Below are 461,373 nucleotides of genomic sequence, written 5' to 3' on the forward strand. Positions count from 1 at the left end.
TTATGGGTACGTTCGAAATGTTTTCCTGCTTCCTGCAATGCCTCACTTGGGTGATTTCGCTCGAGTGATTTATCCAAATTCGTTAACTGCTCATTTTTTAATGAAAATAATCGCGATATGCCGCGCACAAGTCTTTCTGTCTCCTTATCAACCTGTTCAAGCTTTTGTTCATAAAGGCGCTGCGGATAACGAAAAGCATAAGATTTTTGTACGCGATTTAATCGTTCTTTCTCATAGCGGAATTTTTCCTGCATAGCGCGAATAAGTCGTGTTTGCCGCTGCAGGGTTCGATCCAGCAATTCCTCTATATGAGGAACAGCAAGTTCTGCGGCACCGGTCGGAGTAGGTGCCCTTAAATCAGCAACGAAATCGGCAATGGTAAAATCCGTTTCATGTCCAACAGCAGAGATTATCGGAATGGCTGATTGGTAGATGGCCCTAGCCACAAGTTCCTCGTTAAATGCCCAAAGCTCCTCAATCGAACCGCCGCCGCGGCCGACTATTAATACATCAATGTCTTTATTATTGGCTTTTTCAATGGCCTTTGCAATAGAAGGAGCTGCGTTATCCCCCTGCACAAGGGCAGGAAACACCAGAATATTGACGATCGGAAATCGCCTTTTAATCGTTGTGATAATATCACGGATCGCAGCACCAGTTGGTGAGGTTATGACGCCCACTGTTTTCGGAAACAGAGGCAGTGGCTTTTTTCTCTCCGGTGCAAACAAGCCTTCTGCTTCAAGCCTTTGTTTTAATTGTTCATAAGCGAGAAATAATTCGCCAATTCCATCAGGCTGCATGTCTTTAATATAAATTTGATACTGTCCACTCGGTTCATAAACGGTGATGTCGCCTTTGACAATGACTTTCATCCCATTTTCCGGCTGAAATCTCATTGCCCTGGAGTGGCTTGAGAACATAACAGCTAGAATTCGCGCCTTTTCGTCCTTTAGCGTAAAGTACATATGTCCGCTTGAATGCTGCTTAAAATTCGAAATTTCCCCGCGCACATGAAGATCCCTTAAATGCGGGTCGGCATCAAATTTTCTTTTTATGTATTTGGTTAAAGCATTCACAGATAAATATCTTTGTTCCTGCATAAGTTCTCCTTTTTAAGTCCACAAGATAAAAACTGTCCTTATCCATTATATAATAAGCCCCCAGTTTGTCCGCAAAAAGAACACAAGGGCTAATCATCATAGATAAGGACAATTTCTTAGACTTATTTGCGGTTTATACTTTCCTTCGCAGACTGTAAGGTATTATACATAAGCATTGTAATTGTCATCGGACCCACACCCTTTGGAACAGGAGTTATGTATCCAGCTTTTTCGCTAACTTCAGCAAATGCCACATCGCCGCAAAGCTTTCCTGCCTCATTTCGGTTAATTCCAACATCAATAACCACTGCCCCCTCTTTAACATGTTCAGCAGTAATAAAGTTTGGAATTCCAACGGCTGCAACCAGAATATCTGCCTGTCTTGTTTGCTCGGCTAAATCCTTCGTTCTTGAATGGCAATAGGTGACAGTAGCATGCTGATTAAGCAGTAATTGGCCAACCGGCTTCCCGACTATGTTGCTTCTGCCGACGACAACTGCATGTTTACCGGCAACAGAAATTCCATATTCTTCGAGCAATACCATAATTCCAAATGGTGTACATGGCAAAAACGTGTTTTGTCCAGTCATCATTCGGCCTATGTTAATGGGATGAAAGCCGTCAACATCTTTTAAAGGAGAAATCGTTTCGATGACCTTTGTCTCATCAATATGCTTTGGCAGTGGAAGCTGGACTAAAATGCCATGGATCGCAGCATCATTATTCAGCTCTTCAATCTTTGCAAGAAGTTCCGCCTCTGATGTTTCTTCTGGCATTTCAATTAGTAATGAATTCATGCCAAGTTCTTTACACGTTTTCTCTTTATTGGTAACGTAGGTACGGGATGCATGATTATTGCCGACAAGGATAACCACTAAGCCCGGGGTTACCCCCTGACCTTTCAGACTAGAAACCTCTTGGGCAATTTCATGCTTTTTTTTGTCTGCGACATCTCTTCCATTGATAATAACAGCTGTCATTTCCCTTTTCTCCCTTCCCTTTATCCAGTGGTTATTCCATTACAAGCTTTTGTTTTACTTTTGAAAGAATAGCATTAATAAACTTGCTTGATTGGTCATCTCCAAATATTTTGGCAATCTCAATTGCTTCATCTAAAATTACATTTTTAGGGACATCCGGCTGCATAAATTTCAATTCATAGGTAGCTACTCTTAAAATATTTCTGTCAACTGCTGCCAAACGATCAATGGACCATTTTTCTAAGTTTTCGATGATTAGCTTGTCAATTTCTTCTTTATGCTCGACTACTCCGAAAACAAGCCTGGATAGATAATCGTCGCCTGCCTCCCCCTCTAATACGTGTTCAATTGCAGTGGATGGCTCGCTCTGTGAGACATCAATTTGAAAGAGTGCTTGTAAAGCCTTTTCTCTTGCAGTTCTTCTTTTCATTATACCGTTAACTCCTTTAGGGATTTTAAGTAATTTATGACTATTTTTCATCCATATTATAGTATTAAAATAATGTCGAAACCTTAGACATAAATTGATAATAGCATAATTAAAATTGATTCGCACTTTGAAATTGATTTCATAAAGAAAACTCGCTGATTGGCGAGCCTGTAAGGGCGAAGACAGAGGCGTAGTTGCACTTATGCGTTAAGAAAGAATAAAATTTGGGAAAATTTTATTCTTTCTTATTAGCCCAGAAAACAAAAAACCAAAGGAGCGAATCCTTTGGTTTTTGCTTTTTATACTTCTTCATCCACAATTGGTTCTACTTTCTGGGTTTCGAATTGGACACCGACTACGTGGATGTTTACCTCTTCCGCTTCGAGTGCGGTCATGTTAAGTAGTGCTTGGCGGATATTTTCTTGAATTTTCCCTGCCACTGAAGGAATGGAAATTCCAAATTTCATTAAACAGTATACATCAATTTTGATTCCTGTCTCTGTCAGTTCTACCTTTACGCCTTTTCCGTGATTTTTCTTGCCTAGACGCTCCACCACACCTGTTGCAAAGTTTCCGCGCATTCCGGCTACACCTTCAACCTCAGAAGCGGCAATACCAGCAATCACTTCAATCACTTCAGGAGCAATTTCAATTTTCCCCAGGCCATTGTTCTCATGTTCCATTTCCAAAATGCTAAATTCGCTCATCGTGCGATCCCTCCAGATTTATACTGACTTCATCACATCATACAGCTCCAGGAATTTCGTATTAAACTGGCCTTCGACGAATTTCTCGTGCTCAAGAAGCTTTAAATGAAATGGAATGGTTGTGTGAATTCCTTCCACAACAAATTCGCTTAAGGCACGTTTCATTCTTGCGATTGCTTCCTCCCTAGTGCTGCCGTATGCAATTACCTTTGCAATCATGGAATCGTAGTAAGGTGGAATGGTGTATCCCGGATAGGCAGCTGAATCAATCCGAACTCCCAACCCGCCAGGCGGTAAGTACATATTAATTTTTCCAGCTGAAGGAAGAAAATTCTTCTCCGGATTTTCGGCATTGATACGGCACTCAATCGCCCAGCCATTGAAGGTCACATCCGCTTGGGTTAACGATAGTTTTTCACCATTTGCCACGTGAATCATTTCTTTAATAAGGTCAATTCCAGTGACCATTTCAGTTACAGGATGCTCTACCTGAATCCTTGTGTTCATCTCCATGAAATAAAACTTCCGATTGCGGTAGTCATATATAAATTCTACCGTTCCAGCACCTGAATAATCAACCGCTTTTGCAGCTTTTACAGCAGCATCTCCCATTTCTGCACGAATCTCTCCATCAAGAGCAGGAGAAGGAGTCTCCTCAAGAAGCTTTTGAAGTCTGCGCTGAATCGAGCAATCCCTTTCACCTAAATGAATGGTATTCCCATAATTATCACCAAGGACCTGAATTTCGACATGGCGGAAATCTTCAATGAACTTTTCGATATAAACGCCTGGATTTCCGAAGGCTGTCGCCGCTTCCTGCTGTGTGATATTGATGCCTTTGATTAATTCCTGCTCGTTTCTGGCTACGCGGATTCCTTTACCGCCACCGCCGGCAGTTGCTTTAATAATCACCGGATACTCGATTTTTTTGACAAGCTCAAGTGCTTCGTCAATATCATTAATAATCCCCTTCGATCCAGGAACAATTGGAACCCCTGCTTCCCGCATGGTTTCCCTTGCGATGTCCTTGGTTCCCATTTTTGTAATCGCTTCAGGACTTGGGCCTACAAAGGTAATATTACATTCACGACAAAGCTCGGCAAAGTCGGCATTTTCTGCCAAAAATCCATAACCAGGATGAATCGCATCACAGCCTGTTAATTTTGCGACACTTATAATATTGGTAACATTTAAGTAACTGTCTTTTGATGACGTTGGTCCAATACAGTAAGCTTCATCAGCCAGCTGGACATGCAATGCTTCACGGTCCGCTTCAGAAAATACCGCAACCGATTCAATCCCCATTTCGCGGCAGGCGCGGATTATCCGAACTGCAATTTCTCCTCTGTTTGCAATTAACAGTTTTTTTATCATTCCGTTACGCTCCTTATTCTGGCTTTACTAAAAATAACGGCTGTCCGTACTCGACTAATTGGCCATCTTTAACTAGCACTTCGACAATTTCTCCGGTTACTTCTGCCTCAATTTCATTAAATAGCTTCATTGCTTCCACAATACAAACGATGGAATCCTTCGTTATTTTTGAACCCGCTTTTACATAAGCCTCCGCATCTGGACTTGGGGAAGCATAGAATGTTCCTACCATTGGTGAAGTAATTTTATGTAAATTCGTATCCTCTGTTTCAACAGATGCAGCCTTTGGTGCTTCCTGTTTAACTGCTTGAACAGGTGCCTGCGGGGCCGGGGCCGGCACTGGGGCTGCTTGAACGGCCACAGGAGCTGCAACAGCTGCCGGTTGTGCAGCAGGCTGAACAACAGTTACACCATTATTCTTTTTCATTTGAATTTTAGAGCCTTCGTTTTCATATACAAATTCTTCAATACTGGATTGGTCAACAAGTTTAATCAATTCGCGAATTTCTTGAACCTTTAACATTGAATAACACCCTCTTGTTCAAATTAAAATTATTACTTGCTACTAATACTATACCTTAATACTTAATGTGAGTTCAATCATCTTAATTATAAAACACAAAAACAGGAAAGCGCAAAAGCGCTTTCCTAAACTCCCTTTTTATTTAGATGGCTGGAAAGTAACGGCTACAAAATTGCTTTCACCGATCTCCTTTTTCACTTCTAATATTATTTTATTTGCAGCAGAAGCAGTTGGCTTTTTCTTGGATTTAACTGTTACTCTTACCTTTTCACCATCGGCTCTTACCAATGCATCCTCATAGCCCATTGTTTTAATCATTGTTTCTAAAAGTTCTTCCTTTTGGGCAATGTCATTCAGCTGTTGCATTTGATCCTTTGCTTTCATCCGCTCTTCTGCAGGAAGATCAGTCGAAGCCATAGTAGCTGTTAATTCTTCCTTCTGTTCGCCACGCAGTTCATCAAGCTTTAAGCGAAGCTCTTCAAATTCCGCATCACCAGCAACTGTAGAAACGACTGTTTTTCCATCCTTTGCTTCGGTTTTCGTTTTAGTATCTTTATTTGCCACTTGGTTCTTTACATTTTTCTCCACAGAGGCAAGGTCTGTGCTCTTTTGCTCTGGAGATGTGATGTAATAAACCGACAATACCACGACTAGACTCAACATTGTTAACAACCAAACTGTTTGCTTTTTCAATAACATTCTTAAAATCCCCCTTTTATTTTTTAGGCATAACCGCTACACGATGGCTCGAAACTCCTAAAACCCGCGTAACAGATTCAACAATCCATTTTTTCACTTGAATATTATCAGCACCTTTCGCTACTACTAAGACGCCGCGTATTTCCGGCTTCTTGGTTTCCACGACAACCGGCACTTCTTTTTCGCCATTGCGGATAATCACCAGCTGTTCATCAACGGTATTATCTTGAACCTTTCGCTGGCCGCCCTGCTGGTCGGATTCCTCGGTTGTTTGCGATTTATTTGACCTATTCTTTTCGAATATCTTCTTGTCTGAGGAATCAATATTAACAACCACGGTAACATCATCGACACCCAGCATTTCCTGGAGTGCTTTCTTTAATTGGTCCTCGTATTTTTCTTCATATTCAGCAATGGTTTTATTGCCAGAGCTTTTATTCAATCCAAAAGCGGCGACATCCTCACCACCACCCGTCTTTCCGGTTGTGGCTGCCGGTATGGCCTTGGAGCCAGTTTCATTTTTTAACACGATATTTCCAACAAGCATTAGGCTTGCTCCAATACATAGAACAAGAAGCATATACTGGAATTTCCCCGGCTTTTTACCCGATTTTTCATCCTGCTCATCTATTCTAAGCAGTTTTTTCAGCCATGAAATTGGCCCTTGATTATTACCCATTCTTCTTCTGGATCCCCCCTTCAATCGAAACATCAACTGTTTCTTCTGTTACGTTCCATTTTTTAGAGAGAAATGCGGCAATTTTTTCTGTTTCTTCTGCCCGTTTTTTAGATGGAAGAGGTGCTTCTGTGTTGATTACTACTGGTTTAACTGCTTCGACTGTCTTTCCGCCTGTTTCTGGCTGTTTCAGAAGAACCATTACCTTTTGGAGGTTTTCAGGGAATGCTCGGTCACTTTCTGCATTTGTTTCTACATCAATTTGTGCGATTTCCAATCCATACTGCTCCATTAACTCCCCCTCTACACCCTTTTTTAGCTGGACAGCCATTTCTTTTAAAATATATGCATGCTGAGAGGCTTGTATTTCTTTTTTCTTCGAATCTATTAAATTTTTCATATTTTTTTCTCCAGGAGCCTGATAAGAAGGAATAGCTGCAATAGCTCCCTCAAAATCCTTTGAAATAATCTTGAAGAGAGGAGTTAGAATAATGGCAATTAACAAAAGGCCCGTCACCATCTTCGTATATTTCTGCATGCTTGAATTTGGCAGCAGCATATCAATCACCGTGGCCAGCAGGATAAATAGAATGATATTTGTAACCCACTCTTTTAAAAATTCCATTTTGCTCCCCCACCCCCTATCGCATCATCATCGTCAAGTTTCCGGCTGCGATTATGACTGTAATACTTAGAAAAAACATCAATGAGACAATCCCTAGTGCGGCGAAAACATAGATGACACTTTTGCTGATAATATCAAGGCAAGTGATAATGGGCCCTCCACCTAACGGCTGAAGGATGGCTGCAGCAAATTTATAAATAAATGAAATCATCAAAATTTTAAATGCCGGGAAGGCAACTATAATCAGCAAAATGGCCACTCCGGCAATCCCGACTGAATTTTTTAAAAGTACTGAGGCACTGACAACCGTATCAGTCGCATCGGTAAACATCCTGCCAATAACCGGGATGAAATTTCCGGTAATAAATTTAGCAGTCCGTATCGTAATTCCATCTGTTACCGCTGTAGATGCTCCCTGGACGGAAATTACCCCTAGAAATACGGTGAAAAACAGCCCCATTAAACCGATGCTCCAGTTTCTTAACAGCGCGGCCAATTGAGTGACCTTATATTGATCAGACATCGTGCTGACAATGCTTAGTAAAGCTGCCAGGAACAAAAGCGGCAGGATTACGTATTGCATTAATAATCCACTCATATTCATCAAAAACAAGATAACGGGGTGAAAAAACGCTGCCGACACCAGTCCGCCGGATGCAGCCATCAAAGCAAGCAGCAATGGAATCAAGGCGAGCACAAAGGATATCATTGTTCCAATCGCTTCGTTCGTATAGGAAATGGCGATATGAAAGCTATTTAATGCGATAATTACAAGCACCATATATACAATCGAATAGGCAACTTTACTAATATTGCTTTTTTCAAAGGCGTTTTGCATCGATTGCAGAAACATGCTGAATATCGAAAGCATAATTAATGAGCCGAGCAATTTGCCGTTGGCCAGGAACTCATGGAAAAGGAATTTTAAAAATCCAAGCCCCCACTGCTTGAGCGAAAACTCTTTCTCGCCTTTGATAAAGTCATACAGGCTTCCCTTTTGGCTCTCCGGAAGAAAACCGCCGTATTTATTGCTAATATCCTCCCAAAATTGTTTAAGCTCCGTTAAATCCAGGCTTTCTAGCTGTGAATCGACCAGCTCCTGCGGCGAAAGAGGGTTGGTATTGGCTTGAGTGGGCTCTGACCCCTGTGCGGCTTGGACACTTGGACTATAGCAAAAAAAGACTAATAGAATGATAATTGGAATAATCTGCAGCCACTGCTTCATCTTTTACTAACACCTCTTCCCGAAAACGATTAATTCGGAATTAGTTTGATAATGGTTTCGATTAAAACTGTAAGTATTGGTATGGCCATGGCGAGAATAATCACTTTTCCGGCTAATTCGATTTTCGAGGCGACCGCCCCCTGGCCTGCATCTTTCGTTATCTGAACCGCAAATTCGGCGATATAGGCAATCCCGATGATTTTAAGAATTGTCTCTACATAGACGAGATTCACCTTTGCATTTACGGCCAGTCTTTCAAGCATATGAATAATTTCATAGATCTTGTCCACCAGAAAAAGAAAAATCGAGCATCCGACAAAGACAATTAATAGGAAGGCGATGTTCGGTTTTTGTTCTTTAATAATTAAGGCAAGGAAGGTAGCGACGAGGGCAATTCCAACTATTTTAATAATTTCAATGGCAAAGCCCCCCTTTCTATTGGAACAAAAAGACCGATTTTATTTTTTGGAACAGATCATCTACAATGGATGCCACTTGAAATAAAATATAAATAAAGCCAAACAAGGTTACCCATTGCGCATATTCCTTTTTCCCAACTTGATCAAGAACTGTATGCAAAAAGGCGACCACAATGCCGACACCTGCTATTTTGAAAATAATATCCACTTCTAAACCCATTACTTTTCCCCCTAAAATAATAAAATTATCAACAATAATCCTGATAAGAATCCAAGACTCTTGACCATTTTTTCGTACTTCGCTTGTGCTTGGACAGCCTCTGCTTCTTCTCTTTCGAGATGTGTTAGGGTCAGCATGATGTGTTTCTGCTGGGAAAAGCGGTCATGTCGGCCAAGGGTTTCGCCAAATTGCCTCATAATTTCATATTCGCCCTGTTTTAAAGCAGTCGATTTCCATATTTCCTTTAGGCTCGATTCCCAAGCCTCTTTTACAGTTGTCTCCGAATTGGTCAGCTTCCCTGCAAAGCTTTCAAAAAAAGTGGACAGAGGCTTAGCCATCTGGGCTGCCAGCCGTCTTGCGGCTTCATGAAGAGGCGTATGCCCATACATGATTTCAGCCTCAAGGGATTGCAGGGCAAATTTCAAGGCTCTCAGCTGCTTCGGCCGCTCACTTAGGTTTCTTGCGGCCTCAAAGCCTGTGAAGGTAGTGGCAACAACGATAAAAATGGCACCAATCAGCTTAACCATCTATGTCACGCTCGCTTTTTGGTTCAATTTTTGTCCGCTTCCATCCAAAATTTCCGTTATCGTCCCCGGACCAGCCTTACGGCTAAGGATTATCAATCGATCAAAGATTCCTTGGCTGAGTATTTCCTTTAACGAAGGCCTTTTGCTGATTTCTTCCAGGCTCGTCCCATGAGTCGTCATGAACAGCTTGATGCCGGCATGGACGGCTTCTTGGATCGCTTCAGCATCTTCTTTACGGCCAATTTCATCTACGACCAGAACTTCCGGACTCATCGAGCGGATCATCATCATCATTCCTTCCGCTTTAGGGCATGCATCGAGAACATCCACACGATACCCGAAGGTTAATTGCGGGATTCCATTTACACATCCCGCTATTTCACTCCGCTCATCGACAATACCTACTTTGGAGGCAGGAATGTTCCGGTAACCTGTTGAGATAATCCTCGCAACATCCCGCAGCAGTGTTGTTTTTCCTGTTTGCGGCGGCCCGATAATCATCGTGTTCATCCAGTTTCCATTGCAGATGTAGGGAATAATAGGTTCGGCACTGCCGAGCTTTTCTTTCGCAATTCGAATGTTAAACGAAGATATATCCCTTATCGCCTTTACTCTTTCATTCTCCAGAATGACTTTTCCAGCAAGACCAATTCGATGGCCGCCTGAAACAGTGATATATCCGCGCTTAAGCTCCTCTTCCAAGGTATAAATGGAAAAATGGCTAATTTTATTCATTAACTGAACGGCATCTTCAGGCTGAATAATATACGATAGAAAGGTTGGCGCTCCCCTCATCGTTAATTCGATGGGCCGATTAATACGAATCCGAATTTCTTCGATTTCTTTTTTTTGCACAGGAGGGATTTGATTGATCAGGTCGGCGATTTTTCTTGGTAAAAAATTAAGTAAGGTTTCCACGAAAGCTTCCTCCTTGATTTACCCTTCTCATTAATTAAAATGTATGCCTGCTTGGACACATTATGACTGACAAATCTTCTAAAAATTGCTTTCACTCTATTTTTTTACATCTATTTAATAGAGACGAAAAACGGGGACGGTTCTTCTGCTCATAAGCAGAAGAACCGTCCCCGTGCATCATTTATCGTATTTCTTGATCCAGTTATATATTTGCATTTCGGTAACCGGACCATTGTAGTGTTCTCTTATAATTCCTTGCTTATCAATGACAAAAGTCTCAGGCTGGCCTGTTACGTTATATTGCTTGGAAACCTTGGCATTATAGTCGAATAAATAAACCATTCCTTCTTTATTGTCATTTGTTACCTTTTTAATTCGGTCAATGGTTTCGCCACGGTTTATCATAAGCAATGGATATTTGCCGCCATAATCCTTTTGATAGGCTGCTAATTCTGGGAACTCATCCTTACAAGGCTTGCACCAGCTTGCAAAGTAGTTTAGAATCACGACTTTACCCTTATAATCTGTAAGCTTTGTCGTTCCGCCATCATAATTAGGCAGTTCAAAATTAAAGGCTTTATCGCCAACATCGGTATGTTTGCCTTTTGTGACAAGGCTATAACCAAAAAATCCGAACATCGCGATAATAAGAATCAACACAAGTGGTTTAATAACCCGCTGGTTCATTCGCACTTCCTCCTGACGGGCTGTCTCCCAGCCTTATTCCTTCCTTAGCTAATAGGAAAGTATAAATATTCACAAATTTATACCTTCCTAACGCATAAATTCAACTAAGCCTCATGAACCGTCCTATCGGACTCGCCAATCGGCGCGGTTCCATTTATTTATCTAGCTGTTTTAAGAACTCAATTTCTTTTTTCAACTTGTCATGCCGTTTTCCTATAATAAACATATACGCAAAAATCACAACCCAAGCAACAGAATAAGCACCTAACATATATTCATAATTCATGGTCGGTTCCTCCTATTTATCTAATGATTCTCTTAATCTTTCCTTATATTGTTCCACTGTTATTTTCATTTTTTCAAAAGAAACACCCTTATGAAGTAGATAGGAATAAAGAATAGTAAAAGCTGTAATCGTGACCAACAAGGCGACAAGCATTGTATCCTCAATTCCGCCGCCTTTTTGGGAAGGGCCATCACCAAAAACAATTGGGTGGAACTTTGTCTGCCACCAGCGGATTGCAAAGAAGACAATCGGTACGTCGGCAAAGCCAATAATTCCGAAGACTGCGGCGAGTCTTGCTTTCTTATCCCAAACCCCATCCATTTGCCGAATCATGATATAGGCAATGTAAATAAAGAATAGAATGAGCGTTGTAATAAGGCGCGGTTCCCACACCCACCAGGTATTCCAAGCCGATCTTGCCCAGATTGGACCTGTTGTCAGAACGATAATCGTAAAAACGACACCAATTTCTGCGGAAACATAGGCGTACGTGTCATAAATCCTTTTCCGCTTTATTAAAAATAAAATGCTGAAAAAGAATGTTACAAAAAACGCCAAGAAGGCAAGCCACGCTGAGCTTACATGGTAATAGAAAATTTTTTGCGCAGCCCTCATTGTTTTTTCTTCATTTGCAAAAATAAAGATAAAATATAGTGCCGTAAGCATCGATATGATGGTTGCGCCAAACAATACTTTTCCTATGCTAACACGTTTCGTGTCTGTCATTTGCGAAGGGGGCAGGACCGCTTTTTCCCGTTCGAGATTCATACTCATCACTTAAACCTCCAGCACATAATCAATTAATAAGAAACAAACTACAAAGAAAATCACATCATACGCTGTAACCAGCTGAATCCACGCCAAAGCGCTCGAAAACTGATCCATGTTCGTTAAAATAATTTTAGTTGCCTGAACCACACCGATTAAAATAGGGGTGGTAATTGGAAATAGCAACAGCGGCAGCAGCATTTCACTGCTTTTGGAATTCGCCGCAAGAGCTGCCAAAAAAGTCCCAATGGCAATAAAGCCAAAGCTTCCTAAAAAAATCACCAATAGAAAATACGGAAAACTGCCAAGAAATTTAAAATCAAATAATAAGAATAAAAACGGAACAGAAACAATTTCAACAACTAATATCATTGCAAAGTTTGCCAAGAACTTGCCTAAGTAAATACTGGCGGCCTCCATCGGTGCAACAAGCAGCCCCTGCATGGTATCATTTCGCTGCTCCGAAATGAACGACCGGTTAAGGCCTAAAATACCTGAAAACACAATAATGACCCAAATAATCCCGGGGATTACAGCCTTTGTCGTGTTATTGGCCGGATCAAAGGCAAAACTGAACACAACGATGACGAGTCCAGCAAAGATAATTTGCGTGACCAAAATTTGTTTTGTTTTTAACTCTGAATATAAATCTTTTTGGGCAAGCAAGAAGGCTGTGCGAAATAGATTCATGATACACCCTCCACCTGCAGCTCATATTTTTGTGAAACATATCCCAAGCTTGAATTTTCAATTCTGAAGTCATCGACAATTTTGCCGTTTTTGACAATAACAATGCGGTCGCAGATTTCGGCTGCCTGCTTGAAATCATGAGTGACCATCAAGGTTGTCGTTCCTTTCTCTTTCATAGAGAGAATCACGTTGTTCAAAATGGCAATAGCACCTTGGTCCAGCCCGGTATGCGGCTCATCCAGGAGCAATACTTCAGGTTCATGAATAATCGCTCTGGCAATTGCAATTCGTTGGATCATGCCGCGTGAAAAGTTTTTGACCGGTTCATTTAAAAAGAAGGATAAGCCCACTTCTTTAACAAGCTCGGCCGCTTTTTGTTCTACATTTTTAACCCCATATATATTCCCGAAGAAGACGAGGTTTTCTAATGGGGAGTAATGGTCGTAAAGCAAGCTGGAATGAGGCAGATAGCCTAATATTTTTTTTATTTCAAGCGAATCTTTCTTCAAGTCCAAACCATTGATCTTGATCATTCCTGATGTCGGTTTAATCAATGAGGCCAGCACCTTTAGAAGCGTGCTTTTTCCTGCCCCGTTTGGACCAAGAATCCCGACAGTTTCCCCTTTATGGATAGAGAGGTCAACACCACGTAAAATCAGCTTGTTGTCAGCCTGCTTCGTCAGTTTTTTAATTTCTATCATTTGCGCATCCCTCCCACTCCAGCTGCTATTCTACAAAATTGCGTAAATTTAATTTCACCTGAACCAAATGCTGTTTGTAAGCATCTAGCTTAGCGTGATATTCCTCTTCAGTCAGCTTTCCATCACCGAAGGTTTCTTCCAATTCAATAATCTTATCCAGGATCGCTTTCTGCTTTGACATTAACAGCTTAAAAGCCTTTTCCTCCTTATCAGCACCAAGTCGCTCACTTTCAAATCTCGCTTTTCTTCTAAAGTAGGCATAATAGGATATTCCTGCAATAACGATTGCCCCTAAAATAATCAGAAAAATATGCGGATTAAAACGGTGCAATGGTGATTGCGCCCACATCCTGAGGTGGCCAGGATTATGGAAAGCCGGTGCCGTGTGAGTAACAGATGTATTTTTAGCAGTTCCCCCCGCTGCCTGTGTTTGCGTGGCGCTATCAGCTTTAGGCTGGACATCCTTGTTATAACCCAGCTTAAAGGACTGACCCGCTTTTAAATTTTCAATACTGTATCCCCAATAATTTTGATCATCAAATTTAAATAGACCCTGATTGGTTGATTGTGCCCCTGTTATCTCGATGCTTCCTCTGCCCTCTGGTACGAGAATTTGCAGCATCTGAACCGGGTAATCAGAGATTAGATTAATTTCTTTTCCCTTTGGCATCCGAAAGCTATAGGGCAGTACCATGGTTTGATTGCCTGGAATCGATGTAGTTGTAATAAATCCTTTATCCACCTGTTTAAAAGCAATTTTGTTATCAAGAAAATTTAAATCCTTGGCCCCTTCCGGCAGCGTTACGGTTAATACCGCTTCATTCTGGCCATCGCCTTTATACTCTTCTGCCGATTTATTTGTGTAATCGACCATATTCATCAGATTTGTTGAACCGTCTTCGGCCGGACTGACAACCAGGTAATGCATATCAATCAATATATTGGGGGCGGATGCTGCCAACCCCTTAACAGGAATAAACAGCATCAGACCCAGGAGGAGAATGGTGATTTTTCGAATCACTTTTCATCCCTCCTTTTGTTTTTGTAGCTTTTCATTTGTTCTTCAATTTCTTTTTCCACTTCAGCCATTAAATCTTTATCTGTTGTGCCGCTGATCATTTCTTCTTCCTTCATGATGGTTGCTATTTCTGTTTCATATTGTTTTTTTAAATGTTTATAATCGGCGGGAGAAATCTTATCCATCTTGTACTCAAACTCTATTTCGTTTAACGTTGTCAATAAGGCTTCCTTTGTTGTAGCCAAGTCTTGATTTTTTGAATCGAGATGTAAGTACGTATCCCACTTAAATAACGGTGACAATATTAGAAACAAGCAGGTCAACGCCAAGGCAGCGGAAAAAATCATCGAAATGATGGAGATATCGTGCATTTTGTTCACATCCTATAGATACTTTTTGCGTTCTTCATCTATTATGGAAGAGAGTATTTCGCCTTCCACTTCTTCCTCAGTCGTCTGATTTTCCATCACTGGTTCTTCCGTTCCTTTTCGTTTGACCCATTTACGAATAACAAAGAACAATCCACCACCAGCGGTACCTAATGCCACAAATGGCAATACCCAAGCAGTTAAGCTAAATCCGTTTTTCTCAGGTGCGGTTAAAATTTCTTCGCCGTAAATATTCACGTAATATTGCCGAATCTTGTCCTTATCCCAGCCTTTATTCATCATACCGACAAGGTCAGCTTTAAAATCCTTTGTCAGCTGGCATGTATTGGGATCACATTCATAATGGTCCTGCCCGCATCCGCATGTACAGGCAAACTGCTGTGCAACGACTTTAAATTCTGGTGATTTATAGTCAAATTCTTCTTTTGCTTCTGCATGAAGGATTGAACCTTGGAAGATAAACGCAATAAGAAGGAGCCCCAGATAAATTTTATTTCTCACGCTATGCCACCTCTTTGCGTACCCCGGTGTATCTCGGAGTAACATTTCCATATTTTCCGTTCCAAACGGCGAAAAGTGCACCTATGACAATCATAAATGAGCCCATCCATAACCAGTTCATCATCGGATTAACCTTTACCACAAATGTGGCCTTCCCATCATCCTCCCAGGCACTTAAAACAATATATAAGTCTTCCTTCATTGAGGAGATAATCGCCACTTCAGAAGAAGGCTGCTCCCAGTTTCCATAGAAAACCTTTTCGGGCTGGAAAGTACCTAATCTTTTTCCATTTTTAAATACCGTTACATCAGCGTAAACAATATCGTTTATACCTTCTCGTTTCTGATCAAGCCGCTCGTAATTTAGCCGGTAATTATTAATCTCAAGCGAACCGCCTAATGGTACAGTTTTCATTGTTTCAACATCATAGTTTTGTGAACCAATAATCCCCATGGTTATGAAGGCAATTCCAAGGTGGACAATATATCCCCCGTAACGGCGACGATTTCGAATCATCAGGCGGTAAAGGGCGGTTAACGGTTTTTCCTTCGTCATCTTTCTTCTCGCCATCACCCCTCTATAAAACTCTAAAAAGTGAGTGATAAATAATAGAGTAATAACTCCGTAGCCAATGACGGCCCACGCTTTCTGAATACCCAGCACCACCATTAAAACCATAGCGATAACAGCAAGGATGGCGGGAATCAAAAAGTTCTTTCGAAGATTTTTCACGCTTGAACGCTGCCAAGCCAAGAGCGGACAAACTGCCATCACAAACATCATGGACAATAGAATCGGCGCTTCTACTTTATTGAAGAATGGCAAGCCGACCGTTACCTTTGTGCCGCGGACTGCTTCTGAAACGAGCGGGAAAATTGTTCCCCAGAAAACAGCAAAGGCTGCACCAACAAGAAGTAAGTTATTAACTAAAAAGCTGCTTTCCTTTGAGACAAAGGATTGAAACTCTCCTGCACTGCGTTTTAGCAGATTATAGCGGCTCATTAGCACATACAATGCGCCAATGACAGCAATAGCCATAAAGATTAAGAAATATAATCCCAAATTGGAATTCGCAAAGGCATGCACTGATGTCAATACTCCGCTTCGAACCAGGAAAGTGCCGAATAGTGTCAGGGCATAGGAAACGATAATTAAGCAGATATTCCAGATCTTAAGCATGTTCTTCCGCTCTTGAATCATCACTGAATGCAGAAAGGCAGTGGCTGTCAACCAAGGCATAAACGAAGCATTCTCAACCGGGTCCCAGGCCCAGTAGCCGCCCCAGCCTAATTCTACATATGCCCATTGGCCTCCAAAAATATTTCCGAGACTCAAGAATAACCACGCGATAATGGTCCAGCGTCTAGTCATTTTAATCCAGAAATCATCAACGTTTTTCATGATCAAGGCCGCCATTGCAAAAGCAAACGGGATGGCAAGACCTACATAACCAAGGTAAAGTGTAACGGGGTGGATAATCATCCCTGGATTTTGCAGCATTGGGTTTAATCCTTTTCCTTCAAGCGGAACCTTATCAAGCAATACAAATGGCTTTGCGACAAATCCCAAGATAAAGAAGAAGAAAACCGCATTGGCCATTAGGATGGCTGAAATGTATGGAACCATTGGGTTCCCTTTCAACTTCCTTGAAAACACAATCATGACGGTATATAAAGTTAAGAAGAATGTCCAAAGTAACAAGGAGCCGGCATTACCTGCCCAAAGGGCAGTCAGTTTATAAATAATCGGCAGTTCGCTGCTTGTATAGTCTTTTACGTATTCAAATTGGAATTGGGAAGTAGCTAATAGATAGAACATCGACAGCATGGCCAGTGACGTACAAACCAGCAATGCAATAGTTCCGCCTTTTCCACTATTTATGAGCTTTTGATTTTTCGTACTGATTCCAAGTGTTATAACCAAGAGTGAATAGATTGCAACCGCAAATCCAATATAAATGGCTGCATTAGCAAATAGATACATTTCGTCACCTTCTTATGTTTACCTGTTATTTTTCTTTCGGTGGCTGATTCAACTTGTCCTTATGGGTTTCCGGATCGTAGTTCTTCATGTCTTTTCCTTCATATTTGGAAGGGCATCTTGTTTTCACTGTTTCAGCAGCGAAAGTATCTTTTTTGGTCGGCGAGCCTTGAAGAATGGTGATTACCCCTTCAGAGAAATTATCAGGCTTTGGCCCATTATGGATGACATGCATGATATGTCCTTCGTTGTCTTTCACATCAAATTTCAACTCTATTTTGTCAGGATTCCATTTAATAGAGTCTTCGATTAATAGTCCTTCAACGGTCACAAAATCATCTTTATGCTCATCTTGGGTGGCCAAGAGGTCTTTTAAGGTTAATTCAATTCCGCTCGAACCTGGAGTGGCAGCCATTAAGAGAAAAACAATTGCACCAGCAATGATAAAACCACCGAGGAGAACTAACGTATTTTTCTTCATTCTTTTCACCTCATTAAATTAATTTTTTCATTTCTTCATCGTACGTTTCTTGGTCAATCTTGCCTGTTAACAGCTTTTTCCTAAGTTCCTTTTTGGCTTCAACATTCATCGTCTTAATTTCTTTTTTGCTCGAAGACTGTTTCATAACTTGAGGTTTTGTTTGTTTCTGTCTTTTGGCCGTACTTGCCGCATTTGCCTTCATTCCTAGGTAGACGAATGCACCGGCAATAATCAGTGCAATTCCGATAATGGACGCTCCACCGATGCCAATAATAGGACGTTTTGCAGTGTCCTTAGTGCCAGTGCCATTGCCATCTAAAACTTGATCAGTCGCGCTGCCGTTCACGCCAGAATGGTTTTCATCATTTGGTGGTTTAACCTTGCTCATCGCTTCCATCGTTGATTCTGTTCCCGTTTTCTTGTAAGCAAAGGAATATTTTAAATTTTCACCGGATTTTACATTTTTATATTGATAGAAATAAAGTTCTTCTCCATATTCGTTTTTTGAATTCTCCTGCGCCTTTGGCTCAGCTTGAATATCCTTGGCATTCATCGGCGCGTAAAACACAACACCAAGCTGTTCTGTTTCAGCTCTGTTTGTAAATTCGTATGTAAAACTTTTTTGGTCCTTCACATCAATAGACTGCGTATAGTATTCAATTACGAATTGATAGGTTTCGTTATTTTTAATGGTTTTTCCCGGTTTCCAGACAACCACTCCCTTGTCTTTGTCAACATCATACGGCCGCTGAACCTCAGGCTTATCTTTTTCTGGAAATTCGGCTACCAGGAAGGCCTCAAACCCTTTATCCTTTGCAGGAACAGGAATTTCTATTTTCCCATCATAATCTTGCCCGCTTTTATTGGTAATCGTTCCGTACATACCTACCAGCAAGGAAGGAATATCCCTCGACGGCCAATCCTCCGGATAGTCAAACTCTGGCATGACTTGAATCTGCATACTCTTATATGGAAACTTTTCCGGCTGAAAAACTGTCTCTGCGCTTGCCTTTGGTACGATCAGGCTTGTCATAAATGCTAAAATAACGAATAATGCCATCCATTTCTTTTTTCGCATAGTCATCCTCCTTGAATCAAAAGCTGGTTAAAACCGTGACTTTTTCACTATAGTCCTCTTTGAAATAAATATAATCTTTCTCGGTTGCCTGTTGTTGATGGACTATTGAACATTTTGTTAACCAGCAACAATCGTTACCTTTTCGTCAAAAAATAACCATAAATTGTTCACATTTGTAAAAATGGGATATTTTTTACATAAAAAAAAAAACAGCCCTAAATCCTTTAAAAGATTCAAAGCTGTTTTTACGTCATTTCTTTTCTAGCGAACGGATATAGGCGGTTATGTCAGAAATATCCTGTTCGGTGAGTTGTCGGGCGCCTTCTTGGCCTTTCAATGATGGTCCCATCCGGGTTTCTTCACGCCCATAAGCTGTCCCAATCCAAATTTGTTTGTCATTTGTATATTTCAAGTATTGGGGACTGGAAAGGACTGTTCCCATTTTGATTTTTCCTGCTCCATTTTCCCCGTGACAGGAGAGACAATAAAGCTTATATTGTTCCTTGCCTCGTTCAGGGTCTCCTAATATAGATGCCGATGCTTTTAAGTCCAGTTCCTCAGTCTGCCATTCTCTCATAAACGTTACTAGATTCTTCAAATCCTTGTCGGACAAACGAGTTTCATAGGAAGGCATGCTTGTCCCTTCCCGCCCATATTTCACATAATTGTAAAGGTCTTGATCAGAAACGGAACTTAAAAAATGTTGATTATTGATCGCTGTCCCGTCCTTTGCTCCTTCACCTTTTCCTGTTTCGCCATGACAGGCAAGACAGTTTTTTGCATACACTTTTTCACCTGCCGCAATGGCCTTGGAATTTTCACTGCTGAAAATGCCGCTATTGGCAATGCAAAAGACAATGCCAATTGTAATTAAAATATAGGTTCCGATTAAAATTTTCTTCATGGGCTGCTCCTTATTTTGGTTCAGGTGTAGGAGTCGGTTCCCCAAAATCTTCATACTTCGTAGTAATTAGGTCATAAATCTTCTTAGGGCTTTTACCGTCAAGATGCATCTCTACCGCCTCCCGGGCGATATCTATACAGACGTCTCACGATATTCCCATCGAATCCCATTCTTTTACTGCATTACCCGACCCAAATTGGTCAACGAAGCAATCGAGGTTACTCTCATGGCCATCCTGCGCAAAACAGCCGCAATAGCATGGGACCTGCGCCAGTACCTTCGGGTATGTAGCTGCCATAATATAGGTTTCTTTAATTTGATCAGATGAATTTAACACATAATCAGGCAACGGTTCGTGCTTTTTATCAAGGGCCCATTTTTTATCACTGACATTGGATCCGCACCCAGCTGCTATAAGGACAATAGCAAAACAAAGAACAAAAAGTGAAGGTATTCTTTTCAAAAGTTGTCACCCCTTCCAGCTTGATATCACAAATTTATTTTAACAAATAGAAAGACAGCCATCAGGCGCTAATTCTTACTATTTGGTGAAGTTTTTAAGCTTGATAAAGTATAAATAATAGATTCAAAGAAAAAATATAAATCGCCGGAGTCTCCGTAAGGAATGTCCGACGATGGGTATCTACATGTTCATCATGTGGCCGCCTGTGCTTGTACCAATGGATGGGTCAACCATTCCAAAAATCATTGCCACATGCGCAACTACTAAGAACATCCCTACAAAAAAGGCATGTGTTTTTAGTTTTTCAACAGCAGTTTTATTTTTAAAGAAAATCCCCAGGTCAAGAAGCGCCATGCCTAATAACGGCACAACCCCCAGAAGGTAGAAGGTAACGGCGGTTACGTCAATCCATCCTTTCCATTCGCCGTTAGCCGTCAGCGGGATATACGCATTCATTAGGAGATATAAAAATATTCCAGTGAAATAAATCCCGGCAAAAATGCTGACTGCCTTATTTACTCTCTTTAAGGAACCATCGAGCTTACGGGTAAATAAGATACCCAGTTCAGTAACAGCGATTGTTTCCGCACATATGACTGGAATGGCCATAAAGATAATTAAATTCCAGGGCTGATTATCAGCAAGCAATCCCATATAATGTGTCATGTTCATAATTTCTCTCTCCTATCAAATACTCTATATTATTTAAGAAACTGTTTTCTCACTACCTCTAAGTCAACAGCCGTTACATCATCAACAGCTTCAATAATCCCTAGTAATTCCTCCTCATTAAGATAAATTCCATAAGTTCCAGTGCGGTCCAGTGTGAAATCAACTTCGGCAATCGCCTCCTTACCGGTAAATTCAGCCGCAATTTGCTTTGTTTTTGTATTCAGGATTAAAAAGCTCCCGGCAGCTTGATCTAATTGTGATAAATCGATAGTCAGCTTCGTCTTAATTCCTCTATTAACCACCATAACTAAAGGTTCAAACTCGTAGCCAATTCCTTTGACAGCTAAGGATTGTTGATTATTATAAACCTCAGCCTTTCTTACCAGACGCTCAGTTGGAACCTTGCTAATATCATTTCCATATATGCTTGCTTTTGTCTGCGAAGAGCTTTCAGCTGTTGACTTAGTCGAGGCATCGATTCCGTCCGCATTGCTGCTCGAAGCAGAAATTTCCCCAAGATCATCGACCACCTTAATCATGCCCCGCTTCATTCCCATCCAGCAGCTAAATGGGATATCTTCAATTCCCGGTGTAAATTCAATAACGTTTTTACCGTTTTGCAGCTTTTGCTGTACATTCATATCAGGAACCACGATCGTATTATTGCATCCGGTAAGCTGCTTGACATCAACCACCCACTTGACAGGCATCCCTTTTTTTACATATAAAACTCTTGGGGTGTAACCGTATACGTCCGCCGTCATATTTAGAACCTGCACGCCATCTTTGATGGTTGCTTTAATCGCATCAGTTGAATTCGCCGACGTATTTGAGTTGGTTCCGCCAACGCTTGCCATGATGTCCAGCGGACCAGTTTGCACACCGGCAAGTGCCAGCCCCCTCCTGCTCATAATCAGCCCGAGCACAATAATTAGAATTCCACTGAATTTAAGGATTTTCTTTGTATACCCGTTGCTTAACAGACCCGAGAGAGCTCCAAAACTCAGCATCAGCGGGACCGTACCAATGGAAAACATAAACATTGACAATGCCCCGGTTAAGGCACTACCCGTACCAAGCGCATAGATTTGCATCGTCTGCAATGGTCCGCAGGGCATTAAGCCATTAAGAAACCCAACCAGAAAGGGCGTTCTTGGCATTTTCACCGGCTTACAAGTGATAGCAGGCAATTTGAAATGCAGCTTTCTAAAGAGGCGGAATCCAGCCATATTAAATCCCATAATCATCATAAATACCCCTGCAAATATCTGAAGTCCGGCTTTGGCTGCCAACGAAAGGGCAAACACTGACCCGATTGCTCCAATAACTCCGCCAATGATGGTGTAAGCAGTCACTCTCCCTAGGTTATAAAGAAGCGATGGCTTTACGGCATCCCATCTATTATTTTTTTCTTTACCAATCGTCTGGGACAGCATAATGCCACCACACATTCCTACACAGTGGAGCGAGGTGATTAACCCAACGACAAACAAAACGGCATACGAGGCGGAGTTAAGTTTTTCCTCCATATTAAAGCTGCCGGTATTGATGCCAAGGAGGACAATAGCAGCAACAATGATAAAAATGCCGATAAACTTATAGCCCTTTGAACCCTCCGTACTGTATCCGGCCTGTCGGATTGCGCCTTTCAGCAGGCCTAAAGTACATTGGTCTTCGTCAAATTCAATATCAGCAAATTGACCACTGAAACTTGCTTGAACATTTTTTACCCCCTCAAGCTTTTTCACGGTTCTTTCTACCCGTTTTTCGCAGGACGAACAAGTCATATCGTAAACCTTTAATCTGATCCGTTTGACACTCATAGCGGCCACCAGCCTTTAAACGAATTCCCTTTACCATCTTGATAGCTAAAGTATAAAAAACCGATATGTTGGTGGTATGAAGAAAAATGAGAGCCTGGTGACCAATTTGTGGACATAATTTTTCTAATTCTTGAACAACCATCAAGCTGCCCAAACGAGATTATCCACTAAAATATTTATCTTGTCTCCCGTACTATTTTGTAAAACAGCCGCTTAAAGATGTAACAATGAGTACATCATTGGGAGTGGCTGCCATGAATATTGATGGAGTTTTTTCCGGAGGAGGAATAAAGGGATTTGCGCTTATCGGGGCGTGTGAAGAAATTGAAGAACGCGGTTTTAAATTTGTCAGGGTCGCTGGAACTAGTGCTGGCTCCATAATAGCCGCTTTAATTGCCGCAGGTTATACAAGCAAAGAAATCTATCAGCTCATTGACGAAGTGGATCTAACTAATCTGCTCGATACCCGCAAAACCATCATACCTTTTAAACTCGCCAAATGGCTGTTACTTTATTGGAGATTAGGTCTTTACAAAGGGAACGAATTGGAAAAGTGGCTTAGGATAAAATTAGAGGCCAAAGGATTAAGAACATTTTCTGATTTACCGCCTCATACGTTAAGGTTTATCGCTTCAGACCTTTCTAACGGACAAATGGTTGTTATACCTGATGATTTACCGAAATACGGGATTTCACCGGGCTCTTTTCCAATTGCCAAGGCCATCCGCATGAGCTGCAGCATCCCATATTTCTTTGAACCTGTAAGATTACGGGCAAAGGAAGGGACTAATGTTTTAGTGGACGGAGGGGTATTAAGTAATTTTCCAATGTGGCTTTTTGACCAGGAGAATATTAAAAAAACAAGACCTGTCCTAGGCATCAAATTAAGTCCAAGTGAATACGAACATGAAAAGCATAAAATAAACAACGCGATTGAGCTTTTCGGGGCGTTGTTTGAAACCATGAAGGATGCCCACGATTCCAGATATATTTCCAAAAAACATGCCGAAAATATTATATTTATCCCGACAGAAGGGGTAATGACCATTGAATTTCATTTAACCGAGGAAAAGAAACAGGAGCTTGTAAACTTAGGCAGGGAACGGGCGAAGAGATTCTTGAATAAATGGAGTTATTAATAAAGCAGTTAGAAAAAAGAAAAATCGAGCGTTTAAAAAGACGCCCGATTTTTCTTTTTTCCTTTTTTTCCATCAATGACGGTAAGATGGGCAGGAGGTTTCTTTTTGGCCTTGCCTTTCTTTAATGTCGTCAATGTACCTAAAGTGGAACCTTTTGCATTTGGCTCTCCACTTCGATGCTGCAAGCGTTTTTTAGACCTTCTTGCTGCTTTAAGAAATGCCCGCTGCTCTTTTTTCTGAGGGCTCGAATTTGAAAACTTGCGAACAACAAAATATATGACCAAACCAATTAAAACGAAGACAGCTATTTTTTGCAAAAATGCAGCCGGGTCAGCCGTAAAAGAACCATAAAGCCCAAGTAAAGCAAGGATAATAAGTACCCCCACAATATATGCGGATGTCCGATTTTTCAAGAAAGCCACCTCCCTAAGAGCATCATAAGCATTTTTTTATTCTTTTAAACACTTCCTAACAACGATTTAGACAATTTCTTCTTGTTTGACGAATCTGTCTGTTTCCTCTTCTCTTCTTAACAATTCTTTAAAGGAGAGAATGGCTACTTCCACCTGTTCATCGTTTGGCTCTTTCGTTGTAAAAAGCTGAAGCCAAAGACCTGGCAGGCCTAAATATTTTAAGACAGGAACGTCTCTTAATTTATTTGTAAATTGGAGGATTTCAAAGGAAATCCCCAACACAACCGGTATTAATAAAAGGCGGTCAACAATTCTCAACCACAGCGGCGAAGTTGGCACCAGCATATAAACAAAGATACCAACAAAAACAGTAAATAAGATAAAACTGCTTCCGCAGCGATAATGAAGCCTTGAGTGGGCCTGAACATTAGCTACAGTTAGTTCCACTCCGGACTCGTAGGTATTTATTACTTTATGCTCAGCACCATGATATTGAAACACTCTTTTAATCAAGGGTGTTAAGGAAACAAAATAAATATAGGAAAGAAGAAGGATAAGCTTGAAGAGTCCTTCGATCAGAACCTGGGAAAAATCCGATGAAAAAATGGGTCTTGTCAATTCCGCTAAGAAAACAGGAATTAGTGTGAAGGCAAATTTGCCAAATAAAAATGAGATAACCCCGATCACTGCCACACCCAAGTACATCGTCAATTTTGAAACTTCTTTTTCCTTTAAGGTGTCATCCTCCTTTGGGTCTAAATCAAATCTTTCAGTTGAAAAATTTAAATGTTTAGAACCATTGGCACTTGCTTCTATTATAGCAACGATTCCACGAATAAACGGAATTTTTTTAATTTTCGTTAAATAAGGATTTGTTTTACGCGGCAGGTGGAAGTATTCGACTGAATGGTCCTTCCTCCTTATTGCAGTAACATAATGATGTTTACCTCCGAACATAACTCCTTCAACCACGGCTTGACCGCCATAAACATTCTTTTGTGTATTAGACATTAGCTAGAACACCAACCTATGCAAAAGTAGCACGATAGCAGAAATGATAAATCTGTATGTACTTAAATGTATTCTACTAGAAAACCGAAAAAACCTCTAGGATATGACATAAGTTTTCCATTTAAATTAGAAAATTATTTTTTTATGCAAGGATTGTCGTTACAGGGGCATAATAAAATTGGTATTTATTTTGGACAGAAAATAATTGGTATCAAAAAGTAATGGAGGTTGTTTTAATGGCTGCTGATAAAAAAACGGGAACATACCCTAAGCCAATGTCCCTACCGGTGATGGTCTTTTGGACTGGTTTATTTGGAGGGGTTTTTTGGGGAACGGTCGGTTTTTTTGCATGCTACTTTAGTTTAACAGAAATCCGTCCAAATATAATCCTTGAACCATGGATGCTGGGGAACTGGAAATATGGCTGGAAAGGAACGATTTTGTCCATTCTCATCATGGGCGTGCTATCAGTTGGTGCAGCCTACCTATATTATGCGTTATTAAAAAAGCTGAAAGGTATGTGGATTGGCTTAGGGTATGGAATCATATTATTTTTAATTGTTTTTGTTGTTCTGAATCCCCTTTTTCCTGGGATGAAACCATTTTTCGATTTAAGCAGAGATACCATCCTGTCTTCCCTTTGTCTCTATATTCTGTATGGAATTTTCGTTGGTTACTCGATCAGCTATGAATATCAAAATCAAGAAGTACAAAAAAACGAACCAGCCACTTAAACTGTTATTAGTCGTATTAGTTTGATTATGATAAAATGATTGTGTCCGTTAACGGATTGGAAAAGGAGAGTGGACACGATGGAGAAATTAGAAAAATTAAGGTCAAGTTTTTCAGTAGAGGGAATCGATGGCATACTTATTACAAGCCCCTATAACCGCCGTTACATATCAAATTTCACAGGTACAGCAGGTATTGTTTTAATCAGTGCTGATAAAGCTCTATTTATTACAGATTTTCGTTATGTTGAACAAGCCCAAAAGCAATGTGAAGGATTTGAAATCATTAAATTTTCAGATACGCTTCCTAAAGAAGTCGCTGAACAGGCGAAAAAATTAGGGATTCAAAAATTAGGTTTTGAAGAGGACTATTTAACATACTCCTCCTTTAAAGTATATGAAAAAGAGGTCGAAGCTGAACTTGTCCCTGTTTCGGGATTAATCGAAAAGTTACGCTTGATAAAGACCGATTCAGAGATTAAGATATTAAAGGAAGCAGCGGATATTGCTGATGCCGCATTTAAACATATTTTAGACTTCCTTCGCCCGGGAAAAACGGAGCTGGAAGTATCGAATGAGCTGGAATTCTTTATGAGAAAAGCCGGAGCAGTATCTTCTTCCTTTGATACCATCGTCGCTTCAGGGTATCGCTCGGCTCTTCCACATGGTGTTGCCTCTGACAAGGTCATTGAAAAAGGGGATATGGTCACCCTTGATTTTGGTGCCTATTATAAAGGGTATGTTTCCGATATTACAAGGACTGTTGCTGTCGGCGAGCCTGACGCCAAGCTGAAAGAAATTTATCAGATTGTCCTCGAAGCTCAATTACGCGGCATCGATGGTTTCAGACCTGGAATGACAGGAAAAGAAGCGGATGCTTTAACTCGGGACTACATAACAGAGAAAGGGTACGGAGAGTACTTTGGACATTCAACCGGACATGGGATCGGGCTTGAGGTTCACGAGGGACCGGCTCTTTCATTAAAATCTGACATTATCTTAGAACCAGGTATGGTTGTAACTTGTGAACCAGGCATTTATATTCCTGGACTTGGCGGCGTTAGAATTGAAGACGATACGCTTATTACGAAGGATCATAACGAAAGGCTCACACATTCTACAAAAGACTTAATTATTTTGTAACTATTTTAGGAGGATTTGCCAATGATTTCTGTTAACGATTTCCGTACTGGATTAACCATTGAAGTGGATGGCGGCCTTTGGCGCGTCATGGACTTCCAGCACGTAAAGCCTGGTAAAGGAGCAGCGTTTGTCCGCTCCAAATTGCGTAACCTGCGTACCGGAGCCATGCAGGAAAAAACATTCCGTGCCGGTGAAAAAGTAGAAAAAGCACAAATTGATAACCGTAAAATGCAGTATCTGTATGCAAGCGGCGACCAACACGTGTTTATGGACATGGAGTCCTACGAGCAGGTTGAACTGCCTGGAACAAGCATTGAATATGAATTAAAGTTTTTAAAGGAAAACATGGAAGTTCATATCATGATGTTCCAAAGCGAAACACTTGGAGTTGAGCTGCCAAATACGGTTGAACTTGAAGTAACTGAAACTGAGCCTGGCATTAAAGGTGACACTGCTTCAGGCGGCTCCAAGCCGGCAACGATGGAAACCGGCCTTGTCGTTCAGGTTCCTTTCTTCATTAACCAAGGTGATCGCTTGATCATCAACACAGCTGAAGGTACTTACGTATCAAGAGCTTAATTGTAAATTAAAACTGGCCGATTGGCGAGTCCGTTAGGACGATGACAGACGCGTAGTTGAATTTATACTTTCTTATTAGCTAAAAAGAGCCTTAAGACCCTATTTGGGCGCTTAAGGCTTTTTTATTTTCGGAAAACAGATGGTAAATTTACTACCTATTCCTTCTTCACTCTCTGCTTCGATGGAGGCATCGTGCAGTTGTAAGATGTTTTTAACAATGGTCAGGCCAATTCCATTTCCCTCAATTTCCTGCCTGCTTTTATCTCCCCTGTACAATCTTTCGAAAATAAAAGGGAGATCCTCTTTGTTAATACCAATGCCGGTATCAACTACTTCCACAATAATATCATCATTCTTTTCATATAATTGGACAAGAATCCTGCCGCCTGCAGTTGTGAATTTAATAGCATTTGCCAGCAGGTTAACAAATACCTGCTTGATTTTATCTTTGTCTCCAGTAATTGAAAACTTTTTATCCGGTTGAATGACGAAATCGATTTTAAGTTTTTTCTTTTCAGAAGGTGCATGAAAATCATGACAAAGCTCCAGAAGCAATTGATCAAGTTCGATGATTTCATAACTCAGCTTGGTGCTTTCAGACTCAAATTCCTTTAAGACATTTAAGTTGTTAATCAGCCTGCCAAACCTGATTACCTCCTCATTTAGATAATGAAGCTTTTCTTGCGTAACTGGATATACCCCGTCAATCATGGCCTCTAGATTGTTTTGCAGGACATTTAACGGTGTCCTTATTTCATGTGAAATATCGGAGATTAATCTCTGTCTGAGCATATCCTGAAACTGTAATTTACCAGCCAATATGTTTACACTTTTTCGCAAGTCCTCTAGCTCATGAATGTTGCTTTTCACAACGGATTTACTGTTAAAATTCCCCTTGGACAAGTCAACAGAAAGCTTGGCCACTTCCTTAATAGGACTCGAAAATTGCTTCGAAAAATAGAGGCTTAAACCAGTAATGATAATGAGGGTCAACAGTCCGCTGGCAATTATGCTTTTATTAATGGACGATTTAAAGTTTTGATCTTCCTCCGTTAAGAGAACAGAAGAATACTGACCGATATCCACATAGCCTACTACTTTATCTCCCTCTTTAAGCTTAAATGTCTTTGTCGTATAAACTCCTTTTTGCTGGACTGGCATTGTCCCCATGTTTAACTGTTTTTTGATTTCCTTCGGGTCCATTCCCCAAATCGTTTGCTCATGCTGGTCCCTTAACGTAATGCAATAATTGCCCATATAGGCCTCATGCATGAGTTCAATTCCGGTGTTTTCTGTTAATCTGCCATCTTTTTTATAGGCATCTTCAAAGTAGGCTATAATTCTTTCGTACCTTTTGTTTTGAATGTCCATCATGTATTGATTAAATTTATTGGTAACAGTAAGATTTACAGTCAATGTCACAAGCAGGATAGAGGCAATGGTGCAAGCAGTAAAAAATAAACTTAATCTGCGGCTAATGGAATGCATTTTTGCTCACCGCCAAATTTATAGCCTGCTTTCAGGACTGTGATAATATATTTTGGGTTTCTCGTATCCATTTCAATTTTCTTGCGGATATTTTTGATATGGACATCAATAGTCCGATCAAAGCCATCAAAATTTTCACCATATACCTTCCGAATTAGCTGCTCTCTTGATAACACCTTGCCTTTACTAGCCGCTAATGCCCAGAGGATATCAAATTCAATCGGTGTGAACGGGATTTCTTCTCCCCTCACGGTAACCAGCCTTTTTTCAAAATGAATGGATAAGTTCCCATCATCAAAAATCATACAGACTGATGAGTTTGTGCCGTTTAATCTGCGGAAAAGGGCATTGACTCTTGCTGTCAATTCCCGTGGACTGAAGGGTTTAACTAGATATTCATCGGCACCCATATTTAAACCTTCGACACGGTCATTTAAAGAGCCTTTTGCTGTCAGCATAAAAATATGGACATTTGATGTTTCCCTCATCCTTTTGCAAACGTCCTCGCCGGCCATATCGGGGAGCATCAGATCGAGAATAACAAGGTTTATATTCGCTGATTTAAAGATTTCCAATCCTTTTGAGCCATTGCCAGCCCAGTAGACTTTGTAGCCGTTCTTCTCTAAATAGGCTTTGATTACATCTGATACGCTTCGTTCATCCTCAATCAATAAGATTTGGTTCATTTGGAATCACCTGATTGCTTTTTTGATAAGTAAAGTATACTTGCTGACAATGGTGAAAACGCAGGAAAAGGCTGACAATTCTGTGTCAGCCTTTTAAAAATTATAGTTTAACTTTTTGTAATCTAAGTGCGTTAAAGACCACAGACACCGAACTGAATGCCATTGCTGCCCCAGCTAGCCAAGGAGCTAGGAACCCAAGGGCTGCAATCGGAATGCCCAAGGAATTGTAGGCCATCGCCCAGAATAAGTTCTGCTTTATATTTGTGATTGTTTTTTTGCTCATGAAAATTGCATCTGCAATGCTGTTTAAGTCGCCGCGAATGAGCGTGATATCAGCCGCTTCCATGGCGACATCGGTGCCTGTCCCGATGGCCATTCCTATATCTGCCACGGCGAGAGCAGGTGCATCATTAATGCCGTCCCCGACCATTGCCACTTTCTTGCCTTCCGCTTGTAGCTTTTTAATTTCTGCTGCTTTTCCTTCAGGCAAAACCTCTGCGATGATGGTTTCAATTCCTGCTTGGCCAGCTATGGCCTTTGCTGTCTGCTGATTATCACCAGTAATCATGATAACCTCAAGACCCATCTTTTTGAGGCGGCTGACGGCCGTTTTGGAGGTTCCTTTAATCGTATCCGCAACCGCTACAACTCCAGCATACTGTCCGTCGATAGCCGTTATCATCGCTGTTTTCCCGGCTCTTTCCAGCTCCTCCATTTGTAAAAGTGCTGAATCTATTTCCACATTAAAGTTCGTCATTAACTTTCTAGTACCAATTAATAATTGCTTTCCATCCACTGCGGCCTTTATTCCGAAGCCCGGGATGGCTTCGAATTCGGCTGGCTCTTTTAGTTGAAGCCCCTTTTCCCTAATACCTTGCACGATAGCTTGTGCAAGCGGATGTTCTGATTGCTTTTCAGCAGAACCAACCAAGGTTAAAAATTCTTCCTCAGTGATGGAATTGGTATGGGAGAAATCTGTTAACACTGGTGTCCCATTTGTGACTGTGCCTGTTTTATCCAAAACTACTGTTGTGATACGGTGAGTTATTTCCAGGTGTTCGCCGCCTTTAAAGAGGATTCCATATTCAGCCGAACGGCCTGAACCAGCCATGATAGAAGTAGGTGTCGCCAAGCCTAAAGCACACGGACAGGCGATAACTAAAACGGCAATCATTTTTTCTAAGCTTTCAGCGAAATTACCGGGTTCTACCCACAAATACCAGATAATAAAGGTTATCACAGCAATGGTCACGACAACTGGAACAAATACTCCAGATATTTTGTCGGCAAGCCTTTGAATCGGGGCTTTGGAGCCCTGGGCCTCTTCAACCACTTTAATAATTTGTGCTAAAGCGGTATCACGGCCAACCTTTATTGCTTCAACTTTTAGGAAGCCGTTTTTGTTCAGCGTAGCCCCTATGACTTCATCGCCAATTTTTTTATCAACCGGAACACTTTCACCGGTCAGCATTGACTCATCGATTGCGGATTGCCCTTCTATGACTTTACCGTCAACAGGAATTTTTTCACCCGGCTTAATGTAAAGAATATCCCCTAGAATAACTTCTTCTATCGGGATTTCCATTTCGCGGCCATCGCGGTTTACAGTAGCCGTTTTGGCTTGGAGCCCCATCAATTTTTTGATTGCCTCTGAGGATCGTCCCTTTGCCCTTGCTTCAAAAAGCTTTCCTAATATGATTAATGTGATTAGAACAGCACTGGTTTCATAGTAAAGTTCTACCATATGTGAACCTTTGGTAAGCGACAATATAGATAAATATAAACTGTAAAAATAAGCTGCCGATGTTCCCAATGCAACAAGTACATCCATATTGGCACTTTTATTTTTTAAGGCTTTATAGGCACCGATGTAAAACTGTCCGCCGATTAGGAACTGAACCGGTGTGGCGAGAAGCAGTTGAAACCATGGATTCATGAACATATCCGGTACCCAAATAAAAGATGTAAACGAAAAATGCCCTGCCATTGCCCATAAAAGCGGAAAAGACAAAATTGCCGAAAAGATAAATTTTTTCGATTGCTTTTCGATTTCCTTTTGGCGATGGTCCACTTGATCTTTTGTTTCTTGTTTGAGTCTTGCCCCGTAGCCAAGAGTTCCAACTTTTTTTATGATGTCTGCAGTTGTCAGGGCGGAACCGTTGTATTCTACCGTTGCTTTTTCAAGTGCCAGGTTAACGTTTGCCTTTATGATGCCATCTAGCTTATTTAAGCCTTTTTCAATCCGGGCCGAGCAGGCTGCACAAGTCATCCCTGTGATATCAAATTCCACTTTTTCGGTTACGACTTCATAACCTAAATCCTTAATCTTCTGTTCGATTTCTTCCAGTTTTATCTGGGAAGGATCGTACTTAATTGCCGATTTTTCTAATGCAAGATTGACAGTTGCTGTTTCAACTCCGGTTAGTTTTTTCAGACCCTTTTCAATTCTGGCCGCACAGGCTGCACAGGTCATACCGGAAATTTGCAGGCTTGTTTCTTTGATAGTTTGACTCATAGTAAGTCAACTCCTCATATAGTGAGTTGAAATTTAAACTATATCATATCCTTGATCATCAATTGTTTCTTTGATTTGATCAAGGCTGACGGTTTGCGGGTTGAACTCGACATCAACCGTTGCTGCGTCTAGATTCACCTTAACGGCAGTGACTCCATCCAGGGTCCCAACGCTTCCTTCAACCGCCTTTACACAATGTCCGCAAGACATTCCTTTTACGTTTAATGTTACTTTTTCCATGCTAATCATCCTTTCAAAAATGTATTTGTTATTTTTGATTTCTAATTTTATGTTACTATACCCCCCTACCCTATGTAAAGTGTTTTGCCTGGGTTTCACAAAATGTCCACAAATGCTGATGTAGTTTTGTTTATGTTTTTAATCTAGCAAAACAATATAAAGACCGTATGTAGTTTTTTATGTGTCATGAAACGGTCAAATTTAATATGCCCCCTATTGTTTTGAAGGGGCACCGGTTCGGGCAAAAAACTGGGGATATTTTTACTGATGGGGTCTTTTGAAGTGATACCTTTGAGCAAAATAACTGCTCTATTTTTTACCGTTGCTCCTCTTGATGCGGTTCCTCGGGCAAAATAACCGCTCTATTTTTACCGTTGGGCTTCTTGAAACGGTTCCTCCGGCAATATAACTGCTCTATTTTTACCGTTGGGCTTCTTGAAACGGCTCCTCGGGCAATATAACTGTTCTATTTTTACCATTGGGCATCTTGAAACGGTTCCTCGGGTAATATAACTGTTCTATTTTTACCGTTGGGCTTCTTGAAACGGTTCCTCGGGCAAAATAACTGTTCTATTTTTACCGTTGGGCTTCTTGAAACGGTTCCTCGGGCAATATAACTGCTCTATTTTTACCGTTGGGCTTCTTGAAACGGTTCCTCGGGTAATATAACTGCTCTATTTTTACCGTTGGGCTTCTTGAAACGGTTCCTCGGGTAATATAACTGTTCTATTTTTACCGTTGGGCTTCTTGAAACGGTTCCTCGGGCAAAATAACTGTTCTATTTTTACCGTTGAGCATTTTGTCTTAACGTTATTTCGTGCAAGTATTATTAAATATAATAAAAAAGAACACCGACGCTTAGCCGAGATGTTCTGAATCATTTTATATACGCTTAGCGCCAATGTATTTTGGCTTCCAATAGGTATTGCTTGTGTAAGTGATCATAACCCCTTTAGAAGATGATGCCATAATCATTTTGCCTGCTCCAATATACATAGCCACGTGGGTTGGTCTGCTTGCTTTTGTTGGGGCGAAGAACATTAAATCGCCGGGCTGAAGACTGCCGACACGATACCCTCGATTATTGAACATATCAGCGGCTGTTCGTGGCAGCCAGATTCCAGCTTTACTGTAAGAGTATTTTACAAGACCAGAGCAGTCAAAACCACTTGGGGATATGCCTCCCCATCTATATGGAACACCAAGATTTGCCTTTGCTACGGAAATTGCTTTTGTATGATAATATGCTGCTTCTGCTTTATCACCCAGGGTGGCTAACAAAGACGTTGTTAAGGCTGCTGTCATAGCAAGTGCTGGGATGATTTTCTTTAACATTTTGTTATTCCCCCTTGAGTGATTTGATATCTACACTATACAAGGGATGCATAACAGATGGGTCACAAGGAAATTACAATCCAACCACAAAATTATATTGACATAATTTTTATGAATGAATATAAAAAATAAGAGAATGGAGTATATCTCCATCCTCTCTCAAAATCATTTTATAGTCCACACTTTAATTGTGCGCCACAGTTAGTACATGTATTACAGCCGCCGATTTCTTTAACTTTTCCTTTGCGGCATACTGGGCATGTGTTGCCGACTTCAGAACCAATCGTTACATCCGTTGAACGAAGGTCAGTGATGGTTTCGACTAAGACTACATGCTGCTTATCTTCTTTTTCAAAGATAGATAATTGTTCATTTGTGTTTTCTTCAGCTTTCAATGTTAAAACCTGAGAATCGCGTGAACCGTCTACATAGACAGTACCGCCTTTTGCACCGCCGCGGTATAAACGCTCGTATACCTTTTCAACCTGCTCAACGCTGTATCCTTTTGGTGCATTAACTGTTTTACTGATGGAACTGTCAATCCAGCGCTGGATGACACATTGGACATCTGCGTGTGCTTCAGGAGCAAGATTCATCGCAGTGACAAACCAGTTTGGCAGGTTACTTGAATCTGCTTCTGGGTTACGGTCTAAATACTCTTGAACGATGTCTGCTTTTACTTCGATAAATTTACCAAGGCGTCCGCTGCGGAAATATGAGAATGAGAAATAAGGTTCTAATCCCGTTGAAACGCCAACCATGGTACCAGTGGAACCCGTTGGAGCAACAGTTAGCAAATGAGAATTCCTTATTCCGTTTTCCACAATAGATTCACGGATTTCTTCAGGCATTTTCTTCATAAATCCGGTATTGATGAATGCTTGGCGTAAGCGGTTTGTTTCCTCAAGTGTTTCACCAGTTAAGAATGGGAAGCTTCCCTTTTCTTTCGCCAATTCAACGGATTCTTTGTAGGCTGTAGTTGCAATTGTTTCGAAAACTTGATCGACCAGCTTATTTCCTTCAGGTGAACCGTACTCAGTCTCGCAGTAGATAAGCAGGTCGTGCAGACCCATTACCCCAAGACCGACGCGGCGTTCACCGAGTGCTTGCTTTTTGTTTTCTTCCAAGAAGTATGGAGTAGCATTGATGACGTTGTCCTGCATGCGGACGCCGACTGCTACTGTATTTTTTAACTTTTCAAAGTCAACTGTTTTAGTTTCCTTATCTGCCATTTCTGCAAGGTTTACTGCAGCAAGGTTACAGACGGAAAATGGTGCGAGTGGTTGTTCCAATTTGTTATCCCATTGGCTTTTTATCCAATAGTTCTTACAGTTTTATTCCTGTAAGTTCAGCATACCTTTTCATTACACACTTGTTTCATGTATTTAATCAATTCTTTTCTTCCACGATCTTCTCCAAAAACTGCTTTTGAAATGACTCTGAAATCTTTCACCCCGAAATGTTTTTGGATGTCATCTAGTAATGGCTTAATAGTGGTTTTTATTTTATTTAATGGAGTTTCAAGTACAATTTCTCTGTTTTCCTTTGACCATTGAATAATATAATCTTTAATAGCTTCATGAATCTTTAATCTATTGCCCACATAAATATCTGTTGCTTTTTTTATTGCAACTTTACCAGCACATGATTGACTACAAAATTTTTGAGGGGAAGTTACTATTACAATAAATTTTTGCCCACATACCTCACAAAATCTAGTTTGTCTTTCCTTCTTTAATTTACCTTTTTGTGCCAAACCAGATTTTCTTAATCCCTCAATCATTCTTTGCTTTGTAGTACCCTCAGTAGCCCATAACTTTTTAGTGTGTTCACCGATCCTCTTTTTGGAATTTTTATTGTGCTTAAGATTATAATGCCCGTTAAGTTCACCAAAAGCAGCCTTATTTATAGTAGTTTCACTCGAATTTATCCATTCGCTAATGGTTGATGTTAAAGAAAATGGCAACCCTTTATAAATCTTAAGCAATTCCTCATAAGAAACAAGTTCACATTTTATGTGGTATTTTTCTTCAATGGTTTTTAGGTCTCTTCTTGCATTCTTTTTTACTTCTGTATTTCTTGCCTTAATTTCCACTATTTTTACAAGCCTATTATCTTTATCGTAAAAGAAAAAGTCGGGCTTATACAACTTATAACCCAGATCAAATACTTGATCCTCATAGCTCCATTGAATCGAATAAAAATCAAGGTATTTTGCAAACGCGTATTCATACGAACTTCTTAAATAATATCCTTTGTAAAAGCCCGCATACCCTCTATTCACCTTAATCACCTAAATTCATCCATTCAAAATGTACTGACTAGGATTTGTGTGTAATGTTGCGGCCTCGTGGATGGATTATATTCTGCAAGTGCAGGTTCACCATCTATGCGTTGCCCCTGACTAGATTTTTACATCTAGCCTTCGGTTCGGATTAGCATCTCAGCCTTCCCGCTTTATTCCGCAATTTTTAACGTGAGGCAAACTAAGCTACTTTACCACACGGATTCGTTGCTACTACCTGCTGACCATATGCTTTAGCATTCGTCATGTCATTGGCATTATCGATGAAGAATATTCCCGGTTCAGCAGAGTACGTTGCGCAAATGTTAACTAAGTTCCAAAGTTCTTTTGCCTTAATTTTTTTGTAGACTCGAACTTTGTGACCAAGTCTTTCCCACTCACGAACGTCTCCAACTTCATGCCATTTTTCATTATAGATTTTCATTTCCTCTTGGTCGTAGTTTTCTACGTAAGGGAAACGAAGTTCATATTCACCATCATTTTCAACAGCTTCCATAAATTCTTTCGTTAAGCAAACAGAGATGTTTGCTCCAGTGAGGAACTCTGGATTATGAACTGAATAAGTACCGCCAGTTGCTAGTTTTTCCTCAGCATCTGCAATAATTGATTCACTGAAGCCACCATAACCAGGAATGTTCTTATAATTTACAATTCCTTGGTACATCGCTTCTTCTTGAAGGGTGAATGGTTTAAACTTCAGTTTTTCTTTAGCAAGTTTTTTGATTGTTTCATCAGATGTATTTTCAATTAAAAATCTTAGAATTCTCGGATTTTGCATTTTAGAAATAATGAATTCAATGATGTCTGGATGCCAGTCCGCCAGCATAATCATCTGCGCCATTATGTTGCGTTGATTCGTTACATCAACTCTCTAGGTCACCCCAGAGTTCAGACCATCTCTTGCATTCTCAGAATGCCCTCGCGCTTCGGAATCACTTGATCCCTACTCTACTCACTTCCACTTATTAGTGTGCTTTCGATGGTCGTTGAACCTTCTCCATATTCTATTCAAGAACGTAGGAGCTCGGCTGCTGATTGTCTTTATCCACCGTTGTTTTCAAGCATTCACGTTCACCGTTTCCGGTCACGTTGTAGCCAACAGGTTATTAAAGAGTTCCCAGCAATTCACGAGGTTTATTTATAGACGAGGCACTTATGCTGATTTACCACGTCTTGATCCACCCTGCTCAACAAGGTGAGTCAACTTCGCAATATCATCCAACCAAGAAACCGAACCAGACGATTTGCCATTTACACCTCTTGCCAAGGTGTTTCTTGGCCGTAATGTCGAACCATTAGTTCCAACACCGCCGCCGCGGCTCATGATTTCCATTACCTGCTTGCGGTGGTCAGAGATTCCTTCACGAGAATCCGCTACGAACGGCATTACATAGCAGTTGAAATAAGTTACCTCAGTACCAGAGCCTGCACCATAAAGAACACGGCCGGCCGGAATGAAGTTCAAGTTCACTAGCTCTTGATAAAACTTTTCTGTCCATTCGATGCGCTTCTCTTCCGTCTCTTCTACAGCAGCAATACCAGTCGCAACACGTTTAGCAATCTGCTCATAGAAAAGCTCTAACGGCTTCTCAATGACATCCAGCGAACTATAAATAACTCCAGTTTCTGTTGCTTCACCATCGAGGACGCCTCTAAATTCCTCTTCAACCAAAACCTTAGCTTTCTTCTTCTCCCAATCGATTTCCTGAATGTATCCTAAGCCGCGTGCCGGGAATTTTGGATCTTCTTTAATCGTAAGAACAACAAAGTCGCCATTTGTGAGGGTAATTTTTTCAGTGTCTTTGAAGGTGTAGCGGTCGAGCATGACCAAACGCGAAACACCCTTGTGAGTTATTTTCATATCTGGGGTGACCGGGTGCACCTGTGGAAAAAGGCGGATATCCTCATTCAACCTCCCAAAATCAATATTCAATTCTTGTCTAAAAACTACAGACATGAATACAACTCCTTTATCTATATATTCTCTATCTTGTGTAGGAATCTAGTAAGCTTTTGCTTATCTAGTTGTTTTAATAAATTTAAGTTACCATATTAAAACAGGAAAAATCAATATATAGTACCGAAAATATTTTCGACACCCCTATATATTGTATGTCATGCAAAAAACAATTATTTTGTCAAACTTTAAAATAAATAGATTCTCGAGAAAATAAAAGATATAGTGCAATTTTCGCTATAAAACGAGAAATTTTAACAATTTTCGCCGGTTGCCTCCAATGAAATAGGAAAAAAGCGGCAAAGCCGCTTTAGCAAGTCATCTCTTAAAATTCCACTCATCATTTTCATACCGTTCTTTGGCGAGCTTATTAACATAGGCAAGCTCTTCATCTGTCAACTGATAGGATTCAAGCTCAATATTTAAACCTTCTGCAAATCCTTTATAAAAAGCTTCCTTAGCCTCATCGAGAGCAATCCTTCGCGGACTGATCGCATTAATGGCAACAGCCTTATCCTTGAAAGCTTTTTTCATCCGCTCCTTCACCCGGTCATTCGGGTATTTGAATAAGCTAAAAAGCTTGTCTTCATCCAGGTCCAAAAGGATCGATCCATGCTGGAGAATGACACCCTTCTGCCGTGTTTGCGCACTTCCTGCGACCTTGCGCCCTTCCACCACCAACTCATACCAGCTGGGGGCATCAAAGCAAACCGCGGACCTAGGATTTTTTAAGGCATCCCGTTCCTCAACTGTTTTCGGAACAGCAAAATATGCTTCTAGTCCCAGTTGATGAAATCCTTTTAAAATCCCTTCAGAAATAACACGATAAGCCTCAGTAACTGTTTTTGGCATTGCTGGGTGCTCCTCTGAAACAATGACGCTGTATGTCAGTTCATGCTCATGGAGAACCCCTCTGCCTCCAGTTGGTCTTCTTACAAATCCAAGCCCGTGTGTTTTTACTGCTTCCATATCAATTTCTTTTTCAACCTTTTGAAAGTACCCAACGGACAGCGTCGGCGGGTTCCAGCCGTAAAATCGGATCACCGGTGGAATCTTCCCCTCGCTGTGCCAATCTAACAAAGCTTCATCCAATGCCATATTAAAAGCAGGAGAACTATTGCCAGAATCGATAAACCACCATATTTCTTTTTCCATAGAAAAACCTCGTTTATTTATAATTTCCTTTCTTAGTCTATCAAAATGAGGGGGAATTTCAAAATGAGATGTTTTTGGTATAATTTTTTAAGAAGATTTTTGTCCATTCTTCTTTATCTTTAAGAAAATGACTTATATAATAAATACTAGTGCAACAAGCTTGAAGGGGGCAAATAGAAGTTGAATTCACTTTATGTTTTATTAATCATTGTCGTAGCGGTTATCATCTACTCTGTTTTTACTTTTTTTTATCAAAAAAGGATTGTAAAAACAGTAACAGAAGAGGAATTCCGTACAGGATACAGAAAGGCACAGCTGATTGATGTTCGTGAACCAAATGAATTTGAAGGCGGACATATTTTAGGAGCACGAAATATTCCAATGTCACAAATTAGAATGCGCATGAAAGAAATTAGACCGGACATGCCTGTTTATTTATATTGCCAAAGTGGCATGCGCAGTGCTCGTGCAGCTCAATTTTTACACAAAAAAGGCTACAAGGATCTAACCCAACTTCAAGGCGGGTTCAAAAAGTGGTCTGGTAAAGTGAAAGCCAAAAAATAATCGTAATTAATGGGCTCCAGAACTTTTCTGGGGCCTTTTATATTGATTTTTATTAAAAAATGGGCCACCAATACGTTCTATTGGCGTATTTGACAAGTCTATTGGCGAATTCTCCACGTCTATTGGCGAATCTCCCCAATCTATTGGCAACTTTAATAAAAAGCCCTAACAAAAACAAGCTCTGGAGCAATCCAGAGCCTGTTTATCTTTTTATGCATTCTGATATCGTAAAACTGGCTTACGCGCAGCTGTAGTTTCATCTAAGCGGCCTACCACGGTTGTGTGCGGAGCCTCCTGGACTATTTCCGGATTTTCCTCCGCTTCCTTGGCGATTTGGATCATGATGTCGATAAAGGAATCTAACGTTTCCTTAGATTCTGTTTCTGTCGGCTCAATCATGATACATTCTTCCACATTTAATGGGAAGTAAATGGTTGGCGGATGGAAGCCGAAATCAAGCAGTCGCTTCGCAATATCCAATGTACGGACGCCCAATTTCTTCTGGCGCCTTCCGCTTAATACAAACTCATGCTTACAATGTCTGTCAAACGGCAGATCATAATACTCCGCCAATCTTCTCATCATATAGTTAGCATTTAAAACAGCATATTCAGTCACTGCTTTTAAGCCGTCTGGTCCCATAGACCGAATATAGGTATATGCGCGGACGTTAATGCCAAAGTTTCCGTAGTATGGCTTAACGCGGCCAATTGATTGCGGACGATCATAATCCAGGACATACTCGTCGCCTCGTTTGGCAATAACCGGTCTTGGCAGGAACGGAATTAAATCTGCCTTCACACCGACAGGACCGGAACCTGGACCGCCGCCTCCGTGCGGGCCAGTAAACGTTTTATGAAGATTCAAGTGGACTACGTCAAAGCCCATATCACCCGGGCGGGCTTTTGATAGAACTGCGTTTAGGTTTGCCCCGTCGTAATAAACCTTACCGCCAGCTTCATGGACGATTTCAGCAATTTCGACAATGTTTTCTTCAAAAAGGCCAAGCGTATTTGGGTTAGTCAGCATTAATGCTGCTGTATCCTCCCCCACCACTCTTCTTAAGTCTTCTAAGTCTACAAGACCATCTTCATTCGACTTTACTGTAACCGTCTCAAGACCTGCTACTGTAGCAGAAGCTGGGTTTGTACCATGAGCGGAATCAGGTACGATAACCTTAGTCCGTTTTAGGTCGCCATTTGCTTCATGGTATGCGCGAATCATCATCAATCCGGTCCATTCTCCGTGGGCACCTGCTGCCGGCTGTAAGGTCACTTCATCCATTCCGGTAATTTCTTTTAAATGCTGCTGAAGGTCATATAAAAGCTCAAGCGCACCTTGAACGGAACTTTCATCCTGGAGCGGGTGAATATGCGCAAACCCGTTGTAGCGGGCTACATTCTCATTAATCTTAGGATTGTATTTCATCGTACAAGAACCTAATGGATAAAAACCGGAGTCTACACCGTGATTCCGTCTGGAGAGGGACGTATAATGGCGCATGATATCCAGTTCAGAAACCTCAGGGAGCAGCGGCTCCTCTTCCCTTAAATATCCTTCTGGAAGGAGCGCAGCAACATCTGCTTCAGGAACATCCATTTCCGGAAGGCTGTATCCGACCCGGCCTGGTGTACTAACTTCAAAAATCAGCTTCTGGTCTTGATTATGCATGCAAATCCCCCAATTCTTTCACTAATGTATCGATCTCTTCCTTCGTTCTTTGCTCTGTCACGCAAATGAGCATATGGCCCGCAAGCACAGGATAGTCACGGCCCAAATCATAACCGCCTATGATTCCTTTTTGGAGCAGCTGCTGATTAACCTCTTTTACCGGTTTATTTAAATTGACAACAAACTCGTTAAAGGAGTGACCATCATTAACCACTTCAAACCCTGCTACTTTAAAGGCAATTTTTGCATAATTAGCCTTTTGTAAATTGGCTGCTGCTATTTCGCGGACACCTTTTTTTCCAAGGGCAGTCATCGCAACAGATGCAGCAAGGGCATTCAATGCTTGGTTTGAGCAAATATTAGAAGTCGCCTTATCACGGCGGATATGCTGCTCACGTGCCTGCAGTGTTAAAACAAAACCGCGGCGGCCTTGGTCATCTGTTGTCTGGCCGACAAGACGTCCGGGAACTTTACGCATTAGCTTGGTCGTAACCGCAAAATAGCCACAGTGCGGACCTCCAAAGGCAGTCGGGATTCCAAACGGCTGGGCATCGCCGACAACAATATCTGCACCAAATTTTCCTGGAGGTGTCAAAATTCCAAGTGATAATGGATTGCTTGAAACAACAAACATTGCTTTATTTTCGTGAATAATCTCTTCAAGCTCTTTTAAAGGTTCAATTCGGCCTAAAAAGTTTGGATATTGAACGACAACTGCGGCTACGTCAGCATTTACCAATCCTTTTAGGGCTTCAATATCAGTAATTCCATCCTTCACAGGAACCTCAATCACATCAAGGTATTGACCCTTTGCGTAAGTTTCCAGAACCTCACGGGATTCAGGGTGAACAGCACTGGAAACCAGGATGGTTTTCCGTTTAGTGTGACCAGCACTTAGCATTGCTGCTTCAGCAAGTGCAGTACCACCGTCATACATCGAGGAGTTGGCCACATCCATTCCTGTTAATTCACAAATCATTGTTTGGAATTCAAAAATCGCCTGCAGTTCCCCTTGGGAGATCTCCGGTTGGTAAGGTGTATAGGCTGTGTAGAACTCCGATCTTGAGATGACATGGTCAACGATAACCGGCATATAGTGGTCATAAACTCCGGCACCTAAGAAAGACACATTCGATTTTAAATCAGCATTCCGGCTTGCTAACTGAAAAAGTTCCTTCATCAAAGCTGTTTCAGATTTTGCCGGTTTAATATTGTATTCACCTTTAAATCGGACCTTTTCAGGAATATCACTGAATAGTTCATCGACAGTGGAAACTCCAATTGTCTCCAGCATTGCCTGCTTATCTTGTTCAGTCATGGGTAAATAGCGATGTTTCATAAACCTTGCTCCCTTCTGCTATTTCTTTTCTCTTTTATAAAAAGGTGTAGGAACCACTTTCGCTTTTAAACGTTTGCCGCGAATTTCAACTTCCACTTCGGTATCAAGTCCTGCATGTTCGGAAGAAATGAGGGCAAGACCGATGTTTTTCTTTAAGGTTGGGGACTGTGTACCGGTGGTAACTTCACCAATTAGCGCTTCCCCTTTGTAAACTGGATAGCCGTGGCGCGGAATTCCCCGGTCAACCATCTCGATCCCAACAAGCTTCCGGGACAAACCCGCTTCCTTTTGTTTCAATAGAGCTTCTTTTCCAATAAAATCAGCCTCTTTATTCAATTTCACCGCAAAGCCAATTCCTGCCTCAAGCGGGGAAATTTCCGGTGATAATTCCTGGCCGTAAAGCGCTAAGTTTGCTTCAAAACGAAGTGTGTCGCGCGCACCTAGGCCGCAAGGAATAACTCCCTCGTCTTTTCCGGCTTCCAGAATGGCTGTCCAGATTTCGACGACATCACCAGCATCACAATATACTTCAAAGCCGTCTTCCCCTGTATAACCAGTTCTAGATACAAGTGCTTTTTTCCCATTTAAAACAACTTCCTGCTGGAATTTAAAAAAGCCGATTTGGCTTAAATCCGTCTGTGGAGCTAGCTTCTGTAATACCTTTTCTGCAAGAGGGCCTTGAAGCGCAAGCTGTGCCATTGTTTCAGACAGGTTTTCGATTGTTACATTTCCTTCAAGGTGCTTCTCCAGCCAGTTGTAGTCCTTTTCAATATTCGATGCGTTGACAACTAGCAAATAATGATTGTCTTCAACCTTGTAAACAAGCAGGTCGTCAATAGTTCCGCCGTTTTCATAGCACATCGCGGTATATTGCGCCCCGCCGTCTTTCACTTTTGAAATGTCATTTGTCATCAATTTTTGTAAATAATTGAGGCTGTCTGGGCCCTTTACCTCAACTTCGCCCATATGGGACACATCGAATAAACCGGCTTTCGTGCGGACAGCTTCATGCTCATCCTTGATGCTTGAAAACTGGACAGGCAACTCCCAGCCGCCAAAATCGATGGTTTTTCCCCCGTATTCCTTGTAAACTTCAAACAGCGGAGTGCGTTTTAATTCCGTCATCATAAATCCCCCTTCATTTACTACATGTTCATTATTTGTAAAAATGAATTATTGCCAATTAACAAAAATAGGAAAACTCCTTGTCGTTTTCCTAAATACAACAAAAAGGTGCAAAAAAGGACAGAAACCTCCCTTTAACAGTAAAGAAGGTCTCTGTCCTTGCACCTGAAAGTTTACCTAAATCGGCTGTCCCCTTTGGTGGCTGGTATCATCCAGCACTCTCCAGAGCTGCGTCCAACAAGAGTTCTTTTGCCTGAGAGATTCACATAAGCTGCTTGCTCCTTCGGCGCTACAAAAAGTAGTCTCTCCCCTTGTTTTCATTCGCACTTATAATATTATTTTCCAATTTGGTCATACTAATTATACTTAAAAAATAGATTACCTTATTTAAATATTTAAAACTTTCAAAGCTATTATCATCCTACCATTAAAACAACATATCGGGCAATAATAATTTATCTTAAAAAGGAGCTGAAAAGGATGAATGTCGAAATTGAATTTGATTCCTCCTGGCAGGATGATTTTTTACATAAAATTGATCATGATGGACCCTGGGGAAATTGGGAGCTTTTTAAATTGGCCATCGATATTGAAAATCATTTGGTGGTCCCGGAATTCGAAGGTCTGCAGGCTCCAAAGCATCTGCCAAATTTGACGCCTCTCCCCCATCAGCTTGAAACGGCCAAGCAGGTGGTTGAAAACATGAACGGAAAGGCCATCCTTGCGGATGAAGTGGGTCTCGGAAAGACTATCGAAGCTGGGTTAATTTTAAAAGAATACATGATTCGCGGATTAGTGAAAAAAGTGTTAATTCTTGTTCCCGCCTCCTTAGTCACCCAGTGGGCACAGGAATTAAATAGCAAATTTTATATACCGGCTGTCACTCAAAGAAAAAGCTATGTTTGGGAACAATGTGATGTCGTTGTTTCCTCCATCGATACGGCGAAACGAAATCCGCATCGGGAGATTATTTACAAGCAAGACTATGACCTCATCATTATCGATGAAGCCCATAAATTAAAAAATAATAAAACAAAAAACTACGAATTTGTTCAAAACTTAAAAAAGAAGTTTTGTTTATTGCTGACGGCAACACCTATTCAAAATAGGATTGAGGAGATTTTTAACCTCGTATCCCTATTAAAGCCTGGTCACTTAGGGAATGAAACTGTCTTTTACGAAAAATATAAACGAGATTCCCGTTCCTTAAATGATGACCAGCATCTAAAAGAGCTAGTCAATAAAGTCATGATCCGCAACCGTCGTGCCGATACAGGAATCGAATGGACGAAACGGCATGTGGAGACGATACCGATTGAATTTACAAAATCGGAACGCGACCTGTATGACTCCATCTTAGAGCTTAAAAATGAGGGAGACTGGGTTCAAACGAGCAGTTTTTCTGTGATGACTTTGCAGCGTGAAGCATGCTCAAGCCGAGAGGCCGTTTTCTATACCTTAAAAAACATGCTTCTTAAAAAGGAAAACCCCACGCAGGCCTATCAAGAACAAATCAACTTTTTAATTAAAAAAGTGGAGACTGTCGAGCAAAATTCCAAGGCAGTAAAAGCCCTTGAATTAATTCAGAAAATAAATGATAAAGTGATTATTTTCACGGAATACCGGGCTACCCAATTATATTTACAGTGGTACTTAAAGCAGCACGGAATTTCCTCCGTTCCTTTCCGAGGCGGTTTTAAACGCGGGAAAAAGGACTGGATGCGCGAGTTGTTCCAAAAGCATGCCCAGGTGTTGATTGCTACTGAAGCGGGCGGGGAAGGGATTAACCTGCAATTTTGCAACCACATTATCAATTTTGATCTGCCGTGGAACCCGATGAGACTGGAGCAACGCATCGGAAGGATTCACCGCCTCGGTCAGGAAAAGGATGTCATGATTTATAATTTTGCCATCAAAAATACGGTGGAAGAGCATATTTTAAAACTTTTATACGAAAAGATTGATTTATTTGAAAAAGTCATCGGAGAACTTGATGATATTCTAACAAAACTAGAATTCGGAAATATTGAAGATCATATAATGGATATCTTTGGCGACTCCTGCTCTGAAGGGGAAATGCGGATTAAAATGGAGAATTTATCATCAATGATTGAATTTGCACAAAATATGAAAAAAGGAGAATCACATGCAGCAGCAGGAAATTCATAAGTTTCTTTTAAATTATTTTATGGCAAATGAATGTCCCATTGTCACCAATCACCCTGGATACTTAGATGTCCAACTAACAATTGAAATGGATAAGGAACTAATGAATCGGCCCTTTTACTGGCATTATTTAGAGAAAACTGGCGGAATACCGAATCCAATGAGATTGACCCTCATCACCAACCAAAAAGCAGCACCTGAAAATCTCAGAGGGGAAACCATCCATTTTGGTTCGCCCCGCCTGCATCAAGTTTTTGAGTCTACAAAAAATTTAGCCAGATATATAAGGCTTTATGAAAATCACGGCAACTCCGCCGTCCAGACTCCCTTGCTGCCATGGCTATGCATGAATGTTAAAATCTCCTATCAATGTGACCGTAAACGCGATATTTTTAAGTCAATCGGCCTTCAGCTTATTAACGGGAAAATGGTGGAGGATTTTCATAATTACCTGCTTAAAATTTCGTTAACGCCGAAAATCCCTGATTACTCGTTTACATTATCACCACTGGTTAAACCAAAAAGCGGAATGATTCGAATTGAAAATTATTTAAAATCAGTCATTGAAAATGATGACCATACCTGGGCCGATGAAGCAAAGATACGCTGGGAGAAGGATTTAGAACTGCTGAATCATTTTTATGAGGACATCGAAGATGAAAACGAAAGCTATGAGACAGAAAAACAGGCACTCAAGGATCAATATGAGCCGCGAATTCATATTTCCTTTATCAATGGCGGGCTGTTTTACTTAACAGAAAAAGCAATTTAAAAAGAAAACCCCAAGTCGTGAAATTATACTTGGGGGTTTTCTTTTTAAAGTCCACTGTCTTTCATTTTCCGTCTCTTAACCTCTGAATACACAATATAGGGAAGTATGCCAAACCAGCGATACCAGAAGGATGCTTTGGTCTGTTTTCGCTCGAGGCGCTGACGTTTTCGTTCGTCCTTTGGCTGGTCCGCATATTTGACAATTGTTTGCGTCATATATTTTACATAATCATTCGTTTTCATGTACACACCTGCCTTTAACTTACATTACAAGTATGTCCAAGGTTTATCCTTTCGAATCAATAAGTAATCCATTTAATTAGCTTTTTTGACCTCGTGTCAAAATATCCTTTCCCGTTTACCAATTCACCTGAATGAAGCCGGAGTGTAAAGGAAACTCTTTGGACATATCCTGACGGGGGATCGGCGAGAAAATCCATATTCCCCTTCTGAAATCCAAACTTTCCTTTAGATGGGATTGTTCCTGACACCTGGGCCTGATTTTCGAATTTCTTTACGGATGACAAGAAATAATACTCTTCCTGCAAAATAACGGCTGATTCGTGCGCTAGCTTTCTCTCCGACAGGAGCTTCTCCACCTCGATTGAAAAAAACAGCAGAAAAATGATCAACAAACATAATGTAAGGGGATAAGTGAAGCCTTTTTGGCTATTTTTCATGTGCTCTTATTCCAATCAATTAAAGAATAGGCGGTAACAGAATACTCTATTCCTTTCAAATCCTTTACCGTTACCTTTACCGCATTATTCACCAAAGCAAACGAATGCCAAGAAACATTCTGCAGGATGATTTCATGCCCCGTCGAGTTAACCCGTCTTCTTAAATTGTTGCCGTAAATTTCATAATAAATGGTTTCTCCGTCTTTTGTTAAGATCAGCCGATTGGAAACTACCTCAGCCTTGGTCGACCAGCGGATTTCTTTTTTTATTTGGCTGCAGAAAACCTCCCATTCCATTGCCTGAAGGATGGATTGATTCTCCTTATTGTCAAGAATAAGTTGAAAGAGAGGTGTCATATAAAAAACAATAATTGAAAGAATCACCAACGAAAACATTACCTCAATGAGCGTAAAACCTTTTTCATTCGAGACTGCCACAGATTTCATTTTCCAAATGTAAGGACGTTTTTTCAACTTTAACGCAAACCTCCTTTTGCCCGAAGGAGTCCTTCCAAATAATTTGATAACCAATCTCATTTTGTACCAATGTATAATTGGCAAATGTCCGATTATCTATTAATTTTGCCTCCAGTTCCTCATACATGATCTGCCTCATCTTTTTCTCAATCTCCAAATTTACGGATTGCTTTCTTAAATCCGTGACCAACGGAATGAAAACCAAACAAATCAAAAACATTGCTGATAAGGACAGCAGCAATTCTAATAAAAAGAACCCTTTATTGCTCTGTAACATAAAACCGGCCTTTTCCAATTAAAATGGTCATTCGATAAGTCTTCTTCTCAGTTTCTATGAAGAAAGAACCAAATTTATTTACATTTCCATCAGGCTGAAATTTGAAATATAAGGGCATCGAACCTTCGATGATATGAAAACTTGAGGAGTAGCTTCTGTCGAGCAGATGCGGCTGGTCAGAGCGCAAAACAAGCGAGTATTTTGATTCGTTAGGTAAAATGACGACCGACACTTCCTGCTGATGGGACATCGCATAGGACTGGGCATAAAATAAATCCGCTTTTAATTGGGTTAATAAGGCTTCATCCTCGACCAGCGTATGCTGTGGCTTTACCGAAAAAACGGTTACCGAGGACAAAATCATGAAGATGGACAGGACCACTAGAGACTCGGCTAAGGTGAATCCCTGTTGATTGTATTTCATTAATTTGTAGAGGTGTCTGCGGCCGTTTTTGTTTCGGTTTCTTTCAATGTAACAGTGCCATCAGCCTCAATCACAACTTCTTTCCCCGGGCATCCTTTGGCATCTTTTAAATATCCCGCACTTTTTAGTTTTTCAATTGTCGCTGGTTCATTTTTTTCCATTTCATAGGCCTGTACCTGAGCCTCGACCATTTTCTGAAAGCCTTCACAGCCCTTAGTCTTTATATTTGCGTTATGTCTAGCGACGTTTGGAATTGTAATAATTAAAATTACAGAAATCACGAGCATAACAATCATCATTTCTATCAGTGTAAAACCAGCCTGTTTATTTCTTTTAATATTTTTCATTTTCCTAAACCTCCATTTTTAAAATTAAATTCCATCAAGCATATGAAACATGGGTAAAAGGATCGCTAAATACATGGAAACAACTAATAAACCGATAAACAGATAAAGAATGGGCTGAATCGTCCTTAGGCTTTTTTCAATTAGTACTTCCAGGTTCATCACACAATGCTTGCTAAAAAAGAGCAATTCCTGTTCCAATTTGCCATTTTCCTGGCCGTGTTTAATAATCATCGGAAAACCCTTGTCAAAAAAAGTCATCGAAGCCAATATGGTTTCCAATTTTTCGCCCGTTACAAGCTTGGCCTTAATTTCTTTACCAAGTTCACTGTAAAAAGGCTGTCTTTTATTTTCCTCAAAGAGACCCAAGCTCTCTGAAACTGAAATTCCGCCAGATAAAAGGAAGCTTAATTGAATGGAGAAATAATGAGTAAACAGCAATTTGAGGATTCTGCCGATAAAGGGCAGACGCACGAGCATCATTCGCTGCTTTAAAATGGGATAGTTTCGGAAGATAAAATAATAATAAATTGCTGTTGCCAATAAGAATGTAAGCAAAGCACCAATGACCATGGGGAAAATTTTATCAAAAGCATAGATGACCTTAGTAAAAAAATTTTCCTCCAAACCAAGAGATGAGAAAAGTTCTGTAAACCTTGGCAGCAATGTATTCTCTAGGAAAACGAAGAGAATCCCGGTAATAAAAAGCAGCAGTACAGGATATTGAAGCAATTTTAAAAGCTTATGCAGATCCTTCTCCTTTAACAATGCGAGACGGCTGCCCTCAAGCAGCGCTTCTGCAAAACTCCCGTGTTGCTCAGCAAAGTAAACAAAACCGGTTAAATCCTTGTGAAAGCCAAGCCTTTCAAGGACCTCATGAAACGGCAGCCCGTTTTTTAAAACTGTTAATGATTGATATAACTCCTCCTTTCTTTTCTGAGGCAAGTACAATGCTATGGAATCAATTGCTTCGGCAATTGGATATCCCCGTGCCAACAGCTCGCCAATTTGTTTTAAGAAGTTGGCTTGCTCAGTTACAGACCATTTATGATTCTTCATCATAAACCAGCCTGTCGTATTCAGATTCCTGAATAAATCCTAAGGCAATCCCTTTTTTAATGACATCCCGGATTGCCCGATAATGGGTTTCAACCTTCTCTCCCTTTGCAGCTTTCATGGCGTTATTCAAATTTTTCCCGGCCAAAAGCTCAAACACACTCGCCCTCTTCCACCTTCCATACGAATAACAAAATGGAGTGCATTCACCCTCGCAAAATGGACAGGTTAATTCAACAAGTCTTTGGGCAGTCACCGCAATTAAGGTCTGTTCAACCTCCAGCCAATTCACCCCAAATTCGTGCAGGCGGAACACCGCTCCCTTCGCATCTCTAGTGTGCATCGTTGAAAGCACTAAATGCCCTGTTAAAGCTGCGCGTACAGCAATCCTAGCTGTTTCTGCGTCCCTTATTTCCCCGACCATTATGATGTCCGGGTCGTGCCTTAAGATTGCTTTGAGGCCGGCCGCATAAGTGACACCAGCTTTTTCATTCACTTGTACCTGCAGAACGGAATCGTAATTTTTTTCAATCGGGTCTTCAAGTGTAATAACATTGCGATGGAATAGGTGGGCGGTTTCATTTAAAAGAGAATATAATGTAGTCGTTTTCCCTGAGCCAGTCGGCCCAGTAAAAATTATTAAACCGTGTGCATGTTTTAATAAAGCTAGAAGTTTTCTGGTCATTGCCGGGAATAAGGAAAGTTGATGAAAAGGGATTTGCTCCTGCTGGGGTAATAGCCTGATGACAAGGCTTTCGCGTGTATTCGATGGTAGGGTAGATAGCCTCAGCCCCATTAATTGTCCGTTAACCTCACAAAAAATTGCACCGCTTTGCGGACGTCTTCTTTCGCCGATATCCATATTTGCTTTAAATTTAAAATGGGAGATCAATTTGTCGCATTCATCTTTTGGAAGGGATAATCGAGGAATGAGTTTGTTGGTTAACCGGATTTGAACGAGTGTGTCATTTTGCCTGGGAATTATGTGAATGTCAGTTGCCTGGTTTCTTGCAGCGTCACGAATAATTCTATCAGCTAACATTTCAATTGAACTAACAATGGGAATCACCGCCTTTAAATTTCTTTTCTGATATTTCGACAATCTTTTTACCCTTCCTTCTTTATTTTAAAAAAGTTTTTTTGTAAAGAAAAGGAGTATATTTCTAATTTTGTTACAATTTATCGTCAATAATTGTGAACATTTTCTAAACATATAGTGTTTACCTTGTTAACCTCATTCCCACTTTATAATCGCTGTATTATAATGGAATAAATCATGGGGGTCCGAGGTGAAACGAGATGGAACAAACGTTAAAAATTACTAACGTGTTGTCAGATCCAACTAGATACTACATTTATCAATACATTACGAAACGCCACAAGGAAGTAACCGTTCAGGAGATCGCGGATAATTTCAACATCCACCCGAATGTAGCAAGATTGCATCTTTCTAAGCTCGAAGACGTTAACATGCTGGTTTCGGAAACAAAGAAAACAGGTAAAGGCGGACGGCCAAGCAGATTATATCGTTTGTCAGATGATGTGATCCAGCTCCACTTCCCATTCCGAGATTATATGCTTTTATCAAAAGTGGCCATTCAAACGATGATTTCCCTTGGCGATACTGGAAGGGATGCACTTTATTTAACAGGGAAGCGTTTTGGGGTTGAAGTGATTGAGCAGGAAAAAGCAAAAAAAGCTCTTGGCGATGAATTAAATTTTGATGAAAAGCTAAGCATATTAAAAAATGCAGCCACGCTAGCAGGCTTCTATCCGGAATTTGAAGCAAATGGGGATGAAACGAAAATTTATTTCTCGATTTTCAATTGCCCATTCAAAGAAATAGCGGAAGAACATACCGAAACTGTCTGCAATATGCATCATGAATTTTTAAAGGGAATGTTTGAAGCGCTGTTTGATTCCGTCGACCTGATTGAAAAGGAAAATATGATTGCTGGCTGTGAAACTTGCTCTTATCAAGCATTTGTAACAAACTAATTCTGAAACCATTATTTACATTATTCCTTCTTTTACTTATAATATTGTAATGATGGTATCGAAAGGGTAAAAGGAGGGGATACATATGGACCGCATGTTCAGAGTATGTGGTTTCTGGACGGGCATTTTTACTGTGATGTTATATCTTGGCGATTTAAACAAAACAGCATTGCTTTTCCTAGCCCAAACAGGATTCTTCGTTCTACTTAGTTATCTTAAATTGTCTGAACGTATGTATATGTATGTGTTCGGAGCATATCTAACTATTTTCTTTGCTGGCTTTACATATTGGACTACGTTCATGATGCCGCTTGGTGGGGGACACTAAGAAAAATAAAAACGCCGTTTACGGCGTTTTTATTTTTGATTTTTAAATAAATTTATATCCTGCGTTTCCATTCCTTTTTCCTGAATAACAATATGAAAATAAGAACTCATCCCGCCCGGCATAATTAAACTGCGAATCGCCCGATTTCTTTTGCTGACCTCAGAAAATGGATTAGGGTCATAATGGTTCTCAAGCTCCTGAAGGATTCCTGCCTTCAACAGAAACTCATCCTGACGCAGCATGGTGACAAATTCTAACGCTAACTGTCTCCCTTTTTCAATCAGGTAGTCGAAATGGATATGCGTGGTGATATCCATCGCTCCAGGATTTGCTAAGATATTATCATACATTTGATGCTGAAAAAATCCTCTTAGGCTTCCGGTCGACCTTGCTGGATGCATCCATTCCTCATTGGTATAACCATAATCAGCCGTTACAATCAGTCCTTTTTTGATGGCAGTCGCAATGGAACCTAACATCACCTTCATCGCTAAAGGCACTTCAATCCGTTGCCTCTCTTTTAATTCCAGCCCGCTTTCCTGCAAAAACTGCAAAATAGCTGGATTGGTCAATGGAACCCTTTGTTCAACAAATCCTTCGTTTTGAATGCCTACCATAACCTCAAGCAATTCACCATTTATTTTTTCAATGACATGAACCGGGAGGGCATCGAATAGCTCATTTGAAAAAATCATTCCTTCGAAGTCCTTTATAGCCGTTATATCCTCTACTTGAATAACTGAAGGATATTGATTTAATAAATTTTGTTGCAGTCTCCGATGGTAGGGGCTTGTTTCGACAATGACATAGTGTAAAGGTCTTTTTATGGATTCCTGCCACTCCTGCAAAAATGCATGGGCAAAGCGTCCGTTTCCTGCGCCAATTTCGCAAAAGGCATTAGGAAGTCCCGTTTTTTCGCAAATATAAGAAAACCATTTTGCCGCCAACCTGCCATATATATCTGAAATATTGCTGGTTGTAATAAAATCACCCTGCCGTCCGATTTTCTTCTGATCTCGCATGTAGTATCCATATTCCGGATGGTAAAGAGCAGCACTTATATAATCTGCATAGGTAATCAATTGGTTGGGTGAGTGTTGAATAACGCTCTTTATGTACGAAATCATATTTTTCTCCTTTTAAGTTAACACTATTGACACAGTGCTAACTTTGGTATATTGTAAAGTTAGTAGCTTAACAATATCCCCTCCCATTATATGAATAGAAACATCCCCCGAAAGACCCTTTCCTAAATGGAATAGGGTCTTTCTATTTATTCCCGAGGTCTTGCTCCAGACTCGCTCTGTTTTCTTATTAAAATCCATTTAAAAAAGGGTTGCTGTCCATTTCGTCTGCGATGGTGGTAACTGGTCCGTGACCTGACAATACATATGTTTCTTCTGGTAATGTTAACAACTTATCATGGATACTTTTTAAAAGCTGGGCATGATTACCCCCTTGAAGGTCCGTACGTCCTATACTGCCTTGAAATAAGGCATCACCAGAAATCACAAACCCTTCCTTTGCAAAATAATAAGACACACTTCCTGGTGAGTGCCCAGGAGTATGATAAACGTTGAATGTAAATTCACCGATGTTCATTTCCCCTTCATCCTTGATTAGATGATCAGCTGCATTGGCTTTAATAGGTTCAATTAACGGGAAAAACTGTGATCCATTTAGAGCTGGATCCCCTAACCACTTTTCTTCTTGTTTATGTATATAAACCGGAATTTGATAAGTGTTTCGGACGTCCTCAACTGCCCCAATATGGTCAAAATGCGCATGTGTCAATAGCACGGCCAGTGGTTTTAATCCTCTGGTGTTTAAAAGATTCAACAGCTTTTTTCCATCACCGCCAGGGTCGACAATTAAGCATGTTTTATCTTTGTTTTCAACAATGTAACAATTTGTTTGAATGCTCCCTAAGGGAATTTGCTGCCACTTCATTACTTTACCTCCAATTTGGATTTGCACTAGAATTATTTTACACTATATTCATGTCTTGGAGAAAGAAATGAATGAAATACAAGGGGGAATGAGAATGAAACCGGCCATTGCGGTTGAAGCTAAGGGAGAAATAGAATTTCTACCTGAGATTAAAGAGTTATTATTAAATGAGACAAACATAACCTTCCAAAAAGATAACATGTTTATTTATCTCAATGCCGATGATGCGGACTATGCAAAAGAAATTTTAACGGCTGCAGAATTGTTTGAGGAACTGCATCAAGTCATTCTCACTAATAACGGAATATTAGGACCGTATTTCGAGGATTTTGGCATTCAGTTATTAGACGATTGCTATTGTTTGTTTAAAGCAGATTTGCTTTATTTCTCATTTACCGCAGGAAACCCAAATGATATTCAGATGGCCAAATATCAGGTAGAAGAGCATTTGGTGTTTGAAACCATCCATAATGAGACAGCTTTATTTTTTTTAGAGACACATAATAAAGAACTGATTCAGAATATTGCTAAGGCATATAAAACTGTTCTTTCATTTACTATCGACAAATGAAAGAAAAAAATATAAAATAAGAGGCGAATGTATATAATATTGTTACATAATTTTCTAATCATGCAGCTGTAACGACCTTATTTTTTGAAAAGGGGGATTATTCATGGGATTGGTCATCATTTTCGCGTTAGTAACCATTCTGGCAGCAATTGGAGGGTTTCGTGCACTTAAAAGAAAAAATCTATTGGGTGCATTCTGGGGGATCGCTTCCTTCGTAGTATTTGGATGGTTTACCGTTATGACTCTTATCAACTCAGGGTACCCAACTGGTACCCACTAAAAAAGACTGCCCTTGGCAGTCTTTTTTTATGATTATTCCTTGACCAAGTCGAAAATTTTCTTGGTATCCAAATCAATGATTTTATCAAACCGCTCTCCATATAAAATCGTTTTTCCTGATGGCGAAATCATTATTGGAGCATTTTTAAGGCCGGTTAAAATTATTTGGCTGCTGTCTTTCTTCAAATCATAAGCAACAAGATTAAAACCTTCCGTGTACACATCAGCTTCTCCATCTTTTACTGCGTTTAAAGTAATAAATTCCTTCTCCTTCTCGTTATAATCAAAATAAGGGACGAGCCAATCAGAATATTTCGTCAGCAGTGGGTTTGAAAAAGAATAGATTTCCTGCAAATCTTTATCCAAGAAAGAATAACGCGCTAATTGGCTGTGGTCATTTATCTCAATTTTGAGTAGAAGATCTTTAAATGTTGAAAATTGTAAAACAGTCGGAAATAACGTTTTTTCCACCCCATTATTTAACCCCTTCTTAATCAGCGGGGCAAATAAAGAAGGATGTTCTTGATCCCAATTTATAAAAGCAAGTTCATTTGCGCTCATCCATTTATTAAATGGTTGTGGGAGTGACAATTCCTTTTTCTCACCAAATTTGAAATCCAATAGGAAAACGTTAAAATCCCAATCTTCACTGAAAGCTGATACAAGCACTTTTGAGTCATCATATGGATTCCATTCAAAGGATAACTCGTAGGATGGAAACGACTGCTTAAGTTTTTCATTTCCCTTCGTATCGATTATTGTTACTAAACCCTCGTAGGAAGATGGCGAAGAATGAATTAAAATAAAGCTTTTGGAAGGACTAATTTGGACGGTGACAATCGGAAATTCACTTTTGTAGATTAACTCGCTTTTCCCCGTCAAGAGATGATAACGATATACATTAGAAGATTGTCCGACATTGGTGATATAAACTATTTCCTCCTCTGTCAGCCAGCCAAAACTTTTATAAAATTCACCATCCGGAATGGAAATGGGGATTACCTGCTCATCACTTTTCTCTGTATTCGGCGCCTTCGGCTTTTCTGTGCCGGCAGAGCCTTTAGACTTTATCTGCTTATGGTCAGCACACGCACCGAGCAGGAGGGTTAAAACGATTAAAAACACAGTTATTGCTATACCTCTTGGAGCGCTTTCCTTTATTTGAATCATTTTTTCCCTCCCCGCCAATTTCCTCTCTATACTTAGTACGAAAAAGCAGCCTATTTTGTTTCAATTATATTAATTTCATTACAAAAATAGGAAAAAAGCCGCAGAAAATTCGGCTTTTTTAAATATTCAAAGTATCCTTCTCATTTTCTAATTTATTTCTAATTAGCCAGGCTGCTCCAAGCACTCCAGCGTCATTTCCTAAATTCGCGATTGCCAGTTTGGTGGAGTTTCTCACAGGTGTAAAAGCAAACCGCCTAAAATTCTCCATTACAAGCTCTAACAGAATCTCTCCTGCTTTGGATACTCCACCGCCCAAAACTATTTTCTCCGGATTAAGCAGATTAGCAATATTGGCTAAAGCAAGCCCTAAATGGATACAAACCTCCTGAAGGATAGAAAGCGCCAGTTTATCATCCGTTCTTGCTGTATCAAAAACATCCTTTGCTGTTATCTTCCCATTTTTCATATAAACATCCGCTAAAGGGCCCTTAGCTCCATCCTTCTGAATTTCTTCAAGCGCTAGCCGCACAATTCCCGTTGCTGAAGCAACAGTCTCAAGGCAGCCCGTTTTTCCGCAATTACAAGGTGCTCCTCCGAATGGAATGGCAGTGATATGGCCAATTTCCCCGGCGGCCCCGTTTACTCCCTGAACAATGTTTCCGTTTGAAATCACACCGCCGCCTACTCCAGTCCCCAGTGTGACACAAACCAGATTCTTCGCACCGCTGCCGGCACCCTTCCACATTTCTCCCAAGGCAGCGCAGTTTGCGTCATTTTCAACAGCAGCAGGAAGTGATGTTGCTTTCTCCAGACTATCCTTTAGCGGAAAATTATCCTTCCAGCCCAGGTTAACTGTATTTAAGATCACACCTGTATCATAGTCGACAGGGCCAGGAGCGCCCATTCCAACCCCTGCCAGCATATCTTTCGGATGATTTAGCCCAAGCAATTTTTCTTCTATCGATTTGGCAATATTACTCGTAATATACTGGCCCTCATCCGAATTATCGGTTGGAATTTCCCATTTGTGAATAATGTCCCCATCCATCGTGATAAAAGCTATTTTCGTTGTTGTCCCCCCTAGGTCAACTCCCACTATCCATTTTTTTGACAATATTCTCACCTATTTCTTTTGTCCTTGTTCTTTTAAAAATTGGATTTCATGTCTTAAGATTAACAGGGCCGTTTGATATTCTTTCGGCTCCATAAGCTGTGACTGATACAGTTCTTTCAGTTCAGCCTCCATCAGCTCAAGGTCTGCAACCCTATCGCCAATATAAATGATGGTTCCAAACCTTTTTAGAAATTGTTGAATTTCATAAACCGTTTTCATTGTGGGTCTCCTTCATTCCTAGTCAACAAAAAGTATAACCTATGCCAAAATTGACCTCAAGGCAAATCTATTCACTGCCCGATGTTTTTATCTGTTGATTAATTTCATCAACTAAATTTGTATATTCTTTTTGGTTCGGGTTTAACTTGACTGCTTTTTCGGCATTGATTTTTGCGTCATTTAGATCATTTTCCTCGAGATTTATTAACGCCAAATTAAAGTAAGCTTGATGAAATTTAGGATCAAGCCGAATAGCTTTCTGCAAATGGATTTTGGCGTCCGTAAGCATTTGCTTTTTTATTTCAACGTAGGATAAAAGAAAGTAGGTTTTCTCTGTTTCGGACTTTGAACGATCCTCAAAATTTTTTAAAACACTGTATGCCTTATCGTAATTGTTTTGTTTGATATACTCCTGAGCCAGCAGGATTTGCGAATCTTCATCCTGTTTTTGCCCTGAAGCACTAAATCCATAGTTTAAGGAGCCCCAAACAATACCTGCACTCATGATTAAAAAGATAAGCTGAAGCAGAAGCTTTGATTTTTTTGGGAGATTGACTACACCGGCAGCCAGAAATCCTCCGGCCAAACCGCCTAAATGGCCAGCATTATCGATGCCAGATGCTGAAAATCCAAATACAAGATTAATAGCGAGAACGACAATTACATTTAGCCCCATCGTTCGAAAAAATAATTTGGGGTTCATCACGCCAAAATAAAGCAAAGCTCCAAAACACCCAAAGATGGCTCCGCTTGCTCCAGCAGATAAATGCGTACTAAACAAAAGACTCGCGATGACGCCAGCTACACCAGCAAATAAATAAATAAGGAAAAAACGGATTCTGCCGAAGATTTGTTCGACAGCCGTGCCCAAAAAATACAATGCCAAGGTATTCATCGCCAAATGCAAAAAACCGATATGAAGAAAAACTGGTGTTATGAACCTCCAGTATTCTCCTTCATAAATTAGCTGATTAACTTTGGCCCCATATTTGATTAAGGTAGAAGTATTTGTACTTCCCCCATTTAATTCCAGCCATACAAAAACGGCCAGCTGAATCACGATAAACACATAAGTAAAGAAAGGCTTGCTATAAGTAAGGACTGCCTTTTCCCTTTTTACTTTATTTACAGCCGCCCCCAAAGTTAATCTTTTAAGCTCTTCTACTTCATTTTCCGAATAATCGTTTTGGATATCAAAATGGATGTCTTTTTGCAGCCGATCTGCAAGAACCTTCAAGCCTGTTTCCCATTCTCCCTTCGTTAATAGGAAAGAACTGACTGATGTTTTACTTCCTTCAGCAAAAAGGTAGGGATGCCTCAGCCGAAATTCATACTCATCGACAGGTGGAAATTCACTGATATAAATATTAACGATATCCAGTTGAGGGCGCCCTAACTGCTGGCGGATTCTTTCTCCATTAGCTGCTGCAAACTCGATATCTCTTTGCATAACATTGCTCCAATCAAGATTTTCAAGATGGACTCTAATGATTGGGGCTTTTTTGTTTTCCAATTTTTCCAGCCATATTTCCTTTTGGTTCTCAAATAATTGAATAATCCGATAGTCTTGTTCAGAAATAAAAGAAAAGACAAGCCTCCAAAAAATATATTCCTCTCGATTAATGGCTCTCCCCTGCTTTCTTTCATATCAATTATTTTATAAATATCTGTATTCATTTTTGCCTTGTTTCTTTCATTATAACCGAAACTAATGGCTTTACCGTTTGAATAGGCTCTAAAACCTGAGATGTTGATTTTCTGTCAAAAATAAAAAACCATCTGCGGTTTTCACCATTCAGATGGTCCTCCAAATACTGATTGCATCATTCTTCGTTTTATTCCAGGCAGACTCATCATTGAGCTAACCGCAATTCTCCTCAACCAACCGGAAGAAAGGAGTGTGTTGATAATACGGTATCTAAACCTATAAGCAAAATAACCAAGCGAACCAATCATTAAAATAGAAGTCAGCATTCGAGACATTTTTATCCCTCCTGCCATTATTTTGTGATTCCGACTGAAAGATTATCCAAACGTTCCAGAAAAAAATAGAAATTTACTCGGAATAAGAAAATTTATTTACCGGCAGGAAATGCGGAATTCATTGTCTTCTTTAAAACATCGACAGAATGAATAAATTTCTGTTGTTCCTCTTCACTTAATTCAAGCTCTACAATATCTCTTACACCATCCCTGTTCACGACGGCGGGAACGCCAATATACAGATCCTTTTGTCCATACTCTCCATCGAGATAAGCAGAAACCGTCAGAACAGAATTTTCATTCTGTAAGATTGCCTTTGTTAATCTCACAAGTCCCATAGCAATTCCGTAATAAGTGGCACCTTTTTTCTCAATGATATGATAGGCGGCATCACGTACATTCAAAAAAATCTGATCAAGTTCTTCCTGTCGGAACCCGTCCTTGCTTTCTGCCCATTTAGAGATAGCTGTACCGGCAATATCAGCATTACTCCATACGGGAAGTTCAGTATCCCCGTGTTCACCGATAATATAAGCATGAACATTACGTGTATCAATATTGAAATAATCACCAAGTAAGAAACGGAACCGGGCCGTATCTAGAATAGTCCCTGAACCAATTACACGTTCTTTTGGAAATCCGGAAAATTTCCAAACTGCATAAGTAAGGATGTCTACCGGATTAGTAGCAACGAGGAAAATCCCATTAAATCCGCTGGCCATTATTTCTTCAACAATTCCCTTAAAAATTTTCGTGTTTTTTTCAACCAGATCAAGGCGGGTTTCACCTGGCTTTTGGTTAGCACCGGCTGTAATAACTACGATGTCCGCTTCACCACATTCGGAATAGTCCCCGTACCAGATTTTTGTATGTGACGGCGCAAAGGGGAGACCGTGATTTAAATCCATCGCATCTCCTTGGGCTTTTTCTTTATTTAAATCAATTAAAACGAGTTCTTCAGTAATACCTTGATTTAAGAGGGCAAAGGCGTAGCTTGAACCCACAAATCCTGCTCCGATTACGACTACCCTGTTCACACGATTCAACAAACTAAATCCCCCATTAATAAATATTTTTAAAGCATTTGAGCGACAAATATTGCTATGGCCGCTGCCATCAAACCGGATAGAAAATTAACCATATCATTATCCACCAAAGAAATGCCCTTAATGCGGGAAGTCGACAGACCGCAATGGTTTCTTTTTTCTGTTTCTATTCCGCATTGCTTGCAGACATAAGCCTGTTGATAAAATGCCCCAAATAATGTATCAATGACATTCCCAATATAGCCAAATAAAAATACCAACATTACATTAAGGAGACTTAACTGAAATAACCAAAAACTAACCAATGCAATAATAAGTGACCCCAGTAGTGCTGCCGTACTGCCAAGCAAACTGACTGCCCCAGAAGTGCCCTTTTCTACTCGCTTAAATGTCCGAATAAAAATCGGCTCTTTCCTGCTTAAACTGCCAATCTCCGAAGCCCAGGTATCAGAATTGGAACTAGCCAATGAAACAATAAAGCCAATTACCCAGCCTTCTCCTGGATAAAAATAATGGCAGATACTAAATAATGCAGCCATGCCGCCATTGGCGATTACCTGGCGCCAATCCCTTGTAGAGCCTTTTGCTAATTTCTCTTCCAATTCCCTTTTGGCAAAACTTTTATATTTTGACCAGAAACTTGAGGAAACAAAAAACACCCCTAAAATAATAAGCCCCTTGATCCCGAATCCAGCATAAATGGCAAGACCGACGAAAATGGCTGCAATAGCGCCTGAGGCTGTCAGCGATTTCTCCCGGTAACCAGCTAAGCCTCCTGCAAGGAGGACAACAATGATAAGGATTGGAACAATCATACAGTTTTGATAACCTCATTTGTTGTAACAATTTTTGCTACTGGGATATCATATTGTTCAACAGGAAATTCTGGAATCAATTGCTCTTCGAAGGCAAGGGATAAGGTGTTCCCGGAGTACCCTGTTAAAAATCGGTCGTAGTATCCGCCGCCAAAGCCTAAGCGGAATCCCGAACGAGTGTAGGCAAGCCCGGGTACGATGAGAAGGTCAATTTTATCTGGACTGACTTCAGTAGTTTGTTCTACATTTGGCTCAAGCAATCCATAGAAAACGGATTCTAACTGAGAAAACTCAGTTAAGCTTCGGAAAGATAACCTTTTTTCCTTCGGATAACATTTTGGAACAACAACTTGCTTGCCTGATTCCCATGCTTTTCTAATAATTTGATATGTATCGACTTCTGGTGTCCTGGAGATGGTAATGCCAATCACTTGCGCTTGCTCCCAATCTTCCAATTCAAAAAGCCTGCAAGCAATTTTATAAGAGTAATCCTCATAAATAGGTTTTGTGAGCTTTGACAGCGATTCTTTCATCTGTTGACGAATGGAATTTTTATCGTGCATTTTTAGAGCGCCCCTTTGTTTTTAGACAACAAAAAAAGCAACAGGAAGCCCTGCTGCTTATTTTGTTTCGCGGTGTACAGTTGTACGCTTTTCTCTTGGGCAATATTTCTTAAGCTCAAGACGATCTGGGTTGTTGCGTTTATTTTTGTTTGAAATATAGTTACGGTCTCCACACTCAGTGCAAGCTAACGTAATATTTACACGCATGTCTATTTCCCTCCAAACGATTAAGCTGTTCGTTCATACGACTTTTCTATAATATCATTTTTCGTTTGGAAATGCTAGTGGGTTTTTTAAAAGTGCTTGCTCTATTAATATTAATTCCTTTTTACTCGAGCCGGAAATCGTCCAGGCATTCATTTTCTGGGTTTCCCGAGAACCAAGGGACATTTTAACGGTATAAATGCTTGCTGCAGGCCCTTTTGCCATTGGCTGGTATCTTAAGGCTCCATTCTCCAATGAACTCCAAATTTGGTCGGTATACGCACTCCAAAGCGGAATGGTTGTATACTCACTTAATCCCGCTCCATTAAAATTCCCATTGACGAGAAATACCTTATGGTCATGGACGTGAAAAATTTTGCCTTCTGCTGGTGAAATAAACGTGAGGCTGTCTGTGTTGACATTAGAAAAATGATGCATGACAATGACTTTAATGTCCTTCTTGATATTGCTATGATTACTAATATAAACGCTGAAGAAGCGAATTTTAGAATGGATTGGCTCCGGTTTAATCCTTAGAATTAAGCCTTCTTCATAGATGACTTTTTCGGCACTATTATGCAGAAAGTAGCATTTTCCATTTACCCAGATGCCGAGAACTATTTGCAGCTGCTCCATTAAACCATGGCGGTTCGTGTTTTGTTTACTTTTTTGGGACTCGATTAATTCCTTCATCACTGCACCTTTCACCTAATTATTTTTTCATAGTTTCATTTACTTTTTTCTGTAGAGCCATATCTCCCATCACTTTGCCAGTCTCCGAAGCAATTCGGCTCCAGCCAAATAAGCTTTTTACAATTTCTTTGCCATTAGAGCCGATTTCCTCGGCAATGGCTGGATTTTCCGTAAGATAGCCGATCTGTTCAAGCATGCTTTCAGCATCCCCCGGATTCATCAACAGGCCCGTTTGCAAATGCTTGATAATTCCTTTCATGCCACCCGTATTGGAAAGAATAGTTGGTTTTCCAAACACCATTGTTTCCAAGGCAACAATTCCAAAGGGCTCGTACAAACTAGGAATAACAGCCATTGAACACTTGTCAATTAACGTATTTCTCTGTTCATCTGTAATATAGCCGACAAATGCAATCTGGCCGGCCAATTGCCTTTCCTGAACTTGCAGGCGGTAAGTTTCGAGCATTGGCCCCTTTCCGGCAACAACAAAAAAGTAATCCAAACCCTTTTCCTTGGCAATTGCCCCTGCTTCAATAATCGTTTCAAATCCTTTTTCCTTTACGATTCTGCCAATTGAAAAAATATATTTTTTTTCTTGCAGGCAAGAATTTACCTCTCCGGCACCCATATTTGAACTCGGCTCTTCAACCCCGTTTGGTATGATGATTACTTTTTTATCATCAGCCTGAAATACGCCAGCAAGATGCTCCTTCATGTAGCTGCTGCAAACAATTAGCTGATTTGATTCGCTCATTAATTGCTCTTCTTTTTCATGGATAAATCTTTGGGTTTCAGTAAAAATCCCATTATTCCGGCCATGCTCCGTTGCATGAATGGTCGTTAAAAGCGGAATGTCCAGTAACTCCTTCAAAGTAATGGCGGCGGCACCTACAAGCCAATCATGGGCATGTATCAAGTCAAAAGAGATTTCTTCTGCCAATTTTTCCGCCCGAAAAGCCATCGCTAAATTAAGTCCGCCAATCCATGACAGAAAGTTTTCGTCCAGTTCATTGATTGGGAAAACACGGTGTATGTTTACTTGGTTCACGATTTCATGGTCAGGAAGCTTACTGTCTCCGGCAGTGATGACATGAACCTCGTATCCCATTTTCGCCAAATGAACTGATAATCCGTATACATGTCTCGCCAAGCCCCCAACTACATTCGGCGGGTACTCCCAGCAAAGCATCAGTAATTTTATATTTCTTCCGGATAATCGACTTTGCTTCAAATCAGCCTCAGGGACAAGCATGTTAGGCATTTTTATTCTCCAAATTGGTTGATTCTTCATAATAACTATACGTACTGACATGGTTTCGCCACTTCGGAGGGCTATCCTCATACCGTTTAAATTGCAGTAAATCTTGATAAAATTCATTCCCGCTTGGTATCTCAGCCGCTGGTGTTTGAATACAATTGGACCTGTATAGAGGGAAAAATCCTGTTCCCGGCAACAGCACACCTAGCTCCGCTATAAAGCTTCTATTTCCTGTTAATCCTTTAACAAACCAATACCCGTTCTGATAAGGAACATTGATTTCATAATAATGGTGAGCATTTTTTCCATTAAAAATGATATCTTTCACATCGTAAACCCTTAATACAGTAACTAACTCCTCAAAAGGTTGATTGAAATATAAACGAACGATTTTTTTGGGTGTTTCTGAAAAATCCCAATAGAGAAACATTTTTTGGGGTGTAACAAGCTTGGCTGTAAGTTCACCCTTTAGAGGAACAAAGGTTTGTGGAGTAGATGTAACCGAAGATTTTTCCTGGTTCAGGTTATTTTGAACATGGAGACTTTCACTATTATCTTGGTTCTCGCTTTCCATCCATTTATTCCAGCTGTATTGGACTTTCCCAACGGTAGTGTTAAGTTCTACGGCAATCTTACGAAAGGAAAGTCCCTTCCTTCTTAATTCGATAATTTCATTAATCATGGTTTCCTCCATTCTGCAAACAAACAATATATGCATTAAAATAACAATTTATTCCTATCAGTCGTTTATTTAATCGTAACACCAGAATGAGAGTCAGACAATGAACGCAATTTGTCGTATTTTGCCTAAGCCATATGCAAAGCGTGTTTGCCACAGGGAAATTTTTATTAACTTATAAATTATGCGAATTTCAATTAAAAATCGACAACATAAATGAAAACTCGCCGATTGGCGAGTCCGTTAGGACGAAGACAGAGGCGTAGTTGAATTTATGCGTTAAGAAAGTATAAAATTCGGGAAAATTTTATACTTTCTTATTAGCAAAAAAATAGGATGAGGCCTAAAGCCCCATCCTTCATCATATTATTTATTTAAATTCAGTCGTTTTCCAGTTTCTTGGTAAATTACATTTTCAGCAATATTCGTTGAGTGGTCGGCAATTCTTTCAATGAACCGGCAAATAAAGGACAATTGGATAATTTGGTTCATAGAGTTTGGATTTTGCGGGATATATGTCATCAGCTCATGAACTAGGTTCCCAAACATATTGTCGACTGCATCGTCCTTTTCTGCACATTTTTGAGCAATCGTGATATCCTCGGTATAAAATGCGGTTATGGAATCAGTCACCATCTCCAAGGCAGCTTCCATCATCTGCGGGATATCAACAATTTCTTTAATATATTTTTCCTCACCAATATGGACGACTGACTTAGCAATATTGACAGCCATATCCCCCATTCGCTCAACCTCGGATGAGACCTTCAATGCGACATTAATTCTTCTTAAGTCCCTGGCTACCGGTGATTCTGTAGCAATCAACATTAGTGCTTTTTCATGTATTTCCTGTTCCAAGTCATCAATGGCATTATCACCGTTAATGACACGGTTTGCTAATTCAAGATCTTGATTTAGCAAAGCAAGCATGGCGTCTTTAATTGCCTGTTCCGATATCCCGGCCATTTTAAGCAGCATTTCTTTTAAATGTTTTAAATTGTTATCAAAATTAGACCTTGTATTCATCCTTTTCACCCCACTATCCAAATCGTCCAGTGATATAGTCTTCCGTTCTTGAATCTTTTGGCATTGAAAAAATGTTTGGTGTCAAATCTACCTCGATTAATTCCCCCATAAGAAAGAAGGCCGTTTTGTCTGAAACACGAGCAGCCTGCTGCATATTGTGAGTGACGATGACAATGGTATACTTTTCTTTTAACTCAAGGATTAACTCCTCGATTTTCAGGGTTGAAATCGGGTCTAGCGCCGAGGTTGGTTCGTCCATTAGTAAAACATCAGGCTTAGTTGCAAGAGCCCTGGCGATACACAGGCGCTGCTGCTGTCCGCCTGACAGTCCAAGTGCAGGGGCATGCAAACGATCTTTAACTTCGTCCCATAAAGCCACATCTATTAATGCCTTCGTAACAATTTCATCAAGATGTGTTCTTTTCTTAATTCCATGAATTCTCGGCCCATATGCTACATTATCATAAATGGACTGTGGAAACGGATTTCCCTTTTGAAAGACCATGCCAACATGTTTACGCAATTCTACTAAGTCCGTTTTAGGATTTAAAATATTTTCACCGTCAAAGTTCACTTCTCCGGTTATTTTTACATTCGGTATCATTTTATTCATCAAGTTAAGCGTCTTTAGAAAAGTTGATTTTCCGCAGCCCGAAGGACCAATCATGGCTGTGACTTCTTTTTTCTGGATAGGAAAGTTGATGCCTTTTAAGGCATGGTGCTCACCGTACCATAAATTAAGATCTTTTACATCGAAAATATCTCTTGTTAATGTCTGTGTGGACATGAGTTTTCCCCCTTATCCGAATCGGCCGGAAATGTATTCTTCTGTCTTTTTAACTGATGGATTGGTAAAGATTGTTTCCGTGCTATCGTATTCAATTAAATCACCACTTAAGAAGAAAGCCGTTTTATCCGAAATCCGGGAAGCCTGTTGCATATTATGAGTAACAATAATAATTGAGTATTCCTTCTTTAAATCAACAATTAGGTCTTCAACCTTGGCATTCGAGATTGGGTCAAGTGCTGAAGATGGCTCATCAAGCAGGATGACGGTCGGTTTCATAGCAATCGTTCTGGCAATGCAAAGGCGCTGCTGCTGCCCGCCAGAAAGCGAGAGGGCTGATTTATGAAGTCTATCCTTCACCTCATCCCATAGAGCCGCTTTTCGTAAACTCTCTTCGACAATTTCATCAAGTTTGCTTTTTTTCTTAATCCCAGCAAATTTCAAGCCATGGGTAATATTTTCATAAATGGATTTTGGAAAGGGGTTAGGCTTTTGAAACACCATGCCAATTTCCTTTCTTAAGGCAACTACATTGATATCTTCAGATAAAATATTGAGATCTTCATAGATAATCTCTCCGATTGCTTTTGCCCCGGGGATCAAGTCATTCATCCGGTTGATACTCCTTAGAAACGTTGATTTCCCGCAGCCTGACGGACCGATTAGGGCAGTCACAGAATTCTTCTCAATATCCAAAGAAATCCCATTAACCGCTCGTTTTTCTCCATAAAAAATTTCTAAATTCTTCACAGCTAAAATAGTTTCAGGCTGGAATACACTTGTTGTTTGAAAAGGTAATTCCACATTCGTTCTCTCCTTTATCGCTGTCAACATTCGACTCCACCTCTTTATTTAGTTGCTGTTGCCCGTTTGTGAATCAAACTTCCAATCCAGCGCGCCAATAGATTAAAGATCAAGACTGAAAGAACGAGGACCGCAGAAGAACCGCTGGCAACTTCATTGACATCAGGAATTAATCCTTGTGTATTTACAGACCATATATGAACCGCCAATGTCTCAGCAGGGCGGAAAATATTCAACGGTGATTGTTCTGAAAAAGGATTCCAGTTTGTATAATCCAGTCTTGGCGTTGACAGACCGGCTGTAAATAATAATGCTGCAGCTTCACCAAAAACCCTTCCTGCAGCCAGAATGGCTCCAGTTAAGACGGACGGGAATGCTGCTGGCAAAATAATCGTTTTAATCGTATGCCAATGGGTAACTCCCAAGGCGAGGCTGGCTTCTTTTAAATCACGAGGTACTGCCCGGATGGCATCCTCGGTCGTACGTACCATTGTCGGAAGGTTAAAGATTGTCAATGCCAATGCACCGCCTAAAATGGTGTAACCCCAGCCGGTTGTGTTGACAAAAATCAATAATCCAAACATACCAATAACAATGGAAGGCAATGACGATAACACTTCAATACAGGTCCGGATTAAGTCGGTTACTTTACCCGGTTTCGCATACTCAGCCATATAGACGCCGCCGCCAATTCCAATCGGAACGGTAATCAGCATCGTGATAAACAAAATATAAAATGAATTAAATAATTGGTCGCGAATCCCTCCGCCAGCCCGGACATTACTTGAAGGAGATGTTAAAAATTCAAGCGAAATATGTTTAAATCCATTGACGAAAATATAGAAAAACAATCCTGCGAGAATCGTTACAATCGTGATGGCAATGGCTACGAAGACCCCTGTTGCAATTCGATCGGCTGCTTTACTATTCATCGTAACTTCCTCCTTGATGACAGATAACGAATGAGGAGAATGAAGGCAAACGACATAATCAATAAAATAAGACCCATTGACCAAAGAGTGTTATTCTCCACGCTGCCATAAGTGGTATGCCCCATATTTAATGTAATAATGGTCGTTAATGTTGCTGATGCATCCAAAATACTTGATGGCAAATTTCTCACGTTTCCGATGACCATCTGAACTGCCAATGCTTCACCAAATGCTCTCGCCATACCAAGAATGATGGCTGTAAGCAAAGAAGGCATTGCAGCCGGCACCAACACTTTTCGAATCGTCTGCCATCTTGTTGCACCTAAGGCATAAGATCCTTCCCGGAGATGGTTCGGAAGTGAACTCATTGCATCCGTTGCAATCGTTGTAATCGTCGGTAAGATCATGACGGCAAGGACAATCATCCCGGATAGTAAACTAAATCCAAGCCCGCCGACATTTTCTCTGATAAACGGAACTAATACAGTTAAACCAATAAATCCATACACAACTGATGGAATACCTACTAATAATTCCACGATTGGCTGAAGAATTTTTCTTCCCCATGAAGGAGCAATTTCTGTCATAAAAATCGCTCCGCCAATTCCTAATGGTGCGGCAATAAGTGCGGCGAGAAAGGTAACAGCAAAGGATCCGAAAATAAACGGAAGAACTCCATACATCGGGCTCGCTTTATCTGTAGGATTCCAATTAGTGCTTGTTAAAAACTCGATGATGCTAATCCCGTTCTTCGTAAATGATTGCATTCCTTTTGTTCCAAGGAAGATCGTAATCGCAATCGTAGCCGATATCATGATAACGGCACACAAAATGACAATTAATTTCCCTCTAAATTCCCCATCGAGCCTGCTTCTCTTTGATTTTAGCAATCTATCTTTTGCGGGAAGAAGTTTTTCCATAGTAAACCAAACTCCTCTTGAATACGTGATAATAGGGTAAACGCTCTGCATTTACCCTCTTTTATTGTTCAACAGTTCATTCTAAATGTTTCTATTAGATATTTTTTTGATTTCCCTCAGCATCACGTTCTACTTTCATTTTTGTAACAGGTAGATATCCTTGTTCCTTTAAAAGAGTGTTTTGGATATCATCTGACATTAAATAATCTAAGAACGCTTTTGTTAAACCTTCTGCTTCACCTTTAGTATAAGAGTGCTGGTATGCCCAGACCGGGAATTTTCCGGATTGTACATTTTCTGCAGTCGGTTTCACACCATCAATCGAAAGCGGAGTTACAGAATCATCAGTGAAGTAAGAGAATGCAAGGTATCCAATTGCACCTTCAGTTTCGTTAATAATCTTTTTAACCGTGTTAGAAGAATCCTCAGTAATTCCTTCAGCAGGTGTCGCACCATCAAGAGCAAAGTGATTGAAAACCGCACGAGTTCCGGATGAATCAGGACGGTTTACAAGAACAATCTTTTGATCTTTACCGCCAAGCTCTTTCCAGTTTGTAATTTTTCCAGTAAATACTTTGATTAGATCTTCTTTTTTAATATCATCAATTCCTACTTTTGGGTTAACAGCAGCTGTCATCCCCACCACTGCCACTTTGTGGTCAACAAGTTTGTCAGCAGGAATTCCTTCTTTTTCTTCAGCGAAAACGTCTGAGTTACCGATTTGAACTGATCCTTCAGCAACCTGTGATAAGCCTGTCCCAGAGCCGCCGGCATTTACTTGTATATCAACTTTTGGATTTTCAGCCATAAATTCTTCAGCAGCTGCAGCAATTAACGGTTGCATAGCTGATGATCCTGAAACAGAAATTGAGCCTGATAGTTCTCTAGAGTCTTTCCCTCCACCACTATCTTTATCTGAAGAAGAATCACTTCCACATGCTGCTGCTATAATCATGAAAGCCGCAATTAACATCATTAGGCTAATTTTTTTAAAACTTTTCATTTACTAATTCCCCCTAAGAGTTTGGCTGTTTGTTCTGCCTTACAAACATAAGAATAAAGGATGACTGTAAATAGAGTTTTAATGTTTTGTAAAGGTTATGTAAATGAATGTTTAGTTTTTGTAAATTAAAATCTAGCAATCTGGTAAAAAAAAACACCTGCCTCATCCTGGAGACAGGTGTCACTTTTATTAATGTTGTGGTTGTTCAGCGGGTGGGTTGTTTGCCGCTGTGTTATCCTCCCCGGCAGCTGCTGTTCCGCTTTGGCGGGCATTTTTTAAGTTAAAATAGGCATCCATTGCCCTTGTGCCAATTAGGTGGTTAATACTTGGGCCGCTGTTTCCTTCATAAGCCCATGGCACCACTACGGCAATGGCCACTTCAGGATTATCGTACGGCGCAAAGCTGACAAGACTTAAATTCCAAACTTCGGTTCCACGTTTCGATTTATCAGAGCCATCATAAAAAGCTTCCGCTGTACCGGTTTTGCCTGCCGGATTATATGGCTTACTTCTCCAGAAGCCGGTACCGGTACCGTCGCCAACCTGCATAACCATTCGAAATCCCTCTTGGACGCGTTTAATCCATTCATCCTTCATTTCAACACGATTTAATACCTTCGGCTGAATTTCCGCCACAATCGGACCCAATTCATTGTTATCCAATTCTGGTTCACGAATTTCCTTCACAACATGCGGCTGAATCCGGTAGCCCCCGTTTGCGATGGTCGAAATGTATTGCGCAAGTTGAATAGGTGTATACGTATCGTACTGGCCGATGGCAAAGTCAAGAAGCAAACCTGACCGTTTGTCAGAGCCTGGAAAACCGCTCATTTCATTGGGAAGGTCAATACCTGTACGAATTCCAAGGCCAAATTGATTAAAGGATTTCCGCATTGTACTAAAACCTTTGTCCGTATCCAATACAAGCGGTCCATTCGGAATATAACGGCCGCCAGCCATAGCAATCACCGTTTTCCACATGTACACGTTCGAGGAGACCTGCAGCGCCCGTAAATCGTTAATGTCGCCGAAAGTTTTCCAAGATTTTTTAACAGGTGTTCCTTTAATGACTAGAGGTTCATCCCGAAGGACAGATCCCGGTCTTATGGCACCAGTTTGATAGCCTGTTAAAATAGTCGCACCTTTAACAGCTGACCCCATGTTGTATGAGCTTGTAAACGTCCCTTGGGCATAATCCCGCATTTCCAGTTTGCCTGTTTCCTTATTCTTTACAAGCTGTTTACCTGACAATGCCAGGATTTCACCCGTTTTTGGGTTCATCATAACGGCAAAGGCCCTATCCATAAGTCCAGTATTCGGGCTCTTTTTTGCGTTCCAAATCTCTTCTTCAATAATTTTATCTACTTGTGCCTGAAGGTCCATATCAATGGTTAAGACAAGATCTTTTCCACGATTGCCTTCCGATATGACCTCAGAAGATAAAATTTTTCCCGACTTATCGGTTGTATTTTTTACTTTAGCCTTCTCCCCACGGAGGACATCTTCGTATTTTAATTCCAGATAGCTCTTTCCAACCCGTTCATTTCGGCTGTAATCTTTGGCAAGATACTTGTCCAATTGTTCCTTTGGCAGCCCCGAATCAGAAGATGATACATCCCCTAAAATAGATTTTAGGGTATCTCCAAAAACATAATTTCTAGCCCAATCTGTGGTGGTATCAATCCCCGGGAGATTTTCCAGGTTTTCACTGACAGCGGCAAATTCCTCAGGAGTTACATCTTTATTTTTGACGATTTGCGGTGTTAAAGCGTAACCGCTGTTGAATTCCCGATAAATAGCTAGCGTTTTTACCTCATCCGGGGTCAGACTGTTCAAATCTTCGTCAGTAATTCTCTTAAGCTGTAGTTTATAAATGTCTTTATCATCCAGCTTTTTGTTTTCTAATTCGGTCCACTCTTTAGCGGTAATTTTCTCTTTTGCTTTATTCGGATGGATTAACATCCAAAAATCCTTTTTATCACGTTCGCGGACCTTTGAGGTGTCCATAGTAATTAATTTTGCCAATTTTTTAGCTGTTTCGAGCATTTCCTGCGGTGTTGTATTTTGATATTTAGTATACGTAATCGCATTTAGCGGTGAATTATCAACAATAACGTTACCGTTTCGATCTATCATTCTCCCTCTTGGCACGGGATTCGAGACCGTAATATTGTCCGTCCGTTCAATTTCCCTTTTAAAATCGTCTCCGAATACAATTTGTAATTCTCCAAGCCGTAATACAAGAATGGAAAAAAGCAAAAAGACGACAAAGAAAAGCATGTTTAAGCGAAAAGGAACCGCCGGCTTCTTCTTTTTCTTCTTCAAGGTCAAAACGCACCTCCCTAAGTCATAACCTAATTAATTGTATAAGAAAGTGTAGTTTTTTTCTATGGAGAAGACTTACCATTTTTTCAAAATAAAAAAGCGATGAGCAAATCTTCACTCATCGCACTACACTGCGGGCAATCGTACCCTTTTAATAAAGAGATAAATCAATGTATGCCCTGCTCCTAAAATCAATAATAAGTATGGGATGCTTTTTTCTTCATTAAATAGAGTGACTGCTGCAAGGAAAGCAAGGACGGAAACAATACGGCCAATATTTAAGAAAATTTCCCTCACTACAATATATTCAATTCGCATTTCCGCTGCCTTCCAGCCTGTTCCAATCACATCATACGTTGTTGACATATACGGAACGAGCAAAAGCGGATACGCAATCGCAATCATAGCAGCATAAATTAACAGCTTTGCGTAGTTTACTTCCCAGGCTATCAGAATGACTGCGGCATATAGTATAAGTCCGCCAATGAGTATGGCCTTTTTTCGATAATTTTTTTTAATCAGCCTGGAAGCAAGAAAATAGGCAACAAACGAGATTCCCGAATTTAGCAGCCCAAAGGTCCCCAAAGCCATTTCGCTGCCAGTCGAAATATACACAAAGACTGAAATGACAAATAAAAACGTCCCTTCTCGGAGGCCCTGAAAAAAATGGGCGTTCGTGACAAGACGCCAATTTTCATTTTGTTTTCTTTCTTCAAATATTCGTTTGAAGCAATATCTCCCCTTCGCTGGTCTTGGTTTCAAAGAAAAGCTTAACAACACCGCAAGGGCAAATAATCCTAATGACAAGCCGAAAACAATCGTATAGCCGGTAAACTTTTCGAATCGAGTAATAATCACCCCTGCTGCGATAGGACCAATCATCCCGCCTAAGGAAGATAATATTCCCAAAAAGCCATTGAAAAAATCTCTTGTTTCCGGTTCGGTGATTTCAAAAGTCAGCACATTGTAGGCTAGCCAATAAAAACCGTACCCTACTCCCAACAGTCCCCCTAAGAGCAGCAAATAAGTGGCAGCCTTAGTCCCGGTTAGTAAGACGGCCAAATAGAAGAACGCTAAAAAAGTAACTCCTATACGGAGAACAATCACGCGGTCAATTTTCTTTGCCCATCGGCCTGCCAAAATAAATGTGAGCGGCTGTAAAACGACGATGGAAAGGTTATACAAGGCGAGATCGGAGTATTGGCCAGTTTGCTTCCATAAATATATGTTCACAAATGTGTTGGATAAGGCAACGCTTAAAGAATATAAGCCGCCAATAATCAGTAAAAGGGTTAAATCCTTTGTTAATTCAACATCCCCTAAAAACTTAAATTTTTTTGCCATAAAAAAAACTCCCCTTTGTCTTAAGAGGTAGTCTTTAACAAGCGGCAGGTTCTTATTCAAATTTGAGAATGAAAAAAAGACAGCTGCAATGAGCTGCCTTTTTTTACAGATATTAATTATTTTGCTGCGCTGTAACGCTTGGAAACTTCGTCCCAGTTTACTACGTTCCAGAAAGAAGCGATGTAGTCTGGACGCTTGTTTTGGTATTTTAAATAGTAAGCATGCTCCCAAACATCAAGGCCAAGGATCGGAGTTTTGCCTTCCATTAATGGAGAGTCTTGGTTTGGTGTGCTGGATACTTCTAATTCGCCGTTATTAACGGATAGCCATGCCCAGCCAGAGCCAAAGCGAGTAGTTGCTGCTTTTGCAAATTCTTCTTTGAAAGCTTCGAGGCTGCCAAATTTGCTGTTGATCGCATCAGCTAATTCTCCGCTTGGAGCACCGCCGCCATTTGGAGAAAGAATTTGCCAGAATAAAGAGTGATTCGCATGACCGCCACCGTTGTTACGAACAGCAGTGCGTGCTGCTTCAGGAACAGCATCCAAGTTTGAGATAACTTCTTCAACAGACTTAGAAAGCAATTCTTCGTTGCCTGCTAAAGCGTTGTTTAAGTTAGTCACATAAGTGTTGTGATGTCTTGTGTGGTGAATGTTCATAGTTTCCTTATCGAAATGTGGCTCAAGTGCATCTTCCGCGTAAGGTAATTTTGGTAATTCAAATGCCATGAAAAATTCCTCCCTATGTACTATTTTTTTAAAGGCCTTGGCACACTAAAATTCAGCGAAAAGAATTTTAAAATATTTCCAAAGCTTTGTGACTTAAGATTACCAAAGTTGAGTGGTAAGTATCAAATAATTTGCTTAAACCACCATATATAAAATATCCATTTTTCAGCATTTTATGCAGCTTTTTTACATTAACGTTTCACAACTATCCACTTTTCGAAAAATTGTCATGAATCATGCAATCGGCATGCTGTCAACGATTTATGTCATAGTAACTGTTTTTATTTACATATTTTGTTAAACGCACTATTGACTAGTTATATTTTATTCCTTTTAATCATCATATACATGGTTTTAAGGAGTGGCAGGACATGCAGAAAAACAGCCTTTCTATTTATGAAATATTACATTATTTTTTCAAAAAGACTGCGCCGGTACAAAAGATAACAGTAGGTAGTGTGCTTTTCCATGAGAAAGATCCGGCCGAATTTATATACCTGCTCCTAAATGGCGGTATTGCCTTAGGGCGAATGCATGTTAGAGGAAAGGATTTTATTTTAAAAATCGTGAATGACCAAGAATTAATAATTGAATACCAGCTTTTTAAAGCAAATCCCCGCTATCAGTTCTATGCCAAAACTTTGACGGATTGTGAGCTGATTGCAATCAAACGGGAGGACTTTGAAAATTTTGTGTTAACGGACCCCGAAGCAATGCAAGCACTTGCCACATGGCTATCAACAAGCTATTTGAAGGTGCAGATGAAATGCCAGGATTTAATCATGAACGGTAAAAAAGGCGGACTCTACTCAATCCTTATCCGTTTATGCAATTCGTATGGAGTCATGACACCCGATGGGATCCTGATTGATTTGCCCTTGACTCACCAAGAATTGGCCAATTTAACTTTTGGCACTAGGGAAGTGATTCAGCGTGCCCTCAAGGAATTACGAGAGCAAAACATTATCTCCTATGACAATCAAAAATTTACGATAAGAAATCTCAACTACCTCAAGCAAACCGTAGATTGCCAAAACTGTTCCGCGGAAATTTGCGGCTTAAACTGATTTAACCTGCCTCTATGGCGGCCCTATTTAAAGTGTTAACTACCTTGTTCTTGTCTATCATAGCTTCAAAAGCTACAATAGAATGGTGAATCTATATGAGGTGGTTAATATGAATATTTTCAAGCAATTATTTAAAAGTATCTACTCGCCGAAGGATATAGCCTTATTTCGTTTCCAAGGTATCGGAAAAACAATTCTTTTTGTTTTCTTATTGACATTTATTTCGGTCCTTCCGTCGATTGTTTATTTCAGTACAGCCTTAACAACCGGATTGGATTCTGCCAAAACCTTTCTGGAAGAGGAGGCTCCTGATTTTACGATAAAGAATGGACAATTAGAGGCAGATACTAAGGTTCCTGTAACGATTAAAAAGGATGATTTTACGATTATCTTGGACCCTACCGGTGCCGTTTCTAGCCAAGATGCAGCCGATCAAGGAAATTCATTCGCCCTGTTAAAAGACGAGTTTGTTATTACAGCCGGTGGTCAAAGCGATACATACCCCTATTCCATGATGGAAGGTCTGAAACTTTCAAAGAAAGATCTCGTTGATTTTGTTAACTCTATTAGTGGACTAAAGGGCATTATTATCCCGATTGTCTCCTTATTCATCTATTTGTTTTCAAGTGCCGCTAGTTTCATTGAAGTTTCTGTTCTTGCTTTAATCGGACTTGTGTTAAAAAATCTCGCCGGAAGAAAGCTTACTTATCGGCATTTATGGAGAATGGCCGCATACAGTGAAACATTGCCGACATTATTTTTTACGATAATGGCCGCACTGAAAACAGCCGTACCAAACAGCTTTTGGATCAATTGGTTTGTCGTTATCATTGTTTTATATTTGGCGATAAATGAAATCCCAAAACCGAAAAAAAGTAGCTAAAGCATCCATTCAACGGATGCTTTTTTCATTTATAAGTTCTATTTAAAGGTGGACAAGCATAGGTTTGTAGAAACTTTTGTTTGGAGGCTTGTCCAATGAAGAAATTGTTTGGTATTTTAATTGCCATTTTAGTCATATATGTTATTTACTTCGACTTAACTGTCGGAACTTTGCCTTCTACAGCAAACATTCAGGTAGAGGCAAATGTTAATCAAACCGCTAAACCTAGTACCAGCATCCCTTCTTTTACAGAAAAGGTAAAACCAGGTGAAACTGTTATTTCCATTGTCGAACACCAATTAGGAAAATCTCTTCCTGTATCTATTTCTGACTTAATCGAAGATTTTCAGGCATTAAATCCAGGGAAGTCACCAGAAAAAATCCAAATCGGTTCTACATATCATTTTCCTGATTACTCAAACTAATGAAGATAATCCTTATTCTTGTCAAAATTAGATGCAGGCTGATACAATAAAAGGTGAATTGTTTTTAATCCTATATTCGAATCCAGCTAAAGGAGCGAATTCCACGTGAGTGAAATTATACATCGTACGAAAACACGGCCGATTAAGGTTGGCAATTTAACCATCGGCGGCAATGATGAAATCATCATTCAAAGTATGACAACCACTAAAACCCATGATGTAGAGGCTACCGTTGCCGAAATCAAACGTCTTGAGGAAGCAGGTTGCCAAATTGTCCGGGTCGCATGCCCAGATGAAAGGGCTGCAAATGCCATTCCTGAGATCAAAAAAAGAATCAACATTCCACTTGTTGTTGATATCCACTTCGATTATAAATTGGCACTTAAGGCGATTGAAGGCGGCGCTGATAAAATCAGGATCAATCCTGGAAACATCGGCAGAAAAGAAAAGGTTGAAGCCGTCGTAAAAGCCGCTAAAGAAAAAGGAATCCCAATCCGGATTGGTGTAAATGCGGGGTCATTGGAAAAACGAATTCTTGATAAATACGGCTACCCAACCGCTGATGGCATGGTCGAAAGCGCCCTCCATCATATCAAAATTCTAGAGGACTTAGACTTCCACGATATTATCGTTTCAATGAAGGCTTCTGATGTCAACCTTGCTATTGAAGCATATGAAAAAGCGGCCCGCACCTTCGATTATCCATTGCATCTTGGGATAACCGAATCTGGAACACTTTTCTCCGGAACAATTAAAAGCGCAGCCGGATTAGGTGCAATCATCAGCAAAGGTATTGGTAATACGGTAAGAGTTTCATTAAGTGCAGACCCAGTTGAAGAGGTTAAAGTAGCACGTGAGCTTTTGAAGGTATTCCATCTTTCCTCCAACGCTGCTACCTTAATTTCCTGCCCTACCTGCGGACGGATTGAAATAGACCTGATCAGCATCGCCAATGAGGTAGAGGAATATATCTCCCATATTAAAGCACCTATCAAGGTTTCAGTTCTAGGCTGCGCGGTAAATGGACCTGGTGAGGCTCGTGAAGCAGACATCGGAATTGCCGGTGCCCGTGGTGAAGGACTATTGTTTAGGAAAGGCGAAATTGTCCGGAAGGTGCCAGAATCACAAATGGTCGAAGAACTCAAAAAGGAAATTGACCAGCTTGCCGAAGAATATTTCCGCAAGAAGGAAGCAGAAGAAAAGGTAAACAAATAGGTAAACGTAACAAGAGGCTGTCCCGAAAGACAGCCTCTTTTCTTTGCTCCTATGTTAAAAGAACGGAAGAATAAAGATTCCGATGATAATCGATACCGCTCCAATCCCAATAGCCCACGCTCCAAGCCCTTCGGAGCCGCGGCGTCTAGCAACAAATCCCAGAATAATCCCCGCTGCACCAAAGAGGATTGGCATTACGAACAAGGATAAAATGGAAAGGACCAAAGCGACAGTTCCTAGTCCGGCACCGCCAACAGCACGTCCACGACCATTATCATCAATATTGTCTTTTTCCCTGCCTCTTATAATAGGTACGGGGGCCGCGATTTCGGCAGCAGTTTCTTCATTATAGGAAGAACGGATTGGCACGGATGCCCCAATTGGCAGATCATCTTTCTTTAAAGATACCCTCATTGGGACAGACGCTCCAAATTCCTCTGCCGTTTCTTCATCATATTTGGAAGCTTGGGTTGTTACAGGTGTTGCGATTTCGGAAGTTGTGGCCTCACGATAATCCGATGGAGAATTTGGTATATCTTCACCGATAATTGGGCCACGAAGAGCTTCTTGCACCTTCGTGTCGCGTTCATCTGCCATTCTTTAATCCCTCACTTTCAATGTAGGAGCATTTATTATTGTTAGTCATTAAAGCCTTTTTACTATGACAATGTTTGTCTTAACTAGTTAGTTATTTCATATTCCGCAAAAAATTTCATGCCAAACAGTTCACGGTCTTTGGTAAAATAAAAATAGAACAGAGGAAACAACTGAAGGTGAATTTAAAAATGAAAAAAAGATTTGGAATTGATATTGATGGAACAGTTACCTGCCCTACATCGTTATTGCCTTTTATAAACAAGGCATTTGGGATGAACATTGCCTATGAGGACATCACTCAATACGATTTAACTCCTTTTGTGAATGTGGATGAAAAAGTATTTGCCCATTGGTTTTCAGAAAACGAGCCGATTATATATAAAGAATCTCCACTTGCTAAAGGCGTAAAGCCGGTATTAAATAAATGGAAAAATGAACATGAATTGTTTTTTATCAGTGCCAGAGGACCGCACTTGCTTGAGGTGACCGAAAATTGGTTTTCAGCGCATGGATTAACTTTCCATCACATCGAACTGATTGGCTCTCATGACAAGGTAGAAACGGCTAAAAATCTGAAAGTGGATCTCTTTTTTGAGGATAAACACGACAACGCCGTTGCTCTTCATGAAGAATGCGGAATTCCGGTCATTTTATTTGATACTCCCTATAATCAAGAGCCCATTCCACAAGGTGTCATCCGTGTCAATAACTGGGCAGAAGCAGCCATTTGGGTGGAGAAATGGCTCAAGAAACAGGATAATATACGGGAAATGGCTGGCTCAATGAAATAAAAATAAAAAAGCTGCCCTAAATAGCGGTCATTCCGCTCATGGGCAGCCTTTTTATTGTACACAATCCGGACAGCGGCCATATATTTCGAATTTATGCCCGGAGATGTCATAGCCTTTTAAATTTGCACTGAGGTCCTCCATCGGACATGTCTCAATTTCTTTCGACTTGCCGCAGCTTAAGCAAATAAAATGATGGTGATGATGGGTTTGCGAGCAGGAAAAACGAAAATGTTTTTCACCTGACAACTCCGTCATCTCTAGTATTCCCATGTTAACAAAAAGGGAAAGGTTACGGTAAATAGTATCAAAACTTAAGCCCGGATAATCATCCTTCAATAGATCTAAAACATCTTTTGCTGTTAAATATTTATCGCTTTCAGCAAACAATTGAAGCATATCTTCCCTTTTTCCGGTCTGCTTAAATCCATTTTCCTTTAAATATTGAAGTGCTTCTTGTACATTCATCATTTACACACCTCGCTTATGCTTTATTCACCAAGATTTTTTTATAAAATATCGCCAATATTAATATCAATACAGAGAGCATGACAATTGTTCCACCTGGAGCCAAGTCCACATAATAAGCAAGGCTCAGCCCGCCAAGCACCGATGCTTCACCGAAGATAACCGATAAAACAATGGCCTGCCTAAACCCTTTGGCAATTCGGATACTTGCTGCAACAGGAAGTGTCATTAACGAAGAAACCAACAGGATTCCGACAATTCTCATAGAAGCTGCTATGACCAGCGCCACTAAAATAATGAAAATGAAATGGATACTTTTTGCTGCAATACCGGATGCCTTGGCGTATTCCTCATCAAAAGACAATAAAAACAGCTCTTTATACAAGAGAACCACAGCCAGCACCACTGCAATACTGATTACCAGGATCACCCAAAGGTCGGTACGGCTGACGGCTGATACACTACCAAATAGATAACTGAACAAATCTGTATTAAAGCCTTTGGCAAGAGATATAAATATAACCCCCAGCCCGATTCCTCCGGAAAGAATGATCGGAATCGCCAGCTCTTGATAGTGCTTGTAGACTCCTCTTAGCTTTTCAATAAATAAAGCTCCGCCAACCGAAAAAACCATGCCCATATACAATGGATTCAGTCCCGTAAGTGCAGCAACATAGCGCTCAAGCAACAGACTTGCCGCAATCCCTGCCAAAGTTACATGGCTAAGCGCATCGGCAATCAAAGACAATCTTCTTACCACGATAAATACTCCCAATAATGGAGCTAGAATGCCAATTAACATTCCAGTTAAGAAGGCGTTTTGTAAAAATTCATAATGTAAAATCCCTTGAATCATACTACATGCCTCCGTGTTCATGATGATGAGTCAGCATTTGCACATCATGTCCATAGAATGATGAAAGGTCTTCCATTCTCATCTGTTCAAATTCATTTGTCAGTCCGTGAAAATGCAAATGCTTATTTAAACAGGCTACATGGGATACCTTATCGGAAACGGTCCCGATGTCATGTGTGACCATCACCAATGTAATCGCCTTATTTTTATTTAACACATCAAGCATTTCATAAAAAGCCTTTATGTTCTCTGCATCAACCCCAACGGTTGGTTCGTCAAGAATCAACAGCTCTGGCTCACTCACCAAGGCTCTAGCTATAAATACCCGCTGCTGTTGGCCGCCTGAAAGCTCGCCAATATTCCGGTCTTTAAATTTTTTCATCCCTACTGCATCCAATGAGGCTAATACTTTTTCCGAGTGCTCCTTTTTGAAAAAAGACAACAGGCCTAGCTTTTTTGTTAAACCGCTTGCCACTACCTCATATACGGTAGCCGGGAAACCTGTGTTAAAGGAGTTGGCCTTTTGGGAAACGTAGCCGATTTTGTCCCAATTTTTAAATTTATTGATTTCTTGGCCAAATAGGTAAATTTCTCCCTTTTGCAGCTTTAACAATCCCAAAACTAACTTTAATAGTGTTGATTTTCCAGAACCATTGGGGCCGACAATGGCGAGAAACGCACCCTTTTCCACGGATAAATTGATGTTTTCAAGAACGACGTCCTTTTCATATCGATAGGACAGCTGTTTAATATCAATAATTGATTGCATAGATTTCGCACTCTCACTTTAATTTTAAGAATCATTCCGATTTAACTTTATGTAGTATACAATAGTTATTTTGTGTTTGTAAAGCGGAGCAATTCGCGAATGCGCTTATTTTACCGCCTTTATAAGTCACTGTCACACTCCAGCCGCTTTTTCATAAATTAGCATGGAGGAGTGATTAAGGTGAAGATTTTTGAAAGTATTATCAATCATAAAATAAATACCATCACTGCCGATGAACTGCTAAAATATGCAAACCAATTTAATATAGCCATAACCCGCAGTCAGGCAAAAAAAATAGCCGAATACTTAAGAGGAAAAAACATCAATATTTTTGATGACCTGCAGCGTGCCCATTTGGTAAGGGAAATTGCCAAAGCCGCCGGCCCGCAAACTGCCCGAGAGGTCAATAAACTTTTTGCAGAATTAGTAAAAAAATGAAAAGCATTGAGAATCTGCACAGTGCAGGCTGTCGAAGAACTTTCGATAGCCTTTTATTTTGTTATTTTTCTTTAATAATCCACCGCTATAGTTTGTTATAATAATGTAAATATATAGGCTTTTTAACAAGTCTGATGATTGGAGCGGAGGGCACTCGACTCCTGCCGGTTATATGGAGACCCCACAGGCGCTATAGCGCCGAGGAGGCTCCAGGACCTCCCCGCGGAAAGCGAGGCCACTTCGCTGCAATCAACAGGCCTAGTTGCAGAGTCAATCAATAGATTTAAATAAAAAAGCTGTACGCATTGCACAGCTTTTTTGTTTGGAATTTAAGACTGCATTATTTTATTCAGTAAATCCTCTTCAAACTTCTGCTCGCGAAGCATGGCGATTTCGTGGCGATATGGCGCCTTTTTATTGTTTTTGTCTTCACCGACAAACGGAGTTTCGAGAATTTTCGGTACATCCATTAATTGTGGATGATGGACAATATAGTTCAGCGCCTTAAATCCAATATGGCCAAACCCGATGTTTTCATGACGGTCTTTTCTTGTTCCTGATGCATTTTTGCTGTCATTGATATGAAGCACCTTTAATTTATCTATCCCAATAATTTTATCAAACTCATTTAAAACACCATCAAAATCTTCGATGATATTATAGCCGGCATCGTGGGTATGGCAGGTGTCCAAGCATACTGACAGTTTTTCATTATAGTTGACACCATTGATTATCGTCGCAAGTTCCTCGAATGATTTCCCGCACTCCGAACCTTTTCCAGCCATTGTTTCTAAAGCGATTTGAACCTGTTCTTTTCCGGTTAGCACTTCATTAAGACCCTCGATAATCCTTTTAATCCCAGCCTCCTCACCGGCACCGACGTGAGCACCTGGGTGAAGGACTATTTGCTTGGCGCCAATAGCTTCTGTCCGTTCGATTTCCGACCGTAAGAACCGGACGCCTAATTCAAATGTATCCGGATTGGAGGTATTTCCAATATTGATAATATAGGGAGCGTGGACAACTATTTCGGAAATTCCATTCTCCTCCATATGTCTTCTGCCCGCCTCAATATTTAAATCCTCGATTTTTTTCCTTCTAGTGTTTTGCGGGGCTCCCGTGTAAATCATAAAGGTATTGGCACCGTAAGAAACGGCCTCCTTACTTGCAGCAAGAAGCATTTCTTTGCCGCTCATCGAAACGTGCGACCCTAATTTTAACATCATTTCCTCTCCCTCTCTTATTTCTTCTTATTCAATCTGCGCTGCCGCTTCTTGATATTCTCTATTTCTGTTTGCATTTTCTTTTTATACCCTGGTTTTACCTTTTTCGGCTTTTTAATGACAGCCTTAACACGATGGTCCATCTCATCCTCTGGCTTTACTCGTGTTTTCCGGCGGTTTCGACCTTCCAGTTCAACAAATTCGTTATTTTTCAAGTCAACATTCTTAAATTGAATGCCCATCTTTTCAAGACGAATTAAAGCATCTTCATCTGATAAATCATAAATCGTTAAGGCAATCCCGGCATTTCCTGCTCTAGCGGTTCTGCCAACCCTGTGAATATAAAAATCCAAGTCAGAAGGAATTTCATAGTTTATGACATGGCTTACCCCTTCAATATCAATTCCCCGTGAAGCCAAATCTGTCGCAACAATATATTGAAATTCCAAATCTTGAATTTGCTTCATCATTTTTTTTCGTTCTCTTGGTGTTAAATCCCCGTGAACTCGTCCAACCTTCAACCCTTTTTGATATAAATAATCCGCCACTTCATCGGCCATTTTTTTCGTATTTGTAAATACAATGGCTAAATAGGGATTACAGGCGATAAGAGCATCATGAACAAGCCCCTTTTTATCGCGGTGTCTTGATGGAAGCAAATAATGCTCGAGGTTTTCAGCAGCCTTCCTTGTCGGTTCAATCTGAATGTTTTTTGGATTCTCCATGTATTTTTTCAGAAAAGGCTTTAACTTTTCCGGAATGGTGGCGGAAAAAACATACATTTGCAGATCTTCCGGCAGCCTTGACGCAACACGGTCAACATCCTCTATAAAGCCCATGTCAAGCATCATATCTGCTTCATCGACGACAAGAATCCGGGCTGTATGTACTAATAGCGCCTGTTCTTTTACAAGGTCGTTAATTCTGCTAGGCGTTCCGACGACAATATGAGGCTGTATTTTTAACTTCTCGATAGTCCGCTGCTTGTCTGTTCCGCCTGTAAATAATTTAGCGGTAATTGTTTTCTCAGGTGGACAATGCTCAGTAATTTTTAAAATTTGTTGATAAATCTGGCTGGCAAGCTCTCTGGTAGGTGCCGTGATGACTGCTTGAACCTCTTGTCTCGATGCATCCACCTTATCTAGGATTGGCAGCACATAGGCAAATGTTTTTCCCGTACCGGTTTGTGATTGGCCAATCGCACTTTCCCCTTTTAATACCAACGGAATCATTCGTTCCTGAATTTCCGTCGGTTGAGTGAAGCCCAGCTTGTTCAGCGCCTCAATAATAAAGCCTTGAAAATCAAAACGTTCAAATTTAGTTTCTTTCATTTACGTACTCCTTATATAAAAATATCTTATTTTTAAGTCAAATGATTGGGAGACCTGCGAATTTCGCGTCCATCAAGTAATTATAGTAGAGTTCAAGGGAAATCTCCAGCTATTATCATCTTTTACTTTCCTACAGCTTTTAAAACCATAAATTTCATTTGATTCTGAGTATAATACCTAAACAAAAACAAGGTGTATGCATATTGTAATTCAAGAGGGTAAAAGTGGAAATTCCGCACATGTTCAAGAAGTTTTCCCCATCTGCACTTTTTCCTTTTATAATTTCTTTTTTATGGGAAAACAGTGTCTTCATGTGCTGAAAAACGAGAGGAGGTTTTATGGTATGCAACCAGGACCTAGATTCCCAATGCCAGGGGGAATGGGACAGTTTGGCGGCGGTGGATCAATGATGGGCAGACCAGGCGGTTTATTAGGCGGGGGAAATCAAATGATGAGACCCGGTGGAGGACTGTTTGGCGGTGGAAGAAATCCAATGATGGGCCCGCAAGGAAATCCCTTTGGCGGAATGGGCGGACAACAAATGGGCAGGGGTGGCGGATTACTCTCTAGGCTTTTGGGCGGAGGAAACCGCATGGGCGGTCCAGGCGGAATGATGGGCGGCGGTGGACCTGGCGGCCTGATGGGGATGCAGGGTGCCGGCAGAGCCGCAGGAGGAGGCGGATTGCTCCAATCCTTGTCTAACCCGGGTGGACTATCAAGTATTCTTAACAATACACAACAAGTTATAAAGACTGCCCAGACAATCGGCCCGATGATCCAGCAGTATGGTCCATTAGTGAGAAATCTGCCAGCCTTATGGAAGTTATATCGCGGTTTAAAAAGCTCTGATTCAGATAAGGAAGAATCGAATGAAAAGAAAAATCATTCAGGGGAAGAATCCTCTAGCAGCCGCTTAACATCAACAAATCCAACAACCAAAACTTCATCTAAAAAAACGAGTCGAAAAGGAACTCAGCAAACCAGTTCCGACAGGAAAAGCAGTAGAAAAAGCACACACAAGACAAGTGCGCAGGAAAAAAGACAGCACCCAAAAGGAACCTCGATACCAAAATTATATATTTAACGTAAGAATGCCGGCCTCCGGCATTCTTTACTATTTTGGGCAGGAAAAATGTCTCTTTGTAATATATCTATTAGTTTTATATAATGGACATATAATCTACTAAAATCCTTTTGGAGGACTTCATATATGCAAATCGTTAAAATTTCGCCGCGTGGTTATTGTTATGGTGTTGTTGATGCCATGGTCATTGCAAGAAATGCGGCATTAGATAAAACGCTGCCTCGTCCCATCTACATTTTGGGGATGATTGTTCACAATAAACATGTTACAGATGCCTTTGAAGAAGAAGGAATCATCACCCTTGACGGAAAGAATCGTCTTGATATCTTAGAGAAAGTTGACAAAGGGACCGTTATTTTTACAGCCCACGGCATCTCGCCAGAGGTAAGGGAACTTGCGAAAAAGAAAGGGCTAGTCGCCATTGACGCAACCTGCCCGGATGTAACCAGGACGCATGACCTTATTGAAGAAAAGGCCAGGGAAGGATACCAAACGATTTACATCGGCAAAAAAGGGCATCCAGAGCCTGAAGGGGCACTTGGAGTGGCACCTAGCATGGTCCACCTTGTGGAAACACCTGCTGATGTCGAAGCATTGAATCTCGATTATGATAAACTCATTGTCACTAACCAAACAACCATGAGCCAATGGGACGTTTTCGATACGATGGAAAAGGTAAAAGAAAAATATCCCCATGTCGAGGTATTTAATGAGATATGCCATGCCACCCAAATCCGGCAGGAAGCTGTTGCCGAGCAGGCTAAACAAGCGGATGTCACCATTGTCGTCGGTGATCCAAAAAGCAATAATTCTAATCGCCTTGCTCAGGTTTCTCAGGAAATTGCTGGTACAACAGCATATAGGATTGCTGATATAACAGAACTTGACATTGATTGGATTAAGGACGCCAAAACAGTAGCTGTTACTGCGGGTGCATCAACTCCGACACCAATTACGAAGGAAGTCATCGCGTTCCTTGAACAATTCGATCCAATTAATGAAGCTACATGGGAACGCAAGAAAAACGTTCCATTGGCAAAAATCTTGCCGAAAGTAAAAAGAGAAAGCTAAGCGAAAGAGGCTGACAAAGGTCAGCCTCTTCTTATATGAATTGAAAAGGATCGGTATGAATTTGTGAAGGAAAAATCTCCACTTCATATCCTGCTTCCTGGCATAATGTCTGCAACGTTTCGGCCAGGCCTTTTTTCATGACCTTTTCAACATTATGTCCTGGGTCAATCATATTCAAGCCATCCATCATCGCATCATGTGCGGTGTGATAATAAATATCTCCTGTCACGTACACGTCCGCCCCTTTGAATTTGGCATGGGAATAATATTTGTTGCCATCGCCCCCTAAGACGGCAGCCTTTTTCACTTTGGCCTGCAAATCTCCTATAACGCGAACCCTGTCCACCTCAAGAGCCACTTTTACCTTTTCGGCAAACTCCCCTAACGTCATATCCGGGATCTTTCCTATTCTGCCTAGCCCAAGTACCTCTCCTTTATTTTCAAGCGGATAAACATCATAAGCCACTTCCTCATATGGATGAGCTTTAATCATAGCGGTAATTACCTTTTTTAAGATAGGCTCAGGTACAATCGTTTCAATCCGAACCTCTTCGACCGTTTCTAGCTCCCCAGGCTTACCGATAAAAGGATTCGTATCTTCCCCAGGCAAAAATCGTCCAGTACCGTTTGCCGTAAATGAGCAATGGCTATAGCTGCCAATAAAACCTGCACCGGCGTTCCCAAGCGCCTGTCTTAGTTCATCAGCATGACTGACAGGCACAAACACCACTAATTTCTTTAATTTTGTATCAAAAGTAGGAACTAAAACCTCTGCATCCTCCAACCCTAAAGCTTCAGCCAGCCAATCATTTACCCCGCCCTTGGCCACATCTAGGTTGGTATGGGCAGCGTATACTGCAATATCATGTTTGAGTAATTTCTCAATTATCTGCCCTTGAACAGTATCAGTAATAATATTTTTTAATGGTCGGAAAATCGGCGGATGATGAGCAATAATAAGCTGAACCTTTTTTTCAATGGCCTCATCAATGACGGAATCAAGAATGTCCAAGGCAATCATTACCCGTTCTACCTTTTGATTAAGGCGTCCAATTTGCAGGCCGATTTTATCGCCTTCCATTGCCAGACTCTTTGGCGCAAATTTTTCAAACAGCTGAATAATTTCATGACCATTAGCTTTTTTCAATTTTCAATGCCTCCTCCACAAGTTTTAGCTTATCTTCTATTTCCTTTCTTTTCTCCACTGTTTCAGGGGTCGCAGCAGCGTTTTCTAACTGTTTTTTAACTCTTTTCCAATTGCTGCTTTCAGACAGCCATTTTTTCTTAAAAATCTCATTTTGGTGCCGAATGAGAAATGGTCCCATTAACAGCTCCATCTCCATTTTATTCTTTTGATAAGGGCGTTTTGCATCACCTTTTTCAGCAACTAAAATCTCATAGGTTTTGCCGTCCTCCTCAAGAATTTCTTCGGTAATCAACTCCCATTCATTTTCCAAAAACCATAAACGGATGGAAATGGCGCTAATGTTTGGCTGTAACACAAGCCTCTTGACGGTTTCCAGCTTTTCTTTTCCATTTTCTAAAATACTGGCAATCAAAGCGCCACCCATGCCGGCAATCGTAATGCAGTCTATCTCACCAGATTCAATAACCTCGAGGCCGTCTCCCATCCTGACTGAAATTCTATCTGACAGTCCTTCTGCCATTACGTTGCTTTTGGCAGATTGGTATGGACCTCTCACTACTTCACCGGCAACGGCAAACGGAATGCCAGCGTTCTTAACCAAGTAACTAGGCAGATAGGCATGATCAGAACCAATATCTGCTAATCTTGCCTCCTTTGGAACGTATTTCGCAACAGCCGTTAAACGCATTGATAATTTTTCTGCATTCAAATTAACACACCTGCTTTTCAATATGTATGCCTTAATAATATAAAAGGTCCTTTACAGATGCAAAGGACCTTTTGTCAAATTATTTAAGTTTCGATAACCAATCTGCCATTGCAGCTGCTTTATCTTCGGGAACAAGACCGGCAGGCATGGAGCCTTTGCCGTGAGTCACGATGTTTTTAAGTTCTTCTTTAGAAAGCTTGTCGCCAACACCTTTTAACGGAGGACCTACAACCCCTTGGTATTGATCGCCGTGACAGCCAATACAAGTTGTTTTATAAATGTCTTCTGGCTTGGATGCAGCCACTTCTGTTTTCTCACTGCCTTTGCCTTCACCTTTCTCAGCAGCAAGCTCCTTACTATCCCCTAGTCCTTTAAAAGACAAAGTGAACATAAGGACAATCCCAAAAACCATGATGAGAATGTAAGGAATTACCGGATTCTTTTTCATAATTTTACCTCCCTATGTATAAACATCTGTAAATAAATAAAACCGCCTGCAAACAACTACTATTTTACTTGAAAATGAACAGAAGGAAAAGCCCTAAAGTTATTTTATCACTATAATCTTTTAAAAAAAGAGCAAAGAGGCTAAAATAATTATTTATTTCAGCCTCTTTGTTATAGTTCCCAATTTATTTTTTAACAACCAATTAACCTTGAAATAACCATTCGTTGGACTTCGGATGTTCCTTCGCCAATTTCCAAGAGCTTGGCGTCACGCATCATTCTTTCTACTTGGTATTCCTTCATATAGCCGTATCCGCCGTGAATTTGGACTGCTTGGCTCGTAACTTCCATACATATTTCGGATGCATATAATTTACACATAGCTGCTTCCTTTGAAAATGTTCTTCCTTGATCCTTTAACCAAGCCGCCTTATAGACCATATTGCGGGCCAGCTCAATTTTCATCGCCATGTCAGCCAGCTTAAATTGAATAGCTTGGAAGGATGAAATTGATTTGCCAAACTGTTTTCTTTCCTTAGCATAGGCTAGCGCTTTCTCGTAAGCACCCTGAGCAATCCCGACAGCCATGGCGCCGATTCCAATTCTGCCTCCATCAAGGGTAATTAAAAATTGCTTAAAACCCTCGCCGCGTCTTCCCAGCAGGTTTTCCACAGGTACTTTGACATCCTCTAAAACAAGCTCAGTTGTATTGGAGGAATTTAAGCCCATTTTTTCGTAATTATCAATAACTGTAAATCCAGCTGTATTCGTTGGAACAATGATGGCACTGATTTCTTTATTACCGCTTGTTTCATTCGTTACGGCGGTCAGTGCCAAATGCTTGGCATAACTGGCATTCGTGATGAAACATTTATTCCCGTTGATGACAAACTGGCCTTCCGTTTCCTTTGCGGTTGTTTTAGTTCCCCCGGCATCGGATCCGGCATTTGGCTCTGTCAATCCAAAGGCACCTAACGATTCGCCTGTGCAAATGGGTCTTAAATAGGTTTCCTTTTGCTCTTCTGTACCAAATAAGTTTAAAGGAGCGCCCCCTAAGGAAATATGCGCTGAATAAGTGATACCTGTTGAACCGCAAACTCTGCTTAACTCTTCCACCACAATCGCAAAACTAACTGTGTCTGCCCCTCCCCCGCCGTATTCCTCCGGAAAGGGAAGTCCCATCATTCCCATTTCTGCCATTTTTTTAAACACATCTGTCGGAAACTGTTTTGTTCTGTCACGTTCTATTGCATCTGGCGCAACCTCTTCTTCTGCAAACTGGTGAATTGTCTTTTTAATCATTTGTTGTTCAGATGTTAAGTCAAAGTTCAAGTCCATCTCCCCCTAATCATCTATGTATACGCTTACAAATATATTATATTCTTTTCACCTAACAATTCTCAACTTTAATAAATTTTAGAAAATATAATATTATCTGAATATGGGGCGAAAAACCTCATCAGGTATGGCATTTAGCACTATAAACCTTATCTGAATAGGCAAAATTGACTTTAGATCACCTTTTTTACAATAATAATTAAGTTGCTATTTGGGAGAAAACACCAATTGGCATATTTGCAAAATGAGAGACAATTCAGTAAAATAGAGAAAAAAGAGAAAGTGCTTTCAAAAAAAGTAAAAAAATAGTTTACTTCATAAAAGAAGTAAACTATCTTTTGAGCCTTATTCCAAGAAATCTTTAAGGCGTTTGCTGCGGCTTGGGTGACGCAGTTTCCGCAAGGCTTTTGCTTCAATCTGCCGGATTCGCTCGCGGGTGACACCAAAAACCTTGCCGACCTCTTCGAGGGTACGGGTACGGCCGTCATCCAGCCCAAAACGAAGGCGAAGAACATTTTCTTCCCGGTCCGTCAGGGTATCGAGAACATCTTCAAGCTGCTCCTTTAACAACTCATAAGCAGCATGTTCTGAAGGGGATGTAGCATCCTGATCCTCGATGAAATCTCCAAGGTGCGAGTCATCTTCTTCACCAATTGGTGTTTCAAGTGAGACAGGTTCCTGGGCAATTTTTAAAATTTCCCTTACCTTATCAGGTGTCAGGTCCATATCTTCGGCAATTTCTTCCGGAGTTGGTTCCCGGCCTAAATCCTGCAGCAACTGACGCTGAACACGAATAAGCTTGTTAATTGTCTCTACCATATGCACTGGTATCCGGATTGTTCTCGCCTGATCGGCAATGGCGCGGGTTATGGCTTGGCGAATCCACCATGTGGCATATGTACTAAATTTAAAGCCTTTACGATAATCAAATTTTTCAACCGCTTTGATGAGACCCATATTTCCTTCCTGGATAAGGTCAAGGAACAACATGCCACGGCCAACGTAGCGTTTTGCAATACTAACAACAAGACGGAGGTTTGCTTCAGCAAGGCGCCGCTTTGCTTCTTCATCACCTTGTTCAATGCGGTGGGCTAAGTTAATTTCCTCTTCAGCAGAAAGCAAATCAACCCGGCCAATTTCCTTTAAGTACATACGAACAGGGTCGTTGATTTTTACACCTGGAGGTACGCTTAGATCATTTAAATCAAATTCATCGCCATCATCATCTTTTGATAGCGCCTTGATGCTTGGGTCATCATCGTCCTCTTCATCACTATCACCAACTAATTCAATTCCCTGGTCGCCAAGGAATTCATAAAACTCATCCATCTGATCGGATTCCACGTCGAAATTTGCCATTTTCTCAGCAATATCATCATAGGCAAGGACACCAACTTTTTTACCCAATGCGGTTAACTGGTCTTTCACTTGCTCAAGGGTCAATTCATTCTCGACCTCGCTTGCACGTGCTGATTTTTCAGCAGCCATACGGGGGTCCCCTCCTTCAAATAATCAAACACACTAAATTACTCTATAGTGATTTACGCAATTGATTGATTTCATTTCCAATCGCAGCAGCCAGCCTAAAATCACTGTGTCGCTCCGCTTCTTTTAACTCAGCTTCTTTTTCCTTTATTTTTAACAATTTTTTATGTTTCAACACCTGTTTGATATAATCAGTTAATTCCTGATGACTTAATTCATCATTAATTGACATCATTTCGATGTTGGCGACTATTCTTCTTAGATTTTCATCATGAATATAGGATAATAATGCGCTTGAATCAGGGTTAATATGTTCTTCGTAAAATGCCAAAAGATAGGTTATGATTGCCTGATGTTCATCTTCGTTAAACGTATCTCCCTGTAGTAACTCCTGCACCTTATAGGTGTTATCCCTGCTTTTTAGCATATGAGCAATGAGACATCTTTCAGCCCTATAATACGCAGGTTTTAATTCATTTACTTTTTTTTGTACAAGAATCGGTTTAGATTTTGGTTCGTTCTTACCAATTTCCTTTTTCTTCTCCGCAAAATAAATCTGCTGTTCCTGCTGTTTTAAGGAATCTAATGATAGGGAAAACTCTGCCGCAATTTGCCTCAAATAATGATCCTTTTCAACGGCTTTTGTTAATTTGCTGATTTCTTTTACTATTTGTTCGATATAAGCAAGCCTATCTCCTTCATTCTGAAGATTTTTTCCTCTTCGAAAATAAAGAATTTTAAAAGCCATCCAAGTTAAACTTGCGCCAATTACCTCGCCGCGAAATTTCTCCGGACTGTTCTTCTTAATATATTCATCCGGGTCCATACCATCAGGCATTAAAGCTACTTTTATTTGAAAGCCTGCATCGTTCAAATGGTTGCCAGCTCGAAACGCTGCTTCAATTCCTGCTTTATCTGAATCATAGCAAATGGTGATGGTTTGCGCGCTAGTACGCAAAAGTGCGATATGATCATCAGTCAACGATGTCCCCATTGTCGCAATGCCATTTTCGATTCCAGCGCGGTCAGCGGCAATCACATCTGCAAATCCTTCAAATAAAACTGCCTGCTGGGATTTTTTTATGCTGGGCTTAGCCAAGTTGTAATTGTATAAAATTTTGCTTTTATTAAAGATTGCTGTTTCGGGACTATTTAAATATTTGGGCTCATCGGCCCCTAGTGTTCTCCCTGAAAAAGCAATCGTATTTCCATTTCTGTTGAATATCGGAAACATAATTCGATCCCTAAATCGATCAAAGTATGTTCCATCTTTTTCACGTTTAATGATGAGTCCGGCTTTTTCCATCCATTCGGGAGAAAAATCCCGTTTCGTTAGGAACTTATAAACAAAATCCCACGAATTCAAGGAATAACCAATTTGAAATTTTTCAATCGACTCATGTGTAAATCCTCTTCCAAGCAGATACTCCAATGCATGCTGTCCTTCTTTTGTATTTACCAGCAAGTGATGATAAAATTTACGTAACAGCTCGTGAGCATCAAGCATGGCCTGAAGTTCATCAGAAATTTTTTTCTCGGAGTGAGCGGAGGATAAATTTATTTCAAGATTAATATTTCCTCTTGCAGCCAGTTTCATAGCCGCTTCCTGAAATGAAATTCCCTCTAGTTCCATTAAAAAAGAAAAAACATTTCCGCCTGCACCACAGCCAAAGCAATGGAAGATTTGTTTGTCAGGCGATACTGAAAATGACGGGGTGCTCTCTCCATGGAAAGGACATAATCCGAAGTAATTTCGCCCCTGTTTTTTCAACCCGACATAATCGCTGATTACCTCGACAATATCAACAGCCTGACGAATTTGATCTATTTTTTCTTCGGCAATACGGTCTGCCATGAAAACAACTCCATTGATATACAGGTATTCAACACCTTCATTTTAAATTCCTGCAAATTTCGACAAAATTTTTGTTAATTCTGCCGTAAATTTTTGCCGATCCGCTAAACGAAAAGGTTGGATCTTTACCTTAACTCCCTTCCTCAAAGCCTTCGCGTTGGGGAATCTGTTCCTTGCTGTAGTGGTCATAGGAGGCGATAAAAAATATGTCAATGGCGAATTTCTTTGCAATTTCGACAATCTCCGCCTTGACCGGGCAGGAATCAGCATCGACATAAATTGTCGGGTGGTCTCTCACCATTTTATTAATTCTACATCACTCCGAATATTCCTTCTTTCCAGATTAATTTTATTGGGAAAACTCGCCGATTTACGAGCAGGCAAACGGGTTATGGAGTAATTTTCCCGATAAAATAAGAATTTCAAAAAAAAATTCCTTAGAGTGAAAAAAAGGATTTATGTCGAATTTTTTTTTGTAGGTCCCCTTGACATCTCACAGTAAATAGTTTATTCGTTCAAATGCAAGTCTAAACCTAAAAACATATATTTTTATCACAATTTTTTATTATAGTATATTCGTTATCATTTTGCCATAACTTTTTTTTATTATTTTTTTTATTATTTTTTTCACCCAATAAGCAAAAAGCACATAATCATAAGATTATGTGCTATGGCCTGCCTTTTTGAATATAGTTTAAAATAACATTGGCCGTTTCTTCAACTGCTTTATTGGTTACATCAACAACAGGACAATTAATTTTCTGTACAACCTTTTCAAAAAAATTCAGCTCTTCTTTTATCCTGTCAATGTTTGCATAGCTAGCCTGATCATTTAATCCTAAAGAAAGCAGTCTTTCTCTTCTTATGTTATTTAACTTTTCTGGACTGATTTTTAAGCCAAAGCATTTCTCTTTCGGGACTTTATAAAGTTCTTCCGGCGGATCAACCTCTGGAACAAGCGGGACATTGGCCACTTTTAGACGTTTGTGGGCCAAATACTGGGATAAAGGAGTTTTCGAGGTTCGAGATACACCTATTAGCACAATATCTGCCTTTAAAATCCCTCGGGGATCACGGCCGTCATCATACTTTACAGCAAATTCAATTGCCTCAACCTTTTTAAAATAATCCTCATCCAATTTACGGACAAGCCCTGGTTCACACAATGGTTCTTTGCCGCTGAAGCTTTGAATTTGATCGATAATCGGACCAATTAAATCCACAGCTGATATTCCTTCTATATCTGTTCTTTCTTTCATATATGTACGCATTTCCGGTTTGACAAGTGTATAAGCCACCATTGCATGGTCCATAGAAACTAGTGACAAGACTTCATCTATATGTTCCTTATCTTCTACATAAGGGAATCTCTTTAATGTCATCCCGGATCCGTTAAACTGACTGATAGCCGCTTTTGTTACTAATTCGGCCGTTTCACCTACTGAATCTGATACCACATAAATCACTGGCGAGACCATTCTCCCAAATCAACTCCTTCTTATTAACAAACTTTTATTCATCATCGCCTAATGAAACAAAGGCTTTGGTAATGTTCGTTTTCGTTACTCTGCCGATAACTTCATAGCCTTTTTCCGTTTTTCTCACTACCGGAAGTGCATCAATTTGTTTTTCAATCAACTTTTTTGCTACCTCAATCAGCAGGTCATCCCGTTCGCACATGGTTATATTGGGCATTCTTGTCATGATGATATTGACAGGAATGGTCGTTAACTCTTGTTTCCCAATACTTGCCCGAAGCAAATCTTTTCTGGATAGAACTCCAACTAAAACAGTATTTTGGTCGACCACAAATAATGTCCCTACGTCCTCAAGGAACATGGTGCAAATAGCATCATAAACCGAGACGTTTTCATTTACGACAACCGGGATGGATTGGTAGTCCCTCACATATACTCGTTGGAGATTTTCCGTTAATAATTGCGCTCCTGATTTTCCTGTATAAAAATATCCGACCCGGGGCCTGGCATCTAAAAAACCGGCCATTGTCAAAATGGCAAGATCCGGTCTTAAGGTAGCTCTGGTTAAGTTCAATTGGTCAGCAATATGCTCCCCTGTGATCGGCCCATTTTCCTTTACTATATCTAATATCAGCTCTTGGCGTTTTGTCAGTTCGATTGTCCTCACCACCCTTAAAATTCCTGAAAGTATCCAGAAGCCTTTTATTTAGCAATATTATATACTAAATGCTATCTAATTGAAATGAATAGGCTATGAACTATAAATGCAAACTCGCCGATTGGCGAGTCCGATAGGACGGTTCATGAGGCGTAGTTGAATTTATGCGTTAGGAAATTATAAATTTGTGAAAATTTATAATTTCCTATTAGCCAAATAGGAAAAGGTGCGGGTTTCCGCACCTCAGGCTGTCGAAAAACTTTCGATAGCCTTATATTTCATTCATTAACAATACTCCTCTTTAATTTGTTATATCCTTATTAATTTAAAGACTTTTCAAAAGGGCTGTTGATTTGCGCTCCAGGCGCTTCGCTTTCCGCGGGCGTGCCGTGAAGCCTCCTCGGAGCTATCGCTCCTGCGGGGTCTCCCCTGCCCCGTACTCCCGCAGGAGTCTTCGCGCCTTCCGCTCCAATCAACAGGTGTGCTCAATAATGCCTTCAACTCACAAAATAATAAAAGGGGTGTGATGAAACAAATGGTAAAGAAGCTGATTCTAATATTACCATGGTCTCCCCTTTACAAATGCCTTTCATCAATCGAAGGATAAAAAAGCAGGAACCCGATAAGGAAATGTCCCTCAAATACGTAGAAGAACAAAATCAGCGAATTGAAAATTCCAGTGAACGAGCCCTCCAAGCTACAGCATGCCAAAATAAAAAAAGATTGCAACACACTAAGCAAGATTGGAAAAAGTGTGTTGCAATACTTTATTTGATTTACCTCCCTGTTGATTGGAGCGGAGGGCACCGACTCCTGCGGGATATAGAGGTCACTGGAGACCCCGGAGGCGCCTTCAGCGCCGAGGAGGCTCCAGGAACCTCCCCGCGGAAAGCGAGTGCCCGGAGCGGAAATCAACAGGCCAGTTAGCAGGGACAATCTATTAATAAAAATTTGCCGAATTAAAAATAACTTTTCATGACAATCTGAGACGCGGGTTTCCGCACCTTTTTCTTAGAATAATACCTTTTCCTGTAAGAATGCAGCAAGCTCCGCGATTGGAACCCTTGTTTGTTCCATTGTGTCGCGGTCTCTGACGGTAACCATTTGATCTTCCTGGGAATCAAAGTCATATGTGATACAGAATGGAGTACCAATTTCATCATGGCGGCGGTATCGTTTACCGATAGAGCCTGCTTCATCATAATCTACGTTAAAGTGTTTTGCTAATTGTTCAAATACTTCTCGTGCTCCGTCGGAAAGCTTCTTCGAAAGCGGAAGAATTGCTGCCTTAAACGGTGCGAGGGCAGGATGGAAACGCATAACTGTTCTGGATGTTCCATCTTCTAACTGCTCTTCATCATAAGCATCGATTAAGAAAGCCAACGTTACCCGGTCTGCACCAAGGGAAGGCTCAATGCAGTATGGAATATAACGCTCATTTGTTTCCGGATCAATATAATTGAAATCCTCACCGGAATATTGCATATGCTGCTTCAAATCATAATCTGTTCTAGAGGCAACACCCCAAAGCTCACCCCAGCCAAACGGGAATTTATATTCAAAATCAGTTGTAGCATTGCTGTAATGGGACAGTTCGTCTTCGGAATGGTCGCGAAGCCTTAAGTTTTCTTGGTTAAGACCTAATGACAAGAGCCATTTTTCCGCAAATTGCTTCCAATAATCAAACCAATTTAGTTCCTCTCCTGGTTTGCAGAAGAATTCGAGCTCCATTTGCTCAAATTCTCTCGTGCGGAAGGTAAAGTTACCCGGTGTAATTTCATTACGGAAGCTTTTACCGATTTGGGCAATACCAAATGGCAGTTTCTTACGCATTGTCCGCTGTACATTTTTAAAGTTTACGAAAATACCTTGAGCTGTTTCCGGACGAAGAAAAATTTCATTTGCACTTGTTTCCGTAACACCCTGGAATGTTTTAAACATAAGATTAAATTGGCGGATGCCGGTAAAATCGTGGCTGCCACATTCTGGGCAGGCAATATTATGCTCTTTAATCAGCTCTTCCATTTTTTCAAACGGAAGGCCATCTACCACCATCTCAATGTCTTTTTCTTCAAGCGCATTTTCAATCAATTTATCAGCACGGTGACGGGCTTTACAGTTTTTGCAGTCAATCATTGGATCGTTAAAGTTGCCGATATGCCCTGAAGCTTCCCATGTCCTTGGGTTCATGAGGATTGCCGCATCTAAGCCAACATTATATGGTGACTCCTGAACAAACTTCTTCCACCAGGCAGCTTTTATATTATTTTTAAATTCGACACCTAAAGGACCGTAATCCCAAGTGTTTGCAAGTCCTCCGTAAATTTCAGACCCCGGAAAAATAAAACCTCTGTGCTTAGCGTGTGAGACAATCTGTTCCATTGTTACACTCATCGTAATAACTCCTTTTTCATATTCTTAATAAATAAAAAACTCCCGTCCCTATGCCTATAATAAGCATAGGGACGAGAGTTACCCGCGGTTCCACCCTATTTGCTGCCTAAAAGCAGCCACCTTAATACAACTTTGCTCAAGAACGCCTTCCTTAATGCTCTATACCCTAGCTTACACTGTCCTAGGTTCGCTTTTATAGAGGGAACTAAGTACTACTTTCTGTCAACGCAAATATTAATTTTAAAGCTAATATTAACCAAAACTTTTAACATTGTCAACATCGCATTTATAAAAGATTACGAAATTGCCCCATCGAGTCGAGGAATTTTTTTGTCTTCAAATGAAGCCCAGAATATTCATCATAATAAACCGAAATAACTTTCTTCAGTTCTGCCTTTGTTTCATCTTTAACAGAGATATTCCCTAATCTAGACAAATCGAAATAATAAAACAACCTTAATAATTTTACTGCTGCTTGTGATAGTTTTATATGATAGCGATCCTTGTCTACACACCGGTGACAGATAAATCCGCCTTCCCGGATGGAAAAAGAAAAATGCCCGTCTGTGCTTCCACAAACGGAACATTGATTCAAGATAGGATATAATCCTAAAACATTCAACATTTTCATCTCATAGATATTCACAAGAATATCGGCATCATAGCCTTCATTCATATAGTGAAGGGTCTGATAAAGCAATTCAAAATGAAAAGGATTAGGCTTTTTCTCCTCAGTACATTTATCCGTTAATTCGGCAATATAACTTGCATATGCGGTTAGAAAAATATTTTCCCCAATCGATCGCATCGAGGAAATGACTTCACCCTGCTGAAGGCCTCCTAGGCCTGTTCCTTTTTGAACGAGGAAGTAACCGTGAGTGAATAACTGGGAAATAGCAGAAAGACGGCTGTTAGGCTTTTTAGCTCCACGGGCCATAAAGCCGACCTTTCCCCATTCCCTTGTATATAGTGTAATAATTTTGTTCGTTTCACCATAATCTGTTGTTCTAATGACGATGCCTTCACATTTCTGAAGCATGATTGTCACCTTCTCGAGGCGCGTGACTTGCTTATGAAACTGGAAAATCGATTTGTGCTAGCTCTTCATTCAGATTACCGGGTATTTCTTGGTTTTCCTTCTCAAGCTCTTTAAAGAGAAGATATGTGTCAATATTACCTGTTTGGCTAAATATTTTCCACGTAAAATCCAACATGAAAACCCCACCTTTCGATATTTAGACTAGCGTTACAGTTCAAACCTTACAATTATCATAGCCTGCCTACGCATTAATCATAAGACGTAAATTTTGTTAAAACTGATTATGCATATTCTTGAACGAGTGTTAATACTTTAGTTAAAGTGATTCACTAATATTCGTTTTCATTAAAGCCATATTCACGAAGCTGGGACATTCTATTGCGCCAATCCTTTTGAACTTTTACCCACAGTTCCAAAAAGACTTTGGAACCTAGAAGGTTTTCGATATCAACACGAGCACGCTTGCCTATTTCCTTCAGCATGCTTCCCTGCTTGCCAATGATAATCCCTTTTTGTGAATCGCGTTCGACAATAATGGTTGCCATGACATGAATAATGTCTTTATTCCCCTGCCGTTCCATTTTATCAAGGACAACGGCCAAGGAATGAGGGATTTCCTCCCTTGTTAAATGAAGGGCTTTTTCCCTGATTAACTCTGTAATGATAAAGCGTTCCGGATGATCGGTTACCTGATCAGCAGGATAGTATTGCGGCCCTTCAGGAAGAATCGCTTTAATTTGCTCAAGCAGTCTTTCGACATTATTTCCTTCCAGTGCAGAAATTGGCACAATTTCTTGAAAAGCATACTTTTCTTTATACAATTCAATAATCTGCAACAGCTCATCAGGGTGAACTTGATCAATTTTATTAATGACTAGAAAGACTGGTGTATTAATGGTTTGAAATTTTTCAAGAATAAATTCTTCACCACGCCCAAAACCTTCTTCGGCATTGACCATAAATAAAACTAAGTCTACTTCTTTAAGAGTATTTTGGGCAACCTTCATCATGAAGTCACCTAATTTATGTTTTGGTTTATGGATACCAGGGGTATCGATAAACACCATTTGGGCGTCTGAAAGGGTCAAAACTCCTTGAATTTTATTGCGCGTCGTTTGCGGCTTGTCGCTCATGATGGCGATTTTTTGGCCGATTACCCGATTCAGAAAAGTTGATTTCCCAACGTTTGGGCGGCCAATAATGGATATAAACCCTGATTTATAATCTGTTCCTGAACTCGTATTATTCACCATTTAAATCCTCCGGCGAAAAAGCACCCGGCAATAACTGTTCTACTGTGGTCTCTAGAACATCCCCTTTAAGGTTGGTTAAAACCACCTTCATTTCCCTCGGGCATAATTCTGCAATGACCTGCCTGCAGGCCCCGCATGGCGAGCATGGCCGATCAGTGTCAGCAACAACGGCCATCATTTGATATTGCCGGTCGCCTTCTGAAAACGCTTTAAAAACAGCAGTCCTCTCTGCGCAGTTACACATACTGTAGGCGGCATTCTCAATATTACAGCCATGATATACTTTACCATCTGTTGTTAAAAGCGCTGCTCCCACGCCAAACTTAGAATAAGGAATATAAGCTTTTTCTCTTGCTTTTTTAGCTTCTTCGATTAGTTGTTCGATGTTCACTAGTCTTCTTTCCTTTCCAGCAGGAGTCCTGCTGTTTCTTTATTTTACCTCAAATTTTCCAAAAAAACATTATTTGTAATTAAAAAAATAAAAGATTTAAAATAGTTGAAATATTCCTAAAAATCATTTTCTCTTAGAAGAAGCTGTTTAGTCATTTTACCTAAATCAAGCGGCCATTTCAAATCCTGTAGTCAAAAGCTTACAAAAACAATTTCAAGACATAGGGTAAAAATATGACGATTCCCATTACAAGTGCAATTATGGCAAAAATGAACACTGCTCCGGCAGCAATATCCTTAGCCTGTTTGGCAAGAGGTTTATACTCATTTGTTGCCAGGTCTACTACGCGTTCAATGGCCGTATTCAGTAATTCCAACGAAAACATGCCGCCGATCGAAACGAGAATAAACAGCCATTCTATTTTAGTAATAGCGAAGAACAAGCCAAAGGCAATCACAATAACTGCGCTTATTGCATGAAACCGCATATTTCTTTCCTGCTTTAAGGCCGTCACAATTCCTTCTGTGGCATAGGCAAAGGTATCCCAAAATTTTCTGCGTTTAGGCTTATCTAGTGAGTCCATATTCATTTAAAATTTCCTTCTGCAGAGAGAACATTTCTTTTTCCTCTTCTTCTGTCATGTGGTCATACCCTAACAAATGAAGAAATCCATGCACAGCTAAAAAGCCAAGTTCCCTTACAAAAGGATGGCCATATTCTTCTGCCTGCTCCATTGCCTTAGGAACTGAAATGATAATATCCCCCAATACTCTTGGCATCTCAGCGCCCTCGATTTCTATTTCTCCCTCACCTAACTCTTCCATGGCAAAAGAAATCACATCAGTTGGTGCGTCCTTATCGCGGTATTCAAGATTAATTTCTTGGATTCTTTGATTTGTCACAAAGGTAACCGAAACTTCACTATGTTCTTCAATGCCTAGCTTATTTGCTGCAAAATTTAGTAACCTTTCAACATCAAGCATCTGTTGGTCAGATAGCTGCTCTGTTTCATCTAATGAATCAATAAGTAATGTCATGCTTGTTTCACCTTCTTTGTTAGCTCAGGATATTCAATTCTAGAATGAAAGATCCCCTTTAATGTTTCACACAATGTGAAAGTGACAGTTTCAATTTCCTTCATGGTCAGATCACATTCATTTAATTGCCCATCTTGAAGACGGTCAGCCACAATTTTTTTCACAAGAGACTCAATCAACTCTGGCGTAGGCTGTGATAAGGACCGTACCGCAGCCTCAACACTATCTGCAATTCCCACCACGGCCGATTCCTTTGACTGTGCTTTCGGACCGGGATAACGGAAATCATCTTCCCTTACATCAGGGTTGGCCTGAAGCGCTTTATGATAGAAAAACTTAAGTAAAGTGGTCCCATGATGCTGTTCCGCGATTTCAATTATTTCCTTTGGCATATGGCACTTCTTTAGCATATTCGAACCATCCGTTACATGGGCAATGATGATGCTCGCGCTTTTGTCCGGCGGCAGACGGTCATGCGGATTATCATGGTGGATTTGATTTTCGATAAAAAAGTTTGGTCGCCGCGTTTTGCCTATATCATGATAATAGCTTCCTACCCTTGCGAGCAAACCATTTGCACCAATAGCTTCGCAGGCAGATTCCGCTAAATTTGCCACCATCACGCTATGATGATATGTCCCAGGCGCCTCCATTAAGATTTTCCTTAAAAGCGGATGGTTTGGATTCGATAATTCGATCATCCTCATGGTTGATAGTATGCCGAAACTTGCCTCAAAAAAAGGCAGTAAGCCAATAGTCAACACCGCAGAAGCAATACCTGATACAAGGGCTGTAATAAAATAATACCCATATTCCAAACCGGAATACTGCCCGTTTGGCAAATACATTAAAGCCAAAATGGTCAACAGATTCACTACTGCTGAAAATATCCCAGCCTGCAGAATTTTTGAGCGCTGGTTTTGATTACTTAAAAATAATATGCCTCCCAAAGCGCTAAATAAAATATAGATACCTTCTGAAAAGTTTAATGTACCCGATACCCCTTCATTAAATAATACACTGCCGCAAACTGCAAGGATGATAGAGGTCATAATAGCCAGCTTTTCATCAATTAAAATTTTTATCATCATCCCCGCCAAGGCTGCAGGAAATAGATAGCCAATCGCAGAATAATTAAATACTTGCAGCATGCTGAGTATTTTCAATAAAAAAATTGATAGAATGAAAATCATCCCGAACAATAACAAAAAGCTTTGTCTCTTTTCGGGGTGCGATTTCATTTGGTAAAAGTAACAATAAAGCGAAGTAAGTATAATGCTTATTAAAACAACTAATCCAATGAACGGCTTAAAGGATTTTTCGTTATGTAGCAGTCCAACAAGCTTCAATTGACGGTAAATATCCTGATTTATGAGTTTCCCTTCTTCTACAATAATTTGCCCTTGTAGAATCTTAACGGGTTCAACACTTTCAGCCGCCTGCCTCCTAAGCTCTTCGGTTGCCGAAGGGTCATAAAATTCATTTTGGATCACAGCATACCTGCCAAGATCAATTGCCGCAATTCTCATATTCTCACTCAATGCTGAATATTTTACCTCTTCTTCAACCCTTTTTTTAGCATTTTCGACTTCATCCGCAGATATTCTTTTCGTCATTACATTGTTAATGGCGGTAACCGTTAAATCTTTTGCAATGGACAATTCTTCATTATTCGCCTGAACTAATGCGGAAAAAACCTGATCTGATAAATCCTTCGATACCGTCGGCGTTAATTTCGACTTAAGCATCGTAACTTTTTCTGAAACACTAGGCTCTATAATTTGTGGCGGCTCCTCAGAAGCCTCTGCAGCCTGCTTTTTTTTATTATCCTTTACTTCATCATTTACTTCAGCCGCAGCGCTGAAAATGGAGGTAATTAGGTCAACTCGGTTTTGTGTATATTCATTTTTTAATGTATAGACAGCCTGAACTTGATCGCGCGCCTCTTTTCTTTTCTTCTCCGTGCTTTTCTTATCCTCGACTGTCCCTGGAGACCGTATCGTTTTTCCTGCAACTGAAAACAATTCAATATCCAGCTTTTCCGGCTTTACGTTGTTAAACATAGCTGTGAAAAGAACAATTCCTAATACCAGGAAAAAAAGAATACGAAAGAATGTATTATCCAGCAGTTTGCGAATTCGAATGAAATGCTCCTGCAGTTTTTCCAACTATATCCCTCCAACCACGTTTCCCTGAATTATCAAGTCTTTACACTTATGTTATTTATTGATTTTAGATGAAAGCTTGCTTTATGTAAAATGATAACAGTTTTTCCGTCAAGTTTCATCCTCAAATAAAGAAAACTCGCCGATTCGAGCCCCTTAGGGCGAAGACAGAGGCGTAGTTGAATTTATACTTTCCTATTAGCAAAAAAGGACTCACTTTTATATGCAGTGAGTCCCTTTCAAATCCATCTTATTTTTCCTTTTTTTCGTATGCCTGTATGATTCTTCCGACAAGCGGGTGGCGAACGACGTCGACCGCTTCAAAATAGACGAAGGAAATGCCTTTTATATTTTGTAGAATTTCTTCAGCCTCAACTAGGCCTGATTTAGCGCCTTTTGGCAAGTCTATCTGGGTTCGGTCGCCTGTAATGACCATTTTTGAGCCGAATCCAAGCCTGGTCAAGAACATTTTCATTTGCGCATGAGTGGTATTTTGCGCTTCATCCAGGATAACGAAAGCATCATCAAGCGTTCGTCCCCTCATATACGCAAGCGGAGCAATTTCGATTGTCCCCCGTTCGATAAGCCTTCCTGTATGTTCTGCCCCCAATATATCATGGAGCGCGTCATACAATGGCCGTAAATATGGGTCGACCTTTTCTTTTAAATCGCCGGGAAGAAATCCAAGACTTTCTCCTGCTTCAACAGCAGGGCGAGTTAAAATGATTTTATTAACCTGTCCATTTTTCAGGGCGTTAACGGCCATAACAACGGCTAAATACGTTTTTCCTGTACCAGCAGGGCCAATTCCAAATACTAAATCATTTTTCTTAATGGAGTTGATATATTGCCTTTGGCCAAGCGTTTTAACACGGATGGACTTTCCTTTAACGTTTTTGCCGATTTCTTCCTCGTATAGATTTACAAAGTAATCAAGGGTTCCCTTTTGAGCCATTTGCACGGCATATAAGACATCTCGCCCGCTAATGGCAATTCCCTTTCGGATGACAAACATTAAACGGTCGAGTATTTGCCCAGCAAGAGAAACCTGCACCTCATCTCCTGAGAGGTTGAGCGACTCACCTCTTGTAATAATCGAAACATTAAGTTCCTGCTCAATAATTTTTAAATGTTGGTCTGAAGTTCCGAGCAGCGCCATTGCTTCTGCAGGATTTTCAAGCTGTACCTTAATGGTTGTTAACTTTTCTGTCATTCATGAGTCTCCTTGGAAATCGGTTGTCCGACTGCAATGTTTTCAATTATTTTAAAATGAACGTCCAGTATAACTTTACCATTTTTATTGTCTTTGTGTAAAATTTTTTCATCTTTAATGATAGCATCCTCATCTAAAAGACTTTTTATTTGTTTTCTGGCTAATTCGAGTGCGTTTTCTTCCGCTTCTTTTTCTGTGTAATTTCTCGTATATTCCTCTCTTTCCCGAATGGTTTTATGAACATAGGAGATGGGCAGCTCCCATTTTAAGAAATGAATTTTATGTTCAACCGTTTCGGTTTCAGATTCCTTGAAATCCGGTTTACCAAAGCCCCAGATTGGCAGCTCATATTTTCCAAATAATAATGAATGCTTTTGTTCCTCGTTTCCGTTATAGACTTTAAAGCTGGTTTCAAACGGCAGCTCAACATGGCTCATATACCAAGTTTCGCCCCAGACCTCTCCCTTTGCTGCAATCATTTTGGAATTTTCACCTTCCCCGATTACACCGGAAACGAGTAATTGCCCCTCCTCCACATGATCATTCTTATCCACCATTGGTTGTCCTTCTTCAATATATCTTTTAACTATAATCGCCTTCTTTTTGGCGACGAGATTTTGCGGAGATAGTTGCTCAGGCTTCTTCGGTTCGTTTTTTTCGACCACCTGGAGATAATAGGTTGTCCCTTTTAATTCCACACCAACCCATGTAAGATCACCAATGTTATTGGTTAACTGTCTTTGAATTCCCTCAACATTTTTTACCGAAAATTGCAGCTTGCCAATCTTAACGCCCATCTTGTCCAATTCTTTACGAATTTGATACTCAGTTGCGGGCTTAGCCCCTTTAATCTCGATACCCCAAATGACATTTGATAAAACAAAAATTATGATTAGGAAGGCTCCCGCACCTATCAAGAAGCCGCTATTTTTCAACATTCTTTTAAATAAAAAGGGCATACCTGTTCTTCGTAAAAATGAAACCCTACACCCGCTGTTACGAACAAAATACCTGATTTTCTTGGCATCCTCAAGCCTCATTTTAAACGTAATGGTTTCCGTTCCATGCCGCTTTACCTTCCAGATGTAAAAGCCATTCCTAATCAGGACATTAATAAAGCGCTCCATCCCTTTACCTGATACTTTTACTGTGACAATTCCAAATAAATATTCCATCCACAAATTCTTCATTATGTTCCTCCCAGATTAATCATTAATAAACATAACCTGATCTATTTTTCCTTCGAGTAATATCTCTTCAGGTAAGATGGTTTTAATGACGAAAGATTTTCCTTTTATCTGCAACTGCCCCTGTTTTAATAGCAGACGGAGTTCTTTATCGGTAAAGGCGAGCAAGCCTCGGTGATTTTCTATATAAATATGGATTTGTCCAATCATCGTAATTCGGGGCAAATCCATCAGAACGTCTTGAGGAAGATCCATTTTATTAGCCATCCAGTTGCGAATCCGTTGGCCCCATTTTTTTGCCATAAAAAAAGAACCCCCTTTCATCTCATGTTTATGAAATGAATAGGGGTTCTAGCACATCTTTTTCGTATTGGGGTCTGCGTTCTTAAGGCATTACCCTCTACCCTTTTTTACGTAATACGTTTTTTTAGATCGTGGCTCACCAAGAATTTCGGCCCAAATGATACCGTTGATTATTTTTTGCGGAGTTGGTTCCACAGAAATGGCAGTTTCCTCCTCGACTACATTATGATCTACCTTTGCTTTCTGGCTGATTTCGGCAGGCTTTTCCTGGTTATGATTGACAGTTGAACCGGCCATCTTCTGTTTTACCTTTTGATACGCTTTTTCTATATCCTTTTCGTTGTTTTCTTTAGATTGTTTAAATTTCGTTTTAACCGGCTCATTTTGAAAATAAGCCCTTAAATCTTCAAAGGTATTCATAGAAAATGGTTTATATTTTGTCGTTGGTTTTTTCCCTTTGCGAAAAATTGTGGAGATGATTCCAATAATGATTAGGAAAAGCAGCGTTTCCATTACAACCGCCTCCGAAGATGAATTTTACTGACCATCTTTGTTTTCTCCTGTTATTTTCCCGATTGACCCTCTCATTTCAGTATCGGCGGAGATGTTTTTAAAGTTAAGATAATCCATGACGCCGATATTGCCCGATTTCAATGCCTCAGCCATCGCAAGCGGCACTTTTGCATCGGCCTCTACCACCTTGGCCTTCATTTCCTGCACCTTGGCCTTCATTTCTTGCTCTAGGGCGACAGCCATAGCCCTCCGTTCCTCCGCTTTCGCCTGGGCAATCTTTTTGTCAGCCTCCGCTTGTTCCGTCTGCAATTCAGCGCCAATGTTCTTGCCGATATCAACATCAGCAATATCAATCGAGAGAATTTCAAATGCGGTGCCTGCATCAAGCCCTTTGGCCAGTACCGTTTGCGAAATCAAATCAGGATTTTCTAGGACTTTGCTGTGGCTATCTGATGAACCGATGGTTGAGACAACGCCTTCGCCAACACGAGCAACGACCGTTTCCTCGCCGGCGCCCCCAACAAGCCGATCAATATTGGCACGAACAGTAATTCTTGCCTTTGCTTTTACTTCAATTCCGTTCATGGCAACACCTGCAATAAACGGTGTTTCAATAACCTTCGGATTTACACTCATTTGAACGGCTTCCAGTACATCACGTCCCGCTAGGTCAATTGCAGCACAACGCTCAAATGATAACTCAATATTTGCCCGATGTGCTGCAATAAGTGCATTTACCACACGGTCAACATTTCCGCCCGCCAAATAATGGCTTTCGAGCTGGTTTGTGGTAACATTTAAACCAGCCTTATGGGCTTTAATTAGGGGATTAACCACCTTGCTTGGTGTTACCCTTCTCAACCTCATTCCTATTAAGGTAAAAATACTGATTCTAACACCCGCAGCAAGTGCAGAAACCCAAAGCATGACCGGTACAAACGATAACAGGATGCCAAATAAAATTAAGGCAATAACCACAAAACCAATAATAAAAATAGATCCGTCCACAGTCCATTACTCCCTTCTGTTATTAAATTACCTCTCTGACAACAATTCGAGCACCTTCTACCTTGATGACCTTAATTTTTGCATTTTGGGCAATAAACCCGCCCTCACTTACCACATCAACTCTTTCATTATTAAAAATTGCTGTACCAGCAGGCCTTAAGATAGTTAATGCGACTCCTTCTTTCCCCAATAAATCGGTACGATTAATATTGGAAACATAACCATCTTCTTTTTTGGCGGCATCAAACAAAACCATTTTATTGAATAAAACAAGCTTTTTTCCCAACACCTTTATCATTAAAAAGAACACGAGGGTTGATAAGAAAATTGAAATTAAAATTGAAACACCCATTTGTAAAGCATCCTCCCCGGCAAGAAAGAAGCTTAAAATCAAAGCTGCCAGGCCCAAAGTTCCCGCAACTGCACCCGGAAGAAACAATTCAAAAAAAAGCAGCAGGATTCCCCCAGCAAATAACACCAGAGTGCCCACACCGGCATAGCCTGCCATGAAATGCCCATAAAAAAATAAAACAAGCGCCAAAAGTCCAATTAAGCCGGACAGTCCAAACCTTGGCGAAAAAAGCTCCAATACCAGTCCAACTCCGCCAATCGTCAGGAGAACGGTTACAACAACAGGGTTCATAAGAAACTCAACCATCCGAGCCCTCCTTCCTTTACATCCTATAATAATACATACGGATTATTGGCCTGAAAGTTTCATTTAAAAAATAAAAAACCACAGGCATTTACCTATGGTCTTAGTGTCAGAATACTATGAAAGGTGTTGTTGTACAAATTTATTAACAAGTGACCCGTCTGCTTTGCCCTTTACTTTAGGCATTATAGCAGCCATCACTTTTCCCATTTCCGTTTTTGATTTTGCACCGACTTCAGCAATAGTTTCTTTTACTATTTCTGAAAGTTCCTCTTCGGAAAGCTGTTTCGGCATATACAGTTCGACAATAGCGATCTCTGTACGCAATTTTTCAACCAAGTCTTCACGACCGGCCTTATCAAACTCATGGAGGGAGTCTTTGCGTTGTTTTAATTCGCGAGAAAGGACCGTTAACTCATCTGCATCGGACAGCTCACTTACACCAAGCTTAATCGCCTCGTTTTGAATCGAAGCTTTAATCATCCGAATAACAGAAAGTTTGTCTTTTTCCTTGTTTTTCATCGCTTGTTTCATGTCATTATTTAAACGCTCGAGAAGACTCATTTATTACACCCTCTTAAAACTTACGTTTTCTTGCTGCTTCAGACTTTTTCTTACGTTTTACACTTGGCTTTTCGTAGAATTCGCGCTTTCTTGCCTCTTGCAAAGTACCAGTTTTTGATACTGTACGTTTGAAGCGACGAAGAGCATCTTCAAGCGATTCGTTTTTACGAACAACGGTTTTAGACATTCTCTTTCCCTCCCTCCGAAACACAACACACTTACATTCAATCCATGTACCTTGCAATTATAATATAACCTAGGTGCAAGGTCAACTGTATTTCATAGTGAAGTGACAAGGAATGTACATTTTATGCAGAAAATTTTTTAGCATGTCTTAATTTTCCTTTTAAAGATGGCATGTCCCCCCCTATCGGACCATACAATGAAGGGAGGGGAGGATAGACCATGCTTTACATATTATTATTTGTACTTTGCATTTTAATATTTATTTTTGGCATGACAATTATCAGATTTGGACTATTTAATTTATCCGCCAACAAACTTAAGTCATGGCTGATTAAACTAACCAGTACACCCTTAAAAGGAATGCTGACCGGGACATTTATAACCGCACTCCTGCAAAGCAGTTCTGCGGTAATGGTTATTACAATCGGCTTAATATCCGCAAGAATCATGACTTTTCCTCAATCGATTGGGATTATTCTTGGTACCAATATTGGTACTACCTTTAAGACAGAATTAATTACGTTTGACATAGATGCTGTTCTTGTCCCATTTGCGATAATTGGGGCAATTCTAATTTTATTTCCCAATAAAAAAGCAAGAAGTATCGGAATGCTTCTGTTTGGCATCGCTTCTGTTTTTACGGCGATGAAGGGATTTGAAAGGTTAGCAGAGCCATTAACATCGATGAATGTGATCCATCAATTCATTCTTTCCATAAATGATAATATTCTGATGAGTTTATTAACGGGAACGATCATTACTGCCATTATTCAATCAAGTACGGCAATGACTGGGATTACAATGGGATTTCTAACAGCAGGTCTCCTGCAGCTTGATGCGGGAATTGCCATTGTTCTAGGGGCTAATATTGGAACCTGTATCACCGCCATTATTGCATCCATTGGCGGCGGGAAGGAGTCGAAATTGGCGGCCTATGCGCATGTGTGGCTGAATGTTTTTGGCGTATTATTATTTATCCCGCTCATCTCTCTGCTGACTGAAAATGCCCCGCTGCTCGCAGCCAGGAAGGATGTTCAATTGGCTCATATTAGCGTTATTTTTAATGTCGTGTCCTCTCTGTTGGTGCTGCCGTTTGCAACAAAGTTTGGCGAGATGATTTTATTCTTACACGATCGGAAACCAAAGAAGCCCATTGTGAAATAATCGACTGGACTTTAACCTAATATTCTAATCAGAAGGAGATTGGCTACCGAAAGGCTGAACTATTCACCCATTGGGGCACCAATACGAGTCATTGGTTACCCAAAACCTGAATTATTCACCTATTGGGGTGCCAATACGGCCCATTGGTTACCGAGGAGCAGGATTATTCAACAGTTCGGGCACCAATACGAGTCATTGGTTACCGAAAGCCTGAATTATTTACCAATTGGGGCACCAATACGAGTCATTGGTTACCCAAAACCTGAATCATTCACCTATTGGGGTGCCAATACGGCCCATTGGTTACCGAGGAGCAGGATTATTCAACAGTTTGGGCACCAATACAGGCCATTGGCTACCTAAGGCCTGAATCATTTACCAATTGGGGCACCAATACAGGCCATTGGTTACCGAAAGCCTGAATCATTTACCAATTGGGGCACCAATACAGGCCATTGGTTACCGAAAGCCTGAATCATTGACCAATTGGGGCACCAATACAGGCCATTGGTTACCAAAAGCCTGAATCATTGACCAATTGGGGCACCAATTCGCTTTTGTTCCAAACTTATTTGCTGAACAATTAAATAAAGGGTGTCCCCGTGGGCACCCTTTATTATTAAATGGCCGCTTCTTCAGTTGTAAAAACTTCTTCCTTCACTGATACTTTATCTTCAATAACACGGACAAATTGTCCCTCGTTGTAAGGGTACCCGGCTTTTGTAATCTTTACTTTTACAATTTTGCCGACCATATCTTCAGTTGCTGGAAAAACAACCTTTAAGTAGTTATCAGTGTAGCCCACGTAAAGGCCTGATTCAGCCTCTTCTTTAAACTCCTCTTCAGGAATAACCTCCAGAACCTCACCTTCAAATTCTGAAGCATAATCTTTTGCTAGTTGATCAGAGAGAGTGATTAAGCGGTGTACGCGGTCATTTTTGACCTCTTCATCAACTTGATCTTCCATTCTGGCAGCGGGTGTTCCTGTACGCTTGGAGTAAGGGAAAACATGAAGCTCAGAGAATTTATGTTCTTTTATAAAATTATAAGTCTCCATAAATTCCTCTTCCGTTTCACCAGGGAAACCTACAATAACGTCAGAGGTTACAGCTAGACCTGGCAGGATTTCCTTCAAACGTTCCAATCTCTCTGCGAAAAATTCCATCGTATATTTACGACGCATTCTTTTCAAAACAGTATTTGAACCAGATTGAATCGGAATATGCAAATGGCGGACCACAATATTCGAATGCTTGATGACTTCAATTACTTCATCGGTAATTTGGCTGGCCTCTATCGAAGAAATTCTCAGTCGTTCTATTCCTTTAACCTGTGCCTCTAAGTCACGAAGCAGCATCGCAAGATTATAATCCTTCATGTCCTCGCCATAACCGCCTGTGTGAATACCTGTAAGGACAATCTCCTTATATCCCGCATCCACTAATTGCTGGGCCTGACGAATAACTTCCTGCGGATCACGCGATCTCATCAGGCCGCGTGCCCATGGAATAATACAGAACGTACAAAAATTATTACAGCCTTCTTGAATTTTCAAAGAGGCACGCGTTCTGTCTGTAAAGGATGGTACATCCAATTCTTCATAAACACGATTCTTCATGATATTGCCGACACCGTTAATTGGCTGCCGTTCTGTTTTATACTGCTCGATATAATCCAGCATTTTAACACGATCCTGTGTGCCTACAACAACATCTACGCCAGGAATAGCCATGATTTCTGCCGGTGATGTTTGCGCATAGCAGCCTGTAACACAGATCACCGCATCAGGATTTTTTCTAACCGCACGACGGATAACCTGGCGGCTTTTTTTATCTCCTGTATTCGTAACCGTACAGGTATTTATCACATAAACATCTGACATGGATTCAAAATCCACGCGCTCATAGCCTTCTTGCTTAAATAATTGCCAAATGGCTTCTGTTTCATAGTGGTTGACTTTACAACCCAATGTATGAAAAGCAACTGTTGCCATTATATGTTCACCTCAGTAATTCAAAATGATAGGAAATGGCCGCAAGTGAATACAATGGGGCCGTTTCCGTCCTTAATATGCGCGGACCAAGTCCGCAAAGATCAAAACCATTAAGCTTTAACTGCTGTACCTCTTCATCTGAAAGACCCCCTTCGGGTCCAAAGACAAGAAGAAGAGATTCACCAGGTTTCAATTGTTTCAGGACAGCAGAAAAAACGGATGTTTCTCCGTTTCTACTTTCCTCCTCATACGCAGCTAATTTATAATCAAATTCATTACTTTTAGCAAGCAATTCTTTAAAACTCATCGCTCTTTCCACTTCTGGCAGCATCGCACGATGTGATTGCTCGGCCGCCTCTTTGGCAATTTTTTGCCATCTATCTATTTTTTTCGCAGCCTTTTTCTCATCCCACTTAACAACTGAGCGTACGGCCGTGAATGGGATAAATTGGTGAGCTCCTAATTCCGTTCCTTTTTGGATAATCCACTCAAGCTTGTCCCCTTTAGGCAGCCCGCTTGCAATGGTAACTGAAATCGGCAGCTCTGAAACCTCTTCTTTCCATTGTACAACGTCTGCAGCAACTCTTTCATCGGTAATTTCTGCAAGCCGGCAGATGGCCTGCTTTCCATCAGGATCGACACAGATGATTTGATCGCCAAGTTCCATGCGCATCACCTTGACTATATGGTGACGATCTTCTTCGTCTATGAAAAAACGATCTTCACTTGCTCGATTTTTAACAAAGTAGCGCTGCACAACCTTGCACCCTCTCTAAACAGAATACGTCTTATTTTACTAAAATTTAAAGCAATAATAAAGAATGAAATACAAAAAGGGGACTTGAATATCCCCCTCAGCTTCTTCATTATACCCTTTTAGAAATAATGGCAACCCAATCCTCCATTAAAATGGTTTCTGTAATTTCAAAACCGGATGATACAAGTGCCTCTTTTACTTGATCTTTTTTCTGTTGAATAATGCCTGAAGTAATGAAATAACCTCCCGGCTTAACAATCCGAGCCGCATCATCGGTAAATCGCAAAATGACTTCCGCTAAAATATTGGCTACAATGACATCAGCTGATCCTTCTTCAACGCCATCAAGCAGGTTATTCTGTGAAACATTAACCATATTGTGAACTTTATTTAACTTAATATTTAATTTTGCCTGTGTAACCGCTACTTCATCAAGGTCATAAGCCCTGACATCCTCGGCTCTCAGCATGGCAGCAGCAATACTTAGAACACCCGAACCTGTTCCAACATCAATGACCCGATCACCCGGGCGGACCGTTCTTTCAAGGGCTTGAATACACATCACCGTCGTCGGATGTGTCCCCGTACCAAACGCCATGCCTGGATCCAATTCAATGATTAATTCATCGCTGCTGACAGGGTTATATATCTCCCAAGTAGGAACAATCGTGAACTTTTCAGAGATCTTAACAGGGTTATAATACTTCTTCCAAGCAGTCGCCCATTCTTCCTCGTTTACTTCACTGATTGTAACCTTGTTTATGCCTATATCAATATTGAATAGGATAAGATTATTAATAGAATCTTTAATCGCTTCGACTGTTTCGCCCAAGAAGCTATTGACCGGCATATAGGCCTTTACAATGACACCTTCCTCAGGGTAATCATCTGGATTAAGCTGGTAGATTTCACCGAATTGATCTTCCCTTTCCTTTGTCAATTCAAATGGATCCTCAATTACAACACCGCTCGCCCCAGCTTCGTGTAAAATATGAGAAATTGGCTCAATCGCTTCATTTGTTGTGTGGATACTAATTTCAGACCACTTCATTCTACCAGCTCCAATCCTTACTCGCCTTTAAAGGCACGTTTTACTTTTGAAAAAAAGCTTTCTTCATGTTCCCCAAGGGGGGCATTGCCGCTTGCCTCATCGAATTCGCGCAGCAATTGTTTTTGTTTATCACTTAATTTTGTTGGGGTGATAACCCGAACAAGAATATGTTGATCTCCCGTACCATAACCACGGACATTAGGAACGCCTTTTCCTCTTAATCGGAATTTTGTTCCGGTTTGTGTACCAGAAGGTACCTTCAATTTCACTTTCCCATGCAAGGTTGGCACTTCAATCTCGGCTCCGAGTGTCGCCTGAACAAACGTGATTGGCATTTCACAATAAATGTCATCGCCATCACGCTCAAAAAATTCATGGTCACGAACGTGGAAAACAACATAAAGATCTCCTGCCGGACCGCCGTTAATACCACCTTCGCCTTGTCCAGAGAGACGCATCTGCTGGCCATCGTCGATTCCCGCAGGAATTTTCACATGGATCTTCTTCCGCTTCTTCACTTTACCAGCGCCGCCGCAAGTAGCACATTTATTTTTAATTTCTTTACCGGTTCCATTACAGTAATGGCAGGTACGTCTGTTCACAATTCTGCCGAATGGAGTATTCTGCTCCACACTTACTTGTCCTGAACCCTGACAATGTTTACAGGTCTCTGGCTTCGTTCCAGGCTTTGCTCCTGAACCACTACATGTTTCGCATGTTTCTTCACGAGGAATTTCAATATCCGTTTCTTTACCGAATGCCGCTTCCTCAAAAGAAATGGTCATTGTATATTGCAGGTCTGCACCCTGTCTTGGCGCATTCGGGTCTCTCCGACGAGAACCGCCTCCGCCAAAAAAGGTATTAAAGATATCTTCAAAGCCGCCAAAACCGCCGCCGAAATCAGAACCGCCGCCAAATCCTCCGAAGCCTTGATTCGGGTCTGTATGTCCGAATTGGTCATAGTGTGCCCGTTTTTGATCATCACTCAACACTTCATAGGCTTCTGCAAGTTCCTTAAATTTATCCGCTGCATCCGGTTCTTTATTGATATCCGGGTGATATTGTTTAGACAGTTTGCGATAAGCCTTTTTTATTTCATCCTTAGAGGCACCTTTGCTTAAACCAAGCACCTCATAGTAATCCCGTTTACTCATTGATTACCATCACTCCCGAATCTTTTCACATAAAGATTATTCTAACACCCTAGGAAAGGTATAGCAATAAATAAAAACTCGCCGACTGGCGAGTCCCTTAAGACTGCTCATGAAGCGTAGTTGTATTTATGCGTTCAGAATTTATGGAATAAATTCTGATTAGCTAAAAAAGCCAAAGCCATTAGCCTGACTTTGACTTTTTTATTTTTAATCAATTATTTGTCATCTTTTACTTCTTCAAACTCTGCGTCAACTACATTGTCGTCTTTTTTGCCAGAGGCACCAGCATCCGCGCCTCCTGCCTGCGCTTGCTGTGCAGCGGCAGCCTGCTCATACAGCTTGACAGTTAAAGCTTGAACGATTTCTTGAAGAGCATCTTTTTTCGCACGCATTTCAGCTAAGTCGTTTTTCTCGATAGCCTGCTTAAGCGCATCCTTCGCTTCATTTGCTTTCGCTACTTCATCAGCGTCTACCTTACCTTCAAGGTCTTTTAAGGTTTTTTCTGTTGTAAAGACTAGCTGATCTGCCTCATTGCGAAGTTCTGCTTCTTCTTTACGCTGTTTATCCGCATCCGCGTTTTCTTCTGCTTCACGGACCATTTTTTGAATTTCATCATCAGAAAGTCCTGTCGATGATTTAATAGTAATTTGCTGCTCTTTATTTGTACCAAGATCCTTGGCACGAACATTGACGATACCGTTTTTATCGATATCAAAAGTTACTTCGATTTGCGGAATTCCACGAGGTGCCGGCGGAATGTCAGATAATTGGAAGCGGCCTAATGTTTTATTGTCCGCTGCCATTGGTCGCTCACCTTGAAGAACATGGATATCCACGGCTGTTTGGTTGTCAGCAGCAGTTGAGAACACCTGTGACTTGGAAGTTGGGATGGTTGTATTACGATCGATTAATTTTGTAAATACACTGCCCATAGTTTCAATACCAAGGGATAAAGGCGTTACATCTAGCAGTACAACGTCTTTAACGTCACCAGTGATAACGCCGCCCTGAATTGCTGCACCCATCGCTACTACTTCATCAGGGTTTACTCCGCGATGCGGCTCCTTGCCAGTTGCCTTTTTAATGGCTTCTTGAACAGCGGGAATACGAGTAGAACCACCAACAAGAATAACTTTGTCAAGTTCAGAAGGAGACATGCTAGCATCGCTCAACGCCTGGCGGACAGGTCCCATCGTACGTTCAACAAGATGTGCTGTTAATTCATCAAATTTAGCTCTTGATAAAGTTACTTCCAAATGAAGTGGACCAGCAGGGCCTGCAGTAATAAATGGCAGGGATACCTGTGTGGAAGTCACACCGGAAAGATCCTTTTTCGCTTTTTCAGCCGCATCCTTCAAACGTTGCAAGGCCATTTTATCTTGAGAAAGGTCAATGCCATTTTCTTTTTTGAATTGATCAACTAAATAATCAATAATCACTTGGTCAAAGTCATCACCACCAAGACGGTTGTCACCAGCAGTTGATTTTACCTCAAAAACACCGTCTCCAAGTTCGAGTATGGAAACGTCAAATGTACCGCCGCCAAGGTCATAAACAAGAATCGTTTGATCTTGGTCTGTTTTATCCAAACCGTATGCTAGAGCAGCAGCAGTCGGTTCATTGATAATCCGTTCTACTTCAAGACCGGCAATTTTACCCGCATCCTTCGTCGCTTGGCGCTCAGCATCGTTAAAGTATGCCGGCACTGTAATGACTGCCTTTGTTACAGGCTCACCAAGATAATCCTCTGCATAGGATTTTAAATACTGAAGAATAATAGCCGAAAGTTCCTGTGGTGTATATTGCTTTCCTTCAATTTCTTCCTTATGGGCAGTACCCATATGGCGCTTAATGGAAATAATCGTATTTGGGTTTGTGATAGCCTGGCGCTTTGCCACTTCCCCTACTTGACGTTCCCCATTTTTGAAGGCTACAACAGATGGAGTTGTACGGTTGCCTTCTGGATTGGGAATTACCTTTGGTTCCCCGCCTTCAAGTACAGCAACACAGGAGTTGGTTGTACCAAGGTCAATACCGATAATTTTGCTCATTGCCTTTATCCTCCTTTATAATTATATGTAGGCTTATTGATTCACTTTTACCATTGATGGCCGAATCACCCGGTCTTTTAGTAAATAGCCCTTCTGGAATTCCTCAATCACTACGTTTGAGCCATAGTTAGCATCGTCTCCTTGCATTACAGCATGGTGCTGATGAGGGTCAAATTCCTTCCCCACTGCTTCAATTGGCTCGACACCTTCTTTTTTCAAAGCATCGATTAAGCTGCGGTATACCATATCCATTCCCTGCAGCACTGACTTTGTTTGTTCGTTGTCTGCCTCAATCTGCAACGCTCTTCCAAAGTTATCAAGGACCGGAAGTAAATCTGTAACTAGTTTTTGCGCTCTATATTTTTCTCCCGCCTCTTGATCCAAGCGGGTACGGCGTTTGAAATTATCAAAGTCTGCTTGCAGGCGAAGGTAGCGGTTCTCTGCCGCCTCCAGTTTATCCTTTAATATTTGCATTTCCTGTAATTGCGCTTCAGCTTCAGCATGAACAGGCTGTTCAGCAGTTTCTGCCTCCATTTCAATTGTTTGTTCAATTGATTGTCCTGCACGAACGGCTTCATTATCAGTAAATTCAACGCTTTCGCTGCCTCTTAAATCTTCCATTTCTTCATTCAAGGTATTATTTTTTTCGTTTGACAACATACTCACCTCCCTTAAAGGATCAAATCACATTTATTTATGGCTGATAACCATGGTAAGAGGGTGAAATGGTTGATTTCACCCTTACTCAATATTACCAGTGTTATTTGTATTGATACAGCTTTGTTAATACTGCCGATAAATCATGGCTTAATAACTGCAATAAGCTGATAACACGTGAATATTCCATCCTTGTCGGGCCAAGAATCGCAATCGTCCCCAATTTTTCTGTGCCGGCAGAATAAGTAGCCGTGATCAGACTGCAATCTTCCATGATACTATTTTGATTCTCACTGCCAATCTTCACGCTAATACCCTTTTGATTGCTTCTGATTAAATTCGTAATCCAATCTTCTCGATCTATCATGGTTAATAGGTTACGTATTTTGGCAATATCATGAAATTCTGGCTGACTTAACATGTTCGTTTTCCCTGCAAAAAATAACTTTTCAGTTGCTGGCATTTTAAAGGTTTCCGCAATGGTATGAAGAAAAAGGTCGTAACGACTAATATGCTGTTTTAAAAGCATCGCCACTTCTTTAAAAATCTTATCATGTAAATCTTCAAGCGGAACACCGGATAATTTTTCGTTTAGGATGTTGACGATTTTCTCCAATTCGCTCATATCAAGTGCAGCCGGCAAAGAAAAGGTCCTATTTTCCACATGGCCAGTATCTGTCACTAAGATCGCAACAGCTGTTTCTTTGTTTAAGGGGATGATTTGGATTCTTTTCAGCTTATTGATGCCGACATCCTGCCCTAGAACAATCGAAGTATAATTCGTCATTTCTGACAAAATTCTCGCAGACCTTTGGATAATTTTCTCAAATTCAAAAATCCTCTCTGCAAAGATGGATTGGATGATTGAAATATCCTGAGGATTCAAAGTCTGCGGTGAAAGCAAATGGTCAACGTAGTAACGATAACCTTTTTCCGAAGGGACACGCCCCGATGAGGTATGTGTTTTTTCGATAAACCCCATTTCCTCAAGATCGGCCATTTCATTTCGAATCGTTGCCGAACTAAAGGAAATTTCCTCTTTTTTCGACAAACTTCTAGAGCCGACTGGTTGTGCAGATCGAATAAAGTCATCAACAATAACCTGAAGAATCAACAATTGACGATCTGTTAACAACATTCATCACCTCTGTTAGCACTCCACATTAACGAGTGCTAATTATACTAATAAATTATCAAAAAGGAATTATGGTGTCAATTACATACTCCTAAAAACGACTGAAAAACTTCATTTCCTAACAGGCGGCCCTTTTTAGTTAAATATATTCTGCCATCCTGTACATTTAACAATTGTCTTGATATTAAATCAGCTAATTCCTGCTTAAATAATTGCTCGGGATCACGGTCAAATTTCATTTTAAACCGTAAGATTGAAACACCTTCCGTTTTTCGCAGGCCTAAAAACATTTCTTCCTCCATTTGTTCCCCTAATGTTACTTGATGTTCTTCAATGAAGGGAAGTTTTCCGCTGTTAATCTGGTCCATATATTTTTTCAAAGGCCCATAATTAGAACGGCGATAGCCGTCTACATAACTATGCGCTCCAGCCCCAAAACCAAAGTAGTTTTCGTTGTCCCAATAGGTTAAATTATGCCTGCTTTCATAGCCGGGCTTGGCAAAGTTGCTGATTTCATACTGTTTGAATCCGTGTTTTTCCATTGCCTCCATTACCATTTCGTACATTTGTGCCTCTATTTCCTCACCTGGGACTGGAAGGCGGCCTTTTTTCATTAAATTATAAAAAACGGTCTTAGGCTCGATAATTAACGAGTAGGCTGAGTAATGCGGAATGTCCAAAGAAAACGCTGTAAGAAGAGAAGCGTGAAAGTCTTCAAGCGTTTGCTCGGGCAAACTGTAAATCAGGTCGATACTAATATTTTGAAATCCTGTCTTCTTCACATTGTCAATGGTTCGATAGACATCTTCGGCCCGATGAACACGGCCGATTTTTTTCAACAATTCATCATTAAAGGTCTGAACGCCAAGACTAATCCGGTTGACACCTGCATCCTTTAATATTTGTAATTTTTCCTTCGATAAATCACCGGGATTTGCCTCGAAAGTAAATTCTACATCTGAACTTTTCAATAAATGTCGGTTTATGCTTTCACAGAATCGTTCAAGCTGCTTTTCATTTAAAGAGGTGGGAGTTCCTCCCCCAATAAAAATAGTATCAAGTTCTTTCACTGGATACTGAGCCAGAGTCATTTGCATTTCCCGATCCAAAGCTTGTAAGTATTCATCAACAGGCTGCCCCTTAAGAAACACTTTGTTAAAATCGCAATAATGACAAATATGTTCACAAAAAGGAATGTGCAGATAGGCAGCTTTAATCATTTACGTTTCAACTCCTTATTAATAACAAAAAGAGGCAGGCTTCACCTTTATAGGCTTGTCCTGACCTCGTGTTGAAGTTATTTTTTTGTATTATTGTCATCCATCTTTAGCACGGCCATGAACGCTTCCTGTGGCACTTCAACGGAACCAACTTGCTTCATCCGCTTCTTACCTTCTTTTTGCTTCTCGAGCAATTTACGTTTACGGGAAATGTCACCGCCGTAACATTTGGCTAAAACGTTTTTCCGCATCGCCTTGATGGTGGAACGGGCCACAATTTTTTGCCCGACGGCAGCCTGAATAGGAACTTCGAATTGCTGCCTTGGAATTAATTCCTTGAGCTTTTCGACAATTACTTTTCCCCGTTCATATGCGAAATCTTTATGGACAATAAAGCTAAGAGCGTCAACTTTTTCGGCGTTTAACATGATATCCATTTTAACCAGCTTGGACGGTTTATAACCGATTAGTTCATAATCAAATGAAGCATAGCCTCTCGTATTTGACTTCAATTGATCAAAGAAATCATAAACAATCTCTGCAAGCGGAATTTCGTAAATTATGCTGACCCGGTTTTCATCCAAGTATTGCATATCGATAAAATTGCCGCGTTTTTGCTGGCAAAGCTCCATAATTGCGCCAACATAATCGTTTGGCGACATCATGGTTGCTTTCACATATGGCTCCTCTACCCGGTCGATTTTTTGCGGGTCAGGCATGTTAGATGGGTTGTCCACGTTGATCTGTTCTCCGTCTGTCATATGGACATGATAGATAACACTTGGAGCAGTCGCAATTAAATCGATTTTAAATTCCCGCTCAATCCGCTCTTGGATGATTTCCATATGAAGCAGTCCCAGGAATCCGCAACGGAAGCCAAAACCCAGCGCCTGTGAGGTTTCCGGTTCAAATTGCAGGGCGGAATCATTCAGCTGCAGCTTTTCCAACGCTTCGCGGAGATCATTAAATTTAGCCGTATCAATTGGGTACATTCCGCAATAAACCATTGGGTTTAATTTACGATAGCCAGGCAGCGGTTCTTTAGCTCCGTTTTTGGCATTGGTAATCGTATCCCCGACACGGGTATCACCGACATTTTTAATAGATGCCGCCAGATAGCCCACATCACCGACAGTTAATTCATTACGCTGCACTTCTCTTGGATTATGAACGCCGACTTCAGTCACTTCAAATTCCGCACCGGTGGCCATCATTTTAATTTTATCGCCGACCTTTACAGTCCCATCGACGATACGAATATAGGCGATTACACCGCGATAGGCATCATATAGCGAATCGAAAATCAGTGCTTTTAATGGTGCCCCAGGATCTCCCACAGGGGCAGGGACCTTCTCTACAATCTGCTCAAGGATATCTTCAATTCCGATTCCTGCTTTTGCCGAGGCTAAAACTGCCTCGGAAGCATCAAGCCCTATGACGTCTTCAATTTCATTGCGCACCCTTTCTGGGTCTGCACTCGGGAGGTCGATTTTATTAATTACAGGTAAGATTTCAAGATTGTTATCCAATGCTAGATAAACGTTTGCCAATGTTTGCGCTTCAATTCCCTGCGCTGCGTCGACAACTAGAATAGCCCCCTCACAAGCAGCCAGGCTGCGCGACACCTCATAGGTGAAATCGACATGTCCCGGGGTGTCAATTAAATGAAAAATATATTCTTCGCCATCTTTGGCTTTGTATTGTAACTGGACCGCGTTTAATTTTATCGTTATCCCGCGCTCTCTCTCCAAATCCATCGAGTCCAAAAGCTGGGCTTTCATTTCTCGGGAGGAGAGGGCATTGGTTTTTTCTAAAATTCGATCGGCCAATGTCGATTTACCATGATCGATATGGGCAATAATTGAAAAGTTTCTGATTTTTTCTTGTCGTTTCAGTCGTTCATCTCTATTCATGTGGTTCACTCCTACTAAATTGGCGCAGATACACTATTTTTCATTATAACAAGAGGATTATCAAGATTCAACGAAAACTAAAACAGCAGCACCCTCACTGGTGCCGCCGTTTATTTCGCTATCAAATCAATCAGACTCTCAGAAGCTTTTGTTAAGCCATCTGACATTTTTCTACCCATTGAGGAGAAAAAATTATAGGCATTGATCTCCTCGAGTTTTTTCTTTTTTGCTTCAATATCATGATTGGAAATATTTTTGCCAAGAAATGTCGCCCTTAGATCAGTCCCTGTTTCATTTATAGAGATCGCGTTTTGAAAATTGGGATCCTGATAACCTTTCATTTTTTGGATTCCATTATTCGCCAGTTCCATTCCCGTTAAAACTGAAATAAACATTAGCGCTGCAATAATGAAACTTTTTACCATGAACATTTTCATATGAAATGCTCCTATCATCTATTGTTTATTGGTAGATTGCTCAGTATCCTTGTTCACCTTTTCTGCCTGCCAGAAATATTCGCTGAACACATCTGCGATAGCATCTGCTGAACGATTTAGCTCATCAAAGGTATTATCGACACCGCCAAATTCAATTAACATTGCATTATCGGAAAGGTTTTGATTGTAAATATTATTGCTTCCAGCTTCATTTTTAACAAACGCTCCCCTGCTTAAACCTTTATATTTTTTTTCTAGAAGTTGATGTAGTTCGTTAGCAAGTTTTGCATTTTTTTCATAATTCGGATTTTTACCGCCGATGATAAACGCAATTTTTGCATAAGATTTCCCGTTAATGGTAACCGTCGTATCCTGCTTGCGCTTGGAATCACGATGAACATCAATAAAATATCGCAAATCCCGGTTAGAGGCCATGGCCTCTTGCACCAGAGAACGAGATTCCGTATAAGAATTCCAATATTTCAATCCCTTTTTATTCAAATTCGCTTGAACATCCGTTTTATCAATAAACGTTCCGATGCCTCGTTCTTCTAGACTCGCTTTTAATTGGTCGCCGATTTTTGTGACATTAATTTGCGAATGGAAGGCTAGATTAGGGTTGGTAACACCTTTTAGATACGGTAAATAGGATTCCCGATTATGAGTAAAGTAAACGTAAACAACCTTCCGATCTCCAGTCGTTTGTCCCGGTGCAGGTGACGGATTATCATCCGAAGGTTTGTCCAAGCCTTCGATATTCTGCAGGGATGCCTCTTGTTCCGCTTTCATAATTTCAATCGGCGGGGAGGATTCCAATGGCATATTTGTATAATTTGTCCCTTCCCCTGCAACCAGTATCTGCCCATCAAACTGATAAAATCCTGGCAGTTCTCGGCCAAGCATACTTCTTGGGTCATTCAAATTAATGTTACTTGACAGTTTAAAAACCAAATTCGTAAATGTTGGCATCGTAAAGTCAGGCTTCACTTTTAAGAAGTGGTGGTTTTCCCAGCCCATTAGTTGAAAAAGAAGTTCACCGTTCACTTTCGTTGCCGCCTGGTTGACGGAGGAGGAAGATAGTCTATATTGGGGCTTTAAGGATGTTAAGAGCCCGCTGATAGAAAAAATAAACAATAAAAATATAAACAGTGCTGCCATAAACTTAAGGACACTTGTCCCTTGTACCATTATAAAGGTTCCAGAAGCTTTGGTTTTCATGGTTCCACCTCTCACAAAAAGGATTCTAGTAAATCCTATGACATTAATAGAGTTGGTAGAACCATTTTTTAGAGGCACGTCCAAATCAGACTGCCTCTAACATTACTACCGTGTATAGAACCCTGCGTTACCTTGGTCAACGGTGCTATGAAGGGCGGCGTTTAGTCCATTGGCGAGGAGGTTTGCCATATCTTCAATAAACACATCTACCTCTTTTGGCGTAACCATTAAATTATGGCCAAGCGGTGAAAGGACTTCTTGAATCAGTTTGCGTTTCTCATCATCCGGAAGTGTCCCGACAATGCCAAGGAAGGTTTTACGATGCTTTTCTTCCGGCAAATCTTCTTCGGTCAGTTTACGTCGTTCTCCAAAAGTCATCCCGGCCGGAGCAAGTGCTCTCGAAGGTCTGTTCCCTTCTTTCATTTCTTTGCCAAAATGCTTTAAAATGAAATCAATCGTATCACTTGTAATCGAAACGGCATCAACCACTGTGGGAACTCCTACAGCAATAACAGGAACACCCAAAGTTTCTTTACTTAATTCCTTTCGTTTGTTCCCCACCCCAGAACCAGGATGGATGCCAGTATCAGAGATTTGGATGGTAGAATTTACCCTTTCAATAGACCGTGATGCCAAGGCATCAATTGCGATCACAAAATCCGGCTTGGTCTTTTCTACAACTCCGAAAATAATGTCGCTGGTCTCAATGCCCGTTAGCCCCATTACTCCAGGTGACAATGCACTGACAGATCGGTAGCCTTCCTCCACATTTTCCGGCTGTAACTGGAAAAGATGGCGTGTCACAAGCAGGTTTTCACAAACCATTGGACCAACCGCATCCGGCGTTACATTCCAGTTCCCCAATCCAACCACAAGACAGGAATCGGTTTTCTTAACCCCTGACCCCTCTAGAAAATGGGCAAACTCGCTAGCAAAGATTTCCTGCACTTTTTGCTGCATTTCCGTATTTTGCTGACGGATTCCCTGAACCTCCAAGGTTAAATATCGTCCGGCTTTTTTTCCAAGCTGCGCTTCTCCTTGTTTCGTCACTTCTACTAAGGAGATTTTTATATCGTCAACATCTTTTTCTTTAATAATGACCCCTTCAATTTGAGACAAGTTTTCCTCTTGGTCAACAGATTGAGCCAGTACCATTTCCCTGGCTTCAATCGCTAAATCAGTGCGGACCGAATATTGACTTAAGTCGATAGATTCCTTCATGTTCAATCCTCCATTAGAAAAAAAGATTTCCTGCAAATAGAAACTATTTCCTATTTTTGCCCCTTTTCAAAGAAAACATGCAATTTATTCTAGCCGAGCTAATGAATTCTATATTGCAATCTAGTTGACCATTTGATAAAATATCTCTTGTTGCGAATAATTGTTTATGAATGTTTAGTCGAGTTCATATAGTCTCGATTCTTTACAGGAGGTGAAATTGATGCCTAACATTAAATCTGCTATTAAGCGTGTAAAAACTAGCGAATCTCGTAATGCTCAAAATACAATGGCGAAATCTGCAATGCGTACTTCAGTAAAGAAAGTAGAAGCTGCTGTTACTCTTAACGACGCTGCTACTGCGAAGGAAGCTTTAGTAAATGCTGCTAGCCAATTAGATAAAGCAGCTGCAAAAGGTCTTATCCACAAAAACGCTGCAGCTCGTAAAAAAGCTCGCCTAATGAAGAAAATCAACGCACTATAATAAGAAAAGCGGAAGCGCCTTGACCAGGGGCGACAGGCATAAGACGAGCCGGCGAGAAGGCTGCTTTTTAGCCTTCTTGACGGATTGACTTATGACCCCGAGCCCCTAGGCGCTGAAGCTAGACATTAAAAAAACGATTCCTTTTTTCAGGAATCGTTTTTTTTTCTTGGATTTGTTAATTTGAAATATTTCTATTTCTTGCTAATGGGCCTGTTGATTTCCGCTCCGGGCACTCGCTTTCCGCGGGGAGGTCCTGGAGCCTCCTCGGCGCTAAAAGCACCTGCGGGGTCTCAGCGACTTCTATATCCCGCAGGAGTCGGTGCCCTCCGCTCCAATCAACAGGGGGGGGCAAACAACCTAGAGTATTGCAACACACTTTTTCGAACCTTGCTAAGTGTGTCAATAGATTTTATCCATTATCGGCTTTGTGAGGGACATTGTCCTCTCAGATTCCATTGATTTTGTCCTTCATCGATTTGATGATGGACATTTCACTCTCAAATTCCATCGATTTTGTCCTTCATCGGCTTGATGAGGGACATTTCGCTCTCGTATTCCATCGATTTTGTCCTTCATCGGCTTGATGAGGGACATTTCCTTCTCAGATTCCATCGATTTTGTCCTTCATCGGCTTGATGAGGGACATTTCCTTCTCAGATTCCATCGATTTTGTCCCTCATCGGCTTGATGAGGGACATTTCCTTCTCAGATTCCATCGATTTTGTCCCTCATCATCGACTGGTTTCCTGGCAAGTAGTTGCTTCATCTTGTGGGTTGAAGTATTTATGGATTACACCTGTTGATTGGAGCGGAAGGCGCGAAGACTCCTGCGGGAGTACGGGGCAGGGGAGACCCCGCAGGAGCGTAGCGACGAGGAGGCTCCCCGGCACGCCCGCGGAAAGCGAAGCGCCTGGAGCGCAAATCAACAGGCCTCTTGAATGCTTCTTTTTAAGTAAAAGAAATTAACGGGGTGAGTCGTTAAAGAAAAAAGGCTATCGAAGGTATTTCGGTAGCCTGAAACTGTTACATAGTTATTTCTTTAATTTAAAAAGCAGCATCTCTATCAATAATGACTTATTCATCCCGCCGGTTTTCATTTGATAGTCGGATTCGGCAAGGAGGCACATGAGATTTGCTAGCTCCTCGTCCGTAAATTGAGCTGCCTGTCCGAGGGCAAGCTTTACTCGAAATGGATGGGTTTTCAAGAAACCGGCAATCTGCTGCTGGCCATACCCGCGTCGTGACAGCTCCTTCACTTGATAAATCAAGCGAAATTGATTGGAAAGCAGCGCCAATATTTTGATCGGTTCCTCATTTTGCTTTAACAAATCAAAATAAATCCTTAACGCTTCCTCCAATTTCCGTTGCACTACTTTTTCGATTAGCGTGAAAATATTTTGCTCCAATGAACGGGCTACCAATTTTTCCACAAGCGCCGCATCAATTCTTTTCTCATTTGCAGCATATAAAGCAAGCTTTTCTAGTTCGCTCGAAAGCATGAACAAGTTGGTGCCCGAAAGCGCGAGGAGCTGCTCTACAGCATCAGTCTCGATTTCGATTCCTGCTGTCTTCGCCCGGTCCCTCACCCAATTTTTTAGTTCATGTTCATTTAACTTTTTGGCCTCGACAACCTCTGCAGTTCGTTTAAGTTCTTTTGTAATTTTCTTTCGTTCATCTAATTTCTCATAAGGTGCCGAAATGACCAAGACAGTATACGGTGCAGGCTCCTGTATATAGGCTTCAAGCTTTGCTATATTATGCACGACTTTTTCTTTCGACTTTTCAGCTGTTAAAAAAATCGGATTATGTAAAAAAATAACCTTTCTTTCCCCTAAAAACGGAAAGGTTTCCGCATCCTCTACTGCAATTTCAAGCGGAGTCTCCTCCAAATCATAGGCTGCAAAATTAAAGTCCTTTTCCTCTTCATTTAATATATGGTTTAGCAGCAATTGCTTGGTCTCATTGATTAAAAAGCTTTCTGTTCCATATAATAAATAAATAGGAGCAATATGATTTTGTTTAATTTTCCGCCATACATCTGTTACCATTTTGCCCAGCGCTCCTCTTTATTTCACTCTTTATTATCGTAATGAAGCTTGGACAATTTGACAAGTACAAAACGCCAGGTATGAAGAAGTTATTTCCGAATAATTAAAAGGGAATTGACAGCATTCGCCATAGTGCCAATTCCCGATCTATAATGAACGCCTGCTTTTATCAGCCCTAGGTACCGATATGTCAGGCGGAGTTCCTTTGGTAAGCTTATTGTAGCCCTTTGTTAGTCAAACTATTTTGACAACACTTGTCAGTACAGGAAAAGCATTTAGGGGAGGCTGGATTTTTTTAAGGAAATCGCTTATACTATAATGTGAAATAGGAGGGGTAGACTGTGAACCAATTTGAAAAAAATCCGCAAAGCAAGCGTAACGATGCAATTGATTCAGGGGTTGGATTTGGTGTGTCTTTTGGCTTTTTTGCTGTAATGTTTATCATTGCTACAGTCATTAAGCTGATCGGTTCTTAAATTAATGCTACATAAGAGTTTCGAAGAGGCTGTATTACCCGCAGCCTCTTTTTCATTAAGTGATGTATCTTATGGCAAAAACGTTGAAAAGGTTCCTCTATTTCGATAAAAACTGTAAGTAATTGCTCCCTGCAGGTCAGTCCGATAAATAACTGCATTTACTTCATTCAAAAGCTTAATCACCTCCTGATGGGGGTGTCCAAATCGATTTTCTTCCCCGACAGAAATAAAGGCCGCTTTAGGCTTAATCTGCCGAAGAAAGGCTTCAGAACTTGATGTTTTACTCCCATGATGTCCCGCTTTAAGGACATCCACCGTTAATTCCGGATATCTTTGGATAATTCTTTCCTCACCCAGCTTATCCAAATCTCCGCCAAAAAACCAAGCCAACCCTCCGAAACGGGCAAAAATGGCTAGCGACCCGCTGTTTCGTTCTCCTTTAAAGTTCTTATCCGGACTAAGTATATAAAATTGATGATCCGCGTTTCCCCATCGATATCCAGAAGAAACGTGAACGATATTTATTCCCTTTTTTTCAGCCTCCGCCTTGATTTCTTCCTCCATGGCAGATGGTTCGGCGACTGAGGGCAGAAGAATTTCTTCCACCTTAAGTTCTTTTATTATAGAATTGGCACCCCCAATATGATCCATATCCCCGTGTGTTAAGATTAATTTATCAATTTTTGTGATCCCTTTTCCCTTTAAAAATGGAACAACAACATCTCTTCCCACCTCATATGGTTTCGCCCGCTGCCGCCAATTTTCACCCACAAAATTCATCGTTCCACCCGTGTCAATCAGATAATTCCCGCCACCTCGGGGAAAATGGATGAAGATACTATCTCCTTGACCCACATCGATCATCGTCACCTCCCCAAAGGGGTCGGCCCAGTTCCAGCCTGATTGAAATGTCAAAAGAGCGGCAGATAAACCGACAAGATGCCATTTTCTATTTGAATAACCCCTCTTTTCCCAAATGTAAAAAATACAAATAATCACCACAATATCAAATAGTAAAAAGAAAAGATTTGGTCTTCCAGGCACTAATGCAGTAAAGTTTAAATCAGCAAGTGAAGCAATTAAATTGTTGAAAAGGGTAATTATAGCCAAGAAGAATTTTATGAGGATTCCCGGAGTCCACCCTAATACAAGTTGAATAAAAAATAAACCATACAATCCGGGAAGATAAACATATGAAAATAACGGGATATAGATTAAGTTAGCTACTATCCCTATGAAAGACAATCCAAAAAAGTGATACAGCAGAAAAGGGAGTGCGGTTAATTGAGAGGCCACGGAAATGACAATCATTTGGATAAAATTAATGGAATATTTCCCCATTATATGTTTTGCAGATAAAATGATGGCAGCACTTACCGTGAACGATAATTGAAAGCCGACATCAAACAGTACCAATGGATTAAAGGCCAGATAAATGATACAGGCAAGGCTTATGGCATCTAGGGGCAGCAATTTAAGCTGGTTCTTCCACTTTACTATTGCCAGAACAAGAAAAATCATAAGCCCTGCACGAACCACTGACGAGGACGCGCCGGTTAAGATGACATACACAGGCAATACCATCAAAAGAAAATTCGTCATCGTCTGTCTAGTCAAACCCAATCTTATCCCCATATAAAAAACCATCCCGATTAGAAGGGAAACGTGGAGTCCTGAAATCGCCAATAAATGAACAAGTCCTGTCTTTTGGTAGTCCTCCTGTAAATCCGGGCTAAGCATTCCCCTCTCGCCAAAAATTAAAGCGGAAGATAATGATGCAATTTCAGTTGGAAACTGTTTTTCGAGGTAATGAATTCCCTTAAAGCGGAGATCTTGAATGAGAGTGAACGGGGAATTTCTCTTAACAGGAGTACAGTTATTCAGAGGATTTTCCTTACTTTCAACAATCCAGTAAATTTCTTTTGTTTTAAGGTACTTACGATAGTCAAAGCCATTCGGATTTTTAGCTATCTTTGGTTTCTTCAAATCACCAGATAGCTCGCATACATAACCATAAAAAGACTTATCTTTAAGGTCTTCTTTTTCTTGTTGTGAATTCATTTTGTAGCGGATAAGGAGTTTTTCTTTATAAACACGCTCTTTTGCCTGGATTTGTAATAAATCACCGTCTATTTTGGGGTCTTGCATATATTCAAGGGAAAATGAAACGACAGTCTCTGGAATTTTCGTATGATTGTGGTTGGCTACCTGAAAGCCAAAGAGGAAAAATACAAGCCATACTGCGGTTATTATAGATAATAGGTATGGTTGAAACTTCTTATAATGGTGCAAAACAAACAGATAAAGGATGGACAACATAAAATAGGGCAGAAAATGGATCAGTGCTGCCAATACTCCTAAAAGAGCTGCAACTGCAAAATATATATATTTTCCGGTCATCGTGCCTTCTCCAGTCTTTGAATGATATTGACGCCGGTTCAAGTCCGGCGCCAAACAAAGGTTATGAATTAACCTTTCGAAAATCTATCACCGGTTCAGTTAATTCTACCTTTTCCACTTTTACATTCGCTTGTTTAAACAGTTCAATTGCATAAGAATGATTCTTATAATCTTCAGCATAATAAACAGTTTTAATGCCAGCCTGGATAATCGCTTTACAGCATTGCAAACAAGGAAAATGAGTCACATAAATTTCCGCTTCTGCTGTCGGAACGCCAAATTTTGCACATTGCAAAAGGGCATTCATTTCAGCATGAATAGTACGAATACAATGATTATCGACGACATAACAACCTTTATCGATACAATGGTCCCCGCCGGCAATGGAACCGTTATAGCCTCCGGCGATAATCCGCTTATCCCTGACAATGGTCGCCCCAACTGTGAGCCGGGTGCAAGTGCTCCTCAGTGCAAGCAAATGACTTTGCGCCATAAAATATTGATCCCATGAAATACGATTCACCTTAGCCACTCCCTTGATGATGTTTTCTTTGTTTAAGTTTAATAGTGCTTGTCCATGAACGTCAATGATAGAATTATGGCGCCGTAACCAAATCCTTTATTTTTTCATACGTTTTTTCACCGATTCCGCTGACATTCTTTAAATCTTCTGCTTGTTTAAAGGGTCCGCTTGTTTCCCGGTAATCGATGATCGCCGCTGCCTTTGCCGGCCCGATACCAGGCAGGTTTTGCAGTTCATTGACGTCCGCTTTATTGAGATTAATTTTCCCTTCATTCTGACCTGTCCCCCCTGAGACCATTACTCCATTTCCCGATGCCTCCGGGAGAACCACCGCCCCTTCACCCTTTGCCGGAATATAAATGACCATTTCATCCTTTACCCGTTCAGCAAAATTCACTTGGCCTTGCTCGGCCTGTTCGGTTACACCTCCCGCACGGCTAACCACATCAATAACCCGCTCACCCTCTGAGGCTTTATAAACACCCGGCTGTTTCACCTGTCCCTTTACATCTACCATGATTACTGCAGCTGTTTGACTCTGTGTCTTCCCCATATTTTCCTCGGATTTTTCTTGAACCCTGCCAGCCTCTGATACTTTATCAGTCGCTAAGGGCTGCGGCTGGATAGCCTCACTAGCACCGTTTTGGTAAAAATAAAAAATCAAGACCACGACAAGCAATGCAACAGCAACAGCATAACTCTTATGTTCCATCAACCAGTCTTTCACTTGGCTCCATCCTTTCTAAAGGTATATTTTACAAACATTCCTCATAAGGTTATAAAAGAAACTCTGAGGTGAAGGAGGGTCGAAACAATGAATATTGGCATTATCGGCACCGGTAATATGGGGAGGATTTTGGTGGAAGCGTTAATTGACGGAGAAGCCGTATCTCCTTCTTCGATGCTGATTACGAACAGAACGATCGCTAAAGCCATGCTGCTTAAAGATAAATACAAGGGAATTAGGGTTGGGGCAAATGAAGTAGAAGTTGCGGCTCAATCCGATTTAATATTTGTTTGTGTAAAGCCATTAGATGTTTTTAAGGTGATAGATAAGATCAATCCCCATTTAACGGAAAATAAATGTCTTGTTTCGATAACAAGCCCTATCAGTACAGCACAAATTGAGAGTAAGGTTTCTTGTTCTGTGGTAAGAGTCATCCCAAGCATCACGAATCGGGCTCTTTCGGGAGTTTCCTTAATGACCTATGGGGAAAGCTGTCGGGATAATTGGAGATTGGAAATGGACAATTTAATGACGAAGATTTCAGTCCCAGTCGATATTGATGAAAAGGTAACAAGAGTAGCATCGGATATTGTCAGCTGCGGACCTGCATTTTTCAGTTATTTGCTGCAGGCATTTATTAATGCTGCCGTAAAGGAAACGGAAATCGATGAAAAAGTAGCCACAGTTTTGGCCAGTGAGATGATTGTAGGTCTTGGCGAATTGCTTAAGCAAGGCCATTATACCTTACCATCGCTCCAGGAAAAAGTTTGTGTGAAAGGCGGAATTACCGGAGAAGGAATTAAGGTGCTCGACAATGAGCTTGGGGAAATGTTTGAACATGTATTTCAAGCCACCCACGCAAAATTCAAGGAAGATCTTGATAAAGTAGAATTGCATATCTCAAAACATTAATTCGCCAAATTCCCGCAAATTCCTGCAAGTATAAATAAAAAAAAGCCATCTTTTTTAAGAAAGATGGCTTTATTTTTTGTGTGCAATAAAAAAAATTCGTTCGGAATGGGTTTGTGGTTTAGCGTGTTCAAAATCAGCATTTATCTCTAATAATTGAAAGCCTGCCTCAGCCAGCCAATCGGAATATTGCTGAACACTAAAGGTTCTCTGATAGTGAAGCTCATCATAACGATCATATTTTCCCGACTTTTCATCCAAGGCAAAAAAGCTAAGCTCATGCTCCACGCTATTTGACTCTTCCCCAGGGAAGCTATTCCAAATATAAGCGATATGATCCTCATTTAAAGCAAAGGTTTGGTTCATAAAAACTTGGGTAATTTTATAGATGGAATGAACATCAAAAATAAAAAGTCCGCCCTGCTGTAAATGTTGAAAAACATGCAAAAAGGTTTCTTTGACCTCTTGTTCCGTTTCCAAATAATTCAAGGAGTCACAAAAGATGCCGATGACATCAAACTGTTCCAAGTTTTCGAATTCAGCCATATTCTGTTCAAAGAATGGAATCACAAGCCCCTCAGCTTCTGCTTTAGCTTGGGCAACAGCCAGCATGTCAGCCGATAAATCAGATCCAGTCACTTGGAAGCCCCGCTTGGCAAAACGAACAGAAAGCTGCCCTGTTCCACAGGCTAAGTCAAGCAGCTTGCTGCCTTTTATATCGTATTTGGCAAGTTTCTCTTCCACAAATCGAATCCATTCATCATATGGTGCGTCCTTCATGAGTTCGTCATAAAGATAGGCGAAATGCTGGTAGCTTGTCATGAATTTAATTCACTCAAGACGTCAACCCGCGGGGCATCTCCCCATAAGCGCTCCAAATTATAATAGCTTCTTTCGTCACGATGGAAGACATGGGCAACAACGTCCCCCAAATCGATTAACACCCAGCGTGCTTCATCAAACCCTTCCATCCTCTTCACATCACAGCCTTTTTCATTGGCTTTTTCCCTAATTTCTCTTGCGATTGCCTGAACCTGCTTATCGGAATTCCCATGACAAATCATAAAGTAATCGGCAATTAGCGAAATTCCCTTCATGTTTAGTGCAAGAATGTTTTCAGCCCTTTTATCATCCGCTGCTTTAACTGTCAATTGAAGTAGTTCTTGATTATCCATTTACTCAACCCTTCCATTTTGGATTAAATCATTATACGTATGAAACGTCTCTGGATAGACGGTCTGATTTTTTTTCATTAAAAATAAGATCGTATTTTTGACTGATTGGATCAATGCTTTATCTAAATTCTCTTTTGCCATTCCCCGTACTTCCTCAACACCCGGAAAGTGTCTGCCTGGTTCAATATAATCGGCTAAATAAATAATTTTTTCAAGCAGGCCCATCCCCGGCCTTCCTGATGTATGATAACGGATGGCATCGAGAATTTCTCTGTCTTTAATCCCTGCTTCCTTCTCAACAAGATAGGTGCCGGCAGGAGCATGCCAAAGTTCAGCGTTAAAGCTGAGCAGATCCTGAGGAAAGCCCTGGGTCATAATAATTTCCTTCATTTCCTCTTTAGGGCGGAATTTGGCATAATCATGAAAAATAGCGGCAGTTTCAGCTTTTTTTTCATCTGCCCCATACCTTCTGGCCAAGGAAATGGCTGTCTCCATTACGCCTAAGGTATGCTGGTAGCGATGCTCCGTTAATTGTTCCTCTACAAGCTTTAATGCTACATCACGTTCCATATAAATGGTTCTCCTCGATATATTGAATGATGGAATCAGGCAATAAATAACGCGCAGTTTTTCCGTTTTTAAATCTTTCTCTAATCATACTTGAAGATACCTCTATCGCAGGTACATCAACATAAAGAATAGGATACTCTGTAAGATGGCTGTAGGAAGGTCTTTGCACGCCGACAAATTGGACAAGTTTAACCAGTTCATCAATTTTATGCCATTTAGGCAGATATTCAATCATGTCCGCACCAATTATGAAATGAAATTGATGCCCAGGATAGGTTTCATTAAGGACCTTCATCGTATCAACGGTAAAGGATGGCCCCTCCCTGTAAAGTTCGATTGGCTGAATTTTGAATGCTTGATTTCCTTCAATGGCCAAATCCAACATCTGAAGCCTTTCATTGTTCGATATCGATTCTGATTTTTTCTTATGCGGAGGCTCTCGATTCGGCATGAGCCAAATTTCATCAAGCGAAAGAGCGGCTAAAACCTCATTAGCAATCAATAGATGTCCGAAATGTGGTGGATCAAACGTTCCGCCCAAAATTCCAACCTTCACAGTACAACCCCACCTTTACTTTAGGGAAGAGTAATTTGTTTATTTTCAACCGATTCCTTATAAAGGACGATTGTATTTCCGATAATCTGTACTAATTCTGCCCCTGCTCCATCAGCAAGCTGCTGGGCAACCACATTTTTATCTTCGTCGCAGTTTTGTAGGACACTTACTTTTAAGAGTTCCCTTGCCTCAAGAGCATCGGCAATTTGCTTTACCATATTCTCATTTACGCCACCCTTTCCAACCTGAAAAATCGGATCTAAATGATGGGCTTTTGAACGTAATAATCTTTTCTGTTTTCCTGTTAACATGAATTAACCTCCGAGTTGTTTGAGCACAATTGCTCTCATTCGTTCTACATCCGGGAAAGTCCCTGTCCATTTTTCAAAAGCAAGGGCCCCTTGAAAAACAAACATATCAATCCCATTTTGAATTTGTGCACCTTTTTGTTCCGCATCTTGTAAAAATTTTGTTTTCAGCGGATTGTAAATAATATCACAAACAATCGCCTGTTTCTTTAAGTTGTGGAGTTTAAGCGGCTGTTCAGAAATTTTCGGCGCCATCCCAATCATGGTTGTCTGGATAATTAAGTCGTAATCTTCCAGTACCTGTTCCACTTCCTCCAATGTAAATGCATTGGCTGAATTGGTATAGGGACAATCTTTAATGAGACTCCAGGCTTTCTCCACGGTCCGGTTGGCAATGTCAATCTTAGCGGATTTTTCCTTTGCCAAAGTAAAATAAATACCTCTTGCCGCACCGCCCGCTCCAATCACAAGTATCTTTTTTCCCTCAATAGAGGCAAATTGTTTTTTCAATCCCGTTAAAAATCCAGGTCCGTCCGTATTATAACCGATCAAACGGCCGTCTTCATTAACGACGGTATTTACCGCACCAATTGCATTCGCCAGTTCGTCTACCCCATCAAGATAAGGGATGATCCTGCTTTTATGAGGAACAGTTACATTAAACCCACCAGCCCCAATTGCTTTTAAGCCTTTCACAGCATCCTTGAGGTTCTCCGGTGCCACTTGAAAAGGGAGATAATGGCCATCGATTTGATAAAAAGAAAATAAATCATTATGCATCACCGGGGACATGGAGTGCCCGATTGGATATCCAATTACCGCATATAGCTTTTTCACGTATTTCTCCCCACCCAGTATCACTTTTTATATTAATGATTTTCGTAATAATGCTTGGACACCTTTTGGAACATAGGCGATTACCTTTGCTCCTGGTTCATTGACAGTCACCCAGCCAAGACCGGAAAAAACAATATCTGTCTTGGCTTCTTTAATGAAAAACTCTTGTTTGACAAGCTCTGGAAATGTTTCCAATTGCTCTTGCCGAGGAGGAGTCAGCATTTCCCCTACATGGTTTTCATAAAGTTCAACGGCATTTTCGGTTTTTGTCCGATGGATGTTTAAATCGTTGGAAAGATAGCAAACAAATGATCTTCTGCCTCCGCTTACGTAATCGAACCGGGCCAGCCCGCCAAAAAATAATGTCTGCCCCTCATTCAATTGAAAAACCATCGGCTTGATTTCTTTTTTAGGCGTAATCACTTTTAAATCCCTTTTATCAACAAAATGCGCCATTTGATGGTGATTGATAATTCCTGGAGTATCCACTAATGATTTTCCGTCATCAAGCGGGATTTGGATAATATCTAACGTGGTGCCAGGAAAGTGAGAGGTCGTAATGATATCCCCTTCGCCGGTCACCTCTTTTATAATCCGATTGATAAAGGTAGATTTGCCAACATTCGTACAGCCGACTACATAGACGTCCTTTCCATTGCGGTATTCATCTATGGCAGCGGCTGTTTCTTTCATTGTCCAGCCCTTTGCCGCACTGACCAAAAATACCTCCTCCGGACGCAAACCTAGCTCTCGTGCTTCCTGCTTCATCCAGTGAATCAATTTATTATGTTTAACTGATTTCGGCAGCAAATCGACCTTGTTGCCAACGAGGAGCACTTTATTACCGCCGACAAATCGGTGCAGCCCAGGAAGCCAACTGCCGTTAAAGTCGAAAATATCGACTATCATGACAACCAACGCATCGGTTTTACCGATCCCATTTAATATTTTTAGAAAGTCATCATCTGTTAAACTGACATCCTGCACTTCATTATAATGCTTTAGACGAAAGCATCTTTGACAAATAATTGTTTCTTTTTCCAATGCGGAAGCGGGAGCATAACCTATTTTCTCAGGGTCTTCTGTCTGAACCTTTACTCCGCAGCCTATACATATATGTTGTAGGTCACTCACTAATTAATCCTCCCATGAAACCATTCCTTTTTTTCGAAACCAATTTAAAATCCGCCGTTCTGCAAAACGGTTAAATTTTGTGAAAAAGCCGTCTGTCTGTGCAACAGGTACCACCAAAATGGTATGAAAGCCGCTGCGATTTCCGCCGAGCACATCGGTTAACAGCTGATCGCCAATCACGACAGCCTCTTCTTTTTTAATGCCCATTTGTGAAATTGCTTTTTTAAAAGCCTTTGCAAGCGGCTTTCGGGCTTGAAAAATAAACGGAATATCGAGAGGATCTGCAAAGGCTCCTACCCGTTCTTTGTTATTGTTTGAAACAATTGTAACTAGAATATTTTGTTTTTTTAATTCCTCAAACCATTTAATTAATGCGGGAGTTGCGTTTGGACGGTCCCATTCCACCAATGTGTTATCCAAATCAGTAATAATTCCCTTTATGCCTCTGGATTTTAATTGTTCCGGAGATATCTCAAGAATGCTCTTCACGTGTTCATCAGGTAAAAATTGTTTTAGCACTAAGCGTACACCTCATTAAATTACTAATCTTTGGTGATGAAGCCAAGGATTTCCCTATTCTTGTACCATCATAACTAATTTTAACTTTGGTTTCAAAAGAAAAAGCAAAACCATTTTATCCTTAATCTTATTGTTCTTCAAATCCCGACAATACATGATATGTACGTATGCAAAATAGGCAGAATCATATCATATTTATTAAGAAAAAGGCTGTTTCATAAAAAAATAAAAATATTTTTCGACAAACATCTACTTTCCCAACATCTGTGGATAACGTTATTAACATTATACCCATTGAATCAAACACTTTTCATTGCTTTATAAACAAGCTAATCACAAGTTATCCACCTTATCCTGTGGATAATTAGAACGATTGTTCTACAGGAATAAATTTGGTAGATTTAGGGTACACCATCTGAACTTACTATATTATGTTCCCTTTTACAAAAATAGAACCATCAATTTATAAACCGGAGGTGGAATCAGACATGCGTAAACTTTCCGATGAATTACTGATTGAATCTTACTTTAAAGCAAGAGAATTAAACCTAAGCAGCGAATTTATTAACCTTATTGAGTCCGAAATTCGCCGTCGGTCCCTTTCTTTTAAAATAAAAAAATCATCATAATTAACTGCCCAACTGGGCTTTTCTTTTTGCCCAAAAACGGGCGCTATTTTTGGCTCCTCATTTTATTTTAATAAGGTACCAATTTTTTCGCCGACTTTAATATCTTTAGGAGTTTCTAGATCAGCAGCAGGCTCGAAGATGTTATGTTCAAACAGCAAAACCACTGTTGAACCAAAGGAAAAATAAGCCATTTCACCGCCTTTAGTTAACTCTGAACCCTCATGAATGGTTTCAATAGAATTGACAAACATAGCCCCAACCTTCACGATCGCCACATGCCCAAACTCTGTTTGAACTTCTGTAATGACACGGTAGTTTTTGGCTAGTGTACGAACTCCGTATTTTAGCCCGAGCTTATTAACAGGATAGGATTTTGAACCAAGCTTCCATTGTTTTGTAACCGTACCGCTTACTGGGCTGTGAATCCGGTGGTAGTGACTTGGGCTTAAGTATAGAATCATATATGTACCATTTAAATATTTTGGCAAAGCTCCTGCGTCCCCCAGCATTTCTTGTATGGAGTAGGTTTTTCCTTTTACGAGAATCTCACTATTCTGATTGATTTTCCCAACATCTTCAATGACTGCATCAACTGGACTCACCACTGAATCGGTTGCTTCATCTATTTTCCGGGCATCCTTTTTCAGCCTCCTGACAAATAGATCATGCAGGGTAGGGAACTCGTGCAGTTCTTTCTCCATCTCTCCTATATTGAGATGATAAACTCTTGCAAAGGAAGGGACAATGACGCGACTGGCACGGGACCTGGCAAATCTTTTTAAAAAGTGTGATGTCCACCTTCCATTCGTTAATTCAATAAATAATCGGTAAAAGGACTGTATCACTTGTATTACCCCCAAATAGTGTAAAAATACTCTTTACGAATAGACATAAAACCCTTAAAATTAAATATTATAAAGTAAACTGCGGAAATAATAAATTCCTTCGGCTTGAAGAAAGGAGTGGTAGGTAAAAAATGTTTTTATTGGATGTTATAGATCAAACCATCAAGAAATTAAAATCGCAAACTGCAAATGTCATCACTTTAGCCAATTTATCATTAGGTGGATTTGCCATCGTGTTTGGTCTACACGGGAATTTGCGATTAAGCTTACTACTCATTTTTATTGCGGCGCTGGCAGATCGATTTGATGGAATGATTGCCCGAAAATTTAATATTGAGTCAGAATTAGGTAAACAATTAGATTCCATGAGTGATATTATATCATTTGGAGTTGCCCCTGCACTATTACTATACCAAGGAATTTTAAATGAATTCGGCGGCCCCGGTTCATTTTTCACTGTATTTTATATTGGCTGCGGTGCCTTTCGTTTAGCTAGGTTTAATATTACAGAAAGCAACGGCTACTTTACTGGTCTGCCGATTACTGCTGCTGGCTGTTTGGCAACCTTAAGCTTTTTGGCGATACCATACTTGCCGTCACAAACGTTCTTATTTATTATTATCATTCTTTCATTCCTTATGGTTAGCACTTTTAAGCTTAGAAAAGTTTAAAAATTTTGATAAATATGACTTACTTGGTTTACGTGCCGGGTAGGTTTTTTTTTTATATTTTAAACAGTCCATCAAATAAAATTAACTGGACAGACACAATTTCCCGTTTTCTTCATAGGAATTAATAATAGGCTAAAGTCCAATAAAGATACGGGGTGGAAGTGAATGTCTGGAATCTTAACGGCTCTTGGCTATTTGGTTAAGGAATTTTTATTTCTTGTATCTTACGTAAAGAACAATGCCTTTCCTCAACCCCTATCCGCTGCAGATGAAAGAAAGTACCTGCGCTTGATGGCAGAAGGGGATTCCCATGCGCGAAATATGTTGATTGAACACAATTTGCGGCTGGTTGCCCATATCGTAAAAAAATTTGAAAATACCGGTGAGGATTCTGAGGATTTAATCTCGATTGGAACAATTGGGTTAATCAAAGCCATCGAGAGTTATTCAGAGGGTAAAGGAACAAAGCTGGCCACGTATGCTGCACGTTGTATAGAAAATGAAATTTTAATGCACCTTCGCGCTTTAAAGAAGACAAAAAAGGATGTTTCCCTGCACGACCCGATTGGCCAGGACAAAGAAGGGAATGAAATTTCCTTAATCGATGTCTTAAAATCAGAATCGGAAGATGTTATTGATACAATTCAGCTTAATATGGAACTTGAAAAAATCAAGAAATATATCGAGGTTTTAGACAGCCGGGAAAAAGAAGTGATTATCGGCCGCTTTGGCCTTGATTTGCAAAAAGAAAAAACCCAGCGTGAAATTGCCAAAGAGCTTGGCATCTCAAGAAGCTATGTATCTAGGATTGAAAAGCGGGCCCTGATGAAAATGTTCCATGAATTTTACCGAGCCGAGAAGGAAAAAAAGAAAAAAAACTAATAGCAAAAAGAGCAGCTACTCCTGCTCTTTTTCCCCTTTTAAAAATAAATTATTCCACGTTTTTCCCCCATCTGGGCTTTCATAAAGGTCATTTTTATAAGTAGTGAAGGCCATTTGATTTAGATTCTTTGGATTTACTGCTAAATATGTTATCGGATTATCGTAGTCCAAGAATGGAATGGCAACATTCGTTTGCTCGGCCGTTGCAGGATTTAAAGTTTTTAAAAGTATTTTGTCGTTTTCAACACTCGAGAATAAAAGAGAATCTCCGGCAAAAGTAAGAGCAGTAGCCATAAATGGCTCTGTCACAAGCTTCATCGTGTTTCCATTATCGGTGGAATAATAAATGCCTGACCGAGTAGACATGGCCATAATGTCGCCATTGACCGGGTGGACAGCCATCATTCCAAGCGAATCTGCTTGAAAATCTTTGAATTTACTAGGCTGCCAGGTTTGCCCGTTATCTTTAGAATAATTCACACCAGTATTTAATTGGTCCGTCTCTTGATCACTGATCAGATAAAGACCTTTACCCGAAAAACTTGAGGCCATGAAAACATAGTTACCTTTTCCATAAAAGGCCAGCTTTTTTAAGGTCTCCCCTTTATTATCGCTTTTAACAAGCCCAAGCGGATTTTTTAAACCTGTCCCTTTTTGCGGATGTCCGCTTGAGATAAAGCCATCTTCCACGGCCTGAAACCCCATATATTGATGACGGTTCGTTGTCGTTTCGAACCAATTTGCTTCCTTATATATTTTTAGACCATTACCCGCTGCTACGTAGAGAGCGTTGTCATTACCAGGATAACCAATCCCATAGATCCGGTTAACCTTTATCGATTTTGCTGCTGTAACATCAAACTTCGGTAGTGCGGTTTTTTGATCCTGTTCAGTCTTTTTAGATTCCTTCGTATTATTTGTGCAGCCAGCAGCAGCCAAAATAAACACGATTAAAATCGTAAAGTAAATTAACTTATGACCCTTCACTTCTATTCCTCCAAGCGAGAATATTAATTCTTATCACTTATAACTCAGCCTTAGTATCATTGTCAAATAATCAGTTTATAGACATTCTATCAGCAGGTGCCTATTCATGAAGGCATACAACCACATAGACTATAAAAAACAGGAAAAGGGGGGATGTTAGATGGCTTTTGGTTTCCCATACGCCCCCGCCGGCTTTGGTGCTCCCTATGCTGCATATTCAGCCCCTTGCGCACGGGGCAGCTGGATTTGGTTTGCAGTTGTGATTGTCCTCTTTATATTGCTGTTAATCTTCTTCGCCTGGTGGTGGTTTAGCTGTTTTTATTATTAAACTTTTTGTAGCTTATGCTTTTTTGGGCATAAGCTTTTTCTATTATTGTCTTGCCATTTTGATGGAATTTTTCGAAAAATAACAATATAATTAAGAACGTACATATAAAAAAGGAGGTCCAATTATGGCGGCGGTTACATATTCAGATGTTTGGAATCTTGATGTGTTTTTTAAAGGAGGAAGCGATTCCCCGGAATTGCAGAATCACCTGAAGGAAACGGAAGAATTGATTAACCTTTTCCAAACAAAAATAAATAACTGGACACCAAGCAACTCTGCCCAGGACAGTGAATTCTTGCAAGAGGTGCTTCGTGATTTTGAGAAAACTGGAAAAAAACTTCGTCAGGCAGGTGCATTTATCGGATGCCTGCTGGCACAAAATACTGAGGATAAAAAGGCCTACGCACTTGATTCACAAGTTACCGGATTAAGTGCAGCCTTCCAAACAGTGCTTGGAGCTTTTCACAACCTGCTGACATCAATAGACGATAAAGTATGGGATAACATTATATCGCTAGCTTCTTTAAAGGAGCTTGGCTTTATTTTATCGGAATGGCGTGAACGGGCTAAAGAGAAGCTTTCAAAAGAAGAGGAAGCACTCATTAACGCCCTTGGTGTCGACGGCTATCACAGCTGGGGGCAATTATATGACTTAATTGTTAGCAAAATCAAAGTTCCATTTACCGAAAATGGTGAGGAAAAACAGCTGTCTGTCGGCCAGGCTTTCAATAAATTCTCCAACCCTGATAGAGAAATCCGACAAGCGGTTTTTGAAAACTGGGAGAAGGCATGGGGCGATCAGGCAGACTTATTGGCAAAAACCTTAAATCATCTCTCCGGATTCCGATTAAATGTATACAAAAAACGGGGCTGGGATGAGGTGTTAAAGGAACCTCTCAGCATCAACCGGATGAAAAAAGAGACGCTTGATACCATGTGGGCGGTCATCACAGAAAACAAAGAAAAACTAGTGAAATATTTAGAGAGGAAGGCACAGCTTCTCGGCTTGGAAAAATTAAGTTGGTTTGACCTTGATGCCCCATATGGCACAACAGAATCCAAACTATCTTATCAGGAAGGCGCCCAATTTATTGAAGAAAACTTTGCAAAGTTCGGCGAAAAGCTTTCAGCATTTGCCAAAATGGCATTTGAGGAGCAGTGGATTGAAGCAGCAGACCGGCCTGGCAAAGCACCGGGCGGATTCTGTACCTATCTGCCAGAGAGCGAACAGTCCCGCATTTTCATGACGTACTCAGGCACGCCGTCAAATGTCTCCACATTAGCCCATGAGCTTGGACACGGCTTCCATACGTACGCAATGAGAGGCGTCCCGCACATCAACCGCTTATATGCGATGAACGTGGCGGAAACTGCCTCCACGTTTGCTGAGATGATTGTGGCCGACGCTTCTGTTAAGAGCGCGAAAAATGAGGAAGAAAAGCTGGTTCTCCTTGATGATAAGATTCAAAGAACCGTTGCCCTGTTGATGAACATCCATGCCCGCTTCCTGTTTGAAACCCGTTTTTACGAAGAAAGAAAGCAGGGACCTATTTCTGTTGAACGGTTAAATGAGGTAATGTTAGAGGCACAAAGGGAAGCGTACTGTGATGCCCTTGAGGAGTATCATCCGTTATTCTGGGCTTCCAAACTGCACTTTTTTATTACAGGTGTTCCGTTCTATAACTTCCCTTATACATTTGGGTATCTTTTCTCATTGGGGATCTATGCACAGGCACTTGCAGAAGGGAAAGGCTACGAAGAAAAATACATTGCCTTGCTGCGTGATACTGCATCCATGACAGTGGAAGACCTTGCAGCGAAACATCTTCAGGTAAACCTGACAGAAAAGGATTTCTGGGAAAAAGCTGTAGGTATTTGTTTGGAAGACATCGATGAATTCTTAGAGCTGACTGAAGGAAAATAATTAGCATTATAAAAGCATCGGCCAATTGGCCGATGCTTCTTTGTTATTCAACAACACTGATCTCAGCAGAGATTACACAGCCAATTGCGCCCGTAATAACGAAGGCTATTGCCACCATGAACATCTTCCCCACCCCTTAATGGATACTGCTTTCTTACCTTCAATTTATCATATTTTCACAGTATCTAACTTCGGGAAATGTGAACATTATGTTAAAAACGTCAATCCTAAACTGAAATTATGATTCCTTTTTATTAGACTTAAAAATAAGCGACAAAAGCAAAATATGCAGCGGCATACCGACTACCTCCCTATCCGAATTTCCTTGGCTAAGTGGTATCTTTCAAATCCCAGAAATAAGCTCCTCTTCCTTGCATTAAATAAATCATTATAAAAACCACCTTTCATTATTTTAATTTTGTTCCCACTTACATACGGTACATAGATATTTGCCGGTCTTTGTTTTCTTCGTAAAGCTTGTTAATCCTTTCTTGGTTAAGAGCTTCATCAAAGCTTTCTTTTCTTTTTGAAATCGTAATCGTTAAAAACAATATATTCAGGGTCATGATTTATCACTTCCTTTAGTAAAAACCCTTTAAATTTCCTTTACCTTAACATGTGCATTGAAACCTGACGGTCCTTATTCTGCTCATATAACCGTTCAACCATCTCCTGCTGGACAGCCTCTTCTAGACTAAATTCTCTTTTTTTGAATGTAACAGTTACAAAAAATAGATTTAAAGTCATTTTCATTCACCTTCCTTTCTGCAGCCTAAATTCTTCATTACATGAAATGATGCATGGAAATTTGGCGGTCTCTGTTTTGCTCATATAGTTTTTCAACCATTTCCTGCTGAGCGGCTTCCTGCAATGTTACTTTTCTTTTTCGAATAGTGATGGTGAAGAATAAAATATTCAGTGTCATACATGATCACCTCCTTATAAAGTTATTTCTGTTAGTCCAACAACATTTTTAATTTATGCAATACATTTCCAATCGGCTCGTAAAAAGGGCACAAAAAGGCCGCAAGAAGATAGTTCCTTGCGGCCATTCCTGAAAAAAAGGGCACAAAAATACCGCAAGGCGTCATTCTCCCTGCGGCATGGATATGTAGATGCAAATTAACACACTAAGCAATCCATTCCAATCTGGTCGAATGCATGATATTCAAATATTCAGTTTTAGCCATTGCTTTCAGGACACAACTCGTTACATTAATCGTTAATAACATTACCTTCGACCTCCTTTTTGGAATTTTTTACTTGCTACGGTAATTATATCCACTTACAGGTTTTTTGTAAACCACTTTTTAGAAATTTATTTCAAAAATAGTCAAATGCCCCAAGATATTAAGTGTTAGGCATCTTTTCAAGAATTTACTTACTGTTTATCGGAAATTTGTATGGTAAAGTGGTTTAGTAGATTTATTAAAGAAGGGGTGAATCAGCTGTGAAACAGAAAACGCGGAGTCTTTATGAGAAGATGGTTGATTTTAAGCGGTTCGGAACTGTTTTATTGGCTGTGGGAATCTTTTTCTTTATTGGTGTCATTATTCCGTCCGATACAAAATCGGATATGGACCTAAATATATTCATTCTTTCCTCTATGTCCTTCCTAGCTGGATCGGTACTTTTCTTTACTTTTTCCAAACAATGCGAAATGAAATTGCAAGAGATAGAGGAAGGACAGGATTATTACTCGAAGAAATAAGCGCCTCTGCTGTGAATGAGGCGCTTTTTTGTTAATCAAGGACTGTACTTATAAAGCCTTTACCATTTTCATAACTAAGGTTGCCGAATTCGTGGCTGCTTTATCAATAAACTGATCAAAGGAAATTTCTGACTCTTTCCCGGCAATATCCGAAAGGGAACGAATAATCACAAATGGAACACCAAACCGAAAGGCCACCTGTGCGATCGCCGCTGCTTCCATTTCCACTGCCTGTAGATTTTTAAATTTCCCGCGGATAAATTCCACTTTTTTAGGGTCCTCCATAAAGGAATCACCTGTTGCAATTAAGCCTCTAACAATCTGAAAATTTTCCAACTCCTCTGCTGCTGCTTCGGCAATCGACATTAACTTTTCATCTGCCAAGAAAGCTGCCGGCAGCTGGGGTACCTGGCCATATTCATAATCAAAAGCCGTTACATCAACGTCGTGGTGGCGCACCTCTGTTGAAATGACTGCATCTCCCACATTCAGGTCTGGATTTAAACCGCCGGCAGAACCAGTGTTGATGATGCAATCTGGCTTATATTTATCCAATAGAATGGTTGTAGACATGGCGGCATTTACCTTACCAATTCCTGAACGTAACAGGATGACATCCTTGCCGTGCATTTTCCCAAAGGTAAATTCACAGCCAGCTACTTCTTCTGTTGTTTGTCCTTCAATATGGTCTCTTAGTAAGGTTACTTCCTCTTCCATTGCACCAATGATAGCAATCTTCATATGTACAAACCTCTCTCCTAAAAGCTTTTGCTTTATTTTTCGCTTAAACGATTGTTTTATTATTTTTCTTCAAATTGGTACATCGTATCAAACATCATTGTACCTTTTTTGCTGACAGCTTGCTATCATATTATTGATTTAGAATAAATATTTCATTAGAATTATGCATGGAAGGAGGTTGTATAGATGAATTTTCAACTTGATTTTATTGAAGATAAAGTGGAGTTTTTTGAAGCCGGAGATTTAAAAACGCTGGAAAAGAAAATCGCGAACCAAATCGAGGTCAACAAAGGAATCCTGCTGGGGGTCCACTCCGTTTCCCATCAAGTACATGTGAATGAAAAAGGACAAACTTACTTTTCGGCAGTGGTCCATTTTAAAAAGAAATAGGATGGAACCGGTTAGGCCCATCCTACTCACTATTGCTGGATCTCAGCTAATTCTTCAACCCTTGTCGGCATCCAGCCTTCGCCATCAACCCACTTGATATATACATTGTATTTCAGCTGTTTATCCTTGGATGCAACTGTAGCAATGGATGCATTAGTAGTGGTTTTATCCCGGCCGAGCCAGTAAACCGTCATATTGCCAGAATCCAGCCCAGTTGCATAGGAGACGGCTTTCAACATTTCTTGCCAATCAACTGAAGATTGATCGTAGACAGCTGTATGTTCCCCTGTCTGTGTTGTTCCTACTGGCTTCCATGTTGGATTTTCAATAGTTTTTACCACATTAGGAGAAGTCCCTCCATCAGAAACAACCGCCTGTGAATCATCAGCTTTTTCTGATGCTGTGGCTTCCTCGCTTTGTTTTTCATCTTCCTCTTTTGCTGCTTTATCTTCTGAAAACTTTTCCTTTTTCTTGGTCTCTTCAGCTTTTTTTTCTTTAGGTGCAGCCTGTTTTTGTTCTTGTTTCGGCGTTTCCTGTTTAGTCACAGCATTCTCATCGCTTCCGGAAGCAAATATATTATAAGCTACCAAAATAATTAAGGCCAGGACAATGATAATTAAACTATTTAAGACAATATTCGTTTTTTTTCTTTTGGCACGGTAAGTAGAACGTGAATTTTGCTTGAAATCACTATTCAAAAATAATCCCTCCTAAAAAAATTAGGCTCTGAATATTTTAACATGATTTCAAAAGAACTTGAAGGAATTTCCTCAATTTAGCAGTGAATTAAGCCATTAATCCTGCTCGGATAGCATTTTCACCATGTCGGCAAATAATAAATTAACCCCGCCTTCATTTTCTGTCACATCCAAATTAACCGTTACTAGTGCATATTTTGGATTCTGATAGGGAAAATAGCCTGCAAACCACTTATTATGAAGCTGCTTGCCATCCTCATATTTACCCGTTTCAGCTGTACCAGATTTTCCGGCCACCTCATATGGAAGTTCCTTAAACCAGCGGCCTGTCCCATTCGGGTTCAATACGACCTCTCTCAGCAATTTTTGTAGTTTCATCGCCGTATATGGGGAAATGGAATCCCCTTTAAGCGGCTGTTCTGGAAAATTCACCATCGTAGTTCCGTTCTTGTACTCTATTTTTGAAACGGTGCGGACTGATTCTTTTTTGCCGCCCCTGGCGATGCTCGCCATCATATTGGCAACAGCCAGCGGAGTTGCCCTGACCTCATTCTGGCCAATTCCAGACATCGCTGCAAAGTTCGGATCCTTTCTTGCCTCATCGGACAAAAAGACCCTGCCCTTGTCTTCATTATCAAACTGTTTGAAATCACTTGTATGATAAACGTCTCCCTGCCAGCCGACAGAACCCGTTAAAGACAATTTCTCTGCGTATTGTTCCAAAAGATTCGGGTCGATCTTTTGCAGCTCCTTCGCCAGTTCACCAAAGGTGCGATTACAACTTCTGGCAAAACTGTCCGTAAAATTTAACATGCCATAATCGTATTTTAATTCTGGCTTGCCATTGATTTTTTTACTGCAGTCAAACAGTCTGTTTGGATCATCAAGATTATGGTCGATTGCGGCCGCTGCAACAACTGTTTTAAAAACAGAACCCATGATTTGCTGCTTCAGCATCCTGTTAGCAATGCCGGTCCCATTGTAAGGATCCTTCTTATTGACTTCCGGCCTTGAAACCATGGCGAGCACACTGTTATCCTCGATATTCAGGAGGACCAGTCCACCTTTTTTGATTTGATACTTATCAACCAAATCCTCGGCTTTTTGCTGCATTGTTTTATCAATCGTTGTCCGAACATTGACAGGGTAAAAAGGATTAGCCGGGTCAACATACTTAACGTTTATGCCAAATAAAGGCGCCCCGCCCCCGTCTACGTGGTAGACAAGTTTCGATTTCCCTTCAGGAAGTAGGAATTCATCAAAGCTTTCCTCAAGCCCCGAAACACCTATTAAGGTTTTCTCGGACAGCTCTTTATTAGGATAGCGCTTTTTCAATTCGGCTGCATTTTCTCCTGTCAGTCCAAGCAATTGTTCTGCCGGTACATTGGCCCGTTCAAATTTCTTCTCTATCGCAAATACACCGGGTATGTTTAACGCGTTGATTCTTTCCATCTGTGAAGGTGTCAATTCTATTGGGGCCGGGTCACCATAGGCAAATGGTTTTTTCGCTGAGTCCACCGCATTTTTCAGAGCAATTTCCGATATGCCTGAGATGTCGGACACCTTTTTGATATCCCAGTCTAGCTTTTTTAAGAATGGAAATAACACAAGTACACTGACTTTTTTATGTGTCAGCATGGTGCCGTTTCGGTCCAGAAAGTTCCCCCTGCCATTATCAATCACCAGTTCCTGCGTCCTCTGCTGGACGCTGTCTTCAAGCAAATTCACATTATGCTTGGAAAAGGTTTCCGTCTCAAACAATTGAATCTGCATAAGTCGCCCCATTAAAAGCATAAAGCAAACGATACAAATTATAAGCCAGCCTTTTGCTCTTCTTCTCCACATAAAAAACACCTCGTCAAAAGTTTTGACGAGGTTTAGCGTTTTCAAACTATTCAGGCTGATTTTTCCTTATTTTATACTAACAATGCGGACACTCATCTCGCCGCCAGGGGTTTGGACAGATACTTGGTCCCCTACCTTTTTGCCCATTAAGCTTTTGGCAATTGGAGAATCGTTAGAAATTTTCCCTTCAAACGGATCTGCCTCTGCACTACCGACGATGGTATAGGTTTCTTCCTCTCCATCCGGAAGCTCGACAAATGTTACTGAGCTGCCAAGTGACACAGTATCGCCAGCTAATTCGCCTTCGCTAATAATTTTAGCATTACGGACCATATTTTCTAATGTAGTGATTCTGCCTTCAACGAATGCTTGTTCTTCCTTGGCAGAATCGTACTCGGAGTTTTCAGATAAATCACCAAAACTTCTGGCGATTTTAATTCTTTCTACTACCTCTTTACGCTTAACCGTTTTTAAATATTCAAGTTCCTGTTCTAATTTTTCTTTTCCTGCCTGTGTCATTGGAAAAACTTTTTCTGCAGCCAAAACCCTCACTCCTTCTAGTCTCACAACCCCCATAGATTGTGTATGTATGGTATGTAAACATTATGCCGATTGGCAAAAAATTGATAGCAGCGCGTCCTATTACAGGGCGCGCAGCAATTATTCATCCATTTTGTGGACATTTTTAGGATTATCACTTGCTATTGTTTCATAAAAATGACTTTTGTTCAAGAATTGTTTGAATTTTTGTGACCATTAAATCAATCGCCACATGATTATGCCCGCCTTCAGGAATAATGATATCTGCATAGCGCTTGGTCGGCTCAATAAATTGGTTATGCATCGGGCGGACAACATTGACATATTGGTCTATAACCGAATCAAGTGTACGCCCGCGTTCTTGAATATCGCGCTGGAGGCGGCGGATAATGCGAAGATCCGCATCGGTATCGACGAATAATTTAATATCCATTAAATCGCGGAGACGCTCGTCCTCAAGAACCAAAATTCCCTCTAAAATGATAACATCCTTCGGCGCTACATCAATCACCTGGTCAGAGCGTGTATGAATGGAATAATCATATACCGGCTTTTCAATCGGCTCATACCTCAAGAGCTGTTCGATATGCTCGATAAGTAAATCCGTATCGAAGGCAAGTGGATGATCATAATTCGTTTTTAACCGCTCCTCAAACGGCAGATGGCTTTGGTCTTTATAATAATAATCCTGTTCAAGCATTAAAATCGAGTGACCCTTAAAGCTTTCATATATCGCTTTTGACACACTCGTTTTACCGGAGCCTGACCCTCCGGCAACACCGATCACAACCGGCCTATGCATCATGCTAGTTCTCCTTTCGCATCATGTTGTTAGGATAAACCGGTTTGTCCATTTTAAATCGTACAATTTGAAGCGGATGTCTTGCCGCATCCAGTTCATTTCCTTTTTCATCCCAAATCTTATCGATTACATGGGTAAAGTTCTCAATTTCCGGTCCGAAGAATTCAACTTCATCACCAGGTTTGAAGTGATTACGCTGCTGCAGGGTAACCATTTGCGTTTCATTGTCATAATCCAAGACAAGACCGACAAATTCAAAACTAGTCTTTTTGCTATGATTACCAAACATTTGCTCTTTATACCCAGGAACACCCTCGAAAAAGGCCGTAGCTGTTTCGCGGTTGGCACATTTATCCAGCTCGTCAAGCCATTCCTTTTTAATTACAAAATGATCAGGGTCTGCACAATAAGCATCAATTACTTTACGATAAACACTTACCACTGTTGCAATGTAGTGAATGGACTTCATCCGTCCTTCAATTTTCAAGCTGTCGATGCCAATCTCAATCATTTTCGGAATGGACTGAATTAGGTTTAAATCCTTTGGGCTCATTGCAAACGGAGAATCCCCCTCGGCAAAAAGCGCATTTTCATCCACGCCCTCTAACTGATACAGGTCATAATCCCAGCGGCATGATTGGCAGCAGCCGCCGCGGTTGGAATCGCGGGCTGTCATGTGATTGGAGAGCGTACATCGGCCGGAATAAGCGATACACATCGCTCCATGAATGAAGGTTTCAATTTCAATATCCACCTTCTCTTTCATTTCACGGATTTCTTCCGCACTTGTTTCCCGCGCCAATACGACACGCTCAAGTCCCTCTTCCTTCCAAAATTGAATGGCCTTCCAGTTTGAAAGAGATTGCTGTGTGCTTAAATGTACTTCAATTTCCGGTGCCAGCCTGCGGCAGGTTTCAATAATCAGCGGGTCTGCCACGATGATTCCGGCAATTCCCGCCTCTTTTAGTCCAAGTATATATTCTTCCAGTCCGGGAATATTTTCATTATGGGCATAAATATTAGTGGTTACATAAATTTTAGCCCCGTACTTTTTTGCAAACTCTACGCCTTCTTTGATTTCTTCCATCGAGAAATTATCGGCATTGGAGCGCAGTCCATATTCCTGGCCTCCGATAAACACGGCATCAGCACCGTACTGGACAGCAATTTTTAACTTTTCGAGATTGCCTGCAGGAGCTAGGAGTTCCGGCTTTTTGACAATGACGCGTTTCCCATCAATAATCTCTGAAATCTTATCTTTCACAATACTCATGATTCGAACTCCTCCCTTTCTATAATTATTAAGCTATTTACTTTGAACAGTGTCCAGCTGCAGCGCCTAGGGGCTCGAAGGTCTACAGCCAATCCGTCAAGAAGGCTCGTCTTATGCCTGTCGCCCCAGATCAAGGCGCTTCCGCATTTCGTTTAATAAACTGTTTCTTTGAAATAGAATCCTGTATCTAACGGACGATTGGCCGGCTGAATTTCCTCTACCGCTTCTAATAGCTCGTCCTTTTTGTCCTCATAATTGTCCGGGTCTTCAAAATATAGGTCAATCGCTTCGCGGTATAATTTTGTAACAGCTAGAATATATTCCGGGCTCTTTAGGATTCCATCAATTTTAAACGAATCCACTCCGGCCTCAAGCATATCCTGCAGCTCATCGATAATGCAGATATCGTTCGGACTCATAATATGAGTTCCATTTTCATCTTCAAAAATCGGGTATTTGTTCTCGCGCTCCTTGTCATGGAGGAACATATTCTTTTGCTGTTTGCGGTTTTCGATTTCCATGACTTTGCCTTGGTACTCAAAATAGTTGCCTAAAAGCGAACGCTTCGATTGAAACATGCAGCTCATTCCATGAACGAGAACTTCAATTTCAACCTCTGCTTGTTCCTTTATTTCCACGATTGAATCCATGTTAATTTCTCGGGCAAGGACAGCTCTTTTCGCTCCTTTTCTGCCCCAATAGTTACAAGTATACCAGTTGGTACCAGTTGTCTCGGTGCTCCAATGCAGCTTCATTTCCGGAGCTGTTTCTTTTGCAGCCATTAATACAGCCGGATCGCCAAATATAATAGCATCAGCCTTTGCATCAGATACAAAGCGAATATAATCGTTCAGCTCAGGAAGTTTATCATTATGAAAAATGGCATTCATAGCCACATATACTTTTTTTCCTTTTGAGTGAGCCAGTTCAATAGCCTTTTGCACGTCACTTCGAGTAAATTCCCCTGCAAGTCTCAAGCCGTAGCGCTGCTCCCCAACAACAAAGGCATCAGCCCCTGCCTCTGCCAATGGCAATATGTCATCAACAGAAATGGGAGTTACCAATAGTTCTGTCTTTTTCATTTTCATTCACCTCTTCGTTTACTGATCGCGACCCCATCACCGACTGGGAGAATAACCGTATCAAAATCCTTATGATTCATTAGCCAGCGGTTAAATTGGTCAATTTTTTTAACGAGGTTCCGCGTTCTTTTAGAATCTATTTCCGATTCTGCAACAAGTCCTTTAAACAGGACATTGTCTGTAATAATCAAGCCGTCAGCTTTTAAATATTTAGAATAAATTTCAAAAAATTTTTGATATTGCCCCTTAGCGGCATCAATAAAAATAACATCGTAAGGAGCATGGCCACTAACACGCTCTTCAACATCAAGTGCATCCCCTTCGATGAGAAAAATATTTTCATGGTAATCGGACCTAGCAATAAATTCTTTTGCCAATTGAATGCGCTCTTCATCCCGCTCAATCGTGATAATATTCGAATCTGGTAATGCAAAAGCTATTCTCAATGCAGAGTACCCAATGGCGGTGCCAACTTCAAGAATATTTTTGGCACCACGGATTCTTAGTATCTGAAGCATCGTTTCGATTCCGGCCAGCTCCATAATTGGAACATGATGCTCGTTAGCATAACTCTCCATTTCCATTAACAAAGAATGACGCTCCGGAATTAGACCTTCTATATAAGAATGCAGCTTTTCATTTAACAAGCTGCTTCACCTCAATCCTTTTTCGCTAATAAGAATGTATAAGTGCACTAAGGAGTGCTTCGTGAGCATTCGCATCGCAGCCCAAAAGCTGTGCTTTTGGGTGAACTACGCCTCATGAACCGCCTTAGGGCTCACCAATCGGCGAGTTTTCTTTAACTGCATTGTTGCCAAAATATGGCTCTTTAGACATAAAAAATAGCGTTCACAGAAAAACAACGAACCGCGCGATATTCATTCGGCTCATTGACACTGGCAGTTAACCGCCAAAAATAACCTGTGAGTGACGCTATAGATACCTTATGAAACACTTTAGTATTCTACCATAAAAAAAGAGGGAATGCGAACAATTCCCTCAGGTGACGTACTATTTTTTACTGGAAATATGCTTGGCTTTTTCCTTATTATGTTCTTCTAGCGTTTTGGTGAAAATAATCGTGCCGTCCGCTGTTGCCAGGAAATAATAATAATCCGTTTGTTCCGGTTCTAACGAAGCTTCGATGGAAGATTTTCCAGCATTAGCAATCGGGCCTGGTGGAAGTCCGGGATTTTTATACGTATTGTAAGGAGAATTTACTTCCAAATCCTTATAGACTACTCTGTCTTTATGTTTGCCTTGGGCATATAGAACGGTTGGATCCGTCTGCAGCGGCATCCCCTTTTCCATCCGATTATAAAAGACGCTGGAAATCTTTTTTCGGTCAGCTTTCTCCGTCGCCTCTTCCTCGACCAAGGATGCCATTGTAAGGAGCTGATGAACGGACAGCTTTTTATCTTTCGCCTCATCTGTGTAATCAGCTAGAACTTCTCTCGTTTTATCAAGCATGGCTGTAACCATTTCCTCAACAGATGGATTCGGTTTAAAGAATGGATAGGTGGCTGGATATAAATACCCCTCTAGCGGGTACATGATTGAAGGGTTCAAGATTTCATTCGTTAAAATATCCGGGTATTTTGCCATTAATGTTTTTATAAATTCTTTATCATTCAATTTGGCAAGTACCTGTGCTTCATCCTGATTTGTTGCCTTCGCCATAATGGCGGCAATTTCCTTCAGCTGCTTTCCTTCCGGTATCGCAATTTTAAACGATGCCTTGGCAAGGACCTTGCCTGTTTTCAAGCGGCTGACAATTTCAGGAACATCCATGGAAGGACTTAATTGATAGTCCCCCGCCATAAAGCCGCCTTCATTTTTGAGCTTTACATAATATTTGAACACCTTGGCATCCTTAATGATCCCGTTTTGCTCAAGCCTTTCACCTATCCCAGTTACTGAGGAGCCAATCGGAATTTCCACATTTTTCTGCACCTTGCTATTAGAATCTACAGGTTTTAGTGCTGATTGTATATAGAGGTATCCCCCGCCGCCAATGAGGACGATGGTGACCGCCAATATAATCGTAATAATTAAAACAATTCTTCTGACGATTCGCGCTTCACTTTGATGTTCGAGCATTTTTTGCCGAATTACATGTTTCTTGTCTTCTGTCATCTAATTTCCCCCTCCCTGTAAGCTCGGGTGCTTTATTTATTCTTTTATAAACTTGAACCATGTCGTAATAATTTCAGCATAAGGTAGGAAAAATGTCAATTTTACATTTAATTTGTCGACGGAAATTTGACGATAAAAAAATAAAAGGAACCAGCTTTGTCAGCTGATTCCTCCTGAGTGTTATTCTTCTTCTTCTTCATCTTGGATGAAGGTATTGTATACTTCTTCGATGATGTCCCATTCTTCATCGGTTGTGACAGGTGATAATTCTCCAATTTCACCTTCTTCAGTAGGGATGTAGGAATAGGCGTGGACAACGACCTCCTCATCATCCTCTGCCTCTCCAACCGGGTAGCATAAAACGTATGACTTTTCGAATTCATCAGATTCAAAGGTAAACAGAATTTCAAATAACTCCTCGTCACCGTTTTCATTGATCAGGGTAATATATTGTTCATCATCATAATGGTGTTCGTGCGCCATTTTTTCACCTCATTATTTTTTACTATCCAAATAGCCTTGAAGAATCAAGGCGGCCGCCATTTTATCTATGACTTTCTTCCGCTTTTTCCTGCTGACATCTGCTTCAAGCAGGATGCGTTCTGCTGCCATAGTGGTCAGCCGCTCGTCCCATAAAACGGTTTGAACGGCAAACCGGCGTTCCAGTTCTTCCGCATAATACTGACTTGCCTCCCCGCGCGGTCCGATTGTACCGTTCATATTCTTTGGAAAGCCTACTACTACAGTATTAATTTGATTTTCGTTGATTAATTGGCCTATTTCCTCAAAACCGAACTGCTTTTTTTCTTCATCAATTTTGAGTGTTTTCAGGCCTTGCGCTGTCCACCCAAGTTCATCACTCAGGGCGATTCCAACAGTCTTTGAACCTACATCTAAACCCATTAAACGCATTGATTAACCCTCTCGCTGCTGTTTTAAATACGATTTTACCAGTTCTTCAATGATTTCATCCCGTTCCAGCTTGCGGATGATATTGCGGGCATCGCGATGACGCGGAATGTAGGCTGGGTCTCCAGATAATAGGTAACCGACAATTTGATTAATAGGGTTATACCCTTTTTCCTTTAATGCCTCATACACTTGAAAAAGAACATCATTGACATCATGTTCAAAAGGCTCTTCAGGAAAATTAAATCTCATTGTTTTATCAAATGAGCTCATGAACGTGCACCTCGAATTGGAATTGTTACCTACATTTTACACTACTTTGTCCTTATTACAAAACAGATTTTACCCATTCTTCGACAAAGGAAAGCGCTGAATCCAGTTTTTCTGGGTCCTTGCCGCCTGCCTGAGCCATATCCGGACGGCCGCCGCCGCCGCCGCCGCACTTGGCAGACACTTCTTTAATTAACTTGCCGGCATGGTAACCTTGTTCAATTAAATCCTTTGTAACGGCTGCAATTAAATTCACCTTGCCATCTTGAGCACTTCCCAATACAATCACTGCAGAACCGAGCTTTTGTTTCAGATCGTCAGCCATGTTTCGCAAGTTGTTCATATCCTGAGCCTGAACTTTTGCGGCTAAGACAGTAACTCCATTGATTTCTTTTGCTTTGTTGACCAGGTTTCCTGCCTCAATATTGCCAAGTTTGGCAGAGAGCGATTCATTTTCTCTTTGAAGGTGTTTGATTTCAGCCAGTAAACCATCAATTCGATGTCCCACTTCTTTTGGATTAACCTTCAATTTCTCCGCAGCATCCTTTAACATGCCAACCTGCTCATTTAAAGCTTTGTATGCTGATTCGCCGGTAACAGCCTCAATGCGCCTTGTGCCGGCACCAATTCCACCCTCAGAGATGATTTTAAACACGCCGATAACAGAGGTGTTTGGAACGTGGCAGCCACCGCACAGCTCCAGACTGTAGTCGCCAACCTTAACGACGCGAACGATGTCGCCGTATTTTTCACCGAACAGGGCCATTGCTCCCATTGCTTTTGCTTCAGCAATTGGCTTCTGGCTGATATCCACTTCGATGCTGCTCCAGATTTTTTCGTTGACAATCTTTTCGATTTGCTCCAGTTCTTCTGGTTTAATTTGACCAAAATGCGAGAAGTCAAAGCGAAGACGGTCCGGTTCAACAAGCGACCCTGCCTGATTGACATGCTCCCCTAATACATCCTTTAACGCACGATGCAATAGGTGGGTAGCTGTATGATTCTTAATGATTTTCACACGGTTTTCCGGATCCACCTGGGCAGTTACCTGCTGGTTTGTCTTTAATGTTCCTCTTTGCACTGCTACTTTATGAAGGTTCTGGCCGTTTGGCGCTTTTTGGACATCTTTAACTGAAACGCTTGTCCCATCGCCTTGAATTACACCGCGGTCGGCAATTTGTCCGCCGCTTTCCGCATAAAACGGAGTAATATCAAGAATAAGCTGAACTTCTTCACCGCTTGAAGCCTCATCCATCAGTTCGCCATTTTTAATAATCGCTAAAATTGTAGAGTTCGTGGTCAGTTCATTATACCCAACAAACTTACTTTCTAAAGTAATATCCCTTAATACGCCACCTTGAACCTGCATCGAATTTTCATCGTGACGGGCCGCACGGGCACGTTCCCGCTGGACTTCCATTTCTGCCTCAAAGCCATCGTGGTCAACCTTCATGCCTTCTTCTTCGGCATATTCTTCAGTCAATTCAACCGGGAAACCATACGTATCATAGAGACGGAAAACATCTTCACCAGAGATGATGTCGCTGCCTTTTTCCTTTTCCTTCTTAATAACGCTTGCTAAAATCGCTAAGCCTTCATGAAGGGTTTCATGGAAACGTTCTTCTTCCGTTTTGATGACTTTCTGAATGAATTCAGCCTTATCCTTTACTTCCGGATAGAAATCATGCATGATTTCGCCTACAACCGAAACAAGCTCATACATAAATGGGCGATTGATGTTGATTTGCTTAGCGTACCGGACAGCACGGCGGAGCAAGCGTCTTAGGACATAGCCGCGGCCTTCATTTGATGGCAGCGCTCCGTCACCAATTGCAAAGGCTACGGTTCGGATATGGTCAGCAATCACTTTGAAAGCTTCATCTTGCCCCTTCTCGACCCCGTATTTTACGCCGGAGATTTCTTCTGTCGCCCGAATAATCGGCATAAACAAGTCTGTGTCAAAGTTGGTCGGTACATTTTGCACGACAGAAGCCATCCGCTCAAGGCCCATACCGGTATCAATGTTTTTCTTTGGCAGCGGCGTATATGTACCGTCAGGATTATGGTTAAATTGAGAGAACACAAGGTTCCAAACCTCTAAGTAGCGTTCGTTTTCCCCGCCAGGATACAATTCTGGATCGTTAATATCATTGCCATACTCAGGTCCGCGGTCATAGAAGATTTCCGTATTTGGACCACTTGGGCCTTCGCCGATATCCCAGAAGTTCCCTTCAAGACGGATAATCCGCTCCTCCGGAATGCCGATCGTGTTATGCCAAATTTCATAGGCTTCATGATCTTCAGGATGAATCGTCACAGAAAGAAGTTCTTTTTCAAAACCGATCCATTTTTCGTCCGTTAAAAACTCCCAAGCCCACTCAATGGCTTCTTTCTTGAAATACTCACCGATAGAGAAGTTCCCAAGCATTTCAAAGAAAGTATGGTGGCGGGCGGTTTTGCCGACATTTTCAATATCATTAGTCCGAATCGATTTTTGAGCATTTGTGATTCTTGGATTTTCAGGCACGACACGGCCATCAAAATATTTTTTTAAAGTTGCGACACCGCTGTTAATCCACAACAATGACGGGTCATCATGGGGAACTAGCGATGCGCTTGGCTCAACATGGTGACCTTTTTCCTCATTAAAAAATTGTAAAAACATCGAGCGAATTTGCGAGCCAGTTAAATTTTTCATATTTTATACCTCCTTTATTTAAAAAAAGCACACAAAAAAGCCCTCATCCCAAAACAGGGACGAGAGCATATCTCGCGGTACCACCCTGATTATGGATACAAAAACTTCATCCATCTCTCAAAAGCCTTTAACGCAGGTCTTACGGCAGTGGTTAGCTGCACTCCGGATTAGCGTTCTGTTATCCTTCATCCAGAACCCCTTTCAGCCAAGGGGGCCCCTCTCTTGTGCGCATGATGCGTTACAGATGGTCTATAACATACTTGTTCCTTCTTCATTTTAACCAATATTATCTATGACGAATTATAGCTAGTACTGACTTAGTTTGTCAAATACCTATGGAGATGTTTCATTACTTCGGGCAGCGATAAAGTGATTTTTTGCATGAATGATGCCAACCTTCAGAATCGCTACCACCGGAACCGCTAAAATCAACCCTAAGATCCCGCCGATCTCACCCCCTGCTGTCAGTGCTGCCATGATGACTAAGGGATGCATATGAAGGCTTTTACCCACAATATAGGGCGACAGGATATTACCTTCGAGAAACTGCAATCCAAATACAATAATCAGCGTGATAATGACCAATTTCACCGAAATCGTTGCTGCCACAATTACCGCTGGAACAGCACCGATGATGGGGCCAAAATAGGGGATGACATTTGTCGCTCCTACAATCATTCCTAACAATAAGGGATACTTTAAATCAAACACCCAGAAAAGAAGAGAAGAGACTGTTCCGATAATGACACAAACAAGCAGCTGGCCCCTAATGTATCTGCCAAGTGAATCGTCGACATCCTTTAGAAAAAGGGTTCCTCTTTTCCGCCATTTTTTCGGCGTCATATACCAAACACTTCGTTTAATTAGGGCAAAATCCTTCAGCATATAGAAGGTGATAAAAGGGATAATCAGCAAAAGTGCTGCTGAATTTAACAATTGACCTAAATATCCAACAATAATTGATAAAAGAGAATCAAGTCTTTTCTCAAAGGCATCAATGCCGTGATTAATTCTCGTTTGCAGTCCGTCAGGCCATTCTCTTGTATGGGCTTGGAGAGTACGAATCCAATCTCGATACTGTTCAGCGAAAACAGGTGCACTTTCCGAAAGGTCTTTTATTTGATCTATGACTGCAGGAATCCCCTTATAAAGGGTAAACCCAAGTCCACCAAAAAATATGACATAAATGAGCAGGATAGCAATGCCACGATGAAGTCCCTTTTCATACAGTTTTTCAACTATCGGATGCAGCAAATAGGTGATAAATCCTGAAATGACAAACGGAAGTGCAATAATGATGGCCACTTTTACAACCGGCAACCAGACAAAACGTATTTTTAAAAATACGTAAATGACAATTAATAAAAGGAGAGAAAAACCGATTCGGTAATACCATTTCATACGAATATCCAACGCCCGCGCCCTCCTTTAGTGGTTATTTTTGGAGACTCGGTAAATAAATATTCATTAAAAATCCCCCTCTATGTGAGGGGGATCTAACCATTTAAAATATCGCTCGTTTCACTTTTCTCTGCATTCTTTTCATTTGCCGGCCTGACATCAAATTATTTCTTTGCGCCAAATTATAAGCAGCCATCCCGGCACCAAAAGCAACCATTGTCGTCATCAATTTGTTCATACGTTTCACCTCTTATTTGGATTTAGAGTGTGTAACGACGCAATTCTTCTTCAAACAAATCGTCTAATGAACTCAAGGTTCCGTCTTCCTCGACTTGATGGGTATTGATAATTCCTTTGCCAACAGACAATTCAATAAAACAGTTCCAGCAATAGTATTGATTGATACCGATTTTTCCGATATCCTTGCTCGCACAATTGGGACATTTAAGCATGAAAAGACACCTCACGTTTGATTAACGTCAACGATAATGGCATCTTTTCCAACCGTTAAGGGTTTCTCGGACTGGATTACCTGTTTCCCATCAGTGATATCTGAAAAGAAGCCATCCGTGATTTCGTACCCTACGATTGTTCCCACTTCTTCCTGAAAGTATACATCTTTTAACATTCCGAGCGATTGTCCGCTATTGGAAAGCATCATCATCCCTTCAAGTGAATGCTGATGGTTCAATGTAAACTCAGGAGTTTCTTTCAGCTTTTCCAAGCTAGTAGCATCTTCGATCATGACCCCATCCCAGCCAAAGGAAGAAACCTTCTGAATGTCCAAAAAACAGGATTGTTTGAAGAAAACGCCTTTTTTAATCAATAGGCCATTGACGGTTCCGTTTTTTGAAATGCAAAGATCACAAACCTCGCCGATTTTCGTTCCTCTTTTCGTTTCAAAAACCGGCTGCCCCTTCAATAAGGAAAATGTTCGCAAAGAGTATCCCACCTCCTTCGAACATTCTTAGTTTCCGTTATTTTCGTCAAATCATAAGGTGAAACGTTTTCCAATGTGAGCTGTTTGGAATAAGAAATGTTGTTTAACAAACAATGTAGAAAAGAGGTTAGGAAGAGGTCGAAGAAATGAGAAAAAATCTAATCTTTTTCAGTTTCATTTTTATTATGGTTATTAATATTTTCCCTTCCCGTGCACTTGGGGCGGCAACACATGGACAATATCTTTTGATGACTAGAGAGGAATTTAAGGATTGGTTATTTCAAAATAAATTTACCAGAAATATAAACATCATCCAGCAGCATCATACATGGCTTCCGTCCTACAAGCAGTTTTATGGGAATAATCATTTTAAAATGCTCGAGAGCATGGAAAATTTCCATGTCAAGCAAAGAGGCTGGAAGAATATTGCGCAAAACTTAACAACGTTTCCCGATGGAAAGGTTGCAGTGTCCAGGCCGTTTGACATTGCCCCGGAAGGCTCGATTGGCCCTATCGCTAACACATCCGGAATCATGATTGAAAATGTCGGAAATTTCGATATCGGCCATGATGTGATGACAGCGGAGCAAAAAGAAACGATTGTTTATATCACGGCTGCACTTTCCTTAAGATTCGGACTGACTCCCTCTATTGACAGTATTACCTATCATCATTGGTGGAATGTAAAAACGGGTGAACGAGTGCTAGACAGAGGTCCGGATTACAATGTAAAAACCTGCCCGGGAACAGGTTTTTTCGGGGGTAATTCGACTACCGACGCCGTCAATAATTTTTACCCGCTTGTGTCTCGGAAAATGCAGGAACTATCAAGTAAATGAATGGAAAAAAGCCCCATCAGGGGTCCTTTTTCATTTAGCTGCCAGTTTTCTCCATAAAGTCATACGGCGAAATATTTTCCATCCCAATCATCGGATTGACGGTCATTAATTCTTCCTCAAGAGACAATTTGCTCTGTTCTTTGTCCTTTTGGATCTCGGCTGTTTTCCCCGCAATGTTTTCCTGAAGTTTTTCACAAAGTGTGGTCAATCTTGACATTTCATCCGCCCGCGCAACCCCCATTTGCAGTGCATCGACCTCTCCGCATAATATCAAGGATTGTTTGCTTCTTGTTATCGCCGTATAAATTAAATTCCTTTGCAGCATTCTGTAATAACTTCTAGTTACAGGAAGAATGACTATCGGAAATTCACTTCCCTGCGATTTATGGACCGAACAGCAATAAGCATGGGTGATTTGCGTTAAATCCTGCTTTGTATACTCCACTTCATTGCCTTCAAAGGAAATATAAATCATATCCTGCTTTTCGGTATTTTCCTTTGCATAGATGATGGAGATGATTTCCCCGATATCTCCATTAAACACATTATTCTCAGGCTGGTTGACTAGCTGAAGAACTTTGTCGCCAATCCGGTACTTAACATCCCCAAATTGGATTTCTTTTCTTTTGCCATCCGGGTTTGGGTTAAAGATTTCCTGCAGGAGCAAATTTAATCGGTCAATGCCGGCTGGCCCCCGGTACATTGGGGCTAATACCTGAATATCCTTTGCCGTATAACCCTTATTTTTCGCATTTAATGCGACCTTTTCGACTACTTCTGAGATTTGTGCGGCAGTACATCTGATAAAGGAACGGTCGGCCTGTTTTTGGGTTATGTCAGCCGGCAAATGTCCCTTTTTGATTTCATGCGCCAGTTCAATAATAGAGGAGCCCTCCGCCTGGCGGTAGATATCCGTTAACCGGACTGTCGGGATTCGCTCCGATCTTAGTAAATCCTTTAAAACCTGGCCTGGGCCGACAGAAGGCAACTGGTCTTCGTCACCTACCATGATAACTTGAATGTTTTCCGGCAACGCTTTGAAGAGCTGATTCGCGAGCCAAATATCGAGCATTGAAGTTTCATCGACAATGAGAATTTTTCCTTCTAGCGGGCTCCCCTCATCACGGTCAAAGCCTTCCGTTCCGTTGAAGCCAAGCAGACGGTGAATCGTGACCGCGGGCAGTCCAGTCGATTCACTCATCCGTTTCGCTGCCCTTCCGGTAGGCGCCGCGAGCAGAAACGGAAATGGTTCGTCCTTTTTTTGATAATCCTTTATATCCAAGGAGCAGCCATGGAGTTCTCCGTAAAGCTCGACAATCCCCTTGATAACGGTCGTTTTCCCTGTTCCGGGCCCGCCTGTTAAGATTAGCATCGGTGACATTAACGCTGTTTGGATGGCTTCCCTTTGCGTTGGGGCATACTGGACCCCAAGCCGTTCCTCCAAATCTCCTAATGCCAGCAAAAATTCCGATTCCGGGAATTGGTCCTGATATTCTGTTTGCTGCAGGATTCGTTTAATACTGGTGACAAGTCCTTTTTCCGCAAAGTATAAGGAAGGCAGGTAAACTCGTTTCTCTTCGCCAATAATTTTACCTTCCTTTTCAAGCCCGATAATTTCGTTTGAGATAGCCAGAAAATCAATTACGTCGCGTTGGTTCTCTTCTAGAAGGGCTTTTACCTGTTCAAGTAGTGCTTGAGCTTGCATATAGACATGCCCTGTCTGCATGCATTCGTTTTCCAATGTATAGAGACATCCTGCCTTAATTCGGTCAGGATGGCTGCCTGATATGCCAAGCTGGTAACCCAGCTCATCAGCCCGGCCAAAACCAATTCCCTCGACATCCTCAACCAGTTGGTAAGGGTTCTCTTGGATAATCTCAAGTGTCTTTTCTTTATAAGTTTGGTAAATCCGCATCGACAGCTGGGGGCCGAAACCATACTGGTTTAACGCGACCATCACCTGTTCGAGACCTTGATGTTCCATTAACGTGTCATAAAGCTGCTTTGCTTTATCAGGAGGGAGTTTCGGTATGGTATCAAGGAGGGAGGGCTGATTGAGAATTTTCGAAATCGCATCCTCACCCAAGGTTTCCACAATATTTTCCGCCGTTTTCTTGCCGATTCCTTTGAACATTTCGCCGGATAAATAAGCTATGACACCCTGCTTGGATTGAGGCATTTCCTTACGAAAATGGTTCGCATGAAATTGAGTGCCAAAGCGGGGATGGTCCTTAAATTCTCCGTAAAAAATATACGTTTCCTGTTCGTGCACTTTGGGAAAATAGCCAGTAATGACAGCTTCTTTGTCTTCATACTGTTGATTGGTCTCATCTACCCGGATTCGAATTACAGTATAGAGGTTTTGTTCATTGTGAAAAATCGTCACAATTGGCCGGCCTTTAATAAACTTCCCCTGCCCGCTGAACAAATCAAGCGATTCCTGCTTTTCCACCATAGCTGCTCCCTCCTTCCTCGTGAAAATTAATGGATTACTGGTTCATTTCTAATATCTTTTTGGCATTTCCGGACAATAAATGGTCCGGCTGGATTTCTAAGGCTTTTTCGAACATCTCCAGCGCTTGCTGGCCTTGCTCTTGGAATGCATAAGAAACGCCCAGGTTATAATAGGCATCCGAATGGTTTGGATCGAGTTCAACGCATTTTTTAAATTGGCTGATGGCTTCGTTAATCAGTTCTAGGTTCGCCAAAGCTAACCCGTATTGAAAACGGGCCTCTGCATCATTTTCATTTATTTCGACACTTCTTTGGAAGTAGGGCAATGCAAATTTGCTCTGGTCAAGATTGACTAATGAAAGCCCCAGCATAAAATAGTTGTCGCTTGTTTCCAGTCCTTTTCTCATCGCCATTTCAAACATGTTTTTGGCCTCTTGGAAACGGTCATTGCTGAAATATAGATTGCCTGCGCTGTAATAGGCTGCACCTGCATTTTCGTCAAGTTCAATTGCCTTTTGGAAAAATTTTAGCGCTTTTTCGGCTTCACCTACAACGCTGAGGACGTTGCCAAAATTAATATAGCCAACTGGGTCAGACGGATTTTCCTGTATAGCCTCATTGAAAACCTTCACAGCCATTTCCCAGTTGCCTTCCTGCATATATTGAACACCTATTTGGTTTTTGTCCATGTTTTTCAACTCCGTTCTACATGGAAGTATACCATATTTCGATTGAATGTTGAGAGTGGAATAGGGTGCTGCTGCGTGGTTTAGGGTTATTCGCCGAATGTTGGTAGATATTCGCCGGTTTGTTCCAATTATTCGCTGAAATCTTTGAGTTATTCGCCGAAACGGGGCTGTTATTCGCCGAATTCACAATGTTATTCGCCAAACCAAATTTCATCACAAAAAACCCCGACTCCAAAACTGGAATCAGGGTCCTTAAACTTAGCCAACATATGTCAAACGTTCACCATTTTTATAAACTTCATCTATCGTTCCACCGCCAAGACACTCGTCACCGTCATAAAAAACGGCGGCTTGACCAGGTGTGACAGCACGAATCGGTTCTGTAAAAATAACTTCAACCTTACCACCATCTAATAGACTAACTTTAACCTTGTGATCTTCCTGGCGGTAACGGAATTTGGCAGTACAATCAAATTCCACAGGTTTTTCCCGGTCAGAAACCCAGCTAACATCCGTCGCAATAATCGAATCGGAATAGAGCTTTTCATTATGGAAACCTTGCCCGACATATAAAACATTCCGTTTTAAGTCCTTGCCAATGGCAAACCAAGGCTCACCCGATCCACCAATGCCGAGCCCATGACGCTGACCAATGGTATGATACATCAGGCCTTCGTGTTTGCCTTTGACTTCGCCGTCGAACGTTTCCATGTTGCCGGGCTGAGCAGGCAGGTATTGACCTAAAAATTCCTTAAAATTCCTTTCTCCGATAAAGCATATACCAGTCGAGTCCTTTTTCGCCGCCGTAGCAAGACCGGCTTCCATCGCAATTTCCCGCACCTTCGCTTTTTCAAGATTGCCGATTGGGAACATGACTTTGCTGATTTGCTCTTGCGACAATTGATTTAGGAAATAGGTTTGATCCTTATTTTCATCAAGGCCTCGCAGCATTTTATATTCACCGTCGCGATATTCAACGCGGGCATAGTGACCAGTCGCGAGATAGTCTGCACCTAAATTCATCGCATGCTCTAAAAAGGCTTTAAACTTAATTTCCTTATTGCACATGACATCGGGGTTTGGTGTGCGGCCCGCTCGATACTCAGCAAGGAAATAGGTGAATACCTTGTCCCAATACTGCTTTTCAAAATTAACCGCATAATACGGGATGCCGATTTGGTTGCAGACACGAATCACATCGTTATAATCCTCCGTTGCCGTACAAACACCGTTTTCGTCGGTGTCATCCCAGTTTTTCATAAAAATGCCAATCACATCATAGCCCTGCTGCTTTAACAACAGTGCCGCAACAGACGAATCAACACCTCCGGACATACCGACAACAACTCGGGTATCTTTTGGGTCTTTTCTTTCCATCTAAAAATTCACCTCTCTTTACACACAAAATAATCTTGCATTTATTTTCTAAGCCGCGATACAACCTTCGCTGTTTCTTCCGCCGCTTTTAGGATTTCTTCGGTCGTCGTGGTAAAGCCAAAACTAAAACGGATTGCATTCGTTAACCGCTCTGAGCCTTTGCCGAACATCGCCACAAGGACATGCGATGGTTCAATTGATCCGGCCGTGCAGGCAGAACCACTTGAAACAGCAATTCCCGCCAAGTCTAAATTGACTAGCATGGCTTCCACGTTAGTTCCCGGAAAGCTTAAGTTTAATACATGCGGCAAGGAATTTTCAAGCAATCCGTTTACAGTGAACTCAATCCCTGATTCTTGAAGCTTGTTCAGTAAAAGCTGCTTATACTTTGTAAACTGTTCTCTTTTCGCAGACCGTTCCTCCATTGCAATCAGAACCGCTTCATGGAACCCGGCAATTGATGCGACATTTTCTGTTCCAGCGCGCCGTTTTCTCTCCTGCTCGCCGCCAAATAAACGTGGTGAAATTTTCACATTTGACCTTACATAAAGAAAACCAATCCCTTTTGGTCCATTTATTTTATGAGCAGAAACCGATAGCAAATCAATATAGCTTTCGTCGACATTTATTTTTTCCATCCCATAGGCCTGGACAGCATCTGTATGAAATTTTGCCTGATGATCCTTCAAAAGCCGGCCAATTTCCGCAATCGGCTGGATTGTGCCAACCTCGTTGTTTCCATACATGACGGAAACTAATATGGTATCGTCCCTTAAGGCCTCCTGAAGATCGGAAATGGAAATCCTGCCTGTTTCATCAACTGGCAAATAGGTGACCACAAAGCCCATTTTTTCAAGCTTCTGACAGGCATGAAGCACCGCATGATGTTCTACCTGGGTAGTGATAATATGCTTTCCTAGATGCTGATAGCTTTCCGCAACGCCAAATAATGCCATATTGTCCGCTTCAGTACCGCCGCTAGTAAAAATAATCTCGTTTTCCTTTGCCCCAATGCTCCCCGCGAGTGCTGCCCGCGCCACATCAATATAGTGTCGCGCTTCCCTGCCAAAAGCATGGATGCTAGATGGATTTCCAAAAACAGATTTCATCGTCTCATGCATTTTTTCAATCACTTTTGGATGCATAGGAGAGGTCGCGGCATGGTCGAGATAAATTCGTTCCATTCTGACACCTCAAATCAACATATTTCTCTATTATTAGCTTCGTCATTAAATATAAAACATATAACCTTCCATTTCGCCATCTTCACTGTGGCTTGCTAGGTCTTCAAGGGTCGTGTTGTCCAATACACCCTTAATCGCGTCGCGGATCCGAATCCACAACTCTCGTTTGGCCGGTTCTTCGTCTTCTATTCCTTCAACCGGTGTAATCGGGCCCTCAAGCACACGAATCACATCCCCGGCAGTAATTTTGGAAGGCACATCTGTTAAAATGTAACCGCCGTAGGCACCTCTGATACTTTTCACCAGCCCGGCATTACGTAACGGTGCAATCAATTGCTCCAAATAATGCTCAGATAGGTCATTCGCTTGGGCTATTGTTTTTAAAGAAGTTGGCCCTTCTCCATAATTTTTTGCTAATTCAATCATAATTGTAAGGCCGTAGCGGCCCTTTGTAGATATTTTCATAAAATAACACCTCTATTTTTTTTAGAATCTATATTCAAAAAAATCCGTAGTATTTTGGTAGGCATTAGAATTATAACATATTCTTCTTTAATATGCTTTTCCACGAGGAAATGGTATTGTTAAGATATAGCAAAATATTTATTGGAGAGATTACTATGCAGCAAAAACCGTTGGCATTTCGAATGCGGCCGCGAACAATTGAAGAAGTTGCCGGCCAGCAGCATCTTGTCGGTGAGGGCAAGATCATTGCTAGAATGGTAAAAGCCAAGCAGCTGACCTCAATGATTCTGTATGGTCCTCCGGGGATAGGCAAAACCTCGATCGCAAGCGCCATTGCCGGCAGTACCAAATATGCCTTTCGAACGTTAAACGCCGTTACAAATAATAAAAAAGATATGGAAATTGTCGCTGCCGAGGCGAAAATGTCCGGAAAAGTAATCCTGCTGCTGGACGAGGTCCACCGGTTAGATAAGGCCAAGCAGGATTTCCTATTGCCCTATTTGGAAAACGGAATGATTGTATTGATTGGAGCAACAACCAGCAACCCTTATCATGCCATTAACCCGGCCATCCGCAGCCGCTGTCAAATTTTTGAACTAAAGCCATTAACACCCGATGAAGTTACGCAAACCTTAGTTCGGGCATTAGAGGATGAGGAACGAGGTTACGGCAGATTAAAAGTTGATATAACCGAGGAGGCACTTCAGCATTTTGCCCAAGGCTCAGGAGGAGATGTCCGGAGCTCTTTAAACGCCTTGGAATTAGCCATACTTTCGTCAGATCCAGATGAAAATGACATTATCCATATCGATGTGCAAACAGCTGAAGAATGCCTGCAGAAGAAAAGCATTGCCGCGGATAAAGACGGGGACGCCCATTACGATGTATTGTCAGGCTTCCAAAAATCAATCCGCGGCAGTGACGTAAACGCCGCCCTGCATTATCTTGGCCGATTAATTGAAGCCGGGGACTTAGTAAGCATCAGCCGCCGATTAATTGTGATTGCGTATGAGGATATTGGACTCGCCAACCCGCAGGCGGGAGCACGGACATTGGCGGCTATTGAAACGGCCGAAAGACTCGGCTTTCCTGAAGCCAGAATTCCACTTGCTAATGCGGTGATTGAATTATGCCTGTCGCCCAAATCCAATTCTGCTATTCTGGCGATTGATGCGGCCCTTTCCGATATACAAAAAGGAATATCCGGCGATGTCCCGGACCATTTAAAGGACGCCCATTACAGAGGAGCAAAAGAGCTTGGCAGAGGCATTGGCTACAAGTATCCGCATGACTATGAGAACGGGTGGGTACCGCAGCAATATCTGCCGGACCGGATCAAGAACAAACAATACTATCAGCCGAAAAAGACAGGAAAATTCGAACAGGCACTTGCATCTGTCTATGAAAAGCTTACACGAAAAAGTTAAATATGTATAAAAAAATGACGTGTACCCATTCACACGTCATTTTTTTATAAAATTATAATCAGCTGTTTTTAACCGAAAATTCTTCGCCAATCTGCTTTAATCTCAATTCAACGTCTTCTTCCGTTAACTCATGTTCCTTCACATACAAGTTCCTTGGGTGCACTCGGCATTCATGTGTGCAGCCCCTTAGGTATTTGTACTCACTTTCCTCTGAGCAAATAATTTGTTTATTGCATTCCGGGTTTGCACAATTTACATATCGTTCACAAGGTTCACCCGTGAAATAATCTTTTCCGACGATAACATGTTCAACACGGTTAACTGGTACACTGATCCTTCCGTCAAATACATAGCATTGTCCGTCCCACAGCTGTCCTTGCACTTCAGGGTCCTTCCCGTAGGTCACGATACCGCCATGTAGTTGCCCAACATCTTGAAAGCCTTCTTTTACAAGCCAGCCTGAAAACTTCTCGCAGCGAATTCCGCCTGTACAATAGGTCAAGATTTTTTTCCCTTCAAACTGCTGTTTATTTTCCCGAATCCAGTCCGGAAGCTCGCGAAAGGCTGTTATGTCGGGTCGAACTGCTCCTCTAAAATGACCTAATTCAAATTCATAGTCATTTCTGGCATCAATGACAACTGTCTCCGGATCCTGCATTGCCTCATAGAATTCTTTCGGACTCAAATGTTTACCGGTCGTTTCATTAGGATTGATATCGTCTTCTAAGCGAAGGGTGACAAGCTCCGGCCGATGGCGGACATGCATCTTTTTGAAGGCATGTTCATCCTCTTCATCAATTTTAAAAACCATATCAGCGAAACGTTCGTCTTGATGCATGATTTCCATATACTTTTCAGTCTGCTCGACCGTTCCCGATACCGTACCATTAATCCCTTCGGCAGCCACTAAAATTCGTCCTTTAAGTCCTAGTTCCTTACAGAACTGCAAATGCAGAGCGGCAAATTCCTCCGGATTCTCAATTGGTACATACATATAATATAGTAATACTCTATATGGTTTATTTTCTGTCATTTGTTACTGCCCCTATCTATGTTAGTAAATTCTCCCTTGCCTGATCCACTTGGTGGCAACCCATTTTTCACCTTCGGATACCGGCACACTGGTGTGTAAGGATAGTCGATCTACTTGTCCCTTACTATTCCCATAATGAAAGTAAACAGCTGTTCCTTTCTTCGGAACAATCGATACCCCTAGCTTTGAGAATACGGTTTCTCCTCCTGAAGCGACATCATTTAAATAGATTAAAAAGGTGCCGATCCGCTGTCCCCCTTTATCTTCTATAACCTGGTTTGCCGGGAAATAATCGAAGTGGGGTTTATATTCCTCGCCTATTTTATAGTTCAAAACCTGCAGCCCTTCACCATTTTCAATCGGATAGCCGGTTAATTCTGCAATTCTTTTCTCAATTGTGGAGACGTGTCCATTTTCATTGATTGTAAAATACATTCCTTTGCTCGTTCTGCCAGAAGCTGCACGGTTCTCCCCAGTGTTTTTATCAATAACATGAGAAGGCTGTAATCTGTCTCTTGAAAGGCTGATCAGTTTGTCACATTCTTCGTCGCTTAACACATTATCTAAATGCAGAATAAATGGATGCTCGACTCTAGAAAGCACCTTAATTTCCCGGTCCCCTGCATATGGTTTATTGCCCTTTTGGCCGATTTCAGGAATTTCATAATAATAAGGGCTTTGCTTATCAGCTGTTACAATCGATTGGTTTCCACTAATACGCAATAAAGTCCTTAAGGCAAATGTTTCATCGAATCCCTTTTTAATCATCGCATCGACGATTTTCTCCGGGCTTGCACCACTATTTAATGTCTGTATGATCCAATCTTTAAATTCGCTGGAGATATGCTTGATTTTTTCCACTCTATATTTCTCCTTTTAGAACGAATACCAAACAATTATCTCTTAACAACAAGAAAATTACCAGCGATGGATATCCTTGTCCCCGTTTGCATTATCCTATTAGGTTAGAGAAATAGCCCGTAAAACCAAGCGGGCTTGCCACATGGAGTGAGTCAGGGTTTAACATACTCATATTTCAATTCATCTTCTTTTGCATTATAATCAACATGTAAATCATGCCCATCGAAATACCAGACATCTCCGTCTTCGACAAAGAAAAGGATCCCATCCAGATCAGTACTGGCTGCTATTTTTAAAGGCTCCTCTTGAGTAAACGCCAAAGAATACCCCTTTTGAATAGGACTATTTCCATAAACTTGCGTATAAAATCGCAGTTTATCTCCCTTCTTAAGGCCAATATCTTCTTTGAACCATTTTAATGCCTGATTGCTGATTTTAATTTCCATAAATAAGTCCTCCAGATAATTTTTTACTAAATAGTTTGCCCAGATCATTTCACTATAATTGGAAAAAAGAAGCTGTCTCAACAGCTAGGATGAGACAGCCCTTTTTCATCTGATTATGCAGCAACATCCCGTTTTTTGAACACAAAGAATGCCAAGAATTGAAAAATAACAAAGTAAATAACCAGAATAAAGATTGAAAAATTCATCGTCATCCCCTCGACCATCGGGGTTCCTTCAAAGTACTGCATTAAATTCGTATTAGCAAATAGAATATATTTCGCCCAGGAAAACTTAAGCGACAGCAGCGCGGTAAATTGTGCTCCAGTAAATAATAAGAAAATAGATAAACCGATGGCAAGTGAACTGTTTCGGAAAACAGAAGAAATCATGAACGCCATCGTCGCAAGCATAATCATATCAATGGAGCTTAAACCATAATAGATTAATAAATGGACCACGATATTTTGCTCGGTAACCGTACCGTTATGGTAGTTTAAATATGGAGCGGCATGCTCGGGCATTCCGAATAACAGTGCGCCAAGCGCCGTCGAAAACACAAATAAAATTGCCAGCATGGTCAGCGCAAACAATAGAACAGTCAGATATTTTGATATTAATATTTTGCTTCGATTGATTGGCCGAATCAACAGCAGTTTAATGGTACCCCAATTAAACTCACTCGCTACAATTCCGGCGGAAATAATAATCGTAAACAATCCAGCCAGCGTGATGAGTTCAGATGCTTGTTTGACAAATGACCAAACATTAAATTTTTCCTTTGCCGGAAGATTATATTTAATTCGATAGTCATTGATGGCGATTTCCTCTTTGAAAAAATCCTTTTCTATTTTCGTCCTGCTCTGTTCCATCTGCTTCTTTAAGGCATCGTTTTCTTCCTGCAACGTTTGCTGCCAATTCTTATCCGGACCAGCATTAGAGCCATTTTCTTGGTATTTAAAAAAGGCGCCGACGATGCAGGTTATGACAATCAACAGCGCAATCATGACATAGGTGCCGGGACGCCGAAAAATTTTCATCCATTCATTTTTTATTAAGTTAAACATGGGCTTCCGCCTCCTTTTCTTTCGTTACCTCAAGGAAGCGGTCCTCTAAAGTTTTCGCTGTTTCCTTTATGCCAAAAATTTTGATTTCTTCTTGGACGAGGATTTTAACCAGATTGGGGACATCTTCTTTTGAAAGACTGACAGATATTCCGTTTCGTGACAGATTTGCCTCTGCATCTGGGAAGTTAGCGTGTACGATTGATAGAGCCGTTTCGCTCGGAATTACTTCCAATTCATGGACCGTTTCATTGCCTTGAATGAATTCCTTCACCTGCTGAACATCTATCAATTGCCCATTTTGAATAATGCCGATTCGGTCACACATCATTTCCATTTCGGACAAGAGGTGGCTGGAAACGATGACCGCCATGTTTTTCTCACGGGCCAACAGCCGGACATAATCACGAATTTCTCTTATTCCTGCCGGATCAAGGCCATTTGTCGGTTCATCAAGAATCAATACATCTGGGTCATGTAATAGACATTGTGCAAGGCCCAATCTTTGGCGCATCCCAAGAGAATAGGTTTTCACCTTGTCATGGATTCGGTCCGACAGCCCGACCAATTCCACTACTTCAGCAATTTTCTCTTTCGTAATTCCCTTTGACATTCTTGCATAATGAATCAGATTTTGATAGCCAGACAAAAACTTGTACATTTCTGGATTTTCGACGATGGCCCCAACATGGCGGACGGCGTCTTCAAATTGTGTTTTAATGCTGGAACCGCCAATAATGATGTCCCCGGAAGTAATTCCCATTAAGCCGACAATCATCCTAATAGTCGTCGTTTTCCCGGCACCATTCGGACCCAAAAAACCAAAAACCTCGCCTTTATATACCTGAAAGCTGATATCGTCAATAATCGTTCTGCCTTTAATCACTTTCGTTACATTTTTTAATTCTACGATTGATTCCAAAAATTTTCTCCCCTCTCTTCGAGTGCCCCTACATTTTAACCCATCAGTTAAAATTTTCCTACTAATTCACTAATGATCTTAACTTAATTTTAGGAGGGAATTAAGCGGCTGAAGGTGGAAAGAAACTAGGGCTGGAGACTGAGAATGATTAAAAGATCGAAAAAAACGGAAGGACAACAATAGCCAGGCAAAGGAAAAAAACGGCTATCGCCCCCAATCTTTGTTTATCCTTCCACAAGGTGATGCCAAAACCAAGGGAATAAAAGATAATAACAAACAACACAACGATTGATAGGATTCTCACGTTATTTCTCCACCTTTAAGTTTTTCTTTGGACTTTTACCGAAATCTATTATTTCAACTTCGGGGTATACGGATATTTCTGCTTTTAAATACGATTTCGTCCAATTGAATTTTTCAAATTCCTGATTGGTTCCAAAATATTTCCGAGCGTAAAAAGACAACGGATATGGGGCACCTTTTAATTCTTTTTGTGTTTTTTTCAAAAACTTCTCAAGTTCCGTTTTAAAATGGCTGGCGATTTGCTTTTTTAAGACTTCTTGATTTTTCCTTTTAGCAAAGTCAATCCTCGAGGGATTTGACATAATTTCAAATTTTAAGGGTATGCTGATAAAAATCTTTGGACGAGACCCCTTTAGGTCCATTTTGACTTGATTGTTTTCTTTTTTTATCACTCTAACGGCAAATGATTTTCGTTTGCCTGGAAAGGGATTAGGTATATCAAGAAAAAAATCACTCATGTTTGTTGTATCATCAAGAATATTGACCATACTTGTTTCCTGACCGGTTAACTTTCCAATCATTACTCCGTTTCTAAACACTGCCGAACCGATAAATTGAGTATCATCGAACTCCCCGGATGCATTCAGCTGCCCGGCAAAATATTCATCTTCCCCTTTAAATTTAGGATGCTTTTCCCTAACAGCTGATGTGTTCATCGCTAAAAAAAGGTCGGCTCCTCGATCTGTTGTCTTAAAAAAGCGGAAAAGAGTCGAATCGGGGATCAGACCATTTTCTATACCATGGTCAATCATGTATTGAAAGTACTTATGCGGCCTGGTCTCCATTTTTGGTTTATTTTTCAAAAAATACTCAGCGGCTTTTTCTTTTGAAACTGCCAAATAGGCGTTCATGCGAATTTCTTTATCAAAGACCACGTCATTAATGATATTATAAAATTTTGGATCTTTCGCAAATTCCTCGGAAACCACGATAATCTTTAATAAATCATAACTAATAATTCGCGAGACAACCGAATTTGCCGTCACTTTTGCGGCAATGATATCATTGGCATCAAAGGAAACAATCTCTCTGGGCTTTTCCGTTGAACCGCCGCCTCCTTGCTGACTCCCTACTTCCGGGTTAGCAAGCAGCATTGTCACTTTGATTTTCCCTTTATGGTGAGAACGGTCAAGGCCAAGTCCAATCACATAGGATCTATCCTCCATTTCCTCACGATCCCAGCAGCCTGTTAAGGAAAAAACAATCACGACTATCAACAAAAATTTACATACTGTTTTTGTTTTTTGCATGTTTAAATTCTCCTTTTAACAAGGCAGACAGCCATAATAGCAGGGCAATGGCAGAAAACACGGGACCGGATATCGTCCCAATCAACGGTTTTAGTTCCAGCGCCACCTCAATTGGATTGTTTGGAATATTACCAATCAATAAATAAAGGGTTGCAAGCAGTGGAATCAAGTATTCAAAGTCCTTGATTTTGAAAATATGGCCGAACATCAGGGCAATTATATACAAAAAAGCGGCGAAGCGGATAAAGACTCCCATAACCCAGATAACAAAAAAGAATATTTCGATATTAGGAATATAACCTCCCAGTGAAATATAGCGAATTGTCGTATGAAATGGATAACCCATTCCTCCTAAAGATTGATCCATTAAACAAATGAAAAATAGCGTTGCAACACTTGTTTGAATGCTGACACAAAAATAAGCAATCCAAGTGCCTTTTCGAAATTCATTATTTGTCTTTAAGTAAGGAACGAGCATGGTAAGCATAAAAAATTCAGCAAACATCGAAATTCTTTGCGAGCTATGCTCTAAAATAGCAAGTTTTCCCGCCCCCCAAATTGGCAGCATGGCCTGAATATTACTATCTTGAGTACTTAATAATAACGCAACAATGAAAGTGAGAATGACATAAAAAATAATCAAATAAGAAACCGAACCGATATGCTGAATTCCTTTCTTCGCTCCGTAAGCACAAATTGATATTAAAATGGCATAAAGGACCAACAAGGGTGTCGTATTAAAATAAAATGCCCGTATGATATTGGTATAATCTCGAGAATCAAACGAAATGGCAAATGAGCTGAGGACAAAAACAACAAGGCAAACAAAAAATCCTAAATAGCGGCCAAGTAATTTTTGAATCACATAAAACAAGTTTTCCCCCTGAAATAAAGACATTGTTTTAATCAACAAAAAGAGCGGGATGAAGAAGAATACAGCCGATAAAAGTGGAATCATCCAAGCTGCATTTTGGACCATATTATATAAACCGGCTGGTGTTTCTTCAGTCGCTTTTAAACCGACCATCAAAATCGCGATTGATACATACTCTCGAATACCAAGTTTTCCCGGCTGCTGTTTCATGCTAATCTTAATCCCTTCTTTGTTTAACCATATCTTTCGGCTTTAGATAACCCGGGCGTAACCTTTGCTTCATAGGTACTGGACGGATGATTAAGTCCCTTCCCGAAGAGAAATGCGGGGTCATCGGTGCAAAGTAAGGGACACCGAATGACTTTATTGAAACTAAATAAAAGAGACCCAAAACTATTAATGCCCCCATACCATAAATCCCCATAAAGCCTGCGGCAAAAATAAACAAAAAGCGGCTTAAACGAATCGCAAAATTCATACTGGTATCGCTGATAATAAAGGAACTTAACCCGCTCAAGGCGATGACGATGATGACAATTGGACTGATGATGTTGGCTTGAACGGCTGCCTGGCCCAAAATCAAAGCACCGACAATCCCAATCGTTGGCCCAATCGGAGAGGGCACCCGTAGCCCCGCTTCCCGAATCAGTTCAAAGGCCAGTTCCATCATAAGAATTTCAATGATGGAAGGGAAAGGGACTCGTTCTCTTGTACCCGCCATAGCCATCAACAAATCGGGCGGAATCATCCCGACATGATAGTTTGTTATCGCTATATAAAAGGACGAGGAAAAAATTGAGATAAATAATGCCATAAATCGCAAAAGCCGAATGAAATTACCATACGGTGTCCGCAGGTAATGGTCTTCCGGTGAATGGAACAGGGCCCAAAAAGTTGCCGGGAGAACAAGGCAGTTAGGCGAGTTGGACATTAACAAAACAATGTGTCCTTCTTCTATAAAAGATACTGCCCGGTCTGGGCGTTCCGTGTTTAAAATGGTCGGAAACAACGATCTTGGCCGTTCCTCAAGGTACTGCTCCAATACGCTTAAATCGATAATACTGTCAGTATTCAAAGATTCAAGCTTATCCTTTATCGTCTTCAGCAATTCATCATTCACTAGGTCTTGTTCATAAACGATCAGAACATCATTCCTGGAACGTTTAGAAACAACGTGAGCCTCAATAATCAAGTTTTCATTTTTAATCTTTTTCCGGATTAACGAAATATTATCAACCAGCTTTTCGTTAAAGGCTTCCTTCGCCCCTCTGACAATCACTTCGTTATCCGATTTTTCAATGCTGCGTCCCTGGACTTCCGTTGTTTCAAATAAATAGCATTGAGCATCACCATCTATAAATAGCGCGGTAATACCGCAGGTGACGGTTTCCGTAATATCTCCTATTTGAGTGCTTATTCTCTCAATTGGGAAGGTAACAATATCTTGAATGTCGCTTATTGGCTCCTCGTTTTCAAAAAGAGGCCTGAAAATATTTTTCCATATTTGTTCATTGTCCACCATGGTACAGATGTACAGTACAAATGCTCGGCGATTAAGAGCACGGATAGTGAACTCATGAATCTTGACATCAAAGTTTTTAGGTATGGAAAAAATGGACTTAAAAGTTTCTAAATTTTGTTCATAATGACTGCTTATATCCTGTTCTTTTAAATGAATTCTTTGTTGGTTTGATTGTTCGTAAAATTGAGATTCCGTTTTAAACAAATTGCGAAGCGGCTTTAAAAAGCTTTTTTTCATCATAAACCACCCCACCCAATTTTTTATAGCTTTCCAATTTTAGGGGTATTTATGATTTTTCAGCAAAAAAAAGCCCTAAGCATTTATTGCTTAGAGCCTGGTAAACTATTTCTCATCTGCTACTCGCATAATTTTGATATCTTTTAGTAATTGGCTGACCACATAGCTTGCCATTATTAACCCGCATGCAGATGGCACGAATGCATTAGAAGATGGCGGCATTTTCGCCTTCCGAATCTCGGCTTTTTCGTTTCCAACAACTTTTCTAACATCCTCACGAATAACAATCGGGCTTTCATCTGAGAAGACAACCGGAATGCCTTTGTGAATTCGTTCTTTACGCAATTTTGTTCTAATTACCTTAGCAATCGGGTCTGTATGCGTCTTTGAAATATCCGCAATTTTGAAGCGGGTGGGATCCATTTTATTGGCTGCACCCATACTCGATATAATAGGGATATTTCGCTTTAAACATTCTTTCATCAAATGGATTTTATACATGATTGTATCTGAAGCATCAACAACAAAATCTAACTTGTGGCCGAAAATTTCTTCATATGTTTCCTCTGTATAAAACATCTTTAGGGAAATAACTTCACAATCGGGATTAATATCCTTAATCCGCTCCTCCATAATTTCAACCTTAGGTCTGCCTACAGTGGACAGCAAGGCAATTAATTGGCGGTTAACATTAGTAATGTCAACATCGTCTTTATCTATCAACACTAGACGGCCGACTCCAGAACGGGCAAGCGCCTCCGCGGCAAAAGAACCGACGCCGCCAATCCCTAATACGGCAACCGTGCTGTTTTTCATTATATCAAGGCCTTCTTTACCAATTGCAAGCTCATTACGAGAAAATTGATGCAGCATAGTGTTCACTCCAAAAATTGAATTCGATTTATTTTATTATTTTTTCACCTTAAAAAATATATCATACTTTCCTGAAAACAGAAGCACCTAGAATGATTTTTTTATCTTTTGGATAATATCTTGATAATCCTCATAGGTGTCTGCATCTAAAATGGTCCCTTCATCGTCTATGGGAATTTGGAAATGTTTATCGGCAAACTTAAATATAGCCTTTGCCCCTTGATCTCCAGTTATTTCACCAACATATGAAAACAGCTGTGAAGATATAAAAACTGGATGTCCTGGAATACTGTTGTAGATTGGCTGAATAATGTACTTTGATTGAATTGCGTTCGTTTCCAAGATTGTCTGGATCATTTGTTGTATGGTTGACTTCTTAAGTAAAGGCTGATCGCCCAGAAAGACCATTAGACCGCATGTTTCATCATTGCATTGCTGAACAGCTGTTTTTATTGAACTGCTTAAACCTTCATGAAAATTAATATTGCTAACCCATTCAAAACGCTGATCAGGAATATGTATGGCATCTTTAATTTTATTTTCATTGTGTCCGATTATTGCCATCACATTTTCAAAAGGGAACGATAAAACATTCCTTAGCACCAGTTCAAGCATGGGAATCCCTTGGATAGGCAGCAAAGGTTTAAAATCCTCCATCCTTGAGGAGTTGCCTGCCGCTAACACAACAGCTGTAATGGGAATCAAATGGACCATATTTAATCCCCCATCTGCTCATTCATTGCTAATTTCATGGCATATTGGTAAACCGTTTGAAACGGTACCTTGTGCTCCCTTGCTGCTCTTGCAACATCCTCATATTCCGGAGCTTGGTGGAGGATTTTATTCCCTTTGCAGGCCTGCTTCACCTTAATTTGCCCATAGGGAGTTTCAACCTCAATAAATTTTCTGTCAAGAATATTGCGGCTCCACATGCTTCTTCGGACCCCTAAGGTAGTAGTCTCTTCCAATAAAATTTGTTCACAGCGGTCTGCCTGGTTTAAGGAAACCAAAACGGTTACAAGGGTGCCTGGCCGATTTTTCTTCATGTAAACAGGGGTATAAAAAACATCAAGAGCTCCTGCAGCCAGCAGACATTCCATAGCAAATCCGAGAGCTTCTCCAGTCATATCATCAAGCTGGGCTTCAAGTATAAAAATAGATTCCCTATCCTGATTTGTTTCAGACTCAGGAGGTGTCTGAATGGCCGACGGCGAAGTGAGCAATGCTCGAAGGACATTTGGATGGTCTTTTTCGCTGGCTCCATACCCCACCTTGTCAACAATAAGACCGCCAATAGGCATAAATTTCTTTACAAGCGCCCGTAAGATCGCTGCCCCTGTTGGTGTGGTCAATTCTCCTTGGACGTTTAGGGCTGCAAGCGGAATCCCTTTTAACAGCTCAAGCGTGGTTGGAGCCGGTATCGGGTAAAATCCTTGCGCCGTCATCTTGTGGCCAAAACCTGCTGGAACGGGTGATGCATATATTTCTTCGATCTTGAGGCTTTCAAGCGCCAGGCAAACGCCAATGATTTCGATAATTGAAGAACGCTCAAAATGAAATTCATTGGGGTCAATTCCTTGTATTTTCCCTTTAGCAGTAGCGATTTCATGAAAAATTGCCATACTGTGCTTTTTAACTTTATCGGGTAGGTCACTTTCTTCCATCATCCGTAAAATCTTGTTTCCACTAAGTGTATTACAGTCTGCTGTTGTGGATAAGATTTCTAGTTTTTTTGCAGCAATACCTTGTTTCATAACATTATGTACTTCAATCCCGAAAGACTCTATTGGTAATTTTCTTAAATGGTCAATTATGTAAGAAATGTCTGCTCCCAAATCAATAAGAGCAGCCAAAGCCATGTCCCCGGCAATGCCAAATGTGCAATCAATATAGAGCGTCTTCATGGTTGATCCCTCCTATCCTATTTTTCCAAGCTTTTGGGCTCATATAACCTTTCTACGCTACCGAGCTGATGCATATTCCATGTGATGGGGCTCATATAAACCCTTTATGCTACCCAGTTGGCGCATTTTCCATATGTTCAGGCTCATATACCCCCTCTATGCTACCGAGTTGGCGTATTTTCCATGTGTTTGGGCTAATATAACCCCTCTAAGCTACCCAGCTGATGCAATTTCCATGTGTTTGGGCTCATATAAACTCCTCTATGCTACCAGCTGGCGCATTTCCCCATGTGTTCGGGCTCATATACCCCCTCTATGCTACCAAACTTGCGCATTTTCCATATGTTCAGGCTCATATAGCCCCTCTATGCTACCAAACTTGCGCGTTTTCCTTATGTTTGGGCTCATATAGAACCTCTATACTACCAAACTTGCGCATTTTCCATATGTTCGGGCTCATATAGACCCTCTATACTACCGAGGAGTCGAAATCCCCATCGTCGTGGTCCATTACATATAGCCTTATGCCATTTTTTAAAATAAAAACCTTCTGCCATCCAATGGCAGAAGGTTTGTTTGTAAAAAAACGAAGAGTCCCAATGGTGCCGTCGCTTTTTGATCCTTCGTTTTGATCCCGCACTCAGCAGGGGGGTGTCCTATTCCTGTTATTGTAAGTCCCCTTACTCGCAATGGAGTGGGGCATTTACGCATTCAGAAAACTCCGGACTCCCAAATAAACAATGTTCGGTCAAAACTTCAGGTAACACAACGTACATTTCAGGACTCTTCTTGATTGACTTAATCATAGCATATTTTCAAAGCACCTTCAAGGTGACCATGTAAGCTAATGCCTGCTATTTATTAATTTTTAGTGACAAATTGAGTTCCTGTAATTGGGCCTCGGAAACCTCGCTTGGTGCTGCCATTAGCAGGTCGCTTGCGCTCGCTGTCTTAGGGAAGGCAATCGTATCGCGAAGGTTGGTGCTGCCAGCTAACAGCATCACCAATCTGTCGAGTCCAAGGGCGATTCCGCCATGCGGTGGTGTACCGTATTCAAAGGCATTCAGCAGGAAGCCAAATTGTTCTTTGGCCTGTTCAGGTGTGAAACCAAGAACACTGAACATTTTCTCCTGAATATCCCGTTCAAAAATTCTTAACGACCCGCCGCCTAGCTCATAGCCGTTTAATACAAGGTCATAGGCTTGAGCGCGGACTTTGGAAGGTTCAGTATCTAAGTACTCCAGGTCTTCTCTAAAAGGCATCGTGAACGGATGATGGGCAGCATAATAGCGGCCATCTTCTTCTGAGAATTCAAGCAGCGGCCAGTCTGTCACCCATAAGAAATTGAAACGGCTTTGGTCGATTAGCTCTAATTCCTTGCCAAGCTTTAACCGTAAAGCTCCTAGCGAGTCAGCTACTACACTCTTTTTATCCGCTACAAACAAGAGTAGGTCTCCTTCGGAAGCCTCCAGTGTAGCTTTCAGGGCTGCTGCATCTCCTTCAGAGAAGAACTTTGCAATCGGCCCTTTTAGACCATCAGCTTCTGCTTTAAGCCAAGCAAGACCTTTCGCTCCGTAAACAGCCACAAATTCAGTAAGTGCATCGATATCTTTACGGGAGTATTTATCTGCCGCGCCTTTTACATTGATTGCCTTCACTTGGCCGCCGCTTGAAACTGCCGAAGCAAACACTTTAAATCCAGACTCTTTCACGATTTCAGATACATCCACTAACTCCAAACCAAAGCGGGTATCCGGCTTATCTGAACCGAAGCGGCTCATCGCCTCGTCATAGCCCATGCGCGGGAATGGCACTGCCACCTCTACACCTTTTACTTCCTTCATCAGTTTGGACATCATTTTTTCCATCAAGGCCATAATGTCCTCTTGACTTAAAAAGCTTGTTTCAATATCGATTTGTGTGAATTCCGGCTGGCGGTCTGCACGCAAGTCTTCGTCGCGGAAGCAGCGGGCAATTTGATAGTAGCGTTCTACGCCGCCGACCATCAATAATTGCTTAAACAGCTGCGGTGATTGCGGCAGTGCGTAGAATTCACCAGGATGCACGCGGCTTGGAACTAAATAATCACGGGCTCCTTCTGGTGTACTTTTGGTCAAAATCGGTGTTTCAATATCCAAAAAACCTTCCGCATCAAGGAAGTTCCTGATTTCTTTTGTCACTTGGTGACGCATCTTTAATGTTTCAAAAATGACCGGACGGCGGAAGTCTAAATAACGGTATTTCAGGCGGACATCCTCAGAAGCGTCAGTCCTGTCAGAAATGGTAAATGGAGGTGTTTTTGCCTCGTTAATGATCGTTACCTTTTCTGCTTGAACTTCAATTTTTCCCGTTTTAAGATTTTCATTAATTGTTCCAGGTTCGCGGGCAATGACTGTGCCGACTACATCAAGAACATATTCATTACGGATTTTTTCCGCAGTTTCTAAAGCTTCTTTTGAAACATCCGGATTGAAAACAATCTGAACAATGCCGGATCTGTCGCGCAAATCGATAAAAATTAATCCGCCAAGGTCGCGTCTTCTTTGAACCCAGCCCTTTAATGTTACTTTTTCCCCAACTGCGGTCTCTGGAACTTCACCGCAAAAATACGATCTCCCAAACATGCTAAAAATCCTCCTTTATGCTTTTAAACTTTGAAAATAGTTGACGAGGGAATCCAGTTCAACCTCTACCTGTTCACCTGTCTCCATATTTTTTACATTAATTTTATTGTTTTTTAATTCATCATCGCCAAGTACTGCTACATAACGAGCTTGTAATCGGTCAGCAGCCTTGAATTGCGCTTTAATTTTTCGATTTAAATAATCCCGCTCTGCGGAAAAACCAGCCAAACGAAGCTGCTGCAGAAGGCCGACTGTATAATCCTTTGCTTCCTCTCCAAGTGCGGCAAGGTAGCAGTCAATCCCTTGATTGATTTCCATTTCAATGCCTTCTGCTTTAAGAGCGGCAATGAAACGCTCAATACTCAAAGCAAAACCGATGCCCGGCGTTTCCGGACCGCCGATTTCCTCCACCAACCCGTTATAGCGGCCGCCCCCGCAGAGTGTCGTAATGGCACCAAAGCCCTCGGCATTACTCATAATTTCAAAGGCAGTGTGGTTGTAATAATCCAGACCACGGACAAGGTTTGGGTCAACCTCAAATTCAATATTAAGATGGGTTAAATACTGCTGTACTTTTCCAAAATAAGCTCTGGATTCTTCATTGAGATAATCAATGATGGACGGAGCCGTCTTCATTAGCTCATGGTCGCGGTCCTGCTTGCAATCCAAAATTCGAAGCGGATTTTTTTCCAAACGGTTTTGACAGTCCGAACAAAACTCACCGATTCTTGGTTTGAAATGATTGATTAACGCCTCACGGTGCGTATTTCGGCTCTCCTTGTCACCAAGGCTGTTAATAATCAGCTTCAGCTTTGATAAGCCCATTTCTTTATATAGATTCATCGCAAGCGAAATGACTTCTGCATCAATCGCCGGGTCGTTGCTGCCTAATGCTTCAACCCCAAATTGGACAAATTGGCGGAAACGGCCAGATTGGGGACGTTCATAGCGGAACATTGGCCCCATATAATAAAGCTTGACCGGCTGGCCGGGAAGCCCAAACATCTTTTTCTCCACAAATGCCCGTACCGTAGATGCCGTTCCTTCAGGTCTTAGGGTAATGCTGCGGCCGCCACGATCTTCAAAAGTATACATCTCCTTTTGAACGATATCGGTCGTGTCACCGACACCTCTGGAAAAAAGGTCCGTATGTTCAAAAATAGGGGTTCGGATTTCCTGGTATTGATACTTTTCACAAAGTTCTCTTGCCTTTTTCTCAATCCTTCGCCACAGCTCCACTTCGCCAGGCAATATATCTTGCGTTCCTCTTGGTATGTTAATCGACATAGTCGAAGACCTCCTTTGTAATGATTTTTTATGTATGGATGTTTTTAGGCAAAATAAAAAACTCCCATCCCTTGTATAAAAACAAGGGACGGAAGTTTATTCCGCGGTGCCACCCTAGTTGAAGCGCGCTGAAGTTCAGCGGCTTCCTCTCAAACAGTTAACGCCTGTCACGTTCTTCTCCTAATAGAGGGAAAACCTTTTTCAGAGAGAAACCTACGGAGTGTTCATTCATTAAGATTCATGCAAAAATGCTTTCAGCCCAGGGCATTTTCTCTCTTTTCATGGATTGACTTAACTACTATGCTCCATCATTGGTTTTATGCAAATAATATTTTGATTATTTAATAATAATACGGAGCAACAGCAACTTTTGTCAAGCAAGTTTTAAGATCGCTCCAAACGTTTTTTTAGCTTTCTAACATCCCTCATCGTTAATCCAAATTCAGATGCAAGCTCATAGGAACCAGAATGCTGTTCTTTTTCAATAAAATCATGGAAATCCATTCCGAACAGCCGGCCATTCATCGATTGGATGTTCATTCCCTTGTCACTTGACCGCATCGCAAATCCCCCCTGTTAAACTTCCTTTTGTGTTTATTATTTCCATCAGTGGAGAAAAAATTTCATGCTATTTCGTTTTTTCGAAAAAGGTTACCCAAAAATGACCATTTAAGGAATGATTTTCAGTACATTTTACGTTAAAATAAAATGGTAAAGGAGGAAGATATGCACAGAAGGTTAAGTCTGCTATTATTATCTATCATTCTTTTTTTGGGGGCCTTCCTGCCTGAAGGAAAAAGCAGCGCTGCAAGCGGCAGCGTATCGATTGCTGTGGATTCGCTTAATGTCCGCACCGGACCCGGTTTAAGCTATCCATTATTGAAGCAAGTGAACCGCGGCGAAACATTTCCAATCGTAAAAGAACAAGGCGAATGGATACAAATTCAAGTTTCCTTTGCCAAAACTGGCTGGGTAGTCAATTGGCTCGTAACAAAGGATAATGAACAAACAGCCAAGGCCGTCCCCTCTTCCAGTCAATCTGCTGCAACTGCCAATTCCAATCAACTAAGAATCCGAACCGGCCCAGGGACAAGCTTCCGCGTTATCGGTTCTTTAACAAAAGGGCAAGAGGTTAAGGTAATTGACCAAAATGAAAATTGGTACAAAATCTCCTCAATGTTCGGAGAGGGCTGGGTTGCGAAGGAATTTATTGATTTAAAAGCAGCGGGTCAGCAGGAAAATAGTTCAACTACTAATGCTGGCAGTAAAACAAGTACTCGTGCCGGTACCGATACGGGCAGTGTAATTGGCGACACGTTAAATGTAAGGCAGTCACCAGATGCAGCAAGTCCGGTTATCGGGAAACTGACAAAAGGGACAAGTGTGGCGATTTTATCCCAGCAAAATAAATGGGTACAGGTTAGCTATTTAAATGTGAAGGGCTGGGTCAGCGCTGAATTTATTAACCTTGATTCAGAGGCCTCAAAAAATACAGCTAAAAGTAAGCAAACAACCGGTATATCCGGTTTGGTTACGGCAGATAGTTTAAGAGTTCGCTCCGAGGCCACTTTAAATTCCTCAGTCATTGGAACAGTTACAAGAGGACAGCGCTTTACTATCGTTGAAGAGAACAATAACTGGGCAAAAATAGAGTTGAAATCCGGCAGCTTCGGCTGGATATCCGGTTTTTATCTGGATAAGACAGGAACAAAAACCTCTGCGGATGCTGGCCAAACTGTAAAGGAAAATGCCATCAGCATTCTGCAAAATGGAACTAACATCCGTAAATCGCCTAGCGTACAATCAGATGTAGTGGTGCGTGCAAATGAAGGAGAAACTTATTCTGTCAGCAGCGTGCAGAATGATTGGTATGAAATTAAACTTAAAGATGGAAGTACTGCTTATATAGCCGGCTGGGTCGTCTCGGCTAACGGCTCTGCACCGCAGATTGAGAAAGCGGGAGCAGAAGGGTATTTGAAAAATAAAACGATTGTCCTTGACCCTGGCCACGGCGGCGGAGACAACGGAACAACGGGAGCGGGCGGGACATTAGAAAAGGATTTGACACTTCGGACTGCACGTCTTTTATATGATAAATTGAAGGCAGCCGGAGCAAATGTTTATCTTACAAGAAACAACGATTCCTTTATCTCCCTGCAGTCACGGGTTGGAATGGCCCATTCATATAATGCCGATGCGTTCGTCAGTCTCCATTATGACAGTGACTTAGATCGAAGCGTGCGCGGAATGACAGGCTATTATTATCATGTCTATCAAAGAAATCTGGCTGACACCTTATACAACGCTGCGGTAGGACAAGCTAAACTGAAAAATCGCGGAGTTCGCATTGGCGATTATCATGTCATTCGGGAAAATAATCAAAAAGCTGTGCTTATGGAGTTAGGTTATTTAAGCAACCCGGAAGAAGAAATGACTTTGAACTCAAGCACTTACCAAGAAAATGCAGCATCAGGGTTATACGAGGGACTTGCAAGATATTTCAAGGCAAATTAAATGAAAACTCACCGATTGGCGAGTCCGATAGGACGGTTCATGAGGCGTAGTTGAATTTATACTTTCCTATTAGCTAAAAGAGACTGACCAGGTCAGTCTCTCTTTAATTCTTTAAAGCAGTTATTTACTTTCGACAATTAACGTTACCGGGCCGTCGTTAGTTAACTGCACATCCATCATTGCGCCGAATACGCCGGTTTCGACATGAACGCCTTTTTCACGCATTAAGCGGTTAAAGGCTTCGTAGATTTGGATAGCATACTCGGGTCTGGCTGCTCCAATAAAACTTGGCCTTCTGCCATTTCGGCAATCACCATATAGGGTAAATTGGGACACGGATAAAATTTCCCCGCCTGCATCAAGCAAAGACAGGTTCATCTTCTCATTTGCATCCTCAAAAATCCGCAAATTGACAATTTTGTCGGCAAGATAGGCAGCATCTTCTTCCGTATCGTCATGTGTGACACCGACAAGCAGGACGAGTCCCTTGGTAATCTGCCCCGTCACCTCGCCGCCCACTGTCACTTTGGCTGCTTTGCTTCGTTGAACTACTACTCGCATCACAAAAACTCCTTAATTCATCATCCGGCGAACCGAGTAAATATCGGAAATCTGTTTAATTCGGTCAACGACCTTTTGTAAATGAGCGACATTATGAATCGCAATGGACATGTTAATCATCGCCATCTTATTGCGGTCCGTTTTGCCGGATACGGCAGAGATATTTGTTTTCGTCTCGTTCACAGCCTGCAGAACCTCATTTAACAGCCCTCTCCGGTCATAGCCGCTGATTTCAATATCAACATTGTATTCTTTCCGGTCATTTAAGGCAGATTCCCATTCTACCTGAATAAGTCTCGACTGGGCATCACCGGTGTCAATATTCGTACAATCCGAACGGTGAACGGAAACGCCGCGCCCTTTCGTAATATAGCCGACAATTTCGTCCCCTGGAACAGGATTACAGCACCTGGACAGGCGGATTAGCAGATTATCAATACCTTGGACACGGACTCCGGATTCCCGCTTTTTAGACTGCGGGAACGCCTTTAAATCAGTAATCGCATTGGCAAGACTTGCTGACTGCTCCTGATCTCGTTTTTTGCGCCATTTTTCCGTTAAGCGATTGGCCACCTGAAGGGCAGTTACCCCATTATAGCCAACAGCTGCATACATATCCTCTTCATTGGTAAAATTAAATTTTTCGGCTACTTTTTTAAGATTGTCTGGCGTTAAAATTTCTTTAATATCAAACTCCAAATTCCGGATTTCTTTTTCAACCAGCTCTCTGCCCTTGACGACATTTTCATCGCGGCGCTGCTTCTTAAAGAAAGCGCGAATCTTATTTTTCGCCTGCGATGTTTGCGCCAGCTTCAACCAGTCCTGACTTGGTCCATAAGAATGCTTGGAGGTTAATATTTCTATAATATCGCCTGTTTTAAGCCGATAATCAAGCGTAACCATTTTGCCGTTTACTTTGGCCCCGATTGTCTTATTCCCGATTTCGGAGTGTATCCGGTAAGCAAAGTCAATCGGAACGGAACCGGACGGCAATTCAATTACATCACCCTTTGGTGTAAAGATAAACACCATATCCGAGAATAGGTCAATTTTTAATGATTCCATAAACTCTTCGGCATTGGCTGTATCGTTCTGAAACTCTAGAATTTCTCTAAACCAAGTCAGCTTTTGTTCAAAAGAAGAACTTTCGCTGAGAGATTTCCCCTCTTTATAGGCCCAATGGGCGGCAACCCCAAACTCGGCAATGCGGTGCATATCAGACGTACGAATCTGCACCTCAAGCGGATCGCCCTTTGGACCGATAACTGTTGTATGAAGGGACTGATACATATTCGGCTTCGGCATCGCAATATAATCCTTGAAACGTCCCGGCATTGGCTTCCAGCACGTATGGATAATTCCTAAAACGGCGTAGCAATCCTTTATGCTATTTACGACAATCCGAACGGCGAGCAAGTCATAAATTTCACTGAATTGCTTGTTCTGCAAGGCCATTTTTCGATAAATGCTGTAAATATGCTTGGGACGTCCAGAAAGATCTGCTTTAATGGAGACATCAGAAAGGCGCTCCTTCACTTCGTCAATAACATCGTCAAGATATTGCTCCCGCTCCGCCCGCTTCTTCTTCATTAAGTTAACGATCCGGTAATATTGCTGCGGATTTAAATATCGTAATGCAGTATCCTCAAGCTCCCACTTAATTGTTGAAATACCAAGACGATGGGCTAAAGGGGCAAATATTTCAAGTGTCTCATTGGCAATCCGACGCTGCTTTTCCAACGGAAGATGCTTTAACGTCCGCATATTATGCAAACGGTCGGCAAGCTTAATAAGGATAACCCTGATGTCCTGTGCCATGGCCACGAACATTTTCCGATGGTTCTCCGCCTGCTGTTCCTCATGAGATTTATATTTAATTTTCCCCAGTTTCGTAACCCCATCGACAAGCATAGCCACTTCGGCATTAAAAGTATGTTCAATATCCTTCAAGGAAACATTCGTATCCTCAACGACGTCGTGAAGAAAACCTGCGGCCACCGTTGATGGATCCATTTCCAAATCGGCCAAAATGCCGGCGACCTGGATTGGATGGATAATATATGGCTCACCTGATTTACGATATTGATCACGATGAGCATGCTTAGCAAAATCATATGCCTTCTTTACTAATTCCACATGCTCTTCGTTTAAATACTTTCTGGTCTTGTCGATGACTTGGTCGGATGTTAACACTTGATCATTCGCCATGAAATCACCTTTTTTATTTTCCATCTCGTTTTATGGGCTAATCAGCATTCTTTTTCTAGAATCTGACGAGCTTGTTGTTTCTCTATATGTCAAAAAACGGAATTTGTATTTTTATATAAATTCAATCTAGGAAAAATTGTTCCTAAATTAGAATGATTGTTACTATTATCGAAAAAAATAACCAAGATGTAAAGAGTTTAATCTTTTTTCATTATATAAAGAGAGCACTCATGCTTTAGAGTGCCCTCATGAAACGTTAATACTGCATTAATGTTAGTATATCATAATCATCAAGCTTGCTTCTGCCGTTTAGGTAGGTCAATTCGATGATAAAGGCGATACCAGCCACTACACCGCCCAGCTGCTCAACCAGCTTAATCGTTGCATCAATCGTTCCGCCGGTTGCCAGCAAATCGTCCGTAATCAAGACACGCTGACCAGGTTTAATCGCATCCTTATGAATGGTTAAGACATCTGTCCCATATTCCAATCCATAACTGACTTTAACTGTTTCGCGAGGAAGCTTTCCTTCTTTACGAACTGGAGCAAAGCCCACTCCAAGAGAATACGCAACCGGGCAGCCAATGATGAAGCCGCGCGCTTCAGGTCCAACTATAATATCGATGTCCTTATCCTTGGCATAGGCGACGATTTGGTCTGTCGCATATTTATAAGCTTCACCATCCCCCATTAAGGGAGTAATATCTTTAAAGACAATACCTTGTTTTGGGTAATCCGGTACAATAGCCACAAACTTTGTTAAATCCATTCCTTTACTGCCTCCTCAATTACAACTGACTCACCAATAATCCCATCAAACCAGCCTTTTAATTCTTGATAGGATGAAAACAATAATTCCCTTTCAAGATCATATTGGTTCTTTTTCAATTGATAGGTTGGCGAATAAGTTAAATCGCGCTTTTGCGCTGACCGATTTAAAGTTATAAAACCATTATTTATTGTAACAAAATCCAATTCATAAAACACCTTTGACATAAAATTAATCGTTTCCTTTGACCAGCCGCGGTGCTTAGCTATATCGTCGCCATACCTTTTCAGATCAATAGGTCCATTTTTCAAAAGAAAAGCATAATACCATTTAAAATGTTCTCTTGTCGGTAAGGTGCTGAAAAAATCGCTCGATTCTTTATAAAAATAAGCGTAAATTCTTCCCGGCTTATTCCCCTTTAACAATTCCGTTAAAAGCTCTTTTGAAGATGGAAAATCTGCTAGTATAATGTTACCCTCATAGTCATTAAATGCACTCGCTTCAATTGTGTCCCGGATAATAATACTTTCCTGATGAAGGTTTGGAGCAAGTTTTTCAAGATGGGATTGATTAAAAAAGATAATCTTCCTATTTTCTGCAGGCACTGTAACACCAATGTTATTCAGCCGCTTTTGGCCGCGAAAATCAAACAGCTGCCAAGACTCTACAGCAATGTCCTGTACCATGATTTGCGGTTTACGTATATTGTTCCATTCATTAATCGATAATTCACCAATTAACGAAATTTTAGCCAATGGAGAAATCTCATCAACAATGGAACCCAAACCGAAGCCTACCCCATCAAGATTGGCGTCATTTTCAGTAAGCGATAGTTTCATATGATTTTGCTCGCTGCCAATTTTTCTGATACTAGCAACATCCACCTGATTGATTAACACCTTTGGTTTGGAGTTATCCATTCCGAATGGTGACAACAGGTTCATTTCTTCCAGGGAGGTTAAATGAATATCCTCTAGATGAACCTCTTCATCAAGAAAGGTTACCGGAATAAAATCCTCATCCGTTAGGAGGTCATCGGCTAACTTATTTAAGCGCGCCCTTAGGATTGGTACGTCATCAATTTTCAGTGTCATTCCGGCAGCCATTGGATGTCCGCCAAAATGCGGCAGGATTTCCCTGCAAGTTGATAAATTATGAAAAAGATCAAAACCGGGAATACTTCGTGCCGAGCCCTTTGCCAGCCCTTTTTCATGGTCAAAACTTAGCACGATCGTTGGGCGGTAATATTTTTCAACCAGTCTCGAGGCGACGATACCAATGACACCGGCATTCCAGCCTTCCTTCCCAATCACCAGAACCTTACCCGCCTCAATCGGGAAATTCTTTTCAACTTCCTCAATTGCCTCTTCGGTTATTGTGTTTACGATGGTTTGCCTTGTTTTATTGAGGGCATCCATCTCAGCGGCTAATTCTTCAGCCTCCATAGAGTCATCGGTAAGAAGGAGACGGACTGCCAAATCGGCTTCCTCTAGCCTACCTACGGCATTGATACGAGGTGCAAGTGTAAAACCAATGGTTTCTTCATTTATTGATTGCAAATCAACACCAGCGATTTTAAATATGGCCTTTAAACCAATGTTCTCAGTGACCTTCAATTTTTCTAGGCCCTTTTTAGCAATCAGCCGGTTTTCGTCTTTTAAAGAGACTAAATCGGCAATTGTACCAATCACCGCAATTTCAAACAAATGCTCAGGCACTTTTCCATATAAAGCATGGGCTAATTTAAAGGCAACCCCCACACCAGCAAGTTCGCGAAACGGGTAAATGCTGTCAGGCAGCTTTGGATGAATAATCGCCAAAGCTTCCGGCAAAACAGGCCCTGGTTCATGGTGGTCCGTAATGATTAAATCCACACCCAATTCCTTTGCCACCGCCGCTTCATGAATAGCGGCAATTCCGGTATCTACGGTAATAATCAATTTTATTCCTGCTTCCGCCGCATGGCGAAATGCAGGCTCATTAGGGCCATAGCCCTCTGTAAAACGGTTTGGAATATAGAATTGGACATCTGCCCCTAAATCTCTGAGTGTAATCATTAACACGGATGTACTACTGACGCCATCCGCATCATAATCGCCAAATATAAGAATCGGTTCCTTCCGTTCGATTGCATCACGAATTCTTTTAACGGCAATATCCATCCCTTTTAACAAATAGGGGTCGTGGAAGTCAGCTTTTCCAAATAAAAAATACCGTGCAGAATCAACGGTATCTAATCCACGGTTGACAAGCAGCGAAGCCACTAGAGGTGTAATTTTCAACTCGTTTTCCAGTTTTTTCACTAGGGTCGGATCTGATTCACGAACAATCCATCTTGTTTTAGACTTTAACATGTAGAAGTTCACCCCTTTAGACCTTCTTATTATACAGGAGCAGGAGGTCCCTTTCAATGAGGATATTTATGGGCAAAACAAAACCGCAGACTGGGCTGCGGTTTTTTATTTGTATTAAACTTGCGGCTGATCGGAGTACTTTCTTTTTTCTTTAACGGTTTTAATTACACCTTTCTTTTTAAGCTCACGTGTCTTAAAGACGTACCATAATGGACCGGCGATACAAATGGATGAATATACACCAGTGATTAACCCGACAAACAAGGCGATCGAGAAGTTCTGGATGGACGGACTGCCAAAGATAATCATCGCAACAACCGTTACCAATACGGTAAAGACTGTATTAACAGAGCGCGTCAATGTCTGTCTGATACTTACATTCAATACTTCAGCAATATCTTCATTCGTTTTAAGACGCTTCTTCTTCTGCATGTTTTCACGCATCCGGTCGAACGTAACGATAGTATCGTTAATCGAATAACCGACAATCGTTAACACCGCAGCGATGAACGTTAAGTCAACCTCCAGCCTTGTGATACTGAAGAAGGCAACCATGAAGAAGGCATCATGCAATAAGGAAACAACGGCGGAAACGGCCATCGCCCATTCAAAGCGAATCGTAACGTAAAGAATAATCCCAATTGATGCGATAATCAAGGAAATAAACGCATTTTTCGCCAATTCTTTACCGACAGTAGGCGAGACGGTGCTGACGTTTGGCTCTGACCCGTATTCCTTCTTGAAATCTGATTTTAACTTAGCAATTTCATCCTTCGATAAAACATCCTTCGTACGGGCGGAGGCTCTTTCATTTTTATCACCGGAAATGACAACATCATCTGGTGTAATATGATGCTTGGTTAATGCCGTTTCAACTGTTTGGGTTGTTAAAGGTTTATCAGATAATACTTCAATCCTGGTTCCCTTTGAAAAATCAATGGACAGATTCAAGCGGAACACAAGCAGCAGGACAACACCGATAGCTAACAGCGCGCCCGAAATGATGAAGAACACCCTTCTGCCTTTAACAAAATCAAGCTTATCAAAACGGGTAGGCAAATCTAATGTATCAAAGTTTTCGGCAATATCCTTAATCGCAGACTTCTTAACAGCAAACCAGCCCGGCTTTTTATTTAAAAAGCCGCTGTTAACCCATAACGCCAAAAATAGACGGGATGCAAAAACAGCTGTCACAAAGCTTAACAGGATACTTACCAATAACATCGTGGCAAACCCTTTTACCGAGCTAGTCCCATAAAAGAACAACACCCCGGCAGCCAGAATCGTTGTCAGGTTGGCATCTAAAATCGATGAAAAAGAGTTCTTGCTTCCTGCTTGGAACGCGGATTTAATGGATTTACCAACCTTAATTTCTTCCCGTATCCTCTCATAGGTGATGATGTTGGCGTCAACAGCCATCCCCACCCCGAGGATCAAGGCGGCAATTCCCGGCAGTGTCAATACTCCGTTCATCCAGTCAAAAATGAGTAAAACGAGATAAATATAAATCGATAATGTTACGATTGCGATGAATCCAGGGAAGCGATAATAAACAAGCATGAACAGAAAAATAATGGCGATACCGATTATACCGGCCAGAATGGTTTCATTTAATGCCTGCTCGCCGAAACTAGCTCCGACAGATGTAGAATAAACTTCCTTCAGTTTAACAGGAAGAGCACCTGCGTTTAAAAGGGAGGCCAATGTTTGGGCTTCCTGGGAAGTAAAATTACCGACAATTGAAACCGTATTTTGGTTAAAGACCTGACTTACAGTAGGAGCAGAAATATATTTAGGGTCTTTCTTCGTTACTTCATTTTTAAAAGAATCTTTTCCTTCTTCAAAATCCATCCAAATGACAAGAACATTCGGTGACGTATTAATTATTTCCTGGGTTACCTTTTTGAACTTGTCAGCGCTTTTTAACGTTAAAGAAACGCTGGGTTTTCCGTTTTCGTCAAAGGTTTGCTTCGCTCCGCCTTCTTTTAAATCAGTACCGTCCATCTTCAGTTGATCATTGGCATCCCGGAAGGTCAGATTTGCTTGGGTAGACAAAATTTCGCGCGCTTGATTTTGGTCTTCGACTCCGGCAAGCTGAACACGGATTCGGTTCGTTCCCTCGATTTGAATGTTTGGCTCACTTACACCGAGAACGTTAATCCGCTTATCGAGTGCTTCAGCCGTACTGGCCAAGACATCTTTGTCAATTTTCTGACCTTTTTTCGCCGGCTGCACCTCATATAAAACCTCAAAACCACCTTGCAGGTCCAAGCCAAGCTTAATGTTGTTCAAAATTCCCTTTGTTGTAACTCCCATCGTACTTCCTAATAACACAACTATTAGAAGGAAGGCCAAAATTCGACTGCGTTTCACCATTATGTATTGTTCCTCCTTAAAATAAACCAAAAGCACAGTTTGCTATTCCTTAGCCCAATACTATCCAAAATCACTTCCTTCATTATGGAATATGTCAACAGCAACTGTCAATTTAGAAAAAGATAGTTAAGACTATTTTAAAAGCTCTTTCCATTCCTCTTCATCTTCAAGAGAAAGTTCGGCAGTTTTATAGGTTTCAATCGTTGCAAAGCTGATGTAATCACTTACCTTAATGGAGAGAATATCCTGGATGATTTCATAAAGCTTCTTTTCGTCCGTGACCTTTCTCCATTTTTTCTTGGTCAGGTATCCCCAGAGCTCTGTTTCGCTGATTGAATCATAACCCAGCAAACGAAATTCTTCCAGCTTGCTCACCATAGCGGGTTTTACTTGAGTACGAAATTGTCCATAATCCATCTTCATTGCCCCCCGAAAGAAGTATCCTTAAATTAAACTGCCGAATAAATGCTTGTCATGCTTTGTCCACCATATCGCATATAGATAATTGTATATGATATCGCCTATTTTGAGAAGGTGGGAAGTAGTATGTCAAAGTTTTTAAAAGGGACTTTTATCCTGTTAGTTGCCGGATTAATAACAAGAGTCCTTGGTTTCATTTATCGGATTGTCCTGGCGCGCAGCATTGGTGAAGAAGGCGTCGGCTTATATATGATGGCATATCCTACATTTATCCTTGTGGTGACGATTGTACAGCTTGGGCTGCCGGTGGCGATTTCGAAAAATATTGCTGAGGCGGAGGCAAAAGGTGATCATGCCGGGATTAAAAAAATTCTTGTCGTCTCCCTTGCCACAACGATTTCCTTATCTATCATTATAACACCTGCATTATTATTGCTGGCACCTGTTTTGTCAACAACACTTTTTACCGACCCAAGAACCTATTATCCTTTGATGGCAATTGCACCAGCGGTTCCCATTATCGCTATTTCCTCAGTGTTAAGAGGATACTTCCAAGGAAGACAGAACATGCGGCCATCAGCTGTATCGCAAATTTTGGAACAGCTTGTGCGGATTACCTTAATTGCCGTTATGACCAAAGCCTTTCTCCCTTACGGAGTCGAATATGCGGCGGCTGCTGCGATGGCGGCTTCCGTTTTAGGTGAGGTAGTTTCTCTTATTTACTTAATGACAACCTTTAAATTTAAAAAACGCTTCAGGCTGCGCAAGAATTTTTTCCAGTTTGTCCATAAGGGGAAACAAACCTTTAAAGATTTGATGGAGATCGCGATTCCGACAATGGGAAGCCGAATGATTGGGTCGGTTTCGTGGTTTTTTGAGCCAATTGTGGTGGTTCACAGCTTGGCAATTGCGGGAGTGATGGCGGTTGATGCGACAAAACAATACGGCGCCCTGACAGGTTATGCAATGCCGCTGTTGATGCTTCCTTCTTTTGTGACATTCTCGTTGGCCACCTCCCTTGTGCCAGCCATCAGCGAAGCAAATTCGCGGAAAAACTATAAATTAATAGAGTACAGGCTCCAGCAGGCATTAAGATTGACCTTTTTGACAGGCGGACTTGCCGTCATCGTGCTATATGTGTTAGCTGATCCTCTGATGCAATTGATGTATGGTTCCACAAAGGGGGCTTATTTTATCCGGTTGATGGCCCCATTCTTTTTGTTTTATTATTATCAAGGTCCGCTTCAAGCCGTCCTTCAAGCATTGAACTTAGCGAGAGCGGCAATGATTAATAGTTTAATCGGGGCGATTGTGAAAACGGCCGTCATCTTTATACTCGCTGCCCAGCCTGCCTTCGGAATTACCGGTGCTGCACTAGGGATTATCGTAGGCTTTGTCGCTGTTACCCTCCTTCACTTTGCGACGGTCTTAAAAAGGATTTCCTTTCCTTTTTATATCCGCGACTACTTAAAAGGATTTTTGGTAATGGGGGCATCAGGCTGGCTGGGATTCTGGCTATTTGACAACATGCTTTTATCAGAACCTTTAGCTGTGAGAGTTCTGGCCGCTTTATTCGCGATGAGTATATCATATTGTTTGATGCTTTTATTATTAGGTCTAATTAAAAAAGATGAATTGCAAAGAATCCCATGGATTAAAAAATTTTTTATAGCAAAATAAATGAAAACTCGCCGATTGGCGAGTCCGATAGGATGGTTCATGAGGCGTAGTTGAATTTATTCGTTAAGATAGGATAAATTCGGAAAAATTTATCCTTTCTTATTAGCTAAGAAGACACGCACTTTGCTTGGCGTGTCTTTTATTCTTCATCTAATAAATCGATAAAAAATTTTCCGTTTTCATAACTGCAGAAGGAAATTTTTTTAATGTCACGGTACCCCTTTTTCTTTAATTCCTGACGAAGCCAGAGGTTTGTTTTGTTTATTTTTTTTAGGTTTTCTTCATCAATCGTTCCGTCCATGATTAATGGAATGGTGATATCGCCATTTTTCGGCTCGTTCTGACTTCCCTTCTGTCTTTCAATTACGGACAGGCTTCCTGAGGACTCTAGAATAGCAAACTCAACATCTGCAATGCTGCGAATGTCCTTCTCTCTTAACTGGGTCAATAAATCATCAAAATTATAGCGCTGTTTCCGCATTGCATCCTCGTCTACCTTCCCCCTGTTAATGATAACAGTCGGCTTTCCATCGACCATATCGCGGAACTTTTTACTTTTTAAGGAAAGAAGCGCCATTACAATTTGGATAATCATGAGCAAGAACATCGGCAAAACAGCATGAAATAATTTAACATTTGGTCTTTCGATTGCGACAACGGCCAATTCACCAATCATGATAAAGACGACAAGATCAAGAATACTAAGTTCTCCAATTTCCCGTTTTCCCATAGAGCGAAAAATGACAAGAATAACAGCATATAAAAAAAGCGTCCTAAAAAGTATCGTTAGAAAATCTTCCACCCTATTGTCGCCCCTTTAATTGCATTCCATTATATTGTTTGCCCCTAAGGAAAAAATCATGAAAGGAATAATATTCCAAATGCAATTTTTAGGAATAAACGAAAATTTAATTCTACTTTACCGCCCTACCGAATACGCTTGTACTAGGAAGAAAACTGTATTCCGGGCCTTCGCGAATAAAATATCCAAAATAGATTAAATTTAGCCCGGCAGGAACAAAAGGGGGAGAGAGCCATCGAATCAAAGAGCTTTGGTACAGCCATACTGTACGGATTAATTTTTATTTTCGCTTTTGCGAGCATTGCCAGCCTTATTTTTTCCTTTGTGTTAAAATTCACGTCCGCCCAGGAGTCAACGCTTCAATATGTGGTAACGGCCCTATCATTTATTGGCTTGTTTGGGGGCGGTTTCCTTTCCGGCGGCAAGCGGAAAGAAAAGGGCTGGCTGATTGGCGGCGTTACCGGCCTAATTTACTCACTAATCGTCTTTTTATTTCAATACCTCGGCTATGACCGGCTGTTTTCTGCTGAACAAGTAATCTATCATACCTGCTATACATTAATTTCAATGATGGGCGGGATTTTAGGAGTTAATATTGCCACCAATAATTCAAGAACTGCGTAAAAGAGCAAAAAAAGGAAGCTGTTATCGAAACAGCTTCCTTTCCTGTCTTATACTTGTGCTTCCTTACCGGACTCAGTCACTTCACGAATGGCAGAGCGGTCATATGTAAGACGGCTTCCATCGCCACATTTGATGACAACCTTATTTTCATCGATTGAATCGACAAAACCATGCAAGCCGCCAATCGTGACAATCTTGTCACCCTTTTTCAATTCACTTTGCATGTTCTGAACCGCCTTTTGGCGCTTCTGCTGCGGGCGAATTAACAGGAAATAAAACAAGACAAACATTAAAATTAATGGAATAATGGATCCCAGATTTCCCATACTGTTTCCCTCCTTTCAAAAAATATCTATCAGAAATTCTTCGCGTTTGGCTGATTAAACCCATAACGCTCAAAAAATTCTTCGCGGAAATCACCAAGCCGGTCTTCCATGATGGCTTGTCTGACCTTCTCCATTAATCTTAACAGAAAATAAAGATTATGGTAAGACGTTAGACGAATTCCGAACGTTTCATTACAACGAATTAAGTGGCGGATATATGCCCTGCTGTAATTTCGGCACGTATAGCAGTCACACTCAGGATCAAGCGGACCAAAATCTTTTGCATATTTGGCATTTTTCACGACAAGCCGGCCAGAGCTTGTCATCAAAGTCCCGTTCCGAGCAATTCTAGTCGGCAGGACGCAGTCAAACATGTCAATCCCGCGAATAGCCCCGTCAATAAGTGAATCTGGTGAACCAACCCCCATTAAATAGCGCGGCTTATTGGCTGGCAGCAGCGGAGTCGTAAATTCAAGCACACGATTCATTACGTCCTTTGGCTCGCCAACGGACAGGCCGCCAACGGCATAACCCGGGAAATCCAGTGACACGAGATCCTGGGCACTCTGCTTGCGCAACTCCTCATATTCCCCGCCTTGAACAATTCCAAACAATCCTTGGTCTTCAGGGCGCTGGTGGGCATTTAAGCAGCGTTCGGCCCATCTTGAAGTCCGCTCAACGGATTTTTTCATATATTCAAAGGTAGCCGGGAAGGGCGGGCATTCGTCAAAAGCCATCATGATATCAGAACCAAGGGCATTTTGGATTTCCATTGCTTTTTCCGGCGACAAAAATAATTTCTCACCGCTGAGATGGTTGCGGAAATGAACTCCTTCTTCTTCAATTTTTCGGAATTCACTTAAACTGAACACCTGGAAGCCGCCGGAATCGGTTAAAATCGCCCGGTCCCAGTTCATAAATTTATGCAGCCCGCCAGCCTCTTTAATGATTTCATGGCCGGGACGTAGCCAAAGATGATAGGTATTGCTTAAAATAATGCCGGCACCCATTTCTTTAAGGTCTTCCGGTGACATTGTTTTAACGGTTGCCAGCGTCCCCACCGGCATAAAGGCTGGGGTGTCGAAGGAACCGTGCGGGGTGTGGACCCGGCCGAGGCGGGCACCCGTTTGCTTACATGTTTTGATTAATTCATAGCGAATTGCAGTCAAATTCTTTTCTCCTTCCAAAAGGCTGTGTGAGCTGAGCTTAGCAAAAACTTATTTAAGTCAATAATGTATTATTTATAGCAAGCTTTGCTAAAGTGATTCACTTTTGCGAGCGCTCCGCCCCTTTTCCACTAAATGATAAACATCGCATCGCCAAAGCTGAAGAAGCGATACCGTTCCTCAACGGCAGTTTGATAAGCTCGCAATATATTTTCCCGGCCAGCCAAGGCACTGACCAGCATGATTAGTGTCGATTTTGGCAAATGAAAATTAGTAATCATGCCATCGATGCCTTTAAATTCGTATCCTGGATAAATGAAGATACTGGTCCAACCGCTCCCGGCTTTGAACTTCCCATCGTTTGCGGAAGCAATTGTTTCCAACGTCCGGGTTGAAGTGGTTCCGACTGTAATGATCCTGCCGCCGTTCCTTCTCACCTCATTTAGAAGCTCCGCTGTTCCCTCGGTCATTATGTAAAATTCAGAATGCATGTCATGTCCTTCTACATTATCCACACTTACCGGCCTAAAGGTACCTAGACCAACATGCAGGGTGATAAAGGTAACATGGACCCCTTTTGCTTTAATCTCTTCCAACAGCTCTTCCGTAAAATGCAGGCCGGCCGTCGGCGCTGCAGCTGATCCTGGTTCGCGGGCATACACTGTCTGATAGCGATCACGGTCTTCAAGCTGTTCTTTAATGTATGGAGGAAGCGGCATTTCGCCAAGCTGGTCGAGCACTTCGTAAAAAATTCCTTCGTAGGTGAATTCCAACACACGACCACCATGCTCGGACGTCCCCGTGCAAACAGCTTTTAGAAGGCCATCGCCGAATTCAATTTCGGTCCCTTCCTTCACACGTTTTGCAGGCTTTACCAAGGTCTCCCAACGGTCGCCTTCAGTCTGCTTTAGGAGCAGCACTTCAATTTTGGCGCCAGTGTCATTTTTTACACCAAAAAGGCGTGCAGGAAGAACCTTGGTATCATTAAGGACAAGGCAATCTCCCTCACGCAAGTATTCACTAATATTTTTAAACACTTCGTGCTTTATGTCGCCAGTTTCTTTATTTACGACCATTAATCGGCTATCCGTCCGATTTTTCAGCGGTACCTGCGCGATTAGTTCCTCTGGCAAATGGAAATCAAAGATATCTACTTTCATAATTAAACATCCCTACTCTTAACGAAATCTTCCCATGATGTAAAAAATCAGGGATAACACAATACTAAGCAAAATGGAGGTAACCACAGGGAAATAAAAGGTAGTATTCCCCTTTTTAAAAACAATATCCCCTGGAAGCTTTCCGAGATGCAAAAACTGCATTAAAAAACCGATTAGAAATACGATTCCGCCTATGATCATAAGCGTTTTGGAAAGGCCTGTCACTTTGTTGGCACCTCCATGCCAAAATGATGATAAACTTTAGGGGTGACCAACCTTCCCCTTGGGGTTCTTTGAAGAAAACCAATTTGCAGCAAATATGGTTCATATACATCCTCGATGGTTTCTGCCTCTTCTCCGATAGAAGCAGCAATTGTGTCCAAGCCGACAGGACCGCCGCGGAATTTTTCAATAATCCCCTTTAAGAGTTTATGGTCAATATGGTCAAGGCCAAGCCGGTCGACCTGCAAAAGTTCCAACGCTTCCTTGGCCAGGTTAAGGTTGATGGAACCGTCCCCTTTTACCTGGGCAAAATCCCGAACCCTTCTTAGAAGGCGGTTGGCTATCCTCGGGGTCCCACGAGCACGTCTGGCGATTTCTCCGGCCGATTGATCATCAATTTCCGTATCAAATAATTCAGCCGTCCGTTTGACAATATTTTTCAACTCATCCTCATTATAATACTCGAGCCTGCCCAAAACTCCAAATCGATCCCGGAGCGGTGCTGAAAGCGCGCCAGCCCTAGTAGTGGCACCGACGAGCGTAAACGGCGGAAGATCGAGGCGCACCGAGCGGGCGGTCGGCCCCTTCCCGATGACGATGTCCAGGCAAAAATCCTCCATCGCTGGATATAACACTTCTTCAATGGACCTTGGCAGCCGATGAATTTCATCAATAAACAATACATCTCCCGGTTCAAGAGCAGTCAATATCGCAGCCAGATCACCCGGACGTTCAATTGCTGGCCCTGACGTGGTCCTGATATTAACGCCCATTTCATTTGCGATGATGACAGCAAGCGTCGTCTTTCCGAGTCCGGGCGGTCCGTAAAGAAGGACGTGATCCAAGGTTTCTCTCCGGAGCTTTGCAGCCTTTATAAAAACTTCCAGATTCCCTTTCACCTGATTCTGCCCGATGTATTGCTTTAATGTCTGCGGCCTAAGACTTTGTTCCAAACTTATCTCCTGCTCGTTTACTTCACCGGAAATAATCCGTTCTTCCATAAACCATCACCTATTTCAAAAGCCGTTGAAGGGCCTTTTTGATATATTGGTCTGTTGTCAGCTGTTCCTTTCTTAATTCAGGGGAAATCTTTTTAATTTCTTTATCGGAGTAGCCCAAAGCTTTTAAAGCAAGGACTGCTTCCTCAAATGCCTCGCCGCCGTCCTGTGTATGTATTGGAAGTGTATCCGCATTGAAAAGATTCGGAAAATAATCCGGAACGATATCCTGTAATTTCCCTTTTAAATCAAGGATCATTTGCCGAGCAGTTTTTTTGCCAACCCCCGGGAATTTAATTAAAAAGCCTTCGTCCTCATTTTCAATCGCGTTGACAACCTGTTGGACCTCGCCTGATGCCAGGATGGCCAGAGCCCCTTTCGGCCCGATGCCTGATACATTTAACAGCTTTGTAAAAAGCCTTTTTTCCTCACGAGATTCAAAACCGTACAACGCCATGACATCTTCCCGTACATAGTGATACGTATAGACAGTCACTTTGGTTTCCATTTTTCGCGAATAAACGAACGGATTTGGCGTGGCAATCTGGTAGCCGATGTCATTGTTATCGATAACGATATATTCTGGACCGACAAACTCAACGGTACCTTTTATAAATTCAAACAATCTGATTCTCTCCCCTAGTTTCCTGCTGTGCTTACACACTGTATTCCATTCTATCATACAATTTTGGGTGAGTTGAAGAAAATCGCTGCGTTTATTTGATTCGCCAATAGAATCGTGAAATTCGCCAATAGAATGCTAAAAATCGCCAATAGAATGCTTTAATTCGCTGATAGAACCTTAAAATTCGCCAATAGAAGGTTTTTATTTCAATAAACAGGTAAATATTTCAAAATTAACAAAAAAAAATCAGGCTGATAACTAAATTTCAGACTGATTTAATTCCTCTTTATTCTTTTTTTATTGAATAAGGCTTAAATGTCTCCAAAACCTCGACATATCGATCTTTGTTTTTAATAGGAATTCCTTGAAGCAGTTCTTTTTGCGCCTTACTTTCGAGCTTTTTGATGTCTATTTGAAAAAACGATTGAATAATCCGCGAGCGATCAGGTCTTCCATTAAAAATAGTTAAGACGCCGTCATCAGTAATTCCAAAATAGCCGTTTCCCTTTAATAACGGGGAAATATCATCGACCTGCTGTTTAAACACTACAGTTGATTCATCAATACTCAAAACCTGCCATTGGTCATACTTTGCCCAAAAGTTCTCCATGGACCAGACTGTTTCCTGGAATGTTTCTTGACTGATTTCACCATCAAGGTAAACTCTTTCTAAAGTCACTGTCATTTGCAGAGGTTCGGTATTTCTTTGGTCATTGAGCTGGGTTGCTGTGACAGTGCTTATTCCTCCAAAGACTTCTCCACCTATTAAGAGAATAGCTAACCATGACCACCATATCATTTTTTGTTTGAACCTCATGCTAATCACCTCTTTATTGTTAAGAATTGAACATGTTTACAATTCTAGTTTAGCCTTTTTTTCCTTTTTTATCCGAACACAAACAATACAAAAGGGCAAAGCACATTTTCGCTTTGCCCCTCAGTTCTATCGGCCATCAGGTTCTGGCTGCGGAAGTTCGTTGTTATGATTGCGGTCCCGTCCAAGGGCACCGTCATCCGTAATAACATTTATGCTTCTTCCGGCAGCATATTTCTTGACCGCATTCTTGATTGCCCGCTTTGTTTCAGCAGCACGGTCTTGGTTGTTTAGTTTTACTGAGATAATCACCTGATCACCGAAAGCCACCGACCTTATGCTGCGAACATTATCGATATCGGCCACCCTGTCTCTAATTTGATCTGTCACTTGCTCTTGAAACCTTGGATCAGTTACTGTTCCTGACCCTATAGGTTTATTCAAGTGGCCGTGGTAATTCATATCCGCAGTACTGAAACGGTTATCCCGCTGGAAAAAATTCCGGTCGGTTTTGGCTAAAGGTGTGGTAGGATTTTTCGGATTCCCATTTTCATCCTTTGTTTGCAGCGCCTGTCTTCTGTTTTCATTGATCACGTTGTCCTCGTCGCCAATTGTGTGATCCAATGCTTCCGGCAAGGCGCCGTCATTATCCCTTAAGTACCCATAATTATTATCGGAATGGTTTTCATTGGAATAATAACCAACTGGTCGCATCAGATTATTATTTTGCCCGGAGCTTTTGTTGTCGTTTGCACAGCCAGCTGCACCCATTAGCATAAGGGCAGAAAAAGGAATCATCCACTGTTTCTTGTTCAAGCGAAAAACCCCCTTCTAAACATCCTGAGCATATAAAGAATGCTCTTTATTAGGGTGTTAATTTTAAGGGAGTTTCATTCTCGTAGAACAGCTACATGATTATTCCAAAAGGTCCTTTAATTGCTCCACAAAGTTTTTTCTGTCGGAAAACTGGCCGATGGACAAATCAATAACCTGCTTTAATTTCGTCTCATCAGAATAAGATTTTTCCCTGATAATCCGATTCCATTCCCGAAAAATATCGGCAGGATACGCTAAAGCATATAAAAAAGCCGGTTCTCTTTTGTATTTCTTCATTTGAGTATAGGTTAGCAAATTGTCGTAGGACCAATCGATAAAAGGAAGAATGCGATTTGCATATTGTAAATAATCAAATATCGGCGGTCCAATATTAATCAAATCAAAATCAATTAAATGCAGTTTACCTGTTTTGTCCCGTAAAAAATTATGATGTGCAACATCACCATGCAATATCACATCGGCTTCGTTATGAAAAAAAGATTGTTGCTGTTCCATTCCAGTTAGGGACCAATACGCCCATGACACCATTTCCGAGACAAAAGGCTCCTTTATAAAATAGCGAAGGAAGGGAAGATTATTTAAAAATAAATGATACCTTTCCGTCCATTTTGCCAGAATATCTCCATTCGGCAGCAATGTGCGATACCTTTTTTCAAAAGACTTAGTTGTATCGTGGAATTGTGCGATTAGGTCCAAACCTTCTTGACGGTTACTGTAGGTATGGAAAGAAAAGGAAGATTTATTTGCGGAAAGATATTCGAGACAGCCATAATGGGTTCCTTCAAAATATAGCTGTTCATTTGAGGGAGGTTCTAAAAAACGATAGGTTTTCTTGAATCCCTCTTTTCTCAGCGTTGCAGTAAAAGCCTCCTGCAATTTTAGCTTTCGATGGTTCGAATACCCCTTAAGGATATAGCTTTGTTTTTTCGTCTTGATTAAAAAAACATTCCCACGAATTGGAACAAATTTGCTTATTTCTTCCTGAAACTGTGACTGAAAATAAGAGAAGAGACGATCAAAATATGCATCGTCTCCGTTTCCACTTCTTATATTAACTGCTCTCATCAGGAAAACCCGTCATGCCATAGCCTGCCGGCCCCATTCCATATGGGTTCATAAATGGCGGCTGGGCAACATTTAATGGTGCTGTATAGGGTGCACTGTAAATTAGCGGGGTCGGTGGAACAAAAGCTTGTGGTGCTGGTTCTTCAGCCGGCGCTCCGCAGCCGCAGTCATCCAACGCTCCGGTTCCAACCGGCAAGCCCTGTGCAGGATTTTGCAGGAATGGAGCTGTTGCTCCTTGCACCATATCGGCTGAAGACGGGAAATCCATTGCCCCCATTACCTGAGGGGCCGGCCCAGACATTTGCGGATAACCGTAGGGCAATTGACCATAAGGTGCTCCCGCTCCGTAAGGAACGCTCGGGGCCTGACCGCCCAATGTTGTTTCAGGGGCAGCTGGCATGGATGGGCCAAATTCCATTCCTGCAGGATAACCTCCTTGTTGAGGAACTCCCGCTGGAGCAGGGCCATATCCACCTGGCCTCTGCCCATATCCTGCAGGCATTTGGCCGTATTCCATTGGCATTTGACCATACCCTCCAGGCATTTGGCTATAATCCATTGGCATTTGGCCATAACCACCTGGCGCCTGACCGTATCCAGCCGGGACTTGACCGTATCCAACCGGGGCATGGCTGTATCCTGCCGGCATTTGGCTGTATCCCGTAGGCATCTGTCCAAAGGCTGAAGGGTCCATGTAAGTTGTTTGCATAGCCGGATTGAATCCTGGGTTTTGAGCGCCCATAACAGCACCTGGGTTATAACCCGGATTTACAGCCGGCATATGCGGCATGAAAGCTGACGATTCATCATCATAATGATATGGCATATAGCCCGGGCCTGCAGCTGCTGGGTATCCGGCTGGGCCCACCGCACCCGGTACGCCGGCCATTCCTGGAAAACCTGCCATGCCTGGGGCCATTGGCATTCCAGCGTAACCTGCCATCCCCGGATCCATTGGCATTCCAGGACCGCCTACCATACCCGGGGCCATTGGCATTCCAGGACCACCTGCGTACGGCATATACGGCCCTGCAGGGAAACCACCGTATGGCGGACAGAATCCCGGTCCAGGCATGACTGGAGTCATCGGTACACAATAATCCTGCGGCATTTCTTGTACAGGAGCAACAGGTGCTGGAAAAGGAATTTCTTTCTTTGGAACTTCTTTAACTTCTGGAAGAATATTTACTGGTTTTGGCGGGAGATTCGGTTGTTCTTTAACCGCCATTTTTTGCATACTCACTTGGTAGTGTTTATTGATGTCAATTTCAGGGACGACTTGTAGAGGCATTTTTGGAGTATATGGTACTTTTGGTACTTCTTTGATTGGCATCTCTTTAATCGGGATTTCCTTGACCGGCATCTCTTTGATTGGCATTTCTTTAATTGGTACAGGTTTCTCCTTGGCAAATGGGTGTTCTTTCAGCGGAACCTCTTTTTTCGCTCCTAAATTGATTGCGCCTTCTTTTTTTATGGATCCGCCAGCTGTCGGAACCTTTATTTTCATACCGGGCATAATCATATCAGGGTTGCTGAGCTGCGAATTCAACTTCTTCAGCTCTTCAAAATTCACGCCGTACTTCTTGGCGATCTTCCAAAGAGTATCCCCTTTCTGTACGATATGGATCTTCACTCTGATTTCCCTCCTATGGCATAAGTCCATATAGTGTATGTGGAAATAGGCAAAATGCTAATATTCTTCACAAAAACTTATGCTATTTTATCAAGAATTATGAATAGGACCATAGCAGGGCAAAAAAAATAGATGCAATCCCTGCATCTATTTCATGAGTGGCTTAGCATTCTCTTTAAAGCTAATTTTGCGTTTTTCGCAATCTCTGAGCTCACTTTAATGATATTATTGTTATTTTGGTCCTCAATGGTATCGAGGCTCCACACAAGATGTGGAAGGTCAATCCGGTTCATCGTCAGGCATGGGCACATATGAGGGTTTAGAGAAATAATGTGCTTATCCGGATGATTCTGGATTAAGCGGTTAACAAGATTCATTTCTGTACCAATAGCCCATGAAGAGCCTGGTTCCGCCTTTTCAATCGTATTAATGATAAAACTTGTTGAACCGGCCGTATCAGAAATTTCTACAACCTCGCGACGGCATTCCGGATGGACGATGATTTTCATGTCAGGATATTGTTCTCGTGTGTCAATCACATTTTGCACCGTAAAGTTTTCATGGACGGAGCAATGCCCCTTCCATAGGATGACTTTAATTTTTGAAAAATCACCCTCGTATTCGAGGCTGTCACTGATAGGATTCCAAATCGCCATTTCATCCAATCCAACCCCTAGCTCGACGGCTGTGTTCCGCCCAAGATGCTGATCCGGCAGGAAGAGAATTCGCTCCTTTTGTTCAAATGCCCATTTGACCATTGTCTCAGCATTGGAAGAAGTAACGGTTGCACCTCCGTTCGCACCGACAAAGGCTTTAATAGCTGCAGTGGAATTGACATAGGTTAATGGTAGAATGGTGTCTCCAAATAAACTTTGGAGTTTATCCCACGCTCTTTCAGTTTGGTTTAGGTCGGCCATGTCGGCCATTGAGCAGCCAGCCCTCATGTCAGGCAAAAATACCTTTTGACTTTTGCTGGTTAAAATATCTGCTGTTTCCGCCATAAAATGGACTCCGCAGAAAATAATGAATTCGGCTTCTGTATTTTCCGCTGATAACTGCGCTAATTTCAAGGAATCCCCAGTTGCATCGGCAAATTGAATGACTTCATCCTTTTGATAATGGTGTCCCGGTATAAACAGACGGGAGCCGTATTTTTCTTTTACTTCCTTCACGCGGACCTCAAGATCCTCGCGGGACATTTGCTTGTATTTTTCAGGTATCATTTTATTTGCCTGGAAGGCTGCCAAAATGCTCATCTTATTCCTCTCCTTTGCTCCATAGCACTTTTACACTAATATCTAACGCTTTATAGGAATGAGTCAAAAATCCCAAGGAAATGTAATGAACGCCTGTGTCTACATAGGAAGCAAGATTGCTCAATTGAATCCCGCCTGAAGCTTCGGTGATAATTCCCTGCGGCACCAATTTAATCAGCTCTTTTATTTCATCAGGTGTCCGGTTGTCAAACATGATGACATCCGCACCGGCTTGGACTGCCTCTCTTACCTGCTCCTCCGTTTCAACCTCTACTTCCACCTTCACCATATGACCGGCTTGTTTTCTTACTGCCTCCACTGCCCTACTGATGGATCCCGCAAAGGAAATATGGTTATCTTTAATCATCACGGCATCATACAACCCAAAGCGGTGATTATAGCCGCCTCCGGAGCGGACTGCATATTTTTCAAGCATGCGAAGCCCCGGCGTCGTTTTCCTTGTGTCGCAAATCCTTGTAAAATCGCTATTAAGAGTTGTTACGGCTTTGTTAGTAAGCGTTGCAATCCCGCTCATCCGCTGCACCAGGTTCAACACAACCCGTTCTCCTTTTAACAAGTCGGAAATTTTTCCGGTGACGGTTGCCAGCTGCTGTCCCTTTTCGAACTGTTCCCCATCCTTTACAAGAACCCGGGTTAAAAGATCCTGATTTAATAATTCGAATCCCGTTTTGATAATTTCTTCCCCGCAAAATATCCCGTCATCCTTGGCAAGAAAAACGATCTCGCCTTTCGTATCATCCGAAAAAATTAAATCTGTTGTGATATCCTGTTCGCCGATATCTTCAATAAAAAAACTTTCAAGTAGTGAGCGCAGTTTTAATTTGTTCATGATTCCTCTCCACTTCTTTTTTTGTATGAATGATGGATTTCTGAAGCCAATTTTGATTGTCCTCAATCGGGTAATCACTTCGGAAGTGACCGCCGCGGCTTTCTGTCCTTTTTAGGGCTGATTCTGTTATCAATTTTGCTGTAATTAGCATAAAGATTTTTGTTAATTCTTGTTTTGAAAAAGAATCAATCGTTTGCAATTCATCGATTTTAAATTGCTCAAGCCACTTTTTTTGATTTGTTAAGGCAAGCTCATTGCGGACGATTCCTACTTGGTCCATCATAGAATTCTTTATTTGCTGGATGGAAGGCAGCTTTAGTTTTTTATGAGTGTGCCTGCTTTTGGTTGTAACTGAGATTGCTGGAATGATCTCTGTTGGCGCTTTATTAATCCAGTCCGCCAGTTTTTTTCCATGATACAGTCCTTCCAGCAAGGAATTGCTGGCCAGCCGGTTGGCTCCGTGCAGGCCTGTACAAGCCGATTCCCCAATGGCATACAATCCTTGGATTGATGTGCGGCCGATAAGGTCCGTTTTTATTCCCCCCATTAAGAAATGGCTACCGGGCACAACCGGAATTTTCCCTTCAGTTAAGTGAATTCCATTGTTTTCACAAAGCTCGGTGATGGTAGGGAATCTTACCTCAAAATCTCTTACATTCGTTATATCTAAGAATACTTTATGGCCATTTTTCAAATAGTCATAGATCGTTTGCGAAACAATATGTCTTGGGGCAAGGTCTCCTAAAGGATGAACTCCTTCCATAATCGGAGTGCCTTCCACTGATATAAGATTTGCGCCTTCTCCTCTCACCGCCTCAGAAATAAGGCCTTTAGTTTCACCATTGACATATAAAAGCGTCGGATGAAACTGAATAAATTCCATATCGATAATGTCAGCACCCGCCCGGTAAGCCAGGGCTATCCCATCACCATTGACTGTTTGGGCATTGGAGGTATAGCGATACAATTGCCCGCAGCCGCCAGTTGCTAGAATGATGTGGCTGGCAAAATGCACTTTAAGGTTACCTTTTGAGTCTTTAACTTTTACCCCGATACAGTGGTTGTTTACAGGATTAATGACTAATTCATATGCAAAGGTGTCCTCTTCAACCGTGATATGTGCTTTAAGTTTGCTAATAAGGTACTCCACGACGTTCTTACCCGTCGCATCACCGCCGGCATGGACAATTCGGTGTTCACTGTGGGCACCCTCCATTCCAAGCTGCAATTTCCCATCCGAATCACGGTCAAATACCTTGGATATTTCTTGTATTAGGTTAGGTGCTTCATAAATGATTTCTCGAACAGCTTCCGGGTCATTATGAAACGCCCCCGCCTCTAAGGTGTCCTCTACATGTTTTTCCGGATGGTCTGCTGGTCCGATAGCTGCTGCTATTCCGCCTTGGGCAAGGTAAGAATTTGCTGTTCGTAATTTCGACTTTGTGAGAACTCTCACATTATTATTTTCACTTAAGTGGACAGCCAGCTGTAGAGCTGCTATCCCGCTTCCAATAATTACAACATCTGATTTTGTCATTGTTTGACCCTCCTGGATTAACAGGTGTCTTGACATATATATTTACACAGAATTACACTAAATACAAGATATTTTTTCTGGAACCGGGCAGGTAGATTTGGTCTAGGTGATCTATTGCCGGTTTTTTCACGAAGTCGGGCACGTAGAACCACTCTATGTGACAGGTGCTCCGGTTTTTTCACAAAGTCGGGCACGTAGAACCACTCTACGTGACCAGGGCTGCGGTTTTTCCACGAGGTCGGGCACGTAGAACCACTCTACGTGACCAGGGCTCCGGTTTTTTCACGAGGTCGGGCATGTAGAACTACTCTATGTGACCGGGGCTCCGGCTTTTTCACAAAGTCGGGCACGTAGAACGGCTCTACGTGACCAGGGCTCCGGTTTTTTCACAAAGTCGGTCACGTAGAACCACTCTACGTGACCAGGGCTCCGGTTTTTCCACGAGGTCGGGCATGTAGAACTACTCTACTTGACCGGGGCTCCGGTTTTTCCACGAAGTCGGGCATGTAGTAAACATATTTTTCTACTAAACTAAGGGAGTGCAAAAATGAAATATTTTGATTATGCTGCCACAACCCCGTTGGATCCAGAAGCAGCAGAGATTTTTGTAAAGGCTTCGACCGAGTTCTTTGGTAATTCCAGCAGCCTCCATGATATCGGGGGACAATCTGCCGCATTGCTTGAGCATTGCCGGGAAGAAATGGCCCAGCTTTTGGGCGTGGATAAACAGGGTTTGTTTTTTACAAGCGGGGGTTCTGAAGGAAATTTCTTAGCTATTGAGGCATTATTATCTGCTCCAAAAAAACAAGGCAAACATATCATTGCTGGAATGGCGGAGCACTCGTCCGTCCATGGAATCTTGAAACGGCTTGAAAAAGATGGTTATTCTATTACCTATTTACCGTTCAATTCATCCGGGGTGATTGATCCTGAAAATCTATTAAATGCCATCAAACCGGATACCATTCTTGCTGCCATTCAGCATGTTAATTCTGAAATAGGCACCATCCAGCCCATCGAGCAGCTTGCAAAAATCTGCACTGAGCACGATATCCATTTTCATACCGATATGGTCCAGTCCTTTGGAAAAATTGATGTACGAAACATTACTCCTTTGGTAGGCAGCTTTTCTTTTTCCGGACATAAAATTTACGGTCCAAAAGGAATTGGAGGGGCGTATGTTAATCCAAAAATTGGATGGAATCCGTTTTTTCCGGGGACTTCTCATGAAAAAGGATTTAGACCCGGCACTGTTAATGTGCCTGCTATTGCCGCGATGACCACCGCAGCCCAGAAAATTACGGGCAGAATTCAAGAGAATGCGCGAAGATTTGTTGAACTCCGGCACGCTATTCTTAACGCCCTTCAACCTATCAGTGAACGAGTCCACGTCTATCAGGCTGAAGGCGATTCACAGTTGCCGAATATCATCGGCATGCGGATTTCCGGCATCGAGGGCCAATGGATGATGCTTGAATGCAACCGGTTGGGTTTTGCAATATCAACCGGAAGTGCCTGTCAGATTGGCATGCAGACGCCTGCAAAGGTCACCCAGGCATTGGGGCTGACAATTGATGAATCGAAGGAATTTATCCGTATCTCATTCGGCCATCCCACAACGATGAATGAAATCGAAGCTTTGGGCGCAGGGATATTGAAAATTGCCAATGAATTTGCGGTCTCATCTGTTATTTAATTAGGCGAAATTATGTTAGAATAGGTTCACAGATATCAAACGGGAGGGTTTTTATGACGGAGCAAAAGAAAATCTTAGGAGAGGAAAGGAGGACTCTGATATTAAAACTGCTAAAGGAAAGTGCTTCGCCTCTAACTGGAAGCGACCTTGCTGCTAGAACTAATGTAAGCAGGCAGGTCATCGTAGGCGATATCACTCTCCTTAAAGCGAAAAATGAACCGATAATTGCGACAAGTCAAGGGTACATGTATTTTAGCCAAGCTCCCGGCGCCCATGTTTTCGAAAAAACAATTGCCTGCCGCCATAACCCAGAGGATACGGAAAAAGAGCTGTATATTTTTGTTGACAATGGCGTGACCGTAAAGGATGTTAGAATTGAGCATGCTGTTTACGGGGACTTAACAGCTTCGATTATGGTTTCGAACCGGCAGGAAGTGAAGCAGTTTATCGAAAGAATTCGCAGCAATAAGGCAGCTTTTTTATCGGAACTGACAGATGGCATCCATCTGCATACAATTTCTGCTTCTAGTGAGGAAGCAATAACGCGTACGGAGGCGGCCATGAAGGAAGCCGGATTTTTGATGGAATTTTAAAAGGACTCGTCGGTTGACGGGTCCCGATTTTTCTTTATTGTACTAGCTCATCTCAACCATCACCGAAGGATAACTCCCCAACAGCTTCACGCCGCAGCCCAATGCTTCCAACTCAGCCATGGCCCCTGGAATTAACACTTCATCAAGATTCATTTCTAAATCAATAATGAAAAAGTAATTACCGATACCGGTTTTCATTGGTCTAGACTCTATTTTCGAGAGGTTAATCCGTCTCCACGCAAATGCAGACAGAACCTGATGCAGCGCACCTGCCTGGTCTGATGGAAGAGTAATCATTAAGGTCGTTTTATGGTGAGCTGAGCCACTCAAGCCCTTCAATTCAGTTTGTTCCTTTGCTAAAACAACAAATCGAGTATGGTTATAATCAAAATCATGGATATTTCTCCGGACAATAGAAAGACCGTATTCCTCAGCAGCAAGCTCATTGGCAATAGCGGCAATATTAGCCTCTGGTGTTTCCATCACCATTTTAGCAGCCGCCGCGGTGGATGACACACTTTCAAACGGAACACCTTTTAATTGAGTATGTAAAAATTTATGGCACTGGGCAATCGCATGCGAATGGCTATAGACTTTTGAAACCTGGTGCCAGTCCGAGGCATTTGAAGGATGAACCATTAAATGCTGCTTAATGGGAAGCGTAATTTCGCCAATAATCGGAAGATCGACTTCCTGGGTTAAATAATCAAGGGTAATATTGACGGACCCTTCGAGCGCATTCTCAAGCGGAACAACAGCGAAATCCACTTCCTGTTCAACAACAGCATCCATGCATCCCGGAATCGTCTGGAACGGTATATGTTCAAATCCCGAAAAAACTCTTCTTACGGCTATCTCTGTGAATGTCGCCTTTGGTCCTAAGTATCCTACCTTCACTTTTCTCTACTCCCTTTCTAAAAAGAAAGCTGAGAGCCGGGCCAGTGAACTTTTGTTCACTATGCACCTGTTCCCAGCACTTCAACTTTTTCTACAAATTCTAGCTTTCTCAGTTCGGCCAGCAAAGAATCTATATCATGGACCATACCTGCAGTGTTTAATGAAAGTGTAACATTAGCTCGCCCCATAAGCGGAATCGTTTGGTGAATCGTTAGAACATTGCAGCCTGAACCCGCAACAACACTTAACAGTTTTGACAGGGTTCCGGAACGGTCCTCCAAATGGAAAAATAGCGACATAATCCGGTCCTTTGAAACCGAAGAAAAAGGAAAGACAGTGTCTCTATATTTATAAAAAGCACTTCTACTTAAATCCACCTTTTGAACTGCATCCCCAATGGATTCAGCCTTCCCTCTTTCCAGCATGTCCTTCGCTTCGATGGTTTTCTTCATCGCATCCGACAGAACATCCTCACGGACCAAATAAAATTTTTTATCAAAGTTAGCCATGCTCATCTCTCCCTCTTAGGGACCTCAACTTATTCTAAAAACTCAAATTCAAATTCCAGCAGCCTCACGATATCCCCATCTTTTGCCCCTCTTTTTCTTAAGGCATCGTCAACCCCAAAGCCGCGGAGCTGGCGTGAAAAACGTCGCACAGATTCATCCCTTGAAAAATCAGTCATCTTAAACAGCCTTTCAATTTTCTCACCTGAAAGGACAAATGCTCCATCCGGGTCTCTTGTAATGTTAAACGCATCAGCATCGGCTTCGTGTTTATATACTACGCGGTGAACACCTGTTTCCTCTTCTTCTTCATGCTGAAGCGGGAATTCCGGTGTTTCCTCAATCTTATCAGCAACGGCAAACAACAGCTCGCGGAGGCCTTTCCGCGATAGTGCAGAAATCGGAAAAATCGGGTAATCCTCCTGCAGCTTCTCTTTAAATTTTTGCAAGTTCTCTTCTGCATCAGGCATATCCATTTTGTTCGCGACGATAATCTGCGGACGCTCAGTTAAACGGAGATTGTATTCTTGCAGTTCCCGGTTAATCGTTAGATAGTCCTCATACGGGTCCCTGCCTTCAGTTGCCGCCATGTCAATGACATGGACGATGACTCTTGTCCGTTCAATATGACGTAAGAATTGGTGCCCTAACCCAACACCCGCATGTGCCCCTTCAATAAGGCCAGGCAGGTCGGCCATGACAAAGCTGCGTCCATCTTCGGTTTCAACCATTCCGAGATTAGGAACGATGGTCGTAAAATGATATTCCGCAATTTTTGGCTTGGCTGAAGATACAACTGACAACAATGTCGACTTTCCAACACTTGGGAATCCAACAAGACCAACATCAGCAAGGAGCTTTAATTCCAAGATCACATCGCGCTCCTGGCCCGGTTCACCATTTTCGGCTATCTCAGGTGCAGGGTTTGCTGGAGTCGCGAATCTTGTATTACCGCGTCCGCCGCGTCCGCCTTTGGCGATAACTGCACGCTGACCATGCTCAACTAAATCGGCAATGACCTCATTTGTAGCCGCATCCATGACAACCGTTCCAGGCGGCACTTTAACAATCATATCCTTGGCGCCTCTTCCGTGCTGCCCCTTGGACATGCCATGCTCGCCCCGAGGTGCCTTAAAATGGCGCTGATAGCGGAAATCCATCAGCGTACGCAAGCCTTCTTCTACTTCAAAAACTACATTAGCACCTTTACCGCCGTCGCCTCCAGCGGGACCGCCATTAGGTACATATTTCTCACGGCGAAACGCAACCATTCCGTTACCGCCATCGCCGCCTTTTACATAAATTTTTACTTGATCGACAAACATGTTGATCCTCCCGTCGTACTTTGAAATAACTGATGAATGCGACGAGATCGCAAGTGCTTACCTCTATTTAACAGCAGGCATAAACACCTCTAACGCGAATTCGCTTTCGGTAAATTCCTTTACGGTCACCTCTTGTGATCCGGACAGGAATTTTTCAATCAGTTCCTTATTATTTATTATCCCGCGAAAATCAAAAAAGAAACGAATTCCATCCGACTGCGGTTCAATTGTTATGGATAAATGGTTTTCTTGAAATGCTTCAATCGCCTGATTTAAACCGGTAAAAAGGGATTTTGTCCATTCAGTCAATTTGAAGTCATTAATCTTTATGTACTCAGAATCCTCAAAAACCTCATATTCTAGCTGAAAGGAATGACTTTCCCAATTAGCTGTAAATAATAATGAGGCAAATTGCGGAAGTCCCAGATTAGACAGCTTTGTCTCATGCTGTGCCTCCACTACAATTTCCGTTATGACCTCTTTAACCCGGTCAATTCGATTTAAGTCGAGGTTACCTTTGATGAGCTGCAGCTTATTTAACCAATCATGTCGTGAATGCCGCAGCACTTCGATAATATCCCATTCTTTCTCCATGCGTACTCTCCCAATCCTTTATCGGAAACTATTTTCTGTTAGTATATCAAAAAAACAACCATGAGTAAGCAATTTTTATGTTGAATGATACGATTTGGAGAGGCAAAAGTGCAATGATGATGAATAAACAGGTGAGGTGTTAAGGTAAAAAGAAAACTCTAACCGTTATGGTTAGAGTTTTCTAGTAACTTTAAGCTTCTTGAGCTACTGGATATACGCTCACTTTTTTGCGGTCACGACCTAAGCGCTCAAATTTTACAACGCCGTCGATTTTCGCAAATAGAGTGTCGTCTCCGCCGCGGCCAACGTTTTCACCTGGGTAAATCTTAGTACCGCGTTGACGGTATAGGATAGAACCACCAGTTACGAATTGACCGTCCGCACGCTTAGCACCAAGGCGCTTTGCGATTGAGTCACGTCCGTTCTTTGTAGAACCTACTCCCTTTTTAGAAGCGAAAAACTGAAGATCTAATCTTAACATTTGTTCCACCTCCTACTGTTTGAAGGTTAATTTTATGTGCTTTCCGTACTCCTGTTCAATCCCTTGGAGTGAGACAATCATCGCCTCAAGCAATAACTGTACTTTCTCTTGTGTTTCGTTTGAAATATTCTCTGGAAACGTACATTGGAGAAAGCCGCCATTCCCTTGTTTAACCTGTGCTTTGACTCCCGTAAGAGCCTCGATGGCATTAACTGTTCCAAATGAAACAGCCGATGCACCAGCACAAACAATATCTTGGCCATGTTTTGCAAAGTCAGCATGTCCGCTCATCGTAAAGGAGTGAACGAGTCCGGATTCAGTACGATTAATCGTAATGCGAATCATCTATTGCTCAACACCTTATGCGTTGATTTTTTCGATGACTACTTTAGTATAAGGTTGACGATGACCTTGCTTCTTACGGTTGTTTTTCTTCGCCTTGTACTTGAAAACAATGATTTTCTTTTGACGGCCTTGTTTTTCAACTTTAGCTGTAACAGTAGCGCCTGCAACAACAGGGCTTCCTACTTTTACATTTTCACCGCCAACGAAAAGAACCTTGTCAAAAGTAACTGTTTCGCCAGCTTCTGCATTTAGTTTTTCAATGTAGATAGCTTGACCTTCTTCAACTTTCACTTGCTTTCCGCCAGTTTCGATAATTGCGTACATGAACTGCACCTCCTTATAAACTCAGACTCGCCAAAAACAGGCGCTTATGCTAAGGCGTAAGACTTACTACCTGTCATGTGCGGTTGTAGCACGGGTGCGCTACAAACATAACATTAAAATCATACATAATTTAGACGAAAGTGTCAACAGCTTTTTGGGATAACTCATCCACTGGTCCGAATTGCTTCAATAAATAATGATGTGCTGGGACTGTGGTGGTTGTAAAAAACACCTTAAAATGAAGCATTTCTTCCAGGATTTCTAAATGGGGAAGGAGATGCTCTTTAACTTCTTTTGTCGTTTCTACCAGGACTGCTTCAAATTCAGAATAGCGATGCTCCAATAGCTCCCTTTCTAGTCGGAACGCTATCGTCTCTGCACTTAAGATTTTTCCTGTCCCCTCACATACCGGACACTTATCCTGCAACGCTTCCGACAAGGTAACCTTCGTTTTTTTTCTAGTCAGCTGCAGAATCCCTAGCGGCGTAAAGCCAATCACTTTCGTTCTTTTTTCATCCTTTGACAGCTCTTTTTCAAAAAGATTTAGAATCGATTGCTTGTCCGAATCACGATTCATGTCAATAAAATCAATAAGCACAATACCGCCAATATCACGAAGGCGCAGTTGTCTGACGATTTCTTTCGCTGCCAGCTGATTGGTTTTAAGCACGGTATCCTGATAGTCCGCTTTTCCGGAAAATTTCCCGGTATTTACATCAATAATGGTGAGGGCCTCTGTTTCATCAAAGATGAGATAGGCACCATGGTCAAGCCAGACAACCCGCTTTAGAGCTTTATCGATTTCATGCTCAATTTGGTGAGCGGAAAAGATATTTTCTTTTCCATTATAATAGGTGCAGGGATACTTTTCTTCGAGTAGTTTTTTGAGTTCCAGATCATCTACGATGATTTCACCCGCCGACATTTTTTCGGCTTGATTTTGAATCATTTCGAGAAAGGTATCTTTTTGAAAAATTAGTCCCGGCTTTTTTAAGATCGCAACTTTTTTGGTAAATTCTTGATATTGTATACGCAGGCTGCTTAATTCTTCGCGGAGCTCATCTTCGGTTGCGGTAATGCTTGATGTCCGAAAAATCAGGCCTTCTTCTTCGGTTTTCATATGGTTGCCAGTCCGGCGGAGCTTTGCTTTTTGCTTTTCATCGGCAATTTTTTTCGATACCGCTACATAGCGCCCTTTTGGCATGTAAATCAGGCCTGTGCCTTGTATTTCAATAATGCCTGTTACTTTTGGACCCTTATTGCCTGTCGCATCCTTGTCAACCTGAACAAGCAGCTTTTCCCCTTGATGAACATAGGACGATACATTTCCTTGTTTTTCTGATGCTAACAAATATGTGGGAAGCTGATCACGATGTAAATAAGCATTCTTCTCTTCCCCGATATCGATAAAAACAGCATTCATCCCGGGCAGAACCTTTGTCACGGTCCCATAATAGATATTACCAACCAGCGATCGATGTTCTGGCCGGTCAAAAATAATCTTTTCAATACGATTTCCACAGAGATAAGCGAAGCGCTTTTCCCGCCCTATGTAATTTATAATTAATGTTTCCAAACCTTGTTTCCTCACCTTTTTAAAAATAGCTTATTGGGTTAACCATTATTTTACCCAAAGTTACAGGAAAAAGCGCTCGTACCCACACGAGCGCTCCCTGCTTTCTATCTATTATACATTACTAATACAAAAAGAGAAGGTCACTAATTTTGTCGTTTAAACGTTTTTCTGTGAAATAGGCATGCAGCAGTTCATTTTCATCGAGAGTGCCTTTTTCCCTGCCGTCGACCTCGACAATTATAGGGTGCTTGCAACCGCGCTGGAATTTTTCCAAAACGTTAATCAAAAGATCCTGCTCGTCTGCCTGGATGGGTTTCAAGGAGTCTGGACTTGATGATTTTTTCCCGTAATAACGTTCAAGTAAAAAGCGCATGAAAATAAAGCGCCGCTGCTTCCATTCGTAATAAAGCGAGAAGAATAAGAAGCCGATTACTACCCAAACATTGATGTGGGCTGGTGCTGTGGCTAATATTACAAATGAAAACATGCATAAACTGACGAAGGAAATCATCAGCGTGGTGCGATGGGCACTTGCAAAAGAATTTTTCAATGATAGCAGTAAAAATACCAGTTTCCCACCATCGAGCGGCCAAACTGGAAAAAGGTTAAAAATTAAAATCATCAGATTATATTCGATAAATAATGGAAATAAATCCTCGGGAAACAGGTTAAAATGAAGGAGGGCAAATGCCGCTGCCACCATCCAGACATGCTGGAGCGGACCTGCCAAGACGACAATCGCCTCTTCCTTTAATGGACGATTCCCGTGCTCATCCATCTCCGCGACCCCGCCAAATGGCAGGAGGGTGATTCTTTTGATTCTCCAGGAATAAAAAGAAGCCGCCGCCGCATGCCCCATTTCATGTACGAAAATGATACCCAGGAGTAAACTGACTTCCATAAAATGGGCCGTGGCGATTGAGAGTGCAATGACTAACCATAACAGCGGGTGGATGTGAACATGCCGGAGTAACTCGATCGCTTTATTCAAGACGAATCACCTGAATCGGGTCGATGAACTCATCGCCCTTTTTAACAGCAAAATAATACTGGCCTTTTGTTTTGTTCTCTTCCCCTGAATCAGAAACTGTCCCCACCACTGCTCTTTTATCGATATATTCATAGAGTTTGACCTTGATATCTTTTAAATTCCCATACCATGTTTCTGTTCCATCGGAATGCTGGATCACGACGGTTTTCCCGATGCCTTCTTTTTCTCCAGCATCCATGACAAACCCGTCACTGATCGCTTGGACCGCCGCTCCTTTGCCAGTCTCAATCATAATTCCCTGGCCGTTCTTTTCAAAGTTCTCAAGAATTTTCCCTGTTACAGGTACAGCCCCTTTTTGGACCTGCTCTTTCGCATCCGATTTGTCTTTTTCAGAAAAAGGCAACAAAGCAAGCGGCTTGCCGAACTTATCTTCATACCACTTAGAAACAACAGCAAACTTGAAATCTTGATCCATCGTTTTTAGGACGACGTCCCTCGCCGGCTGAAATGTGGCCGATTGATTGCGGAACATAATTGCCACCACTAGAAACAAGAGAATGGATGCTAAAATTTTGAAAAAGAAGACTTCCTTTTTAAATAAAGGGTGTCCATCATCATCATCGCCACCTGTGGACGGGGGAATATAATTATATTCGTATTTTTCTTCATCACCTGGCCATAACAAATTCCGTTCTGGCGCACTTGCCTTGCTGCTGCCCATCTCTTTTTTTCTCTTTGCGATTCGCCGCCGTATTTCATCCGGAGTAGACCGCGCCATACTCATCAACCCTTTTCACACAGTTTGTACAAGTTTATGTAGAGTTTTAATAGAGTATGACAAGCATATAAAAAAGCCAGTCCACAGATCTTGTGAACAGGCTTTGATTTTATCGAACTCCAAAGAATTTCTTCAGTTTTGAAAATACACCTTTATTTTGATCTTCGAGTGATTGAAGCGGGATGGACTCTCCGAGAATTCTTCTTGCGATGTTTCGGTAGGCGATCGATGCCTTGCTGTTTGGGTTTAGCGCAATCGGCTCACCATGATTGGAGGCTTTGATGACCTCTTCATCGTCAGCGACAATGCCAATCAGTTCGATTGATAAATGTTGGGTAATTTCATCGATATCAAGCATATCACCGGTCTTCATCATATGATTGCGAATTCGGTTGACGATTAACCTTGGCGGCTCCATATCTTTTTCTTTTTCTAAAAGTCCGATGATCCTGTCGGCATCGCGGACAGCAGAAACCTCCGGCGTAGTAACCACAATGGCTTTATCCGCACCGGCCACGGCATTCTTATAGCCCTGCTCGATTCCGGCCGGGCAATCGATGATTATGTAGTCATAGTCCTGCTTTAACTCAGTAATTAACTCTTGCATCTGCTCGGGTGTAACAGCTGACTTATCGACAGTCTGCGCTGCCGGAAGCAAATACAAAAGGCCGTCAAATCGCTTATCCTTAACGAGTGCCTGATGGGTTTTGCATCTTTTTTCAACCACATCGACTAAATCATAAATAATTCTATTTTCTAACCCCATTACGACATCTAAGTTTCGAAGGCCGATGTCCGTATCTATTAAGCATACTTTCTTTCCCTGAAGAGCCAGCGAAGTGCCGATATTAGCAGAGGTTGTTGTTTTGCCGACACCGCCCTTACCAGATGTAATTACGATTGCTTCTCCCACTTTAATGTCCCCCTTCTAATCTCGTTAAATTAGGCCTTAAATGATTTAAAGCTTGTAATCTATCGATAATAATATAATGGTTCTCATTTATGTAAGCACATTCCATTTCTCTGTGCTCATTAGCAGGATTCGAATCTGGGGATCTATTTATATATTCGCCGATTCTTAGCTGCGATGGCTTCATGCTCGAAGCGGCAATGACTGCCTGTTCATTGCCAAAACACCCTGCATGAGCAACTCCTTTGAGGACACCCATTATAAAAATATTCCCGCCTGCAATCACGGTTCCACCTGGATTCACATCTCCAATTAACAGTAAATCCCCTGGTACTCTTAATACCTGCCCGGAACGGACGATTCTTGAAACCGTTACGACCTCGTTTTCTTCCTTTAGACGATTGGCTTCTTCCTTCGTAATCACATTTGATTCAATATCATCCACCATTAAGTTTTTCTTTTGGCGGATTAACTCTTTTAGTTCTTCCTTTTGTCCGTCCGTTAAATAGCGATTGCCAATATCCACTTTCACAGAAATTAAGTGGCGTTCCTCCTCCGTTCTGGAGTTGGCGGAGAGCTTTTGGTCCAGTTCTTGCTTTAATTCCTCATAGGAACAGGTATCATCCAGATGAAGGACAAGTCCGTCCTTTGTTCCTTTTATTGTAACATTTTGCCGATTTTTCATGGAGAATTTTCACCTCAAAATACAAAAACAATTTCGGATTTAAGCCATTATTTTCCAAATCCAAATTATAAACATCCATCTTTAAAGAATTCGACACGAACTGTCCATTCTCCTTTTTTAAAAAAACATTCCCCAAACTTTGTTATTCAGGATAAAACTGTGAATGAGGAAGCGGCCATACCTACCCCATTCCCCGATTCATAAATCCTCCCGCAGTGCCTCGGCATGTTTTTCAAAGCCGCGTTTTAAAGGATAGGCTGCTATCAGGAGAAAAGTTCCATTTAATATAAGAGTGGGATAGAAACGCAAATTGACAAAGCTCATAAAATCAAGATTTGTCACATGAATTAAATAATTAATTTCATACACGCCCGCTTCTAACAGCGCAACTCCCAAAAGGGAAACGAAGAAAGCGACAACGATATTGGACTGAATCACCTGCATAACCTTTGCTGCTAGGTAGCAGATAAATGGAAACAAGAAAAAATAAATGCCGATAATTTCGACATATACGATATCAAATAGAAGTCCAAAGATGGCCGCATAAATAATCCCCTGATTTTTCCCAACATATATCGTCAAAAAAAGCAGAGTGGCAAACAGGAACCGCGGAACTAGTATACGGTTTCCAAAGGAATCAGCGGGCAAAAATTGAACAAACAGACTTTCAAAAATAAAAAGGAGCAAAAACAAAAGAGGGAGAAAGAATTTCCTCACAAGTCTTCCTCCTTCCCAGATTTCATCACACTTTCCTCGGGGCTCGTCATTAACCTTTTAATGACCATGACATTTTCAATATCGTAAAAGTCCGCTCCCGGCTTCACTAGTGCGGTTTGATTTAAGCCATATTGGTCTGGTTTCACCTCTTCTACCTTTCCAATCATCAACCCCTTAGGAAAAACACCGCCCATTCCTGAGGTGATGACCGTCTGCCCTTTTTCCACCTTTGCTCCTGATGGAATTGCTTTAACGAGAAGCATTTTTTGTTTATCATCAAAGCCCTGAACGAATCCGTAAACCTCGGTTTCCCCCTGAATCACAGCGGAAATCCTGTTTTTCGGGTCCATCGCACTCAATAGCTGCACTGTTGAGCTAAATTGGGTGACGTTTTTCACCTTTCCAATCAATCCTGTTGCTGTTACAACAGCCATATTTTTTTTAATTCCATCTAACTTGCCTTTATTGATAATAATCATTTCATGCCAACGATCAGGATTTCTGCCAATAACTGTTGCCGGCATTGGTTCCAAATCTCTCAGGGTCTTTTTTTCATCGAGAACGTCACGTAATTCTTTGTTGTCTTTTTTCAGTTCTTGAACTTCTGCTTCAAGGCTGGCAATTTTCTCAACGCGTGATTTTAATTCCTTATTCTCATCATATGTATTTTGCAAATCCTGAAGATTTTCAAAAAAGCCCGCAACATACTGGGCAGGCCTTGAAACCAGGGATTGAACCCAACCGGTGGTGTCTTTGACGAACTGTTCCGGCCAGGTAAGTTTACTTCTCTCCCTTAAAGAAAACCCAATCAATGCCACGAGAACAATGATGCTGACGAGCAAAATGATCAAACGCTTATTCAAAAAGAACTGTGGCATGATATTACACCTCTATTTTTTTCATTGTCCAGCGCCTAGGCGCTGGAGCTTTTCTCTTTATCTAGAATCTTTAGCTTTATTTTTAAATAAATGGATATGATCTAAAGCTTTTCCTGTGCCGATTGCCACGCAATCGAGCGGGTTTTCTGCAATCAGGACAGGCATTTTTGTTTCCTCGCTAATAACACGATCAATATTGCGCAGCAGCGCCCCGCCGCCCGTGAGGACGATGCCGCGGTCCATAATATCGGCAGCCAATTCCGGTGGTGTTTTTTCAAGCGTATTCTTCACTGCTTCAACAATGGCATAAACAGTATCACTTAAAGCGGAGGCAATTTCCTTAGCGGAAATTTCAATTGTTTTTGGCAAACCAGTCAGAAGGTCACGGCCGCGAATCTCCATGTTATCGATACCTTCAGGCGTGCCTGCAGAACCGATTTCCATTTTGATTGTTTCCGCAGTTCGGTCACCGATCATCAAATTATATGTTTTTCTAATATAGGAAATAATCGCCTCATCCATCTCATCACCGGCAACACGGATTGACTGGCAAGTAACAATTCCCCCTAAAGAAATAATCGCTACTTCCGTTGTACCTCCGCCGATGTCTACAACCATGCTTCCCGTCGGTTCCCAGACTGGAAGGTTGGCACCAATAGCGGCAGCAAACGGCTCTTCAATTGTGTAAGCATCCTTTGCTCCCGCTTGTCTTGTTGCATCGATAACCGCTCTCTCTTCAACTGCGGTAATCCCTGATGGTACACAGACCATCACATACGGCTTACCGGCGAAAAAGCCTTTATTCTTTTGGGCTTCGCGGAATAAATGCTTCATCATAATAGCTGTTATTTCAAAATCAGCGATGACGCCATCCTTCATTGGGCGAACGGCCACCACATTTCCCGGAGTCCGGCCTATCATGTTTTTTGCGTCATTTCCAACCGCAACTATGTGTTTTGTATCTGTTTGCATGGCCACCACAGATGGCTCCCTTGTGACAATCCCTTTCCCCTTTACATAGACAAGGGTGTTGGCAGTTCCTAAATCTATCCCAAGATCCTTTGTTCCAATTCCAAACATAACGTTGTATCTCCCTTTCTGATACTAAATGCACTGTCCTAAGGCAGGTGTTTATCGTAAAAATTTCAAAAAATTGTAACGTACATAAATAGGCAGTCCTAAAAAATCATAAACAATATTATAGCCTAACGTCAAATAAAATCATAGCATTACAAATATCCTTTTTCCTTCAAGCTGACAAACTTATTTTCCCCGATGATGATGTGATCAAGGAGATCGATACCAATGATCTTGCCGCATTCTACCAGCCGCTTTGTCACTTCAATGTCCTCCCGGCTAGGCGCGGGGTCACCGGATGGGTGATTGTGAAGAGCAATAATGGATGCAGCAGACCGCTTTAATGCCTCCCGATATACCTCACGCGGGTGAACGATGGAAGCGTTTAAGCTACCAATAAATACCGTTTGCTTATGCATGACCTGATTCTTGGTATTTAAATACAAGCAGACAAAATGCTCCTGCGACAGAAAACGCATATCGTTCATGACATACTTGGCCCCGTCTTCCGGCGAGCGGATCACATAGCGGTCATTATATTCCAAATTGGCAATTCTCCTGCCAATTTCAACAGCCGCCAGAAGCTGAATCGCTTTCGCCGAGCCAATCCCTTTTATTTCGGTAATTTCCTCTAAAGTGGCCGCTTTTAAAAGCCTTAAACCCTCAAAATGAGTTAAGAGGCGATTCGATAATTGCAACACTGATTCATCCTTCGTTCCGGTACGAAGCAATATTGCAATTAACTCGTGATTGGATAAACTTTGCGGGCCATGCTGGATAAACCGTTCTCTTGGCCGTTCATCTTGCGGGAAATCACGAATCATTAATGTGTCGCTTGACATTACTTTTCCCTCCCTTAATGTCGGGAGTTAATGTTAGAAAAAAATTAATACGGCAAATGATAGCCTAACCGTTTCAATTCCCTAATTGTTCTTGCAACCGGCAGGCCGACAACCGCAAAATAGTCCCCATGGATTTTTTTGACAAGCATGCTTCCAAGCTGCTGAATGCCATATGCCCCTGCTTTATCAAGCGGTTCACCGCTTTTCACATATGACCGTATTTCATCATCCGTTAACTCCCAAAACCAAACTTCTGTTTTTTCATAAAACTTTGTAGCGCTAGTTGGAGATAGAATTGAAACACCTGTAAATACTTCATGCTGACTGCCTGAAAGGGTTTTTAACATCTGTACAGCTTCCGCCTCATCAGCTGGCTTTCCCAAGATTTGATTATTTGCAACCACAATCGTGTCGGAACCAATCACAAAGGCATCCCTGTTTTCTTTAAAAACAGCCTGGGCCTTGCGTTCCGCCAATTCCATTACGACTTCTTCCGGAGAAAGCTTGGGGTCAAAGCTTTCATCCACATCACTGCTTGAAATTGCGAATGTTAAATGGAGATTTTCTAGAAGTTCTTTTCGCCGTGGAGAAGAAGAGGCTAAAATGAGGTTCTGCATTTCATCACCTTACCTTTTTTTGCAACGCTTTAGGGAGATACAAGTTAATCGTATCAAAAAAGAGCGGTGCAAACAATTTTTATATTATTAAATTTTGAAGAAATTTGTCAGATTATACAACTTTTATCAATATTTGCCGGATAGCGTGCTATAAAAAGCCCGCCGTCTATTCGGCAGGCTTTATTTTGCAATAATTTCCCGGAAAATATCGAGCGGTGGTTTAGTTTGTCAAAAGATGCTACAACGAATTATAAATGGACAGGAAGTTCAACAAATGCTGCTCAGCTTCAAGCAGGCTTTTTGTATCCTTGGACTTTTGAAAAGCTTTTACCTTTTCGTCAGCACCCACTAACTCTAATTTCATTTTATTGATATTTTCATTTTTAATATTGTTTATTTTGAGTTTTTCACTTTTACCAGCATCTGCAGAAACGCTGCTCGAAACAAGCGCTCCAGAAACCTGGGTTGAAAGAGATTGATAAATACTAGGAAGTGATTCGATAAAACTCTTTTCATTATCTGTAAGGTTTGAAAGCTTCTTTTCATCTAGCATCAATTGTTTCGCGAAGGCCCCCTCGGCACCCTTATCTTTGTATTTGGTACTTATTGATTTGGCCGTTTCAAGCGAATCCGCCACGCTTAAAAATAAATAAAACTTGCCGCCGATTTCTACCTGTTCAGAAGGAATACCTTTAGACTTTAATTGTTTAGCAGTATCCTCTGCACCTGCTTTCGAGGTAAAAACACCGCCTTGGACTACATAGGTGTTCAACTGTTCGATAGCAGCTGATACTGCTTTATCCGTTGTTTCCGGTTGTTCTTTTCCATTTCCTGTTTCTCCAACCACATTTGGTTCGGTGACAGCTTTTTCACCCGATTCCGTTATGACTAGCTTCAGCATAAAAAAACCAATCGTTAATCCAATGAGAATCGCAAAAACGGCGGTAATGACAATAGATCCTATCGGCCGACGATTGTTTTTGTTGGAAAAACTGGCAAATGAAATCGAAGATTTTTTTTGTTTGCCCTTGTTGGAGTTTTGGGAACTGGCTATTGTAAATTCCTCGATATCATTTTCAGAGGATTCCGGAATAACCCAATCAAAGCTTTCTTCAATAGATTCCTGAGCGGCCGCTGCCTCAATGATTCCTTCTGATTCTTGTAATTCCGAATCTATTTTTATTTCGTTTGGAATAGGTTCTAGTGTAGGTTCCGGCATATTTTTTCGAGGTTCTTCACGAAAGGATTTGGGTTCTCCATTTAATTTTATCGTGATGGTATGGCCCTTTTTAGGCTTGTCCACTTTACCTTCTCCTTTCTGTTCGACAGTAATATGTTCCATCCTAACATACCGGGAAAAAAAAATAACAAGACTTTTGTCGTCTTGTTATCTTAGAGTTTCGTCAAATTATTCGCTGATTTGCGTTATGGCTGCGTCTGGACCGTTGTGGGAAACTGGCTTAAAGGGTTGGTTTTTTCAGCAGGTGCTTCAGCATCTATTTTTGGAACATCCGCCTGTAAGTCAGCTAAATCAGGCATATAAAAAGCTGAAACAGTCAGTAAAAACGATAATTTCTGCTCCTCCTGCTGAACACTTGTTACTTCATGACCGCCAGAATAATTTATAGCCTCCACTACTACAATCCGTTTTAAAGATTCCAACGTTTCTACAAATTTTTCAAACTGTTCATAGTTTGGGGAGTCTACGGATAATTGAACTGTCAGCTTCTTTAAACCTGGCACAGCAGATACCGACTGAGCGTCAGCTTGGCCGGTATCTGCTTGATTTGTTGATGCTTGGCTGTCAGTCCCTTTATTTGCAGCTCCCTGAATCGAGTGCGTCTGGGCAGTAGTGTTCTGACCTCCCGAACCGGCTTGAGCAGAAGGCTGCTGAGGCTGGACAGATACCGCTCCATCCATTGAGAATCCCATGGACTTGATTTGGTTACCCGAAACTGTTTCAGCTCTTTCAAAGTCTAAAATCAATTGCTCCTGCAACGGTTTAACCGGAACTTTTTTCTGCAGTTCTCTAGTATTTTCTGCTACCTTATTTTTGCTATCGTCATTTTGCTTAACAACAGTATCCAATAACTTCTGTTCTGCTTTTAGGGTTTGTTGTTTAGTTTTTAAATCTGTTTTTAATGGCGCAAGTTTAAAAAGCTGAGCATAGACAATGAGAAGCACCAATAATAGGGTTACAATGGCGATTATATAATTATCCAGCTTTGAGAATTGAAGCTTCACGATCCGCTCACTCCTTTCTCGCCTGTCTTGCGTACATTAATATCTTGTTTAATTTCGTCCTTATTAAAAGTAATTTCAAATTGCCCCGTATATCTTGGCAGGTAAGGACTAGTTAAGGTATTTGCAGTGTTACTTGTTTGTGATACTGCTGCATTGTTATTTGTTCCAGCATTGACAACATCTGTTGGAGAATCAGTGCCGTCTTGAGCAGCGGCTCCACTTGCAGTGTTAGCTGTATTTGGTTGAATTCCGGTGTTTGTAGCTGCTTCGTCAACGGTTGTCACCGTTGTAGTGGTTTCAGCCTGTGCCGCTGGGTTTAACGAGCTAAGCTTTGCATCAGAGATCCATTTGGATTCATTAAGATTATTTAGGAAATAAGCAGCTTCCCTCGGGCTGTCGAATTGTACGGTTAAATTGATTGTCCCTGCTTCTGTATAGCTAAATGACTGAATAAAACCGCGTTCAGGCAAAATTGAGGTAAGATGACGCATAACCGGTATCGTTTGGATTGAATAGGTATTAGCCCAGTCAATTGCATTCTTAAGCTGGGTTACCGAACTGGAAGATTCGACATTCTGAATTTTTGCTTCTTCCTTTTCGCTTATTTTTTGGGTCATTGCGATTTCTCTGTCAACACTCTCAATATTTTTTTTCATAGAATTTATCTGAAAAAAATAATAAACGCCAGTCAAAAGAAATAATGCAAGGAAACCAGCTAACACCATATAAAAAGTAAATTTTTTCCGTTCCTTCTGCGGGAGCAGGTTGATTTCAACTAACATTATTTCACCTCTTTTAACGCAAGCCCTAAAGGAAGCAATAATTGATCCGGGATATTTTCCATTTTTTCCGTAGAATTCATTGCCAGTGTAATGCGGCCGACAGGGAGACCGAATCTTTCTTTCAAATCATCCTCTATAGCCTGAAGCATTGGATGATCGCCTGTAAGAAGAAATTTCGTAATATCATGATTTTCATGATTTAAGGTATATCGATAATAATCGATTAGCTTACTAATTTCTCTAAAAATATCCCCAAACTGTCCAGCAAGCTCATTCGTATCCCCAGTATATTTACATTTTGCAAGCCCGAAATGGTCCCTTTTAATATCCCACTTTTCTATATTAAAAGGTAGAGCAAACGGCCGCATCACAACAGGAACTGCTCCTTCGAAAATACTTAAATTAACAGAAGTTAAAGCAAATTGGATGGTGAATAACGTTTCATTTTCTTCTGCTAATTCGAGCTTATGGTAAAGCCGATACAACGATAAAGGGGATATATCGGCTGCAACAGGTTTTAACTTAACACTTGAGAATAAATGAGAGTATTCCATTACATTCTGCTCAGGTGCCGCAAACAAAAGCAATTCCTTTGTCTTTCCGTTGTCTCCTAGCGGATAAAAATCAAAAACAGGCTCTTCAAAAGGCAAATGGATGGTGGAGCCAAGTTCTAAATATAAATACCCCATTAATTCATCGTCTTGTATTTCAGCCGGAACATTGACTTTCCTAATAATAACGAGTTGGTCAGGGACAATAAAACGAATCGAACGCCTGTGAATCTTCCAATCATCAACACACTCTTCTAAAATATTCGTTAAAGAATCGATGTCAACAATTTTCCCGTCTTCAATGATTCCGGGTGTCAAAAAACGCTCTCCCCATTTTTGGGCAGCAGGCGGGTTCGATTGCTTTAATTCCACATAACGGATGGAATGATCGTTTAATACAAGATTTATTATTCGGTTTTTGGATGAAAACAGGGAAAAAACCATGTAAATAACCCCTTAGTTAGAATCCGTGATTTAAGAAATTTATATAAAATTGAATGATGTCAGTTCCCCAATAGTACGCAGACAATGTACCTGCTGCGATAAATGGTCCAAATGGAATGGGCTGCCGTCTTTTGACGATTCTAAAAATCATCGCCAATCCCCCGAGAACAGCACCGTATAAGGTAGATAGAAAAAATGATAAAAGGACTAGTTTAATGCCTAAAACAAATCCAATTACGGCATATAGTTTAACATCGCCGAAGCCCATTCCGCCTTTGCTGACAAGGGCTACAATTAATAGAAGAGTGAATCCTGAAATCGCCCCTAAAAGGCTGTCCCACCAAGGGTTCAGCGGCCAAATAATTCGTTCCAATAAAAAAATCCCTGCAAACCAAATTAAAATTTTATCAGGGATGATCATATAATGAATATCTGAAACTATGATAATCATAAACATTGAAATGAGTGTTAACGCAACTACTAACTCTCCTGACCATCCTACTATATATGGTGCTGTTGCAAACAATATCCCGTTTAACAATTCCATTGTCGGGTATATAGGAGAAATCCGCGACTGACAGCCACGGCATTTCCCCTTTTGGATTAAATAAGATATTACTGGTATTAGTTCGTATGCATTTAATTGGTGCCCGCAGGTTGGACAAGCAGAGCGTGGGGCGATGATTGATTTTTTTAAAGGAACCCTTAATCCGACTACATTAAAGAATGAACCAAAAATTAAACCATATAATAATAATAAACTAAAACCTATCATATTCTTATGGAGTAACAACATCTCTACCTAAACTTTTAGAATCGGCATTTATATGAACCTTACTACCTGTTTTACCAACAAGTTTAACAGTATAAGTAGCATCTTTTCCTGTTCTAACTATGGTTACAGTACTGGCATCTGTATCATAACCTGCCTTATCAGTAGGATCATCAAATCGTTCAACATATCCTTTTGTTATTAAATCCTCTAATTTTACTACCGCTTGCTCTTTTCCAGTACTTGGAGTATTCGGAGCCCATGTTAGTACTGAATCATTTGAAGCAACGGCATTTCTAGAAGCAGAAACCATTTGTTGAGCATTGGCTACGTGAGCATCCTTTTTAGAATTATCGATTAATCCTAGAATTGATGGTATTGCAATTGCTGCGATAATACCTAAGATAACAATAACTGCAAGCAATTCAATTAGTGTCATACCTTTTTGGTCCTTAAGTCTTTTCTTTAATTTTTGAATCATTATCCCACTCTCCTAAATAGTTCTATAAACCTAGTAATATTTTCTCTTGTATTATACAGTAATTGTTAAAGTGAATAAAATAATATTTATTGGTTTTTGTAGTTATTCGTCATCTTTGTTGTAAATTTGTCATTTTATTGATTCATTTGTTGAAATTGGTCAAACATGCTAAACATTGGAACCATAATAGATGTTACGATAGTCCCAACTAATCCAGATAAAGCCACAATCATCAACGGCTCGATTAAAGATTTTAATTGGTCTGTGCCTGTTTCTACCTCTTTTTCATAAAAATCGGCGATTTTTGACAGCATGGCATCCAAGGCACCCGTTTCTTCCCCTATTACAATCATTTGCGTAACAAGTGGTGGAAAGGCCCAATGAGCTTGCATGGGTTCGGCCATCGAACTGCCTTTTTCTAAAGAATACCGAGATTCACGAATAACCTTCGAAAGGACTTCATTCTCGACAACTTTCTCAACAATGACCATCGCTTGGAGAATCGGGACTGAACTAGAAAACAAAGAACTGAGTGTTCGCATCATCCTAGCTAGTGATGCTTTTTGGAGAAGGTTGCCGAATACTGGCATCTTCAATAAAAAATAGTCCAGATAATATTTTGTTTTTTTATTTTTGTTTAAATAAGTAATAGTAAGCACTATAAGAATAATGACTAGCGTAATCAACCACCAAAAGGATTGCATAAAAGCACTTGCGGCTAAAACAATTTTTGTGATTGCCGGAAGCTCTCCCCCCATTTGGTCAAACATTGAAACAAAGGTTGGGACAATCGCCAAGAGCAAAAAAATGGTTACAGCAATCGCGATAATCCCAACAACAATGGGATATGATAAGGCAGATTTTATTTTTTGCCTTGTATAATGCTGTTTTTCAAAATGGTCTCCTAAACGGTCCAGCGTTTCATCTAAGTTACCGCTGACTTCTCCGGCTTTAACCATATTAATGAACATGGAAGAAAAAATCTTCTTATGCTTTGCTACCGCATTTGAAAGGGGATTTCCTTCTCTCAGTTCCTGTTCCACAGCAAATAATGCCTTCTTTAACCCTTTACTTTCTGTTTGATGAGCAAGTATGGATGTTGCCTCAACAACCGTTACTCCAGCTTTAATTAACGTAGAAAATTGCCGTAAATAAATAACAAAGTGTTCCAATTTTACTGGGTTCCCCAGTGAAATATCTTTGGTAAAAATGGTTTCAGGAACTTCTTTTATTTCTATGACGCGAATTCTTTGTTCCTTAAGCTTTTCCATCGCTTCCCGTCTGGAAGAGGCATAAACGGCGCCCTCCCGTTTCCCCCTTCGATCGCGTCCTGCGTATTTAAATTTAGCCATTTTGCATCATCTTTTCCTGCAAGTATTGTGCTGCTGCCTCTTGCTGTATGACTCCACGGCCAATCAAGTCACGGATACTCATTTCAAGGGTGTGCATTCCCTGGGCACGGGACGTTTGCATTGTGCTTTGAATTTGATGGATTTTCTCACTCCGAATTAAATTCGCAATAGCCGGATTGTTTACCAAGATTTCAGTGGCAGCCCTACGTCCTTTCTTATCCGCGGTTGGAAACAAACGCTGTGATATGATTCCCACGAGAACAGAAGCCAACTGAACTCTAATTTGCGGCTGCTGGGCTGGTGGAAATACGTCAATAATCCGGTTAATCGTTGTTGGTGCACTTGAGGTATGAAGTGTCCCAAAGACCAAGTGCCCCGTTTCTGCCGCAGTAATGGCAATACCAATGGTTTCTAAGTCGCGCATCTCCCCTACCAAAATAACATCAGGGTCCTGTCGAAGGGCTGCTTTTAACCCGCTGGCATAGTTCATCGTATCATACCCAACTTCACGCTGATCGATAATGGAATTTCCATGCCGATGAAGATATTCAATCGGGTCTTCAAGCGTAATGATATGTTTACGCATCGTTCTATTCATATAATCAATCATGGAAGCAAGCGTGGTAGATTTTCCGCTTCCTGTCGGACCTGTTACTAAAATAAGGCCTTGAGGTTTTTGGACTAACTTAGTAATGATGCCGGGTAAATCCAATTCCTCTATTGTAGGTGTTTTGGAAGCGACTGCCCTAAGGGCTAAAGACACACTTTTACGTTGATGATATGAATTGACACGGAAGCGTGAGATCCCAGGAGCACCATAGGAAAAGTCAAGCTCCCCCTTTTCCTTGAATGTATCCCATTTATCCTCGGGAATAATCGCTTTCGCCATTGCCTCGGTATCAACGGGCATTAACTTTTCCGTTCCGTACCTTTTAATTTCGCCATTAATTCTGAATACAGGGGGAACACCTACAGTTAAGTGAATGTCTGAAGCTTTATATTCAATCGCTGCACGCAGTATTGCCTCAATCTTTTCTTTCATCGTCACGTTCTCCTACTCTGGAATTGCTACACGTAAAACTTCTTCTGTTGTTGTTAAACCATGTTTTACTTTTAAGAGTCCATCGTCAATTAAGAAAATGGTTTTGTTTTTAATAGCAGTGTCCTTCAGCTTTTGAAAAGTTTCACCGTTCATCATGATTCTGCGTATTTCATCATTAATAACCAGTACCTCATGTATGGCTATCCGGCCTTTATAGCCGGTCATATTACATGAAGCACAGCCTTTTCCCCGGGTAACTTTATCAATTTTCAACCCGCGCTTCGCAAAAATTTCCACTTCCCGTCTAGAAGGTTCTTGTACTTCTGCACAATCACGACAGACTTTGCGGACCAGCCGCTGTGCAACAACTCCACTTAAGGACGCAGCGAGTAAAAATGGTTCCACACCCATATCTAGCAGTCTGGTAACTGTTCCAATAGAGTCATTGGTGTGTAACGTACTTAGAACTAAATGACCAGTTAAAGATGCTCGGATGGCAACCTCTGCCGTTTCCGTGTCGCGAATCTCTCCGACCATGATGATGTTAGGGTCTTGGCGGAGAATCGACCTTAAGCCTGCAGCAAAGGTCATCCCAACATGTTGATTCACCTGAACCTGGTTGATGCCTTCAAGCTGATATTCTACTGGATCTTCGATTGTTATAATGTTTACCCCATCACTATTCAATTTATTAAGAGCCGCGTATAGTGTCGAGGATTTACCTGACCCAGTGGGGCCTGTTATTAAAACGATCCCCGTCGGTTTTTCAATCATTTCGTTAAACCGCTTAAGGTTCAGGGAATTAAATCCAAGTTTATTTAGGTCATTTAAAGTAGACCCCATGTCTAAAAGACGCATAACAATTTTTTCACCAAACACAGTCGGCAATGAAGATACACGAAGATCAACCGGATGAAAATCAAGATTTAGTTTAATCCGCCCGTCTTGAGGGACCCTGTGCTCTGTGATATCAAGACTAGACATTATTTTGATTCTTGCGGTTAAAACATTTTGCATGTTTTTAGGAAGGACCCTTTCGACCTTTAATACCCCGTCAATCCGATAGCGAACAATAACCTTTGTTTCCTGCGGGTCGATATGAATATCACTTGCTTTTTGAATTACAGCATTTGTTAAAATTTGATTAACAAGGCGAACAATCGGTGAATCTACATCAGTAATACTATCTGTTTTACTTCGTTCATTTTGCGGAAGTTGATCTAAGAGTTCGTCCAGTCCATCGTCAAACTCATAATATTTATTAATCGTACGGAGAATATCATCTTTGGTTGCAATAGTTGGTTCAATTTGAAATCCTGTTGATAAACGTAAATCGTCGATGACAATAAAATCCATCGGATTTGCCATTGCGACCCAAAGCTTGTTTCCTTCTCTCTTTAAGGGAATAATTAAGTTTCGTGTGGCTGTTTCTTTTGAAATTAAAGAAAAAAGACTCGTATCAAAAGGATATTGGAACAAAGTAATATGTGGAACTCCTAGCTGGAACTCTAATACTTCAATTAATTGCTGCTCAGTTATGAACCCTCTTTGTAAAAGAGCTTCCCCAAGTTTTTGATTTGAATCCTTCTCATTTAATACACTTTGAAGTTGCTCAGCTGTAATCAAGCCTTCTTCAATTAACAAATCACCCAGCCGTTTTCGTGTTTGCCTCATCATTCCACCTGCTTTTATTTTGGTTGTTCATTTGGCTTTCCCCAAATGTCGCTCTCTTGCTGGCCTGAATCAGATGTAGTTGGCATTGGATAAGAAGAATCAGTCGTTTGATTGCTGTCGGTTGTTCCAGACGAAGTATCCCCCAAGCCCGTTTGAGTTGTTGCACTCGACGGACTTGCAGACGTTAATCCTTGAATCACCACTTTATAAACTGGCGGATAATAATCCTCCGAAAGGAATTCACTCTTTACTAGTTGCCCTCCTTGATAGACCTCTCTATAAATCTTAACAAGTTTCCCTTCAGTCCCATTGTTTTGCACCTTTGTTTTTCCAGGGCTGATTTGCGGAGAATATTGGATGATGGTCTTTGGCTCCAGCTTCTGCTCATCTTTTGCAATGATTTTATAATCATACAAGAACTTTTGGCCCTTCAAAGTAACTTTAAGACTGTTATTTTCATTTGTGAATTCCAAAAAATATGGTAATTTATTAGGATTGAAAATTAATAGATCAGCTTGTTCAGCTTGATTCACCTTCGCTTCATATCCTAAATTCGCATAATCAGGGAGAGTGTTTCCAATATTTCGTTCAATGACTGTAAAATTCGAAGGTAAAATTGCTTGATAGATGCCAGTGGCCAAGATATTCAGGACTTTGTTATCAGTAATTTTCTGTTCCTTCGCAAAAGCTAACAATGAAAATTGCTTTTCAGCTAGGATTTCTATTTTTGAATGTGTCATAATGGTTCGCACTAATTCGCCAGGCATCTCATTAAGACGAACTACCGAAGTAGCAATAACAGTATCCTTATCAATTTTGTCAGCTAACAGATAATCGTCATAAATATTAAAAGTATGAGAACCTGGTTCAAATAATAAAGCTGTTTCATTCAAGCTATATGTCAGCTTATCAAAATCGATTTCCTTCATTTTTATTTGCGGAAACAGGATTTGCAGCTGTTCCTCAACTTGAGATTTTGTAACGGTCATATAAACCGGGTTGTTTTGGCCCTCCTTTATAGACGCCACAGTCGTTTTAGTATCCAACTCAAATAGGTTTAGGTCAAATGGGGCAGTTTTTTCCCCATATTTTAATTCCATCGAAGCATCTTTAATCCAGTTAACATACTTTTCTTCCAAAAGAGCAATAGCTTCGTCGGGTGTTTTATCCGAAACATCTAAGGCACAAATGGTTGTCCCTCCGGAAAATTTCCCATCCGCATTTGATAATCTCTCAAATGCTCTAGCTCCAAAATGAGAAAAGCTAAAAATAAAAGCCGTACTAAAGAATAGTACAACAAATAATTTTATCATTTGTTGATTTTTACCCAAGCAAACGCCTCCTTCTCAAACCCTTCAAAAAAGCTAGAAACCAACGTATTTCTATTTCTTCAGCACCATGTTTTTTTCCAATACAATTTCTTCAAGCATATCATCAGAAGTTGATGCAGCTTCCTTTTCAGATTGAAGAAGATCATGAAGAGGCAGTTCATTGTTTAAATTTACAACTTCTTCTTCAAAACCGATTGGTGCAAGAGTATGAATTTCTTGTAGTTCAGCTGGTTCTTTCAGCTGTTCCTCTGATTCCATTTCAAGTAAACTTTCAATTTCAGATAAATAACTGATGTCCGGGCTTTGCTCATTCGTTTCGCGTTGTAATTCGTTCTTAGAATCTATTTCTACCTGACTTTTAATAGCAGATAAATGGTTCAGAGTCTCATTTATTTCTCCAGTTTGTCCACTAAACTCTCCAATATCTCGTTGTAGTAAAAAGGAAATTTCTTCATCCAATTCCTCGGACTTATGATTTATTTTCTTTAAGTTAATTTTATTTTCAATATCTCCGTCTCGATATTTCAGAGAAACTTCATCTAAAACCGAGTCTTCCTTCAAAGCTCGATTAAGCCCATTGCTAATTTTTTTTTCAGGTTCTTCTTTAAGCATTCTTTCATCAAGCATGGCAGTTTCTTGATACATTACTTTCCCCATTCGCTGATCAAATAAATAAGCGGCAAAAAAGACGAGAACTAAAATTATTAATCCAGTCTGCCATAAAGGAGTTATAGAAACTGCTGCAATTCCTGCAAGTGCGAATACAAAACTAGCTAAAATAATGATAAACTTACCCCTTAAAGTAAATCCGAGTGGAATAAAAGATACTATCAAAATTAATACAGGTATAGCCAATCCAGCCCATATTAGTGATTGCATTTATTCACTCCCCCTATTAAATAGTCCTTTTCTATCTATTAATCTACAAATTTTAACATATTCCATTATTTTTTGTTTATTTGATTAAAAATCAGACAAATTTCGCCTACTAAATATTGTATAATACTCTTAAGTATTTTAAAAGAAGGCGGAGAATTTTTTATGTGGGAAAATTTCCAAGAGCAAAAAGGCCTAACCTTAGTTGAAATTCTAGTATCAATTGTTTTGCTCGCTATCATTTCAACTGCTTTGTTAGGATTTTTTACCCAGTCAGCATTATTTTCAAATAAAAACGAACAAAAATTAGGGACAATGGCAACAGCACAGAAATATATTAATTTAGTTGAAGATTTACCTAAAGAAAAATTCTTATCATTTAATCTATCAACTGAGGTTTCATTAACTGAAGATCAAATCAGAAATTTGTTTGACCCGCCTTTAGCTAAAAGCAACTATAATATAAGTGCAAAAATAGCTATTAAACCAAATACTGAAAACCTTATTCAGTTTACAATCATTGTCGAAGACCCTAAAGATTCAAATAATAAGTCCATTACTTACACATATATTCGGAAGTGAGCTAAAACGATGAAAGATGAAAAGGGCATTACGCTAATAGAATTGTTAGTTGCGCTTTCAATTCTTGTTATTATTTCCTCACTACTTTATGGTGCTTTAGTAGATGTAAACAAAAACTACAGACAAATTTCCGAAAGAAATTCGTTAAGACAGGATGCAAATAGGATTTTAGCTACTTTAACGAACTACCATCAGAAAAAGACGCTGCATTATGTTGACCCCGCCACTAATAAAGAAACGTATAAAATTAAATATGATCCAAGCTCTCAAACCGCTTATATCGGTCAATCTTCGGCAAATATTCCATTGGCGGATAGTGGGCAAAAAATCGAGCTGAAGGTGGGTCAACCTAACTATCAGGAAATACCCAATGAACAAACAATTGATCCTTATAAACCCCTTTATGTAAATTTTAAACTGATAGATAATACTGGAATTTCTTATGAAATCAATACGATTATTAAACAATATTAAGGGGGCGGGCACCATAAAGAGTGAAAAGGGTTATACCTTAATTCTTGTTATGATTATTGTTTCCGTAACAATGATTCTTGCAGCCACTTTAAGCAGTTCAGTTATAAGTGCAAGAAAACAGTTCAATAAAACCGAAAACATTAATATAGCTACAGATCTCGCCGAAATGGGAATTACCTATTATCAGGCAGCAATAAATAATCTTATCATTAATACACAAGAAACAATAAAAGTTAGTAAAAACGATTTTTGTACTGAATTTACGTTGGAAGAACGTAACAATACAAACATTTACAGTCCTAAATATGTTGATACTGATGGAAATAAATATAAAATAGATAAAACTGCACCTATTAGTTGTTCTAATGTCGGTCAGTTTAAATTTACTTTTACTAGTACTGGAACAACTAAATCCGGAGAAGTGAGACAGTTACAAGGGACTATTGCTATTTCCCAAGTAAAGGTCGGAAAGGATCTCCCTGACTATTCACTTTTTAAAGATTCAGGCATTACTAAACAAGTTAATTATTCTATTGAGTTCCCCTCAACCACGTACCCTAATGGAGTAGCTTTTAATTCTGGTCTCACTATCGTAGGGGGAAATATCTTGACAGTTTTAAAAAGTGCTTACTTTTCATCAATGGAGATAAACGGTGGGGCACAGGTCATTGTCCAGGAGACGGCTATTATTAATAAAATTACTTCGGTAAATGGAAATACAAATCTGATTATTTATGGAGATGCTATATTTCTTACTGAAACCCCACGAATTGATAAACTTGCCGGGAAAGCTAATATATGCATTTACGGAAACATATATACAGTTAAGAATAATAAACTATATGATTATACCGATTTTTCCAATTACTTCAATAACACCTGCAGTAATTCCAATTCCAGTTGGACAGTCAATCCCGAAAGTGGAGTTACAGTCACCTATTAATGAAGAAAAAAGCCGATTCAGTTAAATCGGCTTTTTTAAGGTTATTTTTAAGATTCAATAAATATAGATAAAAACCAATAGATTTTTAACACGACGAATACTCCGCCACCCGATTCCTTCCAGCTCTTTTTGCTCCCACGTACAGCGCCCGGTCCGCATGTCGAATCAAGGCAAGAGCATCCTCAGCATCTTCTGGTGCAGTTGCCACTCCAATCGAGGCAGTTATTTTCACCTGCAGTTTCTTTTGATCCTGATCAATTGTTTCAAAGAGGGTAAATGGCCAATTGGCGATGGACTCCCTGATTAATTCAGCTGTTTGATAAGCTTCCTCTTTCGAAACATCAGGCAAGAGAACAACAAATTCCTCACCACCATAGCGGGCAACAGTGCCCCGGCTCCCTACCAATTTACTGATTCTTCCAGAAATATCAATCAGAATTTCATTTCCGCTTTGATGGCCGTATGTATCATTAATGTTTTTAAAATGATCGATGTCAAGAATGATTAACGAAATCACGTTTTGCTCAAACCGCTTAAGCTGCTCAAACTCCTTCATTAATGCATTTTCAAAGTAGCGGTAATTATATAATTTGGTGAGTGAACATCGTTCGCTCTGCATTTTTGTACGTTCATAATGCTTGGCATTTTCCATAGCAACAGCAAAATACGAGCAGAGAATATCGACAATGGTCAACTGATATTTTTCGTAGGCTCGTTCCTGCTTTGAAGCAAGCAGCAGCACGCCAATAACCATTTTATTACGCATAATCGGAACGCTTAAAATACTTTTAGCATCCAGTGGAAGATATCCTCCGTTTGTGAGATGCAGCCATTCCTTTTTCCGTGAATAAAAACAAGCCTTTTGCTTGTCCCAAACCATCCCGGAAATTCCTTCATTTTTTTTCAAAGGCGGCCTATTATATGGATCCACCCGCCCATCTTCAACATAGCGGGTCAATTTCAGTTCATCCCCAGAAACCTCAAAAATATAAGCATAATCAACCGGCAGCATTCCTCCAAGTTTTTGAATAAACAAGTTTACAACATCATCGACTTGAAGCCGTTCTGCCATCTGATGGCCGATTTCTGCCGCTTTTTGCAGATACAGATTAATTTTTTCACTAGAGTAATATAAATTAAAAATAACCGAAAGGCTGACGAACGGAACCCCTACAAAAAGAAGAGACAATAAACCTAATTGATTATATAGTATGTATAACACAACACCGACTGGAATCGTAATAATTGTTGTTAAAGTCTCTACCAAAAAATCTTTTCCAAAGTAAGCGTTCTTACGCTTATAGACAAAAAATAGATTAAAAGAAACAATGACCTGATTAATAGAATAATTTAACACCGCATACAAAATAGCCAGCAAAAAAGCTTCACTATCTTCAGTTAAGTGCGGAGACGTTTGGCCACCGAGCAGATAATATACAGTACCGCTCAAGAACGAAACAATAAAGAACATGATCATGTTAAGTGGCAAGCGGAATAGTTGCTTTTTTGGAACTCTTAGTTTTAGTAGTAAAACAAGTACTGCAATCTGAGCAAATACCATTTCCACAAACAATCCGAAAATTAAAAAAACGGTAAAAGACACCCATTGAATGAGAAAAATGGGCACGTTATTAATTATAATTGGCATTCCTGCCACAATGGCCATAAGCGCTAAATAGGCAATAAGTTCATGCCAATTTCCTGTCAGGTGCGGGGGAAAAGTTTGATAGGTAAACCACATTCCAGCTGGTACTAACATAATCCAGATCAGATAAATTGCTGTTTGGACATGCGGTTTAACACCCATCTTCCTTCCCCTCCTCACCTAATTATTATTAATTCAAGATAATTTTATTTTACCAAAAAATAGCCAATCTGTCACAGAGAAATCGTCATATTTTTCAAATATTGACAAATAATTGGCTTTGCTTCTGAGATAAAATATAGAGAGCCCGTGATGATAAGCATGTCATTGGGAGGCAGGTGAGAAATTTCTTCTTTTATATAAGGCTGCCAATCTTCGACTGCGAATTTATTTGCAGATTGACTGATTTTCAGCAAGTCTTCAGCATTAGCCGCCCTTGGGAAATCAAAGCTGACAAAAGAAATCTGAGCAGCAATTCCGTCAAGCTTGGCTATCATTTTGTCTAGCTTCTTATCTTTTAACGCGGCAAATATTATCTGGATATTGCGATTGGCGTAACGGGTCGACAATTCATGAACCAATGCCGTAATTCCCTCATCATTATGTGCACCATCGATGATGACCAGAGGGTTTTCAGATAAAACCTCAAAGCGGCCCGGCCAATAGGCCTTTTTTAATCCATTCCTGATGGCCTGTTCAGGAACTGAAATGAAAGCATGTTGGTTTAAATATAGAACTGCACTGACGGCAAGTGCGGCATTTTCGGTTTGGTGCTGGCCAATCATGCTGATTTCAAGTTTTTCTAAGGTATCCCCCGTTGTTTGTAAAGTAAATATTTCACCCTTCTGGATGGATTCATGAGCACCGATCGAAAACTCCTGATCTAATCGATAAATTGATGCCTCTTTTTTCTCAGCCTGTTCCTCGATTACCTTAAGTGCTCTAGGGTGTTTGACCGCTGTAAAAATCGGCGTCCTTTCCTTGATGATTCCCGCCTTCTCAAATGCAATATCTTCATGGGTGTTACCGAGGATGTTGGTGTGATCGAGACCAATATTTGTGATTATCGAAGCCAATGGCTGCACTATATTCGTGGAATCAAATCGTCCGCCAAGCCCAACCTCGTAAAGGACGATATCGATTTCAGGGTAATTGGCAAAATAATAGAACGACATGGCCGTGATAACTTCAAATTCTGTCGGTCCGCCAAGGTCTGTTTCCTCTAATTCATTTGCTAAAGGAAGAATGACATTTGTTAATTCCAGTATTTCTTGATCTGTGATAGGCTTGCCGTTAACACTAATTCGCTCGTTGAATTGTTCAATATAGGGAGATGTAAACGTACCGACTGTATACCCTGCTTCCTGCAGAATGGAACGCAAATAAGTAACGGTTGAGCCTTTTCCATTTGTCCCGCCTATATGCACAGTTTTGATTTTTGTTTCCGGGTGGCCGAGCCTGTCCATCATCCATTCCATCCGTTTTAACCCTGGTTTAATGCCGAGCCTGAGCCTTGCATGAATCCAATCAAGGGCTTCTTTATAAGTAGTAAACATGTCTGACACCCCTTTTGTTAAAAAAATAAGCCAAGACGAATCCAAAATGGATTCGCCTTCAGCTTCATTAACCTCTTAACTCTTTAATACGAGCTTCTACAATGTTTCGTTTTTCCAGATAGTCTTGTTCTTTGGCACGTTCTTCGGCTACAACACTTTCAGGTGCTTTTTTCATAAAGCCTTCATTGCTTAATTTCTTTTGAACACGCTCTACCTCTTTATTTAATTTATCCAATTCCTTCTCAAGGCGGGCAATTTCTTCATCAATATTGATCAGGCCTTGAAGTGGAAGGATAATCTCGACACCCGTAATAACTGCAGTCATTGCTTTTTCAGGGGTTTCGATGTTCAGTCCCATTTGCAGTTCTTCCGGGTTACAGAACTTTTCAATATAGCTCCGGTTATTCTCTAAAGCTGTTAAGATTTTTTCATCCTTAGCTTTCACCAACATTTTGATTTTCTTGCTCATTGGTGTGTTAACTTCAGCACGAATGTTTCGTACAGAGCGGATCATTTCCATCAGAAGCTTCATTTCCTGCGCCGCTTCTTCATCTGTATACTCAGGTTTTACCTCCGGCCATTTTGCTTCCGTAATCGATTCACCGGAATGAGGCAGGTTCTGCCAAATTTCCTCGGTGATAAATGGCATGAACGGGTGTAAAAGTCTCATTGTTTGATCTAATACGTAAGCTAAGATTGAACGGGTTGTTTTCTTAGCCGCTTCATCTTCACTGTATAAAGGAAGCTTCGCCATTTCGATATACCAGTCGCAGAAGTCATCCCAGATAAAGTTATATAAGGCACGGCCAACTTCACCGAATTCGTAGCGCTCTGACAGCTTTGTCACATGTTCAATTGTTTCATTTAAGCGTGTTAGAATCCATTTATCAGCAACTGACTTTTCTCCGCTGAAATCAATCTCTTCATAGGTAAGACCATTCATATTCATTAAGGCAAAACGGGAAGCATTCCAAATTTTATTGGCAAAGTTCCAGGTTGCTTCAACCTTTTCTGTACTGTAACGCAAATCTTGACCTGGTGAAGATCCTGTTGATAGGAAGTAGCGAAGTGCATCCGCACCGTACTTGTCGATTACCTCCATTGGGTCAACGCCGTTTCCAAGTGACTTACTCATTTTCCGGCCCTGCTCATCACGAACAAGCCCGTGAATCAGAACATCTTTAAATGGACGCTTGCCGGTAAATTCAAGGCTTTGGAAAATCATCCTTGAAACCCAGAAGAAGATAATGTCGTAGCCTGTTACCAGAACATCCGTTGAGAAGTAACGTTTGAAATCGGCTGATTCTGTGTCAGGCCAGCCCATAGTAGAGAACGGCCATAATGCTGAACTGAACCATGTATCTAATACATCTTTGTCCTGTTCCCAGTTTTCAATGTCTGCAGGTGCCTCGTGGCCAACATATACTTCACCAGTCTCTTTATGATACCAAGCCGGGATGCGGTGTCCCCACCATAACTGACGGGAAATACACCAGTCGCGGATATTTTCCATCCAGTGCAGATACGTTTTTTCAAAGCGGTCTGGAACAAAGTGAACTTTTTCTTCCTTGCTTTGAAGCGCAATTGCTTGATCAGCCAATGGCTGCATTTTAACAAACCATTGTGTTGATAGATAAGGCTCTACTACAGCTCCGCTGCGCTCAGAGTGGCCAACGGAATGCAGGTGATCTTCAATTTTAAACAGAACGCCTTGTTCTTGAAGGTCTTTAACAATTTGCTTACGGCATTCGAAGCGGTCAAGCCCTTGGTATTTACCGGCCTTTTCGTTCATGCTTCCATCTTCATTCATAACAAGAATACGCTCAAGATTATGGCGATTTCCGAGTTCAAAGTCGTTCGGGTCATGGGCAGGAGTAATTTTAACCGCACCTGAACCAAATTCCATATCGACATAATCATCGCCAACGATCGGGATTTCCCGGCCAACAATTGGCAGGATAACTGTTTTACCGATTAGGTGCTTATAACGGTCATCTTCAGGATGAACCGCAACCGCAGTATCGCCTAACATCGTCTCCGGACGAGTTGTTGCCACTTCAATATAGCCGGAACCGTCGGCTAACGGATACTTCATATGATAAAAGGCACCTTGAACATCCTTATAAATAACCTCAATATCAGATAAGGCTGTTTTTGTGGATGGATCCCAGTTGATAATATATTCGCCGCGATAGATTAAGCCTTTGTTGTAAAGGGTAACGAATACTTCGCGAACCGCCTTTGAAAGTCCCTCATCAAGAGTGAAACGCTCCCGGGTGTAGTCAAGTCCTAAACCTAACTTTGCCCACTGCTGGCGGATATGGGAAGCATATTCTTCCTTCCACTTCCATGTTTCCTCAACAAACTTTTCCCTGCCGAGGTCATAACGGCTTTTGCCTTCGCTTTTAAGCTTTTGTTCAACCTTTGCCTGGGTCGCGATTCCAGCATGGTCCATGCCAGGAAGCCAAAGAACATCATAGCCCTGCATCCGCTTCATGCGTGTCATGATATCTTGGAGAGTCGTATCCCATGCATGCCCTAAATGGAGTTTTCCTGTAACGTTAGGCGGCGGGATCACGATTGTATATGGCTGTTTTCCCTCATCATCTTTTGCTTCGAAAAATTTCCCTTGCAGCCACCATTCATAACGACCTTTTTCAATTGTTTGCGGGTCGTATTTGGTTGGCATCGTAATTTCTTTTGTTTCCAACTGAATTGCCTCCTTTTTATCTTTTAGAAACAACAAAAAACCCCATTCGTCATAAAAGGACGAATGGAGTTGCTTCGCGGTACCACCTTTTTTCCAATCATATTTATGATTGGCACTTCATCGGATAACGGATTTCATCCGTCTTCTACTACTGGGGCCTTTGGCCTGTTCACAGAAGAAGCTCTTGGGCGACCTTCCGATGTTCCGCTTAGGAAATCTTTCAGCTGCTGATTCCCCTCTCTAAAAGCTGGCTTTCACCGTACTCTTCCCTGTCAAAGCTTTGATTTTTAATTATATAGTTATACTACCCAAAAAACGGGGTTCACGTCAATCAGGTTAACCTTATTTTTTATAAATTATACTATATGCAAACAGGATACCGTCTGACTGCACTTATTAAGCTGTTTGATATTTTTCCTCTGAACTTCTAAGCGAATGATTACTTCTTTTCTTATTAAGGCAGGCTTCTGCTTTTGCAAGCGTCATGCCGATGGTTGCCCAAAATAACGGTGCTACCGGGACAACACTAATATTAAAAAACGCCTGAATTAAGTAACCAGTGATTGCTGAAAACAAACATAATAAGATTATTTTATCATTTCCCTTAGCCGCTTTTGCAGCTTGAAGGGTCCTCCATAAAATGATAGAAAGTAACAGAAGATAGACTAATAAGGCTGGTACCCCTAAAGTTATCGCCATATGCAAATATTCGTTATGGGCCTTATCCACTACCATGTCTCCGAATATTTTCTTTTTTTCCTTATCATTTGGAAAGACATATTCCAATGTGTCCGGTCCGGAACCAGTCCAAAAATAGTCATGGATTAATGGCAGGGATTTTCTCCAAATAAAAAACCGAAAGGACCCAACTTGATCTGTATTATCTTTTTCAACTAGCTTTTTAGAATCGGACACAACAGAAACTAAACGGTTAATATAGTTCCCTTGCTCCAAAACATTAATAGCAATGAATATTACCATAAGTGTAATAATTAATTTAGTCCAATTTTCCCATAGCTGTCTTCTCTTAAAGACAACCAAGAACGATATTAGAGTAAGTCCACAAAAGACTCCAACATAACCGCTTCTTGTCTGAGTGAAAAGCAATGCTATAAAAGCTAGTCCTATAATAAATAAGAAATACGTTGATTGCTTTCTATTTTTGGCAGTTAAATATAGTGATATCGTACCCAAAATAATTAATACAAGATAGGATCCAAAAAAATTAGCGTTATCAAAAAACGAATAACTTCTCGGGTCTAAAAGTTTCGAGCTGTTCCTTGGGAAAAAATCTAAAAAATAATGCTGCAAAACTCCATAAATGGAAGCCGGGATAGATACGATTGCCATACCTATGAAAATCTTCTGTATTTTGTTTACATCTAATAACTTATATGAAAATAGAAATATACTTAAATATGAAAAATAAGTTAAGATTCCTTCATACCGATATTTAGTCCCATACAACGAGGTTTTTAAGTTAACTGAAAAAATAGTTGAAATAATTGCTAAACAAAGAAAAATGACAACGATTAATTCCACTGATTGATATGGCTTTTTAAGATTCATTGTCCAATATTTTTTCCTTAATATGATAAACAGCCAACTACCCAAAACAAAAATATTTAAATAAGCAACCTTTGGCATGGTATAACTCGGATCATAGCCCCAAGGATAAATCATCAAAGGAAACGACAAAAGAAACCAAAACATTCAAATTACCCCTTATGTCACAAGTCCTGTGTAAAAACACCTAGTATTTCAATTACTTCTAATTATTCCATTTCTTTTCAATTTATTCAATCTGAATTTAAAGCGGTAAGTTTTAGATGAATTTTGGGGCATACACACAAATTCTCGAATATACATATGATAAGGGTAAATTGGGAAAGGGGGGGTTAGGGGTGAAGAATTTCCACAAATATAAACACCGTCCCTGGTTTAGAACGTTTCGGAGATTGTCCGGACAGCTGGTCGTCCCATTTATTATCTTTCAGTTTATACGAACTATTTTTCTGCCAACCATTTTTGATGTCTTGTTATTATCCCTTTTTATCGTCATTGCCATTTCCATTTATTTCGAAATTATTTAAGGAGCCCTATTTGCAGATAAATCCTGCTATTGGGCTCCTTCTTTTGCCTGCTGGGCTGCCTCTTGGGCTGCTTTTTGCTGGTTCTCGATTTCCGTCATTCGCATGACAATATATTCGGTATTTTTTAAATGCCAATAGCGATTCTGCAGCTGGCGGACATATTTTAACTCATTTTTCGGACGTGGCTTCCGATAATACTTTTCTGCCATTTGGATGATGGGTATTGGGTAGGCCAAGTAGCTGTTGAATAATAATTTTTCCTCCTGCTTAAATGGAAAGTATTTAAAATAATGATACACCAAACTGATCGCATCATCATTTCGCTTCGGACTTGTGTTTAAAGTCCTTGACACATACGGGAGCAGGTCATGGATTGGCGAGCCGTAACGGGCATTTTCAAAATTAATAAAATAGCCGTATCCCCGTTCATCATAAAGAAAATGATCGGATGAAAGCTTCCCGTGGACAACCACCATTCGGGCTTTCTCATTTTCCTTTGTGCTCTCATACCATTCTTCAAATTTTGCTTTTGAAAATCGGAGCGCCTGGCTGATTTCATTGTAATATAGGCAAAACAACAGTTCGAATGGTGACATATAGGTCTTCTTCTCACAATTATCAATGTAGCCATCAAGAAATTCCTGGTTTTTATCAAGCAGCTGCAAGGTTTTTTCGTAATGCTCGGCCCGCTCCTCCTTGTTTACTTCGATTTCCTTTGAGGAAACCGTATGAAGCCGGGCCAATTCGCGAAAAAGCTGCTGGCTTTTGTACTGGTGGTCTTCTCTTTGGTCGTTTGCCATCCAAGGCATGAGATAGTAAAGATTATTATCATGCAATACCGCATATCTGCCATCCATGGTAGGATATATTGGAACAATCCTGTTAAAGCCTCTTTGATAGAGATAATGGACATGCCGAATGAAATCTGTCCCTAAGGCTGGGGGAATTTTTTTCAGGGCAAAGGTACCTTTGTTAGAATAAATTTTTTGAATGCCCCCAAAATCCTCTACAAAATACGGCTCTACCTGGTAGTTCTCCAAAATCGGCGTAAGGGTCTCCAGCCTATTCGAGTCATTCATGAGAATTCACTCTCTTTCATTTAGAAAAGCAAAAGGGCATAAAAAGAAAGCAGAGCAGGCCCCGTACGAACCCGCTCACCTTCTTAGGTCTGGTTATTTTTTTGCAAAGGCTGCCGGAACATACAATACTTGACCTTCATAAACATCCTGATTCAGTTCCAGATTGTTAACACGAAGGAGATTCTGAACAGAAACATCATAACGTTTAGACAAACTTTCTACTGTATCCCCTCTTTGAACAATACAAACCTTTACCCTTGTTTGCGAAGAACCTTCGTCCTTTCGAGCAAAGAATTCTGTCAGGGTCATCGATTTCTTTTTAGCTCCAAACAGCTTCTTCTTATGCTTTGGTTCCTCTTCAGATGAAGATGAAGAGCTTTCCTCTTCATATTCCACGACTACTGCTGGGGATTCCTCCACAATGATTTCTTCCTCAAACTCAACTTGAACCTCTAGAGGCTGTTTTTCTTCCTTTCTCTCCTGATAACGCCATGCAGGTTCATTTGCTTCGGCATTATACTCCTGGTACTGCCAAGGCGGCCGATATTCCTGCTGCTCTTGAGTTTGTTCCTGCGGTTGATAATTAAAGTTTGGGAACTTTGGAAATGCCTCTGCGCTCTGTTCTTCTTCCTGCGGTTTACGTGCTTCCGTCTGGAATAGATAATTATTTTGATAAGGGCTTTGTTCTGTTGGTTGAGGGAATTCGAATTCTTCCTCCTCTTCCTCCGATCCAGCGCGGTGCAGGAGTTCAATTTCAGGTTCTTCCTCCTGCTGTTGTTGCTGCTCGTTTCCATAGAGGCCACTGATGGTCAGCTCTGCTGACAGCTTTAAACAGCTGCGCTCGGGCATGGAATAATCAAACGTTTCCACAAGGACATCGATATCATACACACTTTGAATTCGATTGTTAGGAATCGTGATATCAACCGGGAATCGATGTGAAAATTCAGCTACTCCCTCTTCACGCTCGGCCACCCGTTCCACAAACTTCTGTGAGACAACACTCTCTTCATTTCCTTCCTCTTGGTCCTTGTAGCATTTATATTCGCCGGAAAGCTCCAGCGAACCGCGTATGGTGACGTACTGATCGTTTTCCTGGATGGTAATATCCGGGTCTAAGGAAATGGAAATAAGCTCCTCGACTTCCTGTCCTTTTCTAAACCACAGGGACTCCTCCACAGAAAATCTAAGGTACGATTGATTCTCCTGGGACAAAGCGACTCCTCCTTTCGTTTCCTAATGCAAAATCACTATGTCACTTACACTTTATGAGGGAAAATTTTTATTTATGAATAAAAAAGCGGGATTGTGCGGAAAAGAGGCAAAAAAATAAACTCCCCTAAATTGGGGAGCAGGATTGTTCTAAAGGTTTATCAATGATTTATAATCTTCAATTGTTTTGATGGCTGATTTCATTGATTCATTGGATAACCTGTTTTTAATTGTATTTTTTAAAATAGTTTCTAATTGAGGACACAATTTGATTTGTATTGTGTGTGCATCGATTTTTTTCAAAGCATCTGAAAGGGCAATTATTGGCCGTTTATTTTCCGCTACAACATCTTTATTGTTCTTTACTATGACCCACTTGTTACTCTCTTTAACCGCTTTATATTCTACCTTAATTGGGACGGGTTTTTCCTTAATATAAGTCCGGCTTAATGAGTGGGCCTCCTGTAAATATTTTTTATCTTCTGCTTGGTCTTTAAAAAATATTTTAATAAGTGGCCGGGGCGCTTTTGTTTTGTCGCAGTAATATAAAGGATACTGGGCGTTTCTCGATACCAATGCTATGTACAGGCTTCTTAAATGTTGGAGGTAGCTATTAGACTCTTGTTTAACGAAAAAATTACCTCTATTAAACTCGGTATTTTCGTTGTACATGAGTGTTTGATGAATTTTTAAACTGTCGGTGTAAATATTTATGATTTCATGTTTATGTATGTCGTTTTCTTTTATTAATTCAAATGTTTTTTCTAATGCGTAGCCTTCTGCGATATTTGAGGTAGGATTGATATGCTCAGTTTTAAAATGGTGTTTATCTATGAAGCCGTATTCGTTTATCCTTACGATGCCAACACCAATTGTGTGGTCCTTGGTGGATCCGTCAATATAGTATTCTATCATTTTTAGTGCACCTGCTTCTCCCTCGACTTTTTCTACGACAATTTGGTTTTATGAACCTTTTTTACGACTACTTAACCATTTGCTCTCGATTCGATTTGGTCTTATGAAACTTTTAAATTACTATTAAACCTCTTGTCCCACAGCTATATTGTCTTGTGATTACTATACTTTACCAAAAAACGATTTATTGTTACATATTTTACCATAAAAAAGGCAGTGGACTAATTTTAAATCCACTGCCTTCTATAGATAAAAATTTTATTTAAGCTTCGAAAAAGCAACCTCAACAGCCTTAACCGTCTTTTCAATATCCTCATCCGAATGCTCGGTTGATAGGAATAATCCTTCAAACTGGGACGGCGGCAGGAATACGCCTTGGTCGGCCATTTGGCGATAGTACTCTGCAAAGAATTCCAAATTTGATGTTTTGGCTGTTTCATAATTGATGACATCTTCATTCGTGAAGAAGAAACCAATCATGGATCCAGCGCGGTTAAAGGTAACTGGAACCCCGTACTTCTCACCCGCAGCTTTAATACCTTTTTCAAGGATATCTCCCTTGCGAATAAACTCATTGTAGTGCTCTGGTGTCAACTGGCTTAAGGTTTCATAGCCCGCCGTCATCGCAAGCGGATTTCCAGATAACGTACCCGCCTGGTAAATCGGGCCGCTTGGTGCGATGCGCTCCATAATATCCGCACGGCCGCCATAAGCGCCGACAGGAAGACCGCCGCCGATTACTTTTCCTAAACAGGTCAAGTCCGGAGTGATACCGAAGTAACCTTGAGCACAATTGTAACCGACACGGAAACCAGTCATGACTTCATCAAAAATCAGAAGAGCTCCGTATTGAGTGGTAATATCCCGTAGTCCTTGCAGGAACCTTGGCAGAGGTGGAACAAGCCCCATGTTGCCCGCAACTGGTTCAACAATGATACAAGCAATATCTTCGCCAAATTGTTCAAAAGCGTATTTTACCCCTTCAAGGTCATTGTATTGTACTGTGATTGTATTTGAAGCCACACCTTCAGGTACACCTGGGCTATCAGGCAAACCAAGTGTAGCAACTCCGGATCCTGCTTTAATTAATAATGAATCACCATGGCCGTGGTAGCAGCCCTCGAATTTTAAAATCTTATTTCGGCCTGTAAATCCTCGTGCTACCCTTAAGGCACTCATCGTAGCTTCCGTACCCGAGTTGACCATTCTGATAATTTCAATTGATGGCACACGATCTTGCACAAGCTTGGCCAGTTTGTTTTCCAATAGCGTCGGCGCTCCGAAGCTTGTTCCTGACTCGGCAGTTCTTTTCAACGCTTCGACTACTTGGTCATTGGAATGACCGAGGATAAGCGGTCCCCATGAAAGAACGTAATCAATATATTCATTGCCATCGATATCATAGATTTTCGAACCCTTGCCTCGTTCCATGAAAATCGGGTCCATATTTACGGATTTAAAGGCGCGGACCGGGCTGTTTACACCACCAGGCATAAGTTTCTGGGCTTCTTTAAATGCTTCAATCGATTTTGTATACGAACGCATCCTTTTCCCTCATTTCGAAAAATTTTATTGCTCTTCCTTCAACCAACGAATCGCATCTTTTGCATGGTAAGTAATGATTAAATCAGCACCGGCGCGCTTCATGCCCATTAACATTTCTAGAACTGTATTTTTCTCGTCTACCCAGCCATTTTGCGCAGCTGCTTTAATCATCGCATATTCACCACTGACGTTATAAACAACAACCGGTAAATTGAAGTTATTTTTAATATCGCGGACAATGTCAAGATATGGCATTCCCGGCTTCACTATTAAAAAGTCTGCCCCTTCCGCTACATCTGATTCGGCCTCTCTGAATGCCTCCATACGGTTGGCAGGGTCCATTTGATAGGTCTTGCGGTCACCGAATTGCGGTGCACCTTCAGCCGCTTCACGGAACGGTCCGTAGAAAGCAGATGCATATTTTACAGCGTATGACATGATTGGAATTTCTGTATAACCAGCCTCATCTAAACCTGCACGAATCGCAGCCACGAAACCATCCATCATGTTGGATGGTGCAATGATATCTGCGCCTGCTTTAGCCTGAGCGATGGCTGTTTTTACAAGAAGGTCTAACGATTGGTCATTAAGGATTTTTTCGCCTTCAACAACGCCGCAGTGACCGTGGCTTGTGTATTCACATAAGCAGGTATCTGCAACAACTAACACTTCAGGGAAGTGTTCTTTAATATAGCGAGTAGCCACTTGAACAATACCGTGGTCATGGTATGCACCGCCGCCGCACTCATCCTTTGTCTCTGGGATGCCGAATAATAATACAGCCTTGATGCCGTGTTTGACGATGTCTTCCATTTCTGCATGGAGGTGGTCCATCGATACTTGGTATACTCCAGGCATGGAAGATACCTCGTTGCGGATGTTTTCGCCTTCATAAATAAACAGCGGATAGATGAAATCGTCCGCCTTTAAATGATTTTCCCTAACAAGCGCACGCATGCTGGCGCTTGAACGTAAACGACGATGACGTGAAAATTGAAGTTCCATTGTGTATACCTCCATTAAATTTAACTATTTTAATATGTAACTTGCGGATAACCAGCCTCAACTTGCGGATAACCGGCCTCAACTTGCGGATAACCCTCCCCAACTTGCGGATAACCAGCCTCAACTTGCTAATCAGCCATTAATCTTTTCCAAAAAATCAATAACGCTCTTAACCATCTCATCAACGGTATACTCCTCAGGAGAGGCATGAATCGGCATCCCGTATTCGAGTAGCCTCTTCTCGGTAACTGGTCCGATGCAGGCGATGATACACTCATTCAGATGGTCGGCCAGCCCATACTCCCCAACCACGTCCATCAGGTGGTCCACCGTCGATGGGCTCGTAAAGGTTAAGATGTCCAGTTCCCGCTCTGACAGCATCTTTGCAAGTTTCTCTCGGATTTCCTCAGGCATGTAGTTTTCGTAAATAATCAGCTCGTCCACCACGGCCCCGGCCTTTCGCAAACCAGTTGCGATGTATTCACGGGCAAGGTTTCCCTTTGGCACCAAAACCCTGATGCCCGGCTTAACATGAGGCAAAAATTCTGCAACAAACTCTTCAGCCACGTAGACAGAGGGAACAAAGTCTACCCGTATGCCTCTATCCCTCAGTACCTTTTCAGTCTTTTTGCCGATAACCGCAACCCTTGGGAACCCCGCCCCAACACGATCAACAAACGAAAAAAACGTCTCCACCGTGACACTGCTCGTAAATATAATCCAGTCAAATGTATCCAGCACCATTAGGCTTTCCTGAAGGCGCTGGTTTTTTTCAATCGGGCGGAAGGCAATCAGTGGAATTTCAATGGGAATCCCGCCATACTTCTCAACAAGCTCAGAAAAAGACTTCGCTTGACCTTCCCCCCTAGGAACAAGTACCTTTTTATTTAATAAAGGAAGGGAGGGGCTCATTGACCCTCCAGCTCCCGTTTTATCCTGTCAATCAGGTCCTTCGCTCCTTTTTCAATCAAAAGGTCTGCCGCCTTAATCCCCAGTTCTTCTGGATTTTGCCCGCGTACCTTTTCTTTAAAAATTTCCTGGCCTTCTGGAGTGCCTACAAGCACATTTAAGACAATTTCATCGTTATCCTCGACACGCGCAAAGCCGGCAATCGGCACCTGACAGCCACCTTCCATTTTTTGCAGGAAGGCACGCTCTGCCCGGACCGCTCTTTCAGTTTTCTTACAAGTGAATTTTTCAAACAGATCATGAAGTTCACGGTCATCTTCACGGCACTCGATAGATAGAGCACCTTGACCAACCGCAGGAATGCAGACATCCTCATCCAAAAATTCTGTTACAACATCAGATGCCCAGCCGAGGCGGGATAGGCCTGCTGCCGCCAAAATGATGGCGTCGTACTCTTCTTCTTTTAATTTTGCCAATCTAGTATCGACATTGCCGCGGATCCATTTAATCTCTAAATCAGGGCGTTTCGCCAAAAGCTGGGAACTGCGGCGAAGACTGCTTGTTCCGATAATCGCACCTGGTTTTAAATCATCTAATTTCACATGGTCCCTGGAAATCAGCGCGTCGCGATGGTCTTCACGGAACGGAATACAGCCGATAGTTAGTCCTTCAGGCAATACAGCCGGCATATCCTTCATACTGTGAACAGCCATATCAATCTCTTTATTCAGCATCGCCTGTTCGATTTCTTTTACAAAAAGACCTTTACCGCCGACCTTGGAAAGGGTAACGTCTAGAATTTTATCACCCTTGGTGACGATTTCCTTGACCTCGAATTCATAGCGGGGGTCAATTTTTTTTAGCTGGTCAATCACCCAATTAGTTTGCGTTAAAGCTAATTTGCTGCGTCTGGATCCTACGATAATTTTTCTCATGACTGCCTCCTAATTTACGAGTACCATAGATGGAATGATGATAGTTGCCCAAATAAGAAAAAGTTAATTAATACAATTAGAAAAGAAAGGGCATTCCAAATCGCCAATTTCTTTCCTGAGAGATTTTTCACTGTCCGCAAATATAAATAAATGCTATATGCTGTGAGTAAAATAAAGGAACCGACAATTTTGATGTCATACCAAGGCATTCCCGGAAGTTTCAGAAACGCCCATTGCAAGCCCAAAATTAAACTTAACAGAAGCATTGGAACGCCGATAATCGCTAATATGTAAGATGATTTTTCAAGTTTGTCTAAATCGGCAAGACGGATAAGTCTCGTACCCCATTTCTTCCTTTTTAATAAATCATATTGAAGAAGATACAACAACGAAAAAACAAATGATAATGAAAAGGCACCATAGGACAGTATTGCCATTGTGATATGAATTAATAGCAGCTCGGATATCAGCTGTTTAGCCATGACATGGGAATGATATTGCATAGGTGCAAACGTATGAATCGTCATGATCGTAAAACCAAGGATATTAGTGAAAAACACAATAAAGTCAACTCGTAATAAATGATTTATAACAATTGACAATGTTATTAATACCCAGGCATAAAAATAGAGTCCCTCAAAGATGGTTAAGACAGGGAACCTTCCTGTTTTCATCATATAGAAAAAAAGAAATACAGTTTGCGAAACCCATACAAATGCAAGTAACCAGAAGGCAATCCGATTTGCCTTCCGGTTATGATGAATAAAGTCGAAAAAATATAAAAGAACACTGAAGGCATAAAGAACAACCGTAAATTCGTGCAGCCTCGTCATCAAGACATCATACATAGCCGAGGCCCCCATTTAAAAAGCCCGTGCTTCTGCAACCGTTAATTTATTCGTTTCGGCTGTATTTGAATGGTGTTCCTTTGCCAGCTCTTCGATATTAAAGATTTTCATGAATAAGTCCATTACCTGTTCGGCATCCGGTCTTGCCGCCAATTCCTTCGCCTGTAAAATTGGATCTTTTAAAAGCTGGTTAATGATGCTCTTTGTATGTTTATTTAAGACCTTTTTATCGCGGTCTGTTAAATTTGGAAGCTTTCGTTCAATACTTTCCATTGTTTCCGCTTGAATGGCGAGTGCTTTTTCCCGAAGTGCTGAAATAACCGGAATGACACCAAGCATGCCAAGCCATTGTTTGAAATCGACCGCTTCCTTTTCAATCATCAACATGATTTTTTCAGCTGCTTTCTTCCGCTCTTGAAGATTGGCCTCAACAATTCCCTCTAGATCGTCAATATCATATAAAAAGACGTTTTCAAGTTCTGCGATTTGCGGATCCAAGTCGCGCGGCACGGCAATATCGACCATAAACAGTGGCTTGCCTTTCCGCTTTTTCTCAACCGCTGCCATCATCTCTTTTGTAATGACAAAATCCTTCGCACCTGTTGAGCTGATTAGGATGTCGGCCTCGACAAGCAATTTCTGCAATTCATCGATGGTTCTTGCTTCACCGTCGAAACGTCCGGCAAGATCCTTCGCTTTTTCATAGGTCCGGTTAATAACCGTAACCTTTCTTACACCATTGCCGTGCAGGTTTTGAACAGCCAATTCGCCCATTTTTCCGGCACCAAAAATCAACACATGCTTATTGGCTAGAGAGCCAAAAATTTTCTTGGCCAGTTCAACCGCCGCATAGCTGACAGATACAGCGTTAGCACCGATTTCTGTCTCAGAATGCGCACGCTTTGCCAAGGTAATGGCCTGCTTAAACAAATGGTTAAAGACCGAACCTGTTGCCCCATGCTCTTGGGCACTCATAAAGCTTGTGCGAACCTGTCCAAGGATTTGTGTTTCCCCTAAAACCATGGAATTCAATCCACAGGTTACATTAAATAAATGCTCGACCGCACCATCCTCTTCATAAACGAAAAGAAACGGAGAGAACTCCGCCTGTTCCATTCCGAACCATTCAGCAAGAAACTCTTTAATATAGTAACGGCCTGTATGCAATTGATCAACGACCGCGTAGATTTCTGTCCGATTGCATGTTGATAAAATAACATTTTCCAGGATGCTTTTCTTTGTGCTTAATTTTTTGACGGCATCCATAACATCAGTTTCATTAAAAGTTAACCGCTCGCGGATTTCAACAGGGGCAGTTTTATAATTTAGACCGATCGCTAGAATATGCATTTGTTTTGGACACCCCCAATATGTTTACAGTAATAACTAGACTGATTATATCATGAACATTTTCCGTCAGAACACGAAAAATGTGAACATAAAACGACACTATATGTTAATATAGAAAAATAAATAAGTTGGTTAAATAGGAATACTTCCTTATGTACAGTATCAAAAAAACAGACTAGTTTCAAGTGAACCTTACTGGAAGTGGTGTTTTTCAATGAGAAGTCAAAGAATTTTTCCTGGAATCATATTAATCGGTTTTGGTGCTTACTTTTTATTACAGCAAATAGGAATGACTTTGTTTCCTGCATTTTTTACCTGGCCTACGCTAATGATCATTGTCGGGATTGCCTTTTTAGGCCAAAGCTATTCCGGCAATGATTCCGAAGCGGTTCTTCCGGGAGTCATTATGACTGGGTTCGGCTTTCATTTTCATCTCGTCGGTCACGTTTCCTTTTGGCCGCAAAACACGATTGGTATGTTAATCCTGATCATTTCAATTGGCTTCTTCTTGCGTTTTCAAAAAACAGGATCAGGGTTATTTCAAGCCTTCCTTTTTCTTATTGTTGCTGTATTGCTGCTTTTTTATGATAAGATTGCCGGGTATTTCGGATTATTGCAGAACGGGATGAGTCTAGTTTGGAAATTTTGGCCTGTCCTTCTAATTCTCATTGGTATATACTTCAAAAAGAAAAAATAACGCCCTGCGGTGATATGAACCGCAGGGCGTTTTATTTTTCTACATATAACTCTCAAGTATGGACCAAGCTTTATCTTTCCCCTCACCTGTTTCAGAAGAGAAAATGACAATTTGGTCGTTTTCGTCAAGATCTAATGTTTCGCGGGTAACCTTGGCATGCTTCTGCCATTTTCCTTTCGGAATTTTATCCGCTTTTGTGGCAATGACAATGCACGGGATTTCATAATGCTTTAAAAAATCATACATCATCACATCATCTTCGGTCGGCGGATGTCTTAGGTCGACAATCAGGACAACGGCCCTTAATTGCTCTCGCATTGTAAAATAGGTTTCAATCATTTTCCCCCATGCGGCCCGTTCCGTTTTTGAAACCTTTGCATAGCCGTAGCCAGGAACATCCACAAAATGGAGGATTTCGTTTATTAGAAAAAAGTTAAGTGTCTGTGTTTTTCCGGGCTTGGAAGAGATTCTTGCCAGCCCTTTACGATTTAGCATTTTATTAATAAAAGAAGACTTTCCAACATTCGAGCGGCCGGCCAGAGCAAACTCGGGCAAATCCGTGTCCGGGTACTGCTCAGGCTTTACCGCACTAATGACGATATCTGAACTTGTTACCTTCATCGTGCTCCACCTTCAAGAAGGGCATGCTTCAATACTTCATCGACATGGGAAACCGGGACAAATTCCAATTCGCCGCGGACGCTTTCCGGAATATCATCAATATCCTTCTCATTATCCTTCGGTAAAATAACTTTTGTCAGACCAGCGCGGTGAGCACTTAACGTTTTCTCTTTAAGTCCGCCAATCGGGAGGACTCTGCCGCGGAGGGTGATTTCACCTGTCATCCCCACTTCTCGTCGGATTGGTCTGCCGGTCAGCGCCGATACCAAAGCCGTAGCGATGGTAATTCCCGCAGATGGTCCGTCTTTTGGAACGGCTCCTTCCGGTACGTGAATATGAATATCGTGTTTCTCGTGAAAGTCTTCTTCAATGCCAAGTTCCTTTGCTTTAGATCGTACATAACTGAATGCAGCCTGTGCTGATTCCTTCATGACATCTCCAAGTTTACCAGTCAGAACAAGCTTGCCTTTACCCGGTGCAAGCGAAACTTCTATTTGCAAGGTGTCCCCGCCAACAGTTGTGTAAGCGAGTCCGGTCGCTACTCCTACCTGGTCCTCTGCTTCAGCCTGGCCATAACGGAACCTTGGTTTTCCTAAAAATTCTTCAACATTTTTATCCGTAATGACAACCCGTTTCTTTTCTCCTGAAACAATAATTTTCGCTGTTTTCCGGCAGATAGTGGCCATCTGGCGTTCCATGCTTCTAACCCCAGCTTCACGAGTGTAGTAACGAACGACCTTTAAAATCGCATCGTCACGAACCTGCAGGGTACTCTTGGAAAGTCCATTTTCCTTAATCTGCTTAGGAAGCAAATGGTCCCTTGTAATATGAACCTTTTCCAATTCCGTATAGCCCGCAATTGTAATGATCTCCATCCGGTCTAACAGCGGTCCTGGGATGGTGCTAAGGTTATTGGCAGTGGCTATAAACATGACCTTCGATAAATCGTAGGTTTCTTCTATATAGTGATCGCTAAAATTATGGTTTTGCTCCGGATCCAACACCTCTAGAAGTGCGGCAGATGGATCGCCGCGGAAATCACTAGACATTTTATCGATTTCATCAAGCAAAAAGACAGGGTTAATTGTTCCCGCTTTTTTCATGCCTTGAATAATTCGTCCTGGCATCGCGCCGACGTACGTTCTGCGATGGCCGCGAATCTCGGATTCATCACGGACGCCTCCAAGCGAGACACGGACAAAATTCCGGTTAAGCGAGGTCGCTATCGAACGGGCAAGGCTTGTTTTTCCCACCCCCGGAGGTCCGGCAAGGCAGAGAATCGGCCCTTTTAAGGAATTCGTCAGCTTTTGGACAGCTAAATATTCAAGGACACGCTCCTTAACCTTTTCGAGACCGTAATGATCCTGGTTGAGAATTTTTTCTGCCCGATGGATGTCAATATCGTCTTCCGTCTTTTTTGACCAAGGCAGGGAAATCAGCCACTCAATATAATTGCGAATGACCGCACTTTCCGCGGAGCTTGTTGGCACTTTTTCATAACGGTCAAGTTCCTTCATGGCCGCATTATAAACGTGCTCCGGCATTCCCGCTTCTTCGATTTTTTTGGTGAGGTCGGCGATTTCGCCAGTCTTGCCTTCCTTATCCCCTAATTCTTTCTGGATCGCCTTCATCTGTTCACGCAAATAGTATTCCTTTTGCGTTCTTTCCATCGAGCGCTTAACCCGCTGGCCGATTTTCTTTTCAAGATTAAGGACTTCTTTTTCGTTAAAAATTCGGTCAATCACCCGGTTCATTCTTAGCTTTATCTCGATTGTCTCAAGGATTTCTTGTTTCTCCTTCAGCTTGATCGGCAAATGGGAGGCGATAATGTCCGCCATTCTTCCGGGTTCTTCAATATCGGCAACGGAAGCAAATGTCTCCGCCGAGATTTTTTTGGATAATTTTATGTATTGTTCAAAATATTCCAGCATGGTCCTCATTAGAGCCTGGTCTTCTACATCTTTAGCGTCAGAGTCTTCATAGGTGACAACGCTGACAGCATAATAATCGTCCTCATCGTGAAATGTTACGATTTCTGCCCTGCTTAACCCTTCCACCAAAACGCGAATCGTACCATTTGGAAGCTTCAACATTTGCTTCACTTTTGTTAACGTTCCAAAACGGTAAAGATCCTCCTCGGCAGGCTCATCAATGGAAACATCCTTTTGGGTGGTTAAAAAAATGATATGGTCATCAACCATCGCTTTTTCGAGTGCCTCAACCGATTTTTCACGGCCTACATCTAAATGAAGAACCATGGTTGGATATACGAGCAATCCCCGAAGCGGCAGGAGGGGGACGATCAATTCTTTCTTTTTCGCCAAAATACAGCACCTCCACATGCAAAAAACATGAATTTATACTGCTTATGCAGAATAAGTCTTTGTACAATTCTATCTTATTTGAATTAACGTGTCTATTTTTATAGACAGCGCTTTTTTCAATATACGTTAGTTTCTCCCTAACTAAAAAAATTACTTCAATATTAGTTATGAAAAAGTAATTTGTAGAATTCGCAAATAAAAACTTCGGTTTGCTTTTAAGGACAAACCGAAGTGGGAAATCTAGATAGATTCTTTTTTCGTTAATTCAATGGAAGCCGGAACGACTTGATTTTTCTTAAATTCGTTCACAAACGCAATCTCAAATACTTCATGAAGATGGGTAACTGGCACAATTCGGATTCCGCCGATTTCATTTAAAATCGTCTGGGTATTTTCCTGTGGAATAATGACTGTTTTCGCTCCTGCTTTTTTGGCTGCTTTTATCTTTGGATAGACCCCGCCAATTGGCTTAACGTTTCCATGGATGCTGATTTCACCTGTCATCGCAACCGTGTTGTCAATTGGAATATTATAAATAGCGGAGTAAATCCCAGTCGCCATTGCGATACCTGCGGACGGTCCATCAATCGGCACACCCCCAGGGAAATTAACATGAATATCATAATCATTCGCCGGAACACCCATGGACCGGAGAACAGTGATCACATTTTCAATCGAGCCGCGCGCCATGCTTTTGCGGCGAATCGATTTCCCTTGTCCACCGATACTTTCTTCCTCGACAATTCCGGTAATGTTGATGGAACCTTTCTCCTTTGCAGGAATAACAGTCACTTCAATTTCGAGAAGAGCGCCGGAATTCGGTCCATAAACAGCCAAGCCATTAACAAGCCCGACCTGCGCAGCATCATTAATCATCCGTTCCATTCGCGGTGTCATTTGACTGGAATGAATCACCCATTCAATATCTTCGTCCTTAATATATTGCCGATCTTCAGTTATGGCCAGCCCCGCCGCAATCTGAATCATGTTAACGGTTTCCCGGCCATTTCTTGCGTATGTAGAAAGAGTATGGACTCCGGTATCATTAATTTCCATATTGACTTTTTCCGCAGCCTTTCGTGCTACTTTCACAATTTCCTCTTGGTTTAAATCGCGAAAGAACACTTCCATGCAGCGCGACCGGATGGCAGGCGGAATTTCGCTTGGTGTCCGCGTTGTCGCCCCGATTAAGCGGAAATCGGCGGGAAGTCCATTTTTAAAAATATCATGAATATGGGTAGGTATTTGTGTATTTTCCTCGTGATAATAGGCGCTTTCCAAATATACCTTGCGATCCTCCAGTACCTTGAGCAGCTTATTCATCTGAATCGGGTGCAGTTCGCCAATTTCATCAATAAATAGGACACCGCCATGAGCATTTGTAACTGCCCCTTGTTTTGGCTGCGGAATCCCAGCTTGACCCATTGCTCCAGCTCCCTGATAAATTGGGTCATGAACCGATCCAATTAGCGGGTCAGCAATTCCTCTTTCATCAAAGCGGGCTGTTGTGGCATCTAATTCTATAAAAACTGAATCTTTTTTAAATGGTGACTTTGCATTCTTTTTGGCTTCTTCGAGAACGAGCCTTGCTGCCGCCGTTTTACCGACACCGGGCGGTCCGTAGATGATCACATGCTGCGGATTCGGACCACAAAGGGCCGCTTTTAAAGATTTAATGCCATCCTCCTGGCCGACAATATCCTGAAAGCTTGTCGGACGTACTTTTTCAGAAAGCGGTTCGGTTAATGAAATGGATCTCATTTTGCGAAGCTGTTCCATTTCCTTCCGGGATTCCCGGTCAATTGACACCTTTTGCGTGCGCTGATTCTTGAGCAAATTCCAAAAATAAAGACCAATGATTATTCCAAAAAACAATTGTATAAATAAGGCGATCCCCGTCCAACTCATTTCGTTTCCCTCCAGTATCTAATTAACTTCTGTAGATATTAATAAGTATTTCCTGCTGACTGGCGGAATAAACCATGAATTGAAAAAACTGAAGGGGGGGGTGGGCAAAATGAAGTTGTGAGTAAAATTCAGTTACGCGAGAGTAAATCGGGGGTATGCAAGAGTATTCAGTTCTTATCCGAGAGTATTTTGACCGTGTCCGAGAGTAAATCCATGATTCGAGAGTAATATGCGCTTATCCGAGAGTATTTCCTCGTTATCCGAGAGTATTCGGCTCTTATCCGAGAGTAAACCGAACAACGCCCCCAATAAAAAGAACCCGAACAAATTAGTCCGGGTTCACACCTATTATGCAGATTTCTCTTCTTTAACAACCGTACCATCTTCAAGGATTAGCTTTGGAACGCTGTTGTCCACGACTGTATCCTTTGTGATGATACATTTCGTAATATCATCACGGGATGGAAGGTCGAACATGACATCAAGCATGATGCCTTCAATGATGGAACGTAAGCCGCGGGCACCTGTTTTACGCTCAATCGCCTTTTTCGCGATTTCTTCCAGCGCGCCTTCTTCAAACTCAAGCTCGACAGCATCGATTTCAAGCATTTTTTGATATTGCTTTACAAGTGCATTCTTTGGCTTCGTTAAAATTTCAATTAACGCTGCTTCGTCAAGCTGCTCAAGGCTTGCAATAACTGGCAGACGGCCGATGAATTCAGGAATCAGGCCGAAGCGTAAAAGGTCTTCAGGAAGGACCTTGGAAAGCAATTCTTTTGAACTGATTTCCTGCTGTTGTTTCGGATCAGCCCCAAAGCCGATAACCTTTTGTCCTAACCGGCGCTTGATGATTGGCTCGATGCCGTCAAAGGCTCCGCCGCAGATAAATAAAATGTTTGTTGTATCAATTTGGATAAATTCCTGATGCGGATGCTTTCTTCCACCTTGAGGAGGAACGCTGGCAACTGTGCCTTCAAGAATTTTTAATAATGCCTGTTGAACGCCTTCACCGGAAACATCACGTGTAATCGAAGGATTCTCGGATTTGCGGGCAATTTTATCAATTTCATCAATATAAATAATCCCTTTTTCTGCCTTCTCCACATCGTAATCAGCAGCTTGGATTAATTTTAATAAGATGTTTTCAACATCTTCGCCAACGTAGCCGGCTTCTGTCAGCGATGTGGCATCTGCAATCGCAAACGGCACATTCAAAATCCGTGCCAATGTCTGCGCCAGTAATGTTTTTCCGCTACCAGTCGGTCCAATCATACAAATGTTACTTTTTGAAAGCTCGACGTCATCGATTTTGCTGTTTGAATTGATACGCTTGTAATGGTTGTAAACAGCAACCGATAATGATTTCTTTGCTTTATCCTGACCGATCACATATTCATCAAGGATTTCACAAATTTCCTTTGGCTTCGGAACATCTTTAAATTCAACTTCTTCCTCTGTTCCTAGCTCTTCCTCCACAATCTCTGTGCAGAGTTCAATACATTCGTCACATATATAGACTCCAGGTCCAGCAACAAGCTTGCGGACTTGATCCTGTGTTTTTCCACAGAATGAACACTTCAGTTGTCCTTTTTCATCATTAAATTTAAACAACCCTTTCACCCCTTAAGACGACTTATTTCTTTATTTAAAGCTCGCGAAAATTCCAAACAAATCCGAGTTTTTCTACAATTCATTAGGTATGTATTTTGCATTGTAACACATTTAGCGGGCGGACTGGAACTAAAAAGCTTTTCTCAAAATATGTTTTTTATTTGTCTGGACTTCGCTTAAAAAATGAAATATGTACCTCAAACAGCTTAACCATAATTTTCAAAAATCAATCTTGGATTTAATTAATTCGCCGGCAAAAATTTTATTCCTGCCACCCGTTTATAAAAAAGGTTACCCTGTCCTTATTATAATATGTAATTGAAAAAATGTATAAAACAAGGCACGATAAAAATCGTGCCTTGGAACTATTTACGTATTACTTCTTGTTTTCAACAAGAAAGTCGATTGCTTTTTTGTATTTAAGTTCATCTTTAATGCCTTCTGTTCCACCAAGAGCTTTTTTGATGTTGTCAACAGACATGTTGTACATTCCTGCCATTTTTTCAAGCTCAGCAGTTACATCTTCCTCAGACACTTCTAGGTTTTCAGCCTTAGCAATAGCTTCTAAAGTTAATCTTACACGAACATTTTTCTCAGCATCAGCCTTCATTTGTTCGCGAAGAGCTTCTTCGTCTTGGCCAGAGAATTGATAGTAAAGCTGAAGGTTCATGCCTTGCATTTGCAGACGTTGTTCAAAATCTTGAAGAAGACGATTTACTTCGTTGTCAATCATCACTTCAGGAAGTTCAACTTGAGTATTTTCAGCAGCTTTTTCCACTACAGTATCTTGTAGGTGGTGTTCTGCTTCATGCTTTTTGCTATCTTCTAAACGAGTTTTGATTTTTTCTTTTAATGCATCTAAAGTTTCAACTTCATCATCTACGTCTTTAGCAAACTCGTCATCTAAAGCAGGAAGTTCTTTACCTTTGATTTCGTGAACAGTTGTTTTGAACACAGCTGGTTTACCTGCAAGCTCTGCTGCATGGTATTCTTCTGGGAAAGTTACTTCTACTTCTTTAGATTCGCCGGCAGCAACGCCAACAAGTTGTTCTTCAAAGCCAGGAATGAAAGAACCTGAACCTAGATCAAGAGAGTAGTTTTCACCTTTGCCGCCTTCGAATGCTTCGCCATCAACAAAGCCTTCAAAGTCGATCACAACTGTGTCGCCAAGTACAGCAGTTCCTTCTTCTTTCACAACAAGCTCAGCATGACGGTTTTGAAGAGCTTCTAGTTCTTTTTGAACATCTTCGTCAGTTACAGTTGTGTCAAGTTCTTCAATTTCTAGGCCTTTGTATTCGCCTAAAGTTACTTCAGGTTTTACTTGAACAGTTGCCTTGAAAGTAAAGTCTTTGTCTTTGCCCATTTCCTCAAGATCAAAATCAACATTTTCAGGCTGAGCAATTGGCTCGATTCCAGTTTCATCGATTGCAGTCATGTATGCATCTGGAAAAATAAAATCTAATGCATCTTGGTATAGAGCTTCTACACCAAAGCGCTTTTCAAACATTCCACGAGGCATTTTACCTTTACGGAAGCCTGGAACATTAATTTGTTTTACTACTTTTTTGAAAGCCGCGTCTAAACCTTCGTTTACTTTATCTGCACTTACTTCAATTGTAAGGACACCGCGGTTTCCTTCTAACTTTTCCCATTTTGCAGTCATTCTTTTCCCTCCAACATCTATTACTCATTTCATTCGTAACGAATTTAAATTCGGAATATGTCTTGTCCACGAAGCCATTTTCCACTTTTTTTGCTGTAAAATAGTTTTTTACACAATGCAACCCTTACATTATAACACAGGATTTGTTTCTTTCAACAGCGAAGGCTATAGATTAGGATAAGAAATTTTCTCAATTTCTTCTATTTCCTGTATAGCAAGGGTGATTTCAACCGGCGATACGTCATAGTCTTTAGATAATTCATTTATTTCTGAGTTTATCCCCATATATTCCTGCGCCAAATATTGAAAGCCAGCAGCCCAGGCAGCCGGGTTCTCTGGCTCCAATTCGAATGGGTAGCTGATAAAGAAAATGCGCTCTACCATTTCACTGATGCTGGCAAAGAGAACGGGATTGCTGCTTTCAAGCCGATTCTCAAGCAGTTCTTTAATAGAGGTCATTTTCGGCTGATGTCTTACATCTGGTATTCCTGTCGGATTTATGGTTATTTCTTCCGAAAATTTAACCATTTTTATGTCTTTGTCGACTTCCTGCTCTTTTAAAAGAGTTAATAGGATTGTTTTTAAAAAGGGATGGCCTATTTCCGCTTTTAAGTATTCTTCTATTTCGGGGACATAAGGCCTGATGTTTTTATCTGAAAGACTTGAGATGGACAGCATTTGCTCGTTCAGGCTGGTTAAGGATAATAGATTTAATGAAGCCGGATCGATATCCTCCTCAGGCTCTTCACTCCTCAGATCAAGGCTTTTGTTCTCTGCCATTTTCCGGCTGAATTGGAGAAGTGTTAAGAAATGTTCCAGTCTTTCCGGCGGAATCTCTTTTTCCTCCAAGAGCGCCTCAATAGTTGAGACAATTTCCTGATATTCATGAAGTTGAATAAGCACTGTTACGAATAAATCCACCAATTGAAAATAGTCGCCAATTCCTTTATGGAGCATTTCCTTTGCAAGGACTTTTGCCTTTTGAAAATTCCCAGCCTCAAAATAGGCAAGGACCAGGCCGATTAAAACATCATCGTTATCCTGATCCAGTTCTTTCGCTTCTTCGAGAAGCTCGATGGCTTCAGCATATTTTTTATTGTGCAGGCTTTCTAAGCCTTTGTCCGTTAATCTTTTTTCCATTCCGGGAAAAAAAATCACGTTATCTATTTTTCTCACTTTTTCCCGCTTTTTCATAAGAATCCATCCTTGTAGGTTATCAATGGAAAATAGTGTAACATAATTAAAGCACAAAAAAAACTCACCTTATGAGGTGAGTATATATTTTGGTATGTAGTAGTGGCGTCCCAGGAGAGATTCGAACTCCCGACCGCACGCTTAGAAGGCGTGTGCTCTATCCAGCTGAGCTACTGGGACATAGTCATTTATCAAAGACAAGTTTTATTATATTACCGTATTATTTTATTGTCAATAGATTATAAATTTTTTTCTAAGAAATATTGGGGGATCCCCCCCAATATTAATTAAACTTGAATTCGCGAGCCAATCCAGATATTTCTTTGCCGTTTAGTTCATACACAGTCATCCTAACGACTTTCTCTTGCAAGTCAAGGATCACGTATGTTTTTTCAACACGCTGGCGCGGGAGGCGGATACTGCCTGGGTTCAGGTACAAGGTACCGTCGATCACCTCTGCCCCCAAGATATGCGAATGCCCAAAACAGACAATATCAGCTCCAGATTCTTGAGCTTTGTATGTTAATTTCATCAACGAAGTTTTGACCGAATATCGATGGCCATGGGTAATGAAAATCTTTTTTCCAGAGACATCCGTTACCAGCTCCAGCGGGAATCCGCCAAAATCACAATTTCCGCCAACCGTAAAATACCCCGTTAAGGACTTGTGATCCGGGTCTAACTGGGAATCACCACAATGGATCATTAAATCGACATCGTCCAAGTGCCTTTCCCTAATTACCTCAAGCTCTTTCGTCATACCGTGGCTGTCGCTGACGACCAATACCTTGCTCATTTGCCTTCAGCGCTTTCCAGCTTCGAATCTAGCACCGAATCCAGTTTTCTTAACGCATTCGCCCGATGGCTGATTTTATTTTTTTCATCAGCAGATAGCTCTGCCATAGCCACTCCCTTTTCCGGTACAAAAAAGACCGGGTCATAGCCGAAACCGTTGGTACCTCTTGGATCTTCCAATATCCGGCCTTCACAGGTACCTGACACTGTAAACGTCTCCTGACCAGGGATGGCAACTGCTAAAGCACAATAGAAGCGTGCTGTTCTCTGCTCCTCAGGAACACCCTCTAGCTCTCTCAGTACCTTATTCGTGTTATTCAAGTCATTTTTCGGTTCCCCAGCATAGCGGGCGGAATAGATGCCCGGACGGCCTTCAAGCGCGTCAACGATTAGTCCGGAATCATCGCCAATTACCATTTTCCCAAGTGCCTTCGAAATGGTTTCCGCCTTTAATGTGGCATTTTCCTCAAAGGTTGTACCGGTTTCTTCTACCTCCGGAAGTTCCGGAAAGTCCAGCAACGTCCGCACTGTAATTCCTCTGCTTGCAAAGATATGCTCAAACTCCCTGGCTTTTCCAGGATTTTTCGTGGCAATGATAACTTCATTCATGTGAATCTCCTCTATTTCTTTCTGCGATTTTCAATTTTTTGCATGACTTCCTCGCCAAGGGCCGCCTTTTGCTGTTCAAACAGCTCCATGAGCCCCTCTTGAGCAGCACCAAGCAACCCTTGGAGATCATTGTAGGAAAACGTTGCTTCCTCACCCGTTCCCTGCAGCTCAACAAATTCGCCGCTGCCTGTCATGACAACATTCATATCGACCTGTGCCTTGGAATCCTCTATGTAATTCAAATCTAACACTACTTGACCGCCCTCTAAAATTCCGACACTCGTTGCTGCTAAATAATCAGTAATCGGAAACTTCGATAATGATTTTTTCCCGGAAAGCGATTGTAAGGCGAGAGACATAGCCACAAAAGCCCCCGTTATCGAAGCAGTTCTTGTTCCGCCGTCAGCCTGAATGACATCACAGTCAATCCAAACAGTTCGCTCGCCCAGCGCTTCAAGATCAACTACCGCTCTCAAAGCACGGCCGATTAAACGCTGGATTTCCATCGTCCGGCCGGTAACCTTGCCTTTCGAGGACTCCCGGATATTCCTTGTTTCCGTTGCCCGGGGAAGCATCGCATATTCCGCGGTAATCCAGCCCTTGCCTTGCCCTCTCATAAACGGTGGGACCTTATCCTCAATGCTAGCGGTACAAATCACCTTTGTATTTCCTACTGAAATAAGGACCGAGCCTTCCGGATGCATTAAATAATTTGTTTCAATATGTACGGGCCTTAATTGCAATGGCTCTCTTCCGTCTGCACGCGCCATATCCCAAACTCCTCCTCCATGGTTGTCGTAAGGGGCTCTCCCCCTTACAAAACGCTAAATACAAAATAGAAAGAGGCGGCAGTCAGCCAACCTCTTTGATTGTCATTATATAGTATAACAAATATTATTTTTTAAAAACTACCTGTATTGACTTTTTCTGGGCGGGTAACCGGTGCAGAAAGCTTCTTACCCTTGTCATTCTTCAATTCCGCTTTACCGTCAACTAAAACAGCTACCTTTTCCACGCCCTTCTGTTCAGTCAAGGATAGCACAAGAGTATCCAAAAGGTTCTGCGAAATCACTTTCTCTTCAAAGCTGCCGTAAATATTTTTGTTAAAGTTTAAGGTTACAGTTCCGTCCTGATATTTCGGTGCTTCATTTAGTTTAACGTCAGACATAAATTGGGATACAAGGTTCGATTTTTCACTTGGACCCTTGATTAATTCATTGACTGCCGCTGTGATTGGATCCTTCTCACTTGCTTTCACCCTTCGGGTAACTGGCACATAATAGTAGGAGCCTTCTTCACCGCCAATAAAGTATACGGTAATTGGTTTCGTATTCGTGATATCCACTACATCCTTTGTATCTAAGTTGATGCCTGTTGCCCTGGAAAGCTTTTCGCTGATTGGCGTTCCTTTCACAGGCATTTCCGTTAATTCATGGCCGTTCATTTTCAGCTTAACAGAATTGACACCAGCAAACTGCGTCAGGGTCCAGGTGACTGACTGAAGAATTTTCAATTCATCCTCAGGCTGATAGTTTTTGAATTCCTTTGAAAAATCAACGACTGCAACCCCATCTTTAATATTAACAGATGGTTTTGTATCCTCAGGCAGAACGGCTCTAAAATCATTCGGCAGCATGTCCGTTACAGGTCCGTTCACCACTAAGTAATCCAGCGCCTGTTTAGCGACTGATTTTGTTTTTGGAAGATTTAATGTTTGCGGGACAACATAACCATTCTTGTCAATGAGATATAGCTCCGTTTTCATGGCATTCTCTGCTTTTTCCTTCTTTACGGCCGCTGTTTCCTTATTGGTGTTCTTCTCACTCGTTGTCGTCACCGTTTTTGGCGGATCAATTTTCTTTTGTGTTTCACTGCCAAATAGGCCGCAACCGGATAGCACAACTGTGAAAGTGAGCACAGCCAGGCCAAGAATTTTTGCTTTATTTTTGAACATATTTTTCCCCCCTAAGACTGTTTGTACTATCATGTATACGAGCCTATGAAAAAATTAGACCGCCTCGAAAAGAAAAATAGGACAAATTTATTAAATTTTTTTCAAAAAAAAAAAAAAAAAAAATAGAGCCCACTAGAGACTCTATTTTACAATTTTATTTTTTTCACGGTTTCAAAAGGGATGCCGAGCCATTGCGATGCTATTTTTGAAAAAATCCAAGTGGAGCCAGTCGTATAGAATTCATGCTCTGGTTCCTGCTCGCCTGATTCAAGGAGTCCTTTATATTGGAGAATGGCGCTAATCTCCCTGGCCGTTTCATCACCTGAACTGATGACACTAACCTTTTCACCCATGAATTTTTTGATCAACGGTTCGAGCAGTGGATAGTGGGTGCACCCCAAAATAAGCGTATCCAAGTTTTGATTCAATAAAGGCTGCAGCGCTTCATCCACAATTTTCGCAGCAATCGTCCCATCGTATTCACCGCTTTCCACTAGCGGCACAAACTTGGGGCAGGATTGACTTTTGACAAAAAGACGACTGTTAAGCGATTTTAATGCCTTTTCGTAGGCACCGCTTTTAACAGTTCCATCTGTCCCAATAATTCCGACACGATAGTTTTTTGTCCGTTTTATCGCCGCTCTTGCTCCCGGGTTGATGACCCCTAGAACGGGAATCGATAATTCCCTGCGGATGTCATCGAGCGCAGCTGCTGTCGCCGTATTGCAGGCAATTACCAGCATTTTTATATTTTTTTCTAATAAAAAATGGGTCAATTCCCATGTAAATCTTTTTACTTCTTTCGTCGTTCTTGGGCCGTAGGGACAGCGCGCGGTATCACCCAGATAGATGATTTTCTCGTTTGGCAGCTGCCTCATGACCTCCTTAGCAACGGTCAGGCCGCCGACACCAGAATCTATAACACCGATTGCTTGCTTCAAACTTTTCGCCTCATTTTGCTATTAGCAACTTCTTAATATATTGAACGTATGGATATCAACTGAGTTCATAAACGAACCACTGGCTCGCCAATCCGTCTACTGGACTTACTTCATTTCCTGATGAAGTTTTATTAAGTTGTTTTGCAAGAGTTGAATTTCTTCCTTATTGAAGTTTTTTAAGACTTCTTCAAGATAGACTTGCCTCTTTTTAATCACTTCATCAATGATTCTCTTTCCTTCTTCGAGAAGATGGATTCTCACAACACGGCGATCGTTTGTATCTTTCACCCGCTCTACCAAAAGATTTCTCTCCATACGGTCGACCAGATCAGTGGTAGTACTGCAGGCTAAATACATTTTAGTAGAGAGCTCGCCAATTGTCATATCACCGTCTTCAAAGAGCCATTGCAGGGCAACGAATTGGGGAGGAGTAATTTTATAATTACTTAACATCTCTCTTCCCTTTTGCTTAATTATGCCTGATATATACCGTAGTTCTTTTTCGATATTTGCGACAACGTCCCCAGTCATTTTTTGGGAATTTTCGAGTTTCATTTGTTCTACACTCCTAAAATAGGCTTCTCCTCATGACATGACCAAATAAATAATACTTTGCAGCTTGTACTTATTGTCTACTTTTTTCAGGAAAATTTCAAGCCGGAACTGTTTTGTCAGCTTCTCAAAAAAACTGGCAAGATGAACTGTGATTCATCCTGCCAGTTGGATTATTCGATCTCTTCCAGCTTTCCAAAGGAGCCAAAAAATTCGTAATGGATCCGTTCTTCTGGTACTCCCCATTGTTTTAATGCTTTATTAACCACTTTCATGAAAGGCTCCGGTCCGCAGAAATAAAAATCGGCATCCTTGGTGGGTAAACTTTGCTGCAGCCAATCCAAGCTAAAAAATCCTTCTTTATCATAATTTTTCATTTCTTTATCATCTTCGGATGGTTTTTCATAAATAACGAAGGAGTGGACATTTTTATGTCCCTCTGCCAGGTCATTTACATGGGCTCTGAAGGCATGCAGTTGGCTGTTTATGGCTGCATGGATATAATAAATTTCCCGATTCGGGCTTTCGTTTACGGTTGTGTTTAACATGGCCATCATCGGAGTAAGACCAACCCCGCCGCTAATTAATACTAATGGAAGACTCGTTTCCAAATCTAAATAAAAATCACCGGCAGGTGCAGTAATCGGAATCGTATCTCCCTCTTTTACATGGGCATGCAAAAAGGTGGAAACAATCCCAGCAGGAATGTTATCCCCTTTTGGGTCTTCCCGTTTTACGCTGATTCGGTAATAATTTTGACCGGGACGATCTGATAAACTATATTGGCGTAAATGGGTGTATTGTTCACAGGGAATCTCCAGTTTTACAGTAATGTATTGCCCGGGAATGTAGCTTGCAATCTCCTTACCGTCTTGCGGCTTTAAGTAAAACGACGTGATGACATCGCTTTCTTTCACCTTTTTTTCCACAACAAAATTCCGGTAGCCTGCCCAGCCGCCCGGCATAGTCTCCGCCGTTTTATACATGTTATTTTCCATTCTAATAAACACATCTGCAATGACCCCATATGCGTCCGCCCATGCATCTATAATTTCAGGTGTTGCCGCATCGCCTAATACTTCTTTGATGGCTCCCAACAAATTTTCACCAACTATCGGATAGTGCTCCGGCTTAATTTGCAGGCTTCGATGTTTTTCACCAATTCGCTCGAGAACGGGCATAATTTGGCTGAAATCTTCAATATTTGCCGCTGCCCCGTAAACAGCCTCTGCCAGCGCTTTAGGCTGGTGGCCTGTTATTTGATGCGTTTGATTAAAAATATTAAGAAGCTCCGGATGCTGCTTAAACATACGCTTATAAAAATGCTTAGTTATTTGTTCACCATGATCCTTCACAATCGGAAGTGTGGCTTTTATGATTTCAAGCTTTTGCGGATTAAGAGTTTTGACTGTCTTTACGACCTCTTGCCAAGACCTTTTTTCTTTAATATTCGTAATAGACATAATGTATTTCTTACCTCCTTTAGCTTTACACTAAAGTATCTCCTGCTTTGAAGATGATAAAGAAGGAAAGTATTGTTATGACATTACAAAAAAATTGTCCATATAAATGTATGAACCGGCGTCCCATAAGGATGCCGGTCATGTTTAAAGTTCTAGCTCTCCCATACGAAGGAGTTCTACAACTGCCTGTGATCGCCCTTTCACACCAAGCTTTTGCATGGCATTCGAAATATGATTCCGAACTGTTTTTTCGCTGATAAATAATTCACTAGCGATTTCTTTTGTTGTTTTGTCCTGTACTAACAGTTCGAATACTTCTCTTTCTCGTTTGGTGAGTAATGGCTTGTGAGTATATTCATTCTCCTTCAAGTATTGTAACCCTCCTTGCCTTCGCCAGTTATGCACCGGGGGTGGGTATATATTTAGTCACCATATCTTATGTGAACTGGTCAGGGGGAGTGACTATATTTACTCGTTAGATATGAATTTTATGAAAAAATTTCCCAAAGAACTTTCTAAAAAAAAAAGACAAGAGCCCTTCTTTTATGAGCTCTTTAGCTTTGCATATATAATATATCGTTTTGGGGCGTTTCCGACGTAACGGAAGGGGTAGCATGTTGTTAGAATTAATTCTTCTTCCTTGTTTTGCAAGGTGATGATACTGGTATCGTCTGACTTTACGATTTTCGTATGGGTTATTTCATAATTGAAGTTACCATAGGGCACTTGCATATTTAACGAGTCGCCGACTTTCAGTTCACCTAAGTGGCGAAAAACGGTATCGCGATGTCCCGATAAAACAATTTGCCCCTTGTCGCCGGGAAAATAAGATCCTTTATAATGGCCTACTCCTCTTTCTAAATCATCCGGATTGGTGCCTTCCACAATGGCGAGTTCTGCATTAATTTTTGGAATAGCAAGAATGCCGACTGTATCTCCCATATCCGGAAGCGGAACTGAATCATCACGCGTGGCTGTTTGATTTGCTGAAGCCTTTTCGGGTCGTTCCCGAATCAATTTTTTTGCTTCTTGAAGTGAGGCTTTTGTTTGCATTTTTGTATCAGCAATCTGCCATACCCCGACACCCAACACTATTAACCCTGCAACAATTATTAGAAGTGGAATCTTTGATTTCAACATCAATACCGCCTTTTGAAAAAGCTCCTCATTTTAATTCCAAGTATAACAAAAAAGTCAGGAATCAACTATATTTTCACAATAAATAGAGATAAGAATTTTTAAAATTATTTACAATAAAAAGAGCCGCCCAAAAACTTAATGGGCCGGCTCTATTTTAATTATTCATTATTTATTTTTGTTAGCATGATCAGGTGTCCCTGTTTCATCTGCATGGCCGGGCTTTCCTGTTTCACCTGCATGGTCGGGTTTTCCGACAGCTTTTCCTTGATTGTAAGAAAGACCAAAACCGTATTCGTATTTGTTACCTGATTTATTAACATAGGCGAAATCTGGAATTTCTTCAGGCGCAAAGCTTGGAACATCCCCAACTTCTCTGCTCAAAGCATCCTCACTTGCTACGATTGCGAATGGAAGTTTACCAACAGGATTAAACTTTCCAGTGATGACATCAAATACTGCTTCTTGTTGCGTTCCAAAAGTACCGATTACGGCAGCAGCATTAGGTTCAATTTTGTTAATAAGCCATTGGTTAGTAAAGTTTATCGCAGTGATTGTTGGAACAGTTTTTTGAATTTCAACGATTCGATCTACTTCAGTTATACCAGTTGTTTCATCAATTCCGATTCGTGGATTATTATCCCAGTTGGATTGAGTTGGTTTAACATATACATAAGCTAGTGTTGCTTCATCAATATTATCAACTAAAGTGATGTTAGGGAATTTTTCTTTAAGTGTGTTCTTTAAGTCCGCAGTAAATGCAACAGATTGCTTAGCTGAATTGTCTTTAACATAATTAGGATCTTTATTCCCGTTTGGCGCTGCAACTCCGACAAAACCTTCAACATACAGTTTAACGTCTTTTAACTTATTTTCTTTTAACGGTAATAGTTTTTCACCTTTGATTTTATCATTACGCATAAGAACAACTGATTTTTGATGGGCTTTATAAGCTTTGGCTCTATGTTCAGCATTGTTCGCTACAGCAATGGCTTCCGCAGGATCTACATATGGATCCTCAAACAAGCCTAAGGTCATCATTTCAGAAAGCGTATAAGTAATGGATTCGTTAACTTTTGATTCATCTAATAAACCGCTGTTAACTGCCTCAATTACGTACTCTGGTGTTGAACCACCTGAAATGATATTGGTTCCAGCCTTGATTGCTTTTGCAACTTTTTCCGGTTCTGTTTTATCTAAGTAACCAAATGCACGACTACTAATTGCACCTGAGTCAGAGTTCACATATCCTGTAAAACCAAGTCCGCCCTCATTCTTAGGAGAACGTAAGAAATTTAAGATCCCTGCATTTAAGCCCATTGCAACTTCTTCAAACTGCTCAGTATCACTGTAATGTTTCAGCCCTTGTTCAGCACTATCATTCTCTGGATATGCGTAGTAAGGCATGACGGATGTAACTCCAGCACTGATTGCTTTTTGGAAAGGAGGAATGTGATATTTTAACAAGCTTCCTTCTGTAGGATAAATATTAAAACTGCCATCCGCAAAGTGTGGATCCTTGCCATCCATACGTGCACCACCGCCAGGGAAGTGCTTAACTGTGATAGATACACTGTCTGGGCCAAGTTTATCGGTTTGGAATCCTTTAATTATTTGATAATTCATGTCACCAACAACTTTTGGATCTTCACCGAATGTCTCCTCAATTCTTGCCCAAAGTGGATCTGTTGCGACGTCAGCCATATAACCGTAAACCTTGCGAATACCAGCAGCTCTCCATTCCTCGCGAGCAATATTTGCAAATTCTCCTACAGCTGCAACATCACGTGCTGCCGCTAAACCTAGAGTTCCTGGCCAGAAAGTATGTTGATCCGTAACATTCGTGATATTTGTATAATCCGTAGATTGGGAGTTTCTTGGATTTGAAGTAATAACAACTGGAATGCCTAACGGTAGACCTTCTGCTAATTGCTGCATTTGGTTATTGTAGTTAGCGATATCCCCTAAGTTTTGAGAAAGACGGTAAATAACATAGCGCAGTCCCTTTTCAGTAACGATTTTGCTGTTTTCAGGGGTTACAAATTTCCCATCCGCTGGATCCTGTTCTGGAGTGTGAGTATTGATATACATCATCCCAGCTTTTTGCTCAAGAGACATTTTACCAACCAAATCTGCTACACGCTCAGGAATTGGTTTTCTCCAGTCTTCGTAACCATCTAAGCTATTATTGCCATTGGCATCTCTAAAGAACTTGCCGTCAACTTGAAGAATTCTATTTTGATTTGCTACTTCAATTTCTGGTTGACCATCGGCTTTTGTAATTTTATAGGTTGGTATTGCACCTCTGCCAGTATATGGGGTAGCTTCTACTTCATCTCCTGTGTACCCTACATCATCTGCTGCAAAGCCGATTGTTGGAACTGCAAGCGAAAGTGCGAATATACTTCCTAAAAGTTTTCTTTTTAGTTTTGACGATTTTCTAATTTGTTTAGATACTGATGCCATTTTCCTTCCACCCCTGTCAAAATTAAGATTGTTGCGCAGCTTCCCTTTCAATAACTGATGCAAACAAAAAAACTTACAGAATTTCCTTAAATCCCGGACACTACCAAAAACATAATTTTTAGAGTGCCTTCCATCACCTCCCATAATCTTGTATATTCAAGCAATCCTGCCAATTCATAATCGAATGCTTGACTATTAAATTGGATTTACTTGGATTGGAATACGCTTTCAGAATGCGGTTTCATAAAATCCCGCCAAAAACTATTCACGAAAGTCTATTAATAAGGATACTAAACAAACTAATTATATTTTTATTATGAATTTTTTTTATTTATTCGTCATCATACTTTTTACCTATTCTGAATTTTCCTATTATTAGGACTTTAAGACTGGTAAAATGCTCTTATGCCAATAAAAAAACCTTCTTTTCACTATGAAAAGAAGGTTTTTTCGTATCTAGCCGCTTCTACTTTTGTAGTTAGCTTCTGTCGCTTCCGAAGAAGTTTCTAAATGCTTGGAATGTTGTTTCACGATTCAATGCTGCAATGGAGGTAGTCAATGGAATACCTTTTGGACAGGATTGAACACAGTTTTGTGAGTTACCGCAGTTCGTAAGACCGCCCTCACCCATGATGGTTTCAAGACGCTCCGCCTTATTCATCTCACCTGTTGGATGAGCATTGAAAAGACGAACCTGTGATAATGGCTGCGGTCCGATAAAGCTTGACTTACTGTTAACATTCGGACATGCCTCAAGGCAGACACCGCATGTCATACACTTAGACAGCTCATATGCCCATTGACGTTTGTTCTCAGGCATACGAGGTCCTGGTCCTAGATCATAGGTTCCATCAATTGGAATCCATGCTTTAACTCTCTTTAACGCATCAAACATTCTGCTGCGGTCAACCTGAAGGTCGCGCACTACAGGGAATGTCCGCATAGGAGCTAAGCGGATCGGCTGCTCCAACTGATCGACTAACGCCGAACAGGATTGGCGCGGCTTTCCGTTGATAATCATCGAACAGGCACCACATACCTCTTCAAGACAGTTCATATCCCATGTGATTGGGCTTGTAGCTTGTCCTTTTGCATTAACAGGGTTTCTCCGAACTTCCATTAACGCCGAGATAACGTTCATCCCCGGGCGGTATGGAACTTCAAATTCTTCCTCATAAGGGGCAGAATTTTCATTATCCTGACGTTGAATAATAAATTTTACAGTCTTAGTTTCAGCCATTTTATCTTCTCCCCTTTCCTATTAGTGTTTTGTTGTATAGTCGCGCTTCCGTGGTTGAATTAAAGACACATCAATATCTTCATAATGGAAAGCTGGGGCAGTTTTCGCATCTGTAAATTTAGCCATTGTTGTCTTCATGAATTCCTCATCATTCCGTTCAGGGAATTCAGGCTTATAATGGGCGCCGCGGCTTTCATTACGGTTGTACGCACCAAGCGTAATAACGCGAGCCAATTGCAGCATGTTTTGAAGTTGTCTTGTAAAGGCTGCTCCTTGGTTGCTCCATTTAGATGTATCATTAATATTGATTTTTTGGTAACGCTCTAACAGTTCTTGGATCTTTTCGTCTGTTTTCAACAGTTTGTCATTGTAACGAACAACTGTTACATTATCAGTCATCCACTCGCCAAGCTCTTTATGAAGAATGTAGGCATTTTCATTGCCATCCAATGACATAATATTGTTCCACTTTTCTTCCTGCTCTTTAACATGACGGTCAAAGACAGTAGAAGAAACAGCATCCGAGCTTTTCTCAAGTCCTTCAATATAGCTAACCGCATTTGGTCCTGCAACCATACCGCCAAAAACGGCAGAAAGCAGTGAGTTTGCGCCAAGACGGTTCGCACCATGCTGAGAATAATCACATTCTCCAGCAGCAAATAGGCCTGGAATGCTAGTCATTTGGTCATAATTAACCCAAAGTCCGCCCATTGAATAGTGAACGGCAGGGAAAATTTTCATTGGAACTTTACGCGGGTCATCACCAACGAATTTTTCATAAATTTCAATGATACCGCCAAGTTTAACATCCAATTCATGAGGATCCTTATGAGATAGGTCAAGGAATACCATGTTTTCACCGTTAACACCCAATTTTTGATTAACGCAGACATCAAAAATTTCACGTGTTGCGATATCACGTGGTACCAGGTTTCCGTATGCAGGATATTTTTCCTCTAGGAAGTACCAAGGCTTTCCGTCTTTGTATGTCCAAACACGGCCGCCTTCACCACGTGCAGATTCACTCATTAAGCGAAGTTTATCGTCACCAGGGATGGCAGTTGGGTGAATCTGAATCATTTCACCGTTCGCATAATATGCACCCTGCTGATAAACAATCGATGCTGCAGAACCAGTGTTAATTACTGAGTTTGTAGATTTACCAAAGATAATACCAGGTCCGCCAGTTGCCATAATAACAGCATCCGCAACGAATGATTTGATTTCCATTGTTTTTAAGTCTTGGGCAACGATTCCACGGCAAACGCCTTCCTCGTCAACGACTGCACCCAAAAACTCCCAGCCTTCATATTTAGTAACAAGCCCTGCTACCTCGTGGCGGCGAACCTGCTCATCTAATGCATATAAAAGCTGCTGACCAGTTGTAGCACCAGCAAATGCAGTTCTGTGGTGTTGAGTTCCCCCGAAACGGCGGAAGTCTAATAGACCTTCCGGAGTACGGTTAAACATAACACCCATCCGGTCAAATAAATTGATAATACCAGGCGCAGCATCACACATTGCCTTAACCGGAGGCTGGTTAGCCAAGAAATCTCCGCCGTAAACCGTATCATCAAAGTGAATCCATGGGGAATCCCCTTCACCTTTAGTATTTACTGCTCCATTAATACCGCCTTGGGCACAAACAGAGTGAGAGCGTTTAACAGGAACAAGAGAAAATAATTCTACAGGAGTTCCGTGTTCTGCAACTTTAATAGTCGCCATCAAGCCGGCCAATCCGCCACCGACAATGATCACCTTACCTTTACTCATCGTGACTCACTCCCTTAATCCAAATCCAATATTTTTCCAATCAAGAAATCATTAATTTATCAAACAAAAGCTAATAGAGTTTGAACGGCTACGATAGATAGAAGTACGAAAACTACCATCGTAAAATATGTAGCAATAGTTTGTGACCTTGGGGATTGCGTAATACCCCAGCTTACCATGAATGACCATAATCCGTTCGCAAAGTGGAAAATAGCTGAAATAATACCAATTACATAAAATGCAAACATGATTGGTGAAGAAAGAATATCATGCATCATTTGGAAGTTAACCTCAGCACCGAATGCAGCGGCAATACGTGTTTCCCAAACATGCCATGCGATAAAAATAAGAGTGATTACCCCTGATACACGCTGAAGCATGAACATCCAGTTTCTAAAGAAACCAAATCTTGAAACATTGTTTTTTGCTGTAAATGCAATGTACAATCCATAGATTGCATGGAACAGCAAAGGTAAATAAATTACTACTGTTTCAAGGACAATACGGAACGGAAGAGTCCCCATGAAATTTGCTGCTTTGTTGAAGGATTCCACTCCTTCTGTTGCAAAGTGGTTGACAATCAGGTGCTGTACAATGAATACCCCGATTGGGATAACCCCAAGCAACGAGTGCAGTCTCCGATTGAAAAATTCGCGATTCCCCGCCATTGATTTACCCCCTTTTAAATTTTAAAAAATGATGTTAAGTTTTTACTTCCTTCATTAATATAACCTAGCATCACTGTGACAATTATGTGACATGTCCATTTTACTCCCAACATCATAGAGCGTCAAGGAAACGGATACATAAAAAAGCGATGAAAAATAAAATTTTTAAAATATATTGATATTATGATAGATATGAATTTCGACATGTTATCATTTTGTAAGCGCTTTATTTTTGCTTGTAATTACCAACATCTTACGGGAGAATTTTTTTCCTATATCGGAAACGATAATTATGATAAGAAACAAGAACAAATATTGTAAAATAATAAATTTCTTTGCGACTTCTTTACATTATTAGAAAACTGTACTGAAACAGAACTCGATTTGTATATAATAGAATGATAGAAAGAGGGGAAGTAAATGAAAGATAGTGCAGTAATGGACCAAGATCTACAAACGCCGGAACCAAGGACAATCTCTATATTTGGCTATGAATTAATTAGAGAAGTTCTTCTTCCTGAAATTTTCGGCAAGGACACTCCTGAAATTCTTTACTGGGCAGGGAAACGTCTCGCCCGAAAATTTCCTTTGGAAAGCTACGAAAGCCTGATAGATTTTTTTGCAAAAGCTTCTTGGGGTGAGTTAGAAATTAAGAAGGAAGCAAAAAATGAGCTGGAATTCGAGTTGGCAAGTCCAATGATTGTATCGCGTGTTAAATCAAAAGCGGAAAACTTCTTTCAACTTGAAGCCGGCTTCCTTGCTCAGCAAATCGAAGTCCAAAAAGGGGCTATTGCGGAAACCTTCGAACACCCGGTCAAAAAATCGAACAAAGTTTGCTTCACCGTCAAATGGGATAAACTAGACTAAAAGAAAAGGGGGCCACAGGCCCCCTTTCTTAAGGCATAAATTCAGCTACGCCTCATGAACCGTCCTGCCGGACTCGCCAATCGGCGAGTTTTCATTTAATTTTCCCAAGTTCAAATGCCTCGTGCAAGGCTTCTACTGCTTTGAGCATATTTTTTTCTTCTACTACAGCTGATACTTTGATTTCTGAGGTGCTGACCATCTTTACAGGAATATTGCTGTTCGCAAGAACCTCAAACATTTTCGCAGCCACACCAGGATTAGAAATCATTCCGGAACCAACAATTGATACCTTTGCCAGTTTATTCTCAGCATCAAGCTGGTCATAGGCAAGTGTTTCTTTATTGTTTTCAAGCACATTTAAGGTTGGGATCCAATCATCGGTATGGATGGAAAAGGAGAGATTGGCAGCTCCCTCTTCTGTTGTGCTTTGAATAATAATATCCACATTAATTTGATTTTTGGCCAATGTCGTAAAAATAGTTGATAAGCTTGTTAATGAATTTCTAAGCCCTAAAACAGTAACACGTGTGATTCCATCTTCAAACGCGACTCCGCGTACGACTAAATTTTGTTCCATCGTTGCTTCCCCCTCAATTACAGTTCCTTCAACCTTCTCCATGCTAGAGCGGACCTCAAGCCTTACATTATAATTTTTTGCAAACTCGACCGCTCTTGGATGTAGAACTCCCGCACCCAAATTGGCCAGTTCAAGCATTTCGTCATACGATACCGATAATAATTTCCGAGCGTTCTTGACATAACGGGGATCCGTTGTAAATACCCCGGTTACATCGGTATAAATATCACATTTATCCGCATTTAGAGCAGCAGCCAACGCAACTGCAGTTGTATCAGAGCCCCCACGTCCGAGCGTAGTGATTTCCCCGTCTTCGGTAACCCCTTGGAATCCAGCCACGATGACGACTTTTCCCGCATGAAGCTGTTTTTGAACAGCATCAGTGTTTATTTTCGAAATCCTTGCATTGCCGTGAACAGGCTCTGTCATGATTCCAGCCTGCCAGCCTGTAAAGGAAACGGCCTCCAGCCCTTTTTGGTTTAAGGCCATCGAAAGCAATGCGATCGTCACCTGCTCACCTGTTGAGAGAAGCATATCCATTTCCCGCTTATTCGGCTGCTCGGATATTTCCTTTGCCATATTAACAAGCTGGTCCGTCGATTTTCCCATTGCCGAAACAACGACCACTACTTGGTTTCCACGTTCCTTTTCCCCCCGCACACATTCTGCGACATTTAGAATTTTTTCAATGCTGCCAACGGAGGTCCCGCCAAATTTCTGTACTATTAAACCCATGTCTTCCCCTTCTCTCAGTCATTCTTGTAAAAAAATAAAAAGCAATGGGAGCATATCCCATTGCTTTGAAAACACAAAATTAAAATTTTCGCGTTAGTAGACAATGAAAGATAGCGCTCCAAGACAACGGTCTTGACAATCCGGCATTTTTTCAATGACGAACCAGCAAGGAAAATAATGAGTGTTTCCCTACTTCGGCGAACATTCCCTTTCAAAGCCCATCGTTGAAGCTCATCCTTCTCCGGGCCTTTACTCTTGAAGCTCGCACCTCTACCTTCACTTAACTTATAAAAGTGATAGTCTATTAAATTTTTATTCATTATAGCATAGTAATATTAGAGTGACAATTATTGTGACTGAAGTTTTTTTATTAATTCTTCTGCCACATTTTGGGGGATTCCAATCCCTCTAAATTCCTCAAGGGTTGCCTCTTTCATTTTCTTAACAGAGCCAAATTCCTTTAATAGCTGCTTCTTGCGTTTTTCGCCAATCCCAGGAATATCGTCAAGTAGGGATTGGAATGCGGTTTTACCGCGTGTCTGCCGGTGGAAGGTAATCGCAAAGCGGTGAACTTCATCCTGGATTCGCTGGAGTAAATAAAATTCCTGGCTATTCCGGGCGAGCGCTACAATTTCTAATGGATTCCCATACATAAGCTGTGATGTGCGGTGCTTCTCATCCTTCACTAGTCCAGCGAGAGGTATGTCCAGCCCCAATTCATTTTCTAGCACATCGCGGACAGCTTCCACATGTCCCTTTCCACCGTCAATGATGATCAAGTCAGGCAGCGGAAGCTCTTCCTTTAGAGCCCTCGAGTATCTTCGTCTCGTTACCTCTCTCATTGATTCATAATCATCCGGGCCTTCAACAGACTTAATTTTATATTTCCGATATTCCCGCTTGTTTGCTTTGCCGTCTGTAAAAACAATCATCGCTGAAACTGGGTCTGTTCCTTGAATGTTAGAGTTATCAAAGGCTTCGATCCGGTGGGGCGTATAAATGCCAAGCATTTCTCCGAGGTTTTCAACGGCTTTGATCGTTCTTTCCTCATCTTTTTCAATAAGAGAGAATTTTTCATTCAAGGCGATTTTCGCATTTTTAATTGCCATTTTGACAAGGTCCTTCTTCTGGCCCCGCTGCGGCTTAATGACTTTTACTTCCAATAACTGCTCAGCCATCTGCAAATCCACATCGTCCTGGATGAGAATTTCCTTCGGTTTAAAATGGTTCGTCTTCTGATAAAATTGGCCGAGGAATGTGAGGATTTCTTCTTCCGGCTCATTATAAATAGGGAACATCGAAACGTCTCGTTCAATCAGCTTCCCCTGACGCACAAAAAATACTTGAACACACATCCAGCCTTTGTCAACGGCATAGCCGAATACGTCACGGTCAGTAAAATCCGTCATCGTGATCTTTTGTTTTTCCATGATTGTTTCAATATGAATGATTTTGTCACGGAATTCCTTTGCTCTTTCAAAATCAAGCTCTTCCGCGGCAGCCTGCATTTTTTCTGTCAGATCCTTTTTTATTTCCTTATAACCGCCATTTAAAAAGCGGGTAATTTCATCGGTCATTTGTTTATACTGTTCTTCTGAAACCTCATTTACACAAGGCGCCAGGCACTGCCCCAAGTGATAATAGAGGCAGACTCGGTCAGGAAGCGTAGAACATTTGCGGAGCGGATAAATCCGGTCAAGCAGTTTCTTTGTTTCGTTGGCAGCCCCTACGTTGGGATATGGACCAAAATACTTACCTTTATCCTTTTTTACTTTTCTTGTAATAATTAGCTTTGGGTGTCTTTCCGCAGTCAGCTTAATAAATGGATAAGTCTTATCATCCCTAAGCATGACATTATATTTCGGATCATATTTTTTTATTAAATTTAATTCAAGCAGAAGTGCTTCAATATTGGATGAGGTCACGATATACTCAAAGTCTTCAATCTCGTTTACCAAGCGAAGGGTTTTCCCATCATGCGAACCGGTAAAATAAGACCGAACACGGTTCTTTAATACTTTCGCCTTACCAACGTAGATAATCGATCCTTGACGATCCTTCATCAAGTAGCAGCCGGGCTGGTCCGGCAGCAGCGTTAACTTTTGTTTAATGGTTTCATTCATTCCGGCCGCTCCTCCCACTCAGAGTTTCTCTTCAAATTTTAAATCAATCTGCCCGCAAATTAAAGAGGGAGTCTTTAGAAAAAAGAAAACCTTAACCGAAGTACCGGTTAAGGTTATTTTAATTGAGGGCTTATAGATGCTTTTGAAGTAAGCCAGCTAAAGCTTCTTTTGGTTGGAAGCCGACAGTTTTATCAACAACTTCACCGTTTTTCAACACTAGTAAAGTTGGAATGCTCATTACTCCAAAATTAGAAGCCGTTTGCGGATTTTCATCCACGTCAAGTTTCGTGATTTTTACTTTATCTCCCATTTCAGCATCAAGCTCTTCTAAAACTGGCGCAATCATTTTGCAAGGTCCGCACCATGGTGCCCAGAAATCTACAAGAACAAGACCTGAACCTGTTTCAGTCGCAAAGTTTTGATCTGTTACGTGTGCAATAGCCATTTTTCATTGCCTCCCTAATTAATACTTAAATCTAACGAAAGTATAACATCGAATGGAAAATCACGCTAATAATCTGTTTCGCAGGTAATTTACCCTTTTTGCCTAATAAGTATTCTATGCAAACTCATGATAAAGGCGAGCGGAACATCCCGCTCGCCCTCATAATTTTTGGCCAGCTCCAGCGCCTAGGGGCTCGCAGGTCTACAGCCAATCCGTCAAGAAGGCTAAAAAGCAGCCTTCTCGCCGGCTCGTCTTATGCCTGTCGCCCCTGGTCAAGGCGCTTCCGCTCTTCTTATTATGAATGAACTTTAAGCTTTTTAAACTCTTCAGTTAAAAGTGGAACAACTTCGAACAAGTCACCAACGATACCGTAGTCTGCCACTTTGAAGATGTTTGCTTCAGGATCTTTGTTAATGGCCACAATAACTTTAGAGTTGGACATACCTGCAAGATGCTGGATAGCTCCGGAAATACCGCAGGCAATGTATAGGTCTGGAGTTACAACCTTACCAGTTTGGCCAATTTGCAGGGAGTAATCGCAGTATTCAGCGTCACATGCCCCGCGGGAAGCTCCTATTGCTCCGCCTAAGACAGCAGCCAATTCTTTTAGAGGTGCGAAGCCTTCTGCGCTCTTCACGCCGCGTCCGCCGGAAATAACGACTTTTGCTTCGCTTAGGTCTACACCTTCACTAGCTTTTCTGACTACCTCTTTAACGATGGCACGAAGGTCTTTGATTTCTACAGAAAGGGAAGAAACTTCACCGCTTCTTGACTCATCTTTTTCTAGTGGAGCAATGTTATTTGGACGAACAGTAGCAAAGATTAAACCGTCAGTCACAATTTTCTTTTCGAAAGCTTTACCGGAATAGATTGGTCTTGTAAAGACAACGTTTCCGCCTGCCACTTCAACAGCTGTAGCATCAGAAATTAGACCGGATGACAGCTTAGCAGCAATTCTTGGAGAAAGGTCTTTTCCAAGTGCTGTATGACCGAAAACAAGACCTTCAGGCTTTTCTTGGTCAATGACAGCTAATAGTGCTTGAGAATAGCCATCTGATGTATACTGCTTTAATTTTTCATTTTCAACAACAACGACGCGGTCTGCACCGGATTGAATTAATTCTGCACCAAGGCTTTGTACTGCTTCTCCAAGCAATACTCCTACTACTTCTCCGCCTTCAGCAACAGTTTTAGCTGCAGCAACTGCTTCAAAAGATACATTACGTAAGGATCCGTCGCGAACTTCTCCTAAAACTAATACTTTTTTAGACATTAGTGTTTACCTCCTGCAAATCAATTTTTATGATAAACCGATTAGACTACTTTTGCTTCAGTGTGGAGCAGTTGAACAAGTTCTTTTACTTGGTCGGCTAAATCGCCAGATAAAACCTTGCCTGCTTCTTTCTTTGGCGGCAGGTAAACTTCAATTGTTTTTGTTTTTGCTTCAACATCTTCTTCTTCTAGATCGAGATCATCTAATTCCAGCTCATCAAGAGGCTTTTTCTTTGCCTTCATGATCCCTGGCAATGATGGATAGCGCGGCTCGTTCAAGCCTTGCTGAGCAGTTACTAAAAGTGGAAGGCTTGTTTCGATTACTTCAGAATCCCCTTCAACGTCACGAGTAACAGTTGCCTTAGTTCCATCGATTTCAAGCTTTGTAATCGTGGTAACATAAGGAATGTTTAGAAGTTCAGCAACACGTGGTCCAACCTGGCCTGAACCGCCATCAATCGCTACGTTTCCGCCAAGGATTAAGTCAGCATTTTTATCTTTTAAGTATTCAGCAAGAATTTTGGCAGTTGTAAATTGGTCGCCATTTTCAACGTCATCTTCAGTATTGATGAGAACAGCCTTATCTGCACCCATGGCAAGCGCAGTACGCAATTGCTTTTCAGCTTCTTCGTTGCCGACAGAAATAACGGTTACTTCGCCGCCGTTTGCATCACGGACCTGAATCGCTTCTTCGATGGCGTATTCATCATAAGGGTTAATGATGAATTCAGCACCATCTTCATTGATTTTGCCGCCGGAAATCGCAATCTTTTCCTCTGTATCAAAGGTTCTTTTCATTAACACAAAAATGTTCATGGTTACCCTCCTAAATATTCAAACATTTGTTTAGTTTGAAAGATTGAGAAAATTTTTTATAAAAAAATATAATAAGCTTCCTAGCGAGCACTCGCTCGGAGGACTAGGAAAGTTTATTCACCTTTAAAATGAGGTTCTCTTTTTTCAATAAAGGCTTGAATGCCTTCTTTGGCATCTTTAGAAACAAATACTTCACCAAATAGTTCTGATTCCCGCTTTACACCTTCATAAAATTCTTTCGTTTTTGAATAGTTTAACAGTTCAATAGCGGCTTTGACAGAGCCAGGGCTCTTCTTGGCAATTTTTCCAGCCAGTTTATAAGCTTGTTCCAAGACTTCATTTTCCGGATAAGCATGGTTAGCCAGTCCATATTGAACCGCTTCCAATCCAGTGATTGGCTCGGATGTTAACATCATCTCCGCCGCTCTAGCGGTTCCAACATATTTTGGCAGACGCTGGGTACCAGCAAAGCCTGGAATGATACCAAGCTGCAGTTCAGGAAGCCCTAGTTTCGCAGTTTCGCTGACAAGACGGATATGGCATGCCATTGCCAGTTCCAGCCCGCCACCTAGTGCTGCACCGTGAATAGCGGCAATAATAGGTTTTGGAAATTTCTCCATCCGGTCAAACAAATCTTGGCCAAATTTGCCAAGGTTTGAAAAACCTTCTGAAGAACTTACTGTCGTAAATTCTTTAATATCGGCACCTGCCGAGAAAAAGCGGCCTTCACCATGGATAACTACTACTCTAATCTCGCGGCTTGGTTCAATTTCATCTAACACTGCGGATAATTCCCGTAAAAGGCCTGATGAAAGCGCATTCGCTGGAGGACGCTGCAACGTAATGGTTGCGATGGAGTCCTCCACTGAACATTTTAAATATTCCATAGTATCCCTCCCCTTATTTGTGATCTAGCAGCCTGCAAACCCGTTGATTAATAGACGATGGACTTTAGGTGCGAGCGCTGCCAAGTTAAATTTTTCCTCTTTTAAAACCCAGGATGTGACAATCTCATCAATGGTACCAAAGACCATTTGACGGGCAAGCCGAACATCGAGGTCGTCAGAAAACTCACCAGTTTCTTTACCTTCCATTATAATCTTATCAATCACCTGCAGATAGCCTTTTAGAACATTATTTATTCTCATGCGCAGCTCCTTGTTGGATTGGCGCAATTCCAACTGTGTGACGACTGCATATCGATAGTCTTCTGAAAGAAGCTGAAAATGAGTTTCAACCAACACTAATAACTTCTCTGCCGCCGTCTCTTTTCCTGCAATTTCTTCATCTATTTTTTCTATGAAGCTTCCCATTTTTTCTTCAAAGAGTGAGATAAGGATGTCTTCTTTGTTTTTAAAATACAAATAAATCGTGCCGTCAGCCACTCCAGCCTGTTTAGCAATCTTGGAAACCTGAGCTTGGTGATAACCGTTTTCAGCGATCACAACTACCGCAGCATCGATAATTTGCATATATTTTGGCTTCATTTTTTTCACATACATTCCCCCCTTTGAAGAAAAATTTACAAACCAATCAAAATTAAAAGGAAAAAATATGAATGAATCATCATTCATATTTTTATAATAGTTTTTATATATCTTTCTGTCAAGAAAGACAAGCTATTTTCTTCATAATATTTTAAAAATTAATATTTGACAAGTTACGCGTGCTTTTTAGCCTCTTCTTCTAATTTTTTAATTTCTTCGTCTACAAGCATTCTTCTTAAAATTTTCCCTACAGCGGTTTTCGGAAGTTCACTTCTGAATTCGTAAAGTCTTGGCACTTTATAAGCAGTAAGGAATTTTCTGACATACTTGTTCATTTCCTCTGCAGTAACCGTTACGCCCTCTTTTAAAACAATGTACGCCTTAACCGTTTCACCCCGATAAGGGTCAGGCACACCCGCGACGACAGCTTCGACCACATCGGGATGTTGATATAAAACTTCTTCTATTTCACGCGGATAAATATTAAATCCGCCTGCGATAATCAAGTCTTTCTTCCGGTCAACCACATAAAAATAACCGTTTTCATCCATGTATCCCAGATCACCTGTATGCAGCCAGCCGTCTTTTATTGTTTGCGCTGTCTCCTCAGGCCGGTTCCAGTAGCCCTTCATTACCTGCGGGCCTTTAATGATGAGTTCGCCAATTTCTCCAGCAGGCATCTCTTCTTCCGTTTCAGAAGATACAATTTTGGAATCCGTATCAGGATACGGTACGCCGATGCTGCCCTTAACTCTTACTGCCCCCCATAAGAAGTTGGAGTGAGTAACTGGTGATGCTTCTGAAAGACCATAGCCCTCGACAAGCTTCCCGCCTGTAATTGCCTCGAATTTTTCCTGAACTTCATGCGGAAGCGGAGCCGAGCCGCTGATACATGCCTCAATTGATGATAAATCATATTTTTTCAAATCTGGATGTTTTAACAGGCCGATAAAAATAGTTGGTGCTCCCGGAAAAAGCGTTACTCGGTGTTTTTGTATCGCTTTCAACGTCTCAAGCGCATCAAATTTAGGCATTAAAATCAATTTAGCGGCCATCTTTACGGACAAAATCATAACCGTGGTTAAGCCAAAGACATGGAAGAACGGCAATATTCCCAAGATGACTTCTTTTGCTGGCTGGGCTTTAAAGACCCAGGCCTGGTTCATCGTGGTATTGGCATTCACATTTTTATGGGTTAGCATGACACCTTTCGCCACACCGGTCGTTCCACCGGTATATTGAAGCAAGGCAATATCTTCATCAATATTGATGTCATATTCCATTAATTTTTTCTTCTTTTGTTTTAAAACCTCTGTCAGCAAATGGGTGCTGCCCTCATGTTTTACATTTACAACAATTCCGTATTGTTTTTTCTGGATGTAAGGGTAAACTAAGTTTTTAGGAAATGGGAGGAAGTCTTTGATAGCGGTAACAATGATGTGTTTTAAATCAGTGCGTGGCATTACTTTTGCGACGCGCGGGTAAAGGATATCCATTGTGACAATGACCTTTGCGCCAGAATCATTCATTTGGTGTTCAAGCTCTCGTTCTGTGTATAATGGATTTGTTTCCACGACTACCCCGCCGGCGATCAGAATTCCGAAGAAGCAGATAACATTTTGCGGGCTATTCGGAAGCATAATTGCAACGCGGTCACCCTTTTGAACTCCAAGATTCGCCTGCAGATAGCCGGCAAAGCTTTGGGCATCTTCATAGAGCTGTTTAAAGGTAAGCTCCTTCCCCATAAAGTGGAGTGCCACTTTATCCGGAAACTTCTTGGCTGTTACTTCCAAGTATTTGTGTACTGGTTCTGTGGAGTATTCCAGTGTGGCAGGTACTTCTTTAGGATAATTTTTCAACCACGGTTTTAACTCCGACATAATAAGCCCCCTTATGTTTATTAAATTATGAAAATTCCAACATCTAAACCTATTATAGAACAAATTTTCACAATAAACAATTTCCATTTCCATATCTTGAAATAATTACAACCTTTTGTCTATCAACTAAATAAGCAATAGTTTATCTAGTCTATTCACGTTTCAAATTCATGATTTTTTTCGTAATCATTATGTTTATAAAATAAAAAAATCACCGTGCAATAATTTCACACGGTGATTTTCCATAATTTAAAATAAGAGATAGATAACGCCCAGCACCACGAATAGTCCGCATAATCCTATTAGTACTTTTGCTAATGTTTCCACAAACTCTCTCCCCTTATGATATTCCTGCCCCGATGACATAGGATAGCCCAATGGAAATAATCATCGAAATCAAGCCTACAGCCCGATTATCATTTTGAATTTCTTCATCAATTTTAAACTTTGGAGTTAAAAATTCAAAGATAAAGTAACCGGCCAGTAGTAGTACAAAGCCGTATATGCCCCAGCCAATCATGGAAAGCAATGAACTGTGGTCTTCAATGGTATGCCTAAAAATATTGGCAACGCCAAAAATTTTACCGCCGGTTGCCATTGCCACAGCCAAATTTCCCTTCTTTATTTCCTCCCAATTTTTGTATTTCGTAACCATTTCGAAAACAGCTAAAAATACAATCATACATAAAATGACAACACTGTAATAGGCCGCTATTTGAATATATTCGTTTTCCCAGAACTGGTCCATTGCCTACTCTCCCCTGAATCTATTTTGCTAATCGGAATTTGTTCAAATTCCGAACGCATAAATTCAACTACTCCTCTGCCTTCATCCTAACGGACTTGTCAATCGGCGAGTTTTATTTAAATTCAACGACGGTGACACCTGAACCGCCTTCACCGGCTTCTCCAAAGCGGATTTTCTTGACGGAGCGATGGTTCCGCAAATACTCCTGAACTCCTTGTCTTAATGCACCTGTTCCTTTTCCATGGATTATGGAAACACGCGGATAATTTGCCAGCAGGGCATCATCAATATATTTTTCCACTTTTAAGAGAGCATCCTCATACCGTTCTCCCCTTAGGTCCAGTTCAAGCTTCACATTGGAATCTCGCCCTCTTACAATCGCCAGCGGCTTCATTTCCGTTTGTTTTGTTTGAGAGGCACCGATATATTCTAAATCCTTTTCTCTTACCTTCATTTTTAAGATGCCTATCTGAACCTGCCATTCGTCACCCGAGACTTTATCCACCAGAATTCCGTTTTGGTTAAACATAAGCACCTTTACCTCATCCCCTGGTGTGAATGTATACTTTTTCGTTTTCTTATTAATGAGCTTATCCGATTTCTTGATTTCCGGTGCCGCGCCTTCTAGGCGCCTTTTTGCTTCAATTAATTCGTGTTCTTTGATATCAGCATGCTGTTCGGTCCGCATCTTGCGTAGTTCACGAATTACTTGCTCCGCTTCTCTTTTCGCCTCTACGACGATTTCCTCCGCCTTTTCCGCGGCTTTCTCAAGCATCGAGTCCTTCTTCTCATAAAACTCTATCATTTGCTGTTGCAAGTCTTTGTGCAGCTTTTCAGCCTGCTTTAAATAATCAAGAGCCTCATCACGGTCGTTTTCAGCCTGACGTCTGCTTTCTTCAAGAGAGGCAATCATCTTATCAATTTGATTTGTATCCTCGCTTACATGTGATCGTGCGGCCCCAATGACCCGCTCATTCAGGCCGAGTCGTTTCGAGATTTCAAAAGCATTGCTCCGGCCAGGGACGCCCAAGAGCAGCTTATAGGTTGGGCTTAATGTTTCTACATCAAACTCCACACTTGCATTTAACACACCTTCACGGTTATAGCCGTATGCTTTTAATTCCGGGTAGTGGGTTGTGGCTACTACCCTCGCTCCTCTATTATGAACTTCGTCTAGAATGGAAATGGCCAATGCAGCCCCTTCCTGCGGGTCCGTACCAGCCCCCAGTTCATCAAACAGGACAAGACTGTTGAAATCAACCCTATCTAAAATGTCAACAATGTTCACCATATGAGAGGAAAATGTACTCAAGCTCTGTTCAATCGATTGCTCATCACCAATATCGGCGTAGACAGCCCCGAACACAGCCAGCTCAGAACCATCCAGGGCTGGTACCTGCAGGCCCGCCTGTGCCATCAAGGTGCATAGGCCGAGTGTTTTTAAGGTAACCGTTTTTCCCCCGGTATTTGGACCGGTAATGACAATGGTCGAATAGTCTTTGCCAAGCATAATATCGTTTGCGACCACTTCATCGATAGGAATTAAGGGGTGTCTTGCCTTATATAAGGAGATTCTGCCCTCATTGTTCATCGCCGGCATTGACGCTTTTATCTTTCGCCCATAGCGAACCTTTGCAAAAACAAAGTCCAAATTGGCCAAAATCTTTACAATGACCTGAAGTTCACTTTCGTATTCTGCTGCCTTTGCGGAAAGCTCTATTAAAATCCGCTCAATCTCCAGCTGCTCTTTCACTCGGATATCCTGGAGCTGGTTGTTCAGCTGCACAATCACTTGGGGTTCGATAAATAGCGTCTGCCCCGATGAACTTTGATCATGAATAATCCCGCCATAATGCCCGCGATATTCCTGCTTTACAGGAATGACAAAGCGGTCATTGCGGATGGTAACAATCGCGTCCGACAGCATTTTTTGGGCACTGGATGAGCGTATCATGCTTTCCAATTTCTCACGGACCCGAGCTTCACTGGTACGAAGCTGATGTCTTAATGAACGAAGCAGCTCGCTCGCGCCATCAAGGACTTCGCCGCTTTCGTCGATGGCCATTTTGATGGCCTGCTCGAGGTTTGTCAATGGGATGATTTGATACACTTGTTCTAATAAAATCGGAATTTCTGTCCGTTCCTCAGCAATTTCCTCCAAAAAACGCTTCATTTGGCGGCTTGTATGAATCGTACTGGAAATCTGCACCAACTCATGTGGACTCAATACACCACCAATCACAGAGCGTTTTATATGCGGCCCGATATCATGAATGCCTGACAGCGGCACATTGCCTTTAATACGAAAGACGGTAGCCGCTTCATCTGTTTCTGCCTGCAGCTTAACAACCTCATCATAGTCTGACGACGGCACCAAATTTTTTATTTTGTCTCTTCCAAGCGAGGAGGAAGCGTGCTCTAATAGCTGCTCCCTGACCTTTGTGAACTCTAAAACTTTTAAAACTCTATCTTTCATGAGGGCGAGCCTCCTTTTTTATCTATTATGCAGAAAATTAAGCAAGTCCTTTTTATCCAATGCATTAATTACAGTTGATTTTTTAATCCAGCCTTTTTTAGCCGCGGATACCCCGATTTCCATATGCTTTAATGTATCCAATTGATGGGCATCAGTGTTGATTAATATTTTGACGCCAGCCTCCTGGGCTTTCCGTAAATGCTCTGCGGCAAGGTCAAGCCGGTTTGGATTCGCGTTCAACTCTAATGCTGTATTTGTTTCTTTCGCCAATTGGATCAGTAAGTCCATATCCACTTCATAGCCCTCGCGGCGGCCGATTTTCCGGCCGGTCGGATGGGCGATTAAATCGACATGGGCATTTTGCAGCGCGTTCTTTAGGCGCTCCATGATTTTTTCCTTTGGTTGGGAAAAAGCTGAATGGATGGAGGCGATCACAAAATCCATTTCCGCTAGCAGGTCATCCTCGTAATCCAGACTGCCGTCCGGTAAAATGTCCATTTCCACACCTGATAAAATCAAAAAGTCATCATATTTTTCATTTAGCTTCTTAATTTCTTCTTTTTGCTGCAGCAGTCTTTCCCGAGTTAATCCATTTGCCACCTTTAAATACTGGGAATGGTCGGTAATAGCCATATATTGATAACCCCTGGCTCGGCAGGCTTCCGCCATTTGGCCGATGGTATGGGCCCCATCACTCCAGGTCGAATGCATGTGCAGGTCACCTTTGATGTCTTCAATGTCGATTAATTCCTCATCGGCTTTGAATGTATCTACTTCCCTGCCATCCTCTCTCACTTCAGGAGGGATAAATGGAAGGTCGAAATGCTTGAAAAATTCTTCCTCAGAAGAAAAGGTGAGGATTTCTCCTGTTTCTACGTTTTCAACGCCGTATTCGCTTATTTTTTCACCGCGCTCCTTAGCCAATTGCCTCATCCGCACATTATGGTCCTTTGAACCGGTAAAATGGTGCAGTGTTGTAACAAATTCCTCAGGCTTCACCAGGCGGAAATCGACGGATATATCATAATCAAATTTCAGGGTAACCGATACCTTTGTATCCCCCGCGCCGATCACCTCTTTAATATTCGGTAATTTCAATAGCTGTTCGCGGACGGTTTGCGGCTGATTAGTTGCGATGATAAAATCAAGGTCCTTAATTGTTTCCCGCATCCTCCGCAAGCTTCCGGCCCGTGAAAAACGCTCAATTTCAGTAAATTTTTCAAGGCTTGTTTCAATCCATTCCGCGATTGGTATCATGTAAGCGAGGGGCAGCCGCTCAGGTCTTGTCCCTACGTTAGAGATAGCACTTAAGATTTTTTCCTCCGTTTTCTTTCCAAAACCCGCTAGCCCCTGAACCTTCCCGGCTTCACACGCTTCTTTTAAGCTTGTTACATCGGTGATCCCCAATTCCTTATAAAGCTTGGAGATTTTTTTGCCTCCAAGACCTGGTATTTGGAGAAGGGGAATCAAACCTGGCGGAACCTGTTCCTTAAGTTCCTTTAATACAGTGGATGAGCCTTCCTTTATGTATTCTTCGATAACAGCAGCAGTCCCTTTGCCAATACCGGATAGTGCTGTAAAGTCGTCTATTTCTGTTAAACTTCGGTCATCGGTCTCAAGGGCTGTGGCCGCCTTCCGAAAAGCTGAAATTTTAAAAGGATTTTCACCCTTTAATTCCATATAAATTGCTATTGTCTCTAATAGGCGAATCACTTCTTTTTTATTCATTTCCATTAACTCCACCTGCCTTAAAATTACACATTATCATTGTAACCTTTTTTCCCATAATAGAAAAACTTCTCTGCATCAGAGAAGTTCACTCAGGCATTATATTCAATCCAGCTCTATCAAATCATAACAAATCTTAACATTTGCCTTAGATTCTCAAGTAAAGACATTCGTCCAACCCTTCGCTGGTTTAGGGTTTAACCTTCATACGAACACCTATGTCTTTCGGTCTCTTTAACAGAGCGCACCATAGGGCAGGAGTTACCTAGGCTGCCTTTATCCTCTTACGGCAATCCTTCCACTGGAATTTTCACATTCAAATGAATGTCCGTACTAAAACAAAGGCTTCAAAAGACAGTTTTTTTAAGATGCTGCATATTCAATAAAGTCGTCCATATACCAATGCTTGTATGGTTCACGATTTTGATAAGCCTTTTCCTTGAGGGCTGTAATCCAGGCCTGCACTTTCTTCCAATATTTAAATAAATCACTTACCTGATGTCCCTTTTTTGCTTCCTTGGCAAAAAGGACTAACATCATCTGTTTTGGGATTTTTTCATCATATCCCATGGCACGGCGGGCTAAAACCAGCGCTGCGCTTTGATGAACGGAAAGCCCGTATGGTTTTTGATATTTTACCCGTCCGATCAAAGAAGAATAGTAAGCCGGAACTTGGGCAAGCGATATTCCTTCTTTTATGCATTTTGAAATCAAAGTGGTCAAAATCTTCCTGTATACAAAGTTACTGCTCATGCGATTGAATTTGGTATTTTTGCTTAAATCATTTTTGAAATATAAATCTTCAATGGCTATCACTTCAATTCCATTGGATTTAACCCACTCCATTACAGATGCAATGGTATTTCCAATGATCCAATTCCGTTTGTCGGAGCGTACGTTATTGACATCATTCATCCAAAATACTTTACTCATTCGAAAATTTCCGTTTGGATGGACGATGGTGACAGACAAATTATCTGGATTGATATCGATGCCAGCGCATCCCTTTGAGAAATCATAGGAAGATTGTAGTTTTTGGTCAAAGGTTAAATGGACATAGTATTTTTCGTCTTCACGCAAAATCCGAATACTATAGGCATTTCCGGTTGATAGATGGGCAAGAATCGTCGAGATGTGTTTTTCGGAGAAGTGAACTTCAAAACGCAGCCGGTCATTTCTTTTGGAGGATAAAGGGTTTAACACGTTCATTTCAAAAGAACGGTCTTGCAGGTAACGCAATTTGATATTCTCATTTCCTCCCTTTGAGGCTTCGCCTCGTGAATAAAGGGAGTTGGTACGTGAATCAACCCACTCTTGTTTGGTAATTTTATGTTTGTTTAAAAGAATTAACTTTTTCCTTGTACCATCTACAACTTTTGGAACACTGTCGTTTTCAATATGGTATTGGTAATAGGTCATTTTCTTGTTTAATTTTTTGATTCGAAACTGCTTGTTCTTGATTAGGTCTTCCTTATCGGACTTCCGGGATTGTTGGATTTTTTCTATTTGCTTCTCTATTTTTTGCATTGATGTTTTAAATTGCTCAACATACAAAGGCAACAATTCTTTTTGCGAAGATATGGAGGCTTCCGCTTCAAGAAAGGCATCTCTCATATAGCGGGAGTTATTCAGAAAAAGTGGTTTCGCTTTTGCCACGGCAGTTTTACGGTCTAAACCTTCAAAGATGCGCTCACGCAGAAAACGTTTAGCTGACTGAAATTTCCGCATAAGCTCGTCCAGTATAATTGACTCGTATATGATAGAAGGACTCATAACCACACCTGTAAATGTAATCGCCTGTTCAGTCTTTTTCTTGGACATCTTGCTCCCCCCTTTCCAGTTCGGAAAGTGTCTTATTCATTTCTTAGCGCCTCTTTTTCCATATAATCTGGCCGAAAATGAGGTCATAATCGAGATTTAATTTTGCCTTGTTCTTCCCAACGTAGGATTGTGGTCCGAGTAATATTTAAGAATTCACGTCCCAGTTTCTGCGATAAAAAAAAAGACATAAAGAATCACCTCTATGTCTATTTTACTACTTTTCAGAATTTTATCTATTACGTTATTTTGTACGTTTTATGGCGCTTTTTTATATTTTTTTATAACTGTTTTAACCACCAGTCCTTAATCTGCTGAGAAAGAACAGGGGTGTAATTCACAATCGCCTTTGCCATGAAGGAGCCATCCAGCATATTTTGGAAAAGTTCGATTGGTAATAAGGCGCCGATATATAATACAATAAAGATAATTAAATAGACTTCCAAAAATCCTAAAATTCCTCCAGCCCATACGTTCAACAGTCTTAATACTGGCAAATGAGCAATAAAGTCAAACATCGATCCGATAATCTGCATGAGCACTTTTACGGCAAAGAAGATGATGACAAATGCAATTGCCCGATAAAAGGCTGTCTCCATGTTAGCCGCATCGGTGATAATTTTTAATGCCGTATCCTCGCCAAGGTTTGGATAAGGAATCCAAAGGGTCAGTTTTGGAGCAAGATTATCATAGTAAATGTAGGCGGCAATATAGGCAATGATAAAACCGGTTAAATGAACCAGCTGCAGGATAAAGCCTCTTTTTAGGCCGACAAAAAAACCAATAATTAAAAATAAAATAATGACTAAATCTAACATGTTTTTATTCCTTTTCTTTTTGAAGTTCTATCGTCAGTCGTTCCAACTCTTCTTTTATTTTGATATAATCATTGACTGCGTTAACTGCTGTTAAAACTGCAAGTTTATTTACCTCGAGTCCTGGATTCTTAGAACTGATTTCGCGCATTTTAGCATTGACCAACGATGCTACATAGCGAATATGACTCGGGCTTTCCGTGCCTAAAATCACGTATTGTTGTCCGTAAATATCTACGGTAATTCTATTTTTCTGAGTATTCGACAATGTTAATGCCCCTTTCAGGAATCCTACACTATATCATAACATGAAAAGATTAAAGTCGAAAAGTTGTAATAATGAATATATTTAATAGAAATGTGGTGCTTTTAGTGGCAAATGTTGTTTTGGTATGTAATATGAATACAATTTTAAAGATGAAAGACTATTACAGCAAGTATTTAACGGATAAGGTTCCTCCCGGAAGCGTGTTTGCGGCGAAAACTCCCGGTTGTGCCATTACCGCTTATAAATCGGCGAAGGTGTTGTTTCAGGGGAATGATTGTGAGAAGGAAGCGGGGAGATGGGGCGGGGCCGCTTCAGAATCCGGACCAGCCAAAAAGGCAGACGGCAATGGAAAATCGACAGCAACCTCTGCTAAGGCAGGGGCTGGGCTTCCGGCCGGATTTAGAGAATGGTCTGTTATTGGCTCGGATGAAGTTGGGACCGGAGACTTTTTCGGCCCGATTACGGTTGTCGCTGCATATGTACGGAAAAAGGATATTCCTTTATTAAAAGAATTGGGAGTACGGGATTCGAAGGATTTAAATGATGAAAAAATAATTGAAATTGCTAAGGTGATTAAGGATGTTGTCCCCTTCAGCCTGATGACATTAAAAAATGAAAAGTATAATCAAGTTCAGGCGGCGGGAATGACTCAAGGGAAAATGAAGGCTTTGCTTCATAATCAGGCGATATTAAAAGTATTAGAGAAGATTAGTCCGGAAAAGCCTGACGCTATTTTGATTGACCAATTTGTGCAAGCTGGCACCTATTATCAGCATTTAAAAGGACAAAAAGCTATCGCGAGGGAAAATGTTTATTTTAGCACGAAGGCGGAGGGGATTCATTTGGCGGTTGCCGCCGCCAGTATTCTGGCCCGGTATGCGTTTATTCAATATATTGATAAACTGAGCGAGGCGGCCGGTTTTCGAGTTCCAAAGGGGGCCGGGGCCCAGGTTGATGAGGCCGCTGCCAAGCTAATTTTGAAAAAAGGGCAAGCTGTGCTGCCATCGTTTGTGAAGATGCATTTTGCGAATACTGAAAAAGCAGTGGCATTAGTTAATAAGAAGAGAAAGTGAAAATTAAGGGAGGGATTAACTTGAAGAGATTAGGTGAAGAAGAAATTACTTTAGTGCTTAATAGTCTAACCGGCTGGAAATTGGAAGGCAAGTTTATTGTTAAAAAGTACCGCTTTCAGGAATTTTTAAAAGGGATTGCATTCGTTAATGACATCGCACAGTTATCCGAAGAAAAAAATCACCATCCATTCATATCGATTGACTATAAAATGGTAACTTTAAAAATAACCTCCTGGCATGCTGGAGGTTTAACCGACCTTGATATTTCCCTTGCAAAACAATATGACACCCTCTACGAAAAATACAAATAAATGCAAAAAGAGTATCCACGCCAATGGATACTCTTTTTTAATACTTATCCCCTTAAAACCGCACCTGCTTGCTCTTTCAATGCCTCAAGCACGCGATCGTGAACCTTTGTTACCTCTTCATCTGTAAGAGTACGTTCTGGATCCACATATTTCAATGAGAACGCAATCGACTTCTTGCCTTCTTCCATCTTATCGCCTTCATATAAGTCAAAGACATAAGCCTCTTTCAAAAGAGGTGAACCAGCTTTAACGATAATATCCTTCAACGTGCCTGACACCGTTTCTCTGTTTACCACAAGGGCAATGTCTCTTGTGATGGATGGGTAGCGCGGAATAGACTGATATTGCAGTGCTTCCGTTTCTACACCAAGAACTGCTTTTAATGATAATTCAAATACATAGGTATCTTTTAAATCTAGGTCTTTTTGGACGCTTGGATGCAGCTGGCCGGCAAAACCAATTTTCGAGCCATCTAACCGGATTTCCGCTGTCCGCCCAGGGTGCATGCCTTCTACCTGCTCTTGAACATATGCGACACGTTCTGTCAGCCCAAGCTTTGCGAATAGTCCTTCCAAAATACCTTTTAAAACGAAGAAATCAACAGGTTTCTTTTCGCCCTGCCAAGAATGATTGTTCCAAAGACCGGTAATAGCTCCGGCCAAATGCTCTTTTTCTTCAGGAAGAACATCCACACCGTTGGATAAAAAGACATTTCCGGTTTCGTATACTGCTAGGCTGTCATTTTGACGAGCGCTGTTGTATTTCAATACTTCTAGCAGCTGCGGCAGGATGCTTAGGCGAAGGATACTGCGGTCTTCGCTCATCGGCATCGCCAGGCGAATGAAGTCGCGTTTTTCCATAGCAAATTGCGAAGCTTTCTCTTCACTTGTTAAAGAATAAGTTACGGCCTGGTACAAGCCTGCTCCTTCTAAATAGGCACGGACGACACGGCGTTTCTTTTGGTATTCAGATAGCTTTCCTGGTGTTGTGGAACCGATCGGCAAGGTTTTCGGGATGTTGTCATAGCCAAATAGGCGGGCAACCTCTTCGAGTAAATCCTCTTCGATTTTGATATCGCCGCGGCGTGTTGGTGCCGTAACAGTAACCGTATCCCCTTCAACAGAAACCCCAAATTGAAGGCGGTCGAAGATGGCTTCCACATCCTTCATTTCAAGGCCGGTTCCCAGTACTCGGTTGATTTTTTCAAGAGTAACTGAAACCACTGCCGGCTCAACAGTTAATGTATCAACCTCTGCTGCTCCTTCTAAAACTTCACCGCCAGCGTACTTAGCCATTAAGTAGGCTGCACGTTCACCAGCAACACGTACACGGTTCGGGTCTACCCCTTTTTCAAAGCGGGCACTGGCTTCACTGCGCAGGCCGTGATCTTTAGACGCTTTTCTTACTGTTGCTCCGTTAAAATAAGCTGCTTCCAATAACACAGTAGTCGTATCAGAAGTTACCTCAGAATTGGCACCGCCCATTACACCAGCAAGCGCAACAGGTTCTGTTCCGTTCGTGATCACTAAATGGTCAGCTGTTAATGTGCGCTCTACATCATCAAGCGTCACAAATTTCTCGCCATCGTTCGCACGGCGTACAAGGATTTCTTTTGAACCTAAACGGTCGTAGTCAAACGCATGAAGCGGCTGGCCATATTCGAGAAGAATGTAGTTCGTGATATCAACCACGTTATTGTGCGGACGGATTCCCGCAGACATTAAGCGGGTTTGCATCCACAGTGGTGACGGCCCGATTTTCACATTTTTAATCATTTTCGCAACGTATAGCGGATTATCCTCAGTCGCCTCGACAACAACCTTTACATAATCCGTTGCCTTTTCACTAAGCGACTCTAGGCTTGTTTCTGGAAGCTTAACCTCTCTGCCAAGAATCGCTGCCACTTCATAAGCTACTCCTAACATGCTTAAGCAATCAGCACGGTTTGGCGTTAAACCAAGTTCAAGAACTTCGTCGTCGCGATTCAACAAGGCAAGTGCATCTGCCCCGACCTCTGCATCTGCTGGAAAAACAAAGATTCCTTCTGAGTATTCTTTAGGAACAATTTTTCCTTCCATGCCAAGCTCTTGTAGAGAACAAATCATACCGTTTGATTCTTCGCCGCGAAGCTTTGCTTTTTTAATTTTAAAATTGCCTGGAAGGATGGCACCAACTTTTGCAACAGCTACCTTTTGACCCTGGGCGACATTCGGCGCACCGCAGATAATCTGAACCGGCTCACCCTCGCCTATATCAACCTGACACTTGCTTAATTTATCGGCATTTGGATGCTGTACACGTTCTACTACATGACCAACCACAACACCTTTAATGCCTTCATTTAGGATTTCAACGCCTTCTACTTCAATCCCGCTTTTAGTAATTTTTTCAGCTAATTCATTTGCCGAAACTCCAGTTAAGTCTACGTAATCCTGGAGCCATTTATACGAAACGAACATATCGTCAACCTCCTATTCTTCTACCGAAAATTGCTTTAAGAAACGAACATCATTTGTATAGAAATGACGGATATCATCAACACCGTATTTCAGCATCGCAATCCGCTCCGGTCCCATTCCAAAAGCAAATCCAGTGTATTTCTTTGAATCATAGCCAGCCATCTCAAGTACGTTTGGATGAACCATTCCGGCGCCAAGGATTTCAATCCAGCCTGTCTGCTTACAAACATTACAGCCGTGGCCTCCGCATACTTTACAGGAAATATCCATCTCCACGGAAGGTTCTGTGAATGGGAAAAAGCTTGGGCGAAGACGGATTTCACGATCTTGGCCGAACATTTTTTTCGCAAATACATCCAATGTTCCCTTAAGATCACTCATACGGATGTTTTCGCCTACCACTAAGCCCTCTATTTGCATGAACTGATGTGAGTGCGTCGCATCATCATTATCGCGGCGGTATACTTTACCAGGGCAGATGATTTTAATCGGACCTTTGCCGTTGTGTTTTTCCATCGTCCGGGCCTGAACCGGTGATGTATGGGTGCGAAGCAAGAGTTCTTCCGTAATGTAGAAGGAATCCTGCATGTCGCGGGCAGGGTGGCCTTTCGGCAGGTTCAACGCTTCGAAGTTATAATAATCCTGCTCTACCTCAGGTCCTTCTGCTATTTCATAGCCCATCCCTATAAACAAGTCTTCGATTTCCTCGATGATTTTTGTTAATGGATGATGGCTCCCAACGTTAACAGGACGCCCTGGAAGGGTAACGTCAATGCTTTCAGAAGCCATTTTTTCTAAAACAGCTGCTTCTTCAAGCTGATTTTGCTTGGCTTCGATTTTAGCAGCGATGGCTTCACGTACTTCATTAGCTAGAGCCCCAATCACCGGACGCTCTTCCGCCGATAATTTGCCCATACCACGCAGTACCTCGGTAATCGGGCCCTTTTTTCCTAAATAAGCAACACGGATGTCATTCAATTCTTTTAAGCTTGAAGACTGTTCCACTTTCTGAATCGCTTCTTCCTGCAATTCTTTTAAACGCTCTTGCATTTTGTTTCCTCCTTTATTTTTTATGTAAAAAATAAAAAAACCCCGCCCCCAAAAAAGGGACGAGGTATTAGATCGCGGTACCACCCTTGTAAACACGTATGTATACACATATTGTGTTCGCTTCATTCAGATAACGGCTGTAGCCGGGCGCATCTTTACATCTCCAATGGAAATGGTCCCGATGCCGACTCAGGAGGTGAACTTCTCCTGCCCTGTCCATAAAAGTGCTTTCAGTCGCGGCACTTTCTCCCTAAAAATGGCCATTTGACAAGATACTCTTCTCCGTCATTGTCTTTTAAATATCAACATTGTTCATTATTATATACTAATTTTTTGAGTGTTTCAATTTTATTTTTTCAAATAATATAAAAGAATTCCTGCTGCAACCGCGACATTCAGCGATTCGCTTTTGCCGTAAATCGGAATATAAAGGTTGGCAGTTGTTTGGGAAAGAAGTTCTTTATTCATGCCGCTCCCTTCGTTACCGACAATCAGAGCAAAAGCTTCACCGGTTGAAATATCAGTATATGCAGATGCTCCTTCGAGTGCTGTTCCATAAACAGGTATATTTTTTTCTTTCAGTTTTGTCGTCCATTCTTGAAGGTCGCCTCTTATAATTGGAAGGTGAAAGTGACTTCCTTGAGCGGAACGAAGAACCTTTCCGTTAAAAACATCGACGCTGCCTTTGCCTACAATTACCGCATCAATTCCCGCCGCATCTGCTGTCCGAATCATCGTGCCGAGATTTCCCGGATCTTGAACAGCATCGATTAGGAGGTACGTTTTTGCATTTTTTAAGTCTGTTTTTTGATCGGTTTGCCGGCAGACAGCATAAATCCCCTGGGGCGTCTCCGTTTCCGATAAGGAATCGGCGATTTCCTCCGTCACCATGTAAATAGGTGTCTGCCCTGCATCGAGGCGCGGCGGCACACCTATTTTTTCAGAAATAATGATTTCTAAAACTTGTTCATCCTGTTTGAGTGCTTCTTCCACTAAATGAAAGCCTTCCACTAAAAATGTATCTGAGCGGTCCCGCTCTTTTTTCGTTAAAAGCTTTTTCCATTGCTTGACCTGCGGATTTTGCTGCGATTGGATATATTTCAATTTTGTTTCCCCTTTAAAAATTACTCTGATTTTTACATTATAGCCCAATTAAAATACATATTAAAACAAAAATTAGAAATGATAATAAATGAAAACTCACTGATTGCGAGTCCGTTAGGACGAAGACAGAAGCGTAGTTGAATTTATGCGTTAGGGAATAATAAATTTGGGGAAATTTATTATTCCCTATTAGCTAAAGAATTTAAGGTTAAAGAAGGAGTGGCCCATTATGAATTTCAATTTGCGGAATGCTGTTATTCACAATGTTTCCAATAATACGCAAGACCAATTAGAGGATACCATTGTCGATGCGATTCAAAGCGGGGAAGAGAAAATGCTGCCGGGATTGGGCGTATTATTTGAAGTTATTTGGCAAAATTCATCTGAACAAGAGAAAAAAGAGATGCTTGGCACGCTTGAAAGCGGGTTAAAGCATTAAAAATGGGATTTTTAGCCGCCGGCCGATTGGTTGGCGGCTGTTTTTTAATCGCTATTGGCGAATTTCAGGCTTCTATTGGCGAATTGTCACGTTCTATTGGCGAATCTTCGCATTTTATTGGCGAATTTCCCCATCCTATTGGCGAATTGCCAAAACATAAAAGTCCCCGGCCGCAAACACAGCAGCCGAGGACCCCAATATTCTTATTCAAACGTAATCTTATCAACAGCCTCGCGATCCAAACGCTTAATGACCTCTACAATCAGCTTAACTGCATTTTCATAGTCATCACGATGAAGCATTGCAGCATGTGAATGAATATAACGAGTTGCAATCGTAATCGCCAGCGCTGGTACCCCATTATGCGTTAAATGGATGGAGCCCGCATCTGTTCCACCGCCTGGGATGGATTCAAATTGGTAAGGGATGTTGAGTTCATCCGCAGTATCCGTTACAAAATCACGCAGTCCCTTGTGCGCTACCATTGAAGCATCATAGACAACCACTTGCGGCCCTTTGCCCATTTTGCTCATCGCTTCTTTTTCGCTAATTCCAGGTGTATCGCCGGCAATACCTACATCAACAGCAAAGCCGATATCAGGCTGGATTTTATAAGTAGCTGTCTTGGCACCGCGCAAGCCAACCTCTTCTTGAACATTTCCGACGCCGTAAACAACATTCGGATGATCAACACCTTGCAATTGCTTTAAAACATCAATCGCAATCGCACAGCCGATGCGGTTATCCCAAGCTTTCGCAAGAAGCATCTTTTCATTGTTCATTACGGTGAATTCAAAATATGGCACGACCATGTCTCCAGGTCGGACGCCCCACTCAGATGCTTCCTCACGGCTTGATGCACCGATATCAATGAACATGTCTTTGATTTCAATTGGCTTCTTGCGGGCTTCCGCGGATAAAACATGCGGCGGCTTAGAGCCGATAATTCCTGTTACATTGCCCTTCCTTGTTACAAGGGTCACACGCTGAGCAAGCATCACCTGGCCCCACCAGCCACCGACTGTTTGAAAGCGCAGGAAGCCTTTGTCATCAATCGCCGTCACCATAAAGCCAACTTCGTCCAAGTGACCGGCTACCATGATTTTAGGGCCACCCTCCTTGCCGACTTTCTTTGCAATTAAACTGCCTAATCCATCTGTCGTGATTTCGTCTGCGTATGGTGCTATGTATTTTTTCATGACTTCGCGCACTTCACGCTCATTGCCGGGAATCCCATTGGCATCGGTTAGATCCTTCAGCATGGTTAATGTTTCATCCATTTTTGCCATTATTTAGCCCCCTTTTATATGTACGTTCATTTTCATTATAACGAAAGTATCTGACAATTAACAAATTAATAGTTGTTTTGCTGTCTTAGATAATTTACTTCGTTTTTTGAAAAATATGCCTGTTCCATATCTTCATAAGATATCCCAAGCAGGACTGCCAGCTGCAAATAGGCTTCGAATAATCGCAGGTAATCCTCAAAGCTTTTTGTTTTTTGAAAAATGGTGACCCCTTCATAAACACTTAAGAACTGTTCTGTCTCGCTACACTCAGGCTGTGCAGCCTTTATTCCCATTCCCTTTTGATCAAATCCGCACTCAATCCCGAGCGATAAAATAAAATGCACTCCATCAACGAACTCCTCAAGAATCACATCTTTTGGTGACGAAGGCTTAACGCTCCAAAATTTAAAGCAGCGAGTTTCGTTAGCGAGCTCGCCCAGCTCAACTAATAAGGCGAGAATTTTTCGGCTGAATAAATCCTCGTTCTGAAGCTGATGCTTTTTCTCAATATGCGAATCTAATGCCTTTTGCATTTGAAACAACTTCACAAGGTTCATTATTAAAACACTCCCTTTATATAAAGTATCACATCGATGATTGCCAGAATAGGAAAGCCAATCTTGAACTGGAGATGCTTTGTTTTATGCCGGAAGAAGTACATACCAACTGTAGCGCCAACAGCACCGCCAAATAACGCTGCAAGCCACAACGTTCTTTCCCGAATCCGGTATTGATGTTTTTTCGCTCTGCTTTTATCAACACCCATTAAGCTGAATGATACTATGTTTATAGCCATAATAGCTGCCCATAATCCTACCATAAACAATCTCCTCTACAGAAAAGGCCATCCTCATCATAGAGAATGGCCATATGTTTAATTATTTATTTAATTGAGCTTTAGCAGCGTTTGCTAATTCAGCAAATGCGTTTGCATCGCTGATTGCTAATTCAGCAAGCATTTTGCGGTTTACTTCGATACCAGCAAGCTTTAAGCCATGCATTAAACGGCTGTAAGAAAGACCGTTGATGCGAGCTGCTGCGTTGATACGAGTAATCCAAAGTTTGCGGAAGTCGCGCTTCTTTTGGCGACGGTCGCGGAATGCATACATTAATGATTTCATAACCTGTTGGTTAGCAACTTTATATAATGTATGTTTTGAACCAAAATAACCTTTAGCTAATTTAAGAACTTTTTTACGACGTTTGCGAGTAACTGTACCGCCTTTTACACGTGGCATGTAATTTCCCTCCTAGATTAAATCAATGCTTATATCGATTACTTTACGTTAGTTAATAGTTGACGAATGCGTTTGAAATCACCTTTAGAAACAAGTGATGATTTGCGAAGCTTACGCTTTGCTTTAGTTGATTTGTTTGCAAATAAGTGGCTTGTATAAGCGTGGTCACGCTTTAATTGACCACTTCCAGTTTTCTTAAAACGCTTTGCCGCGCCTCTGTGAGTTTTCATTTTTGGCATTGGGATGTCCTCCTTATTACTTTTCGATTTTAGGTGCTAAAACCAGGAACATGCTGCGACCATCCATTTTTGGATGAGACTCAATCGTAGCTACTTCCTTACACTCTGCTGCAAAACGGTCTAATACTTTTTGACCGATTTCTTTATGGGTAATCGCCCGGCCCTTAAATCGGATAGAAGCTTTTACCTTGTCGCCTTTTTCCAAGAACTTAATAGCATTGCGAAGCTTTGTATTAAAGTCGTGCTCATCAATTGTTGGACTTAAACGAACTTCTTTTGTCGTGATAATCTTTTGGTTCTTTCGAGCTTCTTTTTCTTTCTTTTGATTCTCGAATTTAAATTTGCCGTAGTCCATAATCCGGGCTACCGGAGGCTTAGCGTTTGGTGCTACAAGCACTAAATCTAAATTCACTCGTCCGGCAATCTCCAGCGCTTCGATTTTGGATTTAATTCCTAACTGCTCGCCATTTTGATCAATCAAGCGAACTTCACGAGCGCGAATCCCATCATTTACTAACATGTCTTTGCTAATAGTTAGCCACCTCCAAGGTTTAATCAAGAATACAACGTTTGGAAAATACATACTTCCCACCAAGATTTCTATATAGTTTGGCAGTCCATGAGAAGTACAAATAAAAAAGTGTGGATGTACACACCCACACTTTACGAACAAAGTTAAAATAACTAAAAGTCCTCGTAAAACCTGCCAACTGCCAAACTGCGTCAATCAGGTGAGAAGCGGGTGCTTCTTCTTTTCCTAAAAACAAGTATTCAATTCATACCTTAGATACTATAACACAAGCAAAGAGCGATGTCAAATGAACTCCTTTTGTGACAACGAAATTTATTTTAGCAGGAAAGCGGAAATTATTCAACATTTTTTTATTACAGGTAAAAGTTAACAAAACATTCATTCCTAGGAGGAAACGTTGTTATCATTTTTTATTAAAATAAATTTGGAGAAAGGATGTGGCCTGTGGCGTATAAACCGCGAACCGAGTCTGAAGAATTACTCATTTTAGGAGTGTTAAATTCTCGGATGACTTTATCAGATGGTGACAGACATCGTTATTTACGGCTAAAAAAAGGATATGAAGGAGAGATAATGTTCGATAAGCTGACGGAACAGCTCAGATGCGAAAGCATTATTTTAAACGATTTGTTGTTTACAGTAAACAATCAAACTTTTCAAATTGACTCATTGATTATTGTGCCTGGACAGATTTATTTGTATGAAGTAAAAAATAATGAAGGTAATTATTTTTACGAGTTAGGGCCAGAATCCGAACCAGAATCAGATAGATTATATAAGCTGCCCAAGACTGAATATACTAATCCACTTTACCAGTTAATTCGGAGTGAATCTTTGCTCCGCCAATTGCTCCAAAGCCTAGGCGTAAATCTGCCGATTGAAGCCAAAGTAATTTTCATCAATCCCAAGTTCACACTATACCAAGCTCCCCTCACCAAGCCCTTTATTTTTCCAACACAGGTATCCAGTTATTTAGAAAAATTGGACAAGTCCCCATTAAAGCTAAATGACTATCACAAGAGGCTTGCAGATAAACTTGTTTCTCTCCATATTAAGAAATCACCTTATACACAATTGCCTCCTTATCGGTATGATCAACTAAGAAAAGGACATACCTGTAAAATCTGCAACTCGTTTTCGATTTCTGTTGAAGGGAAAAATTGTATTTGCTTGGATTGCGGACATGAAGAATTGGTGACAGACGCTGTTTTGCGATGTGTGAGGGAAATTAAGCTGCTTTTTCCTGGAATGAAAATAACAACTAATATTGTTTATGAATGGTGCGGGGTGATTGAATCTAAAAAGAGAATTAGCCGAATTTTAAATGAAAACTATAAAATTATCGGAGTTGGCCCATGGGCATATTATGAATAATGACATTTTTACCACTTTCCTAGGGTGTTTTGTCTTTGATAAGTTGAATCAAAGACATTATTGCCTCTTTCTTAAGCTGTTTTGTCTTTGACAAGCTGAATCAAAGACATTTTCGCCTCTTTCTTAGGCTGTTTTGTCTTTAATAAGCTGAATCAAGGACATTTCGCCTCTTTCTTAGGCTGTTTTGTCTTTGATAAGTTGAATCAAAGACATTTTCGCCTCTTTCTTAGGCTGTTTTGTCTTTAATAAGCTGAATCAAAGACATTTTCGCCTCTTTCTTAGGCTGTTTTGTCTTTAATAAGCTGAATCAAAGACATTTTCGCCTCTTTCTTAGACTGTTTTGTCTTTGATAAGTTGAATCAAAGACATTTTCGCCTCTTTCTTAGACTGTTTTGTCTTTGATAAGTTGAATCAAAGACATTTTCGCCTCTTTTCCAGGCTATTTTGTCTTTAATAAGCCAAATTAAGGATATTTTTGCATCTTTCATATACCGAGTTTATTTTGTAAAAACCAAAAAGGGAGATCTCTCTCCCTTTTTTTAAAATTGCTGATTATTTCTGCACTTCCGCCTTCAACCCAGCAAGAAACTCTTCAAACGCCTTAGTCTCAGACTTCTGCTCGCCATATTTACGTACGTTAACAGCGTTTTCCTCGACTTCCTTATCACCGACAACCAGCATATAAGGGATTTTCTGCATTTGCGCTTCGCGGATCTTATAGCCGATTTTTTCATCACGGCCGTCCAATTCAACGCGGAAGCCTGCAGCTTTAAGTTGTTCCTGTACCTTTCGAGCATAATCAAAATGCGCTTCTGGCGAAACAGGAATAACTTGAACCTGTACAGGCGCCAGCCAAGTTGGAAACGCACCCTTGTATTCTTCAATCAAGTAAGCAACAAAACGTTCCATTGTGGAAACTACGCCACGGTGGATAACAACTGGACGGTGCTGCTTGCCATCTTCACCAACATAAGTTAAATCAAAACGTTCAGGCAGCAAGAAATCTAATTGCACAGTCGACAAAGTTTCGTCCTTACCTAAAGCAGTTCTGACTTGAACATCCAATTTAGGACCGTAGAATGCTGCTTCTCCTTCAGCTTCGAAATAATCAAGGCCAAGGTCATCCATCGCTTCTTTTAACATGCTTTGTGCTTTTTCCCACATCGCATCGTCATCGAAGTACTTTTCCTTATCTTGAGGATCACGATACGATAATCGGAATGAATATTCCTTAATATCGAAATCTTTATAAACCTCTAGAATCAGCCGAACAACTCGCTGGAATTCTTCCTTAATTTGATCCGGACGAACAAAGATATGCGCATCATTCAAAGTCATCCCGCGGACACGCTGCAATCCGGATAAAGCACCAGACATTTCATAACGGTGCATTGTTCCTAACTCGGCAATCCGAATTGGAAGCTCACGGTAGCTGTGCATCGCATTTTTGTACACCATCATATGGTGCGGGCAGTTCATTGGACGGAGCACCAATTGCTCATTGTCCATTTCCATTACTGGGAACATATCTTCATGGTAATGATCCCAGTGGCCGGAAGTTTTATATAACTCCACGTTTGCCATAATCGGTGTATAAACGTGGTCATAGCCTAAGCTGACCTCTTTATCCACGATATAACGCTCGACGATACGACGGATTGTTGCACCCTTTGGCAGCCAAAGCGGCAAACCTTGCCCTACCTTTTGGGAATTAGTAAATAAGTTAAGCTCCTTACCTAGCTTACGGTGGTCACGCTCTTTTGCTTCTTCAAGCAGACGAAGATGCTCAGCTAAATCTTCCTTTTTGAAAAAGGCAGTACCGTATACGCGCTGCAGCATTTTATTGTTGCTGTCGCCGCGCCAGTAGGCACCCGCAATGCTTAACAGCTTAAATTCTTTAATTTTTCCAGTTGATGGAACATGGATCCCGCGGCATAGGTCAAAGAAATCACCCTGCTCATAGATCGTTACTTGTTCCTCATCGGGAATAGCTTCAATCAACTCAAGCTTATACTCATCGTTGATTTCTTTAAAAAGCTGAACCGCTTCGGAACGGCTGACTTCCTTGCGAACAACTTCAATGTTCTCGCTAACGATTTTAGCCATTTCCTTTTCGATTTTAGGAAGATCTTCAGGTGTTAAAGATTCCTCTAAATCCATATCGTAATAAAATCCACCTTCAATAACAGGGCCGACACCAAGCTTCGCTCCCGGGTACAAACGTTTTACAGCCTGTGCCATTAAGTGGGCCGTACTATGACGTAATACCTCTAGTGCATCAGCTGATTCTGGTGTCACGATTTCTATTGAACCGTCTTCTTGAATTGGACGGCGAAGATCATACATTTGACCGTTTAGTTTGCCGGCAATAGCCTTTTTCTTCAGACCAGGGCTGATGGATGCCGCAATATCTTCTGTTGTCGTTCCTTTTGGGAACTCCTTTACTGCCCCATCAGGAAATGCAATTTTTACAACATCTGACATCATCAATTCCTCCTTTTAAAATAAAAAATAAAAAACCCGTCCCTAGGAATAGGGACGAGTTTTGATTAACACGTGGTTCCACCCAATTTTCCATTTCCAGAATCCACCAACAAAGCATACTGAAAATGACTTTAGGTCAGGGTAACGGCTGATTGCCGTCAACAATTACTAGCTTCATGATAAATGAAGTGTTCACTGGTGAAGTTTAAAGGTGGTAAGTATTTCTTTCGTGTTAGGAGGCTTCCAGCCATGTCCTCCCTCTCTAAAAACCGTAAAAAAATACTGTAGTCCTTATCATTACATTTACTATGATATAAGCTATGTACGTTATTATAATGATTTAGTTTTAAAAAATCAACTTCATAAAACAAATTATTTCAACAATTTGTATCTTTTATCCATGGTTTTCGGAGGAAGCTGCTTTTCCTACCCAATTTTTTACTTCCCGGAGCGCCTCGAATCGTTTGATCGTCACTCTTTCCTCAAAAATATTCTTAATCGTTCTGACAAGCGGTGCCTCCGGATCATTTGTATAAAGAAAAATAGATGTCGGCGCCAGTGACAAAAGCGGGGCAATCGAGGCCGAATCGACGTAAACCGGATGATTCACCAACAGTTTTCGGTCAATCAGACGAATCAATTCGCTTCGTTTCATTTCTTCAAAATGGTCATTGTAAAAGGTGATTTCATCATCAAATAATAGATGCAGCACTTCAATTTTTGGTTCCCTATTTGCCAAAAATTCTCTCAGCATATTCACAAACATTTGGTATTCCTGCTCCATTTTATATTCATCAATTGAAAGCTCCACATAGCTTTCAAGGAGCTGGAGATACGAGCGCAACCTAAATTTCGCAAACGAATCAAACGAGAACGAAATATTTTCCTGAAAAACATGATGAATGGCTTCCTTAATATTAGGTTCCTCATTATTTTCCTGTAAAAAAGAAGACAGTTCAAAGCGATGTCCTTCTAAAATGGAATAAAGAATCTCCAAAATTTGCTGACGTTCCTCCAGGTCTTCGTAAAAAAATTGCTGCTCCAAAATATCCATAAACCAGTCATCGCGTTTGATACATGTAATAAACTCATAAAAAGCGTCTTTAACCTTGGTAAATAAATGGGAAGAACAAGAGCCATCAATTATTTTCACTATATGTCGATCTTCAAAAAGAAGAATATTTTCATAATCAGGAAGATTATTTAATACTTTTTGCAAATGATTATAAAAACGGATTGCATCCATCCTATTTTGGAAGATGATCTCTGCCAACCAAATCCCCCCTAAAAACCGAATCTCTGTTTTAATATATATGGGGGACTTGGCCAAAATAGAAGTTTTCAAGTGCAAAAAAGGACTCCGGCAAATACCGGAATCCCTTATAACATTAATTTCTGCGGTTGGAACCGCCCACCATTACGGGTTCGCTCAAAGAACGAATTCTCTCCATTATGCGGCGGGCCTTCATTTTTTCCTCTTCGCCGCGTTGGCTGTAGGTTAAATGGTGCTCAAGCCCTTGAAAATCAAAATTTGAGGTAAAGAAGGTCGGCAGGCTCTCGAGCATGCGAAATTGCAGGATAGGTCCAAGAACTTCATCGCGGGTCCAGCTGGACATCGCCTCAGCCCCAATATCATCAAGCATTAAAATCGGCTCTTTTTTTAACGCATCGATTTTTTCGTTTAAAGTCGAATCGGCGATGGAGCTTTTCATCTCCCGCAGCAACTCCGGAACATAGACAACCATTGAAGAAATCTGCTTTTTGGCGAGTTTATTGGCAATGGCACCTAATAAATAGGATTTTCCAACGCCAAACTTCCCGTAGAAATAAAGTCCCTTCACCGGCTTGCCCTGCTCATATTTCAGTAAAAAAGCGGCAGCTTTTTGAACGGCATCGATCCGTTCCTCATCATGTTCAAGTTCCTCGAACGAGGCATTCAGGATATCCTTCGGCACATGTAAACTTTTAATGAGTTTCTCATTTTTCCGCTTCTCATCTTCCATAATTTTTCTCGGACAGCGGTCGTACCTCAAATCGATAGAACTCCTCGTTAAAATTAATTCAGGATGATACCCCTTCATCATGTTGGTACATGCCTCAAGACTTTCACACTTGTGACAGTACCTGCTTTGCTGCGTATATTCATAAAGCTTCATCAGGCTCTTCTCAATAATCTCCTCCGTGATGTCCTGCTGATGCTTCCTTAAAAAATCCCTGACATCAGGATTGGCCAATGTGTCCTCACGCATTTGCGCAAATCGTTTTTGAAAATTCTCATGTGAGGCTAACCGTTTTAGAGTGTGGTTGATCTTTTCCATAATTCACCTCCAGCATCTAGTCATCAAACGCCTTAAGCATTTCTTCTATTTCACGTTTTTTTGCTTCTAAATCTTTGGTCGTTTCCTTGTGCGGCTCAACCTTTTTGGATGGTTCTTCGTCAAACCATTCTGGAAGAAACTCCGTCCGGATTGGCTTTTGCTTCGATGTTTTTCCAGTCTGTTTCTTACTTTTGACCATGTTTTGTGATTCCTTCTTGGCTTGCTCCATCGCTTCTTTGACCGTCTTTATTTGCAGCCGTGCCCAGTTGCTGGCAATTGTCCCGGTGTACCCCTTTGTCAGTTTCATATCGGTCTTTAGCATCACAAAATGCATCAGCACATTTAAAACACCTGGAAGAAGCTTTTGATTGAACATGATCTCTTCAATCAGCTCAATTTCCGATTTTGATGGTTCTGCCCCTCCTGACAGGTCTTTTAAAAACTGCAAAGGGGACGTTGTTTCCAAATAATGAATGAGCTTCTCTTCCTTTGTTTTTGGCTCTTCCGTTTGAACCCGATGGGCAGCCGGCTGGGTACGTTCGATAAGTGTCGGCAGCTGGTCATAGTTAACAAATTGATACCAATCACGCGCAGCCTTTCTCAACTCTTCCAAATCAATTTCATTTGCCTCATTAACAGCACTGAGAATAATGTTTTTCATTTGAATAGCATCGATATTATAAAGAAATGCGAGTTTACTAATAACCTCTTTTACCTTTTGGTTTAAAGCTTTTTTTGGCACAAGTGATTCATTTAAACCGGCGATAAGCAGATCAAAATCAAACGTATCGATATCAATTTCCACACCACTTGAATCGTGGCGCCCTATAAAGTGCTGGTCTGTATCGGCAGCAAGATCTTCAGAGATATCCTGCATATATTGGATAGTACCGGGTGTTGCTGACATAAACACTTCCTGAAACGCCTTAGTGGTTTCCTGATATCCTGCACCTTTTGGGATTTGCTGTTCCGAGAAAAAACGTTTTAAACGGGAAAAATGATTTTTTCCAATTTTACGATAAAGATAAATGTTAAGCATACCATCCAAAAAAAACTGGTCAGGACTTAAAGGGGGGTGGAGTTCATAAATAAAGGAACGCACCTCATCCTCCGTTTTAACATAAGTCTTCACCAAGCCGATTCCTTCAAGTTTTAGGCGTGCTTCATAGATTTCATTTAGATTACGACCTAGTAGATTCATTAATAAATGGTGTGTGGATGATTCCGACCATAATCGATTTTCTTCCAGTTCGGCCCAGAGTGTCATAAACAAGCTAAAGCAAGTTGACCCAATTAAAGGCTGGTATAAAAATGTCAGCACTTTTCGGTCATACTCATGCAGCAGTCCATCAGCGGTAACAATATAACGATCGATTGGAAGTATTTCCTGCCAATGCTGCGCCATTTTCATTCAAACCTTTCCTATTAGCTAAAAAAGAGCCGAAACAGCTCTTTATAATTTCTCTTTGTTCATTAATTCTTTTAATTCTTCGATAAAAACATTGATATCTTTAAATTGGCGGTAAACTGATGCAAAGCGGACATATGCAACCTCATCTACTTTTGCCAGCCTATCCATTACCATTTCGCCTATCTCATCGCTTTTAATTTCAGAAACACCCTGACTCCGAAGAGCTTTCTCTACACCATGTGTAATGTCCTCTAATTCCTTTAAAGCAACAGGGCGCTTTTCACATGCCTTAATAAGCCCGCGCAGGATTTTATCGCGGCTGAATTCTTCCCTCGTTCCTTCCTTTTTGACGACAATTAAAGGAATCTCTTCGATTTTCTCAAATGTAGTAAAACGGTACCCGCATTCTTCGCATTCTCGTCTTCTTCGTGTTGCACGTCCCTCATCCACGGGCCGGGAATCAAGTACGCGTGTGCCATAATTCTGACATGAAGGGCATTTCATCTCCTAAACCAACTCCAAATCTAATAGGTAAATCCGAACATTTTCCGCAACAATTCTTACTATTATCTTATAAAAAAGAACACCTTTTCACAAGTAAAAGTATTAATAGTTTTTTCCTGTTCCAATATTGGTATGTATTTGGCTAATTCGCTTATAGTAGGCGACAATACGTTTTTTTAATTCCGGGTAGGTCCCAAGCATTGCGAATTTTTCGGATGAAATAGTGAAATCCACAGCTGTTTCGATAGGTTTAACAGAGACAATTGTGGCAATTAGAAAACATGGAAAGGGCTTCTGGATTTCAACAGCAATCTCGCCGTGCTCCTTAGAAACCGTTGTCACGTGGCAATCAGCATCTTCTTTAAAAATTTGTTCAACTGAATCGAAAACCTGATTAAATGTCCCTTTATAATAATGAGTTTTTAAGGAATCATCAGTTTGTTTATCTGTTGTTTCAATTTGTCTTTTAAAACGGGTAAAGAGCCCCAATAAAATCGCCATTTGCGTTCCTCCTTGTAAACCTTTGTTTCTAGTGTATATCAATATCCGGAAAATATAAAAAGAGGTGCCTGTAAGCAACCTCTTTTTAATCTTATATTATTTAGCTAACCTTTACCTGCGACATTTTCGCCATTTCTTCGGCGACAAATAAACTTAGGTCGACTACACGTGAAGAATAGCCCCATTCATTATCATACCAAGCCAATACTTTTACTTTTCTTGTCCCCATTACCATCGTGGAAAGTCCATCGATAATGGCGGAATGTTCATTCGTATTAAAATCGACTGAAACTAATGGTTCCATCGTAAAGTCTAAAATTCCTTTTAACGGACCTCCGGCAGCTTCTCTAAACGCTTTGTTAACATCATCCACTGTTACATCTTGCTTAAGGTCTACAACTAAATCAACAAGGGAAACATTTGGCGTTGGAACGCGTAGTGACATACCATGCAGTTTACCCTTCAATTGCGGCAGAACAAGGGATAATGCTTTCGCTGCTCCTGTGGTAGTCGGAATGATAGATTGTCCGCAAGCACGAGCTCGTCGTAAATCCTTGTGTGGATTATCGATATTTTTTTGATCATTTGTGTAAGCATGAACGGTGGTCATTAATCCACATTCAATTCCAAATTTATCATCTAAAACCTTCGCAACTGGTGCAAGGCAGTTTGTTGTACAAGATGCATTGGAAATCACTTCATGTTGTTCAATATCGAGCATTTCTTCATTTACACCCATAACAATCGTAACGTCTTCATTCTTACCCGGAGCAGTCAGGATTACCTTCTTCGCTCCCGCTTCTAAATGCAGCGCAGCCTTTTCCCTAGAGTTAAACTTTCCAGTTGCTTCAATGACAATATCAATTCCCAATTCTCTCCATGGAAGTTCTTCAGGATTACGATTACTTAAAAGCTTGACTCTTTTTCCATTTACAAGCAGTTCATTATCTAAAGGGATTACTTCTCCCTGAAATGTACCATGATTGGTATCATATTTAATTAAATGTGCTAACGTTTCAGCAGGATAGCTTGCGTTGATTGCGACAACATCCAGCTTTTTCTCAAGGATTGCTTGCCTAAAAACCATCCTTCCAATTCTTCCAAACCCGTTAATGGCAATTCTTGCTCTCATTTTACGGCCCCTTCCGCATTAATGTTATACTTTTATCTCCATCTGATGGTATTAGTATAACACATTTAGTTTTATTTGTGATGAATAAAAAGCGTATTTTTTAAAAGTTTTATAATTCAGATAACTCCGCGCAAAAAAAAAGAAGGGAGAATGCCCCCCTTCCACAGGTTATTGATATGTTTTTTGAATTCCCCATCCTGCTAATATTTCAATGAGCTGCTTTTTTGCATCTTCGATTGATCCATTATTATCAATGACCGCATCGGCCAGCTTAACCTTTTCAGCAAGCGGCATTTGTGAGTTGACCCTGGCCAGTGCATCCGCTGCTGATAGCTGGTTTCTCTGCATCAGCCGTTTCAGCTGCGTTTCTCTGTCTACATAAACAAGAATAGTTTTTTCGACCATGAAGGTCAGCTTGCTTTCAAATAACAAAGGAATATCAAGAATAATTAATTCCTCTTGATTCTCTGTAGCCTTTTGAATCTTCTCCATCATTCTTTTTCTAACTTCGGGATGAACAATTTGATTCAACAGCTGCCTTTTTTCTTCTTGGTAAAAAATAATCGCGCCGAGTTTTTGTCTGTCTATGTCCCCATTTTCTAATAAAATTTCTTGACCAAATTCGGCAATGATTTTCAGGTAGGCAGGTTCTCCTTTGTCTACCGCGAGACGCGCTTCGACATCTGCATCAACGACTGTTATATCCATTTCTTTTAACATATTAGATACTGTGCTTTTTCCACTGGCGATTCCGCCTGTTAAACCGATAACAAGTGACATACCCCTGCCCTTTCCCTTTCCTATTGTTATATCTTCCATATTCCTATGATAATTAATAAGATTCCCGGAATAAACGTAAACTTTTGAACCCAGTCAAACCGGTAAAAAAAGGACCCAAATTTAATTCCCAATAACACAAATAATGAACTCATAACCGCAACGGTCAAGGCTAAATAAATGGGAGGGAATCCAAGCATCGCTGCTCCAATTCCTGCACCAAAGGCATCTAGTGAGAGCGCGAAGCCTAGCATTAATGCTTCTATCCCGGTAATCGTCCCAGATTTGTCAAAATCGGCCGACATCGGTTTTCTTAAGATATTGATTGCCAGCCCCAATGACCGAATTTCAAAGTTTACAATTGTTTTTTCATGTTCAAGCGGTTCTTTTTCTTTCTCAGGGCGGAAAAACTGGTATAATACCCAAGCTCCTAGCCCGATTAAAATAAATCCCCCAAGTCTTGCTGTAATACTCGGCGATAATACTTTTTCAAGTCCATGTCCAATTGATACCGCAATCATCAATGAAACGGCGGAGCAGCATGCAATGATGAGAATGGACTTAAACGGCATAACCATTTTTCTTAATCCATACGTAAACCCTACGCTAAAGCTGTCAAGACTAAGTGCGAGGGCGAGTACGAGAAGTGAGAACAACTGAACCATGATGTGTCTAGGACTCCTTCCTGCAAATACTACGATAGTATATGGCAGGAGCCTATCCAGTGTTAAAACTGGAATTTAAAAAGATTCATTCTTTGCTCTTTTAACTTTAAGCCTTTGGCATTTCGGGCAATAATGGGTGCCCCTTCCCCCTACGGTCGTTTTTTCAAGAGGCGTTCCGCAGTTCTTACAAGGTTCCCCTTTTCGGCCATAGGCATATAACTCTAGTTGAAACATGCCTATTTCCCCTTGGGAATTCACATAGGAGCGAATCGTGCTGCCGCCTTTTTCGACTGCTTCACTTAAAGTTTCAACAATTTCCTTATGCAGCAACTCAATTTCTTTTTTCTTCAGTGAAGCCGCCTGCCTTTCGGGGTGGATGCCTGAACGAAATAACGCTTCATCAACATATATATTGCCCAGACCAACAAATAGGTTTTGGTCCAATAAAGCCGTTTTAATTTTTCGATTCGTTTTTTTAAGCATTTTCGCTAAGTACTCTTTGGTAAACTCTTCAGAAAAAGGTTCAGGACCAAGCTGGATAAGGGGAGGCTTAGTAAATTCCTCACCCTTTTTGTATAGATGCATGGTTCCAAATTTTCGGACATCCCGGTAGCGCAGTTCAGTCCCATCTGTAAAATGAAAAATCACATGGGTGTGCTTATCGAAAGGCTCTTCCTTCGGGTATAATCCGTACCTGCCCTCCATACGCAAATGGGAAACTAATGCGAAATTCTCTGTATAAAGAATTAGAAATTTCCCTCTTCTTCCGATCGCAGCAAAAGTCTCACCTTTTAAAGCATCGATGAATTGTTCCGCTTCAGCAGGATTTTTAATGATTTTCGGCCAATATACGGTTACATCTTCGATAGTTTTTTGAAGAACAAGCTTTTCCAGCGTTCTCCTGACTGTTTCTACTTCTGGAAGCTCTGGCATATAATGCAGCCCCCTTTGCTGGTGTATTTACTTTGCATCAAACCATGTTGGTCCGTAAGCATAATCTACTTTTAACGGGACGGATAGCTCAATCGCATTTTCCATTACTAACGGCACTAATTGCTTAAGAATTTCCACTTCCTCCTCCGGAGCTTCAAAAATCAATTCGTCATGTACTTGCAAGAGTAATCGCGATTTCAACCCTTTATCTTTTAATGCCTCATCCATATCAATCATCGCTTTTTTTATGATATCTGCGGCACTTCCCTGAATGGGCGTATTCATTGCCGTTCTTTCGGCAAAGCTTCTCAAGTTAAAATTTCGGGCGGTTATTTCCGGAAGGTATCTTCTCCTATGAAGCAATGTAGAGACATATCCTTTCTGCTTTGCTGAATGGACGATTGTCTCCATATATTCCTTTACACGCGGATAACTGTTCAAATAACGCTCGATGAACTGTCCTGCATCCTTCCTCGTAATCCCGAGCGACTGGGAGAGTCCATAATCGCTGATTCCATATACGATTCCGAAGTTTACAGCCTTTGCCTGCCGTCTCATATTGGAGGTAACTTGGTCTGAATCAACATGGAATACCTCCATGGCTGTGCGTGTATGAATATCCATATCCTCTTTAAAAGCTTGGATTAGCTTTTCATCACCGGAAATATGCGCAAGAACCCGCAGCTCAATTTGTGAATAGTCCGCAGCAAAAATCAACCAGTCTTTTTCGGACGGAACGAAGGCCTGTCTGATTCTTCTTCCTTCCTCGAGACGGATTGGGATATTTTGCAGATTGGGATCTATGGAGCTTAACCTCCCTGTAGCCGTTAAGGTTTGCTGGAATCTTGTATGAACCTTATCGGTCTTCGGTTCGATTACCTTTAGCAATCCTTCAATATAAGTGGATTGCAGCTTGCCTAATTGGCGGTAAAGAAGAATATGTTCAATAATCTCATGTTCACCAGCCAGCTTTTCTAAAACATCGGCAGAGGTCGAATACCCGGTTTTCGTTTTCTTAAACGAAGTGAGCTGCAATTTTTCAAATAGAATGACGCCTAATTGTTTCGGAGAATTAATATTAAATTTTTCACCGGCTAATTCACAGATTTTCTCCTCGATTTCAATTAGCCGTTCGTTTAGCTCACGACCCATTGACTCAAGGCGCTGCCGCTCCACCTTAATGCCGCATGATTCCATATCAGCTAAGATGAGTGATAATGGCATTTCAAGTTCCGTAAATAAACTGTATTGTTCATTTTTCTTTAGGTCATCTTCTAATTTGTCTTTTAATTCGGCCATAGCCATCCCCTTGCGGACAAGGTGCTCGGCAAGCCGGTCTGTTTCAGGTATCCTTTGTTTAGCCCCTTTTCCATAAAATGATTCATCAGATTGAATATTACGAATGCCATACTTACCCGCAATTGCCGCTAAATCCTCACCCGTTTCTGATGGATTCAAAATATAAGAAGCCATTAAAATATCAAAATCCGCCCCTTTTAAATGAATTCCCTGTCTTCTTAAGGAAACTTCGGTGCGTTTTGCGTCATATACCGTTTTCTTCTTCCCTTCATTCTCAGCCCAGCTCTTAAACGATTCCGAATTTAGCGCTTGTTCCGTCGGAAGAAAGAAATGTCCATTGTCGTTAACGATTGAAAATCCAATGATTTCCGCTTGATGATAGTTATCCTCTAGCATTTCCACATAAAAATAATTGGTATTTGCAAATAAATCGCTGCTAATTTCGGATGGAATTATGTATTCAACCTCTTCAAGCTCTTGTATCACATCTACTGCCGAATCTTCACCAAGTTTATCCAATAACGATGAAAATCCTAATTCCTTAAACAAACCTATTAATTTTTCTCTCGTAAACCCATCATATGAGATATCCTCTAAGGCTACCTCTACGGGCGCATGTCTTTCAATCGTTGCAAGCTGCTTACTCATTACCGCCTGCTCTTTAAACTCTGTAAGCTTTTCCTTCAGCTTGTTTCCACTAACCTTGTCAATTGATTCTAATAATTGTTCAAGGGTGGAAAATTCCTTCAGCAGCTTGATGGCAGTTTTTTCGCCTACACCTGGTACGCCAGGGATATTATCGGATGCGTCCCCCATCAGACCTTTCATATCAATAATTTGGTCAGGGATTAAACCATACTTTTCCTGGACATGCTCCGGAGTGTACACCTCTATATCAGTAATCCCTTTTCGGGTAATCCCCACGGTAGTATGCGGTGAAGCAAGCTGTGTTAAATCCTTATCGCCGGAGATAACCTTTACTTCAAATCCGTCTTTTTCAGCTGTAGACGAAAGCGTCCCAATAATATCGTCCGCTTCGTAATTCTCCAATTCATATCTTGAGATTCCGTAAGCATCTAATAGCTCCCTAATAAAAGGAAATTGCTCTGATAATTCCGGCGGTGTTTTCTGTCTGCCGCCTTTGTATTCTTCAAAGGTTTTGTGGCGGAAGGTTGTTTTGCCGGCATCAAAGGCCACAAGTATATGGGTCGGCTTTTCTTCCTCCAAAATCTTCATCAGCATCATTGTAAAGCCGTAGACAGCATTAGTGTGAATACCTTTGTCATTGTTCAAAAGCGGCAATGCAAAAAAGGCCCGGTATGCAATACTATTGCCATCAATCAGCACAAGCTTTTTGTTTTCCATTCAATCACCTTCCTAAAAAATAGTTCACGTTCTTCGGCAGTTCGATTATAAACTCGCTGCCGCTTCCTAAATCACTTTTTACTCTTATATTTCCATGGTGTGCCTCAATCAAATGTTTAACGATGGCCAAACCAAGGCCTGTCCCGCCCGAATTTCGATCTCTGGCCCGGTCGACCCGGTAAAAACGTTCAAAAATCCGAGGAATTTCTTCCTTCTTTATCCCCACACCGGAGTCCTTAACATGAACACGGACAACTTCTTCCTCTTCAACGAGTATTACCTTTACCACTCCTTCTGAAGGTGTGTAAGTAATGGCGTTCCCTATAAGATTAATAAAAACTTGCTTTAATCGGTCAATATCACCTTTAAGGCTGACACTTTTTTGCTCGCTGACAAGCTCAAACTGAATGTTTTTCGCATATGCTTTACCGGATAATAGAGTAATGACGTCCTCTAGCAGCTCAAATAAATCTAATTGATTAATGTTTAACAGGAAGTTATGCTGCTCAATTTTTGAAAGTTCTAGCAGGTCATGGATTAGGGATTGAAGCCGATCACTTTCTTTTAAAATAATAGAAAGAAACGATTCCATTGTCTCTTTGTCATTCATTGCTCCATCAAGAAGAGTTTCTGAAAAACCTTTAATTGATGTGACTGGTGTTTTTAGTTCGTGCGAAACGTTGGCGACAAAGTCTTTTCGCATTTGTTCGAGCTTTTTCATTTCCGTAATGTCATGAAAAACGAGTAAAATTCCTTTCCAGACATTGTTTTTCCCAATGATTGGAACACCGTAAACATCAAAATATCTTCTTTCAATTTGCAATGGGATAAGCAACTGCTTTCTTGCTTTTTGTTCTGTCCGGAAAACCTCTGCTATGATCTGGCATAGTTCTTTTTCTTGAAGAACTTCATAATAAAGCTTATTTAAATAATCAGATGGATCTACTTGGAATAGTTCGATATAGCCTTTATTAATTAAATTAATATACCCTCGGCTGTCAATAAGAATTAAACCTGCTCCCATGTTCTCAATCAATGCCTTCAAACGGTCCTGCTGCATTTCCTGCATTTTTTTGAGTTCCTGAAGATTTTCTGCCAGCCGGTTAATGGTGACAGCTAGCATCCCTGCTTCATCATTTCTGTCAACAGTGGTCCGGGCACGGTAATTTCCCTTTGAGAGTTCAACCGCTACATTTGTCACAGCCTTTATCGGCTTTATATATCTGGCGGAAATTCGAATTCCGAGATAAACAATGATGATAAGGTCAATTAAAAGACTGACGGATAGGATCCACCATATTTGCCTTTCATTAAATGAATGTACAAAATAGCTATGGAACAACTGGCCAAACAGAATTCCCAATCCGATTAACTCTGAAAAAATTAATATAATTAAAGAAAACAAAAGTTTAGTTCGAAACTTTGTCATTCTTCTTTTGGCTCCTCCAATTTGTAACCAAGTCCGCGAATAGTTTTTATATAGGCCGGTTTTCTGGTATCTTTTTCAATTTTTTCTCTTAAATGAGAAATATGTACATCGACTATTCTAGTATCGCCAGCAAAGTCATAATTCCAAACAGCACTTAATAATTGATCCCGGGTTAAGACATTTCCTTTGTTTTGGGCAAGGTAGTGCAGCAATTCAAATTCTTTAAGAGTTAGTTCAAGCAAATTCCCTTCAATAAATGCTTCATATTTTCCCGGAAAAATGGTTATTTTCCCGATTGTAATCAATGAATCTTCTTTCGGGCTTTGGTCTCCCGCATCCGTCTGTAAATAAGTTCTTCTGAGAATTGCCTTAACACGTGCAATCACTTCCCTTGGACTGAATGGCTTAACCATATAGTCATCCGCGCCAAGCTCCAAGCCCAAGATTTTATCAAGCTCTTCATCTTTTGCTGTTAACATCAATATAGGTGTCATTATACGCTCTTGCCGAAGCTGCTTGCACACTTCCATACCATCCATTTTTGGAAGCATTAAATCCAGCAGGATGATGTCTGGTGATTCCTGTACAGCTAGCTGCCGCCCTTCTTCCCCATCCATTGCGGTAATTACTTCATATCCCGCCTGTTCCAAATTGTATTTTAGAAGTGTCACAATAGAGTGTTCGTCATCAACTACCAATACCTTTGTTTTCATCGTAAGGCCCTCCGATTCCGCTTCTCTCTTTACTTCATTTAACATTATTATAATATAAATCCGGAAAGAAAACCTTTATCGGATAACTCACACTGAAAATACGAAAAGGAATGTGTATCTGCAGATTCCTCAAGCTGTTGAAAAACCTTCGATAGCCTTTTATTTCACCTCAATCTTTAACAATTTCAACGCGTTAATTTGTTATGATTTTATTAGTTTAAAGGCTTTTCAACAGTTCTGTTGATTTGCGCTCCAGGCGCTTCGCTTTCCGCTCCAATCAACAGGTGTATTTAATAAAGACCTTAAACTCACAATAAAAAATAAAAAAAGAGGTTATTCTGTTATCTTGACCGAGGCTTCGTAGACAATATGACTGGATGGGATTTGTTAATGCTGGTAAGGGAGATTGAAGAATGCAAGTAATCCTGCACTCCATACTCTGCTTGACAAAATAAAAAAAAGATTGCAACACACTTAGCAATCTTAGAAAAAGTTTGTTGCAATACTTTTAGTTGATTTGCCTCCCTGTTGATTGGAGCGGAGGGCACTCGATTCCTGCGGGATATAGAGGTCACTGTAGACCCCACAGGCGCCAACGCGCCGAGGAGGCTCCAGGACCTCCCCGCGGAAAGCGAGTGCCCGGAGCGGAAATCAACAGGCCCGTCAGCAGAGACAATCTATTAATAAAAACCAGCAATTTATATTTAGGAAAAATAAAGCTGTTCCTATTAAAAATTATCTAATGCTCTAGCATGGATTTCTTCCAGGCGATATGGCGGACAGACTTTAAGCACACCTGTGATAACCGTTTCATTTTTTTCATTGAATGCCGAAACACGAATAGCAACAAAATGCCCCTCACGATTTACTTCGATTACTTCAAATAGAAATTCAACTGTTGAGTAATGGTAAACAGGCTTTGTAAATTCGATCGTTTGGCTTACAATATGACTTCCCGGGCCAGGGAGGTATTTTGAGATGGCTGAAGTCATCATACCTGTCAGCATAACGCTCGGAACAATCGGCTTTTCAAAAGGGGTCTGTGAAGCATAGTCGTGCTGTATGTAGAGCGGATTCGCATCGTCGGTTATTCCCAAATATAAGAGAAGATCTTTATCCTCCACCTTCTCCGAGAAGGAAAGCTTTTCCCCAACGGTTATTTCCTCAATTCTTCTTCCTAGCTTACGTTTTTTTCCTAAAAGCATCACGAACCTCCGATTGAAAACGATTTCATTACCTCAGGAAAAATTCGGGAAGGGTTTTTCGCCCTTCCCGAATATAAAGCATCATTATTAAACTAAAACATTCATGACATTACGTACAGATTCAACTGATTTATCTAATGCCGTTTTTTCTTCTGCAGTCAAGTCAAGCTCGATTACTTTTTCAATACCATTCGCACCTAGGATAGTCGGCACACCCAAATAAATGCCTTCATAACCATATTCACCTTCAAGGTAAGCGATAGAAGGTAATACACGGCGTTGGTCTTTTAAAATCGCTTCACACATTTCAACCAATGAGGCTGCAGGGGCATAGTAGGCACTTCCGTTACCAAGAAGGTTAACGATTTCACCGCCGCCTTTTCTTGTGCGTTCAACAATTGCTTCTAACCGATCTTTTGGAATTAGAGTTTCTAATGGGATACCGCCGGCATAAGAATACCGTACAAGCGGAACCATGTCATCACCATGGCCGCCTAGTACGAAGCCTGTAATATCTTTTACAGAAATATTTAATTCTTGTGCAATAAATGTGCGGAAACGAGCTGTGTCAAGTACACCAGATTGACCGATTACACGGTTTTTAGGGAAACCAGATTCCTTAAATACAGTGTAGGTCATAGCATCAACCGGGTTCGTTAATACAAGGATGGTACAGTTTGGAGAATATTTTGCGATTTCGGAGGTAACAGCTTTCATTACTTTTTGGTTTGTTTGCACTAAATCATCACGGCTCATGCCCGGTTTGCGTGCGATACCTGCAGTGATAACAACGATGTCTGAGTCTTTCGTATCTTCATAATTTGATGTTCCAGTAATATTGGCATCAAATCCTTGAACAGGGCTTGCTTCAAGCATATCTAAGGCTTTCCCTTTAGTGGGGTTTTCCATTTGCGGAATATCAACTAACACAACATCACCAAGTTCTTTTTGGGCAAGTAAAAATGCAGTAGTTGCTCCAGTAAAACCGCCACCGATTACAGAAACCTTTTTACGTTTTAATGACATACTCTTTCTCCCCTTTTTGAATGAACTTTTTAAATAAAGGGCTGTTAAAAAACAGCCCTAAATACACTTTGTTGTTATCACATTAGCTTTTCTTATTCCATGTTCTTAATTAGTTCATCACCAAATTCAGAAGTTTTAACTTCAGTTGCGCCTTCCATTAAACGAGCGAAGTCATAAGTAACTACTTTTGAAGCAATAGTTTTTTCCACTGATTTAATGACCATTGTAGCTGCTTCAGTCCAGCCTAAGTGCTCAAGCAGTAGTACACCTGATAAAATGACAGATGAAGGATTTACCTTATCAAGACCAGCGTACTTCGGTGCAGTACCGTGTGTTGCTTCGAAGATTGCGTGTCCAGTTTCATAGTTGATGTTAGCTCCTGGAGCAATCCCGATACCGCCAACTTGTGCTGCAAGTGCATCTGAAATGAAGTCGCCGTTTAAGTTCATTGTAGCCACAACATCGAACTCACGTGGACGAGTTAGGATTTGTTGTAAGAAGATATCAGCAATCGCATCTTTCACGATGATCTTGCCAGTAGCTTCAGCATCAGCCTGTGCCTTGTTAGCAGCATCTGCACCTTGCTCAGCTTTAATGCGATCATATTGAGCCCAGGTAAAGACTTTATCGCCAAATTCCTTTTCTGCAAGCTCATAACCCCAGTTTTTAAACGCGCCTTCTGTAAATTTCATGATATTGCCTTTGTGCACGAGTGTAACGGATTTACGACCTTCTTTAATTGCATAGTTAATCGCAGCACGGACAAGACGTGTTGTACCTTCTTGAGAAACAGGCTTAATACCGATACCAGAAGTTTCAGGGAATCTGATTTTATTTACGCCCATTTCGTTTTGAAGGAAGTCGATTACCTTTTTAGCTGCTTCAGTTCCTTTTTCATACTCGATACCAGCATAAATATCTTCAGTGTTTTCACGGAAGATAACCATATCTGTATCTTGCGGACGCTTAACTGGTGAAGGAACACCTTCAAACCATCTTACAGGGCGTAAGCACACAAACAAATCTAACTCTTGACGTAAAGCTACGTTTAACGAACGAATTCCTCCGCCAACAGGAGTTGTTAGTGGACCTTTGATGGCAATTAGGTACTCATTAATTACATCTAAAGTTTCTTTGGGAAGCCATTCGCCAGTTTGATTGAATGCTTTTTCTCCAGCAAGAACTTCCTTCCAAACTAATTTACGCTCGCCTTTATAGGCTTTTTCAACAGCTGCATTTAAAACTCTCTCAGATGCAGCCCAAATATCTGGACCGATACCGTCTCCCTCAATGAATGGGATAATTGGATTGTTTGGTACGTTTAAGACTCCATTTGTTACCGTGATTTTTTCACCTTGCATTGTAGTTCTCCCTCCTAGTATGTAAAAAACGTGAAAACCTGATGATATGGTAAAGACTTAAGTAAAGGTTAGCAGGTATCCACCCCTAACCTCTACCAAATCTTATTTAACCAATTTTTCGAAAAAAAGTAAAATGTTATCCTCTTTGTTCGATTGGAATATATTTCTGCATTCCAGGACCTGTGTATTCAGCACGCGGGCGGATCAGACGGTTGTTGTCGTATTGCTCTAAAATATGAGCAAGCCATCCGGATACACGGCTGACAGCGAAAATTGGTGTCATTAGGTCATGATCAACACCTAAGCTGTGATATACAGATGCAGAATAGAAATCAACGTTTGGCGGCAGGTTCTTTTCACCAGTTACGATGCTCTCAATTTGCACTGACATATCGTACCATTGTGGTTCGCCAGTAAGTTCTGTTAATTTCTTGGACATTGCTTTTAAATGCTTGGCACGGGGATCTCCTTGGCGGTATACCCTATGGCCAAAGCCCATGATTTTTTCCTTATTCTCAAGTTTGCCACGGATATATGGCTCAACGTTTTCAAGTGTGCCAATATCGGTAAGCATTTTCATAACAGCTTCATTTGCTCCTCCGTGAAGAGGTCCTTTTAACGCTCCGATTGCTGCTGTGATACCAGAATAAACATCGGATAATGTAGCAACACAGACACGGGCTGTGAATGTAGAAGCGTTTAATTCGTGGTCGGCATGTAGAACCAAGGCTTTATCAATTGCCTCTACTGCAATTTTTTCCGGTTCTTTACCGGAAAGCATATATAAGAAATTCGCTGCAAAGCTCAAATCCTGTCTAGGTGCAACTGGGTCAAGTCCTTTTCTGATACGTGCAAAAGCTGCCACGATAGAAGGCATTTTAGCTTGGAGACGAATCGCTTTACGATAATTAGCTTCCTTCTCCATTACATCTGCTTCCGTATCGTAAAGTCCTAATAAAGAAACAGCTGAACGAAGTGCTGCCATTGGATGTACTGTCTGAACCGGGAACAATTTAAAGTGCTCAATTACTTCCTGTGGAAGTTCAGCACTTTCAGCAAGCTGTTGCTTTAATTCAGCCAATTGTTCTGAATTAGGCAGCTTGCGATGCCATAATAGATAAATAACCTCTTCAAAGCTTGCATTTTCAGCCAAATCATCGATGTTAAAGCCGACATATGTCAGCGTATCATCAATAATTGAACTAATGGAAGAAGTAGTTGCCACAATCCCTTCGAGACCACGTGTTACTGTCATCAAAAATCTCTCCTTTACATTGTAAAATTCCCCATTACCCACTGCTTCATTAATTCTTTTAAACCGGAAAATCCCCAGTCTAGGATAAAAAGAAACGGCATAAAGTAATTTGAAGATTTCCACTGCAAAATCATCGCCGATAAACTGATCATTACCCTAGGTGACTGAGCGATTGCTCGGATTAAAACCAAAAAGTCTGTATGCCCTTTCATTCACAGGAATAAATTATTTTTCAAGTATTCCAGTATTCCTATATGGTTTATGTAAAAAAAGATAATGCTTACAAGCCTATTATAAACAATAATCAGATTTTTGTGAATGAAAAGGAATTGAAAATAGCAAAAAAATATTATTTCAAAAAAAACGGTGCTAAAAACGCGAGCAATTTCACTTGTTTTCAGCTTATATTTTCACCCAAACTCGTTCAAAATTATTTTACCATAACATTATCACTGGTGTGTAATACGATAACTCCAATAGTATTTTTCAATAATCTTCTGAAACTAATTTTAATAACTAAACGTATAAATTTATGAGGTATTTTTAAGCGATGGAAAAATATGCAGAAAAATTTATAAAATGGTAAAATAGAGTAAGCGATTTTAAAAAAATGGAGGTCTATTACCTTTGAATCCCAAATACATAAACCGGAGCATTAGGTTTTTAATTGTTATCGGCGTTGTTGTTTTAGGGCTGCTTTCCTTTTACTATTTATCAAAAATAACCTATCCATTTTTAATTGGCCTTATTATAGCCCTAGCCATAAACCCGCTTGTCAATCTTTTTGAAAATAAAACAAAAATGCCAAGAGTACTTGCTGTTTTTGTTGCTCTTATTATAATATTTGCCATCTTTGCCGGCTTGATTACATTGCTAGTAGTCGAGATCGTTACCGGAGCCACTTACTTAGCTAATGTTATTCCAGAGCATTTAAACACTTTAATTAAATTCCTAGAAGACTATTTTACAGATTTGTACAATCAATTAACTAGCGTCTTTAATAAGTTGAATCCCGGGCAGAAAGACACGATCATTACCAATATTCAAAATATCGGTAAAAGGGTAGGGTCAACTGTCGGAAATTTTATTCAAGGCTTTTTTGGCAGCATTCCTAATGTTATTTCATGGATCCCAAATGCTGCAACTGTATTGATTTTCTCCTTGTTAGCAACCTTTTTCATAAGCAAGGATTGGTACCGTTTAAAGGCGATGGGCGTTAGGCTATTACCACAAAAAGCCAGAACAAGTGGCAAAACGGTATTTGTTGATTTGAAAAAGGCGCTTTTCGGCTTTATAAGAGCCCAGTTGACGCTGATTTCCATAACAACAGTTATCATTCTAGTTGGTTTGCTTATTCTTCGTGTGGACTATGCCATTACCATTGCCCTCTTGACTGGTCTGGTCGACATTATTCCCTACCTTGGTACAGGAGCGGTATTCGTCCCTTGGATTGTCTATGAAGTTATAAGCGGCGATGTTGGGCTTGCCATTGGGCTTGGTGTCCTTTACATAATCGTTTTGGTTCAAAGACAGATCATGGAGCCAAAAATCCTTTCTTCAAACATTGGACTAGACCCTTTGGCAACACTAATTGCACTTTTCGTAGGTTTTAAACTAATCGGCTTTCTTGGATTAATTGCCGGTCCCGTAACTCTTGTCATCATAAGCACGCTGTACAGGGCCAATGTTTTTCATGATTTATGGAAGTTTATCGTGGGAAAAGAAGCTTAAAGGAACAAAAGCGTAAGCGCCCTGGTCAGCGGCGTATGGCCTGGAGCTCTCCAACTGAGATAAAGGAAACACGAAGAGCGCAAGCGCATTCGTGCTTGACTTATCGTAGGGCTGAGAGCGAAGGACACTAGCCGCTAGGGCGCTGGAGCTGGACGTGTCAATCCTGGTAACAAGTTATCCACAATGATTTAATGTATACTTTTCTAGACCATAAAAAAACTCGCCGGTTGGCGAGTTTTTTTATTATAGTACACTAGCATGTCCGTTATAAATAATGCCTCTTGATGCGTCAACCGTGATTTCTTGGCCTTCCTTAAACAGTTTGAGGGCATTTTCAACTCCCACAATAACAGGAATACCTAAGTTTAAACCAACAACAGCAGCATGGCTTGTTAAGCCGCCTTCCTCTGTAATAAGCGCGGCACATTTCTCGAGGGCCGGAACCATTTCCCGGTCGGAGCCGATGGTTACAAGAATAGAACCCTGTTTTACATTCTCTATAGCTTCATTTGCATCATGGGCAATGACGACTTTTCCAAATGCGGATCTTCGGCCAATTCCTTGACCTTTCGTAATAACATCACCGACAACATGGATTTTCATTAGGTTTGTTGTGCCTGCTTCTCCTACTGGAACACCGGCAGTGATCACCACTAATTCACCGTGTTTGACCATTCCACTGTTTAAGCTTTCCTCAACTGCTGCTTCAAGCATTTCATCAGTAGTAGTACACATTCTGCCCAGCAGAGGGTACACTCCCCAGACAAGTGATAAACGGCGGCTGACTGATTCATTTGCGGTAACTGCCACTATAGCAGCCTTTGGACGGTATTTGGAAATCATCCTTGCGGTATGTCCACTCTCAGTTGGAGTGATAATTGACTTTACCCCTAAATTTAATGCTGTATGAGCAACCGATTGACCAATCGCATCAGTTAGGTTGTGTTCTGTATTCTTGCTGCGATGTGAAAGGATTTCTTTATGGTTCAGAGCCTGCTCAGCCCGTGAAGCAATATTATGCATCGTTTGCACTGCTTCAACCGGATATAGCCCTGCAGCAGTTTCTCCAGAAAGCATAATAGCGTCTGTTCCATCAAAAATGGCATTGGCCACGTCACTTGCTTCCGCACGAGTTGGCCTTGGATTTCTTTGCATTGAATCAAGCATTTGTGTTGCAGTAATGACCGGTTTACCCAGGGCATTACATTTCTTAATCAACGATTTTTGCACCAATGGAACCTCTTCTGCAGGAATTTCTACACCAAGGTCACCACGTGCTACCATCAGACCGTCTGAAACCTCAAGAATTTCATCAATATTATCGACGCCTTCTTGGTTTTCAATTTTAGGGATAATTTGGATATGTGTTGCCTGGTTTTCTTCTAATAGCTGGCGAATTTCCAAGACATCCTTGGAACGGCGAACAAATGAGGCCGCGATAAAATCAACGCCCTGTTCAATTCCAAATAAAATATCCTGTTTATCCTTCTCTGTAATACCAGGCAGGTTAACTGAAACTCCCGGCACATTAACACCTTTTTTATTTTTCAATGTACCACTGTTTAAAATTTTCGTCTTAATTTCGCCCTTAGAATGATCAATGTTGATAACTTCCAGCCCAATTAGCCCGTCATCCAACAGAATTTTGGAGCCAGCTTGTACATCATCAATTAAACCTTGGTATGTAACGGAAAACTTCTCTGTGGTTCCTTCCACTTCGGTCATGGATACAATGATTTCTTCTCCGGACTTCAGTTCAATTGCTCCGTTTTGCATATTGTGGGTACGAATTTCAGGCCCCTTTGTATCAAGCAAAATGGCAACTGTTTTTCCTGTTAAACCGGCTGCTTCACGGATATTCTTGATTCTGCCGCCGTGTTCTTCAAAATTCCCATGAGAAAAATTTAATCGTGCTACATTCATTCCTGCATTCATTAATTGTGTTAAATTGTCAACACTTTCACTTGCAGGGCCAATCGTACAAACAATTTTTGTTTTGCGCAACATTTCTTGCCCTCCCTTTTTTAAATCGAAAGTTCTTTTGAAAGATTAAATAGTTCAAGATCCAATGTATGTTTTTTGGCAAGAGCGTCAATAATGTCGTAGTCGACAAGCTTGTTATTCTCCACGCCGACAGCACGGCCGCCTTTGCCCTCAATTAGCAGTTCCACTGCTCTCGCACCCAATCTGCTGGCAAGCACCCGATCTGCGGCAGATGGCGACCCCCCCCGTTGAATATGTCCCAATACTGAAACTCTTGTGTCGAGGTTGGTGGCATCCTTTAGCTGCTTAGCAAACTCACCACCGCTGCATACACCCTCTGCGACCACAATAATACTATGCTTTTTCCCGCGCTCTTGTCCTTTTCTTAAACGATCAGCAATTTCGTCCATGTTGTAATTCTCTTCTGGAATTAGAATCGTTTCCGCTCCTCCGGCAAGCCCTGCCCACAATGCAATATCACCGGCATCTCGCCCCATTACCTCAATAATAAAAGTTCTTTCGTGCGAGGTAGCCGTGTCGCGAATTTTATCTATTGCATCAATGACTGTATTTAATGCCGTGTCAAAACCGATTGTCATATCAGTTCCCGGAATGTCATTATCGATCGTACCCGGTACACCAACACAAGGATAGCCAAGCTCTGTCAATGCCTTCGCACCACGATATGATCCGTCACCGCCAATGACGACAAGTCCTTCAATACCATGGGCCTTTAACTGTTCAATTCCTTTTTGCTGGCCCCCTGTTGTTTTAAATTCCGGGCAGCGGGCCGATTGAAGCATCGTTCCTCCGCGATGAATGATATCTCCAACTGAACCGAGCTCAAGCTTTTTTATATTTCCGCAAATTAACCCTGAGTAACCACCGTAGATGCCATAAACTTCAACATTGTGATAAATGGCTTTTCGAACAACAGCGCGGATTGCTGGGTTCATTCCCGGTGAATCCCCGCCGCTTGTCAGCACCCCAATTTTTTTCATGGTAATCACCTCATTAATAGGATAAAGGTACTATGTAAGCCTCATTAAGAAGAATGGTTTATAATTACATTTGTTTTCCTTCTTCTATTATTAACATAAAACCCTTGAATATTAATAAAATATCACGAAGAAATAGCCATAACAACTATGTCACTAGCTATTTTATAATAGACGGAATAGTTCGTTAACTGAAAGCGTTTCATATCATAATGAGAACGTTGTCATGGGTTTTGCAGCCATTTTTTTATGAACTTTTTGTGAATGCCCAACGAAAAAACGTGCCCAAATGAGCACGCATTTTCCTTAATTTACTCCAATGTATTCATTTATCAATCCAAACTCTCCAATTGTTCTAAAACGCTTGTATCGATCAGCAATTAATTGGTCAGCAGAAAGCTTCAAAAGCTCCTCCAAAGATTTGATTAGGACAGGTTCAATTTCCGCAGCTTGTCCTTGCACATTCTTGTGGGCACCGCCCTTAATTTCTGGAACGATATCATCGATAACTCCTAGTTCCTTGAGGTCAGGCGCCGTGATTTTCATAGATTCTGCAGCATTTTTAGCGTAGGCAGCGTCCTTCCATAAAATTGCCGCCGCTCCCTCAGGTGAAATGACTGAGTAGGTGGAGTTTTCAAGCATGTAAATCCGGTTGCCTACACCTAGTCCAAGCGCGCCGCCGCTTCCGCCTTCACCAATGACAATACAGATAACTGGTACTTTCAATCCTGCCATTTCGAAAAGGTTACGGGCAATTGCTTCACTCTGTCCCCGCTCTTCTGCTGCTTTACCAGGGTATGCCCCTTTCGTATCAATAAAACAAATAATTGGACGATTGAATTTATTTGCCTGATTCATAAGCCGTAAAGCCTTTCTGTAGCCCTCAGGATGTGGCATTCCAAAGTTTCTGCGGATATTTTCTTTCGTATCCTTTCCCCGCTGATGGCCTATTACTGTTACAGGCAACCCTTTAAATTTGGCAATCCCGCCAACAATCGCTTCATCATCGCCAAAAGTCCTGTCCCCATGGCATTCAAAGAAATCGTCAAAGAGATAGGAAATGTAATCCAAGGTTGTTGGCCTGTTAGGATGGCGGGCTATTTGCACCCGGTCCCACGGTTTAATATTTTCATATATATCCCGTTCCAGCTTCTCCAATCGGGCCTCTAATTTATTGATTTCCGAACTCAAATCCACATCAGTAGTATCTGTAAATTCCTTAAGCTCAGCTATTTTTTTCCTCAGTTCATTGATTGGGCGTTCAAATTCTAATTCGCCTGCCATTCAAACACACCCCCTGGCTGATGAATATCAAGTATCGTTGCAATTTTCTCTGCCAATTCTAGTCGGGAAATGATGGCATCAAGCTGCCCATGTTTTAACAAAAACTCTGCCGTTTGAAAGTCTTCCGGCAATTTTTCGCGGATTGACTGCTCAATCACCCTGCGTCCTGCAAAACCGATTAATGCTCCAGGTTCGGCAAGGTTATAATCACCCAATGATGCAAAGCTTGCAGACACCCCGCCAGTTGTCGGATGGGTCATAATTGAAATGATTAAACCGCCATTGTCACTGAATTTCTTTAAAGCAACACTTGTTTTCGCCATTTGCATCAAACTTAGTGCACCTTCCTGCATTCTAGCTCCGCCCGATGCTGTAAAAATAACAAATGGAACGGACAATTCATCCGCTTTTTCAATCGCTAAGGTAATTTTTTCGCCGACAACCGATCCCATACTGCCCATTCGGAAGGTTGAATCCATAACGGACAAAACGATTTTATGGCCGTTAACTGTACCAACCCCAGTGACAACCGCTTCATTTATATTGGTTTTTTTGCGGTCCTTTTCAACCTTTTCTAGATAGTCGGGAAAATTCAAAGGATTCTTTGAAATCATATTTTCGTTGAATTCCTCGAAGCTTCCTTCATCAAGAAAACTTTCAATACGCTCCTTTGAATTCATGGGAAAATGATGTCCGCAATGAAGACAAACCTTTAAGTTTTTTGAAAGTTCTTTTGTATACATAATTTTTTTGCATGAAGGACATTTTGTCATTATTCCTTCAGGAACGTCGCTTTTCGCCGCTTCTGTAGGAATAGTTGCGTATTTCTTCTTTTTTGTCTGGTTTTTGGAAAATAAATCTTTAAGCGCCAAAAATTAAACCTCCTTGTATGGAATTTTGGCTGATGACGATAATCTATCAGCAGTCTTTCTAACAATTGTCTTTCTCATACATATACCGATAGGTGGCCAGACCACTGAAGGATTTAAAAATGCCCTATGTAGGGGGCTTGTATAATTTACTATAAAATAAAAAAAGTTCAAAATCTGTTGCTTTCTGTCGTTAGACAGATGACAATTTTCGTAGTTGGCCGTATGCCAAAAGGACCTTCATTTCGTCTTTATCAGCCATTGCATCCAATAAATATAGATAGTCTTCACGCTTGTACTCTACAGGAGAAGAAGATAACGAATGATAGTAATCCTTTAAGATTTCCCAAATCTTAAAAAAAAGATGGTTGTCTGCGGCTTCAAAAATCTGATAAAAAAATTCATCATCCTGGAATCCTTCTGACTCCGTCACCCAATCTTTCACGGCAGCGATATTCAATCGGTCCATTCTTTTCAGTGCGAGGCGCAGACCATCCATTTCAATAAAGTTTTTTGTTTCGAAGACATCCAGTTTTGCTTTTTCATCCTGCAAAATAAACGTGCTGAGAAGCTGGACCAATTGATTACCCCGGAAGTCACGAAGATAAGTACCCTCCCCCCGGCGTGTTTCAATTAAACCTAACAGTTCCAAAGCTCTCAGTGCTTCTCTAACGGAAGAGCGCCCGACATTCAGGCGCTCAGACAGTTCACGTTCCGAAGGAATTTTATCCCCCTGCTTTAGTCCATCATCCGTTATCATTTCTCTTAGCTGTTTTAAAATCTCTAGGTACACTTTAGAATTGCTCACGAAAGAATCACTCACTTTTGCCAATTAGAGCGAGCCTTTTTGTTTTTTCCTTTATTTCTTCAGGATCTACTTTTATCCGTGCTACACCTGTTTCCATAGCAGCTTTTGCTACTGCAGCGGCAACATTAGGAGCAACCCGCGGGTCAAATGGCCCCGGAATGACATAGTCTGCATTGATTTCCTCTTCCTTAATCAAACCAGCAATGGCTTCAACAGCAGCAATTTTCATTTTTTCATTAATATGGGTAGCCCGAACATCAAGTGCTCCGCGGAAAATCCCAGGGAATGCAAGAACATTGTTTACCTGATTTGGAAAATCAGAACGTCCTGTTCCCACCACTTTTGCCCCTGCTTCTTTCGCTTCATCAGGCATAATTTCCGGAACCGGGTTTGCCATCGCAAAAATAATCGGATCAGTATTCATGGATGCAACCATTTCTTTCGTTAATGAACCCGCAGCGGAAACTCCGATGAATACATCGGCACCCTTAATTACATCCTTCAGGCTTCCTGCCAAGCTGTCGCGGTTCGTATACTTCGCCACTTCAGCCTTCACATTGTTCATGCCTTCAGGACGGCCTTCGTATATCGCACCTTTAGTGTCACACATGATGATGTCTCTTACACCATAGCTAAATAACAATTTTATAATGGCAATCCCTGCAGCTCCTGCACCATTAGCAACGACTTTAATCTCCGTCATTTTCTTGCCTGTCAGCTTTAAAGCATTGACAAGTCCTGCCACGGTTACAATAGCTGTCCCATGCTGGTCATCATGGAACACTGGAATATTCGCTTCCTTCTTTAGTCTTTCCTCAATGACAAAGCAATTTGGGGCGGCAATATCTTCAAGATTTACCCCACCAAAGGTAGGTTCTAAAAGCTTAACAGTCTCAACAATTTTGTCTACATCGGTGGTGTTTAAACAAATTGGAAAGGCATCAACGCCAGCAAAGCTCTTAAACAAGACCGCTTTACCCTCCATTACCGGCAGCGCTGCTTCAGGGCCAATATTGCCAAGTCCAAGTACGGCTGTTCCGTCAGAAACAACTGCAACCATATTCCCTTTCATTGTATAGTCGTAGACAGTTTCCGGTTTTTCATAAATATCCTTACAAGGTTCCGCTACACCTGGAGAATAGGCTAAGCTTAAATCCTGTGCATTTCTTACTGGCACCTTCGATTTCGACTCTAATTTCCCTTTATTAATTCGATGCATATGTAATGCTTCTTCTCTTAAAGTCAAGACTGTCACCCCGCAAATGAATAAAAAAATAAAATAAATTCCCCGTTTTAACATTGGTGGTCAGACCACACATGTCTCCTTACCACTATAACATATCTTCGAAAGTTGTAAAGATTTAATCTTTCAGGACTACATTATGACCACCCAATAAATCCTTTAAGGATTGGATGATTTCCGGATGGGGGTTAATATTTATTTCCGCGCCTAATCTTACAGTTTTCTTTGTGGTTTCATAATGCAGGACTACCGTTGCATTACCCTTATTTCTACTTAGAAGCTTGTTTAATTCTTGGAGAGTCCTTTCATTTTCCTTGTCTTGGGTGATTTTTAAATACAGCACAGGCTGTCTGTCTGCATGCGCATCCAGCCATTTCTCGATTTCTGTAACTTGTTGAATAATCAATTGCTGCTTTCCATCACGTTCTTCGACTTTCCCTTCAAGCAGGGCAAAGCATCCTTCCCCTAGGTATTGGGAAAATTTTCGGTATGCATCAGGAAAAACGACCGCCTCCATTTCACCGGTTGGATCACTTATAGTTAAAAAGGCCATTGATTCCCCTTTTTTCGTCCGGATTGATTTTTTGGATGTAATGTAGACTCCTGCTGCCGCCTTCCTGCCCTGGCTATTTAATTGAAATAAGGCTTGAGCACCTGCCCGTCTAAGCTTTTTTTCATAAATAGAGATTGGGTGATCAGAAAGATATAAACCAAGCGCCTCTTTTTCATAGGAAAGCTTTATTTGTTGGGTCATTTCATCAACCTGCACATATTTCGGTTTCGGAATCATTTCATCCTCGAACATATCAATTTGATTTGTGTCATCCATTTTAAATATTTGCGCATGCTCGATCGCAACATCCAGACTGGCCAAGAGCACGGCCCGGTCCTCCCCAAATTCATCAAAACTGCCGGAATGGACCAGATATTCAAGTGTTTTGCGATTGATTGCCTTTCCCGATACCCTGATACAAAAATCAAATAAATCGCTAAACTTCTTTCGTTTTCTCGCTTGAAAAATTTCCTTCAAAGCAGCCGCCCCGACCCCGCGGATGGCCCCCAGACTATAGCGGATTTTCCCTTTCTCCACTTGAAATAAATAAGTACTCAAATTAATGGAAGGAGACAGAATAGCGATTTCCTTTTGTTTTGCTTCTAAAATATACTGGCCGATTTTCGCCTCGTTTCCGATTGCGGAGGTAAGCAGGCCAGCCATAAAGTGAACCTGATAATTGGCTTTTAAAAAGGCGAGCTGATAGGCAATTAAGCTATAAGCCACCGCATGGCTGCGATTAAACCCATAATTGGCGAATCGGACAATCAAGTCATATATTTCATTCGCCAAAGCTTCGCTGTATCCCTTCTTCAGCGCGCCTTGGACAAAATGCTGACGCTCTTTATCCAACACTTCTTTTTGTTTCTTCCCGACCGCTCTTCTTAACAGATCTGCTTCACCAAGGGAAAATCCTGCCATGATGGAAGCAATCTGCATAATTTGTTCTTGATAGACAATGACCCCGTACGTATTCTCAAGGATTGCCTGAAGGTCAGGATGCGGATAATCAATTTTCTGCAGGCCATGCTTCCTGTCAATAAAAAGCGGGATATTATCCATCGGACCCGGCCTGTACAAAGCATTGACAGCGACAATATCCTCAAAACGAGTCGGCTTCAGGCGTGTTAACACCTTCCTCATTCCCTCTGATTCAAGCTGAAAAATACCTGTTGTTTCGCCTTGAGCTAATAGATTGAAGGTTTTTGCATCATCAAGCGGAATAGAGCCAATATCCAATCTCCTTCCTGTGTGGCGATAGATGGAAGATAGGATCGTTTCAATTAACGATAAATTTCTAAGCCCCAAGAAGTCCATTTTGAGCAGGCCCAGTTCCTCTAAGTATTCCATAGAAAACTGGGTTAAAAAAATCTCACCTGATCCTTGCTGAATCGGAATTAAGTCGATTAACGGCTTCTCACTGATGACAACACCTGCAGCATGCGTTGAGGTGTGACGGGGCAGCCCTTCCAGTTTCAGCGCTGTATTAAACAATCGGCTATTTAAAGGAGTCTCCTGGATGAATTTCCGTAAACCTTCCGATTCCTTATAGGCATCCTTTAAGGTTAGACCCGGGCGAGAAGGAATAAGCCTTGACATATAATCCAACTCTTTCGTATTTAGACCGAACACCCTGCCGACATCCCTTAAGGCCGCTTTCGCAGCAAGTGTACCGAATGTAGCAATTTGTGCAACATGCAGCTCTCCATATTTTTGTGCCACATATTCAATGACCTCATCCCGGCGATGGTCGGGAAAATCAATATCAATATCAGGCATGGAAATCCGTTCAGGATTTAAAAATCTCTCAAATAACAGATGATGCTCAAGCGGGTCAACATCGGTTATGTATAACACATAGGCGACCAGGGACCCAGCAGCAGATCCCCTGCCCGGTCCGGTTAAAATCCCCTTTTCCCGTGCGTATCTCATAAAATCCCAAACAATTAAAAAATAATTGCTGAACTGCATCCGCTTAATTACATTCAATTCATAGGCCAGGCGGTCCAAGTACTTCGTTGATGGTTCCTCCGAAATTCTTTCCTTTAAACCTTTTTGACAAAGTTTTTCAAGATACTCTTCGGCAGGCATGCCGTTTTCCGTTGGAAAGGAAGGCAGGTATGTTTTGTCTAAATTTATGTTTATATTACAACGTTCAGCAATCCTAAGCGTATTTTCCAGCGCCTCCGGGACATCCGCAAAGCACTCAGCCATTTCAGCGGAACTTTTTAAATAGAATTGGTCACTGCCCAGCTGCTGCCGATGGTCGTCCTGCAATTTGTCGCCATTCTTAATGGCTAACAGACATTCATGAGCAAACATATCTTCTTTTTCCAAATAATAGACTTGATTGGTGGCTGCGAGCGGGATATTCCATTCTTTTGAAAGCCGGAGAAGCGGTTCCCTAAGTGTTTTTTCCTGTTCAAGCTGATGGTCTTGAAGGGCAAGATAAAAATTGCCGCGGCCAAAAATACCGGAAAGTTCAAGAGCAAGATCTTTGGCCAAAGCCACTTCGTTTGTTAATAAAGCCTGCTCAATCTCGCCTTCTATTCCCGGTGTAATGGCAATGAGCCCCTTAGAATAAGCCTTGAGCCATTTGTGAGGAATTCCATTTTCAGCCTTTGTTTGCACGGCACTGGATATTTTTAATAGATTCTTATAGCCTGCGTCATTTTCCGCTAACAACACAAGTGGATACGTTTCTTCTTCCATCCGTTCACTTTCGATATCCACCGTCAGTCCGATAATTGGTTTTATTTGCTGTTTTTTGCAAAGCTTATAAAATTCAATCGTCCCGTACATAACATTCCGGTCGGTTAATGCCAGCGTTCGAAATCCTTTGTTTCGGGCATTCTCCACTAAATCGGATACAGACGCCGTGCTGGTCAATAAACTATACGCACTATATACATGAAGGTGAATAAAAGACATCCGGTCACACCTCTCATTCTACTTTTATCTTACTTCCATTATAAAACTTGATATGAAAAAAAGAAAATATGTTCTATTTTTCACTGCCAACTCATATTAAATTGCACTTGTCCATATAAATGTATAAAGATGATTTGGCTAGACAAAGGCGGTTGAAGGAATGAAAGAACTTGGTTTTTTTCCAGCTTTTATCGAAAGCTATTTTATTGCCTTGGGAGTTGTGCTGGGAGGTTCGCTTATTGGGGGGATTGCCTCCTTTATAACTGGACAGCCTCCATTAACAACAGTTTACCGATTATCATCCGCCCTTAGAATTTGGGCGATTGTAGCGGCGATAGGAGGAACTTTTGATGCGGTTTATACATTTGAACGCGGTTTTTTAAACGCCGATACGAAAGACCTATTTAAGCAATTTCTATTAATTCTTTCGGCCTTGGGCGGTGCCCAGACAGGTGCACTGATCATTAACTGGCTGACCCAGGAGCATATTTCGTCATGAGAATTCCGCCTTATTACCGCAGACCTTCGTGGCAGCGTTTTATTTCCGGAATGGCCGTTGGCGGTGCCATCAGCTGGTGCATATTTTTATATATTTATGGAGTTTTTCAAGAGGACAATGCAAAATTAATCAGAAAGCAGCAGAAGGATATAGCAGAGTTAAAAGACGACGTTAAAATTTGGCAGCAAGATTACGCTGAATTGAATAATAAAAATTTAGGAAAAATCACGATTGAAAAAATAAATATCCGAATAACCAACTGGGAGAAATACAAACTAGATCAATTCAGTGTTTTTCAAACAGAGGAAGCAGTCAGAGATGATATCAAAATAGTGCTGGCCAAAGATTTGGAAACAGTCGCTAAGAGCAAAGACATGCTGAAAAAAATCATCGAAAACAAACCATATGAATTAAACGAAAAGCGCTACCGGCTTAAGGTAAAGGAAATGGTTATCTATACGACACTGTCCATTCAATTGGAAATGGAATTTGCTGAATGAAAACTCGTCGATTGGCGAGTCCGATAGGACGAATACAGGGACGTAGTTGAATTCATGCGTTAGGAAATAATAAATTTGTGAAAATTTATTATTTCCTATTAACCGAATAAAGAAACGGCCGCTGCCAGGCCGTTTCTTTGTGTATTATTTACAAACCGCATGTAGTTCTCTAAGCACATTATCTACTTCATCCCAAGAATAGATGGAGGCACCTGCCGCTAACGGATGGCCTCCTCCGTTAAACTTCCTAGCGACCACATTGATGACCGGTCCCTTTGAACGCAGCCGCACCCTTATTTGGTCGCTTTCCTCAATGAAGAAAACCCATGCTTTAATCCCTTTTACATCGCCTAAGGTACTGACTAATAATGACGCTTCCGCAGGTCTTGCCTGGTATTCCTCAAGCAATTCCTTTGTCAGTCTCACTGCTGCAACTCCGTTTTCTTGCATTTCAAAGTTCTGCAATATGTACCCATTTAACTTAATAATATTTGGTTCTAGTTCATACATTCTGTCAAACAACTCTGTACGCGAGAAATTAAAGTGGATCAACTCTCCCGCATAGGCAAATGTCTTGTCCGTTGTACTCGGAAACAGAAATCTTCCGGTATCCCCGACAATGCCGCCGAATAACAGCCTTGCTGCTTCATCATTTATTTTTAGCCCTTTTTCTTTTCCATCTAAATAAAATTCATAAATCATTTCGCTGCAAGAACTAGCAGCCGTATCGACCCAGAGTAAATCGCCATACGGATCTTCATTTGGGTGATGATCGATTTTAATCAGCATATCCCCCTTAGTATAGCGCTTATCGTCAATCCTTTCTTGATTGGCTGTATCGCAGACGATCACCAGTGCGCCCTCATAAACTTCTTCTGCGATTTCATCCAACCTTCTCATAAAGTGAAGAGTCGGCTCCTCCTGCCCTACCGCATAAATATTCTTCTCCGGAAAAGACGCCTTTAAGATAGCTGCCAGTCCGCCCTGTGAACCATAGGCATCAGGATCAGGACGAACGTGGCGATGGATAATAATCGTGTCATATTGTTTGATTGTTTCCAGTATTTTCTCTTTCATATATTCTCCTTTTCAACCATCCTTTTATAAACATTGTAGCATTTCCCTTCAAATACAGGTAAAATATTAGGTGATTTTTAAAATTGGAGGAACATTAGATGCTAGGTTTGGTTTTTCTTATCGTTATTTTATTTGCTTTTTATTTATTTTATAAAACAAAATATATCCGGAGCAACCGTCCTGTTGAAAAGAAATGGCTTTCCGCTAAGTCCAATATTGCCCTCGGACTTTTTGTCCTTATGTTTGGGATTAATACCATCTTTCTTTCCACCTCAACTGCGTCTTATATCGTTGCAGCCATATTCATTATATATGGAGTCTTATTTAGTTGGGTAGGATTCAAAAAGTATAAGCATTACCATCGGTTTGCTATTGAAGAAGCTGAAATGCTTGAGGCAGAAAAATAATATAATTATAGCCGCTCCCTAAATACGAAGGAAGCGGCTGTTTGTCATGTTATCTGTCAATCAATTGGCACATCATCATTGCTTTTCCGACAAGAACGCCTTCATTAAATACTTCCACGTCTACCTTTCCAAACTTTCGACCTACTTCCAGCACTCTTGGATAGATTTCCAATGTACTTTCCATTTGAACGGGTTTAATAAAGTAAATTGTCATATTTTCGACGACAAGATCGCCTTTTTTATAGCTTCTCAGCACTCGGTTGGCGGCGTCGGAGACGATGGTCGTAAATACACCATAGGAAATGGTTCCAAGGTGATTTGTCATTTGCGGGGTCACTTCACAGGTAAATGCATCTTCCCCTTTATCTTTCCCCTGTAAAATTCCTATTTGATTGGTGACAATATCATCAAGAGTTACCCCCACCTGTGGCTGCCGCTGGTTCATTTGCAGTGCCTTCAGGACATCCTGCCTGCTGATCAGACCGTCTAGGTGATTGGAGTCGTCCGCTACAGGAAGTACCTCTATCCCTTCCCAGACCATCATATGCGCCGTTGAAGCAATACTTGTTTTACCGTTTACAGTCATAGGCTGCCTTGTCATTATTTTATCAATCGTTATATCCATATCCTGACCCAAAACATCTTTGCTTGTTACCATCCCCTGAATTCTCATGTTATGGTCAACAACAGGGTAGCGGCTATGTGTAGTTTGCTGGTTTAATTCATGCCACCTTGAAACCTTATCGGTTGATTTTAAATAATAAGTCTCCGATAAAGGTGTTAAGATATCTTCTACTAAAATTATTTCTTTTTTAATTAATTGGTCGTAAATCGCCCGATTTATCATCGTAGCGACAGTAAAAGTGTCGTAGCTTGAAGAGATTACCGGAAGCTCAAGTTCGTCTGCTAGTCGTTTAACTTGCTCCTCCGTGTCAAAGCCTCCGGTAACGAGTACGGCTGCTCCAGCTTTCAACGCAAGCTCATGGGCCTGTGTCCGATTTCCGACGATTAACAGATTTCCTGCCTCAGTGTAGCGCATCATCGCTTCCAATTTCATAGCACCGATCACAAATTTATTGAGCGTTTTATGCAGTCCCGTTCTTCCGCCCAATACTTGACCGTCGACAATGTTGACCACTTCCGCAAAGGTGAGTTTTTCAATATTTTCCTTTTTCTTCCGTTCAATCCGAATCGTGCCAACCCGTTCTATCGTACTGACATAGCCTTTATTCTCGGCTTCTTTAATGGCACGATAAGCAGTTCCTTCGCTGACACTCATTGCTTTGGCAATTTGCCTGACAGAGATTTTCTCCCCGATTGGCAGTCCATCAATATATTCTAAAATTTGTTCATGCTTTGTCGCCAAGACCTTCACCCTTTATAATCAAATTCCAATCTAACCGTATCCGAAAATGTCTCCAATTTCATTATAGAGTTAAAAAAGTCCTGATTCAATGCGGATTCTCTAAATAGAAATCCCGCTCCTTAATGAAAAGAGCGGGATTTCTTCTTTAATTGCCCCAATTGCTGCTTTAAGATTTGCCTTTTTGGTGTATAAAGAAGTGCGGTAAGATTTCCGGCAATGACCATTAGAGCAAATCCCAGCCAAGCGATTGAAAAGATTCCTTGCGTCCCCCCAGCAGTTACCGAAAGCCTAGGAACCGCAAAATACAGCATAAGTGCTGCCAGTAAAATACATAGTAAATATCTATTCTTTTTCATCTTCCTTCCTCCTTAACAGACTGCTTGTTTCATTTTTATGCTATAAGGAGGAAAAAAAGTAGTTAAATTTCGATTGCTTCACCCGGGTTTAACACTTTTCCATTTTTCTCTTCAAGTAATTCAATGAATCGATTAGGATCCTGCTTGATTGGCGGGAATGTATTGTAGTGAATTGGCACCACTGTTTTTGCCTGCAATAGCTTAGCCGCATAGGCAGCATCCTCGGGTCCCATTGTAAAATTATCGCCAATCGGCAGGAAGGCAACATCAATCGGATGACGTTCGCCAATCAACTTCATGTCGGAAAACAATCCGGTATCGCCTGCATGGTAAATGGTTTTTCCTTCACTGCTAAATAAAACTCCTGTCGGCATGCCGCAATAAATGATTTCATTGTTGTGTGTTGCGTAGCCTGAACCATGAAAGGCCTGGGTCAGTTTAACTGTTCCAAAATCAAAATGATACGCACCGCCGATATTCATTCCATGTGTTTCAACGCCCTGCCAGCTAAGATATGTAGTCAGGTCGGCATTAGCAACAACAAGTGACCCGCATCTTTTGGCGATAGCCACAGTATCACCGACATGGTCATTATGTCCATGCGTTAAAATAATCACATCTGCATGCACTTCCTCGGCCTTTAAATCTGTTAAGCTATTTCCTGTAATAAACGGATCAATTAAAATCGTTTTTCCATTCGTGTTAATTTGGACGACAGAATGGCCGTGATAAGAAATTTTCATTTCCATTACCCCTTTCAAAATTATATTAACTACTTCCATAAAAGTTTAGGAAATCCTTCCACAATATACCCATATCTTTTCTGATTTAGCACATCATAAGTTCAGATTGTTTACAATTAATTTTTCAATTGTTACTCTCAAATAGAAAATGATTTTTTAAGGGAGGCACTATTAATGAATCAACGAATTGAAAAGCTGCAAATCTGGATGAAGGAAAATGATATTCAAGTAAGCTTTGTTACTTCATCGGAAAATGTATTTTACTTAAGCGGCTACTATACAGACCCGCATGAACGATTGCTTGCTCTTGCTGTCTTTCAAGAAGAAGAGCCGTTTTTGGTTTGTCCGGAAATGGAGATTTACAATGCAAAAAATGCCGGCTGGCAGCATGAAATCATTGGCTTTAACGACATTGTCAATCCATGGGATATGATTGTAAATGCGATTAAGAAGCGCGGAATTGCTGTTGGAAAGGCAGCAATCGAAAAAGAACACATGAATGTGGAACGCTATGAACAGCTTTCGGAATTATTCCCAAATGCAGCGTTCATTTCTGCCGAAGAAAAATTAAGACTTCTCCGCATGATTAAGGATGCAAAAGAATTAAAAGCGATTGAAGAGGCGTGCGCCCTTGCAGATTACGCAGTTCAGTTTGGCGCCAGTGAAATTAAAGAAGGGAAAACCGAGCTTGATGTTCTTAACGCCCTTGAATACGCACTAAAGCAAAAAGGCGTAAAAGAAATGTCGTTTTCAACTATGGTGTTAACTGGTGCGAACGCCGCCTCTCCACACGGCAATCCAGGCATGACCAAAATTAAAAAAGGCGATTTCATCTTATTTGATTTGGGCGTTGTCGTCGACCGCTATTGTTCTGATATTACAAGAACAGTTGCTTACGGGGATATTAACGATAAGCAAAAGGAAATCTATGATACGGTATTAAAAGCGCAGTTAGCCGCATTAGAGGCAAGCAGGCGTGGTGTAACAGCAGCGGAAGTTGATTTGACTGCCCGAAGAATCATCGCAGATGCAGGCTATGGAGAATATTTTCCACATCGGCTTGGCCATGGACTGGGAATTAGCATCCATGAATATCCTTCCATAAAGGAAACAAACAAGCTTGTTCTTCAAGAAGGGATGGTATACACTATTGAACCGGGCATCTACGTTCCTGGTATTGCGGGCGTACGCATTGAAGATGATGTGTATATTACAGCCGATGGAGCGAGAGCATTAACAAAATTTCCGAAAGAGTTACAAATAATAAATTAACCAGTTTGGATTTTTTTAACATTGAACTGTAGAATGATTTGATGTAACATACAAATACAGGCTGCGTTGTACGTAACAATAATAAAGTTTTAACCTTTAAGCTGTTATAGGGAGTTTAAACATCGAAGCTGGAATGACAAGCCTCTGTCTATATGACGTGGAGGACACGCAGAAAAGCTTCTGAAAACACCCACTTTGAGGAGTGGTGGTTTAAAACTTTCTTATATGAGGTACGGCAAATGCGGCTTTTTAATTTGGGTCTTTCTCACCAGCTTCCATATGAAGCTGGTTTTTACTTTTCAATACAAAAGGGAGAACGCGCTTTGGCGCCCTCCCTTTTTTCATGTTCCTTACTGGCCAAGTAAGCCTTTTGCTTCTTTGTATTCCAGCCCTTGAGCCTCGGCAACCGCCTTATAGGTTACATATCCGTCTAGTGTATTGATACCTTTTAATAATGCTTCATTTTCTAAACTGGCCTGTCGGTAGCCTTTATTGGCAATCTGAACGGCATAAGGAACGGTTACATTTGTTAAAGCAATGGTCGAAGTTCTCGGAACAGCTCCCGGCATGTTGGCAACAGCATAATGGACAACACCATGTTTAATATAAGTCGGATTATCGTGGGTGGTGATTTTGTCGGTTGTTTCAAAAATTCCGCCTTGGTCGATCGCGATGTCCACCACGACACTCCCTGATTTCATTGTCTTAATCATTTCTTCCGTTACTAGCCTCGGGGCTCTCGCACCGGGTATTAATACCGCCCCAATTACTAAATCTGATTCCTTTACTGCTTCAGCAATATTATAAGGGTTTGACATTAACGTTGTGACTTCTGAGCCAAAAATATCATCTAATTGGCGAAGGCGGTCTGGATTCAAATCAATGATTGTCACTTTTGCTCCCAAACCAATCGCCATTTTGGCTGCATTTGTCCCCGCAACACCACCGCCAATAATTGTCACCGTTCCTCTTTGGACACCAGGTACACCCGACAGAAGGATTCCCTTGCCGCCATAAACCTTTTCTAAAAATTGCGCACCAACTTGGGCCGCCATTCTTCCTGCAACCTCACTCATTGGTGTTAACAATGGAAGGCTTCCGTTTGCCAGCTGGACCGTTTCATATGCGATACCAACCACTTTGTTTTCGATTAAAGCCTTTGTTAAATCGGGTTCAGGCGCTAGATGCAAATATGTAAACAGGATCAGACCTTCCCGAAAATATTTATATTCACTTGGAATCGGTTCTTTCACCTTCATAACCAAATCCATTGACCAAGCTTTGTCTGCAGATTCAGTTAATTTAGCCCCAGCCGCCAAATAATCATCATCGGTGAATCCAGACCCCAGTCCGGCTCCTTTTTCAATGTAAACCTCATGGCCGTAGTTTACCAAATTGCTTACTCCTGCTGGAGTCATGGCCACACGATTTTCATTGTTTTTCACTTCTTTAGGTACTCCAATTAGCATTTTCCATACCTCCCAATCTATTTGTTAAAGATGCCCTGCCATATTAGGCAAGGCATTCATATTTTAATAGTAATAGCCAGATGGATATCCATAGTATGGGTATCCATAACCGTATCCATACAGTGATAACAAGGCTCCTGGGGCCACCCCCGTCAAGAACGGGGCACCAAAGCCGAAACCGTAAGGGCGTCCAACTCCAAAACCGCCATATGGCCAAAGCTACCATGGTGAAATCCTCCGTGCTCAAAGCCAAGGTGAATCCTCGGGTCACTTGGGTCTGTTATATGATGGTTTATATCTACTATGGTATGATTGGGCATAATATTCATGACGTGATACGCTGCTTCTCTCCCCATTTTTTAAATTTCTTTCTCATAATTCACTAAAGAATATGCGTACGCGGTGGTAAATTCTTGGGTAAATGCCCTTTCCGGAAGAATTTCATAGACTAATGTACATTAATAAGGGCTGCCTAAAACTTTCATTAGCCTTTTATTTTAGTTATTTTCTTTAACAATTCACTGTGTTAATTTGTTATATGACTATTAATATAAAGGCTAATAGACAGGTCTGTTGATTTGCGCTCCAGGGGCTCGCTTTCCGCGGGCGTTGCGGGGAGCCTCCTCGGCGCTGAAGCGCCTGCGGGGTCTCTCCTGCACCGTACTCCCGCAGGAGTCTCGCCCCTTCCGCTCCAATCAACAGGTGTATTGAATAAAAACTTCAACTCACAAGATTAAGCAGCTATTTTCTTGCCCGAAGAACAATGAAGGACAAATCGAAGGAACCCAAGCAGGAAATCTCCCTCATAAGGCCGATGAAGGACAAAATCGAAGGTATTCAAACAGGAAATGTCCCTCATAAAGCCTATGAAGGACAAAATTGAATGTACCAAAGAATGAAATGTCCCTCATAAGGCTGATGAAGGACAAAATCGAAGGTATTCAAACAGGAAATGTACCTCATAAAGCCTATGAAGGACAAAATTGAATGTACCAAAGAATGAAATGTCCCTCATAAGGCTGATGAAGGACAAAATCGAAGGTATTCAAGCAGGAAATGTCCCTCATAAAGCCTATGAAGGACAAAATCGAAGGAACCCATGAAGGAAATGTCCCTCATAAGACCGATGAAGGACAAAATCGAAGCACCAATGAAGGTAATGTCCTTCATAAAGGTTACACATTTAGCAAGGTTCAAAAAAGTGCGTGATCAATTTAAAAGCAGCCACTAACTATTCCTCAACTGCTGAAAAATCTCCATTTGTTGCTATTGCCGTTCCTTCGCCAATAAAACCGCTGTTATAAGAATTCATAATTTGTTCACTTACCTCAATTGCCCCATTTTCATCAAACTCAAATGAAAATTGCTTATTCGGATCAAATTTAGTCATTTACCCCACCCCTTTTTATGTTAGTTACTTCATTATTGTTCGAAAAATTGCAACAGTTATTCGTTGTTAAATATTGTATAATCAAGGTGAGGAGATGATAATCATGGGACTTAAATATCAACATATTTTAGTAGCGATAGACGGGTCGAAGGAAGCAGATTGGGCTTTTAAAAAGGGAATTGAAGTCGCAAAAAGGAACAATTCCAGCCTTCTATTAGTTCATGTCATTGATACTAGATCATTTGCCTTAATTGAAGCCTATGACACGGTTGTTGGAGAAAGAGCAGAGAAACTAGCCAAGGATATGCTCGAAAACTACCAAAAACAGGCAGAGGATGCAGGTCTCTCTAATGTTCAGTATGAAATTGATTTCGGTTCTCCTAAAGTAAGAATTCCTAGGGATTTGGCTATGAAGCATAATGTAGATTTAATTATTTGCGGTGCAACTGGAATGAATTTGGTGGAAAGATTCTTTATTGGCAGCGTTTCTGAACATATTACCCGTTACGCGCCATGTGATGTTCTCATCGTCCGTACCTCAAAAGATATAGAATAAAGACATACTGCACGAAGCTAGATAGGCTTCGTGCTTAATTTTGAACTTTTTTGCGTGAATGCACCATAGATGTATAGTAAAATAAAATCAACCTATAATTGATTTTTGGAGGCTTCTATGAAAGAGGACTTTACATTCGACTCACGTCTTGGCATTTATATACCTGATTTACGAGCGGATTGGGATCAGTACAGCAAAGCAAATCAAGAAGCTATTCTCTATCATTGGGAACGGGTACGAGGTTCGATTCCCGACCGAATCGCGGACCTGGAACAGGAAATCAATCATAAGCAAGCACAGCTTGCAGATGAAAATGACTTCCCCCGCTCTTGTCAATTAAACACGGAGATTTCCGAACTGGCTTCCATCATCAATGATTTATGGCTTTGGTACCGGGCAGACCAAAGAGTTTCTGGAAAAGTTCATCACTAAAAAGATAAGGGCCATAACCTCACTGCTACGTAGTATTAAAGCAGGGCTGGGTAATGGCCCCTTATCATTTCTATAAATCTTTTTTAATTTCTTTTACGACATGGCCGATTTCGGGCAAGATCAGTTTGTTCATAGCGAGTTTTACAGCGCCGGAGGAGCCTGGTGTTGAGAAAACAGCTTTATTTTTAATAACGCCTGCAACTGCCCTTGAAAGTATGGCCGCAGAACCAATATCTTCTTGATAGCTCAGGATGCGAAAGATTTCACCGAATCCGGTCATTTCCTTTTCCAGCAGACTTTGAACCGTTTCAATTGTTACATCTCGTTTGGCAATACCTGTTCCGCCATTTGTCAGGATCACATCAATATCACTACGCTCACAGCCTTTCAGTATTTCCGCCTGAATGGGCAGAGCCTCGTCCTTTACAATACAGTATTCAACAACCTTGTGCCCTGCTTCTTCTAGCAAATCCCTCATCAATCTGCCGCTTTTATCCGTCTCTTTGTCCCGTGTATCACTAACTGTAATTACTTTGCAATTCACTTGAACCTGGGCAGATTTTCTATGTTCATGAATACTCATTCGCCAAACTCCTCTTTTTCTTTTAAATAACGAAGCTGATAGTATTTCTGAGCCAATTCCGTCACCTTTCTCGTCAGTTGATAATTGGCACCTGCTCCAATTGCCATACTGATAAGCGGAACCCCTTGAACAAGTTTTTTTCTGAATAATGTAATGACCACCGCTTTAAACAGCTGCTGAAGTGGCTGCTCAAGCCAGGTGATATCTGTTATCTCTTCTGTTCCTTCATAAAAATAAGGATTTTCATTCTGCTCCAATTCGGTCATTAAAGAGCCCCAGGCATCTTTTTTCATACTTGGCGGCAGCGTCGCTGTATGAAATACCTTTAAAGAAGTCATCAATTCATAGGGAGTGTTTACTTCAAAACCATAGGACATGGCAATTAATTGAACGACTCTTAAATTAATTACTGCAATGGCCGGAATATCCGTCCCAAGCAAAAGTTTCCCGCCGGTTCCTGCCAAACCACCCTGGATAAACGAATATAGACGATGCTTGGCAATTTGCTGTTCAGCTATGTATTGCAATTGATCGAAATCCAATTGCCTTAGGTTTTCTATTTTTTCTGCATTCTTGTTAAAAATCCTCGCGGTGGTGATGATTCTATCCTTTGCATCCATTTGAAGCTGGGAGCCTTGGATAATTCCGTGCAAATGAAACAGCCAGCTGTCAAGACCCGAAAAAAACTGCCTTTGAAGATTCTCTGGCAACATGGAGAAGGACCGGTCCAAATATTTTTCATAGGTTAGTTGAAAGTCGTTTGCTTCATAGCTTAATAAGTTTCTTTCCCAATGCCGGATTTCGGCTAATTTTTTTCTTTCCTGGTCTGTTAATGGCATGCTTCCATCCCACCCTTTGAAAACCTTTTTATTCAGTATATCATATTAAAATTTAATGATAAAAAGGCAAAAGCCGCATTATTTTAGCCTTTGCCTTTTTATTAATTAATGAGATGCCGCTAAGCGCTGCACGTCCCTAGCTATCATAACTTCTTCGTTAGTTGGGATGACCAATACTTTAACAGGTGAATGCGGATAGTTGATAAACGCTTCTTTGCCTCTTACCTTGTTGAGAGCAGGGTCCCAGTAAACTCCCATAAACTCCAGACCTTTTAAAACATTTTCACGAATCACATCGCTATTTTCTCCGATACCTGCTGTAAAAATAATCGCATCTACACCGTACATACGGGCCGCATAGGAGCCTAGGTATTTATGAATTCGATTTGAAAACACGTTCAACGCAAGCTTCGCTCGTTCATTTCCTTGCTTTGCCTCGATTTCTATATCGCGGAGGTCACTTGAAAAACCGGACACGGCCAGCATCCCACTCTTTTTATTTAAAACATCCAATACTTCTTCAGCCGTTTTCCCTGTTTTCTCCATGATATATGGAATAAGAGCAGGGTCAATATTTCCTGAGCGGGTCCCCATCGTAACACCGGCAAGCGGTGTAAAGCCCATGGAGGTATCAATCGACTTACCTCCTTGAATGGCCGTAATACTTGCCCCATTCCCCAAGTGGCAGGAAATTAACCGCAGCTGTTCAATCGGACGGCCTAATAATTCAGCAGCCCGCTGTGAAACATATTTATGGCTGGTTCCATGGAATCCGTACTTACGAATGCCATATTTTTTGTAATATTCATATGGAAGACTATAAAGGTAAGAGCTCGCAGGCATAGTTTGGTGAAATGCGGTATCAAACACCGCCACTGCCGGAACATTTGGAAGCGCCTGTTTGAATGCCTTAATTCCGGTAACATTCGCCGGATTGTGTAATGGGGCTAGCTCCGATAATGCTTCTATTTTATTTAATACCTCATCCGTAATGATAACAGAATCGTTAAATTCTTCTCCTCCATGGACGACGCGGTGGCCAACTCCGTCGATTTCGTTTAAGGATTGGATAATACCAAGTGATGTCAGTTTATCTAGCAGCATTTTAACTGCTACTTCATGATTTGGGATATCAAGTGTTTCTTGAATTTTTTCACCGTTAGCAGTGATATTGAAAATCGAATCATTCAATCCGATTCTTTCAATTAACCCTTTTGTAATGACTTCCTCTTCCGGCATTTCAAATAATTGAAATTTTAAAGAGGAACTACCTGCATTAATTGCGATTATTTTTGCCATTTGCTAAACGCTCCTTTTTTAAACCGAACTATAGACATATACCCACTTTTATTTTGTGCAAACCGTTCTTGTTTATCTCCCTCAACTTCACATTTAAACACTGAAGAACATACATTTCAAGGTCAATTTAAAGTGGCAGCGTTTTCGGCAAATAATAATTAAATTCCCATTTTTCTTAAAATAGAAAAAAGGTTATTTTAACATCACCCCAGGCTGTCGAACAACTTTTGATAGCCTTTTATTCACTAGTTTTAGGCTTTCAACAAGTCTGTTGATTTAGCGCTCCAGGCACTTCGCTTTCCGCGGGCGTGCCGCGGAGCCTCCTCGTCGCTTCACTCCTGCGGGGTCTCCCCTGCCCCGTACTCCCGCAGGAGTCTTCGTGCCTTCCGCGCCAATCAACAGGTGTTTCCAATAAAGACCATTACCCACAATAATTAATTAAAAATAAGTGATGAATTAAATGTTTAAGCCAAAAGAGTCTAGCCGAGTAAATAATTAATTTTTTCTATTGAAGATTAGTTCCAGATGTCCACCTTCACAACACACCTAGCAGGTTTAGAAAAGTGTGTTGCAATACATTAGGTTGTTTGCCTCCCTGTTGATTGGAGCGGAGGGCACTCGACTCCTGCGGGATATAGAGGTCACTGGAGACCCCACAGGCGCTATTGCGCCGAGGAGGCTCCAGGAACTCCCCGCGGAAAGCGAGTGCCCGGAGCGGAAATCAACAGGCCCCCATGCAGAAATAATCAATTAATTTAAAAAGCCGTAATTTAGATTTAGACAAAATAAAAAAATGCCGAGAAAAATACCCTTTCTCGACAATCTGAGGTGACTTTTAACATCACCCTTTGTTTTCCTGGAACCATTTTTCGATATTCACTAAAATTTTATCCATTTCCTGACGATTGGATAGACTTGGAAGATTGACAAGCAACGCCTGTTTTGGCGGCTTTACCTCCTCACCTTTTTTCTGCACAACCAAAATGCTTTTTGCGTCATTTTTATCACGGAACATGCTGTTTGGCAGCTGCATTAGCCCTTGAATGATTACCTCTTCCTTTAAAAACTCATGGAGTTGTCCAGCTTGGGGGCTCTCAAAAAGCCCATTAGGGATGAGGAAGAATAAATAGCCCCCCGGTTTCGTATGGCGGACGCTTTGCTCAATAAACAAATGATGCGAATAGGAATGACCCTCTTTCGCTTTTAGCTGGTAATCTGCTGCTCGAATATCATTTGGATAAAATCCAATCGGCAAATCCGCCACTACTGCATCAACTGATTCAATAAATAATGGTTCAAGGCTATCCTGATTAAAGAACTGGACCGGATGTTCTTGTAAATTTGCATTTACATAAGCAAGCTTTATTAAAAGATCATCAATCTCTACCCCAACAGCCGCAATTTCTTTATGAACATGGTTTAGTATCGTCATTAATAAATTCCCGGTACCAACTGCAGGGTCAAGCAAACGGAAGGATGGTATCTTAATAAAACGCTCAACCAAATACGCAATGAGCATCCCAACGGAATCAGGAGTCATTTGATGGTTGGGCTGAACATTTTCTTTCATGCCTTTCAGAATAACCAGCTGAAATGCCTTACGAATATCCTCATTTGAGTATTTCTCCAAATCTATCTCTTCATATTGCTTTTTCAGTCTTTTTAGCGTTAATTCACTTAGTTCTTCCTGAAGGATAGAGGCTTGGAAAAGATTCTCGCCGGTCTCCGCTAAAGCTTCCAAAAAAGAACAATCTAATTCTTCCTGTAAGACTAAAGCTGTTTCATTAAACATTGTAAACAATTTTTCAGTTGAAGAAATATTCATATTACACCTCACTATAAATGTAAACTTGCCGACTGGCGAGTCCGATAGGACGAAGACAGAGGCGTAGTTGAATTTATACTTTCCTATTAGCTAAAAAGGCCCCGCCGCGGCGGAGGCCTTCATTTAATTACTGTCCAGCTCCAGCGCCTAGGTGCTCGGGGTCATAAGCCAATCGGTCAAGAAGGCTAAAAAACAGCCTTCTCGCCGCTCGTCTTATGCCTGTCGCCCCTGTACACTAAGGAAAGCTCCTTCGAATAATCCTCGCAGGAACAAGCTGTGCTTGTTCCGAAGGCGCTTCCGCTTTTCTTATTACTTAGCGCTTTTTGCTGCTTCAAGAGCCGCTTCGTAATTTGGATGATTCGTAGCTTCGCTTACATACTCAACATATGTTACAGTATCGCTTGAATCAACTACAAATACAGCACGAGTTAATAATCTTAAGCCTTCAATTGCTACTCCGTAAGCTTCTCCAAAAGAAAGGTCACGGTGGTCAGATAAGGTTTGGACATTTTCGATGCCAGCTGCTGCACACCAGCGTTTTTGAGCAAATGGAAGGTCCACGCTTACAGTTAAAATTTTAACATTACCTAAACTGTTTGCTTCTTCGTTAAAGCGGCGTGTTTCTGCATCACAAACCCCAGTATCCAATGATGGAACGGAAGTGATTAAACGAACCTGCCCCTTGGTGTTGTCTAAAGTAACTTCTGATAAGTCATTGGCAAGTACTGTGAAATTAGGAGCTTTGTCTCCTACTTTTACCTCATTGCCTAATAGAGTAACCGGATTTCCCTTAAATGTAACATTTGCCATCTTTACATCCTCCTTTGTCTGTTCAAGTAAATCAGGCAATAAAACCTGCTCACTTTGAATATGTACAGAGTAAATATATCCTTTCAATACTATTTTTGCAATTATTAAGACTTTTAGAAAGAACACATTGGTAGAGCCTCCATCATGAAAAAAGTTAACCTTCCTAAAGTGGTTTGGAAGATTAACCTTTCAACTTATATATCAAAATCATGCTTTGCCTGGTTATTTTGATATTGCGGGCTGCTCTGCTGTTTTGCCTCATCCTTTTTCGCGAACATCTGCTGAATCTTGTCAACTGCCTGAGGCGCAAGCTCAAGGATTTTCTCATATAAGTGTGTGCTTTCGTCTAAATGAAGCATCTTAACCCCTTGTGAATTGACAATTAAAAAGGCAATTGGGGTAATCGATACACCGGCACCACTACCACCGCCAAATGGAAGCTTCAGCCCGCCCTGGCTTTGGCCCCCTTGACCGCCTTGTCCTTGGCCTTGTGATGTATCCATTTTGAACTCGCTGCCTCCCGCTGCAAATCCAAAGCCTACCCTGGAAACAGTCAGGATGACACTTCCATCCGGAGTTTCCACAGGATCTCCGATGATGGTGTTCACATCAATCATTTCCTTTAAGCTTTCCATCGCTGTCGTCATTAAACCTTGAATTGGATGATCAGACATAGCTGTCTCCTCCTCTTTCAAATTGATTTGGTTCTATCATTTGAAAAATTAGATTTATTTTTGAAAGGCGGTTTTCCCCCCTTCCAAAATTTAATCAGTTTTAATCCTGCTAAAATAGCATACCCGATTCGAAACTGAAAAATACATTGAAAATAAGTTTGGACTACGCTTCCTTGAAATTGAGGAGTTATGCTTAATTTTGGCGATGTTTTGAGTTTTAAATATTGACTGAGAACCCCGATAACCGATCCTTTCAATGTCCAAAGAGCTCCTGTCAAAATGGCTGTATGTGCTGCATCACCTATACCAATCATAGTCTGCCATTCAAATTCTTTAATACTTATTTTTTGTAAAAATTTCCTGATGATAATTTGAAGTCCCTTTACGTTTTTTAAGAGATCCTGGGTACGTTTCCAGTAGGACTTCACGTCTTTATTTGTAATTTGGGTCACCTTCGGTTTGGAACTTTCGGCATTTCCTGTTTCGGTGCTGCTTTTAACAACAATGCTCGGGGAATCTTCATCTACCTTGATTAATGGGATGCTTTTCTTATACCTAATAAGCCCAAACCAAATCCTAAACTCTACCTTTAAGTCATCATTATCATTGTGATGGAAATAAGTCAGCAGAATCGTCAGTTTAGTGAAAAGGATGAGAATAAATAAGAGAAAAAGAATTATCAGGGATGCCAACAGCCAGATCAACGTTTTCACAACCTTTCAACCTGCTATTATTTCCCATAGGAGAAAAAATAAACCTGCCGAATTGATTCGGCAGGCTGTATTATGATTCAGTATGAATAACGGTCGTATCAGTAAAAAGGTCGTGCAAACCTTGTTTTTTAGGTAAAAAGGCGACGGTTATATAGCCGATAAAGATCGTAGCAGAAATAAAGCGGCCAATCCATTCCCTAAACAAAACCGTCCCCCATGTAAGCTTTTCCTGATCAAGGTTTATGACTTTCAGTCCAAATACCATTTTTCCGAGCGTTTGGTTAAAAAACTTGGTCATCAATACAAAATATAAATAAAAGATCACTGCTGATGAGATAGAAACAGGTGAAAACATATTAAATTCAGATAAAGATATATCCAATAAGCGGAAAAGAGGATTAATTAATATTCGTTCTATACTGCCTACAACTATCAAGTCGAGCAGAAATGCCCAAAAGCGCATCCAAAAACCGGCGTATCGAACAGGCCTTACTTCATTCGTGTCCATCTGCTTTCCCCCTATTCCGCATACAGATACATGAGACGCGGTGAATTTGGTTTGGAAAGGATTTTCATCAAACCGGCCATTTCCGCACTGTCGCCTAGCCATTTTTGTGCTTGAAATTGAAACATGGAGGCAAAGCCAAGGTCATCCGTATAACGGACTACTTTTGCACCTTTTAGCTTTTCATTTTTCTTCATTTCCGAAATAACATCATCTAGGTATCCAAACCCATCAATCAGTTTCAATTCCTTTGCCTGATGTCCGTCGTAAACACGGCCATCAGCAATCTGTTTAACCTGGTCGATAGTCATCCCCCTGCCATCTGAAATGACTTTAACAAATCCGTCATAAGAGTTATCAATCATCTTTTGTAGGATTTGCCGCTCTTCCTCGGTCATTTCTCTTGTCGGACTCATAATATCCTTATACTTACCGCTCTTTATCGTGACAAAATCAACTCCGTATTTATCTGCTAACCCCTTATAATTGATTCCTTCCATGATTACCCCGAGGCTCCCTGTCAAAGTCTCGGGACTGGCATAGATTTTCTTAGCAGCGGTTGAAATATAATAGCCTCCCGAAGCGGCCATGGACCCCATTGAAATATAAACCGGCTTTTTCGTTTCTTTCTGAATTTCCTTCAGCTTATCGTGAATTTCCGCACTTTCAACGACGCCGCCACCTGGGGAGTTGACCCTGATAATGACCCCCTTCACGGAATCATCCTCTTTAATATGGTTCAGTTTTTTCATAAAGCCCTGATGATTATAGCCTGAGCTTTGCAAGAGCGAGCCCGTTTCTCCTGTATCCTGAATGACCCCATCCACATCGAGGATGACTATTTTCTTTAATTCGCTTCCAGCATCCACAACTTCTTCCGTAAAGGGTTCTTCCCCTGCGGCCATCAATTCACTAAAATCTGTTTTGATACCTTTAAAAGCAAATGCTGACAAAAAGTTAATTAGAATTGAAAAAATAAATAATGCCGCCGCAATTCCAAGTGCGGCCCAGCGCTTACCACTCATATGTATCCCCCTTTTTAACGATTTTGTTAAATTTCCCTAGCTGTTCTCATATTGTTTCAAAAAAATGCTAAACTAATTTGAGATTACTATTATTTTATCAAAATTTGGATTTTAACAGGGCTAATATGTTTTAATTTTTTCCAGGAGGACCGATATATGCCAGAAAGGCAAATGATTTATTATGATTATAAACACGATAACGATACCCTCATTAAAGCCGCCCCTCTTTTTGAGGCCACTGAGCGCTATGGATTTACGATTGTCAATGATTATCGTAAAGCAAATATTATTGCCAGTATCGGGGATGACGGAGCTTTTCTTCAGGCCGTCAGAAAAACCGGCTTTCGTGAAGATTGCCTATATATGGGGATATCCACAAAAAACAATTTAAATATGTATTGTGATTTTCGTATTGGCGAAGCCTCTAACATGATTAATGCCATGCTGAAAGAACAGTTGGAGGTCCGCCGGTACCCGCTTATCGACGTTTCTGTAGATGGGCAAGGAACTTTTACGTGTCTCAACGAATTCAGCATCCGCTCGTCAATTATTAAAACTCTTGTCATTGATGTTTTTGTGGATGATGTGCATTTTGAAACCTTCCGTGGGGATGGGCTGATTGTTGCGACACCAACGGGAAGCACTGCCTACAATAAATCAGTGCGGGGGGCGGTCGTTGATCCGCTTCTCTCCTGCATGCAGGTAAGCGAGGTTGCTTCAATTAACAACAACAATTACCGAACACTTGGCGCATCGTTTATTTTGAGCGCAGAAAGGGCTCTTACACTTAAAGTTGTTTCAGAGGAAAATGATTACCCGACAATGGGGATGGATAATGAAGCACTTAGCATTCGCCATGTTGATAAAATCAAAATTCAGTTAAGTAATAAAAAATTAAAAACGCTGAAATTAAAGGATAACTCCTTCTTTGAAAAGGTAAAGAGAACCTTCTTATAAAAAAGAGCGGCTGACTAAGTCAGGCGTTCAGGCTGTCGTGTAACTATCTACAGCCTTTTATTTTACTTATTTTCCTTAACGATTTACCCCGTTAATTTGTTATAAATTAATTAATTTAAGGCTTTTCAACAAGTCTGTTGATTGGCGCTCCAGGCACTTCGCTTTCCGCGGGCGTGCCGGGGAGCCTCCTCGACGCTTCGCTCCTGCGGGGTCTCCCCTGCCCCGTACTCCCGCAGGAGTCTTCGTGCCTTCCGCGCTAATCAACAGGTGTATTCAATTAAATCCTTCAACTCCAATAAAATAAGTGGTGAATTTATATTTAAGCCAAAAGAGTATATCCAAAGTGAATATGAATTTGTTTCTGGTTTCAAATGACCACCTTATTAACATAGGCTTCGCAATTGCCGATTTCGGGGATTAAATAATTTAAGAGAACAGGCTCTTCTTACTGAAGCCTGCCAGCATATGAAAAAGATTGCAACTCACTTATCAAGGATGGAAAATGTGTGTTGCAATACTTAGGTTGAATTGCCTCCCTGTTGATTGGAGCGGAGGGTACTCGACTCCTGCGGGAAATAGAGGTCACTGGAGACCCCGCAGGCGCCAAAGCGCCGAGGAGGCTCCAGGAGCTCCCCGCGGAAAGCGAGTGCCCGGAGCGGAAATCAACAGGCCCAGTTAGCAGGGATAAACAATAAAAGTTGGTAATTTAGGTTTGGACAAAAAAAATTGCCGAGAAAAATACCCTTTCTCGACAAGCTGAGCGTCTGACTAAAGTCAGGCGCTCTCATCTATTATATTGCTCTTTTTTCTTTTCTCCATTTAAACTGTTTTCCGGGCAATAGCTTTGTTTTGGATAGAGAGTAGATGGTTAATGCTGACCAAATGAAGATGAAGGATAACAATTGCACTTTTGAAAAATGTTCATGATATACAAATATCCCTAATAGTAAAGTTAAAGTCGGGGAGATATATTGTAAAAAACCAAGTAATGATAATGGAATTTTTTGCGCTCCCTTTGCAAAATATAAAAGAGGAACCGCTGTTGCGACACCTGCCCCTATTAAGAGCAAATCCGTGCCAATTCCTTTATGCAAAAACGCCATGGACCCGTTGATAAACAAATATCCTATATAAATAACTGCAAGCGGAGTTACTACCAGCGTCTCTAAAGTCAATCCAACGGATGATTCAACGTTAACAAGCTTTTTTACAAGCCCGTATAATCCAAACGTCAGCGCCAAAACAATGGCAACCCACGGGAATGTGCCATGGGAAATGCTGATGATTAATACGCCAATGGCTGCCAGCCCAAATGATATATATTGATAAAATGATAGCTTTTCCTTCAGGACAATCATTCCCAATAAAATACTAACTAGTGGGTTTATATAATATCCAAGGCTTGTTTCAATCATATGGCCATTATTGACCGCCCAAATGTAAGTAAACCAGTTTACGCTTATTAACAAGGAAGCTGCAATTAAAGCATACATTTGCTTTTTCCTTTTTGCAAATCCCCTTAATGTCTCAGTAAACAGCCCAATTTTCCTAGTAAAAATAAGAATAACAAGCATAAAAACAAACGACCAAACAACACGGCTGGCCAGTATTTCTTCCGCTTGCACGTCCCCTAAAAGTTTCCAATATATTGGCAGCAATCCCCAAAGCAAATAGGAAACAGCGGCATAGATAACCCCTTGCTGCGTTTCATTCTTATTCATTAATTCCGCATCCCCAATTCCTTCTATTCTCGAAATACTCTTTATTATAACTTGATTTAGGAGTGATTGGGGATTTTTATGCCTGACAAATTTTTCATGCATTATAAAGGCACACGGTCAAACCGTGTGCCTGGAAGTAATAAAATTTTATTAATTTTGGGCTGCTTCAAATTCTTTTTGACGCAGCTCGACTCTTCGAATTTTTCCAGAAGTGGTCTTTGGAAGTTCTGGAATATACTCTATTTTTCTTGGATACTTATATGGTGCTGTCAGCGTTTTGACATGCTCCTGAAGGGTTTTTGTCAATTCAGGATCAGCTTGGTTCACATTCTCTGTTAGAACGACAAAGGCTTTAACGATATTTCCACGGACTTCATCTGGACTTGCCACAACTGCACATTCTTTAACAAACGGGTGCTTAACAAGGGCATCCTCCACTTCGAATGGTCCAATCGTATAGCCGGAGCTGATAATGATATCATCGCCTCGTCCTTCAAACCAAAAATAGCCGTCTTCATCCATTTTCGCTTTATCTCCGGTGACATAATAATCACCGCGGAACTGCATGGCTGTTCTTTCTGGATCTTTATAGTAGTTTTTAAACAGGGCAGGGGTTTCGACGTGTACAGCAATATCGCCTACTTCACCGACGCCGCAAACTTGACCTTCTTCATTAATGATTTCAACGCGATTGCCAGGCGTTGGTTTGCCCATGGAACCAGGTTTCAACTCCATACCTTTTGTAACTCCAACAAGCAATGTATTTTCTGTTTGACCATAGCCATCTCGAACATCCAAATGGAAATATTTACGGAATGTATCAATAACCTCACGATTTAGTGGTTCGCCAGCAGATACAGCACTATGAAGATTTGGCAGCTGATAGTCTGCTAAATTATCAACCTTCGCCATTAAACGATATTCAGTTGGTGTACAGCATAGTACATTGACGTCATATCTCTGAAGAAGGCTTAAATATTTTTTCGGCTCAAATTTGCCGTTGTAAACGAATCCTGTTGCCCCTGACCCTAATACCGACAGGAATGGACTCCAAATCCACTTTTGCCACCCAGGGCCGGCAGTCGCCCAAACAGTATCGCTTTCTTCTATGCAAAGCCATTTGGCTGCTGCTGTCCGTAAGTGTGCAAAAGCCCATCCATGCGTGTGAACAACCCCTTTAGGGTTGCCTGTTGTACCAGAGGTATAGGATAAGAAAGCCATATCATCACGGTTGGTTTCCGCAAGTGGAAGTTCATCTGATGCTTCTTTCATTTCAGCATCCAATCGTTTCCACCCATCCACGTCGGCCCCGATTGTAAACCTGACTAGTTTTTGTACTTCTGCAATTTCTTTAAATTGATCGACATATGGAAAATAGCTAATGATTGCTTTTACATCTCCATGGGTAATACGGTACTGAAGGTCCTTTTCCCTTAGCATTTCCGAGCTTGGGATTACAACCATACCTGCTTTTAATGCAGCCAGATAGACAACGTATGCTTCAATCAGCCGCGGGACTATGACAAGAACTACATCACCTTTTTGTAATCCATTCTGGGCAAAGACATTGCCGGCTTGATTTACTTGCTTCATTAAATTTTCATATGTAATCTCTTTGGTTTCACCTGATTCATTTTCCCATTTAAGAGCTAATTTGTGTGGGTCCTTCGCAAACCGCTCAACCTCGGCTACAAGATTGTATTTCTCCGGTGCAATTAAATCTTCACGCTTCATTAATATCCCCTCCACTTGGTAACAATGTATTATATTTGATGTTATTACCTAGTCCTAATTATACGCCCTTTTCTGAAAAATAAAAAGAGAGAGCGAGAAAAAATCCCGCTCTCTGTAGCCATTATATTCTTTTTTAATTAACGAGCAAATCCGCCGCCTAATTGTGATTCAGCCATTGATACAAGACGCTTAGTGATTTCACCACCAACAGATCCGTTAGCGCGTGAAGTAGTGTCTGCACCAAGGTTTACGCCAAATTCTTGAGCGATTTCATACTTCATTTGGTCTAGAGCCTGTTGAGCTCCATTTACTAGCAATTGGTTAGAGCTGTTATTGTTAGCCATCTATACTCACCTCCTTGTGAGTATAGAATGTGTAGAACCCCTAAGCTTCATGCAAATTTAGAATTGGTAAATGTTCACAAAATATTCTTAAATACGTTTAAAATAATTCACTGAATTCCGAGTGAGGTTCACGGTCAGGTTTTATGACAAGCGTTTCAACTTCCTGTACAGCCTCTTGGATTAATGGTTCAAAATCGAAATAACTTTCGTATTGATTCACTTTTTCTCTTTTTGGCTTTGTTTTTGGTGAAGCTGGCACAAAAATAGTGCAGCAATCTTCATACGGCCGATTTGAAATTTCAAGTGTATCAATTTCACTCGCGATTTTAATAATATCCGTTTTGTCCATCGAAATCAAGGGACGTAAAATCGGTGTATTTGTCACTTCATTAATCGCATACATGCTCTCAAGTGTTTGGCTGGCAACCTGGCCAAGGCTTTCGCCAGTAATTATGGCCAACCCCTCTTGTTTTTTGCGTATTTCATCCGTAATGCGGAGCATCATTCTTCTTGTCGAAGTCATCGTATAATTTTCAGGCACCTGTTCGCGGATGGCCTGCTGAACATCAGTAAATGGCACAATATGAAGCTTTATTGAGCCGCCTGCCATCTCGGCCAGTTTTTTTGAAAGGTCAATAACTTTTTCTTTTGCTCGTTCACTAGTAAACGGCGGACTGAAAAAATGAACTGCTTCAATTTCCAGGCCCCGCTTCATTGCCATATATCCCGCTACCGGGCTATCAATTCCTCCGGAAAGCATCAACATGGCTTTTCCGCTTGATTCTGAAGGAAGTCCGCCCGCTCCCTTTATCGTTTCGCAGGACAAATAAACGGCCTCTTTACGTACCTCTACCCGTAAATTAATATCCGGATTTCGAACATCCACCTTAATCCCTGGTATGTTTGTTAATAAATGGCCGCCTATGGCATTATTGATTTCATCTGTATTCAGATCAAAGGTTTTATCTGATCTTTTGGCTGTTACCTTAAAGGTTTGCCCCTTTAAATAGAGAGACTTTACTAATGTTAAAGACGCTTCTTTAATGGACTCCATTTCCCGCTCGACCTTTATGGCCGGGCTGAAGGACTGAATCCCAAATATATTCTTTAATTTTTTGATGATTTCGATCCCGTTTTCTCCATTTAATAGGACATACATCCGGTCGCGGCTAGCTTCAATTTTGATATTTGGAAACGGGGTCAGGGCAATTCTCACACTTTTTCTAAGTTTATCAACAAACTTATTGCGATTTCGTCCCTTAGTAGATATCTCCCCGTAGCGGATTAATATACGGTCATAATTCATTTATTCATTACCCTTCCTAAATGTTTTACTGTTTTTTCTATCTCTAAGATTGCCTTCCTTGCTTCTTCTTCTGTATTGTCAAAGGAAAGGCTGATTCTTATTGCACTTTCAGCAAGTTCTTCAGGCACTCCCATTTGAAGCAAAGTATTGCTAGGTGCCTTCTTTTTTGAAGAGCATGCACTCGTGGTTGATACAAAAATGTTTTTCTGCTCAAGAGCATGAATGAACACTTCTGATTTGATCCCTTTTAAAGAAAAATTTAAAATATGCGGTGCTGAGTTTTCTATCGGAGTATTGATTTGAATCTTTTCAATTTCATTTAACTTATTTCTTAACAGGTTTTTAAGCTCAACCATGTTCTTCATTGCTTCAGCACTTTTATCCAGTGTCATCCTGAGTGCTTTTGCCATGGCAACCGCACCGGCGACATTTTCCGTACCACTGCGGATCTTCCGTTCCTGATTTCCTCCGGAAAAAAGCGGTACTATCCTGACTCCTTCACGAATAAAAAGGGCACCAGTCCCCTTCAATCCGTGGATTTTATGAGCCGATATGGATAATAAATCTATCCTGCTTTCGTATATGTCTACAGGAACCTTGCCGATTCCCTGAACCGCATCGACGTGGAATATAACGGATGGGTGGCTTTTTAACATGTGGCCTATTTCCTTAATGGGCTGAATCGTGCCAACCTCATTATTGACCTGCATGATAGAAACCAAAATGGTATCTTTTCTAATCGAGCTTTTTACATCCTCAACAGATACACGCCCAGCCTTATCTACAGGGAGGCGGGTTATTTCAAAGCCTTCCTGCTCAAGCTGCTCCATTGCAGTTAGAACGGATGGATGTTCCACGCTTGATGTAATCAGGTGGCGCCCCCTGTTTCGGTTACCTAAAGCTGCTCCTTTAATGGCAAGATTATTGCTTTCTGTACCACCTGAGGTAAAATATAATTCGTTCGGTTTAACCCCAATAAGCTTGGCTGATTGTTCTCTTGCCTGGGAAAGAAGCTTTTCTGCCTGTCCCCCGAAACTGTGCAATGATGAGGGATTCCCAAAATATTCACTTGAAACAGTTAGAAATGAGTTTAATACTTCCTTATATGGTTTAGTCGTTGCACTATTATCAAAATAAATCATGGTTTACAACCTTCCTTTAACACCACTTTGCCGAAATAAATCTTACCATAAATTATTATTTTGAAAAAGCAAATGAAAACTAGCCGATTGGCGAGTCCGATAGGACGGTTCATGAGGCGTAGTTGAATTTATGCGTAAAGATAGTATAAAGCTTTCGACAGAAAGTTTATGCTTTCTTATTAGCCAAAGAAAAAAACCGATATGACAATCGGTTTTTCCTAATCAATAGCTACAGGTGTCTTTATTTTTTTCAATGCGTCCGGGTCAATCCCCTCGATCGTAGCAGCAGCCTGCTCTAATGCCTCTTGATAATCATAACGGCGAAAAGCCTCTTCTGCATTTCTTAATCCATTTGCAACAGAAGGATACTGACTCCGGTATCGATTCCCGTATTGGATTGCCTTCTCAGCAAGCGTAACATTTTCTATCAATTCCAAAGTAGTATTTACCAATTTATCAACTGATAGAACAGCAATCTCTAAATACTGATTAAGTGCCGCTATATTAAGAGGCTTTTCCTCGAGCTGGTATCTGACATTTTGGATGCTCTCGTTCGTATCCTCCAATAAATACCGATATTCTTCAGGCAGTCCTGGAACATTTTGTTTTTGAACAAGGCGGAAGGTTTCTCCAACCTTTTTTGCCAATTCTTTGACTTTGTCTCTTGCTTCCAGTTCGTCCTTCCTAAGGGCTTGAAGTTTAAAGACAAAGGTTTGCTGCTCCTCACGTATGAGGTCTAAGTGTTCCTTTATTTCATTTAATTCGTCACCCATGATGGACTGAGCTGTTTGGTTTTGCTTTATTTTCTCTGTTAATATTTCATAGCGTTTATAAACAGCAGCAAGCTCTCTTTCCAAATTGTTCAGTGTTTCCAAATCCTGATCAGCCAATTGGTAGGTAGCCTGTACATGAAGGACTTCCGATGCGAGATATTTATTCACTTCTTCCGCATCAGCAAGCAGACTACTGGCTGCCTGTTCATTTTTCTTCACAAAATGCTTCGCATGTACCTCTTTTTCTAAAAGGTCCAAAAGAATATCGACCCGCTGTTTTATTTCTTTATTTCCGTCCTGAGCCTGATCAACTTCGCTTTTTTCAACTAAAGCTAAATTTTCTCTGATTTTTTCCTCTAGACGCTCTATTTCTGTTTCCACATGGACATGTTCTAAATAATACCCTTGTTCCAACATTTCCCGTAAACCAGACCTTACCTCGGCCAACTGGTTTGGAATCAGCGACTGACATTCAATTAAAAGTTGCGGAATTAAATCCATATTATTCTTTATACCAGTTAGTTTATCGTGAATGAATAGGACGACTTCACGTGCCTCCAAGTAATTTCCTTGCTCTGTCTTTTCATCGAATTCATGAAATTTCCCCATGACCTCAGTTAGCGCCGCTTCCAGATGTTTCTCAGAATTGCCAAAGCTATGGCGATGCGCGAGCAAGGTTTTCTTTGTCTCTCGATACAGCTCCTTCAATTCTTCAATTTCTACACGGTTCTTTTCCTCACTGCCGACCAATTCATGAAGCTCTTCGATAATTTTGTTTACTTGATTTTCAGTTTCTTGCAATTTTTCCGTGATTTTGCTTTGAGCCTCTTTTGCTTTTTTGAATCTATAGCGGTCTATGTATTCTTCTGCATCAAACAGCATTTCTTCCAAATCCGGCAGTTTGACAGTCACAATATCGTCCCATTCATTCCGCCAGCGCTCAAAAAGCTCCTCTGTTTGTCCGGTCATATTAAGCTGTTTTACTTTAGCCATTTCATCAGGAATTGGTCTATTGAACAAATCAATTTTCCAGGCCTCGAGATGGTCCATTTCTTTAAAGTGCTTTTTCTTTATTAGATATCCTAATACAAATATCGCAAGGATAAGGATAAATAACCCTATTATATATTTCACTTGCAAGCCTCCTGTTCCGAACAGCTGTCATTCTCATCTATTTAAAAATCCGTTAATGATTAAATTCGATGCCTTAATGATACCATGTATACGACAATTTTTGACTAGTAATTTCAATTTTTTTGTAAAAGAAAAACAAAAAAAGCACTCTGCTGCATAAATTCATCAAGACAGCCAGTGCTTTAGCTTTTTTTAGATAATTTCGAGGGAACTTTTCAGCTAAGGGCTTTGATTCAAATCCTGGACTCTACTTTATAATCGCTTCTTTTTTTATTTGAATATCGGAACAAAGAGTTTTGTCAATCCATTGATAAAGATCCTTTAAATATTTTTGCTCGAAAAACTTTTCATTTGGGAAAACATACAGCACTTCTCTCATGTAATGAGTATTCATAAACGGCATCATTAAGAGACCCTTTAGCTGGATAATTAAATAAGGAATCGAATGCGGCCGAAATTCATTCCACTCAAAGCCTCTTTCAAATATCTTTTGAAGATAGTACTTTTCCTTCAACGAATAGGTGGCCATGATTTCTCTTACCATTTGCGAATCAATTGACATTTCCCTGTACACAAAGCTGGCAAGCTGAATGTTTTCCCATTGATAATGGAGCAAATCCGCTACCACACGCTTCAGACAAATTGCTGCCCCTTTTTCAATGGTGGCAAAAGAAGCTTCCATTTTATTGATGTACTGTTCAAAAAAATAGGTAAAACAATATTCCAAAAGCCCCTCTTTGTTGCCAAAGTAGTAAGCAATGGTGGCCGTATTTACTTTCGCGGCATCAGCGATATCCCTTATCGACGTACCTGAGTAGCCTTTGGAATTGAACAACAGAATAGCAGCTGTGACGACCGAATCCTTTGAACTTTTCTTCATCCCTTTTCCCCCTTTTCGAACACAAAATCCCCTACTATAATTGTTCTTTACCTTGATAAGGATTCCTTTATGAAAAAATCGACAAAGTCTGCTTTTTTTCTTTTCAATCTGCTAAAATAGACTATAAAACTTTAAGAAATAGGGGGAAAAAGGATGTTTAACGTCGAAATGTACAAAGGGACCCGTGAAGAAAATTACGAATTAGTAAAGAAGCAATTGCATGCCCTCATCCACGATGAAAAAAATCAAATTGCCAATTTGAGCAATGCTTCCGCTTTGTTAAACCAATTTTTAGACCGGATTAACTGGGTGGGCTTTTATTTGATGGAGGACGGGGAATTAGTGCTTGGACCATTTCAAGGCCTGCCTGCCTGTGTCCGTATTCCGGTTGGAAAAGGTGTATGCGGGACAGCAGTCAGGAAAGCTGAAACGCTTCGGGTCGCAGACGTGCATCAATTCCCAGGCCATATCGCCTGTGATGCTGCCTCCCAGTCAGAGATTGTCATTCCACTTGTAAAAGGTGATCAGGTTATAGGTGTCCTAGATATTGATTCACCAGAAAAAAACCGTTTTGATGAATTGGACCAAGAAAAGCTGGAGGAATTCGTCGCTATCCTAAACGAGCATTTATAAATGAAAACTCGCCAGCCGGCGAGTTTTATATTTTATCAAGCGCTTGTTCTAAATCCTCTTTCAAATCCTCCCATGCTTCTAGGCCGACAGAAAGGCGGAGTAGTGTATTATCAATTCCCATTTTCAGCCGCTCTTCTTCCGGTACGACCGCGTGAGTCATTGTCGCCGGATGTTGGATTAATGTTTCCGTGTCTCCCAAACTTACCGCAATTTTAATTAATTCCAATTACAAAGTCGGGCGGTCATATTCTTTGTTCCAAAGGGTTGTATGGCTGTACATTTGGTCAATAACCGGCATGAATCACATCCGTTTCAAAACGGGCTTTCTTCATTTCCAAAATACAGGTCCCCTCCTGAATGAAACCGATTTCAATTTTCTTTAGTATATGTTTATTAAGAGAAGTCTGTTAAACACCTAATTTGGCCGAATCCAGTGTATAATAAAAATTAGCTTGACTTACCACGAATAAAAATTATATAATACTCTTTGTGTAAAATATTGCAGCCTATGAAACGACATTAGCTGTTCCATTTTGTTCCTCGCAAGAGCTTCTTGCGAAGGTGCATCGCGTAACCCTTAGCTGCTAGGGCGATGGTGCATGAAAACAAAATGGCTGTTATCGATGTTTCGTTACGGTTTTTATTTTACCAAAATAAAAACTTAAAGGAGGAGTCATTCATGGCTCGATATACCGGCCCAAGCTGGAAATTATCCCGTCGTCTTGGAATCTCTCTAAGCGGCACAGGTAAAGAATTAGAAAAGCGTCCTTACGCTCCTGGACCACATGGTCCAAACCAACGCAAAAAGCTTTCTGAATATGGATTGCAGTTACAAGAGAAGCAAAAGCTTCGTCATATGTACGGAGTTAATGAGCGTCAATTCCGCAACCTATTCGACAAAGCTGGCAAATTAGGCGGCGTTCATGGCGAAAACTTCATGGTTCTTCTTGAATCTCGTCTTGATAACGTAGTTTATCGTTTAGGTCTTGCACGCACTCGCCGTGCGGCTCGTCAGTTAGTTAACCATGGCCACATCCTAGTTGATGGCGCTCGCGTTGATATTCCATCATACCGCGTTGCTGCTGGCCAAACTATCAGCGTTCGTGAAAAATCTCGCAACCTTGATGTAATCAAAGAAGCAATCGAAGCAACTAACTTCGTTCCTGATTATTTAACTTTCGATGCTGACAAATTAGAAGGTACTTTCACTCGCTTGCCAGAGCGTTCTGAATTACCTGCTGAAATTAACGAAACTCTTATCGTCGAGTTCTATTCTCGTTAATTTGTATTTAGCATTCGTAAAGCCCCAGAATTTCAACTCTGGGGCTTTTTTGTGTTTCTGGAAATAAATAAAAACTCGCCGATTGGCGAGTCCGATAGGACGGTTCATGAGGCGTAGTTGAATTTAGGCTTTCCTATTAGATAAAAAATAGGAGTCCCAAAATCTAATTTTGAGACCCCCATTAAATACTATTGTTGAGTTAAAACTCCTACTTCCACTACATTTGAAGGTGCGGATTCATTTCCTGCAATATCAACTGCCGTTACATAGAAGCTTCCACTTCCAACATTATAGGATAGTGAGGAGCCGCTGTTGATGCTGGCGATCTTCGCTCCAAAAAATCCACCCTGATAGACACGGTAGCCGACGATATCATTGTCTGCCGGTGCGCTCCATGTGAGGGTATTGCCGGATGCGGTCAAGTTGACACTATCCGGTTTCTTGCCGTTATCGGCCATTTTAGCGCTTGAGACAAGCACATTGTCCCATCTGCCCCTATTTGGTATAAGCTGGCTGATATTTTTAAAGTCATTGCCTACCATTCTGGTGATAAAGTCTGGGTTTAATATTGTTCCATACTGGGTAAACTCTTTTGGTGTGGAATCAAGTGCCAGATATTTTTTATCCCCTATGGTTACATAATTTCCTTCGATTAAACTATCATCGACTTTCGTAGGAGCATCTTTGGCATTGAAATAATCACTTTCAACTAAGCCTGCCTTTGAGCAAGCAGCTGACGGAAGCAGGCCAGAAACGGCACAATACGACTTTTTAACTATTCCTTCAGGCATTTGGAAACTCTCTTTTGGAGCAACTAAATCCGGTTTAATTTTATAAGCCGCATTCATCAGTTCAGCCCAAAGATTATTGGTCCGCTGACTGTATGACATTCCGCTAGTTTTTAACGATTTCTGCGTATCATATCCAGTCCAAATTCCAAGTGTTACATTCGGGTTGAAGGCAACAAACCACGAATCAAAATAATTGTTACCAGTACCGGTTTTGCCTGCCCAATCAGAGCTGAAATTCAGTTTGCTTTTTACACCTGCTGCTGTTCCACTATTAATGACATCCCGCATCATATCTAAGGTCAGATAAGCAGTCTGCGGTTTAAAGACATCAACAGGCTTTACTTCATGCTGATAAATAATCTTTCCGTTCTTGTCGACAATTTTATCGATCAGATAAGCATCGATAAATTTCCCGCCATTGGCAAAGGTACTGAAGGCATTTGTATTTTCTTCAACAGTCACGCCGTTATCCATGGACCCTATTGAGGTAGCCAGATTCGTGTAATCCCCTTTTGTTAGCGAGGTAAAGCCCATCTTTTCCAGATATTGTGCTGGACGCTGGTCCACGATTTCAGAGTATAGCTTTACAGCCGGCACGTTATAGGATTTGGCCAAAGCATACCGTGCTGATACTAATCCGCTATATCTTTTGTCGTAGTTATGAGGCCATGGTGTACTTTTGCTTTTATCCAGTCTCAGTTCGACATCCGGAAGCGGGGTTCCGGGCGCCGCTTTTCCGATCTCAATAGCCGGCCCGTAGACGAGCAGCGGCTTCATCGTCGAACCGTTCTGGCGGACTGCACTGGTAGCGTGATTGAGCTGCTGTTTATGATAATCTCTGCCGCCAACAAAGCTGATGATTTTGCCGGTACTATTTTCGATCAGTTCTGCACCGACCTCAACAGGTTCCATTACGGTTTTCTTTTCACCAGTTTCCGGGTCTTCTTTTTCCTCCGGTTTATCTGGTCCATAATATTTGTAGTTATCTTTTACCACCTGCATTGCATCATAGATATCTTTGTTAATGGTTGTATGAATTTGATAGCCATCTTGCCGCAGGTCATGGCTGGCCATCGTCTTATACTTGTAATAAAGGTTTTCATCTTGTTTTAGATCTTTTTCGGTATGGCCATCTTTCTTAGCCAATACCGTTGTCAGAACATCAATGGCCCGCTTCTCGATTTCGAATGTCAGCCAAGGATAGTTATCAAGAGGATTCGGTACTGGTGGAGTAAAATCCTTTGTAATGTCATAGGCAGATGCTTCTGCGTATTGCTTTTCATTAATGTATCCGCCATCGTACATTCTTTTTAAAACTGTTTTCATTCTTGTTATGCCAGGCTCAAGATTATTCTTCACTGTGCCCTCCCGTGTGAATGGGGTATAGCCAAACGGACTTTGCGGCAGTCCGGCAATAAAGGCAGCCTCCGGCAGTGTAAGCTCGCTTGCATTTTTTCCAAAGATCCCTTTTGCAGCGGCCTGTACTCCGGCAATGTTCTGCCCTGATGAATTTCTGCCAAGAGTCGCCATATTTAAATACGCTTCAAGAATTTCTTTTTTATTGAAAAATTTCTCCAAACGAAGGGCCAGCAAAATTTCATTTGCTTTTCTTTGGAAGGAAACCTCATTGGTTAGAATTTGGTTTTTAATTAATTGCTGTGTCAGCGTGCTCCCACCTGATTGGATAGGAGAATTGGTTACTTCCTGAAAAAGGGCACGAAAAACGGCCTTAGGGACGACCCCATTGTGCTTGTAAAAATATTCGTCCTCCGTAGCAATTACAGCATTGATCACGTAATCGGAAACCTGCTCCAATTTAACCTCATCACGGACCAGGTCCGACCGCAGTGTTCCAAGATAAACATTATCAGCAAAATATAAGTCCGATGTATCTGTATAATTGTAAATATCTTTTTTCATACTTTCGTATGAACGTACGGGCTCATCCTTGACGAGCGAGGCAAAATAACCTGCGCCAACACCTGTTGCAAAAGCCCCTCCAAGGACCACAACCGTTAATAAAAGCAGAAACAGGTTCCAGAACACCTGATACGTAATCCTGGCACCTTTGACGGTTTTTTTATGAGTAATATAACTAAGGAGGGAATCAGCTTTTTCCTTCCAAATTTGCCACTTTTCTTTCATAGCATCACCTCTAATAAAATCACATCCATTATAGCATATCGGTGGTATAAAATTTGACAAGCTTCTACATTTTTCTGAAATTTCCATTTTACCGTTTGACTTTATCTTTAATATATGTTAAAAAATCATTAAGCATTTTTTTATAATAACAAGCTTTGAAGGGAATCAACTGTAGTTCTTCTATCCCTGTAATTAGAGAGGCAGCGGCCGGTGAAAGTTGCCACATATAGAAGAGTGAATTACATCCTGGAGCTTTCTCTGTGAAGAAACAGTAGCGGAGAACGGTTCAAACCGTTATTTTATCAAGTTGGAGGAATTTCCTCAAGCTGGGTGGTACCGCGTATATTTTACGTCCCTGCATAATTGCAGGGGCGTTTTTATTTTTTATTGGAGGTTTTGTGTAATGAACTTATTAGAGGATTTGAAATGGCGGGGCATTATTTATCAGCAAACAGATGAAGAAGGGTTGCAGAATCTTTTAGATAACGAAAAAATTTCGCTATATTGCGGAACGGACCCAACTGCTGACAGTCTGCATATCGGCCACTTGGTGCCATTTTTAACACTAAGAAGATTCCAGCAGCATGGACACCGGCCGCTAGTATTGGTCGGGGGCGCAACTGGCTTAATTGGCGACCCGAGCGGCAAAAGCGAAGAGCGAAAACTACAAACAATCGAAGCGGTTCAGAAAAACGTTGAGGGTATTAAAAAGCAATTAGCGGCGATTTTTGAGTTTGAAGGGGAAAATGGCGCGGTTATGGTCAACAACTACGACTGGACAAAGCCCATGAGCGTCATTGCCTTCCTGCGTGATATCGGTAAGCATATCGGTGTCAACTACCTGCTTGCAAAGGATACGATTGCCTCCCGGCTTGAAACAGGGATATCGTTTACTGAGTTCACCTACACGATTTTACAGGCGATGGATTTCAACCATTTATATGATCATTATAATTGCAAATTGCAGGTTGGCGGCAGCGACCAGTGGGGGAACATTACCTCAGGTCTTGAGCTAATTCGAAAAATGCACGATGAAGAGACGAAAGCCTTCGGGTTGACGATTCCGCTTGTAACCAAATCCGATGGTACCAAGTTTGGAAAATCAGAAGGCGGCGCTGTCTGGCTTGATCCGGAAAAAACCACTCCTTACGAGTTCTACCAGTTCTGGATTAACACAGCCGATGCTGATGTGGTGAAATACTTGAAACTGTTTACCTACCTTTCTCGAGAGGAAATTGAACAATTGGAAGTCAGTGTTCAGGAAGAGCCACATCTCCGTAAAGCCCAAAAGTCACTGGCGGAAGAGATGACACGCCTGATTCACGGAGAGGATGCACTAATGCAGGCCATCAAGATTTCCGAAGCATTATTTAGCGGGGACGTTCGTAGCTTAACGGCTGCCGAAATCAAGCAGGGCTTTAAAGATGTTCCGTCTTACGCGCTGCAAAATGAAGAGGAAAATAACTTAGTTGAACTTTTAGTAGCTGCCAAGATATCTCCTTCGAAGCGTCAGGCTCGTGAAGATATTACAAACGGTGCCATTGCCATTAATGGGGAAAAGGTAACCGATACAGCTTACTCTTTGCTGGAAACTGACAAAATTGAAGGCCAGTTTACGATTGTACGAAGAGGAAAAAAGAAGTATACGTTAATTAAGTATTAATTGCTTTAAAGGGGCTTTGGGACTGCAACCCAAAGTCCTTTCTATATGTAACAGCTTTTTTCTTTTAAACGTCAAATATATAAAAAGAAATTTGGAGGTGAAAGTAGTGAGAGTTTTAGTACACGCTGTTTTTATCCTTCTCATTGGCTTGGTTACGTTTTTTGGCCTTGGACCGGTTCTTATGGCAGATGGAAGCATGCAGGAAAGATTGGTTACGGGAGTAATTGTTTTGGTAATCTATCTAATCTTGGGATTTGGCTATCGAAAGGGAATTGGCTGGGCCGAGCGCAAACGGAAATAGCATATAAAGAGGCCGCCCAAAATTTATTGGAGTCGGCCTCTTTTGTATTTTCAAAAGTTAATCTTCCATTGTCGATAAATCACCTGTCGGCAGGTTTAACTCCCATGCTTTCAGAACACGTCTCATGATCTTACCGCTTCGTGTTTTTGGCAGCTTGTCGCGGAAATCAATTTCACGAGGTGCGGCGTGTGCTGCCAGACCTTTTTTGACGAACTGTCTGATTTCCTCTTTAAGCTCTTCAGTTGCCACATAACCATCCCTTAACGCGATGAAGGCTTTAATAATTTCCCCGCGCACCGGATCCGGTTTTCCGATAACTCCTGCTTCAGCAACAGCTGGGTGTTCAACAAGCTTGCTTTCCACTTCAAACGGGCCAACTCGCTCTCCAGATGTCATTATGACGTCATCGACGCGGCCTTGGAACCAGAAGTAGCCATCCTCATCCATGTACGCAGAGTCTCCGGAGACGTACCAGTCACCCGGCATGAAATACGACTCGTATTTCTCAGGATTGTTCCAGATCGTATGCATCATCGAAGGCCAGCCTTTTTTAATTGCAAGGTTCCCCATTCTGTATGGAGGAAGCTCGTTACCTTGATTATCAACAATCGCCGCCTCAACGCCAGGGATTGGCTTACCCATCGAACCAGGCTTGATTTCCATGCAAGGATAGTTACTAATTAACTGAGCACCGGTTTCAGTCATCCACCAGTTATCATGGATTCTCTTATTGAATACCTTGGCACCCCATTTTACCACCTCTGGGTTTAATGGCTCACCTACACTCAAGACATGACGAAGGCTGCTTAAATTAAATTTCTTAACCAGCTCGTCCCCCGCTCCCATCAGCATCCGGAATGCTGTTGGTGCACTGTACCAAACCGTAACACCAAAGTCTTCAATCATTTGATACCAGGATTCTGGGCTGAAACGTCCGCCGACAATAACATTCGAAGTACCAGTCAGCCATGGTCCAAAGATACCGTAGGAAGTTCCTGTCACCCAGCCTGGGTCTGCTGTACACCAGTAAACATCATCCTCTTTTAAATCAAGAACCCATTTAGCTGTTTGATAATGCTGAATCATCGCATTATGTACATGCAGTACGCCCTTTGGCTTTCCAGTGGATCCAGATGTGTAATGGAGGATTAATCCATCTGTCCGCTCAACCCACTCAATCTTCAGATCTTTGCTGGCAGTCTCAAATTTTTCTAAAAAGTTAATGCAATTCCCTTGTTCCTCCACATTTTTTCCAACGAGGAAAATATGCTTTAATGCTGGTAAATCCTGAACAGGTACACGGCTTAACAATTCTGGAGTGGTTACCAATACTTTTGCTTCACTGTCTTGCAGACGGTCCCTGACAGCCCCTTCCATGAAAGCTTCAAACAATGGACCAACAATAGCACCAAGCTTAATTGCTCCTAAAACAGTAAAGTAAAGTTCTGGAGAACGCGGCATGAAAATAAAGACACGGTCGCCTTTTTCGACATCGCCGTAATTTTTCAGCACATTCCCAGCCTTATTGGAAAGCTCCTTCATTTCCTTAAAGGTATATTTTTCATTTCTCGAAGCATCACGATAGTATAATGCCACCTTATTTTTTCTGAAGGTACCCGCGTGGCGGTCAATCGCCTCGTAAGCCATATTAACAAGGCCTGTTTCACTCCAAGAGAATTCCTTTTCTGTATCTTTCCAGTCAAAATTCTTATATGTTTCTTCATAGTTTCGCAAATTGAAATTCCCTTGGACTACTGGCAGCGCTTCCACTTTCATTCCTATCTCCCCCTCTGAAGTATTTGAGATAATTATAGTACAAATAATAACTATTCACAATTTTAAAAAAACATTTTTTAAAAAAATATAAACCTAGTGTTTAATTTTTCGAAAATTTAGTGAAAAATCTTTAAAGATAAAAATTTCATGTATAATAGAATTGAAATACCTAGATTTTTTCCAGGGGTGACCAAATGGAGCACAAAAAAACCTATAATGCTAAGGAATTAAAAACTCCTCACGGAAAATTAATTATTGAAGGCCCTGTCACTGCAGAAAAATTAGCAGGCTGTGATTTTCACGAAGACCTTGTTGCGTTTCGCCCCCCTGCCCAGCAGCACGAGGCATTAATCGGGATCGCCGATTTACCGGAAGGAAGAATTATTATTGCCCGGCATCAAAATACAATCGTCGGTTATGTTACCTATTTATACCCGGACCCTCTCGAACGCTGGTCGGAAGGAAAGATGGATAATTTAATAGAATTGGGTGCAATCGAGGTGATCCCTCAATTTAGAGGCTGTGCCGTTGGTAAAAACCTCCTGATTGTTTCGATGATGGATGATGCCATGGAAAACTATATTATTATCACAACAGAGTATTATTGGCATTGGGATTTAAAAGGAACCAAACTCAATGTTTGGGAATATCGAAAGATCATGGAGAAAATGATGAATGCCGGCGGTTTGGAATGGTATGCGACTGATGACCCGGAGATCTGCTCCCACCCAGCCAACTGTTTGATGGCCAAAATCGGCAAACGAATCGATAACGAATCCGTCCAACGATTTGACCGGCTGCGTTTTATGAATCGGTTTATGTACTAACGAGGAAACATTCTAGAATTTTAGAGAATTGGGGGAAATCCTATGATCGTGGAAGAAATTATGCAATCGGATGTAGCTGCCCTCTCTCCCACTGATACCATTGCAGACGCCATGGCATTAATGGAATTAAGGAAAATTCGCCACATCCCAATTATTGATAAAGATGGGCACCTGGTTGGTCTTGTTACCGTTGCTAAAATAAGAGAGGCTACACCGTCCATTTTCCATGCAAATGAACACCCGGAAATTTTGAAAAAACCCCTAGATACGATAATGGAAAAAAACGTCATCACAAGCCATCCCCTGGATTTTGTTGAAGAGACCGCCGCTCTTTTCTATGAACATAAAATAAGCTGCCTTCCGGTCATCAATAATCGAAAATTAGTGGGAATTGTGACAGAAACGGATTTATTAAGAACAATGATTGAGTTAACAGGTGTTCACCAGCCTGGCTCGCAAATTGAAATAAAAGTGCCGAATATCTCCGGAATTCTCAGTGAAATCGCAGAAATTATCCGAAAACGGAAGGCAAACATCTTAAGTGTACTCGTTTACCCAGATAAACAGGATGAACAATATAAAATACTTGTTATCAGAGTTCAATTAATGAACCCTACCGGATTGATTCAAGACCTTAAAGAAGCTGGCCACCAGGTGTTATGGCCAAATTTGCCGGGGATGTCTATATGAATGATCGCTGTTCCTTTATTTACTCAGAAGACCTTCTGAATTATCGATTCAACAGCCATCATCCTTTCAATCAATTCCGGCTTAAACTCACAGTAGATTTATTAAATAGAATAAATGCCTTAGACCCCAATCAGATTGTTAAGCCAAGAATGGCGACAGAAGAGGAATTAACTTTAATCCATGACCCAAGCTACGTAGAAGCAGTAAAAAAGGCCGGCCAGGGGCTTCTTCCGAAAGAAATAGCTGAAAACTATGGTTTAGGTACTGAAGATACCCCTATTTTCCCTAATATGCATGAGGCTAGTTCTTTGATGGTAGGGGGTACCTTAACGGCTGTCGATGAGGTAATGACCGGAAAAACACTTCATGCCCTGCACCTTGGCGGCGGTCTGCATCACGGATTTCGTGGGAAAGCCTCCGGATTTTGTATTTACAATGATAGTTCTGTTGCGATTAAATATATCCAGCAAAAATATAATGCCCGCGTTTTATACGTAGATACAGACGCCCATCATGGTGACGGAGTTCAATGGTCCTTTTACGATGACCCAAATGTCTGTACACTTTCGATTCATGAGACAGGCCGATATCTATTTCCGGGTACGGGCAATATTAACGAAAGAGGACAGGGAGCGGGATACGGCTATTCATTCAACATCCCTGTTGATGCCTTTACAGAAGATGATTCGTGGCTGCATGCCTATAAAAACGCAATCAGGGATGTGGCCGAGTTTTTTAAGCCTGATGTCATCCTTACGCAAAACGGAGCAGACTCGCATTATTATGACCCATTAACCCATTTGTCGGCAACGATGAAAATATATCGGGAAATCCCAAGGCTTGCCCATGAAATTGCGCATCAATATTGCGGCGGCAAATGGATTGCCGTGGGCGGAGGCGGATATGATATTTGGCGTGTTGTCCCAAGGGCTTGGGCATTTATTTGGATGGAGATGACAGAAAATCCTAATTGTTTTGGCAGTTTGCCGGAAGACTGGATTGAACAGTGGCAAAAGGAGTCCCCGGTGACACTGCCAAGGGAGTGGGATGATTCTGAGGGTATTTATCCTCCAATCCCAAGAAAAGCAGAAATAACGGAAAAGAACTTAATCACACTTGAAAAAGCACTATATCCAATTCGTAATCATCAAAAAAGTGAATCTAGATAATGAAAGTAGCGGCTCTTTAGCCGCCTCAGGCTATCGAAAAACTTTCGATAGCCTTTTATTTTACTCGATTTACCACGTTGATTTATTTATAAAAATATTAATACAAAGCCTTTTTAACATGTTTGTTGATTTGCGCCCCAGGCGCTTCGATTTCCGCGAGGTTCGGACACTTCCTCCTCTTTTCCAATCGATTTTGTCCGAAGGCTGCGCAGGTTAGGGCATTTCCTGTATGGAATGTCCTCATAAAGCAGCACACTTACAAGGAGGAGAAAATGTGTGTTGCAATACTTTAGGATATTTGACTCCCAGTTGATTGTAGCGGAGGACACTCGACTCCTGCGGGATAGAGAGGTCACTGGAGACCCCGCAGGCGCTTCCAGCGCCGAGGAGGCTCTAGGACCTCTCCGCGGGAAAGCGAGTGCCCGGAGCGGCAATTAACAGGCCCGTTAGCAGGGTTTAGACAAAATAAAAAAGGCGGATATTTAACCGCCTTTTTTACTATTCTCTTGTAGATTGCCGATGTTCAATACGATGTGGAAGAACCACTTTTTGTTCACTTACTTTTTCTTTGTTCATTAATTTGGTTAACAAGCGCATTGCAACAGCCCCAATATCATAAAGAGGTTGAACAATTGTCGTAAGCTGCGGACGGACCATCAGCGACAGTCTCGTATTGTCAGAAGTAATAACCTCAAAATCCTCTGGAATACTGTAGCCCTTATCCTCAGCACCATGGACGACGCCAAGTGCCATTTCATCCGCACCAACCAAAATGGCCGTTGGTTTTTCAGATAGTTCCAGCATTTTTTCAAAAGCTTCAATACCAGAATCGTACGTATAATCTCCTTCAATAATTAACTCTTCATTAAATGGGATATTTGCATCTTCCAAGGCTCTCTTATAGCCATTCAGCTTTTTAACGGTGATATCCGGTTCATATAGCGGTCCAATTACAAAAGCAATATCTTTATGCCCTCTGCCGATAAACTCTTTCACACAATCGTAGGCAGCCTGTTCATAATCAATGTTAACAGATGGAATTTTTTCAGATTCTTCGATAGATCCCGCTAGTACGACTGGAACTGGTGACCTTTCAAACTCATCTACATGATCAGGTGTAATATGTCCTCCCATAAAGACAATCCCGTCTACCTGTTTACCTAACATTGTGTTAAATAAATGTAATTCCTTATCTTTGTTTTGATCTGAATTACTTAAAATAATGTTGTATTTATACATGGTGGCAATATCTTCAATCCCGCGAGCCAGCTCTGCAAAGAAGATGTTGGAAATATCAGGAATGATCACTCCGACTGTCGTTGTTTTTTTACTTGCCAATCCCCTGGCAACCGCATTTGGACGGTACCCTAATCTCTCGATTACTTCCTGGACCTTTTTCCGGGTAACCGGTTTAACATTTGGATTCCCGTTAACAACGCGGGATACTGTTGCCATGGAAACATTCGCTTCACGGGCTACGTCATAAATTGTAATATTATTCACTTGTAACACTCTCCTAAAACGTACATTGTTTTCTTTATTTTATAGCATTTAGCTAAAATCTAGTCATAATTGCTTATGTGATAAAGTAAACAATCTTTAAGTATGTATTTATGATACGACAAGAAGAAAAAAGCCGCAATTATATTGTCAATATTTTTTTAAAAGCAGGAAAAAACCTCCTGCTATCATGGCAGAAGGTTCTTGTTCATTATACTCTTACAAAGTTGGATGCAAGGAGTTCATTGTAGAAGTGATCAAATTGCTCAAGGTTCATTTGCTGTTGCGCATCAGAAAGTGCTACAGCCGGGTCTGGGTGTACTTCAGCCATAACGCCGTCTGCCCCAATCGCAATTGCAGCCTTTGCGCATGGAAGCAGTAAATCTCTTCTTCCAGTTGAGTGGGTAACATCCACCATAACTGGTAAATGTGTTTCTTGCTTTAAGATAGGAACAGCAGAAATGTCTAAGGTATTTCTAGTTGCCTTTTCGTAGGTTCGAATTCCACGCTCGCAAAGGATAATTTGTCCATTTCCTTGCGCCATGATATATTCGGCAGCATTGATGAATTCCTCGATGGTTGCAGCTAACCCTCTCTTTAATAGAACTGGTTTATTCACTGCACCAGCAGCCTTTAATAATTCGAAGTTTTGCATATTACGTGCACCAATTTGGATGACATCGATGTAATCAATAGCCATTTCAATATCGGCAGGACTGACAATTTCACTAATGACAGCCATATCAAATTCATTTGCAACACGTTTTAATATTTTCAGTCCTTCTACACCTAATCCTTGGAAATCATATGGTGACGTTCTTGGCTTGTAAGCACCACCGCGCAAAAGCTTTAAGCCTTTTTCCTTCATAGCTTTTGCAACAGTCGCCACCTGCTCATAGGATTCAACCGCACATGGACCAAAGACAAAATGCTGCTTGCCATCGCCAATTTTTTCGCCTTTTAAGTCTACAATTGTATTTTCTGGCTGTTTCTTTCTAGAAACTAACAAAGCTTTCTTATGGTCGTCCTTTTGGAGGTCAAGCCCCGCTTTGAAAATTTCCTTAAACAGGTGATCAATTGTTGAATTTTCAAATGGACCATCATTATTATCTTTAATTTTATCGAGCATCATTCTTTCACGGACTGGATCGAAGCGGAAAACGCCTTGACTTCCTTTAACCTGCCCGATCTCTTGGACGAGTCGAGCTCTTTCATTTATTAACCTCAACAATTCCAAGTTTAACTCGTCTACACGGTCTCTTAACTGATCCAATTCATTATTGCCCATCTTTTCGTCCCCGTCCTTTCTTTTGTCGGCATTTATTCCTAAGTAAAGTTATCTTTTTTAAATAGGATTAAGTTTACTGCCTCACAATCAAAGATTTTTAAAAATTATAAACTTTTTTATAATTAGGGTTTATTATAGCCGAAATAAATTTCTTTGTCATCACTTTTTTCTTTAATGATTAAACGCTTTTAAGCTTTTATGCATTAAAGTATTTTTTGATATATATTAAAGTAATATATGTGTTTTTTGGAAAAAGGTGACTGTTTTGTGGCAACATGGAACTATTTTTTATTCCTGCACGGGAATAGCTTGTGCCAAAGAACGATTTGTTATTTTCCAGTGTGAAGCACTCCACGATGGTTTCCCATCAGCAAAAAGAATGGCTTGTGGAGATTCGTGCTTAATTTGAAATTGTTCAGCGATTTCGTTTGATAATGGGCGGGAATCTTGGACTGCCAAATAGTAAGTTGGGATATTTTCATGTTCATTCGAAAATTTCTCGTATTCATTGTAGGCTGCTTGGCTGATTGGGCAAGTTAAGCTGTGCTTTAATAGATAAAATGAATTTTCTTTATTTAGTAATTCCGTAAACTCTTTAATTGAATCAATTTTTTTCAGCATAATTTTACCTCCAGAAAGTAATAAACGGTGAAGTAATTTTAACACTTCACCGTAATGTTTCACAAACAGTATGACTTACATTCCCTTTAAATCCTAACCCTGCTTTCTTCTTCCTCTAGTGCTTTTTGAGCTTCCTCTAATTTTTTTCGAATTTCATCGCTATTTGCAGAAGCTTTTGTTGATGCCGTTTTTTCGTTTGAACCTTTAATCGAAATATAGGTGGTTTCGGAATCCTCATGCTGCTCAAATGTGCTATCTGATTTCCCTTTCACTTTATTCACTAGATTAGAGGATTGCTGGGCAAGCCCCTGGGTAAGTGAGATGGTTTTGGACTTTACATTTTCCCTTAGCGGTGAAGACTTATCAAGAAGAGATCCCGTTTGGTCAGAAAGTGTGTGGCGAAATTCCTGTCCCTTTTTTGTACCTAAGAGCAGCGCCGCTGCCGCACCCGCCAGACCGCCAACGATAACGCCCAGCAGAAAACTGCTGCCGCCAGATTCGTCGCTTCGAACTTGATTGGTTTCACGTGATTCATACTCTCTTTTTGTCATAATACCTTCACTCCTCCTTTTTAATGTGAACGTTCCTTTTGCCTTTCATAAATGGTTTCTTCATTTTTGGCTTCCTTACGAGCCTGCCACATGTCTTTTAATTCAAAAAATACATTACTCCACTGAATAATTTGCGAAACTTTTTCTTTGCTCTCTTCTACTTGCTCGTCAATTGTATTCGTAATATTCTTTAATGTTCCGTTAAATTTCCTGACTGAGGTTCCAACCTCTTTAACAGAATCGACGACACTATTTAAGCGCACAGATTTATCTTTCAAATCTTCGGCAAGGGCATTTGTTTTTTGTAAGAGCTGGGTTGTTTCACTTGTTACACCTTTAACCTGTTTTTCCAGTCCCTTTAAAGTGTCCGAAACACTCGTAAGGGTAATTTTCAGGGATTTAAGTGTCGCTGATAAATAGAAAACCAGCACTAAAAAAGCTACTGAAATCAAGGCCACGCTTATGTATAAAATCAAAATCATAGTAAAACCTCCGATATATCCTATTAATTATGTATTGCCGTTCAAACTCTGGTTTAAACCTCGTTCATATCTTATACTACTTCCAGTGATTTGTCTTGTTTTCCTGCAATTTGTTAAAAAATTTTCCTTATATTATTGATATGAAAAAAGGATGCCGCACTTGGCGGAATCCTTTTCTTATTTAGCAATTTGTTTTTCATAAGATTCCTGGAATTTCTGAATGTCTCCAGCCCCCATAAAGAGGATGACACTATTATCATGATTCCCTAATAAATATGTGGTCTCTTCAGTGAGAATTTCAGCACCAGGGATTTTTTCCTCAAGGTCGTGAATAGAAAGCTTTCCTTGTTTTTCACGAGCTGACCCAAAAATTTCACACAAATAAGTTTTATCCGCCAGCCTTAGGCTCTCAGCAAAATCTTCTAAAAATGCCTGCGTCCTTGTAAAGGTATGCGGCTGGAACACGGCAACAATTTCACGATCAGGATATTTTTGCATGGCTGCATCAATGGTTGCTTTGATTTCTGTCGGATGGTGGGCATAATCGTCAATTAAAATTTGGTTACCCATCCTTTTTTCCGTAAATCTTCGCTTAACTCCCTGGAAGGTCGTTAAAAGATCTTTCACTACTTCAACATTAATATCTTCATAATGGCAAACGCCAATGACAGCTAGAGCATTTAGAACACTATGGTCACCGAATGTTGGAATAGAAAAGGTGTCATAATACGTATTGCGAATAAATACATCAAAGCTTGTTCCTTCTGTCGTTTTCACAATATTTGCGGCCTGATAGTCATTTTCCTCCGCAAATCCATAAAACAAGACAGGAACCTTTGCCTGAATTTTTTGAAGCTGCTCATCATCACCATAAGCAAATATCCCTTTTTTCACTTGGAAGGCCAACTCCTGAAAAGCCGAAAATACATCATCGATATTGGCAAAATAATCAGGATGATCAAAGTCAATATTGGTCATTATGGCATAATCAGGGAAGTAGGAAAGAAAATGCCGTCTATACTCACATGCCTCGAAAACAAAATACTCCGCACCTTCTTGTCCTTTACCGGTACCGTCACCGATTAAAAAGGAAGTAGGCTTCGCGCCTGCGATTACATGCGAAAGCAGACCCGTGGTGGATGTTTTGCCATGGGCACCTGTGATGGCTATACTGGTGAAATTTTGCATAAAATCGCCTAAAAAGCGATGGTAACGTATAATAGGAAGCCCTAGTTTCATGGCCTCTTGAATTTCCTCATGCGTATCAGGAAATGCGTTCCCGGCAATGATTGTCATCCCTGGCTCGATATTTTCTTTTTGGAACGGGAGTATTTTAATCCCCGATTGTTCAAGGGCCAGTTGAGTAAAAAAGCGCTTTTCGACATCGGAGCCTTGGACCTGAAATTTCATATCGTGGAGCACTTGTGCAAGTGCACTCATACCAGACCCCTTTATACCGACAAAATGGTAAATTGTCATAGAAGAACCTCCAACCAACGTCTATCTGTAAAACAGTATATGACATCTGTCTGTATTTGCTAATCTGAAAAAGCAGGGGAATTGCGCACCTGCTTTTCCTGAACATATTTCAATATTATATCACTGTTTATCCGTAAAAACTATTTTCGAACCCGAATTGCTCCAATGGTACTATTCGCTAATTAGAATTTACTGTTGTAAATTTGAACGCATATGTTCAACTACAACTCTGTCTTCGTCCTATCGGACTCGCCAATCGCTGAGTTTTCATTTCGCTAATCAGAATTTACTATCGTAAATTCTGAACGCATAAATTCAACTACACCTCTGTCTTCGTCCTATCGGACTCGCCAATCGCTGAGTTTTCATTTATTATTTGTCTATATTTACATATTTAGACTTGCATCCTGGATGGATTCCAAATCTGCTTCGTTAATTAACACTTCCCGCGGCTTGCTTCCGTTTGCACCTGAAATATATCCCTGCTGTTCAAGCATATCCATTAAGCGTGCAGCCCGGTTATAGCCAATTTTAAAGCGGCGCTGCAAGCTGGAAGTGGATGCTGCTCCTTGTTCGATGATAAATTCACAGGCATCATAAAACAACTCGTCTTCCTCCTCCGTTATTTGGGCCTTTTTTAAAAGTTCTTCCTGGACAAATAAGTATTCCGGCTCGCGCTGTTCTCTTACATGAGCGACAACCACATCAATTTCTTCATCGGTTACAAATGTGCCCTGCAAGCGGACCGGCTTTGATGAGCCATTTTCCAAAAAGAGCATATCGCCGCGGCCAAGCAGCTTTTCAGCACCGCTGATATCAATGATTGTACGCGAATCGACTTGGGATGAGACCGAAAAGGCAATCCTTGTCGGGACGTTTGCTTTTATTAAACCAGTGATGACATCCACAGACGGCCGTTGCGTTGCGATAATTAAATGGATACCGCACGCTCTTGCCTTTTGGGCTATCCGGCAAATGGCTTCCTCTACATCAGCCGGTGACATCATCATTAAATCAGCCAGCTCATCAATAATAATGACGATATATGGGAGCTTGTCGGAATATCTTTTATGCTCCATGGCCAGTTCATTAAAGCGGCTGATATCGCGGACACCGGTATGGGCAAATAGCTCATAGCGTCTTTCCATTTCATCGACTGCCCATTTTAACGCAGCGGTTGCTGCCTTTACATCGGTAATAACCGGGCTGACTAGGTGAGGAATCCGATTATATGGTGCAAGCTCCACCATTTTCGGGTCAATTAGCATGAGCTTAACATCTTCAGGACTGGCTTTATATAATAAGCTAACTAAAATCGAATTAATGCAGACACTTTTTCCGGATCCTGTTGCCCCGGCAATCAGACCGTGGGGCATTTTCTTTAAATCTGTCACAATCGGCTTGCCGGCAATATCGAGGCCAAGCACCACCGTTAACGGGGATGCTGTATCACTGAAAACGCCACTGCCGATAATTTCGCTGATTCTCACCGGCCTTGACTGTTGGTTCGGCACTTCGATTCCAATCGTGTGTTTCCCCGGAATTGGTGCTTCGATCCGGATATCCCTGGCAGCAAGACTTAATTTGATATCATCACTTAGATTGGTAATCTTGTTCACTTTGACACCAGGCTCAGGCTGTACTTCAAAACGGGTAACAGACGGACCTTGCGTTACATTCACCACATTTGCGCCAACATTAAAGTTTTGCAAGGTTTGGTTTAGCAATTCCTCTTGATAAAGCATCCATTTTGTATCGATGATTTCGGAAACAGGGGGATTTAGCAAATCCGCCATTGGGAATTGATATTCGCCTGCTGCGGCAATCTCTTGGATATGGTGGTCATTATGCTCTTCACGACGGCTATTGGTTTCAACGATTATTTCTTTTTGCTGTGTATTAATTGATTCCTGCTGTTGCGGTTCCTCGTTCACTTTAAGCAGGCTGTTGTTTTCCACGACTTGCTCAAGTTGAGAAGCGGCAATTAAAGCCTGCTTTTGCCGTTCTTCGTCGAGTCTTCTTTTCTTTACTTCCCATTTTTCCCGATCCTGCTTTAACATCATGACGTTGAAAGGAAGATGAGAACGCTTAGGCTTAGGAGGTTCAGATTCCTCGAATTGATCTTCTTCGATACGAAGTGGTGCTAGTTCTGATTCCTCGATTAGGTTTTCTTCGATAAGAAGTGGCGGTAGTTCAGATTCCTCAATTTGGTTCTCTTCAATCTGAAGTGGCAGTTCACCATCCTCGCCTGCTTGTGCTTGAAACTCCTCATTCAGAACAGGGCTGTTATCCATCTCGTCGGAGTATGTATTGTCAACTAGAGGGATTTCCTCAAGGGTAACAGTCTCTTTAAGTTCATCTTCTGTCTCCAATATTTTGGGGACAAAATTTGAAATTGGTATTGTAGGATTCTCTTCCGTCGGCAGCGGAGTAGACTGGCTTGTATTTTCTTCCTTGAAAAAATGACTCAATTCATGTTCAACAACTGCGCCTGTTTTTCTTGGCCGATTGAAGCCAAATACTGGGGAAGGAATTTCGGTTGGGTGAAACGGCCCTCGCGCTCTTTTTGTAGGTTCCGTTTTTATCTTTAGCGGTTCCGTTTTCATCTTTGAAGGTGCTATTGGACTCAGTTCAACCTGGCTCTGAACTTGTGTTGGTCTGTTGGCTGCCTCCCTTTCCTTCCTTTTTTTCGGCCGTTTTTCTTCAACCGGCTTTTTTAATTCTAAAGAAGTCTTTAATGTATTTTTAGGATATTGATAAGAAACTCTTGCATCCAAATCTTTTGTGCTTTCACTTTGAGATAAAAATGTTGGAACTTCCGGTTTATTATTATGAACGGGGTGCTTGTCAAATTTGCCTTCCTCGTCTTTCTTTAATTTTTGAAAAAAGTTTTGGATCCAGCTCAAAACTATCACTCTTTCTATTTTAGCTAATAGCGTAAATTCAACTACGTCTCTGTCTTCGTCCTATCATCGAGTTTTCATTTACTTGTCACTCTATTTTATCAGCATTTTTTATTTTTTCGACATTATTCTATAGAAACTGCTAAAATATATAAAATTTCGTTCTTGAGACACAGAAAAAAGGATCACTCTCACCAAGTGATCCCATACCTTTATTTATTTTTTCCTAAAATAAAAATTGGTTCTAATTCACCTTTTTCGTATAAAAACGACAGGGCGGTGATTGGAACGCGGCCGCTGGCAAAAAAGCTCATCGCCATTTGTGCCATTACATCATAGCCTCTGTCATTGCGGATATCGGCGATAATCAAGACATCCTGGTGAGGAACGGCCACAACCATTGTCCCGGTAATCCGCTTCTCCATATCATTCAAGAATCCCTTATTTAAAATCCGGCTTGCATCATACCCATCATTGGTATTAAGAAAATAGAAAATGTTTCCGGCTACTTGGTCTTCCTTCACTGTTGTAGTCAGCGATCTTGCGTTAAATAAGGCAATTTCCTTAATCCTCAATGGATCCCAGCCTTCTTTTTGCATAATGCTGGAATCAATTAAGCGGTAGGTTTTCCCCATATCATACGCATAATAAATTTTCGTCTCCGCCGTATGTTCGTCGATTAGGAATGGAACCCCTTCTTCGGCTTCCTTCGGAAAAGAGGATGAACGGATTACTGGGAAGATTTTTTTCTCATGGTCAGTTAATTGAATTGTTTCCTCCATGGCCCGAAGCCCTTCTTCCACATAATAAACAACTTCGTCGATCGCTTTATCCTTCTCATCGTGCCATTTTGCCACAATCCCTGCTAGAGCAACCGTAATCCCTTTTCCAGTTCGTTTGCTTTCAATACGCAGCTGATCCTTATCGCGATCATAGGTTACTACTCTATCTTCTTTATCTAAACGCGATTCGAGTTCTCGCTTCATCTTTTTACTGTCCATTTTCATTTATATCCCTCCGGCATTAAAAGGAGTAGTTTTCTTTATTAGATAAAAAGGCTCCTTCTCCAAAAGGAGATGGAGCCTTGTGCTGATTTATTTTAAACCTGTAATAAATTTTTCGATTTCCTCTTGTGTTTTACGGTCTTTACTAACAAAGCGGCCCAGTTCTTTTCCGTTTTCGTAGGCAATAAAACTTGGGATCCCGAAAACATCGAGCTGCTGGCATAAATCAATATATTGATCACGGTCTACATGGATAAAGGTATATTCCGTGAATTTGGACTCAATCTCTGGCAAGACTGGTTCAATAAACCGGCAGTCCCCACACCAATTAGCTGAGAACATAAAAATCGTTTTTCCCTGGTCACGCAATTGCTCAAATTGCTCCATGGACTCTAAATGTTTCATAATTTAACGACCCCCGTATTGAAAGAATGTTTTTTCAATCATAACAATCCATCCCGTTTTCAGTCCAATAATATGCAATCGGACATCCCCTATTATCTTAACCAACCAGGGTAAAGAAAACTCGCCGATTGGCGAACTCCTTAAGGGCGGTTCATGAGGCGTAGTTGCACTTATACTTTCTTATTAGCCAAACAAAAAACGAAGGGATTACCTCCGTTTTATTATTTGTATGTAACCGAATGAACTATTTGCGTCATTGCTTTCGCTTCTTCTTCAAGGCTTGAAGTTTTCACCTGAGTGGTTATTTTCGCGCCTCCTACACCAACGGTCATTTCATTCATATCATCTTTTAGCTTTTTAACTGTCAAATAACCGAACATTTTATCGTCTATGAATTTCTCATTTGTATCCAGTTTTTTATACTGTTCAACTGTCGTTTTATACACCACATTACTAGATGCGCTTTCCTGTGGATTCACAAACAGAATATAAGTTTTCGAGCCATTTTTTAAAATGATATTATTCGGTGTGGTGTCATCAATTTCATATCCGAACGGAAGGTAAAAATGAATTTTATCGCTTTTTTTCGTCGGCTTCTTTGCTTTCTCATGAAAGGTTGTGTTTACGGTTTTAATTGCGGCTTTACTTTCTTCTTTATAATTCGCATTTCCACATGCAGTTAATAATCCAAGAGATAATAAGAAAATAGTAATGGCTTTAAAGAGTCTCAGGTTAAACTCCTCCTTAGGAAACTGTATACTATCTCCATAATAACTGCCAGAATATTCAAATGACAAGACTTTGTCGAAAAATAGTGTCGAAAATTATAAAAGCGGAAGCGCCTTGACCAGGGGCGACAGGCATAAGACGAGCCGGCGAGGAGGTTGCTTTTTAACCTCCTTGACGGATTGGCTTATGACCCCGAGCCCCTAGGCGCTGAAGCTAGATAGTTTTCGAAGTTCAATGTGCTTTTAATTTTTGCTGATAGGTAAATTGCCCTACTAAAAGTTTCATAACATGCGTAAACATCTCGGCCCGATTGACCATTCCATTCGTAAAGACCCCGACAGCACCTTCCTGCTTGCTGACGTTTTTCTTTTTCGCGTAATCCTCCATAACCGGGCCAAGCTCTTCACCAGCCCTTAATCTTACTGCCACTTCCTCGGGCAATAAAAACCTTGCGCCGCCAGCTACAATCGGCTCCATATCGAGGGTGGCAAGCGCTCCCCAATTGCAAAGCAAAAGCCCATGGTTAGTTTCATGGACGCCTCCCTCAAGTCCGATGCCGATATCGCCATTTCCTTGTTCAAGCGCGCCTTTCGCCCTGTTGATCGCCCCTTTTATTGTTTCTTCGTCAGAGAAGGGCTGCTCGCTAACCCCTGAATGTACGTCTAAAGATATAAATTCTGCCTCCATGTGTTGAAAACTATTTTTGACCGCCGTAATTTTGGTAGGATTTTTTGATCCAATAATAATTTTCATGCTCGTTGCTCCTTTTTAGAAATACAGCAAAGGAGGCATGATGTGACATCACGCCCCCGCAAAATTAGCTGTTTGATTTAATTGTTTCCACAGTTGTTTTGTCACATGCCTTTACTAGCTTAACCAATAATTCCTTAGCCGCTGCGTAGTCATCGACATGGACGATGGAAGCGTGGGTATGGATGTAACGGGAGCAAATTCCGATAACAGCGCTTGGTACCCCTTCATTTGACAGGTGAACACGGCCGGCATCTGTTCCACCTTGTGAAACAAAGTATTGATACGGAATCTTATGCGTCTCGGCCATATCGAGAACAAATTCCCTCATCCCACGGTGAGTTACCATTGACTTATCAAGGATACGCAATAATGTTCCCTTGCCCAATTGACCAAATTCATTTTTATCGCCAGTCATATCATTGGCCGGGCTGGCATCAAGCGCAAAGAAGAGATCCGGCTTAATCATGTTAGAGGCAGTCTGAGCACCGCGCAGGCCTACTTCCTCTTGAACCGTTGCCCCCGAATAAAGAATATTAGGCAATGTTTCATCTTTTAGCTCCTGAAGCAGTTCAATCGCCAAACCGCAGCCATAGCGGTTGTCCCATGCCTTCGCTAAAATTTTCTTTTCATTTGCCATTGGAGTGAACGGGCAAATAGGCAGGATGGCCTGCCCAGGCTTAATGCCGATTCTTTCAGCGTCTTCACGGTTATCCGCCCCAATATCAATCAGCATATTCTTAATTTCCATCGGTTTGTTTTTCTTTGATTCATCCAACAGATGCGGCGGGATGGATCCTACAACACCGATGACCGGGCCGTTTTTTGTCATGACTTGGACGCGCTGGGCGAGAAGTACCTGGCTCCACCAACCGCCAAGCGTCTGGAAACGGATCATTCCATTTTCGGTGATGGCCGTAACCATAAAACCAACTTCATCCATATGCCCTGCGACCATGATTGTCGGGCCGGCTTCATTCCCTCTTTTCACGCCGAAAACACTGCCAAGCTTATCCTGAACTATTTCATCGGCATATTGCGAAAGCTGTTCTTTCATAAATTTGCGGACTAAATGTTCATTACCGGGAGCCCCAGGCAGCTCGGTTAAGGTTTGAAAAAGCTTCAAGGTTTGTTCATTCATATGTAGAAAACTCCTTTAGTCTTTTTATCTCATACTATGTATCATTTTTATTTTACAGAAGTTATAAACAGCTTTCCAATATTTCATTTTTCTATTGGTATTATTATCTTCTTATTTTAAAATACGATATACTGAAAGGAGAAATATTTCTGGCATTTTTTTGAAGAAAAGGGGGCTTTGTGATGAACTGGAAGTCTTTTTTAATCGGAGTATCGGTTGGTATAGTTGGGGGATATGCGGCGAAACAGATTATTTCTCAAAAAACCAAGGTCTCACCTGAAAAGGTGTTAGAGCATGTGAAGGAACAATTTAAACAAAACGGACCAATCAATGGGTCGTGGATACATATGAAAGTGGAGCCTTATGAACAGCATCAGGTGCAATATCAGGTCTATAAGGGCGGTATTTCAAAAAATAATGATGGAAACAACGAACAATATGAATTTATTGCCGATGCCTTAACCGGAACGATTTTGGATATCCGCAAGCTATCTGAGAACTTGGTGTCTTAATGAAAAATAGCCGCATCTTAATGATACGGCTATTTTTCATTAAGCATTAAACTTCCCTTTTAATGCTTTCCGCTATTTTATGATCCGGTCCCCATTTAACAGCCCGGTAAAAGGCATCATGGTAAAAGGTAAACCAGGCATTTTTCTCGAGTGCATATGGAAGCCATTTTTCCTTCGCCCGGATGGAGTCCATTGGATAATCATCATAGGCCATTACCCATAGAGCATTTTGATGTGCGTGGGTAGCCATTAAGTCAGCCATGTGAATGGCTGTTTCGCCTCCATCCTCAATTATAAGGATCGAATGCCCATTGCTGTGCCCTCCGGTGTGAAACATTTGAATCGGCCCCAAGCTCCACGTCTCCTCAAAGGTAACAACCTGCGTTTGTACCGCCTCCCAATTTTCCTTCCAGTATGTATTTTTTGAACGAATATTGGGTTGTCTCATTTCATCCCATTCTATCTTCGATGCTATAATCTGGGCATTTGGGAATGTTGATACGTACTCCCCGTTGACAAGCTTAGTCAATCCGCCAGCATGATCAAAGTGAAGATGGGTCATTAACACATAATCGATGTCTTTCGGGGTTAGACCTATTTTTTCTAAAGAGGCGTCAAGTTCGGATTCCTTCGTAACGCCAAAGTTTCTCAATTGCTTTTCAGTCAATTTTCCGCTGCCAAGTCCAGATTCCACCAGCAGATTTTTTCCATCAAATTGAATTAAGATTGGATCTGTTGGCAATTCAATTTGGTTATTCTCATTCGCAGGGTATTTTCTTGACCACAACGGTTTTGGAACCACACCAAACATGGCCCCGCCATCCAAATTCGTAACCCCTCCTGAAACCCAAGTCAAAGTAACATTACCAATTTTCAATGATTGCATGTTTCCTCTCCTTCCCTTTTCTATAGTTTACCATTACCGGAATTGTATGAAAATTAAAAGAGGACAGTCTTTTTAAGACTGCCCCTCAGTATCATTCTGATATTTCACTTCACAGCGATAAATTCGATTGCCTTTTTCGGAAAATTTCTGTTCATACTCGGTCATGATATTTCCTTCAAAATCACTTTTGTGAAGGTCAAGGCTAAGGAACTTTAATAACAATCCATATTCAGAAAAACTCATTAAGGAATACTCAAACAGACCTTGATTGTCCGTTTTGAAATGAATTTCCCCGCCATCGACGAGAATATTCTCATAAGATTTAAGAAATTCCTTGTAGGTTAATCTTCTTTTTTCATGACGAGTCTTGGGCCACGGATCTGAAAAATTTAAATAAACCCGGTCCACATCATTCTTGGCAAAATATTTATCCAATTCTGCAGCATTGATATTAAGAAGCTTTACATTGGGTAATTCCGCTTCAATCAAACGATCCAAAGCCGCCACAATCACACTATCATATAGTTCAATTCCAATATAATTAATATCGGGATGGGCCTTGGCCATTTCAGTTATGAACCGCCCTTTGCCAGTGCCAACTTCTATATGAAGAGGGTTGTTATTTTCAAACACTTCATCCCATTTCCCTTTGTTTAATTCCGGATTTGGGACTGCATATTGCGGATACTGATCTATTTTATCCTTTGCCCAAGGTTTATTTCTGAGTCTCATTTATTTGCCACTCCTAAAAAATATTATCGTTTAATACATAGCATGCTCATTTTTGTCTTGCAAGTAAAACCGTGATGCTGGTGAATAAATAAAAAAAGAATTCACAACCTAACTGTGAATTCTTTTTTCATTCCCACTTGAAAGGGTGTGCTTTTTATGCCATTAAGTCATCATGACCAAGTAACCTTGCTCAAAGATATATTAAGCAATCATCAAACAGATTGCTGCGGGTCCGTTGCCGAATGTGAACAATTGGAACGATTAATCAAATCCTTAATGGTAAACAATCAGGTTGATCAAAATGTCAAATCTATCTTACAGGAAGTTTACCATTACAGCCAGACAGGAGCGCAAACCGCAGATTTAGACGGGCATATTACAGCCCATCAAGAAAACCTGTCACAATGGGTAGATGATATTGGGCAATTTTCTTAAAGTATGTTCCTTAAGAATTGAATCCACTTATTCATCTCATCCATACGATGTTTATTTTTATAAAATTGGATAGAAGATAAGGTCTGCAATGCCACATACCATTGCATTCTAAGTTTCAAATCGTCGGTTAAGTTTTCCCCGTACATTTTCAGCCAATCCTGCCAATTTTCTTCAGGAATGTACCAATAAAGGAGCATTCCTAAGTCAATGGCAGGGTCCGCAATCATCGCCCCATCCCAATCAATGAGGTACAACTGATTGTCATCTGTCCAAAGCCAGTTATTATGATTGACGTCACCGTGGCAAACGACCTTTTCCTCACAATGAACGTTTTTCGCTTCTTTTTTTAAAAAGCTGAGTGTTTCTTGAAATTCCGGAAGGATTAATAGTTTTTCATCCAGTCCAGAGACCACCGATTGAAAGATCGTTTCAGGCTGCAATGGTGATTTTTCCAGTCTGCTCAGCATTCCAAGCATGGGCTCAGAACGATGAATTTTCTTAAGAAGCTTAGCAACAACCTCTTGATTCATTTCCGTTGATTTCAGTTCCCTGCCTTCAAGCCATTGCTGGGCTGTAATGACATCTCCATTTTCCAATCGTTTTGTCCAAACAAGCTTTGGGACAATTCCCTCTGCCGAAAGTACTGCAAGGAATGGAGACGAATTTCGCTTCAAAAAAAGCCGTTGGTCCTCATGCCTCGCATAAAAGGCCTCTCCGGTGGCCCCGCCGGCAGGAATAATTTCCCACTCTTGTCCTAATATATGTTCCAAAACTGTTCACCTTCAACTTATGCCGTTCTTTGAGGATGGGGCCCTCATCTAAATCAGAAGTAAAACCAAGACGTGCGAAGGTTTTACGAATTATTTTATTAATAAAAAAAAGCTATTGATTAATAGCATACAATAGCCATCTTAATAAATTTTATCTCCTATTGCTATTTTTCGTCAAGTAATCCTGGAAAACTATTTTTTTACTAAAACATTTAACGATATAGGTTCTACCTGAATTTCTCCGCCTTGAAAAACTTTTTTTGCTATAATACCGGCAGTATCTCTGTCGGCTAAAACGCTCCATTCCCCGTTTAGAATACTAACCTTATGAGAAGATAATGAAGGATTTGTGATTACAATAAAAACAGAATCTCCCTGTTGAAAAGAGCATCCCAAAATCGGCGATGGAAGTGGCAACCTGCTTACTTGATTGCGAATTTCTGCTGCTGTTCTTAACCGGAAACAAGGGTATTCTTTTCTGATTTGAATAAGCCCTTTTATATAATCTACATTTTCTTTAAATTGACTTTTGCGATTCCAATCCAGTTGGTTTATGGTATCTGGAGATCGGTAACTGTTACCATCACCTTGTTTTGTTCGAAAAAATTCCTGACCGCTGTGAAGGAAAGGAATTCCCTGCGCGAGAAGAACGATCCCTGTGGCAAGACGATGATACCTCATTCTTACAGCATCATCGACATCCGGCAGACAAGATTGTAGCTTATCCCATAGGGTATGATTATCATGGCATTCCACATAATTGACAGATTGGACTGGTTCATTAAAGATTCCTGCCCCTTTGGCCCTAAATCCAATACTTCCAGTAATCATTTCAAAGGCCGCTTCAAGATATTGTTTATTCCCTAAAGCATATCCTTTATCCAATATATTAAAGGTACTCCCCTTGATGGTATCGCGAAACTGGTCATTGAACTGCGCAATTTCGGGCAGCTTTGCCTGATTTGGGATAATTGCCTTTTTCTGAAAAGGAAGCGGGGTATTTAAGTTCCATCCCTCACCGAGGATGATAATGCCATTTGCATAGCTGTCACATACTTTCCTAACCTCGTTCATCGTTTCAATGTCCAAAATTCCCATTAAATCAAAGCGGAAACCGTCAACATGATATTCCTTCAGCCAGTAGCGGATGGAGTCAACAATAAATTTTCGCACCATTTTCCTCTCTGAGGCAATGTCATTTCCCACACCTGTTCCATTGGCAGGAAGGCCGATTTCGTTGTGCCGGAAGTAGTAGCCGGGAACAATTTTTTCAAAAGAGGATTCTTCACGAATATAGACATGATTATAAACAACATCCATAATGACCCTGAGGCCAATTCGGTGAATTTGGTCAATTAAATCTTTTAATTCGGATATCCGAGAATACGGGTCAGAGGGATTGGTGGAATAGCTGCCTTCCGGAGCATTAAAATGGAGCGGGTTATAACCCCAGTTATACTCTTTGTCTGGATTCCATTCATCAACTCCTGCGAAATCGTGGAAAGGAAGGAGTTCAAGATGGGTAATGCCCAATTCCTTTACATAGGATAGTCCTGTGGGTTCTCCATCCACCCCTTTGGTATTTAGTTCACCAGCACCAAGATATAGTCCTTTATTTTTCGCACCACTTTGAGGGTGTATCGTAAAGTCACGGATATGGGCTTCATAAATGATTGTCTCAACAGGACTGGTCATCGGCGGCACCTCTACCTTTGGCCGCCCTGTTTTCTCTATACTAACAATAACTCCATGCTCCCCATTGGCTGATACCGCCTGGGCATACGGATCCACTGCTTCCCGCCATGTTTTGTTAACCTGTACCAAGAAGCTATATTGATACAATTCCAAGTCGCGATTAATATCTAAACACCATACGCCTCGGTCCCCAAGCTTCATTTTTATAATTTCCGCATACTGGGTGGCGGGGTGGCGTAATTTTAATTTCACTTGCGTGGCAGTCGGAGCCCATAATTTAATTTGGGACCTATCACGTTGATACGTAACCCCCAAATCATTTCCTTCATAATAAAACTTATTATCAAAAGCTTCTGTCCGAATAACTGCCCCTATTTGAAGGTCCGTCCTGCCGCCATGGTCATCAGCAATCACATATTCTTTGCCAAAACAAGTCTCATTAGCTAACCGGCAAGTGTATTTCAGATAATTTTCAATAGGGATTTTATCGATGATGTTCAAAGGACTCTTTTCCGCACCGCAGATTAAAGAAAATGAAGATGACTGGCCATTGCGGTAGGAAAGGGGAAGAAGTATCGTAATAATGGTCATTTCATCCAAGTAGGCCTGAAAGATCCTTTTAATGGATTCCATTCGAGTCCCTCTCTTTCAAATCAACTTCGTCCTTATAGCGCATTCGCGTTAACACTTGTAACGCTTTCGGAACAATCTCTGCCTTTAATGGAATATGTCCAACATGCTCCCCGTCCCCATGAACATAGAGTTTCACATCTGAACGAATTGTTATTGCTCTTCCTTGAAATGATTTTACCTCTTTGAAATAAATATGCTTCCCCCAAAAAACACTGATAAAAACAATTAAAAGCTTCAATCTTGATAACTCATGAACCACTGTAATATCAAGTAAACCATCCTGTGGTTCAGCTGCAGGTGCAATTTTCATTCCGCCCCCATAGAAGGGCTGGTTGGAGACAGTCACAAACCATGTTTGTTTAAATTTATGCTCTTTGCCGTCAATTGATAAATCAATTGTAGAAGTTTTATAACAAAATAGTTCTTTCAGAAGAAAATAAACATAAACCAGACGGCCCAAAGAAAATTTGTTTAGCAGGGCTTTTACCCGCGAATGATTGACCTGATATGCAATTAATGCATCAAATCCAGCCCCCATATTATTAATAAAATATTGCTCGGACTTGTCCTGCATCGTAATTTTCCCGGCATCCATCAATGGAGCATCGCTTTTCATCAGACGGAGCATCACTTTTAGGGCGGCAGCTGGGTCCTTTGGAATTTGAAATCCTCTAGAAAAATCATTTCCCGATCCGCCGGGTATAAATCCCAACGTAATAGTTGGATGGTTAATGATTCCATTCAACACTTCATGAAGTGTCCCGTCACCTCCGACGGCAACGACGATTTTAGAATGGTTATTCTTGGCCGCAATTTGCGCAGCCAGTTTTCTAGCATGTCCAGAATACTCCGTAAAAAAAGCCAAATAAGAAATTTCCTCTGACTTCAACTTCAGCTCAATTTTTCGCCAAATTTTATAACAATGGCCATTGCCGGCTTTAGGATTTATCACAAAGTATAATTCTTTCATATATAACCAACCTTTTTTTATGTTTGTAAAGGAAAAAGTTTAATGGCTTCATATTTCGGTGTTTGGTTGAGATGGGTTTGATATAACACCACTTTTCCAGCTAGAAAAGGGAGTGGTTCGGGCTGAAGCTCTTTCCAAATTGTGAGCTGCTCTTTTTGGAAGGGAACGTCTCCACGCCATTTTCTTGCCATTGTGATATGTGGGCGAAACGGCCTTTTTTCAAGCGCAAATCCAGCTTCCTCACATGCTTGGAATACTTTATTTCTAAGGGCTTGCAGCTCGGGGCTTTCTTCTGTGTCCGCCCAAAACACTCGCGGGGAATCTTTCGCACCGAATATCCCCAGGTCATTAATTTTAAGCGTAAATGCTTGTTCAGATTTTATGGCTGATTTTACATTGTTTACGGAAGCTTCAAGCTTGTCAGCTGGAGCAGCCCCAAGAAACGCCATTGTGATGTGCATGTCCAGATGGTGCACCCAACGCTGGAAAGGAAGCGCTGTCCTTAATTGTTCTATGTGATTTTTCAGAATTCCTTTCGTTTCTTCAGGAATCCTTATAGCATAGAAAAAGTGAGTTTGATATTCCACTGGCTTTTTTCATTCCTTTATTTCCATTTTAGTATTTTTTCTTCTCATTATATCTATTTTGCAACAAAGATTATCCGATATTTTTTACATTGAAATTATTTTTATTTATTATAGAAATTAGAAGTAAAGGAAAGGATGGTCCCTATAGTGAAAGTTGTCAATAATATTGCAGATTTAATTGGAGAAACACCATTAGTCAAACTCAATCGGATTGCTCCTAGAGACGGGGCCTCAGTTTATTTGAAGCTGGAGTATTTTAATCCAAGTAAAAGTGTAAAGGACCGAGCTGCTTTCAATATGATTGCAGAAGCAGAGAAGGCAGGAAAGTTAACTCCGGGTGCAACAATCATTGAGCCGACAAGCGGCAACACAGGAATTGGGCTGGCCATGAATGCAGCGGCACGCGGATATAAAGCCATTATTATCATGCCTGATACTATGACCCAGGAACGCATTAATATTTTAAAAGCTTACGGGGCTGAGGTTGTGCTTACCCCAGGAGATGAAAAAATGCAAGGTGCCATCAGGAAGGCGCAAGAGCTTGCCGCTGAAATACCAAACAGTTTTATTCCGATGCAGTTTGAGAATGAAGCAAATCCCAATGCACATCGGACTTCCACGGCTTTGGAGATTGTCAATGCTGTTAAAGAAATTGGCAAGCCGCTTGGTGCGTTTGTTGCAACAGCAGGAACAGGTGGTACGATTACCGGGACTGGTGAAGTGTTAAAGGAGCATTTTGCTAATATAACCGTTCACGTCGTCGAACCAAAGGGTTCGCCTGTTTTATCAGGGGGCAAACCAGGAAAACACAAGCTTGTCGGAACAAGTCCAGGATTTATTCCGGAGATTCTGAATCAAGATGTTTATGATGAAATTCATCAAATTAGCGATGAAGATGCCTACGATATTGCGCGGAGATTAGCGACGGAGGAAGGAATACTCGTCGGCCCGTCATCAGGCGGAGCCTGCTTTGCCGCTCTACAGGTTGCCAAGCGTTTAACTCCTGATGAAATCGTTATCTGCATCGCATGTGATACAGGAGAACGGTATTTATCGAGTGACTTGTTTCAGTTTTAATCCCTACGGCCTCATGATTGGACAACCCGGTTTACTCTCGGATGAGACGGGTTTACTCTCGCATAAGCCTGATTTACTCTCGGATAAATCAAATTTATTCTCGAAAGCAGATTTTTCTCTAATTTAAAAAGACGTGGACCCTATTTCCACGTCTTTCCCTTATAACTCACCGCATTGTTTTTCAATTTCTTGAGTAAATAAATCCTGTAATCTGCTCGTTAACGGGCCGGGAACCCCGTTTCCAACCTTTTTACCCGCCACTTCAATGATTGGCATAACCTCACCTGTTGTACTTGATAAGAACACTTCATCAGCAGCAGCCAATTCATCCAGCCTAAATGTCTGTTCCTTAACCGAGATATTGTTGGCAGCACAGACCTGTAAAACAACGTCCTTGGTAATCCCTTTTAAAATCAAATTATCCGATTGATGCGTGATAATCACGCCATTTTTCACAATAAAAATATTAGTAGAGCTTCCTTCAGTCACATCCTGTCCACGATGCAGGATTGCCTCAAAGCAGCCCTTCTCAGCGGCCTGTTGTTTGGCAAGGATACTGCCAAGTAAATTTAAGCTTTTTATGTCACAGCGAAGCCAGCGGATATCCTCTGTAAGTATCGTTTTCACACCATTTTTCAAATTCTCAGCCGGCCTTGGAAGCTCCTTCGTATATGCAGTCAGGGCCGGTACCACTTCTTTTGCCGGAAAAGAATGATTACGAGGTGCCACACCCCTAGTAACCTGCATATAAACGATGCCGGTATGCAGCCTATTCTTTCCAACCAATTCCTCCAGCAATTCTGATAATTGTTCTGTAGAGTATGGGAGCGTTATGCCAATACTTTCTGAACTTTTTTCGAAGCGTGCCAAGTGCTCCTTAATGGTAAACATTTTTCCGTTATAGACGCGAATGACCTCATATACTCCATCGCCAAATTGATAGCCGCGGTCTTCAATGTCGACCTTAGCTTCTGACCGGTCTATCAGCGTACCATTTAAAATTGTATAAGTCATATCCAATACTCCTTTTTATACTATTTTACTAATGTTTTCATTCCTAATTATTCTTCCTGAAAATATCTTACCAATATTTTCGTAAAAAACGAAGTCACGGACATCCTATTTACCTTTTTTCTTGAGGTGTTTTTACTAAAAATTCAAAAAATTATCATAATCTAAACATGTATACCCATAACTTATAGTATGAAAATAAAAAAGGAGGCAGAAAATCTTAAAAATTTGAAACCTTGTATGCATTTTTACGTAAACTTTACTATTGTGGTAGAAATTTTCTGAAATTATGGGTACAATATGGTTAGATGTATGACATCTAAGTACCACTTCAATGATTCCAAAAAAGGAGATGTCTGCGCGGAAAAGAAAACTACATATGTTGAAGAATCTTCTTCAAAGAGGCTGTCGGTAGAGGGATTAAGCCATAGGTTTGAAAAAAGGATAGGGAGTGGTTCTTTGAAACCTTCAACTAACCGGATGTTAAACCGCATCAAATGTATCTACATGTTTATCCGCAATAACGGCACTGTCACAACGCAGGAACTTGTAGAGGAATTTGGTATCACTCCTCGCACCATACAACGAGATTTAAATGTCTTAGCCTACAATGACTTGGTAATCAGCCCAAGCCGCGGAAAATGGACAACAACAGAAAAGAAAGTGAAGATGTCATCTTAAATTATCAACTAAAATTCTATATGATCATAAAAACAGCACAGGGGAAAAAATACCCTTGTGCTGTTTTATTTTTTCATCACTTTCGGTCTAGAATTCGCACTAAAATTACTCTACTAGAATAATTTTCTTTTGACAAAATGAGAAAAAATGATATATTAGTATAAAATACTTTAACACTTAAAAGCGTTTAAGTAAAAAAGAAAAAGTAGGTCGGATTATTGTGAAAAAAAGTCAACAGGATTTAAAAAAAGGGCTGCTGCCGAGGCATGTACAGTTTATGGCATTAGCAGGAATGATTGGAACGGGTATTTTTAAAGGAAGCTCTGATACGTTGCATATTGCCGGGCCGAGTGTTGTGATCACCTATTTAATTGGCGGTCTGCTATTATTTATCGTTATGGCGGCTTTGGGGGAAATGGCGCTGGCAAATCCCAATCACAATGTCCAGCATCTTGTCCATAAAGCCTTTGGATTCCGCTTTTCATTTATTGTCGGCTGGCTTTATTGGATTAACTGGATTCTTGTGACCATAGTTGAATTGCTGGCAGCAGGAAGCTTCTTGCAATTTTGGTTTCCGGCTGCCCCACTATGGCTACTAAGTTTTATATGCGCAGCGGTAATAGTCGGGATCAATCTTTTTCAAGTAAAATATTATGGTGAACTTGAATTTTGGTTTGCCGGAATCAAAATCCTTGCCTTAGTAGCATTTATTATATTAGGAGCGTTGCTGATTTTTGGGTTTATTCCAAGCACGGTACATGAACCGTTAGCAAATTATACAGCAAACGGAGGATTTATTCCAAATGGTATTGGCGGGATAATGAGCGCCTTTTTAGTTGTTATGTTTTCATATGGAGGCGCAGAGCTAATTGGAGTTGCCGTTACAGAAACGAAGGACAGCGAACGTGTTCTGCCGCAAATTATTAAAGGTGCCATTTTCCGTGTAATAATTTTTTACATTTTTCCAATCCTTATTATTTGCGGGATTATGCCTTGGAATAGTGTTACCGGGGAAGACAGCCCCTTCGTTCAAGTATTCAGCAGCGCCGGACTGCCGGGTGCGGCCCATATCATGAATTTTGTTTTGTTAACAGCCGTTTTGTCTGCTGCCAATTCTGGCATTTATGCAACTTCAAGGACACTGTTTTCAATGGCCCAAAGTGGTGTAGCACCGAAAGGACTAGCCAGGACATCCGCAAACGGAATTCCTATTGCAGGGATCTCCATTACAAGTGCTTTTATTGCAGCGGGGGTTTATCTTGCGTATTTAACACCCAGCCAGGTCATCAGTTATCTAATGACCATTCCCGGATTTACAATCATGTTAATTTGGATTAGTATTTGCCTTGCGCAACTAAAGCTCCGTCCATATTATAACGAAAAACCGAGATTTCTAGTAAAATGGTTCCCATACACTACCATTTTCGCTGTTATTTCTCTAAGTACCATTTTTATTATATTTTTGCTTAACCCTAACAATTTAATTGGATCAAGTGTTTGTGTAATTACTGTTGGAGTATTGGTTATCCTTTCATTTTTTACACAAAACAAAGGAACTAATCTAAACATAAAGCCATCTAGCACATTTTAAAAGGCAGCCCCAAAAGGTCGTTGAATGACGACTCAATTGGGGCAGCCTTTTTCTTTATATGATTAAGTTGCGTTTTGAGTATTATAAAGTAAAGCCTGGGCAATCCCGGTAAAGTATTCCGATTCTCTGATAATATGGACTAAGACCACCTTCGCGGTAGGATTGCCGCTGACGGCGGCACTTTCGTTTTTGATTTGTTCACACAGCCTGATAAAGGACAGGCTCTCCTGCAGGCAGTACGATACCAGCTGGATGACATGCTGGTGCAATTCATTGGTCACATTGGCACCTGAACGAATGACTGTTTCAATGTAGCGGACAACCTGCTGATGGGTTTCAGCTAATGCTGCCTCCCATTTTTTCAACGCATCAACAAACTCAGGCTCGAGCCCCTTCACCAACTCGCGGATAACAACGGTATGTTCTTCCTCCTGATGCTTCCAAAATTCCGCCTCGTCTAAAATTCTTAACGGCATTTGCTGCCCGTAGTAAAATTGCATTGACATCCCCTCCCCTGACAATCTATGGGATGGGCTTTTAAATTATTCGCACATTCCTGGTACGAAAATGGTAAAATGAGAAAAAGTCATTTTGAGGTTATAAATATGAGTTTAATTGGTAGTCAATATCTCAGAAGCGTTCGATTAATGAGAAAGGAATTACCCTCATCCAATCGGTACCCTTTTAATCTGTCGTGCATAAAAAATTGGCATGAACTATTTTTTCATCCAAAGGTTACTTTTCTTGTCGGGGAAAACGGCATGGGTAAATCCACATTATTAGAGGCCGTTGCGGTCGCACTTGGCTTTAATCCGGAAGGCGGTTCCTTCAATTTTAATTTTTCCACCTATGACTCCCATTCAGAACTTGGGGATTATCTTAAAGTTATTAAAGGCGCAGAAAAACCGCGGGATGGTTTTTTCCTAAGAGCGGAAAGCTTTTATAATGTGGCTTCTAATATTGAAGAGATGGACCGTGAAATCCTTGGTGGGCGGGTGATTGACTCTTTCGGGGGTATTTCTCTGCATGAACAGTCTCATGGTGAGGCTTTTTTTGCCACGTTCCTTCATCGTTTTCGCGGCAATGGAATCTATATTTTGGACGAGCCGGAGGCAGCTCTATCACCCCTGAGGCAAATGTCAATGCTGACAAGGATTCATGATTTGGTGAATGAACACTCCCAGTTTATTATTGCGACCCATTCACCAATTATCATGGCATACCCTGATGCTAAAATTTTCGAGTTCACTGAAGAAGGAATTACAGAAAGCCGACTTGAGAACACAAACCATTACCGGATTATGAAGCAGTTTTTTGAGGATAAAAATAGGATGCTGCATCATTTATTGAATAAATAAATTTCAAATTTTTCGCTTTTACCGTGTTTCGTACCTCTTCTATGTGACCGTTTTTCTAATTCACTACCATTTCGGTCACGTAGACTGCTTTCTACGTGACCGTTTTTCCAGTTCAACCGCCGTTTCGGGCACGTAGCTCCCTTCTACGTGACTGTTTTCTAGTTCAACCGCCGTTTCGGGCACGTAGCTCCCTTCTACGCGACCGTTTTTCTAGTTCAACCGCAATTTCGGTCACGTAGCCCCCTTCTACGTGACCGTTTTTCTAGTTCAACCGCCGTTTCGGTCACGTAGCTCCCTTCTACGTGACCGTTTTTCTAGTTCAACCGCCGTTTCGGGCACGTAGCTCCTTTCTACGTGACCATTTTTCTAGTTCAACCGCCGTTTCGGGCACGTAGCTCCTTTCTACGTGACCATTTTTCTAGTTCAACCGCCGTTTCGGTCACGTAGCTCCCTTCTACGTGACCGTTTTTCTAGTTCAACCGCCGTTTCGGGCACGTAGCTCCCTTCTACGTGACCGTTTTTCTAGTTCAACCGCCGTTTCGGGTACGTAGCTCCTTTCTACGTGACCATTTTTCTAGTTCAACCGCCGTTTCGGGCACGTAGCTCCCTTCTACGTGATCGTTTTTCTAGTTCAACCGCCGTTTTAGGCACATAGACATCTTCCACGTGACTGTTTTTTCCAGTTTTAAATAATATTTTTCCCATAAAAAATCTCGTCCATTTCAAACTTAATTCGCTCCGTAATTTCTATAACCTCATCAGGTGACAATCTATCTTTTGTATAGCCAAATAAATAATGATTAAGGTCAAATTCCCTCAGCTTACATTTGGTGTGAAAAATGTTCTCTTGATAGACATTCACGTCAATCATATCAAACATTTCGCCGACGTCCTCAGGAATATAATTTTGGATGGAGCTAATTTCATGATCAATGAACAGCTTATATCCATCCTTATCACGCGTAAAGCCTCGAACACGGTAATCGATTGTCATCACGTCCGTTTCAAAGGAACGGATTAAATAATGGAGCGCCTTAAGAGGCGAAATCTCTCCGCATGTAGAAACATCTATGTCTGCTCGAAATGTGCTGATTCCCTCGTCAGGATGATATTCAGGGTATGTATGAACCGTAATATGACTTTTATCTAATTGGAGGACTACAGATTCCATCAACGGACCAGGTGATTCCTCAAAGATTTCAGACGGCGCATTTTCAACCGGGCCTTCCGATACTAAGATCGTGACACTTGCTCCCGCAGGCTCGAAATCCTGACTCGCGATGTTTAATACATGTGCTCCTATAATGTCTGCTACATCCTTTAATATCCCAGTTAACCGCTCGGCACTGTATTGCTCATCGATATATTTTAAATATGCTTCCCTCTCTTCTCTTGTTCTCGTATAACAAATATCATACATATTAAAACTTAATGATTTCGTCAAATTATTAAAGCCGTGTAATTCGATGCGTTGTTGATGTGTTAATTTCATTTCACTTCCCCCTAAAGACCTTTTTCGCTTATAAATAATTTTAATTTACCCATTAATCCTCATTTTTATGGGAATTATCAATTAGAAACAGGTGCAAAGTGTTGCCACTGTTTTATTATTTTGAAGAAAACCCTAATTTTTTTCAAATTTCGGAGGAAAATAATTGAAGGATTGACAATGAGGTGAAGAAATGAAAAAAAGGTTTTTGATTGTATTGATATTCCTAATACTAATGCCGAACCTTGCGAGAGCAGAACCAATAAGCAACAAGGTGAAGGTTGCATTTGTAAGGGATGGTTTTCTCTGGACAAAGATAGATGGAAAGGAAGAGAAAATTACAAAAGAGCCGGCAAAATATCCATATCCGCCCCAATGGTCTCATGATGGCAAATGGATTGTGTATCAAGTGGAACCTAAAGAGAAACTTAGTCCTAATGTAGAATTCCAGACGGAGATTTGGGTATACAATCAAGAAACGAAAAAACATAAGAGAATAACTCTAGATGGCACTAATCCGAAATGGTCCCCAGTGGAAAACCTTGTTGCTTTTAAAAGCGGCGGTGTCTTAAATGTCTCGAATCTTGAATCTTTTTATAATATTGCCCTAGGTGTGGGAGACTACAATTGGTTTCCGGATGGACGGTCCTTCATCACAAGCTCAGGGGCTTCCCTAAGGCCTGATGGATGGACCAACCCTGTTCTCTATAAGATTGGGCTTGAAAGGAATTTAGACAAAATCACCAGCCTCACTAAAAATGTGAACAAGTTTTACACCATTCCCAGTGAATTGAAAAAAGGGGACGTCAGTTTGTTAGCAATTGATGCGACCGATTTCAAATTTTCTCCTGATGGAAAATGGATTTCCTTTGTGGTTAGCCCTACTGCCTCTTGGTCAATGGATAGCAATTTGGTTTGTGTTATCTCGTCCGATGGGCAAACTGTCGAAGTTTTAGACGAAATTATTTGGGAAGTGGGGACACCAAAATGGGCGTTTCTACAAAATCGGATTGGATATATTGCGGGAGGCGGGAGAATTGTCTCCGGCTTTAAGAACAAAGATATGAAGGTCACAGACCTGCCTGCCTTTCAAACCACCAGCCTGACACCAGCCCATTTTGCAGAATTAGGCTTCACTTGGAAGGATGACCATTCTCTTTATGTATCAAGGGTAAAAGAAAGCGAATGGTCAAATAACCCAAAACAGCGGCCTGATCCCTCGTTATTCATTATAAAAATCGGTGATTCATCACAGAAACAAATTACCTATCCGCCAAAGGACTATGGAGATTACGATCCAATATATCTTCCGACAGCTGGTAAACTAACTTGGCTGCGTTATCAAGATATAGCCATGACAACAAGAGATTTATGGATTTCAGACCCTGATGGCAAAAACGCCAAGGTATGGATTAAAAACGTCGGGGGCTATGCTTTTTTCGAATAGAAAACCTTATTTATAATAATTATAATTTAGTATTGATTATAATATTAAATATGTTATAATTAAAACAGATAGAAAAACAGGAGGAATGCTAAATGACACTGGAGAAAGTTCTTAACCAACAAATCGCAAACTGGAATGTATTATATACAAAGCTTCATCGTTTTCACTGGTATGTAAAAGGGCATCACTTCTTTACATTGCATGCTAAATTTGAGGAATTATATGAAGAAGCATCAGCAACCATTGATGAATTTGCCGAGCAATTACTAGCCATCGGGGGCAGCCCCGTTTCAACTTTGAAAGAATACTTGGAATTGGCAACAATCAAGGAAACAACCGAAACTTTAAATGCTGAAGAAATGGTTCAATCAATTGTAAAGGACTTCACACAAATCATTGATGAACTTCAAGATGGAATGGAAACTGCTGAACAAAAAAATGACGAAGTAACCAGCGATATGTTCCTAGGTCTGAAAGGTAAACTTGAGAAACATAACTGGATGTTAAAAGCCTATTTAGGTGCATAATCAATAAAAAGAGGACAAGGCATAATTGCTTTGTCCTCTTTCTATCAAGGTTTATAATTTATTCCCAGCGATGAAATAATCATCAATAATGTAAAAATGAGCAGAAAGATGTTAAGGGAAAGTCCCCAGATGGCATACAATCTCGATCTTTTTAATGTAAATAGACCAATGACTCCAAGAAAAAATCCCACAATCGGCAGCTGAATAATAAAGACTCCAGGGAATACTTTTTCTTTTATTAACAGAGCCACATTTAAACCGGCTAATGATATAAGTGCAACCAAAAAAGAAAGAAATCCTGATATGGTGGGGAGTCGTCTATCCCCCCTTTTTTTCTTTACTCCCAGTTCCATAGTTTCACTTCCCCCACTTTCAACGCGCGAATTTCCTTTATGTTTTGCAGTTTTCTTAATTCTTCTGTTGGGCCAGTGATAACAGCTCCATAAACATTTATACCTTGTTTTTTAATATAGGCCAGCCGACTTTTAAGGGCTAATGATTTGGCACGAGCCACTTTTTCAGCAACCGGTTGATTTTTCTCGAGCAGTGATAAAATGTCCAAGAACACTTCTTCATTTGTTTGGTCATAGGATCTAAATGGAGACCATATGGTTGGATCATACTGTGCTGGGTAGCCGAGCGGCGTAATTGGCACCCCTCCTTTATCTACCTGGGCAGCTTCCATTCCCGTATCAACAGCCAGCCAACGAAGCTCCATATTTTTTGGCAAATGCTTTTGTAACACATCCGGCTTCATTAATTCGTTTAATGACACATAGACTTCAGCAACTGTTCCGTCCGGCAGCTTATTTAAAATGTCCCATTGATCTGTTTGATTAAATGGAATGGAGGCCTTCGGGTGAAACAACACTTCGGTTTCCTTGTCAGGAATTTCAGGCAGTGGACGGTCTAAAAGCATATTCTTCTTTGGAAAATTAGGATGGTCTAGAAAAAAATCAATTTCATAGTTTCCCGCCCGATAATCCTCTTTGCCGATTCGTTTAAAAACATCAAAAGTGATATTCATTGAAAAAAAGCCAACTTCGTCTTCCAGCTTTAATTTCTCCAAACCCATATTAGGTTCAGTAACATATATCGTTTTTGTGACCACATCAATTAGGTGATCCGCACGGCCGCCGATTGCATAATACAAATAGGTTGTTAAAGTCATGATAGGAACGATTAGTAATAGAATGGCAAGGCTGATCATAATATTTGTTCTTCGTGCCATATTTTTTCCGATTGTCACAATTTCAGTTTGACTTTTTTTAGAATAAGATTGTATTTCACTTACTTCATTCAGTGTTTCGTTTAGAAGTTTCTGATAATCATCTTCAAATTGATTCTTATCTTCGCTCATCTAACTACTTCCTTTCTTTCACTTTTTCCATAACTTTTTTCCGTCCCCTATGTAAATGGCTTTTCAGTGTATTTAAGTTCATTTCCAAAATTTCTGCCGCCTCACTGTAAGAAAGCTGGTGTAAATCGCATAGCAGCAGAACATGCTTTTCCTGTTCCTTTAATGAGTGAATATCATTAATCAATAATTGAAAACTCTCTTTTTCCAGCAATCTTTTTTCCGGCGTTTCTTTAGATGAATGCGGCTCCTCCTTCGGTTCCTGAATGACAAACCGTTTATTTTTCCTTAGCAAATCAATGAAGGCATGGTAGGCGACCTTAAACAGCCACGCGCGGATATTCGAGATTTCATAGTCCTCTAGATGTAAATAGGCTCGGTAAAAGGATTCTTGAACCAAATCCTCAGCGATAAAATGATCCTTTGAAAGGGAGTAAAGATATCTGTATAAATCATTTACATTGTCGCGGTATACTTGATCTAACTCCAACTTTGTTCCCCCTTTCACCATAACCACGTTTAACGATAGCAAAAGGTTGCAGTTTTGGAAAATTTTTTAATTTCCAAACAAAAAATAAAAGCAGCCCAAATTGAGCTGCTTCATGTCACCTGATAACTTTTTAATAATTCTACTTCTTCATCCTTCAGTTCCCGGTATTCCCCGAGTTCAAGTGTTTCATCAAGTTGCAAGGGTCCCATTGAAATGCGCTGTAAATAAACGACTCTTTTGCCCACAGCTTCGAACATTCTTTTCACTTGGTGAAACTTCCCTTCGGTAATCGTCAACTCGATGTCTGAGCGGATACCGGATTTTATGATTTTCAGTTCGCCTGGCTTGGTCAAATATCCATCATCTAGGACCACACCTTTTGCGAAGGCCTTCACATCGTCCTCTGTTACCTCACGATCAATTACCGCAAAATAAGTTTTCGGAACATGCTTTTTCGGAGACAATAGCCGGTGTGCCAATTGACCGTCATTCGTAATCAACAGCAAGCCCTCCGTGTCCTTGTCGAGGCGGCCGACAGGAAACGGTTCATACACCTGATCCTCAAGTTCCAACAAGTCAATCACTGTCTCATCAGCGTTATCCTCAGTTGCAGATATAACTCCTGGAGGCTTGTTCATCATTAAATAGATAAATTCTTTGTATTCAATCACTTCACCGTTTAATGTCACGGTTTGTGTATTTGGATCCACATGCTGCTTGGCATCCTTGATGACAACATCATCTACTTTAACTGCGCCATTTTTCAGAAGCTGTTTGACTTCCTTACGGCTGCCAAAGCCAAGATTGGCGAGCATTTTATCAATTCTCAACAGCTTTTCTCCTTCCAAATAATTTTAATTTGGATAGTAGACGGTCTACTCTATTTCCAAATAAGCGGCGGGCCAGACCTGATTTTAATCCAAGGTAAAAATAAATACCAGCGCCAACGGCTGCACTTATTAAAATAATGGCCACAGATTGAACCTTTGATTCTGGTGATAAAAATAACAATAAAACTCGATAAACAACCTCGGTGCCAACCCACATCAGTCCGGCAAAAATGGCAATCAATAAGCTTCTCCGCCAAACCAGCCGGAAAGGATATTTGGCAAATTTCTTAATGACAATGATATTAATGATTATGGAGGCTGAGTAGCCAAGTGTTGTTGCCAACACCGCCCCTTTTATTTCCATCAGCTCAATCAGTGGTATATTTAAGGTTAATTTGATTAATAAGCCGACAAGCAAACTCAATATCGTAAAACGCTGTTCATTGATTCCTTGCAGGATTGCGGCTGTTACAGAGTAAAGCGAAAACAATATCGCAACGGGCGCATATGTGCTTAAAACTCCCGCGCCCAATAAATTATGTTCATAAAACGCCGTATAGACAGGCTCAGCCAGCAAGGAAAGCCCGATTGCTGCCGGCAACGTCAAAAACAAAAGCACTTGAAAGGTTTGGTTCAACTGATGATTTAAACTTTTTCCATTCCCCTCCACAAATGCCTTTGTGATGCTTGGGACAAGCGCCAAGGAAAAGCCTGTTGCCAAAGAAACAGGGATAATGACGATTTTATGCGATTCAAAATTCAAAATAGAAAAATATGCTTCTGCCACTTTCTTTTTCCCAATCGCTTCCATGGCTTGGGTAAAAGTAAATTGATCGATCGCCTGGAATAAAGGATTGGCAATCCCCACCAAAACGAACGGGAAGGCAGAAATAAAAATTTCCTTATAGATTTCCTTAATGGAGATGTCCATTGTTCCTTTATCATGGGTAAGAAGCTCGTCTAAGTAGGGCTTTCTCTTATACCAATACCAGAATAAAACAAGTAAGCCGCCGATAGCCCCGGTAAAGGCAGCAAAAGTTGCAACACTGACGGCGGTAACCATTTTTCCATGAAAAACTTGAAGGACGATATAGGCTCCCAAAAGCGTAAAGGTAATCCTGACAATTTGCTCGACAACTTGTGAAAGAGCCGACGGTCCCATTGACTGATGTCCCTGAAAGTATCCTCTGATCAGACTCATGAACGGAACGACAATTAAAGCGAAGCTGACGGCGCGCATGACGGTCGTCACATTTTCTAAATCCGCTTTTTCATCGCCAATACTCATTTCTGCCAACATTGGCGCGGCAAGATACATGATTAAAAAAGCAACAATACCGGTAGTCAGCATTATAATCAATCCAGATTTAAACAGCTTCCTGCCAACCGCATACTCTTCGAGTGCATTATATTTGGAAATAAATTTAGAAACAGCCAGCGGAACTCCGGCCGTTGCAATACTAATAAAAATGGTATATGGGACATACGAAAATTGGTAAAGAACTGTCCCTTCCCGGCCAACTATTTGAAAGAATGGAATAACATAAATAAGTCCGAGAATTTTTGACAGAATTGTTCCAACCGTTAATATAAAGGTTCCTCTTAATAGCTTAGATTGCATAGAATCCCTTCCTGCTTGCAGAAATACGAGCACATATTTTTTAAATGTAGGCAAAAAAATTCGACGTTTTTTGCACACTATTGATAGTTTACAACTTCTTCTCCTTCGATGCTACTCACAACCAAAGCAAATTTGTGAAAAGTCGTTTATTTTCCTTATGATATGCTTATAATGAAGTGAATATATTTTAAGTTGGTGTATATATGGAATTTGATTGTATAGTCATAGGCGGCGGGCCATCAGGACTCATGGCAGCCATCGCTGCAGGTGAAAAAGGCGCAAAAGTATTGTTAATTGATAAAGGGGACAAACTTGGCCGAAAGCTTGCCATTTCCGGCGGTGGGCGCTGCAATGTCACGAATCGCCTGCCCGTTGAAGAAATCATTAAGCATATTCCAGGAAACGGCAAGTTTTTATATAGTGCTTTTTCGATTTTTAATAATGAAGATATCATCCGCTTCTTCGAAGGATTGGGAATTGTCTTAAAGGAAGAAGACCATGGGCGGATGTTCCCGGTAACAGACAAAGCCCAGTCAGTCGTCGATGCACTGTTAACTCAATTAGAAAAATTACAGGTCAAAATATTTAAAAACTGCGCTGTCGCCGAGGTCCTATATGAAAACGGACAAACCGCAGGAGTCTTGTTAAGGGACGGACAAACGATTACCGCGAAATCGGTTGTAATTGCAGTTGGAGGCAAATCGGTTCCCCATACAGGGTCAACCGGGGATGGCTATTCCTGGGCAGAGAAAGCCGGCCATACCATTACAGATTTATTCCCAACCGAAGTGCCAGTAACTTCTGCTGAGCCTTTTATTAAAAATAAAACCCTCCAAGGTTTGTCATTGCGGGATATTGAATTAAGTGTTTTAAACCCAAAAGGAAAACCCTTAATTTCCCACCGAATGGACATGATTTTTACCCATTTTGGCATCAGTGGGCCGGCCGTTCTTCGCTGCAGCCAGTTTATTGTCAAGGCGATGAAAAAGTGGAATTTAACCCAGGTAACAGTGAGTCTCGATGCTGTCCCTGACCGCAACGAGGAAGAGATTTTTCAAGAGATTATGAAGCTTGTAAAAGCCGAACCGAAAAAAAGCATCAAAAATACGTTAAAAGGATTATTACCCGAACGGTACCTGTTATTTCTGCTCGAACAAAACGAGATTGATACTTCGGCGCAGGGCGGAACGATTGCTCACGAAAAAATTCGCAGTTTCGCCAAGAGCTGCAAGCAGTTCGAATTTAAAGTGAATGGAACGCTCTCAATCGAAAAGGCATTCGTTACAGGCGGCGGTGTCTCTGTCAAAGAAATAGACCCAAAAACGATGGGTTCCAAGCTTATGAATGGTTTATATTTTTGCGGAGAAATCCTTGATATCCACGGATATACGGGTGGATACAATATTACTTCTGCACTTGTTACTGGAAGACTGGCCGGGACCAATGCAGCCCTTTGCGCCAAATAAAAATGGGCCTGATTCTTCATGTCAGGCCCGATAAATAATCATCGCCGAAAAACAATAAATTTGATCCTCTTCTTCTTCTTCCTGGAAAGCAGCGACATTATATTTAATATCCAAGAGACTTTTTTCATCCAATCCCCTTAAAAAGCGATTCATTTCCTTCTCCAAATCCTTCTCATGTTCACGGTCAAACAGCTTTACCTGAATCATTGGACTCTCCCTTTCTTTTTTTCTATCATTATGACCATTTTTTCAAAATTTTAAAAATTAACTCCCGACCAAAAATTAAGATGAAGTTAAGGTTAAGCCTATACACTTCTTTTTGTAGGTTACTTCAGAAAGGAGCGATTCACTTGGATAAAAAACAAAAGATAACTTGGGGAACATAATTGTAAAAATAAAATTACTCAAATCTACTCAAAATAGCTCATTTTGGTTAGATTATTTTATTTACCAATGATTGGTGTAATATAGTTGATATCACAAACGTACGTTTGGTATAATATTTACAAGGAGGTGAAATTACGGATGATTTACAATCATAAAATCGCTCTTCAGCTCACAATGGAACAACAACTGGCATTGGATGGTCAAAGCAGAAAGTGCAATTGACTTTACAATCAACTTTTAGACTTATGCCAACAAGACTATCAAGCTGGCAATGAAAAAAGGTTGATGAAAGGAAGAAACCTCCGCAATCAGGTTCCGATTTATAAAGCGGCTTATCCATTTCTGAAAACAGTTCATTCATCTCCACTCAAAAATACCGCTTTACGATTAAAGGATGCTTATGATGGATTTTTTCAACACGGACGCGGATTTCCCAATCACCGGTCATGGAAGAAGAAATGGTTTTCTCTTTATTATGATGAACCGAAAAAGGGATTCAAATTGTTGAACCCGACCACACTAAGGTTATCTTTTGGTAAAAATGAAGAGAACAAGCAAATCATGCATGTCGTGCAGCTCCATGAACCCCTTCACCTTAACAATGAAATAGTAAAAACCCTCCGCGTTACCAAAAATCACCAACGTTATTATGCTATTTTTACCGTGGAACGCCAAAGCCCCACATTAAATGAACAAAAGACATGGATTGCCTTTGACCCAAACCACAAAAATTTAATGATCGGCATTGACCACGAAGGAAAAACATTTGAATTTAAGAATCTCCCGCAATTAAAGTATTGGGACCAAGTGATTGATCAATTAAAATCCAAACGGGATCAGTGTCAAAAGAAATCGCGCTACATTAAAACAGAACATTCGGGTTATTGGAAACCAAGCCGCAGTTGGGAAAGGTTCAACCAGGCATTAGAAAAGGCATATCACACTAGGCGAGAACAGGTGAAGCAAACGTTATATGCCATTGTCCATTGGACTGCCAAACGATACGATGAGGTTCTCATCGGGGATTACGTCCCTACTCTCAATGTGGCAAAGTATCAAACGATGCACCGTGCCATGCTTAACCAAACACCTGTTGGAAAATTAAGGCACACGTTGGAATGGGTTCAGCAAAAGTCTGGGAAACATTATAAGATTGTAGATGAATCCAATACAACAAAGGCATGTTCTGACTGTGGACATCTTGAGAAGAAAACCCCCAATATCCGAATCTTTACATGCGACCATTGTGGAAATACGTTTAACCGAGATATAAATAGCTCGGTAAACATCGCCAAAAAAGGAAATAAAACATTGCCTGGCTCGGGCTATATCGGATTGGAAGATCCGATGTATACTGTGGCGTGGTGTTTTCAACAATCTAAGATAAAACAACAACTCACTTCACAGATGAATCAAAATAAAATCGTGAAGATCTAACCCTGATTATATCAAAATACTCAAATTTGGGTAATTTTGGGTAGACAAGGGAGAGCGGAGTTAGCTTTGGGAGTTTAGCATTAGTAGCTTGGAGGATGTAATATACCTGGGATTTTCAAACAATGGCAATCAATTTTCCGCTAATCAGATGGACTATGATGGGTTCGGATTTTCAAATCACTATTATAGAAGCTGTAAACCTTCTTCCATTTATGGTGTTTGGGATTTTGCTATTAAAAGATAAAAAGGAACTTGACGCTCCATATTCATAAAAAAACCGATTCCAAAAAGGAATCGGTTATTCTGTTTCACCCGTCCACTCAAGCATGCCGCCCACCATGTTGCGGACCTTATATCCTTGCTCGTGCAGGTAATGGCAAACATTTCCACTTCGGCCGCTGGAACGGCAGATAAATATATATTCTTTGTCTTTATCAAAATAATCGAGATGTGCCGGGATATCGCCCATTTTGATATGCTTGGCACCTGGAATCATGCCCATAGCAACCTCGTGGTCTTCCCTGACATCCACCATTTCAGGCTTTTCTCCTACTTCAAGCTTCTTTTTCAATTCCTCAGTAGTGATCGTTTTGATTTCTTCCATCTTATCCATCCCCTTCAAAAGAGGCTGCCCCAAGGACAGCCTCCTATAATATTAGTTAGCGACAATGTTCACAAGTTTTCCTGGTACCGTGATAACCTTGCGGACGGTTTTTCCTTCAATCTGTTCCTTTACGCGGTCATCATCCATTGCGATACCTTCAAGAGCTTCCTTGCTGGCATCAGTTGGAACTAACAGTTTTGCTTTTACTTTACCGTTAACCTGAATCACGATTTCAACTTCGTTATCCACTAACTTCGCTTCATCATATGCAGGCCATGCTTCATAGGAAATTGTATTAGTATGACCTAATTTTTCCCAAAGTTCCTCAGCAATATGCGGTGCCACTGGTGAAAGAAGCTTGACGAGGCCTTCGATGAAATGCTTTGGCAGAACAGTTGCTTTATACGCTTCGTTAATGAATACCATCATCTGAGAGATTGCGGTGTTAAAGCGTAATCCTTCGTAATCCTCGGTCACTTTCTTCACTGTTTGATGGTAGACTTTTTCAAGGCTGGATGCCTCTTCGTTTGGCTGAATTTTCGGATTCAACTCACCGTTTTCCTCCACCAGCAAACGCCAGATTCGATCAAGGAAGCGGCGGGATCCATCCAAACCGTTTGTGGACCAAGCGATTGAAGCATCAAGCGGTCCCATAAACATCTCGTATAGGCGAAGCGTATCTGCACCGTGGGTATTGACGATGTCATCCGGATTGACGACGTTCCCTTTGGATTTACTCATTTTTTCATTATTTTCACCAAGAATCATTCCTTGATTAAACAGCTTTTGGAACGGTTCCTTGGTTGACACTACGCCGATATCATACAAGAACTTGTGCCAGAAGCGTGCGTACAGCAAGTGAAGTACGGCATGCTCGGCACCGCCGATGTAAATATCAACTGGAAGCCATTGCTTTAATTTTTCCGGTGAAGCCAAAGCTTCCTTATTGTCTGGATCAATATAGCGCAAGAAGTACCAGCAGCTGCCAGCCCACTGCGGCATCGTGTTGGTTTCACGGCGGCCCTTTTTGCCTGTGACTGGGTCAACTACATTTACCCAATCCTCAATATTAGCAAGCGGCGATTCACCTGTTCCGGACGGTCTGATTTCGGTTGTTTTTGGCAGCATTAATGGAAGCTCTTCATCCGGTACGGCTGTCATGGTGCCGTCTTCCCATTGAATAATTGGAATCGGTTCACCCCAATAACGCTGGCGGCTAAACAACCAATCGCGTAGACGGAAGGTTACCTTTTTCGTGCCGATTCCCTTTTCCTCAAGCCAGGAAATCATCTTTTTAATCGCATCTACTTTGTTCAAACCATTTAAAAAGTCGGAATTGACGTGATCTCCATCACCTGTATAAGCCTCTTTTTCAACATCGCCGCCAGCAACAACTTCTTTAATTGGCAGGTCGAATTTTTTCGCAAATTCATAGTCTCGTTCGTCGTGCGCAGGAACAGCCATAATCGCACCGGTACCGTAGCTGACTAATACATAATCGGCAATCCAGATTGGCATTTTCTCACCATTTGTAGGATTGATTGCGTAGGCTCCAGTGAATACCCCTGTTTTTTCCTTCGCAAGGTCGGTACGCTCAAGGTCACTCTTTGATTTTACTTTATCTAAATAAGCTTCAACAGCAGCCCGCTGTTCAGCTGTTGTAATCTTATCAACTAAAGCATGCTCAGGTGCAAGCACCGCATAAGTTGCACCAAATAGTGTATCAGGACGGGTAGTAAATACCGTGAAAGTTTCATTATGTCCATCGATTTGGAACGTAACCTCTGCACCCTCGGAACGGCCAATCCAGTTGCGTTGCATTTCTTTTAAGCTTTCTGGCCAGTCAAGTTCTTCAAGGTCTTCAAGCAGACGGTCTGCATAAGCAGTAATTTTTAAAATCCACTGTCTCATTGGACGGCGCTCAACCGGATGGCCGCCGCGTTCACTTTTTCCATCAATGACTTCTTCGTTGGCTAAAACAGTTCCAAGTGCCGGACACCAGTTGACCGGTACTTCATCAACATAGGCAAGACCTTTTTCCCATAGCTTCAAGAAAATCCATTGTGTCCATTTATAGTACTCAGGGTCTGTAGTATTGACTTCGCGGTCCCAGTCATAAGAAAAACCAAGAGACTTAATTTGTCTGCGAAATGTGTCAATGTTTTTCGCAGTAAATTCGGCCGGGTCATTGCCTGTATCTAGAGCGTATTGCTCAGCAGGCAGCCCGAATGCATCCCAGCCCATTGGGTGAAGGACATTATAGCCCTGCATCCGTTTCATCCGTGAAAGAATATCCGTTGCAGTATAACCTTCCGGGTGCCCCACATGCAGTCCGGCCCCTGACGGATATGGAAACATATCTAAAGCGTAGAATTTCCGTTTTCCCGGATCTTCGCTTGTTTTAAATGTTTTTTCTTCTTCCCATTTTTTTTGCCACTTCTTTTCGATTTGTTGATGATCGAAACTCATATCTGTAATCCTCCTTAAAAAATAAAAAACCTCTCATCCCCAACAGGGACGAGAGGACTGTATGTATCTTCCCGCGGTACCACCCACATTAGTGCAATGCACTCGCTTCATTAATCCTTAACGCGGAAAACGGCAAACATTACTTTTCATTCATGCCTGCAACTCCTAGGCGAGTTCATGACCCTCCCGGTTGACTTTCACCAGCCGTCAACTCTCTAAATACGGGACTTAAATCACTACTACTCCTACTCACTGTTATTGAAATATAAATATAACGTAATTGTATTAAATTTTCTAACAGTATGCAAGTAAACTTGAGCCCATTTTCATGGTTGACAGGGAAACTACATTTTAAACATCAAAACCACAGTCAATCTGCTGTGGTTTTGGTTGCGGAAAGTATTTATAAAGCTTTTGCCGTTACCTGCTCTTGCGTTTTCAAATGACGGTCATACATTAGCGTGGTAACGATTCCGATGATAAATAATCCGATTAAGATTGTGAATAGGGCAGACATGCTGTATAAATCAACAATGATGCCACCAAGGAGCGGTCCAATCATTCTCCCGCCGGTCGCGGTGCTGTTCACAATGCCTTGATAAAATCCTTCCCGGCCCTTAGGAGCAAGGGCGAAGGCTAAGGTCGGCACCGCCGGCCAAACGAACATTTCCCCAATTGTCAAAATAATCATCGCGGCTAGGAAGCCGGTAAAAGCACCCGCATTTCCAGCAACTATAAATGAAATGATAAAGATGGCGATTCCGATCAGGATTTGCACCTTAAGGGAAGCACTAAGATGTTTTAAAATACTATTTAAAACAGGCTGCCCCAATACGATTAATGCCCCGTTTATCGTCCATAACAAGCTATATTGTGTGAGGGTGATATTGATTTCCTGCGTATAGGAAGCAATTGTTGTAGTCCACTGGACATACGCAACCCAGCATAATAAATATCCCGCACTAATAATAAGTAAAGCTTGCAGGTTGGCTTTGCTTTTTATGGTTTTAACTGTTTCAGTGTTAGCTTCTTTTTTAACTGATTCAACCACAATTCCTTTATATCCAAAAACCGCGATAAGTAAAAAGATCACATACATGATGGTATTGGCCAGGAAGATTAGTTGGAAGGAATAATCGGCAACAATGCCGCCTAAAGCAGTACCAACAGCAACCCCGAGGTTTTGCGCAACATAGAGGGCATTAAAGGATTTTCGGCCGCCTTCTCTCCAAACCGAACCTGCCATGGCATACATCGAAGGAAAAATAATGCCGGTCCCAAATCCAACAATGGTCAAAAAGAAAACATAGGATGGCCAGCTATGCCAGATGGTTAATCCCACCAAGGCTAGAAGCGAAATTCCAATTCCTAAAAGAATCGATTTATAACCGCCTAATTTATCATATAAATTTCCGCCAAACAGATTTCCGATAACAGTGGCGCCTGCATTTAACATCAGAACAATTCCGGCAACCGAAAGGGACTTACCTAAATAATCGTGAATATAAATTGTATTTAAAGGCCATAAAAAAGAAGAGCCTATTACATTCACTGCCATCCCAATGATTAAAAGCCATAAGGCACGTGGCATGAAAAACGCTCCTTTGATTAAAAATATTTCGATATCCTTGGTAAATTTTAGCCCTTTTTCAGTTGTAGCGCAATCATTTTTGATTACCATTTTTCGCATGGAAGAGATTATGAAAAAATTGATTCGTAGAGGTTTTTGTAAATGGAAAAAATCCCTCAACAATACGTTGAGAGATTTTGGCAAATTTATGAAGATTGATTATTTTCCTGGTGGAATTTCGATTTTACAGGCTGGCCGCCAGTTTGTTCATACTTCTTTTTAGCTTGTTTAATGATGTCTACATCTTGTCCAAACTCAATATCCTGATTGTTAATTCCGTTCCGCGTTTTTTGTTCAGGGTTTTGCTGTTTTGAACGTTTTTTCAAAACTGTTCTCCTCCTCGGGTCCCTTGTAAAATCAAACTATTTTGCAGCTGCTGAACCTGCAGTCTCATTCTGTGCAGCTGTTCCCGCTGTTGCCCATTAGCGCTATGAGCCATTGTACAAATATCCTGATACGTCTGCTCAAGATTTTGCAGCGCCGTCGTATAATCATTATCATTGTAATGTTCCTGAAGACTGCTTTGCTTATACTGCTCCTCGGCGTGGCGAAGACAATCCTCCACCTGCTGTGTTAGGTTTTCCATTGAATCGCGAGTAGCCATGTAAGAACCCCCTTCTTGATATGGCGCAACCTAAAATCACTAATTGAAGCGCACTGCTTCATTTCTTATTTTGTTCCTCAATCTTTTTCCTATTACACGATTGAATTGATAAATCCTGGCAGTGATAAATACAGTTGGATAAGCATTATCTTCATGATAAAATTTACTTTATGCAAAAAATATAAAGGAGTTTTACTGAATGCTTCAGACAAAACCTTTTCAATATGCAACTGATGATAAGCGTTACCATACATGGAACTATCACCTGCGCCAGCAATTTGGGCACAAGGTGTTTAAAGTAGCCTTAGACGGTGGCTTTGACTGCCCGAATCGTGACGGTACTGTTGCCCACGGCGGTTGTACGTTTTGCAGCGCCGCAGGTTCAGGCGATTTTGCAGGAAACCGGATCGAAAGCTTGGAGAAACAATTCAACGATATAAAAACAAAAATGCACACGAAATGGAAAGACGGCAAATATATGGCCTACTTCCAAGCATTCACTAACACCCATGCTCCTGTCGAGGTTCTTCGTGAAAAATACGAAACGGTTCTTAAGCAGGAAGGAGTGGTAGGTTTGTCGATTGCTACACGGCCTGACTGCCTTCCAGATGATGCTGTGGAATACTTGGCCGAACTAAATGAAAGAACTTATCTGTGGGTTGAGCTTGGGCTGCAAACTGTTCACGAACGAACCGCCGGGCTCATCAATCGTGCCCATGATTTTCAGTGTTATGTTGATGGTGTGGCCAAATTAAGAAAGCATGGTATTAGAATTTGCACCCATATTATCAACGGACTCCCTCTTGAAACCTATGACATGATGATGGAAACCACGCGAGAGGTCACAAAGTTGGATGTGCAGGGCATTAAAATCCACCTTCTGCATCTGTTAAAAGGAACACCAATGGTAAAGCAATATGAAAAAGGAATGCTCGAGTTTTTATCAAAAGAAGACTATGTAAACTTAGTATGTGACCAATTGGAAATTTTACCGCCGGAAATGATTGTTCACCGAATTACCGGTGATGGACCAATTGATTTAATGGTTGGACCGATGTGGAGCGTTAATAAGTGGGAAGTCTTAAACAGTATTGATGCAGAATTAAAAAGACGGGACAGCTGGCAAGGAAAGTTTTTTCAACAGGAGTTTGTTGACCGATGAAAATGGAAAGAATTCTTCCCTATGCCAGAAAACTACTTCAAAAAGCAGTTAGCGAAGGTGATATAGTTGTGGATGCGACATTAGGGAATGGGCATGATACTGTATTTCTCGCTGACCTGGTTGGAGAAAGTGGCCATGTTTTCGGTTTTGATGTTCAGGAACAGGCAGTCCAGGCTGCTCAAGAACGATTAAAAAAGCAAGGGCTGTCAGAAAGTGCCACTCTTTTTCACGCCGGTCATGAAAAATCCGCCGAGCTAATACCAGCGGTTTATCACAGTAAGATTACGGGTGCTGTTTTTAACCTCGGCTACTTGCCTGGCAGCGACAAAACGATTGTCACTCAGCCCGAAACAACCCTCACCGCAATTGAACAATTGCTTGAACTGATGGCTCCTGAAGGAATTATCGTTCTTGTTATATACCATGGTCATGAAGGAGGCGCGATTGAGCGCGATGCCCTTTTGGAGTACTGCCGCAGCCTGGACCAAAATATAGCCAATGTCCTGCAATATCAATTCATCAATCAAAAAAACAATCCGCCATTTATTGTTGCGATTGAAAAAAAATAGGAAAAACCAGGCGGAGGCCTGGTTTTTTATTATTACATTTTCAAAAGCAACCGAGTCACAAATGATGGCATCGCTTTTTGCAAAGATCGGTACATTAGTCCATTGAAATAAAAGAAATAGCTGATCCAGCCGCCTGCTTTGATGACTTTTTTGGCAAGCTTCCTGACATCCCTCTGCTTGCGGACCTTGGAATCGGATAAATAGATGCCAAGCAAGCCGCGATTGATAAGCTGATGAAATCCTTTGTGGGGAAGAAACTCGGTATGCCTGTCCGCTTCCACGACAAAATGCTTTAAACGATTAAACAGGGTTTCCTGGTTTTCATAATAAAAGCAGAAATTTAGGTCGCCTCCGGCCATATCCTCCTCTTGGTCAATAAAATAATCCAAAAGAATATGCAGGCCTTGTATATAAGGGAAATAGCCATTGCGGATATTTTCAGCATCGCTAGCTGTAAAATCATCGCGCATCGCGTAAGACACTAGGCAAAATATTCCTAATGTTGAACCCGAGCAGGCTGAGAACTCGTACCACTCCATTTTCGGCAAGTGACTTTGATGGCGTTCAAACCAATTTTCAAGCCTAGGCACCCGTTCTTCCTTTTTTACATGCTTGTGAATTTGCAAATCACAATAGTATTCGCAAAGTTCAAGCAGATATTTCTTTATAAATTCATAATGCTTCAATTCCCTTAAAACACTGCGGCATGTCTCTGATAAATCATTTAAATAACCGCCGTCATCCTGGTCCTCGCGAAGGCGGTAATAGTTTTTCCGATCCGCATGTAATATAAGGGCATCCGACATCGATTCATGAAGAGCCGCAAAATCATTTGGATCAAGTGATGTGCTCCGGTCACAAAGATTGTCCAAGTAATCGCTAATCGTTTGGTAGGCGACGATAAACTTGACCGCATTTTTATAGTGCTCATTTGCGGTCAAAGCCATTATGGCACCGCCTTCACAATGAAATGTCTTGTGCTCGATGCTAGCAAGTGCCTGCTTCCTTAGTTCCGGATTAGGAATTTTTTCGGCGCGATTTTTCCAATACGCCAATTCTTGATGGACAGTCGGAATGATTTTGCGATAGACCCTCGACATAAGGGTGATTGGCTTCATGGAAAAAGTCCCCCTTTCTAAACAATATAACCAATAGCTTTTAGCTGGCTGTGGACAAAATCCTTAGCGTATTCAAATACTTCTTCCCGTTCCGGTTCATTAAAAATTTCATGGTAACATTTCGGCCATTCTTTAAATCTTTTTTCCGATAATGGCGCATGATTAAACCATTCTTTCACTCTGACTTTATTAACAATTTTGTCATCCCCGCCCTGCATCACCAGCATGGGGACATCCCGTGTTTTTCCGAGGCTCTCGAAGGCTTGTTTAATACCATCCGCAAGTTCACGATACCATCTTACTGAAACTTTTGTCACGTAAAGAGTATCATTCGAATCCGCTTCCCTGACATCCTCATTCCTCGTTGCCATTTGTACTGTCAGCCCTGAATTCATTCTAAAGGACGGAAAAACCACATTTAAGGCATATGAAAGAAAGTTTAACAATTTGGATGGCGGCTTAATCAAGCCTAAACATGGAGAGGACAATATCACGCCAGCAATGTTTACTCTTTCTTCTTGAAGGAGTCGAATAGTAATTAACCCGCCCATACTATGTCCCAGTAGAAAAACAGGCAATTCATAACGATAGGCTGCTTGAACCCAATCCTTTACTTCAAATATGTATTCATCAAAGGAATCGATATGTCCTCGGCGCGATCGTGTTGTCATTCCCTGTCCGGGAAGGTCGGCCATAATGACATGAAAGCCGGACGTGCGCCACATCTCAATCAGCCATCCGTAGCGGCGATGGTGCTCCATGGCGCCGTGAACCATGACAATAACAGCCTTCGCTTCCCCTTCTGCTTCCCACTTCCACATAACTGATCCCCCTAAAACGTTATCATTTTTTGTATTTTACCATATAGGAAAGACGAATAAGAATCTAAATGAATTTTTTAATTGCAATATTTTTTGTAATTCCTTGTATTGATTCGTTAAAATAGAATTATCATTCAAAAAGGAGCGAGTATGATGATTTACCCTTTTAAAGATAAATACCCTGTCATTGCCGACACTGCCTATATTGCAGATTTTGTAACTATTACAGGGGATGTTGAAATCGGCGATGAATCCAGCGTCTGGTTTAATTCCGTTATTAGAGGCGATGTAGCACCGACTAGAATCGGTATGAAAGTAAACATCCAGGACAATTCAGTACTCCATCAAAGCCCAAATAACCCTCTAATATTAGAGGATGAAGTGACAGTTGGCCATCAGGTCATATTACATAGCTGCATCATCCGAAAAGGGGCACTTATCGGAATGGGATCGATTATTTTGGATCAGGCGGAAATTGGCGAAGGTGCCTTTATTGGTGCTGGCAGTCTTGTTCCGCAAGGCAAAAAAATCCCTCCTAATACATTAGCATTTGGAAGACCAGCTAAAGTTATTAGGGAAATCTCTCCTGAAGACATTAAGGAAATGGAAAGAATAACAAGAGAATATGCGGAAAAGGGTCAATTTTATAAATCCCTACAAAAAGGCACCCAATCTTAAACGATGGGTGCCTTTTCTTTTCCATTTATCTACTCGCTAATACTGAATCTTTTTTATACTCGCTTTGAAAGTAGTACACTCCTTCAACATACACCTGATGCCAAACCATAAACATAAGAACAGTCCAAATCTTTCGGCTGTTGTCAGCTTTATCCTGACAATGGTCATCAAGAAGCTTTAACAGGTACGTCTTATTGATTAAATGGTCTGTCTGGCTTTCACGAATGATATTTTTTGCCCAATCATTCATCTCAGCCTTTAGCCAGTGGCGGATAGGAACAGGGAAGCCAAGCTTCTTCCGGTTTAGAACATGATCAGGAACGACCCCTTCGGCGGCCTTCCGCAAAACGTACTTAGTAGTGCCGTTAGCTGTTTTCAAGCTAGTTGGGATTTTCGAGGCCACTTCAAATACTGCCTTATCTAAGAACGGCACGCGCAGTTCCAATGAATGAGCCATCGTCATTTTATCAGCCTTTAGCAAAATATCGCCGCGCATCCAAGTATGGATATCGATATATTGCATCCGGTCAACCGGATCATAGCCTCTTGATTCCTCATAAAGAGGCTTGGTGATATCGGTATAGTTCAAGCCTTCACGATAGACACTCAATAGCTCACGTTTTTCCGCTTCGTCGAACATCTTGGCATTACCAATGTAGCGCTGCTCCATCGGTGTCACCCCGCGTTCAATAAAGCTCTTTCCTTTCATCCCTTCCGGAAGCATATCGGCAATTCCTTTTAGAAGGACCTTTCCGACTCTAGGAATTTTATTAAAAATCTCCAAATCGCCAGGTTCGCGGTAAATATTATAGCCGCCAAACAATTCATCAGCGCCTTCGCCTGAAAGAACAACCGTAACATGCTTTCTCGCTTCACGGGCGACAAAATATAATGGAACACATGCTGGGTCGGCAAGTGGGTCATCCATATGCCAAATAATTTTAGGAACTTCTTTCATATATTCCTCAGGCGTAATGATATAACTGATGTTTTCCACGCCAAGCTTTTCAGCTGTTTCCTTGGCGACATCAATTTCACTGAAGCCATTGTGCTCAAATCCGACGGAAAACGTTTTAATAGCCGGATGGAATTGCTTTGCAATCGAGGCAATGATGGAAGAGTCAATCCCACCTGATAAGAAGGATCCAACCGGAACATCACTGCGCATATGCTTTTCAACCGAATCAAACAGAATATCACGGATTTCCTTTACGAAATCATCTTCCGATTTTAGTACCGGGTGAAAATGTGCCTTCCAGTAGCGGTTCATTTCCATCTTCGAGCCTATTTTTTTTGTAAAATAATGGCCTGGTTCAAGCTTTTTAATTCCTTCAGATAGGGTATCAGGTTCTGGAACAAACTGATAGGTTAAATAATGCTGCAAGGAATCATAATCCAGCACATCATTTTTAAGAGCCAGCAAAATGCTCTTTTTCTCAGAAGCAAAGAAGGTTCTGTCACCATCCTCCATATAAAAGAATGGTTTAATTCCAAACGGATCTCGTGCCCCATAAAGTGTTTGTTCCTGCTTATCCCAGATAACAAAAGCAAACATGCCGCGCAAGCGTTCAACTGCTTTTTCCTTTAGATGGCTGTAGAGGGCAATGATAACCTCTGTATCAGAGCTTGTGGAAAAAGTTAGTCCTTCTTTTAGCAACTCTTCACGTAGCTCGACATAGTTATAAATTTCACCGTTAAAAATAATCCAGTACCGTTCGTTTTCATACGTTAGCGGCTGGTGCCCGGATTCAATATCAATGATACTTAACCGGCGGAAACCAAATTGAATATGATCATCATAATAATAACCATCATCATCTGGTCCACGATGGGTTATAATATCGTTCATATTTTTAAAAAGCTGCTTTTCTTCGTCACGATAATTTTGCGTTTTGTCATGTACACAACCGATAAAACCGCACATTATGTACCTCACCTACTCTATTTCAAAATATCCTTTTGTAAAAACATACTCTTTAATACTACCACTTTTTTTTCAAAAATGGCACTGTGAACAAAAGGAAAATCATGTATCATCATTTTTCACTTCAATAGTCCTACTTAAACATTTTATTCCAGTTTTTAAAACACTGAACAAGAAATTAGACGATTAATGAAAAATGGGAGTTACACCTTAATGCAACTCCCACTCCCTATTATTCTCCTGCTGCCTTCTCACGTAATGCATCTGCCTTATCAGTGCGTTCCCATGGAAGATCAACATCCGTACGTCCAAAATGTCCGTAAGCTGCTGTTTGCTTATAGATTGGGCGGCGTAAATCCAGCATTTTAATGATTCCAGCAGGGCGAAGGTCGAAGTTTTTACTTACTAAGTCAACCAATACCTCTTCGCTGACTGTGCCTGTGCCAAAAGTATCGATGGAAATCGATACCGGTCTTGCTACACCAATCGCGTAGGCAAGCTGTACTTCACATTTTTCAGCTAAACCTGCTGCGACAATATTTTTTGCAACATAACGTGCAGCATAAGCGGCAGACCGGTCAACCTTTGTCGGATCCTTACCGGAGAAGGCGCCGCCGCCGTGACGGGCATAGCCTCCGTAAGTATCCACGATAATTTTGCGGCCTGTCAACCCTGCATCTCCCTGCGGTCCGCCGATTACGAAGCGGCCGGTTGGATTTATAAAATATTTTGTATTTTCATCGATTAATTCTTTTGGAACAACCGGATTAATGACATGTTCCTTGACATTACGCTGAATTTGCTCAAGTCCGATTTCCGGATGGTGCTGGGTGGAAATAACAATTGTATCAATCCGAACCGGTTTGTTGTTCTCATCATATTCCACTGTTACTTGTGTTTTTCCGTCCGGACGAAGGTATGGAAGGATATCGTCTTTTCTAACTTCTGTCAACCTGCGGGCAAGCTTATGGGCCAATGAAATGGGCAGTGGCATCAGCTCTTTTGTTTCGTTACAGGCGAAGCCGAACATTAAGCCTTGGTCACCTGCACCAATTGCTTCAATTTCTTTATCTGACATTTGACCTTCACGCGCTTCAAGGGCTTGATTGACACCCATGGCAATATCAGGAGACTGTTCATCAATAGAGGTTAAAACTGCACAGGTTTCAAAATCAAAGCCATATTTCGCACGTACGTAGCCAATTTCTTTAATCGTTTCACGAACAATTTTGGGAATATCTACATATGTAGAAGTGGTAATTTCGCCGGCAACCAGGACTAAGCCTGTCGTTACTGATGTTTCAGCAGCCACACGGGCATTTGCATCCTTTGCTAAAATGGCGTCTAAAATAGAATCAGAAATCTGGTCACAAATCTTATCAGGATGACCCTCAGTTACTGATTCGGAAGTGAACAAATGGCGTTTTGTTGACATCTGAATTCCTCCTATAATAATGAAATAATGAGGCTGCTTTTTTCAAAGGTTAACACCCTTTCCAAAAAACCTCCATTTTGATACGGAACTCATCCCTAATAGTATGAAATAAACATCAGGTTTTTATGAAATACTACCGAAAAATACCCAAACGAAATTCTTTAGAAGATTAGTAAAGCGATTCAAACGGCACGTGCGTTCGCCAAACATACAAAAAACCTTTCCATGAGGAAAGGTTGAATGCAAACATTTTGCGTGCCTTTCACTCTTATCGTTCAAGGACAAGCCTTGCATCAGGTTGAGCACCTTTGCCCGAAAAATGACCAATATAGGCATTTTCCTAGTTGCAGGTTGCTGGGTTTCATAGGGCCTGTCCCTCCACCAGCTCGGGATAAGAGAGTATCCGTTCAAGCTAAAATCATACCTCAGATTCTTAAAGTATGTCAATGTATTTTTTAGCAACATTAACCAAAATATACAATGGAGTATGATACAAAATATGCTTAAACTGTTTTTTTCATGACTTTTTAATCACCTTTAGAATAAGGTATAAAATACAGCATAATTTCGTCAATTAGTATAGACTATTATTTTAATTGTGTTATACTATTCAATATTAATATACCAAATTAAAAAAACCATAAAAAGGAAGGTTCATTAAATGAATTCTGTTCATATCCCGAATGAATTAAAGGAATTACTTAATGAAAGTAATGTCCAAGTCCAATTATCTGTGCCGCAGCTAGTTGAAAAAATCCTCAGCAGAAAAGAAGGGACACTCACTTCCACCGGAGCGGTTCGTGTTTCAACAGGAAAATATACTGGGCGGTCTCCAGAAGACAAATTCACTGTTTTGGAGGAGTCAACCAAAGATAAAATTGCCTGGGGCTCCTTAAATCAGCCAATCTCACAAGAGACTTTCGATCATCTTTATAATAAGGTATTAGAATACTTAAAACAGCAAGAAGAAGTTTATGTATTTAAAGGCTTTGCTGGTGCTGATAAGAAATCACAACTGCCGATTCAAGTCATAAATGAATTTGCTTGGCATAATCTTTTTGCCCACCAGTTGTTCATTCGGCCTTCGGAAGATGAACTTCTGACTCATGAAGCTGAATTTACAGTAATTTCTGCCCCTAATTTCAAAGCAGACCCGGCAGTCGACGGTACGAATTCTGAAACCTTCATTATTATATCATTTGAACGCCGCGTAGTTCTAATTGGAGGAACTGAATATGCGGGGGAAATGAAAAAATCGATTTTCTCTGTCATGAACTATTTACTGCCTGAAAACAATATTTTCTCTATGCACTGTTCAGCGAATGTCGGCATTGAAGGGGATGTAGCATTATTCTTCGGTTTATCCGGAACTGGAAAAACAACTCTTTCCGCAGACCCTAATCGCCGTCTAATCGGTGATGATGAGCACGGCTGGTCATCAAATGGCGTCTTTAATATTGAAGGCGGCTGCTATGCAAAATGTATTAATCTATCCCGTGAAAAAGAACCGCAAATCTTTGATGCCATCCGTTTCGGGACCGTTCTTGAAAATGTTGTGATCAACCAGGAATCGAGAATTCCGGATTACGATGATGGAACATTAACAGAAAACACTCGGGCCGCATATCCAATGGAGGCCATTGATAATATTGTCCAGCCTAGCATTGCCGGCCACCCGAATACCATTGTGTTTTTAACTGCAGATGCATTTGGGGTTCTTCCGCCAATCGCTAAATTAACAAGGGAACAAGCAATGTACCATTTCTTAAGCGGATTTACATCAAAGCTTGCTGGCACAGAGCGCGGCATTACTTCACCGCAGGCAACCTTCTCAACCTGTTTTGGTGCACCATTCCTGCCGCTGCCGGCTACACGCTATGCCGAAATGCTAGGTGAAAAAATACTTGAGCATAACGTTAATGTGTTCTTGGTTAATACAGGCTGGACTGGCGGAGAATATGGCGTCGGCAATCGTATGAAACTCTCATATACTAGAGCAATGGTGCAGGCAGCTCTTGAAGGAGAACTAAATCACGTAGAAACCGTTAAGGATACATTCTTTGGCCTAAATATCCCGCTCCATATTGCTGGGGTCCCTGATGAAGTGCTTCAGCCAATGAAAACATGGGCAGATCCTAAGGCCTATGAAATGAAGGCAAAGGAATTAGCAGGTCAATTCCGTGAGAACTTTAAAAAGTTTGCTAACGTTGCTTTGGAGATTAAAGAAAAAGGCGGACCAATTGCATAAATGCCTAAGGAAAAAGAGGCTGTACCGTAATTCGGTCAGCCTCTTTCTTTATTTTCCATCGGTTGGTTTCCTCACTTCAACAGCCTGTGATTGCTGGAGGACAGTAAAGCGATATTTGCCGCTTTTTTTAATTGTAAACCCGCCGCCATAATCAGTAATATGCTTTCCATCAGTGGTTGTATAGTCTGCAGCCTTCTTAAAAGTAAATGTCGTTGCCTCAGCAGTTTCTAATTGAAATATCTCCAATTCTATTTCGTCAGGAAGATTGCTGCCTTCGACTTCGATAACCTCGTGTTCATAAAAGCCTGCATAAAGGTCCTCCGCAGAAATCATTAGTGTCGATTTCCCAATTGAGATATATGGCTCCTTTACATATATGGAAAATTCACTGATTTGCTTGCCGCCAACCGTGAATTGAAGATTCCAAACTCCTGAAAAAGGCAATGGCTCGAAGCTTGTTACAGTGTGGGCATCCGTACCGTAGATTCCTCCAGATAAAGGAGTTTCAGCAAGGTGCTCTTTCACTCCTGTTTTAACGTGGACCGCATCGACCTTGAGAGATTTCGAATAATCATATTTTCCCCATAAAAAAATCATCATCTTAGCAACGGTGCCTTTATCTTTTGCAATCCAGTCCCGAGGTGCAAGCAGGCTCACCTTGTTTGGGATACCAAAATTACTATCTGCATAAATAGGTTTCCCCTCTTCATTCTTTAATGCAAAATAATCACCCTCTTGGGCTTTAGTTATAACGGAACTGCTGCTGCCGAGATTCTTTTCCTCCGCTGTATTCGTAAAATAGAAAATCGGGGCAATAAGAGCAAGAATGAACAATGCTGCCACAGCCCCCAGTCTTTGGATGTTAAACGGCTTTCTTGGCTTGACTGTGCCTGCTTCACTAATCCTTTTTAACATGTCCGTTCTCTGTTTTGTAGAAAGCTCATGTTTCGGAAAATCCGCCATCATTTCCAGTAGCTCTTTATCCGATAAATTGCTCAAAATATTCACCCTCCTTTAACTGCTCATTTAGTTTTTTCACAGCCCGAAAAAAGGTAACATTCACTTTATTTTCTGACCAGCCAAGAATGTGGCCAGTTTCCTGTGAAGAAAGCTCGGCAATGCCCTTAAGTAAAATTACATCCCGATAATTTGGCTTTAGTTCATTAATCGCTTCATATAAGCGGGCATACTCCTGCTTTTTTAAGATTTTCTCTTCTGTTTGATGTTCTTTTTGATCAGGTGATTCTCGATTTAATCGTTCCTTCAGCTTTTGCCATACAGATTTTTTTCGATATAAATCAATGGCTGTATTTCTTGCAATGGAAATAAGCCATGTTTTGGGACTTGCTTCATTTTTAAACCGGGAATAGGCTTGAAGTGCACGTAGAAAAGTTTCTTGTACCAAATCCTCAACATCTGTCGTTCCGGTATAGTAAACAAGAAAATTGGTGACGTCCTTCTCATAATGAATAAACCATTTCTCTATTTGCTGAATCCCTTCCAACCTTAGCCCCCCTCTCTATTTGTTAATCTATATATAAGACGCTATTGTTTGGCAAATCTTACACTTTTCCAAAAGAAAAAAAGCAGGTGATAACACCTGCTAGTTCGTTGAGTTTAAGGATATTAATTGATATGTTAGCGTTGTGCGGCTGTTTTCCCATTCGACTTTTTTTATTAAAGCTGTCCCATTTGAGATTGTGTCCAGTGTTTTTCTGACATCCACAGGGATTTCAATCGGGTATAATCTGTATCCTTCTTTCACAAGTACAAACAGATTTTCTCCAATCCTTTTTTCATTCCCTTTTGTGACGATTAATGTATTTAATTCAAGAGGCATACCCATAACATATCCGCTCCTCTGCTATTTATATCTATATATTACCATTATTTGTTCTGCATTTTCATCCACTTCGTCAAATCTTCCACTACTTTTCGGTTAATTGCAGGCGGAAAATAATGTGTGAAATGATCAAAATACCAGCATTCGACTGGCTTGTCCAGACTTCGCAGCCTTCTTTCAAGACGATAGGCGTGTTCAACAGATACATTTTGGTCGTTTGCTCCATGAATAATCAGGACCGGGGCAGCCAGCCTTTCAAGCTCGAATAAAGGCGTTCTTTCTTGATATCGGTCCGGGAATTTCTCCGGTGTCCCGCCGATGACCCGTTTCATCATCCTTCGTAAATCCTTCCGCTCATAGTAGGTCAAGCTCATGTCACTAACACCGCCCCAGGTGACTAAGGATGATGCATCTGGGAATTCAATCCCCGTCAAAAGCGCCATTACCCCGCCTCGTGAAAAACCAAAAATATGTATATGTTTCACTTGGGGCAATGATTTTAACAATAGATAGGCGGAGTAAGCATCTTCACGGTCCTCCCCTGCAAAATCTTCATTCCCCTCCCCACCTTGGTTTCCACGATAGTAAGGAGCGAAAACGATAAAACCTTCCTGAGCAAACTGGGCAATCCGTGCCGGCCGAACTTTGCCGACGCTTTTGATTCCTCCCCGCAAATAAAGAAATCCGTCATTTACCTGTTCATTTATGGGTTCTGCCAGCATCCCCTTCACGCTTAATCCATTTGAAAGGTAGGTAATCTCCTTCAAAGCAACGTTTGGATTTGGGGATGGAAACCGCTTCATCTCAATAATTTTACCGTTAAATTCAATCATTTGTATCTAATCCTTTATAAAAAAATTCCCGAACTGGGCATTCACACATTTTTTTCTTTTTCATACGATATTCTAGGCAATCAGCCCAGATAAGGAGGTTAATTTTATGAAAAAATGGTCAAAAATCAGTTTCTCCTTTCTCCTCATCAGTATACTTATGTTTTCCCTAATTGCTTGTAATAAAGATACCGCGAAAGAACCGAAGAAACTGGAAAAGGTCCGTATTGCAGAAGTTACCAGGTCAATCTTCTATGCCCCTCAATATGTTGCTTTATCAAAGGGATTCTTCAAGGATGAAGGTCTTGATGTCACACTAACGACCACACCAGGCGGTGACAAGACAATGACTGCCCTCATCTCGGGCGGCGCAGATGTGGCTCTGGTCGGCTCGGAAACTTCCATTTACGTATATGCTCAAGGGGCAAACGATCCGGTCATCAATTTTGCGCAGCTCACCCAGACTGACGGCACCTTCCTTGTTTCAAGAGAAAAAATTGACAATTTCTCATGGGATCAATTAAAAGGTACGACCTTCCTTGGCCAGCGTAAAGGCGGCATGCCGCAAATGGTTGGCGAATTCGTGTTAAAGAAGCATGGAATTGACCCGCATAAGGATTTAAACCTAATCCAAAATATTGACTTCGCAAACATCGCCAATGCTTTTGCTTCAGGAAGTGGAGAATTTGTTCAATTATTTGAACCAACTGCCAGCATTTTTGAAAAAGAAGGTAAAGGTTATATTGTTGCCTCCTTCGGAAAGGAATCTGGGCATGTTCCGTATACAACCTTCATGGCTAAACAGAGCTATATAAAAGATAACAAAGGCGTTATCGAAAAATTCACAAGAGCAGTCTATAAAGCTCAGCAATGGGTTCAGTCCCACAGTGCTGAGGAAATTGCTAAAGCCGTAGAACCATTCTTCCCTGATACAGACCCTGAAATTATGAAAACTGTTGTCGATCGTTATAAGGGCCAGGGGTCCTTTGCCACAAATCCAATTCTTGATGAAGAAGAATGGAATAATCTGCAAAACATCATGAAGGAAGCCGGGGAGCTTCCAAAAGAAGTAAAACATGACACGCTGGTCAATACAGAGATTGCCGAAAAAGTCATGAAAAAATAACTCCGAAAGGGAGGCCGGCACATGAGCTTCTTAAAGGTTCAGAATATACAACACACGTATTTTACCAAAGACTCGAGAACTACGGCCCTCTCCGATATTTCGCTTACGGTTGAGGAGGGAGAATTTGTCTCCATCCTCGGCCCTAGCGGCTGTGGAAAGACGACTTTGCTATCCATTATTTCAAGCTTGATTAAACCAACTCAGGGGACTGTTTTGCTGGAAAATAAGCCTGTATCGACCGCAAATAACGATATTGGCTACATGCTTCAACAGGACTATCTGTTTCCTTGGAAAACAATCGAAGAAAATATCCTTTTAGGCCTTAAATTATCAAAACAGCTGACTGAAAAAAACAAGTCAGCTGCTTTAAGCCTGCTCCAGCAAATGGGCTTGAGCGATGTTGAAAAACAACTGCCTAAACAACTGTCCGGCGGCATGAGGCAGCGAGTTGCTCTTGTAAGGACGCTGGCAACTGAGCCAAAGCTTTTGATGCTTGATGAGCCTTTTTCCGCACTCGATTATCAAACGAAGCTTAAGCTTGAGGATCTTGTTTCGCAAACATTGGATGAGTTTGGAAAGACCGCTATTTTGGTCACACATGATATCGGGGAAGCCATTGCCATGAGTGACCGTGTTTACTTACTGTCATCTCGCCCTGGAAGAATTCACAAAACGTTTGAAATGCCTGAGGAACTGAAAACATTATCCCCATTTAATTCCAGAAACCATGAAGCATATCCAAGTTTATTTCAAACGATATGGAAGGAGTTGGAGTCTCTTGAACAAGGAAACGGATAAGGTGGAACTCCTCCATAAAAATTATATTCGTTCATTACAGGTTGAAAAAAGGTGGATACGGTTTTACCAAACCATCATTTTCCTGGTCTTTTTCTCAAGCTGGGAGCTTTTTAGCACAAAACAGTGGATTGACCCGCTCATTTTCAGCTCTCCATCGAAAATTTGGATTCTGTTTATTAATAAATTACAGGATGGTTCACTTTTAACGAATTTGGGTGTGACCTTAACTGAAACGGTATTTGGTTTTATCTTGGGAACCTTTCTAGGTGTGCTTCTCGCCGCAATCCTGTGGTGGTCACCGATGATTTCCAAAATCCTTGACCCCTATCTAGTTATCCTAAATGCGATGCCAAAAGTGGCGCTTGGCCCCGTTTTGATCGTTGCTTTAAGCCCGGGGTACCCGTCCATCATCGCGATGGGCGCAATTATTTCTGTCATCATCACAACCATCGTTGTATACACAGCCTTTAAAGAGGTAGACCCCAATTATTTAAAGGTGCTGCAAACCTTTGGGGCGACCAGATTTCAATGTTTTAAGGAAGCCATTATTCCCGCCTGCTTCCCAACTATCATTTCTACCTTAAAGGTCAATGTCGGACTTTCATGGGTTGGCGTCATAGTAGGGGAATTCCTCGTTTCCTCTAAAGGGCTTGGCTATATGATTATTTACGGTTTCCAGGTCTTTAATTTTACCCTTGTCTTTTTATCGCTATTGGTTATTGCCGTGTTCGCCACGATTATGTATCAGCTTGTTGATTTTCTTGAAAAAAAACTTATCAAAGAATAGGGGATTGCATCAAGGCATTCTTCTATTCTTTTTCGTTCTTAAATACCTTAACGAATTTCAGGCATTCCTCTACAACTCGGTCCTTCATGATAAAGCTGTATTCCTCACCATACCGCTTCTTAAGGAGGTCTCCTTTGATCCTGACAGGTCCGTTTGTCTCGTGATAGCTGCCTGTCTCCTCCATCCTTTTGACTTTCCCCCAGAACACAGCTTTAACAAATGAACCATTTTCCTCATACACCTTATACTCAGCCAGATACATTAAATCCGAAAAAAATATTCCGGCTTCTTCATATGCTTCACGTTTAGCTGCTTCCTCCAAAGTTTCGCCCGGTTCCCTTTTGCCGCCTGGAAATTCGAGTCCTCTTTTTTTATGGTTCGTTAAAATCCACTCGTCACCGAACTGACTGATGACAAGAACATGTTTTACTTCATCTGAAAAGGCGTCTTTCTTAAAGGCCATTTCCACGGTATTTCCGTGATCATCCAAAAAACGAATCATACCTCTTCCCCGCTTTATTTTTTGATTTAAGTATAAATGAAAAAAGGAAAATCCTAAAGGCAGGGATTTTCCTTTCATTGTTTAAGAGTTGGGTAAGATATTCATGCTTTCAATATGCTTTTTTGCTTCCTCGTCACCAAGCTTATGAATCATTCCGTAAATTTGCTGCATAGTGTTGTCATAATCATCATTCTCACGGTCATAATGATACTGAACATATGGTGTATGTGCTCGAAAAAAGTTTTTCCACTCTGTCGAATAATTTTGATCGAATAACTCACGCAGCTGAGTGATTTCTTCATCATTCGCTTGAATTTGATAGCTCCAAGTTGACGAAGTGGCACTTTGTGAAATCTCGCCTGTTCCAATATCTATATAATAGGTTTTCTTCTGTTCACTCATGATTTCATCCCCTTTTAATCTTTAGTAATCCACAAAAATAAAAAATTTATTCGATTACAAAATTCGATTTATTTTTTATAAATGAATACGTTATAATAATCCTAATAAAAATGACAGAGTTTTCTGTTAATTTCAACAATTGGAAATATGGATTTTTTTAGCTTTTAATGGGAATTGATTAAGTAAGAAGAAAATTTTTGAATGCACATAGGAGGTGCTGGAAATGAAACTTGTCGATGAATTGTATGAAATGTACCGGAACAAACTGACCGGCGATGAAGAGGATATTGATATGCTTGCCTTTGCTTTTTTAGAAGAAATGTCACACGAGGACTTGATTGCTTTAATTCATGACATGGATAAGCAGGAACTATATGATTTGATGGGGCTTTACCTCATTGAAAGCTTAAAGGGGAAGTTTGCTCAGGAACAATACGGTGGGCAGCGGACTCATACTTACTATCCTCGAAATATTCATTGATTTTCTACATAATGGCAAAAAGGAAGCTGAATTCATCAGTTTCCTTTTTATTTACAGCCGAAAAATTAAAAACATGTTACAATAGAGGGGAAAAAGGAGGAGAAATCTTTGTCTATTGTGATGATCGTATCAATCATTATTGTTTTTGTCGTTCTTTTCTTAGCAGTCATTACAACATCAAAAGCATACACTTACAAACATACGGTTGACCCGTTGGATAACAATCAACATTTAAACGAAGCCAATGAAAAAGATGATGAGCCAAAGAACGCATAAAAAAATTCCTATTCTTGCCGAATAGGAATTTTTTCTTTTTATGCAAATATCTGCTTTAGCTCTTCCTTGTCCTGCTCAAGCCAATAGCGCATTAGGCGCTTTGCCCCTTCTAAAGTATGCATCTTTGCCTGGCCGCACTGCCTTTCATTTCCCGCAGGAACCTCGGTAAGTTCCAAAGCATCCTTCATGGTATCCTCAAGAAGGTCAATGACTTCCTCCACTGTCGGCTCTCCGCTGACGACTAGATAAAAACCCGTTTGGCAGCCCATTGGAGAAATATCAATTATATCAAAGTGGTCATACTTCTCTGCATGCTTGCGGATAGTGTAGGCAAGCATGTGCTCAAGACTATGAATAGCATCCGGCTTCATCGCCTGTTTATTTGGCTGGCAAAAGCGGATATCATATTTATTAACAACACCGTCAGAACCTACCTTATGCACACCACAGTGTCTGACATAAGGAGCTTTCACGGCATTATGATCTAAATCAAAGCTCTCTACTGAAGGCATCCTAATCATCTCCTCTATAAATCTATTCTCTATCATACTATAAATTCCGTGTTTTTTCTGCAACATATTAATTACCAATTTAGACGTTTTATTGGATTTGTGATATCTTGAAGGAAATTATATTAAAGGAGCAGCTTTATATGTTAAAGAAATTATTCATCGCCCTTATTCGGTTTTATCAAATAGCCATCTCGCCTTTAAAACCTCCTTCCTGCCGCTTTTATCCAACCTGTTCTCATTATGGGCTTGAGGCTGTTCAGCGTTTCGGGGCTATTAAAGGCGGATATTTGGCTATTAAAAGGATTTTGAAATGCCATCCCTTTCATCCAGGAGGAGTCGATCCTGTTCCTGAAAAATGGCAGGACCACAAAAAACATTAATCCTGATTACCGTCAACCACTAGGTCGAGCTTACCTGTCCTTGGATCAATAACGAGCCCGTGAACAGGTACACCACCCGGCATAAGCGGATGCTTTTTAATCATCTCGACACTATGCTTTACACTGTCAGTTACACTATCAAAGCCATGCAGCCATTGATTAAAATCAACTCCGGAATAGGCTAGTGTATCAAGGGTTTCCTGACTGACACCCCGTTCCTTCATCTCTGCCACGACTGGTTCTGCTTTCAATCCACTCATCCCGCAATCATGATGTGCGATCACAAAAACCTCTTTTGCCTGAAGCTGATAAAGGGCAATTAAAATGCTCCGCATAATACTTCCAAACGGATGAGACACAATCGCCCCGGCATTTTTAATCAGTTTTACGTCCCCATTCCCTAAATTCAAGGCCTTTGGCAAAAGTTCTAGCAGCCTTGTGTCCATACAAGTCAGGATTACTGCTTTTTTATTCGGATATTTAGTTGTCTCATACTTTTCATACTCGCGTTCTTCCACAAATTTTTTATTGAAGTCAAGAATATCATTTAATAATGATGAATTTTCCATTTATTCACTCTCCTTTATATATCTCTTTTTTAAGGATACATAAAATTCATTCTAATATACAATTTTTTCACTTGCAGAAACGGCAAATTTTTTGTAAGATACATAAGTAAATCGGAATTGTTACGTATTAGATTCATAATATTTAAAATTTTTTAGTTGTTAAATCGGAATAAATACGATTTAAAAAGGAGCTTTTATGAAAAAACTAATTCTTTTTCTTTCTTTTCTGCTGCCGTTAAGCTTGGTTTTATCAGCATGTGGAAATAATACCGAAAAAACTACAAAAAAGAAAAATCAATTGACGATATATACGACCGTTTTTCCACTGCAATATTTTACGGAACGGATTGGCGGTAAATATGTAAAAGTGGCTACAATCTACCCACCAGGCGCAGATGAACATACCTTTGAGCCTTCTCAAAAGGATATGATGAATTTGGCTGATTCAGACTTATTTTTCTATATTGGCCTTGGCCTTGAGGGATTTGTAGAAAAAGCCAAAGGTACCTTAAAAGATGAAAATGTTACCTTAGTACCTGCTGCGGAAGGGCTGAAACTGCCAAAAGACCACCATTCATCTGAAGAGGAGGATCATGAAGATCATGCTGGGGTTAATCCTCATGTTTGGCTTGACCCTGTTTATTCAAAGGAAATGGCAGCAGTAATCCGTGACCAATTAGCTAAAAAACTCCCACATCGAAAGGCTTACTTTGATGAAAACTACCAAAAGCTTGCTGACGAGCTTGACGAGTTAGACGCAAATTTTGCCAATACGATTTCGCAGGCAAAGCATAAAAAAATCATTGTCACCCATGCGGCCTTCAGCTATTGGGAAACCCGCTATGGAATAGAACAGATCAGCATTTCTGGACTTTCCACAACCAACGAACCAAGCCAAAAAGAATTAGAGAAAATCATTTCCATGGCTGACCATGAAGGACTTCACTATATGCTGTTTGAACAAAATGTCAAATCCAAGCTCGGCAAGGTCGTGCAAAAAGAAATTGGCGCACGTGCGCTGCCAATTCATAACTTGGCGATTTTGACAAAGGACGACATCAAAAATAAGGAAACCTATTTTTCATTAATGAATAAAAACTTAAAAACATTGGAAACAGCATTAAATAATTAATTGAAACAATTTGGATTTCCGGCCAATGATTTACGTTTTCACCCAATTACTTACTGACATGCATATCACACAATCATCAAATGCTATACCTGTATTACCAAATATGTTAAGGAGTGATACACATGGCACAGGATGTTTTATGTGAGGTCAATAACTGTACATTTTGGGCACAGGGAAACAAGTGCAGCGCAGACCAAATTTACGTTGTCAGCCACACTGGGAAAAAGGCTGATACAAGCAAAGAAACTGATTGTCAAACGTTTGAAGCGAGCAATCTATAAAAAATAAAGAACCAGTCGATGGCTGGTTCTTTATTTTTCGTTTATAAGTTCGTGAAGGTGTCTTCTTAAAAGCTTCTTCGCAGCGTTCCTTGGCAGTTGTTCTGCAAAATAGAATTGTTTAGGGACTTTGTATTTTGCCAGCCGTGTTAGGCAAAATTGATGGATCTCCTCCAGCGTCAATGCGGCGCCTTCCCTTTTCACTATAAAGGCAATTGGCACTTGTCCCCATTTGGCATCATTTATACCGGTAACCCCTGCTTCGGATACCTCCGGGTGTGATAGCAAAACAGATTCAATTTCTGCAGGATAGATATTCTCACCGCCTGAAATTATTAAATCGGAGCGCCGGTCCAATACATATAAAAAGCCTTCTTCATCTATATACCCAATATCACCTGTGTGGAGCCAGCCTTCACGGATTTTTTCTTTTGTTGCATCAGATCTATTAAGATATCCAGCGGTTACATTCGGGCCCTTGACGACTATTTCCCCTGCCTCTTGGGGCGATGCCGCCGTGTGGTCATCCAGTTCAATTCTAAGCTGGGATGGAAATAACGGTTTTCCTGCCGAACCAAGCTTGCTTAGGCTATATTCCGGAGAAAGGGTAACAATTTGCGATGAGGTTTCCGTCATTCCATAACTTTGGAACACAGGTAAATTTTTTTTAACACACGCCTCTAGCAATGGCAGCGGGGCTGGGCCGCCGCCCAACAGAAAACAGCGAAAATGTTCCGGAAGTCCGCTAACTGTCAAAGCATCAACAATACTTGTAAGCATCGTTCCCACAACTGACATAATCGTAACCTTTTTATCACTAATATCTTCAATCGTCTTCTGCACATCAAATTTTTCATGAAGGACAATCGGCATTCCATAAATGATGCTCCGCATTATAATAGAGAATCCGCTGATATGGAACAGCGGCACTGAACAAAGCCAGCAGTCACTTTCTACGAAGCCTAAATTTAACGCCGAGCCAGTTGCGCTCCACCAGTGGTTGCCATAGGTTTGCAAGACACCCTTGGGATGACCGGTAGTTCCTGAGGTATACATGATCGTGCAGATATCTGATAGGCTGATTTCTTCTTTAATATCAGCGGAATCATTTTCTTTTGCAAACAAATCACTCTTTGTAATTGTGGCAAGAGATGCAAGTTGTTGATTAATAACCATTTTAATGTCAGTAAATGAATCCTCTAGTATCAATAAAGAGGATGTTGAGTCCTCTAGTTGCCAAATAAGCTCTGATGGTGTTAAGCGATTATTTAAAATGACTGATTTGACACCCAAAAGTTGAAGAGCAAAAAATATAATGACAGTATCTAGATGATTTTTCAACAGAACACCTACAAAATCATCCTTTCGAACTCCAAGCCCTTGAAGCTGACCTGCTACATTGAGTGAATAATCATAAAGCTCTTTAAATGTTAAAGCTTTATCCTGAAAATAAACTGCAATCCTATCGGGTGTTAGATAGGCCCTTTTTATCAAAAAATTTGGCATTGTTTCGTTATTCATATTTATCATCCTTTATAAAAAACAGCCTGATGGAGACCATCAAGCTGTTGTAACGTTTTTTCATCAAGGGAAACGCGGGAATTGGCCGAAGTCTGGCTTGCGCTTTTCTTTAAAGGCATCGCGTCCTTCTTTCGCTTCGTCGGTTGTATAGTATAAAAGCGTTGCGTCACCGGCAAATTGCTGAAGTCCAGCCAATCCATCAGTATCTGCATTCATGGCCGCTTTGATGAAACGAAGTGCGGTTGGGCTCTTTTCAAGCATTTCCTCGCACCATTTGATTGTTTCTTCTTCTACCTGTTCAAGCGGAACAACGGTATTGACTAAGCCCATATCAAGCGCCTCTTGGGCATTGTATTGGCGGCATAAATACCAGATTTCACGTGCCTTTTTATGACCGATAATACGGGCAAGATAACCTGAACCGTAGCCGGCATCAAAGCTGCCTACCTTAGGACCTGTTTGTCCAAAAACAGCATTATCAGCTGCAATCGTTAAATCACAGACTACATGCAGAACATGACCTCCACCGATTGCATAGCCTTTAACCATTGCCACAACCGGTTTTGGAATAACACGAATCAGACGCTGAAGATCAAGTACGTTTAGGCGCGGAATTTGGTCCTCACCAACATAGCCGCCATGTCCGCGAACGCTTTGGTCGCCGCCGGAACAGAATGCCTTGTCTCCTGCACCTGTTAAAACAATGACGCCGACTTCGGAATCATCACGGGCATAGGCAAAAGCATCGATTAATTCCATCACTGTTTTTGGTGTGAAAGCATTATGTACATGGGGACGGTTAATCGTGATTTTGGCTATTCCGTTATACGTTTCATAAATAATTTCATCGTATTTACGACCTGGAATCCATTCAACTGCCACTATAAATTCCTCCTTTGTTTGTATTTGACAAAAAGTCACTTACTATTGTACCAAACTTTTCGGGTTCTTCCACATGAATTACATGACCGCATTGTGCGATCGTTACCAAAGAACTATTTTTCAGCTCCTTGTGCATTTTTTCAGCAATCCTGCAGAACTTCAAATCTTCCTTACCGGTAAGCAGTAAAACTTCACAGGCCAACTTATCTAACTGCCCCCACCAAGAGGGCTGAGAACCTGTCCCCATACCTAGCAAACTATTGGCAAGACCAATTGGAGAATTGTTTAAACGCTGTTCCCTTACTTTTCCTTGTACCTTCTCCGGCAGCCTCTTCATGGTTGAAAATAAGGGGATATTCTCCCAGTATTCAACAAACTCCGATATTTCTTTATCCTTAATAAAATGGGCTAATTCGGCATCTTTCATACGGCGCTGTTTTCTTTCGTCCTCTGATTCAAGACCAGGCGAAGCGCTTTCCAAAATCAATTTTCGAACCCTTTCGGGATATAGACATGCAAATGAAAGGGCAAGCCTGCCCCCCATTGAATAACCTAATAAATCAATTTGCTCAATCTGAAGTTCATCAAGGATGGAAATTAAATCTTGAGCTGCCTCCTCCATCCGGTATCGGCCCGCTGCCTCAGGAGATTCTGTTTTTCCATGCCCGATGATATCAGGAATAATCAACCGCGAGTGTTTTCCCAGTCGTTCGCAAAAGGTTGTCCATGTTGATGAATCTCCTGTAAATCCATGAAGCATAACGAGAGGGAATCCATTCCCGCATATCTCGACATGATAACGGATTCCGCCGGTATCTATCCTCATTTTTGCTCACCTTTGACAAAATTTGATATTGCCTGGGAAACCCCACGCCAAAATTCGCGGTGCTCGTCTCGATTTTTGTCTCTATTTGTGACAATTTCATAGACATTTATGCCTGCCACATCTCTTGATTTTTCCATTTCAATTTGGAAATGGTCCCAATCCTTAATTTTCGTAAATTGTCCGTTAAACATTTTGACGGCATGTTCAAATTCAATGTTTAATGGTGTACCGAAAAGAAGCTCGAAATGCTTCGGATGTTCCGATTGCGGAAGGAAGGAGAAAATCCCGCCGCCATTATTGTTTATAAGGATAATGTTTATATTAATTTGATGCTTCATAGCCGCCCAAAGTCCATTTAAATCATGGAAAAGGGTTAAGTCTCCAAGGACCAAATATAAAGGCTTTGAGTACATCGCCGCCCCCAAGGCTGTGGATACCGTCCCGTCGATACCGTTCGCACCCCTGTTAGCCATAATCTTAATTGACTTGCCATTTGTTAAAAAAAAGCTGTCCAAATCACGAATTGGCATACTGTTCCCAACAAAAAGGTGCGCAGCGTCCGGCAGCATCTCAGCAAGCTGATAAAATAGCTTTCCTTCACTTAATTCGGTAATATCCCGGATTGAGGACATATTTTCTTTTGTAAGGTCATTTACTTTTTTCCAAGCGTCTAAATATCCCGTCTCCACCCGAGGTTTGGAATATGCTGAAAGTTTTTCACAAAAAATTGCTTCATTACAAAAAATCATATTGGTCGACAAGATAGCAGGATCCCGCCAGCCTCCTCCTCCATCGACCACAAATTGATCTGCATTCGGATTTCCTTTGATAAAATTGGTTAACGCTTTAGACACCGGCATCGAACCAATGCGGATAATCACGTCCGGTTTAAGGTAAGATTTCGCATCTTCATTTCTTAAAAATGTGTCGTAAGTATCAATAATTTGATCATTTGCATGCTGCCCACTTCTAAGCTGTGATAGCGGGTCTGCTAAGATTGGAAACTTTAATTGATTAGCGAGCTTCGCTACAGCAATTGCGAAACGTTCATCGGCAATATTTCCGCAAACAATGATCCCCTTCGCTTTGCCTGCCAACCGCCCGGCGATTTCTTGATACTCCATGTCGTTTATGTTTAGTTCACCATTATGTACCTGCACATATCCTTTCGGACGCTCACTCACTGCAAAGAGTTTCTCATCCATTTTAGGAATAAGTGGTTCTCTAAAAGGAAAGTTCAAATGAACCGGACCAGCTGGAGCGCCGGCTGCATATGAGGCAGCACGGGAGCAGACTGTCCGCACGTAGCGGATCATCTCATCATTTTTCTCAGGCAGTGCCATTTCTGCAAACCATTTGACGTGTTTTCCGTACAAATGAATTTGGTCAATCGCCTGCGGTGCCCCTACCTCGCGCAACTCATGCGGCCGGTCTGCTGTCAAAACCAGCAATGGGACTCGTGAATAACGCGCTTCGACAATAGCCGGAAAGTAATTGGCAGCGGCTGTACCTGATGTGCAAAGAATAGCAACGGTTCGATTTGTCGCCTTGGCGATTCCCAATGCAAAAAAGGCGGCAGAGCGCTCATCCACGTGGATGTGGACGTTTAAATCCGGATGTTCTGCCATTACCAATGCCATTGGGGTGGATCTTGACCCGGGACTGACCACCACATCGGTAATCCCGGAAAGAACCAGCTCCCCGACAAATGCAGCGATATAAGCAGTTAATGATTCTTGATGATTCATACTATTTTCCCCCAAGTGCCCGAAGCATTGGCCTAAACTTCAAGCTTGTCTCTAAATATTCACTTTCGGAATCAGAATCAGCAACAACCCCGCATCCGGCAAATAAGGATGCTTCCTTGCCTTGTAAGAGGCCCGAGCGAATGGCTACTGCAAATTCCCCATTTCCTTCGTAATCCAGCCAACCTACAGGGGCTGCATAAAAGCCGCGGTCAAGCTCCTCAACTTGACGGATTTTTTCAACCGCTTCTTTCTTCGGAAGTCCGCCAAGAGCAGGGGTTGGATGCAATCTTTCGACCAAATGCAATAGTGAACTATCACCACTGCATTTTCCGATTACCGGTGTATACAAATGCTGTATGTCCCTGATTTTCATTAGCTGCGGTTTATCAGGAAGGATGATTTCTTCACATGATTCCTCTAGTGCTTCCTTTATCATTTCCACAACATATTGATGTTCAAGCAAGTTTTTCTGGTCAGAAAGCAATTTTTCTCCCAGTATTCGATCCTCCTCCGGGGTATGTCCCCGTGAGATGGAACCAGCAAGGCAGGTAGAGAAAAGTTCGGTGCCATTCTTTTTCACCAGTCTCTCTGGAGATGCTCCAAGAAAACAATCGCCATTCGATTCAAGAGCAAAGATAAAGCTTTCATGCTGTTGTTCATTTAAATGTTGCAGGACTGCCTCTGAAGCAACAATGTCATTAAAATTTAACCGAAGTTCCCTGGCAAGAACTACTTTTTTAAGCGGGCCTATGTTTAATTCCTTTACCATTGCATCAACTGTATTTTTCCACTTCTCAGGTGAAATTTCCTTTGTTTCCAGAAGGGCAGGCAGAGCGGTGTGGTGGTGTTTCTGAAGAGACTGAAAAAGTTTATTCCGTTCATCGATTATATGTTTATATAACATTTCATCATCGTTCGGTGTAAAGATAAAATTAGTTGTAAAAAAGACTTGTCCCTTAATAACACTCAAAAGATATTTTGGCAGATAAAATAAAGAATCATCAAATTTAGACCAAAGCACTGTCTTCTCTTTGTATGGATCAAAAGAAAATCCTCCAAATATCAGCGGGCCTATTCCAATTTGGGAAAATGGATTAGTAATAAGGCTGTCCTTTAAAAATTCCTTCCATTCTCTTTCAATAAGGCCAAAACGGTTATCTGACTGATCTATTTGAAATTGCTTAGAAATTCCGAGTCCAGCGAAAATAAATTCGTCCTTTGGATCCTTCCAAAAAAACCGTTCGCCCGAATAGTGTTCATTCCCACTAGAAAAGAATAAAAGGGGGTCGATATGATTCATTTTTTCAACTTCACTCATTAAAATGGGACGGCCAAGTTCTTTTGCGCGCTTCATCGCCAAAAGACTTCTTTCCTTCGTTTCGATTTCCTGAATGGTAATCAAGCAAATCCCTCCAAAACAGCCAAATAGGGCTGTCTCCATTCATTTTAAGCCTTTTTAAAGATACTACTCCCATTGTAAAGAAGTCAATAATGGTTGTCACTACTTCTCCTGCTTCATTTCCTTATTATATGTCAAATTTCCGAAAATCGGTTGCAAAAGGCTTCGATACACTCATTTTCCCACTAAATATGGATATTACTCGAGAAGGGATTATCTTCTAGTTTTGAAAGTAAAATTTAATTGACACTCCACTTGATATTTCCTACACTTAGGTTTGGGTAATAACCATTCTCTATAAATTCGTTTTGTACAGATAGATAATGCATTTAAAAGGGAGGAGAAAAAAATATGCAGCCAAATTTACGGGAAGGTTCTAAACCTGTTGTTGACTCAAACCGCGGCTTCCAGGTTTGGTGGCAGATGACCCGCCCCCATACCTTAACAGCAGCGTTTGTTCCTGTATTGCTAGGCACTGCACTGGCACTTTGGCACGGGAAAATTCATTTCGGTCTTTTCTTCGCCATGCTGATTGCAAGCCTGTTAATCCAAGCCGCCACAAATATGTTTAATGAATATTATGATTTTAAACGAGGACTCGATACAGAGGACTCTGTCGGGATTGGCGGAAGTATTGTCCGGGACGGAATAAAGCCAAAGACTGTGATGCAGCTGGCATTAGGACTCTATGGAATTGCTTTATTATTGGGAGTTTATATATGTGCAAACAGCAGTTGGTGGTTAGCTTTAGTGGGCTTGGTATGTATGTTGATTGGATATTTATATACAGGCGGGCCGCTGCCAATCGCCTACACACCTTTCGGAGAATTGTTTGCCGGTTTCTTTATGGGGATGATGATTATTTTAATCTCATTCTTTATCCAAACAGGGACAGTGGACAGCACAAGTATTCTTGTATCAGTGCCAAGTTTTATTTTGGTCGGTGGAATTCTTTTGTCCAATAACATCCGCGACCTTGACGGTGACAAAGAATTCGGCCGGAAAACATTGGCCATTCTCCTAGGCAAAGAAAAGGCCATCTACCTATTGGCAGGGATGTTTGCTTTTTCGTATGTCTGGATTTTGGGGCTGATAATTGCGGATATTGCCCCAATTTGGACGGCACTCGTTTTAATAAGCACACCCAAACCGATTAAATCAGTTAAAGGCTTTATTAAGGGTACTGTGCCAATTCAAATGGCACCAGCGATGAAAGCTACCGCCCAAACGAACACCATCTTCGGCTTCTTATTAGCCATCGGCATCTTTGCCGGTCACTTTTTCTCATAAAGAAAACTCGCCGATTTGCGAGCCCCTAAGGGCGAAGACAGAGGCGTAGTTGAATTTATACTTTCCTATTAGCGAAAAAAGGGGGCCTGCCCCCGGCGCTTTAAAATCGCCGGGAGTCAGGCCCTTCTTTCTATTTTACAGGGTGAATTCCCCATATATCTTTGGCGTATTCCTTTATCGTTCGGTCGCTCGAGAAGTAGCCTGCATGGGCAATGTTAGTCAGGCACATTTTCTGCCATTTTAGTGAATCCGCATAGGCTTCTCCTACCCTCCGCTGGGTATCAACATAGGAAGCGAAATCCTTTAAGACAAAATATTGATCGTTTTCTTCAAGCAGAGAGTCAAAGATTGGTTCAAACTCGTTATGGACGCCCGGGAAAAATCCGTTTACCAGCTGATTGACAGCCTGCTGTATCCGGTTATCATGATGATAATATTCAACTGATTCATATCCGCCGTGCCGATAATAATGGAGGACCTCCTCGGCCGTTAGACCAAAGATAAAAATATTATCGTCCCCTACCCTTTCATGAATTTCTACATTTGCCCCGTCCAAAGTCCCTAACGTCAATGCCCCATTAATCATAAACTTCATATTCCCCGTACCTGATGCTTCCTTGCTGGCCGTTGAAATCTGCTCGCTTATATCTGCAGCAGGAAATATTTTCTCCGCCAATGAAACGCGGTAATTTTCCAAAAACACAACCTTCATCTTATCGCCGACTTTTGGATCATGATTAACTTTCTCAGCTACTGTATTGATTAATTTAATAATCTTCTTCGCGTAATAATATCCAGGAGATGCTTTTGCTCCAAAAATAAATACCCTCGGCACCATGGAAAAACTGGAATCTTCCAAAATTCGATTATATAGGTGCATGATATGCAGAACATTTAGAAGCTGTCTTTTATAAGCGTGCAGACGCTTCACCTGGACATCAAAGATGGCATCAGGATTGACGGAAATACCGTTGTGCTTATAAATCACTTCAGCCATATTTTGCTTATTCTCCTGCTTGATTGCTGCTAATTTCCCTAAAATCGAGTGATCGTCTTGATATTTAAGGAACTGCATCAGTTCATGTGCGGAGTGAGTCCACCCATCCCCTATTGTTTCGCATAGGAGCGAGGACAATTTGGGGTTTGCCTTTAACAGCCAGCGGCGGTGGGCAATGCCGTTCGTCTTATTGTTGAATTTCTCAGGGAATAGCTGAAAGAAAGGCCGCATCTCACGTTCCTTTAAGATTTCGGTATGTAATCTTGCCACACCATTTACACTAAAGCTGCCAACAATCGCTAAATGGGCCATTTTGACATACCCATCTGCTATTATTGCTAGTCCCGCAATTCGCTCCCAATCGCCTGGAGTCTCTTTCCAACGTTCCTTGCAGAATCTTTCATTTATTTCCTCAACAATCATGTAAATTCTCGGCAGGAGCGGCTGGAAGATATGAATCGGCCATTTCTCCAAGGCTTCTGATAAGGTGGTATGATTGGTATAAGAGATCGTATTAGTTGTAATCTCCCATGCTTGTTCCCAAGAAAAGCCTTCCTCATCCATCAGAATCCTCATCAGTTCCGGAATGGCTAGAACAGGATGGGTATCATTAATATGAATACAAACATGATGATTCAGCTCTTCAAGGCTGCCATGCTGCTTTTTATAGGACCTTAAAATTGACTGGAGGCTTGCCGACACTAAAAAGTATTGCTGCTTTAGCCTTAGCGTCTTGCCTTCATCATGGGTATCATCCGGATAAAGGAATTCGGAAATGGCTTCTGTCCTCCGCTTATATTGTAAAATATCTTTATGAACTGGAAACTGGGCGGGCTCTGAACTCCAAAGCCTTAAGGTATTAACTGTCTTTGTCTGAAAGCCGACAACAGGCATATCATATGGAACAGCAGTAACTACTTCCGTGTTTATATGTTGAAAAACAAGCCTTCCATTTTCCTGTCGGGTTTCAACTTTCCCCCAAAACGGGATACTGACCGCCAAATCGGCCTTGCGTATTTCCCAAACATTTCCGCTTCTTAGCCATTGCTCCGGCAATTCGACCTGATAGCCATCGACTATCTTCTGTTCAAATAACCCATGTTTATAGCGGATTCCATGGCCATGTCCTGGCAGGTCAGTGGAGGCAAGTGAGTCCAAAAAACAAGCGGCTAGTCTGCCCAAGCCGCCGTTTCCTAAACCTGCATCCGGTTCCAATTCTTCAAGGTCTGCCAATTCAATTCCTAAGTCACTTAGGCCTTCCGCAACGGTTTCCTCCACGCCCAGATTAAGCAGATTCTGCCGGAGGAGCTTGCCTAGCAAATATTCAATCGATAAATAATATACCTGTTTCTCTCTAACTGCCATGTAACGTTCATTGGTGGCAATCCAATCATTACTAACAAATTCTCTGATCATGTTGCCAAGGGTTTGGTAATGATCTCTTGGAGTGCTTTCTGAAAAGCTTTTCCCGCAGAGCATCTCAAGCCTTTTTAAAAAGTCTTCCTTAAACCGTTCTTTATTAGAAAACATGGGTTTCACTCCTTGTGGTTAGTTCAGCATACAGCTGGTTATAGCGGAAAGCTGATTGAGCCCAGCTATAATCCATTTCCATTGCCTGTTTTACAATTGATCCCCATGTTTTTTTATCATGATAGAAGTTAATTGCCCGCTGAATCGTATAAAGCATATCGTGAGCATTGAAGTTACGGAAGGAAAACCCATTTCCCTCTTTTGTGAACTCATTCCATGCCTTCACCGTATCATTTAAACCGCCCGTTTCCCGAACAATTGGGATGGCTCCGTATTTCATCGCTATCAACTGGGAAAGGCCGCACGGTTCAAACAGGGATGGCATCAAGAATAGGTCTGCCGCTGCGTATAATCTATGCGCAAGTCCCTCATCAAAGCCGGTATGAACCTTCAATTTTTCCGGATAAATCCGGGCTGCCTGCCGTAAATATTCTTCATATTCATAATCCCCGGTTCCAAGGATAATAACTTGGATATCCTCCTGTAAAATCTCCCGAAGGACACATTTGATGAGATCAAGTCCCTTTTGTCTAGTCAGCCTCGAAATCATCACCATTAACGGTACAGCAGCGGTTTGCTTTAGGCCAAATTGCTTTTGAATTTCCTTTTTATTAACGGATTTCTTCTTAATGTCTTGGCTTGAATAGGTTTGTAAAAGAAAGTGGTCATGTTCAGGGTTATAAAAGTCATCATCAATTCCGTTTAAAATTCCCAAAAGATCTTCATCTCTTGTCTTCAACAAGCCGTCAAGCTTTTCCCCGTAGTTCGCTGTTTGAATTTCATTTCGATAGGTTGGACTCACGGTTGTGATGGTGTCTGCTGCAACAAGCGCACCCTTCATGAAATTGACATTTCCGAAAAACTCTAAATGTCCAGAATGGAAGGATTGTTCATCAAGATCGAACAGGTCTCTCAAGACCTCTTTTGAAAAAATTCCTTGAAATTGCAGATTATGAATGGTAAATACAGTTTTTATCTGACCATATCCTGTCTTCTTGTAATATTCTTTTCGAAGCAGGTAGGGAATCATGGCCGTATGCCAATCATGGCAATGCAGTACGTCGGGATAAAAGTTCAACCCTTCTATGACCTCTAGCACCGCACGGTTAAAAAAGGCAAATCTTTCTCCATCATCGTAAAAACCGTAAAATCCTTCACGTTTAAAATAATATTCGTTATCGACAAAATAAAACGTTACACCTTGATGGACTAGTTCCTCAATCCCGCAATACTGCTTTCTCCAGCCGACAGAAACGGAAAATTCCTTTATCTTCTTCATTCTTTTTTTATATTCGTCCGAAATGGTTCCATATTTGGGAAGAATGACTCTCACATCAGTACCCAGACTTTTTAATTCTTTTGGCAGAGATCCGGCTACATCAGCAAGGCCTCCCGACTTTGCAAATGGTCCACACTCTGACACAGCAAATAATACTTTCACGAATTCATCAACGCTCCTTGCTTCGTACCTTTTCTGATTACAAATGGTGCCCCCGCTGTACCAGTTAAATGTGTCCCTGATTCAACCCGGACATCTTTATCCAAAATAACTGAATCCAAGTAACAATTGTCCTCAATTTGGCATTTTTGCATGATGACACAGTTCTTAATGACTGTCCCTTTTCCGATTTTTACTCCACGCGAGACAATACTGTTCTCAACAGTGCCGCTAATTAAACAGCCGTTTGCAATCATTGAATTTTTTACCGATGATCCTTTTAAATACTTAGCAGGCGGCTCATCCTTAACCTTTGTTAAAATAGGCTGGTCATTATTAAAAAGATTTTTCCAAACGTTAGGCTTTAGCAAATTCATGCTGGTCGAGTAATAACTTTCAATTGAATCTATCTTGACGGCATATCCATCATAATCATATTGGCAAACGGTGTAATCATTATGAATATCGCTGACGACATCTTTCATACAGCTGTACCCAGTCTCAAATCTAGTTTCAATCAGCTTCATCAACAGAGAGGTTTTGATTAAATACATTTCTAATGATCTTCCATCCTGATGATGGATTTCGGTAATATCGCAGTTTGCGTGCATATGCCATTCTAGCATGGGTTTAAAATTCATATTTAAAATAGTGTAACAATTTGTGATAATCGCATATTCCTGAGTGCTACGATAAAAATAATCCATATTTGCCGCGAAAAGATCAAAGGAACCTACCCCTTTAGGATAGCTGCCTACGACTGGAGAAGGAAAAAAGAAAAGGCCATCCCTTTTCCGATTTAGATCCCAATTCTTCCCTGACCCTAAGTGGTCCATCAAGGAACGATACTGCATTTTTGGAAAAATTGCGACACTGCGAATGCCGGAATTCACCATATTTGAAAGGACAAAGTCAATAATACGATAACGGCCTGCGTAAGGCAGCGCCGCCAAAGAACGATGTGTTAATAGGTCATCCAAATCCTCATGATAGGTAGTTGCATCAATAATACCTAAAAGCTTTCTTTTCACGCCAAAGTCCCCTCCAGTTTCCTCTTATCACCTAATATTTGTAGCACCCAGTCCGACTGGGCTTTCATTCTATTTTTAATAGGCAGAGTACAATGCTTTTAACATTTCCTCTGTGACTAGGATGATTTCATCATCGAAGGAACGAATGACCGTTCCGTCCGGTATTTTCACGTCACACGGCACAATCGCTTTTTCAATAAAACAATTGCTGCCAATTGTTGCATCCGGCATGATCACAGACTCCTTAACAGTGGAATCTTTTCCTACCGTTACGCCATGGAAGAGAACTGATTTCTCAATTTTCCCTTCAATCGTACACCCTTCATTAATGAGTGATTCCATTACTCTGGCATCCGGGGAAATATATTGCGGAGGACGATTAGGATTAACAGAATAAATTCTCCAGTCATGGTCAAATAGATCTAATTCGCAATCTTCCTCCAATAAATCCATATTGGCCTCCCAAAGACTCTTTACAGTGCCAACGTCTTTCCAATAGCCTTTGAACGGATAGGCATATAATTTTTTATTTTCTTCAAGAAGCCTTGGAATGACATCTTTCCCAAAATCGTGACTGGAGTCCGGATTGCGTGCATCCATTTCCAAATATTCTTTCAATATATTCCAACTAAAAATATATATGCCCATCGATGCAAGATTATTTTTAGGCTCACTTGGCTTTTCCTCAAATTCCAGAATTCTCAGTTCATCGTTTGTATTCATAATCCCAAACCGGCTGGCTTCCGCCCAAGGTACCTCGATCAGGGAGATTGTTACATCTGCTCGTTTTTCAATATGGTATTCAAGCATGGATTCGTAATTCATTTTATAAATATGGTCACCAGAAAGGATTAAAACGTAATCCGGCTGGTACTGCTTTAAGTAATTAAGGTTTTGATAGATGGCGCTTGCCGTACCGGTGTACCACTTCACTTCTGAGGATTCACTGTAAGGGGGTAAAACGGTTACCCCGCCATTTTTACTGTCAAGATCCCATGCACTGCCTATTCCAATATATGAATTTAACAAGAGCGGCTGATATTGCGTTAAGACGCCGACAGTATCAATTCCGGAATTTGCACAATTGCTTAAGGTAAAATCTATGATCCGATACTTCCCTCCGAATGGCACTGCCGGTTTTGCGAGGT

The 461,373-nt window shown here is 41.1% G+C and carries 459 protein-coding genes, 1 tRNA gene, 2 other RNA genes, 6 pseudogenes, 4 riboswitches and 6 other annotated features (2 of these 478 running past the window's edge); of the genes and pseudogenes, 88 read left to right on the forward strand and 380 right to left on the reverse strand.

Annotation, left to right across the window (positions count from 1 at the left end; genetic code table 11):
- The 29 genes from xseA to QNN06_RS23485 all read right to left on the reverse strand — a co-directional run.
- Positions 1-1,100, reverse strand: the 5' portion of a protein-coding gene (gene xseA / locus QNN06_RS23345) for an exodeoxyribonuclease VII large subunit (RefSeq protein WP_217033620.1). 256 nt of this gene lie to the left of the window's left edge; 1,100 of the gene's 1,356 nt are visible here — the first part of the coding sequence; its start codon is at positions 1,098-1,100; its stop codon lies off the left edge, out of view.
- Between the two features lie 122 nt (positions 1,101-1,222).
- Positions 1,223-2,080, reverse strand: a complete 858-nt coding sequence (gene folD, locus QNN06_RS23350) for a bifunctional methylenetetrahydrofolate dehydrogenase/methenyltetrahydrofolate cyclohydrolase FolD (RefSeq protein ID WP_213120238.1) — start codon at positions 2,078-2,080, stop codon at positions 1,223-1,225.
- Positions 2,081-2,111: 31 nt separating this feature from the next.
- The gene (gene nusB / locus QNN06_RS23355; RefSeq protein ID WP_213120237.1) at positions 2,112-2,510 is read right to left on the reverse strand and encodes a transcription antitermination factor NusB; all 399 of its coding nucleotides are present in this window, start codon (positions 2,508-2,510) and stop codon (positions 2,112-2,114) included.
- A gap of 299 nt (positions 2,511-2,809) precedes the next feature.
- Positions 2,810-3,217 carry an Asp23/Gls24 family envelope stress response protein gene (locus QNN06_RS23360; RefSeq protein WP_213120236.1) on the reverse strand — a complete coding sequence of 136 codons (408 nt, stop codon included), beginning with the start codon at positions 3,215-3,217 and terminating at the stop codon, positions 2,810-2,812.
- 18 nt (positions 3,218-3,235) lie between these two features.
- Positions 3,236-4,591, reverse strand: coding sequence for an acetyl-CoA carboxylase biotin carboxylase subunit (accC, locus tag QNN06_RS23365; protein ID WP_213120235.1), 1,356 nt, complete (start codon positions 4,589-4,591; stop codon positions 3,236-3,238).
- A gap of 13 nt (positions 4,592-4,604) precedes the next feature.
- Positions 4,605-5,114, reverse strand: coding sequence for an acetyl-CoA carboxylase biotin carboxyl carrier protein (accB, locus tag QNN06_RS23370; RefSeq protein ID WP_213120234.1), 510 nt, complete (start codon positions 5,112-5,114; stop codon positions 4,605-4,607).
- 138 nt (positions 5,115-5,252) lie between these two features.
- Positions 5,253-5,813, reverse strand: coding sequence for a SpoIIIAH-like family protein (locus QNN06_RS23375; protein WP_213120233.1), 561 nt, complete (start codon positions 5,811-5,813; stop codon positions 5,253-5,255).
- A gap of 16 nt (positions 5,814-5,829) precedes the next feature.
- On the reverse strand, positions 5,830-6,492 hold the full coding sequence (gene spoIIIAG, locus QNN06_RS23380; protein WP_213120232.1) for a stage III sporulation protein AG: 663 nt from the start codon (positions 6,490-6,492) through the stop codon (positions 5,830-5,832).
- Positions 6,485-7,114 carry a stage III sporulation protein AF gene (gene spoIIIAF / locus QNN06_RS23385; RefSeq protein WP_213120231.1) on the reverse strand — a complete coding sequence of 210 codons (630 nt, stop codon included), beginning with the start codon at positions 7,112-7,114 and terminating at the stop codon, positions 6,485-6,487. Before spoIIIAF ends, spoIIIAG begins: the two co-directional genes overlap by 8 nt.
- A 16-nt stretch (positions 7,115-7,130) precedes the next feature.
- On the reverse strand, positions 7,131-8,339 hold the full coding sequence (gene spoIIIAE / locus QNN06_RS23390; RefSeq protein ID WP_213120230.1) for a stage III sporulation protein AE: 1,209 nt from the start codon (positions 8,337-8,339) through the stop codon (positions 7,131-7,133).
- A 29-nt stretch (positions 8,340-8,368) separates the two neighbouring features.
- Positions 8,369-8,749 (reverse strand): stage III sporulation protein AD, encoded by a 381-nt coding sequence (gene spoIIIAD, locus QNN06_RS23395; RefSeq protein ID WP_284037974.1) that lies wholly within the window; start codon positions 8,747-8,749, stop codon positions 8,369-8,371.
- A gap of 25 nt (positions 8,750-8,774) precedes the next feature.
- Positions 8,775-8,978, reverse strand: a complete 204-nt coding sequence (spoIIIAC, locus tag QNN06_RS23400; RefSeq protein ID WP_007084610.1) for a stage III sporulation protein AC — start codon at positions 8,976-8,978, stop codon at positions 8,775-8,777.
- Positions 8,979-8,989: 11 nt separating this feature from the next.
- A complete protein-coding gene (gene spoIIIAB / locus QNN06_RS23405; RefSeq protein WP_213120229.1) occupies positions 8,990-9,505 on the reverse strand; it encodes a stage III sporulation protein SpoIIIAB in 516 nt (171 codons plus the stop codon).
- A complete protein-coding gene (gene spoIIIAA / locus QNN06_RS23410) occupies positions 9,506-10,423 on the reverse strand; it encodes a stage III sporulation protein AA (protein ID WP_213120228.1) in 918 nt (305 codons plus the stop codon).
- A gap of 177 nt (positions 10,424-10,600) precedes the next feature.
- Positions 10,601-11,110: a TlpA family protein disulfide reductase gene (locus QNN06_RS23415; RefSeq protein WP_213120227.1), complete on the reverse strand. Its 510-nt coding sequence runs from the start codon at positions 11,108-11,110 to the stop codon at positions 10,601-10,603.
- A gap of 154 nt (positions 11,111-11,264) precedes the next feature.
- Positions 11,265-11,396, reverse strand: a complete 132-nt coding sequence (locus tag QNN06_RS23420; RefSeq protein WP_213120226.1) for a CcmD family protein — start codon at positions 11,394-11,396, stop codon at positions 11,265-11,267.
- A 12-nt stretch (positions 11,397-11,408) separates the two neighbouring features.
- Positions 11,409-12,170 (reverse strand): cytochrome c biogenesis protein, encoded by a 762-nt coding sequence (locus QNN06_RS23425; protein WP_213120225.1) that lies wholly within the window; start codon positions 12,168-12,170, stop codon positions 11,409-11,411.
- 3 nt (positions 12,171-12,173) lie between these two features.
- Positions 12,174-12,854: a heme exporter protein CcmB gene (locus QNN06_RS23430; protein ID WP_213120224.1), complete on the reverse strand. Its 681-nt coding sequence runs from the start codon at positions 12,852-12,854 to the stop codon at positions 12,174-12,176.
- Positions 12,851-13,555: an ABC transporter ATP-binding protein gene (locus QNN06_RS23435; RefSeq protein WP_213120223.1), complete on the reverse strand. Its 705-nt coding sequence runs from the start codon at positions 13,553-13,555 to the stop codon at positions 12,851-12,853. The genes QNN06_RS23430 and QNN06_RS23435 overlap by 4 nt, the downstream gene beginning before the upstream one ends.
- A gap of 25 nt (positions 13,556-13,580) precedes the next feature.
- Positions 13,581-14,576, reverse strand: coding sequence for a hypothetical protein (locus QNN06_RS23440; RefSeq protein ID WP_213120222.1), 996 nt, complete (start codon positions 14,574-14,576; stop codon positions 13,581-13,583).
- Positions 14,573-14,944, reverse strand: a complete 372-nt coding sequence (locus QNN06_RS23445; RefSeq protein ID WP_213120221.1) for a hypothetical protein — start codon at positions 14,942-14,944, stop codon at positions 14,573-14,575. The genes QNN06_RS23440 and QNN06_RS23445 overlap by 4 nt, the downstream gene beginning before the upstream one ends.
- A 12-nt stretch (positions 14,945-14,956) precedes the next feature.
- A complete protein-coding gene (locus QNN06_RS23450) occupies positions 14,957-15,463 on the reverse strand; it encodes a cytochrome c-type biogenesis protein (protein WP_284036024.1) in 507 nt (168 codons plus the stop codon).
- Between the two features lies 1 nt (position 15,464).
- Positions 15,465-17,447, reverse strand: a complete 1,983-nt coding sequence (locus QNN06_RS23455) for a heme lyase CcmF/NrfE family subunit (protein WP_213120219.1) — start codon at positions 17,445-17,447, stop codon at positions 15,465-15,467.
- Between the two features lie 25 nt (positions 17,448-17,472).
- Positions 17,473-17,925, reverse strand: coding sequence for a cytochrome c maturation protein CcmE (locus tag QNN06_RS23460; RefSeq protein ID WP_213120218.1), 453 nt, complete (start codon positions 17,923-17,925; stop codon positions 17,473-17,475).
- Positions 17,926-17,938: 13 nt separating this feature from the next.
- Complete coding sequence (locus QNN06_RS23465) at positions 17,939-19,003, reverse strand: hypothetical protein (RefSeq protein ID WP_213120217.1); 1,065 nt, start codon at positions 19,001-19,003, stop codon at positions 17,939-17,941.
- 250 nt (positions 19,004-19,253) lie between these two features.
- Positions 19,254-19,907: a c-type cytochrome gene (locus tag QNN06_RS23470; RefSeq protein ID WP_213120216.1), complete on the reverse strand. Its 654-nt coding sequence runs from the start codon at positions 19,905-19,907 to the stop codon at positions 19,254-19,256.
- Between the two features lie 10 nt (positions 19,908-19,917).
- A complete protein-coding gene (locus tag QNN06_RS31275; protein ID WP_338088289.1) occupies positions 19,918-20,370 on the reverse strand; it encodes a PCYCGC motif-containing (lipo)protein in 453 nt (150 codons plus the stop codon).
- Between the two features lie 180 nt (positions 20,371-20,550).
- Positions 20,551-21,042, reverse strand: a complete 492-nt coding sequence (locus QNN06_RS23480) for a DUF6803 family protein (protein WP_213120213.1) — start codon at positions 21,040-21,042, stop codon at positions 20,551-20,553.
- A 29-nt stretch (positions 21,043-21,071) separates the two neighbouring features.
- Positions 21,072-22,865: an urease accessory protein UreH domain-containing protein gene (locus QNN06_RS23485; protein WP_213120212.1), complete on the reverse strand. Its 1,794-nt coding sequence runs from the start codon at positions 22,863-22,865 to the stop codon at positions 21,072-21,074.
- Positions 22,866-23,119: 254 nt separating this feature from the next.
- On the opposite strand from QNN06_RS23485, the gene QNN06_RS23490 reads away from it, so the two are divergent.
- On the forward strand, positions 23,120-24,004 hold the full coding sequence (locus QNN06_RS23490) for a patatin-like phospholipase family protein (protein ID WP_213120211.1): 885 nt from the start codon (positions 23,120-23,122) through the stop codon (positions 24,002-24,004).
- A 32-nt stretch (positions 24,005-24,036) separates the two neighbouring features.
- On the opposite strand, the gene QNN06_RS23495 is transcribed toward QNN06_RS23490, so the two are convergent.
- Complete coding sequence (locus tag QNN06_RS23495; RefSeq protein WP_284036025.1) at positions 24,037-24,426, reverse strand: SA1362 family protein; 390 nt, start codon at positions 24,424-24,426, stop codon at positions 24,037-24,039.
- 57 nt (positions 24,427-24,483) lie between these two features.
- Positions 24,484-25,428 (reverse strand): DUF1385 domain-containing protein, encoded by a 945-nt coding sequence (locus QNN06_RS23500; protein WP_213120209.1) that lies wholly within the window; start codon positions 25,426-25,428, stop codon positions 24,484-24,486.
- 236 nt (positions 25,429-25,664) lie between these two features.
- Here QNN06_RS23500 and QNN06_RS23505 point away from each other — a divergent pair, with 236 nt between their 5' ends.
- The 3 genes from QNN06_RS23505 (at position 25,665) to efp (ending at position 27,881) form a co-directional block, all read left to right on the forward strand.
- Positions 25,665-26,162 (forward strand): YqhR family membrane protein, encoded by a 498-nt coding sequence (locus tag QNN06_RS23505; RefSeq protein WP_213120208.1) that lies wholly within the window; start codon positions 25,665-25,667, stop codon positions 26,160-26,162.
- 78 nt (positions 26,163-26,240) lie between these two features.
- A complete protein-coding gene (locus tag QNN06_RS23510; RefSeq protein WP_284036026.1) occupies positions 26,241-27,302 on the forward strand; it encodes a M24 family metallopeptidase in 1,062 nt (353 codons plus the stop codon).
- Between the two features lie 21 nt (positions 27,303-27,323).
- Positions 27,324-27,881, forward strand: a complete 558-nt coding sequence (efp, locus tag QNN06_RS23515; protein ID WP_213120206.1) for an elongation factor P — start codon at positions 27,324-27,326, stop codon at positions 27,879-27,881.
- A gap of 111 nt (positions 27,882-27,992) precedes the next feature.
- Here efp and QNN06_RS23520 read toward each other — a convergent pair whose 3' ends face one another.
- The 10 genes and pseudogenes from QNN06_RS23520 to QNN06_RS23565 all read right to left on the reverse strand — a co-directional run bounded on the left by QNN06_RS23520 (position 27,993) and on the right by QNN06_RS23565 (position 39,562).
- On the reverse strand, positions 27,993-29,369 hold the full coding sequence (locus QNN06_RS23520) for a sensor histidine kinase (protein WP_213120205.1): 1,377 nt from the start codon (positions 29,367-29,369) through the stop codon (positions 27,993-27,995).
- Positions 29,345-30,055, reverse strand: a complete 711-nt coding sequence (locus QNN06_RS23525; RefSeq protein ID WP_284036027.1) for a response regulator transcription factor — start codon at positions 30,053-30,055, stop codon at positions 29,345-29,347. The genes QNN06_RS23520 and QNN06_RS23525 overlap by 25 nt, the downstream gene beginning before the upstream one ends.
- Before the next feature lie 100 nt (positions 30,056-30,155).
- A complete protein-coding gene (locus QNN06_RS23530; RefSeq protein WP_213120203.1) occupies positions 30,156-32,570 on the reverse strand; it encodes a heavy metal translocating P-type ATPase in 2,415 nt (804 codons plus the stop codon).
- Positions 32,571-32,603: 33 nt separating this feature from the next.
- Entirely contained in the window at positions 32,604-32,810 is a 207-nt protein-coding gene (gene copZ / locus QNN06_RS23535; protein ID WP_213120202.1) for a copper chaperone CopZ, read from the reverse strand.
- 882 nt (positions 32,811-33,692) lie between these two features.
- The gene (locus tag QNN06_RS23540; RefSeq protein WP_249366889.1) at positions 33,693-34,145 is read right to left on the reverse strand and encodes a C40 family peptidase; all 453 of its coding nucleotides are present in this window, start codon (positions 34,143-34,145) and stop codon (positions 33,693-33,695) included.
- A gap of 170 nt (positions 34,146-34,315) precedes the next feature.
- Positions 34,316-35,434 (reverse strand): annotated as a pseudogene (locus QNN06_RS23545) (vitamin B12-dependent ribonucleotide reductase); the annotation flags it as partial.
- Between the two features lie 59 nt (positions 35,435-35,493).
- The gene (locus tag QNN06_RS23550) at positions 35,494-36,438 is read right to left on the reverse strand and encodes a restriction endonuclease (protein ID WP_284036028.1); all 945 of its coding nucleotides are present in this window, start codon (positions 36,436-36,438) and stop codon (positions 35,494-35,496) included.
- A 202-nt stretch (positions 36,439-36,640) separates the two neighbouring features.
- Positions 36,641-37,288, reverse strand: a pseudogene (locus tag QNN06_RS23555) (vitamin B12-dependent ribonucleotide reductase); the annotation flags it as partial.
- 327 nt (positions 37,289-37,615) lie between these two features.
- A pseudogene (locus QNN06_RS23560) lies at positions 37,616-38,407 on the reverse strand (ribonucleotide reductase N-terminal alpha domain-containing protein); the annotation flags it as partial.
- Between the two features lie 318 nt (positions 38,408-38,725).
- Positions 38,726-39,562, reverse strand: coding sequence for a lipoate--protein ligase family protein (locus QNN06_RS23565; protein ID WP_213120198.1), 837 nt, complete (start codon positions 39,560-39,562; stop codon positions 38,726-38,728).
- Between the two features lie 180 nt (positions 39,563-39,742).
- On the opposite strand from QNN06_RS23565, the gene QNN06_RS23570 reads away from it, so the two are divergent.
- Positions 39,743-40,126 (forward strand): rhodanese-like domain-containing protein, encoded by a 384-nt coding sequence (locus QNN06_RS23570; protein ID WP_213120197.1) that lies wholly within the window; start codon positions 39,743-39,745, stop codon positions 40,124-40,126.
- A 210-nt stretch (positions 40,127-40,336) separates the two neighbouring features.
- On the opposite strand, the gene gcvPB is transcribed toward QNN06_RS23570, so the two are convergent.
- From gcvPB to gcvT, 3 genes are read right to left on the reverse strand one after another with little or no spacing between them, the layout of a single operon-like run.
- Positions 40,337-41,797: an aminomethyl-transferring glycine dehydrogenase subunit GcvPB gene (gcvPB, locus tag QNN06_RS23575; RefSeq protein ID WP_213120196.1), complete on the reverse strand. Its 1,461-nt coding sequence runs from the start codon at positions 41,795-41,797 to the stop codon at positions 40,337-40,339.
- Positions 41,790-43,136: an aminomethyl-transferring glycine dehydrogenase subunit GcvPA gene (gene gcvPA, locus QNN06_RS23580; RefSeq protein ID WP_213120195.1), complete on the reverse strand. Its 1,347-nt coding sequence runs from the start codon at positions 43,134-43,136 to the stop codon at positions 41,790-41,792. Before gcvPA ends, gcvPB begins: the two co-directional genes overlap by 8 nt.
- 18 nt (positions 43,137-43,154) lie before the next feature.
- Positions 43,155-44,261 carry a glycine cleavage system aminomethyltransferase GcvT gene (gcvT, locus tag QNN06_RS23585; protein ID WP_213120194.1) on the reverse strand — a complete coding sequence of 369 codons (1,107 nt, stop codon included), beginning with the start codon at positions 44,259-44,261 and terminating at the stop codon, positions 43,155-43,157.
- A 151-nt stretch (positions 44,262-44,412) separates the two neighbouring features.
- Positions 44,413-44,489: riboswitch (glycine riboswitch) on the reverse strand.
- Positions 44,490-44,492: 3 nt separating this feature from the next.
- A riboswitch (glycine riboswitch) is annotated at positions 44,493-44,582 on the reverse strand.
- Positions 44,583-44,741: 159 nt separating this feature from the next.
- On the opposite strand from gcvT, the gene QNN06_RS23590 reads away from it, so the two are divergent.
- Together QNN06_RS23590 and QNN06_RS23595 are read left to right on the forward strand one after the other, a co-directional pair.
- The gene (locus tag QNN06_RS23590) at positions 44,742-46,430 is read left to right on the forward strand and encodes a DEAD/DEAH box helicase (protein WP_213120193.1); all 1,689 of its coding nucleotides are present in this window, start codon (positions 44,742-44,744) and stop codon (positions 46,428-46,430) included.
- Entirely contained in the window at positions 46,408-47,199 is a 792-nt protein-coding gene (locus tag QNN06_RS23595) for a YqhG family protein (RefSeq protein ID WP_213120192.1), read from the forward strand. Before QNN06_RS23590 ends, QNN06_RS23595 begins: the two co-directional genes overlap by 23 nt.
- A gap of 44 nt (positions 47,200-47,243) precedes the next feature.
- Here the strand turns inward: QNN06_RS23595 and QNN06_RS23600 are convergent, their stop codons facing one another.
- The 8 genes from QNN06_RS23600 to comGA are packed head-to-tail and all read right to left on the reverse strand — an operon-like array spanning position 47,244 to position 51,497.
- Positions 47,244-47,441, reverse strand: a complete 198-nt coding sequence (locus QNN06_RS23600; RefSeq protein ID WP_213120191.1) for a YqzE family protein — start codon at positions 47,439-47,441, stop codon at positions 47,244-47,246.
- A gap of 56 nt (positions 47,442-47,497) precedes the next feature.
- Positions 47,498-47,878, reverse strand: coding sequence for a competence type IV pilus minor pilin ComGG (gene comGG, locus QNN06_RS23605; RefSeq protein WP_284036029.1), 381 nt, complete (start codon positions 47,876-47,878; stop codon positions 47,498-47,500).
- Entirely contained in the window at positions 47,875-48,351 is a 477-nt protein-coding gene (gene comGF, locus QNN06_RS23610; protein ID WP_284036030.1) for a competence type IV pilus minor pilin ComGF, read from the reverse strand. Before comGF ends, comGG begins: the two co-directional genes overlap by 4 nt.
- On the reverse strand, positions 48,299-48,631 hold the full coding sequence (gene comGE / locus QNN06_RS23615) for a competence type IV pilus minor pilin ComGE (RefSeq protein WP_213120189.1): 333 nt from the start codon (positions 48,629-48,631) through the stop codon (positions 48,299-48,301). The genes comGF and comGE overlap by 53 nt, the downstream gene beginning before the upstream one ends.
- Entirely contained in the window at positions 48,615-49,055 is a 441-nt protein-coding gene (gene comGD / locus QNN06_RS23620; RefSeq protein WP_213120188.1) for a competence type IV pilus minor pilin ComGD, read from the reverse strand. Before comGD ends, comGE begins: the two co-directional genes overlap by 17 nt.
- A complete protein-coding gene (gene comGC, locus QNN06_RS23625) occupies positions 49,055-49,402 on the reverse strand; it encodes a competence type IV pilus major pilin ComGC (protein ID WP_213120187.1) in 348 nt (115 codons plus the stop codon). The genes comGD and comGC overlap by 1 nt, the downstream gene beginning before the upstream one ends.
- Before the next feature lie 24 nt (positions 49,403-49,426).
- Entirely contained in the window at positions 49,427-50,461 is a 1,035-nt protein-coding gene (gene comGB, locus QNN06_RS23630) for a competence type IV pilus assembly protein ComGB (protein WP_349654921.1), read from the reverse strand.
- Positions 50,445-51,497, reverse strand: coding sequence for a competence type IV pilus ATPase ComGA (comGA, locus tag QNN06_RS23635; RefSeq protein WP_217033922.1), 1,053 nt, complete (start codon positions 51,495-51,497; stop codon positions 50,445-50,447). The genes comGB and comGA overlap by 17 nt, the downstream gene beginning before the upstream one ends.
- Positions 51,498-51,754: 257 nt before the next feature.
- Here comGA and QNN06_RS23640 point away from each other — a divergent pair, with 257 nt between their 5' ends.
- Together QNN06_RS23640 and QNN06_RS23645 are read left to right on the forward strand one after the other, a co-directional pair.
- Complete coding sequence (locus QNN06_RS23640; protein WP_217033686.1) at positions 51,755-52,453, forward strand: helix-turn-helix transcriptional regulator; 699 nt, start codon at positions 51,755-51,757, stop codon at positions 52,451-52,453.
- A gap of 85 nt (positions 52,454-52,538) precedes the next feature.
- Entirely contained in the window at positions 52,539-52,781 is a 243-nt protein-coding gene (locus tag QNN06_RS23645) for a DUF2626 domain-containing protein (RefSeq protein WP_213120184.1), read from the forward strand.
- Positions 52,782-52,810: 29 nt separating this feature from the next.
- On the opposite strand, the gene QNN06_RS23650 is transcribed toward QNN06_RS23645, so the two are convergent.
- Together QNN06_RS23650 and QNN06_RS23655 are read right to left on the reverse strand one after the other, a co-directional pair.
- A complete protein-coding gene (locus QNN06_RS23650; protein ID WP_284036032.1) occupies positions 52,811-53,908 on the reverse strand; it encodes a class I SAM-dependent methyltransferase in 1,098 nt (365 codons plus the stop codon).
- Positions 53,909-54,095: 187 nt separating this feature from the next.
- Positions 54,096-54,731 (reverse strand): MBL fold metallo-hydrolase, encoded by a 636-nt coding sequence (locus tag QNN06_RS23655; protein ID WP_284036033.1) that lies wholly within the window; start codon positions 54,729-54,731, stop codon positions 54,096-54,098.
- A gap of 94 nt (positions 54,732-54,825) precedes the next feature.
- On the opposite strand from QNN06_RS23655, the gene QNN06_RS23660 reads away from it, so the two are divergent.
- Positions 54,826-55,302 (forward strand): hypothetical protein, encoded by a 477-nt coding sequence (locus QNN06_RS23660; RefSeq protein ID WP_213120181.1) that lies wholly within the window; start codon positions 54,826-54,828, stop codon positions 55,300-55,302.
- 103 nt (positions 55,303-55,405) lie between these two features.
- Positions 55,406-55,582, forward strand: a complete 177-nt coding sequence (locus QNN06_RS23665) for a DUF2759 domain-containing protein (RefSeq protein WP_213120180.1) — start codon at positions 55,406-55,408, stop codon at positions 55,580-55,582.
- Positions 55,583-55,614: 32 nt separating this feature from the next.
- Here the strand turns inward: QNN06_RS23665 and QNN06_RS23670 are convergent, their stop codons facing one another.
- From QNN06_RS23670 to QNN06_RS23770, 21 genes are all read right to left on the reverse strand, one after another.
- Positions 55,615-56,751 (reverse strand): YqgU-like beta propeller domain-containing protein, encoded by a 1,137-nt coding sequence (locus QNN06_RS23670; RefSeq protein WP_284036034.1) that lies wholly within the window; start codon positions 56,749-56,751, stop codon positions 55,615-55,617.
- Between the two features lie 118 nt (positions 56,752-56,869).
- Positions 56,870-57,865, reverse strand: a complete 996-nt coding sequence (locus QNN06_RS23675) for an ROK family glucokinase (protein ID WP_284036035.1) — start codon at positions 57,863-57,865, stop codon at positions 56,870-56,872.
- Between the two features lie 9 nt (positions 57,866-57,874).
- The gene (locus QNN06_RS23680) at positions 57,875-58,084 is read right to left on the reverse strand and encodes a YqgQ family protein (RefSeq protein ID WP_213120177.1); all 210 of its coding nucleotides are present in this window, start codon (positions 58,082-58,084) and stop codon (positions 57,875-57,877) included.
- 67 nt (positions 58,085-58,151) lie between these two features.
- Positions 58,152-59,534: a rhomboid family intramembrane serine protease gene (locus tag QNN06_RS23685; protein ID WP_249366885.1), complete on the reverse strand. Its 1,383-nt coding sequence runs from the start codon at positions 59,532-59,534 to the stop codon at positions 58,152-58,154.
- 338 nt (positions 59,535-59,872) lie between these two features.
- The gene (locus QNN06_RS23690; protein ID WP_213120176.1) at positions 59,873-60,067 is read right to left on the reverse strand and encodes a hypothetical protein; all 195 of its coding nucleotides are present in this window, start codon (positions 60,065-60,067) and stop codon (positions 59,873-59,875) included.
- 92 nt (positions 60,068-60,159) lie between these two features.
- Entirely contained in the window at positions 60,160-61,116 is a 957-nt protein-coding gene (locus QNN06_RS23695) for an L-lactate dehydrogenase (protein WP_284036036.1), read from the reverse strand.
- A gap of 26 nt (positions 61,117-61,142) precedes the next feature.
- A complete protein-coding gene (locus tag QNN06_RS23700; RefSeq protein ID WP_284036037.1) occupies positions 61,143-61,928 on the reverse strand; it encodes a DUF92 domain-containing protein in 786 nt (261 codons plus the stop codon).
- Positions 61,925-62,491, reverse strand: a complete 567-nt coding sequence (locus QNN06_RS23705) for a 5-formyltetrahydrofolate cyclo-ligase (RefSeq protein ID WP_213120173.1) — start codon at positions 62,489-62,491, stop codon at positions 61,925-61,927. Before QNN06_RS23705 ends, QNN06_RS23700 begins: the two co-directional genes overlap by 4 nt.
- A 57-nt stretch (positions 62,492-62,548) precedes the next feature.
- Positions 62,549-62,698, reverse strand: a complete 150-nt coding sequence (rpmG, locus tag QNN06_RS23710; protein ID WP_082692947.1) for a 50S ribosomal protein L33 — start codon at positions 62,696-62,698, stop codon at positions 62,549-62,551.
- Between the two features lie 54 nt (positions 62,699-62,752).
- Positions 62,753-63,391 carry a hypothetical protein gene (locus QNN06_RS23715; protein WP_213120172.1) on the reverse strand — a complete coding sequence of 213 codons (639 nt, stop codon included), beginning with the start codon at positions 63,389-63,391 and terminating at the stop codon, positions 62,753-62,755.
- A 16-nt stretch (positions 63,392-63,407) separates the two neighbouring features.
- Positions 63,408-64,649, reverse strand: coding sequence for a glycosyltransferase family 4 protein (locus tag QNN06_RS23720; RefSeq protein ID WP_284036038.1), 1,242 nt, complete (start codon positions 64,647-64,649; stop codon positions 63,408-63,410).
- On the reverse strand, positions 64,642-65,328 hold the full coding sequence (locus QNN06_RS23725) for a DUF4912 domain-containing protein (RefSeq protein ID WP_284036039.1): 687 nt from the start codon (positions 65,326-65,328) through the stop codon (positions 64,642-64,644). The genes QNN06_RS23720 and QNN06_RS23725 overlap by 8 nt, the downstream gene beginning before the upstream one ends.
- A 363-nt stretch (positions 65,329-65,691) precedes the next feature.
- Positions 65,692-66,351 carry a phosphate signaling complex protein PhoU gene (gene phoU / locus QNN06_RS23730; protein ID WP_213120170.1) on the reverse strand — a complete coding sequence of 220 codons (660 nt, stop codon included), beginning with the start codon at positions 66,349-66,351 and terminating at the stop codon, positions 65,692-65,694.
- Positions 66,352-66,364: 13 nt separating this feature from the next.
- Complete coding sequence (gene pstB, locus QNN06_RS23735) at positions 66,365-67,138, reverse strand: phosphate ABC transporter ATP-binding protein PstB (RefSeq protein ID WP_284036040.1); 774 nt, start codon at positions 67,136-67,138, stop codon at positions 66,365-66,367.
- Between the two features lie 12 nt (positions 67,139-67,150).
- A complete protein-coding gene (gene pstB, locus QNN06_RS23740) occupies positions 67,151-67,972 on the reverse strand; it encodes a phosphate ABC transporter ATP-binding protein PstB (RefSeq protein WP_241113854.1) in 822 nt (273 codons plus the stop codon).
- Positions 67,973-67,986: 14 nt separating this feature from the next.
- Positions 67,987-68,874, reverse strand: a complete 888-nt coding sequence (pstA, locus tag QNN06_RS23745) for a phosphate ABC transporter permease PstA (protein WP_213120168.1) — start codon at positions 68,872-68,874, stop codon at positions 67,987-67,989.
- Positions 68,871-69,794 (reverse strand): phosphate ABC transporter permease subunit PstC, encoded by a 924-nt coding sequence (gene pstC / locus QNN06_RS23750; RefSeq protein ID WP_213120167.1) that lies wholly within the window; start codon positions 69,792-69,794, stop codon positions 68,871-68,873. The genes pstA and pstC overlap by 4 nt, the downstream gene beginning before the upstream one ends.
- A gap of 94 nt (positions 69,795-69,888) precedes the next feature.
- Positions 69,889-70,797 carry a phosphate ABC transporter substrate-binding protein gene (locus QNN06_RS23755; RefSeq protein ID WP_284036041.1) on the reverse strand — a complete coding sequence of 303 codons (909 nt, stop codon included), beginning with the start codon at positions 70,795-70,797 and terminating at the stop codon, positions 69,889-69,891.
- A 189-nt stretch (positions 70,798-70,986) separates the two neighbouring features.
- Positions 70,987-73,077 carry a peptidoglycan D,D-transpeptidase FtsI family protein gene (locus tag QNN06_RS23760; RefSeq protein ID WP_284037975.1) on the reverse strand — a complete coding sequence of 697 codons (2,091 nt, stop codon included), beginning with the start codon at positions 73,075-73,077 and terminating at the stop codon, positions 70,987-70,989.
- Positions 73,078-73,248: 171 nt separating this feature from the next.
- Positions 73,249-74,466 carry an MFS transporter gene (locus QNN06_RS23765; RefSeq protein ID WP_213120165.1) on the reverse strand — a complete coding sequence of 406 codons (1,218 nt, stop codon included), beginning with the start codon at positions 74,464-74,466 and terminating at the stop codon, positions 73,249-73,251.
- Between the two features lie 116 nt (positions 74,467-74,582).
- Positions 74,583-75,191 carry a superoxide dismutase gene (locus QNN06_RS23770; RefSeq protein WP_213120164.1) on the reverse strand — a complete coding sequence of 203 codons (609 nt, stop codon included), beginning with the start codon at positions 75,189-75,191 and terminating at the stop codon, positions 74,583-74,585.
- Between the two features lie 371 nt (positions 75,192-75,562).
- Between QNN06_RS23770 and QNN06_RS23775 the strand changes: the two genes are divergently transcribed.
- The 4 genes from QNN06_RS23775 to ispG all read left to right on the forward strand — a co-directional run bounded on the left by QNN06_RS23775 (position 75,563) and on the right by ispG (position 78,781).
- Positions 75,563-76,258 (forward strand): Crp/Fnr family transcriptional regulator, encoded by a 696-nt coding sequence (locus QNN06_RS23775; RefSeq protein WP_284036042.1) that lies wholly within the window; start codon positions 75,563-75,565, stop codon positions 76,256-76,258.
- A 109-nt stretch (positions 76,259-76,367) separates the two neighbouring features.
- Positions 76,368-77,141 carry a DUF1189 domain-containing protein gene (locus tag QNN06_RS23780; protein ID WP_217033694.1) on the forward strand — a complete coding sequence of 258 codons (774 nt, stop codon included), beginning with the start codon at positions 76,368-76,370 and terminating at the stop codon, positions 77,139-77,141.
- Positions 77,142-77,236: 95 nt separating this feature from the next.
- Positions 77,237-77,566 carry a hypothetical protein gene (locus QNN06_RS23785; RefSeq protein ID WP_213120161.1) on the forward strand — a complete coding sequence of 110 codons (330 nt, stop codon included), beginning with the start codon at positions 77,237-77,239 and terminating at the stop codon, positions 77,564-77,566.
- A 114-nt stretch (positions 77,567-77,680) separates the two neighbouring features.
- On the forward strand, positions 77,681-78,781 hold the full coding sequence (gene ispG, locus QNN06_RS23790) for a flavodoxin-dependent (E)-4-hydroxy-3-methylbut-2-enyl-diphosphate synthase (protein ID WP_213120651.1): 1,101 nt from the start codon (positions 77,681-77,683) through the stop codon (positions 78,779-78,781).
- Positions 78,782-78,835: 54 nt separating this feature from the next.
- On the opposite strand, the gene QNN06_RS23795 is transcribed toward ispG, so the two are convergent.
- The gene (locus QNN06_RS23795) at positions 78,836-79,195 is read right to left on the reverse strand and encodes a DUF4190 domain-containing protein (RefSeq protein ID WP_213120650.1); all 360 of its coding nucleotides are present in this window, start codon (positions 79,193-79,195) and stop codon (positions 78,836-78,838) included.
- Positions 79,196-79,566: 371 nt separating this feature from the next.
- On the opposite strand from QNN06_RS23795, the gene QNN06_RS23800 reads away from it, so the two are divergent.
- Positions 79,567-80,169 (forward strand): 5' nucleotidase, NT5C type, encoded by a 603-nt coding sequence (locus tag QNN06_RS23800; protein ID WP_213120160.1) that lies wholly within the window; start codon positions 79,567-79,569, stop codon positions 80,167-80,169.
- A 51-nt stretch (positions 80,170-80,220) separates the two neighbouring features.
- Here the strand turns inward: QNN06_RS23800 and zur are convergent, their stop codons facing one another.
- The 3 genes from zur to QNN06_RS23815 are packed head-to-tail and all read right to left on the reverse strand — an operon-like array spanning position 80,221 to position 82,259.
- Positions 80,221-80,634 carry a zinc uptake transcriptional repressor Zur gene (gene zur / locus QNN06_RS23805; protein WP_213120159.1) on the reverse strand — a complete coding sequence of 138 codons (414 nt, stop codon included), beginning with the start codon at positions 80,632-80,634 and terminating at the stop codon, positions 80,221-80,223.
- A gap of 16 nt (positions 80,635-80,650) precedes the next feature.
- Positions 80,651-81,490: a metal ABC transporter permease gene (locus tag QNN06_RS23810; RefSeq protein WP_213120158.1), complete on the reverse strand. Its 840-nt coding sequence runs from the start codon at positions 81,488-81,490 to the stop codon at positions 80,651-80,653.
- 1 nt (position 81,491) lies between these two features.
- A complete protein-coding gene (locus tag QNN06_RS23815; RefSeq protein WP_213120157.1) occupies positions 81,492-82,259 on the reverse strand; it encodes a metal ABC transporter ATP-binding protein in 768 nt (255 codons plus the stop codon).
- 180 nt (positions 82,260-82,439) lie between these two features.
- Between QNN06_RS23815 and QNN06_RS23820 the strand changes: the two genes are divergently transcribed.
- The gene (locus QNN06_RS23820; protein WP_213120156.1) at positions 82,440-82,697 is read left to right on the forward strand and encodes a DUF2624 domain-containing protein; all 258 of its coding nucleotides are present in this window, start codon (positions 82,440-82,442) and stop codon (positions 82,695-82,697) included.
- Positions 82,698-83,026: 329 nt separating this feature from the next.
- On the opposite strand, the gene QNN06_RS23825 is transcribed toward QNN06_RS23820, so the two are convergent.
- Together QNN06_RS23825 and QNN06_RS23830 are read right to left on the reverse strand one after the other, a co-directional pair.
- Positions 83,027-83,920 carry a deoxyribonuclease IV gene (locus tag QNN06_RS23825; protein ID WP_213120155.1) on the reverse strand — a complete coding sequence of 298 codons (894 nt, stop codon included), beginning with the start codon at positions 83,918-83,920 and terminating at the stop codon, positions 83,027-83,029.
- Between the two features lie 17 nt (positions 83,921-83,937).
- A complete protein-coding gene (locus QNN06_RS23830) occupies positions 83,938-85,251 on the reverse strand; it encodes a DEAD/DEAH box helicase (protein WP_284036043.1) in 1,314 nt (437 codons plus the stop codon).
- A 343-nt stretch (positions 85,252-85,594) separates the two neighbouring features.
- Between QNN06_RS23830 and vrrA the strand changes: the two genes are divergently transcribed.
- Complete coding sequence (gene vrrA / locus QNN06_RS23835; protein ID WP_284036044.1) at positions 85,595-86,335, forward strand: VrrA/YqfQ family protein; 741 nt, start codon at positions 85,595-85,597, stop codon at positions 86,333-86,335.
- 126 nt (positions 86,336-86,461) lie between these two features.
- Positions 86,462-87,406, forward strand: coding sequence for a 4-hydroxy-3-methylbut-2-enyl diphosphate reductase (locus tag QNN06_RS23840; protein WP_284036045.1), 945 nt, complete (start codon positions 86,462-86,464; stop codon positions 87,404-87,406).
- A gap of 31 nt (positions 87,407-87,437) precedes the next feature.
- Here the strand turns inward: QNN06_RS23840 and QNN06_RS23845 are convergent, their stop codons facing one another.
- The 25 genes from QNN06_RS23845 to rpsU all read right to left on the reverse strand — a co-directional run bounded on the left by QNN06_RS23845 (position 87,438) and on the right by rpsU (position 110,432).
- A complete protein-coding gene (locus QNN06_RS23845; RefSeq protein ID WP_284036046.1) occupies positions 87,438-88,553 on the reverse strand; it encodes a Nif3-like dinuclear metal center hexameric protein in 1,116 nt (371 codons plus the stop codon).
- A complete protein-coding gene (locus QNN06_RS23850; RefSeq protein WP_284036047.1) occupies positions 88,540-89,262 on the reverse strand; it encodes a tRNA (adenine(22)-N(1))-methyltransferase in 723 nt (240 codons plus the stop codon). The genes QNN06_RS23845 and QNN06_RS23850 overlap by 14 nt, the downstream gene beginning before the upstream one ends.
- A gap of 79 nt (positions 89,263-89,341) precedes the next feature.
- A complete protein-coding gene (gene cccA / locus QNN06_RS23855) occupies positions 89,342-89,710 on the reverse strand; it encodes a cytochrome c550 (RefSeq protein ID WP_213120150.1) in 369 nt (122 codons plus the stop codon).
- 191 nt (positions 89,711-89,901) lie between these two features.
- Positions 89,902-91,041: an acyl-CoA dehydrogenase gene (locus QNN06_RS23860; RefSeq protein ID WP_213120149.1), complete on the reverse strand. Its 1,140-nt coding sequence runs from the start codon at positions 91,039-91,041 to the stop codon at positions 89,902-89,904.
- Positions 91,042-91,392: 351 nt separating this feature from the next.
- Positions 91,393-92,535, reverse strand: coding sequence for an RNA polymerase sigma factor RpoD (gene rpoD, locus QNN06_RS23865; protein WP_213120148.1), 1,143 nt, complete (start codon positions 92,533-92,535; stop codon positions 91,393-91,395).
- Between the two features lie 43 nt (positions 92,536-92,578).
- On the reverse strand, positions 92,579-94,387 hold the full coding sequence (dnaG, locus tag QNN06_RS23870; RefSeq protein ID WP_284036048.1) for a DNA primase: 1,809 nt from the start codon (positions 94,385-94,387) through the stop codon (positions 92,579-92,581).
- A 130-nt stretch (positions 94,388-94,517) separates the two neighbouring features.
- Positions 94,518-94,688, reverse strand: a complete 171-nt coding sequence (locus tag QNN06_RS23875) for a hypothetical protein (protein ID WP_213120146.1) — start codon at positions 94,686-94,688, stop codon at positions 94,518-94,520.
- Positions 94,689-95,055: 367 nt separating this feature from the next.
- A complete protein-coding gene (locus tag QNN06_RS23880; RefSeq protein WP_213120145.1) occupies positions 95,056-95,865 on the reverse strand; it encodes a pyruvate, water dikinase regulatory protein in 810 nt (269 codons plus the stop codon).
- A 34-nt stretch (positions 95,866-95,899) separates the two neighbouring features.
- Positions 95,900-96,535: a transcriptional regulator CcpN gene (gene ccpN / locus QNN06_RS23885; RefSeq protein ID WP_284036049.1), complete on the reverse strand. Its 636-nt coding sequence runs from the start codon at positions 96,533-96,535 to the stop codon at positions 95,900-95,902.
- 999 nt (positions 96,536-97,534) lie between these two features.
- Positions 97,535-98,917: a glycine--tRNA ligase gene (locus QNN06_RS23890; RefSeq protein ID WP_213120144.1), complete on the reverse strand. Its 1,383-nt coding sequence runs from the start codon at positions 98,915-98,917 to the stop codon at positions 97,535-97,537.
- A 286-nt stretch (positions 98,918-99,203) separates the two neighbouring features.
- On the reverse strand, positions 99,204-99,956 hold the full coding sequence (gene recO, locus QNN06_RS23895; protein ID WP_213120143.1) for a DNA repair protein RecO: 753 nt from the start codon (positions 99,954-99,956) through the stop codon (positions 99,204-99,206).
- Between the two features lie 31 nt (positions 99,957-99,987).
- A complete protein-coding gene (locus QNN06_RS23900) occupies positions 99,988-100,131 on the reverse strand; it encodes a YqzL family protein (protein WP_213120142.1) in 144 nt (47 codons plus the stop codon).
- A 154-nt stretch (positions 100,132-100,285) separates the two neighbouring features.
- Positions 100,286-101,209 carry a GTPase Era gene (gene era / locus QNN06_RS23905; protein WP_217033700.1) on the reverse strand — a complete coding sequence of 308 codons (924 nt, stop codon included), beginning with the start codon at positions 101,207-101,209 and terminating at the stop codon, positions 100,286-100,288.
- Positions 101,199-101,600 (reverse strand): cytidine deaminase, encoded by a 402-nt coding sequence (locus QNN06_RS23910; protein WP_284036050.1) that lies wholly within the window; start codon positions 101,598-101,600, stop codon positions 101,199-101,201. The genes era and QNN06_RS23910 overlap by 11 nt, the downstream gene beginning before the upstream one ends.
- Before the next feature lie 199 nt (positions 101,601-101,799).
- On the reverse strand, positions 101,800-102,189 hold the full coding sequence (locus QNN06_RS23915) for a diacylglycerol kinase family protein (RefSeq protein ID WP_217033701.1): 390 nt from the start codon (positions 102,187-102,189) through the stop codon (positions 101,800-101,802).
- Positions 102,167-102,583: an rRNA maturation RNase YbeY gene (gene ybeY / locus QNN06_RS23920; protein ID WP_481819269.1), complete on the reverse strand. Its 417-nt coding sequence runs from the start codon at positions 102,581-102,583 to the stop codon at positions 102,167-102,169. The genes QNN06_RS23915 and ybeY overlap by 23 nt, the downstream gene beginning before the upstream one ends.
- 50 nt (positions 102,584-102,633) lie before the next feature.
- The gene (locus QNN06_RS23925) at positions 102,634-104,805 is read right to left on the reverse strand and encodes an HD family phosphohydrolase (RefSeq protein ID WP_213120137.1); all 2,172 of its coding nucleotides are present in this window, start codon (positions 104,803-104,805) and stop codon (positions 102,634-102,636) included.
- 247 nt (positions 104,806-105,052) lie between these two features.
- Positions 105,053-106,015, reverse strand: a complete 963-nt coding sequence (locus QNN06_RS23930) for a PhoH family protein (RefSeq protein ID WP_284036052.1) — start codon at positions 106,013-106,015, stop codon at positions 105,053-105,055.
- Positions 106,012-107,205 (reverse strand): sporulation protein YqfD, encoded by a 1,194-nt coding sequence (gene yqfD / locus QNN06_RS23935; protein ID WP_284036053.1) that lies wholly within the window; start codon positions 107,203-107,205, stop codon positions 106,012-106,014. The genes QNN06_RS23930 and yqfD overlap by 4 nt, the downstream gene beginning before the upstream one ends.
- A gap of 15 nt (positions 107,206-107,220) precedes the next feature.
- Positions 107,221-107,505, reverse strand: a complete 285-nt coding sequence (gene yqfC, locus QNN06_RS23940) for a sporulation protein YqfC (RefSeq protein ID WP_213120134.1) — start codon at positions 107,503-107,505, stop codon at positions 107,221-107,223.
- Positions 107,506-107,595: 90 nt separating this feature from the next.
- Positions 107,596-108,018 carry a hypothetical protein gene (locus QNN06_RS23945; RefSeq protein WP_284036054.1) on the reverse strand — a complete coding sequence of 141 codons (423 nt, stop codon included), beginning with the start codon at positions 108,016-108,018 and terminating at the stop codon, positions 107,596-107,598.
- A 24-nt stretch (positions 108,019-108,042) separates the two neighbouring features.
- A complete protein-coding gene (gene floA / locus QNN06_RS23950; protein WP_372447637.1) occupies positions 108,043-109,014 on the reverse strand; it encodes a flotillin-like protein FloA in 972 nt (323 codons plus the stop codon).
- Positions 109,015-109,048: 34 nt separating this feature from the next.
- Complete coding sequence (locus tag QNN06_RS23955) at positions 109,049-109,684, reverse strand: NfeD family protein (protein WP_213120131.1); 636 nt, start codon at positions 109,682-109,684, stop codon at positions 109,049-109,051.
- Between the two features lie 114 nt (positions 109,685-109,798).
- The gene (locus QNN06_RS23960) at positions 109,799-110,245 is read right to left on the reverse strand and encodes a GatB/YqeY domain-containing protein (protein ID WP_213120130.1); all 447 of its coding nucleotides are present in this window, start codon (positions 110,243-110,245) and stop codon (positions 109,799-109,801) included.
- A gap of 13 nt (positions 110,246-110,258) precedes the next feature.
- A complete protein-coding gene (rpsU, locus tag QNN06_RS23965; protein WP_007087607.1) occupies positions 110,259-110,432 on the reverse strand; it encodes a 30S ribosomal protein S21 in 174 nt (57 codons plus the stop codon).
- A gap of 218 nt (positions 110,433-110,650) precedes the next feature.
- On the opposite strand from rpsU, the gene QNN06_RS23970 reads away from it, so the two are divergent.
- Both QNN06_RS23970 and QNN06_RS23975 read left to right on the forward strand, forming a co-directional pair.
- Complete coding sequence (locus QNN06_RS23970) at positions 110,651-111,595, forward strand: Na/Pi symporter (RefSeq protein ID WP_284036055.1); 945 nt, start codon at positions 110,651-110,653, stop codon at positions 111,593-111,595.
- Between the two features lie 39 nt (positions 111,596-111,634).
- A complete protein-coding gene (locus QNN06_RS23975) occupies positions 111,635-111,958 on the forward strand; it encodes a hypothetical protein (protein WP_284036056.1) in 324 nt (107 codons plus the stop codon).
- A gap of 256 nt (positions 111,959-112,214) precedes the next feature.
- Here QNN06_RS23975 and mtaB read toward each other — a convergent pair whose 3' ends face one another.
- The 12 genes from mtaB to gpr form a co-directional block, all read right to left on the reverse strand.
- Complete coding sequence (mtaB, locus tag QNN06_RS23980; RefSeq protein ID WP_213120128.1) at positions 112,215-113,588, reverse strand: tRNA (N(6)-L-threonylcarbamoyladenosine(37)-C(2))-methylthiotransferase MtaB; 1,374 nt, start codon at positions 113,586-113,588, stop codon at positions 112,215-112,217.
- Positions 113,589-113,595: 7 nt separating this feature from the next.
- On the reverse strand, positions 113,596-114,345 hold the full coding sequence (locus tag QNN06_RS23985; RefSeq protein ID WP_213120127.1) for a 16S rRNA (uracil(1498)-N(3))-methyltransferase: 750 nt from the start codon (positions 114,343-114,345) through the stop codon (positions 113,596-113,598).
- A gap of 109 nt (positions 114,346-114,454) precedes the next feature.
- The gene (gene prmA / locus QNN06_RS23990) at positions 114,455-115,396 is read right to left on the reverse strand and encodes a 50S ribosomal protein L11 methyltransferase (RefSeq protein WP_213120126.1); all 942 of its coding nucleotides are present in this window, start codon (positions 115,394-115,396) and stop codon (positions 114,455-114,457) included.
- 17 nt (positions 115,397-115,413) lie between these two features.
- Positions 115,414-116,550, reverse strand: a complete 1,137-nt coding sequence (gene dnaJ, locus QNN06_RS23995) for a molecular chaperone DnaJ (protein WP_213120125.1) — start codon at positions 116,548-116,550, stop codon at positions 115,414-115,416.
- A gap of 215 nt (positions 116,551-116,765) precedes the next feature.
- Positions 116,766-118,601 (reverse strand): molecular chaperone DnaK, encoded by a 1,836-nt coding sequence (dnaK, locus tag QNN06_RS24000; protein WP_217033716.1) that lies wholly within the window; start codon positions 118,599-118,601, stop codon positions 116,766-116,768.
- Positions 118,602-118,634: 33 nt separating this feature from the next.
- On the reverse strand, positions 118,635-119,261 hold the full coding sequence (gene grpE, locus QNN06_RS24005) for a nucleotide exchange factor GrpE (RefSeq protein ID WP_213120123.1): 627 nt from the start codon (positions 119,259-119,261) through the stop codon (positions 118,635-118,637).
- Positions 119,262-119,361: 100 nt separating this feature from the next.
- Positions 119,362-120,393 carry a heat-inducible transcriptional repressor HrcA gene (hrcA, locus tag QNN06_RS24010; RefSeq protein WP_213120122.1) on the reverse strand — a complete coding sequence of 344 codons (1,032 nt, stop codon included), beginning with the start codon at positions 120,391-120,393 and terminating at the stop codon, positions 119,362-119,364.
- Between the two features lie 77 nt (positions 120,394-120,470).
- Positions 120,471-121,613, reverse strand: coding sequence for a radical SAM family heme chaperone HemW (gene hemW / locus QNN06_RS24015; protein ID WP_284036058.1), 1,143 nt, complete (start codon positions 121,611-121,613; stop codon positions 120,471-120,473).
- A gap of 77 nt (positions 121,614-121,690) precedes the next feature.
- Entirely contained in the window at positions 121,691-123,526 is a 1,836-nt protein-coding gene (gene lepA, locus QNN06_RS24020; RefSeq protein WP_213120120.1) for a translation elongation factor 4, read from the reverse strand.
- Positions 123,527-123,636: 110 nt separating this feature from the next.
- Positions 123,637-123,963, reverse strand: a complete 327-nt coding sequence (locus tag QNN06_RS24025; protein WP_213120119.1) for a DUF3679 domain-containing protein — start codon at positions 123,961-123,963, stop codon at positions 123,637-123,639.
- Between the two features lie 18 nt (positions 123,964-123,981).
- A complete protein-coding gene (spoIIP, locus tag QNN06_RS24030; RefSeq protein WP_284036059.1) occupies positions 123,982-125,181 on the reverse strand; it encodes a stage II sporulation protein P in 1,200 nt (399 codons plus the stop codon).
- A 105-nt stretch (positions 125,182-125,286) separates the two neighbouring features.
- A complete protein-coding gene (gene gpr / locus QNN06_RS24035; protein ID WP_284036060.1) occupies positions 125,287-126,402 on the reverse strand; it encodes a GPR endopeptidase in 1,116 nt (371 codons plus the stop codon).
- Positions 126,403-126,622: 220 nt separating this feature from the next.
- On the opposite strand from gpr, the gene rpsT reads away from it, so the two are divergent.
- Complete coding sequence (gene rpsT, locus QNN06_RS24040; RefSeq protein WP_213120116.1) at positions 126,623-126,883, forward strand: 30S ribosomal protein S20; 261 nt, start codon at positions 126,623-126,625, stop codon at positions 126,881-126,883.
- A gap of 468 nt (positions 126,884-127,351) precedes the next feature.
- Here rpsT and QNN06_RS24045 read toward each other — a convergent pair whose 3' ends face one another.
- Together QNN06_RS24045 and holA are read right to left on the reverse strand one after the other, a co-directional pair.
- On the reverse strand, positions 127,352-127,495 hold the full coding sequence (locus QNN06_RS24045) for a hypothetical protein (protein WP_213120115.1): 144 nt from the start codon (positions 127,493-127,495) through the stop codon (positions 127,352-127,354).
- A 419-nt stretch (positions 127,496-127,914) separates the two neighbouring features.
- On the reverse strand, positions 127,915-128,931 hold the full coding sequence (gene holA / locus QNN06_RS24050) for a DNA polymerase III subunit delta (protein ID WP_213120114.1): 1,017 nt from the start codon (positions 128,929-128,931) through the stop codon (positions 127,915-127,917).
- A 341-nt stretch (positions 128,932-129,272) separates the two neighbouring features.
- Between holA and QNN06_RS24055 the strand changes: the two genes are divergently transcribed.
- The gene (locus QNN06_RS24055) at positions 129,273-129,407 is read left to right on the forward strand and encodes a YqzM family protein (protein ID WP_213120113.1); all 135 of its coding nucleotides are present in this window, start codon (positions 129,273-129,275) and stop codon (positions 129,405-129,407) included.
- A gap of 69 nt (positions 129,408-129,476) precedes the next feature.
- Here the strand turns inward: QNN06_RS24055 and QNN06_RS24060 are convergent, their stop codons facing one another.
- The 3 genes and pseudogenes from QNN06_RS24060 to QNN06_RS24070 form a co-directional block, all read right to left on the reverse strand.
- Entirely contained in the window at positions 129,477-131,807 is a 2,331-nt protein-coding gene (locus QNN06_RS24060; protein ID WP_284036061.1) for a DNA internalization-related competence protein ComEC/Rec2, read from the reverse strand.
- Positions 131,808-131,883: 76 nt separating this feature from the next.
- A pseudogene (locus tag QNN06_RS24065) lies at positions 131,884-132,330 on the reverse strand (ComE operon protein 2); the annotation flags it as partial.
- Between the two features lie 73 nt (positions 132,331-132,403).
- Positions 132,404-133,057, reverse strand: a complete 654-nt coding sequence (locus QNN06_RS24070; RefSeq protein ID WP_284036062.1) for a helix-hairpin-helix domain-containing protein — start codon at positions 133,055-133,057, stop codon at positions 132,404-132,406.
- A gap of 87 nt (positions 133,058-133,144) precedes the next feature.
- On the opposite strand from QNN06_RS24070, the gene comER reads away from it, so the two are divergent.
- Positions 133,145-133,969 carry a late competence protein ComER gene (gene comER, locus QNN06_RS24075; RefSeq protein ID WP_284036063.1) on the forward strand — a complete coding sequence of 275 codons (825 nt, stop codon included), beginning with the start codon at positions 133,145-133,147 and terminating at the stop codon, positions 133,967-133,969.
- Between the two features lie 69 nt (positions 133,970-134,038).
- Here comER and QNN06_RS24080 read toward each other — a convergent pair whose 3' ends face one another.
- From QNN06_RS24080 to QNN06_RS24115, 8 genes are read right to left on the reverse strand one after another with little or no spacing between them, the layout of a single operon-like run.
- Complete coding sequence (locus tag QNN06_RS24080) at positions 134,039-134,788, reverse strand: class I SAM-dependent DNA methyltransferase (protein ID WP_213120109.1); 750 nt, start codon at positions 134,786-134,788, stop codon at positions 134,039-134,041.
- Positions 134,785-135,141 carry a ribosome silencing factor gene (gene rsfS / locus QNN06_RS24085; RefSeq protein ID WP_213120108.1) on the reverse strand — a complete coding sequence of 119 codons (357 nt, stop codon included), beginning with the start codon at positions 135,139-135,141 and terminating at the stop codon, positions 134,785-134,787. The genes QNN06_RS24080 and rsfS overlap by 4 nt, the downstream gene beginning before the upstream one ends.
- Complete coding sequence (gene yqeK, locus QNN06_RS24090) at positions 135,142-135,711, reverse strand: bis(5'-nucleosyl)-tetraphosphatase (symmetrical) YqeK (protein ID WP_213120107.1); 570 nt, start codon at positions 135,709-135,711, stop codon at positions 135,142-135,144.
- Positions 135,701-136,267, reverse strand: a complete 567-nt coding sequence (locus QNN06_RS24095) for a nicotinate-nucleotide adenylyltransferase (RefSeq protein ID WP_284036064.1) — start codon at positions 136,265-136,267, stop codon at positions 135,701-135,703. The genes yqeK and QNN06_RS24095 overlap by 11 nt, the downstream gene beginning before the upstream one ends.
- 20 nt (positions 136,268-136,287) lie before the next feature.
- On the reverse strand, positions 136,288-136,578 hold the full coding sequence (yhbY, locus tag QNN06_RS24100) for a ribosome assembly RNA-binding protein YhbY (protein WP_213120105.1): 291 nt from the start codon (positions 136,576-136,578) through the stop codon (positions 136,288-136,290).
- Between the two features lie 3 nt (positions 136,579-136,581).
- Complete coding sequence (gene aroE, locus QNN06_RS24105) at positions 136,582-137,412, reverse strand: shikimate dehydrogenase (protein ID WP_284036065.1); 831 nt, start codon at positions 137,410-137,412, stop codon at positions 136,582-136,584.
- A 27-nt stretch (positions 137,413-137,439) separates the two neighbouring features.
- On the reverse strand, positions 137,440-138,546 hold the full coding sequence (gene yqeH / locus QNN06_RS24110) for a ribosome biogenesis GTPase YqeH (RefSeq protein ID WP_284036066.1): 1,107 nt from the start codon (positions 138,544-138,546) through the stop codon (positions 137,440-137,442).
- A gap of 3 nt (positions 138,547-138,549) precedes the next feature.
- Positions 138,550-139,065, reverse strand: coding sequence for a YqeG family HAD IIIA-type phosphatase (locus tag QNN06_RS24115; protein ID WP_213120102.1), 516 nt, complete (start codon positions 139,063-139,065; stop codon positions 138,550-138,552).
- A gap of 488 nt (positions 139,066-139,553) precedes the next feature.
- Here QNN06_RS24115 and sda point away from each other — a divergent pair, with 488 nt between their 5' ends.
- Positions 139,554-139,694 carry a sporulation histidine kinase inhibitor Sda gene (sda, locus tag QNN06_RS24120; protein ID WP_213120101.1) on the forward strand — a complete coding sequence of 47 codons (141 nt, stop codon included), beginning with the start codon at positions 139,554-139,556 and terminating at the stop codon, positions 139,692-139,694.
- Positions 139,695-139,756: 62 nt separating this feature from the next.
- Here sda and QNN06_RS24125 read toward each other — a convergent pair whose 3' ends face one another.
- Positions 139,757-140,539 (reverse strand): phosphatidylserine decarboxylase, encoded by a 783-nt coding sequence (locus tag QNN06_RS24125; protein WP_213120100.1) that lies wholly within the window; start codon positions 140,537-140,539, stop codon positions 139,757-139,759.
- Between the two features lie 131 nt (positions 140,540-140,670).
- Between QNN06_RS24125 and pssA the strand changes: the two genes are divergently transcribed.
- Together pssA and sigK are read left to right on the forward strand one after the other, a co-directional pair.
- Positions 140,671-141,210, forward strand: coding sequence for a CDP-diacylglycerol--serine O-phosphatidyltransferase (pssA, locus tag QNN06_RS24130; protein WP_213120099.1), 540 nt, complete (start codon positions 140,671-140,673; stop codon positions 141,208-141,210).
- Between the two features lie 165 nt (positions 141,211-141,375).
- Positions 141,376-142,092, forward strand: coding sequence for an RNA polymerase sporulation sigma factor SigK (gene sigK / locus QNN06_RS24135; protein WP_213120098.1), 717 nt, complete (start codon positions 141,376-141,378; stop codon positions 142,090-142,092).
- A gap of 15 nt (positions 142,093-142,107) precedes the next feature.
- Here the strand turns inward: sigK and QNN06_RS24140 are convergent, their stop codons facing one another.
- Entirely contained in the window at positions 142,108-143,079 is a 972-nt protein-coding gene (locus QNN06_RS24140; RefSeq protein ID WP_217033738.1) for a F510_1955 family glycosylhydrolase, read from the reverse strand.
- 160 nt (positions 143,080-143,239) lie between these two features.
- Here QNN06_RS24140 and QNN06_RS24145 point away from each other — a divergent pair, with 160 nt between their 5' ends.
- Positions 143,240-143,407 (forward strand): hypothetical protein, encoded by a 168-nt coding sequence (locus QNN06_RS24145; RefSeq protein ID WP_217033740.1) that lies wholly within the window; start codon positions 143,240-143,242, stop codon positions 143,405-143,407.
- Positions 143,408-143,531: 124 nt separating this feature from the next.
- Positions 143,532-145,331: a M3 family oligoendopeptidase gene (locus QNN06_RS24150; RefSeq protein WP_284036067.1), complete on the forward strand. Its 1,800-nt coding sequence runs from the start codon at positions 143,532-143,534 to the stop codon at positions 145,329-145,331.
- Positions 145,332-145,759: 428 nt separating this feature from the next.
- Here QNN06_RS24150 and QNN06_RS24155 read toward each other — a convergent pair whose 3' ends face one another.
- The 3 genes from QNN06_RS24155 to QNN06_RS24165 are packed head-to-tail and all read right to left on the reverse strand — an operon-like array spanning position 145,760 to position 146,256.
- A complete protein-coding gene (locus QNN06_RS24155) occupies positions 145,760-145,897 on the reverse strand; it encodes a YrzI family small protein (RefSeq protein WP_213120094.1) in 138 nt (45 codons plus the stop codon).
- A 40-nt stretch (positions 145,898-145,937) separates the two neighbouring features.
- The gene (locus QNN06_RS24160; protein ID WP_284036068.1) at positions 145,938-146,078 is read right to left on the reverse strand and encodes a YrzI family small protein; all 141 of its coding nucleotides are present in this window, start codon (positions 146,076-146,078) and stop codon (positions 145,938-145,940) included.
- 37 nt (positions 146,079-146,115) lie between these two features.
- On the reverse strand, positions 146,116-146,256 hold the full coding sequence (locus tag QNN06_RS24165) for a YrzI family small protein (RefSeq protein ID WP_213120092.1): 141 nt from the start codon (positions 146,254-146,256) through the stop codon (positions 146,116-146,118).
- A gap of 525 nt (positions 146,257-146,781) precedes the next feature.
- Here QNN06_RS24165 and QNN06_RS24170 point away from each other — a divergent pair.
- Positions 146,782-147,042, forward strand: a complete 261-nt coding sequence (locus tag QNN06_RS24170; RefSeq protein WP_213120091.1) for a YrhC family protein — start codon at positions 146,782-146,784, stop codon at positions 147,040-147,042.
- A gap of 48 nt (positions 147,043-147,090) precedes the next feature.
- Here QNN06_RS24170 and mtnN read toward each other — a convergent pair whose 3' ends face one another.
- Positions 147,091-147,783 carry a 5'-methylthioadenosine/S-adenosylhomocysteine nucleosidase gene (gene mtnN / locus QNN06_RS24175; RefSeq protein ID WP_213120090.1) on the reverse strand — a complete coding sequence of 231 codons (693 nt, stop codon included), beginning with the start codon at positions 147,781-147,783 and terminating at the stop codon, positions 147,091-147,093.
- A 186-nt stretch (positions 147,784-147,969) separates the two neighbouring features.
- On the opposite strand from mtnN, the gene QNN06_RS24180 reads away from it, so the two are divergent.
- Positions 147,970-148,173 (forward strand): YrzA family protein, encoded by a 204-nt coding sequence (locus QNN06_RS24180; protein ID WP_213120089.1) that lies wholly within the window; start codon positions 147,970-147,972, stop codon positions 148,171-148,173.
- A gap of 29 nt (positions 148,174-148,202) precedes the next feature.
- On the opposite strand, the gene QNN06_RS24185 is transcribed toward QNN06_RS24180, so the two are convergent.
- The 16 genes from QNN06_RS24185 to QNN06_RS24260 form a co-directional block, all read right to left on the reverse strand.
- Positions 148,203-148,871, reverse strand: a complete 669-nt coding sequence (locus QNN06_RS24185; protein WP_284036069.1) for a YrrS family protein — start codon at positions 148,869-148,871, stop codon at positions 148,203-148,205.
- 96 nt (positions 148,872-148,967) lie between these two features.
- Positions 148,968-150,716 (reverse strand): peptidoglycan D,D-transpeptidase FtsI family protein, encoded by a 1,749-nt coding sequence (locus QNN06_RS24190; RefSeq protein ID WP_284036070.1) that lies wholly within the window; start codon positions 150,714-150,716, stop codon positions 148,968-148,970.
- 66 nt (positions 150,717-150,782) lie between these two features.
- Positions 150,783-151,259, reverse strand: coding sequence for a transcription elongation factor GreA (greA, locus tag QNN06_RS24195; RefSeq protein ID WP_213120086.1), 477 nt, complete (start codon positions 151,257-151,259; stop codon positions 150,783-150,785).
- Positions 151,260-151,425: 166 nt separating this feature from the next.
- A complete protein-coding gene (gene udk / locus QNN06_RS24200) occupies positions 151,426-152,061 on the reverse strand; it encodes a uridine kinase (protein WP_213120085.1) in 636 nt (211 codons plus the stop codon).
- A gap of 1 nt (position 152,062) precedes the next feature.
- The gene (locus tag QNN06_RS24205; protein WP_284036071.1) at positions 152,063-153,331 is read right to left on the reverse strand and encodes a peptidase U32 family protein; all 1,269 of its coding nucleotides are present in this window, start codon (positions 153,329-153,331) and stop codon (positions 152,063-152,065) included.
- Positions 153,332-153,483: 152 nt separating this feature from the next.
- Complete coding sequence (locus QNN06_RS24210; RefSeq protein WP_213120083.1) at positions 153,484-154,413, reverse strand: peptidase U32 family protein; 930 nt, start codon at positions 154,411-154,413, stop codon at positions 153,484-153,486.
- Positions 154,414-154,415: 2 nt separating this feature from the next.
- Positions 154,416-155,060: an O-methyltransferase gene (locus QNN06_RS24215; protein WP_213120082.1), complete on the reverse strand. Its 645-nt coding sequence runs from the start codon at positions 155,058-155,060 to the stop codon at positions 154,416-154,418.
- A 364-nt stretch (positions 155,061-155,424) separates the two neighbouring features.
- On the reverse strand, positions 155,425-156,549 hold the full coding sequence (gene mltG / locus QNN06_RS24220; RefSeq protein WP_213120081.1) for an endolytic transglycosylase MltG: 1,125 nt from the start codon (positions 156,547-156,549) through the stop codon (positions 155,425-155,427).
- 180 nt (positions 156,550-156,729) lie between these two features.
- Entirely contained in the window at positions 156,730-157,032 is a 303-nt protein-coding gene (locus QNN06_RS24225) for a DUF1292 domain-containing protein (protein WP_213120080.1), read from the reverse strand.
- Positions 157,033-157,044: 12 nt separating this feature from the next.
- Positions 157,045-157,461, reverse strand: coding sequence for a Holliday junction resolvase RuvX (ruvX, locus tag QNN06_RS24230; RefSeq protein WP_213120079.1), 417 nt, complete (start codon positions 157,459-157,461; stop codon positions 157,045-157,047).
- A 3-nt stretch (positions 157,462-157,464) separates the two neighbouring features.
- Positions 157,465-157,731 carry an IreB family regulatory phosphoprotein gene (locus QNN06_RS24235; RefSeq protein WP_066311816.1) on the reverse strand — a complete coding sequence of 89 codons (267 nt, stop codon included), beginning with the start codon at positions 157,729-157,731 and terminating at the stop codon, positions 157,465-157,467.
- 55 nt (positions 157,732-157,786) lie between these two features.
- Positions 157,787-160,426, reverse strand: coding sequence for an alanine--tRNA ligase (gene alaS / locus QNN06_RS24240; protein WP_284036072.1), 2,640 nt, complete (start codon positions 160,424-160,426; stop codon positions 157,787-157,789).
- A gap of 333 nt (positions 160,427-160,759) precedes the next feature.
- Positions 160,760-161,839 (reverse strand): AI-2E family transporter, encoded by a 1,080-nt coding sequence (locus QNN06_RS24245; RefSeq protein ID WP_284036073.1) that lies wholly within the window; start codon positions 161,837-161,839, stop codon positions 160,760-160,762.
- 91 nt (positions 161,840-161,930) lie between these two features.
- Entirely contained in the window at positions 161,931-162,065 is a 135-nt protein-coding gene (locus QNN06_RS24250; RefSeq protein WP_213120076.1) for a YrzQ family protein, read from the reverse strand.
- 22 nt (positions 162,066-162,087) lie between these two features.
- Positions 162,088-162,279: a hypothetical protein gene (locus QNN06_RS24255; RefSeq protein ID WP_213120075.1), complete on the reverse strand. Its 192-nt coding sequence runs from the start codon at positions 162,277-162,279 to the stop codon at positions 162,088-162,090.
- Between the two features lie 11 nt (positions 162,280-162,290).
- Entirely contained in the window at positions 162,291-162,767 is a 477-nt protein-coding gene (locus tag QNN06_RS24260) for a PRC-barrel domain-containing protein (RefSeq protein ID WP_213120074.1), read from the reverse strand.
- A 146-nt stretch (positions 162,768-162,913) separates the two neighbouring features.
- On the opposite strand from QNN06_RS24260, the gene QNN06_RS24265 reads away from it, so the two are divergent.
- Positions 162,914-163,606 carry an N-acetylmuramoyl-L-alanine amidase gene (locus tag QNN06_RS24265; RefSeq protein ID WP_284036074.1) on the forward strand — a complete coding sequence of 231 codons (693 nt, stop codon included), beginning with the start codon at positions 162,914-162,916 and terminating at the stop codon, positions 163,604-163,606.
- 34 nt (positions 163,607-163,640) lie between these two features.
- Here QNN06_RS24265 and recD2 read toward each other — a convergent pair whose 3' ends face one another.
- The 5 genes from recD2 to cymR all read right to left on the reverse strand — a co-directional run bounded on the left by recD2 (position 163,641) and on the right by cymR (position 169,775).
- A complete protein-coding gene (recD2, locus tag QNN06_RS24270; protein ID WP_284036075.1) occupies positions 163,641-166,061 on the reverse strand; it encodes an SF1B family DNA helicase RecD2 in 2,421 nt (806 codons plus the stop codon).
- A 34-nt stretch (positions 166,062-166,095) separates the two neighbouring features.
- Entirely contained in the window at positions 166,096-166,749 is a 654-nt protein-coding gene (locus QNN06_RS24275; RefSeq protein WP_284036076.1) for a tetratricopeptide repeat protein, read from the reverse strand.
- Positions 166,750-167,007: 258 nt separating this feature from the next.
- On the reverse strand, positions 167,008-168,126 hold the full coding sequence (gene mnmA / locus QNN06_RS24280; RefSeq protein WP_284036077.1) for a tRNA 2-thiouridine(34) synthase MnmA: 1,119 nt from the start codon (positions 168,124-168,126) through the stop codon (positions 167,008-167,010).
- Between the two features lie 41 nt (positions 168,127-168,167).
- Complete coding sequence (locus QNN06_RS24285) at positions 168,168-169,310, reverse strand: cysteine desulfurase family protein (RefSeq protein ID WP_213120070.1); 1,143 nt, start codon at positions 169,308-169,310, stop codon at positions 168,168-168,170.
- Between the two features lie 45 nt (positions 169,311-169,355).
- Positions 169,356-169,775, reverse strand: coding sequence for a cysteine metabolism transcriptional regulator CymR (gene cymR / locus QNN06_RS24290; RefSeq protein WP_213120069.1), 420 nt, complete (start codon positions 169,773-169,775; stop codon positions 169,356-169,358).
- 155 nt (positions 169,776-169,930) lie between these two features.
- Between cymR and QNN06_RS24295 the strand changes: the two genes are divergently transcribed.
- Positions 169,931-171,202, forward strand: coding sequence for a replication-associated recombination protein A (locus QNN06_RS24295; RefSeq protein ID WP_213120068.1), 1,272 nt, complete (start codon positions 169,931-169,933; stop codon positions 171,200-171,202).
- 58 nt (positions 171,203-171,260) lie between these two features.
- Here the strand turns inward: QNN06_RS24295 and trhO are convergent, their stop codons facing one another.
- The 16 genes from trhO to QNN06_RS24375 form a co-directional block, all read right to left on the reverse strand.
- Positions 171,261-172,235: an oxygen-dependent tRNA uridine(34) hydroxylase TrhO gene (trhO, locus tag QNN06_RS24300; protein ID WP_213120067.1), complete on the reverse strand. Its 975-nt coding sequence runs from the start codon at positions 172,233-172,235 to the stop codon at positions 171,261-171,263.
- Positions 172,236-172,256: 21 nt separating this feature from the next.
- Positions 172,257-173,096, reverse strand: a complete 840-nt coding sequence (locus tag QNN06_RS24305) for a 2OG-Fe(II) oxygenase (protein ID WP_284036078.1) — start codon at positions 173,094-173,096, stop codon at positions 172,257-172,259.
- Between the two features lie 152 nt (positions 173,097-173,248).
- Positions 173,249-173,542 carry a HesB/YadR/YfhF family protein gene (locus QNN06_RS24310; RefSeq protein ID WP_284036079.1) on the reverse strand — a complete coding sequence of 98 codons (294 nt, stop codon included), beginning with the start codon at positions 173,540-173,542 and terminating at the stop codon, positions 173,249-173,251.
- Between the two features lie 113 nt (positions 173,543-173,655).
- On the reverse strand, positions 173,656-174,606 hold the full coding sequence (locus QNN06_RS24315) for an ABC transporter permease (protein ID WP_284036080.1): 951 nt from the start codon (positions 174,604-174,606) through the stop codon (positions 173,656-173,658).
- Positions 174,599-175,525 carry an ABC transporter ATP-binding protein gene (locus QNN06_RS24320; RefSeq protein ID WP_284036081.1) on the reverse strand — a complete coding sequence of 309 codons (927 nt, stop codon included), beginning with the start codon at positions 175,523-175,525 and terminating at the stop codon, positions 174,599-174,601. Before QNN06_RS24320 ends, QNN06_RS24315 begins: the two co-directional genes overlap by 8 nt.
- Positions 175,526-175,673: 148 nt before the next feature.
- Positions 175,674-175,829: a hypothetical protein gene (locus tag QNN06_RS24325; protein ID WP_241113866.1), complete on the reverse strand. Its 156-nt coding sequence runs from the start codon at positions 175,827-175,829 to the stop codon at positions 175,674-175,676.
- 1 nt (position 175,830) lies between these two features.
- On the reverse strand, positions 175,831-177,078 hold the full coding sequence (locus QNN06_RS24330) for a Ger(x)C family spore germination protein (protein ID WP_217033755.1): 1,248 nt from the start codon (positions 177,076-177,078) through the stop codon (positions 175,831-175,833).
- On the reverse strand, positions 177,053-178,162 hold the full coding sequence (locus QNN06_RS24335; protein ID WP_217033757.1) for a GerAB/ArcD/ProY family transporter: 1,110 nt from the start codon (positions 178,160-178,162) through the stop codon (positions 177,053-177,055). The genes QNN06_RS24330 and QNN06_RS24335 overlap by 26 nt, the downstream gene beginning before the upstream one ends.
- Positions 178,163-178,169: 7 nt before the next feature.
- The gene (locus QNN06_RS24340; RefSeq protein WP_284036082.1) at positions 178,170-179,714 is read right to left on the reverse strand and encodes a spore germination protein; all 1,545 of its coding nucleotides are present in this window, start codon (positions 179,712-179,714) and stop codon (positions 178,170-178,172) included.
- A gap of 102 nt (positions 179,715-179,816) precedes the next feature.
- Positions 179,817-180,584: a tRNA threonylcarbamoyladenosine dehydratase gene (locus QNN06_RS24345; protein WP_284036083.1), complete on the reverse strand. Its 768-nt coding sequence runs from the start codon at positions 180,582-180,584 to the stop codon at positions 179,817-179,819.
- A gap of 87 nt (positions 180,585-180,671) precedes the next feature.
- A complete protein-coding gene (locus QNN06_RS24350) occupies positions 180,672-181,298 on the reverse strand; it encodes a nucleotidyltransferase family protein (protein ID WP_284036084.1) in 627 nt (208 codons plus the stop codon).
- 2 nt (positions 181,299-181,300) lie between these two features.
- A complete protein-coding gene (gene larC / locus QNN06_RS24355; protein WP_284036085.1) occupies positions 181,301-182,488 on the reverse strand; it encodes a nickel pincer cofactor biosynthesis protein LarC in 1,188 nt (395 codons plus the stop codon).
- Positions 182,489-183,077: 589 nt separating this feature from the next.
- Positions 183,078-183,275: non-coding RNA, 6S RNA (ssrS, locus tag QNN06_RS24360), on the reverse strand.
- A gap of 67 nt (positions 183,276-183,342) precedes the next feature.
- A complete protein-coding gene (gene aspS / locus QNN06_RS24365; RefSeq protein WP_284036086.1) occupies positions 183,343-185,112 on the reverse strand; it encodes an aspartate--tRNA ligase in 1,770 nt (589 codons plus the stop codon).
- A gap of 15 nt (positions 185,113-185,127) precedes the next feature.
- Complete coding sequence (gene hisS / locus QNN06_RS24370) at positions 185,128-186,399, reverse strand: histidine--tRNA ligase (protein WP_284036087.1); 1,272 nt, start codon at positions 186,397-186,399, stop codon at positions 185,128-185,130.
- A gap of 81 nt (positions 186,400-186,480) precedes the next feature.
- Positions 186,481-186,720, reverse strand: a binding site (T-box leader).
- Between the two features lie 63 nt (positions 186,721-186,783).
- A complete protein-coding gene (locus tag QNN06_RS24375) occupies positions 186,784-186,960 on the reverse strand; it encodes a hypothetical protein (protein ID WP_213120054.1) in 177 nt (58 codons plus the stop codon).
- Between the two features lie 165 nt (positions 186,961-187,125).
- On the opposite strand from QNN06_RS24375, the gene QNN06_RS24380 reads away from it, so the two are divergent.
- Positions 187,126-188,913, forward strand: coding sequence for an N-acetylmuramoyl-L-alanine amidase family protein (locus tag QNN06_RS24380; RefSeq protein WP_284036088.1), 1,788 nt, complete (start codon positions 187,126-187,128; stop codon positions 188,911-188,913).
- A 120-nt stretch (positions 188,914-189,033) separates the two neighbouring features.
- On the opposite strand, the gene dtd is transcribed toward QNN06_RS24380, so the two are convergent.
- The 6 genes from dtd to QNN06_RS24410 all read right to left on the reverse strand — a co-directional run bounded on the left by dtd (position 189,034) and on the right by QNN06_RS24410 (position 197,598).
- Complete coding sequence (dtd, locus tag QNN06_RS24385; protein ID WP_217033768.1) at positions 189,034-189,474, reverse strand: D-aminoacyl-tRNA deacylase; 441 nt, start codon at positions 189,472-189,474, stop codon at positions 189,034-189,036.
- A gap of 12 nt (positions 189,475-189,486) precedes the next feature.
- On the reverse strand, positions 189,487-191,682 hold the full coding sequence (locus tag QNN06_RS24390; protein ID WP_217033770.1) for a RelA/SpoT family protein: 2,196 nt from the start codon (positions 191,680-191,682) through the stop codon (positions 189,487-189,489).
- Between the two features lie 256 nt (positions 191,683-191,938).
- A complete protein-coding gene (locus QNN06_RS24395) occupies positions 191,939-192,451 on the reverse strand; it encodes an adenine phosphoribosyltransferase (RefSeq protein WP_213120050.1) in 513 nt (170 codons plus the stop codon).
- A complete protein-coding gene (gene recJ / locus QNN06_RS24400) occupies positions 192,442-194,805 on the reverse strand; it encodes a single-stranded-DNA-specific exonuclease RecJ (protein WP_284036089.1) in 2,364 nt (787 codons plus the stop codon). Before recJ ends, QNN06_RS24395 begins: the two co-directional genes overlap by 10 nt.
- A 114-nt stretch (positions 194,806-194,919) precedes the next feature.
- Positions 194,920-197,181, reverse strand: a complete 2,262-nt coding sequence (gene secDF, locus QNN06_RS24405; protein ID WP_284036090.1) for a protein translocase subunit SecDF — start codon at positions 197,179-197,181, stop codon at positions 194,920-194,922.
- A 132-nt stretch (positions 197,182-197,313) separates the two neighbouring features.
- Entirely contained in the window at positions 197,314-197,598 is a 285-nt protein-coding gene (locus tag QNN06_RS24410) for a post-transcriptional regulator (protein ID WP_308170358.1), read from the reverse strand.
- A 129-nt stretch (positions 197,599-197,727) separates the two neighbouring features.
- Here QNN06_RS24410 and spoVB point away from each other — a divergent pair, with 129 nt between their 5' ends.
- Positions 197,728-199,281: a stage V sporulation protein B gene (gene spoVB, locus QNN06_RS24415; RefSeq protein ID WP_217033780.1), complete on the forward strand. Its 1,554-nt coding sequence runs from the start codon at positions 197,728-197,730 to the stop codon at positions 199,279-199,281.
- 139 nt (positions 199,282-199,420) lie between these two features.
- Here the strand turns inward: spoVB and QNN06_RS24420 are convergent, their stop codons facing one another.
- Complete coding sequence (locus QNN06_RS24420) at positions 199,421-200,083, reverse strand: DUF421 domain-containing protein (protein WP_213120045.1); 663 nt, start codon at positions 200,081-200,083, stop codon at positions 199,421-199,423.
- 264 nt (positions 200,084-200,347) lie between these two features.
- On the opposite strand from QNN06_RS24420, the gene QNN06_RS24425 reads away from it, so the two are divergent.
- Entirely contained in the window at positions 200,348-200,707 is a 360-nt protein-coding gene (locus tag QNN06_RS24425) for a TIGR04086 family membrane protein (protein ID WP_284037976.1), read from the forward strand.
- Between the two features lie 47 nt (positions 200,708-200,754).
- Here the strand turns inward: QNN06_RS24425 and yajC are convergent, their stop codons facing one another.
- From yajC to nadB, 13 genes are all read right to left on the reverse strand, one after another.
- Positions 200,755-201,033 carry a preprotein translocase subunit YajC gene (gene yajC / locus QNN06_RS24430; protein WP_213120044.1) on the reverse strand — a complete coding sequence of 93 codons (279 nt, stop codon included), beginning with the start codon at positions 201,031-201,033 and terminating at the stop codon, positions 200,755-200,757.
- A 29-nt stretch (positions 201,034-201,062) separates the two neighbouring features.
- Complete coding sequence (tgt, locus tag QNN06_RS24435) at positions 201,063-202,202, reverse strand: tRNA guanosine(34) transglycosylase Tgt (RefSeq protein ID WP_217033782.1); 1,140 nt, start codon at positions 202,200-202,202, stop codon at positions 201,063-201,065.
- A 128-nt stretch (positions 202,203-202,330) separates the two neighbouring features.
- Positions 202,331-203,359, reverse strand: coding sequence for a tRNA preQ1(34) S-adenosylmethionine ribosyltransferase-isomerase QueA (queA, locus tag QNN06_RS24440; RefSeq protein WP_284036091.1), 1,029 nt, complete (start codon positions 203,357-203,359; stop codon positions 202,331-202,333).
- A gap of 18 nt (positions 203,360-203,377) precedes the next feature.
- On the reverse strand, positions 203,378-203,560 hold the full coding sequence (locus tag QNN06_RS24445; RefSeq protein ID WP_249366929.1) for a DUF2905 domain-containing protein: 183 nt from the start codon (positions 203,558-203,560) through the stop codon (positions 203,378-203,380).
- 20 nt (positions 203,561-203,580) lie between these two features.
- Positions 203,581-204,582 carry a Holliday junction branch migration DNA helicase RuvB gene (gene ruvB, locus QNN06_RS24450; RefSeq protein ID WP_213120040.1) on the reverse strand — a complete coding sequence of 334 codons (1,002 nt, stop codon included), beginning with the start codon at positions 204,580-204,582 and terminating at the stop codon, positions 203,581-203,583.
- A 10-nt stretch (positions 204,583-204,592) separates the two neighbouring features.
- Positions 204,593-205,204 carry a Holliday junction branch migration protein RuvA gene (gene ruvA / locus QNN06_RS24455; protein WP_284036092.1) on the reverse strand — a complete coding sequence of 204 codons (612 nt, stop codon included), beginning with the start codon at positions 205,202-205,204 and terminating at the stop codon, positions 204,593-204,595.
- A 286-nt stretch (positions 205,205-205,490) separates the two neighbouring features.
- Positions 205,491-206,021: a BofC C-terminal domain-containing protein gene (locus tag QNN06_RS24460; RefSeq protein ID WP_217033785.1), complete on the reverse strand. Its 531-nt coding sequence runs from the start codon at positions 206,019-206,021 to the stop codon at positions 205,491-205,493.
- Positions 206,022-206,147: 126 nt separating this feature from the next.
- On the reverse strand, positions 206,148-206,834 hold the full coding sequence (locus QNN06_RS24465) for a YhcN/YlaJ family sporulation lipoprotein (protein WP_217033786.1): 687 nt from the start codon (positions 206,832-206,834) through the stop codon (positions 206,148-206,150).
- Between the two features lie 99 nt (positions 206,835-206,933).
- Positions 206,934-207,920: a phosphotransferase gene (locus QNN06_RS24470; RefSeq protein ID WP_217033788.1), complete on the reverse strand. Its 987-nt coding sequence runs from the start codon at positions 207,918-207,920 to the stop codon at positions 206,934-206,936.
- Positions 207,907-209,553 carry a SafA/ExsA family spore coat assembly protein gene (gene safA, locus QNN06_RS24475; RefSeq protein ID WP_284036093.1) on the reverse strand — a complete coding sequence of 549 codons (1,647 nt, stop codon included), beginning with the start codon at positions 209,551-209,553 and terminating at the stop codon, positions 207,907-207,909. The genes QNN06_RS24470 and safA overlap by 14 nt, the downstream gene beginning before the upstream one ends.
- Positions 209,554-209,705: 152 nt before the next feature.
- A complete protein-coding gene (gene nadA, locus QNN06_RS24480; RefSeq protein WP_284036094.1) occupies positions 209,706-210,809 on the reverse strand; it encodes a quinolinate synthase NadA in 1,104 nt (367 codons plus the stop codon).
- Between the two features lies 1 nt (position 210,810).
- A complete protein-coding gene (nadC, locus tag QNN06_RS24485; RefSeq protein ID WP_284036095.1) occupies positions 210,811-211,659 on the reverse strand; it encodes a carboxylating nicotinate-nucleotide diphosphorylase in 849 nt (282 codons plus the stop codon).
- Positions 211,628-213,196, reverse strand: a complete 1,569-nt coding sequence (gene nadB / locus QNN06_RS24490) for an L-aspartate oxidase (protein ID WP_284036096.1) — start codon at positions 213,194-213,196, stop codon at positions 211,628-211,630. Before nadB ends, nadC begins: the two co-directional genes overlap by 32 nt.
- Before the next feature lie 547 nt (positions 213,197-213,743).
- Here nadB and QNN06_RS24495 point away from each other — a divergent pair.
- Both QNN06_RS24495 and QNN06_RS24500 read left to right on the forward strand, forming a co-directional pair.
- The gene (locus QNN06_RS24495) at positions 213,744-214,892 is read left to right on the forward strand and encodes an IscS subfamily cysteine desulfurase (protein WP_284036097.1); all 1,149 of its coding nucleotides are present in this window, start codon (positions 213,744-213,746) and stop codon (positions 214,890-214,892) included.
- 53 nt (positions 214,893-214,945) lie between these two features.
- Positions 214,946-215,485, forward strand: a complete 540-nt coding sequence (locus QNN06_RS24500; RefSeq protein WP_213120031.1) for a transcription repressor NadR — start codon at positions 214,946-214,948, stop codon at positions 215,483-215,485.
- A gap of 42 nt (positions 215,486-215,527) precedes the next feature.
- Here QNN06_RS24500 and pheA read toward each other — a convergent pair whose 3' ends face one another.
- The 28 genes from pheA to QNN06_RS24640 form a co-directional block, all read right to left on the reverse strand.
- Entirely contained in the window at positions 215,528-216,382 is an 855-nt protein-coding gene (gene pheA / locus QNN06_RS24505; protein ID WP_284036098.1) for a prephenate dehydratase, read from the reverse strand.
- A gap of 59 nt (positions 216,383-216,441) precedes the next feature.
- Entirely contained in the window at positions 216,442-216,897 is a 456-nt protein-coding gene (locus QNN06_RS24510; RefSeq protein WP_372447635.1) for an ACT domain-containing protein, read from the reverse strand.
- Between the two features lie 23 nt (positions 216,898-216,920).
- The gene (obgE, locus tag QNN06_RS24515) at positions 216,921-218,213 is read right to left on the reverse strand and encodes a GTPase ObgE (protein ID WP_213120028.1); all 1,293 of its coding nucleotides are present in this window, start codon (positions 218,211-218,213) and stop codon (positions 216,921-216,923) included.
- A gap of 63 nt (positions 218,214-218,276) precedes the next feature.
- Positions 218,277-218,807: a sporulation initiation phosphotransferase B gene (locus tag QNN06_RS24520; RefSeq protein WP_213120027.1), complete on the reverse strand. Its 531-nt coding sequence runs from the start codon at positions 218,805-218,807 to the stop codon at positions 218,277-218,279.
- A 190-nt stretch (positions 218,808-218,997) separates the two neighbouring features.
- Positions 218,998-219,288 (reverse strand): 50S ribosomal protein L27, encoded by a 291-nt coding sequence (gene rpmA / locus QNN06_RS24525; RefSeq protein ID WP_213120026.1) that lies wholly within the window; start codon positions 219,286-219,288, stop codon positions 218,998-219,000.
- 12 nt (positions 219,289-219,300) lie between these two features.
- Positions 219,301-219,633 carry a ribosomal-processing cysteine protease Prp gene (locus QNN06_RS24530; RefSeq protein ID WP_284036099.1) on the reverse strand — a complete coding sequence of 111 codons (333 nt, stop codon included), beginning with the start codon at positions 219,631-219,633 and terminating at the stop codon, positions 219,301-219,303.
- A 15-nt stretch (positions 219,634-219,648) separates the two neighbouring features.
- Positions 219,649-219,957 carry a 50S ribosomal protein L21 gene (gene rplU, locus QNN06_RS24535; protein WP_213120024.1) on the reverse strand — a complete coding sequence of 103 codons (309 nt, stop codon included), beginning with the start codon at positions 219,955-219,957 and terminating at the stop codon, positions 219,649-219,651.
- A 13-nt stretch (positions 219,958-219,970) separates the two neighbouring features.
- Positions 219,971-220,052 (reverse strand) — a sequence feature (ribosomal protein L21 leader region).
- Positions 220,053-220,087: 35 nt separating this feature from the next.
- Positions 220,088-221,533: an Rne/Rng family ribonuclease gene (locus QNN06_RS24540; protein WP_284036100.1), complete on the reverse strand. Its 1,446-nt coding sequence runs from the start codon at positions 221,531-221,533 to the stop codon at positions 220,088-220,090.
- Positions 221,534-221,654: 121 nt separating this feature from the next.
- Positions 221,655-222,524, reverse strand: coding sequence for a M50 family metallopeptidase (locus QNN06_RS24545; RefSeq protein ID WP_284036101.1), 870 nt, complete (start codon positions 222,522-222,524; stop codon positions 221,655-221,657).
- On the reverse strand, positions 222,517-223,302 hold the full coding sequence (locus QNN06_RS24550; protein ID WP_284036102.1) for a M23 family metallopeptidase: 786 nt from the start codon (positions 223,300-223,302) through the stop codon (positions 222,517-222,519). Before QNN06_RS24550 ends, QNN06_RS24545 begins: the two co-directional genes overlap by 8 nt.
- Positions 223,303-223,411: 109 nt before the next feature.
- The gene (gene minD / locus QNN06_RS24555) at positions 223,412-224,215 is read right to left on the reverse strand and encodes a septum site-determining protein MinD (protein ID WP_213120020.1); all 804 of its coding nucleotides are present in this window, start codon (positions 224,213-224,215) and stop codon (positions 223,412-223,414) included.
- Between the two features lies 1 nt (position 224,216).
- The gene (gene minC / locus QNN06_RS24560; protein ID WP_213120019.1) at positions 224,217-224,897 is read right to left on the reverse strand and encodes a septum site-determining protein MinC; all 681 of its coding nucleotides are present in this window, start codon (positions 224,895-224,897) and stop codon (positions 224,217-224,219) included.
- Between the two features lie 198 nt (positions 224,898-225,095).
- Positions 225,096-225,614, reverse strand: coding sequence for a rod shape-determining protein MreD (mreD, locus tag QNN06_RS24565; protein WP_284036103.1), 519 nt, complete (start codon positions 225,612-225,614; stop codon positions 225,096-225,098).
- Positions 225,611-226,492: a rod shape-determining protein MreC gene (gene mreC / locus QNN06_RS24570; protein ID WP_284036104.1), complete on the reverse strand. Its 882-nt coding sequence runs from the start codon at positions 226,490-226,492 to the stop codon at positions 225,611-225,613. The genes mreD and mreC overlap by 4 nt, the downstream gene beginning before the upstream one ends.
- Before the next feature lie 57 nt (positions 226,493-226,549).
- Positions 226,550-227,572 (reverse strand): rod shape-determining protein, encoded by a 1,023-nt coding sequence (locus QNN06_RS24575; protein WP_213120016.1) that lies wholly within the window; start codon positions 227,570-227,572, stop codon positions 226,550-226,552.
- Positions 227,573-227,721: 149 nt separating this feature from the next.
- Positions 227,722-228,411 carry a RadC family protein gene (radC, locus tag QNN06_RS24580; protein WP_213120015.1) on the reverse strand — a complete coding sequence of 230 codons (690 nt, stop codon included), beginning with the start codon at positions 228,409-228,411 and terminating at the stop codon, positions 227,722-227,724.
- Between the two features lie 44 nt (positions 228,412-228,455).
- Positions 228,456-229,028: a Maf family protein gene (locus tag QNN06_RS24585; RefSeq protein ID WP_217033800.1), complete on the reverse strand. Its 573-nt coding sequence runs from the start codon at positions 229,026-229,028 to the stop codon at positions 228,456-228,458.
- A gap of 238 nt (positions 229,029-229,266) precedes the next feature.
- Entirely contained in the window at positions 229,267-230,331 is a 1,065-nt protein-coding gene (locus tag QNN06_RS24590) for an SPOR domain-containing protein (RefSeq protein ID WP_284036105.1), read from the reverse strand.
- Positions 230,332-230,453: 122 nt separating this feature from the next.
- Positions 230,454-231,272: a hypothetical protein gene (locus QNN06_RS24595; RefSeq protein WP_284036106.1), complete on the reverse strand. Its 819-nt coding sequence runs from the start codon at positions 231,270-231,272 to the stop codon at positions 230,454-230,456.
- Positions 231,269-232,054 (reverse strand): PilN domain-containing protein, encoded by a 786-nt coding sequence (locus QNN06_RS24600; RefSeq protein WP_284036107.1) that lies wholly within the window; start codon positions 232,052-232,054, stop codon positions 231,269-231,271. Before QNN06_RS24600 ends, QNN06_RS24595 begins: the two co-directional genes overlap by 4 nt.
- Positions 232,054-233,049, reverse strand: a complete 996-nt coding sequence (pilM, locus tag QNN06_RS24605; protein WP_284036108.1) for a type IV pilus biogenesis protein PilM — start codon at positions 233,047-233,049, stop codon at positions 232,054-232,056. The genes QNN06_RS24600 and pilM overlap by 1 nt, the downstream gene beginning before the upstream one ends.
- Before the next feature lie 16 nt (positions 233,050-233,065).
- Positions 233,066-233,842: a prepilin peptidase gene (locus QNN06_RS24610; RefSeq protein WP_349654922.1), complete on the reverse strand. Its 777-nt coding sequence runs from the start codon at positions 233,840-233,842 to the stop codon at positions 233,066-233,068.
- Entirely contained in the window at positions 233,829-234,302 is a 474-nt protein-coding gene (locus QNN06_RS24615) for a prepilin-type N-terminal cleavage/methylation domain-containing protein (protein WP_284036109.1), read from the reverse strand. Before QNN06_RS24615 ends, QNN06_RS24610 begins: the two co-directional genes overlap by 14 nt.
- 134 nt (positions 234,303-234,436) lie before the next feature.
- Complete coding sequence (locus QNN06_RS24620) at positions 234,437-235,654, reverse strand: type II secretion system F family protein (RefSeq protein ID WP_284036110.1); 1,218 nt, start codon at positions 235,652-235,654, stop codon at positions 234,437-234,439.
- On the reverse strand, positions 235,647-236,696 hold the full coding sequence (locus QNN06_RS24625) for a type IV pilus twitching motility protein PilT (RefSeq protein WP_284036111.1): 1,050 nt from the start codon (positions 236,694-236,696) through the stop codon (positions 235,647-235,649). The genes QNN06_RS24620 and QNN06_RS24625 overlap by 8 nt, the downstream gene beginning before the upstream one ends.
- 12 nt (positions 236,697-236,708) lie before the next feature.
- Positions 236,709-238,370, reverse strand: coding sequence for a GspE/PulE family protein (locus QNN06_RS24630; RefSeq protein ID WP_284036112.1), 1,662 nt, complete (start codon positions 238,368-238,370; stop codon positions 236,709-236,711).
- A gap of 14 nt (positions 238,371-238,384) precedes the next feature.
- A complete protein-coding gene (locus QNN06_RS24635) occupies positions 238,385-239,701 on the reverse strand; it encodes a G5 domain-containing protein (protein ID WP_284036113.1) in 1,317 nt (438 codons plus the stop codon).
- 51 nt (positions 239,702-239,752) lie between these two features.
- Complete coding sequence (locus QNN06_RS24640) at positions 239,753-240,580, reverse strand: YbaN family protein (protein ID WP_284036114.1); 828 nt, start codon at positions 240,578-240,580, stop codon at positions 239,753-239,755.
- 162 nt (positions 240,581-240,742) lie between these two features.
- Here QNN06_RS24640 and QNN06_RS24645 point away from each other — a divergent pair, with 162 nt between their 5' ends.
- From QNN06_RS24645 to QNN06_RS24655, 3 genes are read left to right on the forward strand one after another with little or no spacing between them, the layout of a single operon-like run.
- Positions 240,743-241,159, forward strand: coding sequence for a PulJ/GspJ family protein (locus QNN06_RS24645; protein WP_284036115.1), 417 nt, complete (start codon positions 240,743-240,745; stop codon positions 241,157-241,159).
- A 9-nt stretch (positions 241,160-241,168) separates the two neighbouring features.
- Positions 241,169-241,633, forward strand: a complete 465-nt coding sequence (locus tag QNN06_RS24650; RefSeq protein WP_284036116.1) for a PulJ/GspJ family protein — start codon at positions 241,169-241,171, stop codon at positions 241,631-241,633.
- Positions 241,602-242,576, forward strand: coding sequence for a type II secretion system protein (locus tag QNN06_RS24655; protein WP_284036117.1), 975 nt, complete (start codon positions 241,602-241,604; stop codon positions 242,574-242,576). Before QNN06_RS24650 ends, QNN06_RS24655 begins: the two co-directional genes overlap by 32 nt.
- An 85-nt stretch (positions 242,577-242,661) precedes the next feature.
- Here the strand turns inward: QNN06_RS24655 and QNN06_RS24660 are convergent, their stop codons facing one another.
- From QNN06_RS24660 to QNN06_RS24675, 4 genes are all read right to left on the reverse strand, one after another.
- The gene (locus QNN06_RS24660) at positions 242,662-244,383 is read right to left on the reverse strand and encodes a sensor domain-containing diguanylate cyclase (RefSeq protein WP_284036118.1); all 1,722 of its coding nucleotides are present in this window, start codon (positions 244,381-244,383) and stop codon (positions 242,662-242,664) included.
- Positions 244,384-244,454: 71 nt separating this feature from the next.
- Positions 244,455-245,777, reverse strand: a complete 1,323-nt coding sequence (locus QNN06_RS24665) for a bifunctional folylpolyglutamate synthase/dihydrofolate synthase (RefSeq protein ID WP_284036119.1) — start codon at positions 245,775-245,777, stop codon at positions 244,455-244,457.
- Between the two features lie 67 nt (positions 245,778-245,844).
- Positions 245,845-248,487 (reverse strand): valine--tRNA ligase, encoded by a 2,643-nt coding sequence (locus QNN06_RS24670; RefSeq protein ID WP_284036120.1) that lies wholly within the window; start codon positions 248,485-248,487, stop codon positions 245,845-245,847.
- A 52-nt stretch (positions 248,488-248,539) separates the two neighbouring features.
- Positions 248,540-248,772: a binding site (T-box leader), on the reverse strand.
- Between the two features lie 111 nt (positions 248,773-248,883).
- Complete coding sequence (locus QNN06_RS24675) at positions 248,884-250,200, reverse strand: O-antigen ligase family protein (protein ID WP_284036121.1); 1,317 nt, start codon at positions 250,198-250,200, stop codon at positions 248,884-248,886.
- A 191-nt stretch (positions 250,201-250,391) separates the two neighbouring features.
- On the opposite strand from QNN06_RS24675, the gene QNN06_RS24680 reads away from it, so the two are divergent.
- Complete coding sequence (locus QNN06_RS24680; RefSeq protein ID WP_213119996.1) at positions 250,392-250,580, forward strand: hypothetical protein; 189 nt, start codon at positions 250,392-250,394, stop codon at positions 250,578-250,580.
- 26 nt (positions 250,581-250,606) lie between these two features.
- On the opposite strand, the gene ysxE is transcribed toward QNN06_RS24680, so the two are convergent.
- From ysxE to hemA, 9 genes are all read right to left on the reverse strand, one after another.
- Positions 250,607-251,659 carry a spore coat protein YsxE gene (gene ysxE, locus QNN06_RS24685; RefSeq protein ID WP_284036122.1) on the reverse strand — a complete coding sequence of 351 codons (1,053 nt, stop codon included), beginning with the start codon at positions 251,657-251,659 and terminating at the stop codon, positions 250,607-250,609.
- 93 nt (positions 251,660-251,752) lie between these two features.
- A complete protein-coding gene (spoVID, locus tag QNN06_RS24690; protein ID WP_284036123.1) occupies positions 251,753-252,874 on the reverse strand; it encodes a stage VI sporulation protein D in 1,122 nt (373 codons plus the stop codon).
- 147 nt (positions 252,875-253,021) lie between these two features.
- Positions 253,022-253,786 carry a ribonuclease H family protein gene (locus tag QNN06_RS24695; RefSeq protein ID WP_213119993.1) on the reverse strand — a complete coding sequence of 255 codons (765 nt, stop codon included), beginning with the start codon at positions 253,784-253,786 and terminating at the stop codon, positions 253,022-253,024.
- 258 nt (positions 253,787-254,044) lie between these two features.
- Entirely contained in the window at positions 254,045-255,331 is a 1,287-nt protein-coding gene (gene hemL / locus QNN06_RS24700) for a glutamate-1-semialdehyde 2,1-aminomutase (RefSeq protein WP_213119992.1), read from the reverse strand.
- A 24-nt stretch (positions 255,332-255,355) separates the two neighbouring features.
- Positions 255,356-256,336: a porphobilinogen synthase gene (gene hemB / locus QNN06_RS24705; protein ID WP_217033841.1), complete on the reverse strand. Its 981-nt coding sequence runs from the start codon at positions 256,334-256,336 to the stop codon at positions 255,356-255,358.
- A 132-nt stretch (positions 256,337-256,468) separates the two neighbouring features.
- Positions 256,469-257,248: a uroporphyrinogen-III synthase gene (locus QNN06_RS24710; protein WP_284036124.1), complete on the reverse strand. Its 780-nt coding sequence runs from the start codon at positions 257,246-257,248 to the stop codon at positions 256,469-256,471.
- Positions 257,245-258,180: a hydroxymethylbilane synthase gene (hemC, locus tag QNN06_RS24715; protein ID WP_284036125.1), complete on the reverse strand. Its 936-nt coding sequence runs from the start codon at positions 258,178-258,180 to the stop codon at positions 257,245-257,247. The genes QNN06_RS24710 and hemC overlap by 4 nt, the downstream gene beginning before the upstream one ends.
- A gap of 14 nt (positions 258,181-258,194) precedes the next feature.
- Positions 258,195-259,028, reverse strand: coding sequence for a cytochrome c biogenesis protein (locus tag QNN06_RS24720; RefSeq protein ID WP_284036126.1), 834 nt, complete (start codon positions 259,026-259,028; stop codon positions 258,195-258,197).
- A gap of 15 nt (positions 259,029-259,043) precedes the next feature.
- Positions 259,044-260,378 (reverse strand): glutamyl-tRNA reductase, encoded by a 1,335-nt coding sequence (gene hemA, locus QNN06_RS24725; RefSeq protein ID WP_213119987.1) that lies wholly within the window; start codon positions 260,376-260,378, stop codon positions 259,044-259,046.
- 214 nt (positions 260,379-260,592) lie between these two features.
- Here hemA and QNN06_RS24730 point away from each other — a divergent pair, with 214 nt between their 5' ends.
- A complete protein-coding gene (locus tag QNN06_RS24730; RefSeq protein ID WP_284036127.1) occupies positions 260,593-261,075 on the forward strand; it encodes a LiaF transmembrane domain-containing protein in 483 nt (160 codons plus the stop codon).
- 39 nt (positions 261,076-261,114) lie between these two features.
- On the opposite strand, the gene yihA is transcribed toward QNN06_RS24730, so the two are convergent.
- The 20 genes from yihA to QNN06_RS24830 all read right to left on the reverse strand — a co-directional run bounded on the left by yihA (position 261,115) and on the right by QNN06_RS24830 (position 283,994).
- A complete protein-coding gene (gene yihA / locus QNN06_RS24735; RefSeq protein ID WP_213119985.1) occupies positions 261,115-261,696 on the reverse strand; it encodes a ribosome biogenesis GTP-binding protein YihA/YsxC in 582 nt (193 codons plus the stop codon).
- Positions 261,693-264,020, reverse strand: a complete 2,328-nt coding sequence (gene lon / locus QNN06_RS24740) for an endopeptidase La (RefSeq protein ID WP_213119984.1) — start codon at positions 264,018-264,020, stop codon at positions 261,693-261,695. The genes yihA and lon overlap by 4 nt, the downstream gene beginning before the upstream one ends.
- Before the next feature lie 240 nt (positions 264,021-264,260).
- A complete protein-coding gene (gene lonB, locus QNN06_RS24745) occupies positions 264,261-265,928 on the reverse strand; it encodes an ATP-dependent protease LonB (protein WP_217033849.1) in 1,668 nt (555 codons plus the stop codon).
- A gap of 348 nt (positions 265,929-266,276) precedes the next feature.
- Positions 266,277-267,539, reverse strand: a complete 1,263-nt coding sequence (clpX, locus tag QNN06_RS24750; RefSeq protein ID WP_213119982.1) for an ATP-dependent protease ATP-binding subunit ClpX — start codon at positions 267,537-267,539, stop codon at positions 266,277-266,279.
- Between the two features lie 376 nt (positions 267,540-267,915).
- Positions 267,916-269,202: a trigger factor gene (tig, locus tag QNN06_RS24755; RefSeq protein ID WP_213119981.1), complete on the reverse strand. Its 1,287-nt coding sequence runs from the start codon at positions 269,200-269,202 to the stop codon at positions 267,916-267,918.
- Positions 269,203-269,367: 165 nt separating this feature from the next.
- Complete coding sequence (locus QNN06_RS24760; RefSeq protein ID WP_284036128.1) at positions 269,368-270,396, reverse strand: tetratricopeptide repeat protein; 1,029 nt, start codon at positions 270,394-270,396, stop codon at positions 269,368-269,370.
- 103 nt (positions 270,397-270,499) lie between these two features.
- Positions 270,500-270,576, reverse strand: a tRNA-Arg gene (locus QNN06_RS24765).
- 103 nt (positions 270,577-270,679) lie between these two features.
- On the reverse strand, positions 270,680-271,192 hold the full coding sequence (locus QNN06_RS24770) for a metallophosphoesterase family protein (protein ID WP_217033855.1): 513 nt from the start codon (positions 271,190-271,192) through the stop codon (positions 270,680-270,682).
- Positions 271,189-271,800, reverse strand: coding sequence for an XTP/dITP diphosphatase (locus tag QNN06_RS24775; protein WP_213119978.1), 612 nt, complete (start codon positions 271,798-271,800; stop codon positions 271,189-271,191). The genes QNN06_RS24770 and QNN06_RS24775 overlap by 4 nt, the downstream gene beginning before the upstream one ends.
- 11 nt (positions 271,801-271,811) lie before the next feature.
- Complete coding sequence (rph, locus tag QNN06_RS24780) at positions 271,812-272,570, reverse strand: ribonuclease PH (RefSeq protein ID WP_213119977.1); 759 nt, start codon at positions 272,568-272,570, stop codon at positions 271,812-271,814.
- A gap of 131 nt (positions 272,571-272,701) precedes the next feature.
- Positions 272,702-273,754: a GerMN domain-containing protein gene (locus QNN06_RS24785; RefSeq protein WP_284036129.1), complete on the reverse strand. Its 1,053-nt coding sequence runs from the start codon at positions 273,752-273,754 to the stop codon at positions 272,702-272,704.
- Between the two features lie 146 nt (positions 273,755-273,900).
- On the reverse strand, positions 273,901-274,695 hold the full coding sequence (gene racE / locus QNN06_RS24790; RefSeq protein ID WP_284036130.1) for a glutamate racemase: 795 nt from the start codon (positions 274,693-274,695) through the stop codon (positions 273,901-273,903).
- A 105-nt stretch (positions 274,696-274,800) separates the two neighbouring features.
- Positions 274,801-275,250 (reverse strand): MarR family winged helix-turn-helix transcriptional regulator, encoded by a 450-nt coding sequence (locus tag QNN06_RS24795; protein ID WP_213119974.1) that lies wholly within the window; start codon positions 275,248-275,250, stop codon positions 274,801-274,803.
- Positions 275,251-275,420: 170 nt separating this feature from the next.
- Positions 275,421-276,710 (reverse strand): NO-inducible flavohemoprotein, encoded by a 1,290-nt coding sequence (gene hmpA / locus QNN06_RS24800; protein WP_284036131.1) that lies wholly within the window; start codon positions 276,708-276,710, stop codon positions 275,421-275,423.
- Positions 276,711-276,854: 144 nt separating this feature from the next.
- Positions 276,855-277,079: a spore germination transcription factor GerE gene (gene gerE / locus QNN06_RS24805; RefSeq protein ID WP_019154738.1), complete on the reverse strand. Its 225-nt coding sequence runs from the start codon at positions 277,077-277,079 to the stop codon at positions 276,855-276,857.
- Positions 277,080-277,253: 174 nt separating this feature from the next.
- Positions 277,254-277,847: a class D sortase gene (locus tag QNN06_RS24810; protein WP_213119973.1), complete on the reverse strand. Its 594-nt coding sequence runs from the start codon at positions 277,845-277,847 to the stop codon at positions 277,254-277,256.
- Positions 277,848-278,015: 168 nt separating this feature from the next.
- Positions 278,016-280,313, reverse strand: coding sequence for a glycoside hydrolase family 3 protein (locus tag QNN06_RS24815; protein ID WP_284036132.1), 2,298 nt, complete (start codon positions 280,311-280,313; stop codon positions 278,016-278,018).
- Positions 280,314-280,791: 478 nt separating this feature from the next.
- Positions 280,792-281,553, reverse strand: coding sequence for a succinate dehydrogenase iron-sulfur subunit (gene sdhB / locus QNN06_RS24820; RefSeq protein WP_213119971.1), 762 nt, complete (start codon positions 281,551-281,553; stop codon positions 280,792-280,794).
- Between the two features lie 21 nt (positions 281,554-281,574).
- Positions 281,575-283,326 carry a succinate dehydrogenase flavoprotein subunit gene (sdhA, locus tag QNN06_RS24825; protein ID WP_213119970.1) on the reverse strand — a complete coding sequence of 584 codons (1,752 nt, stop codon included), beginning with the start codon at positions 283,324-283,326 and terminating at the stop codon, positions 281,575-281,577.
- Positions 283,327-283,385: 59 nt separating this feature from the next.
- Entirely contained in the window at positions 283,386-283,994 is a 609-nt protein-coding gene (locus QNN06_RS24830; protein WP_213119969.1) for a succinate dehydrogenase cytochrome b558 subunit, read from the reverse strand.
- A gap of 420 nt (positions 283,995-284,414) precedes the next feature.
- On the opposite strand from QNN06_RS24830, the gene QNN06_RS24835 reads away from it, so the two are divergent.
- Complete coding sequence (locus QNN06_RS24835; RefSeq protein ID WP_213119968.1) at positions 284,415-284,861, forward strand: YslB family protein; 447 nt, start codon at positions 284,415-284,417, stop codon at positions 284,859-284,861.
- A 91-nt stretch (positions 284,862-284,952) separates the two neighbouring features.
- Here the strand turns inward: QNN06_RS24835 and QNN06_RS24840 are convergent, their stop codons facing one another.
- The 14 genes from QNN06_RS24840 to zapA form a co-directional block, all read right to left on the reverse strand.
- Positions 284,953-286,173, reverse strand: coding sequence for an aspartate kinase (locus tag QNN06_RS24840; protein ID WP_284036133.1), 1,221 nt, complete (start codon positions 286,171-286,173; stop codon positions 284,953-284,955).
- 103 nt (positions 286,174-286,276) lie between these two features.
- A riboswitch (Lysine riboswitch) is annotated at positions 286,277-286,454 on the reverse strand.
- Positions 286,455-286,520: 66 nt separating this feature from the next.
- Complete coding sequence (gene uvrC / locus QNN06_RS24845; RefSeq protein WP_213119966.1) at positions 286,521-288,296, reverse strand: excinuclease ABC subunit UvrC; 1,776 nt, start codon at positions 288,294-288,296, stop codon at positions 286,521-286,523.
- 130 nt (positions 288,297-288,426) lie between these two features.
- Positions 288,427-288,741 (reverse strand): thioredoxin, encoded by a 315-nt coding sequence (gene trxA, locus QNN06_RS24850; protein WP_213119965.1) that lies wholly within the window; start codon positions 288,739-288,741, stop codon positions 288,427-288,429.
- Positions 288,742-289,036: 295 nt separating this feature from the next.
- Positions 289,037-290,014, reverse strand: a complete 978-nt coding sequence (locus QNN06_RS24855; RefSeq protein WP_284036134.1) for an electron transfer flavoprotein subunit alpha/FixB family protein — start codon at positions 290,012-290,014, stop codon at positions 289,037-289,039.
- 41 nt (positions 290,015-290,055) lie between these two features.
- Entirely contained in the window at positions 290,056-290,829 is a 774-nt protein-coding gene (locus QNN06_RS24860; RefSeq protein WP_284036135.1) for an electron transfer flavoprotein subunit beta/FixA family protein, read from the reverse strand.
- A 113-nt stretch (positions 290,830-290,942) separates the two neighbouring features.
- Positions 290,943-291,716, reverse strand: coding sequence for an enoyl-CoA hydratase (locus tag QNN06_RS24865; RefSeq protein WP_284036136.1), 774 nt, complete (start codon positions 291,714-291,716; stop codon positions 290,943-290,945).
- A 24-nt stretch (positions 291,717-291,740) separates the two neighbouring features.
- Positions 291,741-292,325, reverse strand: a complete 585-nt coding sequence (locus QNN06_RS24870) for a fatty acid metabolism transcriptional regulator FadR (RefSeq protein WP_213119961.1) — start codon at positions 292,323-292,325, stop codon at positions 291,741-291,743.
- A gap of 164 nt (positions 292,326-292,489) precedes the next feature.
- Positions 292,490-294,196, reverse strand: coding sequence for an AMP-binding protein (locus QNN06_RS24875; RefSeq protein WP_284036137.1), 1,707 nt, complete (start codon positions 294,194-294,196; stop codon positions 292,490-292,492).
- A gap of 340 nt (positions 294,197-294,536) precedes the next feature.
- On the reverse strand, positions 294,537-294,944 hold the full coding sequence (locus tag QNN06_RS24880; protein WP_213119959.1) for a DUF350 domain-containing protein: 408 nt from the start codon (positions 294,942-294,944) through the stop codon (positions 294,537-294,539).
- A gap of 112 nt (positions 294,945-295,056) precedes the next feature.
- Complete coding sequence (locus QNN06_RS24885) at positions 295,057-297,420, reverse strand: endonuclease MutS2 (RefSeq protein ID WP_284036138.1); 2,364 nt, start codon at positions 297,418-297,420, stop codon at positions 295,057-295,059.
- An 18-nt stretch (positions 297,421-297,438) separates the two neighbouring features.
- Entirely contained in the window at positions 297,439-299,154 is a 1,716-nt protein-coding gene (polX, locus tag QNN06_RS24890) for a DNA polymerase/3'-5' exonuclease PolX (RefSeq protein WP_284036139.1), read from the reverse strand.
- 357 nt (positions 299,155-299,511) lie between these two features.
- On the reverse strand, positions 299,512-300,969 hold the full coding sequence (locus QNN06_RS24895; RefSeq protein WP_284036140.1) for a hypothetical protein: 1,458 nt from the start codon (positions 300,967-300,969) through the stop codon (positions 299,512-299,514).
- Positions 300,970-301,247: 278 nt separating this feature from the next.
- Entirely contained in the window at positions 301,248-301,784 is a 537-nt protein-coding gene (locus QNN06_RS24900; RefSeq protein ID WP_284036141.1) for a CvpA family protein, read from the reverse strand.
- A 4-nt stretch (positions 301,785-301,788) separates the two neighbouring features.
- Positions 301,789-302,049 (reverse strand): cell division protein ZapA, encoded by a 261-nt coding sequence (zapA, locus tag QNN06_RS24905; protein WP_213119953.1) that lies wholly within the window; start codon positions 302,047-302,049, stop codon positions 301,789-301,791.
- A gap of 104 nt (positions 302,050-302,153) precedes the next feature.
- Between zapA and rnhC the strand changes: the two genes are divergently transcribed.
- Together rnhC and QNN06_RS24915 are read left to right on the forward strand one after the other, a co-directional pair.
- On the forward strand, positions 302,154-303,122 hold the full coding sequence (gene rnhC, locus QNN06_RS24910; protein WP_284037978.1) for a ribonuclease HIII: 969 nt from the start codon (positions 302,154-302,156) through the stop codon (positions 303,120-303,122).
- A gap of 20 nt (positions 303,123-303,142) precedes the next feature.
- Complete coding sequence (locus QNN06_RS24915; protein ID WP_249366879.1) at positions 303,143-303,433, forward strand: 4a-hydroxytetrahydrobiopterin dehydratase; 291 nt, start codon at positions 303,143-303,145, stop codon at positions 303,431-303,433.
- Positions 303,434-303,477: 44 nt separating this feature from the next.
- On the opposite strand, the gene pheT is transcribed toward QNN06_RS24915, so the two are convergent.
- The 3 genes from pheT to QNN06_RS24930 all read right to left on the reverse strand — a co-directional run bounded on the left by pheT (position 303,478) and on the right by QNN06_RS24930 (position 308,046).
- Complete coding sequence (gene pheT / locus QNN06_RS24920) at positions 303,478-305,892, reverse strand: phenylalanine--tRNA ligase subunit beta (protein ID WP_284036142.1); 2,415 nt, start codon at positions 305,890-305,892, stop codon at positions 303,478-303,480.
- Between the two features lie 12 nt (positions 305,893-305,904).
- Positions 305,905-306,942, reverse strand: coding sequence for a phenylalanine--tRNA ligase subunit alpha (gene pheS / locus QNN06_RS24925; RefSeq protein WP_213119950.1), 1,038 nt, complete (start codon positions 306,940-306,942; stop codon positions 305,905-305,907).
- Between the two features lie 348 nt (positions 306,943-307,290).
- Positions 307,291-308,046 carry a TrmH family RNA methyltransferase gene (locus QNN06_RS24930; RefSeq protein ID WP_213119949.1) on the reverse strand — a complete coding sequence of 252 codons (756 nt, stop codon included), beginning with the start codon at positions 308,044-308,046 and terminating at the stop codon, positions 307,291-307,293.
- A gap of 229 nt (positions 308,047-308,275) precedes the next feature.
- Here QNN06_RS24930 and sspI point away from each other — a divergent pair, with 229 nt between their 5' ends.
- Positions 308,276-308,485: a small acid-soluble spore protein SspI gene (gene sspI / locus QNN06_RS24935; protein WP_213119948.1), complete on the forward strand. Its 210-nt coding sequence runs from the start codon at positions 308,276-308,278 to the stop codon at positions 308,483-308,485.
- A 203-nt stretch (positions 308,486-308,688) separates the two neighbouring features.
- Here the strand turns inward: sspI and QNN06_RS24940 are convergent, their stop codons facing one another.
- The 6 genes from QNN06_RS24940 to infC all read right to left on the reverse strand — a co-directional run bounded on the left by QNN06_RS24940 (position 308,689) and on the right by infC (position 311,771).
- Positions 308,689-309,774 carry a M42 family metallopeptidase gene (locus tag QNN06_RS24940; protein ID WP_284036143.1) on the reverse strand — a complete coding sequence of 362 codons (1,086 nt, stop codon included), beginning with the start codon at positions 309,772-309,774 and terminating at the stop codon, positions 308,689-308,691.
- 65 nt (positions 309,775-309,839) lie between these two features.
- Complete coding sequence (locus QNN06_RS24945; protein ID WP_284036144.1) at positions 309,840-310,331, reverse strand: dUTP diphosphatase; 492 nt, start codon at positions 310,329-310,331, stop codon at positions 309,840-309,842.
- A 2-nt stretch (positions 310,332-310,333) separates the two neighbouring features.
- Positions 310,334-310,594, reverse strand: coding sequence for a DUF1294 domain-containing protein (locus QNN06_RS24950; RefSeq protein ID WP_284036145.1), 261 nt, complete (start codon positions 310,592-310,594; stop codon positions 310,334-310,336).
- A 58-nt stretch (positions 310,595-310,652) separates the two neighbouring features.
- Positions 310,653-311,012 (reverse strand): 50S ribosomal protein L20, encoded by a 360-nt coding sequence (rplT, locus tag QNN06_RS24955; protein WP_213119943.1) that lies wholly within the window; start codon positions 311,010-311,012, stop codon positions 310,653-310,655.
- 38 nt (positions 311,013-311,050) lie between these two features.
- Positions 311,051-311,251, reverse strand: a complete 201-nt coding sequence (gene rpmI, locus QNN06_RS24960; RefSeq protein WP_213119942.1) for a 50S ribosomal protein L35 — start codon at positions 311,249-311,251, stop codon at positions 311,051-311,053.
- A gap of 16 nt (positions 311,252-311,267) precedes the next feature.
- Complete coding sequence (gene infC, locus QNN06_RS24965) at positions 311,268-311,771, reverse strand: translation initiation factor IF-3 (RefSeq protein ID WP_261363831.1); 504 nt, start codon at positions 311,769-311,771, stop codon at positions 311,268-311,270.
- 108 nt (positions 311,772-311,879) lie between these two features.
- Positions 311,880-312,011: a sequence feature (ribosomal protein L20 leader region), on the reverse strand.
- Between the two features lie 216 nt (positions 312,012-312,227).
- On the opposite strand from infC, the gene QNN06_RS24970 reads away from it, so the two are divergent.
- A complete protein-coding gene (locus QNN06_RS24970) occupies positions 312,228-313,157 on the forward strand; it encodes a nuclease-related domain-containing protein (protein ID WP_284036146.1) in 930 nt (309 codons plus the stop codon).
- Positions 313,158-313,709: 552 nt separating this feature from the next.
- Here the strand turns inward: QNN06_RS24970 and thrS are convergent.
- From thrS to citZ, 17 genes are all read right to left on the reverse strand, one after another.
- Positions 313,710-315,641, reverse strand: a complete 1,932-nt coding sequence (gene thrS / locus QNN06_RS24975) for a threonine--tRNA ligase (protein ID WP_213119939.1) — start codon at positions 315,639-315,641, stop codon at positions 313,710-313,712.
- 394 nt (positions 315,642-316,035) lie between these two features.
- Positions 316,036-316,914, reverse strand: a complete 879-nt coding sequence (locus QNN06_RS24980; protein WP_284036147.1) for a putative sporulation protein YtxC — start codon at positions 316,912-316,914, stop codon at positions 316,036-316,038.
- A 115-nt stretch (positions 316,915-317,029) separates the two neighbouring features.
- Complete coding sequence (dnaI, locus tag QNN06_RS24985) at positions 317,030-317,959, reverse strand: primosomal protein DnaI (protein ID WP_213119937.1); 930 nt, start codon at positions 317,957-317,959, stop codon at positions 317,030-317,032.
- A 16-nt stretch (positions 317,960-317,975) separates the two neighbouring features.
- On the reverse strand, positions 317,976-319,364 hold the full coding sequence (locus tag QNN06_RS24990; RefSeq protein ID WP_284037979.1) for a replication initiation and membrane attachment family protein: 1,389 nt from the start codon (positions 319,362-319,364) through the stop codon (positions 317,976-317,978).
- A 48-nt stretch (positions 319,365-319,412) separates the two neighbouring features.
- Complete coding sequence (gene nrdR / locus QNN06_RS24995; protein WP_217033884.1) at positions 319,413-319,874, reverse strand: transcriptional regulator NrdR; 462 nt, start codon at positions 319,872-319,874, stop codon at positions 319,413-319,415.
- 102 nt (positions 319,875-319,976) lie between these two features.
- Positions 319,977-320,375, reverse strand: coding sequence for a hypothetical protein (locus QNN06_RS25000; protein ID WP_213119935.1), 399 nt, complete (start codon positions 320,373-320,375; stop codon positions 319,977-319,979).
- Positions 320,376-320,475: 100 nt separating this feature from the next.
- Positions 320,476-321,507 (reverse strand): glyceraldehyde-3-phosphate dehydrogenase, encoded by a 1,032-nt coding sequence (locus tag QNN06_RS25005; RefSeq protein ID WP_213119934.1) that lies wholly within the window; start codon positions 321,505-321,507, stop codon positions 320,476-320,478.
- Positions 321,508-321,675: 168 nt separating this feature from the next.
- On the reverse strand, positions 321,676-322,287 hold the full coding sequence (coaE, locus tag QNN06_RS25010) for a dephospho-CoA kinase (protein WP_213119933.1): 612 nt from the start codon (positions 322,285-322,287) through the stop codon (positions 321,676-321,678).
- A 26-nt stretch (positions 322,288-322,313) separates the two neighbouring features.
- Positions 322,314-322,949, reverse strand: coding sequence for a sporulation membrane protein YtaF (ytaF, locus tag QNN06_RS25015; RefSeq protein WP_213119932.1), 636 nt, complete (start codon positions 322,947-322,949; stop codon positions 322,314-322,316).
- Between the two features lie 75 nt (positions 322,950-323,024).
- Positions 323,025-323,882: a DNA-formamidopyrimidine glycosylase gene (mutM, locus tag QNN06_RS25020; RefSeq protein WP_284036148.1), complete on the reverse strand. Its 858-nt coding sequence runs from the start codon at positions 323,880-323,882 to the stop codon at positions 323,025-323,027.
- 27 nt (positions 323,883-323,909) lie between these two features.
- Positions 323,910-326,546: a DNA polymerase I gene (gene polA, locus QNN06_RS25025; RefSeq protein WP_217033888.1), complete on the reverse strand. Its 2,637-nt coding sequence runs from the start codon at positions 326,544-326,546 to the stop codon at positions 323,910-323,912.
- Positions 326,547-326,550: 4 nt separating this feature from the next.
- A complete protein-coding gene (gene pnpS / locus QNN06_RS25030) occupies positions 326,551-327,975 on the reverse strand; it encodes a two-component system histidine kinase PnpS (protein WP_284036149.1) in 1,425 nt (474 codons plus the stop codon).
- Positions 327,972-328,688 carry a response regulator transcription factor gene (locus tag QNN06_RS25035; protein WP_213119928.1) on the reverse strand — a complete coding sequence of 239 codons (717 nt, stop codon included), beginning with the start codon at positions 328,686-328,688 and terminating at the stop codon, positions 327,972-327,974. The genes pnpS and QNN06_RS25035 overlap by 4 nt, the downstream gene beginning before the upstream one ends.
- A 728-nt stretch (positions 328,689-329,416) precedes the next feature.
- Entirely contained in the window at positions 329,417-329,893 is a 477-nt protein-coding gene (locus tag QNN06_RS25040; protein WP_213119927.1) for a MaoC/PaaZ C-terminal domain-containing protein, read from the reverse strand.
- 87 nt (positions 329,894-329,980) lie between these two features.
- On the reverse strand, positions 329,981-330,919 hold the full coding sequence (gene mdh / locus QNN06_RS25045) for a malate dehydrogenase (protein WP_213119926.1): 939 nt from the start codon (positions 330,917-330,919) through the stop codon (positions 329,981-329,983).
- Positions 330,920-331,011: 92 nt separating this feature from the next.
- The gene (gene icd, locus QNN06_RS25050; protein ID WP_213119925.1) at positions 331,012-332,280 is read right to left on the reverse strand and encodes an NADP-dependent isocitrate dehydrogenase; all 1,269 of its coding nucleotides are present in this window, start codon (positions 332,278-332,280) and stop codon (positions 331,012-331,014) included.
- A gap of 136 nt (positions 332,281-332,416) precedes the next feature.
- On the reverse strand, positions 332,417-333,535 hold the full coding sequence (gene citZ / locus QNN06_RS25055; protein WP_213119924.1) for a citrate synthase: 1,119 nt from the start codon (positions 333,533-333,535) through the stop codon (positions 332,417-332,419).
- 627 nt (positions 333,536-334,162) lie between these two features.
- On the opposite strand from citZ, the gene ytvI reads away from it, so the two are divergent.
- The gene (gene ytvI / locus QNN06_RS25060; protein WP_213119923.1) at positions 334,163-335,266 is read left to right on the forward strand and encodes a sporulation integral membrane protein YtvI; all 1,104 of its coding nucleotides are present in this window, start codon (positions 334,163-334,165) and stop codon (positions 335,264-335,266) included.
- A 243-nt stretch (positions 335,267-335,509) separates the two neighbouring features.
- On the opposite strand, the gene pyk is transcribed toward ytvI, so the two are convergent.
- The 7 genes from pyk to dnaE form a co-directional block, all read right to left on the reverse strand.
- Positions 335,510-337,270 (reverse strand): pyruvate kinase, encoded by a 1,761-nt coding sequence (gene pyk / locus QNN06_RS25065; RefSeq protein ID WP_213120640.1) that lies wholly within the window; start codon positions 337,268-337,270, stop codon positions 335,510-335,512.
- Positions 337,271-337,290: 20 nt separating this feature from the next.
- Positions 337,291-338,250 (reverse strand): 6-phosphofructokinase, encoded by a 960-nt coding sequence (gene pfkA, locus QNN06_RS25070; RefSeq protein WP_213119922.1) that lies wholly within the window; start codon positions 338,248-338,250, stop codon positions 337,291-337,293.
- A 303-nt stretch (positions 338,251-338,553) separates the two neighbouring features.
- A complete protein-coding gene (accA, locus tag QNN06_RS25075; RefSeq protein WP_217033896.1) occupies positions 338,554-339,531 on the reverse strand; it encodes an acetyl-CoA carboxylase carboxyl transferase subunit alpha in 978 nt (325 codons plus the stop codon).
- Complete coding sequence (accD, locus tag QNN06_RS25080; RefSeq protein ID WP_213119920.1) at positions 339,516-340,403, reverse strand: acetyl-CoA carboxylase, carboxyltransferase subunit beta; 888 nt, start codon at positions 340,401-340,403, stop codon at positions 339,516-339,518. The genes accA and accD overlap by 16 nt, the downstream gene beginning before the upstream one ends.
- A 190-nt stretch (positions 340,404-340,593) precedes the next feature.
- Positions 340,594-341,160 (reverse strand): GntR family transcriptional regulator, encoded by a 567-nt coding sequence (locus QNN06_RS25085; protein WP_254124527.1) that lies wholly within the window; start codon positions 341,158-341,160, stop codon positions 340,594-340,596.
- A gap of 55 nt (positions 341,161-341,215) precedes the next feature.
- Positions 341,216-342,454: an NADP-dependent malic enzyme gene (ystJ, locus tag QNN06_RS25090; protein ID WP_213119919.1), complete on the reverse strand. Its 1,239-nt coding sequence runs from the start codon at positions 342,452-342,454 to the stop codon at positions 341,216-341,218.
- A gap of 115 nt (positions 342,455-342,569) precedes the next feature.
- Positions 342,570-345,935 carry a DNA polymerase III subunit alpha gene (gene dnaE, locus QNN06_RS25095; protein WP_284036151.1) on the reverse strand — a complete coding sequence of 1,122 codons (3,366 nt, stop codon included), beginning with the start codon at positions 345,933-345,935 and terminating at the stop codon, positions 342,570-342,572.
- 160 nt (positions 345,936-346,095) lie between these two features.
- On the opposite strand from dnaE, the gene ytrH reads away from it, so the two are divergent.
- Both ytrH and ytrI read left to right on the forward strand, forming a co-directional pair.
- The gene (ytrH, locus tag QNN06_RS25100) at positions 346,096-346,434 is read left to right on the forward strand and encodes a sporulation membrane protein YtrH (RefSeq protein WP_213119917.1); all 339 of its coding nucleotides are present in this window, start codon (positions 346,096-346,098) and stop codon (positions 346,432-346,434) included.
- Complete coding sequence (ytrI, locus tag QNN06_RS25105; RefSeq protein WP_284036152.1) at positions 346,431-346,934, forward strand: sporulation membrane protein YtrI; 504 nt, start codon at positions 346,431-346,433, stop codon at positions 346,932-346,934. Before ytrH ends, ytrI begins: the two co-directional genes overlap by 4 nt.
- A 144-nt stretch (positions 346,935-347,078) precedes the next feature.
- Here the strand turns inward: ytrI and QNN06_RS25110 are convergent, their stop codons facing one another.
- On the reverse strand, positions 347,079-348,011 hold the full coding sequence (locus tag QNN06_RS25110; protein ID WP_213119915.1) for a DHH family phosphoesterase: 933 nt from the start codon (positions 348,009-348,011) through the stop codon (positions 347,079-347,081).
- Between the two features lie 98 nt (positions 348,012-348,109).
- Here QNN06_RS25110 and QNN06_RS25115 point away from each other — a divergent pair, with 98 nt between their 5' ends.
- On the forward strand, positions 348,110-348,418 hold the full coding sequence (locus tag QNN06_RS25115; RefSeq protein ID WP_213119914.1) for a YtpI family protein: 309 nt from the start codon (positions 348,110-348,112) through the stop codon (positions 348,416-348,418).
- A gap of 49 nt (positions 348,419-348,467) precedes the next feature.
- Here the strand turns inward: QNN06_RS25115 and QNN06_RS25120 are convergent, their stop codons facing one another.
- The 3 genes from QNN06_RS25120 to QNN06_RS25130 form a co-directional block, all read right to left on the reverse strand.
- Positions 348,468-349,784 (reverse strand): CBS domain-containing protein, encoded by a 1,317-nt coding sequence (locus QNN06_RS25120; RefSeq protein ID WP_213119913.1) that lies wholly within the window; start codon positions 349,782-349,784, stop codon positions 348,468-348,470.
- A gap of 119 nt (positions 349,785-349,903) precedes the next feature.
- The gene (locus QNN06_RS25125) at positions 349,904-350,140 is read right to left on the reverse strand and encodes a hypothetical protein (protein WP_213119912.1); all 237 of its coding nucleotides are present in this window, start codon (positions 350,138-350,140) and stop codon (positions 349,904-349,906) included.
- A gap of 62 nt (positions 350,141-350,202) precedes the next feature.
- The gene (locus QNN06_RS25130) at positions 350,203-350,883 is read right to left on the reverse strand and encodes a metal-dependent hydrolase (protein WP_284036153.1); all 681 of its coding nucleotides are present in this window, start codon (positions 350,881-350,883) and stop codon (positions 350,203-350,205) included.
- Positions 350,884-351,057: 174 nt separating this feature from the next.
- On the opposite strand from QNN06_RS25130, the gene QNN06_RS25135 reads away from it, so the two are divergent.
- A complete protein-coding gene (locus tag QNN06_RS25135) occupies positions 351,058-352,155 on the forward strand; it encodes a M24 family metallopeptidase (RefSeq protein WP_284036154.1) in 1,098 nt (365 codons plus the stop codon).
- 55 nt (positions 352,156-352,210) lie between these two features.
- A non-coding RNA gene (ssrS, locus tag QNN06_RS25140) (6S RNA) lies at positions 352,211-352,407 on the forward strand.
- Between the two features lie 98 nt (positions 352,408-352,505).
- Here the strand turns inward: ssrS (QNN06_RS25140) and ald are convergent.
- Positions 352,506-353,624, reverse strand: a complete 1,119-nt coding sequence (gene ald, locus QNN06_RS25145; RefSeq protein WP_284036155.1) for an alanine dehydrogenase — start codon at positions 353,622-353,624, stop codon at positions 352,506-352,508.
- 1,231 nt (positions 353,625-354,855) lie between these two features.
- Positions 354,856-355,014 carry a hypothetical protein gene (locus QNN06_RS25150; protein ID WP_284036156.1) on the reverse strand — a complete coding sequence of 53 codons (159 nt, stop codon included), beginning with the start codon at positions 355,012-355,014 and terminating at the stop codon, positions 354,856-354,858.
- Positions 355,015-355,117: 103 nt separating this feature from the next.
- On the opposite strand from QNN06_RS25150, the gene QNN06_RS25155 reads away from it, so the two are divergent.
- On the forward strand, positions 355,118-355,570 hold the full coding sequence (locus tag QNN06_RS25155; RefSeq protein WP_213119907.1) for a universal stress protein: 453 nt from the start codon (positions 355,118-355,120) through the stop codon (positions 355,568-355,570).
- A gap of 117 nt (positions 355,571-355,687) precedes the next feature.
- On the forward strand, positions 355,688-356,002 hold the full coding sequence (locus QNN06_RS25160) for a hypothetical protein (RefSeq protein WP_284036157.1): 315 nt from the start codon (positions 355,688-355,690) through the stop codon (positions 356,000-356,002).
- 70 nt (positions 356,003-356,072) lie between these two features.
- Here QNN06_RS25160 and QNN06_RS25165 read toward each other — a convergent pair whose 3' ends face one another.
- From QNN06_RS25165 to sppA, 9 genes are all read right to left on the reverse strand, one after another.
- Entirely contained in the window at positions 356,073-356,585 is a 513-nt protein-coding gene (locus tag QNN06_RS25165) for a MogA/MoaB family molybdenum cofactor biosynthesis protein (RefSeq protein ID WP_284036158.1), read from the reverse strand.
- Positions 356,582-357,424 (reverse strand): EcsC family protein, encoded by an 843-nt coding sequence (locus QNN06_RS25170; protein WP_213119904.1) that lies wholly within the window; start codon positions 357,422-357,424, stop codon positions 356,582-356,584. Before QNN06_RS25170 ends, QNN06_RS25165 begins: the two co-directional genes overlap by 4 nt.
- A gap of 105 nt (positions 357,425-357,529) precedes the next feature.
- Positions 357,530-358,723, reverse strand: coding sequence for an acetate kinase (locus tag QNN06_RS25175; protein ID WP_217037251.1), 1,194 nt, complete (start codon positions 358,721-358,723; stop codon positions 357,530-357,532).
- Positions 358,724-359,564: 841 nt separating this feature from the next.
- Positions 359,565-360,548: a class I SAM-dependent methyltransferase gene (locus tag QNN06_RS25180; RefSeq protein ID WP_284036159.1), complete on the reverse strand. Its 984-nt coding sequence runs from the start codon at positions 360,546-360,548 to the stop codon at positions 359,565-359,567.
- Between the two features lie 309 nt (positions 360,549-360,857).
- Positions 360,858-361,358: a thiol peroxidase gene (gene tpx, locus QNN06_RS25185; protein ID WP_213119901.1), complete on the reverse strand. Its 501-nt coding sequence runs from the start codon at positions 361,356-361,358 to the stop codon at positions 360,858-360,860.
- 194 nt (positions 361,359-361,552) lie between these two features.
- Positions 361,553-362,032 (reverse strand): GerW family sporulation protein, encoded by a 480-nt coding sequence (gene ytfJ / locus QNN06_RS25190; protein ID WP_213119900.1) that lies wholly within the window; start codon positions 362,030-362,032, stop codon positions 361,553-361,555.
- 17 nt (positions 362,033-362,049) lie between these two features.
- The gene (locus tag QNN06_RS25195) at positions 362,050-362,745 is read right to left on the reverse strand and encodes a DUF2953 domain-containing protein (protein ID WP_284036160.1); all 696 of its coding nucleotides are present in this window, start codon (positions 362,743-362,745) and stop codon (positions 362,050-362,052) included.
- A 70-nt stretch (positions 362,746-362,815) separates the two neighbouring features.
- Complete coding sequence (locus QNN06_RS25200; RefSeq protein WP_217037253.1) at positions 362,816-363,253, reverse strand: RDD family protein; 438 nt, start codon at positions 363,251-363,253, stop codon at positions 362,816-362,818.
- Between the two features lie 11 nt (positions 363,254-363,264).
- Positions 363,265-364,275, reverse strand: a complete 1,011-nt coding sequence (gene sppA, locus QNN06_RS25205) for a signal peptide peptidase SppA (RefSeq protein WP_213119898.1) — start codon at positions 364,273-364,275, stop codon at positions 363,265-363,267.
- 156 nt (positions 364,276-364,431) lie between these two features.
- Here sppA and QNN06_RS25210 point away from each other — a divergent pair, with 156 nt between their 5' ends.
- Positions 364,432-365,232 carry an NAD kinase gene (locus QNN06_RS25210; protein WP_217037254.1) on the forward strand — a complete coding sequence of 267 codons (801 nt, stop codon included), beginning with the start codon at positions 364,432-364,434 and terminating at the stop codon, positions 365,230-365,232.
- A gap of 791 nt (positions 365,233-366,023) precedes the next feature.
- Here QNN06_RS25210 and rarD read toward each other — a convergent pair.
- The 7 genes from rarD to refZ all read right to left on the reverse strand — a co-directional run bounded on the left by rarD (position 366,024) and on the right by refZ (position 374,266).
- Complete coding sequence (rarD, locus tag QNN06_RS25215; protein ID WP_217037255.1) at positions 366,024-366,953, reverse strand: EamA family transporter RarD; 930 nt, start codon at positions 366,951-366,953, stop codon at positions 366,024-366,026.
- A 150-nt stretch (positions 366,954-367,103) separates the two neighbouring features.
- A complete protein-coding gene (mbcS, locus tag QNN06_RS25220) occupies positions 367,104-368,687 on the reverse strand; it encodes an acyl-CoA synthetase MbcS (RefSeq protein WP_284036161.1) in 1,584 nt (527 codons plus the stop codon).
- A 137-nt stretch (positions 368,688-368,824) separates the two neighbouring features.
- Positions 368,825-369,031: an alpha/beta-type small acid-soluble spore protein gene (locus QNN06_RS25225; protein WP_213119894.1), complete on the reverse strand. Its 207-nt coding sequence runs from the start codon at positions 369,029-369,031 to the stop codon at positions 368,825-368,827.
- Positions 369,032-369,128: 97 nt separating this feature from the next.
- Positions 369,129-370,337 (reverse strand): tRNA uracil 4-sulfurtransferase ThiI, encoded by a 1,209-nt coding sequence (gene thiI, locus QNN06_RS25230; RefSeq protein WP_284036162.1) that lies wholly within the window; start codon positions 370,335-370,337, stop codon positions 369,129-369,131.
- A complete protein-coding gene (locus QNN06_RS25235) occupies positions 370,334-371,479 on the reverse strand; it encodes a cysteine desulfurase family protein (protein WP_284036163.1) in 1,146 nt (381 codons plus the stop codon). Before QNN06_RS25235 ends, thiI begins: the two co-directional genes overlap by 4 nt.
- Before the next feature lie 218 nt (positions 371,480-371,697).
- A complete protein-coding gene (gene ezrA / locus QNN06_RS25240) occupies positions 371,698-373,386 on the reverse strand; it encodes a septation ring formation regulator EzrA (protein ID WP_213119891.1) in 1,689 nt (562 codons plus the stop codon).
- A gap of 247 nt (positions 373,387-373,633) precedes the next feature.
- A complete protein-coding gene (gene refZ, locus QNN06_RS25245) occupies positions 373,634-374,266 on the reverse strand; it encodes a forespore capture DNA-binding protein RefZ (protein ID WP_213119890.1) in 633 nt (210 codons plus the stop codon).
- A 153-nt stretch (positions 374,267-374,419) separates the two neighbouring features.
- Between refZ and QNN06_RS25250 the strand changes: the two genes are divergently transcribed.
- The gene (locus QNN06_RS25250) at positions 374,420-374,899 is read left to right on the forward strand and encodes a GAF domain-containing protein (protein ID WP_217037258.1); all 480 of its coding nucleotides are present in this window, start codon (positions 374,420-374,422) and stop codon (positions 374,897-374,899) included.
- A gap of 25 nt (positions 374,900-374,924) precedes the next feature.
- Here QNN06_RS25250 and QNN06_RS25255 read toward each other — a convergent pair.
- Positions 374,925-375,125, reverse strand: a pseudogene (locus tag QNN06_RS25255) (PLP-dependent transferase); the annotation flags it as partial.
- Between the two features lie 453 nt (positions 375,126-375,578).
- Here QNN06_RS25255 and rpsD point away from each other — a divergent pair.
- Positions 375,579-376,181 (forward strand): 30S ribosomal protein S4, encoded by a 603-nt coding sequence (rpsD, locus tag QNN06_RS25260; RefSeq protein WP_213119888.1) that lies wholly within the window; start codon positions 375,579-375,581, stop codon positions 376,179-376,181.
- Between the two features lie 188 nt (positions 376,182-376,369).
- On the opposite strand, the gene QNN06_RS25265 is transcribed toward rpsD, so the two are convergent.
- Entirely contained in the window at positions 376,370-379,117 is a 2,748-nt protein-coding gene (locus tag QNN06_RS25265) for a transglycosylase domain-containing protein (protein ID WP_284036164.1), read from the reverse strand.
- A gap of 146 nt (positions 379,118-379,263) precedes the next feature.
- Positions 379,264-379,477, forward strand: a binding site (T-box leader).
- 43 nt (positions 379,478-379,520) lie between these two features.
- On the opposite strand from QNN06_RS25265, the gene tyrS reads away from it, so the two are divergent.
- Complete coding sequence (gene tyrS / locus QNN06_RS25270) at positions 379,521-380,780, forward strand: tyrosine--tRNA ligase (protein ID WP_284036165.1); 1,260 nt, start codon at positions 379,521-379,523, stop codon at positions 380,778-380,780.
- Positions 380,781-380,886: 106 nt separating this feature from the next.
- Entirely contained in the window at positions 380,887-381,081 is a 195-nt protein-coding gene (locus QNN06_RS25275) for a DUF6954 family protein (RefSeq protein ID WP_213119885.1), read from the forward strand.
- Between the two features lie 57 nt (positions 381,082-381,138).
- Here the strand turns inward: QNN06_RS25275 and acsA are convergent, their stop codons facing one another.
- The gene (acsA, locus tag QNN06_RS25280) at positions 381,139-382,857 is read right to left on the reverse strand and encodes an acetate--CoA ligase (RefSeq protein ID WP_284036166.1); all 1,719 of its coding nucleotides are present in this window, start codon (positions 382,855-382,857) and stop codon (positions 381,139-381,141) included.
- A 194-nt stretch (positions 382,858-383,051) separates the two neighbouring features.
- Between acsA and QNN06_RS25285 the strand changes: the two genes are divergently transcribed.
- Genes QNN06_RS25285 through QNN06_RS25295 form a run of 3 tightly spaced genes read left to right on the forward strand, consistent with a single transcriptional unit; the run spans position 383,052 to position 385,543 of the window.
- Positions 383,052-383,684, forward strand: a complete 633-nt coding sequence (locus QNN06_RS25285) for a GNAT family N-acetyltransferase (protein WP_284036167.1) — start codon at positions 383,052-383,054, stop codon at positions 383,682-383,684.
- 42 nt (positions 383,685-383,726) lie between these two features.
- Positions 383,727-384,374 (forward strand): acetoin utilization AcuB family protein, encoded by a 648-nt coding sequence (locus tag QNN06_RS25290; RefSeq protein ID WP_213119882.1) that lies wholly within the window; start codon positions 383,727-383,729, stop codon positions 384,372-384,374.
- A complete protein-coding gene (locus QNN06_RS25295) occupies positions 384,371-385,543 on the forward strand; it encodes an acetoin utilization protein AcuC (protein WP_284036168.1) in 1,173 nt (390 codons plus the stop codon). Before QNN06_RS25290 ends, QNN06_RS25295 begins: the two co-directional genes overlap by 4 nt.
- Before the next feature lie 498 nt (positions 385,544-386,041).
- Here QNN06_RS25295 and ccpA read toward each other — a convergent pair whose 3' ends face one another.
- The 12 genes from ccpA to QNN06_RS25355 all read right to left on the reverse strand — a co-directional run bounded on the left by ccpA (position 386,042) and on the right by QNN06_RS25355 (position 398,396).
- Positions 386,042-387,046: a catabolite control protein A gene (ccpA, locus tag QNN06_RS25300; protein WP_213119880.1), complete on the reverse strand. Its 1,005-nt coding sequence runs from the start codon at positions 387,044-387,046 to the stop codon at positions 386,042-386,044.
- A 208-nt stretch (positions 387,047-387,254) separates the two neighbouring features.
- The gene (locus QNN06_RS25305; RefSeq protein WP_213119879.1) at positions 387,255-388,331 is read right to left on the reverse strand and encodes a bifunctional 3-deoxy-7-phosphoheptulonate synthase/chorismate mutase; all 1,077 of its coding nucleotides are present in this window, start codon (positions 388,329-388,331) and stop codon (positions 387,255-387,257) included.
- A gap of 288 nt (positions 388,332-388,619) precedes the next feature.
- Entirely contained in the window at positions 388,620-388,949 is a 330-nt protein-coding gene (ytxJ, locus tag QNN06_RS25310) for a bacillithiol system redox-active protein YtxJ (RefSeq protein WP_284037980.1), read from the reverse strand.
- Positions 388,950-389,038: 89 nt separating this feature from the next.
- Positions 389,039-389,503, reverse strand: a complete 465-nt coding sequence (locus QNN06_RS25315; protein WP_284036169.1) for a YtxH domain-containing protein — start codon at positions 389,501-389,503, stop codon at positions 389,039-389,041.
- A gap of 20 nt (positions 389,504-389,523) precedes the next feature.
- Positions 389,524-389,985, reverse strand: coding sequence for a DUF948 domain-containing protein (locus QNN06_RS25320; RefSeq protein WP_284036170.1), 462 nt, complete (start codon positions 389,983-389,985; stop codon positions 389,524-389,526).
- Positions 389,986-390,162: 177 nt separating this feature from the next.
- Entirely contained in the window at positions 390,163-391,464 is a 1,302-nt protein-coding gene (gene murC / locus QNN06_RS25325) for a UDP-N-acetylmuramate--L-alanine ligase (protein WP_213119875.1), read from the reverse strand.
- Positions 391,465-391,850: 386 nt separating this feature from the next.
- Positions 391,851-394,370 (reverse strand): DNA translocase FtsK, encoded by a 2,520-nt coding sequence (locus QNN06_RS25330; RefSeq protein ID WP_284036171.1) that lies wholly within the window; start codon positions 394,368-394,370, stop codon positions 391,851-391,853.
- A gap of 209 nt (positions 394,371-394,579) precedes the next feature.
- Entirely contained in the window at positions 394,580-395,374 is a 795-nt protein-coding gene (locus tag QNN06_RS25335; RefSeq protein ID WP_284036172.1) for a DUF1444 domain-containing protein, read from the reverse strand.
- Positions 395,375-395,461: 87 nt separating this feature from the next.
- A complete protein-coding gene (locus QNN06_RS25340; protein ID WP_284036173.1) occupies positions 395,462-395,776 on the reverse strand; it encodes a thioredoxin family protein in 315 nt (104 codons plus the stop codon).
- 221 nt (positions 395,777-395,997) lie between these two features.
- Positions 395,998-396,573 carry a hypothetical protein gene (locus QNN06_RS25345; protein ID WP_284036174.1) on the reverse strand — a complete coding sequence of 192 codons (576 nt, stop codon included), beginning with the start codon at positions 396,571-396,573 and terminating at the stop codon, positions 395,998-396,000.
- 163 nt (positions 396,574-396,736) lie between these two features.
- Positions 396,737-397,258, reverse strand: a complete 522-nt coding sequence (locus QNN06_RS25350) for a DUF84 family protein (RefSeq protein WP_284036175.1) — start codon at positions 397,256-397,258, stop codon at positions 396,737-396,739.
- 64 nt (positions 397,259-397,322) lie between these two features.
- A complete protein-coding gene (locus tag QNN06_RS25355) occupies positions 397,323-398,396 on the reverse strand; it encodes a M42 family metallopeptidase (protein ID WP_213144577.1) in 1,074 nt (357 codons plus the stop codon).
- A gap of 182 nt (positions 398,397-398,578) precedes the next feature.
- Here QNN06_RS25355 and QNN06_RS25360 point away from each other — a divergent pair, with 182 nt between their 5' ends.
- Entirely contained in the window at positions 398,579-398,908 is a 330-nt protein-coding gene (locus tag QNN06_RS25360) for a PepSY domain-containing protein (RefSeq protein ID WP_284036176.1), read from the forward strand.
- A 46-nt stretch (positions 398,909-398,954) separates the two neighbouring features.
- Here QNN06_RS25360 and QNN06_RS25365 read toward each other — a convergent pair whose 3' ends face one another.
- Both QNN06_RS25365 and trmB read right to left on the reverse strand, forming a co-directional pair.
- Complete coding sequence (locus tag QNN06_RS25365) at positions 398,955-399,794, reverse strand: YtnP family quorum-quenching lactonase (RefSeq protein ID WP_213119868.1); 840 nt, start codon at positions 399,792-399,794, stop codon at positions 398,955-398,957.
- A gap of 72 nt (positions 399,795-399,866) precedes the next feature.
- Positions 399,867-400,526, reverse strand: coding sequence for a tRNA (guanosine(46)-N7)-methyltransferase TrmB (gene trmB, locus QNN06_RS25370; RefSeq protein WP_213119867.1), 660 nt, complete (start codon positions 400,524-400,526; stop codon positions 399,867-399,869).
- A gap of 156 nt (positions 400,527-400,682) precedes the next feature.
- On the opposite strand from trmB, the gene QNN06_RS25375 reads away from it, so the two are divergent.
- Complete coding sequence (locus QNN06_RS25375) at positions 400,683-400,961, forward strand: YtzH-like family protein (protein WP_213119866.1); 279 nt, start codon at positions 400,683-400,685, stop codon at positions 400,959-400,961.
- Here the strand turns inward: QNN06_RS25375 and QNN06_RS25380 are convergent.
- From QNN06_RS25380 to thpR, 4 genes are all read right to left on the reverse strand, one after another.
- Positions 400,958-401,731, reverse strand: a complete 774-nt coding sequence (locus QNN06_RS25380) for a phosphotransferase (protein ID WP_284036177.1) — start codon at positions 401,729-401,731, stop codon at positions 400,958-400,960. The two genes, QNN06_RS25375 and QNN06_RS25380, sit on opposite strands and share 4 nt — an antisense overlap.
- Positions 401,732-401,923: 192 nt before the next feature.
- Complete coding sequence (gene pulA / locus QNN06_RS25385; protein ID WP_284036178.1) at positions 401,924-404,059, reverse strand: type I pullulanase; 2,136 nt, start codon at positions 404,057-404,059, stop codon at positions 401,924-401,926.
- The gene (locus QNN06_RS25390; RefSeq protein WP_284036179.1) at positions 404,046-405,029 is read right to left on the reverse strand and encodes a diacylglycerol/lipid kinase family protein; all 984 of its coding nucleotides are present in this window, start codon (positions 405,027-405,029) and stop codon (positions 404,046-404,048) included. Before QNN06_RS25390 ends, pulA begins: the two co-directional genes overlap by 14 nt.
- A 17-nt stretch (positions 405,030-405,046) precedes the next feature.
- On the reverse strand, positions 405,047-405,616 hold the full coding sequence (thpR, locus tag QNN06_RS25395; RefSeq protein ID WP_284036180.1) for an RNA 2',3'-cyclic phosphodiesterase: 570 nt from the start codon (positions 405,614-405,616) through the stop codon (positions 405,047-405,049).
- Between the two features lie 147 nt (positions 405,617-405,763).
- Here thpR and cysK point away from each other — a divergent pair, with 147 nt between their 5' ends.
- On the forward strand, positions 405,764-406,693 hold the full coding sequence (gene cysK / locus QNN06_RS25400) for a cysteine synthase A (RefSeq protein WP_284036181.1): 930 nt from the start codon (positions 405,764-405,766) through the stop codon (positions 406,691-406,693).
- A 159-nt stretch (positions 406,694-406,852) separates the two neighbouring features.
- Here the strand turns inward: cysK and dat are convergent, their stop codons facing one another.
- On the reverse strand, positions 406,853-407,707 hold the full coding sequence (dat, locus tag QNN06_RS25405) for a D-amino-acid transaminase (RefSeq protein WP_284036182.1): 855 nt from the start codon (positions 407,705-407,707) through the stop codon (positions 406,853-406,855).
- 456 nt (positions 407,708-408,163) lie between these two features.
- Here dat and QNN06_RS25410 point away from each other — a divergent pair, with 456 nt between their 5' ends.
- Together QNN06_RS25410 and QNN06_RS25415 are read left to right on the forward strand one after the other, a co-directional pair.
- On the forward strand, positions 408,164-408,385 hold the full coding sequence (locus QNN06_RS25410; RefSeq protein WP_173058944.1) for a DeoR family transcriptional regulator: 222 nt from the start codon (positions 408,164-408,166) through the stop codon (positions 408,383-408,385).
- Between the two features lie 220 nt (positions 408,386-408,605).
- Positions 408,606-409,976, forward strand: a complete 1,371-nt coding sequence (locus QNN06_RS25415; protein ID WP_213119860.1) for an amino acid permease — start codon at positions 408,606-408,608, stop codon at positions 409,974-409,976.
- 62 nt (positions 409,977-410,038) lie between these two features.
- On the opposite strand, the gene QNN06_RS25420 is transcribed toward QNN06_RS25415, so the two are convergent.
- Positions 410,039-410,476 (reverse strand): DUF2935 domain-containing protein, encoded by a 438-nt coding sequence (locus tag QNN06_RS25420; protein WP_284036183.1) that lies wholly within the window; start codon positions 410,474-410,476, stop codon positions 410,039-410,041.
- Positions 410,477-410,581: 105 nt separating this feature from the next.
- Between QNN06_RS25420 and QNN06_RS25425 the strand changes: the two genes are divergently transcribed.
- Positions 410,582-411,334, forward strand: coding sequence for an AAA family ATPase (locus tag QNN06_RS25425; protein ID WP_213119858.1), 753 nt, complete (start codon positions 410,582-410,584; stop codon positions 411,332-411,334).
- A gap of 685 nt (positions 411,335-412,019) precedes the next feature.
- Here QNN06_RS25425 and speD read toward each other — a convergent pair.
- Positions 412,020-412,826 carry an adenosylmethionine decarboxylase gene (gene speD / locus QNN06_RS25430; protein WP_213119857.1) on the reverse strand — a complete coding sequence of 269 codons (807 nt, stop codon included), beginning with the start codon at positions 412,824-412,826 and terminating at the stop codon, positions 412,020-412,022.
- Positions 412,827-413,016: 190 nt separating this feature from the next.
- Here speD and QNN06_RS25435 point away from each other — a divergent pair, with 190 nt between their 5' ends.
- A complete protein-coding gene (locus tag QNN06_RS25435) occupies positions 413,017-414,270 on the forward strand; it encodes a TolB family protein (protein ID WP_284036184.1) in 1,254 nt (417 codons plus the stop codon).
- Positions 414,271-414,362: 92 nt separating this feature from the next.
- Positions 414,363-414,797: a Dps family protein gene (locus QNN06_RS25440; protein ID WP_284036185.1), complete on the forward strand. Its 435-nt coding sequence runs from the start codon at positions 414,363-414,365 to the stop codon at positions 414,795-414,797.
- 44 nt (positions 414,798-414,841) lie between these two features.
- Here the strand turns inward: QNN06_RS25440 and QNN06_RS25445 are convergent, their stop codons facing one another.
- The 5 genes from QNN06_RS25445 to QNN06_RS25465 all read right to left on the reverse strand — a co-directional run bounded on the left by QNN06_RS25445 (position 414,842) and on the right by QNN06_RS25465 (position 419,095).
- Entirely contained in the window at positions 414,842-415,150 is a 309-nt protein-coding gene (locus QNN06_RS25445; protein WP_213119854.1) for a hypothetical protein, read from the reverse strand.
- Positions 415,135-416,157: an anti-sigma factor gene (locus QNN06_RS25450; protein WP_284036186.1), complete on the reverse strand. Its 1,023-nt coding sequence runs from the start codon at positions 416,155-416,157 to the stop codon at positions 415,135-415,137. Before QNN06_RS25450 ends, QNN06_RS25445 begins: the two co-directional genes overlap by 16 nt.
- Before the next feature lie 4 nt (positions 416,158-416,161).
- Positions 416,162-416,644 (reverse strand): sigma-70 family RNA polymerase sigma factor, encoded by a 483-nt coding sequence (locus QNN06_RS25455; RefSeq protein WP_284036187.1) that lies wholly within the window; start codon positions 416,642-416,644, stop codon positions 416,162-416,164.
- A gap of 110 nt (positions 416,645-416,754) precedes the next feature.
- Positions 416,755-417,474 (reverse strand): pseudouridine synthase, encoded by a 720-nt coding sequence (locus tag QNN06_RS25460; RefSeq protein ID WP_284036188.1) that lies wholly within the window; start codon positions 417,472-417,474, stop codon positions 416,755-416,757.
- Positions 417,464-419,095: a putative polysaccharide biosynthesis protein gene (locus tag QNN06_RS25465; RefSeq protein WP_284036189.1), complete on the reverse strand. Its 1,632-nt coding sequence runs from the start codon at positions 419,093-419,095 to the stop codon at positions 417,464-417,466. The genes QNN06_RS25460 and QNN06_RS25465 overlap by 11 nt, the downstream gene beginning before the upstream one ends.
- A 203-nt stretch (positions 419,096-419,298) precedes the next feature.
- Between QNN06_RS25465 and QNN06_RS25470 the strand changes: the two genes are divergently transcribed.
- The gene (locus QNN06_RS25470) at positions 419,299-420,561 is read left to right on the forward strand and encodes a BaiN/RdsA family NAD(P)/FAD-dependent oxidoreductase (RefSeq protein ID WP_213119849.1); all 1,263 of its coding nucleotides are present in this window, start codon (positions 419,299-419,301) and stop codon (positions 420,559-420,561) included.
- A gap of 21 nt (positions 420,562-420,582) precedes the next feature.
- Here the strand turns inward: QNN06_RS25470 and QNN06_RS25475 are convergent, their stop codons facing one another.
- Positions 420,583-420,768: a sporulation protein Cse60 gene (locus tag QNN06_RS25475; RefSeq protein WP_213119848.1), complete on the reverse strand. Its 186-nt coding sequence runs from the start codon at positions 420,766-420,768 to the stop codon at positions 420,583-420,585.
- A gap of 414 nt (positions 420,769-421,182) precedes the next feature.
- Here QNN06_RS25475 and QNN06_RS25480 point away from each other — a divergent pair.
- Both QNN06_RS25480 and QNN06_RS25485 read left to right on the forward strand, forming a co-directional pair.
- Positions 421,183-422,385, forward strand: a pseudogene (locus QNN06_RS25480) (RNA-guided endonuclease InsQ/TnpB family protein); the annotation flags it as partial.
- 122 nt (positions 422,386-422,507) lie between these two features.
- The gene (locus QNN06_RS25485) at positions 422,508-422,657 is read left to right on the forward strand and encodes a hypothetical protein (protein ID WP_284036190.1); all 150 of its coding nucleotides are present in this window, start codon (positions 422,508-422,510) and stop codon (positions 422,655-422,657) included.
- Positions 422,658-422,683: 26 nt separating this feature from the next.
- On the opposite strand, the gene QNN06_RS25490 is transcribed toward QNN06_RS25485, so the two are convergent.
- The 5 genes from QNN06_RS25490 to QNN06_RS25510 all read right to left on the reverse strand — a co-directional run bounded on the left by QNN06_RS25490 (position 422,684) and on the right by QNN06_RS25510 (position 427,692).
- A complete protein-coding gene (locus QNN06_RS25490; protein WP_284036191.1) occupies positions 422,684-422,989 on the reverse strand; it encodes a rhodanese-like domain-containing protein in 306 nt (101 codons plus the stop codon).
- A gap of 51 nt (positions 422,990-423,040) precedes the next feature.
- On the reverse strand, positions 423,041-425,458 hold the full coding sequence (gene leuS / locus QNN06_RS25495; RefSeq protein WP_213119846.1) for a leucine--tRNA ligase: 2,418 nt from the start codon (positions 425,456-425,458) through the stop codon (positions 423,041-423,043).
- A 41-nt stretch (positions 425,459-425,499) separates the two neighbouring features.
- Positions 425,500-425,720, reverse strand: a binding site (T-box leader).
- A 141-nt stretch (positions 425,721-425,861) separates the two neighbouring features.
- On the reverse strand, positions 425,862-427,049 hold the full coding sequence (locus QNN06_RS25500) for an MDR family MFS transporter (RefSeq protein ID WP_284036192.1): 1,188 nt from the start codon (positions 427,047-427,049) through the stop codon (positions 425,862-425,864).
- 185 nt (positions 427,050-427,234) lie between these two features.
- The gene (locus QNN06_RS25505) at positions 427,235-427,414 is read right to left on the reverse strand and encodes a glycogen biosynthesis protein GlgD (RefSeq protein ID WP_217037283.1); all 180 of its coding nucleotides are present in this window, start codon (positions 427,412-427,414) and stop codon (positions 427,235-427,237) included.
- Positions 427,411-427,692 (reverse strand): YtzC family protein, encoded by a 282-nt coding sequence (locus QNN06_RS25510; RefSeq protein WP_213119843.1) that lies wholly within the window; start codon positions 427,690-427,692, stop codon positions 427,411-427,413. The genes QNN06_RS25505 and QNN06_RS25510 overlap by 4 nt, the downstream gene beginning before the upstream one ends.
- A gap of 199 nt (positions 427,693-427,891) precedes the next feature.
- Here QNN06_RS25510 and mnmL point away from each other — a divergent pair, with 199 nt between their 5' ends.
- Both mnmL and mnmM read left to right on the forward strand, forming a co-directional pair.
- Positions 427,892-428,854 (forward strand): tRNA modification radical SAM protein MnmL/YtqA, encoded by a 963-nt coding sequence (mnmL, locus tag QNN06_RS25515; RefSeq protein ID WP_284036193.1) that lies wholly within the window; start codon positions 427,892-427,894, stop codon positions 428,852-428,854.
- Complete coding sequence (gene mnmM / locus QNN06_RS25520) at positions 428,851-429,423, forward strand: tRNA 5-(aminomethyl)-2-thiouridylate-methyltransferase MnmM (RefSeq protein WP_217037285.1); 573 nt, start codon at positions 428,851-428,853, stop codon at positions 429,421-429,423. The genes mnmL and mnmM overlap by 4 nt, the downstream gene beginning before the upstream one ends.
- 32 nt (positions 429,424-429,455) lie before the next feature.
- On the opposite strand, the gene QNN06_RS25525 is transcribed toward mnmM, so the two are convergent.
- A complete protein-coding gene (locus QNN06_RS25525) occupies positions 429,456-430,541 on the reverse strand; it encodes a tetraprenyl-beta-curcumene synthase family protein (protein WP_213119840.1) in 1,086 nt (361 codons plus the stop codon).
- Positions 430,542-430,558: 17 nt separating this feature from the next.
- The gene (locus QNN06_RS25530; RefSeq protein ID WP_213119839.1) at positions 430,559-431,362 is read right to left on the reverse strand and encodes an alpha/beta hydrolase; all 804 of its coding nucleotides are present in this window, start codon (positions 431,360-431,362) and stop codon (positions 430,559-430,561) included.
- Between the two features lie 153 nt (positions 431,363-431,515).
- Between QNN06_RS25530 and QNN06_RS25535 the strand changes: the two genes are divergently transcribed.
- Entirely contained in the window at positions 431,516-432,040 is a 525-nt protein-coding gene (locus QNN06_RS25535) for a gamma carbonic anhydrase (RefSeq protein ID WP_284036194.1), read from the forward strand.
- A gap of 25 nt (positions 432,041-432,065) precedes the next feature.
- Here QNN06_RS25535 and asnB read toward each other — a convergent pair whose 3' ends face one another.
- Positions 432,066-433,964, reverse strand: a complete 1,899-nt coding sequence (gene asnB / locus QNN06_RS25540) for an asparagine synthase (glutamine-hydrolyzing) (protein WP_284036195.1) — start codon at positions 433,962-433,964, stop codon at positions 432,066-432,068.
- Between the two features lie 232 nt (positions 433,965-434,196).
- The gene (gene metK / locus QNN06_RS25545) at positions 434,197-435,399 is read right to left on the reverse strand and encodes a methionine adenosyltransferase (protein ID WP_284036196.1); all 1,203 of its coding nucleotides are present in this window, start codon (positions 435,397-435,399) and stop codon (positions 434,197-434,199) included.
- Positions 435,400-435,664: 265 nt separating this feature from the next.
- Positions 435,665-435,797: riboswitch (SAM riboswitch) on the reverse strand.
- Between the two features lie 263 nt (positions 435,798-436,060).
- Between metK and pckA the strand changes: the two genes are divergently transcribed.
- Positions 436,061-437,647, forward strand: coding sequence for a phosphoenolpyruvate carboxykinase (ATP) (pckA, locus tag QNN06_RS25550; RefSeq protein WP_284036197.1), 1,587 nt, complete (start codon positions 436,061-436,063; stop codon positions 437,645-437,647).
- Positions 437,648-437,695: 48 nt separating this feature from the next.
- On the opposite strand, the gene QNN06_RS25555 is transcribed toward pckA, so the two are convergent.
- From QNN06_RS25555 to QNN06_RS25570, 4 genes are all read right to left on the reverse strand, one after another.
- Positions 437,696-438,646, reverse strand: a complete 951-nt coding sequence (locus QNN06_RS25555; protein WP_284036198.1) for a hypothetical protein — start codon at positions 438,644-438,646, stop codon at positions 437,696-437,698.
- Entirely contained in the window at positions 438,627-439,151 is a 525-nt protein-coding gene (locus tag QNN06_RS25560; RefSeq protein WP_284036199.1) for an RNA polymerase sigma factor, read from the reverse strand. Before QNN06_RS25560 ends, QNN06_RS25555 begins: the two co-directional genes overlap by 20 nt.
- A 99-nt stretch (positions 439,152-439,250) precedes the next feature.
- Positions 439,251-439,493: a DUF2584 domain-containing protein gene (locus QNN06_RS25565; RefSeq protein ID WP_213119832.1), complete on the reverse strand. Its 243-nt coding sequence runs from the start codon at positions 439,491-439,493 to the stop codon at positions 439,251-439,253.
- Between the two features lie 41 nt (positions 439,494-439,534).
- Entirely contained in the window at positions 439,535-440,323 is a 789-nt protein-coding gene (locus tag QNN06_RS25570; protein ID WP_284036200.1) for an alpha/beta hydrolase family protein, read from the reverse strand.
- A 106-nt stretch (positions 440,324-440,429) separates the two neighbouring features.
- Here QNN06_RS25570 and QNN06_RS25575 point away from each other — a divergent pair, with 106 nt between their 5' ends.
- The 3 genes from QNN06_RS25575 to QNN06_RS25585 are packed head-to-tail and all read left to right on the forward strand — an operon-like array spanning position 440,430 to position 443,031.
- A complete protein-coding gene (locus QNN06_RS25575; protein ID WP_284036201.1) occupies positions 440,430-441,446 on the forward strand; it encodes an ABC transporter substrate-binding protein in 1,017 nt (338 codons plus the stop codon).
- Positions 441,447-441,467: 21 nt separating this feature from the next.
- The gene (locus tag QNN06_RS25580) at positions 441,468-442,244 is read left to right on the forward strand and encodes an ABC transporter ATP-binding protein (RefSeq protein ID WP_284036202.1); all 777 of its coding nucleotides are present in this window, start codon (positions 441,468-441,470) and stop codon (positions 442,242-442,244) included.
- Positions 442,225-443,031 (forward strand): ABC transporter permease, encoded by an 807-nt coding sequence (locus QNN06_RS25585; RefSeq protein WP_284036203.1) that lies wholly within the window; start codon positions 442,225-442,227, stop codon positions 443,029-443,031. Before QNN06_RS25580 ends, QNN06_RS25585 begins: the two co-directional genes overlap by 20 nt.
- 22 nt (positions 443,032-443,053) lie before the next feature.
- Here QNN06_RS25585 and ytkD read toward each other — a convergent pair whose 3' ends face one another.
- Both ytkD and QNN06_RS25595 read right to left on the reverse strand, forming a co-directional pair.
- The gene (gene ytkD / locus QNN06_RS25590) at positions 443,054-443,533 is read right to left on the reverse strand and encodes an RNA deprotection pyrophosphohydrolase (RefSeq protein ID WP_213119827.1); all 480 of its coding nucleotides are present in this window, start codon (positions 443,531-443,533) and stop codon (positions 443,054-443,056) included.
- 81 nt (positions 443,534-443,614) lie between these two features.
- Positions 443,615-443,935, reverse strand: coding sequence for a hydrolase (locus tag QNN06_RS25595; RefSeq protein WP_213119826.1), 321 nt, complete (start codon positions 443,933-443,935; stop codon positions 443,615-443,617).
- Between the two features lie 223 nt (positions 443,936-444,158).
- Here QNN06_RS25595 and QNN06_RS25600 point away from each other — a divergent pair, with 223 nt between their 5' ends.
- Both QNN06_RS25600 and ytzI read left to right on the forward strand, forming a co-directional pair.
- The gene (locus QNN06_RS25600; protein WP_213119825.1) at positions 444,159-444,416 is read left to right on the forward strand and encodes a DUF6154 family protein; all 258 of its coding nucleotides are present in this window, start codon (positions 444,159-444,161) and stop codon (positions 444,414-444,416) included.
- A 117-nt stretch (positions 444,417-444,533) separates the two neighbouring features.
- Positions 444,534-444,692 carry a YtzI protein gene (gene ytzI, locus QNN06_RS25605; RefSeq protein WP_307852198.1) on the forward strand — a complete coding sequence of 53 codons (159 nt, stop codon included), beginning with the start codon at positions 444,534-444,536 and terminating at the stop codon, positions 444,690-444,692.
- A gap of 38 nt (positions 444,693-444,730) precedes the next feature.
- On the opposite strand, the gene QNN06_RS25610 is transcribed toward ytzI, so the two are convergent.
- A complete protein-coding gene (locus QNN06_RS25610; protein ID WP_213119823.1) occupies positions 444,731-445,204 on the reverse strand; it encodes an S-ribosylhomocysteine lyase in 474 nt (157 codons plus the stop codon).
- A gap of 140 nt (positions 445,205-445,344) precedes the next feature.
- On the opposite strand from QNN06_RS25610, the gene yidD reads away from it, so the two are divergent.
- Complete coding sequence (yidD, locus tag QNN06_RS25615) at positions 445,345-445,584, forward strand: membrane protein insertion efficiency factor YidD (RefSeq protein ID WP_213119822.1); 240 nt, start codon at positions 445,345-445,347, stop codon at positions 445,582-445,584.
- Here yidD and QNN06_RS25620 read toward each other — a convergent pair.
- Positions 445,581-446,153: a beta-class carbonic anhydrase gene (locus QNN06_RS25620; RefSeq protein ID WP_213119821.1), complete on the reverse strand. Its 573-nt coding sequence runs from the start codon at positions 446,151-446,153 to the stop codon at positions 445,581-445,583. The two genes, yidD and QNN06_RS25620, sit on opposite strands and share 4 nt — an antisense overlap.
- Positions 446,154-446,349: 196 nt before the next feature.
- Here QNN06_RS25620 and QNN06_RS25625 point away from each other — a divergent pair, with 196 nt between their 5' ends.
- A complete protein-coding gene (locus QNN06_RS25625) occupies positions 446,350-447,285 on the forward strand; it encodes a metal ABC transporter solute-binding protein, Zn/Mn family (RefSeq protein WP_284036204.1) in 936 nt (311 codons plus the stop codon).
- Between the two features lie 122 nt (positions 447,286-447,407).
- The gene (locus QNN06_RS25630) at positions 447,408-447,566 is read left to right on the forward strand and encodes a DUF1540 domain-containing protein (protein ID WP_213119819.1); all 159 of its coding nucleotides are present in this window, start codon (positions 447,408-447,410) and stop codon (positions 447,564-447,566) included.
- A gap of 30 nt (positions 447,567-447,596) precedes the next feature.
- On the opposite strand, the gene QNN06_RS25635 is transcribed toward QNN06_RS25630, so the two are convergent.
- The 5 genes from QNN06_RS25635 to QNN06_RS25655 form a co-directional block, all read right to left on the reverse strand.
- Positions 447,597-449,084, reverse strand: coding sequence for an o-succinylbenzoate--CoA ligase (locus tag QNN06_RS25635; RefSeq protein WP_284036205.1), 1,488 nt, complete (start codon positions 449,082-449,084; stop codon positions 447,597-447,599).
- A gap of 63 nt (positions 449,085-449,147) precedes the next feature.
- Positions 449,148-449,966 carry a 1,4-dihydroxy-2-naphthoyl-CoA synthase gene (menB, locus tag QNN06_RS25640; protein WP_213119817.1) on the reverse strand — a complete coding sequence of 273 codons (819 nt, stop codon included), beginning with the start codon at positions 449,964-449,966 and terminating at the stop codon, positions 449,148-449,150.
- Positions 449,956-450,792 (reverse strand): 2-succinyl-6-hydroxy-2,4-cyclohexadiene-1-carboxylate synthase, encoded by an 837-nt coding sequence (menH, locus tag QNN06_RS25645; protein WP_284036206.1) that lies wholly within the window; start codon positions 450,790-450,792, stop codon positions 449,956-449,958. Before menH ends, menB begins: the two co-directional genes overlap by 11 nt.
- Entirely contained in the window at positions 450,789-452,540 is a 1,752-nt protein-coding gene (gene menD / locus QNN06_RS25650) for a 2-succinyl-5-enolpyruvyl-6-hydroxy-3-cyclohexene-1-carboxylic-acid synthase (protein WP_284036207.1), read from the reverse strand. Before menD ends, menH begins: the two co-directional genes overlap by 4 nt.
- 1 nt (position 452,541) lies before the next feature.
- Complete coding sequence (locus QNN06_RS25655; RefSeq protein ID WP_284036208.1) at positions 452,542-453,942, reverse strand: isochorismate synthase; 1,401 nt, start codon at positions 453,940-453,942, stop codon at positions 452,542-452,544.
- Between the two features lie 348 nt (positions 453,943-454,290).
- Between QNN06_RS25655 and QNN06_RS25660 the strand changes: the two genes are divergently transcribed.
- Positions 454,291-455,229 (forward strand): 1,4-dihydroxy-2-naphthoate polyprenyltransferase, encoded by a 939-nt coding sequence (locus tag QNN06_RS25660; protein ID WP_284036209.1) that lies wholly within the window; start codon positions 454,291-454,293, stop codon positions 455,227-455,229.
- Between the two features lie 130 nt (positions 455,230-455,359).
- Here the strand turns inward: QNN06_RS25660 and QNN06_RS25665 are convergent, their stop codons facing one another.
- The 4 genes from QNN06_RS25665 to QNN06_RS25680 all read right to left on the reverse strand — a co-directional run.
- The gene (locus QNN06_RS25665) at positions 455,360-457,756 is read right to left on the reverse strand and encodes a glycogen/starch/alpha-glucan phosphorylase (protein WP_284036210.1); all 2,397 of its coding nucleotides are present in this window, start codon (positions 457,754-457,756) and stop codon (positions 455,360-455,362) included.
- Positions 457,746-459,197 carry a glycogen synthase GlgA gene (gene glgA / locus QNN06_RS25670; RefSeq protein ID WP_284036211.1) on the reverse strand — a complete coding sequence of 484 codons (1,452 nt, stop codon included), beginning with the start codon at positions 459,195-459,197 and terminating at the stop codon, positions 457,746-457,748. Before glgA ends, QNN06_RS25665 begins: the two co-directional genes overlap by 11 nt.
- Positions 459,194-460,225, reverse strand: a complete 1,032-nt coding sequence (locus QNN06_RS25675; RefSeq protein ID WP_284036212.1) for a GlgC family sugar phosphate nucleotidyltransferase — start codon at positions 460,223-460,225, stop codon at positions 459,194-459,196. Before QNN06_RS25675 ends, glgA begins: the two co-directional genes overlap by 4 nt.
- Before the next feature lie 75 nt (positions 460,226-460,300).
- On the reverse strand, positions 460,301-461,373 hold the 3' portion of the coding sequence (locus QNN06_RS25680; protein WP_217037294.1) for a glucose-1-phosphate adenylyltransferase. The gene runs 73 nt beyond the window's last position; 1,073 of the gene's 1,146 nt are visible here — the last part of the coding sequence; its start codon lies beyond the right edge, outside the window; the stop codon is at positions 460,301-460,303.

The sequence above is a fragment of the Neobacillus sp. 114 genome (assembly GCF_030127045.1).
GTDB classification, from domain to species: domain Bacteria; phylum Bacillota; class Bacilli; order Bacillales; family Cytobacillaceae; genus Neobacillus; species Neobacillus rhizophilus.

What these genes read in the sequence shown, in the direction of transcription:
- mltG (WP_213120081.1), bottom strand. Translation starts at nt 156,549, where the DNA reads ATGACAGAAGACAAGAAACATGTAATTCGGCAAAAAATGCTCGAACAT.
- QNN06_RS23655 (WP_284036033.1), bottom strand. Translation starts at nt 54,731, where the DNA reads ATGAAGTGGCAGCAAATTCCCTTAGGGAGCATTCAAACAAATTGTTAC.
- mtaB (WP_213120128.1), bottom strand. Translation starts at nt 113,588, where the DNA reads ATGGCAACAGTTGCTTTTCATACATTGGGTTGTAAAGTCAACCACTAT.
- rph (WP_213119977.1), bottom strand. Translation starts at nt 272,570, where the DNA reads ATGGCGCGTGCAGACGGAAGAGAGCCATTGCAATTAAGGCCCGTACAT.
- QNN06_RS25250 (WP_217037258.1), top strand. Translation starts at nt 374,420, where the DNA reads ATGTTTAACGTCGAAATGTACAAAGGGACCCGTGAAGAAAATTACGAA.
- yqeK (WP_213120107.1), bottom strand. Translation starts at nt 135,711, where the DNA reads ATGGAACGTGATGTAGCATTAAAGCTTGTAGAGGAACAATTAACGGAG.
- QNN06_RS24760 (WP_284036128.1), bottom strand. Translation starts at nt 270,396, where the DNA reads ATGAAAAAGCGGGAAAAAGTGAGAAAAATAGATAACGTGATTTTTTTT.
- QNN06_RS24350 (WP_284036084.1), bottom strand. Translation starts at nt 181,298, where the DNA reads ATGGTCCATTTGATTCCCATTACAGCTGTTGTGTTAGCGGCAGGCAAC.
- QNN06_RS25315 (WP_284036169.1), bottom strand. Translation starts at nt 389,503, where the DNA reads ATGACAAAAAGAGAGTATGAATCACGTGAAACCAATCAAGTTCGAAGC.
- QNN06_RS24860 (WP_284036135.1), bottom strand. Translation starts at nt 290,829, where the DNA reads ATGAACATTTTTGTGTTAATGAAAAGAACCTTTGATACAGAGGAAAAG.
- uvrC (WP_213119966.1), bottom strand. Translation starts at nt 288,296, where the DNA reads ATGAATGAAACCATTAAACAAAAGTTAACGCTGCTGCCGGACCAGCCC.
- QNN06_RS24950 (WP_284036145.1), bottom strand. Translation starts at nt 310,594, where the DNA reads ATGGTAGGATTATGGGCAGCTATTATGGCTATAAACATAGTATCATTC.
- QNN06_RS25435 (WP_284036184.1), top strand. Translation starts at nt 413,017, where the DNA reads ATGAAAAAAAGGTTTTTGATTGTATTGATATTCCTAATACTAATGCCG.
- queA (WP_284036091.1), bottom strand. Translation starts at nt 203,359, where the DNA reads ATGAAAGTAGATATCTTTGATTTCCATTTGCCAGAGGAACTAATCGCG.
- nadB (WP_284036096.1), bottom strand. Translation starts at nt 213,196, where the DNA reads ATGACAAAATCAGATGTTGTAATTATTGGAAGCGGGATAGCAGCTCTA.
- QNN06_RS25170 (WP_213119904.1), bottom strand. Translation starts at nt 357,424, where the DNA reads ATGCCATTAACAGACCAGGAAAGAAAAAAATTAGCCGAAATCCGGCAT.
- QNN06_RS24940 (WP_284036143.1), bottom strand. Translation starts at nt 309,774, where the DNA reads ATGGCAAAAATGGATGAAACATTAACCATGCTGAAGGATCTAACCGAT.
- pheS (WP_213119950.1), bottom strand. Translation starts at nt 306,942, where the DNA reads ATGCAAGAGCGTTTAAAAGAATTGCAGGAAGAAGCGATTCAGAAAGTG.
- holA (WP_213120114.1), bottom strand. Translation starts at nt 128,931, where the DNA reads ATGGTAACAGATGTATGGCGGAAAATTAAACAAAATCATATTGCTCCT.
- QNN06_RS23880 (WP_213120145.1), bottom strand. Translation starts at nt 95,865, where the DNA reads ATGGTCTCGCCAGTGATTTATGTGGTATCAGATTCAGTAGGTGAAACG.
- nusB (WP_213120237.1), bottom strand. Translation starts at nt 2,510, where the DNA reads ATGAAAAGAAGAACTGCAAGAGAAAAGGCTTTACAAGCACTCTTTCAA.
- efp (WP_213120206.1), top strand. Translation starts at nt 27,324, where the DNA reads ATGATTTCTGTTAACGATTTCCGTACTGGATTAACCATTGAAGTGGAT.
- trxA (WP_213119965.1), bottom strand. Translation starts at nt 288,741, where the DNA reads ATGGCTATTGCACACGTAACAGATCAAAACTTTGCGACTGAAACAGGT.
- mreC (WP_284036104.1), bottom strand. Translation starts at nt 226,492, where the DNA reads ATGCCACAGTTCTTTTTGAATAAGCGTTTGATCATTTTGCTCGTCAGC.
- QNN06_RS24340 (WP_284036082.1), bottom strand. Translation starts at nt 179,714, where the DNA reads ATGATGAAAAAAAGCTTTTTAAAGCCGCTTCGCAATTTGTTTAAAACG.
- QNN06_RS23600 (WP_213120191.1), bottom strand. Translation starts at nt 47,441, where the DNA reads ATGAAAACGAATGATTATGTAAAATATATGACGCAAACAATTGTCAAA.
- QNN06_RS25150 (WP_284036156.1), bottom strand. Translation starts at nt 355,014, where the DNA reads ATGACTAAATTTGATCCGAATAAGCAATTTTCATTTGAGTTTGATGAA.
- QNN06_RS25570 (WP_284036200.1), bottom strand. Translation starts at nt 440,323, where the DNA reads ATGATTGAATTTAACGGTAAAATTATTGAGATGAAGCGGTTTCCATCC.
- QNN06_RS23415 (WP_213120227.1), bottom strand. Translation starts at nt 11,110, where the DNA reads ATGAACCAGCGGGTTATTAAACCACTTGTGTTGATTCTTATTATCGCG.
- hemL (WP_213119992.1), bottom strand. Translation starts at nt 255,331, where the DNA reads ATGCGTTCGTATACAAAATCGATTGAAGCATTTAAAGAAGCCCAGAAA.
- QNN06_RS25125 (WP_213119912.1), bottom strand. Translation starts at nt 350,140, where the DNA reads ATGAAAAAGAATAGATATTTACTATGTATTTTACTGGCAGCACTTATG.
- obgE (WP_213120028.1), bottom strand. Translation starts at nt 218,213, where the DNA reads ATGTTTGTCGATCAAGTAAAAATTTATGTAAAAGGCGGCGATGGCGGT.
- ytrH (WP_213119917.1), top strand. Translation starts at nt 346,096, where the DNA reads ATGAAAGAACTTGGTTTTTTTCCAGCTTTTATCGAAAGCTATTTTATT.
- QNN06_RS24655 (WP_284036117.1), top strand. Translation starts at nt 241,602, where the DNA reads ATGAAATCAATACGATTATTAAACAATATTAAGGGGGCGGGCACCATA.
- QNN06_RS24530 (WP_284036099.1), bottom strand. Translation starts at nt 219,633, where the DNA reads ATGATTCGCATTACGATTAATCGTACTGAATCCGGACTCGTTCACTCC.
- QNN06_RS23795 (WP_213120650.1), bottom strand. Translation starts at nt 79,195, where the DNA reads ATGAGGGTATCTTTAAAGAAAGATGATCTGCCAATTGGGGCATCCGTG.
- QNN06_RS25210 (WP_217037254.1), top strand. Translation starts at nt 364,432, where the DNA reads ATGCCAGAAAGGCAAATGATTTATTATGATTATAAACACGATAACGAT.
- dat (WP_284036182.1), bottom strand. Translation starts at nt 407,707, where the DNA reads ATGACTTATACAATTTTAAATGGTACGCTGATAGACCGGTCAGAAGCT.
- QNN06_RS24310 (WP_284036079.1), bottom strand. Translation starts at nt 173,542, where the DNA reads ATGGAAATTAAAATCAGCAATCAGGCATTAAAATGGTTCAAAGAAGAT.
- QNN06_RS24150 (WP_284036067.1), top strand. Translation starts at nt 143,532, where the DNA reads ATGGCGGCGGTTACATATTCAGATGTTTGGAATCTTGATGTGTTTTTT.
- QNN06_RS25565 (WP_213119832.1), bottom strand. Translation starts at nt 439,493, where the DNA reads ATGGGTATGCCTCTTGAATTAAATACATTAATCGTCACAAAAGGGAAT.
- QNN06_RS23660 (WP_213120181.1), top strand. Translation starts at nt 54,826, where the DNA reads ATGAAACCGGCCATTGCGGTTGAAGCTAAGGGAGAAATAGAATTTCTA.
- QNN06_RS23785 (WP_213120161.1), top strand. Translation starts at nt 77,237, where the DNA reads ATGAAGAAATTGTTTGGTATTTTAATTGCCATTTTAGTCATATATGTT.
- pilM (WP_284036108.1), bottom strand. Translation starts at nt 233,049, where the DNA reads ATGGTTTTTTCCCTGTTTTCATCCAAAAACCGAATAATAAATCTTGTA.
- recJ (WP_284036089.1), bottom strand. Translation starts at nt 194,805, where the DNA reads ATGTTAAAGTCTAAAACAAGATGGATTGTTCGTGAATCAGATCCGACC.
- QNN06_RS24945 (WP_284036144.1), bottom strand. Translation starts at nt 310,331, where the DNA reads ATGAACCTTGTGAAGTTGTTTCAAATGCAAAAGGCATTAGATTCGCAT.
- QNN06_RS24650 (WP_284036116.1), top strand. Translation starts at nt 241,169, where the DNA reads ATGAAAGATGAAAAGGGCATTACGCTAATAGAATTGTTAGTTGCGCTT.
- QNN06_RS23900 (WP_213120142.1), bottom strand. Translation starts at nt 100,131, where the DNA reads ATGTTGGATTTTACGTGGAAAATATTTAGCCAAACAGGTAATATTGAC.
- QNN06_RS25490 (WP_284036191.1), bottom strand. Translation starts at nt 422,989, where the DNA reads ATGGAAGAAATCAAAACGATCACTACTGAGGAATTGAAAAAGAAGCTT.
- QNN06_RS23830 (WP_284036043.1), bottom strand. Translation starts at nt 85,251, where the DNA reads ATGAAAGAAACTAAATTTGAACGTTTTGATTTTCAAGGCTTTATTATT.
- QNN06_RS25375 (WP_213119866.1), top strand. Translation starts at nt 400,683, where the DNA reads ATGCCATTAAGTCATCATGACCAAGTAACCTTGCTCAAAGATATATTA.
- ald (WP_284036155.1), bottom strand. Translation starts at nt 353,624, where the DNA reads ATGCTAATTGGAGTACCTAAAGAAGTGAAAAACAATGAAAATCGTGTG.
- QNN06_RS23945 (WP_284036054.1), bottom strand. Translation starts at nt 108,018, where the DNA reads ATGGAAACGCTGCTTTTCCTAATCATTATTGGAATCATCTCCACAATT.
- pssA (WP_213120099.1), top strand. Translation starts at nt 140,671, where the DNA reads ATGTTTTTATTGGATGTTATAGATCAAACCATCAAGAAATTAAAATCG.
- pstB (WP_284036040.1), bottom strand. Translation starts at nt 67,138, where the DNA reads ATGTCCACACAGACATTAACAAGAGATATTTTCGATGTAAAAGATCTT.
- QNN06_RS24880 (WP_213119959.1), bottom strand. Translation starts at nt 294,944, where the DNA reads ATGGACCAGTTCTGGGAAAACGAATATATTCAAATAGCGGCCTATTAC.
- acsA (WP_284036166.1), bottom strand. Translation starts at nt 382,857, where the DNA reads ATGAAAGTGGAAGCGCTGCCAGTAGTCCAAGGGAATTTCAATTTGCGA.
- QNN06_RS25465 (WP_284036189.1), bottom strand. Translation starts at nt 419,095, where the DNA reads ATGCAATCTAAGCTATTAAGAGGAACCTTTATATTAACGGTTGGAACA.
- pfkA (WP_213119922.1), bottom strand. Translation starts at nt 338,250, where the DNA reads ATGAAAAAAATTGGGGTGCTGACAAGCGGCGGGGATTCACCGGGAATG.
- ytaF (WP_213119932.1), bottom strand. Translation starts at nt 322,949, where the DNA reads ATGGTTCAGTTGTTCTCACTTCTCGTACTCGCCCTCGCACTTAGTCTT.
- QNN06_RS23825 (WP_213120155.1), bottom strand. Translation starts at nt 83,920, where the DNA reads ATGTTAAAATTAGGGTCGCACGTTTCGATGAGCGGCAAAGAAATGCTT.
- QNN06_RS25635 (WP_284036205.1), bottom strand. Translation starts at nt 449,084, where the DNA reads ATGAATAACGAAACAATGCCAAATTTTTTGATAAAAAGGGCCTATCTA.
- QNN06_RS24235 (WP_066311816.1), bottom strand. Translation starts at nt 157,731, where the DNA reads ATGAGCTCATTTGATAAAACAATGAGATTTAATTTTCCTGAAGAGCCT.
- QNN06_RS23810 (WP_213120158.1), bottom strand. Translation starts at nt 81,490, where the DNA reads ATGATTCAAGGGATTTTACATTATGAATTTTTACAAAACGCCTTCTTA.
- comGB (WP_349654921.1), bottom strand. Translation starts at nt 50,461, where the DNA reads ATGATGAAGAATCATAAATGGTCTGTAACTGAGCAAGCCAACTTCTTA.
- hemA (WP_213119987.1), bottom strand. Translation starts at nt 260,378, where the DNA reads ATGCATATTCTAGCGATCGGTCTAAATTATAAAACTGCCCCTGTTGAA.
- spoIIIAB (WP_213120229.1), bottom strand. Translation starts at nt 9,505, where the DNA reads ATGGTTAAGCTGATTGGTGCCATTTTTATCGTTGTTGCCACTACCTTC.
- QNN06_RS23650 (WP_284036032.1), bottom strand. Translation starts at nt 53,908, where the DNA reads ATGATTTCGTACATAAAGAGCGTTATTCAACACTCACCCAACCAATTG.
- hemC (WP_284036125.1), bottom strand. Translation starts at nt 258,180, where the DNA reads ATGAGAAAAATTATCGTAGGATCCAGACGCAGCAAATTAGCTTTAACG.
- QNN06_RS24785 (WP_284036129.1), bottom strand. Translation starts at nt 273,754, where the DNA reads ATGTTCAAAAATAAAGCAAAAATTCTTGGCCTGGCTGTGCTCACTTTC.
- larC (WP_284036085.1), bottom strand. Translation starts at nt 182,488, where the DNA reads ATGAAGACGCTCTATATTGATTGCACATTTGGCATTGCCGGGGACATG.
- QNN06_RS23645 (WP_213120184.1), top strand. Translation starts at nt 52,539, where the DNA reads ATGGACCGCATGTTCAGAGTATGTGGTTTCTGGACGGGCATTTTTACT.
- QNN06_RS24660 (WP_284036118.1), bottom strand. Translation starts at nt 244,383, where the DNA reads ATGGGTGTTAAACCGCATGTCCAAACAGCAATTTATCTGATCTGGATT.
- refZ (WP_213119890.1), bottom strand. Translation starts at nt 374,266, where the DNA reads ATGAAGAAAAGTTCAAAGGATTCGGTCGTCACAGCTGCTATTCTGTTG.
- spoVB (WP_217033780.1), top strand. Translation starts at nt 197,728, where the DNA reads ATGTCAAAGTTTTTAAAAGGGACTTTTATCCTGTTAGTTGCCGGATTA.
- QNN06_RS23775 (WP_284036042.1), top strand. Translation starts at nt 75,563, where the DNA reads ATGCAGAAAAACAGCCTTTCTATTTATGAAATATTACATTATTTTTTC.
- QNN06_RS24615 (WP_284036109.1), bottom strand. Translation starts at nt 234,302, where the DNA reads ATGATTCAAAAATTAAAGAAAAGACTTAAGGACCAAAAAGGTATGACA.
- QNN06_RS24255 (WP_213120075.1), bottom strand. Translation starts at nt 162,279, where the DNA reads ATGCTTAAATGTCCCAATTGTGCGAGCAAGGATATCGGAAAAATCGGT.
- recO (WP_213120143.1), bottom strand. Translation starts at nt 99,956, where the DNA reads ATGCTTCAGAAATGTGAAGGCATCGTCATTAGAACAACAGATTATGGT.
- QNN06_RS23445 (WP_213120221.1), bottom strand. Translation starts at nt 14,944, where the DNA reads ATGCACGATATCTCCATCATTTCGATGATTTTTTCCGCTGCCTTGGCG.
- QNN06_RS23520 (WP_213120205.1), bottom strand. Translation starts at nt 29,369, where the DNA reads ATGCATTCCATTAGCCGCAGATTAAGTTTATTTTTTACTGCTTGCACC.
- thrS (WP_213119939.1), bottom strand. Translation starts at nt 315,641, where the DNA reads ATGTCAGATGTTGTAAAAATTGCATTTCCTGATGGGGCAGTAAAGGAG.
- QNN06_RS25610 (WP_213119823.1), bottom strand. Translation starts at nt 445,204, where the DNA reads ATGCCTTCAGTAGAGAGCTTTGATTTAGATCATAATGCCGTGAAAGCT.
- QNN06_RS24145 (WP_217033740.1), top strand. Translation starts at nt 143,240, where the DNA reads ATGGCTTTTGGTTTCCCATACGCCCCCGCCGGCTTTGGTGCTCCCTAT.
- QNN06_RS25225 (WP_213119894.1), bottom strand. Translation starts at nt 369,031, where the DNA reads ATGGCTAACAATAACAGCTCTAACCAATTGCTAGTAAATGGAGCTCAA.
- QNN06_RS24630 (WP_284036112.1), bottom strand. Translation starts at nt 238,370, where the DNA reads ATGAGGCAAACACGAAAACGGCTGGGTGATTTGTTAATTGAAGAAGGC.
- QNN06_RS23480 (WP_213120213.1), bottom strand. Translation starts at nt 21,042, where the DNA reads ATGAACATGACACATTATATGGGATTGCTTGCTGATAATCAGCCCTGG.
- mtnN (WP_213120090.1), bottom strand. Translation starts at nt 147,783, where the DNA reads ATGAAGATTGCTATCATTGGTGCAATGGAAGAGGAAGTAACCTTACTA.
- QNN06_RS23755 (WP_284036041.1), bottom strand. Translation starts at nt 70,797, where the DNA reads ATGAAAAGTTTTAAAAAAATTAGCCTAATGATGTTAATTGCGGCTTTC.
- QNN06_RS24990 (WP_284037979.1), bottom strand. Translation starts at nt 319,364, where the DNA reads ATGGCGCAGCATTGGCAGGAAATACTTCCAATCGATCGTTATATTGTT.
- QNN06_RS25135 (WP_284036154.1), top strand. Translation starts at nt 351,058, where the DNA reads ATGAATCAACGAATTGAAAAGCTGCAAATCTGGATGAAGGAAAATGAT.
- QNN06_RS25500 (WP_284036192.1), bottom strand. Translation starts at nt 427,049, where the DNA reads ATGCCACGTGCCTTATGGCTTTTAATCATTGGGATGGCAGTGAATGTA.
- QNN06_RS23705 (WP_213120173.1), bottom strand. Translation starts at nt 62,491, where the DNA reads ATGCACGATAAAAATTCCATTCGTCAACAGATGAAAGAATCGCTGTCA.
- pulA (WP_284036178.1), bottom strand. Translation starts at nt 404,059, where the DNA reads ATGGAATCCATTAAAAGGATCTTTCAGGCCTACTTGGATGAAATGACC.
- accB (WP_213120234.1), bottom strand. Translation starts at nt 5,114, where the DNA reads ATGTTAAAGGTTCAAGAAATTCGCGAATTGATTAAACTTGTTGACCAA.
- QNN06_RS25365 (WP_213119868.1), bottom strand. Translation starts at nt 399,794, where the DNA reads ATGCAATCATTGAAAATTGGTAATGTTACTTTGACTTGGGTTTCAGGA.
- dnaG (WP_284036048.1), bottom strand. Translation starts at nt 94,387, where the DNA reads ATGGCAGACCGTATTGCCGAAGAAAAAATAGATCAAATTCGTCAGGCT.
- QNN06_RS24900 (WP_284036141.1), bottom strand. Translation starts at nt 301,784, where the DNA reads ATGTTAGATTTAGTCATTATTTTATTTTTAATTATTGGTTTTTTTGTC.
- hemB (WP_217033841.1), bottom strand. Translation starts at nt 256,336, where the DNA reads ATGGAACTTCAATTTTCACGTCATCGTCGTTTACGTTCAAGCGCCAGC.
- QNN06_RS25595 (WP_213119826.1), bottom strand. Translation starts at nt 443,935, where the DNA reads ATGAGTGAACAGAAGAAAACCTATTATATAGATATTGGAACAGGCGAG.
- rsfS (WP_213120108.1), bottom strand. Translation starts at nt 135,141, where the DNA reads ATGGATAATCAAGAACTACTTCAATTGACAGTTAAAGCAGCGGATGAT.
- rpsU (WP_007087607.1), bottom strand. Translation starts at nt 110,432, where the DNA reads ATGTCTAAAACCGTTGTTCGTAAAAACGAATCGCTTGAAGATGCTCTT.
- ruvB (WP_213120040.1), bottom strand. Translation starts at nt 204,582, where the DNA reads ATGGAAGAACGGATTATTTCCGGTGAAGTAAACGAGCAGGAGATAAGT.
- QNN06_RS24045 (WP_213120115.1), bottom strand. Translation starts at nt 127,495, where the DNA reads ATGGAATCTGAGAAGGAAATGTCCCTCATCAAGCCGATGAAGGACAAA.
- QNN06_RS23455 (WP_213120219.1), bottom strand. Translation starts at nt 17,447, where the DNA reads ATGTATCTATTTGCTAATGCAGCCATTTATATTGGATTTGCGGTTGCA.
- ytkD (WP_213119827.1), bottom strand. Translation starts at nt 443,533, where the DNA reads ATGATTCGTTTTTTGGATGATCACGGAAATACCGTGGAAATGGCCTTT.
- comGA (WP_217033922.1), bottom strand. Translation starts at nt 51,497, where the DNA reads ATGTTAGCTGATAGAATTATTCGTGACGCTGCAAGAAACCAGGCAACT.
- QNN06_RS25305 (WP_213119879.1), bottom strand. Translation starts at nt 388,331, where the DNA reads ATGGGCAATAATGAATTGGATCAGTTAAGAGACCGTGTAGACGAGTTA.
- QNN06_RS24160 (WP_284036068.1), bottom strand. Translation starts at nt 146,078, where the DNA reads ATGACTTTAAATCTATTTTTTGTAACTGTTACATTCAAAAAAAGAGAA.
- QNN06_RS24390 (WP_217033770.1), bottom strand. Translation starts at nt 191,682, where the DNA reads ATGGCGAATGATCAAGTGTTAACATCCGACCAAGTCATCGACAAGACC.
- QNN06_RS24265 (WP_284036074.1), top strand. Translation starts at nt 162,914, where the DNA reads ATGAGAAAAAATCTAATCTTTTTCAGTTTCATTTTTATTATGGTTATT.
- QNN06_RS24815 (WP_284036132.1), bottom strand. Translation starts at nt 280,313, where the DNA reads ATGGCATCAGTATCTAAACAAATTAGAAAATCGTCAAAACTAAAAAGA.
- dtd (WP_217033768.1), bottom strand. Translation starts at nt 189,474, where the DNA reads ATGCGAGTAGTAGTTCAACGAAGCAAAGCAGCCAAAGTGACAGTGGGC.
- rpsD (WP_213119888.1), top strand. Translation starts at nt 375,579, where the DNA reads ATGGCTCGATATACCGGCCCAAGCTGGAAATTATCCCGTCGTCTTGGA.
- QNN06_RS23465 (WP_213120217.1), bottom strand. Translation starts at nt 19,003, where the DNA reads ATGCGAAAAAAGAAATGGATGGCATTATTCGTTATTTTAGCATTTATG.
- QNN06_RS23360 (WP_213120236.1), bottom strand. Translation starts at nt 3,217, where the DNA reads ATGAGCGAATTTAGCATTTTGGAAATGGAACATGAGAACAATGGCCTG.
- QNN06_RS23505 (WP_213120208.1), top strand. Translation starts at nt 25,665, where the DNA reads ATGGCTGCTGATAAAAAAACGGGAACATACCCTAAGCCAATGTCCCTA.
- comGG (WP_284036029.1), bottom strand. Translation starts at nt 47,878, where the DNA reads ATGAAAAATAGCCAAAAAGGCTTCACTTATCCCCTTACATTATGTTTG.
- yqfD (WP_284036053.1), bottom strand. Translation starts at nt 107,205, where the DNA reads ATGAAGAATTTGTGGATGGAATATTTATTTGGAATTGTCACAGTAAAA.
- rplT (WP_213119943.1), bottom strand. Translation starts at nt 311,012, where the DNA reads ATGCCACGTGTAAAAGGCGGTACAGTTACTCGCAAACGTCGTAAAAAA.
- cymR (WP_213120069.1), bottom strand. Translation starts at nt 169,775, where the DNA reads ATGAAAATATCTACAAAGGGCCGCTACGGCCTTACAATTATGATTGAA.
- polX (WP_284036139.1), bottom strand. Translation starts at nt 299,154, where the DNA reads ATGGAAATGAATAAAAAAGAAGTGATTCGCCTATTAGAGACAATAGCA.
- QNN06_RS24025 (WP_213120119.1), bottom strand. Translation starts at nt 123,963, where the DNA reads ATGAAAATGTTCATGGTAAAAAGTTTCATTATTGCAGCGCTAATGTTT.
- spoIIIAF (WP_213120231.1), bottom strand. Translation starts at nt 7,114, where the DNA reads ATGGAATTTTTAAAAGAGTGGGTTACAAATATCATTCTATTTATCCTG.
- rpmG (WP_082692947.1), bottom strand. Translation starts at nt 62,698, where the DNA reads ATGCGTGTAAATATTACGTTAGCTTGCACTGAGTGTGGAGACCGTAAC.
- tpx (WP_213119901.1), bottom strand. Translation starts at nt 361,358, where the DNA reads ATGGCAAATGTTACATTTAAGGGAAATCCGGTTACTCTATTAGGCAAT.
- QNN06_RS24665 (WP_284036119.1), bottom strand. Translation starts at nt 245,777, where the DNA reads ATGTTTACTACTTATAAAGAAGCCCTTGATTGGATTCATGCAAGGCTC.
- ybeY (WP_481819269.1), bottom strand. Translation starts at nt 102,583, where the DNA reads ATGCTTGATGTTGAAAGGTTACTAAATTTTGCAGCAAATAAGCTAGGC.
- trhO (WP_213120067.1), bottom strand. Translation starts at nt 172,235, where the DNA reads ATGACAGAAAATAAACCATATAGAGTATTACTATATTATATGTATGTA.
- QNN06_RS25350 (WP_284036175.1), bottom strand. Translation starts at nt 397,258, where the DNA reads ATGAAAATTATTATTGGATCAAAAAATCCTACCAAAATTACGGCGGTC.
- QNN06_RS25525 (WP_213119840.1), bottom strand. Translation starts at nt 430,541, where the DNA reads ATGAAGCCAATCACCCTTATGTCGAGGGTCTATCGCAAAATCATTCCG.
- QNN06_RS23960 (WP_213120130.1), bottom strand. Translation starts at nt 110,245, where the DNA reads ATGAGTCTTCTCGAGCGTTTAAATAATGACATGAAACAAGCGATGAAA.
- rpoD (WP_213120148.1), bottom strand. Translation starts at nt 92,535, where the DNA reads ATGGCTGCTGAAAAATCAGCACGTGCAAGCGAGGTCGAGAATGAATTG.
- comGD (WP_213120188.1), bottom strand. Translation starts at nt 49,055, where the DNA reads ATGAAATACAATCAACAGGGATTCACCTTAGCCGAGTCTCTAGTGGTC.
- QNN06_RS23435 (WP_213120223.1), bottom strand. Translation starts at nt 13,555, where the DNA reads ATGATAGAAATTAAAAAACTGACGAAGCAGGCTGACAACAAGCTGATT.
- QNN06_RS24445 (WP_249366929.1), bottom strand. Translation starts at nt 203,560, where the DNA reads ATGATCATAGGCGGAATCGTATTTCTAATCGGTTTTTTAATGCAGTTT.
- yidD (WP_213119822.1), top strand. Translation starts at nt 445,345, where the DNA reads ATGTTAAAGAAATTATTCATCGCCCTTATTCGGTTTTATCAAATAGCC.
- QNN06_RS24855 (WP_284036134.1), bottom strand. Translation starts at nt 290,014, where the DNA reads ATGTCTAAAAAAGTATTAGTTTTAGGAGAAGTTCGCGACGGATCCTTA.
- QNN06_RS25285 (WP_284036167.1), top strand. Translation starts at nt 383,052, where the DNA reads ATGGAGCACAAAAAAACCTATAATGCTAAGGAATTAAAAACTCCTCAC.
- QNN06_RS24395 (WP_213120050.1), bottom strand. Translation starts at nt 192,451, where the DNA reads ATGGATTTAACAAAGTTTGTGGCTATTGTACCGGATTACCCAAAACAA.
- QNN06_RS24500 (WP_213120031.1), top strand. Translation starts at nt 214,946, where the DNA reads ATGACGGAGCAAAAGAAAATCTTAGGAGAGGAAAGGAGGACTCTGATA.
- QNN06_RS24640 (WP_284036114.1), bottom strand. Translation starts at nt 240,580, where the DNA reads ATGCAATCACTAATATGGGCTGGATTGGCTATACCTGTATTAATTTTG.
- QNN06_RS25035 (WP_213119928.1), bottom strand. Translation starts at nt 328,688, where the DNA reads ATGAAAACAAAGGTATTGGTAGTTGATGACGAACACTCTATTGTGACA.
- QNN06_RS23690 (WP_213120176.1), bottom strand. Translation starts at nt 60,067, where the DNA reads ATGTCTCGAATGCTGACTTCTATTTTAATGATTGGTTCGCTTGGTTAT.
- hmpA (WP_284036131.1), bottom strand. Translation starts at nt 276,710, where the DNA reads ATGTCTATTACGAATATTAAAGAAAAAAGGTCTTGGCAAGAGGTCGTA.
- QNN06_RS25445 (WP_213119854.1), bottom strand. Translation starts at nt 415,150, where the DNA reads ATGGAACTGGGAGTAAAGAAAAAAAGGGGGGATAGACGACTCCCCACC.
- cccA (WP_213120150.1), bottom strand. Translation starts at nt 89,710, where the DNA reads ATGAAAAAGAATCCGGTAATTCCTTACATTCTCATCATGGTTTTTGGG.
- hemW (WP_284036058.1), bottom strand. Translation starts at nt 121,613, where the DNA reads ATGATTAAAGCTGCCTATCTGCACATTCCTTTTTGTGAACATATTTGT.
- QNN06_RS25575 (WP_284036201.1), top strand. Translation starts at nt 440,430, where the DNA reads ATGAAAAAATGGTCAAAAATCAGTTTCTCCTTTCTCCTCATCAGTATA.
- tyrS (WP_284036165.1), top strand. Translation starts at nt 379,521, where the DNA reads ATGAACTTATTAGAGGATTTGAAATGGCGGGGCATTATTTATCAGCAA.
- QNN06_RS24585 (WP_217033800.1), bottom strand. Translation starts at nt 229,028, where the DNA reads ATGCAGAACCTCATTTTAGCCTCTTCTTCTCCACGGCGAAAAGAACTT.
- vrrA (WP_284036044.1), top strand. Translation starts at nt 85,595, where the DNA reads ATGCAACCAGGACCTAGATTCCCAATGCCAGGGGGAATGGGACAGTTT.
- QNN06_RS23840 (WP_284036045.1), top strand. Translation starts at nt 86,462, where the DNA reads ATGCAAATCGTTAAAATTTCGCCGCGTGGTTATTGTTATGGTGTTGTT.
- QNN06_RS25165 (WP_284036158.1), bottom strand. Translation starts at nt 356,585, where the DNA reads ATGAGTATTCATGAACATAGAAAATCTGCCCAGGTTCAAGTGAATTGC.
- ytrI (WP_284036152.1), top strand. Translation starts at nt 346,431, where the DNA reads ATGAGAATTCCGCCTTATTACCGCAGACCTTCGTGGCAGCGTTTTATT.
- menD (WP_284036207.1), bottom strand. Translation starts at nt 452,540, where the DNA reads ATGAATCATCAAGAATCATTAACTGCTTATATCGCTGCATTTGTCGGG.
- QNN06_RS25630 (WP_213119819.1), top strand. Translation starts at nt 447,408, where the DNA reads ATGGCACAGGATGTTTTATGTGAGGTCAATAACTGTACATTTTGGGCA.
- QNN06_RS25535 (WP_284036194.1), top strand. Translation starts at nt 431,516, where the DNA reads ATGATTTACCCTTTTAAAGATAAATACCCTGTCATTGCCGACACTGCC.
- QNN06_RS24180 (WP_213120089.1), top strand. Translation starts at nt 147,970, where the DNA reads ATGAATTTTCAACTTGATTTTATTGAAGATAAAGTGGAGTTTTTTGAA.
- dnaK (WP_217033716.1), bottom strand. Translation starts at nt 118,601, where the DNA reads ATGAGCAAAATTATCGGTATTGACCTTGGTACAACCAACTCCTGTGTT.
- pstB (WP_241113854.1), bottom strand. Translation starts at nt 67,972, where the DNA reads ATGTTGACAGCGATAAAGGAGAGAACGAATGTGGAATTACCTTTTCAA.
- QNN06_RS24675 (WP_284036121.1), bottom strand. Translation starts at nt 250,200, where the DNA reads ATGTTTTGGTTTCTTTTGTCGTTTCCTTTGATGATTTATCCTTGGGGC.
- infC (WP_261363831.1), bottom strand. Translation starts at nt 311,771, where the DNA reads ATGTTAGTAAATGATGGGATTCGCGCTCGTGAAGTTCGCTTGATTGAT.
- QNN06_RS23460 (WP_213120218.1), bottom strand. Translation starts at nt 17,925, where the DNA reads ATGAAGAAAAATACGTTAGTTCTCCTCGGTGGTTTTATCATTGCTGGT.
- nrdR (WP_217033884.1), bottom strand. Translation starts at nt 319,874, where the DNA reads ATGAAATGCCCTTCATGTCAGAATTATGGCACACGCGTACTTGATTCC.
- QNN06_RS25200 (WP_217037253.1), bottom strand. Translation starts at nt 363,253, where the DNA reads ATGGACACGAATGAAGTAAGGCCTGTTCGATACGCCGGTTTTTGGATG.
- QNN06_RS23760 (WP_284037975.1), bottom strand. Translation starts at nt 73,077, where the DNA reads ATGCTTTTCTTTGTCGTCTTTTTGCTTTTTTCCATTCTTGTATTACGG.
- QNN06_RS23595 (WP_213120192.1), top strand. Translation starts at nt 46,408, where the DNA reads ATGCAGCAGCAGGAAATTCATAAGTTTCTTTTAAATTATTTTATGGCA.
- QNN06_RS25355 (WP_213144577.1), bottom strand. Translation starts at nt 398,396, where the DNA reads ATGAATGAACAAACCTTGAAGCTTTTTCAAACCTTAACCGAGCTGCCT.
- radC (WP_213120015.1), bottom strand. Translation starts at nt 228,411, where the DNA reads ATGTCAAGCGACACATTAATGATTCGTGATTTCCCGCAAGATGAACGG.
- QNN06_RS23540 (WP_249366889.1), bottom strand. Translation starts at nt 34,145, where the DNA reads ATGTTAAAGAAAATCATCCCAGCACTTGCTATGACAGCAGCCTTAACA.
- QNN06_RS25420 (WP_284036183.1), bottom strand. Translation starts at nt 410,476, where the DNA reads ATGCAATTTTACTACGGGCAGCAAATGCCGTTAAGAATTTTAGACGAG.
- QNN06_RS24190 (WP_284036070.1), bottom strand. Translation starts at nt 150,716, where the DNA reads ATGTGGAGAAGAAGAGCAAAAGGCTGGCTTATAATTTGTATCGTTTGC.
- QNN06_RS24510 (WP_372447635.1), bottom strand. Translation starts at nt 216,897, where the DNA reads ATGAGCATGGCTAACTTTGATAAAAAATTTTATTTGGTCCGTGAGGAT.
- QNN06_RS23430 (WP_213120224.1), bottom strand. Translation starts at nt 12,854, where the DNA reads ATGAATCTATTTCGCACAGCCTTCTTGCTTGCCCAAAAAGATTTATAT.
- QNN06_RS25040 (WP_213119927.1), bottom strand. Translation starts at nt 329,893, where the DNA reads ATGCTTTTAGGAAAAAAACGTAAGCTAGGAAGAAGAATTGAGGAAATA.
- QNN06_RS25665 (WP_284036210.1), bottom strand. Translation starts at nt 457,756, where the DNA reads ATGTTTTCTAATAAAGAACGGTTTAAGGAAGACTTTTTAAAAAGGCTT.
- QNN06_RS24645 (WP_284036115.1), top strand. Translation starts at nt 240,743, where the DNA reads ATGTGGGAAAATTTCCAAGAGCAAAAAGGCCTAACCTTAGTTGAAATT.
- yqfC (WP_213120134.1), bottom strand. Translation starts at nt 107,505, where the DNA reads ATGGCAAAAAAATGGGGCCAACGGATTCGCAACTGGATGGCTAATAAA.
- comGE (WP_213120189.1), bottom strand. Translation starts at nt 48,631, where the DNA reads ATGTTACAGAGCAATAAAGGGTTCTTTTTATTAGAATTGCTGCTGTCC.
- mbcS (WP_284036161.1), bottom strand. Translation starts at nt 368,687, where the DNA reads ATGAAGCGTGAAGATTTAATTGCACCGGAGAAATACAATCTTGTAGCC.
- QNN06_RS24730 (WP_284036127.1), top strand. Translation starts at nt 260,593, where the DNA reads ATGAGAAGTCAAAGAATTTTTCCTGGAATCATATTAATCGGTTTTGGT.
- QNN06_RS24210 (WP_213120083.1), bottom strand. Translation starts at nt 154,413, where the DNA reads ATGAAAAAGACAGAACTATTGGTAACTCCCATTTCTGTTGATGACATA.
- gcvPB (WP_213120196.1), bottom strand. Translation starts at nt 41,797, where the DNA reads ATGCATAATCAAGACCAGAAGCTGATTTTTGAAGTTAGTACACCAGGC.
- QNN06_RS23670 (WP_284036034.1), bottom strand. Translation starts at nt 56,751, where the DNA reads ATGATTCAAATAAAGGAAAGCGCTCCAAGAGGTATAGCAATAACTGTG.
- QNN06_RS25450 (WP_284036186.1), bottom strand. Translation starts at nt 416,157, where the DNA reads ATGAGCGAAGATAAGAATCAATTTGAAGATGATTATCAGAAACTTCTA.
- QNN06_RS25580 (WP_284036202.1), top strand. Translation starts at nt 441,468, where the DNA reads ATGAGCTTCTTAAAGGTTCAGAATATACAACACACGTATTTTACCAAA.
- QNN06_RS24295 (WP_213120068.1), top strand. Translation starts at nt 169,931, where the DNA reads ATGCAGCAAAAACCGTTGGCATTTCGAATGCGGCCGCGAACAATTGAA.
- ytfJ (WP_213119900.1), bottom strand. Translation starts at nt 362,032, where the DNA reads ATGTCTGATCATCCAATTCAAGGTTTAATGACGACAGCGATGGAAAGC.
- QNN06_RS25290 (WP_213119882.1), top strand. Translation starts at nt 383,727, where the DNA reads ATGATCGTGGAAGAAATTATGCAATCGGATGTAGCTGCCCTCTCTCCC.
- QNN06_RS24835 (WP_213119968.1), top strand. Translation starts at nt 284,415, where the DNA reads ATGAAAGATAGTGCAGTAATGGACCAAGATCTACAAACGCCGGAACCA.
- QNN06_RS23425 (WP_213120225.1), bottom strand. Translation starts at nt 12,170, where the DNA reads ATGAGTATGAATCTCGAACGGGAAAAAGCGGTCCTGCCCCCTTCGCAA.
- sspI (WP_213119948.1), top strand. Translation starts at nt 308,276, where the DNA reads ATGAATTTCAATTTGCGGAATGCTGTTATTCACAATGTTTCCAATAAT.
- QNN06_RS23420 (WP_213120226.1), bottom strand. Translation starts at nt 11,396, where the DNA reads ATGAATTATGAATATATGTTAGGTGCTTATTCTGTTGCTTGGGTTGTG.
- QNN06_RS23590 (WP_213120193.1), top strand. Translation starts at nt 44,742, where the DNA reads ATGAATGTCGAAATTGAATTTGATTCCTCCTGGCAGGATGATTTTTTA.
- QNN06_RS25115 (WP_213119914.1), top strand. Translation starts at nt 348,110, where the DNA reads ATGCTAGGTTTGGTTTTTCTTATCGTTATTTTATTTGCTTTTTATTTA.
- hisS (WP_284036087.1), bottom strand. Translation starts at nt 186,399, where the DNA reads ATGTCGATTAACATACCAAGAGGAACGCAAGATATATTGCCTGGCGAA.
- mutM (WP_284036148.1), bottom strand. Translation starts at nt 323,882, where the DNA reads ATGCCAGAGCTTCCAGAAGTAGAAACAGTCAGGAGAACGCTGGAAAAG.
- mdh (WP_213119926.1), bottom strand. Translation starts at nt 330,919, where the DNA reads ATGTCATTAAAACGTAAAAAGGTTTCTGTAATCGGTGGCGGTTTTACT.
- spoIIP (WP_284036059.1), bottom strand. Translation starts at nt 125,181, where the DNA reads ATGAAAACCAAAGCTTCTGGAACCTTTATAATGGTACAAGGGACAAGT.
- gpr (WP_284036060.1), bottom strand. Translation starts at nt 126,402, where the DNA reads ATGAAGGAATCTATCGACTTAAGTCAATATTCGGTCCGCACTGATTTA.
- QNN06_RS25485 (WP_284036190.1), top strand. Translation starts at nt 422,508, where the DNA reads ATGGCAATCAATTTTCCGCTAATCAGATGGACTATGATGGGTTCGGAT.
- leuS (WP_213119846.1), bottom strand. Translation starts at nt 425,458, where the DNA reads ATGAGTTTCGATCATCAACAAATCGAAAAGAAGTGGCAAAAAAAATGG.
- udk (WP_213120085.1), bottom strand. Translation starts at nt 152,061, where the DNA reads ATGATGCATAGGCCGGTTGTGATCGGTGTTGCCGGAGGGTCAGGCTCC.
- QNN06_RS23665 (WP_213120180.1), top strand. Translation starts at nt 55,406, where the DNA reads ATGGGATTGGTCATCATTTTCGCGTTAGTAACCATTCTGGCAGCAATT.
- QNN06_RS23800 (WP_213120160.1), top strand. Translation starts at nt 79,567, where the DNA reads ATGAAAAAAAGATTTGGAATTGATATTGATGGAACAGTTACCTGCCCT.
- citZ (WP_213119924.1), bottom strand. Translation starts at nt 333,535, where the DNA reads ATGACAGTAACACGTGGTCTCGAAGGGATTGTGGCAACTACTTCTTCC.
- QNN06_RS24165 (WP_213120092.1), bottom strand. Translation starts at nt 146,256, where the DNA reads ATGACACTGAATATTTTATTCTTCACCATCACTATTCGAAAAAGAAAA.
- yihA (WP_213119985.1), bottom strand. Translation starts at nt 261,696, where the DNA reads ATGAAGGTAACAAGTTCAGATATCGTCATTAGTGCGGTAAAGCCTGAG.
- QNN06_RS25440 (WP_284036185.1), top strand. Translation starts at nt 414,363, where the DNA reads ATGACACTGGAGAAAGTTCTTAACCAACAAATCGCAAACTGGAATGTA.
- yajC (WP_213120044.1), bottom strand. Translation starts at nt 201,033, where the DNA reads ATGGGAAATCTGGGATCCATTATTCCATTAATTTTAATGTTTGTCTTG.
- asnB (WP_284036195.1), bottom strand. Translation starts at nt 433,964, where the DNA reads ATGTGCGGTTTTATCGGTTGTGTACATGACAAAACGCAAAATTATCGT.
- QNN06_RS23765 (WP_213120165.1), bottom strand. Translation starts at nt 74,466, where the DNA reads ATGGCAAAAAAATTTAAGTTTTTAGGGGATGTTGAATTAACAAAGGAT.
- QNN06_RS23890 (WP_213120144.1), bottom strand. Translation starts at nt 98,917, where the DNA reads ATGAGTGTAACAATGGAACAGATTGTCTCACACGCTAAGCACAGAGGT.
- murC (WP_213119875.1), bottom strand. Translation starts at nt 391,464, where the DNA reads ATGACAATTTACCATTTTGTCGGTATAAAGGGGTCTGGTATGAGTGCA.
- minC (WP_213120019.1), bottom strand. Translation starts at nt 224,897, where the DNA reads ATGAAAAATCGGCAAAATGTTACAATAAAAGGAACAAAGGACGGACTT.
- ruvX (WP_213120079.1), bottom strand. Translation starts at nt 157,461, where the DNA reads ATGCGTTTAATGGGTTTAGATGTAGGTTCAAAGACTGTTGGAATCGCC.
- prmA (WP_213120126.1), bottom strand. Translation starts at nt 115,396, where the DNA reads ATGAAGTGGTCTGAAATTAGTATCCACACAACAAATGAAGCGATTGAG.
- zur (WP_213120159.1), bottom strand. Translation starts at nt 80,634, where the DNA reads ATGAATGTACAAGAAGCACTTCAATATTTAAAGGAAAATGGATTTAAG.
- QNN06_RS23485 (WP_213120212.1), bottom strand. Translation starts at nt 22,865, where the DNA reads ATGAGTGTCAAACGGATCAGATTAAAGGTTTACGATATGACTTGTTCG.
- QNN06_RS25530 (WP_213119839.1), bottom strand. Translation starts at nt 431,362, where the DNA reads ATGTGGAAGTGGGAAGCAGAAGGGGAAGCGAAGGCTGTTATTGTCATG.
- sda (WP_213120101.1), top strand. Translation starts at nt 139,554, where the DNA reads ATGCGTAAACTTTCCGATGAATTACTGATTGAATCTTACTTTAAAGCA.
- QNN06_RS23955 (WP_213120131.1), bottom strand. Translation starts at nt 109,684, where the DNA reads ATGGTTGAGTTTCTTATGAACCCTGTTGTTGTAACCGTTCTCCTGACG.
- menH (WP_284036206.1), bottom strand. Translation starts at nt 450,792, where the DNA reads ATGAGGATAGATACCGGCGGAATCCGTTATCATGTCGAGATATGCGGG.
- polA (WP_217033888.1), bottom strand. Translation starts at nt 326,546, where the DNA reads ATGGAAAACAAAAAGCTTGTGCTGATTGATGGCAATAGTATTGCATAC.
- nadA (WP_284036094.1), bottom strand. Translation starts at nt 210,809, where the DNA reads ATGAGCATTTTGGCAGCCTTCCAGGCAAATAAAATGATACCTGAAAAA.
- QNN06_RS23875 (WP_213120146.1), bottom strand. Translation starts at nt 94,688, where the DNA reads ATGGTGAGAGACCACCCGACAATTTATGTCGATGCTGATTCCTGCCCG.
- QNN06_RS25085 (WP_254124527.1), bottom strand. Translation starts at nt 341,160, where the DNA reads ATGATAACGGATGATGGACTAAAGCAGGGGGATAAAATTCCTTCGGAA.
- QNN06_RS24770 (WP_217033855.1), bottom strand. Translation starts at nt 271,192, where the DNA reads ATGAGCAAGGTATTGGTCGTCAGCGACAGCCACGGTATGACGAAAGAG.
- sdhB (WP_213119971.1), bottom strand. Translation starts at nt 281,553, where the DNA reads ATGGCTGAAACTAAGACTGTAAAATTTATTATTCAACGTCAGGATAAT.
- QNN06_RS23970 (WP_284036055.1), top strand. Translation starts at nt 110,651, where the DNA reads ATGCTTTACATATTATTATTTGTACTTTGCATTTTAATATTTATTTTT.
- sdhA (WP_213119970.1), bottom strand. Translation starts at nt 283,326, where the DNA reads ATGAGTAAAGGTAAGGTGATCATTGTCGGTGGCGGATTGGCCGGCTTG.
- QNN06_RS25600 (WP_213119825.1), top strand. Translation starts at nt 444,159, where the DNA reads ATGAAACTTGTCGATGAATTGTATGAAATGTACCGGAACAAACTGACC.
- nadC (WP_284036095.1), bottom strand. Translation starts at nt 211,659, where the DNA reads ATGAACAAATTAAAACTGCGCTCACTACTTGAAAGTTTTTTTATTGAA.
- QNN06_RS24205 (WP_284036071.1), bottom strand. Translation starts at nt 153,331, where the DNA reads ATGAGTATTGTGAAAGATAAGATTTCAGAGATTATTGATGGGAAACGC.
- QNN06_RS24225 (WP_213120080.1), bottom strand. Translation starts at nt 157,032, where the DNA reads ATGGCGCACGAACACCATTATGATGATGAACAATATATTACCCTGATC.
- rarD (WP_217037255.1), bottom strand. Translation starts at nt 366,953, where the DNA reads ATGAATAAGAATGAAACGCAGCAAGGGGTTATCTATGCCGCTGTTTCC.
- pnpS (WP_284036149.1), bottom strand. Translation starts at nt 327,975, where the DNA reads ATGACAAAGTTTCGAACTAAACTTTTGTTTTCTTTAATTATATTAATT.
- lepA (WP_213120120.1), bottom strand. Translation starts at nt 123,526, where the DNA reads ATGAATAGAGATGAACGACTGAAACGACAAGAAAAAATCAGAAACTTT.
- QNN06_RS23375 (WP_213120233.1), bottom strand. Translation starts at nt 5,813, where the DNA reads ATGTTATTGAAAAAGCAAACAGTTTGGTTGTTAACAATGTTGAGTCTA.
- QNN06_RS24285 (WP_213120070.1), bottom strand. Translation starts at nt 169,310, where the DNA reads ATGGAACGAATTTATCTCGACCATGCCGCGACCTCTCCTATGCATCCA.
- QNN06_RS23680 (WP_213120177.1), bottom strand. Translation starts at nt 58,084, where the DNA reads ATGAAAACGGTTTATGAAATTCAACAATTTCTAAAAAGGTTTGGAACC.
- QNN06_RS24550 (WP_284036102.1), bottom strand. Translation starts at nt 223,302, where the DNA reads ATGGCGCGGTCTACTCCGGATGAAATACGGCGGCGAATCGCAAAGAGA.
- QNN06_RS24380 (WP_284036088.1), top strand. Translation starts at nt 187,126, where the DNA reads ATGCACAGAAGGTTAAGTCTGCTATTATTATCTATCATTCTTTTTTTG.
- QNN06_RS23930 (WP_284036052.1), bottom strand. Translation starts at nt 106,015, where the DNA reads ATGACAGAAAAGTTAACAACCATTAAGGTACAGCTTGAAAATCCTGCA.
- QNN06_RS25390 (WP_284036179.1), bottom strand. Translation starts at nt 405,029, where the DNA reads ATGAAAGAATTATACTTTGTGATAAATCCTAAAGCCGGCAATGGCCAT.
- grpE (WP_213120123.1), bottom strand. Translation starts at nt 119,261, where the DNA reads ATGTTGTCAAACGAAAAAAATAATACCTTGAATGAAGAAATGGAAGAT.
- QNN06_RS24345 (WP_284036083.1), bottom strand. Translation starts at nt 180,584, where the DNA reads ATGCTGCATCAATTTTCTCGTAATGAGCTTGCAATTGGTAAAGAAGGC.
- QNN06_RS23780 (WP_217033694.1), top strand. Translation starts at nt 76,368, where the DNA reads ATGAATATTTTCAAGCAATTATTTAAAAGTATCTACTCGCCGAAGGAT.
- trmB (WP_213119867.1), bottom strand. Translation starts at nt 400,526, where the DNA reads ATGAGACTCAGAAATAAACCTTGGGCAAAGGATAAAATAGATCAGTAT.
- QNN06_RS23525 (WP_284036027.1), bottom strand. Translation starts at nt 30,055, where the DNA reads ATGAACCAAATCTTATTGATTGAGGATGAACGAAGCGTATCAGATGTA.
- gcvPA (WP_213120195.1), bottom strand. Translation starts at nt 43,136, where the DNA reads ATGAAACATCGCTATTTACCCATGACTGAACAAGATAAGCAGGCAATG.
- QNN06_RS25470 (WP_213119849.1), top strand. Translation starts at nt 419,299, where the DNA reads ATGGAATTTGATTGTATAGTCATAGGCGGCGGGCCATCAGGACTCATG.
- QNN06_RS24875 (WP_284036137.1), bottom strand. Translation starts at nt 294,196, where the DNA reads ATGTCGGAGTTAAAACCGTGGTTGAAAAATTATCCTAAAGAAGTACCT.
- QNN06_RS23815 (WP_213120157.1), bottom strand. Translation starts at nt 82,259, where the DNA reads ATGCAATCAATTATTGATATTAAACAGCTGTCCTATCGATATGAAAAG.
- QNN06_RS25005 (WP_213119934.1), bottom strand. Translation starts at nt 321,507, where the DNA reads ATGAGAGCAAGAATTGCCATTAACGGGTTTGGAAGAATTGGAAGGATG.
- sigK (WP_213120098.1), top strand. Translation starts at nt 141,376, where the DNA reads ATGTCTGGAATCTTAACGGCTCTTGGCTATTTGGTTAAGGAATTTTTA.
- comER (WP_284036063.1), top strand. Translation starts at nt 133,145, where the DNA reads ATGAATATTGGCATTATCGGCACCGGTAATATGGGGAGGATTTTGGTG.
- QNN06_RS23565 (WP_213120198.1), bottom strand. Translation starts at nt 39,562, where the DNA reads ATGGAAAAAGAAATATGGTGGTTTATCGATTCTGGCAATAGTTCTCCT.
- QNN06_RS25320 (WP_284036170.1), bottom strand. Translation starts at nt 389,985, where the DNA reads ATGATTTTGATTTTATACATAAGCGTGGCCTTGATTTCAGTAGCTTTT.
- sppA (WP_213119898.1), bottom strand. Translation starts at nt 364,275, where the DNA reads ATGAGTGGTAAGCGCTGGGCCGCACTTGGAATTGCGGCGGCATTATTT.
- QNN06_RS23530 (WP_213120203.1), bottom strand. Translation starts at nt 32,570, where the DNA reads ATGAGTCAAACTATCAAAGAAACAAGCCTGCAAATTTCCGGTATGACC.
- QNN06_RS25475 (WP_213119848.1), bottom strand. Translation starts at nt 420,768, where the DNA reads ATGATTCAGGTAAAGCTGTTTGACCGTGAACATGAGAAGGATTTGGAG.
- QNN06_RS25620 (WP_213119821.1), bottom strand. Translation starts at nt 446,153, where the DNA reads ATGGAAAATTCATCATTATTAAATGATATTCTTGACTTCAATAAAAAA.
- QNN06_RS25110 (WP_213119915.1), bottom strand. Translation starts at nt 348,011, where the DNA reads ATGAAAGAGAAAATACTGGAAACAATCAAACAATATGACACGATTATT.
- copZ (WP_213120202.1), bottom strand. Translation starts at nt 32,810, where the DNA reads ATGGAAAAAGTAACATTAAACGTAAAAGGAATGTCTTGCGGACATTGT.
- alaS (WP_284036072.1), bottom strand. Translation starts at nt 160,426, where the DNA reads ATGAAAAATTTAACTGGCTCGCAAATTCGCTCGATGTTTTTACAATTT.
- QNN06_RS23720 (WP_284036038.1), bottom strand. Translation starts at nt 64,649, where the DNA reads ATGCCTAACATGCTTGTCCCTGAGGCTGATTTGAAGCAAAGTCGATTA.
- QNN06_RS24410 (WP_308170358.1), bottom strand. Translation starts at nt 197,598, where the DNA reads ATGGATTATGGACAATTTCGTACTCAAGTAAAACCCGCTATGGTGAGC.
- tig (WP_213119981.1), bottom strand. Translation starts at nt 269,202, where the DNA reads ATGACTGCAAAATGGGAAAAGTTAGAAGGAAACCGCGGTGTCCTTACA.
- QNN06_RS24830 (WP_213119969.1), bottom strand. Translation starts at nt 283,994, where the DNA reads ATGGCGGGGAATCGCGAATTTTTCAATCGGAGACTGCACTCGTTGCTT.
- QNN06_RS24315 (WP_284036080.1), bottom strand. Translation starts at nt 174,606, where the DNA reads ATGTTTAACTTAATAAAAAATGAATGGATGAAAATTTTTCGGCGTCCC.
- QNN06_RS24620 (WP_284036110.1), bottom strand. Translation starts at nt 235,654, where the DNA reads ATGGCTAAATTTAAATACGCAGGACGCGATCGAAGGGGGAAACGGGAG.
- QNN06_RS23700 (WP_284036037.1), bottom strand. Translation starts at nt 61,928, where the DNA reads ATGATTGTTCCAATCCTTATCATTGTTGTCCTCCTTGCAGGAGGCTTA.
- QNN06_RS23770 (WP_213120164.1), bottom strand. Translation starts at nt 75,191, where the DNA reads ATGGCATTTGAATTACCAAAATTACCTTACGCGGAAGATGCACTTGAG.
- QNN06_RS24695 (WP_213119993.1), bottom strand. Translation starts at nt 253,786, where the DNA reads ATGATAGAATACTATATTGACGGATCCACCAAGGACCACACAATTGGT.
- QNN06_RS24600 (WP_284036107.1), bottom strand. Translation starts at nt 232,054, where the DNA reads ATGTTAGTTGAAATCAACCTGCTCCCGCAGAAGGAACGGAAAAAATTT.
- spoIIIAE (WP_213120230.1), bottom strand. Translation starts at nt 8,339, where the DNA reads ATGAAGCAGTGGCTGCAGATTATTCCAATTATCATTCTATTAGTCTTT.
- QNN06_RS25175 (WP_217037251.1), bottom strand. Translation starts at nt 358,723, where the DNA reads ATGGCAAAAATAATCGCAATTAATGCAGGTAGTTCCTCTTTAAAATTT.
- QNN06_RS25180 (WP_284036159.1), bottom strand. Translation starts at nt 360,548, where the DNA reads ATGAATATTTCTTCAACTGAAAAATTGTTTACAATGTTTAATGAAACA.
- rpmA (WP_213120026.1), bottom strand. Translation starts at nt 219,288, where the DNA reads ATGTTAAGATTAGATCTTCAGTTTTTCGCTTCTAAAAAGGGAGTAGGT.
- ysxE (WP_284036122.1), bottom strand. Translation starts at nt 251,659, where the DNA reads ATGAATGACTCGAATAGGCTGGAGACCCTTACGCCGATTTTGGAGAAC.
- QNN06_RS24080 (WP_213120109.1), bottom strand. Translation starts at nt 134,788, where the DNA reads ATGACAAGCTACCAGCATTTCGCCTATCTTTATGACGAACTCATGAAG.
- thiI (WP_284036162.1), bottom strand. Translation starts at nt 370,337, where the DNA reads ATGAATTATGACCGTATATTAATCCGCTACGGGGAGATATCTACTAAG.
- QNN06_RS24460 (WP_217033785.1), bottom strand. Translation starts at nt 206,021, where the DNA reads ATGAGGTTCAAACAAAAAATGATATGGTGGTCATGGTTAGCTATTCTC.
- recD2 (WP_284036075.1), bottom strand. Translation starts at nt 166,061, where the DNA reads ATGGTGGAAAAGCAGGAATCGCTTGATTTGTTCAGCGGGCAGGGGAAG.
- coaE (WP_213119933.1), bottom strand. Translation starts at nt 322,287, where the DNA reads ATGTCACTTGTTATCGGTTTAACAGGCGGAATCGCCAGTGGAAAAAGC.
- QNN06_RS25130 (WP_284036153.1), bottom strand. Translation starts at nt 350,883, where the DNA reads ATGAAAATTTCTTATCACGGCCATTCTGTCGTCCAAATTAACACGAAT.
- QNN06_RS24495 (WP_284036097.1), top strand. Translation starts at nt 213,744, where the DNA reads ATGAAATATTTTGATTATGCTGCCACAACCCCGTTGGATCCAGAAGCA.
- dnaJ (WP_213120125.1), bottom strand. Translation starts at nt 116,550, where the DNA reads ATGAGTAAACGGGATTACTATGAGGTGCTTGGTTTAAGCAAAGGTGCC.
- pckA (WP_284036197.1), top strand. Translation starts at nt 436,061, where the DNA reads ATGAATTCTGTTCATATCCCGAATGAATTAAAGGAATTACTTAATGAA.
- rpmI (WP_213119942.1), bottom strand. Translation starts at nt 311,251, where the DNA reads ATGCCAAAAATGAAAACTCACAGAGGCGCGGCAAAGCGTTTTAAGAAA.
- QNN06_RS25000 (WP_213119935.1), bottom strand. Translation starts at nt 320,375, where the DNA reads ATGGCGATTTTATTGGGGCTCTTTACCCGTTTTAAAAGACAAATTGAA.
- QNN06_RS24155 (WP_213120094.1), bottom strand. Translation starts at nt 145,897, where the DNA reads ATGACCCTGAATATATTGTTTTTAACGATTACGATTTCAAAAAGAAAA.
- metK (WP_284036196.1), bottom strand. Translation starts at nt 435,399, where the DNA reads ATGTCAACAAAACGCCATTTGTTCACTTCCGAATCAGTAACTGAGGGT.
- dnaE (WP_284036151.1), bottom strand. Translation starts at nt 345,935, where the DNA reads ATGTCTTTTATTCACCTTCATGTATATAGTGCGTATAGTTTATTGACC.
- phoU (WP_213120170.1), bottom strand. Translation starts at nt 66,351, where the DNA reads ATGAATACAAGGTCTAATTTTGATAACAATTTAAAACATTTAAAAGAA.
- pheT (WP_284036142.1), bottom strand. Translation starts at nt 305,892, where the DNA reads ATGTTCGTTTCGTATAAATGGCTCCAGGATTACGTAGACTTAACTGGA.
- QNN06_RS24885 (WP_284036138.1), bottom strand. Translation starts at nt 297,420, where the DNA reads ATGAAAGATAGAGTTTTAAAAGTTTTAGAGTTCACAAAGGTCAGGGAG.
- QNN06_RS24840 (WP_284036133.1), bottom strand. Translation starts at nt 286,173, where the DNA reads ATGGGTTTAATAGTACAGAAATTTGGCGGGACCTCCGTTGGCAGCATT.
- gcvT (WP_213120194.1), bottom strand. Translation starts at nt 44,261, where the DNA reads ATGACGGAATTAAAACGCACTCCGCTGTTTGAAGTTTACAAGGAATAC.
- QNN06_RS25425 (WP_213119858.1), top strand. Translation starts at nt 410,582, where the DNA reads ATGAGTTTAATTGGTAGTCAATATCTCAGAAGCGTTCGATTAATGAGA.
- QNN06_RS23915 (WP_217033701.1), bottom strand. Translation starts at nt 102,189, where the DNA reads ATGAATATGGACTCACTAGATAAGCCTAAACGCAGAAAATTTTGGGAT.
- QNN06_RS24720 (WP_284036126.1), bottom strand. Translation starts at nt 259,028, where the DNA reads ATGTATGATGTCTTGATGACGAGGCTGCACGAATTTACGGTTGTTCTT.
- QNN06_RS25510 (WP_213119843.1), bottom strand. Translation starts at nt 427,692, where the DNA reads ATGGCTACTCGCGATTCAATGGAAAACCTAACACAGCAGGTGGAGGAT.
- QNN06_RS25625 (WP_284036204.1), top strand. Translation starts at nt 446,350, where the DNA reads ATGAAAAAACTAATTCTTTTTCTTTCTTTTCTGCTGCCGTTAAGCTTG.
- QNN06_RS25335 (WP_284036172.1), bottom strand. Translation starts at nt 395,374, where the DNA reads ATGAAAATGGACAGTAAAAAGATGAAGCGAGAACTCGAATCGCGTTTA.
- mnmM (WP_217037285.1), top strand. Translation starts at nt 428,851, where the DNA reads ATGAAAATGGAAAGAATTCTTCCCTATGCCAGAAAACTACTTCAAAAA.
- QNN06_RS23500 (WP_213120209.1), bottom strand. Translation starts at nt 25,428, where the DNA reads ATGTCTAATACACAAAAGAATGTTTATGGCGGTCAAGCCGTGGTTGAA.
- QNN06_RS24335 (WP_217033757.1), bottom strand. Translation starts at nt 178,162, where the DNA reads ATGAAACAGCAGCCGGGAAAACTTGGTATTCGAGAGTATGTATCAATC.
- yhbY (WP_213120105.1), bottom strand. Translation starts at nt 136,578, where the DNA reads ATGTTAACAGGAAAACAGAAAAGATTATTACGTTCAAAAGCCCATCAT.
- QNN06_RS24795 (WP_213119974.1), bottom strand. Translation starts at nt 275,250, where the DNA reads ATGAAACTCGAAAATTCCCAAAAAATGACTGGGGACGTTGTCGCAAAT.
- QNN06_RS24865 (WP_284036136.1), bottom strand. Translation starts at nt 291,716, where the DNA reads ATGGAATATTTAAAATGTTCAGTGGAGGACTCCATCGCAACCATTACG.
- QNN06_RS24250 (WP_213120076.1), bottom strand. Translation starts at nt 162,065, where the DNA reads ATGAACAAATTGATGACGACAATGGTTGCTTTTGGTGCCGGGATGGCT.
- QNN06_RS24775 (WP_213119978.1), bottom strand. Translation starts at nt 271,800, where the DNA reads ATGAATGAAGTTATCATTGCCACGAAAAATCCTGGAAAAGCCAGGGAG.
- QNN06_RS23685 (WP_249366885.1), bottom strand. Translation starts at nt 59,534, where the DNA reads ATGCAAAGAGATATCGAGTTTGCAGCAGCTAATGGAGAAAGAATCCGC.
- accA (WP_217033896.1), bottom strand. Translation starts at nt 339,531, where the DNA reads ATGGCAGGCGAATTAGAATTTGAACGCCCAATCAATGAACTGAGGAAA.
- QNN06_RS25340 (WP_284036173.1), bottom strand. Translation starts at nt 395,776, where the DNA reads ATGAAACATTTAGAGTCCATGGAGCAATTTGAGCAATTGCGTGACCAG.
- QNN06_RS25155 (WP_213119907.1), top strand. Translation starts at nt 355,118, where the DNA reads ATGGGACTTAAATATCAACATATTTTAGTAGCGATAGACGGGTCGAAG.
- pstC (WP_213120167.1), bottom strand. Translation starts at nt 69,794, where the DNA reads ATGGAAAAACTTCTTCCCGCAAAAGATAGATTGCTAAAATCAAAGAGA.
- icd (WP_213119925.1), bottom strand. Translation starts at nt 332,280, where the DNA reads ATGCAAGGTGAAAAAATCACGGTAACAAATGGAGTCTTAAACGTACCA.
- QNN06_RS24710 (WP_284036124.1), bottom strand. Translation starts at nt 257,248, where the DNA reads ATGAGCCCCTCCCTTCCTTTATTAAATAAAAAGGTACTTGTTCCTAGG.
- QNN06_RS23510 (WP_284036026.1), top strand. Translation starts at nt 26,241, where the DNA reads ATGGAGAAATTAGAAAAATTAAGGTCAAGTTTTTCAGTAGAGGGAATC.
- QNN06_RS25265 (WP_284036164.1), bottom strand. Translation starts at nt 379,117, where the DNA reads ATGAAAGAAAAGTGGCAAATTTGGAAGGAAAAAGCTGATTCCCTCCTT.
- rplU (WP_213120024.1), bottom strand. Translation starts at nt 219,957, where the DNA reads ATGTACGCAATTATCGAAACTGGCGGAAAGCAAGTGAAAGTTGAAGAA.
- QNN06_RS24060 (WP_284036061.1), bottom strand. Translation starts at nt 131,807, where the DNA reads ATGACCGGAAAATATATATATTTTGCAGTTGCAGCTCTTTTAGGAGTA.
- spoIIIAG (WP_213120232.1), bottom strand. Translation starts at nt 6,492, where the DNA reads ATGGGTAATAATCAAGGGCCAATTTCATGGCTGAAAAAACTGCTTAGA.
- dnaI (WP_213119937.1), bottom strand. Translation starts at nt 317,959, where the DNA reads ATGGAAAAGATCAACCACACTCTAAAACGGTTAGCCTCACATGAGAAT.
- era (WP_217033700.1), bottom strand. Translation starts at nt 101,209, where the DNA reads ATGGTGAATAATACGAGTTCAGGAACAGATTATAAATCAGGGTTTATA.
- QNN06_RS24275 (WP_284036076.1), bottom strand. Translation starts at nt 166,749, where the DNA reads ATGGACAAAAACCAAATAGGTGTTCAATATATGCAGGAAGGCAACTGG.
- lonB (WP_217033849.1), bottom strand. Translation starts at nt 265,928, where the DNA reads ATGAGTTGGACGGGGATCGCCTTATTTATACAATTGTTTTTTGGAATA.
- mnmL (WP_284036193.1), top strand. Translation starts at nt 427,892, where the DNA reads ATGCTTCAGACAAAACCTTTTCAATATGCAACTGATGATAAGCGTTAC.
- QNN06_RS25235 (WP_284036163.1), bottom strand. Translation starts at nt 371,479, where the DNA reads ATGATTTATTTTGATAATAGTGCAACGACTAAACCATATAAGGAAGTA.
- QNN06_RS24375 (WP_213120054.1), bottom strand. Translation starts at nt 186,960, where the DNA reads ATGCGGTCAAGTGACAAGGGAATGAACATCCAATCGATGAATGGCCGG.
- QNN06_RS24575 (WP_213120016.1), bottom strand. Translation starts at nt 227,572, where the DNA reads ATGTTTGGAATTGGAACAAAGGATCTTGGGATAGATTTAGGAACTGCC.
- rpsT (WP_213120116.1), top strand. Translation starts at nt 126,623, where the DNA reads ATGCCTAACATTAAATCTGCTATTAAGCGTGTAAAAACTAGCGAATCT.
- QNN06_RS24520 (WP_213120027.1), bottom strand. Translation starts at nt 218,807, where the DNA reads ATGGAGAAAGAATGGGATATTATCGAAGTGCTGCGGCATTCACGACAT.
- comGC (WP_213120187.1), bottom strand. Translation starts at nt 49,402, where the DNA reads ATGAAAAATATTAAAAGAAATAAACAGGCTGGTTTTACACTGATAGAA.
- speD (WP_213119857.1), bottom strand. Translation starts at nt 412,826, where the DNA reads ATGAAATTAACACATCAACAACGCATCGAATTACACGGCTTTAATAAT.
- pstA (WP_213120168.1), bottom strand. Translation starts at nt 68,874, where the DNA reads ATGAATAGTAAAGCAGCCGATCGAATTGCAACAGGGGTCTTCGTAGCC.
- accC (WP_213120235.1), bottom strand. Translation starts at nt 4,591, where the DNA reads ATGATAAAAAAACTGTTAATTGCAAACAGAGGAGAAATTGCAGTTCGG.
- mnmA (WP_284036077.1), bottom strand. Translation starts at nt 168,126, where the DNA reads ATGGAAAGAAAAGACCCAAAAGATACCCGAGTTGTTGTCGGTATGTCC.
- QNN06_RS23490 (WP_213120211.1), top strand. Translation starts at nt 23,120, where the DNA reads ATGAATATTGATGGAGTTTTTTCCGGAGGAGGAATAAAGGGATTTGCG.
- QNN06_RS24330 (WP_217033755.1), bottom strand. Translation starts at nt 177,078, where the DNA reads ATGCAAAAAACAAAAACAGTATGTAAATTTTTGTTGATAGTCGTGATT.
- aspS (WP_284036086.1), bottom strand. Translation starts at nt 185,112, where the DNA reads ATGTTTGGGAGATCGTATTTTTGCGGTGAAGTTCCAGAGACCGCAGTT.
- QNN06_RS23640 (WP_217033686.1), top strand. Translation starts at nt 51,755, where the DNA reads ATGGAACAAACGTTAAAAATTACTAACGTGTTGTCAGATCCAACTAGA.
- secDF (WP_284036090.1), bottom strand. Translation starts at nt 197,181, where the DNA reads ATGGTGAAACGCAGTCGAATTTTGGCCTTCCTTCTAATAGTTGTGTTA.
- QNN06_RS25660 (WP_284036209.1), top strand. Translation starts at nt 454,291, where the DNA reads ATGCAGCCAAATTTACGGGAAGGTTCTAAACCTGTTGTTGACTCAAAC.
- QNN06_RS25295 (WP_284036168.1), top strand. Translation starts at nt 384,371, where the DNA reads ATGAATGATCGCTGTTCCTTTATTTACTCAGAAGACCTTCTGAATTAT.
- QNN06_RS23725 (WP_284036039.1), bottom strand. Translation starts at nt 65,328, where the DNA reads ATGATTAATGAAATTATCGAATTAAGAAGGAAGGGACTTTCCTTTCGT.
- QNN06_RS24895 (WP_284036140.1), bottom strand. Translation starts at nt 300,969, where the DNA reads ATGTCCAAGAAAAAGACTGAACAGGCGATTACATTTACAGGTGTGGTT.
- QNN06_RS23470 (WP_213120216.1), bottom strand. Translation starts at nt 19,907, where the DNA reads ATGAAGAAAATTTTAATCGGAACCTATATTTTAATTACAATTGGCATT.
- folD (WP_213120238.1), bottom strand. Translation starts at nt 2,080, where the DNA reads ATGACAGCTGTTATTATCAATGGAAGAGATGTCGCAGACAAAAAAAAG.
- QNN06_RS25360 (WP_284036176.1), top strand. Translation starts at nt 398,579, where the DNA reads ATGAACTGGAAGTCTTTTTTAATCGGAGTATCGGTTGGTATAGTTGGG.
- QNN06_RS25160 (WP_284036157.1), top strand. Translation starts at nt 355,688, where the DNA reads ATGAAAGAGGACTTTACATTCGACTCACGTCTTGGCATTTATATACCT.
- QNN06_RS24470 (WP_217033788.1), bottom strand. Translation starts at nt 207,920, where the DNA reads ATGAGAGCAGTTAATATAAGAAGTGGAAACGGAGACGATGCATATTTT.
- spoIIIAC (WP_007084610.1), bottom strand. Translation starts at nt 8,978, where the DNA reads ATGGGTTTAGAAGTGGATATTATTTTCAAAATAGCAGGTGTCGGCATT.
- QNN06_RS24625 (WP_284036111.1), bottom strand. Translation starts at nt 236,696, where the DNA reads ATGAAAGAAAAGATTGAGGCAATACTGCGTGCAGCGATTGAATATAAA.